The organism is Acinetobacter pittii, from assembly GCF_034067285.1.
In the GTDB taxonomy this organism is placed as follows: Bacteria; Pseudomonadota; Gammaproteobacteria; order Pseudomonadales; family Moraxellaceae; genus Acinetobacter; species Acinetobacter pittii_E.
The window spans coordinates 2,249,192-2,710,564 of the sequence record NZ_CP139286.1 but is presented as its reverse complement, the minus strand read 5'-3'; the positions used below and the strand labels follow the sequence as shown (position 1 = coordinate 2,710,564).

The 461,373-nt window shown below is 38.2% G+C and carries 435 protein-coding genes, 4 tRNA genes, 1 other RNA gene and 8 pseudogenes (2 of these 448 only partly in view); 286 read left to right on the top strand and 162 right to left on the bottom strand.

What is annotated here, in order from left to right:
• Window positions 1-1,005, bottom strand: partial view of a methionine synthase gene (metH, locus tag SOI81_RS12810; RefSeq protein ID WP_239975552.1) — the beginning only. Its footprint begins 2,682 nt before the window's first position; only the first 1,005 of its 3,687 coding nucleotides appear in the window; its start codon is at window positions 1,003-1,005; the stop codon falls past the left edge of the window.
• A 462-nt stretch (window positions 1,006-1,467) separates the two neighbouring features.
• Here metH and pitA point away from each other — a divergent pair, with 462 nt between their 5' ends.
• Complete coding sequence (pitA, locus tag SOI81_RS12805) at window positions 1,468-3,099, top strand: inorganic phosphate transporter (RefSeq protein ID WP_016141919.1); 1,632 nt, start codon at window positions 1,468-1,470, stop codon at window positions 3,097-3,099.
• A 161-nt stretch (window positions 3,100-3,260) separates the two neighbouring features.
• Entirely contained in the window at window positions 3,261-4,595 is a 1,335-nt protein-coding gene (dsdA, locus tag SOI81_RS12800; protein WP_239975553.1) for a D-serine ammonia-lyase, read from the top strand.
• Window positions 4,596-4,642: 47 nt separating this feature from the next.
• Here the strand turns inward: dsdA and SOI81_RS12795 are convergent, their stop codons facing one another.
• The 5 genes from SOI81_RS12795 to SOI81_RS12775 all read right to left on the bottom strand — a co-directional run bounded on the left by SOI81_RS12795 (window position 4,643) and on the right by SOI81_RS12775 (window position 10,480).
• Window positions 4,643-6,190, bottom strand: a complete 1,548-nt coding sequence (locus SOI81_RS12795) for a hypothetical protein (protein WP_239975554.1) — start codon at window positions 6,188-6,190, stop codon at window positions 4,643-4,645.
• A 550-nt stretch (window positions 6,191-6,740) separates the two neighbouring features.
• Complete coding sequence (locus SOI81_RS12790) at window positions 6,741-6,905, bottom strand: hypothetical protein (protein ID WP_000854552.1); 165 nt, start codon at window positions 6,903-6,905, stop codon at window positions 6,741-6,743.
• Between the two features lie 109 nt (window positions 6,906-7,014).
• Window positions 7,015-8,019 (bottom strand): SUMF1/EgtB/PvdO family nonheme iron enzyme, encoded by a 1,005-nt coding sequence (locus SOI81_RS12785; RefSeq protein ID WP_239975555.1) that lies wholly within the window; start codon window positions 8,017-8,019, stop codon window positions 7,015-7,017.
• Window positions 8,016-9,692 carry an arylsulfatase gene (locus tag SOI81_RS12780; RefSeq protein ID WP_320540875.1) on the bottom strand — a complete coding sequence of 559 codons (1,677 nt, stop codon included), beginning with the start codon at window positions 9,690-9,692 and terminating at the stop codon, window positions 8,016-8,018. Before SOI81_RS12780 ends, SOI81_RS12785 begins: the two co-directional genes overlap by 4 nt.
• A gap of 170 nt (window positions 9,693-9,862) precedes the next feature.
• A complete protein-coding gene (locus SOI81_RS12775; RefSeq protein WP_002117778.1) occupies window positions 9,863-10,480 on the bottom strand; it encodes a rhomboid family intramembrane serine protease in 618 nt (205 codons plus the stop codon).
• A gap of 158 nt (window positions 10,481-10,638) precedes the next feature.
• Between SOI81_RS12775 and nfuA the strand changes: the two genes are divergently transcribed.
• Window positions 10,639-11,277 (top strand): Fe-S biogenesis protein NfuA, encoded by a 639-nt coding sequence (gene nfuA, locus SOI81_RS12770; protein ID WP_002117617.1) that lies wholly within the window; start codon window positions 10,639-10,641, stop codon window positions 11,275-11,277.
• Window positions 11,278-11,442: 165 nt separating this feature from the next.
• On the top strand, window positions 11,443-13,482 hold the full coding sequence (locus SOI81_RS12765) for a ligand-gated channel protein (protein ID WP_239975557.1): 2,040 nt from the start codon (window positions 11,443-11,445) through the stop codon (window positions 13,480-13,482).
• A gap of 22 nt (window positions 13,483-13,504) precedes the next feature.
• Here the strand turns inward: SOI81_RS12765 and SOI81_RS12760 are convergent, their stop codons facing one another.
• Together SOI81_RS12760 and SOI81_RS12755 are read right to left on the bottom strand one after the other, a co-directional pair.
• Window positions 13,505-14,512, bottom strand: a complete 1,008-nt coding sequence (locus tag SOI81_RS12760) for a hypothetical protein (RefSeq protein WP_320540874.1) — start codon at window positions 14,510-14,512, stop codon at window positions 13,505-13,507.
• 26 nt (window positions 14,513-14,538) lie between these two features.
• Complete coding sequence (locus SOI81_RS12755; RefSeq protein WP_239967556.1) at window positions 14,539-15,564, bottom strand: alpha/beta fold hydrolase; 1,026 nt, start codon at window positions 15,562-15,564, stop codon at window positions 14,539-14,541.
• Window positions 15,565-15,848: 284 nt separating this feature from the next.
• Here SOI81_RS12755 and cynT point away from each other — a divergent pair, with 284 nt between their 5' ends.
• The gene (cynT, locus tag SOI81_RS12750) at window positions 15,849-16,463 is read left to right on the top strand and encodes a carbonic anhydrase (protein ID WP_003653067.1); all 615 of its coding nucleotides are present in this window, start codon (window positions 15,849-15,851) and stop codon (window positions 16,461-16,463) included.
• Between the two features lie 31 nt (window positions 16,464-16,494).
• Here the strand turns inward: cynT and tesA are convergent, their stop codons facing one another.
• Window positions 16,495-17,118 carry an arylesterase gene (gene tesA / locus SOI81_RS12745; RefSeq protein WP_320540873.1) on the bottom strand — a complete coding sequence of 208 codons (624 nt, stop codon included), beginning with the start codon at window positions 17,116-17,118 and terminating at the stop codon, window positions 16,495-16,497.
• A gap of 44 nt (window positions 17,119-17,162) precedes the next feature.
• Between tesA and ybbA the strand changes: the two genes are divergently transcribed.
• Together ybbA and SOI81_RS12735 are read left to right on the top strand one after the other, a co-directional pair.
• Window positions 17,163-17,855: an ABC transporter ATP-binding protein gene (gene ybbA / locus SOI81_RS12740; RefSeq protein WP_016141909.1), complete on the top strand. Its 693-nt coding sequence runs from the start codon at window positions 17,163-17,165 to the stop codon at window positions 17,853-17,855.
• Window positions 17,856-17,858: 3 nt separating this feature from the next.
• On the top strand, window positions 17,859-20,318 hold the full coding sequence (locus SOI81_RS12735; protein ID WP_320541584.1) for an ABC transporter permease: 2,460 nt from the start codon (window positions 17,859-17,861) through the stop codon (window positions 20,316-20,318).
• Window position 20,319: 1 nt separating this feature from the next.
• Here the strand turns inward: SOI81_RS12735 and aarA are convergent, their stop codons facing one another.
• Window positions 20,320-21,129, bottom strand: a complete 810-nt coding sequence (aarA, locus tag SOI81_RS12730) for a rhomboid family intramembrane serine protease (protein ID WP_016141907.1) — start codon at window positions 21,127-21,129, stop codon at window positions 20,320-20,322.
• Between the two features lie 76 nt (window positions 21,130-21,205).
• Between aarA and mtgA the strand changes: the two genes are divergently transcribed.
• Together mtgA and ppk1 are read left to right on the top strand one after the other, a co-directional pair.
• On the top strand, window positions 21,206-21,883 hold the full coding sequence (mtgA, locus tag SOI81_RS12725; RefSeq protein ID WP_016141906.1) for a monofunctional biosynthetic peptidoglycan transglycosylase: 678 nt from the start codon (window positions 21,206-21,208) through the stop codon (window positions 21,881-21,883).
• A gap of 104 nt (window positions 21,884-21,987) precedes the next feature.
• Window positions 21,988-24,066 (top strand): polyphosphate kinase 1, encoded by a 2,079-nt coding sequence (gene ppk1, locus SOI81_RS12720; RefSeq protein ID WP_016141905.1) that lies wholly within the window; start codon window positions 21,988-21,990, stop codon window positions 24,064-24,066.
• 59 nt (window positions 24,067-24,125) lie between these two features.
• On the opposite strand, the gene SOI81_RS12715 is transcribed toward ppk1, so the two are convergent.
• Window positions 24,126-24,254, bottom strand: a complete 129-nt coding sequence (locus SOI81_RS12715; protein ID WP_224993132.1) for a hypothetical protein — start codon at window positions 24,252-24,254, stop codon at window positions 24,126-24,128.
• Window positions 24,255-24,311: 57 nt separating this feature from the next.
• On the opposite strand from SOI81_RS12715, the gene SOI81_RS12710 reads away from it, so the two are divergent.
• Complete coding sequence (locus SOI81_RS12710) at window positions 24,312-24,902, top strand: SPOR domain-containing protein (protein ID WP_057106034.1); 591 nt, start codon at window positions 24,312-24,314, stop codon at window positions 24,900-24,902.
• A 29-nt stretch (window positions 24,903-24,931) separates the two neighbouring features.
• Here SOI81_RS12710 and oxyR read toward each other — a convergent pair whose 3' ends face one another.
• From oxyR to rubA, 4 genes are all read right to left on the bottom strand, one after another.
• On the bottom strand, window positions 24,932-25,840 hold the full coding sequence (oxyR, locus tag SOI81_RS12705) for a LysR family transcriptional regulator OxyR (RefSeq protein ID WP_016144631.1): 909 nt from the start codon (window positions 25,838-25,840) through the stop codon (window positions 24,932-24,934).
• Between the two features lie 6 nt (window positions 25,841-25,846).
• Entirely contained in the window at window positions 25,847-26,791 is a 945-nt protein-coding gene (gene estB / locus SOI81_RS12700) for an esterase EstB (RefSeq protein ID WP_016141902.1), read from the bottom strand.
• Between the two features lie 52 nt (window positions 26,792-26,843).
• A complete protein-coding gene (gene rubB, locus SOI81_RS12695) occupies window positions 26,844-28,025 on the bottom strand; it encodes a rubredoxin reductase RubB (RefSeq protein WP_239975564.1) in 1,182 nt (393 codons plus the stop codon).
• 94 nt (window positions 28,026-28,119) lie between these two features.
• Window positions 28,120-28,284: a rubredoxin RubA gene (gene rubA / locus SOI81_RS12690; protein ID WP_000760495.1), complete on the bottom strand. Its 165-nt coding sequence runs from the start codon at window positions 28,282-28,284 to the stop codon at window positions 28,120-28,122.
• Between the two features lie 445 nt (window positions 28,285-28,729).
• Here rubA and SOI81_RS12685 point away from each other — a divergent pair, with 445 nt between their 5' ends.
• Window positions 28,730-29,170: an SRPBCC family protein gene (locus SOI81_RS12685; RefSeq protein WP_224993134.1), complete on the top strand. Its 441-nt coding sequence runs from the start codon at window positions 28,730-28,732 to the stop codon at window positions 29,168-29,170.
• A 15-nt stretch (window positions 29,171-29,185) separates the two neighbouring features.
• Here SOI81_RS12685 and SOI81_RS12680 read toward each other — a convergent pair whose 3' ends face one another.
• Window positions 29,186-29,674 (bottom strand): YqiA/YcfP family alpha/beta fold hydrolase, encoded by a 489-nt coding sequence (locus SOI81_RS12680; RefSeq protein WP_016141899.1) that lies wholly within the window; start codon window positions 29,672-29,674, stop codon window positions 29,186-29,188.
• A 256-nt stretch (window positions 29,675-29,930) separates the two neighbouring features.
• On the opposite strand from SOI81_RS12680, the gene lysS reads away from it, so the two are divergent.
• From lysS to cysN, 5 genes are all read left to right on the top strand, one after another.
• On the top strand, window positions 29,931-31,460 hold the full coding sequence (lysS, locus tag SOI81_RS12675; protein WP_002117806.1) for a lysine--tRNA ligase: 1,530 nt from the start codon (window positions 29,931-29,933) through the stop codon (window positions 31,458-31,460).
• Between the two features lie 185 nt (window positions 31,461-31,645).
• The gene (locus tag SOI81_RS12670; RefSeq protein ID WP_239975565.1) at window positions 31,646-33,088 is read left to right on the top strand and encodes a capsule assembly Wzi family protein; all 1,443 of its coding nucleotides are present in this window, start codon (window positions 31,646-31,648) and stop codon (window positions 33,086-33,088) included.
• Window positions 33,089-33,339: 251 nt separating this feature from the next.
• Entirely contained in the window at window positions 33,340-33,471 is a 132-nt protein-coding gene (locus SOI81_RS12665) for a hypothetical protein (RefSeq protein ID WP_081401316.1), read from the top strand.
• Window positions 33,464-34,372: a sulfate adenylyltransferase subunit CysD gene (gene cysD, locus SOI81_RS12660; protein WP_000140408.1), complete on the top strand. Its 909-nt coding sequence runs from the start codon at window positions 33,464-33,466 to the stop codon at window positions 34,370-34,372. The genes SOI81_RS12665 and cysD overlap by 8 nt, the downstream gene beginning before the upstream one ends.
• Before the next feature lie 30 nt (window positions 34,373-34,402).
• A complete protein-coding gene (gene cysN / locus SOI81_RS12655) occupies window positions 34,403-36,016 on the top strand; it encodes a sulfate adenylyltransferase subunit CysN (RefSeq protein WP_320540872.1) in 1,614 nt (537 codons plus the stop codon).
• A 52-nt stretch (window positions 36,017-36,068) separates the two neighbouring features.
• Here the strand turns inward: cysN and SOI81_RS12650 are convergent, their stop codons facing one another.
• Window positions 36,069-36,617, bottom strand: coding sequence for a DUF2239 family protein (locus SOI81_RS12650; protein ID WP_239975567.1), 549 nt, complete (start codon window positions 36,615-36,617; stop codon window positions 36,069-36,071).
• Between the two features lie 221 nt (window positions 36,618-36,838).
• Here SOI81_RS12650 and SOI81_RS12645 point away from each other — a divergent pair, with 221 nt between their 5' ends.
• The gene (locus SOI81_RS12645) at window positions 36,839-37,351 is read left to right on the top strand and encodes a hypothetical protein (protein ID WP_016141894.1); all 513 of its coding nucleotides are present in this window, start codon (window positions 36,839-36,841) and stop codon (window positions 37,349-37,351) included.
• A gap of 39 nt (window positions 37,352-37,390) precedes the next feature.
• Here SOI81_RS12645 and citN read toward each other — a convergent pair whose 3' ends face one another.
• From citN to nahR, 3 genes are all read right to left on the bottom strand, one after another.
• On the bottom strand, window positions 37,391-38,728 hold the full coding sequence (gene citN / locus SOI81_RS12640; protein WP_016141893.1) for a CitMHS family transporter: 1,338 nt from the start codon (window positions 38,726-38,728) through the stop codon (window positions 37,391-37,393).
• 569 nt (window positions 38,729-39,297) lie between these two features.
• Complete coding sequence (ytfL, locus tag SOI81_RS12635; protein WP_016141892.1) at window positions 39,298-40,623, bottom strand: hemolysin family protein; 1,326 nt, start codon at window positions 40,621-40,623, stop codon at window positions 39,298-39,300.
• Between the two features lie 123 nt (window positions 40,624-40,746).
• The gene (gene nahR, locus SOI81_RS12630) at window positions 40,747-41,736 is read right to left on the bottom strand and encodes a LysR family transcriptional regulator (protein WP_004703082.1); all 990 of its coding nucleotides are present in this window, start codon (window positions 41,734-41,736) and stop codon (window positions 40,747-40,749) included.
• Between the two features lie 587 nt (window positions 41,737-42,323).
• Here nahR and aceA point away from each other — a divergent pair.
• On the top strand, window positions 42,324-43,928 hold the full coding sequence (gene aceA / locus SOI81_RS12625; protein ID WP_016141891.1) for an isocitrate lyase: 1,605 nt from the start codon (window positions 42,324-42,326) through the stop codon (window positions 43,926-43,928).
• A gap of 55 nt (window positions 43,929-43,983) precedes the next feature.
• On the opposite strand, the gene cutF is transcribed toward aceA, so the two are convergent.
• Together cutF and SOI81_RS12615 are read right to left on the bottom strand one after the other, a co-directional pair.
• Entirely contained in the window at window positions 43,984-44,451 is a 468-nt protein-coding gene (gene cutF, locus SOI81_RS12620) for a copper resistance protein NlpE (protein ID WP_224993141.1), read from the bottom strand.
• Between the two features lie 188 nt (window positions 44,452-44,639).
• Window positions 44,640-44,963, bottom strand: a complete 324-nt coding sequence (locus SOI81_RS12615; protein ID WP_005070594.1) for a hypothetical protein — start codon at window positions 44,961-44,963, stop codon at window positions 44,640-44,642.
• 201 nt (window positions 44,964-45,164) lie between these two features.
• Here SOI81_RS12615 and SOI81_RS12610 point away from each other — a divergent pair, with 201 nt between their 5' ends.
• The 8 genes from SOI81_RS12610 (at window position 45,165) to ureJ (ending at window position 50,924) form a co-directional block, all read left to right on the top strand.
• Complete coding sequence (locus SOI81_RS12610; protein ID WP_224993142.1) at window positions 45,165-46,040, top strand: urease accessory protein UreD; 876 nt, start codon at window positions 45,165-45,167, stop codon at window positions 46,038-46,040.
• A gap of 100 nt (window positions 46,041-46,140) precedes the next feature.
• Complete coding sequence (gene ureA, locus SOI81_RS12605; protein ID WP_002117495.1) at window positions 46,141-46,443, top strand: urease subunit gamma; 303 nt, start codon at window positions 46,141-46,143, stop codon at window positions 46,441-46,443.
• Between the two features lie 11 nt (window positions 46,444-46,454).
• Window positions 46,455-46,763: an urease subunit beta gene (gene ureB, locus SOI81_RS12600; RefSeq protein ID WP_239975568.1), complete on the top strand. Its 309-nt coding sequence runs from the start codon at window positions 46,455-46,457 to the stop codon at window positions 46,761-46,763.
• Window positions 46,764-46,800: 37 nt separating this feature from the next.
• The gene (gene ureC, locus SOI81_RS12595; RefSeq protein ID WP_320540871.1) at window positions 46,801-48,501 is read left to right on the top strand and encodes an urease subunit alpha; all 1,701 of its coding nucleotides are present in this window, start codon (window positions 46,801-46,803) and stop codon (window positions 48,499-48,501) included.
• Window positions 48,502-48,571: 70 nt separating this feature from the next.
• Window positions 48,572-49,054, top strand: coding sequence for an urease accessory protein UreE (gene ureE, locus SOI81_RS12590; protein ID WP_320540870.1), 483 nt, complete (start codon window positions 48,572-48,574; stop codon window positions 49,052-49,054).
• On the top strand, window positions 49,041-49,706 hold the full coding sequence (gene ureF / locus SOI81_RS12585; RefSeq protein ID WP_320540869.1) for an urease accessory protein UreF: 666 nt from the start codon (window positions 49,041-49,043) through the stop codon (window positions 49,704-49,706). The genes ureE and ureF overlap by 14 nt, the downstream gene beginning before the upstream one ends.
• Before the next feature lie 24 nt (window positions 49,707-49,730).
• Complete coding sequence (gene ureG / locus SOI81_RS12580; RefSeq protein ID WP_002117800.1) at window positions 49,731-50,345, top strand: urease accessory protein UreG; 615 nt, start codon at window positions 49,731-49,733, stop codon at window positions 50,343-50,345.
• Window positions 50,346-50,354: 9 nt separating this feature from the next.
• Window positions 50,355-50,924 (top strand): HupE/UreJ family protein, encoded by a 570-nt coding sequence (gene ureJ / locus SOI81_RS12575; protein ID WP_320540868.1) that lies wholly within the window; start codon window positions 50,355-50,357, stop codon window positions 50,922-50,924.
• Window positions 50,925-50,964: 40 nt separating this feature from the next.
• Here ureJ and rsmD read toward each other — a convergent pair whose 3' ends face one another.
• Both rsmD and mrdA read right to left on the bottom strand, forming a co-directional pair.
• Entirely contained in the window at window positions 50,965-51,516 is a 552-nt protein-coding gene (gene rsmD, locus SOI81_RS12570; protein ID WP_320540867.1) for a 16S rRNA (guanine(966)-N(2))-methyltransferase RsmD, read from the bottom strand.
• The gene (gene mrdA, locus SOI81_RS12565; protein WP_320540866.1) at window positions 51,516-53,531 is read right to left on the bottom strand and encodes a penicillin-binding protein 2; all 2,016 of its coding nucleotides are present in this window, start codon (window positions 53,529-53,531) and stop codon (window positions 51,516-51,518) included. The genes rsmD and mrdA overlap by 1 nt, the downstream gene beginning before the upstream one ends.
• Window positions 53,532-53,767: 236 nt before the next feature.
• Here mrdA and SOI81_RS12560 point away from each other — a divergent pair, with 236 nt between their 5' ends.
• The 4 genes from SOI81_RS12560 (at window position 53,768) to SOI81_RS12545 (ending at window position 56,610) form a co-directional block, all read left to right on the top strand.
• Window positions 53,768-54,286 (top strand): hypothetical protein, encoded by a 519-nt coding sequence (locus tag SOI81_RS12560; RefSeq protein ID WP_108008629.1) that lies wholly within the window; start codon window positions 53,768-53,770, stop codon window positions 54,284-54,286.
• Between the two features lie 61 nt (window positions 54,287-54,347).
• Window positions 54,348-55,661 carry a hypothetical protein gene (locus SOI81_RS12555; RefSeq protein ID WP_016141879.1) on the top strand — a complete coding sequence of 438 codons (1,314 nt, stop codon included), beginning with the start codon at window positions 54,348-54,350 and terminating at the stop codon, window positions 55,659-55,661.
• 86 nt (window positions 55,662-55,747) lie between these two features.
• Complete coding sequence (gene adk / locus SOI81_RS12550) at window positions 55,748-56,401, top strand: adenylate kinase (RefSeq protein ID WP_002117671.1); 654 nt, start codon at window positions 55,748-55,750, stop codon at window positions 56,399-56,401.
• Window positions 56,402-56,472: 71 nt separating this feature from the next.
• Window positions 56,473-56,610, top strand: a complete 138-nt coding sequence (locus tag SOI81_RS12545; RefSeq protein ID WP_334311806.1) for a hypothetical protein — start codon at window positions 56,473-56,475, stop codon at window positions 56,608-56,610.
• Between the two features lie 36 nt (window positions 56,611-56,646).
• Here SOI81_RS12545 and nth read toward each other — a convergent pair whose 3' ends face one another.
• Both nth and rnfB read right to left on the bottom strand, forming a co-directional pair.
• Complete coding sequence (gene nth, locus SOI81_RS12540) at window positions 56,647-57,336, bottom strand: endonuclease III (protein WP_016141877.1); 690 nt, start codon at window positions 57,334-57,336, stop codon at window positions 56,647-56,649.
• Window positions 57,337-58,128, bottom strand: coding sequence for an RnfABCDGE type electron transport complex subunit B (gene rnfB / locus SOI81_RS12535; protein WP_320540865.1), 792 nt, complete (start codon window positions 58,126-58,128; stop codon window positions 57,337-57,339).
• A 272-nt stretch (window positions 58,129-58,400) separates the two neighbouring features.
• Here rnfB and gdhA point away from each other — a divergent pair, with 272 nt between their 5' ends.
• A complete protein-coding gene (gdhA, locus tag SOI81_RS12530) occupies window positions 58,401-59,804 on the top strand; it encodes an NADP-specific glutamate dehydrogenase (protein WP_320540864.1) in 1,404 nt (467 codons plus the stop codon).
• A 56-nt stretch (window positions 59,805-59,860) separates the two neighbouring features.
• On the opposite strand, the gene hslJ is transcribed toward gdhA, so the two are convergent.
• From hslJ to lon, 4 genes are all read right to left on the bottom strand, one after another.
• Window positions 59,861-60,970, bottom strand: a complete 1,110-nt coding sequence (gene hslJ, locus SOI81_RS12525; protein ID WP_016141874.1) for an META and DUF4377 domain-containing protein — start codon at window positions 60,968-60,970, stop codon at window positions 59,861-59,863.
• 167 nt (window positions 60,971-61,137) lie between these two features.
• On the bottom strand, window positions 61,138-61,914 hold the full coding sequence (locus tag SOI81_RS12520) for a DODA-type extradiol aromatic ring-opening family dioxygenase (protein WP_016141873.1): 777 nt from the start codon (window positions 61,912-61,914) through the stop codon (window positions 61,138-61,140).
• A gap of 112 nt (window positions 61,915-62,026) precedes the next feature.
• Window positions 62,027-62,506, bottom strand: coding sequence for a 23S rRNA (pseudouridine(1915)-N(3))-methyltransferase RlmH (gene rlmH / locus SOI81_RS12515; protein ID WP_320540863.1), 480 nt, complete (start codon window positions 62,504-62,506; stop codon window positions 62,027-62,029).
• 308 nt (window positions 62,507-62,814) lie between these two features.
• A complete protein-coding gene (gene lon, locus SOI81_RS12510; protein WP_016141871.1) occupies window positions 62,815-65,244 on the bottom strand; it encodes an endopeptidase La in 2,430 nt (809 codons plus the stop codon).
• 864 nt (window positions 65,245-66,108) lie between these two features.
• Here lon and ata point away from each other — a divergent pair.
• Window positions 66,109-73,533, top strand: a complete 7,425-nt coding sequence (gene ata / locus SOI81_RS12505) for a trimeric autotransporter adhesin Ata (protein ID WP_320540862.1) — start codon at window positions 66,109-66,111, stop codon at window positions 73,531-73,533.
• Between the two features lie 57 nt (window positions 73,534-73,590).
• On the top strand, window positions 73,591-74,370 hold the full coding sequence (gene tpgA, locus SOI81_RS12500; RefSeq protein WP_239976345.1) for a trimeric autotransporter adhesin/peptidogylcan-associated protein TpgA: 780 nt from the start codon (window positions 73,591-73,593) through the stop codon (window positions 74,368-74,370).
• A 108-nt stretch (window positions 74,371-74,478) separates the two neighbouring features.
• Here the strand turns inward: tpgA and SOI81_RS12495 are convergent, their stop codons facing one another.
• On the bottom strand, window positions 74,479-75,063 hold the full coding sequence (locus tag SOI81_RS12495; RefSeq protein ID WP_239976346.1) for a 5-formyltetrahydrofolate cyclo-ligase: 585 nt from the start codon (window positions 75,061-75,063) through the stop codon (window positions 74,479-74,481).
• 241 nt (window positions 75,064-75,304) lie between these two features.
• Here SOI81_RS12495 and SOI81_RS12490 point away from each other — a divergent pair, with 241 nt between their 5' ends.
• From SOI81_RS12490 to SOI81_RS12480, 3 genes are all read left to right on the top strand, one after another.
• Window positions 75,305-75,649, top strand: coding sequence for a hypothetical protein (locus SOI81_RS12490; RefSeq protein ID WP_320540861.1), 345 nt, complete (start codon window positions 75,305-75,307; stop codon window positions 75,647-75,649).
• A 111-nt stretch (window positions 75,650-75,760) separates the two neighbouring features.
• Window positions 75,761-75,874, top strand: a complete 114-nt coding sequence (locus SOI81_RS12485; RefSeq protein WP_239976348.1) for a hypothetical protein — start codon at window positions 75,761-75,763, stop codon at window positions 75,872-75,874.
• A gap of 93 nt (window positions 75,875-75,967) precedes the next feature.
• Window positions 75,968-76,288 carry a hypothetical protein gene (locus SOI81_RS12480; RefSeq protein WP_239976349.1) on the top strand — a complete coding sequence of 107 codons (321 nt, stop codon included), beginning with the start codon at window positions 75,968-75,970 and terminating at the stop codon, window positions 76,286-76,288.
• Here SOI81_RS12480 and ssrS read toward each other — a convergent pair.
• From ssrS to SOI81_RS12465, 3 genes are all read right to left on the bottom strand, one after another.
• A non-coding RNA gene (ssrS, locus tag SOI81_RS12475) (6S RNA) lies at window positions 76,287-76,471 on the bottom strand. The two genes, SOI81_RS12480 and ssrS, sit on opposite strands and share 2 nt — an antisense overlap.
• Before the next feature lie 190 nt (window positions 76,472-76,661).
• Window positions 76,662-76,946, bottom strand: coding sequence for a cell division protein ZapA (locus SOI81_RS12470; RefSeq protein WP_016141863.1), 285 nt, complete (start codon window positions 76,944-76,946; stop codon window positions 76,662-76,664).
• Window positions 76,943-77,503: a hypothetical protein gene (locus SOI81_RS12465; protein WP_016141862.1), complete on the bottom strand. Its 561-nt coding sequence runs from the start codon at window positions 77,501-77,503 to the stop codon at window positions 76,943-76,945. Before SOI81_RS12465 ends, SOI81_RS12470 begins: the two co-directional genes overlap by 4 nt.
• A 64-nt stretch (window positions 77,504-77,567) precedes the next feature.
• On the opposite strand from SOI81_RS12465, the gene SOI81_RS12460 reads away from it, so the two are divergent.
• The 5 genes from SOI81_RS12460 (at window position 77,568) to SOI81_RS12440 (ending at window position 82,515) form a co-directional block, all read left to right on the top strand.
• Entirely contained in the window at window positions 77,568-78,197 is a 630-nt protein-coding gene (locus tag SOI81_RS12460; protein ID WP_005802891.1) for a UPF0149 family protein, read from the top strand.
• 67 nt (window positions 78,198-78,264) lie between these two features.
• Window positions 78,265-79,587 carry a Xaa-Pro aminopeptidase gene (pepP, locus tag SOI81_RS12455; protein WP_239976350.1) on the top strand — a complete coding sequence of 441 codons (1,323 nt, stop codon included), beginning with the start codon at window positions 78,265-78,267 and terminating at the stop codon, window positions 79,585-79,587.
• A gap of 31 nt (window positions 79,588-79,618) precedes the next feature.
• Window positions 79,619-80,827: a 2-octaprenyl-6-methoxyphenyl hydroxylase gene (gene ubiH / locus SOI81_RS12450; protein ID WP_320540860.1), complete on the top strand. Its 1,209-nt coding sequence runs from the start codon at window positions 79,619-79,621 to the stop codon at window positions 80,825-80,827.
• The gene (gene ubiF / locus SOI81_RS12445; protein ID WP_320540859.1) at window positions 80,824-82,056 is read left to right on the top strand and encodes an FAD-dependent monooxygenase; all 1,233 of its coding nucleotides are present in this window, start codon (window positions 80,824-80,826) and stop codon (window positions 82,054-82,056) included. Before ubiH ends, ubiF begins: the two co-directional genes overlap by 4 nt.
• Window positions 82,057-82,263: 207 nt before the next feature.
• Window positions 82,264-82,515 (top strand): hypothetical protein, encoded by a 252-nt coding sequence (locus tag SOI81_RS12440; RefSeq protein ID WP_002117665.1) that lies wholly within the window; start codon window positions 82,264-82,266, stop codon window positions 82,513-82,515.
• Between the two features lie 37 nt (window positions 82,516-82,552).
• Here SOI81_RS12440 and SOI81_RS12435 read toward each other — a convergent pair whose 3' ends face one another.
• Window positions 82,553-82,954: a Cd(II)/Pb(II)-responsive transcriptional regulator gene (locus SOI81_RS12435; protein WP_262456158.1), complete on the bottom strand. Its 402-nt coding sequence runs from the start codon at window positions 82,952-82,954 to the stop codon at window positions 82,553-82,555.
• A gap of 65 nt (window positions 82,955-83,019) precedes the next feature.
• On the opposite strand from SOI81_RS12435, the gene SOI81_RS12430 reads away from it, so the two are divergent.
• Window positions 83,020-83,664 (top strand): cation diffusion facilitator family transporter, encoded by a 645-nt coding sequence (locus tag SOI81_RS12430; protein WP_320540858.1) that lies wholly within the window; start codon window positions 83,020-83,022, stop codon window positions 83,662-83,664.
• Window positions 83,665-83,715: 51 nt separating this feature from the next.
• On the opposite strand, the gene SOI81_RS12425 is transcribed toward SOI81_RS12430, so the two are convergent.
• Window positions 83,716-84,318, bottom strand: coding sequence for a LysE/ArgO family amino acid transporter (locus SOI81_RS12425; protein WP_016141856.1), 603 nt, complete (start codon window positions 84,316-84,318; stop codon window positions 83,716-83,718).
• Window positions 84,319-84,428: 110 nt separating this feature from the next.
• Between SOI81_RS12425 and iciA the strand changes: the two genes are divergently transcribed.
• Window positions 84,429-85,319, top strand: coding sequence for a LysR family transcriptional regulator ArgP (iciA, locus tag SOI81_RS12420; RefSeq protein WP_320540857.1), 891 nt, complete (start codon window positions 84,429-84,431; stop codon window positions 85,317-85,319).
• A 2-nt stretch (window positions 85,320-85,321) separates the two neighbouring features.
• Here the strand turns inward: iciA and rsmI are convergent, their stop codons facing one another.
• The gene (gene rsmI / locus SOI81_RS12415) at window positions 85,322-86,158 is read right to left on the bottom strand and encodes a 16S rRNA (cytidine(1402)-2'-O)-methyltransferase (RefSeq protein ID WP_081174889.1); all 837 of its coding nucleotides are present in this window, start codon (window positions 86,156-86,158) and stop codon (window positions 85,322-85,324) included.
• A gap of 207 nt (window positions 86,159-86,365) precedes the next feature.
• Between rsmI and SOI81_RS12410 the strand changes: the two genes are divergently transcribed.
• From SOI81_RS12410 to afmiD, 3 genes are all read left to right on the top strand, one after another.
• Window positions 86,366-86,767, top strand: a complete 402-nt coding sequence (locus SOI81_RS12410; protein ID WP_320540856.1) for a YraN family protein — start codon at window positions 86,366-86,368, stop codon at window positions 86,765-86,767.
• A gap of 80 nt (window positions 86,768-86,847) precedes the next feature.
• Window positions 86,848-87,555, top strand: coding sequence for a BON domain-containing protein (locus SOI81_RS12405; protein ID WP_320540855.1), 708 nt, complete (start codon window positions 86,848-86,850; stop codon window positions 87,553-87,555).
• 3 nt (window positions 87,556-87,558) lie between these two features.
• Window positions 87,559-88,422, top strand: coding sequence for an alpha/beta hydrolase (afmiD, locus tag SOI81_RS12400; RefSeq protein WP_016141851.1), 864 nt, complete (start codon window positions 87,559-87,561; stop codon window positions 88,420-88,422).
• Window positions 88,423-88,450: 28 nt separating this feature from the next.
• On the opposite strand, the gene nudC is transcribed toward afmiD, so the two are convergent.
• From nudC to dnaQ, 3 genes are all read right to left on the bottom strand, one after another.
• Window positions 88,451-89,194: an NAD(+) diphosphatase gene (gene nudC, locus SOI81_RS12395; protein ID WP_005070517.1), complete on the bottom strand. Its 744-nt coding sequence runs from the start codon at window positions 89,192-89,194 to the stop codon at window positions 88,451-88,453.
• Window positions 89,194-90,837, bottom strand: coding sequence for a chemotaxis protein (locus SOI81_RS12390; protein ID WP_320540854.1), 1,644 nt, complete (start codon window positions 90,835-90,837; stop codon window positions 89,194-89,196). Before SOI81_RS12390 ends, nudC begins: the two co-directional genes overlap by 1 nt.
• Before the next feature lie 130 nt (window positions 90,838-90,967).
• Entirely contained in the window at window positions 90,968-92,347 is a 1,380-nt protein-coding gene (gene dnaQ / locus SOI81_RS12385; RefSeq protein ID WP_320540853.1) for a DNA polymerase III subunit epsilon, read from the bottom strand.
• 233 nt (window positions 92,348-92,580) lie between these two features.
• Here dnaQ and mltD point away from each other — a divergent pair, with 233 nt between their 5' ends.
• The 6 genes from mltD to noxB all read left to right on the top strand — a co-directional run bounded on the left by mltD (window position 92,581) and on the right by noxB (window position 102,746).
• Entirely contained in the window at window positions 92,581-95,799 is a 3,219-nt protein-coding gene (mltD, locus tag SOI81_RS12380) for a LysM peptidoglycan-binding domain-containing protein (RefSeq protein ID WP_320540852.1), read from the top strand.
• A gap of 15 nt (window positions 95,800-95,814) precedes the next feature.
• Window positions 95,815-97,650 (top strand): extracellular solute-binding protein, encoded by a 1,836-nt coding sequence (locus SOI81_RS12375; RefSeq protein WP_320540851.1) that lies wholly within the window; start codon window positions 95,815-95,817, stop codon window positions 97,648-97,650.
• A 31-nt stretch (window positions 97,651-97,681) separates the two neighbouring features.
• Window positions 97,682-98,734, top strand: coding sequence for a microcin C ABC transporter permease YejB (gene yejB / locus SOI81_RS12370; RefSeq protein ID WP_320540850.1), 1,053 nt, complete (start codon window positions 97,682-97,684; stop codon window positions 98,732-98,734).
• Entirely contained in the window at window positions 98,734-99,744 is a 1,011-nt protein-coding gene (gene yejE / locus SOI81_RS12365) for an ABC transporter permease (RefSeq protein ID WP_320540849.1), read from the top strand. The genes yejB and yejE overlap by 1 nt, the downstream gene beginning before the upstream one ends.
• The gene (gene yejF, locus SOI81_RS12360; RefSeq protein WP_320540848.1) at window positions 99,719-101,314 is read left to right on the top strand and encodes a dipeptide ABC transporter ATP-binding protein; all 1,596 of its coding nucleotides are present in this window, start codon (window positions 99,719-99,721) and stop codon (window positions 101,312-101,314) included. Before yejE ends, yejF begins: the two co-directional genes overlap by 26 nt.
• A 187-nt stretch (window positions 101,315-101,501) precedes the next feature.
• Entirely contained in the window at window positions 101,502-102,746 is a 1,245-nt protein-coding gene (gene noxB / locus SOI81_RS12355; RefSeq protein WP_016141843.1) for an NADH:flavin oxidoreductase/NADH oxidase family protein, read from the top strand.
• Between the two features lie 40 nt (window positions 102,747-102,786).
• Here the strand turns inward: noxB and fhuA are convergent, their stop codons facing one another.
• The 4 genes from fhuA to pyrC all read right to left on the bottom strand — a co-directional run bounded on the left by fhuA (window position 102,787) and on the right by pyrC (window position 106,857).
• The gene (gene fhuA, locus SOI81_RS12350; RefSeq protein WP_320540847.1) at window positions 102,787-104,901 is read right to left on the bottom strand and encodes a TonB-dependent receptor; all 2,115 of its coding nucleotides are present in this window, start codon (window positions 104,899-104,901) and stop codon (window positions 102,787-102,789) included.
• Between the two features lie 180 nt (window positions 104,902-105,081).
• A tRNA-Glu gene (locus tag SOI81_RS12345) sits at window positions 105,082-105,157 on the bottom strand.
• An 18-nt stretch (window positions 105,158-105,175) separates the two neighbouring features.
• Window positions 105,176-105,838: a ribonuclease T gene (gene rnt / locus SOI81_RS12340; protein ID WP_016141841.1), complete on the bottom strand. Its 663-nt coding sequence runs from the start codon at window positions 105,836-105,838 to the stop codon at window positions 105,176-105,178.
• Entirely contained in the window at window positions 105,823-106,857 is a 1,035-nt protein-coding gene (pyrC, locus tag SOI81_RS12335) for a dihydroorotase (protein ID WP_320540846.1), read from the bottom strand. The genes rnt and pyrC overlap by 16 nt, the downstream gene beginning before the upstream one ends.
• A gap of 149 nt (window positions 106,858-107,006) precedes the next feature.
• On the opposite strand from pyrC, the gene SOI81_RS12330 reads away from it, so the two are divergent.
• Window positions 107,007-108,269, top strand: a complete 1,263-nt coding sequence (locus tag SOI81_RS12330) for a GGDEF domain-containing protein (RefSeq protein ID WP_262445082.1) — start codon at window positions 107,007-107,009, stop codon at window positions 108,267-108,269.
• 59 nt (window positions 108,270-108,328) lie between these two features.
• Here the strand turns inward: SOI81_RS12330 and argG are convergent, their stop codons facing one another.
• Window positions 108,329-109,672, bottom strand: coding sequence for an argininosuccinate synthase (gene argG, locus SOI81_RS12325; protein WP_320540845.1), 1,344 nt, complete (start codon window positions 109,670-109,672; stop codon window positions 108,329-108,331).
• Window positions 109,673-109,891: 219 nt separating this feature from the next.
• Between argG and SOI81_RS12320 the strand changes: the two genes are divergently transcribed.
• The 7 genes from SOI81_RS12320 (at window position 109,892) to SOI81_RS12290 (ending at window position 115,884) form a co-directional block, all read left to right on the top strand.
• Window positions 109,892-110,230, top strand: coding sequence for a hypothetical protein (locus SOI81_RS12320; RefSeq protein WP_262445081.1), 339 nt, complete (start codon window positions 109,892-109,894; stop codon window positions 110,228-110,230).
• A gap of 127 nt (window positions 110,231-110,357) precedes the next feature.
• Complete coding sequence (locus SOI81_RS12315) at window positions 110,358-112,388, top strand: NADPH-dependent 2,4-dienoyl-CoA reductase (protein ID WP_224993192.1); 2,031 nt, start codon at window positions 110,358-110,360, stop codon at window positions 112,386-112,388.
• Window positions 112,389-112,473: 85 nt separating this feature from the next.
• Window positions 112,474-112,563: transfer RNA gene (locus SOI81_RS12310), tRNA-Ser, on the top strand.
• Window positions 112,564-113,004: 441 nt separating this feature from the next.
• Window positions 113,005-113,883, top strand: a complete 879-nt coding sequence (gene plpA, locus SOI81_RS12305) for a MetQ/NlpA family ABC transporter substrate-binding protein (RefSeq protein WP_016141836.1) — start codon at window positions 113,005-113,007, stop codon at window positions 113,881-113,883.
• A gap of 253 nt (window positions 113,884-114,136) precedes the next feature.
• On the top strand, window positions 114,137-114,583 hold the full coding sequence (locus SOI81_RS12300) for a DUF6334 family protein (protein WP_320540844.1): 447 nt from the start codon (window positions 114,137-114,139) through the stop codon (window positions 114,581-114,583).
• Window positions 114,584-114,625: 42 nt separating this feature from the next.
• Window positions 114,626-115,438 (top strand): hypothetical protein, encoded by an 813-nt coding sequence (locus SOI81_RS12295; protein WP_320540843.1) that lies wholly within the window; start codon window positions 114,626-114,628, stop codon window positions 115,436-115,438.
• 122 nt (window positions 115,439-115,560) lie between these two features.
• The gene (locus SOI81_RS12290) at window positions 115,561-115,884 is read left to right on the top strand and encodes a hypothetical protein (protein WP_081409516.1); all 324 of its coding nucleotides are present in this window, start codon (window positions 115,561-115,563) and stop codon (window positions 115,882-115,884) included.
• 119 nt (window positions 115,885-116,003) lie between these two features.
• Here the strand turns inward: SOI81_RS12290 and SOI81_RS12285 are convergent, their stop codons facing one another.
• Window positions 116,004-116,270 carry a hypothetical protein gene (locus SOI81_RS12285; protein ID WP_163118419.1) on the bottom strand — a complete coding sequence of 89 codons (267 nt, stop codon included), beginning with the start codon at window positions 116,268-116,270 and terminating at the stop codon, window positions 116,004-116,006.
• Between the two features lie 657 nt (window positions 116,271-116,927).
• Here SOI81_RS12285 and SOI81_RS12280 point away from each other — a divergent pair.
• The 4 genes from SOI81_RS12280 to SOI81_RS12265 all read left to right on the top strand — a co-directional run bounded on the left by SOI81_RS12280 (window position 116,928) and on the right by SOI81_RS12265 (window position 119,505).
• Window positions 116,928-117,485 (top strand): TetR/AcrR family transcriptional regulator, encoded by a 558-nt coding sequence (locus SOI81_RS12280; RefSeq protein WP_320540842.1) that lies wholly within the window; start codon window positions 116,928-116,930, stop codon window positions 117,483-117,485.
• 288 nt (window positions 117,486-117,773) lie between these two features.
• A complete protein-coding gene (locus tag SOI81_RS12275) occupies window positions 117,774-118,445 on the top strand; it encodes a CsgG/HfaB family protein (RefSeq protein ID WP_239977121.1) in 672 nt (223 codons plus the stop codon).
• A 17-nt stretch (window positions 118,446-118,462) separates the two neighbouring features.
• A complete protein-coding gene (locus SOI81_RS12270; RefSeq protein ID WP_224993209.1) occupies window positions 118,463-118,831 on the top strand; it encodes a DUF4810 domain-containing protein in 369 nt (122 codons plus the stop codon).
• Window positions 118,828-119,505 carry a DUF799 domain-containing protein gene (locus SOI81_RS12265; RefSeq protein WP_320540841.1) on the top strand — a complete coding sequence of 226 codons (678 nt, stop codon included), beginning with the start codon at window positions 118,828-118,830 and terminating at the stop codon, window positions 119,503-119,505. The genes SOI81_RS12270 and SOI81_RS12265 overlap by 4 nt, the downstream gene beginning before the upstream one ends.
• A 77-nt stretch (window positions 119,506-119,582) precedes the next feature.
• Here SOI81_RS12265 and SOI81_RS12260 read toward each other — a convergent pair whose 3' ends face one another.
• From SOI81_RS12260 to SOI81_RS12220, 9 genes are all read right to left on the bottom strand, one after another.
• Window positions 119,583-119,942 carry a hypothetical protein gene (locus tag SOI81_RS12260; RefSeq protein ID WP_320540840.1) on the bottom strand — a complete coding sequence of 120 codons (360 nt, stop codon included), beginning with the start codon at window positions 119,940-119,942 and terminating at the stop codon, window positions 119,583-119,585.
• Window positions 119,943-120,318: 376 nt separating this feature from the next.
• Window positions 120,319-121,677, bottom strand: a complete 1,359-nt coding sequence (locus SOI81_RS12255; protein ID WP_320540839.1) for an amino acid permease — start codon at window positions 121,675-121,677, stop codon at window positions 120,319-120,321.
• Between the two features lie 145 nt (window positions 121,678-121,822).
• Window positions 121,823-123,268, bottom strand: coding sequence for an FAD-dependent oxidoreductase (gene puuB, locus SOI81_RS12250; RefSeq protein WP_320540838.1), 1,446 nt, complete (start codon window positions 123,266-123,268; stop codon window positions 121,823-121,825).
• 19 nt (window positions 123,269-123,287) lie between these two features.
• Window positions 123,288-124,619, bottom strand: coding sequence for an APC family permease (gene puuP, locus SOI81_RS12245; protein ID WP_239968811.1), 1,332 nt, complete (start codon window positions 124,617-124,619; stop codon window positions 123,288-123,290).
• 187 nt (window positions 124,620-124,806) lie between these two features.
• On the bottom strand, window positions 124,807-125,514 hold the full coding sequence (locus tag SOI81_RS12240; protein ID WP_000191916.1) for a cache domain-containing protein: 708 nt from the start codon (window positions 125,512-125,514) through the stop codon (window positions 124,807-124,809).
• A gap of 65 nt (window positions 125,515-125,579) precedes the next feature.
• Window positions 125,580-126,299 (bottom strand): FadR/GntR family transcriptional regulator, encoded by a 720-nt coding sequence (rmpR, locus tag SOI81_RS12235; RefSeq protein ID WP_002120532.1) that lies wholly within the window; start codon window positions 126,297-126,299, stop codon window positions 125,580-125,582.
• 55 nt (window positions 126,300-126,354) lie between these two features.
• A complete protein-coding gene (locus SOI81_RS12230; RefSeq protein WP_320540837.1) occupies window positions 126,355-127,125 on the bottom strand; it encodes a nuclear transport factor 2 family protein in 771 nt (256 codons plus the stop codon).
• Window positions 127,126-127,153: 28 nt separating this feature from the next.
• Window positions 127,154-128,584, bottom strand: coding sequence for a gamma-aminobutyraldehyde dehydrogenase (locus tag SOI81_RS12225; protein WP_320540836.1), 1,431 nt, complete (start codon window positions 128,582-128,584; stop codon window positions 127,154-127,156).
• 327 nt (window positions 128,585-128,911) lie between these two features.
• On the bottom strand, window positions 128,912-129,334 hold the full coding sequence (locus tag SOI81_RS12220) for an Lrp/AsnC family transcriptional regulator (protein ID WP_002120489.1): 423 nt from the start codon (window positions 129,332-129,334) through the stop codon (window positions 128,912-128,914).
• 135 nt (window positions 129,335-129,469) lie between these two features.
• Here SOI81_RS12220 and SOI81_RS12215 point away from each other — a divergent pair, with 135 nt between their 5' ends.
• From SOI81_RS12215 to SOI81_RS12205, 3 genes are all read left to right on the top strand, one after another.
• Entirely contained in the window at window positions 129,470-130,705 is a 1,236-nt protein-coding gene (locus SOI81_RS12215) for an aspartate aminotransferase family protein (protein WP_320540835.1), read from the top strand.
• Entirely contained in the window at window positions 130,702-131,796 is a 1,095-nt protein-coding gene (astA, locus tag SOI81_RS12210; RefSeq protein WP_320540834.1) for an arginine N-succinyltransferase, read from the top strand. Before SOI81_RS12215 ends, astA begins: the two co-directional genes overlap by 4 nt.
• A gap of 400 nt (window positions 131,797-132,196) precedes the next feature.
• Window positions 132,197-133,660, top strand: a complete 1,464-nt coding sequence (locus SOI81_RS12205; RefSeq protein WP_224992418.1) for an amino acid permease — start codon at window positions 132,197-132,199, stop codon at window positions 133,658-133,660.
• Window positions 133,661-133,741: 81 nt separating this feature from the next.
• Here the strand turns inward: SOI81_RS12205 and SOI81_RS12200 are convergent, their stop codons facing one another.
• Complete coding sequence (locus SOI81_RS12200) at window positions 133,742-135,202, bottom strand: coniferyl aldehyde dehydrogenase (protein WP_320540833.1); 1,461 nt, start codon at window positions 135,200-135,202, stop codon at window positions 133,742-133,744.
• A 129-nt stretch (window positions 135,203-135,331) separates the two neighbouring features.
• Between SOI81_RS12200 and SOI81_RS12195 the strand changes: the two genes are divergently transcribed.
• Entirely contained in the window at window positions 135,332-136,402 is a 1,071-nt protein-coding gene (locus SOI81_RS12195; protein ID WP_320540832.1) for an AraC family transcriptional regulator, read from the top strand.
• Window positions 136,403-136,417: 15 nt separating this feature from the next.
• On the opposite strand, the gene SOI81_RS12190 is transcribed toward SOI81_RS12195, so the two are convergent.
• From SOI81_RS12190 to SOI81_RS12180, 3 genes are all read right to left on the bottom strand, one after another.
• Window positions 136,418-137,314, bottom strand: coding sequence for a DMT family transporter (locus SOI81_RS12190; RefSeq protein WP_320540831.1), 897 nt, complete (start codon window positions 137,312-137,314; stop codon window positions 136,418-136,420).
• A gap of 125 nt (window positions 137,315-137,439) precedes the next feature.
• The gene (garD, locus tag SOI81_RS12185; protein WP_224992427.1) at window positions 137,440-138,987 is read right to left on the bottom strand and encodes a galactarate dehydratase; all 1,548 of its coding nucleotides are present in this window, start codon (window positions 138,985-138,987) and stop codon (window positions 137,440-137,442) included.
• Between the two features lie 70 nt (window positions 138,988-139,057).
• Complete coding sequence (locus SOI81_RS12180; protein WP_320540830.1) at window positions 139,058-140,416, bottom strand: MFS transporter; 1,359 nt, start codon at window positions 140,414-140,416, stop codon at window positions 139,058-139,060.
• Between the two features lie 284 nt (window positions 140,417-140,700).
• On the opposite strand from SOI81_RS12180, the gene gudD reads away from it, so the two are divergent.
• From gudD to uxuR, 4 genes are all read left to right on the top strand, one after another.
• Window positions 140,701-142,035 carry a glucarate dehydratase gene (gudD, locus tag SOI81_RS12175; protein ID WP_320540829.1) on the top strand — a complete coding sequence of 445 codons (1,335 nt, stop codon included), beginning with the start codon at window positions 140,701-140,703 and terminating at the stop codon, window positions 142,033-142,035.
• A gap of 265 nt (window positions 142,036-142,300) precedes the next feature.
• The gene (gene kdgD / locus SOI81_RS12170) at window positions 142,301-143,212 is read left to right on the top strand and encodes a 5-dehydro-4-deoxyglucarate dehydratase (RefSeq protein ID WP_009387806.1); all 912 of its coding nucleotides are present in this window, start codon (window positions 142,301-142,303) and stop codon (window positions 143,210-143,212) included.
• Between the two features lie 30 nt (window positions 143,213-143,242).
• Complete coding sequence (locus tag SOI81_RS12165; protein ID WP_320540828.1) at window positions 143,243-144,829, top strand: aldehyde dehydrogenase (NADP(+)); 1,587 nt, start codon at window positions 143,243-143,245, stop codon at window positions 144,827-144,829.
• 241 nt (window positions 144,830-145,070) lie between these two features.
• Window positions 145,071-145,784: a FadR/GntR family transcriptional regulator gene (gene uxuR / locus SOI81_RS12160; RefSeq protein ID WP_005042034.1), complete on the top strand. Its 714-nt coding sequence runs from the start codon at window positions 145,071-145,073 to the stop codon at window positions 145,782-145,784.
• Window positions 145,785-145,843: 59 nt separating this feature from the next.
• Here the strand turns inward: uxuR and SOI81_RS12155 are convergent, their stop codons facing one another.
• The 8 genes from SOI81_RS12155 to hcaA all read right to left on the bottom strand — a co-directional run bounded on the left by SOI81_RS12155 (window position 145,844) and on the right by hcaA (window position 155,491).
• Window positions 145,844-147,589 (bottom strand): tannase/feruloyl esterase family alpha/beta hydrolase, encoded by a 1,746-nt coding sequence (locus SOI81_RS12155; protein WP_320540827.1) that lies wholly within the window; start codon window positions 147,587-147,589, stop codon window positions 145,844-145,846.
• Between the two features lie 33 nt (window positions 147,590-147,622).
• Window positions 147,623-148,012, bottom strand: a complete 390-nt coding sequence (locus tag SOI81_RS12150; RefSeq protein WP_239975701.1) for a PaaI family thioesterase — start codon at window positions 148,010-148,012, stop codon at window positions 147,623-147,625.
• Window positions 148,013-148,052: 40 nt separating this feature from the next.
• Window positions 148,053-148,589, bottom strand: a complete 537-nt coding sequence (locus tag SOI81_RS12145; RefSeq protein WP_239975702.1) for a DUF3237 domain-containing protein — start codon at window positions 148,587-148,589, stop codon at window positions 148,053-148,055.
• 58 nt (window positions 148,590-148,647) lie between these two features.
• On the bottom strand, window positions 148,648-149,898 hold the full coding sequence (locus SOI81_RS12140) for an OprD family porin (RefSeq protein ID WP_239975703.1): 1,251 nt from the start codon (window positions 149,896-149,898) through the stop codon (window positions 148,648-148,650).
• Window positions 149,899-149,979: 81 nt separating this feature from the next.
• Complete coding sequence (gene hcaD, locus SOI81_RS12135) at window positions 149,980-151,119, bottom strand: acyl-CoA dehydrogenase family protein (protein ID WP_320540826.1); 1,140 nt, start codon at window positions 151,117-151,119, stop codon at window positions 149,980-149,982.
• 74 nt (window positions 151,120-151,193) lie between these two features.
• Window positions 151,194-153,080 (bottom strand): feruloyl-CoA synthase, encoded by a 1,887-nt coding sequence (gene hcaC, locus SOI81_RS12130; RefSeq protein ID WP_239975705.1) that lies wholly within the window; start codon window positions 153,078-153,080, stop codon window positions 151,194-151,196.
• An 82-nt stretch (window positions 153,081-153,162) separates the two neighbouring features.
• Window positions 153,163-154,614, bottom strand: coding sequence for an aldehyde dehydrogenase (gene hcaB, locus SOI81_RS12125; RefSeq protein WP_320540825.1), 1,452 nt, complete (start codon window positions 154,612-154,614; stop codon window positions 153,163-153,165).
• A 37-nt stretch (window positions 154,615-154,651) separates the two neighbouring features.
• A complete protein-coding gene (gene hcaA / locus SOI81_RS12120; protein WP_171251283.1) occupies window positions 154,652-155,491 on the bottom strand; it encodes a p-hydroxycinnamoyl CoA hydratase/lyase in 840 nt (279 codons plus the stop codon).
• A gap of 248 nt (window positions 155,492-155,739) precedes the next feature.
• Here hcaA and mhpT point away from each other — a divergent pair, with 248 nt between their 5' ends.
• The 3 genes from mhpT to vanR all read left to right on the top strand — a co-directional run bounded on the left by mhpT (window position 155,740) and on the right by vanR (window position 158,313).
• The gene (gene mhpT, locus SOI81_RS12115; RefSeq protein ID WP_016141799.1) at window positions 155,740-156,972 is read left to right on the top strand and encodes a 3-(3-hydroxy-phenyl)propionate transporter MhpT; all 1,233 of its coding nucleotides are present in this window, start codon (window positions 155,740-155,742) and stop codon (window positions 156,970-156,972) included.
• 69 nt (window positions 156,973-157,041) lie between these two features.
• Window positions 157,042-157,497 (top strand): MarR family winged helix-turn-helix transcriptional regulator, encoded by a 456-nt coding sequence (locus SOI81_RS12110; protein WP_224992437.1) that lies wholly within the window; start codon window positions 157,042-157,044, stop codon window positions 157,495-157,497.
• Window positions 157,498-157,620: 123 nt separating this feature from the next.
• Window positions 157,621-158,313: a GntR family transcriptional regulator gene (gene vanR / locus SOI81_RS12105; RefSeq protein ID WP_224992438.1), complete on the top strand. Its 693-nt coding sequence runs from the start codon at window positions 157,621-157,623 to the stop codon at window positions 158,311-158,313.
• A gap of 43 nt (window positions 158,314-158,356) precedes the next feature.
• On the opposite strand, the gene SOI81_RS12100 is transcribed toward vanR, so the two are convergent.
• The 5 genes from SOI81_RS12100 to atsA all read right to left on the bottom strand — a co-directional run bounded on the left by SOI81_RS12100 (window position 158,357) and on the right by atsA (window position 164,487).
• On the bottom strand, window positions 158,357-159,301 hold the full coding sequence (locus tag SOI81_RS12100) for a PDR/VanB family oxidoreductase (protein WP_320540824.1): 945 nt from the start codon (window positions 159,299-159,301) through the stop codon (window positions 158,357-158,359).
• 12 nt (window positions 159,302-159,313) lie between these two features.
• Window positions 159,314-160,390: an aromatic ring-hydroxylating oxygenase subunit alpha gene (locus SOI81_RS12095; RefSeq protein ID WP_239975710.1), complete on the bottom strand. Its 1,077-nt coding sequence runs from the start codon at window positions 160,388-160,390 to the stop codon at window positions 159,314-159,316.
• Between the two features lie 232 nt (window positions 160,391-160,622).
• Window positions 160,623-161,810, bottom strand: coding sequence for an OprD family outer membrane porin (locus tag SOI81_RS12090; RefSeq protein ID WP_239975711.1), 1,188 nt, complete (start codon window positions 161,808-161,810; stop codon window positions 160,623-160,625).
• Window positions 161,811-161,822: 12 nt separating this feature from the next.
• Window positions 161,823-162,776 (bottom strand): formylglycine-generating enzyme family protein, encoded by a 954-nt coding sequence (locus SOI81_RS12085; protein WP_239975746.1) that lies wholly within the window; start codon window positions 162,774-162,776, stop codon window positions 161,823-161,825.
• 25 nt (window positions 162,777-162,801) lie between these two features.
• On the bottom strand, window positions 162,802-164,487 hold the full coding sequence (gene atsA / locus SOI81_RS12080) for an arylsulfatase (protein ID WP_320540823.1): 1,686 nt from the start codon (window positions 164,485-164,487) through the stop codon (window positions 162,802-162,804).
• A 375-nt stretch (window positions 164,488-164,862) separates the two neighbouring features.
• On the opposite strand from atsA, the gene vanK reads away from it, so the two are divergent.
• From vanK to SOI81_RS12065, 3 genes are all read left to right on the top strand, one after another.
• The gene (vanK, locus tag SOI81_RS12075) at window positions 164,863-166,209 is read left to right on the top strand and encodes an MFS transporter (protein ID WP_239975713.1); all 1,347 of its coding nucleotides are present in this window, start codon (window positions 164,863-164,865) and stop codon (window positions 166,207-166,209) included.
• Window positions 166,210-166,240: 31 nt separating this feature from the next.
• On the top strand, window positions 166,241-167,521 hold the full coding sequence (gene vanP / locus SOI81_RS12070; RefSeq protein WP_239975714.1) for an OprD family outer membrane porin: 1,281 nt from the start codon (window positions 166,241-166,243) through the stop codon (window positions 167,519-167,521).
• A 252-nt stretch (window positions 167,522-167,773) separates the two neighbouring features.
• Entirely contained in the window at window positions 167,774-169,972 is a 2,199-nt protein-coding gene (locus SOI81_RS12065) for an OsmC domain/YcaO domain-containing protein (RefSeq protein WP_239975715.1), read from the top strand.
• A gap of 64 nt (window positions 169,973-170,036) precedes the next feature.
• Here the strand turns inward: SOI81_RS12065 and choB are convergent, their stop codons facing one another.
• The 4 genes from choB to SOI81_RS12045 all read right to left on the bottom strand — a co-directional run bounded on the left by choB (window position 170,037) and on the right by SOI81_RS12045 (window position 175,088).
• Window positions 170,037-171,707 (bottom strand): GMC family oxidoreductase, encoded by a 1,671-nt coding sequence (choB, locus tag SOI81_RS12060; protein WP_239975716.1) that lies wholly within the window; start codon window positions 171,705-171,707, stop codon window positions 170,037-170,039.
• Window positions 171,708-171,735: 28 nt separating this feature from the next.
• Window positions 171,736-172,629 (bottom strand): alpha/beta hydrolase, encoded by an 894-nt coding sequence (bah, locus tag SOI81_RS12055; RefSeq protein ID WP_239975717.1) that lies wholly within the window; start codon window positions 172,627-172,629, stop codon window positions 171,736-171,738.
• A 72-nt stretch (window positions 172,630-172,701) separates the two neighbouring features.
• A complete protein-coding gene (locus SOI81_RS12050) occupies window positions 172,702-173,556 on the bottom strand; it encodes an SDR family NAD(P)-dependent oxidoreductase (RefSeq protein ID WP_151987328.1) in 855 nt (284 codons plus the stop codon).
• 44 nt (window positions 173,557-173,600) lie between these two features.
• The gene (locus SOI81_RS12045; RefSeq protein ID WP_320540822.1) at window positions 173,601-175,088 is read right to left on the bottom strand and encodes an NAD(P)/FAD-dependent oxidoreductase; all 1,488 of its coding nucleotides are present in this window, start codon (window positions 175,086-175,088) and stop codon (window positions 173,601-173,603) included.
• A 136-nt stretch (window positions 175,089-175,224) separates the two neighbouring features.
• On the opposite strand from SOI81_RS12045, the gene SOI81_RS12040 reads away from it, so the two are divergent.
• On the top strand, window positions 175,225-176,238 hold the full coding sequence (locus SOI81_RS12040) for an AraC family transcriptional regulator (RefSeq protein WP_239975719.1): 1,014 nt from the start codon (window positions 175,225-175,227) through the stop codon (window positions 176,236-176,238).
• A 7-nt stretch (window positions 176,239-176,245) separates the two neighbouring features.
• On the opposite strand, the gene SOI81_RS12035 is transcribed toward SOI81_RS12040, so the two are convergent.
• The 4 genes from SOI81_RS12035 to SOI81_RS12020 form a co-directional block, all read right to left on the bottom strand.
• On the bottom strand, window positions 176,246-177,121 hold the full coding sequence (locus SOI81_RS12035) for a class I SAM-dependent methyltransferase (protein ID WP_320540821.1): 876 nt from the start codon (window positions 177,119-177,121) through the stop codon (window positions 176,246-176,248).
• Window positions 177,122-177,234: 113 nt separating this feature from the next.
• Complete coding sequence (locus SOI81_RS12030; protein WP_320540820.1) at window positions 177,235-178,758, bottom strand: NAD(P)/FAD-dependent oxidoreductase; 1,524 nt, start codon at window positions 178,756-178,758, stop codon at window positions 177,235-177,237.
• 22 nt (window positions 178,759-178,780) lie between these two features.
• Window positions 178,781-179,614 carry an SDR family NAD(P)-dependent oxidoreductase gene (locus tag SOI81_RS12025; protein ID WP_239975722.1) on the bottom strand — a complete coding sequence of 278 codons (834 nt, stop codon included), beginning with the start codon at window positions 179,612-179,614 and terminating at the stop codon, window positions 178,781-178,783.
• A gap of 64 nt (window positions 179,615-179,678) precedes the next feature.
• Entirely contained in the window at window positions 179,679-180,638 is a 960-nt protein-coding gene (locus SOI81_RS12020; RefSeq protein ID WP_239975723.1) for a metal-dependent hydrolase, read from the bottom strand.
• Between the two features lie 525 nt (window positions 180,639-181,163).
• On the opposite strand from SOI81_RS12020, the gene SOI81_RS12015 reads away from it, so the two are divergent.
• Complete coding sequence (locus tag SOI81_RS12015) at window positions 181,164-181,784, top strand: TetR/AcrR family transcriptional regulator (RefSeq protein ID WP_002163161.1); 621 nt, start codon at window positions 181,164-181,166, stop codon at window positions 181,782-181,784.
• A gap of 76 nt (window positions 181,785-181,860) precedes the next feature.
• On the opposite strand, the gene SOI81_RS12010 is transcribed toward SOI81_RS12015, so the two are convergent.
• Complete coding sequence (locus tag SOI81_RS12010) at window positions 181,861-182,583, bottom strand: pirin family protein (RefSeq protein WP_016141778.1); 723 nt, start codon at window positions 182,581-182,583, stop codon at window positions 181,861-181,863.
• 607 nt (window positions 182,584-183,190) lie between these two features.
• On the opposite strand from SOI81_RS12010, the gene SOI81_RS12005 reads away from it, so the two are divergent.
• The 3 genes from SOI81_RS12005 (at window position 183,191) to SOI81_RS11995 (ending at window position 186,173) form a co-directional block, all read left to right on the top strand.
• A complete protein-coding gene (locus tag SOI81_RS12005; protein ID WP_016141777.1) occupies window positions 183,191-183,433 on the top strand; it encodes a hypothetical protein in 243 nt (80 codons plus the stop codon).
• Window positions 183,434-183,738: 305 nt separating this feature from the next.
• Entirely contained in the window at window positions 183,739-185,058 is a 1,320-nt protein-coding gene (locus SOI81_RS12000; protein ID WP_005070381.1) for an NCS2 family permease, read from the top strand.
• A 116-nt stretch (window positions 185,059-185,174) separates the two neighbouring features.
• Window positions 185,175-186,173, top strand: coding sequence for an adenosine deaminase (locus tag SOI81_RS11995; RefSeq protein ID WP_239968012.1), 999 nt, complete (start codon window positions 185,175-185,177; stop codon window positions 186,171-186,173).
• A 43-nt stretch (window positions 186,174-186,216) separates the two neighbouring features.
• Here the strand turns inward: SOI81_RS11995 and yceJ are convergent, their stop codons facing one another.
• Window positions 186,217-186,774, bottom strand: coding sequence for a cytochrome b (yceJ, locus tag SOI81_RS11990; RefSeq protein ID WP_239975724.1), 558 nt, complete (start codon window positions 186,772-186,774; stop codon window positions 186,217-186,219).
• Window positions 186,775-187,013: 239 nt separating this feature from the next.
• Between yceJ and SOI81_RS11985 the strand changes: the two genes are divergently transcribed.
• Window positions 187,014-187,397 (top strand): hypothetical protein, encoded by a 384-nt coding sequence (locus tag SOI81_RS11985; protein WP_016141773.1) that lies wholly within the window; start codon window positions 187,014-187,016, stop codon window positions 187,395-187,397.
• 71 nt (window positions 187,398-187,468) lie between these two features.
• The gene (rnhB, locus tag SOI81_RS11980) at window positions 187,469-188,035 is read left to right on the top strand and encodes a ribonuclease HII (RefSeq protein WP_002163155.1); all 567 of its coding nucleotides are present in this window, start codon (window positions 187,469-187,471) and stop codon (window positions 188,033-188,035) included.
• A 67-nt stretch (window positions 188,036-188,102) separates the two neighbouring features.
• Here the strand turns inward: rnhB and csrA are convergent, their stop codons facing one another.
• The 3 genes from csrA to alaS all read right to left on the bottom strand — a co-directional run bounded on the left by csrA (window position 188,103) and on the right by alaS (window position 192,586).
• Complete coding sequence (gene csrA, locus SOI81_RS11975) at window positions 188,103-188,357, bottom strand: carbon storage regulator CsrA (RefSeq protein WP_000906487.1); 255 nt, start codon at window positions 188,355-188,357, stop codon at window positions 188,103-188,105.
• Window positions 188,358-188,603: 246 nt separating this feature from the next.
• Complete coding sequence (lysC, locus tag SOI81_RS11970; protein WP_016141772.1) at window positions 188,604-189,884, bottom strand: aspartate kinase; 1,281 nt, start codon at window positions 189,882-189,884, stop codon at window positions 188,604-188,606.
• A gap of 65 nt (window positions 189,885-189,949) precedes the next feature.
• Window positions 189,950-192,586, bottom strand: coding sequence for an alanine--tRNA ligase (alaS, locus tag SOI81_RS11965; RefSeq protein ID WP_320138542.1), 2,637 nt, complete (start codon window positions 192,584-192,586; stop codon window positions 189,950-189,952).
• A gap of 270 nt (window positions 192,587-192,856) precedes the next feature.
• Here alaS and epD point away from each other — a divergent pair, with 270 nt between their 5' ends.
• From epD to SOI81_RS11935, 6 genes are all read left to right on the top strand, one after another.
• A complete protein-coding gene (epD, locus tag SOI81_RS11960; protein ID WP_239968017.1) occupies window positions 192,857-193,876 on the top strand; it encodes a type I glyceraldehyde-3-phosphate dehydrogenase in 1,020 nt (339 codons plus the stop codon).
• Window positions 193,877-194,033: 157 nt separating this feature from the next.
• Entirely contained in the window at window positions 194,034-195,125 is a 1,092-nt protein-coding gene (locus SOI81_RS11955) for a hypothetical protein (protein ID WP_320540819.1), read from the top strand.
• A gap of 183 nt (window positions 195,126-195,308) precedes the next feature.
• Window positions 195,309-196,475, top strand: coding sequence for an ATP phosphoribosyltransferase regulatory subunit (gene hisZ / locus SOI81_RS11950; RefSeq protein WP_016141687.1), 1,167 nt, complete (start codon window positions 195,309-195,311; stop codon window positions 196,473-196,475).
• A gap of 66 nt (window positions 196,476-196,541) precedes the next feature.
• Window positions 196,542-197,861: an adenylosuccinate synthase gene (gene purA / locus SOI81_RS11945; protein WP_016141686.1), complete on the top strand. Its 1,320-nt coding sequence runs from the start codon at window positions 196,542-196,544 to the stop codon at window positions 197,859-197,861.
• 121 nt (window positions 197,862-197,982) lie between these two features.
• Complete coding sequence (locus tag SOI81_RS11940; RefSeq protein WP_016141685.1) at window positions 197,983-198,300, top strand: hypothetical protein; 318 nt, start codon at window positions 197,983-197,985, stop codon at window positions 198,298-198,300.
• 114 nt (window positions 198,301-198,414) lie between these two features.
• Window positions 198,415-199,194: a M48 family metallopeptidase gene (locus SOI81_RS11935; RefSeq protein ID WP_016141684.1), complete on the top strand. Its 780-nt coding sequence runs from the start codon at window positions 198,415-198,417 to the stop codon at window positions 199,192-199,194.
• 55 nt (window positions 199,195-199,249) lie between these two features.
• Here SOI81_RS11935 and tas read toward each other — a convergent pair whose 3' ends face one another.
• Both tas and crp read right to left on the bottom strand, forming a co-directional pair.
• Window positions 199,250-200,299, bottom strand: coding sequence for an NADP(H)-dependent aldo-keto reductase (tas, locus tag SOI81_RS11930; RefSeq protein ID WP_320540818.1), 1,050 nt, complete (start codon window positions 200,297-200,299; stop codon window positions 199,250-199,252).
• Window positions 200,300-200,458: 159 nt separating this feature from the next.
• The gene (gene crp / locus SOI81_RS11925; RefSeq protein WP_016141682.1) at window positions 200,459-201,166 is read right to left on the bottom strand and encodes a cAMP-activated global transcriptional regulator CRP; all 708 of its coding nucleotides are present in this window, start codon (window positions 201,164-201,166) and stop codon (window positions 200,459-200,461) included.
• Between the two features lie 240 nt (window positions 201,167-201,406).
• Here crp and SOI81_RS11920 point away from each other — a divergent pair, with 240 nt between their 5' ends.
• The 3 genes from SOI81_RS11920 (at window position 201,407) to SOI81_RS11910 (ending at window position 202,548) form a co-directional block, all read left to right on the top strand.
• Window positions 201,407-201,526, top strand: coding sequence for a hypothetical protein (locus SOI81_RS11920; RefSeq protein ID WP_002121587.1), 120 nt, complete (start codon window positions 201,407-201,409; stop codon window positions 201,524-201,526).
• 78 nt (window positions 201,527-201,604) lie between these two features.
• Complete coding sequence (locus SOI81_RS11915; RefSeq protein ID WP_004642007.1) at window positions 201,605-202,027, top strand: OsmC family protein; 423 nt, start codon at window positions 201,605-201,607, stop codon at window positions 202,025-202,027.
• Window positions 202,028-202,122: 95 nt separating this feature from the next.
• On the top strand, window positions 202,123-202,548 hold the full coding sequence (locus tag SOI81_RS11910; RefSeq protein WP_239968021.1) for a GNAT family N-acetyltransferase: 426 nt from the start codon (window positions 202,123-202,125) through the stop codon (window positions 202,546-202,548).
• Here SOI81_RS11910 and SOI81_RS11905 read toward each other — a convergent pair.
• Window positions 202,545-203,354 carry a M23 family metallopeptidase gene (locus SOI81_RS11905; RefSeq protein WP_239975730.1) on the bottom strand — a complete coding sequence of 270 codons (810 nt, stop codon included), beginning with the start codon at window positions 203,352-203,354 and terminating at the stop codon, window positions 202,545-202,547. The genes SOI81_RS11910 and SOI81_RS11905 overlap by 4 nt on opposite strands.
• Before the next feature lie 300 nt (window positions 203,355-203,654).
• Between SOI81_RS11905 and clpB the strand changes: the two genes are divergently transcribed.
• A complete protein-coding gene (gene clpB / locus SOI81_RS11900) occupies window positions 203,655-206,234 on the top strand; it encodes an ATP-dependent chaperone ClpB (protein ID WP_005070314.1) in 2,580 nt (859 codons plus the stop codon).
• A 260-nt stretch (window positions 206,235-206,494) separates the two neighbouring features.
• Complete coding sequence (locus tag SOI81_RS11895; RefSeq protein WP_239975731.1) at window positions 206,495-206,911, top strand: hypothetical protein; 417 nt, start codon at window positions 206,495-206,497, stop codon at window positions 206,909-206,911.
• 18 nt (window positions 206,912-206,929) lie between these two features.
• On the opposite strand, the gene rlmKL is transcribed toward SOI81_RS11895, so the two are convergent.
• Window positions 206,930-209,140, bottom strand: a complete 2,211-nt coding sequence (rlmKL, locus tag SOI81_RS11890) for a bifunctional 23S rRNA (guanine(2069)-N(7))-methyltransferase RlmK/23S rRNA (guanine(2445)-N(2))-methyltransferase RlmL (protein WP_239975732.1) — start codon at window positions 209,138-209,140, stop codon at window positions 206,930-206,932.
• A 239-nt stretch (window positions 209,141-209,379) separates the two neighbouring features.
• Between rlmKL and SOI81_RS11885 the strand changes: the two genes are divergently transcribed.
• From SOI81_RS11885 to SOI81_RS11865, 5 genes are all read left to right on the top strand, one after another.
• A complete protein-coding gene (locus SOI81_RS11885; protein WP_239975733.1) occupies window positions 209,380-209,724 on the top strand; it encodes a hypothetical protein in 345 nt (114 codons plus the stop codon).
• Between the two features lie 124 nt (window positions 209,725-209,848).
• The gene (gene pyrB, locus SOI81_RS11880) at window positions 209,849-210,865 is read left to right on the top strand and encodes an aspartate carbamoyltransferase catalytic subunit (RefSeq protein ID WP_016141676.1); all 1,017 of its coding nucleotides are present in this window, start codon (window positions 209,849-209,851) and stop codon (window positions 210,863-210,865) included.
• Window positions 210,866-210,877: 12 nt separating this feature from the next.
• Window positions 210,878-212,113: a dihydroorotase gene (pyrX, locus tag SOI81_RS11875; protein WP_239975734.1), complete on the top strand. Its 1,236-nt coding sequence runs from the start codon at window positions 210,878-210,880 to the stop codon at window positions 212,111-212,113.
• 213 nt (window positions 212,114-212,326) lie between these two features.
• The gene (locus SOI81_RS11870) at window positions 212,327-213,754 is read left to right on the top strand and encodes an OmpA family protein (protein ID WP_239968028.1); all 1,428 of its coding nucleotides are present in this window, start codon (window positions 212,327-212,329) and stop codon (window positions 213,752-213,754) included.
• 93 nt (window positions 213,755-213,847) lie between these two features.
• Window positions 213,848-214,627, top strand: coding sequence for a Rossmann-like and DUF2520 domain-containing protein (locus tag SOI81_RS11865; protein ID WP_016141673.1), 780 nt, complete (start codon window positions 213,848-213,850; stop codon window positions 214,625-214,627).
• Between the two features lie 13 nt (window positions 214,628-214,640).
• Here the strand turns inward: SOI81_RS11865 and yliJ are convergent, their stop codons facing one another.
• The 3 genes from yliJ to trmB form a co-directional block, all read right to left on the bottom strand.
• Window positions 214,641-215,267, bottom strand: coding sequence for a glutathione S-transferase family protein (yliJ, locus tag SOI81_RS11860; protein WP_239975735.1), 627 nt, complete (start codon window positions 215,265-215,267; stop codon window positions 214,641-214,643).
• 287 nt (window positions 215,268-215,554) lie between these two features.
• Window positions 215,555-215,929, bottom strand: coding sequence for a hypothetical protein (locus SOI81_RS11855; protein ID WP_016141671.1), 375 nt, complete (start codon window positions 215,927-215,929; stop codon window positions 215,555-215,557).
• A gap of 172 nt (window positions 215,930-216,101) precedes the next feature.
• Window positions 216,102-216,818 (bottom strand): tRNA (guanosine(46)-N7)-methyltransferase TrmB, encoded by a 717-nt coding sequence (trmB, locus tag SOI81_RS11850; protein ID WP_107882507.1) that lies wholly within the window; start codon window positions 216,816-216,818, stop codon window positions 216,102-216,104.
• Between the two features lie 145 nt (window positions 216,819-216,963).
• Between trmB and SOI81_RS11845 the strand changes: the two genes are divergently transcribed.
• Both SOI81_RS11845 and gstB read left to right on the top strand, forming a co-directional pair.
• Window positions 216,964-219,402 (top strand): ExeM/NucH family extracellular endonuclease, encoded by a 2,439-nt coding sequence (locus tag SOI81_RS11845; protein ID WP_320540817.1) that lies wholly within the window; start codon window positions 216,964-216,966, stop codon window positions 219,400-219,402.
• 207 nt (window positions 219,403-219,609) lie between these two features.
• Complete coding sequence (gene gstB, locus SOI81_RS11840; protein ID WP_016141668.1) at window positions 219,610-220,221, top strand: glutathione binding-like protein; 612 nt, start codon at window positions 219,610-219,612, stop codon at window positions 220,219-220,221.
• A gap of 60 nt (window positions 220,222-220,281) precedes the next feature.
• Here gstB and SOI81_RS11835 read toward each other — a convergent pair whose 3' ends face one another.
• Both SOI81_RS11835 and ahpF read right to left on the bottom strand, forming a co-directional pair.
• Window positions 220,282-220,626, bottom strand: a complete 345-nt coding sequence (locus SOI81_RS11835) for a hypothetical protein (protein WP_057074217.1) — start codon at window positions 220,624-220,626, stop codon at window positions 220,282-220,284.
• 171 nt (window positions 220,627-220,797) lie between these two features.
• Complete coding sequence (gene ahpF, locus SOI81_RS11830; RefSeq protein WP_320540816.1) at window positions 220,798-222,363, bottom strand: alkyl hydroperoxide reductase subunit F; 1,566 nt, start codon at window positions 222,361-222,363, stop codon at window positions 220,798-220,800.
• A gap of 257 nt (window positions 222,364-222,620) precedes the next feature.
• On the opposite strand from ahpF, the gene SOI81_RS11825 reads away from it, so the two are divergent.
• Together SOI81_RS11825 and mdmC are read left to right on the top strand one after the other, a co-directional pair.
• Window positions 222,621-222,839, top strand: a complete 219-nt coding sequence (locus SOI81_RS11825; RefSeq protein ID WP_004702746.1) for a DUF1653 domain-containing protein — start codon at window positions 222,621-222,623, stop codon at window positions 222,837-222,839.
• 45 nt (window positions 222,840-222,884) lie between these two features.
• A complete protein-coding gene (gene mdmC, locus SOI81_RS11820; protein WP_239975739.1) occupies window positions 222,885-223,472 on the top strand; it encodes an O-methyltransferase in 588 nt (195 codons plus the stop codon).
• 65 nt (window positions 223,473-223,537) lie between these two features.
• Here the strand turns inward: mdmC and SOI81_RS11815 are convergent, their stop codons facing one another.
• Both SOI81_RS11815 and ahpC read right to left on the bottom strand, forming a co-directional pair.
• Window positions 223,538-223,753: a KTSC domain-containing protein gene (locus tag SOI81_RS11815; protein ID WP_239975740.1), complete on the bottom strand. Its 216-nt coding sequence runs from the start codon at window positions 223,751-223,753 to the stop codon at window positions 223,538-223,540.
• Window positions 223,754-223,947: 194 nt separating this feature from the next.
• A complete protein-coding gene (ahpC, locus tag SOI81_RS11810; RefSeq protein ID WP_003652649.1) occupies window positions 223,948-224,511 on the bottom strand; it encodes an alkyl hydroperoxide reductase subunit C in 564 nt (187 codons plus the stop codon).
• A gap of 352 nt (window positions 224,512-224,863) precedes the next feature.
• Between ahpC and hrpA the strand changes: the two genes are divergently transcribed.
• Window positions 224,864-228,721, top strand: a complete 3,858-nt coding sequence (gene hrpA, locus SOI81_RS11805) for an ATP-dependent RNA helicase HrpA (RefSeq protein ID WP_320540815.1) — start codon at window positions 224,864-224,866, stop codon at window positions 228,719-228,721.
• A 95-nt stretch (window positions 228,722-228,816) separates the two neighbouring features.
• Window positions 228,817-229,923: a beta-ketoacyl-ACP synthase III gene (fabH, locus tag SOI81_RS11800; RefSeq protein ID WP_320540814.1), complete on the top strand. Its 1,107-nt coding sequence runs from the start codon at window positions 228,817-228,819 to the stop codon at window positions 229,921-229,923.
• A 102-nt stretch (window positions 229,924-230,025) separates the two neighbouring features.
• Here fabH and SOI81_RS11795 read toward each other — a convergent pair whose 3' ends face one another.
• The 7 genes and pseudogenes from SOI81_RS11795 to benA form a co-directional block, all read right to left on the bottom strand.
• Window positions 230,026-231,282 (bottom strand): OprD family outer membrane porin, encoded by a 1,257-nt coding sequence (locus tag SOI81_RS11795; protein WP_320540813.1) that lies wholly within the window; start codon window positions 231,280-231,282, stop codon window positions 230,026-230,028.
• Between the two features lie 44 nt (window positions 231,283-231,326).
• Complete coding sequence (gene benK / locus SOI81_RS11790) at window positions 231,327-232,685, bottom strand: aromatic acid/H+ symport family MFS transporter (RefSeq protein WP_320540812.1); 1,359 nt, start codon at window positions 232,683-232,685, stop codon at window positions 231,327-231,329.
• Between the two features lie 482 nt (window positions 232,686-233,167).
• Window positions 233,168-234,355, bottom strand: coding sequence for a benzoate/H(+) symporter BenE (gene benE / locus SOI81_RS11785; protein ID WP_239977020.1), 1,188 nt, complete (start codon window positions 234,353-234,355; stop codon window positions 233,168-233,170).
• A gap of 58 nt (window positions 234,356-234,413) precedes the next feature.
• Complete coding sequence (gene benD, locus SOI81_RS11780) at window positions 234,414-235,199, bottom strand: 1,6-dihydroxycyclohexa-2,4-diene-1-carboxylate dehydrogenase (RefSeq protein WP_239977018.1); 786 nt, start codon at window positions 235,197-235,199, stop codon at window positions 234,414-234,416.
• A 21-nt stretch (window positions 235,200-235,220) separates the two neighbouring features.
• Complete coding sequence (benC, locus tag SOI81_RS11775) at window positions 235,221-236,237, bottom strand: benzoate 1,2-dioxygenase electron transfer component BenC (protein ID WP_239977009.1); 1,017 nt, start codon at window positions 236,235-236,237, stop codon at window positions 235,221-235,223.
• A gap of 52 nt (window positions 236,238-236,289) precedes the next feature.
• Window positions 236,290-236,809, bottom strand: a pseudogene (benB, locus tag SOI81_RS11770) (benzoate 1,2-dioxygenase small subunit).
• A complete protein-coding gene (gene benA, locus SOI81_RS11765; protein WP_182003936.1) occupies window positions 236,806-238,188 on the bottom strand; it encodes a benzoate 1,2-dioxygenase large subunit in 1,383 nt (460 codons plus the stop codon). The pseudogene benB and the gene benA overlap by 4 nt, the downstream one beginning before the upstream one ends.
• A 104-nt stretch (window positions 238,189-238,292) precedes the next feature.
• Here benA and SOI81_RS11760 point away from each other — a divergent pair.
• A pseudogene (locus tag SOI81_RS11760) lies at window positions 238,293-238,423 on the top strand (hypothetical protein).
• Between the two features lie 44 nt (window positions 238,424-238,467).
• Window positions 238,468-239,427 carry a LysR family transcriptional regulator gene (benM, locus tag SOI81_RS11755; RefSeq protein WP_016141656.1) on the top strand — a complete coding sequence of 320 codons (960 nt, stop codon included), beginning with the start codon at window positions 238,468-238,470 and terminating at the stop codon, window positions 239,425-239,427.
• A gap of 52 nt (window positions 239,428-239,479) precedes the next feature.
• Here the strand turns inward: benM and SOI81_RS11750 are convergent, their stop codons facing one another.
• Window positions 239,480-239,680, bottom strand: coding sequence for a heavy-metal-associated domain-containing protein (locus tag SOI81_RS11750; protein WP_079748319.1), 201 nt, complete (start codon window positions 239,678-239,680; stop codon window positions 239,480-239,482).
• Window positions 239,681-239,846: 166 nt separating this feature from the next.
• Here SOI81_RS11750 and actP point away from each other — a divergent pair, with 166 nt between their 5' ends.
• From actP to SOI81_RS11735, 3 genes are all read left to right on the top strand, one after another.
• A complete protein-coding gene (gene actP, locus SOI81_RS11745; protein ID WP_239977007.1) occupies window positions 239,847-242,318 on the top strand; it encodes a heavy metal translocating P-type ATPase in 2,472 nt (823 codons plus the stop codon).
• Between the two features lie 75 nt (window positions 242,319-242,393).
• Window positions 242,394-242,795 carry a Cu(I)-responsive transcriptional regulator gene (gene cueR, locus SOI81_RS11740; protein WP_005070253.1) on the top strand — a complete coding sequence of 134 codons (402 nt, stop codon included), beginning with the start codon at window positions 242,394-242,396 and terminating at the stop codon, window positions 242,793-242,795.
• A gap of 27 nt (window positions 242,796-242,822) precedes the next feature.
• A complete protein-coding gene (locus SOI81_RS11735) occupies window positions 242,823-243,230 on the top strand; it encodes a GFA family protein (protein WP_239977005.1) in 408 nt (135 codons plus the stop codon).
• Window positions 243,231-243,825: 595 nt separating this feature from the next.
• Here the strand turns inward: SOI81_RS11735 and SOI81_RS11730 are convergent.
• Both SOI81_RS11730 and SOI81_RS11725 read right to left on the bottom strand, forming a co-directional pair.
• Entirely contained in the window at window positions 243,826-244,182 is a 357-nt protein-coding gene (locus SOI81_RS11730; protein ID WP_016141652.1) for a four-helix bundle copper-binding protein, read from the bottom strand.
• Between the two features lie 475 nt (window positions 244,183-244,657).
• The gene (locus SOI81_RS11725; RefSeq protein ID WP_031945535.1) at window positions 244,658-244,987 is read right to left on the bottom strand and encodes a hypothetical protein; all 330 of its coding nucleotides are present in this window, start codon (window positions 244,985-244,987) and stop codon (window positions 244,658-244,660) included.
• Window positions 244,988-245,426: 439 nt separating this feature from the next.
• Between SOI81_RS11725 and SOI81_RS11720 the strand changes: the two genes are divergently transcribed.
• Window positions 245,427-246,020: a LysE family translocator gene (locus tag SOI81_RS11720; protein WP_016141650.1), complete on the top strand. Its 594-nt coding sequence runs from the start codon at window positions 245,427-245,429 to the stop codon at window positions 246,018-246,020.
• Window positions 246,021-246,067: 47 nt separating this feature from the next.
• Window positions 246,068-246,286, top strand: a complete 219-nt coding sequence (locus SOI81_RS11715; protein ID WP_016141649.1) for a hypothetical protein — start codon at window positions 246,068-246,070, stop codon at window positions 246,284-246,286.
• A 262-nt stretch (window positions 246,287-246,548) separates the two neighbouring features.
• Here the strand turns inward: SOI81_RS11715 and xseB are convergent, their stop codons facing one another.
• Both xseB and xseA read right to left on the bottom strand, forming a co-directional pair.
• Window positions 246,549-246,743, bottom strand: coding sequence for an exodeoxyribonuclease VII small subunit (gene xseB / locus SOI81_RS11710; RefSeq protein WP_002119890.1), 195 nt, complete (start codon window positions 246,741-246,743; stop codon window positions 246,549-246,551).
• The gene (gene xseA, locus SOI81_RS11705; protein WP_239977003.1) at window positions 246,733-247,998 is read right to left on the bottom strand and encodes an exodeoxyribonuclease VII large subunit; all 1,266 of its coding nucleotides are present in this window, start codon (window positions 247,996-247,998) and stop codon (window positions 246,733-246,735) included. The genes xseB and xseA overlap by 11 nt, the downstream gene beginning before the upstream one ends.
• 256 nt (window positions 247,999-248,254) lie before the next feature.
• On the opposite strand from xseA, the gene SOI81_RS11700 reads away from it, so the two are divergent.
• Together SOI81_RS11700 and SOI81_RS11695 are read left to right on the top strand one after the other, a co-directional pair.
• Window positions 248,255-248,331 (top strand) — tRNA-Met (locus SOI81_RS11700).
• 173 nt (window positions 248,332-248,504) lie between these two features.
• Window positions 248,505-248,741, top strand: a complete 237-nt coding sequence (locus SOI81_RS11695; RefSeq protein ID WP_016141647.1) for a hypothetical protein — start codon at window positions 248,505-248,507, stop codon at window positions 248,739-248,741.
• Window positions 248,742-248,890: 149 nt separating this feature from the next.
• Here SOI81_RS11695 and SOI81_RS11690 read toward each other — a convergent pair whose 3' ends face one another.
• The gene (locus tag SOI81_RS11690) at window positions 248,891-249,562 is read right to left on the bottom strand and encodes an XRE family transcriptional regulator (RefSeq protein WP_002119885.1); all 672 of its coding nucleotides are present in this window, start codon (window positions 249,560-249,562) and stop codon (window positions 248,891-248,893) included.
• 672 nt (window positions 249,563-250,234) lie between these two features.
• Here SOI81_RS11690 and SOI81_RS11685 point away from each other — a divergent pair.
• From SOI81_RS11685 to SOI81_RS11675, 3 genes are all read left to right on the top strand, one after another.
• Window positions 250,235-250,489 carry a hypothetical protein gene (locus tag SOI81_RS11685; RefSeq protein ID WP_016141646.1) on the top strand — a complete coding sequence of 85 codons (255 nt, stop codon included), beginning with the start codon at window positions 250,235-250,237 and terminating at the stop codon, window positions 250,487-250,489.
• Between the two features lie 209 nt (window positions 250,490-250,698).
• Window positions 250,699-251,088, top strand: a complete 390-nt coding sequence (locus SOI81_RS11680) for a hypothetical protein (protein ID WP_320540811.1) — start codon at window positions 250,699-250,701, stop codon at window positions 251,086-251,088.
• A gap of 29 nt (window positions 251,089-251,117) precedes the next feature.
• Window positions 251,118-251,663, top strand: coding sequence for a glycoside hydrolase family 108 protein (locus SOI81_RS11675; protein WP_016141644.1), 546 nt, complete (start codon window positions 251,118-251,120; stop codon window positions 251,661-251,663).
• A gap of 98 nt (window positions 251,664-251,761) precedes the next feature.
• Here the strand turns inward: SOI81_RS11675 and SOI81_RS11670 are convergent, their stop codons facing one another.
• Window positions 251,762-252,379 (bottom strand): LysE family translocator, encoded by a 618-nt coding sequence (locus tag SOI81_RS11670; RefSeq protein WP_320540810.1) that lies wholly within the window; start codon window positions 252,377-252,379, stop codon window positions 251,762-251,764.
• A 216-nt stretch (window positions 252,380-252,595) separates the two neighbouring features.
• Between SOI81_RS11670 and SOI81_RS11665 the strand changes: the two genes are divergently transcribed.
• The 4 genes from SOI81_RS11665 (at window position 252,596) to SOI81_RS11650 (ending at window position 255,577) form a co-directional block, all read left to right on the top strand.
• Complete coding sequence (locus SOI81_RS11665; protein ID WP_016141642.1) at window positions 252,596-253,528, top strand: hypothetical protein; 933 nt, start codon at window positions 252,596-252,598, stop codon at window positions 253,526-253,528.
• A 240-nt stretch (window positions 253,529-253,768) separates the two neighbouring features.
• Window positions 253,769-253,984: a cold-shock protein gene (gene cspV, locus SOI81_RS11660; RefSeq protein WP_016141641.1), complete on the top strand. Its 216-nt coding sequence runs from the start codon at window positions 253,769-253,771 to the stop codon at window positions 253,982-253,984.
• Window positions 253,985-254,196: 212 nt separating this feature from the next.
• Complete coding sequence (locus SOI81_RS11655) at window positions 254,197-254,421, top strand: hypothetical protein (protein ID WP_320148752.1); 225 nt, start codon at window positions 254,197-254,199, stop codon at window positions 254,419-254,421.
• 346 nt (window positions 254,422-254,767) lie between these two features.
• Window positions 254,768-255,577, top strand: a complete 810-nt coding sequence (locus SOI81_RS11650; RefSeq protein WP_016141639.1) for a pyrroline-5-carboxylate reductase family protein — start codon at window positions 254,768-254,770, stop codon at window positions 255,575-255,577.
• A 15-nt stretch (window positions 255,578-255,592) separates the two neighbouring features.
• Here SOI81_RS11650 and SOI81_RS11645 read toward each other — a convergent pair whose 3' ends face one another.
• Both SOI81_RS11645 and SOI81_RS11640 read right to left on the bottom strand, forming a co-directional pair.
• On the bottom strand, window positions 255,593-255,709 hold the full coding sequence (locus SOI81_RS11645; protein ID WP_004793556.1) for a hypothetical protein: 117 nt from the start codon (window positions 255,707-255,709) through the stop codon (window positions 255,593-255,595).
• Window positions 255,710-255,887: 178 nt separating this feature from the next.
• Complete coding sequence (locus SOI81_RS11640) at window positions 255,888-256,373, bottom strand: Lrp/AsnC family transcriptional regulator (protein WP_224992494.1); 486 nt, start codon at window positions 256,371-256,373, stop codon at window positions 255,888-255,890.
• A gap of 363 nt (window positions 256,374-256,736) precedes the next feature.
• On the opposite strand from SOI81_RS11640, the gene yafE reads away from it, so the two are divergent.
• Both yafE and SOI81_RS11630 read left to right on the top strand, forming a co-directional pair.
• Window positions 256,737-257,504 carry a class I SAM-dependent methyltransferase gene (gene yafE, locus SOI81_RS11635; RefSeq protein WP_320540809.1) on the top strand — a complete coding sequence of 256 codons (768 nt, stop codon included), beginning with the start codon at window positions 256,737-256,739 and terminating at the stop codon, window positions 257,502-257,504.
• A 284-nt stretch (window positions 257,505-257,788) separates the two neighbouring features.
• The gene (locus SOI81_RS11630) at window positions 257,789-258,127 is read left to right on the top strand and encodes a hypothetical protein (RefSeq protein ID WP_016141636.1); all 339 of its coding nucleotides are present in this window, start codon (window positions 257,789-257,791) and stop codon (window positions 258,125-258,127) included.
• 165 nt (window positions 258,128-258,292) lie between these two features.
• Here the strand turns inward: SOI81_RS11630 and SOI81_RS11625 are convergent, their stop codons facing one another.
• Window positions 258,293-258,772 carry a hypothetical protein gene (locus tag SOI81_RS11625; protein ID WP_125699235.1) on the bottom strand — a complete coding sequence of 160 codons (480 nt, stop codon included), beginning with the start codon at window positions 258,770-258,772 and terminating at the stop codon, window positions 258,293-258,295.
• An 80-nt stretch (window positions 258,773-258,852) separates the two neighbouring features.
• On the bottom strand, window positions 258,853-259,380 hold the full coding sequence (locus SOI81_RS11620; RefSeq protein ID WP_320540808.1) for a hypothetical protein: 528 nt from the start codon (window positions 259,378-259,380) through the stop codon (window positions 258,853-258,855).
• A gap of 641 nt (window positions 259,381-260,021) precedes the next feature.
• On the opposite strand from SOI81_RS11620, the gene SOI81_RS11615 reads away from it, so the two are divergent.
• Window positions 260,022-260,576 carry a TetR/AcrR family transcriptional regulator gene (locus SOI81_RS11615; RefSeq protein WP_320540807.1) on the top strand — a complete coding sequence of 185 codons (555 nt, stop codon included), beginning with the start codon at window positions 260,022-260,024 and terminating at the stop codon, window positions 260,574-260,576.
• Between the two features lie 53 nt (window positions 260,577-260,629).
• Here SOI81_RS11615 and SOI81_RS11610 read toward each other — a convergent pair whose 3' ends face one another.
• Both SOI81_RS11610 and SOI81_RS11600 read right to left on the bottom strand, forming a co-directional pair.
• The gene (locus SOI81_RS11610; RefSeq protein WP_016141634.1) at window positions 260,630-261,571 is read right to left on the bottom strand and encodes a metal-dependent hydrolase; all 942 of its coding nucleotides are present in this window, start codon (window positions 261,569-261,571) and stop codon (window positions 260,630-260,632) included.
• 295 nt (window positions 261,572-261,866) lie between these two features.
• Window positions 261,867-262,100 (bottom strand): DUF2171 domain-containing protein, encoded by a 234-nt coding sequence (locus SOI81_RS11600; RefSeq protein ID WP_016141633.1) that lies wholly within the window; start codon window positions 262,098-262,100, stop codon window positions 261,867-261,869.
• Between the two features lie 249 nt (window positions 262,101-262,349).
• On the opposite strand from SOI81_RS11600, the gene SOI81_RS11595 reads away from it, so the two are divergent.
• The 4 genes from SOI81_RS11595 to SOI81_RS11580 are packed head-to-tail and all read left to right on the top strand — an operon-like array spanning window position 262,350 to window position 265,360.
• Window positions 262,350-263,363 carry an acyl-CoA dehydrogenase gene (locus SOI81_RS11595; RefSeq protein ID WP_320540806.1) on the top strand — a complete coding sequence of 338 codons (1,014 nt, stop codon included), beginning with the start codon at window positions 262,350-262,352 and terminating at the stop codon, window positions 263,361-263,363.
• Window positions 263,351-264,145 (top strand): PIG-L family deacetylase, encoded by a 795-nt coding sequence (locus tag SOI81_RS11590; protein ID WP_320540805.1) that lies wholly within the window; start codon window positions 263,351-263,353, stop codon window positions 264,143-264,145. Before SOI81_RS11595 ends, SOI81_RS11590 begins: the two co-directional genes overlap by 13 nt.
• Entirely contained in the window at window positions 264,120-264,719 is a 600-nt protein-coding gene (gene nodS / locus SOI81_RS11585) for a class I SAM-dependent methyltransferase (protein WP_320540804.1), read from the top strand. The genes SOI81_RS11590 and nodS overlap by 26 nt, the downstream gene beginning before the upstream one ends.
• Window positions 264,716-265,360, top strand: a complete 645-nt coding sequence (locus SOI81_RS11580; protein WP_016141629.1) for a glycosyltransferase — start codon at window positions 264,716-264,718, stop codon at window positions 265,358-265,360. Before nodS ends, SOI81_RS11580 begins: the two co-directional genes overlap by 4 nt.
• A 4-nt stretch (window positions 265,361-265,364) precedes the next feature.
• On the opposite strand, the pseudogene SOI81_RS11575 reads toward SOI81_RS11580, so the two are convergent.
• A pseudogene (locus SOI81_RS11575) lies at window positions 265,365-265,463 on the bottom strand (hypothetical protein); the annotation flags it as partial.
• Between the two features lie 167 nt (window positions 265,464-265,630).
• Between SOI81_RS11575 and SOI81_RS11570 the strand changes: the two are divergent.
• Window positions 265,631-266,884 (top strand): mechanosensitive ion channel family protein, encoded by a 1,254-nt coding sequence (locus SOI81_RS11570; RefSeq protein ID WP_320540803.1) that lies wholly within the window; start codon window positions 265,631-265,633, stop codon window positions 266,882-266,884.
• 154 nt (window positions 266,885-267,038) lie between these two features.
• Here SOI81_RS11570 and SOI81_RS11565 read toward each other — a convergent pair whose 3' ends face one another.
• Complete coding sequence (locus tag SOI81_RS11565) at window positions 267,039-268,277, bottom strand: MFS transporter (protein ID WP_320540802.1); 1,239 nt, start codon at window positions 268,275-268,277, stop codon at window positions 267,039-267,041.
• 111 nt (window positions 268,278-268,388) lie between these two features.
• Between SOI81_RS11565 and SOI81_RS11560 the strand changes: the two genes are divergently transcribed.
• The 5 genes and pseudogenes from SOI81_RS11560 (at window position 268,389) to SOI81_RS11540 (ending at window position 271,774) form a co-directional block, all read left to right on the top strand.
• Entirely contained in the window at window positions 268,389-268,835 is a 447-nt protein-coding gene (locus tag SOI81_RS11560; RefSeq protein ID WP_320540801.1) for a helix-turn-helix domain-containing protein, read from the top strand.
• 86 nt (window positions 268,836-268,921) lie between these two features.
• Window positions 268,922-269,251 carry a hypothetical protein gene (locus SOI81_RS11555; RefSeq protein WP_016141624.1) on the top strand — a complete coding sequence of 110 codons (330 nt, stop codon included), beginning with the start codon at window positions 268,922-268,924 and terminating at the stop codon, window positions 269,249-269,251.
• A gap of 213 nt (window positions 269,252-269,464) precedes the next feature.
• Window positions 269,465-269,608: pseudogene (locus tag SOI81_RS11550) on the top strand (putative peptidoglycan-binding domain-containing protein); the annotation flags it as partial.
• Between the two features lie 561 nt (window positions 269,609-270,169).
• On the top strand, window positions 270,170-270,763 hold the full coding sequence (locus SOI81_RS11545; RefSeq protein WP_320540800.1) for a DUF4142 domain-containing protein: 594 nt from the start codon (window positions 270,170-270,172) through the stop codon (window positions 270,761-270,763).
• 381 nt (window positions 270,764-271,144) lie between these two features.
• Window positions 271,145-271,774 carry a hypothetical protein gene (locus SOI81_RS11540; protein WP_320540799.1) on the top strand — a complete coding sequence of 210 codons (630 nt, stop codon included), beginning with the start codon at window positions 271,145-271,147 and terminating at the stop codon, window positions 271,772-271,774.
• 177 nt (window positions 271,775-271,951) lie between these two features.
• Here SOI81_RS11540 and SOI81_RS11535 read toward each other — a convergent pair.
• Both SOI81_RS11535 and SOI81_RS11530 read right to left on the bottom strand, forming a co-directional pair.
• Window positions 271,952-272,194, bottom strand: a pseudogene (locus SOI81_RS11535) (site-specific integrase); the annotation flags it as partial.
• Between the two features lie 175 nt (window positions 272,195-272,369).
• Window positions 272,370-273,302, bottom strand: a complete 933-nt coding sequence (locus SOI81_RS11530; RefSeq protein WP_320540798.1) for a LysR family transcriptional regulator — start codon at window positions 273,300-273,302, stop codon at window positions 272,370-272,372.
• A 98-nt stretch (window positions 273,303-273,400) separates the two neighbouring features.
• Here SOI81_RS11530 and SOI81_RS11525 point away from each other — a divergent pair, with 98 nt between their 5' ends.
• The 3 genes from SOI81_RS11525 to SOI81_RS11515 all read left to right on the top strand — a co-directional run bounded on the left by SOI81_RS11525 (window position 273,401) and on the right by SOI81_RS11515 (window position 275,234).
• Window positions 273,401-273,835, top strand: a complete 435-nt coding sequence (locus SOI81_RS11525) for a DMT family transporter (RefSeq protein WP_320540797.1) — start codon at window positions 273,401-273,403, stop codon at window positions 273,833-273,835.
• A gap of 9 nt (window positions 273,836-273,844) precedes the next feature.
• Entirely contained in the window at window positions 273,845-274,303 is a 459-nt protein-coding gene (locus tag SOI81_RS11520) for a DMT family transporter (RefSeq protein ID WP_262446457.1), read from the top strand.
• Between the two features lie 406 nt (window positions 274,304-274,709).
• The gene (locus SOI81_RS11515; protein WP_320540796.1) at window positions 274,710-275,234 is read left to right on the top strand and encodes a hypothetical protein; all 525 of its coding nucleotides are present in this window, start codon (window positions 274,710-274,712) and stop codon (window positions 275,232-275,234) included.
• A gap of 45 nt (window positions 275,235-275,279) precedes the next feature.
• On the opposite strand, the gene SOI81_RS11510 is transcribed toward SOI81_RS11515, so the two are convergent.
• From SOI81_RS11510 to SOI81_RS11470, 9 genes are all read right to left on the bottom strand, one after another.
• On the bottom strand, window positions 275,280-275,576 hold the full coding sequence (locus SOI81_RS11510; protein WP_032048971.1) for a hypothetical protein: 297 nt from the start codon (window positions 275,574-275,576) through the stop codon (window positions 275,280-275,282).
• Between the two features lie 108 nt (window positions 275,577-275,684).
• Window positions 275,685-275,828, bottom strand: a complete 144-nt coding sequence (locus tag SOI81_RS11505) for a hypothetical protein (protein ID WP_320540795.1) — start codon at window positions 275,826-275,828, stop codon at window positions 275,685-275,687.
• Window positions 275,825-276,037 (bottom strand): hypothetical protein, encoded by a 213-nt coding sequence (locus SOI81_RS11500; protein ID WP_031977200.1) that lies wholly within the window; start codon window positions 276,035-276,037, stop codon window positions 275,825-275,827. Before SOI81_RS11500 ends, SOI81_RS11505 begins: the two co-directional genes overlap by 4 nt.
• Entirely contained in the window at window positions 276,025-276,669 is a 645-nt protein-coding gene (locus SOI81_RS11495; RefSeq protein WP_320540794.1) for a DUF1071 domain-containing protein, read from the bottom strand. The genes SOI81_RS11500 and SOI81_RS11495 overlap by 13 nt, the downstream gene beginning before the upstream one ends.
• Before the next feature lie 11 nt (window positions 276,670-276,680).
• Window positions 276,681-277,010 carry a hypothetical protein gene (locus tag SOI81_RS11490; RefSeq protein WP_320540793.1) on the bottom strand — a complete coding sequence of 110 codons (330 nt, stop codon included), beginning with the start codon at window positions 277,008-277,010 and terminating at the stop codon, window positions 276,681-276,683.
• A gap of 2 nt (window positions 277,011-277,012) precedes the next feature.
• Complete coding sequence (locus SOI81_RS11485; protein WP_320540792.1) at window positions 277,013-277,201, bottom strand: hypothetical protein; 189 nt, start codon at window positions 277,199-277,201, stop codon at window positions 277,013-277,015.
• A 206-nt stretch (window positions 277,202-277,407) separates the two neighbouring features.
• On the bottom strand, window positions 277,408-278,241 hold the full coding sequence (locus SOI81_RS11480; protein WP_320540791.1) for a hypothetical protein: 834 nt from the start codon (window positions 278,239-278,241) through the stop codon (window positions 277,408-277,410).
• A gap of 1 nt (window position 278,242) precedes the next feature.
• On the bottom strand, window positions 278,243-279,061 hold the full coding sequence (locus tag SOI81_RS11475) for a HipA family kinase (RefSeq protein WP_320540790.1): 819 nt from the start codon (window positions 279,059-279,061) through the stop codon (window positions 278,243-278,245).
• A 48-nt stretch (window positions 279,062-279,109) separates the two neighbouring features.
• Window positions 279,110-279,796, bottom strand: a complete 687-nt coding sequence (locus SOI81_RS11470; RefSeq protein ID WP_320540789.1) for a LexA family protein — start codon at window positions 279,794-279,796, stop codon at window positions 279,110-279,112.
• 105 nt (window positions 279,797-279,901) lie between these two features.
• Between SOI81_RS11470 and SOI81_RS11465 the strand changes: the two genes are divergently transcribed.
• The 46 genes and pseudogenes from SOI81_RS11465 (at window position 279,902) to SOI81_RS11240 (ending at window position 314,404) form a co-directional block, all read left to right on the top strand.
• Window positions 279,902-280,090 carry a hypothetical protein gene (locus SOI81_RS11465; RefSeq protein WP_133480608.1) on the top strand — a complete coding sequence of 63 codons (189 nt, stop codon included), beginning with the start codon at window positions 279,902-279,904 and terminating at the stop codon, window positions 280,088-280,090.
• Between the two features lie 8 nt (window positions 280,091-280,098).
• Window positions 280,099-280,455: a hypothetical protein gene (locus SOI81_RS11460; protein ID WP_032052464.1), complete on the top strand. Its 357-nt coding sequence runs from the start codon at window positions 280,099-280,101 to the stop codon at window positions 280,453-280,455.
• 61 nt (window positions 280,456-280,516) lie between these two features.
• The gene (locus tag SOI81_RS11455) at window positions 280,517-280,786 is read left to right on the top strand and encodes a hypothetical protein (RefSeq protein WP_320540788.1); all 270 of its coding nucleotides are present in this window, start codon (window positions 280,517-280,519) and stop codon (window positions 280,784-280,786) included.
• Window positions 280,783-281,076, top strand: a complete 294-nt coding sequence (locus SOI81_RS11450) for a hypothetical protein (RefSeq protein WP_320540787.1) — start codon at window positions 280,783-280,785, stop codon at window positions 281,074-281,076. The genes SOI81_RS11455 and SOI81_RS11450 overlap by 4 nt, the downstream gene beginning before the upstream one ends.
• Window positions 281,076-282,017: a helix-turn-helix domain-containing protein gene (locus SOI81_RS11445; RefSeq protein ID WP_320540786.1), complete on the top strand. Its 942-nt coding sequence runs from the start codon at window positions 281,076-281,078 to the stop codon at window positions 282,015-282,017. Before SOI81_RS11450 ends, SOI81_RS11445 begins: the two co-directional genes overlap by 1 nt.
• Before the next feature lie 66 nt (window positions 282,018-282,083).
• Window positions 282,084-282,482: a DUF559 domain-containing protein gene (locus SOI81_RS11440; protein ID WP_320540785.1), complete on the top strand. Its 399-nt coding sequence runs from the start codon at window positions 282,084-282,086 to the stop codon at window positions 282,480-282,482.
• Window positions 282,479-282,916, top strand: coding sequence for a hypothetical protein (locus tag SOI81_RS11435; RefSeq protein ID WP_320540784.1), 438 nt, complete (start codon window positions 282,479-282,481; stop codon window positions 282,914-282,916). The genes SOI81_RS11440 and SOI81_RS11435 overlap by 4 nt, the downstream gene beginning before the upstream one ends.
• A gap of 9 nt (window positions 282,917-282,925) precedes the next feature.
• Complete coding sequence (locus SOI81_RS11430; RefSeq protein WP_320540783.1) at window positions 282,926-283,147, top strand: hypothetical protein; 222 nt, start codon at window positions 282,926-282,928, stop codon at window positions 283,145-283,147.
• Between the two features lie 459 nt (window positions 283,148-283,606).
• On the top strand, window positions 283,607-283,846 hold the full coding sequence (locus SOI81_RS11425; RefSeq protein WP_320540782.1) for a hypothetical protein: 240 nt from the start codon (window positions 283,607-283,609) through the stop codon (window positions 283,844-283,846).
• A gap of 149 nt (window positions 283,847-283,995) precedes the next feature.
• On the top strand, window positions 283,996-284,826 hold the full coding sequence (locus SOI81_RS11420) for a hypothetical protein (RefSeq protein WP_320540781.1): 831 nt from the start codon (window positions 283,996-283,998) through the stop codon (window positions 284,824-284,826).
• A 99-nt stretch (window positions 284,827-284,925) separates the two neighbouring features.
• Window positions 284,926-285,402, top strand: coding sequence for a hypothetical protein (locus SOI81_RS11415; RefSeq protein ID WP_320540780.1), 477 nt, complete (start codon window positions 284,926-284,928; stop codon window positions 285,400-285,402).
• A complete protein-coding gene (locus tag SOI81_RS11410; protein ID WP_320540779.1) occupies window positions 285,362-286,003 on the top strand; it encodes a putative metallopeptidase in 642 nt (213 codons plus the stop codon). Before SOI81_RS11415 ends, SOI81_RS11410 begins: the two co-directional genes overlap by 41 nt.
• A 58-nt stretch (window positions 286,004-286,061) precedes the next feature.
• Window positions 286,062-286,577, top strand: coding sequence for a DUF2280 domain-containing protein (locus SOI81_RS11405; RefSeq protein WP_320540778.1), 516 nt, complete (start codon window positions 286,062-286,064; stop codon window positions 286,575-286,577).
• Window positions 286,537-287,829: a terminase large subunit domain-containing protein gene (locus tag SOI81_RS11400; protein WP_320540777.1), complete on the top strand. Its 1,293-nt coding sequence runs from the start codon at window positions 286,537-286,539 to the stop codon at window positions 287,827-287,829. The genes SOI81_RS11405 and SOI81_RS11400 overlap by 41 nt, the downstream gene beginning before the upstream one ends.
• Before the next feature lie 39 nt (window positions 287,830-287,868).
• On the top strand, window positions 287,869-289,209 hold the full coding sequence (locus SOI81_RS11395) for a DUF4055 domain-containing protein (RefSeq protein WP_320540776.1): 1,341 nt from the start codon (window positions 287,869-287,871) through the stop codon (window positions 289,207-289,209).
• A gap of 9 nt (window positions 289,210-289,218) precedes the next feature.
• Window positions 289,219-290,343, top strand: a complete 1,125-nt coding sequence (locus SOI81_RS11390) for a minor capsid protein (protein ID WP_320540775.1) — start codon at window positions 289,219-289,221, stop codon at window positions 290,341-290,343.
• A 55-nt stretch (window positions 290,344-290,398) separates the two neighbouring features.
• Window positions 290,399-290,908 (top strand): hypothetical protein, encoded by a 510-nt coding sequence (locus SOI81_RS11385; protein WP_320540774.1) that lies wholly within the window; start codon window positions 290,399-290,401, stop codon window positions 290,906-290,908.
• A 60-nt stretch (window positions 290,909-290,968) separates the two neighbouring features.
• Window positions 290,969-291,160: a hypothetical protein gene (locus SOI81_RS11380; protein ID WP_320540773.1), complete on the top strand. Its 192-nt coding sequence runs from the start codon at window positions 290,969-290,971 to the stop codon at window positions 291,158-291,160.
• A 93-nt stretch (window positions 291,161-291,253) separates the two neighbouring features.
• On the top strand, window positions 291,254-292,045 hold the full coding sequence (locus tag SOI81_RS11375) for a hypothetical protein (RefSeq protein ID WP_320540772.1): 792 nt from the start codon (window positions 291,254-291,256) through the stop codon (window positions 292,043-292,045).
• Window positions 292,046-292,058: 13 nt separating this feature from the next.
• Window positions 292,059-293,009, top strand: coding sequence for a major capsid protein (locus SOI81_RS11370; RefSeq protein WP_320540771.1), 951 nt, complete (start codon window positions 292,059-292,061; stop codon window positions 293,007-293,009).
• Window positions 293,010-293,052: 43 nt separating this feature from the next.
• On the top strand, window positions 293,053-293,409 hold the full coding sequence (locus SOI81_RS11365) for a HeH/LEM domain-containing protein (protein WP_320540770.1): 357 nt from the start codon (window positions 293,053-293,055) through the stop codon (window positions 293,407-293,409).
• A 3-nt stretch (window positions 293,410-293,412) separates the two neighbouring features.
• Complete coding sequence (locus tag SOI81_RS11360; protein WP_320540769.1) at window positions 293,413-293,793, top strand: hypothetical protein; 381 nt, start codon at window positions 293,413-293,415, stop codon at window positions 293,791-293,793.
• On the top strand, window positions 293,793-294,161 hold the full coding sequence (locus SOI81_RS11355; RefSeq protein WP_320540768.1) for a glutamate 5-kinase: 369 nt from the start codon (window positions 293,793-293,795) through the stop codon (window positions 294,159-294,161). Before SOI81_RS11360 ends, SOI81_RS11355 begins: the two co-directional genes overlap by 1 nt.
• A 41-nt stretch (window positions 294,162-294,202) precedes the next feature.
• Window positions 294,203-294,799, top strand: a complete 597-nt coding sequence (locus tag SOI81_RS11350; RefSeq protein WP_239957895.1) for a hypothetical protein — start codon at window positions 294,203-294,205, stop codon at window positions 294,797-294,799.
• 175 nt (window positions 294,800-294,974) lie between these two features.
• Window positions 294,975-295,343, top strand: a complete 369-nt coding sequence (locus tag SOI81_RS11345) for a hypothetical protein (protein WP_320541583.1) — start codon at window positions 294,975-294,977, stop codon at window positions 295,341-295,343.
• Window positions 295,344-295,467: 124 nt separating this feature from the next.
• A complete protein-coding gene (locus tag SOI81_RS11340; RefSeq protein ID WP_320540767.1) occupies window positions 295,468-295,875 on the top strand; it encodes a hypothetical protein in 408 nt (135 codons plus the stop codon).
• The gene (locus SOI81_RS11335) at window positions 295,847-296,215 is read left to right on the top strand and encodes an HK97 gp10 family phage protein (protein ID WP_320540766.1); all 369 of its coding nucleotides are present in this window, start codon (window positions 295,847-295,849) and stop codon (window positions 296,213-296,215) included. The genes SOI81_RS11340 and SOI81_RS11335 overlap by 29 nt, the downstream gene beginning before the upstream one ends.
• A 1-nt stretch (window position 296,216) precedes the next feature.
• Window positions 296,217-296,615 (top strand): hypothetical protein, encoded by a 399-nt coding sequence (locus SOI81_RS11330; protein ID WP_320540765.1) that lies wholly within the window; start codon window positions 296,217-296,219, stop codon window positions 296,613-296,615.
• A gap of 1 nt (window position 296,616) precedes the next feature.
• Window positions 296,617-296,829 carry a hypothetical protein gene (locus SOI81_RS11325; protein WP_320540764.1) on the top strand — a complete coding sequence of 71 codons (213 nt, stop codon included), beginning with the start codon at window positions 296,617-296,619 and terminating at the stop codon, window positions 296,827-296,829.
• A gap of 113 nt (window positions 296,830-296,942) precedes the next feature.
• A complete protein-coding gene (locus SOI81_RS11320; protein ID WP_320540763.1) occupies window positions 296,943-297,464 on the top strand; it encodes an SH3 domain-containing protein in 522 nt (173 codons plus the stop codon).
• Between the two features lie 98 nt (window positions 297,465-297,562).
• Window positions 297,563-297,916: a hypothetical protein gene (locus tag SOI81_RS11315; RefSeq protein ID WP_320540762.1), complete on the top strand. Its 354-nt coding sequence runs from the start codon at window positions 297,563-297,565 to the stop codon at window positions 297,914-297,916.
• Entirely contained in the window at window positions 297,916-299,220 is a 1,305-nt protein-coding gene (locus SOI81_RS11310) for a pyocin knob domain-containing protein (protein WP_320540761.1), read from the top strand. Before SOI81_RS11315 ends, SOI81_RS11310 begins: the two co-directional genes overlap by 1 nt.
• Window positions 299,221-299,272: 52 nt before the next feature.
• The gene (locus SOI81_RS11305) at window positions 299,273-300,190 is read left to right on the top strand and encodes a phage tail tube protein (protein WP_320540760.1); all 918 of its coding nucleotides are present in this window, start codon (window positions 299,273-299,275) and stop codon (window positions 300,188-300,190) included.
• 70 nt (window positions 300,191-300,260) lie between these two features.
• Window positions 300,261-300,776 carry a hypothetical protein gene (locus SOI81_RS11300; protein ID WP_320540759.1) on the top strand — a complete coding sequence of 172 codons (516 nt, stop codon included), beginning with the start codon at window positions 300,261-300,263 and terminating at the stop codon, window positions 300,774-300,776.
• Window positions 300,777-301,122: 346 nt separating this feature from the next.
• Window positions 301,123-301,470 carry a hypothetical protein gene (locus tag SOI81_RS11295; protein WP_320540758.1) on the top strand — a complete coding sequence of 116 codons (348 nt, stop codon included), beginning with the start codon at window positions 301,123-301,125 and terminating at the stop codon, window positions 301,468-301,470.
• 280 nt (window positions 301,471-301,750) lie between these two features.
• Complete coding sequence (locus SOI81_RS11290) at window positions 301,751-302,095, top strand: hypothetical protein (protein WP_320540757.1); 345 nt, start codon at window positions 301,751-301,753, stop codon at window positions 302,093-302,095.
• Between the two features lie 105 nt (window positions 302,096-302,200).
• Window positions 302,201-302,644: an Sbal_3080 family lipoprotein gene (locus SOI81_RS11285; RefSeq protein ID WP_320540756.1), complete on the top strand. Its 444-nt coding sequence runs from the start codon at window positions 302,201-302,203 to the stop codon at window positions 302,642-302,644.
• Between the two features lie 10 nt (window positions 302,645-302,654).
• On the top strand, window positions 302,655-303,179 hold the full coding sequence (locus SOI81_RS11280; RefSeq protein ID WP_320540755.1) for a hypothetical protein: 525 nt from the start codon (window positions 302,655-302,657) through the stop codon (window positions 303,177-303,179).
• 67 nt (window positions 303,180-303,246) lie between these two features.
• Window positions 303,247-307,553: pseudogene (locus SOI81_RS11275) on the top strand (tape measure protein).
• A 50-nt stretch (window positions 307,554-307,603) separates the two neighbouring features.
• Entirely contained in the window at window positions 307,604-308,002 is a 399-nt protein-coding gene (locus tag SOI81_RS11270; RefSeq protein ID WP_320540754.1) for a hypothetical protein, read from the top strand.
• Window positions 308,002-308,508, top strand: a complete 507-nt coding sequence (locus tag SOI81_RS11265) for a DUF1833 family protein (protein WP_320540753.1) — start codon at window positions 308,002-308,004, stop codon at window positions 308,506-308,508. The genes SOI81_RS11270 and SOI81_RS11265 overlap by 1 nt, the downstream gene beginning before the upstream one ends.
• Window positions 308,505-308,867 carry a hypothetical protein gene (locus SOI81_RS11260; RefSeq protein ID WP_320540752.1) on the top strand — a complete coding sequence of 121 codons (363 nt, stop codon included), beginning with the start codon at window positions 308,505-308,507 and terminating at the stop codon, window positions 308,865-308,867. Before SOI81_RS11265 ends, SOI81_RS11260 begins: the two co-directional genes overlap by 4 nt.
• Complete coding sequence (locus SOI81_RS11255; protein WP_320540751.1) at window positions 308,860-312,291, top strand: host specificity factor TipJ family phage tail protein; 3,432 nt, start codon at window positions 308,860-308,862, stop codon at window positions 312,289-312,291. Before SOI81_RS11260 ends, SOI81_RS11255 begins: the two co-directional genes overlap by 8 nt.
• A 121-nt stretch (window positions 312,292-312,412) precedes the next feature.
• Window positions 312,413-312,802 (top strand): hypothetical protein, encoded by a 390-nt coding sequence (locus SOI81_RS11250; RefSeq protein ID WP_320540750.1) that lies wholly within the window; start codon window positions 312,413-312,415, stop codon window positions 312,800-312,802.
• Window positions 312,803-312,920: 118 nt separating this feature from the next.
• Window positions 312,921-313,793 carry a DUF4882 family protein gene (locus SOI81_RS11245; RefSeq protein ID WP_320540749.1) on the top strand — a complete coding sequence of 291 codons (873 nt, stop codon included), beginning with the start codon at window positions 312,921-312,923 and terminating at the stop codon, window positions 313,791-313,793.
• Between the two features lie 68 nt (window positions 313,794-313,861).
• A complete protein-coding gene (locus SOI81_RS11240; RefSeq protein WP_320540748.1) occupies window positions 313,862-314,404 on the top strand; it encodes a glycoside hydrolase family 108 protein in 543 nt (180 codons plus the stop codon).
• 200 nt (window positions 314,405-314,604) lie between these two features.
• Here the strand turns inward: SOI81_RS11240 and SOI81_RS11235 are convergent, their stop codons facing one another.
• The 4 genes from SOI81_RS11235 to SOI81_RS11220 all read right to left on the bottom strand — a co-directional run bounded on the left by SOI81_RS11235 (window position 314,605) and on the right by SOI81_RS11220 (window position 318,651).
• Window positions 314,605-315,321 carry a hypothetical protein gene (locus tag SOI81_RS11235; RefSeq protein WP_320540747.1) on the bottom strand — a complete coding sequence of 239 codons (717 nt, stop codon included), beginning with the start codon at window positions 315,319-315,321 and terminating at the stop codon, window positions 314,605-314,607.
• Between the two features lie 239 nt (window positions 315,322-315,560).
• Complete coding sequence (locus tag SOI81_RS11230; protein WP_320540746.1) at window positions 315,561-316,547, bottom strand: Abi family protein; 987 nt, start codon at window positions 316,545-316,547, stop codon at window positions 315,561-315,563.
• Window positions 316,548-316,855: 308 nt separating this feature from the next.
• The gene (locus SOI81_RS11225) at window positions 316,856-318,154 is read right to left on the bottom strand and encodes a Y-family DNA polymerase (RefSeq protein WP_320540745.1); all 1,299 of its coding nucleotides are present in this window, start codon (window positions 318,152-318,154) and stop codon (window positions 316,856-316,858) included.
• Complete coding sequence (locus SOI81_RS11220) at window positions 318,151-318,651, bottom strand: translesion error-prone DNA polymerase V autoproteolytic subunit (protein ID WP_320540744.1); 501 nt, start codon at window positions 318,649-318,651, stop codon at window positions 318,151-318,153. The genes SOI81_RS11225 and SOI81_RS11220 overlap by 4 nt, the downstream gene beginning before the upstream one ends.
• A gap of 579 nt (window positions 318,652-319,230) precedes the next feature.
• Here SOI81_RS11220 and SOI81_RS11215 point away from each other — a divergent pair.
• Window positions 319,231-319,641: a hypothetical protein gene (locus SOI81_RS11215; RefSeq protein WP_320540743.1), complete on the top strand. Its 411-nt coding sequence runs from the start codon at window positions 319,231-319,233 to the stop codon at window positions 319,639-319,641.
• 60 nt (window positions 319,642-319,701) lie between these two features.
• On the opposite strand, the gene SOI81_RS11210 is transcribed toward SOI81_RS11215, so the two are convergent.
• From SOI81_RS11210 to cysS, 6 genes are all read right to left on the bottom strand, one after another.
• Complete coding sequence (locus SOI81_RS11210; RefSeq protein WP_320540742.1) at window positions 319,702-320,331, bottom strand: SOS response-associated peptidase; 630 nt, start codon at window positions 320,329-320,331, stop codon at window positions 319,702-319,704.
• A gap of 39 nt (window positions 320,332-320,370) precedes the next feature.
• Entirely contained in the window at window positions 320,371-321,453 is a 1,083-nt protein-coding gene (locus SOI81_RS11205) for a hypothetical protein (protein ID WP_320540741.1), read from the bottom strand.
• Window positions 321,454-321,482: 29 nt separating this feature from the next.
• On the bottom strand, window positions 321,483-322,211 hold the full coding sequence (locus SOI81_RS11200; protein ID WP_262094488.1) for a hypothetical protein: 729 nt from the start codon (window positions 322,209-322,211) through the stop codon (window positions 321,483-321,485).
• Window positions 322,212-322,325: 114 nt separating this feature from the next.
• Window positions 322,326-323,339, bottom strand: coding sequence for a site-specific integrase (locus tag SOI81_RS11195; protein ID WP_320540740.1), 1,014 nt, complete (start codon window positions 323,337-323,339; stop codon window positions 322,326-322,328).
• Between the two features lie 215 nt (window positions 323,340-323,554).
• Window positions 323,555-323,630, bottom strand: a tRNA-Gly gene (locus SOI81_RS11190).
• Between the two features lie 63 nt (window positions 323,631-323,693).
• Complete coding sequence (cysS, locus tag SOI81_RS11185) at window positions 323,694-325,115, bottom strand: cysteine--tRNA ligase (protein WP_239975825.1); 1,422 nt, start codon at window positions 325,113-325,115, stop codon at window positions 323,694-323,696.
• A gap of 213 nt (window positions 325,116-325,328) precedes the next feature.
• On the opposite strand from cysS, the gene kdsD reads away from it, so the two are divergent.
• The 11 genes from kdsD to SOI81_RS11125 all read left to right on the top strand — a co-directional run bounded on the left by kdsD (window position 325,329) and on the right by SOI81_RS11125 (window position 336,072).
• Window positions 325,329-326,306 carry a KpsF/GutQ family sugar-phosphate isomerase gene (kdsD, locus tag SOI81_RS11180; RefSeq protein ID WP_016141541.1) on the top strand — a complete coding sequence of 326 codons (978 nt, stop codon included), beginning with the start codon at window positions 325,329-325,331 and terminating at the stop codon, window positions 326,304-326,306.
• Between the two features lie 3 nt (window positions 326,307-326,309).
• Entirely contained in the window at window positions 326,310-326,849 is a 540-nt protein-coding gene (gene kdsC, locus SOI81_RS11175) for a KdsC family phosphatase (protein ID WP_016141540.1), read from the top strand.
• 37 nt (window positions 326,850-326,886) lie between these two features.
• Complete coding sequence (gene lptC, locus SOI81_RS11170; protein ID WP_320540739.1) at window positions 326,887-327,435, top strand: LPS export ABC transporter periplasmic protein LptC; 549 nt, start codon at window positions 326,887-326,889, stop codon at window positions 327,433-327,435.
• Window positions 327,419-327,967, top strand: coding sequence for a lipopolysaccharide transport periplasmic protein LptA (gene lptA / locus SOI81_RS11165; protein WP_016141538.1), 549 nt, complete (start codon window positions 327,419-327,421; stop codon window positions 327,965-327,967). Before lptC ends, lptA begins: the two co-directional genes overlap by 17 nt.
• Window positions 327,967-328,713 carry an LPS export ABC transporter ATP-binding protein gene (lptB, locus tag SOI81_RS11160; protein ID WP_009389082.1) on the top strand — a complete coding sequence of 249 codons (747 nt, stop codon included), beginning with the start codon at window positions 327,967-327,969 and terminating at the stop codon, window positions 328,711-328,713. The genes lptA and lptB overlap by 1 nt, the downstream gene beginning before the upstream one ends.
• Before the next feature lie 273 nt (window positions 328,714-328,986).
• A complete protein-coding gene (locus tag SOI81_RS17475; RefSeq protein WP_016141537.1) occupies window positions 328,987-330,453 on the top strand; it encodes a TolC family protein in 1,467 nt (488 codons plus the stop codon).
• Window positions 330,450-332,591: a type I secretion system permease/ATPase gene (gene paxB, locus SOI81_RS11145; RefSeq protein ID WP_320540738.1), complete on the top strand. Its 2,142-nt coding sequence runs from the start codon at window positions 330,450-330,452 to the stop codon at window positions 332,589-332,591. Before SOI81_RS17475 ends, paxB begins: the two co-directional genes overlap by 4 nt.
• A complete protein-coding gene (locus tag SOI81_RS11140) occupies window positions 332,588-333,778 on the top strand; it encodes an HlyD family efflux transporter periplasmic adaptor subunit (protein WP_016141535.1) in 1,191 nt (396 codons plus the stop codon). The genes paxB and SOI81_RS11140 overlap by 4 nt, the downstream gene beginning before the upstream one ends.
• Before the next feature lie 92 nt (window positions 333,779-333,870).
• Complete coding sequence (locus SOI81_RS11135) at window positions 333,871-334,470, top strand: IMPACT family protein (protein ID WP_224992517.1); 600 nt, start codon at window positions 333,871-333,873, stop codon at window positions 334,468-334,470.
• Complete coding sequence (locus tag SOI81_RS11130) at window positions 334,463-335,074, top strand: DapH/DapD/GlmU-related protein (protein WP_320540737.1); 612 nt, start codon at window positions 334,463-334,465, stop codon at window positions 335,072-335,074. The genes SOI81_RS11135 and SOI81_RS11130 overlap by 8 nt, the downstream gene beginning before the upstream one ends.
• A gap of 155 nt (window positions 335,075-335,229) precedes the next feature.
• Window positions 335,230-336,072: a universal stress protein gene (locus SOI81_RS11125; RefSeq protein ID WP_002115820.1), complete on the top strand. Its 843-nt coding sequence runs from the start codon at window positions 335,230-335,232 to the stop codon at window positions 336,070-336,072.
• Between the two features lie 116 nt (window positions 336,073-336,188).
• Here SOI81_RS11125 and SOI81_RS11120 read toward each other — a convergent pair whose 3' ends face one another.
• The 5 genes from SOI81_RS11120 to mutS all read right to left on the bottom strand — a co-directional run bounded on the left by SOI81_RS11120 (window position 336,189) and on the right by mutS (window position 341,748).
• Window positions 336,189-336,857, bottom strand: a complete 669-nt coding sequence (locus SOI81_RS11120) for an O-methyltransferase (RefSeq protein ID WP_320540736.1) — start codon at window positions 336,855-336,857, stop codon at window positions 336,189-336,191.
• A 138-nt stretch (window positions 336,858-336,995) separates the two neighbouring features.
• Window positions 336,996-337,718, bottom strand: a complete 723-nt coding sequence (locus SOI81_RS11115) for a D-Ala-D-Ala carboxypeptidase family metallohydrolase (protein WP_239969079.1) — start codon at window positions 337,716-337,718, stop codon at window positions 336,996-336,998.
• Window positions 337,719-337,848: 130 nt separating this feature from the next.
• Window positions 337,849-338,172 carry a ferredoxin FdxA gene (gene fdxA / locus SOI81_RS11110; protein WP_003650851.1) on the bottom strand — a complete coding sequence of 108 codons (324 nt, stop codon included), beginning with the start codon at window positions 338,170-338,172 and terminating at the stop codon, window positions 337,849-337,851.
• 344 nt (window positions 338,173-338,516) lie between these two features.
• The gene (locus SOI81_RS11105) at window positions 338,517-339,047 is read right to left on the bottom strand and encodes a GNAT family N-acetyltransferase (protein WP_320540735.1); all 531 of its coding nucleotides are present in this window, start codon (window positions 339,045-339,047) and stop codon (window positions 338,517-338,519) included.
• Between the two features lie 61 nt (window positions 339,048-339,108).
• Window positions 339,109-341,748, bottom strand: a complete 2,640-nt coding sequence (mutS, locus tag SOI81_RS11100; protein ID WP_320540734.1) for a DNA mismatch repair protein MutS — start codon at window positions 341,746-341,748, stop codon at window positions 339,109-339,111.
• A gap of 724 nt (window positions 341,749-342,472) precedes the next feature.
• Between mutS and SOI81_RS11095 the strand changes: the two genes are divergently transcribed.
• From SOI81_RS11095 to SOI81_RS11085, 3 genes are all read left to right on the top strand, one after another.
• On the top strand, window positions 342,473-342,931 hold the full coding sequence (locus tag SOI81_RS11095; RefSeq protein ID WP_320540733.1) for a hypothetical protein: 459 nt from the start codon (window positions 342,473-342,475) through the stop codon (window positions 342,929-342,931).
• 125 nt (window positions 342,932-343,056) lie between these two features.
• Window positions 343,057-343,371, top strand: a complete 315-nt coding sequence (locus tag SOI81_RS11090; protein WP_320540732.1) for a hypothetical protein — start codon at window positions 343,057-343,059, stop codon at window positions 343,369-343,371.
• A gap of 285 nt (window positions 343,372-343,656) precedes the next feature.
• Window positions 343,657-343,881, top strand: a complete 225-nt coding sequence (locus tag SOI81_RS11085) for a hypothetical protein (RefSeq protein WP_320540731.1) — start codon at window positions 343,657-343,659, stop codon at window positions 343,879-343,881.
• Window positions 343,882-343,931: 50 nt separating this feature from the next.
• Here SOI81_RS11085 and SOI81_RS11080 read toward each other — a convergent pair whose 3' ends face one another.
• A complete protein-coding gene (locus tag SOI81_RS11080) occupies window positions 343,932-344,960 on the bottom strand; it encodes a MerR family transcriptional regulator (protein ID WP_320540730.1) in 1,029 nt (342 codons plus the stop codon).
• Window positions 344,961-345,144: 184 nt separating this feature from the next.
• Window positions 345,145-345,264, bottom strand: a pseudogene (locus SOI81_RS11075) (DUF1826 domain-containing protein); the annotation flags it as partial.
• A gap of 207 nt (window positions 345,265-345,471) precedes the next feature.
• Between SOI81_RS11075 and SOI81_RS11070 the strand changes: the two are divergent.
• Together SOI81_RS11070 and SOI81_RS11065 are read left to right on the top strand one after the other, a co-directional pair.
• Complete coding sequence (locus SOI81_RS11070) at window positions 345,472-345,798, top strand: hypothetical protein (protein WP_320540729.1); 327 nt, start codon at window positions 345,472-345,474, stop codon at window positions 345,796-345,798.
• A 337-nt stretch (window positions 345,799-346,135) separates the two neighbouring features.
• Window positions 346,136-346,363 carry a hypothetical protein gene (locus tag SOI81_RS11065; RefSeq protein ID WP_224992565.1) on the top strand — a complete coding sequence of 76 codons (228 nt, stop codon included), beginning with the start codon at window positions 346,136-346,138 and terminating at the stop codon, window positions 346,361-346,363.
• A 123-nt stretch (window positions 346,364-346,486) separates the two neighbouring features.
• Here the strand turns inward: SOI81_RS11065 and SOI81_RS11060 are convergent, their stop codons facing one another.
• The 3 genes from SOI81_RS11060 to SOI81_RS11050 are packed head-to-tail and all read right to left on the bottom strand — an operon-like array spanning window position 346,487 to window position 349,424.
• A complete protein-coding gene (locus tag SOI81_RS11060) occupies window positions 346,487-347,119 on the bottom strand; it encodes an HAD family phosphatase (protein WP_320540728.1) in 633 nt (210 codons plus the stop codon).
• A gap of 8 nt (window positions 347,120-347,127) precedes the next feature.
• Window positions 347,128-348,189 (bottom strand): zinc-dependent alcohol dehydrogenase, encoded by a 1,062-nt coding sequence (locus SOI81_RS11055; protein ID WP_320540727.1) that lies wholly within the window; start codon window positions 348,187-348,189, stop codon window positions 347,128-347,130.
• Complete coding sequence (locus SOI81_RS11050; RefSeq protein WP_320540726.1) at window positions 348,189-349,424, bottom strand: aspartate aminotransferase family protein; 1,236 nt, start codon at window positions 349,422-349,424, stop codon at window positions 348,189-348,191. The genes SOI81_RS11055 and SOI81_RS11050 overlap by 1 nt, the downstream gene beginning before the upstream one ends.
• 592 nt (window positions 349,425-350,016) lie before the next feature.
• Here SOI81_RS11050 and SOI81_RS11045 point away from each other — a divergent pair.
• The 10 genes from SOI81_RS11045 to SOI81_RS11000 all read left to right on the top strand — a co-directional run bounded on the left by SOI81_RS11045 (window position 350,017) and on the right by SOI81_RS11000 (window position 360,586).
• The gene (locus SOI81_RS11045; RefSeq protein WP_320540725.1) at window positions 350,017-350,814 is read left to right on the top strand and encodes a hypothetical protein; all 798 of its coding nucleotides are present in this window, start codon (window positions 350,017-350,019) and stop codon (window positions 350,812-350,814) included.
• Between the two features lie 453 nt (window positions 350,815-351,267).
• A complete protein-coding gene (locus SOI81_RS11040; protein ID WP_320540724.1) occupies window positions 351,268-351,534 on the top strand; it encodes a hypothetical protein in 267 nt (88 codons plus the stop codon).
• 145 nt (window positions 351,535-351,679) lie between these two features.
• A complete protein-coding gene (locus SOI81_RS11035) occupies window positions 351,680-353,257 on the top strand; it encodes an AMP-binding protein (RefSeq protein ID WP_320540723.1) in 1,578 nt (525 codons plus the stop codon).
• Between the two features lie 281 nt (window positions 353,258-353,538).
• The gene (locus SOI81_RS11030; protein ID WP_320540722.1) at window positions 353,539-354,075 is read left to right on the top strand and encodes a spore coat U domain-containing protein; all 537 of its coding nucleotides are present in this window, start codon (window positions 353,539-353,541) and stop codon (window positions 354,073-354,075) included.
• A 52-nt stretch (window positions 354,076-354,127) separates the two neighbouring features.
• Window positions 354,128-354,682 carry a spore coat protein U domain-containing protein gene (locus tag SOI81_RS11025; RefSeq protein WP_320540721.1) on the top strand — a complete coding sequence of 185 codons (555 nt, stop codon included), beginning with the start codon at window positions 354,128-354,130 and terminating at the stop codon, window positions 354,680-354,682.
• A gap of 10 nt (window positions 354,683-354,692) precedes the next feature.
• On the top strand, window positions 354,693-355,205 hold the full coding sequence (locus tag SOI81_RS11020) for a spore coat U domain-containing protein (protein WP_320540720.1): 513 nt from the start codon (window positions 354,693-354,695) through the stop codon (window positions 355,203-355,205).
• Window positions 355,206-355,209: 4 nt separating this feature from the next.
• Window positions 355,210-356,034, top strand: coding sequence for a molecular chaperone (locus SOI81_RS11015; RefSeq protein ID WP_320540719.1), 825 nt, complete (start codon window positions 355,210-355,212; stop codon window positions 356,032-356,034).
• Entirely contained in the window at window positions 356,031-358,538 is a 2,508-nt protein-coding gene (locus SOI81_RS11010) for a fimbria/pilus outer membrane usher protein (protein WP_320540718.1), read from the top strand. Before SOI81_RS11015 ends, SOI81_RS11010 begins: the two co-directional genes overlap by 4 nt.
• Window positions 358,538-359,539 (top strand): spore coat U domain-containing protein, encoded by a 1,002-nt coding sequence (locus tag SOI81_RS11005; RefSeq protein WP_320540717.1) that lies wholly within the window; start codon window positions 358,538-358,540, stop codon window positions 359,537-359,539. Before SOI81_RS11010 ends, SOI81_RS11005 begins: the two co-directional genes overlap by 1 nt.
• Before the next feature lie 231 nt (window positions 359,540-359,770).
• Window positions 359,771-360,586 carry a DUF6502 family protein gene (locus SOI81_RS11000; protein WP_320540716.1) on the top strand — a complete coding sequence of 272 codons (816 nt, stop codon included), beginning with the start codon at window positions 359,771-359,773 and terminating at the stop codon, window positions 360,584-360,586.
• A 114-nt stretch (window positions 360,587-360,700) separates the two neighbouring features.
• Here SOI81_RS11000 and SOI81_RS10995 read toward each other — a convergent pair whose 3' ends face one another.
• Together SOI81_RS10995 and SOI81_RS10990 are read right to left on the bottom strand one after the other, a co-directional pair.
• Window positions 360,701-361,303 (bottom strand): hypothetical protein, encoded by a 603-nt coding sequence (locus SOI81_RS10995; protein ID WP_320540715.1) that lies wholly within the window; start codon window positions 361,301-361,303, stop codon window positions 360,701-360,703.
• A 3-nt stretch (window positions 361,304-361,306) separates the two neighbouring features.
• A complete protein-coding gene (locus SOI81_RS10990; RefSeq protein WP_016141512.1) occupies window positions 361,307-361,786 on the bottom strand; it encodes a PAAR domain-containing protein in 480 nt (159 codons plus the stop codon).
• 727 nt (window positions 361,787-362,513) lie between these two features.
• Between SOI81_RS10990 and SOI81_RS10985 the strand changes: the two genes are divergently transcribed.
• Window positions 362,514-363,473: an omptin family outer membrane protease gene (locus tag SOI81_RS10985; protein WP_320540714.1), complete on the top strand. Its 960-nt coding sequence runs from the start codon at window positions 362,514-362,516 to the stop codon at window positions 363,471-363,473.
• Window positions 363,474-363,655: 182 nt separating this feature from the next.
• Complete coding sequence (locus tag SOI81_RS10980) at window positions 363,656-364,243, top strand: biliverdin-producing heme oxygenase (protein WP_320540713.1); 588 nt, start codon at window positions 363,656-363,658, stop codon at window positions 364,241-364,243.
• Between the two features lie 238 nt (window positions 364,244-364,481).
• Here the strand turns inward: SOI81_RS10980 and SOI81_RS10975 are convergent, their stop codons facing one another.
• Window positions 364,482-365,180 carry a DUF1826 domain-containing protein gene (locus tag SOI81_RS10975; RefSeq protein ID WP_320540712.1) on the bottom strand — a complete coding sequence of 233 codons (699 nt, stop codon included), beginning with the start codon at window positions 365,178-365,180 and terminating at the stop codon, window positions 364,482-364,484.
• Between the two features lie 368 nt (window positions 365,181-365,548).
• Here SOI81_RS10975 and SOI81_RS10970 point away from each other — a divergent pair, with 368 nt between their 5' ends.
• A complete protein-coding gene (locus tag SOI81_RS10970) occupies window positions 365,549-366,892 on the top strand; it encodes an EAL domain-containing protein (RefSeq protein ID WP_320540711.1) in 1,344 nt (447 codons plus the stop codon).
• A gap of 130 nt (window positions 366,893-367,022) precedes the next feature.
• On the opposite strand, the pseudogene SOI81_RS10965 reads toward SOI81_RS10970, so the two are convergent.
• Window positions 367,023-367,780, bottom strand: a pseudogene (locus SOI81_RS10965) (HD domain-containing protein).
• A gap of 678 nt (window positions 367,781-368,458) precedes the next feature.
• Between SOI81_RS10965 and SOI81_RS10960 the strand changes: the two are divergent.
• The 16 genes from SOI81_RS10960 to SOI81_RS10885 all read left to right on the top strand — a co-directional run bounded on the left by SOI81_RS10960 (window position 368,459) and on the right by SOI81_RS10885 (window position 384,568).
• Entirely contained in the window at window positions 368,459-369,013 is a 555-nt protein-coding gene (locus SOI81_RS10960; RefSeq protein ID WP_320540710.1) for a TetR/AcrR family transcriptional regulator, read from the top strand.
• Between the two features lie 166 nt (window positions 369,014-369,179).
• Window positions 369,180-369,875, top strand: coding sequence for a hypothetical protein (locus tag SOI81_RS10955; protein ID WP_224992584.1), 696 nt, complete (start codon window positions 369,180-369,182; stop codon window positions 369,873-369,875).
• A 127-nt stretch (window positions 369,876-370,002) separates the two neighbouring features.
• Window positions 370,003-370,320 carry a hypothetical protein gene (locus SOI81_RS10950; RefSeq protein ID WP_016141505.1) on the top strand — a complete coding sequence of 106 codons (318 nt, stop codon included), beginning with the start codon at window positions 370,003-370,005 and terminating at the stop codon, window positions 370,318-370,320.
• A gap of 174 nt (window positions 370,321-370,494) precedes the next feature.
• The gene (locus SOI81_RS10945) at window positions 370,495-370,689 is read left to right on the top strand and encodes a hypothetical protein (protein WP_320137826.1); all 195 of its coding nucleotides are present in this window, start codon (window positions 370,495-370,497) and stop codon (window positions 370,687-370,689) included.
• 250 nt (window positions 370,690-370,939) lie between these two features.
• Entirely contained in the window at window positions 370,940-371,401 is a 462-nt protein-coding gene (locus SOI81_RS10940; RefSeq protein ID WP_224992586.1) for a hypothetical protein, read from the top strand.
• Window positions 371,402-371,713: 312 nt separating this feature from the next.
• Window positions 371,714-372,058, top strand: coding sequence for a hypothetical protein (locus tag SOI81_RS10935; RefSeq protein ID WP_224992587.1), 345 nt, complete (start codon window positions 371,714-371,716; stop codon window positions 372,056-372,058).
• A gap of 123 nt (window positions 372,059-372,181) precedes the next feature.
• The gene (locus SOI81_RS10930) at window positions 372,182-373,126 is read left to right on the top strand and encodes a DUF4424 family protein (protein WP_320540709.1); all 945 of its coding nucleotides are present in this window, start codon (window positions 372,182-372,184) and stop codon (window positions 373,124-373,126) included.
• Between the two features lie 96 nt (window positions 373,127-373,222).
• Window positions 373,223-374,134 (top strand): LysR family transcriptional regulator MumR, encoded by a 912-nt coding sequence (gene mumR, locus SOI81_RS10925; protein WP_320540708.1) that lies wholly within the window; start codon window positions 373,223-373,225, stop codon window positions 374,132-374,134.
• A gap of 297 nt (window positions 374,135-374,431) precedes the next feature.
• Window positions 374,432-375,685 carry an NRAMP family divalent metal transporter gene (gene ycsG, locus SOI81_RS10920; protein ID WP_224992589.1) on the top strand — a complete coding sequence of 418 codons (1,254 nt, stop codon included), beginning with the start codon at window positions 374,432-374,434 and terminating at the stop codon, window positions 375,683-375,685.
• Window positions 375,686-375,719: 34 nt separating this feature from the next.
• Window positions 375,720-376,484 carry a 5-oxoprolinase subunit PxpA gene (locus tag SOI81_RS10915; RefSeq protein WP_320540707.1) on the top strand — a complete coding sequence of 255 codons (765 nt, stop codon included), beginning with the start codon at window positions 375,720-375,722 and terminating at the stop codon, window positions 376,482-376,484.
• 2 nt (window positions 376,485-376,486) lie between these two features.
• A complete protein-coding gene (locus SOI81_RS10910; protein ID WP_320540706.1) occupies window positions 376,487-377,302 on the top strand; it encodes a putative hydro-lyase in 816 nt (271 codons plus the stop codon).
• Window positions 377,303-377,334: 32 nt separating this feature from the next.
• Window positions 377,335-378,918 (top strand): urea amidolyase family protein, encoded by a 1,584-nt coding sequence (gene ybgK / locus SOI81_RS10905; protein WP_320540705.1) that lies wholly within the window; start codon window positions 377,335-377,337, stop codon window positions 378,916-378,918.
• Entirely contained in the window at window positions 378,918-380,636 is a 1,719-nt protein-coding gene (bccA, locus tag SOI81_RS10900; protein ID WP_320541582.1) for an acetyl/propionyl/methylcrotonyl-CoA carboxylase subunit alpha, read from the top strand. The genes ybgK and bccA overlap by 1 nt, the downstream gene beginning before the upstream one ends.
• A 304-nt stretch (window positions 380,637-380,940) precedes the next feature.
• Window positions 380,941-382,161 (top strand): chloride channel protein, encoded by a 1,221-nt coding sequence (locus tag SOI81_RS10895; protein WP_320540704.1) that lies wholly within the window; start codon window positions 380,941-380,943, stop codon window positions 382,159-382,161.
• 240 nt (window positions 382,162-382,401) lie between these two features.
• Complete coding sequence (locus SOI81_RS10890; RefSeq protein WP_320540703.1) at window positions 382,402-383,319, top strand: hypothetical protein; 918 nt, start codon at window positions 382,402-382,404, stop codon at window positions 383,317-383,319.
• Between the two features lie 682 nt (window positions 383,320-384,001).
• The gene (locus SOI81_RS10885; RefSeq protein ID WP_320540702.1) at window positions 384,002-384,568 is read left to right on the top strand and encodes a TetR/AcrR family transcriptional regulator; all 567 of its coding nucleotides are present in this window, start codon (window positions 384,002-384,004) and stop codon (window positions 384,566-384,568) included.
• Window positions 384,569-384,615: 47 nt separating this feature from the next.
• Here SOI81_RS10885 and SOI81_RS10880 read toward each other — a convergent pair whose 3' ends face one another.
• Entirely contained in the window at window positions 384,616-385,047 is a 432-nt protein-coding gene (locus SOI81_RS10880; RefSeq protein WP_320540701.1) for an SRPBCC family protein, read from the bottom strand.
• Window positions 385,048-385,317: 270 nt separating this feature from the next.
• Between SOI81_RS10880 and SOI81_RS10875 the strand changes: the two genes are divergently transcribed.
• The 8 genes from SOI81_RS10875 to yddG (SOI81_RS10840) all read left to right on the top strand — a co-directional run bounded on the left by SOI81_RS10875 (window position 385,318) and on the right by yddG (SOI81_RS10840) (window position 397,149).
• Complete coding sequence (locus SOI81_RS10875) at window positions 385,318-385,995, top strand: GntR family transcriptional regulator (RefSeq protein ID WP_239969653.1); 678 nt, start codon at window positions 385,318-385,320, stop codon at window positions 385,993-385,995.
• Window positions 385,996-386,076: 81 nt separating this feature from the next.
• Window positions 386,077-387,402 carry an FAD-binding oxidoreductase gene (locus tag SOI81_RS10870; RefSeq protein ID WP_320540700.1) on the top strand — a complete coding sequence of 442 codons (1,326 nt, stop codon included), beginning with the start codon at window positions 386,077-386,079 and terminating at the stop codon, window positions 387,400-387,402.
• A 170-nt stretch (window positions 387,403-387,572) separates the two neighbouring features.
• The gene (locus tag SOI81_RS10865) at window positions 387,573-388,904 is read left to right on the top strand and encodes an MFS transporter (protein WP_239976449.1); all 1,332 of its coding nucleotides are present in this window, start codon (window positions 387,573-387,575) and stop codon (window positions 388,902-388,904) included.
• 81 nt (window positions 388,905-388,985) lie between these two features.
• The gene (locus tag SOI81_RS10860; RefSeq protein ID WP_320540699.1) at window positions 388,986-389,894 is read left to right on the top strand and encodes a dihydrodipicolinate synthase family protein; all 909 of its coding nucleotides are present in this window, start codon (window positions 388,986-388,988) and stop codon (window positions 389,892-389,894) included.
• A complete protein-coding gene (locus tag SOI81_RS10855) occupies window positions 389,894-391,390 on the top strand; it encodes an aldehyde dehydrogenase (RefSeq protein WP_239976447.1) in 1,497 nt (498 codons plus the stop codon). The genes SOI81_RS10860 and SOI81_RS10855 overlap by 1 nt, the downstream gene beginning before the upstream one ends.
• Before the next feature lie 129 nt (window positions 391,391-391,519).
• A complete protein-coding gene (locus SOI81_RS10850) occupies window positions 391,520-392,695 on the top strand; it encodes a hypothetical protein (protein WP_239976446.1) in 1,176 nt (391 codons plus the stop codon).
• 95 nt (window positions 392,696-392,790) lie between these two features.
• Window positions 392,791-396,228 (top strand): pyruvate carboxylase, encoded by a 3,438-nt coding sequence (locus SOI81_RS10845; protein ID WP_320540698.1) that lies wholly within the window; start codon window positions 392,791-392,793, stop codon window positions 396,226-396,228.
• Between the two features lie 33 nt (window positions 396,229-396,261).
• On the top strand, window positions 396,262-397,149 hold the full coding sequence (gene yddG, locus SOI81_RS10840) for an aromatic amino acid DMT transporter YddG (protein ID WP_263631135.1): 888 nt from the start codon (window positions 396,262-396,264) through the stop codon (window positions 397,147-397,149).
• A gap of 37 nt (window positions 397,150-397,186) precedes the next feature.
• Here yddG (SOI81_RS10840) and yddG (SOI81_RS10835) read toward each other — a convergent pair whose 3' ends face one another.
• Entirely contained in the window at window positions 397,187-398,134 is a 948-nt protein-coding gene (gene yddG / locus SOI81_RS10835) for an aromatic amino acid DMT transporter YddG (RefSeq protein WP_239976444.1), read from the bottom strand.
• 158 nt (window positions 398,135-398,292) lie between these two features.
• Window positions 398,293-399,348: a GlxA family transcriptional regulator gene (locus SOI81_RS10830; RefSeq protein ID WP_025470337.1), complete on the bottom strand. Its 1,056-nt coding sequence runs from the start codon at window positions 399,346-399,348 to the stop codon at window positions 398,293-398,295.
• Between the two features lie 118 nt (window positions 399,349-399,466).
• On the opposite strand from SOI81_RS10830, the gene SOI81_RS10825 reads away from it, so the two are divergent.
• Both SOI81_RS10825 and ybdR read left to right on the top strand, forming a co-directional pair.
• A complete protein-coding gene (locus SOI81_RS10825) occupies window positions 399,467-400,417 on the top strand; it encodes a 3-hydroxyacyl-CoA dehydrogenase NAD-binding domain-containing protein (RefSeq protein WP_320540697.1) in 951 nt (316 codons plus the stop codon).
• 240 nt (window positions 400,418-400,657) lie between these two features.
• Window positions 400,658-401,821 carry a zinc-dependent alcohol dehydrogenase gene (gene ybdR, locus SOI81_RS10820; protein WP_239976442.1) on the top strand — a complete coding sequence of 388 codons (1,164 nt, stop codon included), beginning with the start codon at window positions 400,658-400,660 and terminating at the stop codon, window positions 401,819-401,821.
• Window positions 401,822-401,906: 85 nt separating this feature from the next.
• Here the strand turns inward: ybdR and SOI81_RS10815 are convergent, their stop codons facing one another.
• Together SOI81_RS10815 and SOI81_RS10810 are read right to left on the bottom strand one after the other, a co-directional pair.
• Window positions 401,907-402,308 (bottom strand): hypothetical protein, encoded by a 402-nt coding sequence (locus SOI81_RS10815; protein ID WP_239976441.1) that lies wholly within the window; start codon window positions 402,306-402,308, stop codon window positions 401,907-401,909.
• Complete coding sequence (locus tag SOI81_RS10810; protein WP_239976440.1) at window positions 402,301-403,641, bottom strand: MFS transporter; 1,341 nt, start codon at window positions 403,639-403,641, stop codon at window positions 402,301-402,303. The genes SOI81_RS10815 and SOI81_RS10810 overlap by 8 nt, the downstream gene beginning before the upstream one ends.
• Before the next feature lie 98 nt (window positions 403,642-403,739).
• On the opposite strand from SOI81_RS10810, the gene SOI81_RS10805 reads away from it, so the two are divergent.
• The 30 genes from SOI81_RS10805 (at window position 403,740) to SOI81_RS10660 (ending at window position 443,763) form a co-directional block, all read left to right on the top strand.
• The gene (locus SOI81_RS10805) at window positions 403,740-404,633 is read left to right on the top strand and encodes a LysR family transcriptional regulator (protein ID WP_239976439.1); all 894 of its coding nucleotides are present in this window, start codon (window positions 403,740-403,742) and stop codon (window positions 404,631-404,633) included.
• A gap of 108 nt (window positions 404,634-404,741) precedes the next feature.
• Window positions 404,742-407,819: a DUF2345 domain-containing protein gene (locus tag SOI81_RS10800; RefSeq protein ID WP_239976438.1), complete on the top strand. Its 3,078-nt coding sequence runs from the start codon at window positions 404,742-404,744 to the stop codon at window positions 407,817-407,819.
• Window positions 407,819-409,390, top strand: a complete 1,572-nt coding sequence (locus tag SOI81_RS10795; RefSeq protein WP_174766111.1) for a hypothetical protein — start codon at window positions 407,819-407,821, stop codon at window positions 409,388-409,390. The genes SOI81_RS10800 and SOI81_RS10795 overlap by 1 nt, the downstream gene beginning before the upstream one ends.
• A 14-nt stretch (window positions 409,391-409,404) precedes the next feature.
• The gene (locus SOI81_RS10790) at window positions 409,405-410,421 is read left to right on the top strand and encodes a PoNe immunity protein domain-containing protein (protein ID WP_174766110.1); all 1,017 of its coding nucleotides are present in this window, start codon (window positions 409,405-409,407) and stop codon (window positions 410,419-410,421) included.
• Window positions 410,422-410,552: 131 nt separating this feature from the next.
• Complete coding sequence (locus tag SOI81_RS10785) at window positions 410,553-411,368, top strand: PoNe immunity protein domain-containing protein (protein WP_174766551.1); 816 nt, start codon at window positions 410,553-410,555, stop codon at window positions 411,366-411,368.
• Between the two features lie 31 nt (window positions 411,369-411,399).
• The gene (locus SOI81_RS10780; protein WP_320540696.1) at window positions 411,400-412,383 is read left to right on the top strand and encodes a PoNe immunity protein domain-containing protein; all 984 of its coding nucleotides are present in this window, start codon (window positions 411,400-411,402) and stop codon (window positions 412,381-412,383) included.
• 217 nt (window positions 412,384-412,600) lie between these two features.
• Entirely contained in the window at window positions 412,601-415,228 is a 2,628-nt protein-coding gene (locus SOI81_RS10775; RefSeq protein WP_320540695.1) for a type VI secretion system Vgr family protein, read from the top strand.
• Window positions 415,225-416,163: a hypothetical protein gene (locus SOI81_RS10770; RefSeq protein ID WP_320540694.1), complete on the top strand. Its 939-nt coding sequence runs from the start codon at window positions 415,225-415,227 to the stop codon at window positions 416,161-416,163. Before SOI81_RS10775 ends, SOI81_RS10770 begins: the two co-directional genes overlap by 4 nt.
• Before the next feature lie 4 nt (window positions 416,164-416,167).
• Window positions 416,168-418,945, top strand: coding sequence for a T6SS effector BTH_I2691 family protein (locus SOI81_RS10765; RefSeq protein WP_320540693.1), 2,778 nt, complete (start codon window positions 416,168-416,170; stop codon window positions 418,943-418,945).
• Entirely contained in the window at window positions 418,946-419,737 is a 792-nt protein-coding gene (locus tag SOI81_RS10760; RefSeq protein WP_320540692.1) for a putative type VI secretion system effector, read from the top strand.
• Between the two features lie 3 nt (window positions 419,738-419,740).
• A complete protein-coding gene (locus tag SOI81_RS10755; RefSeq protein WP_320540691.1) occupies window positions 419,741-420,529 on the top strand; it encodes a putative type VI secretion system effector in 789 nt (262 codons plus the stop codon).
• Window positions 420,530-420,540: 11 nt separating this feature from the next.
• A complete protein-coding gene (locus tag SOI81_RS10750; protein WP_239976432.1) occupies window positions 420,541-421,446 on the top strand; it encodes a tetratricopeptide repeat protein in 906 nt (301 codons plus the stop codon).
• A gap of 684 nt (window positions 421,447-422,130) precedes the next feature.
• Window positions 422,131-422,820 (top strand): hypothetical protein, encoded by a 690-nt coding sequence (locus SOI81_RS10745; protein ID WP_025470336.1) that lies wholly within the window; start codon window positions 422,131-422,133, stop codon window positions 422,818-422,820.
• 16 nt (window positions 422,821-422,836) lie between these two features.
• The gene (gene tssB, locus SOI81_RS10740; RefSeq protein WP_005041656.1) at window positions 422,837-423,340 is read left to right on the top strand and encodes a type VI secretion system contractile sheath small subunit; all 504 of its coding nucleotides are present in this window, start codon (window positions 422,837-422,839) and stop codon (window positions 423,338-423,340) included.
• The gene (gene tssC / locus SOI81_RS10735) at window positions 423,333-424,814 is read left to right on the top strand and encodes a type VI secretion system contractile sheath large subunit (protein ID WP_016141470.1); all 1,482 of its coding nucleotides are present in this window, start codon (window positions 423,333-423,335) and stop codon (window positions 424,812-424,814) included. The genes tssB and tssC overlap by 8 nt, the downstream gene beginning before the upstream one ends.
• Before the next feature lie 49 nt (window positions 424,815-424,863).
• Complete coding sequence (locus SOI81_RS10730; protein WP_016141469.1) at window positions 424,864-425,367, top strand: Hcp family type VI secretion system effector; 504 nt, start codon at window positions 424,864-424,866, stop codon at window positions 425,365-425,367.
• A 78-nt stretch (window positions 425,368-425,445) separates the two neighbouring features.
• Window positions 425,446-425,922, top strand: coding sequence for a type VI secretion system baseplate subunit TssE (gene tssE / locus SOI81_RS10725; RefSeq protein ID WP_002048404.1), 477 nt, complete (start codon window positions 425,446-425,448; stop codon window positions 425,920-425,922).
• A 16-nt stretch (window positions 425,923-425,938) separates the two neighbouring features.
• Entirely contained in the window at window positions 425,939-427,750 is a 1,812-nt protein-coding gene (gene tssF, locus SOI81_RS10720) for a type VI secretion system baseplate subunit TssF (protein ID WP_320540690.1), read from the top strand.
• Window positions 427,714-428,712, top strand: coding sequence for a type VI secretion system baseplate subunit TssG (gene tssG / locus SOI81_RS10715; RefSeq protein WP_320540689.1), 999 nt, complete (start codon window positions 427,714-427,716; stop codon window positions 428,710-428,712). The genes tssF and tssG overlap by 37 nt, the downstream gene beginning before the upstream one ends.
• Entirely contained in the window at window positions 428,709-430,118 is a 1,410-nt protein-coding gene (locus SOI81_RS10710; protein ID WP_320540688.1) for a hypothetical protein, read from the top strand. Before tssG ends, SOI81_RS10710 begins: the two co-directional genes overlap by 4 nt.
• A 30-nt stretch (window positions 430,119-430,148) precedes the next feature.
• On the top strand, window positions 430,149-433,970 hold the full coding sequence (gene tssM, locus SOI81_RS10705) for a type VI secretion system membrane subunit TssM (RefSeq protein WP_016141465.1): 3,822 nt from the start codon (window positions 430,149-430,151) through the stop codon (window positions 433,968-433,970).
• 37 nt (window positions 433,971-434,007) lie between these two features.
• A complete protein-coding gene (gene tagF, locus SOI81_RS10700; RefSeq protein WP_016141464.1) occupies window positions 434,008-434,967 on the top strand; it encodes a type VI secretion system-associated protein TagF in 960 nt (319 codons plus the stop codon).
• A gap of 2 nt (window positions 434,968-434,969) precedes the next feature.
• Window positions 434,970-435,737 (top strand): OmpA family protein, encoded by a 768-nt coding sequence (gene motB / locus SOI81_RS10695; RefSeq protein WP_032053533.1) that lies wholly within the window; start codon window positions 434,970-434,972, stop codon window positions 435,735-435,737.
• A 16-nt stretch (window positions 435,738-435,753) separates the two neighbouring features.
• The gene (locus SOI81_RS10690) at window positions 435,754-436,017 is read left to right on the top strand and encodes a PAAR domain-containing protein (protein ID WP_320540687.1); all 264 of its coding nucleotides are present in this window, start codon (window positions 435,754-435,756) and stop codon (window positions 436,015-436,017) included.
• Between the two features lie 148 nt (window positions 436,018-436,165).
• Window positions 436,166-438,847 (top strand): type VI secretion system ATPase TssH, encoded by a 2,682-nt coding sequence (tssH, locus tag SOI81_RS10685; RefSeq protein WP_239976833.1) that lies wholly within the window; start codon window positions 436,166-436,168, stop codon window positions 438,845-438,847.
• A 22-nt stretch (window positions 438,848-438,869) separates the two neighbouring features.
• A complete protein-coding gene (gene tssA, locus SOI81_RS10680) occupies window positions 438,870-439,964 on the top strand; it encodes a type VI secretion system protein TssA (protein ID WP_239976840.1) in 1,095 nt (364 codons plus the stop codon).
• A gap of 16 nt (window positions 439,965-439,980) precedes the next feature.
• Complete coding sequence (gene tssK, locus SOI81_RS10675; protein ID WP_016141459.1) at window positions 439,981-441,345, top strand: type VI secretion system baseplate subunit TssK; 1,365 nt, start codon at window positions 439,981-439,983, stop codon at window positions 441,343-441,345.
• Between the two features lie 17 nt (window positions 441,346-441,362).
• Window positions 441,363-442,169 carry a type IVB secretion system protein IcmH/DotU gene (icmH, locus tag SOI81_RS10670; protein ID WP_016141458.1) on the top strand — a complete coding sequence of 269 codons (807 nt, stop codon included), beginning with the start codon at window positions 441,363-441,365 and terminating at the stop codon, window positions 442,167-442,169.
• 12 nt (window positions 442,170-442,181) lie between these two features.
• A complete protein-coding gene (locus SOI81_RS10665) occupies window positions 442,182-442,802 on the top strand; it encodes a hypothetical protein (protein ID WP_239976843.1) in 621 nt (206 codons plus the stop codon).
• Between the two features lie 7 nt (window positions 442,803-442,809).
• Window positions 442,810-443,763, top strand: coding sequence for a M15 family metallopeptidase (locus SOI81_RS10660; RefSeq protein ID WP_016141456.1), 954 nt, complete (start codon window positions 442,810-442,812; stop codon window positions 443,761-443,763).
• On the opposite strand, the gene SOI81_RS10655 is transcribed toward SOI81_RS10660, so the two are convergent.
• Window positions 443,760-444,617, bottom strand: coding sequence for a LysR family transcriptional regulator (locus SOI81_RS10655; protein WP_320540686.1), 858 nt, complete (start codon window positions 444,615-444,617; stop codon window positions 443,760-443,762). The two genes, SOI81_RS10660 and SOI81_RS10655, sit on opposite strands and share 4 nt — an antisense overlap.
• A gap of 147 nt (window positions 444,618-444,764) precedes the next feature.
• On the opposite strand from SOI81_RS10655, the gene SOI81_RS10650 reads away from it, so the two are divergent.
• The 4 genes from SOI81_RS10650 (at window position 444,765) to SOI81_RS10635 (ending at window position 448,405) form a co-directional block, all read left to right on the top strand.
• Window positions 444,765-445,433: an ankyrin repeat domain-containing protein gene (locus tag SOI81_RS10650; protein WP_216969014.1), complete on the top strand. Its 669-nt coding sequence runs from the start codon at window positions 444,765-444,767 to the stop codon at window positions 445,431-445,433.
• 16 nt (window positions 445,434-445,449) lie between these two features.
• The gene (locus SOI81_RS10645) at window positions 445,450-445,935 is read left to right on the top strand and encodes a nucleoside deaminase (RefSeq protein ID WP_216969012.1); all 486 of its coding nucleotides are present in this window, start codon (window positions 445,450-445,452) and stop codon (window positions 445,933-445,935) included.
• On the top strand, window positions 445,932-447,113 hold the full coding sequence (gene cynX / locus SOI81_RS10640) for a cyanate transporter (protein WP_320540685.1): 1,182 nt from the start codon (window positions 445,932-445,934) through the stop codon (window positions 447,111-447,113). Before SOI81_RS10645 ends, cynX begins: the two co-directional genes overlap by 4 nt.
• A 134-nt stretch (window positions 447,114-447,247) precedes the next feature.
• Entirely contained in the window at window positions 447,248-448,405 is a 1,158-nt protein-coding gene (locus tag SOI81_RS10635; protein WP_320540684.1) for a winged helix-turn-helix domain-containing protein, read from the top strand.
• Between the two features lie 41 nt (window positions 448,406-448,446).
• Here the strand turns inward: SOI81_RS10635 and SOI81_RS10630 are convergent, their stop codons facing one another.
• On the bottom strand, window positions 448,447-448,902 hold the full coding sequence (locus tag SOI81_RS10630) for a GNAT family N-acetyltransferase (RefSeq protein ID WP_224991594.1): 456 nt from the start codon (window positions 448,900-448,902) through the stop codon (window positions 448,447-448,449).
• Window positions 448,903-449,013: 111 nt separating this feature from the next.
• On the opposite strand from SOI81_RS10630, the gene SOI81_RS10625 reads away from it, so the two are divergent.
• Window positions 449,014-450,492, top strand: a complete 1,479-nt coding sequence (locus SOI81_RS10625) for a PLP-dependent aminotransferase family protein (RefSeq protein WP_320540683.1) — start codon at window positions 449,014-449,016, stop codon at window positions 450,490-450,492.
• A gap of 275 nt (window positions 450,493-450,767) precedes the next feature.
• Here the strand turns inward: SOI81_RS10625 and SOI81_RS10620 are convergent, their stop codons facing one another.
• Window positions 450,768-451,427, bottom strand: a complete 660-nt coding sequence (locus SOI81_RS10620) for an epoxyqueuosine reductase QueH (protein ID WP_016141448.1) — start codon at window positions 451,425-451,427, stop codon at window positions 450,768-450,770.
• A 453-nt stretch (window positions 451,428-451,880) separates the two neighbouring features.
• Here SOI81_RS10620 and SOI81_RS10615 point away from each other — a divergent pair, with 453 nt between their 5' ends.
• From SOI81_RS10615 to SOI81_RS10600, 4 genes are all read left to right on the top strand, one after another.
• Window positions 451,881-452,174, top strand: a complete 294-nt coding sequence (locus tag SOI81_RS10615; protein ID WP_016141447.1) for a hypothetical protein — start codon at window positions 451,881-451,883, stop codon at window positions 452,172-452,174.
• A 201-nt stretch (window positions 452,175-452,375) separates the two neighbouring features.
• On the top strand, window positions 452,376-452,840 hold the full coding sequence (soxR, locus tag SOI81_RS10610) for a redox-sensitive transcriptional activator SoxR (protein WP_016141446.1): 465 nt from the start codon (window positions 452,376-452,378) through the stop codon (window positions 452,838-452,840).
• A 162-nt stretch (window positions 452,841-453,002) separates the two neighbouring features.
• Window positions 453,003-453,437, top strand: coding sequence for an I78 family peptidase inhibitor (locus SOI81_RS10605; RefSeq protein ID WP_057074789.1), 435 nt, complete (start codon window positions 453,003-453,005; stop codon window positions 453,435-453,437).
• A gap of 545 nt (window positions 453,438-453,982) precedes the next feature.
• Window positions 453,983-454,918 (top strand): dihydrodipicolinate synthase family protein, encoded by a 936-nt coding sequence (locus SOI81_RS10600; protein WP_239976489.1) that lies wholly within the window; start codon window positions 453,983-453,985, stop codon window positions 454,916-454,918.
• Between the two features lie 52 nt (window positions 454,919-454,970).
• Here the strand turns inward: SOI81_RS10600 and SOI81_RS10595 are convergent, their stop codons facing one another.
• Window positions 454,971-455,876: a DMT family transporter gene (locus SOI81_RS10595; RefSeq protein ID WP_061875063.1), complete on the bottom strand. Its 906-nt coding sequence runs from the start codon at window positions 455,874-455,876 to the stop codon at window positions 454,971-454,973.
• A gap of 423 nt (window positions 455,877-456,299) precedes the next feature.
• Between SOI81_RS10595 and ygaE the strand changes: the two genes are divergently transcribed.
• The 6 genes from ygaE to ybbB all read left to right on the top strand — a co-directional run.
• On the top strand, window positions 456,300-456,983 hold the full coding sequence (gene ygaE, locus SOI81_RS10590) for a GntR family transcriptional regulator (protein ID WP_000174668.1): 684 nt from the start codon (window positions 456,300-456,302) through the stop codon (window positions 456,981-456,983).
• Between the two features lie 178 nt (window positions 456,984-457,161).
• A complete protein-coding gene (locus tag SOI81_RS10585; RefSeq protein WP_320540682.1) occupies window positions 457,162-458,094 on the top strand; it encodes a 4-hydroxyproline epimerase in 933 nt (310 codons plus the stop codon).
• Entirely contained in the window at window positions 458,091-459,194 is a 1,104-nt protein-coding gene (gene ooxB, locus SOI81_RS10580; RefSeq protein WP_320540681.1) for an FAD-dependent oxidoreductase, read from the top strand. Before SOI81_RS10585 ends, ooxB begins: the two co-directional genes overlap by 4 nt.
• Entirely contained in the window at window positions 459,195-459,425 is a 231-nt protein-coding gene (locus SOI81_RS10575; RefSeq protein WP_239969734.1) for a 2Fe-2S iron-sulfur cluster-binding protein, read from the top strand. It abuts the gene before it with no gap.
• On the top strand, window positions 459,425-460,687 hold the full coding sequence (ooxA, locus tag SOI81_RS10570; protein ID WP_320540680.1) for an FAD-dependent oxidoreductase: 1,263 nt from the start codon (window positions 459,425-459,427) through the stop codon (window positions 460,685-460,687). Before SOI81_RS10575 ends, ooxA begins: the two co-directional genes overlap by 1 nt.
• Before the next feature lie 44 nt (window positions 460,688-460,731).
• Window positions 460,732-461,373: the 5' portion of an AraC family transcriptional regulator gene (ybbB, locus tag SOI81_RS10565; RefSeq protein WP_216968991.1), read on the top strand. It continues 111 nt past the right edge of the window; the window shows 642 of its 753 coding nt (coding positions 1-642); its start codon is at window positions 460,732-460,734; its stop codon lies beyond the right edge, outside the window.

Genomic DNA, 461,373 nt, shown 5'->3' with positions numbered 1-461,373 from the left:
CGGTACAGTTTCAGGAACTTGACGAGGTGCAATATCTTTTACCGCATTGGCAATTGCACGGATGTGGTCAGGCGTTGTACCACAGCAACCACCAGTAATATTAATCAAGCCACTTTCTGCAAATTCTTTTAAGAATGCTGCAGTTTGCTCTGGTGTTTCATCATATTCACCAAAAGCGTTTGGTAAGCCTGCGTTTGGATGTGCTGAAACAAACGTATCTGCGACATCAGAAATAGTTTTTACGTGAGGGCGCATTGCATCTGCACCAAGCGCACAGTTAAAACCAATCGATAGCAAGTCACCATGACGTACAGAGTTCCAGAACGCTTCGGCAGTTTGACCTGTTAATGTACGACCCGATGCATCGGTAATGGTCCCTGAAATCATGATTGGTAATTCGCGACCAATTTGTTTAAAGACTTCTTTGACCGCAAAAATCGCTGCTTTACAGTTTAATGTATCAAATACGGTTTCAATCAAAATGATATCTGCGCCGCCTTCAATGAGCGCATGAGTCGCTTCAATATAGTTTTCTTTTAGCTCATCAAAGGTAATGTTACGAAAGGCAGGGTCATTTACATTCGGTGAAATTGAGCAAGTACGTGATGTTGGCCCAAGCACACCTGCGACAAAACGCGGTTTATCTGGCGTTGAATACTTTTCACAAGCTGCTTTAGCTAAACGTGCTGCTTCACGGTTAATCTCTGGAACAAGATCTTCCATGTGATAGTCAGACATTGAAACACGCGTGCCGTTAAAGCTATTGGTTTCAATAATGTCTGCGCCTGCATCAAGATAAGCTTCATGAATACTTTGAATAATTTGGGGTTGTGTCAGCACTAAAAGATCATTATTACCTTTTAAGTCATGTGCCCAATCGGCAAAACGCTCACCACGGTAGTCGGCTTCTTCCAATTTATGGCGTTGAATCATAGTGCCCATTGCACCATCAATAATCAAAATACGTTTGGCAAGAAGCGCTTTTAGGGTGGCAAGCGTGGACATATAAAACCCCGATATTGTACAAATTTAAAAATGCGGCGCTATTGTAACAGAATAGTTGCGCAATAGATGACCTATAACGACCCATCATTCACTGTAACTTATTCAGCAAACAAGCGCTTTATGACAAAGTAGAGTCTGATTTTTCATCAAATATTCATAAAATGATCATGATATTGAAATATTTCATCTCCAATATTCGGTTTTATGACAATTGTGTTGTTTAAAAAGTGGCCGTTTAGGTAATTTTTTAGATATTTTTGCTTTAAAAATAGTCATAAATTCGATAGATATGGAGTTGTTTAAATTATTGTATTTTAATAAAAAAATAAAATAGGTAGGGGAAAGGTGCATCAAATGAGGTCAAAATATGAAAAATTGACTTCATCAGGCGCTGCTTTGTCATATAATTGTCATAATTTAATTTAAGAATACAGAGGATTTTCTTATCCTCTTACCGTCTGCATGAATTCTAATCTACCCCCTGTTTCGGATTCAAAACTTGCGGCAAACCTGCAAGTCAAATCGACGAATGTACATGTCCCGACACCTAAGTTTTTTATGCCGGTGTTTCTGACGATTATTGTTGCAACACTTATTTATATCGGATTTCAGGTGAGTGCTGATTTAGCACATGTACCACCTTTGAGCCTTTATTCAGTTATTCTTTTATCTACTGCACTTTTGATTGCTTTAGGCTTTGAATTTGTAAATGGCTTTCACGATACTGCAAATGCAGTGGCAACAGTAATTTACACCAATGCTTTACCGGCACCGGTTGCAGTCATGTGGGCTGGTTTTTGTAATTTTCTTGGGGTAATGGTTGCAAGCGGCGCAGTCGCTTACGGCATTATTGCATTGTTGCCTGTTGAACTGATTATGAATATGGGCAGTGGTGCGGGTTTCGCAATGGTTTTTGCGCTTCTTATTGCTGCGATTCTCTGGAACTTAGGTACATGGTTCTTAGGTATTCCTGCATCTAGTTCTCATACCTTGATTGGTTCAATCTTGGGTGTGGGCATTATGAACCATCTATTGAGTGCATCGACTGGCGTAACGACCAGTGGTGTTGATATGGATCAGGTGATTAAAGTTGGTAAGGCATTATTATTTTCACCTTTAATTGGTTTCGCTTTTGCAGCGATTGTATTCTTGTTGGTTAAAACTATTTTTAAACGCCAATTAGAATTATTCCAGCCACCTGAAGGGAATAAACCACCACCAGCAATCATTCGTGCAATCTTGATCTTTACCTGTACAGGTGTAAGTTTTGCACATGGTTCTAATGACGGTCAAAAGGGTATGGGTCTCATCATGCTGATTTTGGTTGGTCTGGTGCCATTGGCTTATTCATTAAATAAAAACCTCGATACACAACAAGTTCAATCATTCCATCAGCTTTCTTCTCAAACTGCCGTATTTTTGAATCAAAATCAGCCTGAATTAACCGATGAAAAAGCACGTGTTATTCTGACTAAATATATTCAAACTAAACAGCAAACTCCTGAAGTCGTGCCTGCATTGGCAAGTATGACTGATCACTTGGGTGAGCGAGTTTCTAGCTATAACAACTTAAAAGATATTCCTGAAGCTGCCATTAGCGAAATTCGTAATGACATGTATTTGAGTACAACGACGTTTAAGCGTTTGGATAAAGCAGATGCTTTACCAAAAATGGATCAATCACAGCAAAAACTGGTGAAAGAATACCGTAGTAGCTTAGATTCATTCTTACAATACATCCCGACTTGGGTAAAAGTAGCGGTAGCTTTAGCACTTGGTCTCGGCACAATGGTGGGTTGGAAACGTATTGTTGTGACTGTGGGTGAGCGTATTGGTAAGCATCACATGACTTATGGTCAAGGGATGTCTGCTGAGCTTGTCGCGATGAGTACAATTGCAGCTGCCGATGGTTTAGGTATGCCAGTTTCAACAACACACGTTTTAAACAGTGCTGTTGCGGGTACGATGGTCGCGAATAAATCAGGTTTAAACTTTAATACCGTGAAGACAATTCTCTCTGCATGGGTATTTACTCTTCCAGCAACAATCTGCTTATCAGGCGGTTTGTACTGGTTATTCTTACAGTTTGTATAAAAGCATTTAAAAAATTAAAGCCACTGTTCACAGTGGCTTTTTTATTTGTCTAGTTTTTAAAGTTGAGACTGTTTTTAATGTACATTCAGCTATAAATTAATATTTGTTGTAGGCCAAACAGCTTCATAGGCTGGGCTTAAAATTTTATATCAGGATAGATTATGGATGCGGTTCAAATAGATCAGCTAAAACAACAATTCCCACTTATTAAAACGTTGCAAGCTTATCAAGAGACATTTTGGTTTACACCTCATCGCTATCCTTTAAAAGAAGCTTTAGCAAAAGTTGGACTAACTGCTGAGGACGTAAGGGAAGCAGAAGCAAGACTGGCGCGTTTCGCACCTTATTTAGCACAGGTATTTCCTGAAACTCAAACACAACAGGGAAAAATTGAATCAGATATCGTCGAAATTGCTCATATGCAACAAGCACTTTCTTCAACAGAACAAGTACAACTGACTGGAAAATTCTGGCTGAAAAAAGATAGCCATTTACCTATTTCAGGTTCTATTAAAGCACGTGGTGGTATTTATGAAGTCTTAACTCACGCCGAAAAATTGGCAATTGAGGAAGGCTTACTCAAACCAGAAGATGATTATCGTAAATTAGATCAAGATTCATTTCGGGCTTTCTTTTCTAAGTACCAAATTGCAGTGGGTTCTACAGGCAACCTGGGGCTTTCTATTGGGATTATGAGCGCCAAACTCGGCTTTAGAGTTACTGTTCATATGTCGGCTGATGCGAGACAGTGGAAAAAAGACAAATTGCGTTCACTGGGTGTTAATGTTGTGGAATATGCCAGTGACTATGGCGTAGCGGTTGAAGAGGGAAGAAAAGCCGCAGAGCGAGATCCCCATTGTTTTTTCATTGATGATGAAAACTCAACAACATTATTTTTAGGTTATGCCGTTGCAGGAATACGCCTAAAACAGCAATTTGAGCAAAAACAAATTAAAGTCGATGCTGAACACCCATTATTTGTTTATTTGCCGTGTGGCGTCGGTGGTGGCCCAGGTGGGGTAAGTTTTGGACTAAAACTGGCTTTTGGTGAGCATGTACATTGTATCTTTGCGGAACCAACACATTCGCCGTGTATGTTACTTGGTGTTCACACAGGCTTGCATGATCAGATTTCAGTAAATGACATCGGTATTGATAACGTTACAGCGGCAGACGGGCTTGCGGTAGGGCGTGCTTCAGGTTTTGTCGGACGTGCGATGCAACAGTTAATCGATGGTTACTACACCATTCATGATGAACGTTTATATGAGCTCATTACGCTTTTAAATCGAACTGAGAATATTCAGCTTGAGCCTTCTGCCGTAGCAGGCATGATGGGTCCATATTATGTTCAGACGAGTCCTGATTACTTGGCTTTGCATCAGTTAACAGCTGAGCAGTTGCAGCAGGCCAATCATGTGATATGGGCGACTGGAGGCGGTATGGTACCATCTGATGAAATGCAAAAATATCTATCACACTTTCAAGCTAAATAAAGACACACTAGAAAAAAGCCCAATTCTAAGATTGGGCTTTAATAAATTTATTTTTTAGATGATTTTCTAAAAGGTAGCTTTTCGGTAGCAAAGCCATAAATTGCAGCGAAAGGCAGGGCAGTTCTTGCTAAATAAGCCACACGCCATAATCCACCATGGTTGGCACCTTCCATCATAAGTTCAAGCGGGTGGTCCAATACAGTTTCAGGATTTGCTACAGAAGACTCATTTCTTAAGTCATGAATCCAGAGTGCCGCCATAATAGCGTTAGTGGTTTCAGGGCTAAATGCTTCTACATCAAAAAGCTCTGCGCCATTAAAAGCAGCTTTCAGTAATGGATTTTTAGTCACTGAATGAGTGGTTGTTGATGGAGCAATATTAATACTGACACGTTGACCTTGATGACGAGCCAAAATCGCACGCCATTGTTGAATACGTTTCGCCAAAGCATAGTTTGGACCTTGTTCAACCACTAAACAGTCAGCAATACCATAAGTTTTTCCATTTTCACATGTAACCAAGTCTTGATATGGCGCTTGAAAAAAACGATTGAGAGAAAGTGTGGAAACACCTTTTACTGCTAATTTTTGTATTTTTTTGCGTGATTTAAATTTCTCTTGAGCAGCCTCTGCAACTTCCTTTGGTACCGCATAAACATCGGTTGGAGTACACATAAACATAAGGCTTGTATCAGATTTATGCTCACTCACATATTGCATGATACTGTCCATTGCCATGGAAACGCGTACATGCTTTTCACCATCTAAATAGGCGATTGCTGCCAAATCTAACTTTTGCGGAAACTGCACTAACCATTGCGCAATTTCTGGTAATTGAGTTAGTAAGTTTGCACCTAACTTATCTTTTAGCTCGGAAGCTTTTGCTGAAGAATCAATTTGTTCAGCACTTGGTGCAATGAGGGTGGCATTGCCTTTTTGAATCGTATTTAAGATTTTTCCCCAGACTCGTGAGTTGGGTAAATCTACCGCAACAATATTCGCTTTCCATTTAGCTAACCAAGGTAGAGGACCTGCTTCTGAGGCAGCTCCAAATAACACCATGGTACGGTCAGATAAATCGAACCATTCTGGATGTGCAATAGCTTCACGTAAAGCCTTGGCATGGCTTGGTTCAATAATACCAGCCTTTTCCCAGCGTTGAATTTGGTCTAGTAAGCTTTGTCCATTGAGCTTTTGTCCTTTATAAGGAACATACCATTCTGGTGCAGCGTCACTTTCACCTTTAAGTTTTACTGTATAAAGTGGTTTAGATGAAGCAATATGAACGGCATCTTTTAAAAAGTAATGCTTATTATCACGATAATAATCAAAAATATGATGAGCTTTATGCAAACCTTGCTTTGCAATGGTAATTGGGTTGTTGATATTAGAAATTCCTTGTTTAACAAGGGCTTTAAAATATATAGGATAATTTTTGCGCCAGTTTTTTTCATTCAACACTTGTTGTGCAGTTTTATTATCTACAATAGATAAAGCCTCGGATAAAATCTCTTGGCCTGTACGAGACGTACTTTGTTTTTTTGTTGAGGCGTGTACCGGAAATTGTAGACCTTCGACTTGACTTGTGCTGGACATAAAATATCTCGTTAATACGACTGGGTTAATATACAGATGTATACATTATCTATGCCAATGAAAGGAAACGAGTGGCAATAACTGACAAAATAATATTGATTATTTGTGTGATGAAACTGGAAAGAGAGGATTATTATGATAAATTCATCTCATTTTAGTCTTAATTTTTTTCACATTTTTAAAACATTTTTATAGACTTACGTTACATAAATGATTATTTTGTATTAAGCAAATACATCAGTTTTAACCTGAAGGTAAAATGTTCAAAATGTATCAATAATAGAGATACAGAAATGATTAAAAATTAGACTTTTTTCTTAAGTAGTAAGAAAAGTCAAACGGAATAAGAAAGAATTGGGGTGAAACTAGATAGAAGACAACGTAAGATTGTCTTTTAAAAATCTTGGGGATATGGTGATTTTTTTACACCATAATTTTCTAGTTTCATCCCATCTAATTTGGGCGTGGAACCCTCCATTGAGTATTCAATTACTTGATTGAACTCTATTTCTTTAGAGTAACTTAAAAATTACTCTAAAAGAGGGAGTTTCTAACAACGTCCTTTTTTAGCTTGTCCTGGTGGGCAAAAGCCTCCTGGATGTCCGTAATATGGTGAATCTGGGTCAATCACAATACTACCTTCGGGAGTATGGACTGCACAGGCTGATAGTGACATCGTGAAAATTGCTGCGGCGCAAAGAAGTAAAGTTTTCATCTTGTTCTCGCTTTTTTATCATTCTCATTTGTACTATAAAAATATTTTGATTATTTTTCGATCTAATTTTGGTTAAAAAATATCTTTAATAAGCTTAATTAAGAAGAAATTAAGGAGACCGTAAAATTGTTCGAAAACCTACATGTGTTGCAGCTAAATCGAAATCTTGTGGATAGCGACTACTACTACGATAACGTGAACAATAATTTTGTGCACAAAGGAAAGATCCACCTTTAATTACATATTGTGTGCTCGCGATTTGTTTTTGTCGTAAATCAGAATAATTTCCCATATGTTGGTCATGAGCACCTTGATACGGAGATGATGTCCATTCCCATACATTTCCAATCATATCAAATAGTTTGAAATTGTTTGATGCAAAACATCCAACGGGTGCCACATCTTTAAAGTGATCTTGATTTAAGTTTTGAAAAGGAAATTCACCTTGCCAGTAATTTGCTTGGGGATGTTGATGTTCATCAGTAGGAGCTTGATGTAAAGGTGTATCAGTTTTTGAATTGGCTTTAGCTGCATATTCCCATTCTAGTTCTGTTGGTAAATCACGTCCTAGCCACACTGCATAATGTTCCGCGTCATTTTTACTCACATATCGTACAGGCTCATTAGGATTTGCTATAGCACCAGTACTGCCGTTTGGAGTTTTCCATGTATATCCCGATTTTAGTTGCCACCATTGTTGTGGATGATGAGGGTCTGGTGAAAAAACTGCGGCCTGCTTTTGTTTTTCGGCATCAGTGATATAGCCTGTTGCTTTTACGAAGCTTGCAAATTGAGCCACGGTGACTTCGGTCTGATCAATCCAAAATCCTTTGACTTCTCGTTGTTTCTTTCCAAAATTCAGTTCATCGGGATAGGCTTTCTCAGAACCAAAATTAAAATGTCCATCGGCAATTAAAACCATGCCAGCTGTAGGTTGTTTGAGCCAACCTTGAGGTAGTCCAGAGTAGTTTTTACACTTTTCAATAGAGCCCAAGTCGGCTAAAGAATTTGGCTTTTGGGTCGAAGAGGATGACTCAGAAATTTTTAAAGATTGGTTACAGCCTGTCATAAAAGACAGGCTGATTGTGATCGCTAAAAATGGTTTTAATCTCATTTGGCGTTATATTCCTGCACACCGTTTTTCTCAGTATATTTTTGATAAACCGATAATAACTCTTGCACTTTTGCTGGGTAAAGTTGCGCAACATTGTGGTTTTCTCCACGGTCAGTGGCAATGTTATACAGCTCCCAAGTTCCTGTACCTAACTCAGGGCGTCCTTGAAGGGCAATTTTCCATTCACCTTGTTTTGCATATTTGCTGCCATGTAATTCATCGGCAAAACTAAAATTAGCAGGGCGAATGGTAGTGGTTTTATTTTCAAGTAAAGGCTTCCATGAAACCCCTGATGGCGTATTAATGGTACGACCATTGTATTGGCCTTGAGGTACTGGAATATGGGCATATTCTAATAGGGTTGGGAAAACATCGAGTACAGATGCAAAGCTATTATTGGTTGCTTCTGCTTTTTTCTGGTTCGGTAATTTCACAATAGCAGGGGCAGTGGTTGCACCTTCACCAGCTGTATCTTTCCATAAATGAAATGGTGCCGCGCTGACCTCGGCCCAACGTGGTCCAATATAGTGATATGAAGTTGGTGTTCCCACATTTGCTACAGAGTTATCAAAACCAGATTCACTGCCATATCCGCCACGTACAAAACCTTCTGCGCCATTGTCAGAAACAAAGAAAATTAAAGTATTGTTATAAAGATTATTTTGTTTGAGATATTGAATAATACGGCCGACGTTAGCATCGAGGTTTTCGACCATGCCTGCATAGATTTCCATTTTACGGGCTTCTAATGCCTTTTGTTCGGCTGTTAACTCATCCCATTTTCCATATTTTTGTGGGGCATTTTGAGTTGCAATTGGTTCTGCTGCCTCAAAGTTTGTAGGGATAATTCCAAGCTGTTTTTGCCTAGCAATACGTGCGTTACGAATAGCATCGTAACCGACATCATAAACTCCGCGATATTTTTCGCGGTATTCAGCAGGTGCCTGAATTGGCCAGTGAGGTGCTGTATAAGCTGCATAAGCAAAGAATGGTTTGCCACTATTTTTGCCTGAATCTAAGTAGCTTAGTAATTTATCGGTAAAATAATTTGTCGAGAAAAAGTCATCAGGCAAAGCTGAAACAGGAATAATCTGCCCATCTTCTGTATAAGTTGAATTTCGTTTAAACGCACTTGGCGCTTGTTTAAAGTGGTGATCTAGACCTTGTAATAGGGTAAATGAATGATCAAAACCTTTAGCATGTGCATTGGTTTCAGGTGTTAGGCCTAAATGCCATTTACCGCTAATGTACGTGCGGTAACCATTATCTTTAAGTACTTGTGCGATAGATAGGGAACGTTCATTTAAATAGCCTTCGTAGCCTGGTTGTCCCTTCAAATGCTCAGGTGTGAGTTCAGCCATTGCCCCAATGCCAGCTAAATGGTGATCAGTACCGGAAATGAGTTGAGAGCGTGTCGGAGAACAGGTCGGGGCAGTATGATAATCTGTTAAAAGGCGGCCTTCCTGAGCCAAACTATCAATATTAGGCGTGTGAATTTCACCACCAAAAGCCCCTAAATCTGAATAGCCTAAGTCATCCGCCATAATAAATAAAATATTCGGTTGCTTAGGAGAGCTTACGACATTTTCTTGATTATCATTGTCATTACATCCAGCCAAAGATAAGCTAAATAAAGCAATGGAAAGGCTAGATAAAATTGCTTTGTACTTCATTGTATCATCTGAATTATTAAAAGAATTGGCATGAGTTTAATCAGATGGTTTTTGCAAACAAAACAACGAATTGATCAAAGAAAATCAGAAAAAAGACTGAGAATTTATAGTGATAAATTAATGAGAAAAAAAGAAAAGCCCACTAAGGACTTTCCTTTGATTTATATTCCTTAGAAAGGAAGGCGTGTAAGTTGGTCTAAGAAATGTGGAATAACTTTTGGCTCAAGTAAAATGGTGACGATGATCCCGTAAGCTGCACCCCACAAATGAGCGCTATGGTTAATATGGCTATTGCCACGTTTACCTGCCCAAATGCTATAGGCCACATATAAAATAGCGAAAATAATAGCAGGGACAGGAATGAAAAATACAAAAATCAGCTTCCATGGTTGAAACAGAATATAAGCAAATAAAACTGCTGAAACCGCCCCTGAGGCGCCTAGACTGGCCCAATTTGCATCATTTTTATGTTGTAAATAGCTTGGCAAAATCGCGAAGATTAAGCCCCCTAAGTAAAACAACACAAAACCCATGTCGTAAAAATATTGGCGATAAAAACTTTCAATAATACTGCCAAAGAAAAATAGGGTAATCATGTTGAAGAGTAGATGTGTTCCATCGGCATGGATAAAGCCATGAGTAATGAATCGATCAATTTGTCCACGTTGCATTGCAGGCGGCCAAAAAATCAATCGGTTCATTACGTTTTGATTGCTAAAAGCAAGTAAAGAGATAATGACCGTAATAATAATAAGAGTAACTGTATGGTTAAACGGCAAATGCAACATAAGAAATATTTAAAAAATGATCAATACTGAGGTCAATAATGCCATTAAAAACTTAACTTGAAACCCTGTTGTGTATAAATCCGACAAATTTAGTTGATTTTTTTTAAATCTACCTCATCTTCGGTTAATATAAAGGCATCAGCTTGAGGAATATTGTTATGTCGACTGAGAACACCAACACTGCTGTTGCAGAAGAAATTCCAAACCTTTTGATTACACCATCTGCACAAGAGTATTTGCACGATTTATTAACGAAGCAAAATACTCCGGGAATTGGCGTTCGAATTTTTGTTGAGCATCCGGGTACGCCACGTGCCGAATGCTGTATGGCATATAGTGCGCCAGAAGAAGTGATTCCAACAGATTATAAACAGGACTATCCTGATTTTCCTGCGTATATTGATGCGCCATCTATTCCTTATCTTTTAGATGCCGTAATCGATTACAACAAAGACCGTTTTGGTGGTCAGCTCACTTTCCGTGCTCCAAATTCTAAAGTTCCACGTGTTGGTCCAGATGCTTCGATTGAAGAACGTATTACTTACATTCTTCAAGCAGAAATTAACCCAGGTCTTGCAGGGCATGGCGGAAATTGTAGCTTGGTAGAAGTACAAGATGACCCAGAACATGGTTTAACTGCTGTACTAAAATTTGGTGGTGGTTGCCAAGGCTGTTCAGCAATTGACGTTACCTTGAAACAAGGTGTAGAAACTACATTAAGAGAGAACATTCCTGAACTTCAACGTGTGGTTGACCAAACTGACCATACGCAAGCAGAAGGTGCTTATTTCAAATAATCAAATTATTTGAAAAGTGAAATAAAAAAGCCTCGCAATGAGGTTTTTTTATGGTCTTGTAATTGAAAATAATTATCAATATTATTTATTTTTGTATTTAAATTTGTTACATTTGTTTAAGCAAAACTTAATATTTATTCATAATTTAATCTGTTGGAGTAGGGTATGACGAAGAGTATTTTCCAATCTGTATTATCAATTTCGGTACTTACAGTAATGTTTCCTGTGGCTTATGCTGCTGAAAGTGAAAATATTTTAGTTGATTCTTCCATAAAAAATAAAAAAGAAAGTGAAGTGGCACAATTAGAAAAAATTGTCGTAACAGCAAGTGGTTTTGAACAAAATATAAAAAAAGCAGCAGCTTCTATTTCTGTTTTAACTCAAGATGAAATTAATAAAAAAGCATATCGTGATGTAACTGATGCACTTAAAGATGTACCTGGTGTGGTTGTTACAGGTGGTGGAAGCTCATCTGATATCAGTATTCGGGGAATGGGAAGTGCATATACCGTTATTATGGTCGATGGTAAGAAAGTAAATACACGTTCTGTGCGACCAAATAGTGATAATTCAGGTATTGAGCAAGGTTGGTTACCGGGAATCGAAAGTATTGAACGTATTGAGGTTATTCGTGGTCCAATGTCTGGCTTATATGGTTCAGATGCCATGGGTGGTGTGATTAATATCATCACTAAAAAAGTTGCAGATGTTTGGAACAGTTCTGTTAAGTTAGATACAACAATTCAAGAAAATAATAAATCTGGAAATCTTTACCAAGCCAATACTTATGTGTCTGGACCATTAATTAAGAATTTACTTGGATTAAAAGCCAATGGTACATTTTCACAAAGAGATGAAGATGAAATTATTGGTGGTTACAACAAACAAAAAATTCGTGCAGGAGGGGCGACTTTAAGCTTGACTCCTAATGATCAACATACCATTGAGCTTGAATACCAGCGTTCTATCCAAAATCGTAATGCCACAATAGGTAAAACAGTTTCACCAATTCAAACTGGACGTAATCCACCAGCAGATTCATTAACAGACTATTACCGTACAGAATATAGCTTAACGCACCGTGGTGACATCGGTCCTGTAAAGACTCATTCTTATATTCAGCGCGAAGAAAATAAGAATCCATCTAGAAATATGGAAGCTGTAAATACTACATTCAACACGCTTAACCAGATCACACTCGCAAATCATGCGCTTAGCGTGGGCGGAAGCTATTTAAAAGAAGAATTAGACGATTTAGGTAACCAGTTAAAAGTGAGTGGCTCACAACCTGTTTCTAATTTAGATCGTTATAGCTGGGCGTTATTTGCAGAAGATGCATGGAATATTATTGATCCTTTCACTTTAACAATGTCATTACGAATGGATCAGGATGAAAAATTTGGAGATCATTTTAGTCCTAAAATATATGGTGTATGGACTTTAAATGATAACTGGATTATTAAAGGCGGCGTATCAACAGGTTATAAAACACCTGCACTACGAGCGACTGTAGCAGAATGGGGGCAAGCTACAGGTGGCAGCAGTTCTGCTGGAGTGATTGTTGGTAATCCAAATTTAAAACCAGAGAAAAGTACTAACTATGAGCTGTCATTCGCGTGGGATAATTTAGATAACTTGAATGCTGGCTTAACGATTTTTAATAGTGAATTTAAAGATAAAATTACAGAAGTTAGAACGTGCTCAGGAGATGCAGGTGCTCGCGAATGTAAGTGGTTAGGTCTAGATTTTGATTTTGTGAGTCAACGCACAAATGTGGATAAAGCCAATATGAGAGGTGTTGAAGCGACATTTGGTTGGTTAATTTCACCAGATTTAAAAATGAATGCCAATTATACGTATACCGATACTGAGCAAAAAAGTGGTCAATTTAAAGGTCAACCTTTAAATGAAATGCCAGAACATATGTTTAATACTACTTTGGATTGGCAAGTTAATGACTTAGTCAATATGTGGAGCCGCTTGAATTTCCGTAGTAAAACTTCTGAATATTTAAGCCGTACCTCAATGGCTGAAGGAAAGCCTGCTTATGGACTGGTTGATGTTGGTATGAACTATAAACCGACTGACAAAATCCAAGTTGCGGCAGGCATCTATAACTTATTTGATAAAGACATTGATGTAGCAACATATAATTATGTCTTAGACGGACGTCGTTATAATTTAGGTATTATTTATAAATTTTAAATAATTAAATAACAAAGGCGCTTTAAGCGCCTTTGTTATTTAAAATATCTAATGCTTTTTCAGAATAATAAAACTTTTCTAGGTAAACACGTGCACGGCGTCTTAAATGTCCGGTTGTGACTAATTGTTGTAGTAGGGGTACAAGTAATGCGGTCAGTTCATGCTTCACTAAACTTTCCTCAATATTGAGGTCACGAAGTAACAAGTGAAAATTACGTTCCTGATTACGAACATACCAAGTGTAAATGCCATCATGTACTTGTTGTTTTAAATAATCGGTTTGACGAATATGGTCCCAGATTTCATGTCCTAAACCTACTGTTTTGGTTAGATCTTGAACTTCTACATAATTTTTTAAAACAGAAAGCGGCATCGTTTTAACTTTATGCCAAACATTTGCCTGAAAATGGTAGAGCTTATCATTGTCAAAATGTTGGTTTAAAACCCGCTCACTCATCTGGCTCAGTTTTAAAATATTCTTTTGCAAATAATGATTAATTGTATCGTCCAGATTTGAATCAGTTACTGTTTCTAAAACGGATTTACCCATTTTCATGAAACGACCTACACCTGGTACACGTTTTGACATTGATTCATCTAAATAATCATGCATTGTTTGCTGAATCAGTTGTGTGAGCAAGGCTGAAAAGGCAGGGTTATTCACAATCGTTTTAATCAGCTTTTTACGGTGCTCTTCCTTACTTGCAACGTACTGTGCAATTCGGTCAATCGTTAAAACAGGAATAACGTCTTCAACAGTTGCCGTGTCATTTGCAGGATGAATCAAAGCAAAGCGAATATGCTCAGCAATTTGTTCAATCAGAAAATCAGAAGCAGGCGTGTCTAAAATCTGCTTTTGAATCAGCTGTTGAATCGGTTCAAAAGTCCAAATGTGTTGTAATTGCCGACTTCCCAACCAATGATAAAACTGCTCAAACTCTTGTTGAATCACCTGAGTCTGAGCAAATTGCTCATCTAAAAAATCTAGATGAGCTTCAATAAGTTTTTCAATGAGGGGTTGGGTAGACATAAGGTCTCACAAATTAAAAGTTTTATTTAAGGCGTAGTCGTTTTTAAAGACTGGTTTGCTTCTACTTTCAATAAAAACGGTACATATTGTTGAATGACCAACTGTTCAGCTTCCAATATTGGCATATGGCCTACGTTTTCCAAAATAACGGGAGGCTCAGCCTTCTTTAAAAGCCGTTTCAGTTCATTTGCGACTTCTACATTAATAATTTTATCTTGCTTACCCCATAAAATGAGCGTCGGTGCATCAATTGTTTTGGTAAGTACGGCAAATGAATCTGGCGTATAAACCTTATTAAGTGCAATCAGTTGATCAACCAGTTTTTGTGTTTGAGGCGCCTGATCAATCATCAATTTTTCTTGAGCTTGCAAAAACTCTTTAGGAATAAATGGAGGATTAAACATGGTTTGTTTTAATAAATAATTAAAGTCGCCTTTTTTAGATACTAAAAGTTGTTTTAGATAGGTTGGATCTTTGAGATAAATTGTATTGGCAGAACGGAAAATACCGCCACTATCAACCAAGAATAGACTTTTGGTTTCAAATGGATATTGTCCAGCATAAAGTAGGGCAATAGATCCGCCGAGTGAATGTCCTGCAATGTGGATTGGACCTTTTAAATTTGCAGCTTCAACAAATCGACGTAATTTTTCTGCAAGATTTGGGACCGAATAGTCGAAGTCTTGAGAAACGATAGTTTCACCGCTACCCGGTAAATCAGGAATAATGACATGGTAATTTGTGGTGAGATAACGAGCTACTCGGTTCCAGTTATCACGACTGCCCGCTAAACCATGAATGAGTAGTAAAGTTGGCTTTGTGCTAGAGCCACCTTCACTATATGACCAAGTGATATCACCGACCTTTAGACTTTTGCTTTGTAGTCCGGCCCAGCTACGCTCTTGCTGTAATATTGTTTGAAAGCTGACATCAATATTATCGGCTGCCTGCACTTGAGAAATGCTCATGACTGACAATACGCTACAAGCCAAAGTCAGGGCAGTAGCAGTTTTTTTCATAGAGGCTTTAATTGATGTGGACAGCCTTGCCATAGATTTCATCCTTGATGCTTAAGCGAGTTTGAAAAATTATTGAAAAACTTTGCCAATGAGTCATTTGCCAAATGTTTGGAATGAAGAAAATTATAGTCAATACGAGGACCAAAGTATGTCTATTTTTTCGCTAAACAGCAGGGAATTGGCCGTAAAACCTACATTAAATAAGATGACGTACTTTTCATTTTTTTCATGACAAAGGATTTATTTTTTGTCAGTGACATTCAAATTTTGACACATTAAAATGATTTCTAACCTTGAAAAAACAATGGAAATATAAAATGCCTACTGCGCAAGAAGTTTTAGATCGTCTGAAAGCTGGTAATCAACGATTTGTAAATGGAAATACTTCCCTTGCAAAAACCTTATCGCATCATGAACGCGCTGAAATGGCAAAGGATCAAAATCCGTTTGCGATTGTATTAGGTTGCTCAGATTCTCGTGTTCCAGCAGAAATGGTATTTGATCAAGGTCTTGGTGACTTATTCGTAATTCGTGTTGCTGGTAACGTGGTTGCACCTTCACAAGTCGGTAGTGTTGAGTTCGCGGCAGAGCGCTATGACTGTCCGGTTGTTGTCGTATTAGGACATAGTCATTGTGGCGCGATTCAAGCAACAATTGATACGTTGATGAATCCTGATCAACCGCCATCATCTAACTTAATGTCGATTGTGAACCGTGTTCGCCCATCAGTTGAAATTTTAATGCAAACTGATTTGAAAAATGATTTGAAAAAATTATCGTGTCATGCGGTACGTTCAAACGTTTTTGCTTCGGTCAATCAATTACGTCATGGTTCAAGTGTACTTGAAAGCTTGATTGCGAAAGGTGAGTTGATTGTTGTTGGTGCAGAATATTCACTAGAAACTGGTGAAGTTACTTTCTTTGATTTCTGATCAGAATAAAATATTTAAAATTAAAAGGTGCCTATAGGGCACCTTTTATATATGGATAAGCTAACTTAAGTAATTGTGACTGTGCTTGAGCATTTGGATGAATCAAGTCATTTTGCATAAGCTGTTTTTGACCAGCAACACCATCTAGAAAAAACGGAAGTAATTTCACCTGATGTTTTTGGCTGACAACTTTATAGTTATTTTCAAAAGCCTTGCTATACGCAGCCCCATAATTTGGCGGAATTTTCATACCAAAAAGAATAACTTTGGCTTTTTGTTTTTGGCTTAATTGAATGAGCTGATCCAGATTTTTTTGAATCATTTGAGGCGGTTGACCACGCAAGCCATCATTCCCGCCTAATTCAATCACGACTACATTGGGTTTATAAGTCTGTAATAACTTAGGTAATCGAGCTACAGCGCCACTAGTCGTTTCTCCACTCACACTTGCATTGACCACTTTGTGTTGTTTGGGATACTGTTGGTCTAAGCGTTTTTGCAGTAATTGTACCCAACCTTGTTTGGGATCAATTCCGTAACCGGCACTAATACTATCTCCTAAAATTAAAATAGTTTTCGCCGATACAAGCATGGGCAGCATACTTAATGAGATGAGCATGATGCTTTTAGAACCAATCAAAAAAGATTTATACATTTGTACTTCGACCCTGATTCTGAATACATAGGACTTTTCACATCATGCCACAACCCATCATTGCTGCCCATCAAGTTACACAAACTATTCAGATTAACCAGAATCAGTTTACGATTTTAAAAGATATCGATTTAGAGATTTTTGAAGGGGAACAGGTAGCAATTACGGGACGTTCTGGCTCAGGTAAATCAACCTTATTGGGAATTTTGGCGACTTTAGATCAACCGTCTGAAGGGGAAGTCTGGTTATGTGGTCAAGCTGTTCATCAGTTAACAGAGGAACAGCGCGCTCAAATCCGAATGCAGCATATTGGTTTCGTATTTCAGTCTTTTCAACTTTTACCACAGTTGAGTGCGCTTGAAAATGTGATGTTGCCCTTACGATTACGTAAAGATTTTGACTATAAAACCGCAGAAAAAAAAGCTTTAGATTGGTTGCATCGGGTAGGACTTGGTCGTCAGGTTGAACAAACGCCTAAAGTCTTATCTGGAGGCGAACAGCAACGTGTGGCAATTGCACGAGCTCTTATTGCAGAACCACAAATTATTTTTGCGGATGAACCGACTGGAAACCTAGATGGTCAGACAGCACAAGAAATTGAAAGCTTACTCTTTGATTTAAACCGAGAGCTAGGTACCACTCTAATTTTGGTGACGCATGATCGTAATTTAGCAACCCTTTGTCAGCGTCATGTCGAGTTAGATGACGGCCGATTAAAGACAGTACAGGGTGGTTAAATGATGCGTAATCTTCTCAAACCACTTTTACTACAAAGTTTTCGTACGGGTGGATTATATCTACTCATTATTGCTCTATCGCTGGCGATCAGTGCAACAACTGCCCTAAAATTTAGTAATGACCAAGTCAAACAGGCAGTAAGTCTGCAAGCTTCACAAATGCTGGGTGCGGATTTGGTTCTGTCGAATAACGAGCCTATCGAACAGCCGTGGAAAAAAAGGGCAGAGCAGCTTGGTTTAAAACAAACCAATGTCACTCTATTTAGCTCTATGGCGCATACCCAAGATCAATTTGTCATGGTCAATGTAAAAGCAATAGAACCTGCATTTCCACTAAGAGGAGAGCTTGAAATTGAGCCAAAAACTCAAGCGATTCAATCTGGTGAAGTCTGGCTAAGTCAAAGAGCTGCGGACTTATTAAAAGTAAAAAGAGGAGATGTTGTTTCTATTGCTGATGGTAGCTTCCGCTTTAGCGGCGTGATCGTGCGTGATTCAAATCAGGAACTCGGTTTTTCAGGTTTTTCTCCAACGGTTATTATCCATCAAGCTGATATTGCTAAAACACATGCGATTCAAACAGGCAGTAGAATCGATTATCGACTGTTAATGGCAGGTAGCCCTGAACAGGTTCAGGCATTTTCAAAGCAATTTAAGCAACAACATCAACCTTCTAAAGAAGCAGATGAAACGGCAGGTTTGCGTTTACGTGATGCAAGCGAATCAAATAGTCGGTTATTACGTCCGCTTGAAAACCTAGATACCTTTTTGCAATTAGCCAATATTTTAACGATTTTATTGTGTGGTATTGCCATCGCTCTAACGAGTCAACGTTATGTGCAGCAAAACCAAGATCATATTGCGCTGATCAGATGTTTAGGAGCCAGTAAGTTCCAAATCTTGTGGGCATATATTGGATTACTTAGTGTTGTCAGTGCGATTTCAATTGTGTTGGGCAGTCTATTAGGTTTAATCATGGGTTATGGCCTGCTCCAGCTTATGCTGCAATTAATTCCTCAATTAGAGCTAAGTTTTTCGGTCATACCACTTTTAGTTGGACCTTTACCCATTGCTATTTTTACGAGTGTGATCGTACTGCTTGGATTTATTTTGCCAAGTATTTGGGAACTTTTAAATACACCTCCAATTCGCGTTATTCGTGAGCAAGCCAAATCTCGAAAATCTTTATTTTTTATGTTTTTTGCTGGCATTAGTAGCCTGATCGTTTTTAGTTTGGTGTTGAGCGAAAATTTAATGCTCAGCATTCTGGTTTTGGCTGCCATTATTGTTCTTTGTATTTTGCTTTATACCGTTGTTTGGCTATTGCTTCGCAGCTTAAAAAAGCTGAAAAATCGTTTGTCTTTTTATATTCGTTCTCCATCGCAAAGTGCCTTACAAATTACTGCATTGGCTTTAGGCTTAAGTCTCATTACAGTCCTCAGTGTATTAAGAACAGATTTATTGGAGCGTTGGCAACAACAACTTCCGGAAGGAACACCGAATCAATTTGTTTATGGATTACCTCCATTCGATTTAAAAGCCTTTGAGCAACAGTTAAAGCAACATGGTTGGCAAAGCACCCCGTTATATCCAAATATTCGTGGCCGATTGCTGGCTAAAAATGATGTACCTTTTTCAGAAGAGGCGATAAAGCAAAATAATTCTTTGCGCCGTGAATTGAATTTGACTCAATCAAATCTATTACCAAATGACAATGTCATTACAAGTGGTCAAGCTCAGTTTAATGGTGTGGGGCAGGTTTCAGTCGAAAGTAAGACTGCCGAAAGTTTAGGAATCCAAATTGGAGACAAACTTACCTTTAGTCTGCCAGAAGGGACCTTGCAAGCCAAAGTTGTGAATTATCGGAGTGTAGAGTGGGAAAGTTTTAGCCCTAACTTTTTCTTTATTTTTTCACCTAAAACTTTAGATGAAAATGCTGGAAGTTATTTAGGCAGTTTTTATGTGCCTAAGCAAGATCAGCCAAAGATGATCAATATTATTCAGCAGTTTTCCAATACTGTATTTATTGATGTTGACCGAATTTTAGATGAAGTAAAACGGTTAATGAATGTTTTGGTCAAAATAGTAACTGTACTGGCAGCATTAGTCGGTTTTTCTGGAATATTGGTACTGATTGCATGCTTAAACTTGTTAATGGACGAGCGACGCCGTGAGGTTGCTTTACTGCGTTCATTTGGTTTATCTAAAAATAAAATGAAGCAAATGCTTAGTTTTGAGATTGGTTTCTTAGGTCTGTTAGCAGGCATAGTTGCCTGCTGTTTTGCAGAAGTGATTAGTGCGATTGCAAGTTATAAAATGAATATGGTCCTACAGTGGCATATTGAAATATGGCTGATTTTACCTCTTGGCATGATGCTGATTTGTGCCCTAATTGGTCGTTATCGATTAGGTTATCTCTGTAATTTACCGCCTTTACAAAGTTTAAGAGAGTTAAATCAATTGTAGGTTAAGGAATAATGTCAGGATTCTGGATAATGATTTCATGCCATAGCGGAAGTAAAGGTGTATTGATTTGTACACAGTACATATAGAAACCACCTGTAATAATTACTGCGCCTAATAAGCCTAAAATTTTAAGTATAGTTTTTAACTTGCTGACATAGCTTAAGTACCACATTAGCGCAAGGAATGCGCCAATAATCATGCCGCCAATATGCGCGGCATTATTAATACCCGTTGCGACAAAACCAAAAACAAGGTTGATGGCCATAATCATTAATAATGCTTTTTTATCGAGTATGTAGGCTTGATGTGGAAGCGGTGGAAATAAGGAAAGAACGGTTAACGCAGCACCTAATCCCATCACGGCACCCGAAGCACCTGCACTAACATGAGGCAGTAAGCTTTGATCGAAATGTTGCAGTAATTCATGTCCATTTTGAATCGTCATATAACTACTTAAAAGACTACCGAATAAGCCAGCAAGTAAATACATGCCTATAAAATAGAAGCGACCAAATAGTGACTCAGCAACATTACCGAAAATATAGAGAGCCCACATGTTAAGCATGAGGTGAACAAGACCAAAATGAAAAAACATGCTGGTAAATAAGCGTTCGGGCTGCCCAGTAAAAGTAAGTGGTGTAAAATCTGCACCCCAATGAATAGCATCTTTCATGGCTGGGTCGCTAATATCGACACCAGTCGCAATTTGCCAGACAAACAAACCTACATTAATCAAGATCAATAGGGCGGTCAGCCACCAAGTTTGTACATTGAGTTTACGATTAATGTGCGGAGGCTGATATTGAGTCATGCTATGCTTTTGTTATATATGAACATGCTTAACAGCTTAACATGAAAAAAGTTGAATACAGGAGATCAGGACGAACATGAAAGCTTTTATTGTTCGCGTGTTGTTAATTTTTATTGGGGCAATTCTCCTTATTCAGCTTTGGATTTTCTCAAGTTTAGTTTGGTGGCGTACACATGAAGTCGATACCACCATGTTTATGCGATTAGATTATTGGTCAGATACATCGGAGCCGATTATTCATGAATGGCTTGACTATGATGATATTAGCGACAATTTCAAACATGCGATTTTAGCAGGAGAAGACGCAAAGTTTATTTATCATCATGGCTTTGACTGGGATGGTATTCGTTTTGCTCTAGAGCGTAATAATGAAAAAGGTGAAGTGGTTGCGGGTGGGTCTACTGTGTCTCAGCAACTTGCAAAGAACTTATTTTTATACAACAAGCGTTCGTTTATTCGTAAAGGCCAAGAAACTATCGCAACATGGATGATGGAGCGAATGTGGTCAAAACGCCGAATTCTTGAGGTGTATATGAACTCTGTTGAGTTTGGCAAAAATCGTTATGGTGTTGAAGCAGCTGCACAATATTATTATGGTAAAAGTGCTAAAAGCTTAACGCGCGAACAAGCTGCTTTTTTAGCCGCTTTATTGCCTGACCCGAAATATTACCAAGATCACCGCAACGATCGTAAACTACAATATAGAAAACGCGTTATTTTACGTTATATGAATAGCACCCAGATTCCTGAATGATGATGTTTAAAGATGTGTAAATTTTTTAGTTTTTACCAAATTGTCATATTTTTGCAGCATACTGTTTTATAGAGATTTTGGCTGGATAGAGAATTGAGTTAGACATGAATACAGCGATTACACCGACGACCCCAACAGAATATAGTTATAATGACCGTTATATAAATCGTGAATTGTCTATTCTTGACTTCCATTTGCGTGTATTGGAGCAAGCGGTAGACCCTTTACATCCATTACTTGAGCGAATGAATTTCTTGCTTATTTTTTCACGCAATCTCGATGAATTCTTTGAAATTCGTGTTGCGGGGGTAATGGAGCAATTTTCTCTAGGCAATGAAAGTCGTAGCCCTGATGGATTGACGCCACGACAAGTCCTACAAAAAATCTCTGAAACTGCTCATGCTGCGATTGAACGTCAATATCGTATTTTAAATGAGGAAATCTTACCTAAGTTACGTGAAGAAGATATTTGCTTCCTCCGTCGTGGTGAGTTAACGCCAGCACAGTCGGCTTGGATTAAGAAATATTTCCAAGAGCAAGTTGCACCTGTATTAACGCCAATTAGCTTAGATCCAGCGCATCCGTTCCCACGTCTCGTCAATAAAAGCTTGAACTTTATTGTGACATTAGAAGGTAAAGATGCTTTCGGTCGTCAAATTGATTTAGCTGTGGTACCAGCACCACGTTCATTACCTCGCGTGGTTCGACTGCCAGATGAGTTAACAGGTGGTAAAGAACATCACGTTATGCTATCTGCCATTATCCATGAGCATGTGTCAGATTTATTCCCTGGAATGACTGCAACTGGTTGTTATCAATTCCGTGTTACACGTAATGCTGACTTGGCATTAAATGAAGATGTTGAAGATTTAGCAAAAGCTTTAAAAGGTGAATTAAGTTCTCGACGTTTCGGTCGTGCGGTTCGCTTAGAAGTGACTCATAACTGTCCACAGCATATTTATGAGTACTTATTGGAAGAATTTGATTTAACCGATGAGCAATTATACAAAGTTGATGGTCCTGTAAACTTGGCTCGTTTGGTTTCAAATTTTAAACGCCCTCATTTGCGTTATGACTCGCATACGCCGGTTGTGCCTAAAGTGTTTAAAAAGACCGAGAGCATTTTCTCTGCAATGCAGAAGCAAGACATTTTGCTTCATCATCCATTTGAATCTTTCGCTCCCGTCATTCAGCTACTTCGTGAATCTGCTCGCGATCCCCAAGTGTTGGCAATCAAGCAAACACTTTACCGTAGTGGCGCTGATTCTGAAATTGTACAGATTTTGGCGGAAGCTGCGCGTAATGGAAAAGAAGTGACTGCAGTGATTGAATTGCGCGCTCGCTTTGATGAAGAGTCCAATATTGAAGTAGCGAACGTTTTACAAGAAGCGGGGGCTGTCGTTGTTTACGGTATCGTAGGTTATAAAACTCACGCCAAAATGATTATGGTGGTACGCCGTGAAAACAACAAACTGGTGCGTTATGTTCATTTAGGAACAGGTAACTACCATGCGATGAATGCTCGAATTTATACCGATTATGGTCTCATGACGACTGATAAAGATCTGTGTGAAGACGTGCACCGCATATTCCAAGAACTCACAGGTATGGGCAAAATGGCGAAATTGAAAAAGCTATTACATGCGCCATTTACCTTACATGCTCAGCTCATCAACTTCATTGATGAAGAAATTGCCAATGCTAAGGCTGGGCGTAAAGCTCAAATTATTGTGAAAGTGAATGCCTTAACGGAAGTTCAATTGATCAATAAATTATATGAAGCATCTCAAGCAGGTGTTCAGATTGACCTGATTATTCGTTCTATTTGCTGTTTACGTCCGGGTTTACCTAACTTATCAGAAAATATTCGTGTACGTTCAATTGTAGGACGTTTCCTTGAGCATACTCGCGTTTATTACTTTAGTAATAATGGGGATGCACGTATTTACTGCTCAAGCGCAGACTGGATGGATCGCAATTTATTTAACCGCGTTGAAGCATGTTTCCCTGTTGAAGATCCTGCATTGAAAAAGCGTATTTATCAACAAGGACTCGTGAACTATTTGCAAGATAATCAGCAAGCTTGGTTATTGCAGTCAGATGGTACTTGGGTACGTGCTGAGCCAGCAGAAGGTGAAAAACTACATAATGCTCAAAGAGCACTATTAGAAATTATTAAATAATGAACTTTAAACTCTCATTAAAAAGCCGACATTTTGTCGGCTTTTTAATTCACTGAAATTCAATCTAATTTAGTTAGTATTTCTAAATGGTTGTTGGGTAAACGATAATAATTTGAAGCACAGCAAGATGTTTTTAAAATATGTGATTTTTGGCATAAAACATTGAATTTTAAAAATATACAAATCATGTGAAATCTACTTTAATACGCCGCATTAAATATACTTAACTTTGGTAAATGAATAAGATGCAATGCTTTATTAGAAGTTTACTTTTTAAAATACTTTTGGGGATAATGCCAGTGACCGCTTACGCAGAGCAGAAGTGTTATGGGGATATCATCGTCTTTCAAAGATTTAATGACCAAGCCATATATCCTTATTTTGTCCCAGCTTCTAATGATAAAAATAAAAAAAGTGAAGTAAAGAATAAAGCAATAATTATCCAGAAAAGAAAACAAAAGCAAGATGAGTTTTTAGCTCAAAAGAAAACTGAAGATGTTCACACAAAGAAGTTAGAAGAAAATAAAAATTCTGAAAATAAAAAACAACTTGATGCTGCAATCGCTAAAGAAATTTTAGAAAATGGTGAAAAAAAGTGGATGGTACAGGTTGCATTAGCAGCTAATCAAAATAAAGCAAATCGGGTTCAATCTCAGCTTGAAGCAAAAGGCTATAAGGTTGTCACTAGTCCAACCACTAAAGGAATACGAGTTATGATAGACCCAGCCAATGATTATGCTATCGCACAAATTATTAGAGAAAAAATTATTGCCGATAATAGTTTGAATATGCCGTCTGCTTGGGTGTTTAAGTGGGCATCGCTTACAGCTCAGTAAAACAAAAAGGAGTCCGAAGACTCCTTTTTTTATTCATGTAAGTTTGTCGTTATTTTCTGCATAATTTGCAGTAACACGTCGAATTCACTTTGTAGCGGTGTGCTTTTACGAGTAACTAATGCTAAAGTCCGACTCGGGGCATCTTCAATTGGTTTTGCAGTAATTTGATCATTAAACTTGATCATACTGTTATCAATTGCAATTTCTGGTAAAAGCGTAAAGCCTAAATCAGAAGAAACCATTTCCACCAAAGTTGGTAAAGAGCTTGCTTTTAAACGGTTGTCGTTTTTACGTTCACCGATAGGGCAGGCACTTAAAACGTGGTCACGTAAACAGTGGCCTTCTTCAAGCAAAATTAATCTTGATAAATCAAGATCATCTAAAGAGTTTGCTTGTAAAGCATTTGCATCTTGTTTACTACACACAAGGTACAAGTTTTCTTTCGAAATTTCAGCGACTTTTAGGCCTCTAGTATCAAATGGTAGAGCAAGAACAATCATGTCTAGATTACCGTGCTCTAGACGCTCCACAATTTTTTCACTTTGAGCTTCGTGCAGATGCAATTGAATTTTAGGTAACTGCTGATGCACTTCATCAAGTAACCGTGTCAAGATAAAAGGCGCAATGGTTGGGATAACGCCCAAATGCAAATCACCTGTTAACGGTTCACTCATTTCACGGCTCAAACGCATTAAATCTTGAGCATCTGCTAGTAGTACACGGGCACGAGCAACGACTTGTTCACCCAAGGGTGTTAAACGCACATTCTGACGGTCACGCTCTACCAGAACGCCACCTAACAATCGTTCAAGCTCCATGATGCCGCCTGATAACGTCGATTGCGTGACAAAAGAGCGGCGTGCTGCTTCAGTAAAATGCAAAGTTTCCGACAACGTAACTAAATATGATAGCTGTCTTAGTGAGGGTAATGCAGCCATAGTGTCCTAGTATGATGATTTAAAATGATGCGCAAATAAACCGCTAAGCTGTGGAATAAAATGTGCAGGGATATCATGCCCCATTCCATCAATTAATTCAAACTTAGCACCGGAAATTGCTTTTGCTACAGCCTTACCATGACTAGGTGGAAGTAAGCGATCACGAGAGCCATGTAAGACTAACGCAGGTTGCTTAATTTCACGGTCCAGTTGAAGTAAGGAGCCTGTACATAATATTGCTAAAAACTGTTGAAGTACACCAGCAGGATAATAGCTACGTTGATAAAGTTTACGTGCAGTTTGCATTGCTTCAATCTGGTTGACGTAACCAGGTGAACCAATCAATTGAAATAATTTTAAACTGTGATTAACAATACCATCTTCGTCACGTGACTCGGGTTTGCCAATTAAACTCAAAAGTTGTTTCGGAAAAGGGGGAGGTAAAAAAGGCTGATTATTACTGGTAAACATGAGCCCCAATTTCTCAACCTTTTCAGGATATTTTGCTGCAAGAATTTGAGCGATCATCCCACCCATCGATGCGCCAATGACATGGGTTTTAGTCACACCTAAACGATCAATGAGCATGGATACGTCATCTGCCATATCATGCAGTGTATACGGTGCGCCTTGATTACTTAACCCGAGTGCAAAGCGGCCCATTAACTTAACCGTATTTAATCGCTTACCTTCATGACGTACTTTTGAAGAAAGGCCGATATCACGGTTATCAAAACGAATAACACGAAAACCTTGGTCAATGAGTGATTTACAGAAGAAATCCGGCCAAAAAAGCATTTGAGCCCCAAGACCCATAATGAGCAAAATGGTTGGATGTTCCGGCTTTCCACCCACTTCTACATGTAGCTCAATACCATTGCCTAAATTGACTTTGGTTTCTTGCATGAAAGATGTATACGGCGAAACGTTAAACTGTAAGGCGCTATTCATGTTATTCATTCCTTAAAGGAATACTCACAAAAGAGTATCCCTGATTCAAACCTTATGCTTGGGCTGGAATAAGATCTGGAACAAGCTTTGTTAATGTTAAGCGTTGTTTACCTGCTGTTGCACCTAACAATACGAAACCACGCAATGTTCCTTCATTGTCAATTGCTTTAGCAAGCATACCATCGTCGAACTCTTCTGTTTCCCAGTTTACTTCTACATCAACTGGTGCCGGTAAAACGGTAAGTGGAGCCGCTGGAGTTTTTACTGCTACTGGCATAGCAGGGTAATGCACGGCAGTTTGTTGCCCACTGAGGGTTTTAGCAAGAGCACGAGCCTGCTGCATAATCGGCATTACATATGGAAGTAGGGTGCCATTTACTTCTGCACAATCGCCAATCGCATAAATATCGGCTTGATTTGTTTCAAGCAAACTATTGGTAATAATGCCACGGCTTGTTTGAATATCTGCGCTTTTAGCAAGTGAAATATTTGGCTGTAACCCAATGGCTGAAAGAATGATGTCAGCAACTAAAGTTTGGCCGTTCGCGAGCGTAACTGCATAATCTTCGCCATTATTAATTTTGCTGACTTTTTCAACGGTTGTACCTAACGCAAATTTAACACCAGCTTCTTCGAGGTTTTGCTGGAATGCAGAAGCAATATGACTTGGCAATAAGCGGCCTAATGGTTGAGGTGCTAAATCAATAACAGTAATGTCATATTCACTGTGAAGTAAGTCATTGGCAAATTCACAACCAATTAAACCGGCACCTAAAATAACAACACGTTTGTCTTTACGTTGAGCTAGATTTTCACGGAAAGCACGGTAATCAATGAGTGAGTTCACAACATGGATGTCATCACTACCATCACCCGCAATTGCAAGTCGAATTGGATTAGCACCAACCGCTAAAATCAGTTTTGAATAGGGTTGATTTGAAGTTACTCCATCTTTCTCAAGAACAAGCTCATGACGTTCAGCTAAAATTTCTTTTACAAAAGTGAAAGGCTCAATACGCATATTGAGTTGAGTACCCATTTTAGCAGCATCACCCAAAGCAATTTGTTCAGGTGCTTTTTTACCTGCAAATGCATTTGATAATGTTGGCTTTGCATAATTCACTGCATCATCCGCACAAATCATCACAAGTTCTTGCTCTGGGCTAAGCTTACGAAACTCACGTGCTAAGGTATAACCCGCCATGCCTGATCCGATAATGACGATAGGATGCATTTTTCTCTCCAGAGTTAGAATTGTTTATTTAATACGGTGATTGGTAATATTCGTAAAAAAGACCATGTCAATCATGGCCTTTTAATTTAAATCATTAGATTTCGATCATTTCGAAGTCAGCTTTTGAAACGCCGCAATCAGGGCAAGTCCAGTCATCAGGGATATCTTCCCATTTTGTTCCAGCTGCAATGCCGTCTTGTGGCCAACCTTCTGCTTCATCGTAAATCCATCCACAAACGATACATTGATATTTTTTCATGAGACTCTCCGCACTGATAAGTTTGCTTAAAGCTGCCTTTCAGTAAAACTATTCCATCTATTAATAATGTAACCACGATCCGGTCAATAATAACCAATGTGCCTTTGATCGGATATCAAATTTTTACGCAGTTCTACATTTAATGTAAAGCAAATAAGGGAGTTTAATCATTCGTAAGCAAAGATGAATGGCAGGTTAGGACAAATAAGCGGTTATTTAGGCAAAACTTCAACATAAACTAATAATAAGTAATGCATTCTTAACGTTAATTTTAAACTTGCTTTTACTTATGGACGTGCTGAAAAATAAAAAGTGCCTGATCATTTAAAAGATTTATATAATAACAACGCTAAATAACAACAAATAAAAAGTCAACAGATGTCATTATTAAACGCGAAAATTAAAAGTCGATATCATAAAACGGAAAAAATCAGGGAAGTAAAATATGGAAAATTTAGAATACGAAGTAGAAATTGAAGCGCCTATAGAGAAAGTATGGGAATTACTTTGGAATAGCGAAACATATAATGCTTGGACAAAATTTTTTGCCCCGGATTCCTCAATGCGTACCGATTGGCAAATCGGTGGTAAAACTTATTTCTTAGATGGCGAAGGCAATGGCATGGTTTCCACTATTGAAGAATTGAAAAAGCCGGAAATCTTGATTTTTAAACATTTAGGAATGATTAAGGACGGTAAGGAAGATTTAGAAAGTGAAGAAGTCAAAGGCTGGAGTGGTTCATTAGAAAAATATTTTTTGAGTCAACACGATAATGTAACTACTTTAAAAGTCGAATTAGCCACCTTACCTGAATATATGGGTATGTTGAAAAGTGGCTTCGTTCAAGGTTTTGAGGTAATCAAGAAATTAGCAGAAGAAAAGTAAGCTATCTGCATTAATTTAAGCCAAATATTTTTTATAAATTTTCATAATCAAATCATTGATACGAGAAGGGTAAGCCAAACGATGATGTCCGCCCTCAAACGTTTCAATATTCATGTAAGGTGCAAGTTTTTGTTGAACCTGATACATATCAAGTTGCTCATCTCCTAATTCTAAATAGGCCATTTTAGGATTAGAGAGGGTGAGCTCTTCTTCTGACAGTTGAGGGTAGTCAGATCGAAAACTCGGCGTAAGACTTGGATTCGCTACAATCACAGCTAATTTATGTTGAGCGGCAGTTTTTAAGGCCCAATACCCTCCAAGGCTGTGGCCAACCAGTAAATCCGGTTTGATGGTTTGAATAGCCTGATGATAAAAGTACTCAACAGACGCATAACTTAAGTTACGGTAATCAACATCAATACAAAACTTATGTGGATGCAAAATGGCGTGGAACTTTGTCGATTCACGAGAAGAATCCAAGCCATGTAAAAATAGAATTTTCATTATTTACGACACAATCTCATTGATAAAATAAAAGGCAAATAGGGCCTTTGAATATCGAGGTTATTTGGATTTTTTTATATTTTACTAAATGCTTTAAAAAATGATCTTAGCGATTGGTCTAAGTCATTTTGCCTTTAAAAAGTACTGCTCGTTTCCATAAATTGTCTTTTTTCATTTTTGTTTGATTGAAATCATTCGAAAAACTCCTGCAATCTGTTAAGCTATGCCACTTCATTTTTACTTAATCGAGGCAGAGATGACGCAACAAAACGCTCAATCGACTTCTGAACCAACTATTTCCGAAAACGATTTAATTGCACAGCGTCATGCCAAATTAAAGCAAATCCAAGATGTTGCGAAGGAAACTGGAAAGAGCCCTTGGCCGAACACTTTTAAGCGTGAACATTACGCTGCTGATCTACAAGAACAATTTAAAGATCAGTCGAAAGAACAAATTGAAAGCGCTGAGCATGTCTATGTAAAAGTGGCTGGTCGTGTCATGTTAAACCGTGGTTCTTTCATGGTAATCCAAGATATGACAGGTCGTATTCAGTTATATGTTGACCGTAAAGGTTTACCAAAAGATATTCTTGAAACCATTAAAGGTTTGGATCTTGGTGACATCATTGCTGCCGAAGGTTATATCGGACGTTCAGGCAAAGGGGACTTATATGTTCACCTTGAAGGTTTTGAACTGCTTACAAAATCTCTTCGTCCGTTACCAGATAAATTTCATGGCTTAAATGACACAGAAGTTAAGTACCGTAAACGTTACCTTGACTTAATTGTGAATGAAGAAACACGTAAAACTTTTGAAATTCGTGCCAAAGTTGTTGCAGGTATTCGAGCATTTTTAAACAATGAACGTTTCATGGAAGTTGAAACGCCAATGATGCATGTGATTCCGGGTGGTGCTTCTGCACGTCCATTCGAAACACATCATAATGCTTTGGATATGCCTTTATTCTTGCGTATTGCACCTGAGCTTTATTTGAAGCGTTTAGTTGTTGGTGGTTTCGAACGTGTTTTTGAAATCAACCGTAACTTCCGTAATGAAGGGGTATCAACACGTCATAACCCTGAATTTACGATGATCGAGTTTTATCAGGCGTATGCTGATTATAAAGACTTAATGGCATTGACTGAAAATATGCTTGAAAAGTTGGCTTTGGATATTCTAGGTACAACTGATGTTCCTTACCAAGGTGAAGTGTTTAGCTTTAAAGGTCCATTCAAGAAAATCTCTATGTTCGATGCGATTTTAGAGAATAATCCGCAGTTCACGCCTGAAAATGTAGGTGACCGCGAGTTTCTTGCAAAATTTATCCGTGAAGAGTTAAAAGAAGAAGTTAAACCTGGTTTTGGTTTAGGTAAGCTTCAAACGATCGTATTTGAAGAAACTGTTGAGACTAAACTTCGTCAACCAACATTTATTACTGATTATCCAGCGGAAACATCTCCATTGGCTCGCCGTAATGATGACAATCCACATGTTACAGATCGTTTTGAATTTTTCATCGGTGGTCGTGAATTAGCAAATGGCTTTAGCGAGTTAAATGACCCGATTGATCAGGCTGAACGTTTCCAAGCTCAGGTAGCGGAAAAAGACGCAGGTGATGACGAAGCAATGCATTATGATGCAGAGTTTGTAGAAGCGCTTGAATATGGTTTACCTCCAACAGCAGGTGAAGGTATCGGTATCGACCGTTTGGTTATGTTATTTGCTGACGCCCCAAGTATCCGCGATGTAATTTTATTCCCGCATATGCGCCGTAAAGAAGGTTAATCTTCTAAGGTACAAAAGGCAGTATTTATACTGCCTTTTTTATTACCTTTTATATCTAGAAACTTACCTACTTATACGTATCTTAAAATAGCGTTAAAAAATGTAATTGCACAGTTTAACAATTGCAAATTTGTGATAAAAAATTTAAGGTGTTGCTCATAAATAACTTTGAGAATTGTGCTGGCATGTTTCTAAAAAGAACACTTTCGATCGCAATATTGGCAACCGCTTCATCCGCTATTTTTGCACAAGGTTTAGTGCTAAATAATGAAGATTTACGTACTGACTTAAATTGGTTGAACCAACAAGGTGTTATTAATATCAGCACCTCAACTTGGCCATTAAGTGGTGATGAAATACAGCGAGCACTTTCTCAGGCAAAAGTATCTCATCCAGCTCAACAAAAAGTTATTAACTCAGTTCTTAATGCATTAAAAGCTGATAACAGCACAGTTAAAGTGGGTGCTTTTGCTGAAACTGATATAAAAAATATTCCTCAAGCATTTGGTGATAATCAAAAAGCTCAATATCAAGGTTCGTTAGAGTTTAATGCCGGTGGCGAAAACTGGGATGCAAAAATCCGTGTAAATGCAGAAAAAGATCCGCAAATTGATAATGGACAAGACGTTAATGTTGAAGGTTCATATGTCGCTGGTAAACTTTGGAATCAGTGGGTAGTTGCAGGTCAAATTCCAACGTGGTGGGGACCAGGACACGATGGCAGCTTAATTCGTGGTGATGCGAGTCGCCCAGTTTATGGTGTGACTGCACAACGTGCTGTACAAAATGCTTTTGAAACAAAATGGTTGTCTTGGATTGGACCTTGGCAATATCAAGCATTTGCTGGTCAATTAGATGATTATAAAGCAATTCCAGATGCTAAATTATTAGGTCTACGCATAACTGCACAGCCATTACCCTATTTAGAGCTAGGTGCTTCTCGAACTTTACAATGGGGTGGTGAAGGTCGCTCTGAAAGTTGGGATTCTTTATGGAATGCGATCAAGGGTAATGATAATGTTTATGACGCAGCTGAAGATAGATCTAACCAAATCGCAGGTTTTGATGCTCGTTTAAATCTACAATCTCTTATAAATACCCCTGTTGGCATTTATGGTCAATATGTAGGTGAAGATGAAGCTGGACTACTTCCTTCTAAGAAAATGTACTTAGCTGGTGTGGACTATTCGTCAAGCTACAATGATATGCCATATCAACTTTATGCAGAATGGGCGGACACACGAACCAATGGTGATGTAAAAGGCATTTCTTATAATCATTACATTTATAAAGATGGTTATTATCAACATGGTTTCCCGTTAGGACACGCGATGGGTGGTGACGGACAAATGTATTCAGTGGGTGGTGATATCCGCTTTGATGTCATGAACCGTTTAAGTGGTCGTGCTATGGTAGTTAAAGTTAACCAATCTAATTTAGCAATCAATAAAGCATTTCCTAAAGATGATGAAATTAAAGCACTTGATTTAACTTGGACGCATTTCATTAAACCTGATCTTCCATTAAAAATTAATGGTTGGGTAAGTGATTCTGATTTGGAAGGCAATGATGCAGGTGCCTCTATCGGTATTGAAATTCCATTAGAACGTAAAATGTTTGGTTTCTAAGATTAAATTATGTTTAAAAAGAGAAGCTTTAATGCTTCTCTTTTTTTATGGTTTTTTAGAGAAAATAAAGCCTAGAACGTAATTTGCTTAAGTTAATTGCGCAAGCTACGATTGTGAAGTTATGCAAGTGAATCAGCATATTATATGTATATGATTAAATCGAATATCAATATGAAAAAACAAGCAAAAGGAATCGGTTTTAAATCACTATAATGCATAACTAATGCTATAAGCCATATAAAGGCTTGTGGTTGGATTATTTATCACGAAAAATTGGAGTTGTTATGGCACTCGTTCCTCCACATGGTCTTCTAAGTGGTGGTTTAATACCACTTCTAGATTTTATGGGCAAAATGGATAGAGAAGGACGTGTTCATGACTGAATCAAGACTCACACATCTCAAGCAACTTGAAGCTGAAAGTATTCACATTATTCGTGAGGTTGCTGCGGAATTTGAAAACCCAGTCATGCTTTACTCGATTGGTAAAGACTCGGCTGTTATGCTTCATCTTGCTTTAAAAGCATTTTATCCGGCTAAACTTCCATTCCCATTATTACATGTAGATACGGGCTGGAAGTTTAAAGACATGATCGCGTTTCGCGATAACATGGCAAAAACTCATGGTTTTGACTTAATTGTTCATCAGAACAAAGAAGGTCGTGAAGCTGGAATCAACCCATTTGATCATGGTAGTTCAAAATATACCGATATTATGAAAACCCAAGCTTTAAAACAGGCTTTGGATAAATATCAATTTGATGCTGCTTTTGGTGGTGCGCGCCGTGATGAAGAAAAATCACGTGCGAAAGAGCGTGTGTATTCATTCCGTGATAGTAAACACCGTTGGGACCCTAAAAACCAGCGTCCTGAACTTTGGAACCTTTACAATGGTAAAGTGAATAAAGGTGAAAGTATTCGTGTATTCCCTTTATCTAACTGGACTGAGTTAGATATCTGGCAATATATCTATTTAGAAAATATTCAAATCGTTCCTCTTTATTTCTCTGCTGTTCGTCCAGTAGTAGAGCGTAGCGGTACGTTAATCATGGTTGATGATGAACGTATGCGTTTAAAAGAAGGTGAAGTTCCACAGATGAAGTCTGTACGTTTCCGTACGCTTGGCTGTTATCCATTGACTGGTGCAGTTGAGTCTGAAGCAGATACGTTACCTGAAATTATCCAAGAGATGCTTTTAGCCACGAGTTCTGAGCGTCAAGGTCGTATGATTGACCATGATGAAGCGGGCTCAATGGAAAAGAAAAAGCAAGAAGGCTATTTCTAAGACAATTTCTAAATTTGTGGAGTTTGAGCAATGTCTCATCAATCAGAATTAATCAGTCAAGATATCTTGGCCTATTTAAAGCAACACGAACAAAAAGACCTTCTACGCTTTTTGACTTGCGGTAACGTAGATGATGGTAAAAGTACGCTTATTGGGCGTTTACTTTACGATTCAAAATTGATTTACGAAGATCAATTGCAAGCGGTAACACGTGACAGTAAAAAAGTAGGAACCACAGGTGATGCACCAGATTTGGCATTACTGGTAGATGGCCTGCAAGCAGAACGTGAACAAGGTATTACCATTGACGTAGCTTACCGTTATTTCTCAACAGAAAAGCGTAAGTTTATTATTGCTGATACGCCAGGGCATGAACAATATACCCGTAACATGGCAACAGGTGCGTCAACTGCGGACTTGGCAATCATCTTGATTGATGCGCGTTATGGTGTACAAACTCAAACTCGTCGCCATACGTTTATTGCAAGTTTACTAGGTATTAAGAATATTGTTGTGGCCATTAATAAAATGGACTTAGTTGAATATTCACCTGAACGTTTCACTGAAATTCAGATTGAATATGATGCTTTCGTAAGCCAGTTGGGCGATCGCCGTCCAGCCAATATTCAGTTTGTACCAATTTCTGCTTTAAATGGCGATAACGTTGTAAATCCATCAGCTCATACGCCTTGGTACAAAGGTCAAACCTTGATGAGCATTCTTGAATCGGTGGAAATTAGTCGTGAATCGAATAAACACGAATTCCGTTTCCCGGTTCAGTATGTGAATCGCCCAAACCTCGATTTCCGTGGTTTTGCTGGTACGATTGCTTTAGGTGAAATCAACGTTGGTGATGAGATTGTTGCACTTCCATCAGGTAAGCGTTCAACAGTTAAAGAAATCGTTACTTTTGATGGAAACCTTGAGCAAGCTGTAGCAGGTCAAGCGGTTACATTAACATTAAATGATGAAATTGATATTAGCCGTGGTAATGTTTTGGTACGTGCTGGCGAGCAACCATTAATTTCGCGTAGTGTTCGTGCTTCAGTAGTATGGATGAATGAACATCCGCTGGTGAAAGGCAAGCTGTACAACGTTAAGATTGGCACACAGACTGTTCCTGCCAAAGTAACTAACATTCACTATCGTGTGAATGTGAATACGCTTGAGCATACTCACGTTGAAGAGCTTGAGCTAAATGCAATTGCCGATGTTGTGGTTGAGTTTGATGCGCCGGTTGTATTTGATCAATATCAAGATTCTCGTTATACAGGCTCATTCATCTTTATTGATCGTTTAAGCAATGTAACGGTTGGTGCGGGTATGGTTGAAGCTGCTGTTGAATGGACTGCGCATAGCAATCCTGTAACAGCTGAAGATCGTGCTGCGCGTTTAGGTCAAAAACCTGCAGTGATTGGGATTTCTGCACAGTTAATCGAGAAAGCTCAAGTTTTAGAAAGCTTATTGATCCAACAAGGTGTAGTTGCGATTGCAAAAGCCAACTTAAGTGCTGAACAAATTACTTTATTGCGTGAGACAGGTGTTGTGGTTATCACTACGGCTGTGGATGGCACAGATACAGAAGTTACTGCTGAAACCGTTGAAGAAGCAGTTGAAAAAGTTGTGGAATTAGTCCGTCTTTAATAGACTGAATTGATTTTGAAAAAACCCGCGTAAGCGGGTTTTTTTATTGGGTTTAGAAAATATTTTGAGTTTTTAAAGTTAAATATTCTCTCAAATCTTTAGGATAGCTCTGAATCATCTTTAAAAATACATCTCGCTCACCTTGGTATAAGGCGCGTGTTGCTTCCTCATAATTTGGCATATTACCCAACATAGCAGACATAAAACGGTCGATGGCTTGTTTAGCGAGCATAATATTACCTTCAGAATTTGGGTTATTTAATTCTTTATCAATTAACTTGCGAATTATTGCTGATGCACTCGCACTTTGTTGATCTAACCAATCCCAATGTTTTTTCTGTAAAGTGATTTCACGCGAAATTACTCCAAGTTTAGGTCGTCCAACTTTCTTAATTTCTTCGGGTTCAGCATAACGCTGTTGAAATTCTTGTTCCGAACCAGAAAGATCAAGATCAATTTGTTGACCTGTTTGATCATTAAAAATCAGAATATTTCCCGTTGTTTTCGGAAGATCTTTAAGTTTTTTTGCAAGTTCAATTAGGGAGTCACTCGCAATAAGCGTGCTTCCACTAAAAGCAGTATAGGTGATTTTAGTATTCATTTTAGCCGTATATTTTTATCTGGGTAAAATAATATTATCAGGGTAAAATTAATTTGGCAAATAATAAAATTATAACCAAAGAATTATTTGATTTTATGAGTGTAGTCTATGAAGTTAGAACTATAAAAATAGTCAAGATAATAGGCTATTTAAAATTTTATTCTGCTTTGATATCGCTTTTATGAGACAATGTTTTTTTATTTTTGTGTATTAGGACTCCCATGATTGAGCAATCTCCTGAATCTTTAAGCGATATCGAAATTTTAGACATTTTACAGTCTATGAAAAAAGATAAGCTGGATACGGAAGCAAATGAGATTATCCGTAATGGGGGGAAAGCTGGGCGTCAAGAAGCACATAAACAGGCTTTAGTTGCATTGAATGCAAACTTTGAAGAAAAGTTTGTAGAAGCTGCTACGCTGGCATTAGGCTTGAATTCAGGTCAGGCAAAAAAGATTCGTTATAAAAAAGACCGTATCCGTATTTTTAAAGCACGTGGTATTGATTATTTAGCTATTGATGGTGCAGAAACCGCTCAGGTTTTAGCTCAAGTTGCTCAAGCGATTAGTCGTGAAGATGCGATCGTGACTGAAGGTCTACACAATATTTTTCCATTTTGGAAAGAAGGTTGGCCAATGGTTCAGTTTGATAATGCTTATAAAATTTTAGAAGAAGACATTACCTTGCATTTTCACATTGTGTTAGATCACTTAATTGAATATGTACAGAAATAAAAAAAGCCCCGTTTGGGGCTTTTTATTGCATATGAATAATTAAAGCGTGCTAAAGAGTGGGAAAACACCAATCACTAAAGCAGTACCCATTAATACCATACAAGTTATGAATGCCCACTTTAAAGTGAACTTTTGATGGTCGGCAAAATCGACTTTAGCAAGACCACATAACAAATAGGTTGATGGAACAAGAGGTGATAGCAAGTGTACAGGTTGACCTACAATTGATGCACGAGCAATCGCTTCTGCACTAATACCATAATGTGAAGCAGCTTCAGCAAGAATTGGTAGTACACCATAGAAGAATGCATCATTTGACATAAAGAAGGTCAATGGCATGCTGACTAAAGCAGTGATCGGTGCAAGGTATGGACCCATACTTGGAGGAATCATTGCGACGAACTCTTTAGACATCGCCTCAACCATACCTGTACCAGATAAAATACCTGTGAAAATACCCGCAGCGAAAATTAAGCCTACCACAGCTAAAACGCTATCTGCATGCATTGCAATACGTTTTTTCTGCATATCAACATTAGGGTAGTTAATGAGCATTGCAATACAGAACGCTAGCATGAATAACACTGACATCGGCAAAATGCCTTTGATTAATGCAATCATGAGAATAATGGTCAACACCATATTCACTTTACGTAAATGTGGGCGCGTCGCTTCAGGATCTTTAGATACTGTAATATTGTCACCATGATGAGTTTCAAGCTCAATCACACCTAAACGTTTTTGTTCATAGCGACCATATAGGTATGCCAAGAAGAATAACCAGCCAATACTAATAACCATAGGAAGGATCATTGGTACGAAAATATGGCTCGGATCAACTTGAAGGGCACTCGCAGCACGAGCAGTCGGACCACCCCATGGCGTTAAGTTCATCACACCACTACAGAGTAGCATAAGAGCTGTCATGATTAGGGTGTTCATCCCTAAACGTTGATATAGTGGAAGCATTGCTGCCACACAAATCATATAGGTGGTTGAACCATCACCATCTAAAGAAACCATGGTGGTTAAGAACACGGTTCCTAATGTAATTTTTAAAGGATCACCTTTAACTTTTTTCAAAATCCATTTGACTGGTGGATCGAAGAGACCTGCATCGATCATTAAGGCAAAATATAAAATTGCGAATAAAAGCATTACGCCAGTTGGCGCTAATTTTTTGATGCCATCGAGCATCATCTCACTGAGACCTTTGAGTTCAATATGACTCAAACTTTCAAAATAATGACCTAGGCCCCAGGCAATGAGAGAAAAAATAAATGGGATGAGAATTAAAGCAATAATAGGGCTTAAACGTTTGGACATGATTAAGTACATGAAGCACAAAATCATGCCAACACCAAGTAATGTCAGCATACAATCAATCCTTTGCCTATAGTTTTACTGAACAAGTTTATTCAAAACTCTGACCTTGGTTATTCTTATTAATTTTTATTAAAAAGACAAATAATATATTTAGTTTATTTGGTTAATATATATTCATTTAAAAGGGTATATATAGGCGAAATACTGAACATATATATTAACATTATAGTGGTATTATAATAAATAAATACTATTATAAAATGATATAAAGGTAATATAAAAATAAAAATTATATGGCATTTTTTTTAATTATATATGTTTTGATGAGTGAAATGAGAAGAAGAACCATTTAAAACTATACTTCAAGTCAAGATATACAAGCTTATTTACAATGTAAAGGGGACTTAATCTTTTTGTGGTCATTGAGATATATAGATTATTCTATTATTTTTCAGTATTTAAGCTTTAATAAAGGTGTTAAATAAAATAATAATACTTTTAAATTAAAAGAGCAAATTGAATAAATAGATCTAAAATAATTATTACATATATTTAAAAAATTTATTTAGATTAAAAAAAATACCCCATCTAAAATCATGGGGTATTTAAATTAATATAATTTAATTTTCATCAATTGATGAGTGTACTTCGGCTTGTTCTAAAATTCGAGTAACAAGGAGTTGGTCAATTTTAAAATGGTCAACATCGACAACTTCAAATTTATATCCACCAAATTCTACAAAATCTGCTGGACGTGGAATTTTGCGTAAACGATACATCATGAAGCCTGCAAGCGTCTCGTAATTTTCTTCATCAGGCATTTCATCAATTTCAAGTGCATGTCTTAGGTCATCAATCGGTGTGCTGCCATCAATTAACCAAGAGTTATTATCACGTTTAATGATTTGTTGCTCTTCTTCGATAGGAGTAACCCAATCCCCCATAACTGTAATCATAATGTCACTCAAGGTGATTACCCCGACAACGAGTGCATATTCATTTATGACTACCGCAAATTTCTCTTTTGTAGAGCGGAAACGATCAAGTAATTCCGAGAGAGTTAGGGTGTCAGGAATCATCAGGACAGTACGAATGGTTGTTTCATTCAATTGTGTTGGAGATTGATTGTTTAAAATGCGCACCAAGAAATCTTTAGCATCAACATAACCAATGACCTGATCAATATTTTCATTACATACTAAAAATTTTGAATAAGGATATTCTGCTAATTTTTGACGAATACTGTCTTCATGTTCATTTAAGGTGAAATAAACGACGTTTTCGCGTGTAGTCATGCTTGATGGTACAGTACGTTCTTCTAGTTCAAAAACGTTCTCAATAAAGTGATGTTCTTGTTTTTGAAGTACGCCAGCTTGTGCGCCTGCATCCATAACTGCTGAAATATCATCAAAAGTAATATTATCTTCTCGTGTTGTATTCACTTTAAATAAACGAAATAGCAAGTTGGCAATTGCATTTATTCCCCAAGCTAAGGGCTTACAAACCTTAATAAAAACTTGAATTGGGTTAATAACGCTAATCGCAATTTTTTCAGGTGCAATCATGGCCAGGCGCTTTGGCATGAGATCTGCGAATAAAATAAATAGAGAAGTTACTAAGGTGAAGGAGAGGGCAAAACCAATGGTCTGTGTCCAAGGACCTTCATAAAAACGGTCAACTAATGTGACAAAAAAGGGACGAAAAGCAGCTTCACCTAAAATACCGCCTAAAATTGCAACAGCATTTAGGCCAATTTGAGAAGCTGCAAAAAAGTCAGCAGATTGTTCTTGTAGATCAAGTACTTGTTGGGCACGTTCTTCGCCAGCTTCGGCTAAAATTTTTAACTTTACTTTTCTGGCACCAGCCAAGGCAATTTCAGTTAAAGATAAAAAGCCTGCTGCGATGATGAGCAGTGCGATGATAATGATATTTTGAAAGAGACTCACAAATCACCCGAGGTTCATCATTATTATGACTATGTTTTAACACAAAAAAGCGCTGAGGTAATCAGATTGATTGCTCAGCGCTTGAAGATAATGTCTAAAATCGACAATTAAATTAAAATTTATTTAATAGTGAGAAAATTGTGAATTGTTGGTTAGAAATTCACGGTTTTCTTCTTCAATCATTTGACGAGCAACAAATAAAATAAGTTGGCGCAACCAGCGATGAGCAGGATGATGATGTAATAACGGACACCAAGCCATTTTAAGTTCAAATTCTGGAATATAAAAAGGAGGATCCTTTATAACCAGTTTAGGATTTTGAGTTTGTAGGCGTGCCATCCGAGTTGGAAGGGTGGCAATCAAGTCAACATTTTGAGCAAGTAATGCTGGCATTTGGTAGTGACGGGTAAATACAGAAATTTTACGACGTTGACCAATACGTTCTAATGCCTGATCAATCCAGCCTAAACCGCCTTGTTTGTCTGGATTTACACCAAAACCTACGCCCATACCTGTTTTAGAAACCCAGATATGTTGTGCATCTAAATAACTTTTTAGGTTCAAATGAGTTACAGCAGGATGTTTGTCGTTAAGAATACAGCTGAAACTATCACGCCAAACTAAAACTTGGTGGAAACTTTGCGGTATTTCATTAAATCTATTAATCGCAAGATCAACTTTACCTTGTTCCATGTCTCTATAAGACACATCACTTGGTGTAAGAAAATCGAGTACAACATTTGGAGCTTCAGAGCGTAGAGCTTTGACAAGACGCGGGACTAAAGTTGCCTCGGCATAGTCAGATGTCATAATGCGGAAAACGCGATTACTTGTATAAGGGCGGAATTCGGTACGGGGTTCCAAAATCATGGAAAGATCAGAAAGGGCATCACGAATACGCGGTTGTAATTCAAGTGCACGTTCTGTTGGAGTCATCCCTTCAGAAGAACGAATAAGAAGCGGATCATTAAATAAATTACGTAAACGACGTAAAATATTACTCATTGCAGGCTGAGTTACCCCAAGCTGTTCGGCTGCGCGTGTAACATTTTTTTCACGAAGAAGTACATCAAGATATATTAATAGATTAAGATCTACTCGCTCCAGATTCATAAAAAAAATACCGAAAATAAAACCCTGAAATTGTTTCAAATTATGCCATATTTAATAACTATTGTGTGAAAAAATGATGAGAAAAGCGACATTTTTTGTAGGAATTAAGTAGGAGAGAGAAGGGCTTTAAGACCATATGTTTATTGTATTTGCCTTATTTCAAAGCCAATAAATATAAATTCACTTTATTTATGAAGATATCTTCAATTTCTAGCATATCAATTGACTTTTTACATTGGCAAAAATAGCCTAATTTACAATTGACTTTTAGATTTAAAAATGAGTGGAAAATCTCCAAAAATTGTATAAAAATAAGACTTACTAAGTTTTTAGAATAAAACTCTATACTCCTTTAGGATAATTTTATTTTTATAAACAGAGTGTTAAGGTTTTTAGTTTTATCTATAATATCGATTTATTAGTATATTTTTTAAATAAATACTGAAGATTAACAAAGGATATTGGATTAATTGATTGGCTAAGTCTAAGCTGTGCTCATGAGGAAGCAGCTGGTGTCATAAGAAATTTAAGTAACGTGACTCTAGGCTTCGATCGATGAAATCCTAAAATGAATACAGGACAATATCATGACTACATATCAAACAGCGATTGATGCAGTACGTCAATTAAAAGCAAAATTCGGCAACACTTGGGCAGACATTAGCCCAGAAGATGCTGCTCGTATGCAACTTCAAAACCGTTTCAAAACTGGTTTAGATATTGCTAAGTATACAGCTGCGATTATGCGTCGTGATATGGCTGAATACGATGCTGACTCAAGCAAATACACTCAATCATTAGGTTGCTGGCATGGTTTCATCGCACAACAAAAAATGATTGCGAACAAAAAATATTTCGGTACTACAAGCAAACGTTATATCTACCTTTCTGGTTGGATGGTTGCTGCTCTTCGTTCTGAGTTTGGTCCACTTCCTGACCAATCTATGCACGAAAAAACTTCTGTTCCTGCATTGATCGAAGAAATCTATACTTTCTTACGTCAAGCTGACGCAAAAGAATTAAACGATTTATTCCGTGCACTTAAAAAAGCACAAGAAGCTGGTGATACTGCTAAAGCAGCTGAAATCACAGCTCAAATTGACAACTTTGAAACTCACGTTGTGCCAATTATTGCGGACATCGATGCTGGTTTCGGTAACGAAGAAGCAACTTACTTACTTGCTAAGAAAATGATCGAAGCTGGTGCTTGTGCGCTTCAAATCGAAAACCAAGTATCTGATGCTAAACAATGTGGTCACCAAGCTGGTAAAGTAACTGTTCCACACGAAGACTTCATCGCTAAGATCCATGCATTACGTTATGCATTCTTAGAAATGGGTGTTGATGACGGTATCATCGTTGCACGTACTGACTCTGAAGGCGCTGACTTGACTCAAAAAATCCCAGTGGTTAAAGAGCCAGGTGACATTGCTTCTCAATACATCAGCTATTTAGATACTCAAGAAATTGACATCGCTGATGCTCAAGAAGACGAAATCTTAATCAAGCGTGATGGTAAATTACACCGTCCTAAGCGTTTACCTTCTGGTTTATATCAGTTCCGTGCTGACACTCAAATTGACCGTGTTGTACTTGACTGTGTATCTAGCCTTCAAAATGGTGCTGACCTTCTTTGGATCGAAACTGCGACTCCAAACGTAGAAGAAATCGCACACATGGTTAACCGTGTTAAAGAAGTTGTTCCAAATGCTAAGCTTGTTTATAACAACAGCCCATCATTCAACTGGACTTTAAACTTCCGTCAACAAGCTTACGACCGTTGGGTTGCTGAAGGTAAAGACGTTTCTGCATATGACCGCGCTAAATTAATGAGTGCTGAATATGACAACACTGAATTAGCTGCTGATGCTGATGACAAGATCCGTACTTTCCAAGCAGATGCTTCTCGCGAAGCAGGTGTGTTCCATCACTTGATCACACTTCCGACTTACCATACTGCGGCTCTTTCTACTCATGAACTTGCACAAGGTTACTTCGGTTCTGAAGGTATGTTGGCTTATGTTGCTGGCGTACAACGTAAAGAAATCCGCGGTGGCATCGCTTGTGTTAAACACCAAGCAATGGCGGGTTCTGACATCGGTGATGATCACAAAGAAATCTTCTCTGGTGACAACGCTCTTAAAGCGCATGACGATGCTAAAAACACAATGAACCAATTCGCTGCTCACTAAGAATTGATTCATCAAAAAACCCGCTCAAATGAGCGGGTTTTTTAATTATTAAAAATTATTTTTTCAAAACATAGTGTTCAGCTAAAGAGCCTTCAACTTTTTTACCTTCCATATCTAAAGCAGTTGCAGTGTTTTCACCAATAAAGAATTTACGGTTTTGGCCTTTATCATCTAAGGTAATGACTGACGTATTATCTTTGTCGAAAGTAAAGGTACCATGGGTTTCAAATGGGTTGGTATCACCTTTACCAATATAAGTTTCAGTCAGCTCATAGGTTTTATCATCTTTAAGTTCTAATTCAGTTTTAATACCTTCACAGTCTGCACATGGGAGGGTACCTTTATATGTACCGTCCCAATCGAGTGAGTTTTCCGCTGTGTGCGCGCTATCTACAGCATTGTTATTTGCTTCGGTCGTTTGTGCAGGAGCAGATGCTTGAGTCGTGTCGGCTTTATTTTCATTTTTGCTACAAGCGGCAAGGAGGATACTTAAGAGTGCTACTGATAATAATGTTTTTTTCATGATGATCTAAACCTCGGAAAATAAATAAAAAACAAGTAAACAGGCTATGAAATATAAGAGCTAAATAAAAGTTTAAGTATGTAATTTAATTATAATAAAAGGTAAAGTGAGTAATTTTTGATCGGGGAGTAATGGTTAAAAAGAAAAACAAGGTATCCACGAAAAAAGTTAATGGATACCCGTATATATTAAGGTTGAGAAGAAACTCCACCTAAAGAATCACAAGCTGATTTATAAAGTTGATATTGTTGCTTTAAAACTTCATCTAGTGGCATGTCGAATAGTTCTTCACCATTCTTGTAGCTCTCTACATATGAAGTCGCTTTTTCTTTGCTTACCGCCAAAGATTGTTGGTAATAAGAATTAATAGAACTTGTTGCAATCTGGCTTGTCTCAACATTTTTACATTCAAAATTATGCAGAATTTTCTCTGCACGTTTGACCTCACTAGATTGGCCAAAAATACACCCAGTTAAAAAGACAAGTGGCGTTAACACGAAAAAAAGTTTCATGGAGAGCAAGTATGGAAGCAACGGTGGGCGCTATTGTATAAATAATTCCATGAGTTACTGTGGTTTTATGTTAGACATTGATGATTTTTTAACTCATTAAAATCGAAAAATTGTATCTAATTTTATCATTTGGCTTATTTTTATATTTGGTGCGTATTTTGCTTATAAGTTTAAGCACTTATTTTGAACATATGAACCAGAATGAATCAGGTACAAACGTTTTCAAAAAACTCTTTAGCACCATTTTGGTATGCGCAATTAGAGCTCGGATTTTGTTTTGAAAATTCACGCACCATAATGAATCATAGAAAGCATTATGGCCCTGTAAGGGTGCAAAAAATGCTCTGGCCTGAAAAAACAGGTATATGTCACGCCATTATTGTACATCCACCCGCTGGTATTGCTGGAGGAGATCATCTTACTTTTCAAATCGAAACCAAAGATCAAGCTCATGCGGTAGTAACTACTCCAGGTGCGGGAAAATGGTACAAAACCAATGGAAAGCAGGCCTTTCAGCATATTCATCTTCATGTACGAGATCAGTCTATTTTGGAGTGGGTTCCGCAGGAATCTATGTTATTTGATGGGGCTCTAGCACACTCAGAAACTCATATTCATCTTGACCATGCTGCCAGTTTTATTGGATGGGATATGTTGGTACTGGGGCGGCAGGCACGTGCTGAGCGTTTTGTGCAGGGAAGCTACCACAACCAATTTAAATTGTGGCGAGAACAAAAATTATTGGTCGCAGACACACTGTTTTTTGAAGGGGAAGATCGCTGGCTTCGTTCATGTTTAGGTATGAATAATCAAGCCGTGATGGGAAGCTTTTGGGCTGTGCCACCTGAGCAATATCGGTCTTCATTTTATTTAGAACAACAGCTCGAACTCATTCGTGAATTAATGATGCGTATGCAAGCGCCTGTAACTTTAACACTTTTAGATGATGTGGTTTGTGCGCGTTTCTTGGGAAATGATGTTCGACATTGCCATGATGCTTTTGCAGCTATAAGAGCAAGATTAAGACGTTATTGGTTTGATTTAGATGAAGAATTTCCAAGGATTTGGAAAACCTAAGTTACGTTAAATTGCGTATTTTAAAAACAGTTAAAACACGTATGCTGCTTTTGAGCATGCATTTTGCTTAAAGAATATAAATGCAATTTAGGAAAGAGATATGGAACTCAATCCAACAGAGAAAGATAAATTACTTATTTTTACCGCTGGTTTAGTGGCTGAGCGTCGTAAAGCTCGTGGCTTGAAACTGAATTATCCGGAAGCGATAGCTTTTATTTCTGCTGCTTTGCTGGAAGGCGCGCGAGATGGCATGACGGTGAGCGACTTAATGCATTACGGAACAACTTTATTAAAGCGTGAAGATGTGATGGATGGTGTGCCAGAAATGATTGCCGAGGTTCAGGTCGAGGCAACTTTTCCTGATGGTTCAAAATTAGTCACTGTTCATCAACCAATCGTATAAAAGGAGCGTTTATGGTTCCCGGTGAAATCATTACTCCAGATGCTGATATTGAATTGAATGTTGGACGGCAAATTTTAAAAGTTGTAGTTGCCAACATTGGCGATCGGCCCATTCAGGTAGGGTCGCATTTTCATTTTTATGAAGCAAATGATGCATTACAGTTTGATCGCGAAATGGCGAAAGGCTTTCGATTAAATATCGCGGCAGGCACAGCAATACGTTTTGAACCGGGACAAAGTCGGGAAGTAGAACTTGTTGCTTTAGCGGGTAAACGAGAAGTATATGGTTTTGCAGGCCGAGTCATGGGCAAGCTGGACTAGACATAACAATGATAATGAAAGAGATGAGTAATAAGTTATGAAAATGTCACGTCGTGCATATGCTGAGATGTTTGGTCCAACGGTTGGTGATCGTATTCGCTTGGCTGATACAGAGCTTTTTATTGAGGTTGAGCAAGACTTAACGACCTATGGTGAAGAAGTTAAATTTGGCGGTGGCAAAGTCATTCGTGATGGAATGGGACAATCTCAACTTTTAGCTGATGAAGTTGCTGACACGGTCATTACCAATGCTTTAATTGTGGATTGGTGGGGAATTGTTAAAGCTGACGTGGGCTTAAAAAATGGCCGAATTTGGAAAATAGGAAAAGCTGGAAATCCAGATATTCAACCAGACATTACCATCCCTTTAGGCGCTGCAACAGAAGTGATTGCAGGTGAAGGACAAATTTTAACAGCGGGTGGTATTGATACTCATATTCACTGGATTTGCCCGCAGCAAGTTGAAACTGCACTAATGTCGGGTACAACAACTATGGTGGGTGGCGGGACTGGACCTGCGGCAGGAACTTCGGCAACGACAGTGACTCCGGGGCCTTGGCATATTGCAACCATGTTGCAAGCCATTGATGATTTGCCTATGAATATTGGCCTATTGGGCAAAGGTAATTTGAGTTTGCCAGACCCAATTCGTGAGCAAATTAAAGCTGGGGTAATCGGGTTAAAACTACATGAAGATTGGGGCTCAACACCGGCAGCCATTAATAACTGTTTGAGTGTAGCGGATGAGTTTGATGTGCAGGTCGCTATTCATACAGATACTTTAAATGAAGGTGGTTTTTTAGAAGAGACCCTCGCTGCATTTAAAGATCGTACAATTCATACATACCATACCGAAGGCGCTGGGGGTGGACATGCACCCGATATCTTAAAGGCAATCGGACAAAGTAATGTATTACCGTCTTCTACTAATCCAACACGCCCTTATACGATTAATACCATTGATGAGCATTTAGATATGCTCATGGTTTGCCATCATTTAGACCCGGCAATTGCTGAAGATATTGCTTTTGCAGAAAGTCGTATTCGCCGTGAAACCATTGCTGCTGAAGATATCCTGCAAGACTTAGGTGCTATTGCCATGATGTCCTCTGACTCTCAGGCGATGGGCCGCGTGGGTGAAGTGATTATACGTACTTGGCAAACGGCTCATAAAATGAAAATTCAACGTGGCCCTTTAGAGGGTGACAATGAGTTCCATGATAATAATCGCGTTAAACGCTACATTGCCAAATATACAATTAACCCAGCAATTACCCATGGTTTAAGTCATGAAATCGGTTCGATTGAGGTTGGGAAACTTGCTGATTTGGTGTTATGGAAGCCTGCCTTTTTTGGCGTGAAACCCTCCATGATTATTAAAGGAGGCATGATTGCAGCGGCACCGATGGGTGACATTAATGCTTCAATTCCGACACCTCAACCTGTGCATTATCGTCCAATGTTTGGCGCCTATCCTCGTGGTGTACATAACACCTGTATTACCTTTTTATCCCAAGCAGCAATCGATGAAAAAGTTGCTGAAAAATTAAATCTTAAAAAGTTAATTAGCCCATGTAAAAACACTCGCGCCATTAGCAAAGCTGATATGAAACACAACACATATTGTCCGGTTATGCAGGTTCATCCTGAGACTTACGAGGTGCGGGCGGATGGTGAGTTATTAACATGTGAACCTGCTGATGTGTTACCCATGGCTCAGCGCTATTTCTTATTTTGATGAGTTTCATCGAGGTAATTTTCCTCATGATTTTAGATGTGAAAGAAACAAATAAGGAGAGAGAAATTAAATGAAAATCTATACCCAACGTCTTGAAGATATTTCTCCTGATCAGACATTTGAAACGGTTGAACTGACTTTTGATACACGTCAAAAATCACGGTTTCGGGCAGCTTTAGCAAGTGGCATAGATATTGGTGCTGACTTACCGCGTACAGGTATTTTGCGTAGTGGCTCATATATTGCAACGCAAGAAGGTGATGTATTGCGTGTTGATGCCAAGCCTGAGCGTTTGATGCAAGTTATTGCTCAAACCGATTTTGATTTACTTAAAGCTGCCTATCACTTAGGTAACCGACATGTGCCATTAATGTTAACACCTAGAGCTTTGTATTTTGAGCCTGATCATGTCCTTGCAGAAATGGTAGAAGGTCTAGGACTTACGGTGACAGAAACTGATTATCCGTTTGAACCTGAAAGCGGTGCCTATGCACAGCATAGTCATGACCATCGTTTAAGCCCAATTAAAGCTTTGCACCATGTCCATTCATAGTGCCGCACAATTACTTCAATTACTGACACTGTCTTCTACGGCATTGCCAGTTGGAGCGTATTGCTATTCACAAGGTGTAGAAACAGCCATTGATATTGGCTTAATACATGATGAAACCTCGGCGATTGCTTACTTTGAAGAAGTACTTGAGATGCTGTTGGTGAGGTTTGAGTTGCCTATATTAAAGCGTCTCATGCAGCATCATGATGACTTAGAAGAGTTCTTGGTTTGGGCAAATTTGTATAAGGCCAGCCGAGAAAGTAAAGAGCTGCTCGCTGAAACTCAGCAATTAGCATTTTCTTTAAATGCATGGATTAAAGATGTTTTAAAGAAAACAGTTGAGGTTAAAAAGCAGTTTGGTTTTGTGCCTGTCTATGCACAGCTCTGTGGCCGACTCGAACTCAACGACATGGATGTACTTACGGCTTATACCTTTACTGTGTTAGAAAATCAGGTTTTAGCAGCAGTAAAAACTGTCCCATTAGGCCAAATGGCTGGACAAAGAATTTTATGGCATTTGCATGGTTTGGTTCCGCAGGCGGTAGAGAAAGCTTTGAAACTCAAAGATGAGCAATTGAGCAGTGCTTTACCTCGTTATGCCATGCTGAGCATGAAACACGAAACACAATATTCACGGTTATTCAGATCTTAAGTTTAGGAAAAAAAGGATAAAATCATGACAGAGCGTAGTCCATTACGAGTTGGAATTGGCGGACCAGTAGGTTCGGGTAAAACAGCACTTACACTTAATTTATGTTTAGCCTTGCGTAATAAATACAATATGGCTGTGGTGACAAATGATATTTACACCAAAGAAGATTCAAACTTCTTAACCCGTAATGAGGCGATGTCACCAGATCGTATTGTGGGGGTAGAAACTGGTGGTTGCCCGCACACAGCTATTCGTGAAGATGCTTCAATTAACTTGGCTGCAATTGATGATTTGTGTGAAAAATTCGAAGGATTAGAGCTTATTATCATTGAAAGTGGTGGTGATAATTTGGCAGCGACATTTAGCCCTGAACTTTCTGATTTAACTTTATATGTGATTGATGTGGCTGGTGGTGAAAAAATTCCTCGTAAAGGTGGGCCGGGTATTACCAAGTCAGATTTACTCATTATTAATAAAACTGACCTTGCGCCAATGGTAGGTGCAAATCTTGATGTGATGGATCAAGATGCAAAACGCATGCGCGGAGAAAAGCCATTCTTATTTTCAAACATGAAAACACAAGATGGTCTTGAAGAAATTATCCAATTTATTGAGAAACAAGGGCTGTTTAAAGCTTAAGGAGACATTATGAACTTCATAAAAAAATGGGGCATAGGGTTACTTGCTTTATTGCCAGCACTTGCAATGGCCCATCCAGGACATGATCACGTACATTCAGGATTCATGGCAGGCTTTATTCATCCCTTTACTGGCTTAGATCATTTAGTCATGGCCTTGGGTTTTGGTGTCTTATTGTGGTCAGCGGCTAAGCAGTGGAAAATTGCTGGAGTTATTACTTTAAGCGTGACCTTAATTGTAGGGTTCTTAGTAGGTGCTCAAGGCTTAGTCCCTGTAAATGTTGCTGAATACGGTATTGTGGCTTCTTTAGTGGTTACAGCAATTGCATTATGGACAAAATCGAATAAGGTTTTACCTATAGCGGCGGCATTACTTGCAAGCTTCCATGGTATTGCTCATGGGGTTGAGTTAGCACACGCAGGGCATATCGTGGCATTAGTAACTGGTATGATTTCAGCTATGGCTTTAATTTATTGTGGTGGATTAGCATTGGGTGCTGCGCTTACACGATATGTGCCCTATGGCAAAAAAATTGTTGGTGCCTGTGCAGCAGTTGTTGCAGTGATTGGTTTGAGTTAATTAAAGCTTTTAGCGAAAAAGGTAGCTTAACGCTACCTTTTTATTGGTTTATTTTTTGGTAAAGCCCTGCGTGAACTGTACCAGCTTTTGTTGTTTTAACCTGTTGCCATGTTGTAGGAAGATGAAGCTGAGATAAATCTCGGTCAGCTTCAACATAAATATATCCATTTTTTTTAATATGTGGCTCGGCCAAGTTAGATAGCTCTTGCCATAAATCAAGACTATAAGGTGGATCTAAAAAAACCACATCAAACTGTTCTTTTAAACGCGGTAAAGCTTGTTGAGCAGTTGCATTAATCAAATGACAGTTTTGGGCTTTTAAGAGTTCAATATTATCTTTTAAAAATTTTGCCTGCGTCTTATCGGGTTCAATCATATAAACCGAAGCAGCCCCGCGTGACAATGCCTCAAAACCTAATGCACCAGAGCCTGTACAAATGTCGAGAACCTGAGCATTTTGGATATCCCACATGAGCCAGTTAAACAGAGTTTCACGTACTCTATCCGGAGTTGGACGTAAACCATCAATGCTAGCGAAGGGAAGTACTCGTCTTTTCCATTCGCCTCCAATAATGCGTAATTGATTTTTCATTATTCATCGACCTCATTGGTAGCAGGACGAGCAGGAGTCGTTTGTGGTGTTGATGCTGCTGCAGGCTTGTTTGAAGTCACTGGTGCTGGACTAGAACTTTCCCCGCCGCTTGGCAGTTCACCAGGTTTAATTCCTGCTGTCATTAGTCCACCATTGACTTGGTGATTTGCTGGGCGAATCGGATTTTTCTTACGCGTTAATAGCCAGTAATCAAATACAGGTCGTGCAAGTTGTGCAGCAGAACCACCATGACGGCCGTTCTCCCAAATCACGGCAATCGCGATTTCAGGTTTATCGGCAGGGGCAAATCCAACGAATAAACCATGATCAAGCTGACGTTCGCTCAAGGCTGCTTCGTTATAGCGTTTACCTTGCGCAATACTCTTAACCTGTGCTGTTCCTGTTTTTCCTGCAATTTGATATAGAGGAGTGCGAATACCTCTACCAGTACCTGACTGAATTACATCAATCATGGCATCGCGCATTTGAATCCAGTCTTCATCGGTTCCGTTAAAGTTAATTTTGCCGTCAGGTGCATTACGTACGGTAAATGGTTTTGCACCATGAGTTGCGCGTAAAACATGAGGCGTAACATGGGAACCATGGTTTGCCGTAATTGCAGTTGCCATGGCAAGTTGTATCGGAGTGGCTGTAAAAGCACCTTGCCCAATACTGACTGAAATAGTTTCACCCTTCATCCATTTCGCTTTACGCGTACGCATTTTCCATTCAGGATTTGGATAAAGACCTTCACTTTCACTTGGTAAATCGACACCTGTTTTTTGACCAAACCCGAATTGACGCATCCATTGGTTCATTTGATCAATACCCATTTGATGGGCAAGAATATAGAAATAGGTATCACATGACATAATAATGGCTTTATGCATGTTGACGATGCCATGACCAGATTTTTTCCAGTCACGGAATTTATGTGAATCACCTGGTAGGTGGAAATAACCGGGGTCAGAAATTGCTGTTGACCAGTCCACTATGCCGTAGTGTAAACCACCCATAGCTTCCATTGGCTTAATGGTAGAACCGGGCGGATATACACCCTGTACAGCGCGGTTATAAAGCGGTTGATCTAAATTATCACGCAGTGAACTATAGTCAGTATGGCTAATTCCTGTCACAAACAAATTAGGGTTGAAGCTTGGGCTAGACACTAATGCTAGAATTTCGCCAGTACGAGGGTCGATGGCGACAATAGCTCCACGACGACCTGCAAGCTGTTGAGATGCGACAACTTGTAAACCGTAATCTAAAGATAAATAGAGGTCATTACCGCGGGTAGGGTCTTTACGGCCTAAATGGCGTAATACGTTGCTATGGGCATCTGCCTCAACAGATTCATAACCGGGTGTACCGTGCAGTAAATCTTCGTAGCTTCTTTCAACACCAATCTTCCCAATCAGGTTGGTTCCAGCATATAAGTCTTTATCAATACTTTTTAGTTCTTTATCGTTGATACGCCCGACATAACCAATCACATGTGCAAATAATTCACCATGTGGATAATAACGGGTCATTTGTGTCTCAATTCTTACACCCGGAAATTTATATTTAGCCTCACTAAATTTGGCAATATTTGCTTCAGTCAAATTAAGTTTAATTGCCACACGTTCAGTTTTACGGGCAGTTTTTATACGACTTTTAAAACGATCAATATCTTCTTGTGTTAAATCCAAAATAGGTTGTAGTTGTTCAACCACACCATCAACATCTTCTACGTCTGTTTTACTTAAAGTTGCTGTAAAAACAGGGTAGTTATCTGCCAGTAAGACACCATTTCTGTCATAGATATAACCACGAGCAGGTGGAAGTGGCTGCAAGCGAATTCGGTTTTTGTCGGATGCAGTTGAGAATTCGTCATAGTGGAAAATTTGCAGATAAGCGTATCGGCTAATCAGCACTAATAAGCAAACGATAACAAGACCTACGGCAAAAAAGATTCGTCCTCGATAAATGCGCTTTTCTTGCTGGATATCTTTTAAAGGAAAGTGCTGCTTCATAAGGATCGACTTAATGACATAGGGTAAGAAAAATAGCTGCTTATTCTAACGCAAGAGCGTTTAAAATATTGCATAATTTTCAAAGTTTCATTGTATTTTAATAAGATACTTTTTGACTTTGCAGACAACAAAATTCTAGATACTTGTATATAAGAAGCAAAATAATTCTGTTAAAGTCTCTCATTCAATAGAATAGGGTTGTTCTCACCATACGATTAGGGAAAATGGAGAAAATAATGAGAAAAATTTATCCCTTACTTGCAGTTTTGACGGTAAGTAATTGGGCCTATGCTCAAGACTACTCGTTTCTTCCAGAAGCAAAATTAGCAGATCATAAAGCATCTACTTGGAATGTCGGTGCCGGAGTTACTCAAAAATTATTACATCTTAATGGTGAATGGGTAAACCCATATGGGATTGCTTATGCAAAAGCCGGTGCATTTTTGAATGGTGACAAAACTGCCGGTGGACAAGTTGGTTTTAGATATCCTTATTATCTTACTGGTACAGACAAAAATGGTTACTATATCGGTTTCTATGCTGGGCATCTTGATAGTAAAGAAGTCGATGGTGATTTTAAATCCCGTTTAGGTGCGGGTGTTGATTTGGCCTATGTGTGGTTAAATTCGGAAAGAATTAGCACTTTTAGTGTAGGTATCGGTGCGGCTGAAAAATTAACTGACCAGAACGGAAATGTTGCTGCAGATACTAAACCACAAATTCAATTTTCTTATTCTCTAAGTTTTGGTTTATAAAACAAAGCAGTTTATCGTTAACTCGCCATAAGCAGAGCACAAATAAATACGAGAGTCTTACATGTTAGAGTACGTCAGTGGATTGTGGCAGATCTTTTTACACAGACCTGATTTTTGGGCCGTTTTGAGTATTATTCCCGTAACGGCTTTTGTCACATGGGCACATGTGTGGATGGCTTTAAAAATGGTATTTTACCCAATTAAGTTTTGGGGATTCCATTTAGGACCATTGCCAGTAGGTTGGCAAGGTATCGTGCCACGTAAAGCAGGACGTATCTCAGGTATTATTACCGATAACACTTTATCTAAATTAGGTTCATTGCGTGAATTTTTAGAAGCAATGGATCCTGAAGATATGGCACGCATTATTGGTGAACAAGTTGGTTTTGAACTTGAACATCTCATTGATGAAGTCATGATCGACCGTAATGCTGTACTTTGGGAAAACTTGCCCTATTCAATTAAACGCCGTATTTATGCTCAAGCACATAAACAATTGCCGGGTGTGTTAAAAGAATTAGTGACTGAGCTGACCATGAACGTTGAGTCACTGGTTAATATGCGTGAAATGGTGGTGAGCCAGATGGAAGGTGATCGCCGTTTAATGGTACGTATGTTCTTAAAAGTTGGTCAAAAAGAAATTAACTTTATTTGGCATATTAGTGCACTAATTGGAATGTTTTTTGGTATTTTCCAAATGGTGGTTTGGTTTGTCGTACCATGGCACTGGACAGTACCATTTTGGGCTGCAATTTGGGGCTTTTTAACCAACTGGATCGCAATCTGGATGGTATTTAACCCAATTGAACCGCATTATATTCGTTACCCACAAATTTTTAGATTAACAAAAGATCGTAAGTTTCCTTGGATTGTACCAGTTCTTCGAATTGGGACCTATAATGTCCAAGGTGCTTTTATGAAGCGTCAAGAGGAAGTTTCAGATGTGTTTTCTAGTGTGGTTACAGAAGATCTGATTACGTTAAAATCAATTATGACCGAAATGATGTATGGGCCGCGTAAAGATAAAACCCGTCGTATTGTCAAGCGTCATATTAACGAAATCATGGAAACACCATTAGTTCGCACCTCTTTACAGCTTTCTTTAGGGCCAAGAGAGTACGCAAGATTAAAGACGGACTTGATTGATCGTTCAATTGAAATTACGATGGGACCCGTATGTGACCCAGCACTGAACGCAAGCCGGGCACAGAAGATTTTTCAAATGTTTAAAGAGCGTATTCGCGAACTGACACCAAAAGAATTTCAGAATTTATTGCGTCCTGCATTTCAGGAGGATGAATGGATTCTTATTGTACTAGGTGGGGTAACCGGATTTATTGCTGGTACAATACATTTGTTTGTGGCTTTCTTATAATTCGATGTCAGGCAGGATCTATTGAAGATTAACGAGACTTTTTCTGCCGGACTTCATATTCATTGTTTTAAATGAGGATGTTTTTTATGCGCATTATTTTACTCGGACCACCTGGAGCAGGCAAAGGGACTCAGGCTCAGTTGATCTGTAAGCGCTACAATGTCCCACAAATTTCAACCGGTGATATGCTCCGTGCTGCGATTCGTGAAGGTACTGAATTAGGTCTAAAAGCTAAAAGTGTAATGGAATCTGGTGGTTTGGTTTCAGATGAACTTATTATCGGTTTAGTAAAAGAACGTATTGCTCAACCTGACTGTGCAAATGGCTGCATTTTCGATGGTTTCCCACGTACTATTCCACAAGCTGAAGCTCTGGAAAAAGAAGGGATTAGCATCGATCACGTGATTGAAATTGATGTTCCTGATGAAGAAATCGTAAAACGTCTTTCTGGTCGTCGTCAGCATCCAGCTTCTGGTCGTGTTTATCACACTGTATACAATCCACCTAAAGTGGAAGGTAAAGATGATGAAACTGGTGAAGACCTTGTTCAACGTCCAGATGACCAAGAAGAAACAATCCGTAAGCGTTTAGCGTCTTATCACACTGAAACAGAGCAATTGGTTGGTTTCTACCAAGGCCGTGCTGCTTCTGGTGAAAATGCGCCAACTTATGACAAGCTTGATGGTTTGCGTACAATTGAAGATGTACAAAAAGATTTGTTCAACATCTTAGACAAATAATTTAATATTGTTTGTGATAATGAGCCCTCTTTGTGAGGGCTCTTTTCTTTCCTTAAGTGCAGGAGAACAATATGAAAGTCATATTGATTTTGGTGGTATTGCTGAGTCTAGCACTATTAATATTTTTGGCTTTTCAAAGCTACAAAATGCTAAGACAGGTACAAAAACAAGCGAAAGAAGAGCGCAATGAGAAAAAGCGTCTAAAGTAAGTTTGATTGGGTATGTCCCTATACCCAACCATATTTTTAAGCTTCAATATTTTTAATGGCAATTTGCTTTTGTGCGCCAAATTCAAAGCGATCAGGCCAGTTACAGACATCTGCAACTACACATTCCGCACATTTAGGTTTACGGGCAATACAACAGTAACGACCATGTAATATCAGCCAGTGGTGTGCATCTATAATAAATTCTTTAGGAATGACCTTTACTAAACGGTGCTCAACCTCAAGAACATTTTTACCTATTGCTAAACCAGTTCGATTCCCCACACGGAAAATATGGGTATCGACAGCCATAGTCGGTTGTCCGAATGCCGTATTTAAAACTACGTTGGCTGTTTTACGCCCCACACCCGGTAAAGCTTCTAAGTCTTTTCGGTTGCTTGGCACTTCGCCGTTAAACTGCTCCATTAAAATCTTACAGGTCTTAATGACATTTTCGGCTTTTGCGTTATAGAGGCCAATTGTCTTGATATATTCTTTTAACCCATCTACGCCTAAGTTATAGATTTTTTCGGCGGTATTCGCCACAGGGTAGAGCTTATCTGTTGCTTTATTAACACTTACGTCGGTCGCTTGAGCTGACAACATAACTGCAATAAGTAGCTCAAATGGAGAGGAATATTTTAATTCTGTTTGAGGTGAAGGTCGTTGTTCGCGAAGACGTTCAAAGAAAATTTGAATCTGCTTTTTCGTCATATTCTTGACGGCCATTCAGACCTCCTGTAATTGCATGAGTTGCTGTTGCAGTTCTTCAAGTTGAAGACGCTTTTTGGCATCTTCACGAACACTGAGCTGTTTTTCCAGTTTCTTAATTTGTGTACGAATTTTCGCTAACTCAATTGTAGTTTTCGCATCAGTCGATACAACTTCTTTAGTTTTCTCGATGAGTTCAATTGATGGTACTTCATCAAGTGCCTGAGAAAACTGAGCAAATAATTGGGTATCAATTTCAGCACGTACTACAGGCCCTTTACGGTGAGTACGACGCTTTTCTTCTCGTTGAATGTGTGCGTAATAACGTTGTCTTAAGCCATTTTGCTCAGCAATACGCTGTTGTTCATTTGGTAATGCTTGGGTGTCTTCGACCAGATCAATACAATCGACTGGACAAGGTGGAATGCATAACTCACAGCCCGTACATAAATCCGTCAAAATGGTATGCATGAGCTTACCACTTCCAATAATAGCATCTACAGGGCAAGCACTAATACACTTGGTGCAACCAATACATTCATCCTCACGAATAATTGCTTTCATTCGCTGTGGGCGGCCATCGGCTTGTACAGGCCATACGCTAGTTTCAGCGGTTAACACAGGGCGATTTAATAGATTTGCGAGTGCATCGGCTACAGGTTGGCCACCTGGAACACATTTATTTGCTTCTTCACCTTCAGCAATCGACTTTGCGTAGGGTAGACATCCATCACGATGTCCACATAAACCACACTGAGTCTGTGGTAATAACGCATCAATCTCGCGTATGAGAGAAATAGATGAATTCATAGTGGGCAAATAGCTTGGTTAAAACGATGCGATAATGAAGAAAAACCTAAGTAAGGTCAATGGATTTTAACGAATTTATTGGCTTTTTGATTGACCTAAAATGTAGCCAATATTGCACAATAATAGATCAATAAAAATGAAAAGATAAATTAATATTTCTTATTTTTAAGTAGTTTTTCTAAAAATAACTTTTTGATAATTAAGGTAAATAAAATAATTTAAAATAAGTATTGTTAAAATTGATGGAAAGGGATTTAATATTTTGCTGCTAAATGATGCATTTAAAAATGTATTGCACCAATTTAATTCATTACTATGCTGAGGACCGTGCATTGAAATACAACAATCTGAATGAATTCCTGAATTACGTGCAAGCGCGTGATCCGCATCAACCTGAGTTCTTGCAAGCTGTCGAAGAAGTGATGACAAGTTTGTGGCCATTTATTGAAAAAAATCCAGAATATGCAGAGCAGGGATTGCTAGAACGTTTGGTTGAGCCAGAACGTGTGATTCAATTTCGCGTTTCATGGATGGATGATCAAGGTCAGACTCAAGTTAACCGTGCTTTCCGCGTTCAATACAATTCAGCAATTGGTCCATTCAAAGGTGGTATGCGTTTCCATTCATCGGTCAACCTATCTATTTTAAAATTTTTAGGTTTTGAGCAGACTTTTAAAAATTCACTTACTACTTTACCAATGGGCGGTGGTAAAGGTGGTTCAGATTTTAACCCTAAAGGTAAATCTGATGCTGAAATTATGCGATTTTGTCAGGCACTCATGATTGAGCTTTATCGTCATTTAGGATCAAATACGGATATCCCTGCGGGTGACATTGGCGTGGGTGCACGTGAAGTCGGTTATATGGCGGGCATGATGAAAAAGCTGAGTAACGACACCGCTTGTGTTTTTACTGGTAAGGGCATTTCATTTGGTGGTAGCTTAATGCGTCCAGAAGCTACAGGCTATGGTACGGTTTATTTTGCAGAAGAAATGCTAAAAGCACGTGGACAGTCTTTTGCCGGTAAAACTGTTTCAGTTTCAGGTTCTGGTAATGTTGCTCAATATGCAGCAGAGAAAGCCATGTTCTTAGGGGCAAAAGTGGTTACCTTGTCGGACTCAAACGGCACAGTTTATGTAAAAAATGGTTTTACAGATGAGTTACTTGCCGAAGTCATGGAACTGAAAAATATTAAACGTGGTCGTATTTCCGAGTTTGCTTCTAAGCATGGTTTTGAATATTTTGAAGGAAAAACACCTTGGCATATTCCTGTTGATATTGCTTTACCATGTGCTACACAAAATGAATTAACAGGTGAAGATGCTAAAACGCTTATTGCAAATGGTGTAGTTTGTGTAGCTGAAGGGGCTAATATGCCATCTACACTTGAAGCAGTTGAACACTTTATCGAAGCTAAAATTTTGTATGCACCAGGAAAAGCTTCAAATGCGGGTGGTGTAGCAACATCTGGTTTAGAAATGTCTCAGAATGCAATTCGTTTAAGCTGGACACATGCTGAAGTCGATGAGCGTCTACATGCAATTATGAAAAATATTCATGCTAACTGTGTAAGATATGGTACCAAGGAAGACGGTACTGTGAATTATGTAGACGGTGCCAATATTGCTGGCTTTGTAAAAGTTGCTGATGCGATGCTTGCACAAGGCATCTATTAAAATATAGAAATAAAAAAATCCGATGCAAAAGCATCGGATTTTTTTAGTTTAAAAACTTATTTTTTAGGTTTCTTAACTAACTCTTGCTCTACAACCATATCTAATACATCTGCTTGACTAGATTGATCTGCTGCTGGGTTTTTTACGTCAAAACGTTTTACACGCAAAATTACGCGTTGATCTGGTTTATGTTCAAAACCTTCGATTTGACCATAATATAATGACCAGTTTTTGTCAGCGTAAGTTTTAACGCCTTTGTCATCATATTTGACTTCACGAACTTGCATACAAGTTTGTGGTGCAACACCCGTACAAGATTTAGTTTGTGGAGCTACTTCAAGGAAAATAGTTTTTCCTTCAGATTGATATTTTGCTTCAGGTGTCATTTTACCAGTAAAGGTATATTTTTGGCCTTGAGCATCAGACACTGTCAATGTTGGTTGATCAGCATTTGTTGTATTGAGTTCAAACGGAATTGCACGTTTTTGGAATAGGCTGCTAGAAAATTGTTCCTGTTTCATTAAAGCAGGTTCACACGCCATCATCGTCGACATTACGTCAGCTGTTACGATGGTATTGTTTTCAACTTTCCAAGTTGTTCCTTGGCGGTTACAACCCGTTGCGATAGATAAACGGTCATTTGTAAAGTTAAGAACAATTGGTTTTTTAGTATTTTCAGGCTGATATGACCAAGAGTAGTCTGTTAAAGCTTGAGTATTTACTGCTTTTTGACCTTGGAAAATGTGCTTTTGTCCAGTTTTATCTGTCACGCTTAAAATCACCTGACCATTATTGTTGCTAATTTCGATTGGTAACTTCGCTTCATTAAAGAGGCTAGTAGAAAGTTGCTCTTGTTTCATTAAATCATCTTGGCAAGCCATCATCGTTGAAACAAGATTCGAAGTAACAAGTTGGTTACCTTCAACTTTCCAAGTACCGCCTTGGCCATTACAACCTGTATTGATTGCTAATTTACCATCTGCACTAAAGTTAAGAATAAGTGGCTTAGAAGCTTTTACATTTTGATAAGTCCATGCATATTCACCTAAAGTGCTTGCAAGGTTTTGTTGTTGCTCAGATACAATTGGAGCAGGAGTATTAGTAACTGTTTGACACGCCATCAAAGAAAAAGGTAACAACGCAAGAATTAAATATTTAATTTTCATTTAAAAACTTCAAGTAAAAAAACAACAGTAATAAGCTTAAAACATTCTTAAAAAAAGAAAATGTAAACATTTGATTGTTTCGGTTTTTAAAATGTATAAGTTTGTAAATTATTCGAATTTTCAACAAAAATAATGGTATACCCCGAAAACGGGGTATTTGCTAATAATTAATCAAAACGATAAATGTCCATTCCTAATGAACCCATTGTGAAGCTACTATGAACAATCGTAAAACGATTGCCTGTACCCATAGCAAAGAACAAAGGTGCAAAATGTTCAAGGCTAGGGTGATTGCGTTTTACATACGGCAGTGATTGCCACTCCAATACGCCATCATAATCTTGATGTGAAAGCTTATTAACCACTGTATTTCTAAACGTCGATGCCCATTCAGGAACTTTAGAGTGGTCTCCTTGCCAAGATAACTCTGCAAGATTATGGGTAATACTTCCCGAACCAATGAGTAAAATTTGTTTATCACGTAAAGGGGCTAGTGTTTGTCCTATACGATAAATTTCTTGCGAACTTAAATTTGATGGCAAAGAAATTTCAACCACGGGAATGTCTGCATCAGGGTACATGTGCAATAGAGGCATCCATACACCATGATCACGAGGACGTGTACTATTGGCATGTGCAACAAAGTGAGCATCTGCTAATAATTTTAAGATTTCTTCTGCAAGTTCTGGTTGGCCTGGTGCACTATAGCGAATTTCATATAACTCTTTAGGAAATCCGCGGAAGTCATGCCACGTTTCAGGACGAGTTGAAATGCTCACTTCAAGTGCTTTGCTTTCCCAGTGCGCAGACATCACGATAATTGCTTTTGGTATAGGCAGATTTATACCTAAACGGTGTAGAGCAGGTCCCACCTGTTCCGGATCAAGTGCAAGCATGGGCGAGCCATGGGAAATAAACAATCCGGGAAGCGTTTGTAGTTCCATTTCATTACACCTGATTTGAAAAGCAGAATAATAGTTATTATGCCAAAATCAGGACATGTTAAAAGTATCCAGATTTCAACGGATTGTTCTTAAAATGAAACGTTTGTTCCTTTTATGCACGATGATAAGGGTGATTATGATTAATACTCATCGCCCGATATAGTTGCTCGATTAATAAAACACGTACCAAAGGGTGAGGCATCGTAAGTTTTGAAAGTGACCAATGCCATGCGGCAGCTTTACGTACTTGATCTGATAAACCATCTGGGCCGCCAATTGCGAGAGCTACATCATTACCTTCAAGCATCCACTGTTTCATTGTCTCAGCTAGTTTTTCTGTACTGAGTTCACGACCACCAACTTCTAGTGCAATTAAAGTTTCATTCGGTTTTAAAGTATTTAAAATACTTTCACCTTCAACTTGGCAATATTTTAAAATATCTGCTTCTGAATCATTCTTACCACGTTTGGCCATAGGCAGTTCAATGACTTGGGTTTGAACAAAAGGTTGGATGCGTTTGAAATAATCTTCAAAACCAGTAAGAACCCAAGCAGGCATTTTTTGACCAATGGTCAGAATACGAATTTTCATATTATCTATTCATTCAAAAACAGCTGGCGCATTATACCTGAGGAATGAAAACATCTGATGATCTTAAAAGACAGGCATAAAAAACGCAGTCCAAAAAACTGTGTTGGACTGCGATCAAATGATCATCTGTCTGGAGTTCAGATGATCATAGAGAATAAAAACAAGGTTATCTATAAAAGAAGAGATAACGAAGAATACTTAAAGTAATTAAATACTCTTAATACCTATTATGAGGATGGTTGGATATTTTTCAATCAAATTGTGTAACAAAAAAAAGAGAGCCGAAGCTCTCTCTTTTTTATTTTTAATTAGTGACGTGCTGCTTTTGAACCTTCCACCGGTTTCACAATCGGTGTTTTAGGCAAAGGTTTTGGCATCGAAACTAATGCTAAAGGTAAGATGTCATCAATACTTTTCACAGCTTTGATTTCCAAACCTTCTTTAACATTCGCAGGAATTTCTGCCAAGTCACGAACGTTATCTTGAGGAATAAAGACAAGCTTGATTCCACCGCGGTGTGCTGCAAGAAGTTTTTCTTTTAAGCCACCAATACGCATTGCACGACCACCTAAGCTTGTTTCACCAGTCATTGCAATATCAGGACGAATTGCAATACCTGTAAATGCTGATACAAGCGCAGTTGTTAATGCTAAACCAGCAGATGGGCCATCTTTTGGTGTTGCACCTTCAGGTAAGTGAACATGTACATCAGTTTCTTCAAAACGAGAAGCTTCAATACCTAATTCATCAGCGCGTGTACGTACTAAAGTCATTGCTGTAGTAATAGATTCTTTCATAACGTCGCCGAGTGAACCGGTCGTAATGAATTTACCTTTACCTTTTACAGCTGCAACTTCAATAGTAAGTAACTCACCACCTACAGATGTCCAAGCTAGACCATTGACGCGTCCTACTTGAGCTTCATCTTCTGCAATACCAAAGTCAAACTTGTGTGGACCTAAGTATTCTGGAAGATTGGCAGAAGTCACATCAAGCTGTAAGTTTTTAGACTTTTTACTTACGGCTTCTTTTACTACCTTACGTGCAATTTTAGACACTTCACGTTCTAAATTACGTACACCAGCTTCACGTGTGTAGCGTTGAACAATGTCACGAATCGCTTCTTCATGGATTGTTAACTCTTTTGCACGTAGTCCATTGTTCTTAATTGCTTTTGGAACAAGGTAACGTTCAGCAATGTTAACTTTTTCATCTTCGGTATAACCCGGTAGACGAATCACTTCCATACGGTCTAGCAATGCTTCTGGAATATTCATACTGTTTGCAGTACAGATAAACATCACTTCAGATAGGTCAAGATCAAGATCTAAATAGTGATCGTTGAACTTATTGTTTTGTGATGGATCTAATACTTCAAGCAATGCAGAAGCAGGATCGCCACGGTAGTCTTGTGCCATCTTGTCAATTTCGTCGAGTAAGAACAATGGGTTCTTCACGCCAACTTTTGTTAAAGATTGCACGATTTTACCTGGCATCGCACCAATATAAGTACGACGGTGACCACGAATTTCAGCTTCGTCACGTACACCACCGAGTGCCATACGAACAAACTCACGACCTGTTGCTTTCGCTACAGACTCACCAAGTGAAGTTTTACCTACACCCGGAGGGCCTACTAAACATAGAATTGGACCTTTGAGCTTTTTAACACGTGACTGAACAGCTAAGTATTCAACAATACGATCTTTAACGTCATCTAAGCCGTAGTGATCGGTATCGAGAATTTCCTGTGCTTTGGCAAGGTTAATACTTACTTTGCTCGCTTTATTCCACGGCGTATCTAAAATTACTTCTAGATAGTTACGTACAACAGCAGCTTCACTAGAGGCAGGTTGCATTGCTTTAAGCTTACGGAACTCAGCTTCAGCTTTTTTACGTACGTGTTCAGGTAAATCAGCTTCAGCAAGACGTTTCTCTATTTCAGCAACGTCATCTTCAGCACCGCCATTCATGTCGGAAAGTTCACGTTGAATGACTTTCATTTTTTCATTTAGAAAGTATTCACGTTGGTTTTTTTCCATTTGGCGTTTTACGCTGTCATGCAAAGTTTGTTCAATTTGCTGTTCTGCAGATTGATTTACCAAGTAGTTCATCAGCTCTTGCAAATGTGCTTCAAACTCATCGTACTCTAAAAACTTCTGTTTAATTTCAATATTTAGAGGCACACGTGTTGCTACGAAGAACATGAGCTGTAGCAAGTCTTCAATTTTATTAGCCGCAGCAACGAGTTCACGCGCATTACGTAATTTTGCTTCAGCATATTGAGCAAATAAAGTACGTAACTCTTGCAAACGAGTTTCTTGAGTAGCTTTATCTACGTTAATTGTCATTGGACTTAAGCTGTGCTCAGCAGTCAAATGACTATCTTCATCGATAATTTTTTCAAGTTTAGAGCGATGTAAACCTTCAATAAGTACTTTAATACAGTTTTCATCATTCTCATGATTTACGACTTGAACAATCTTAGCGACAGTTCCGTACTGATAAAGGTTATCGTGATCAATTTCTTCTGTAAGCGAATCTTTTTGCGCAACTACAAATACTAAATTGTCACTGTTACGAGCCACATCAACTGCATTGATCGATTTTTCACGACCCACGAATAACGCAATTTGCATGTGTGGATAAACCACGACATCGCGCAACGCTAAAAGTGGTAATACACTTGGAACCTGAGGCTCTAAGTCAGTTTTTTCATTCATAATAAGTTCAGACATGGGCACTCCTAATGAGTGACAACGAGGTTGCCATGTTTTTTATAGTGATGTGTATTTTAAAAATTACAAGGGCCTTACTAGAGAAAATGTGGAAAAAATGACTAATTTAGTCAACTTTTTTTGAAAAAATAAGAAAATCATTGGTTTAATAGAGTTGAACAATAAAACTATTTTGATATCAATAAAGCATCTAAATTTAATAATCTTATCTATATTTTTTACTAAAGTCATGTGCTTAGGGTTATTATTTAATAGTTTTTATTGAATGAAAAAAACGCTATAGAAGAAAGTAGCTAATGCTAAGATAAAAGTTTATAGATGTGTTTGGGTAATTTATAACAATCACTAAAATAGTGTATTTAAAATTTATTATTTTGCTTAATCTTAATTAATAGTTTTTAGAGTATATAGTCTAATGTGGTGAGATAATAAACCATCTCTAGTGCATATATTGTTAGCTTTTTATTTTTTATTAATAAATAAAATTGAATATTTTAATTAAAAGAGCATTTGTATATTAATTGGAAAATAAATTATTTATATAAACTAATTTATAGTTATTAATTTTTATTTTTTTAGAGTATATATTCTATAGTTACCTAATGTTACTTAATGCTAACATTTAGATACATTTTAGTCTTTATTTCTCTTTTTTTAATAATAATCAAATGCTTAATATTTGTATTAATTCTATTATTTTGTGATATGTGTCTCGTTTTTGCTCAATTTCCCCAACTCTACATTTACCTTAAAAAATTATTCCATTAGGATGCCGCCTCTTTTTTCCGCTCACAAAAAAACTAAAAATGTTTTTTAACAACATTTTTAGGAGTCTTTGTTTTTGATATTTGTCTGAGAAGTTTTATGAATAAAGTATATAAAGTAGTTTGGAATGCTTCGATCGGAGCATGGGTTGCAACATCTGAACTTGCGAAAGGTAAAACAAAGACTAAATCAAAAACTTTAAATGTATCGGCTGCTATTTTTGTGGGAGCAATTAGTTTTTCTGCTACTGCTTTTGCAGCGACAAATACAGAGGGAGGACTTGGGGCCGGAACTTCTATTTCCGGTACTACTTCTTGTCGTGAGGGTGGTGCTAATACTGCAAATACAAAAGATATTGCTATTGGTTGTGGAGCTCAAACTCAAGATAGAACAAGCTCAAATATTGCAAACCGTAATAACCCATATAACAACACAACAGGTCCTTATGCAGGAGCACTTAAACAAGGAGGATCTGTGAGTGTTGGTACGGGAGCCGTAGTTGAGAAAGGCTTGGGAACCGCAATTGGTTCTTATGCAACGACTCAAGGTATTTCAGGGGTTGCCATTGGCACTGGAGCATTATCTTCTGGAAACACTGCTCTTGCAGTTGGGCGTCAGTCAGCTGCAACTGCTGATTTTTCACAAGCAATTGGTAACGTAGCAGCAGCGACAGGTAAGGGGTCATTAGCGATTGGCCACTCTGCAACAGCAGAAGGTTATCGCTCAATTGCTATTGGTTCACCTGATATTGAAAATGCAGATGCTGTGGCGGGGCAAGCTGGCGCAGCTTATCAACCTAAAATGGCAACGAAAGCCACAGGTAAAGATTCAATTGCATTTGGTGGCGGTGCTGTTGCTACAGAAGAAAATGCTTTAGCGCTTGGTGCTTTTTCAGAGTCAAAAGGTAAAAAGTCAGTAGCAATTGGTACTGGGGCAAAAGCTCAAAAAGATAATGCCGTTGTAATTGGTGACCAAGCTGAAGCAGCTTATGAAGGTGGGGTTGCCATCGGCAAAGGGGCTCGTTCAGAAGCAGAAAATAGTATTGCTCTGGGTAAAGATTCAAAGGCAACTCAAGCAACTGGCGCAAGTTTTTTAACTAAAAAACCTGCACCAACTGGTGTATTGTCTGTTGGTGATGTTGGTAATGAACGCCGTATTCAGAATGTTGCGGATGGTGCAGCTGATTCAGATGCCGCTACAATTCGTCAGCTAAAAGCTGCTCGTACCCACTATGTCAGTATTAATGATTATGGTCAGCAAGGCGGCAACTTTGAAAATGATGGCGCTACTGGACTTAATTCTATTGCAGTGGGTGTTAATGCTTCTGCAAGGGGGCGTGATGCAGTAGCAGTAGGTGGGAATGCACAAGCTTCAGGTTCTGGTGCTATTTCAATGGGAAGTAGTAGCCAATCCGTAGGTCGTGGTGATGTAGCTATTGGCCGTAACGCATCGACCAAAGGTGCTGAAGGGGTCAATAGTAATCAATCGATTGCGATTGGTGATCAGACCAAAGCAATTGGAGATCAGTCTATTTCGATTGGTGCAGACGTGATTGCCCGTGGTAACTCATCTGTAGCAATTGGTGGTGATGATGTTGATAAAATCGCACGTGATGCTGAATTAAGTAAAACTTATACTGAAATTACGGGTGGTGTACTTAAAGCTGGTCAATATCCAACAACAGAAGCCAATCATGGTTCAACAGCTGTTGGTGTTCAGGCTGTAGGTACAGGTGCATTTTCTTCTGCTTTTGGTATGACTTCTAAAGCGACTGGCGATGCTTCCTCTGCATTTGGTGTCATGTCAAATGCCTCTGGTAAAGGTGCAGCTGCATTTGGTGCTGTTGCACAAGCTACTGGTGATGGTGCTTCGGCAATGGGGATTAACTCATTCGCTTCAGGTATAAATTCAACAGCAATTGGTTCAGGTAACAATCCTGGTGAAGGGGCGAAAGCAACTGGAAATAGCTCAGCTGCAATTGGTAGTGGTGCTCAAGCAACGGGTGACAATGCAGCAGCTATTGGTAAAAATGCTAAAGCTGCAGGTAAAAACTCAGCCGCAATTGGTGGTGGTGCAATTGCTGATCAAGAAAACGCTGTTGCTGTAGGCCAAAATGCTCAGTCTATGGTGAGTGGTGGTGTTGCGTTAGGTGCACGTAGCCGAGTAGAAGCTGAAAATAGTGTTGCGCTTGGCCAAGATGCTGTTGCAACCCAAGCTAAAGGAAATTCATTTCTTACAAATCGCGACGCATCTATGTCTAATGGTGTGATCTCTGTTGGTTCCGCAGGAAAAGAGCGCCGTGTTACCAATGTTGAAGATGGGTCAGCAGACTCAGATGCGGTTACAGTTCGTCAGCTTAAAAATGTGGATGGTCGTGTTAATCAAAATACCCAAAATATTACAAATTTAAATCAGAAGTTTAATGATACGAAAACTGATTTGGGTAACCAGATTGCTGATACCAACAAGAACCTGAATGATGCCAAGAAAGATTTGGGCAACCAGATCACGGACACCAACACCAAGCTAAATAATACAAAAGATCAGCTCACGACTCAGATTAGAGACACCAAGTCTGAGCTGAACAATACGATTACGAATACCAAAACCGAACTGAACACCAAGATTGACAGCACCAAGAGTGAGCTTGAAAACAAGGGCTTGAACTTTGCTGGTAATAGTGGAGCAGACGTACACCGTAAATTAGGTGAGAAGCTAAACATTGTGGGTGGAGCAGCAGCTTCAACGCCAGCAGCTAAAACCAGTGGTGAGAATGTTATTACCCGTACGACCAAAGATGGTATTCAGATTGAGTTATTAAAAGACTCGAAGTTTGACAGCGTAACGACTGGCAACACGATTTTGAACAATAATGGTCTGACGATTAAAGAAGGTCCAAGCATCACTAAAGACGGCATCAATGCAGGTAATAAGAAAATTACCAATGTAGCTGATGGTGTAAATGGTAAAGATGCAGTAAACGTTGACCAGTTAACTAAAGTTAAAACCGGTTTGGACAGCAAGATTACTGATACCAACACCAAGTTGAATGATACGAAAAAAGACTTGGGTAACCAGATTGCTGATACCAACAAGAACCTGAATGATGCCAAGAAAGATTTGGGCAACCAGATCACGGACACCAACACCAAGCTAAATAATACAAAAGATCAGCTCACGACTCAGATTAGAGACACCAAGTCTGAGCTGAACAATACGATTACGAATACCAAAACCGAACTGAACACCAAGATTGACAGCACCAAGAGTGAGCTTGAAAACAAGGGCTTGAACTTTGCTGGTAATAGTGGAGCAGACGTACACCGTAAATTAGGTGAGAAGCTAAACATTGTGGGTGGAGCAGCAGCTTCAACGCCAGCAGCTAAAACCAGTGGTGAGAATGTTATTACCCGTACGACCAAAGATGGTATTCAGATTGAGTTATTAAAAGACTCGAAGTTTGACAGCGTAACGACTGGCAACACGATTTTGAACAATAATGGTCTGACGATTAAAGAAGGTCCAAGCATCACTAAAGACGGCATCAATGCAGGTAATAAGAAAATTACCAATGTAGCTGATGGTGTAAATGGTAAAGATGCAGTAAACGTTGACCAGTTAACTAAAGTTAAAACCGGTTTGGACAGCAAGATTACTGATACCAACACCAAGTTGAATGATACGAAAAAAGACTTGGGTAACCAGATTGCTGATACCAACAAGAACCTGAATGATGCCAAGAAAGATTTGGGCAACCAGATCACGGACACTAACACCAAGTTAAATAATACAAAAGATCAGCTCACGACCCAGATTAGAGACACCAAGTCTGAGCTGAACACCAAGATTGACAGCACCAAGAGTGAGCTTGAAAACAAGGGCTTGAACTTTGCTGGTAATAGTGGAGCAGACGTACACCGTAAATTAGGTGAGAAGCTAAACATTGTGGGTGGAGCAGCAGCTTCAACGCCAGCAGCTAAAACCAGTGGTGAGAATGTTATTACCCGTACGACCAAAGACGGTATTCAGATTGAATTGTTAAAAGACTCGAAGTTTGACAGCGTAACGACTGGCAATACGACCTTGAACAATAATGGTCTGACGATTAAAGAAGGTCCAAGCATCACTAAAGATGGTATCAATGCAGGTGGTAAGAAGGTTACCAATGTAGCTGATGGTGTAAATGTCAAAGATGCCGTGAACAAAGGTCAGTTGGACAATCTTGCTGCTAAGCAAAATGCAACTGATGATGCAGCAGTGAAATATGACGATGTCAAAACTAAAGACAAGGTTACCTTAAAAGGTAAGGACGGTACGGTTTTAGATAATGTTAAAGCTGGCAATATTTCAGCGACATCAAAAGAAGCAGTAAATGGCAGTCAGATTCACAAGATTTCTAACAGTATCAAAAATAGTATTGGCGGAAATACGGTTGTTAATCCGGATGGCAGCCTGACTACCAATAATATTGGTGGAACAGGTAAAAACAATATTAATGATGCAATTAAATCTGTAGATGACAAAGTAACCAACGGTGTAAATGACCTTACTGATAAAGGCTTGAACTTTGCTGGTAATAGTGGAGCAGACGTACACCGTAAACTGGGTGAGAAGCTAAACATTGTGGGTGGAGCAGCAGCTTTAACGCCAGCGGCTAAAACCAGTGGTGAGAATGTTATTACCCGTACGACCAAAGATGGTATTCAGATTGAGTTATTAAAAGACTCGAAGTTTGACAGCGTAACGACTGGCAACACGATTTTGAACAATAATGGTCTGACGATTAAAGAAGGTCCAAGCATCACTAAAGACGGCATCAATGCAGGTAATAAGAAAATTACCAATGTAGCTGATGGTGTAAATGGTAAAGATGCAGTAAACGTTGACCAGTTAACTAAAGTTAAAACCGGTTTGGACAGCAAGATTACTGATACCAACACCAAGTTGAATGATACGAAAAAAGACTTGGGTAACCAGATTGCTGATACCAACAAGAACCTGAATGATGCCAAGAAAGATTTGGGCAACCAGATCACGGACACTAACACCAAGTTAAATAATACAAAAGATCAGCTCACGACCCAGATTAGAGACACCAAGTCTGAGCTGAACACCAAGATTGACAGCACCAAGAGTGAGCTTGAAAACAAGGGCTTGAACTTTGCTGGTAATAGTGGAGCAGACGTACACCGTAAATTAGGTGAGAAGCTAAACATTGTGGGTGGAGCAGCAGCTTCAACGCCAGCAGCTAAAACCAGTGGTGAGAATGTTATTACCCGTACGACCAAAGACGGTATTCAGATTGAATTGTTAAAAGACTCGAAGTTTGACAGCGTAACGACTGGCAATACGACCTTGAACAATAATGGTCTGACGATTAAAGAAGGTCCAAGCATCACTAAAGATGGTATCAATGCAGGTGGTAAGAAGGTTACCAATGTAGCTGATGGTGTAAATGTCAAAGATGCCGTGAACAAAGGTCAGTTGGACAATCTTGCTGCTAAGCAAAATGCAACTGATGATGCAGCAGTGAAATATGACGATGTCAAAACTAAAGACAAGGTTACCTTAAAAGGTAAGGACGGTACGGTTTTAGATAATGTTAAAGCTGGCAATATTTCAGCGACATCAAAAGAAGCAGTAAATGGCAGTCAGATTCACAAGATTTCTAACAGTATCAAAAATAGTATTGGCGGAAATACGGTTGTTAATCCGGATGGCAGCCTGACTACCAATAATATTGGTGGAACAGGTAAAAACAATATTAATGATGCAATTAGTGAAGTTAAAAATACTGCAACTAAAGCAAAAAGCACGGTATCTGAAGGCAATAACCTTGTCGTAAAAGAAACTATTAATAAAGATGGTAGTACAAACTATGAAGTCTCAACCAAGAAAGATCTAACTTTAGATAGCGTGACTACTGGTGATAGCGTACTCAATAATAATGGTTTAACCATTAAGAATGGCCCGAGTATCACCAAAGATGGCATTAATGCTGGTAGTAAGAAAATTACGAATGTAGCTGATGGTGTAATCGCGCAAAATTCTAAAGATGCTGTGAATGGCAGTCAGGTTCATAAGATTTCTAACAGCATCAAAAATAGTATGGGTGGGAATACGGTTGTTAATTCTGATGGCAGTATTACTACCCAGAATATTGGTGGAACGGGTAAAAACACGGTTCATGATGCAATTAAGTCTGTAGATGACAAAGTGACTAATGGCGTAAATGATCTGGCGAATAAAGGTCTTAACTTTGGTGCAAATGATCAAAAGGCAACCAATGGTAAGGCGGTGCATCGTAAGTTAGGCGACACCATGAATATTGTTGGTGGGGCTGATGCGAAAACTGCTGAAGATAAAACGAGCGGTGAAAACATTATTACCCGTACAACTGAAGATGGCGTGAAAATTGAAATGCTTAAAGATGTGAAATTCGACAGTGTAAATGTCGGTGGTCATGTCTTGAACCAACAAGGTTTAATCATCAAAGGTGGCCCAAGCATTACAGTTAATGGCATTGATGCAGGTGGTAAGAAAATTACCAATGTTGCAGATGGTGTAAATGCTAAAGATGCAGTGAACAAAGGTCAGTTAGACAAACAGATTAACGATGTTAAAGATCAAATCGGCAAAGATGTTGGCAAACTATCTGATCAGGCTGTCCAATATGACAAAGATAAAAATGGCAATGTCGATAAAAACTCAGTGACTTTAGGTGGTGGGGATAAAGGTACCAACCTGAAGAATGTTGCTGAAGGTAAAGTCGAAAAAGGCTCTAAAGATGCGGTTAATGGTGGTCAATTATGGAATGTTCAGAAACAAGTCGATAAAAATTCGACTGATATTAATAACATTCAGAACAATATTGACAACATCTCTAAAGGTAAATCTGGTCTGGTTCAACAGCAAACACAAAATGGTGAAATTACTGTTGGTAAAGACACCGGTGGTACTAGCGTTAACATGGCTGGAAAAGACGGTAACCGTGTTGTACAGGGTGTAAAAAATGGAGAAATTAAAAAGGATTCTAACCAAGCTGTAAATGGCGGGCAAATCCATAAAATCTCTGAAAGCATCAAGAATAGTATTGGTGGAAATACCACGATTGACCCTAACGATGGCTCAATCACTACTAACAATATTGGTGGTACTGGTAAGAACAATATTAATGATGCCATTGGCACATTAAACCAGTCGAATCAAGACCTTGGTAATAAAATTAATAACTTGGGTGACCAGTTACAACAAGTGTTCTATGACACCAATAAACGTATTGATGATGTTGAGAAAAAAGCCAATGCCGGTATTGCTGCAGCTATGGCTTTAGAAAATGCACCATTCGTTGCAGGTAAATATACTTATGCAGTAGGTGCTGCATATCATGGCGGTGAAAATGCAGTTGGTGTGACATTACGTAAGACTTCTGATAATGGTCGTTGGTCAATTACTGGTGGTGTTGCAGCAGCTTCACAAGGTGAACCAAGTGTTCGTGTTGGTATCAGTGGTGTCATTAACTAAGAAACTGGTGGGGAGAGCAATGCCTCTCCCTAGTCAACATATAAAGAGAGTAAAGAGATGAACAAAACAATCCAAAGCTTAGTGGTGGCAACTCTTGCTGGTTTCTCAGTGGTAACTTCTGCAAATGAGCCAGCTCAACAACAGGAAATTAAATTCCCAGCTATCGAAAAAAGTTACCTTAAGCAAGTAAAGCGCTATGAATACCAAGATGTTGCGCGCTTAGATTCAGGATTAAATAAAGACCAAATTCGAGCTTTATTAGGGAATCCACAATTTAGCGAAGGGGTATTTGCGGTAAAAGTTTGGAACTATGTGTTGGATATTCGCGTCCCTAAAAGTAATCAATACCAACGCTGTCAGTTGCGTATTGATTTTGATAAACAATATTTAGCAGAACGTTTATCTTGGAAGGGTGAAGCATGTGAAGGTTTGATGGCTTGGGGTGAAAATAACCAAATGCCAGTACAGACTAATTTAATAAGCGAACATACAGCAAGTGTATTATTTGCCTTTGATCGTTTTGATGCTAAAGCGATTGATCAAAGCACGAATAACCTTGAGAAAGTTGCTGAACAGATCAAAAAAAGCCCATCAATGAAGCCGATTATTGTTTCTGGCTTTGCTGACCCATTAGGTAAATTCAGTTACAACCATCAATTGTCATCACAGCGTGCAAATACGATTGCGAAGTTACTTGTTCAACAGGGGATAGATCCGAATCGTATTCAAATTCGGGCGAATAGCCAGACCGATTTATACCAACAGTGTTCAGGTAACAATAATGCAAAACTCATTCAGTGTTTAGCACCAAATAGACGTGTTAACATTACTTGGTAAATCGGTCTGTCACGTAAAAGCAACCATCCTTAGGGTGGTTGCTTTTATGATTTTAGAAACACGAAAAATTAAGACTGATTTTAATTTTTACATAAATATTATCTAATATTATCTTTTAAAATAATAAAAACGTTGTGGGGTAAGTAAGGCATCTAAGGGTTGGTCCCAACTTTGGCGTTTTAGAGTATGTTCAATAAATTGAAATTGATGAGCTATTCCTAAGCGATAAGGCCGATGTTTTGCAGTAGCCAAGGTACGATCATAATAACCACCTCCCATACCAATACGCGTACCATATTGATCGCAGGCTAAAAGTGGCATAAGTAATAAATCAAGAGAAGACACATGCTTTGCTCTACTTGCAATAGGTTCTTTCATGCCCAATGGATGATGTGAAAATCGTCGATTTATATATTGGTTTCTAGATATTTTTACCCAAACTAATTTTTGATTCATAGAACAAATCATCGGTAAATAAACTTGTTTATTCTTTTTAAAACATAGATCTATGAGAAGCTCTGTGTGAACCTCACCAAAGGCATGTAAATATAGGCCAATTTTTTTTGAAGAATGAAAAATAGGAAGGGTATTGAGATGATGAAGAACACCAAGCTGAGCTTGTTTTTGTTCAAATGAAGTTAAAGAACGTCTTTTAGATCTTAAATTTTTTCTAATAAAGCTGAGTTCATTCATGGGGTAAATCTAAAGAAATTAGAGATCAGTCGTGCAAAATTATACCTATTTTTTGACAGCTTTATGGAAATAGAAGAGTAATTAGAAAAGCACCTTAAATTCATTGGATTAATATTCATAAAGTGAACTGACACATTCTATTTAAAGGTAAAAATTTCTATTTCTTTACGTATTACCAGTATTTCTTTACATTTAATAAGGTTAAGTATATTTAAAAGATTGATGCAGCATTACTAAGCCTATGAAGTTAAAAATTCTAACCCTTACTATCAGCACTTTAATGCTACTTGGTGGCTGTACAAAACAAGCAGAACCTGAAGCAGCGGAAGTTGATTATAAAGCCCAATTTGAAGAGTCAGATCGTAAAATCGGAGAGTTTTTAGATCAGTTAGATAACCCAAATACACCTCAAGGCGTTAAGGTCAAAATTTTATGTCATGACTATCCTGAGGTTTATAAAACTCAATACATGCCCGCTTTAATAAAAATTTCGCCTAAACCTTATACTGAAGAAAAGTTGTTATCTGATCTGAAAAGTGCAACTGACTACTATAAGGATGCTTTCGGGATTAAATGTAATCAATAAATTTAATTGAGTTTTATCTCAAAAAATCCGATAAGTGTGAATTGATTGGCATTATTGACTTATGATAAATTTTCTTTTGTCTTAAATAAGTAATAGTTTGGGGATCAAGATATGGAAATCTTAAAGTTCTTACAGAGTTTTAATACGGTTGGAACCTATTTAACCATTGCATCAACCATTTTAGTGGGTCTTGTTATTTATTTTTATATAATTAACCCCGCATAAAACTCTTTCAAAGAAATAGTGATCAAATCACTATTTCTTTTTTATTAATAAGATTCTTTAATTAATTTAAAGCTATAAAAATAAGGTAGGTGTATGAAGTTTAAATTATTTTTTCTTAGTTTTTTGGCTTGTGGTTGTTATGCGGATGAAACGGCAAGTGATCCGCAAATTTGCAATGTAGTAAGAAAGGTTGCTTATACTGTAATGGAGGCACGTCAACAAAAAGTTCCATCTGAAGACTTGCAGCAAATAGCGAATGGCCTAGAAGATCCAGAAGCAAAACAACTTTATCAAGATTTAATTAATTCTGCTTATTCTGCGAAAGTATTTAAAACTGGTTTCTTTAAAAGAAAAGCAATAGAAGATTTTCAGACAGCTTGGTATGAACAGTGCTTGAACAACAATGAAAAATAAATGCTCCGAAGATGCCGCTGCATGTGTCGTTACCCTGAACCCGATGAGTTCAAGGTGGACGCGACGTATACTTGCTGGGTTTCCTACTCGAAGGTAGGCATACACTCTAAATATACAGAACGCAATCCATAAGTTTAAGTATCGGCAGGGGAATAGACCCGCTGGCGAACATCCCAGAGATAGCTTAAGTATAACCGATCTGACCCTGATGGCAATCACTTGAGTTTATGGAACTGTAAACTTAGTTTGCGTTTGATGAAGCTTTGTACATTCGAGTACAGAAAATCATATTCAACTGGAGTTTTACACTCAATAAAAATGCCTTGCATCTATGTTTTAGAATACAAGGCATTTTTGTATTGATAGAAGTTGATTAAACTACTTGTTCAACTTCTTCTAAAATTGTTTGCAAGAGGCGTTCGCAATGAGTGTATTCCTGCAAAGATTTATTAAGGCTCAGCACTTCTTGAGTTAACTGTAGGGCAACCATAATGACCAGTTTATTGTGCTCAACACGTGGCGCACTACGACGCATGTCATTAAACTTCTCATTGAGTAGCTGTGCTGCACGCTCAAGTTCATCTTTTTTATCTGCGGTAGTAGCGAGTCTAAAAGTCTGTTCAATCAGCCTAAGCTCTACCATGACTTGTTCACTCATGATTGGGTCTCCTCACCAGTTTCAGCATTAGGATGGGCAAGCTGCTGGATTTCTTGGGCATGTTGATCTTGAGCGGTGCCTAAAATTCCCAAACGTTGAATAATCGCTTCAACTTTTGATTTGGCAAGCTCATTTTTTTGTAACAAACGATCACGATCTTGTTGTAAATCATGCAGCTCTTGCTGGGTTTGACGCTGGTGGGCTTGTAACTTTTCTTTTGCAACACGTAATTCATTACGTTCTGCAAGAATTTCCTGAAAACGATTTTTTAAATCAGTCGTGCTCTTTTCTAATCGGCTATAACGTTCAGCAAGTGTGTTAGCATCTTGATTCAACTGTTGAAATTGTCCTTTTAACTGAGTGAGTTGCTCAGTTACCGACTCAATTTCCTCTTGTTTTTTAGTGATAATACTATTTTTTTGCACAACTTGTGCGTGATGCTCTGTTTCAGCCAGTTCTTTAGCTTCTGAGAGGGCCGCATGTTCACTCTCTAAATGATGTAAGCGTGTTTTTAAAACGCTAATATGCGCTTGTAGCCGCTGTAATTGTTCTAACATAACGAGGTCGCACAGAATTGCAATCAAAGGTAATATATACAAAGTATAGAGATTGGATAAACGAATGCAAGACGATATTTCAGGCTGGACAGATTGGAACGCTCATTTTGAAGGAATTGAAGAAATTTCAAGCCCTAGTGAGTTACATGGTTTGTTAACAGGTATTGTTTGTGTGACAGAAGCGCCTACGCGTGAAGAATGGTCACAAATTTTAACAACCCTTAATGTGCCAGAGTTAAGTGAAGATGCTTTAGCACTTTTAACTGACGAAGCAGAAGATGTAGTTCATGCTTTATCGGAAGACGAATTAGATTATCTACCAATGCTTCCAGACGATGAACATCTACTTCAAGAACGTGTGCAAGCATTATCTGATTGGTGTGCAGGTGTTGTATTAGGTTTCGGTTTAGCATCTGGTCATGTGCGCGGTGATGAGCGCGAATTGATCGAACACCTTCAAGATGTTGCAGCAGTCGAATTTGAAGATTCTGACAATGATGAGGAAGGTGAAAGCAGTTACGAAGAATTGTATGAATTTGTACGCTTAATCCCTGTAAGCTTGTCTATTGGCAGAAAAAAAATCACTGTAGCTGAAAGTTCTTTATTGAAAAACTTTCATGCAAAAAGTAAAACTGCTGCTCTAGGTACAGATCAGAATATTGTAGAAATGTTCACACCACATCGCCCAAGCTAATTGAGGCGATGTGTTATTGGTTGTATTTTATTTTTTGACTTTAAAATTCTAAATCAAGTAGATCATTATGAAATTGCCTCAAGCTGATTTTCAACATCGTAGAGACCGTCTGGCAGAAAAAATGGGTCCTAACAGTATTGCAATTATTGCAACGCGTGAGGAGATGTACCGTAATCGTGATGCGGATTATAAATTCCGTGCCGATAGTAGTTTTTTCTATTTGACGGGCTTTGCTGAGCCTGAAGCAGTTGCAGTTATTGAAACCTTTGAGGATGTAACTGACTATAGTTATAGTCTTTTCTGCCGTGAACGTAACCGCGAGATGGAAATCTGGAATGGTTACCGTGCCGGAATTGATGGCGCGATTGAAGACTATGATGCAGATGAAGCATATGCAATTGATCTGCTTGATGAAGAAATTATTGAAAAGTTATTAAATAAAGAGCGTCTTTATTATCGGATTGGGCAAAATGCTGCATTTGATGCACGGGTAAGTCAGTGGATTAAAAAAGCAGATGCTGAGCAGCGACATCAAGGTGCTCCGGCTCAACTGATTCAGCTCGACCGTATTGTTGATGAAATGCGTTTAATCAAGTCGCCACAAGAACTTGAGCTGATGCAAATTGCTTCAAAAATTAGTGCCAAGGCACATACCCGTGCGATGCAAATGGTGCGTCCAGGTATGATGGAATATGCACTTGAAGCTGAACTCAATTATATTTTTGGGCAAAATGGCTGTGTCCCGTCTTATAACAGTATTGTCGGTGGCGGCGCCAATGCTTGTATTTTGCACTATGTTGAAAATAACCAACCACTTAAAGATGGTGATTTGGTCTTAATTGATGCTGCATGTGAATATGAATTCTATGCGTCAGATATTACCCGTACTTTTCCGGTAAACGGTAAGTTTAGTGCTGAGCAAAAAGCATTATATGAAGTTGTGTTGGCCTCTCAATATGCCGCAATTGATGCAGTACGTATTGGTAATTCATACCGTGAGCCTCATGAAGTAGCAGTTAAAATTTTAACCGAAGGCTTAGTGGATTTAGGTTTGCTCAACGGGGATGTTAACGAACTCATCGAAACCGAAGCATACCGTCAATTTTATATGCATGGTACAGGCCATTGGTTAGGTATGGATGTACATGATGTCGGATCTTACAAAAAAGGTGAAGACTGGCGTCAATATGAAGAAGGTATGGTCGTTACCGTTGAACCAGGCTTATACATCGCACCAGACGATGAAACTGTAGATAAAAAATGGCGTGGTATTGGTATTCGTATTGAAGATGATGTAGTCGCAACATCGAAAGGTCCACGAGTTTTAACTGCTGATGTAGTTAAAAATATTGCAGATATTGAACATTTAATGGCGCAAGCTAAATCATAATTAAACGTATTCGCCAAAGGAGCACAACTCGATGCAACAACAAGTGATTATTGTAGGTGGGGGAATGGTCGGACTTAGCCTTTCACTCATGCTGGCGAAGGCTAATATTGCAGTAAAGCTGTTAGAGGCTGTGAAATACCCAAACTATGATGATCAAAATGTTGCTCCTTATCATTCTAGTTTTGATGCGCGTAATACCGCTTTATCGCGTCGTAGTGTACAGATTTACCAAAAGCTGGGGTTGTGGGATGCATTACAGCAACATGCGACTCCAATTCTACAAGTTCACATTACTGAACAAGGTAGTTTTGGTAAGGCGCGCTTAATTGCAGAACAAGAAAAAGTCGAAAGCTTTGGGCAAGTGATTGAAAATGCTTGGCTTGGCCGTGTTTTATTGACTCAAGTACGTCAGCAGCCTTTGATTGAGCTGATTGATGGCGTACAGGTGACTGCTTTAACTCAAGATGCTGAACAAGTACATATTGAAGCCAAGCGTGGAGAAGAAGTCTTAAAACTTGAGTCAAAACTACTAATCGCAGCAGATGGACGTGACTCTTTTTGTCGTCAGGCAATTGGCGTCGGTGTTGATGTTCATGATTATGATCAGGTTGCAATTGTTACAACTGTTCAGACCTCAAAACCTCATGACCAAGTAGGATTTGAGCGTTTTAGTGCATTAGGTCCTTTAGCTTTATTGCCTTTACCGGGTGAATATCGCCGTTCGGTTGTATGGCCTGTAAAAAAAGGCACTGAAGATGAGTGGTTAGGCGATGAAAATGATCAGCACTTCTTAAATGCTTTACAACAAACTTACGGTGACCGAGCGGGTAAATTTGAAAAAACCGGCAAACGTTTTAGTTATCCACTTTCGCAAGTGCTTGCACATAAACAAGCTGTAGGTCGCGTTATTTTAATGGGTAATGCAGCGCATACCATCCATCCTGTTGCCGGACAGGGCTTTAACCTATGCCTACGTGACGCAGATGTTTTGGTGCGTTATTTAGTGAACCAGCTAACCGCTTCTGATGATATTGGTAACCCTGATAATTTACTTGCCTATGAACACGCTCGCTTGTCAGACCAACAACGAGTGATTAAGTTCTGTGACACTGTGGTTCGTGGTTTTAGTAACCAAAATCCATTATTAAAATTAATTCGTAATACGGGATTAATTGCATTTGATGTCATTCCGGGTGTTAAGCCACTGGTAGCGAACTATGCAATGGGGCTAAAAGCATGAGTGAAATATTAGATGTTGTCATTGTTGGTGGTGGACTGGTTGGTGGTTTAACTGCTTTATTGCTTGCTCAAGGCGGTGTACAGCCTACTGTGCTTGATGCTGCTCCTGTACTGGATGTTGAAAAGACAGTGGGTGTGATGAACCCGCGTGTTTTAGCCCTCAGCCAAGCGACCATTCATTTACTTAAAACAGTCAATGTTTGGGATGATCTAGCACGTCAAATGCCTTATACAGGCATGCAGGTGTGGAACTTGAATGGTTATGGTGAAATTAATTTTGGTCATGATTCCATACAAAGACCAATGCCGGAGCAGTCCTTGGGTTCTATGGTTGAGCCAAGTGTATTGAATGTTGCTATTCAACAAAAAATGCTTGAGCAACTAATAGATTATCGTACTCAAGTTCGTGTGACTCGTATTGAGCAGGGCGTTGGGTGTTGGCACATTCAATTGGCAGATGGTACTACACTTAAAACTAAGCTGCTTATTGGTGCAGATGGTGCAAATTCATTTGTACGTGAACAGGCTTTTATTGATCTAGACGTATTAGATTACAAGCAAGCAGCGATTAGTTGTGCCATTAAAACATCTAAACCCCACAATTATGTGGCTCGCCAAATTTTCTTACCGACCGGGCCTTTAGCATATTTGCCGATGGCTAGCCTTGAAGAAAGTGAGAATGGATACTGGCAATCCATTGTCTGGACATTACCTGATGATTATGCCGATGAATATTCAGCTTTAACTGATCATGAGTTTATGCAGCTTTTAACTCGAGAAAGTCAGCATATGTTAGGTGAAGTGTTAGACGTTCGTTCAAGAGCACAATTCCCGCTTAAAGCTCGCGCTGCAAAACAATATGTTAAAGCTGGTTTAGCTTTAATTGGAGATGCAGCACATGTTATTCATCCACTTGCTGGACAAGGGGTAAATATTGGCTGTCTAGATGCAGCTGTACTCTGTGATGCACTACTACATGACTTAGCACGAGGTGTATGGGCAAATGAACAGACATTGTTGCGTTATGAGCATCGCCGTAAAGGCCAAAATGATGCAATGATGCATAGCATGTCGGCAATTGGCTGGTTGGAAAGTAGTGAGCTATTTCCATTTATCTGGGCTCGTAATGTTGGACTCAAGCAAGTTGAACAAATTTCCTTCTTAAAAGAGCGTTTTATGCAACAAGCAAACGGTTTAGGGTCTTTACAAAACACCCAGTATAGTCGTTAAAATAATGACGTAGTTTATGCTCTACTGGTCTAAATAAATATCAGTAGATATTTTTTAAGCAATCATTTATATATCATTACCAATTGGGTTGAAAAAGATACACATTTGACCAATTTGGCTCTTTGCTAAATGCAAAGAGATTGCTAAATTTCTGAGGTCTTGGAACCATAGCGATGATGCAATAGAAATCATTCTGGGGAGTGAAAAATGTCAGATATCAATGATTATGAAGATGCAGAAGATTCTGCTGTAGATGAAGATGAAGCAAAGGCAGCTGAAAGCGGTGCAGCTGATGAAGAAGCAAGCAGTATTAATGATACTGACATTGCTGAGGCAGAAACGCTGACTGTGACTGCTAAACAAAAACAGCGCCAAGCGTTGGAAGATGAAGTTGCCGCATTTCTAGCTCGAGGGGGAAGAATTACCGAAGTTCCTCCAGATGAACATAGCGACCATTAATTCTAAAAAGCATCACAAGAGTGATGCTTTTTTATTTTTAAGGTGCGTTTTGAAGTTCTTTCAAAATCCCACACTCATCTACTGTTCGATTGGTAGAGCAGTGCTGTTTTAAATCAATTAAAGATTCTTTTAAAAGTAATAATCGTTCGATTTTTTCAGATACTTCAATCAAGTATTTATTCACCAAATTATCAACTTCCGTACAAGCCTGTTTCGGCTGAGCTTTCATTTCTTTTAACGTTTTAATATCGTTGAGAGAAATATCTAATTCACGGCAATGCTTAATAAATAAAAGGTCCGCAAGAGTTTGCTCCGTATAAACACGATAATTATTTTCTGAACGCTGAATACGCTCCAGCACACCTACTTTTTCGTAATAACGGATCGTATCAATTGGAATACCCGCTTTTTTTGATAATTGACCAATAGAAAGACTCATAAGACTTGACTCTGGAGTTACTCGAGGGTTTTTAATCACTATAAAAGAGTTTTTGAGGAAATAAAATGGCTGGATGTGGTTGTGCTTCAACATGCTCTCCTACCAAGAAAGTCAGTCCACGTTTTAGAAAAGCGTTATGGATTGCGCTTATAATTAATGCCTTAATGTTCGTGGTTGAAATCTTGGGGGGATACAAAGCCCAATCCGTTTCACTTTGGGCAGATGCATTAGATTTTGCCGGAGACGCAGCAAACTATGCATTATCTTTAGTCGTCCTTTCGATGAGTTTATATTGGCGTGCGACAGCGGCACTACTTAAAGGAATAACGATGGTAGCTTTCGGCGTTTTTGTCATTGCGAAAGTGGTTTGGTCATATTTTTATGGAGTTCCACCGGAACCAATGGTCATGGGGGCAATTGGAGTAATAGCCTTAATTGCTAATGTTTCCGTCGCCCTTATGCTTTATGCATTTCGTGATGGTGATGCCAATATGCGCTCTGTTTGGTTGTGTAGTCGAAATGACTCAATTGCCAATATTGCTGTAATTTTAGCGGCGGTTGGAGTGTTTGGAACGGGCAGTGTATTTCCCGATTTATTGGTTGCCTTTGTCATTGCTTACTTGGGAGTATCCTCCGGCTACGCTGTTATAAAACAGTCACAGCAAGAAAGAAAACAGGCAAGAGTTGTGCTTGGCAGTGAAGCATCATAAAGAGCAATAAAAAAAGGATCTTTTATAGGATCCTTTTTTACTTTTAAGCTATTAAAACAAAAGTGTTAGGGCAATACACCACATAATACATCCAATAATGAAATCTAAAATTTTCCAAGCTTTAGGATTGGTAAATAACGGCTTCAATAATTTTGCACCATAACCTAAACTGAAAAAGAAGATCCAAGAAGCAAGAATACTGCCTAAAGCAAAGCTAATTTTATCTTCTAGCTGGGTTGCTACAGAACCAATCAAAACAATAGTATCTAAATAGACGTGGGGGTTAAGCCAAGTAAAGGCAAGACAGGTCACTAATGCTTGGGTTAAAGTCTGCTTTTGACCGTTATCAAGCTCCATGCCTTGGGTAGTTTTAAATGCAGCATAGAATGCTTTTGCACCGTAGACTAATAAAAACGCTGCCCCTAAATATTTGGCAACAGTAATTAGGATTGGTGATGCAGTCATGATTTCGGCAAAACCTAATACACCAAAAGCGATTAGAATCGAATCAGACAATGCACAAATTAAACATAGCCAAAATACGTATTGTTGTTTCAGACCCTGTTTTAGAACAAAAGCATTTTGAGCTCCAATGGCGACAATAAGCCCGCTACCAATACCGAAACCTTTAAAAAATATACTAAGAGATAACATGACAATAAGTAAGTTTGAAAAAATCAGATGGGGGAATTATCTGTCTTTTTATTAAAAAATAAGTAAAATTAAGAATATTTAGGTTTGGCTAAAAATAATTTAGGTTTGATATGCTCGATAGTAAACAATGTGAAGCTTTTCTGGCTGTAGCAGAAGTAGGGAGTTTTGATGCAGCAGGTGAGCATTTATATATTACTCCGTCGGCAGTATCGTTACGTGTACAGGCCTTAGAAAAATATTTAGGGCAGATCCTAATCATACGTGGGCGTCCCTGTGTACTCACTCAAGCAGGGCAAACTTTATTGCAACACTTACGTCATACCAGACTGATGGAGCAAAATTTATTACAAGGTTTAATGGGGAAATCTTCCGAATCTGAATTTTATAAAATTGCTTTGGCTTCAAATGCAGACTCATTAGCCACTTGGCTTTTACCATGCATTCAGCAAACGCTTTTTAAAGAAAAAATTGTATTAGAACTAAAAATTGACGATCAATCTCACACACATACTTTGCTTGAAACGGGACAGGTCAATGCATGTATTACAGCAGAAGAGCAAGTTATGGCGGGTTGCTTAGCTCAGCTTCTTGGTAAAATGCGCTATAAAATGCTGGCATCGGCCGAGTTTGTAAACCGGTGGTTTAGTGGTGGAATTAACCGAGAAACTTTAAGAAAAACGCCAGCAGTTATTTTTAACCATAAAGATTTAATGCATTCGGAGGTTTTATTAAAGGGATACGGTTTACCGATGCAAAGTTATCCTTATAGTTTTATTCCAGCGACAGATGCTTTCGTTAAAGCAATTCAACTAGGTTTAGGGTATGGCATGGTGCCCGAGCTACAGGTTCAACCATTACTAGAAAACGGAACACTTGTTGATATTATGCCTGAGGCTCAACTTGATATTCCTTTATATTGGCATCATTGGAAAAGGCAGTCGAAGCAACTTGATGCACTGACTGAAACGATTGTTCAGTCAGCAAAACAAATATTGAGATAAGTTTAAGATTGGGTTAACTCAAGCGCACGTTGATAAGCAACTTTTTTCTTAATACCTGTTAAATCGGCAGCAAGTTGAGATGCTGCTTTAACTGATAAGTCTTGAAGTAAGCGTTTTAAAAGCTCATCTAGTTTTTCTTGTTCAAGATCTGTTTTTTCTGGTGCGCCGCCAACTACAAGTACAATTTCACCTTTTTCTTGGTTATGGTCGTTTTCAATAAAGCTGACCAAGTCTTTTAAGGTCATTTTTTTGATAGTTTCAAAGGTTTTAGTGATTTCACGTGCGAAACCAACTGGGCGATTTTCACCAAATACCTCTGCCATATTTTTTACACATTCTAAAATACGGTGTGGTGCTTCATAGAAAATTAAGGTTTGAGTTTCATTTTTGAGTTTTTCCAATTGAGAAATACGTTGAGAAGCTTTTGATGGTAAAAAGCCTTCAAAACTAAAACGGTCACTTGGTAAACCAACTGCACTTAAAGCAGCAATTGCCGCACATGCACCAGGCACAGGCACAACTCTAATACCATGTTCTTGAGCAGCACGAACTAATTTAAAACCGGGGTCGCTAATAAGCGGTGTACCTGCATCACTAATTAAAGCAATATTGTCGCCCGCAAGTAATCTTTGAACTAACTGCTCAATTTTATTGCTTTCATTATGATCATGACATGCAGTAAGTTGAGTCGATATATTATAGTGCTTAAATAGTTGTGCTGATTGACGTGTATCTTCGGCAGCGACAATAGAAACTGATTTTAAAATATCAATTGCACGGAAAGTCATATCATCTAAGTGCCCGATTGGGGTGGCTACAACGAATAACTGAGCACTCATTTGGTTTTACTCCGTACAGATAAACAATTTTAATCGGGTAGTTTACCCGAAATTATGATTTGGGCGTGAACAATGTCTGCTAACCTTGGCTTTTCGAAAATGAAGTGATTTTCATTTGTTCAATTTAAGCCAGAAAATACAGATAGATTTAACAAAAACTTAAACATAAAAATATGTGATGCTACTTTTAACTTGGGGAAGATAAAAATGTTATTAGCACAGCAGTTAGGTAAATGGGCAGAACAAACGGCTTTAGGCCTGTTACAAGCACAAAACTATGTGTGGGTGACAAGCAATTACCATTCACGCCGTGGTGAAGTGGATTTGATTGTTAAAAGAGGGCAAGAACTAGTTTTTGTGGAGGTAAAGGCACGTACTATAGGAAATTATGGGCAAGCTTGTGAAATGGTGACAGGGACAAAGCAGAAGAAAATTATCAAAACTGCGATGCGTTTTTTACAGCGCTATCCATCTTATCAGGAATTTTATTGTCGTTTTGATGTGATTTGTTTTGATTTTCCACAGAAAATTGCAAAAACAGTACAGCAAGACTTTTCAAAATTCCATTATGATCTGCAATGGATCGAAAATGCATTTACTTTGGATTAAGAGTTCATTACTCTTTTGAGCAAATTTAAGTCTGATGCTTTATGATCAAGCCAAGAAAAGATTGATAGGAGTCTGGTGGAGTGTTAAACCGTATTGCTGTAACAATGCTTTGTGTCGCAAGTTTATCGGGTTGCGCAAGTTTTATTTCTGGTGGAACAGGCACAGCTCCAGTCGGAACAGACAGCGGTGTCCGCAGTCTGGGCCAAGTGTTCATTGACTCTTCAATTAAACGTACAGCAAATATCAACCTTTATAAACTTGATCAGCGCTTTAAGCAGTCACGTATTAATATCGAAAGCTTCCACAGTACTGTTTTATTAACAGGACAAGTGCCAGACCCATATTTAAAACAATTGGCAGAAGATAATCTTAAAGCCATGAGCGATGTGAAAGCTGTACATAACTACATTACCGTTGGTAATAAAGTCAGCTACAACACGATTATGCAAGACGCGGGTGTAACTGCCAATACACGTGCGCTTTTAATGAAGGCACCTGTAGTTTCTGATAGTAAGGTTCTCGTACATACCGAAGACGGCGTACTTTATGTCATGGGACGTTTAAATACTGCTGAAATTAATGATTTGAATAGCGTCTTACAAAATGTGGGTAACGTAACTAAAATTGTTACTTTAATTGATAACGTTGATTTAGCGCCTGCACCAGCAGCGAGTACTACAAGTGCAACGGCTACTCCGGTTATTAATAACGTCATTGCTCAACCAACAGTTCAAACTCCTGTTGCAATTGATCCTGACCAAACAGATCCAGCTTCGAATGCACAGTAATATATGAATCTGATTGAACAACTACAAAGCAAAATTGAACAGGCGCGAACTCTTTATAAAGAGTTCCGCCTTTATGATTTGGGGAGTTTTGCTTTAAACCGTTTTACGCCTAAAGATGGTTTTGAACAGGTTGCCAATGTCCGTTATGGTTTAAAACCGCGTCACCGTTTGGATATTTACCGATCTGTTAAAAAATTAGCACATCAGCCGCTTATCGTTTTTGTACATGGTGGTGCTTGGCAGCATGGTAATAAGCGAGATTATCTTTTTATTGGCGAGACATTTGCTAAAGAAGGTTATGACGTTGCAGTTATTAACTATCAATTAGCGCCTAAAAATATTTTTCCAAGTTTTGTTGATGACTTGACTCAGGCATTGAATTATTTACATCAAAACCAAGAAAAGCTGGAAATCTCTACAGAAAATATTGTACTTATGGGGCACTCGGCAGGGGCATTTAATGTCATGTCTGCTGTTTATCATCCAAAACCAAACCCTATTCAGTGTTTAGGTAATATTAAGGCAATTTTTGGTTTAGCCGGACCTTATCATTTTGATTATAAGGGTGACCCACTAGCTGAAGATGCTTTTGACCAAAGTATTTCTTATCAAGAGGTGATGCCATACTATTTCGTCAACCAAAATAGTATTAAACATTACTTGCTCATGGCTGAAAATGATCAGCTTGTCGGTAAAGAAAATACATTAGATTTGGATCGCGCATTAAGACAAAGTGGAAATCACAGCCATATCGCCGTGATTCCTAAAACTGGCCATATTACAATTTTAGCTAGTCTTTCTAGTTTTATTAGCCATTACTTTAGAACGAAAAGAACGATCTTACATTTTCTTGAAGAAGTGTTTTAAACGAAAGTCTCGTTTAAAACACAGCAGATTACCCAGCTTGGGTAATCTGCATAATCATTGAATGAGCAATACTTCCTTTAAATGGAATCTCAGGTAATTGATCAATTTTGAAGAATTGTGCATCTGCAATTTCTTCTTCTTGAAGCTTAATTTCACCCGACTCATATTCTGCCCGAAAAGCTACCATAAGGTTACTTGGGAATGGCCAAGGCTGACTTGACATATATTGAATATTTTTGAGTTTTAAACCGACTTCTTCGAAAGCTTCACGTTGTACTGCTTCTTCAAGTGTTTCACCCACCTCAACAAAACCTGCAATCAAACCATACATGTTGGTTTTATTGTGAACTGACTTCGCTAGTAAGATTTCATCATCACCACGAGTAATGACGGTAATAATGCAAGGGTTTACACGAGGGTATTGGTGATAGCGACAAGAAGGGCACACCATCGCATATTCGGTTGGATGAACTTCTGTCGGATGTCCACAGTGGCTACAAAATTTATGGTTACGTCGCCATTCAAGTAATTGAACAGCTCGGCTCGCTTGCAAAAACTGTTCTTTCGACCAACTGGTAATAAGCTGGCGAATTGGGACAAGTTGTAAGCCTTCGGGAATAGGTTCCTCAGCAAGCAAGTCACGCGCAATGACCTGCTCATCATGAGTGAAAAGTAAATCACTTGCTAACTTTTCGACTTTGGGTAATTGAAGGTTCTGGTCAACCAGTAATTGTTGATGATGGAAAATATAAGCAAGTGATAATTCAGACATTAAGCTGCCTTTTTTTGAAGTTGTTGACTACTCGACAATGCTACATTAAACATGGATTGTAGAACAGGTTGTTTATTTTTTAAATTGTCAACTAACATGTCAATACCGGCTAATACGTTAAAAATACAGTGAATTTGGTCTGTATTAAAAGGCTGTTTTTGTTCAAGTTGCTCTTGAACAAATTGAGCAGTGTGGAGTAAAGCTTGTTGTTGAATCGTGCTTCCTAAAAATTCGGCTGCACCCGCTAACTCTTTTAACGAACCTGCAATTGCTTCAATATTTTGTGTTTGATCATTTGCATACAAAGTCAGACTTTGACAGATAAAATCAATTAAATTTTTTGTCTCAATAAGCAAGGCTTGGTGTGCTTCATCAAGACGATCTAAAGAAATATCCGTATTGTTCACATTAAGTTGTAAACGATTCGAGGTGAATTGACGTACTAAAATACCAATTGAGTTCATGGCCGACAAAATACTGTTCATCAGCTGCTGCGCATAGTTCTCATCACTTAAAATGTTAAGTTGACTTAAACTAGTAGCTTGCTGAGAAAGTGCAGATGAGGCGTCATCTAGATTAAGAAGTTTAAAGGTATAGGCCAGCTGTAAAAGGCTCGCTTGGAGTTGCTGTGCTTTTTCAGACGACATATTTTGATAGTTGTACTCAATATCATTACGCACTTTATTCATTTCATCCAAGATTAATTGGCTGACGGTGTGCATCGTGTCAAAGTCAGGACCAAAAAGATGGCGACTTAAAACGAGTAATTGAGTATCTGTTGGTGTTTCCTCACCTATATGAAGTTGGTTGCGAATATGGTGGGCAATCTCATCTTCTTGAGCAATGACAATACTTAAAATATCAGCAAGTGCCGCTAAATCGGGTTTGAAAGTTTCCGGAGTTGCTAAGAACTGACCAATCTGATTTTCGATATTAATGAGTACACGTAGGCGTGAATCATTTAAAGGTAGGTCATCAATATGGTTAAAAGCATAATTGACGAGCTGCCAATATTGTTGGCTTGGCTGAGTGTTCGCTATGCTGAGCAAATAGGTTGCAATAAGTTTAAAGGCTTGAAAATTCTGAGCTGATGCTGTCTTTTTTAAAAATTGATGTAGAGATAATTTATAGAGTTGATGGATGAACTGAGTTTTTTCACTAATTAATATTTCAGGCGAAGGCAGTTCGAGCGAAGTATCTGCAAGTAAGGGAACAAGAGCCTGTCCTGATGTAGTCAGTGGTTTATTTAAAGCTAATTCTAAATTATTTAAGGTCGTAAGAAGAAACTGTGGAACTTGTATTTCGCGCAAACAGATAAATTCAATATAACGTTTTACCATGGTCGTGCCTTCGCTTAAGGCAACGACATCATCAGTATTAATTTGTGCTGGATTCGCAATAATTTTTTGCATCAACTCAGTTGAATATTGAGTGATTTTTGCAAGATAGGGGATATCAATTAAGCGTAGTACTTGAGTGCATTGCTTAAACTGTTCTAATGCATCATCAATACCAAAAGGGAGAGTTTGTTCTTCAATTAAGGTACTTACAGCACCTTCAACCAGTTTTATTGAACGATCAATTTCATGTTTAATGATGAGTAAGGCTGTTGGATCGAAATGAATCGACGTATGCTCAGACATAAACGTTCCCCTTTGCAAAAAAATCAATTGTTATATTCGTAGTGCTCATTAAATTGAGCTAAAAATCTATGCGACTAATATAACTTAACTTGCAAAGGGGAAAAGCTAAAAACACTAAAGAATCAAAAATTTATTTTGCAAAAAGGCAAGGTTCTCCGTGTTTTTCCTCATATTCTTTGACCCAAGTCTCATGTGTATTTAACTCTTCCTCAGAAGGGTAAATTACAGGGAGGTCAATTTGAACTCTACTTCTATTGGTTGTTTGCTGGCTATTTTCACTCTGAGATAAGGCATCTATATCAAAAGAAACCTGACCACCAGTCATTGCTAAATAAACATCAGCAAGAATTTCAGCATCGAGTAATGCACCGTGGAAAGTACGGTCACGTGCCGGAATTTCATAACGTCTTACGAGTGCATCAAGAGAGTTTTTTTGCCCGGGATGTTTGTTCTTCGCTAAAGCTAAAGTATCCGTTACCTCACACACTTCAGAAAGCGCAGGAAGTCCTGCGCGTTTAAACTCCATATCAAGGAAGTTCATATCGAAGGTTGCGTTATGGGCAATAATCTCTGCACCTTTGAGATAATCAAACAAGGTGTCTGCAATATCCGCATAGAGCGGTTTATCTTTTAAGAAATCATCACTGATCCCATGGACGTTTTCTGAATCTCCCACTGGTTTTTGTGGGTTAATATAAATATGAATTGAGCTACCGGTAAGCTTACGGTTAATCATCTCAATCGCGCCCACCTCGATAATACGGTCACCATCTTGGAAATAAAAACCAGTGGTTTCTGTATCGAGAATCAGTTGGCGAGGACCTTGTAATTTTAATTTGGCTTCGGTCACAACAATTTGAGGATGAATGTTTTTGCTTATCTGCTTACTTTCTTGTTCAGTAGTTTCAACTTCGATAACTTCTTCATCTTCAATAATCATCTCAACTTCTTCAACTGCCTCAAGGTGAATATTTTCCTCTTCAGTTACTTCTGCCAGATCAAATCCGAAAGGGTCGTCTAGTAACCAGTCCTGTTCAGGCTTTTTTATATCTTGCGGTACAGTGGCAGACTGTGGTTGCTTGAGTTCTTTAGCAGTTTTGTCTGCACCTAAATTAGCTAACTGGTCTGCCATTTCATTGCCCGGATGTCCTGCATGGCCTTTAATCCAGTTCCACTCTATATTTCTACCTGCACAGACAGCATCTAATTTCTGCCAAAGGTCAGGATTTTTTACATCTTTCCAGTTTTTCTTTTTCCAGCCATGAATCCACTCAGTAATACCTTGCTTCACATAATTTGAATCTGTCCAGATAATTAAGTGAGCATCGGCTGGGCAAAATGAAACACCTTCAATGGCAGCAGTGAGTTCCATACGGTTATTGGTCGTATTAGGCTCACCACCAAATAATTTATGTTCACCCTGCTCAGTAATGACATATGCGCCCCAACCACCTAAACCCGGATTGCCACGACATGCACCATCAACATACAGTGTGATTGTTTGAGACATAAATCGAAACCTAAACTAAAAGAAAAAGAACTGAATATGGTGTATTGTATACGCAAAAAGTTCGGTTCCATCGTATCAAAGCAAGGTTTTTTTAATTTCTTGTAACATTTCCATGCAAATGACATTAAATTATTGCCTTGTCTATCTTGCATGCTTTACTACAATGGCATCGAAGACCCAGGGTTTGTGGGCAGACCCCAAAAAAATATTACGCGAGTTGTTTGGAAGTTTTTATGTATAAACCAACCACATTTGTGTGGCAGCCATCTGCAGCATCATTGTTCAAAATTACCGTACTTAGCTCTGCGTTAGCTGCGTTGGGTATTACAACAGGCTGTTCATCGACTCCGCAATCTGCAAAAACCTCAAAATCAAAACAGGTCAGTGGTGCAGGTTATTTAGATGCGAGTAGTCTTGATTCGTTGGAAGACTTACTTTCAGCAACTGATATGCGTGCTGTAGAGGGTGACCGTCTGCTTATTTTAAAGCACGGTGATGTCTGGAAGCGTATGTCTGTGGGTTTCAAAATGGATCTGAACCATTGGGATTCACGTATTGAAGCTCAGCGTAGTTGGTTTATTTCTCGTCAGCCTTACCTTGATCGATTAAGTGCTCGCGCAAGTCGTTATTTGTATCATACAGTTAAAGAAGCTGAACGCCGCGGATTGCCGACAGAACTTGCATTATTACCTGTAATTGAAAGTTCATATGACCCAGCTGCAACAAGTAGTGCAGCTGCAGCAGGTCTATGGCAGTTTATTCCGAGTACTGGTCGTATTTATGGCTTAAAGCAAACAGGTACGTATGACGGGCGTCGAGATGTTGTTGAGTCGACCCGTGCAGCGTATGAGTTTTTAGGAAGCTTATATAACCAATTCGGCTCTTGGGAACTCGCTTTAGCAGCCTATAACGCAGGTCCTGGACGTATTCAACAGGCGATTAACCGAAATCAGGCAGCTGGCCTACCAACAGATTATTGGTCATTAAAATTACCTCAAGAAACCATGAACTATGTTCCACGTTTCTTGGCTGTTGCCCAAATTATTAAAAACCCAAAAGCTTACGGTATTTCTTTACCACCAATTGCAAATAGACCCCATTTCCGTGAAGTGACTTTATCTGCACCTTTATCTTTAAGCGAAATTGCTTCTGTAGCTGGATTAAGCCGTTCGGAACTCTATGCATTAAACCCGGGATATCGTGGTGAAATGGTAGACCCTGCAAGTCCAATGCGTATCTTGATTCCAGCAGATTTAAGTCCTTCAATTGACAATAAATTAAAACGTCTTAAATCGGGTGGCGGTTCAGGTTGGTGGGCAAATGTGACTTCACCATCTAAGCCAGATGTAAGTGCTTCAACCTCGGTAACAATTAAGACAACACCTGCAAATCAGGTTCAACCAGTTAAACCGTCAACACCTACTAAAACAACAAGTAGCTCTAGCACAGTAAAAACTTCAACACCTCGCGGGTCTGATGCTTTAGCCGCGTTTGCAGCTTCAGCTGATGTACCGAGTGCTCCACGTATTCCTGTCGCTGTGACACCAGCGGCAAACATTAAGCAAGTGAAGACGGAGCCACCAATCTCGGCTGCAGAGCGTGAGAAGATTTTAGCGGCAGTTCGAGCTGAAGGTGAGAAAGAAACAGTTCAGCAAGCTTTAGAGCCACAACCAACACAGGCTGAAAAAGATCAGGTGGTTGCTGAGTTGAAAGCTCTTGCCCCACAAGGAACGGAAATTGTTGATCCTTATGACGGCAAAATTAAGTTAACTGCGATTCAAACGAGTCAATCGGTTGCAGAGCAACAAGGTAAAGAAGTAAGTAAAGGTTTCGCATATCCAAAAACTTTAGCTGAAGACGTGACTGTAGCTAACTCTGAAGATGGCCAGCGCAATAAAGATAAGCCTTACATTAAAACTGATACAGATGTAGTGGTTGTGCAGCCTAAAGGTAAACGTAGTACCTATACAGTTTTACCGGGTGATACTTTAGCCGTTATCGCGATGAAAAACGGCGTAAACTGGCGCGATGTTGCGAAGTGGAACCAGATTGACCCTGAAAAAACGTTATATGTTGGTTCAACGCTTTATCTTTATGACGCTAAGCCGCAAGAAACTCAAACGACTTCGAAAAGCACAGCTAAACCTGATGTATATGTGGTTCAGGCTAACGATAGCTTAAGTGGTGTCGCAAACCAGTTTAATTTGTCAGTAAGACAATTGGCTGAATATAACGATTTATCAGTGACAGATGGCTTATTTGTAGGGCAAAAACTACAGTTAAAAGAACCAAAAAATAGCCGCTCAAGTACTAAAGCCGAGCCAAAAGCAGTTCAGGCAAGTGCAAAACGTATAGCAACTAAGAGCTATACTGTGAAGCGTGGTGAATACCTGAAATTAATTGCAGATCGTTATGCGCTCTCGAATCAGGAACTTGCTGAGTTAACCCCAGGTTTAACAGCAGGTAGTAATTTGTTGGTCGGCCAAAAAATTAATGTGCCTACACAAGATATTACTGTAGATGAAGTAGCTGAAACTAAGACCTCTACTAAAACTGAGAAAGCGTCAGCAAATATTTCTTATAAAACAGAAGGCTATAAAGTACAACGTGGTGATACTTTATCGAGTATTGCAACCAAATCAAAAATTAGCCTAGCTGAGTTAGCCGAGTTAAATAACTTAAAAGCAAATAGCCATGTACAGCTTGGTCAAACGTTAAAAGTACCAGCAGGCTTAAGTGTTCCTGAACAATACGTTGTACAGTCTGGCGATAGCTTAAATGCGATTGCGAGTAAATATAATTTGCAAACTAGCTATTTGGCTGACTTAAATGGTTTGTCTCGTACGGCTGGCTTACGCGCTGGTCAACGCTTAAAACTCACAGGTACAGTGGAAGAAGAAGAACCAAGCAAAGCTTCTAAAAATACCAAAGAAGAAACACCAGAAACTTATACGGTTAAGTCTGGTGATAGCTTAGGTAATATCGCTAACCGTTATCACTTACAGTTGGACTACCTTGCTTCATTAAATGGTCTTTCACGTACCAGTAGCGTTCGTGTAGGGCAACGTTTAAAGCTAACAGGTGATGTACCTACAGTAGAATCAGCTAAAGTAGATACCAAGACTTCAACTAAAGCAGTTGCGGCGGGTAAAAATACTGAAAGATATACTGTTAAATCTGGTGAGTCTTTAAATAGTATTGCGAGTCGTGCGGGTATTTCAGTGCGTGAACTTGCTGAAATGAATGCATTAAAAGCAAGTGCTAACTTACAGCGCGGCCAGAATATTGTGATTCCAAAAACTGTGGTGGAATACAAAGTGAAGCGCGGGGATACGTTAATTGGCCTCGCAAGTAAATATGGTTTAGAAACCAATTTCTTGGCTGAGCTGAATAATCTAACGCCTTCTACTCAGCTTCGCATTGGTGATGTAATTAAAGTGCCTAATTTATAAAATAATTAGCAACTTATGCATAAATCATCTTTTCAACTGAGCCTGCTAGTCGGGCTCAGTGTCATTTCGCATGCAGTTTTTTCTGCACAGCAAACCACCTCATATATAGCGATTCATTCCAAGCCTAAATATTTGGGAATGATGGCTATGCCATATGCAAACCCTAACGCTCCGAAAGGTGGTTTGTTAAGTCAGGCAGCCCAAGGAACTTTTGATAACCTCAATAGTATGAATGGTAAGGGGAATGCTACAGAGGGCGTTAATTATCTTTTTGATACTTTAATGACCCAGTCGCTAGATGAGGTCGGAGTTTTATATCCACTTTTAGCTGAGAAAGTGAGTTATGACCCAGAAAAAACGCAGTCTGTTACTTTCTATTTAAACCCTAAGGCTCGTTTTAGTAATGGACAGCCAGTCACTGCGGCAGATGTTAAATTTAGCTTTGATGCCTATCAGACGAAGTCCAATTTAGGTTTACAGATGTATCTTGCTGATTTGGCAAAAACAGAAGTAATAAACATCCATCAGGTAAAGTTTAGTTTTAAGTCTACCCATAATCCTAAAATGCCATTCATTTTAGCAACCTTACCGATTTATTCAAAAGCAGATTGGCAAACAAGAGATTTTAGCCGAATTACCCTACAACCGATTATTGGTTCGGGGCCATATGTAGTTGAACGAGTTGATGCCGGTAGAAGCATTAGTTATAAAAGAAACCCAAATTATTGGGCAAAAGATTTGCCTATTAACAAGGGGCGTTATAATTTTGACCGATTAAAATATGTGTATTATCGAAATTGGGATATTGCTTTTGAAGGATTTAAATCTGGGCAATACACTTTGCATGAAGAAACTAATCCTAAAAAATGGGTAACAGATTACCGTTTTCCAGCCGTAAAAGCAGGACTGGTTACTCAATATAAATTTCGTCACCACAACCCGATTGCCACTGAAAGTTATGTTTTTAATACCAGACGAAAACCTTTAAATGATATCCGTTTTAGACAAGCCTTAACCTATGCCTATGACTTTGAATGGCAGAATAAAGCCTTGTTTTATGGACAATATCAACGTCTTCAAAGTTATTTTGAAAATAGTGAATTAGCAGCAACGGGTCGACCTTCAAAAACTGAATTAGAGTTGTTAAAACGGTTATTGCCTAAGTTATCTCCGCTCATGCAACAAGGTGTTTTAGCAGACTGGAAATATCCAGTGTCGGATGCGAGTGGCTTCAACCGTCAGAATTTGTTAACTGCCCGGCAATTATTGATACAAGCTGGCTATAAAGTTAAAGAAGGGCAACTATTTATGCCAGAAGGAAAAAAAGTTCAGCTTGAATTTTTAATTCAGCAAGATGGTAAACAACGAACACTTCTACCTTTTATTCGTAACCTAAAAAAGTTAGGTATTGCAGTTAATTTGCGTCAGGTCGATGCTCCGCAATATTTAGAAAGAACTCGTCGTTACGATTTTGACATGACCACAATGAATCTGCCGCAATCTCTCAACCCAGGCAATGAACAAACTCAGTTTTGGGGAAGTGTAGCCGCAGCGCAGGATGGAAATTATAATTATGCAGGTATTCGCAATCCCGTAATTGATCAAGTGATTTCTAAACTTGTTGCAAGTAAAAGCCGTGAACAACAGATTATTTATACTCGCATTCTCGATCGGTTGCTTAGAGCTGGTTATTATCAAATTCCGACCTATGGTAAAGGTGAAAACTGGTATGCTTATTGGAATATGTATCAACAACCTAAAGTTAAACCAGCACTTTCTTCTGGGATAGAATATTGGTGGAGTGATGCAAACAAAGCCAAAACAGTTGCCAAATATTTACATCAACAATAAAAAGCACCTGCCATAAAGGAAATCCTGTTATATGGGTTCATATATTCTCAAGCGACTTCTTTTAATGATTCCCACATTGCTTGTCATTTTATTGATTAACTTTGTGGTTGTGCAAATTGCACCGGGTGGGCCAGTTGAGCAAGCAATACATCAGGCACAAAGCGATTTGGGAATTGGTCGTGCATTGAGTGCAGAAACTTATTATCAAGGTGCTCAAGGTTTAAGCCCTGAAATGGTTGAACAAATTAAGGCTCAGTACGGCTTTGATCGTTCTGCTCCTGAACGTTTTTTTCTAATGTTAAAAGGTTATTTAACTTTAGATTTTGGGCAAAGTTTCTTTAAAGACAAGCCTGTTGTGCAATTGTTGTGGGAAAAAATACCTGTTTCAATTTCACTTGGGCTGGTGAGCACTTTTCTGATTTATTTTATTTCTATTCCGCTGGGAATTAAGAAGGCAAGACAACAAGGTTCGTGGTTCGATCGGTCCACCTCATTAGTTCTTGTGGTGGGATATGCTGTACCAAGTTTTGTATTTGCCATTCTGTTAGTTGTTTTTTTTGCGGGCGGCTCTTATTTCCAATGGTTTCCCTTACAAAATTTAGTATCGGATAACTTTCATCAACTTAGTCTTTGGGGCCAAGTTACCGATTATTTATGGCATATGACTTTGCCACTGATTACGATGGTATTAGGCGGTTTTGCCAGTTTAACCTATTTAACTAAATACTCATTTTTAGAAGAACTCAATAAACCTTACGTTTTGGCAGCCTATGCAAAAGGATTGAATGGCCAACAGGTGTTATATAAACATGTATTTCGTAATGCCATTTTAGTTGTGCTCGCAGGATTGCCAGAGGTGTTAGCGGGTATTTTCTTTGTGGGTAACCTGTTTGTAGAAATTATCTTTCATTTAGATGGGGTGGGATTGCTGGGCTTTGAAGCCCTTGTCCAGCGTGACTATCCTGTTATTTTTGGGGTTTTATTTTTCTTTACTTTATTTAGCCTAATTTTACGTCTCATTTGTGATGTGTTGTATCAATGGATTGATCCTCGAATTCATTTTGACGCACAAGGGGACAAATAATGTCTTTGATTGTGCGGACTCGACTACAGCGCTTTAGACAGCATAAATTGGGCTGGGCCAGCTTTATTTTATTTAGTCTGATTTTGGTTTTGTCATTAGCTGCGGAGTTGATCACTAACGATAAACCACTGTTAGTGAAGTATGAAGGTTCTTACTATTTGCCTGTGCTAAAAACATATCCAGAAACCACGTTTGGTGGTGTGTTTGAAACAGAAGCTGATTATAAAGACCCCGCCGTACAAGCACTTATTGAGGCTAAAGGTTGGACAGTTTGGCCACTCGTTAAGTTTTCTTATCAAACGCCCAATCTAGACTTGGCCGTTCCGGTGCCATCACCACCCTCCAAACAAAACTGGTTAGGAACAGATGATCAGGGCAGGGATGTTTTTGCCCGTATTCTTTATGGCTTAAGAGTGTCGTTACTTTTTGGTTTAGCCTTAACCTTTTGTTCCGCTTTATTTGGAATTACTGTAGGCGCCATTCAAGGTTACTACGGTGGCTGGGTCGATTTATTAGGACAAAGATTGATTGAAGTCTGGAATGGCTTACCCATGCTTTTTATGGTCATGATTTTAGTCAGTATGTTTGTACCAAACGTATATTGGCTATTTTTTATTATGCTATTTTTTGGCTGGACCGTTTTGGTGGGCATCGTTAGAGCAGAGTTTTTAAAAGCTCGCCAGCTAGATTATGTTCGTGCAGCCCAAGTATTGGGAGTGACTGATCGCGCTATTATTTTTAGGCATATTTTGCCAAATGCGATGAGCTCGAGTTTGTCTCAATTACCATTTATTTTAACGACTAATATTAGCGCTTTAACTGCTCTTGATTTTTTAGGGTATGGTTTGCCACCCGATGCAGCTTCATTAGGCGAGTTGTTGCTACAAGGTAAAAATAACTTAGATGCACCATGGCTAGCAATTTCAGGATTTTTTAGTCTGGCAATTGTTCTTTCACTTTTAATTTATATTGGGGAGGCGGCCCGTGATGCGTTTGACCCAAGAAAATAATTTAAACAACGTTTCAACATTATTAAAGGTAAAGCATCTTGCAGTTCAAACCAAAGCTCACAAGGTTTTATTGGATGACCTGAATTTCCACTTAAATGAAGGGGAAACACTTGCTATTGTGGGTGAAAGTGGTTCAGGTAAATCGATGAGCTGCTTAGCAATAATGGGGTTGCTACAAGAAAAATTAGAAATAACAGGTCAGGTCTGGATTGGCTCACAAAACATGCTTGAGTTAAATGAGAGAGCTCAATCAAATTTACGTGGTCGCCAAATCGCTATGATTTTTCAGGAGCCTGCTACTGCATTAAATCCGCTTCATCGTGTTGAAAAAATTATAGGGGAAAACCTTATATTATCGGGTTTCTCAAAACTTGAAATTCGACAAAAAATAGTTGAACTGCTTAAAGATGTGGGAATTGTTGAACCAGAGCAAATTTTAAAACGTTATCCGCATGAGCTTTCTGGGGGACAAAGACAACGTGTCATGATTGCGATGACATTGGCGTTTCAGCCTAAAATTTTAATTGCTGATGAGCCTACTACTGCATTGGACGTGGTTTTACAGATACAGATTTTAGAGCTATTAAAATCTTTGCAAAGCAAATATGGAATGGCACTTATTTTAATTAGCCATGACCTAAATTTAGTACATCGCTATGCTGAGAAACTTATTGTATTGCAAAGTGGGCGTGTAGTAGAAGAAGGTGAACTGAGCCAAATTTTTACAAACCCTAAAACAGTTTATACAGCACAGTTATTAGATCATGATTTTGGAAGTGTAGAGCCTAAATCCGCTCAACAAAACGTTTTATCAGTACAGCACCTCAGCGTACAGTTTCCAATAAGAAAAGGAATTTTAAATCGTATTCAAGGATATTTCACCGCAATAGAAGATTTGAGTTTTGACCTTGCTCTAGGTGAATCGCTTGGGGTGGTTGGTGAAAGTGGTGCTGGTAAGTCATCTTTAGCCTTCGCTTTGGTTCAGCTTATTCAGAGTAAAGGGCAGATTGTTTTTTTAGGGCAAGATTTGAATCAGCTACAGCCAAAAGTGCTACGGTTGATGAGATCAGATTTTCAACTTGTTTTCCAAGACCCATTTGGCAGTTTAAACCCGCGTATGACAGTAGGGCAGATTATTGCTGAAGGGTTAAAGTTAAAAGCTGTGAATGAAAAAGAGATAAAGCAGCAAGTTGAATCTGTATTGGTAAAGGTTGAATTGGCTGGAGATTTTCAACATCGTTATCCTCATGAACTTTCAGGTGGACAACGTCAACGCGTGGCTTTAGCTAGAGCTTTGGTGGTTCAGCCTAAACTTTTAATTTTGGATGAACCTACCTCTGCCTTAGATCGGACCACGCAAAAAGCTATGATCAAGTTGTTGAGACAATTACAGCAAACCGAGCAGTTAAGTTATATTTTTATTAGTCATGATCTCAATATAGTGAAAGCACTGTGCCATAAAGTGATGGTATTACGTCGTGCAAAAGTTGTCGAATATCAGGAAACTGAACTCCTATTTTCTAAGCCTCAAACTGAATATACCAGACAATTAATTAGAGCATCTCTTTAAAAAAGATCTTAATTATTTGTTTTTAAATAAAATAATTAAAATTTGTATTTTATGCAAAAAGTTGCATATTTTTATATTTTTTAAAATTGACATGTGCTATTGTCAGTTATCGATTATGCCTTGACATGCCCAATAACTCATTTAAATTAGAGCAATTGCTCTAAAAAATCAAAAAAAGAGGTTAACCATGAACCAGATTGCTCAACCCATCACGATACGCAATACCACCTTTAAAAACCGAATTATTAAAGGCGCAATGAGTGAAGCGCTTGCAAATTATGAAGGCCAACCAAATGACTTACATTTGGGTCTATATGGTGCATGGGCAAAAGGTGAACTTGGCTGTGCAATTACTGGTAATGTCATGGTAAATGCCGGAGCAAAAAATGAACCGGGTGTTGTTGTTATTGAAACTGAACGTGACTTAGAGCGCTTAAAAGAGTGGGCGGCATTAGGTAAAAAATATGGCATGGTTCAGTTGATTCAATTATCGCATCCAGGTCGCCAGTGTCCAAAAGGTTTAAATAAAGAAACTGTAGCACCATCAGCAGTACCTTTTAGTCCAGCATTAGCAACCATGTTTGGAACACCACGTGAATTAACTCATGAAGAGATTCTAGATATTATTAAACGCTTTGCCACAGCAGCTCAAATCTGTGAAAAAGCAGGTTTTGAAGGAGTACAATTACATGGTGCACATGGATATTTAATTAGCCAGTTTTTATCGCCATTAACCAATAAGCGTACAGATCAATGGGGCGGTTCCGTTGAGAATCGTACTCGTTTTTTACTCGAGGTTTATAAAGCGGTACGTGAAGCGACTTCGGATAATTTTATCATTTCAGTGAAGCTTAACTCGGCCGACTTCCAACGGGGTGGAATTAGCGAAGAAGATGTAATTTCTGTGTTTAAAGCAGTGGATGAAGCTGGTATCGATTTAATTGAAATTTCAGGTGGTACTTATGAGGCACCAGCAATGGCTGGAGCTAAGGCGGATAAACGTAAAGCAAGCACGATTGCACGTGAAGCATACTTTTTAGATTTTGCAGAGAAAATCCGCCAGCATGTTAAATGTAAACTCATGGTGACAGGCGGTTTCCGTACTGTAGAAGGCATGAACGCTGCACTTGAAAGTGGAGCATGTGACTTTATTGGTATTGCTCGTCCATTTGCCGTGGAAACGGATTTAACAGAACGTTTAATTGCAGGGCAAGATGTACGTTACGCCGTAAAACCAATTAAAACAGGCTTACCTTTTGTCGATAAAATGGCAATTATGGAAATTATTTGGTATGCCGCTCAATTTAAAACCATTGGTAAGGGTAAAAAACCAAATCCAAAACTTTCACCACTAGTAGTGTTTTTAAATTATGCCAAAGGTAATATTAAAGCGGTGATTCAAGGACAAGTGAATTCACGTAAGTCTGCGTAAACCAGATGCGCCATTTCAATAACTGAAATGGCGCATTTTCTTAGAATGTATAGCTCATACCCAATTGAACCGTACGTGATTCACCCGGATAAGCATATAAATTAAAGGCACTTTCATCATAAACTTTATCAAAAATGTTCTTCACATCTAAGTTAAGACGAAGTTTCGGCGTCGCCTGATAATAAGAAACCAAATCTGTAACCGCATAACCTTTCATGGTGTAAGTACTATTGGCGGTTTGTCCTGCACGCTTATCAATATATTTTTGATTAATGCCCAGACCTAAGCCTTGTAAAGGGCCGGCTTGAAATTCATAGATATTTAAAAGGTTAAAACTATTCTTTGGAATGTTGGCTAAAGCAGTTCCTTTTTTCAAAGTATTATCTTTGCTGACTTCTGCATCTGTATAGGCATATCCACCAATAATTTTCCAAGCCGGAGTGATTTGCCCTGCAATATTTAGCTCAATACCTTGGCTACGGACTTCACCAGCAGCAACTTTATAGGCTGAATCTACAGGATCGAGGGTTAAGACATTTTCTTTTTTTGCATAGAAAATAGCGGAGTCAACCGATAGCATATTGTCGAGTGCTTGCCATTTAAAGCCTAACTCGTAAGCCATACCTTCTTCTGGGTCAAATCCCACTCCATTACGGCTAGCCCCTGTATTTGGTTTAAACGATTTTGCAGCATTGCTATAGATTGAAAGATCATCACGGGCTTTAAAAACTAAACCTAAACGTGGAATAAATGCGTCATGACTGGTATTCCAGTTTGCAGTATTTGGTAATAGGTTTTTGTAATCATGTTCGTAGTGCTCAAAACGTAAACCCAGTAGCGCACTTAAACGCTCATTTAAATCGATTTGGTCTTGTGCAAAAACGGCAGTTGTTTTTAGATTTTCGCGGTCATGGGTCGTAATATTTTTAAGCTCAGGCAGAGGTTGGCCTAAAACTGGATCATAAATATTGATTGGATAGTTATTCGACTTAGGATCCGAACGAATAATATATGACTTGTAATCGTAGTTTTCATATTCAAGTCCAGTTACAAGAGTGTGAGCTAGACCTAAAAGTTGGAATTTACCTGTTAGATTAATTTGGGCATCGGTATCTTGCCATTTTAATTCGCGATAGTTGTAATTTCGGTCTAAAGTTTCTCCATCGGCCTGTATGCCATTTGCCTCTACCGCATAGCCATATAATTTGCCATGTAGATATTGCACACCCGCATTAAGTTTCCAGTCATTTCCCAAGTCATGCTCAACTCGTAATTGAGTCATGTCATTATCATTGTAGAGTCGATTATTGTATTTACCTGTTTCCCACAAATAGGTTTCGGGTGAACTGTTAAATGATTTCTGACCTGCATAGCGTGTTTGGCCACGATCAAGTGGATGCTGATTTCGTAATATATCTGCTTCAAAAGTAACTTTGGTTGCATCAGAAGCTTGCCATTGGATGACTGGTGCAATTCCATATCGTTTGGATTCGACATGATCACGATAACTATCACCGCCTTCTGCAATCACATTGAGGCGATAGCCAATGTTTTCTGCATTTGGAATAGTGCCTGTAGTGTCTATAGTAGTGCGATATAAACCTTCACTGTTCAGCTGGGCACCTAAAATGGTTTGTTGCTCAGACTTCGGTGTTTTAGAAATTAGATTAAATGTACCACCTGGATCACCACGGCCATATAAGCTAGAAGAGGGCCCACGTAAAACGTCCACACGTTCAATTGTATTGCTATCAGGGGCGTTTGGATAACCACGGTTAATCGGGAATCCATTACGGTAAAACTCACCGCTAGTGAAACCACGGAGATTAAACCCTGTTAAGCCTTGGCCACCAAAGTTATTAGCACGAGTAACGCCACCAGCCAAATCAAGCGCTTCGATTAAACGTGTCGCACCAATATCTTCAATTACTTTTTGAGTCACTACACTGACCGATTGTGGCGTATCTTTTAATGCGACTTCGCTACGTGTTGCGCTACTTGAGTTATCGACTTTATAGGCTTGGTCGGCAGCTTGTTGGGCTTTAATCTTAATCGTAGCAAGCGTCGTTGAGGAACCATTGGTTTCTGCGAAAGCACTTGAAATACAGCATAGTTGAGCGATGCTCAGGGAGAGAAGGCGAAGCTTAAGATCCATTTAAAACCTTGTTGATAATAAATATCAGTATAGAAATAAGAATTATTATATTGTAAATCTATGTAAAGGAAATACTGGATCGGTAATATATTTGCACAAGTGTATTTTATGGGGGAATACAGAAAATTAGAAATATAAACAGAACGTTTAAAAATAAAAGAAATCTTAAAAGAAAGAATATGGCGTCCCTACGGGGATTCGAACCCCGGTTACCGCCGTGAAAGGGCGATGTCCTAGGCCTCTAGACGATAGGGACGTTGAGGATGGCGGTATCTTAAGAAGCCGCCACCAAACTGTCAAGGAGGTAAGGTGACAGTTTGTTCAAAATATAGCAAAACAGTTCAGCAGTCTTCTGAGTATCGTACAAAGCAGAATGGGCTTCTTTACCGTCAAAATCAATTCCAGCTTGAATACAAGCTTTAGCAAGCACAGTTTGTCCAAACATTACAGCACTTAAAGTAACCGTATCCATCACTGAAAAGCTATGGAATGGGTTCTGATTTTTTGTGCTTGTACGTGCAATTGCTGCTTGTAAAAAACCAAGATCAAAATGCGCATTGTGACCAACTAGCACTGCATGGGTGCAATGTTGCTGTTTACGGACTTCATTCACCGATTTAAAAATACGGCGTAATGCGGTGCGCTCATCTTCAGCCATTGCCATACGCATCGGATTGAATGGATCAATACCAATAAAGTCTAACGAACGGCGGTCGAGATTAGCCCCTTCAAACGGGTTAATATGCGCATGAAATGCTGGACCAGGGACAAATTGTCCCTGAGCATCATACACAATTGGAATGCATGCAATTTCTAGCAATGCATCTGTCTGGGCATTAAAACCTGCCGTTTCAACGTCAACAACAACAGGTAAGAAGCCACGAAAACGTTGGCCAATGACCGGGACAGAGGTTTCTTGTGTCACACTTTTCTCCATTGCAGCGTTTTCCCGGCATGCAGCGGGATAATTTTTTGATCATCTAAATAATCAAAAGATTCTGGAACGAGGTTATCTTCTTTTACCAAAGTAATAGTAGAAGTATTACGTGGTAGACCGTAGAAGTCTGCACCAAAGTGGCTAGCAAAGCCTTCTAGGCGCTCTAATTTACCCACTTGATCAAATGCTTGAGCATAAAGTTCAATTGCATTAGGCGCACTATAACAGCCCGCACAGCCACACGCATTTTCTTTTGCATTTTGCGAGTGAGGTGCGCTATCTGTACCCAAGAAAAATTTAGGGTTACCGCTAGTTGCAACTTCAAGCAAAGTGGTCTGGTGAGTTTGACGCTTTAAAATTGGTAAACAATAGAAATGCGGTTTAACACCACCCACCAACATATCATTACGGTTAAATAATAAATGTTGAGGCGTGATTGTTGCAGCGACATTGCGGTCTTGTTCTAAAACAAAGTGTGCAGCATCGCTTGTTGTGATGTGCTCAAGTACCACTTTAAGTTTTGGAAATTGCTTTAATAACGGTGATAAAACTTCATCTAAGAAGCGTTTTTCACGGTCAAAAATATCAACGTGGTTATGAGTTACTTCACCATGAAGTAATAACGGAACTTGGTGTTCTTCTAATTGCTCAATGACTGCATAAACTTTACGAATGTCACTTACACCGTTATCAGAGTTAGTGGTCGCGCCTGCTGGGTAAAGTTTAATAGCATTTACATGTTCAGACTCTTTAATTTTACGAACTTCGTCTGGTGAGGTGAAATCAGTAAAATAAAGCACCATACGCGGGTCAAAATTAAGACCTTCTGGAACATGTGCAAGAATACGTTCACGATAAGCCAATGCTTCTTCCACAGTTTTTACAGGCGGAACAAGGTTTGGCATACAGATCGCACGAGCAAATTGTTTGGCCAAATCAGGTACAGTACGTTTTAATGCTAAACCATCACGTAAATGTGCATGCCAATCATCTGGCTGGAGCAGGGTAATAGAGTCCAAGGCAGTTCAAACTTCGAAATAAAACAAATGATAATCGATAAAGTGTGAAAATGGTAACGAGAATTACGGACAAATGGCAAAATAAAGCGCCAGACGCATTAAAAAATAATGTTATATTTTGTTAATGTGTAAGAAGCAGGAATCAAGTAGTGGCGAATAGGGGAAATGTACATGAATTACTCAAAGCAAAAGAAGAAATAGAATATTTAGTAACTCTACATACCCATCGTTATGCCAATACGCCTTTGCCACATCAATTAGAAAAAAAATTCTGGTGCCTAAACCTTGAGCGAACTAAACAAAATATCTCAAAATTTCTAGCAAGTGGCATTTTAACCTACCTTATTTTTATTTTACTGGCTTTACCAACTGACTATTTAGTAATCGGGGTGCCTAATATTACTTGGGACTTTTTTTACTGCTTACTAAGTGCAGTTAATATTGCTTGTGCGCTGCTGCTATTTTGGGTTTTTGCAAAGTTTAAAGGCCTCAGTGAATATTTTTATATCGCTGCCTGTGGCATTGTATTTTTGACCATTATTATCAATGCAATGCTGCTTCTTAGCGTAGAAAATGTCGCCCTTAAAAACCAGTCAATGTTGCTACTTTCTTTTTTATATATGCTAGGTTTTATCCTAAGCGGTATAAAGCCTTTGCATATGCTCTATGTGGGGTTGATCGCAGCGATTTGTGTTTTTTCTCTACTGATTTTATTGCAAGCAAATTGTGATTATATTGCTTTGGGAAGAGCGTTGTTTGGAAGCTGTATTTTAGGTTTTTCAATTAGCACGATGCTCACCTCTAGAGAAAGAAGCCTTTTTTTAAATAATCAGCTTGCTGAGCTGAATGAACAGATTTTACGAATTGAGGCATCTGAGTTACTTCATTTAAGTCAGCAGGATGCACTGACCAACATCTCAAATCGACGTACTTTTGATGAGATGTTCGATTTTTTTTACTATCGTGCAAAGCAAGAAAAGCGTCCATTGGCTGTTTTATTTATTGATATCGATTTTTTTAAAAATTATAACGATTTTTATGGGCACCAAATGGGGGATAAGGTCATCTCATCTATTGCCTCTGCAATTAAAAATTCGATACGCCATGTTGATTTTGTGGCCCGTTATGGGGGAGAGGAGTTTGTGGTGCTGTTGCCGAAAACACCTGCTCAAGGTGCCTATGCGGTCGCTGCAAATATTTATAAAGCGATTGAGCGCCAAGCAATTCCTCATGCCGCATCTTTAGTTTCTAAGCAGGTCACCATTAGTTTAGGTTTTACTGTTTATACAGAAGGTTTTAAAGTAAATCAGGAAAAGTTAATTCACGCTGCGGATCAAGCTTTGTATCGGGCCAAACAGCTTGGTCGTAACCAGATTTATTATCAACCTTTAGAAATAGTGGAACCTGCTTAAACAGACACTTAAAATAAAAAAGCCACCTTTGTCGGTGGCTTTTTTATTAAGTAAGAAAATTATTTCTTCTTGCTATCGAGTTGCGGCACAGCAGAACCTTGACCGATTGAAAGCAAACCAGCATCTGTATAGATACCAAGTTTTGCACGTGTATCGGTAATGTCGAGGTTACGCATAGTCAACTGACCAATACGGTCCATTGGCGAGAACATTGAATCGCCTTTTTCCATCGTTAAACGTTCAGCTTCGTACGTTAAGTTTGGAGATTCAGTGTTCATGATGGTGTAGTCATTACCACGACGAAGTTCAAGAGTAACTTCACCTGTAACAGCTTTAGCAACCCAACGCTGCGCAGTTTCACGTAACATAAGCGCTTGAGAGTCGAACCAGCGGCCTTGGTAAAGCAAACGACCTAAACGTAAACCGTTAATACGGTATTGTTCGATCGTGTCTTCATTATGAATACCAGTAACCAAACGCTCGTAAGCAATATGAAGAAGGGCCATACCCGGTGCTTCATAAATACCGCGAGATTTTGCTTCGATAATACGGTTTTCGATTTGGTCAGACATACCTAAACCATGACGGCCACCAATACGGTTTGCTTCAAGAATAAGCTCAACTGGATTGTCAAAAGTTTGACCGTTTAATGCAACAGGTACACCTTCTTCAAAACGTACAGTCACTTCTTCTGGAGTAATTTCAACTTCATCTTTCCAGAAAGCAACGCCCATAATTGGGTCAACAATTTTGATACCAGCGTTTAGGTATTCAAGATCTTTTGCTTCGTGAGTTGCGCCTAACATGTTTGAGTCAGTTGAGTACGCTTTTTCTTTTGACATTTTATAGTCAAAACCATTGTCGATCAGGAACTGTGACATTTCAGCACGGCCACCGAGTTCATCGATGAAGTTTTGATCTAACCAAGGCTTGTAAATTTTAAGATTTGGGTTGGTCAACAAACCATAACGATAGAAACGTTCAATATCGTTACCTTTATAAGTTGAACCGTCACCCCAGATGTTTACGTCATCTTCTTTCATTGCAGTAACTAACATAGTACCTGTTACTGCACGACCGAGAGGAGTCGTATTGAAATATGGAACGCCACCTGTGCTGATATGGAATGCACCACACTGAATCGCAGCAATACCTTCAAGCGCAAGTTGTAAGCGGCAGTCAATTAAGCGAGCTTTTACAGCGCCGTATTGTTCTGCTTTCTTTGGAATTGCATCGTAGTCATCTTCATCTGGCTGGCCTAAGTTTGCAGTATATGCATAAGGCTCAGCGCCTTTTTGTTTCATCCACAATAAAGCTGCTGAAGTGTCTAAGCCTCCGGAGAAGGCAATCCCAACTTTTTTGCCTACTGGTACATGCTGCAAGATCGTTGCATTATCAGTCATTGCTAGTCCTAACTATTTCGAAATAGGCACCCTAATACTTCGGTGACCAAGAGAATTTATTCGCTCAGTACTATATCACTTTTCAAATCGATTTTTTTTCTGTTAGGAAAGGAATTCTTTTTTTTTCATTTGAAAAATAGATTAATATTGGAAAAATATAAAGTTTTACGATTAGTATGACAATTTAGAAGAAATTCTATAAAAGGAAAAAATATAAATATGTTAATTCATCACAATCAAATTTTATCAACATTGCATCGTATCGCGGGGTTTATTTTAATTTCAGATCTTATCTATGCGATTTACAATATATTTGTGTATATGCCCAAATTCTTTATTGGTGGTCTTTTAGGGCGTATTGTCGCAATCGCTATGCAGTTCCTATGCGCTAGAAGCGTTAAGACGGGGACTACAAGCAGCCGTATCGGTTCAATAGTGATCTCTATTCTAATGCTTAATATGTTTCCTGTAGGAACTGTGATTGCTGTCGTGATGCTATTTTTTTCTTTATTTAAATGGGAAAAAGCTTCAACGTTTCAATTGCCCATAAAAAATTAAATGAAGGGTCACAAGCTCGAATAATTGACAATTTCAACACGTAAAAAAATACGTGTGGTCATCCTAACATTTCAAAAAAGTATTAAAGTACTATGCAACAAGTTGCAAAAAATTATTGGGACGCAGCATGACAAGTTACGCCAATTTATTAAAACCATTACATTTAGGCTTTACCACCATTAAAAACCGTGTGGTGATGGGATCCATGCATACGGGGCTTGAAGACCGTTTTTACAATTACCCAAAACTGGCAGCTTATTTTGAAGAGCGTGCAAAAGGTGGGGTTGGCCTGATTGTGACCGGGGGGATTTCTCCAAACCGTCAAGGTTGGCTACTACCCATGGGTGGAACCATGAATGGTTTAACCGATATTCCGCAGCACCGTCTGGTTACACATGCTGTGCATAAGCATGGCTCAAAAATTTTAATGCAAATTTTGCATGCTGGCCGTTATGGTTATCAACCTTTTGCAGTGTCTTCTAGTCCGATCAAATCGCCAATTTCCCCATTTAAACCGCGTCAGCTTTCTGAAAAAAATATTTTAAGTACGATCGATGACTATGCACATTGTGCTGACATTGCCAAAAAAGCAGGCTATGACGGCGTTGAAATTATGGGCTCGGAAGGTTATCTCATTAACCAGTTTTTAAGCAGCCATGTGAACCAGCGTACTGACCGTTGGGGCGGTGATATTGAAAACCGTATGCGCTTTCCGGTGGAAGTCGTCAAGGCTATTCGTGCCAAAGTTGGTGAAAAATTTATTATCTGTTTCCGCTTGTCGTTGCTCGATTTAGTTCATGATGGCAACACTATGCAAGAAGTGGTGACTGTTGCAAAAGCTTTAGAAAAAGCGGGTGTCACTTTATTAAATACCGGCATTGGTTGGCATGAAGCTCGTGTTCCGACCATTGTCACGTCTGTGCCTCGTGCAGCTTTTGTCGATTACACGGCTCATGTAAAACAGCATATTTCTATACCGATTATTGCGTCAAACCGAATTAACATGCCTGAAACTGCCGAAGAAATTTTGGCAACTGGCAAAGCAGATATGGTTCAAATGGCACGTCCTTTATTGGCCGATGCATTTTGGGTAAATAAAACTGCGACTAACCGCGTTGATGAAATTAATACCTGTATTGCCTGTAACCAAGCTTGTTTAGACCATGCTTTTAAAAATAAACGTGTGTCATGTTTAGTGAACCCGCGTGCAGGGCATGAAACGGAACTGGTCTATTTAAAAACCAAACAGCCTAAGCGTATAGCTGTTGTAGGTGGCGGTGTAGCGGGAATGTCGGCAGCAACCGTTGCGGCAAGCCGTGGTCATGCGGTTACTTTATTTGAAGCAACGGCGGAAGTAGGTGGTCAATTTAACTTTGCCAAGGTCGTACCGGGCAAAGAAGAATTCCACGAAACAATTCGCTACTTTAAAGTCCAACTTGAAAAAACTGGGGTGGATGTGCGTTTAAATACTCGCGTGAACCGTGAGCAGCTTGAACGTGAAGGTTTTGATGAAGTGATTGTTGCAACGGGTGTAATTCCTCGTGCATTAAAAATTGAAGGAAGTAATGCACCACAAGTCCTTTCCTATGCTCAAGTTCTAAAAGGAGCAGAAGTTGGACAAAAAGTTGCAGTGATTGGTGCGGGTGGCATTGGTTTTGATGTGTCTGAGTTTTTACTTAAACCACCACATCAACCACAGCCTCAACCTTTAGCCGAATGGCAACGTGAATGGGGTGTGGACCCAGATCCAAACTATGTTTCTGAAGGGGGGATGCAGCCGCCAGTCGTTGAACCAGCAATCCGTGAAATTTATTTATTGCAACGTAAAACAACACCACTCGGTATTGGACTTGGCAAAACTTCGGGTTGGGTCCATCGTGCACAGCTTAAAAAGCATGGTGTCCGTATGTTACGTGGTGTGCAATATAAAGCAGTCACCGACGAAGGGCTTTGGATTGAGCATAATGGTCAAGACCAGCTTTTACGTGTAGACACGGTAGTGGTGTGTGCAGGGCAAGAGTCGGTAAAAGACTTGATGCCAAAAGAAGGCGAGTCGACGATCGCAAACTACCATATTATTGGTGGTGCAAAGCTTGCAGCAGAGCTAGATGCCAAGCGTGCGATCAAAGAAGGAGCAGAATTGGCTGCCCAACTTTAAAATTGATGAAACAATATGCACTTGAACACAAAGCAGTGATTTTTTTCTTGAATAAAATGAATAAGCTTTGTATTCTTACGCACATGGAAGCGTGGCAGAGCGGTTTAATGCACCGGTCTTGAAAACCGACGAGGGTGTGAGTCCTCCGTGAGTTCGAATCTCACCGCTTCCGCCAAATTCGAAAAGCCCCTGTGAAAACAGGGGCTTTTTTTATGCCTAAAATAAAAATTACAACGCTATTTAGCTTAAATATTGCTAATAAATGCCGAAAATTTCATATAAATCAATCGAGTGTATATTTTAATCAAAATTACTATCTTTATATAATATGTTTTATGTTTTCAATACCTTAGCAATAACAGGTCTATATATCAGAATCGAACAAGTTATTTGTAGAATATTCATTTATTGATATATGATGAGGCCATATTTAGAAACTGATTCAAAACATAATTCTATCGTTCAGCGAGTAAGTTCAAGGAAGGAATAATGCTGAATTCAGTCTTCTAAACCCTATATCTGGATATTATTTCCACCCAAAAATTGCATTTGACCCAATGGTTGGTAATGTCTCACTCTTTTGTAGAGTAGGCATTTCCTAGTTTAGGATATATCTATGAAAAAATTATTTAGTGTCCTGTTCAGCGCATCTGTACTAACACTGTCTGCATGTAACAAACAACCTGCACAAACTGAAAATACAGCTTCAGCTAAAGACAAAACTGAATCAGTACGCACAATTAAATTGGTTTCAACAGGTTCAGATACTGATGTATGGAAATACGTTGCAACGCTTCCTGAAACTGCTCAAGCGGGCATTAAACTTGAAGTGACCAACTTGACTGACTACGTTGTGCTTAATACATCTGTAGCAAGTGGCGAACAAGACGTAAATGCGTTCCAGTCATTCAACTATTTGGCAGCTTATAATTCTTCAAATACTGCTAAAGTTGCGGCTGTTGCGACAACTTACTTAGAGCCAATGGGTATTTATGCAAATAAAGTTAAATCTGTTGAAGAATTCCCACAAGGCGCGACCATCGCGATTCCAAACGATACTGCCAATGAAGCACGTGCTTTAACATTATTACAGTCTGCTAAGCTGATTAAACTTAAACCGAACTTTGACCCGGTAAAAGGAACTACGAACGACATCGCTGAAAACCCTAAGAATTTGAAATTAAAACCAATTCAAATGACTACGGCAGTTCGTGTTAAAAACGATGTAGATGCGATTGTACTTGGTAATACATTGGCGCTTGAAGGTGGCTTAAATGTAATGAAAGATGCGATCTTCCGTGAGCCTATTGATCAGTCTACTAAGCTTTATGTGAACCTATTGGGTGTTGCTGAAGCAAATAAAAATGACCCAATCTATACGAAACTTGGTGAGCTTTACCACTTACCTAAAGTTCAAAAATTTGTGAGCGAAAAATTCGGTGGCACTAAAGTTGAAGTGAACAAACCTGTTTCTGAATTCACAGACATTAAATAAGTAATTTTTTAATTTAAAAATTATTTTTCAAAGCTAAGTCACGGTAATCGGGGCTTAGCTTTTTATTTATAATGTTGTACTTAAGCTAACTTATAATAAAATATTTATTGACTTCATTAGAGAATTAAGTAGGGAAGATATTTAAAGTTAGTTGTTGCGTTAGTTTTCATAGTCTGAGAAATTAAATTACTCATAGAGTGGTTTTTTTAAATATATAACTTTTGATATTGGAAATTGATAATAAGGTAAAAATATGGTGCAAAGCGAGATTTTTGATGCAATTAAAAATATTGACGAAGTTCGGAAAATAGATGATCTTTATTTAGTTGTAGATGAAAATTCTAATTCTGAAGACCCAGTCGAAAGTATAATATTTGAAATTAATAAAAAGTTTTGGGCTATTACAGTTAATCATAATTTTGATGAAATTGAATTAAAGATCTTCTCTTACTTACCAAATAAGGCAATACAACAACGATATTCAGATAATTTATCAAGTCTAAAAGGATTAGAAATTGGAACAATGTTCGCTATCGTCAATGAAAGAGGATATACAGATGGGATTAAGCTCATGCTTCACGATCATTCGTTGAAAGAATCTATGACAAATCCATTTTTTGCTGTATTAACGATTGTTGCTTTAGCTTCTGGGTTGCAATATGAATTAAGAAAAACAGGAGTTGATACATATCTAGTTTAGTTCATATATGTATCTATAAAAATTATTTAATATTAGTTATATATGATAAAATGTTTAATCAATATATCTGAGAATTGGGACAATCGGAAATTGTTTGAACTAAACTTATGTAAGTACATTTACGAAGAAGAAAAAGATGAGATTATTGATGGAATTTATTTTGAAAAAATATATGTTGATAATAATAAAGTTGTAGCAAGTAACTTCAATGATTTACAACAACTTGAAAAGTCTTTGGGAATTTTTAGTAATTATCTTGGAAAAGATAATTATTGCTACTGTTATATAATGCTTCAATCTCTGCATAAGCTCACTACAGAATTAAAAGAAAATAATATAGAAAATCGCTTATTTCTTTCTAAAAATTTTACTTTTAACGGTGAAGAACTCTCTATTGAATTTGATCCAGTTTCTGATCTTATAGGGAAAAATAACTTAGAAGATTTTGAAAAATTTAAAAAGAAAGAAGAACTATTAATTCGTCTTTCAAATGAAACTGTAGATAAAAAGATATGGGTTAATTTTACAAAACTGGAAAAAAGTTGCTGGTTAGATTTTGCTTATTTTAGAATGAACGAAAGAAGAGAACCTTTATCATTAAATATAACTGTTGATGGTAAATACCTATTGTGTGAAGAAGATGTGTATTGTTATTTTGGAGAGGAGGTTTATGGAGTATTAGGATACTTAGGTTATAACATTAATGCATTTGCTGATGTACTGTGCGATTTTCCTTTAAAAGTTAAATGGATAAATTTTGAGTATTCTAAAGATAACTTTGATTCAAAAGAGGTTTTAGAGGATCTAGTTGCTATATTAAAACAGTATTCATCTTTAGAGATTTCATATAAATGAACAGTCGAGAAAATTTAAAAAAAGAAGATAGTGAGTAATGCATTCTATGAATACTGACCTGATGGATGATAATTATGAATTTAATAAATCACTGTAGTAAGTTATTTCTTGCAATTTTTCTTATGATGAATCTTTCAAATACATATGCTGCAAAGATACAGGCTGTAGATGCTGAATTACAGGAGAGTGCTGTAGATGCAATGGAAGCTGCTGGAGCAGAAGCTGTAGAGGTTGGTGGGCAAGAGGCGATATGCCGTGCTGACGATGCGTGTGATGTTGCATCTGCTGTTTCTGAGGATGAAATGTACGGTGGCATTCAACAGGAATATGTCGTAAAAGGCTGTAAGGTAACAATCTACAACGATGGGCCTGTGAAAATGGTCGATGTAAAGACGGATCAGCCATGTAATGCTCCACTTCCTAAAGACCATAAATTTTCTAGATAGAGCCTGTTAAATTATTTTTAAAAGCTAGGTCACGGTTATCGGGCTTAGCTTTTTTTATTTAGAATGTTGTTTTAATTTAATTATCTTATAATTTGGGGTATAAATTTTCGTTAAAAAACTTATTGATTCCAATAAGTACTAAACATTTCTTTAATGCCAATTTCATCTTCCATATATTTATTAGGAGATATTTTTAATCCAACACCACTCAAATATATTACCGCTTTCCAAAGAAGCTCCTCTTTAATCGGAGGATCAAAAAGTAAGTCTTGGTTATCCAGTGCATTCATTCTTTTTCTTGCCCATTCTTCAGCATCCTCTCGGCTGATTTTATGGTTTAACAGATCATTGAATACTTCTTGTACATCTAATAAAGATATTTTCATTTCATCGTTTTCCATTCTTTTATATTCTATATTTACCCACCTAAAATAATATATCTATATAAATTTTCACCCCTTTATAAACCCCACTTTAACAATAACTCATTCATTATTTATCCTTACTTTTTAATGATCTAATTTAAAGCAAATGTCATTTTGTGTGCTTGACTGTAAAAGGGTAGAGCACTATTCTTTGCCTGCTGGCCACATTGCCAGTCGGTTGTCGCAGACCGTGAAAACAAAGTCGATATGCAAAATTCTTATTTTGTGTGTCGGGAACTCGTTCGCCCCCTTTTTCTCTACGGTAGGGCGGAAGGGGGACACCCTCGGGTGTGCTGGTTCCTTTGTTTCCAGTCTGCGAACCCCCTTTCGTTCTGCCACCATAATTTTAATGACTTGGCAGAACTCCCAATAAAAAGGAGTTGGCTTTGCACATTCATTATTTCTTGGCAGCCTTTGCCAAAGTCTATATCGACACAACTTAAACGTTAAAGCAGTTTGATTACCTAAAGGTTTTCAGGCTTTAAATCGTCACGATTAAAACTTAGCAACAATAAAACTTGAGATGTGCCAAGCACAGTCTTTATAGGCTTTGCTATGCCTTTTTTTCTCCCAAAAAAGTATCTCACTTACAACAAGAATTTTATAACGGTAAAAACTATGCCACATTCAGATCTTCCATTTCGTGCTTTAAGCGTGCTTCATACTTCAAGATTCTTGTTTAATAAATATGGTTTTCATAAAGTCGGAGTGGACCGCATACTTGAATCTTCAAAAACTTCAAAAGCAACTTTTTATAATTACTTTCATTCAAAAGAACGACTTATTGAAATGAGCCTAACCTTTCAAAAAGATGGGCTTAAACATGAGGTGCTTTCAATTATCTATGTTCAAAAAGATTTAACGCTGCTTGAAAAGCTTCGCAAACTTTACTTTTTACATGCCGACTTAGACGGACTCTATCATTTGCCATTTAAAGCTATTTTCGAGATAGCGAAAACGTATCCAAAGGCCTATCAGGTCGTTGTTGACTATCGAAACTGGCTGATTAATGAAATCTATCAATTGCTTTTAACGAGCCATCCAAATGCCTCAAAACAAGAGGCGCATATGTTTTTGTTTGTAATTGATGGGGCCATGGTTCAGCTTTTAGACCCAAACAAACCCGATGAAAGAGAGCGGTTATTGGAATATTTTCTAATTTCTTTGGGTAAATGAAGTGAGGGCATAATTAAGAAAAGATACTAAAAATCAGATGTAAAGCCAGAAAAAATCGTTACTCGCTTTATTCCTGTATTTATAATATTTTTTAAAATTACTTAAAATGATTACAGACATATATCACTGCAACTAACTTCGAAAAACTCTTATAAAATAGGAGTTTTTTTATTAAATAGAAGTTCAGAAAATATACTTTTTACTTAATGGTTACATTATTGAATTGTTCGATAATCTTTTTGTATATAATATATATTCTTTGTATTTTGTGATTGTTGTAGAGTAACTATGAAAAAAATATTAATCATTACTACTTTGAGTTCTTTCAGTTTAATGGCATGTTCAACTACTGAAACTTCAAGAACGATACAAAGCCCGCAAGTGGCTGTAGCAACAACACAAATTAAATATAATGGAGTAAAAGCTCCAGTTTCTATTGGTAAATTTGATAATCGCTCTAGTTATATGAGAGGTGTTTTCTCTGATAATGTAGACCGTCTAGGCGGACAAGCAAAAACTATTCTTGAGACACATTTACAGCAAACTGGTTATTTTACAGTTTTAAATCGCGATAATTTATCTGAAATTAAACAAGAAGTAGGTTATAGCAATACGAATCAAGCTATTAAGGGCGCTCGTTACGTTATTACTGGTGATGTATCTGAGTTTGGTCGAAAAGAAGTAGGCGATCAACAATTATTTGGTATTTTAGGGCGTGGTAAACAGCAAGTTGCTTATGCAAAAGTTAATTTAAATATTGTTGATGTTAAAACATCAGAAGTTGTGCATTCCGTACAAGGCGCTGGTGAATATGCACTAGGAGCTCGTGAAGTATTAGGTTTTGGTTCTACAGCTTCTTATGATTCTACTTTAAATGGCAAAGTACTCGATTTAGCTGTTCGTGAAGCAGTTAATAATCTAGTAACAGATATTCAAAATAACCGTTGGTCTGTTCAATAATTTTGGATATTTGTTAAATGCAAAAAATTCTTTTGAGCAGTTTTCTTGCTATAGGATTGGTTGGTTGTGCCGCTGGTCCTCAGCCTTTATATAATTGGGGAACTTATACTCATCAAACCTATTTGATGTATAACGCACCTGAAAAAGCTACGCCAAGTACGCAAATCGCAAAATTAGAAGCTGAAATTGAACAAACAAAAGGTAAGGGCTTAGCTGTTCCACCAGGTTTATATGCTCATTTGGGATTATTGTATTTGCAAGAAAATAATTCTCAAAAAGCAATTGAGTATTTCCAGCTTGAAAAACAAGTATATCCAGAATCTACAGTTTTAATGGATCGCTTATTGCAAAAAATGAAGGCTAAGGGTGAGTATACAAAATCATGATTAAGAAATTTTTAATTGCTGGTTTGGTCATCTCTAGCCTTGCATTTACGGGCTGTGCTGTTACTCCATCACCTAATAAAGATATTACAGCTTATAAAGCTCATATGCCAAAATCGATTTTGGTATTACCGCCAGTCAATGATTCACCAGATGTAAAAGCGACTTATAGTTATTGGCCTACTGTAGTGGCACCTGTAGCGGAAGCTGGTTATTACGTTTTTCCCATCTCTGTTGTAGACAATATGTTTAAAGAGAATGGTGTTACTAATGGCAGTGATGCACAGTCAATTGCACCTCAGAAGTTGCAAGAGATTTTTGGCGCCGATGCTGCTTTATATATTCGAATTAAAGAATATGGTACTAAATATCAAGTGGTTCAAAGTGTGGCTACAGTTAGTGTTGATGCAAAGCTTGTTGATTTAAAAACTGGAGATGTGATTTGGACAGGTGAGAAAAAACTTGTTCAAGGAAGTGATAATGGTAATTCGGGTTTAATCGGAATGGTCGTTGGTGCTTTAGTGGAACAGATTGCTGGCAGCTTAACTGACCGCGCTTATCCATTAGCAGGCATGGTAAATACTCAACTTTTTACCCCGACTAATTATAATCCGGGTATGGGGTTGTTATATGGTCCACGTTCACCAAAGTATCAACAAGATGGAGTAGCTAAGTAAATTATTATTCCAGCTGGTTTATAAATTTTTGGTTACGCCGGAGAGCTAGAGCAACTAGTTCTCCGGCTTAATTCGTTTTACTTCTTTTGCTTAAAACGATAATTACATTTCAAGCAGCGATAGTCTTGAAAAATATTTTTATCGATCATCACGCCTGCTTTTTTACCAAAAATATTACCAACGACACCGCCAGTAATTCCTGCACTAATGGCACCAACAAAAGTCCCTACAGTTCCACCAACAATCACGCCTAAAGGGCCAGCAACAGTACCAATAGCTGCTCCAACAGTCGCGCCAGTTGCTGCACCACCTACCGTACCTGCAGTTGTGCCAGCAGCTGTCAGTAAAACACCACCAGTTGTTCTAAGTAATTTGTCATGGTCACGTGCTTCAATTTCTGTAGAACCACACTTAGGACATTGCAGAGCTTTTTCCATAAAATTTCCTGTCTTTCATCATTGAGAGACACAGTACGGCGCTAAATCATTTAAGTGGGTAAAGAACCTGTCTTACGATGGAGTATCTTTTGCCTGTTGAGTGATTGCAACGATAACTGGTCTGCTTTGATTTTAGCTGAACATTGACACAAATATTTATAGATCATGTAAACACTTGTACTTTAATAATTATCTCATTAAATACCAATGTTTAGAATGACTAAGGCTTACATATCAGTGTGTCTAGCAAAGAACATTTCAATAATGATGAATAGAATGTGAAGGGTTTTTTGAGTAGATTTTCTGAAGTTACTTAGGGTAATGAGCTGTAAAATGATAAAAGGCTTATCCTGTTTGAATAAGCCTTCTTTAAAGATTAGATTGATTTTTTCCAACTTAAAAATTTATATAGTCCAAACATGAAGGTAATCCAGATTGGAATTAAAATCACCGATTTTTCAAATCCTTGAGTCCACATGATGTATAAAATCATGCCAATAAAAATCAAAACAATATAGTTACTCAAGGGTGAAAATAGAGCGGGGAATTTGGCAACTTTATTTTCAAGCTTCATGGCGTGTTTAAACTTTAAATGAGTAAAGCTAATAATTGCCCAGTTTAAAACCAGTGCAGCTACAGCCATGTACATGAGATAGCTTAAAGCTTGTTCTGGGATAAAATAGTTCAGTAATACACAACCAAAAATCAGAATAGAAGAAAAGATAACAGCAGGCGTTGGAACCCCTTGTTTGCTGACTTTTGTAAAAATTTTGGATGCGTGACCTTGTACTGCTAGGCCATATAACATACGGCTGTTTGCGTACATACCGCTGTTATAAACTGATAGTGCAGCCGTCAAAATAATAAAGTTGAGCAAATGCGCTGCCCAGCCAATACCAAGCTGGCTAAAAATCATCACAAATGGGCTTTTATCTAAACCACCGAGGTCAAGCTGATTCCAAGGAATGAGCGACATAATGATAGCAAGCGAAGCCACATAGAAAACTAAGATTCGAAAGATAACTTGGTTAATGGCTTGTGGAATGCTTTTTTCAGGATTTTCGGCTTCAGCTGCAGTCATCCCAATCAGTTCAATACCGCCAAAAGCAAACATTAAAAAGGCGAGCATATAAAATAGGCCCGAGAACCCATGTGGGAAAAATCCGCCATGCTGCCATAGGTTTGCAAAGCTAGCGATAGAATCATTACCTGTGGTAAGCAATAAATATAAGCCAAACACGATCATGGCAATGACCGCTGCAACTTTAATAATGGCTAACCAAAACTCAGATTCACCATAAAACTTAACATTGCCTAAGTTTAAACACGTGACTAAAACAAAGAAAAATAAGGCTGATATCCAAGCAGGAATGTGGGGCCACCAGTAATGCACATATTTAGCAACGGCTGTCAGCTCGGTCATCGCGACCAAAATATAAACCACCCAATAGTTCCAGCCCGATAAAAAACCAGGGAACTTGCCCCAATATTTTTGTGCAAAGTAACTAAAGGAACCAACCACAGGTTCTTCTACGATCATTTCACCCATTTGGCGCATAATTAGAAATGCGACCAAACCGACAATGGCATAACCTAAAATAATAGAAGGACCAGCAGACTGGATGACTTGTGCAGAGCCTAAAAATAAACCTGTCCCGACAGCACCACCCATGGCAATTAACTGGATATGGCGATTTTTAAGTCCGCGTTTTAATTGGGAAGATGAATTGCTCAAAATATATGCGCTGAATAAAAAAGCTGGCGCTATTGTAATAGATTAGTTAGGGATAACCTAGTTTGAAAAGGATTTTACTCAGCTAAATAAAAGGGATCCGTACAAACTATACGAATCCCTTTTTGAAAACTGGTTATTTTATAAATTAGAAAGATACCATTTTGCCCGGATTAATCATTGCACCGATGCCATACATACTTTTCGCGAGTGGAATAACAACGGGGGCAAGGGTACGACCAAACATAATATTTTGATGATCAATTTTAGATAACATTTCAAAATCGTTAGATTGCCCAACAAAGTCATTCGCAATGGCTCTACCAATACGTACAGTCTGTGCAACGCCATGACCACTCCAGCCGTGAACAGCATAAATTGGGAATTTATTGCCAAACTTACGGCTATCGACTGCACCATTTACGGTTAAATCAGTGGTTCCACTCCAGACAAAATCCATTTCTAGATTTTTAATTTGCGGGAACACGGTATGAATTCGATGCTCTAGATAATTTAAAGTTTTCTCTGGACCCCAGCATGTTCCTGTGCCTTGGCCTCCAAATAATAAGCGGTTATTAAACACGGGACGGTAGTAATCAATCTGGAACTGGGTGTCGTAAACTGGATGCCCAAATGGCAAAAGCTCTTTTGTATCAAGCTCTAGCGGGGCAGTCGTTGCAACATAAGTATAGAAAGGGATAGTGGTATTGTTTTGCTCTGATAAAAGTTTAAAAGAAGCATGGTGTACTGCTAACACCACAGACTTTTTAGCTTTTACGATGGCATTTGCTGTTTGAACATAAATACCATCTGATTTTTCTTCTATTGAAAGGACTTCTGTTTGTTCATAAACAGTACCGCCATTTTTGCAAAAGCCATAAATTAAACCGCGGTTTAAAGCTAAAGGATGGATTTGTCCACCCAACTCATCAATTAAACCACCTGTGTAATAGTCAGACTTAATAAAGTCCATGAGTTCGTGTTTACCCACAATACGGGTATGGTCTTCACCTAAATATTTTCGTGCATCGGCGCCTTGTGTTAAACCAACTAAATGTCCTTCATGAACGGCAGCAGTAATGTGACCATGTTTTCGGTCAAAGTTGAGCTGGTATTTTTCTGAGATGTCATCAATCAGCTGCATGGCTTCCGTAGAGGTAAAATGCCAGAGTTTTTTGGCATCTTCGTAGCTTAAGCGATCGGCCATTTCTTGGGCTTCCCAACGAGCTAAACCAGGGGTGAGTTGTCCACCATTTCGACCAGAAGCTGCGCTACCTACGCGGTTTTTTTCTAATAAAACAGTCTCTACGCCTTGTTCAGCTAAATGTAAGGCCGTAGATGAACCTAATAAACCACCACCAATAACCACCACATCGCATTCAATATCAGCTTTTAAACTGTCAAAGGTATGCCAATCAGAAAGCGAGCTTTCATAGTAGTTTGCTGGATTATCTACCGCTGTGCCTTCTACAGTAGTTGTGTCAAATTTTGCATGTTTTGGATTTAACCAGCTCCACTCTTTGCCCACTTGTAGAGATTTACTTGGTTTATATTCAACGTCTTTTAAAAGTTGAGGTTTAGAAATAATTTTCATGACAAAAGTTCCTTAAAAATTAATAAGCGTTACTAATAGCAATGCTTTGTTTTTTAATCGTTTTATAGATAAATAGGAGAATACCTAAAGCTAACCAGAAACATCCAAAAATCAGTGAAGATGAGTCAAGATTAAGCCAGAGGCAAATAATGCTGATCACAGAGATAAGCGGTAAAAAGAGGTTTAGAAATTTATTTTTAAACCCTGAGCGCTGTTTATCTTTAATATAAAACTTCATAAAAACTGAGAAATTTACGGCTGTAAAAGCGACTAGCGCACCAAAGCTAATCAGACTGACGACTTGGGCTAAGTCTAGAAAAACCGCGGACATCGAAATAAGACCAACAAACAAAACCGAAAAAAACGGTGTACCTAAGGAGATGTGAATTGTCCCAAAATACTTTTTAGGAAAAATATTATCGGTGCCCATTATATACAGTAAACGTGAAGCACTGGCATGAGAAGCGAGACCAGAGGCGACAGTGTTCATAATTTGCCCGCATAAGAATACGGATTGGAAAAAAGCGCCACCGACATAAAGCACAATTTCAGGCAACGCTTCTGATGGATGCTGAAAGCGTAGATTATTTGGGAAATAAAGTTGAATAAACCAAGCGGCTGTGAAAAAAATAAGTCCGCCAGCGAGAGTCGTTAACATGACAGCACGGGGTATATTTTTGGTAGGTTGTTTGGTTTCATTTGAAAGCGTAGTAACCGCATCAAAACCTAGAAATGAAAAGCACAAAACTGAGGCACCTGCAACGAGCGGTAGTATAGATTGGTGTTCATGCCAGAGTGGAGCCAAAGTAAGCACATGCTCATAACCTTGAGTAGAGCCAATACCCTTAATCACTAAATAAACAAAAATGACCATGAGGATGATAGGTGCAAATACAAACAATAGACTCAAATTGGCGAGTAACCGAATGCGGAAACAATTCACTAAAGTGACTAGGCCCGCCGATACAAGGACCCAAAACCAGTAAGGCAGACTTGGAATTAGTGCTGTGAGATAAATTGCAGCAAGTAAAACATTAATGAGGGGCAGTAATAAATAGTCGAGTAGGGAACACCAACCCACAAAAAAACCGCTTTTTGGCCCTAAACTTTCAGCTGTATAACTGTATGCAGAGCCTGATTTTTCAGAATTTTTACTAAATCTTGCATAGCTCCAAGCAGTGAGTAGCATGGCGCCAAGTGCAAGTAAATAGGCCAGTGGTACGTGTCCATTGGTAATGCCAGAGACAATACCGAAAGTGTCAAACACCGTCATGGGAGTCATGTAGGCAATACCAATAATCGTGACTTGCCAAAGAGACAGTTTTTTTAAGGAAGACGTTTTATTTTCCATGTCATTTCAACCTCAAATTCGTTGTTTTGCTTTTCATCCGGAAAAGCGATGCTATTTTTGAGCCAAAACTTCCCCTAGACTTGAATAAACACGTCTATTTGGAGAAAGTTTGTACAAAAGTTGGTGGCTGTTTCGCCTTGGTGATGCCCTAAAGCAAGATCAAATATTTATATTTTTCGACGTCACTCTAAATCACGACCAGTTGAAAAGATTGACACGGCCGTGACAAAAACTGCTCAGGGCTTTGGCCTTTAAATAATGTGCCTGTTCTGATAGTGATGTCATTTGAAGTAATCACTCGAGAAGAGTCGTTAATCACAATTGCTTTTTGTTTTATGTTTTTAAGCTTAGGCATAAGAATTTTTTCGAGTGCGGAAACTAAAATATCGGTAGCAATTACGCCGATAAATTGATCACGAATCATGACCGGATGGGCAAGGGTGATGGTGTATGCACCATTGCAGATATAGTCGACATATGGTCCATGGATGCACGGACTCTTATTTTGAGCAGGTTTATGGAACCATTCAAAAGAGCGGAAATCTAGAAATCGCTGAGCATTTTGATAGTTTTCAAGCTTAGCTTGTTGCAATTGATCTTCTTTTTTATACCACCATTCGAGTGTCCAATAATCTTGTTCTTCTTGCGTTGCAGGGCTATAACTTGCAAAGCCGATGCCTTGACTGTAATGGCTTTCCTGTAAGGCTTTTTTAATTTCTTTTTGCAAAGCTGAACGCTCTGAACCTGAAAGCTTAACGTCTTTCGTTTTTTCAGGTTCATGTTTTGAGAGAATTTTACTCGCTTTGGTCGCCAGCTTTTCTGTAATGGCTGTCGTTTCCTCCACCACCGTTTTTAACAAATTTTGAAGCTCTTCTATATCTAAATGTTGGGTCATTCCTATAACTCCTAAAATTCCGTATTTCTCACTTGATACTTTATAAGCGCTCTACTTTATTGTTTTTATTCGATAGATAACTTATATCGAAGCATTTGGTCTGTTAGCATCGAAATGATTTTTCGTGCCTGAATAACAGCATCATCTTCATTGCCTTGAACAAAAGATGATAAAAGTTGGTGGTATTGAGCGACGACCGATTGATGAAACTGATCATCTTGGTAAAGCACAGCAATGAGTGGTGCCCATTCGGCTTGTATGGTTAACTCTTGATTTGCCAGTCGAGCTGATTGAGCAAAAGAGGTGAGTGTTAACAAGCAACGTAAATCAAGTTGGGCACGTGTGTCTGCTTCAACGGCCTGTTCAAATTGATCAATAAGTTCTTTGATTTTGCCTAATTCATATTCAGTGGTTCTTTGTGCTGCCAAATATGCACCATGGCTTAAAATTGCACTATGAAACTCGCCTAAATCAGCTAGATACTCATTGGACGCTTGGCGAAGAGGGTGTTTGTTTAAGAGTAAATCGGAAGGTAACTCACAAACAAAGCTTCCGCCGTTTCGCCCGCGTCGTGTATCAATCAGACCTTTTACGCGTAAAGTATTTAAGGCTTCACGTACTGTAATCGGTGACACTCCCATTAAGCGAGCTAGATCCGCCTCGTTAGGAAGCTGTTCATTGCTTTTGAGCAATCCAGAGATAATTGCATTTTCCAAGCGTTCTACAACTTGTTCCGATCGAGTTGCCTGAGCGATAGGTGCAAAAATTATCGTATATGCTGACATGGCGAATTCTCTAAAAGCTAAGTCAGAGACTTAGCTTAATGAAACGGATAAATGGTTAAAACACGCCATATTGATGGACTGCCTGCTCATCTTCAGGCACAGCTGGTATTGCATCCCAAAGTTCAACAATTTTGCCATTATCGACTCGCCATAATTCAAAATAGGCATGTCGATTTCCGGCAATACTTCCTTCGGAATGTGTCAAGACAAATTGACCATCAGCAATGGAGCGATGCGTTTTGGAGTATACCAAACCTTGTCCTTCATTACGGATATTGTTCAAAAAATCAATTACTGCTTTAACACCATCGCCAATATCTGGGCTATGTTGAATGAATTGATCATCGTGGGTGTATTCTTTAAAAGCTTCGTAATCGCCATCAATTAATGACTTTTTAAAGAAAGAGGTCACAATCTCACGATTTTTCTCTGCATCATGGTGAGTGATGATTTCAGTTGGTCCATCTAACTGCGTTCTACCGCTTACATTCGGTGCAGCTTCTGCCACAAGACCGTCCCAGTGTTCAACAATTTTGCCGTCTTTCACTCGATAAATATCAAAACCGACTAAAGGATTTTCATCTAACCCCTGAAAGCGACCATGAATTGCAACCAAGTCACCGTCTGCCAGTACACGTACAGCTTCATGTTGCATGTCGGGGCAGTCTTCTACCAGTTGGCGAAGGCCTGAAAGACCATTTGCAACCAGTGGTGAGTGCTCTATAAAGTCTTCAGAAAAATAACGGTCCAGAGCAGTGGTGTCGTGCAAATTAAATAGCTCGTGATGGGCTTTAGTCACCAAGTCTTTCATTTCTTGTTTATTCATTTTGATCTCCTTTCAAAGTTCATTGTTATTATTCGTTTGAACTCATCACATGTTTAATACGGGTATATTCTTCAAAACCGTAGCCAGATAAATCTTTACCATAACCTGATTTTTTGAAACCACCGTGTGGCATTTCTGCGGTTAAAGGAATATGAGTGTTAATCCAAACTGTACCGAAATCCAGTTCACGAGACAGACGAGTTGCACGGGCATGATCTGTGGTCCAAACACTTGAAGCTAGGCCATATTCAACGTCGTTGGCTTTTTCAATCGCATCATTTTCATCTGTAAATTTCTGAACGGTAATCACTGGTCCAAAAATTTCATTTTGAATGGCTTCGTCGTGTTGTTTTAAGCCACTAATAACAGTGGGTTCAAAATAGAAGCCTGGACGGTCTGCTTGTTTACCGCCTGTTTCAACTTTGGCATGAGCAGGTAAGTTGTCAATGAAGGCTTTAACATTTTTTAATTGATTGGCATTGTTAAGCGGACCATAAAGTGCATCTTGATCATCAGGTTCACCGAAACGGGTATTTTTTGCAGCTTCAACGAGTTTAGCTAAAAATTCATCATGAACAGATTCAGCCACAATTACGCGTGTTGCCGCAGTACAGTCTTGTCCTGCGTTGAAATAGCCCGTTAAGGCAATCATTTCAACTGCTTTATCAAGATCGGCATCTTCAAAAACGACCACAGGCGCTTTACCACCAAGCTCAAGATGAGCTTTCGCTAAATTTGCTGCGGCAGAAGCTGCAACTTGTAATCCGGCACGAACCGAACCTGTAATAGAAACAAGAGCAGGGGTTTTATGTGATACAACTTTTGAACCGACCTGAGCCTGACCTAACACCACGTTAAATGCACCTTTAGGGAAAAATGGCGCTGCAATTTCTGCCAATAAAAGCGTACTTTCAGGCGTCGTATCGCTTGGCTTAAGTACCACTGTGTTACCTGCAGCCAAAGCTGGTGCAATTTTCCAAACCGCCATCATGAGTGGATAGTTCCAAGGCGTAACTTGGCCCACCACTCCAACAGGTTCACGGCGAATAGAAGAGGTTAAACCTTCTAAATATTCACTTGAAGCTGTGCCATTGAGTAAGCGGGCAGCGCCTGCAAAGAAACGAACCTGATCTGCTGAAGCGCCCACTTCTTCAGATGCAATTAAGTGTTTTAACTGACCTGTATTACGACTTTGCGCCTCAATTAAACGCTCTGCATTTGCTTCAATCGCATCTGCCAAATTTAATAATGCTTTTTGACGAGTCGAAGGTGTACTACGTCCCCAAATTTTAAATGCTTCTTTTGCAGCAGCATAAGCTGCATCAACTTCTGCCTCAGTTGCATTCGGTGATTGTGCATAAACTTCACCAGTCACGGGGCTTACCAAATCGAAGTAATCAGATCCTTTGCTAGCAACATATTCGCCGTTAATAAAGTGTTGTAGTTGAGTTTTAGCCATTTTTTATACCTTGTCCTTAGGTTTTAACATATAACATATAAGACTATATGTATTATGTTTTAAATTATCTGTCAAATGCTTTGATAATGGGAGTGGGTGAAAAAAGTTGGAATTTAAATCAGATTAGATTTTAAGTATTTGATTTGATTATTTAAAAAAAATTAAAAATTTATTGAGGATTTTTAGAAGATGTTGATTGTCGTCATAGTTCAAGAGATTTAAGGAAAGGCAAGAGCAGAATTTTTCTAATCAAAAGCAAGTTGATGAACTAAACCATATGCTTAGCTCATCAATTTCGTTTTTATGATTTGAAATTAAAGTGAATGATTAGGTCTTATGACTCGCAAGCAGAATACTGGTTTCACTATTATAAATACCTGAAATATTTCTAATTCTTTCTAGAACTTTGTCGAAGTTTTCTAAGGTGTCAGAACGTAGCTCGACCAGAATGTCCCATTTGCCATTGGTTTTATGCAGACATTCCACGGCACTTTCGAGGCGTAATTCTTTAATCACAGACTGTGCTTTGGTCCCTTCAACCATAATGCTCATCCATGCACGGATAACGTTGCGTTCTGCATTGGGTTTAAACCGTACCGTATATCCAGTAATGATGCCCGAAGACTCTAAATATTCAATTCTCTTCTTAACCGTTGCGCGTGAAACGTGAACTTTTTCGGCTAACTCGGTAACAGACATTCGTGCGTTATCTTTAAGTAAACCTAAAATAATTTGATCAATGTTGTCCATATTGTAATTGTCAATTATCAAATTGGTAAAAAATAATTCATTTTTTACTAAAATACAAATTTTTTGAATCAATTTGATTTTGAATAATAGGGACATCAGTTAAGCCCAATAATTCAATTTAATGGATTAGATAAGATGAATAATTTTACAGTTTCTAGAAATAATTTTAATGAGTGGATGGTTCCAGTTTTTGCACCGGCAAATTTCATTCCGGTACGTGGTGAAGGTTCACGTATTTGGGATCAAGAAAGTAAAGAATATATCGATTTTGCAGGCGGGATTGCAGTAAACGCATTAGGTCATGCGCATCCAGTGGCAGTAAATGCTTTAACAGAACAAGCAACAAAACTTTGGCACGTTGGTAACGGTTATACCAATGAACCTGTTCTACGCCTTGCAAAACAACTCACCGAAAATACATTTGCAGATAAAGTATTCTTCTGTAACTCAGGTGCAGAAGCCAATGAAGCTGCATTAAAATTGGCTCGTAAAGTTGGTTTAGACAGTGGTGTAGCTAGCAAAAGCGGCATCGTAGCATTTAACAATGCATTCCACGGTCGTACCTTATTTACCGTTTCAGCGGGTGGTCAACCTAAATATTCACAAGACTTTGCACCACTTCCAAATGGTATCAATCATGTTGCCTTTAATGATTTAGAAGCTGCAAAAGCAGTAATTAATGAGCAAACATGTGCTGTTATTGTTGAGCCAATCCAAGGTGAAGGCGGTGTTATTCCTGCTGACCTTGAATTTTTAAAAGGTTTACGCGCGCTGTGTGATGAGTTCGGTGCCTTACTGATTTTTGATGAAGTACAAACGGGTGTTGGCCGTACTGGTGCACTTTATGCCTACATGAACTCTGGTGTTATTCCAGATGTGTTAACCACTGCAAAAGCATTGGGCGGCGGTTTTCCAGTCGGTGCAATGTTAACAACCGATAAGTTTGCCCCACATTTTTCAGTAGGTACACATGGCACGACTTATGGTGGTAACCCGCTAGCAAGTGCGGTTGCGGGTGCAGTATTTGAATTTATTAATACGCCTGAAGTACTTGAGGGTGTTAAAGAGCGTCATGACTACTATAAAAACGCTTTAAATAAATTAAATGAAAAATATGAAATTTTTGAAATGATTCGTGGTGAAGGCTTGCTGATTGGCTGTGCTTTAAAAGCCGAATTTGCTGGTAAAGCAAAAGATATTAATAATCTTGCGGGCGAAGAAGGTTTATTGAGTTTGATTGCTGGTCCAAATGTTATCCGTTTTACGCCATCTTTAATTATTCCATTTGCTGATATTGATGAAGGTCTAAAACGCTTTGAACGTGCGCTTGCTCGCTTTGTAGAAATTCAAAAGGATGAACAAGCAGCATGATGATTATTCGCTACATTGAACCTAAAGATGTTAATGACCTTTACCTGTTGGCGCAAAAAGCAGGTTTTGGTTTGACCTCTTTGCAGCCAAATATGGAAAAGCTTGCTGCTCGTATTGAACGGGCATGTAAAACAGTCGCAGGCGAACTACCAAAGGCAGATCAGGTTTACTTATTTGTTTTAGAAGATACTGAACTCAACAAAGTTGTCGGCGTTTGCGGTATTGAAGTAGCACTGGGGTTAAGAGAGCCTTGGTATAACTTCCATGTTGGGACACAAGTGCATGCGTCAGAACCGTTAAGTGTTTATAACGCTTTACCGACTTTGTATTTGAGTAATGACCATACCAACTGTAGTGAGCTTTGTACTTTATTTTTAGATCCTGACTATCGCTTAAATAAAAATGGCAAATTTTTATCTAAAGTCCGTTTCTTATTTCTCTCAGCATTCCGTCAATATTTTGAAGAAACGATTGTTGCTGAAATGCGCGGATATTCTGACGCCAATGGGCAGTCACCATTTTGGAATGCGGTAGGTCATAAGTTTTTTAATATCGAATTTACCAAGGCCGATTATTTAAGTGGTGTAGGGCAGAAGGCTTTTATTGCTGAGCTGATGCCAAGACATCCACTCTATGTCGATATGTTACCTGACGATGCTAAAGCCGCAATTGGCATTGTGCACCCAAATACTCGTCCGGCCTACAACCTGCTGCTTGAAGAGGGACTACGCTATAAAGGCTATGTCGATATTTTTGATGGGGGCGCAACGCTACAAGCAGATATCGAAAATTTACGGGCAATTAAAGAGAGTCAGTCTGTAACGGTTCAAATCGAACAGCCTCAAAATATCCCTGTAGGGGATGAGTCTTACATTGTGGCTAATGATGATTATGAAAATTATCGGGCCATTCTTGTGTATAGCCAGCCTCATCAGAACATATTGCAGTTAACAAAAGAACAGGCAAAACAATTGAATGTCGAAAATGGCTCTTTGGTTCGTGTGCTAAGTGTTCAAGTTAAACAGGTTGCGAGTCCAGAAGTGGTAAAGAAGCTCAAAGAGACTAATCATTTTCGAATGGCTGTTAATTAATCAGTAATACTACACATTTCACCAAATTTAAGAAGGAATAATATATTATCGCTAGCGTAAGATGAGTATATGGATAAATACAATCTTGCTCGCTGAGCTGAGATTAATTAGCCTGTTTTTCTATATATAAAGGGTAAGTAAGTAAAATATTTAATTAATTTATATATTTTAAGTATTTATTGAAAATATATTGAGAAGAGCGGGCTAATATAATAATGAAGGAAAGGAATGATGAATAATTTTTATTGTTATAGGTGATAGCTTTTAAAAAGGAATTTATAAGGTCTTAAGTGATTTAATAATATTTTTAGAATGGTTTAATGGATTAAATTAATAATCATATAATTTATTTATTATTAAAGCATTTACGACGGTTGCTATAAATTGGAGTAAATATTACATGAGTAAGAATAAAGGAAAGCAGTTCCTGGAAGGAGATCTCCTTGGGAGTCAACATATGACTGATCAAGAAGAAGAGAAATTGCAGCGCTCATTGACAAATCGTCATATTCAGATGATCGCAATCGGTGGTGCAATTGGTACTGGATTATTTATGGGTTCCGGGAAAACATTAAGTGTTTCGGGTACTTCAATTGTTTTAACCTATTTAATTATTGGTTTCTTCTTTTTCTTCGTGATGCGGGCAATGGGTGAATTGTTGCTTGCGAACACTAATTTTAAAACCTTCGCCGATTTTGCAACAGCTTATCTCGGTCCATGGGCGGGATTTTTCCTTGGTTGGTCCTACTGGTGTAACTGGATTATTACTGCGATTGCCGATGTCATTGTAATCGGAGGGTACATGCAGTTTTGGTATCCCGATTTACCCGTCTGGATTCCAGCATTTACATCATTGGCCATCTTAACCATACTTAACTTTGTGGCCGTTCGATTGTTCGGTGAACTTGAGTTTTGGTTCTCACTCATCAAAATTACTGCAATTATTCTATTTATTCTGGCTGGTATTTATTTAATTGGTACTGGGTTTACTTCACCAAATGGTGTTAAGGCTTCAATGAGCCATTTGTTTGAAACAGAATCGATGTTTCCTTATGGCGTTACAGGTTTCTTAGCTGGCTTCCAAATTGCCATATTTGCGTTTGTAGGTATTGAGCTTGTTGGTACAACTGCTGCTGAAACCAAAGACCCGCATAAATCACTTCCAAAAGCGATTAACTCTATTCCTTTACGCATTTTGCTATTCTATGTAGGTGCATTGGTTTGTATTATTGCCGTCACATCTTGGGCTAAGGTTTCACCAGAAAAAAGTCCGTTTGTAGAAATGTTTACTTTAGTTGGATTACCAATTGCAGCAGGTTTAATCAATTTTGTTGTTGCGACTTCGGCTTTATCTTCTGCAAACAGTGGGATCTTTGCGACTAGCCGGATGTTATACGGTCTAGCGTTAGACAACGATGCACCTAAAAGCTTTAGTAAACTGTCAAAAAGAAAAGTTCCTATTAGAGGCTTAGTATTTTCAATGGCATGTGTGACGGCTGGAACATCTATTTTATTTATTGTGCCTAATGTAATGACCGCATTTACGATTATTTCAGCACTGACTTCAATTTTATGTATTTTTACATTTATGTTGATTGTGCTTTCTTATATTTCTTATCGTAAAAAATTTCCTGAGTTACATATTCAATCTCAATATAAAATGCCAGGTGGTTTATTTATGGCATGGCTGACCATGTTATTTTTAGTTTTTACTATTGTAATTTTGGCTTTAGATCATGACACTTTAATTGCGCTTGAATGCTCACCAATCTGGTTTATTGGTTTATTTATTGCCTATAAGTATAAAAAGAAAAAAATGATGCAACTTGATATTTTGAAAGCACAAAAGGCTGATTATATTTAAATAAATTACAGTAACTTTATAAGAAAATTTATTAATTTAGATTATAAAAAAAGCCTCATTACGAGGCTTTTTTTATAACGGTTACTTAATATTCGGATCGCCTTTTTTCAAGAAAAAGCGTATTGCTAATTTTTGTAGGAAGGTTCCATAAGGAGGGTGGAAAAGCTGAGTTGGGAAGAACCTATGGCGAATAAATACAGTTTTTGCATGTGAAAGTTCACGGAAACCTTCTTCACCATGATATGACCCCATGCCTGAGTTGCCGATACCACCAAAAGGAGCATCATGGTTAACTACATGCCAGCCCCAGTCATTAATGGTCACACCACCCGAATGAGTTTCACGTAAAATCCGGTCGCGTTCTACTGAGCTATGCGTAAAGCAATAAAGCGCTAAAGGTCGTTCATCTGATTTCACATAGGTAATCGCATCATCTAAAGAATCGTAAGCTACCACTGGTAAAATAGGGCCAAAGAGTTCTTCTTTCATAATGCGCATATCTGGCGTGCAATTCAGCACAATCTGTACAGGCATTCTGCGACCTTGTTGGTCAAAGCTGTAAGTGTCGCAAGGAATAACACGAGCACCTTTCTCTTGTGCATCGGTCAAAATATCTTGAATGCGGTTTAAATGGCGGTCATTTACAATTGATGTGTAATTTTCATTAGATGCGATGTTTTGACCAAACATTTTTATAAAACTTGATTTTGCAGCATCTACAAACTCATCAATACTTTCTTTAGGAACCAACGCATAGTCAGGCGCTACACAGATTTGCCCACTATTTGTTGCTTTACCATGCGTAATACGTTTTGCTGCATCGGCAAGCGGGTAGTTGCGGCTTACAATAGCAGGTGATTTACCACCTAACTCAAGCGTAACAGGTGTTAGATTTTCAGCCGCTGCTCGCATGACGACCTTGCCAATCGCAGGAGAACCAGTAAAGACGATATGGTTAAACGGTAAAGAGGTAAATCTTGCTGGATCTGTAATTTCTTCACCAAACACGGCTACTTCATCTTCATTAAAGACTTCAGCAAGCATGCGTCGAAGCATTGCATTGGTATTTGGGGTAATTTCAGGGAGTTTAATCATAACTCGGTTGCCTGCAGCTAATGCGGCAATGAGTGGGCCAAGTGCTAAATAAACGGGGAAGTTCCAAGGAACAATGACACCAACCACGCCTTTAGGTTGGTATTGCACACTTAAACGGTTCGATAAAAATAAAAGCTCGGTACGGCGTTTACTTGGACGCATCCAGCGGCGTAAATGATGAATTGCATGATCAGCTTCTAACACTGAGCCAAGCAAATCTAATAATTTAGATTCATCAAGTGATCTTGAACTAAAATCGGAATTAATCGCGGCAGCCAAAGCATCTTGATAACGAATAATTTGTTTTTTGAGTTGATGCAGTTTTGTGCGGCGTGCTTCAAGAGTTGGGTATGGATCTGCCTCAAAATTGGCACGTTGTTTGGAAAAAATAAGTTCCATATGTTCAGTGGCAGAGCCGCTATATTCTTTTAAAGTGGAGTGTTCCATTATTGTTCCTTCCATACTTTTGCTTATCATACTTTATGCTTGAAGCGTCGTATGGTCGATGTTAAATTGAGACAACAAGAGGTAGTTTAGTGCCATTATGCACGTCACTCTAGGGATGGTGTGAATTAAATGCCTAAAAATATTTATAAAAATGCAAATAGTGTTATTGAAGGAAATTATGATAATAGATCCTTAGGTTCGAATACATATTTGCTGGGTTTGACCAGTTTGTTTGATGAAATGGGTTTGCAAGGCCATTCAATATCAGATGTTTTAGCTGGCACAAATATTTCACCTGATGCGTTGAACCAATCCTCTTTATATATTTCTCAGTTTCAAAAAATTCAGCTATTTCATAATATTCAAAAGCTATCTCATGATCCGCTCATTGGTTTACGTGCAGGGCAAAAGCAGCGGCTGTCAGATTTTGGAGTGTATGGCTACGCGTTATATTCTTCGCGTAATTTTAGACAAGCGGTAGAGCTTGGCATTCGACACATTAAGCTTGCAGGGCCTATTTTAAAGAAGTCTTTTTATATGCGAGATGATGCTGCGATTTTTGAAGGGCAGGACATTATTGCACTTGGTAAGCTTCTGCCTTTAGTGTGCGAGTTTTGGTTTAGTTCCATGCAAACCTTAATTGAACGTGTGCTTGAAGGACCATTTCAAGCCAAGAAGCTTTTGTTGCCCTATCCAGCGCCTGACTATGCAGAAGAATATGAAAAAGTCTTTCATTGTCCTGTTCAGTTTAATGCTGGAGTGATGCAATGGCACTTTGATTTAAAGTGGCTCGATGTACCTTGTCCAAATGCCAACCCGATTACCGCTGATATGTGTAAGTCATTTTGTGAGCGGATGCTAGGTGCTGCTGAACTTGAAGAGCCTGAGTTGGTGAAAACAATCCGTTTAATATTATTGGATGGAACAGGGCTTTTCCCATCGGCCCAAGAAATGGCTGAACGCTTACATATGTCAAAGCGTACCTTACATCGGCGCTTGGCAGGTTTTAGTCTGACTTATCAAGAATTATTAGATGAAACTCGGCGCCGTCTTGCCGATGAATATTTGCGAGAAACAACTTTAACCGTAGATGAAATTGCTGAGAGAGTTGGCTTTTCAGATACCTCTAATTTTAGAAAAGCCTATCGTCACTGGACAGGCATTTCACCAAATGAGTATCGAATACAGTACCTAAATTAGAATAAGGTTTGTCTGCTATTTAAATCGAGAGAGCAACTTTTTTTGCAAAAATGGATTACAGAGCAAAATCGCAAATAAAATAATAAATATGCCAATAATGCTGAATAGATCCGGTAATTCGTGCCAAAAAACAAATCCCCATATTCCTGCAAAAATAATGGCAATGTAATTCATTGGGCCAATTTGTCCTGCTGGCGCTAAGCTATAAGCATAAGACATAAATAGTTGGCTAATGTTTGCTAAAAGTCCTGCGGCAATGAGTAGGCTTAATTCGTGCCAAGTGAAAATGCGCCAATGCCAGAACATCGGAATAGATGAAATTAAACTACCAAAAATACAGAAATAAAAAACAATACGCTCAGGCGGCTCTGTACTGGTTAAGGCTCTTACGGTGACAAAAGCCATTGCGGATAAAAAGCATGCACCTAAGCCAATAAAAGATAATGCGTTAAATAAACCTTGGTCGGGTTTAGCGACAAACAAAACTCCAATGAGCCCAATAACTGCGGCAAAAATCATTGATTTGGTGATTTTTTCTTTTAAGAAAAGCCATGCAATCAACGGAATAAAAATAGGAGATGAATAACTAAAAACCATGGCATTTGATAATTTTAAGTTCGCAATGGCATAGAAAAAACCATACATTGCGGCAAGACCCACTAGACTTCGCCACGTATGCATCCAGAGTTTATCGGTTTTAATAAAGTCTAGACCCTGTTTAAACAGCATCGGAATAAAAATAAATAAACCCACTGCATTTCTAAAAAACACGACAGTCGCATTGTCTACCGTTTGTGAAGCAAAACGAATGCACACTCCCATAATGGAAAATAATAATGCCGATGTCATAAGACAAAGCAGTGCTTTTCCAAGTTGAGTTGAGGGGAGGTTTGAAGCAGTCTGATTTTGCATAGAGAAATTGAGTTCTTAATTTTCGATGTTATTTTAGCAGCGATGTTAAGTTTTGGTGAAATGTGTCGTAATTAATATGGGAAATGTGAAAAGATGAGGTGATATGCCTCATCTTTTAAACTTTATTAGGTCACGGGTGCTGGGTTAAATACGGCGAGTGAGTTATGAATACCCCAACGATCCGACCACGTTTGTTTTTCGCCACTAGCCACTTGTAAAATTAGTTCAAAAAGTTCCCAGCCCACTTCTTCAATAGTTTTCTTCCCAATGGCAATATCACCAGCACTGATATCAATCAGGTCATACCAACGATTTGCAATATTGTTTCGGCTTGCCATTTTAATAACCGGCACAGCTGCCAATCCGTAGGGTGTACCGCGACCTGTGGTAAATACTTGAACGGTAATACCAGATGCCATTTGCTGTGTACCACAGATAAAGTCACTTGATGGTGTTGCCGCAAAAATTAATCCTTTTTTTGTCGGTCTTTGACCCGGTGCGAGAACTTCTACAATCGGTGAACGGCCCGATTTGGCAATTGATCCCATCGCTTTTTCTACAATGTTATTCAGCCCACCTTTTTTATTACCCGGTGTGGTATTGGCACTTCGGTCTACTTGGCCTGCTGCTAAATAGTCATCGTACCATTTCATTTCCCGAATTAGATCTTTGGCAACTTGTTCATTTGCTGCACGTGGAGTAAGTAGGTGAATACCATCGCGGACTTCCGTAACTTCAGAGAACATGACTGTACCGCCACATTGCACAATCAAGTCAGCTGCGAAACCAACGGCAGGGTTAGAGGTAACTCCCGAAAATGCATCACTCCCACCACATTGCATGCCTACAACCAAATGAGAAGCTGGAACTTCTTCTCGAGTACGTTGATTAAGCTTTTCTAGGTGTTGTTCTGCCACGGATAAAATATGGTTCACCATACTTTCAAAACCGTTATGACGTTCATCTTGCAACTGAATAATATCTTCGTTTGCTAGGGGAATATATTTGTTTTCTTTAGGAATATTTAAAAGACGTTCGGGTTGCATTTTTTCGCAGCCCAGACTCACCACCATAATCTCTCCACCAAAATTAGGGTTGAGTGCAAGATTATGAATTGTACGAATAGGAACAATTGCAGCGGGTGCATCGATTGCCACACCACAACCATATAAATGGTTTAATCCGACTACACCATCTACATTTGGATATTTAGGAAGTAAATCACGTTCAATAATTTTAACGACATAATCGACAATACCTTCGACACAGTTAACACTGGTCGTAATACCTAAAATATTCTTTGTGCCGACGCTGCCATCTTTATTTTTATAACCCTTAAATGTATATCCGCTCAAGGCTGGAAGCTTTGGATCAGGACGAGTTGCTAACTCAAGATCGTCTAGCTCAGGTGCCTCAGGCATTTGGGTAACGGCTTCATTTACCCATGAACCTGCGGGTAAATCTTTATTGGCATAGCCAATAATTTCCCCATAACGAACAATGGCTTCACCTTGCTTTAATGACTCTAATAAAACTTTATGTCCCTGTGGCACATGATCAACCAAGATGAGTTGGTATTCCTCAATAGGTGTAGAAGGTGGTAAACCGCCGTCATTCACTACAATGGCTACATTATCGAGAGGACTAATTTTTATGAGGAGAGGCTTCAGCATGATCGTTCCTTGTATACATTTGAAGAAAGGGCATAACGCTTAAGTTAGTTAAGCGTTATGACTTAAAGTTTTAAGAGGTAGGTTTTAACTCGAAGCGCTGGATTTTGCCCACAATAGCGGTATAGCAAATCACTGCTGCAATCGCATGCACACCGACATAAGTCAATGCAAGATTGAAAGAACCAGTACTTGCCAAGATATAGCCGATCACAATTGGGGTCACGATTCCTGCCGTATTACCAAACGCATTCATCATTCCGCCTGATAAACCCACCATTTCTTTTGGTGCAACATCAGACATGACTGCCCAACCTAAAGAGCCGATGCCTTTCCCAAAGAAAGATAAAGACATAAAGAATACGATTGCTGTTTGAGAATCGACGTAATTACACATAATGATTGAGGTTGAAACCAAGAAGCCGACCACGATTGGGAGCTTTCTTGAAAAGCTTAAGCTGTAATTCATGCGAATTAACTTATCTGAAATCAAGCCACCTAAAATTCCGCCTACAAAGCCACAGAGTGCCGGTGCAACTGCTGCAAAACCTGCTTCTAAAATGCTGAGATGTCTTTCTTTCACAAGGTAAACAGGGAACCAAGTCAAGAAAAAATAGGTCAGTGTATTTACACAATATTGCCCAATAAAAATACCGAGCATCATACGTGAAGCAAGCAGTTGTTTAACTTTACTCCAAGTAATTTTCTCTTTTTTAGCATTTTGGCTGTTTTCGCCCATATCGAGTAAAGCACCTTCTGAAGCAATGTATTTCACTTCTTCAGGATTTACTGTTGGATGATTGGTCGGGCTATAAATGACCTTGAGCCAGATAAAGGAAAGAATGATTCCAAGACCACCCATGACCCAGAAAATAGACTGCCAGTGGACGGTTGCAACAAGCCAGCCCATTAGGGGAGCAAAAAGTACGGTTGAGAAATAAGAGGACGAGTTAAAAATAGCAGCGGCAGTTCCACGTTCTTTGGTTGGAAACCATGCAGCAGCAATTTTACTGTTACCCGGAAAAGCAGGCGACTCAGACAAACCAACTAAAAATCTGAGTACAAAGAGTGAAGTAATAATGGTCGCAGTATCACCTAAAATGTCGGTAAAACCGATTAAAACAGTGAATAACGACCATAAAAACAGACTCCAGAAATATACACGGCGAGCACCAAACTTATCGAGTAGCCAACCACCTGGAATTTGACCAATCACATAGGCCCATGCAAAGGCCGAGAAAATATAACCCATGGTGACTGAGTCGATTCCCAGCTCATGAGACATTGGCGTTGCAGCCATTGAAAGGGTTGCACGATCACCGTAATTAAAAGCCGTGACCAAAAAAATCATCGCAAGAATGTAGTAGCGAGTTTTTGTATGTTTGGCTCTTTGCTGAGTCACTACAGCAATATTTGTTTGCAGATTATCCATATACAAACTCTTTTAATAATCGACCTATTTGCATATCCGTGAAATAGGTGACGTCATGTCAAATTCATCGATAGAATAGATGAGAAAACGGAATTTTGTATCTACTCTATAGTCCTAGTTCTAAAACCGCGTCTTTAGATGTATGACATCATATGATTAAAAATATTATTTTGGCAAGTAGGGTCGAAAAATAATTTTTATATGGCTTTATATTGACAAGTTGTCTGATGTCTTATAAGTTTTGGTAATGAAAAAATAGTATCAGAATGCCAAGGAGTATTTTAATGGCGACCTCTACACCTATCGTTAAATCAATTCGAGCAATTCCTGTTGCTGGTCATGACAGCATGCTGCTCAATTTGAGTGGTGCCCATGGACCTTATTTCACTCGTAACATACTCATTATCGAAGATAATTCTGGAAATATTGGTGTAGGTGAAATTCCGGGTGGTGAAAAAATTTTAGCAACATTAAATGATGCTAAAGCCTTGGTTGAAGGGCAGCCGATTGGTGAATATAAAAATCTACTCAAGAAAATTCAACAAACTTTTGCTGATCGTGACAGCGGTGGCCGAGGTAATCAAACCTTTGATTTACGTACCACAATTCATGTTGTAACAGCCTATGAGTCAGCATTACTTGATTTGCTTGGTAAGCATTTGAATGTGAATGTCGCAAGTTTGCTTGGTGAAGGTCAGCAACGTAGTGAAGTTGAAGTTTTAGGATATTTGTTCTTTATCGGTGACCGAAAACAGACTTCATTAGACTATGCGACAACACCTCAACATCACCATGATTGGTATAAAGTTCGTCATGAAAAAGCGTTAACACCTGAGGCTGTACAGCATTTAGCAGAAGCATCTTATGACCGCTATGGGTTCAAAGACTTTAAGCTAAAAGGTGGCGTGTTACAGGGCGAACAAGAAGCTGAAGCTGTTACAGCAATCGCGCGCCGTTTTCCAGAAGCGCGTGTGACGCTTGATCCAAACGGTGCATGGTTCTTAGATGAAGCAATCGCTTTAGGTAAACACCTTAAAGGCGTGTTGGCCTATGCAGAAGACCCATGCGGTGCAGAACAAGGTTATTCAAGCCGTGAAATTATGGCCGAGTTTAAACGTGCAACAGGCTTACCCACTGCGACCAATATGATTGCTACGGACTGGCGAGAAATGTCGCATAGTATCCAATTGCAAGCTGTTGATATTCCTTTGGCTGATCCACATTTTTGGACATTGGAAGGCTCGGTTCGAGTTTCACAACTCTGCAATATGTACAATTTAACGTGGGGTTCACACTCTAATAATCACTTTGATATTTCACTTGCGATGTTTACCCATGTTGCCGCCGCCGCGGTAGGTAAGGTTACGGCAATTGATACACATTGGATTTGGCAAGAAGGTACAGATCAGCTAACGAAAGCGCCGCTTGAAATTAAAGACGGTAAAATTCAGGTACCAACAGCACCGGGACTTGGGGTTGAGCTGGACTGGGATCGAATTAATCAAGCCCATGAACTGTATAAATTAAAAGGTTTAGGGGCTCGTAATGATGCCGATGCGATGCAATTTTTAATACCAAATTGGTCGTTTAATAATAAAAAGCCGTGTTTGGTTCGTTAATATTTTACCGATATTTTTGAAAAATTCGCTTTTTGAGTTTTCTTAATGCTTTGCTGTCCATATGGGCAGCTTTTTTTATGTCTAACGATTAGTCCTAAAATTAAGAATTTTAACTATATTTTATAAAACAATAGGTTAAATCATTTTGGGTAATGAGCTTTGATCTTTTTAAAAAATTTAATTTTTCAGAGGAAAAATATATTGATTAAAATAAAATTTATGATGTAAGATGTCTGACAACATAAACATGTATGGATATTTTCTAATGGATGCTCTTGAGTTAAAAAACATTGTTTCTGATGGCCTTCTTTCTTTTCCGGTTACTGACTTTGACCAAAATGGGGACTTTAATAAATCTTCTTATGCAAAACGCCTTGAATGGTTAGCGCCTTATGGTGCAAGCGCATTATTTGCTGCGGGTGGTACAGGCGAGTTTTTCTCGTTAACTGGAAGTGAATACTCTGATGTGATTAAAACTGCGGTCGATACTTGTAAAGGTAGTGTACCGATTATTGCTGGGGCAGGTGGTCCGACACGTCAGGCGATTGAACAGGCAAAAGAAGCAGAGCGCTTAGGTGCACACGGTATTTTGTTAATGCCGCATTACTTAACTGAAGCAAGCCAAGAAGGTTTGATCGAACACGTTAAGCAAGTATGTAACTCAGTAGATTTTGGCGTAATTTTTTATAACCGTAGCGTTTCAAGATTAAATCTCGATTCAATCCAAAAGTTAGCCGAGATGTGCCCGAACTTAATCGGCTTTAAAGACAGCTCTGGTCAAATCGATATGATGACGGCAGTGACTCAGACTATGGGTGACCGTTTGTCGTATTTAGGTGGTTTACCAACAGCAGAAGTTTTTGCAGCGCCATATAAAGCCTTAGGTTGCCCAGTTTATTCATCAGCTGTATTTAACTTTATTCCAAAGACTGCAATGGAGTTTTATAACGCGCTTCGCAGTGATGACTTTGAAACAACCAATCGTTTGATTAAAGATTTCTTCTTGCCACTAATTAAAATTCGCGACCGTAAATCAGGTTATGCGGTAAGCATGATTAAAGCAGGTGCCAAAATTGTTGGGCACGATGCTGGTCCAGTACGTCCACCATTAAGTGATTTAACTCAAGCAGACTATGAAGATTTGGCTGCCCTCATTGCGACACTTGGTCCGCAATAATTTTAACTGTTTAGGTATTGGAGCTTTCAAATGAGTAAAAATAACGGCCGGCAGTTTATTAATGGTCAACGCGTTGCTGCAAATGCGCCAGCGTTAGAAAGTGTAGCAGCAAAAGACTATCAGCCAACAGGCTATGTATTTAGTCAGGCAACACTTGAAGAAGTGGATCAAGCTGCTCAAGCCGCTCATAAGGCTTTTTTAGTTTATAGCCAAACTTCTCAAGAGCAACGGGCCTCTTTTCTTGAAGAAATTGCTCGCCAAATTGAAGCATTAGGTGCGAACCTGCAAGAAGTCGCTTCACTTGAAACAGGCTTGCCACTTGCTCGTCTTCAAGGAGAGACAGGCCGTGTTACTGGTCAGCTTCGACTGTTTGCTGAACTTTTACGTCGTGGCGATTTTTACGGTGCTCGTATTGATGTGGCATTGCCAGAACGTAAGCCTTTGCCACGTGTTGATTTGCGTCAATATAAAGTTGGAGTAGGACCGGTTGCTGTGTTTGGCGCAAGTAATTTCCCACTTGCATTTTCAACTGCAGGCGGTGATACCGTAGCTGCTTTAGCAGCAGGCTGTCCGGTTGTTTTTAAAGCACACTCTGGCCATATGGCAACTGCCGAGCTTGTTGCAGAAGCCATTGAACAAGCAATTGAAGTTTGTGATATGCCTAAAGGCACATTCAATATGATTTTTGGCGGCCGTATTGGCGCAAACTTGGTGGAACATCCACTCATTCAAGCAGCTGGATTTACAGGTTCTCTTGAAGGTGGAATGGCGCTTTATAACCTTGCGCAGAGTCGTCCTCAGCCAATTCCATTCTTTGCTGAAATGTCGAGTGTGAACCCTGTCGTGGTTTTATCTCAAGCGTTGAGTTCTCGTGGTGAACAAATCGCTCAGGATACGGTTGCCTCATTTAATATGGGATGTGGTCAGTTCTGTACAAAACCCGGGTTAATTTTAGGCGTACAAGGACCTGAATTTGACAGTTTCGTAGCAGCTTTAGCTGAAAGCACGCAAAAAGCTGTGCCTCAGGTCATGCTGAATGAAGGAACTTTAAAAAGCTACCGTCAAGGTATTGATGCTCTAAACAGTGAAGCTGGTTTTGAAGTTATTGCGACAGGTCAAGAGGCTGAGCTAGTTTCTCAAGCAAAAGCACATCTATTTAAAGCGGACCAATCTGTTTTATTGTCAGGCAACCCAAAACTACAACATGAAGTTTTCGGGCCAATGTCGATTGTGATTGGCGTAGAGGATGAAGCGACTTTATTAAAAGGGATTGAGGCTTTAGGTGGACAGCTTACGGCAACCATTATCGGTGATGAAAATGAGCTATCCGAAGCAGGCGAGCTTCTTCATTTGCTAACTGGTAAAGCTGGCCGTGTATTGTTTAATGGCTTCCCGACAGGAGTTGAAGTGTCTGATGCGATGGTACATGGTGGTCCTTTCCCTGCAACGAGTGATGCACGCGGAACTTCGGTAGGTACGGGAGCAATTGAGCGTTTCTTGCGTCCGGTATGTTTCCAAAATACACCACAAGTTTTATTACCCGATGCATTAAAAGATAGTAATCCACTACAGATTACTCGTCTGGTTAATGGACAGTTAAGTCAGGCTCAAATTTAAAAGTTGTGCAGCTCAATCAACGCTATTGGGCTGCATATTTTTTAACTTATTCAACGCATTATTAAATATCAACAGAAGCATAAGTTGCTTACTTTTTAAATATGTGCGAGGGTTTGATAAGGGAGATAAAATATTTTGATTTTAATAACTTAGAGGTATAAAAACCGAATATGACTATCGTCTAAGTTTATAGTAAAATGAATTTTCTAATTTTTTCAACATTTCATGAGTTCTTCAGATTATGTCTAGCGCAATTAAACCTAGATCAACAAAAAAACTAAGCCAGATTATTGTAGAACAACTGATCGAAAAAATTCAGTCTGGAGACTTCCAAGTCGGAGAGAAAATTCCGACCGAACTTGAATTAATTGAAACTTTTGAAGTAAGCCGTTCTGTTATTCGTGAAGCAATCACTGAGTTGCGTTCTTTAGGGTTTGTCGAGACTCGTCACGGGATTGGTACTTTTGTAAAAGAGCAGACGGTTGAACAGAATTTTTTGCTGTCTAATGCCAGTTTAGAAACCATTAACGATATTGTTTCTTTACTTGAGCTTCGGATTAGCCTTGAGTCTGAAGCTGTCTTTTTAGCCTCTGAGCGCCGTAAGCAAATCCACATCGATAAAATGAAAGCTGCACTTGAAGATTTTGAACGTCATATTTCATCAGATGCAAATGATGGCACAGTAAAAGCTGATTATGATTTCCATATTGCCATTGCTGAAGCTTCTGAAAATCAATATTTCGTTGATTTTTTAAAGTATCTGGGTGAAAAAATTATTCCGCGTGCACGCTTAAAATCGATTGAGCAAAGTCCCGAAAACCGTGAAGAATATTTAAAAGCGGTTCACCATGATCATGTCAATATTTATAACGCAATTGTCGATCAGGATGGTTTGTTGGCCAGGCAAATGATGCGAGCTCATCTATCTAAAAGTATTAAAAAGTTTAAGCAGTAAAACTTGAGCTAAGATAAAAAAGAGAGCTTATTTAAGCTCTCTTTTAATTTTATAGGGTGTTATTTACAGCTAAAGTTTTCAGCTTTTTCGCTATCACCTTGACCATTGTAACGGGCAATCAACGGGTAAGGGCAAAGTGGGCGGGTGCGGTCTGGTGCCCAGTCTTGCGGAAGTTCAGTATTCACTTGACCACTTGGATTACCTGCACCGCGAGCGGTTGCAATGATTTTGTCAGGTGCTTGGCCATATTCAACCCAGTTAACTAAAGCAGTCAATGCATCAAATTGGTCAGTCGCAATCCCATCACGGGTATGGTTCATGCCCGGAACTCTAAAGAAACGTGCAAATTCAGGTGCTGTACCTTTTGCATTATTTTTATAGTGTTGTAGCAGCTGATCATACCAATTTTGGGTGTCATCCACAGAGAAAACACCGTCTGCTGTGCCTTGTACCACAATCATTTTACCACCGTGATTACGGAGTTTATCCAGATTTAATTCATCAGGGGGCATCATGAATGACATGGAGCTTTCAGTGTAAATATTATTAGTTGCCGAGAGTTTTGGATAGTCGGTATCAAAGTTAAAATTAAAGGCAAATTGTCTAGAGTTTTGAGTCACATTTGGGTCGGGCGGAACCTGAAAAAGAATACCGACTGCAACGGGGTCACGTGCTGTGCCTACCGAAGATTCAAATTTCCAGCTTGCCCAGTTACTGCCGACTAAACCGGGGTCGAAAGGTTGGGTTGCATAGAGCGCTTGTCCAGCAGAGTTTACAGGGCCGCGGTAAATGTTGGCTAATACATCAATTTGTTCGGTACTTAAACAAGTGCCATTTCTTGTGCTTGAGCAAATGGGTACATCTTTGTGAATATCAAAAGCTGTACGGCAAGCCTCGACGTCTTGAACCAAGCCATCTGCGACACCATCTAAAGCATCGCATCGATCTAAAATCGCTTTTGCTAAAACTTTACGTTCCGAGAGGGTAAGAGCAGTACTTAAGTCATTTTCATCTGTTGCGACACGACGAAGCTGCTGCGCTGTGTAGAGTTGAGCCGCGGCTGCACGAGGTAAATGAAAACCCGGTGTACTTGCTAAAATTCCATCATATTGGTCGCCCAAACGAGTTGCTGCAATCATGGCATGACGGCCGCCGTTCGATGTACCGCCTGCATAGGAGCGGTCTGGCAATTTACCATATGCTGTTTTAATTAGGTTTTTTGCCATAGGTGTGAGTTTGGTAATCGCACCGTACCCGTAGTTAATTCTGGCTTGAGGGTCTAAACCGAACATTGGATTTTGTGAAGCATTATGTCCAGCATCGGAAGAAATGACAGCAAAACCATCATGCAGGGCATTGGTGAGGGGACCACCGCTGCCGACCTGACCCGTTGCAGGGACTAAATTACCATCGGTTCCGCCATTGCCTTGATAGAGGAAACGGCCGTTCCAGTCTATTGGTAAGCGCATTTCAAAACCAATTTGATAAGTTTGTCCATCGACAGGGCTTACACGTTGTTCCATATAACCTTTGACTAAACAATGAGCGCTAATCGGTTTGTTGGCGATAGTCAAAGTACCTGCTTCTTGAAGAGTAGCTGAGCTAATGACTGTATTGTTATATTGAAATCCAAGTAAGTCTGAACAGCTTCCTGTCATTTTTACGCCAACAGCAGGAGTAAGCTTAGGGAGTGTTGGTGATGATGTTGTACTGTCATTGTCATTACCACAGCCCACCAATACTGCTGCAATGGCAAGTAATAAGGTTGATTGGGTCCAAAAACGTTTTTTGTTGGTGTAATTCATTTATTCATATCCTTATTGAATGAATGTTTGCAATTAATCTAAAACCAAAAAATTAGCTGTGCTTCGTGCAATCATTTTGTTGTTTTGCCAAGCTTTACTTTCGAGATTCAGTACGGTTTTGCCTTGTTTAATGAATCGACATTTTGTAATGACTTCACCCACAGCACAGGGTCTTAAAAAATCCATTGTTAAGTTGATGGTGGTGGCTGGTTTACGGTCATTGGCGAGATATGCAAAAAGCCCCATTACGTCGTCAAGCATGGCGCAGATCATGCCGCCTTCAACGGTGCCGCGTGGATTGGTAAAGCTTTCTAGCGCTGTGTAGTGGATGGTGAGTTCAGTATTTTCTTTATTCCAATAAATATTGTGTCCACCCAAATGGTGATGGATGGGTGGTAAATGTTCTAAAATTTTTGGGTCCATAGTGAAGGGTCCATCCTTTTTGTAAGTGTTATAAAAATTATTATTTCAGGGTATAGGCATCATAAATAACCGCTTTACCCAAGCGCATTGCACTACCTACTGCAACGGTTTGGTTAAGCCATGAATATTTAGGTGAGCTGGTTTCAAACTGCATGGTAATTTTGAAATAGTAGTTTTTCGGGTCGACATCTTTGCCTTGGGCAAGCTGTTTTAGCGTTTCTGCCGAACCATGACGGTAACCTTTGGTTTGAAGATAAATAAGTGCACCGTCATCGGTTTCTAACAAATATCGCGTATCAATAATAGCCAGTCCTTTACTGTCGACAATTTGCCAATCTGAGCCATTATTTAAAATGCGGCCTTTAAGTGATTTCCCTTCAAATGTTCCACCTGTAATGGGAATAATTCGGCGCTTACCTGCGTCACTGGTGTTACCTAATTCCCAAACAGGCGCATTCAGATCAACACTAAATTTTGCTAAAGGCTCAAGCTGAATAGGTGGTGGGCTATATTGTGTTTCGGCATGAGTCAGGCCAATCAGACTAATTCCGCAGAGTAGTGTTACAACTTTCTTCATGATGAATTTCCCGAAATAAAAAGAGGTTCATTTGTGATAGAACCTCTGGTTTTTTGGATTATTTAAATTTCCATGTGTAGTCAATATTGATACGGGTTTCGTTTACAGGTTTGATGTTCGCTGTAGAGAGCATGTTGTTGTCATAGATTGCATAGCGCGCGCGTAGCCCTAAATTTTTTAACCAGCCACTTTGAACGGTATAGCCTAAATCAAAGTCTGTTTCGCGTTCTTTTAAATTGGTTCCACCTAAGTTGGGGGCATAAATGTTGTGACCTGTGGTGTAACGAGTCATGAAACGTAAACCCGGTACATAATCTTTAAAGTCATATTCATAACGGAAGCTATAGGCTTTTTCTTTTGGGTTTAAAAACTCGCCCGGCCATGTGTCGATGAGTAGACCCGTTTCACCTCCAGTTAAATATGGAAAGGCCGTGTCGCCATGATGTTGGAAGGTTCCAAAAATAAATTTATGGTTTTGATGTTTGAGTTCGAAATGCGCATGATACAGGTCATTATCGACTAAGCCTGCTTTTGCTTGTCCGTCATCACGGCTGCGGTAGTAACGTAATTGAGAGCTAAGATTGGTGGTGTCATTAATTTTATGTTGGTGTAAAGCACCGACCATGGTTTGGTTATAAAGATCATCAACATCCATGTAAAAAGCGGTGAGCTTCAGTGCGGGATTAAACTGATAGTTTCCACCTAAATAATAGAGTCCATCAGTTTCGGCACCTTTAAATCGTCCATTTACCCCTGAAATTTTAATTTTTTCATAGTTGGTCGAATCACGATGATTCACTTTATCGAGATAGGCTGCCTGTAAATCAAAATCTTTAATATCTTTACTGGTCAGTGAAATTCCTCGATATGTTTGAGGAAGCAAACGAGCAGGTGAAGCTACTAAAACTGGGTTCATCGGCATGAGCGTACCAATGCGTAGCTCAGTCTGGCTCATTTTCGCTTTTGCTGTAACGCCAATTTCTCCGTAAGAGTCAGCAGGTTCGTTGGTGCGGGTGTCTCTAGGTAAGTTTCCTGTACCTCCGTGCTCGGCATCGGCATCGAGTTTAAAGCCTGCCGTTGCAAGCACATCCAGCCCAAAACCGACAGTCCCTTCGGTATAGCCTGAATTGGCTTTAAGAATAAACCCTTGTGTCCAGTCCTTGGCAGCAGGGTAAGCGGATTGCTCTTGGTAGTCGCGGTCAAAATAGAAATTTCGCGTGGTGAGTTCTACTGAGCTGTTATCAATAAAATTGCCAGCCCACACTGAACCAGAGAGCATAAGGGTAGAGTACATCCATAATTTCGACATAGCATTTCTTCCTGAAATAACATTTTTTTGTTTTAAATAAGGCATGGTTGTTATGTCTGCCTTATTTGGTTTTAAATCGAATTATTTTCCGAGCAGTTCTCGGGCTACGATTTCTTTCATAATTTCATTGGTTCCCCCATAAATTTTTTGTACTCGTGCATCCACAAAAAAGCGTGAAATCGGGTATTCCTGCATGTAACCGTATCCCCCAAAAAGCTGAAGTAATTGGTCAACCACTTCACATTGGACATCGGTGATAAAGCATTTCAATGCTGCAACTTGAGTGACGCTTAACTGGTGTTGTTGATATAGCGTTGCACATTGGTCTACAAAAGCTTGGGCAGCTTTGGCCTTGATGTGTGCGTTTGCGAGCACAAAACGAGTGTTTTGCATTTGACTTAAGGGTTGCCCAAAAGCTTTGCGCTCTAGTACATAGTCTTTAGTGATTTCAATAGCCCCCAAAATGGACCCCAAAGCCATCATGGAAATACTTAAACGTTCGCGAGGTAATTCTTGCATTAAATAGGCAAAGCCTTGTCCTTCTTCACCCAAACGCTGAGTTGCAGGCACACAAACATCATCAAAAAATAGTTCGGCTGTATCTTGGGCATGTAACCCGATTTTTTGTAAAGAGCGACCTTTTTTAACGCCGTCTAATGCAGCATCGACTAGTAAAATCGAAATGCCTTTTGCTTTGGCTTGCGGATCGGTTTTTGCTACCAGAACGATCAGGTCAGCATGCAAACCATTTGAGATAAAGGTTTTTGAACCATTAATACGGTAATGATCATTTTCTAAAATGGCTTGAGTACGTATGGCTTGTAAGTCTGAACCAGCATTCGCCTCTGTCATGGCAATTGCAGTGACGACTTCACCTGTCACCATTTTGGGTAACCAATAACGTTTTTGCTCTTCAGTTCCAATATTTTGTAGGTAAGGAGAGACCAACTCATTTTGCCCACCAATGGCAACAGCCAAAGACGCAAAGCCCGCTTGAGCAGTTTCTTGAACCAGCATGAGCGAGTAATGAACAGGAGCGCCATAGCCGCCATATTCCTCGGGCACATCAACACACAAAAAACCATTTTCCCCAAGACGAAGCCATAGAGCACGTGGAATCAGGCCATTGTGTTCCCATTGTTCATAATATGGAGCAACCTGTTCTTTTAAGAACCTGCGATAGCTGTCCCGAAATAGTTCAAATTCTGTATCGTGTGGCATGTTGAACCTTTTTTAGGCAAAAGTGAGGCTGAGGCTCAAACCGAAGTTTGAGCTTCCTTTTTTATTTCAATTGTTTATTGCTTTAAGGTGGGTACCCGAATAATCAGTGGGTTTTCGGCCTGTTTTTGATAAAGTTCATCAATTAAAGCGGCTCGACGCTTGGTAATATTGCTTTGATTGAGGTTGCCTTTATCGGTCACTTCGCCTGCATCGAGTTGAGGTGGTTCGGTCATTAAATAAAGCATTGAGACTGTATTTGAACTACCAGTCGCATCTTTATTAAAATTCGTTAAAAATTGGCGGAACCACTGCTGAACTTTAGGGTGTTGTAATATCTCTGTTGGAGAGTTTTCACCAAGCTTAAGACCTGCATGTTGAGCACACGCTTCTAATTTTGGAAAAATAAGAAAACCAACAGCATTCAGGTTTGAACCGGTAATACAAACATCTTGAACCAGTAAATTACCTTGAATCAGTACTTTGTTGCGTAGGGTGCCGACATTAACAAAAGTACCCGTGTTAAGTTTAAAGTCTTCGGCAATTCGTCCGTCATACATCAGACCTTTGGTCGGATCATTGATATCGACTAAACGCACCGCATCGCCCGTATGGAAAAAGCCTTCATCGTCAAACACAGTGCTTTGCTGGTCTGCTTTTAAGCGCCAATAGCCTTTCATGACATGTTTGCCACGAACGCAAAACTCAAGTTTGTCACCACATGGAACTAGTTTAATTTCGCATCCCGGAGCAGGGTAACCAATAAAGCCAGCCATCACGCGTGGACCAGTGGTAAAAGCACAAGACGGGGCAGTTTCAGTCATGCCTAAGCCGCTCATAATGCGGATTTTTTCTCCACAATGTTGCTGAGCAATTTTATCGAGTCTGTTCCAGCCCGCTTCTGAAAGCGCTGCACCTGCAAAGAATAAAATTTTAACTTTGGCAAAAAAGCGGTCTCTTAATTCCTCATCTTTTTCTAAAGCTTCGGTGAGTTCTTCCCAACCTTTGGGCACATTTAAATAAACAGTTGGAGAAATTTCTTTGAGATTACGAATGGTCTCGTCAAATTTTCCTGCAACGGGTTTGCCGTCATCAATGTAAATCGTACCGCCGTTATAGAGCGCAATGCCGACATTGTGACTGCCGCCAAATGTGTGATGCCAAGACAGCCAGTCCAGTAGGACAGGTGGCGTTTCTTCAAACTCAGGGAAAGTCTGTAGTAGCATTTGCTGATTAACACACAACATTAAGTGCGTTGTTGGCACAGCTTTAGGCAATTTGGTTGAACCTGATGTAAATAAGAATTTAGCAATCTGGTTTTCATCAAGGGTTTGATAAAACTCTTGGACATTTGAAACAGGCGTATCTAACAGCGATTGAAAAGACGTGCAGATCTGATCACCCACGATCCCTTTATTGGTCACCACTTCAATATCAGGCGTAATACATGCCTGAATGGCTTTAGCAAAAGCTTGTCCATCGCTGGCATAGACCATACCCGGTGTAAGCACTTCAAACACATGTTTGAGTTTGCCAAAGTCTTGAGAAATAAGAGAATAGGCGGGGGAAATAGCGGAGAATGGCACACCCGCCAGCATCGCACCCATAGAGAGTGTTAAATGTTCAAGATCATTACCACTTAAAATGACCAGCGGTCTTTCTTGGCTTAAATTACGTTCATGTAAAGCCTGAGCAATGTGCCATGCACGTTGTAAAACTTCTGCATAACTTAGTTTGACCCATTCACCTTGAGCATTGCGTTTTGCTGCAAAAATATGGTCTGGTTTGGTTTGCGCAAAATGAATTAACCGATCTGTCAGTTTTTGTGGATACGGTTTTAATTGCTCTTTTGGGCTGATATAGAGCGTGTCATCTTTATAGTGATAATGAATATCATGTTGCCCTAATTTTACGAACCGTTCGCGGTCTTGTGATTGAGTGGCATTCATTTGCATTTCTTTCACTCCATGGGAAGCACATCACTGCGCTTTATTTTTTTGCATCATGCAATTTTTATTTAATATGTCTGTCTTCGCATTAGCCTGACTAAATCGGGTAATGACGTGATTGGGTTTGGATGGTGATCCAGCGTAGTTCGGTAAATTCGGCAACAGAGACTTTACTACCAAATCGTCCATAACCACTCGATTTTGTTCCACCAAATGGCATTTGAGCTTCGTCATGTACGGTTGCGCCGTTAATATGACAAATACCCGAATCAATCTGTTTAGCGACTTCTAATGCCTGCGAAATATTTTGGCTAAACACTGCCGCAGAAAGGCCGAACTCACTGTCATTTGCCAGTGCTACACCTTCTTCAATGCTTGAAAAACGTTGAACTGTGCATACAGGTCCAAATGATTCTTCGCGGTAAAGCAGCATGTCAGGTTTAATATTGAGCACCAGCGTCGGTTGCATGGTGGTGTCTTCAATATGAATACCTAAAGGTAAGTCTGCACCTTTGTTTTGTGCATCTTCCAGTAAATGCTGAATACGGTTTGCGGCGCGGCGACTTTCTAAAACACCGAGTACATTGTCTTTTGAAGTTGGATTACCTGCTTGAATAGAGCGGGTTTTTTCAATCAGTTTTTCAATAAATTGGTCGGCAATATTGTCTTGAACCAAAACACGTTCGGTCGACATACAAATTTGTCCCTGATTAAAAAATGCTCCAAAAGCGACTGCATTTACGGCTTCATTAATATCAGCTTCATTTAAAACCACAACTGGCGCTTTACCACCCAATTCGAGTAAAACTGGTTTTAAATATTTTGCAGCAGTCTCTGCAATAATTTTTCCGACTTTGGTTGAACCGGTAAAATTAATACGTTTCACGGCTGGATGAGACACTAAACGTTCCACGATTTGTGGGGCATCTTCGGCCGCATGGGTAATCACATTGACCACGCCTTCGCCAAGACCTGCTTCATGTAACACTTCACCAATTAGACGCTGTGTTGCTGGGCAGGCTTCTGAGGCTTTTAACACTACCGTGTTACCACAAGCCAAAGGCATAGCGAGCGCACGTGTTGCCAAAATGACAGGAGCGTTCCAAGGCGCAATGCCAACAATGATACCGCAAGGAACTCGTACACCCATTGCGAGATTGCCCGGCACATCTGACGGAATGAGGCTTCCGTCAATTTGTGTAGTCATGGCTGCTGCTTCACGTAACATGTTGGCAGCAAGATGAACATTAAACCCATACCATGTCGCAGTTGAACCTGTTTCTTGCATTCCAATTTGAATGAATTGCTCGGTCTTTTGGTCCATTAAATCGGCTGCTTTTAACAAACGTAAGCGACGTTCGGTAGGCGAGAGCTTCGACCATACTTTGAAAGCTTGTTGTGCCGAATCGATTGCACGATCAACATCTTCCAATGTTGCAGCAGCGGCTTTAGTTGCCACTGATCCATCAATGGGGCTAATACGCTCAAAAGTTGCTTGATTTGATGCATCAACAGATTGACCGTGAATAAGTAACTGTACATTTTGCATGGGTTGTGTCCTTACATTGCCATTAAAGAATCAAAAGTTAACCAGTACGTTTATAGCTCTGTAAACCTGGCTTAATTGATTTTTCATCTAAGAATTGTTTCAAACCTTCTTGGCGACCATTTTCAGTATCGCGGTGGATACATTGGTCAAGCTTGGCATATAAATAGTCTTCGTTTTGGTCCCAAGTAAGTTCACGGCAACGCTTAAAGCCATTTTTAGCGGTACGGAGAACTACAGGGTTTTTCTCAAGTAGGCAATTTGCAAGTTCAGTCACTTCTGCTTTTAGCTGTTCAAGCGGTACGCTTTTATTCACAAGCCCCATGGTTTCAGCTTCTTTACCACTAAAGGTTTTACCCGTCATGATGTAGTACAAAGATGCACGGTGACCTACAGTGTCTGCCATTGCTTTACTTACAAGGTTGCCAGGAGGAATACCCCAGTTAATCTCAGATAAACCGAAAGTTGCTTCATCTGCTGCAATTGCTAGGTCACACGCCACTAAAGGTGAGAAACCGCCTCCAAAGCACCAGCCGTTGACCATGGCAATCGTTGGTTTTGAATACATGCGAAGAAGTTGCCACTGCCAGCGACATGAGTCACGGCGAATACGTTCTTGGAAAATCTCTGGTTGAGTGTCGACTTCACGGAAATATTCCTTCAAATCCATACCCGCTGTCCAAGAATCGCCAGCACCCGTCAACACTAAAACACGCGCTTCTTGATCAAGCTCAAGCGTTTCGAGCACATCAATCATTTCACGATTGAGTGTCGGGCTCATGGCATTTTTCTTTTCTGGGCGGTTTAGGGTAACCCATGCAATTCCTTCTTCAACTTTAACATCTACTGTTTCCCAGCGGTTTTCATAACTCATCTTCATACTCCTTGAATGATTTTTTGATGTTCTGGGATTTAATCTAATATCAGTTAAACTTACATTCAAGTCTTTTTTATAAAATTTCTTAAATATTTTATAATTCATTGTATTTTAAATATTAATTAATTTTATTGATTATTTAATATAAAAATATGTTGATTTTTTAGTAAGTTTAACTGATATTTTTGATGTGTTTAAACAACAATACACAAAGGGCTAAATGGAACGACTAGTCAATAAAGGACAACACAATGGAAAAAATATCAGGACAGCCTTCAAGGGCAAAAATCACATTGCTACTGTGCTTTGCCATAGCAATTTTTGAAGGGTTTGATCTTCAATCAATGGGGGTGGCCGCTCCACGAATGCGGGCTGAGTTTATGTTAGACAATGCCCAAATGGCGTGGGCATTTAGTGCTGCTATTTTAGGAACACTGCCAGGTGCAATATTGGGCGGTCGGTTTGCTGATATTGTCGGGCGTAAGAAAATTCTGATTTTTAGTATCTTACTTTTTGGAATTATGTCTTTACTGACCGCCTATGCGGCCAATTTCAGCCTGTTACTTCTCATCCGTTTTTGTACCGGTTTAGGAATGGGCGGGGCACTTCCAATGATGATTACACTTGCCTCTGAAGCTGTGCCTGACCAGCACAAAGGGACAGCAGTAAGTATTATGTATAGCGGGATTCCTTTTGGCGGATTACTCACTTCTGTGGTTGCTATGTCGTTAGCAGGTGATGCAGAGTGGCGCCATATTTTCTATATTGGTGGGATTGCGCCTATTTTACTCATTCCCCTGATTATGCGCTTTTTACCTGAGTCAAATGACTATCTGCAACGTAAAGTTCAAGCACAAAAAACGACACCATTTTTGGAAGTTTTGTTTGCTAAAGAACGCCGTATGTCGACCATTCAGCTTTGGATAAGTTTTTTCTGTACGCTCGTTGTACTGTATTTTTTGTTGAACTGGTTGCCGTTACTGATGGGCGCGCAAGGCCTATCGAAACTACAGGCAAACTATGTACAGATGGGCTACAACGTTGGCGGAATTTTAGGTTCGATTCTCATGGGTGTATTGCTTGATAAATTACGCATGAGTTTTGTGATTAAGCTGATTTATCTTGGTATTTTATTTTCGCTGTGCTGTTTGGCAGTTTCTCCGACAGTGGCTTTACTTGCACTTTCAGCAGTAGGTTGTGGTCTGTTTATTGTAGGTGGACAATCTGCGTTATATGGTCTGGCAGCCATGTATTATCCGACCGAAATGCGTGGAACAGGAGTAGGTTCAGCAGTTGCAATTGGCCGTATTGGTTCATTTGCAGGGCCTTTAATGGCTGGTTTTTTACTCTCGCTTGGACAAAGCTCGACCATTGTGATTGGTTCAAGTATTCCAGTGATTTTAATTGCAGCAATCTCTGCATTACTTCTTGTCAAAAAACCTAAACAGCCTGTACATTTAGTACAAAGCTCAGGTGCTCGCTAAGTTTTAACGAAAGTATGGGGTAGATCCTCATACTTTCACTACAGATTTTCTTATGATGAATGAAAGGTTATGGTACGTTCGAATTTAGTTCCAAAAAAAGTAGAAGATGAGCCTAAGTTAAGCTATATGATTGCTCGTGTTGACCGAATTATTAGTAAACATTTATCAGAACATTTAAAAGAGCTTGAAATTACCTTACCGCAATTTACTGCACTTTCTGTTTTAGCTTCAAAAAGTAATTTATCTAATGCCAAACTTGCTGAGCGTTCTTTTATAAAGCCGCAATCTGCTAATAAAATTCTGCAAGATTTACTGATGAATGGTTGGATTGAGAAAAAACCTGACCCAACCCATGGTCGCCGTATTTTAATTACGCTGACTGAAAGCGGTGTTGATAAGCTCAATAAATGCAATGAAGTGGTTTTAAAAGTCGAAGAAAAAATGCTGGAAGGCATTGATATTAACTTGGCTTATTTAATTCGTAACAACCTCGATATTATGGTGAATAATCTTAAAAACCTTTAATCGAGTGTAGTGCGCATTTTAATTTCTTAAACTCAATAGAAATGCTTAAGCACTGATTCAAACAGAAAATTTATTTCATTTTACAAATGAACTTGCTAGCATCGAAGTGACGTTTTTGGTGATGTGTGGCAGCGAATGTCTTCAGGACAACAAGTTTTACTTAAACTAAGAAAAATGATTATTTCAGGGGAACTTGAAGGCGGTGCCAGAATTGCCGAAATTCCGACTGCCGAGTTACTTGGGGTTTCAAGGCAGCCTGTTCGGATAGCCTTTCGCTTGCTCGAGCAAGAAGGCCTCCTCATCAAAAACCCAACTCGTGGTTACACGGTTCGTGAAATTTCAGAACAACTTGTTCATGATGCGCTCGAAGTACGCGGGGTGCTGGAAGGGTTGGCTGCGAAAACTTTGGCAGAACAAGGCTTAAGCGAAGAGCAGAAAAAGACGCTACAACATTGCATTCAGGAAACTGAAAAACTTTTTAATGAAAAAGACGAGTTTGGCGATGCTGAACTAGAACGTTATCACCATTTTAACGTCATTTTTCATGACACCATTATTGAAGGCGCGCAAAACGTCGCACTTATACAAGCCTTAGCGAAAAACAACCAATTACCTATGGCTTCTGCTCAAGCCATTACCTATGACCAGAATCAAGCTTTGTCGGAATATCGCCGTTTGCACTATGCACATTTACAGCATTGTTCGATTTTCGATGCATTGGTACATCGTCAGGCAGGGCGTGCTGAAACTTTAATGCGTGAACATAGCAGTGTGGTGATTTTGGGTGAAACGCTAAAAAATGTTCTTAGCGCTTAAAGTGAAATAAGTTCCTTTATATTTGAATAAAGGAACTTTCGAGTTAAAGCTCAATCGCAAGATTTTTAGTTTTTGCACGAGAACAGCAGGGTGTAAATTGGTCGTTCAAAGCATGTTCTTCATCGGTCATGAACATATCGCGATGATCTGGCGTGCCTTCTACCACACGGGTAATACAGGTACCGCAAATGCCTTGTTCACACGAAACAGGAATATCAAAACCATTTGCAATTAATGCTTCAGTAGCAGTCTGCTCTGGTAATACTTCAATTCGACGGCCTGTACCTTTAACTTCAATTGTAAAAGCTTCATCGGTGGACGAATCTACTTTTTGAGCGACAAAATGCTCTTGATGTAACTGTTCGTTATGCCAACCTGCTTGTTCGGCCGAGTTCATGACAAACTGCATAAACCCTGTAGGGCCACACACATATAAGTGTTTATCAGGTGAAGCTTGGCCCAAAACCTCTGCCATATTACATTCGGTGTCTGGTTGGTCTTGAATGTGAAAATGGACTCGTTCACCAAAATGTTCGGTTAAGTTGCCATAGAAGGCAATCATTTCATGACTACGAACAAAGTAATGTAATTCAAAAGGAATATTGGCGGCTTTAAGTCGATATGCCATCGATAAAATAGGGGTAATACCAATACCACCCGCAAATAAAACTGCTTGTTTGGTTTGAGGGTGAATTTCAAATAAATTGCGTGGTTCACCAATTTTTAAGTGGTCGCCTTCACGATATTCAGTGTGGAGGCAGCGTGAGCCACCGCGTGAATTGGCATCATGTAAAACCCCAATCACATAACGGTGCTTTTCAGTGCAGCAGTTTGAAAGTGAATATTGACGGGTTAGGCCGTTTTTCAGATGCACATCAATATGAGCTCCTGCTTCAAAACTCGGCAGCTCCTTACCATTTGCTGCAACCAATTCAAAAGCACGAATGGTCGGGGTGAGCTGGTGAATTTTTTGAATAATAACGTCCATGTTCATGTTCCTTTAAATAATCCGTATGTTTGGAAACTTCTGCGTGGACGTTTCAGGAGGCGTTTTATTTTCTTCGGCAAGTAGTCGCTCAATCACTTTACGAGACTGTACACCGCCTGCGTCGATGTTGAGCATTAGTAACTTGCGATGTGGGTTGTTTAAAATATTTTGTTGTTGTTGCTCTAGCATTTCTAAATCTTCAGTAAAAATTTTGCCTTGGCCTTCACGAATTTGATCGGTGAGTTCTGCATTGTCAGGCTGGAAGTTACGTGCCATTCCCCAGAAATACCAATGTGAAGTTTCAGTCTCTGGCGTAATAAAATCGACCACGATTGAAGAAACTTTTTTGTCTTTCGGTGCGTGATAACCGCCATGTCCAGCATGTGCGACACCCACTTCAATATGAACATTACTTGGCGCAAAGAAGTGACAACGTTGCCAACGATCCACAGGTACGTCATCTGCTAAGTGGTTACCACGAAGGGCCATTTGCCAAAATGGAGGTGCGATCACATTTTCCATATAGCGTTCGGTAATGACATGGTCGCCGTCAACTTTAGTCACAGGCAATGATTCATCAATCTCTTTTTGCCCAATACTGCTTGAGTGAACATAGGTTTCGTGGGTTAAATCCATGAGGTTATCGACCATCAAACGATAGTCACACTGGATGTGAAACAGACCTCCGCCATAGCTCCATTCTGGATGATCTGCCCACTCTAAAGTTGGCAGTTTTGCTTCATCTGCTAAAGCTTTTTCACCTGGCCACACCCAAATAAAGCCGAACTTTTCAATAACTGCATATGCTTTGTTGCAAGGGAAACCATTTACACGTTGGGCTGGCATTGAAACAGTTTTTCCGTCACAACCCATCACTAAGCCATGATAACCACATACGAGGTTGCCATCTTCGACATAACCAAGTGAGAGTGGGGCACCGCGATGGGGACAAAAATCTTCAACGGCTGCAACTTGGTTTTCTTTGCCACGATAAAAAACAATTTTTTCACCACAGATCGTACGACCTAATGGTTTGTCTTGGATTTCTTCTGGGCGGCAGGCTACATACCATGCATTTTTAATAAACATTGTGACGACTCCTTATCACTTATTGGATCCAATTTATAATAAATAAAAATAATGGTCAATTGATAAGCAGTATATTTTTTAAAAAATATTGTTCTTTGAAATTGATGAAATTGTATTTTATGTTTGCCAATAAAGGATTTTATATTTCTTTGAGTTTTTAGGAGGAAATTTTTATTAATTTTAATTTGGATCCATAATGGCTATGGTTGAGGCCATTATGGAGAGTGATAATTTAGAAATTAATGGTGTAGTGAAGCATCATGCGCTGTTCATCCAGACTTTTGCCGTGTTTGGTATCGTAGTTAATATTTAAGAACAGGAATTTAAGATTTTTAATCCAAGCATTGAGATCATACTGAACCAACACATCACTTTCTTGCTCAAAATCATTTTGATTCATAGTTTGAAAAGAGTCGCCATAAATATATTTATAGGTCACTTTTAGACCCTTGATGTAATCTTTAAAGTCATACGAGGCAACGAAATGATAAGACTTTTCATCTGCTTTGGTAAACGCGCCTAAGGTCCAGTTCACCATGTGGGGAATGGGCATATTGTCGAGTTTTGGAATACCATCTTTGCCAAAGTTTTCTTGATAGCCGATCCCAGTTGTAAAGTTGCCATGTTTGATGAAATGCATGGCCCCTACAGATGTATTGTCATATTCACCAAGCTTTGATTTGCCGACATCGTCGTGGCGAAACACACGTAATTTTGTAGTGTGCTGCTTTGTCCATTGATAATCAAAAGCAAGGTAACTTTGATTAATGAGATCGGTTAAGTAACCATTATAAAATTTCCAATTATATTGAGGCGTTTTGCCATCCCACTGAAAAAAGTAAAGCCCATCAGATTCATGTTTTGAAATGGCTAGTTTGTGATAATCCTCTTCATTTTTTGGCGAATAACGGTTAATCAAACCTAGCTCGAAATTTTGTTGCGTTGTCTTATATTTTAATTCCAAACCTTTATAGTTCACGCGCAATTGATGTGTATCCACTTGTGGGGTAAGTGGTGAATCGGGAGTGATTTCACCTACATTCATGCGAAAGTTTTGATATTCAACTCCAGCACCTAAGCCATATTTAACTTGGTCTTGTGCTTGTTTCTTGGTATTAGAATCAAAGGGTATGACCATATCATTGGTGTGTTGGTCGCTACTTAGGCGATATGCATATTGAATGCTTGGATTGAGGTGTAGCTGAACCTCATTAAGTTTTGTTGTCCAGTCGCCACGATAGATCAAGCCTTGGCTCAGGCTATGAGTATCGGGGTTGGCCCCATTTTCATATTGTCTGTCGAAGTTGAATGTTTTGAGTGTGAGTGTATTTTGAAAATTAACATCTGCTTCACTATGAACTAAACAGCAGGCAAGGGCCGTCCCTGAGAATAAAATCCCATAAATAAAAATATGCTTCATTTTTAAATCCGTTTAAAAGCGTTTTACTGTTCTAAACCCGACATGGCTAGTGGCAAGGTCGAGTTCCTGTGGATGCCTCGCGGCAGCACGATAACGCGCGCAATAATTGGTTGCGCACAAATAAGATCCACCTTTAATGGTGTATTGCAAAATCTGTTCGTGACTTTGCCGATATTTCGATGGATCTCCCATATGATGATCTCGTGGACCTGTATAAGGTGTTTGCGTCCATTCCCATACGTTGCCAATCAAGTCATATAAACCAAATGGGTTTTTACTAAAACAGCCAACAGGGGCAACATCCTTAAAACCATCTTCTTGAACATTTTTGTATGGAAATTCGCCTTGCCAGAAGTTGGCTGTAATATGGCCTTCATGAGTGGGGCCAATATCGGAGTTTTTCTGAAAACCTTTGGCTGCATATTCCCACTCAAGCTCGGTCGGTAGGTCGTGACCCAGCCAGTTTGCATAAGCATAGGCATCATTCCATGTCACCATGCGAACGGGCTCGTGAGACGCGGGTTGTTTTGGGTTATTTAAACCCCATGGGTGTTTCCAATTGGCGCCTTTTTCAAATCGCCACCATTGTAGCTCTTCAACTGGATGATCTGGCTGTACAAACATAGCCGCACCACCTTGCTTTTCTGCATCGGTGACATAACCCGTTTGCTTAACAAACGCTTGAAATTGAGCATTAGTGACTTCAGTTGTATCAATTAAAAAAGCGGGAACTGAAGTTGCCTGTAGGTTTAATGGACGTTCATCTTCATAACCTTGTGTGGTGCCTAAAACCATTTTTCCTTGCGGAAGTTTGACCATACCGGCTTCTTTATTTTTAGGCCAACCCGAAGGAAGGCCTGAATAAGAAGAACATTTAGCTTGAGTACCTAAGTCGGGCAAGGTGGTCTGTTCTAGTTGAGGTGTGGTTTTTTGGCATGCACAAAGTAACAGGAACGATGAAAGCATCATGATCTGTTTCATCTGGTTTTTCCTACTTTTTGTTGTATTGCTCAAAATCCACGACATTATTTTCATCGGCATATCTTAGATATTTATCATTTAAGACTTTGGCGATATCGGGATGTGCTGCGTAAACATTATGTTGCTCATTGAAATCTGTTTTTAAATTGTAGAGTTCCCAGCCGTGGCTCTTAAATTTAGAAGGTGAGTTTTCAACGAGTTTCCATTCATCATTTTTGGCGTAGCGGCTGCCATGTAATTCTTTGAAGTCATAATAATTGACTGGTCGAATGCGCGCATTATTGTTTTTAAAAGCAGGAATCAAGCTAAAGCCCGACGGTTTAATTTTGGTGCTTGTGGCTGGATAGATTTGATTATTTTGAATCCCCGCTAGTTCCATCACAGTTGGGAATATATCTTTGACTGTAGCAAAGTTATTGTTCATTCCATGTTCTTTAGAAATCTTCGTAGGCGATTTAACAATAAATGGAACTCGTACTCCGCCTTCTGAAGCGGCTGACTTCCAGTGGGTAAATGGTGTGCTGCTTACTTCGGCCCAGCGTGGTCCCATATAAACATATGAGCTGGCGTTGCCTATATTTTCATAACGATTGTCGGCATCACCCATTGGGAAATTGTGATCACCACCTTCAGCGCCGTTATCTGACATAAACACAATCAAGGTGTTGTCATATAAATGATGCTTTTTAAGATATTGAATGACATCACCCACGCGATCGTCTAACTGAGTGACCATGCCAGCATAAACTTCCATTTTGCGCGCTTCATATTTGCGCTCTTGTGGCGTGAGTTCATTCCAGCTTTTGGTGCCTAAAGCTTGATTGCCACGCTCGACTGGATATTCTGCATTTGCAGGAATTAATCCTAATTTCTTTTGACGTTCAAAGCGTTGTTTGCGAATTGCATCGTAGCCTTGATCGTATTTACCTTTGTATAAGTCTCTATAATGAGCAGGTGCCTGTATCGGCCAATGTGGAGCGGTATAAGCTAGATAGGCAAAAAATGGTTTTTGTGCTTTATTTTTATCTAAGTACTCAAAGGCTTTTTGTGTAAAAAAGTCGGTTGAGTAGTAATTGTCAGGCAAGGTAACCTTTTGACCATTTTCAGTGTACTGGGTATTGCGCGGATAGTTTTTAGGTTGGTCTTTAAAGTGTAAATCGAAGCCATCGAGCAGGGCAAAAGATTGATCGAAACCACGAGCTTTAGGGTTTTGTTCGGGAGCAAAGCCTAAGTGCCATTTACCGACCATGAAGGTGTAATAATCTTTAGTCTTTAAAATTTCTGCGAGTGTATAAGCATTTTGCGTTAAGTGACCTGAATATCCATCAATTTTGAGTAGTGCACGCGGACTATCGGCGCCAACCAATTTTTCTTGTCGTTTTGACGTTTCATACATGGCACCTAAACCGACCAAGTGATTATCTGCACCTGTCATAAGTTGCGCACGTGTCGGTGAACACATCGATGAAGCATGAAAATTAAAAAGCATTTTTCCTTGCTTTAACAGGCTATCAATATGAGGAGTTTTAATTTCGCCGCCATAAGCGCTAATGTCTGAAAATCCAAGATCATCGGCCAAAATAATCATAATATTAGGTGGTTGTTGGTTTTTGGGAGGTGCTGCTTGCGCTGTGTAAAACAATTGGCTGGCAAAAAAAAGTCCCAATGTAAGCTGGCTTACTCTTTTGAGTTTCATAACAACAATCCTTTGAAGTTTTAAAATGCATCTTGCATTCCATAAAAATGAACTGAGCTTTTTTGGCTAAAAAATGCTCTGGAATCGATCATAATAGATTTTTTAATATGGATCCATAAAAATATTAAAGCATTCTAATTTTATGTTTTTAATAATTTTATACTTATATAATTTATGTGTTTATAGAGTTTTTAATAATACGTTTATAATTTTAGTTGATTTTTTGGATCCAAATATTCAGTATAGAAAAAGAGCAGGATGCTCAAAAAAACAAATATTCCTCTAGGTCATTATGGATACGGATATGCATAACCACCCAATCGCTCTTATCGGCAATGTCGTGTGCATCTCTTATCCACATTGGGAGATGCACAAATGGAAAGAGACGTTCTAAGTGAGATCAATCAGAACAACATGAGCCGTTATCAATGGTTTGTTATTTTGATCTGTATTTGTCTCAATATTATTGATGGCTTTGACGTGATGGTGATGGCATTTACTGCGCCATCCGTGTCGGCAGAATGGTCGCTTTCAGGGGCACAAATTGGTTTGTTGCTGAGTTCTGGCCTTTTTGGAATGGCTGCGGGTTCAATTTTTCTAGCACCTTTAGCCGATAAAATCGGTCGTCGTTTACTTATTTTAGTTTGTCTTGTGATTGCTGGTTTTAGCATGTTGGGCTGTGCTTTGGTTCAAAGCCACAGCATGTTAGCAGCACTTCGGTTTATTACCGGCATTGGGGTAGGTGGGATTCTTGCCAGCAGTAACGTTTTGGCAAGTGAATATGCCAATGCTCGCTGGCGCAGTCTGGCTGTTAGCTTAATGTCTACAGGTTATGGAATTGGTGCAACACTCGGTGGAGTGCTATCGCTGGCTTTGATTGAGCATTTGGGTTGGCGCTCAATCTTTTTAGCAGGTGGGGTTACTACCATTGCAATGCTACTCATTAGCGCATGGTTATTACCAGAATCTTTAGATTATTTACTCGCGAAACGACCAAAACAGGCACTCGAATGGATTAACACAACGGTAAGTCGTATGGGGCTTAATCAACTGCCAGTTATGCCACGTTATGAAAAAATCAACACACAAAATGGTAGTGAGCTCAGCAAGTTATTTGCAGGACAACAGGGATTTCAAACACTTTGTCTTTGGTTTGCGTTCTTTTTAGTGATGTTTGGCTTTTACTTTGTCATGAGCTGGACGCCAAAAATTCTTATTTCAATGGGAATGTCACCACAACAAGGGGTAAGTACCGGCATTTTAATTAGTATAGGTGGGATTTTCGGGGCAGCCATTATTGGTTTATTGGCATCACGCATGAAAATTTTCTATGCCTTAAGTCTATTTTTAGGACTAACGTCTGCATGTGTTTTCTTATTTGTCGCAGTCTCGGCTCAAGTGAGTATTGCTCTCATAGTTGGCTTATTACTTGGCACACTCATTAATGGCTGTGTGGCAGGTTTATATTCGATTTCTCCAACAATTTATGATGCTGAAATCCGTAGTCGCGGTGTGGGCTATGCGATTGGTTTTGGTCGGATTGGGGCAATTTTATCACCAACCGTTGCAGGTGTTTTTCTAGATAAAGGTATTGCTCCCGCAACACTTTATGCCTATTACGGTGTGGTCTTTATTTTGGCTATTTTCCTGATTTTAAGTTTAGGTAGCGCTTTTTATCGAAGTCAAAAAGAGCAAAACTACTCACTTAAAACAGCACCTTAATCCATTAAAAATTAAATAGTTGAGATAAAAAATGAAAAAGACACCATTATGGGTGGGGGTATGCTTGTGCCCATTATTTAGTCAAGTTGTGCATGCCGAGTTTATTGCAGACAGTAAAGCTGAGCTGACACTACGTAATTTTTACTTTGACCGAGACTATAAAAAAGACCCATATCCCTATACCGCCGCCAGAGATTGGACGCAGGGTTTAATTTTTAAAGGACAGTCTGGTTATACCGAAGGGACAGTTGGGTTCGGTGTTGATGTACTGGCAATGGCAGGTTTTAATCTGATGGGAAGCCGTGCTGATGACTATGCACGGAGTGGCTTATTACCAGTGAATACCGATAACTCGCGTGATGACTATTATGGAAAAATAGGTATTACAGGGAAGACTAAATTTAGAAAAAATGAGCTTTTTGTGGGGGATTTAGTTCCACAGTTACCGACTATATTTTCATCGCCAGCACGTTTGTTTCCACAGACTTATCGCGGTATCCGTTTTGTTTCAAATGAAATTCCAAATCTTCAACTTGAAGGCTTTTATGTTGATGAAGTGCGTCAACGTGATTCGATTCGTTATACCGATGTTGGAACGGACAATATCAACCATCGTTTCGAGAAAGCGGCAACAACAGATTCTTTTTATACATTGGGAGGAAGTTATCAGTTAAAGGACTATCGTTTACGTGCTTATCATGCTGAACTCAAAGACATTTACCAGCAACAATTTTTAGGATTTAACGGAAAGCAGCCTTTAAATGATCAGCTTAACTTTTTAAGTGATGTACGTTTTTTTAATAGTGAGGAAGCTGGAAGTAAAAAAATAGGAGAGGTTGATAACCGTCATATGAGTGGCCTATTTGGTTTGAACTATCAAAACCATACGGTTTCTTTGGGCTACATGCAGTCATTTGGCTCAACTGGTCTGCCGTTTTTGTCTGGAACAGAAAGTCCAGTCGTGCTTGATTTTATGAGTTCGGACTATTCGAATAAAGATGAAAAAGTCTATTCAATTCGTTATGAATATGACTTTAAAAATGCGCGGATAGGTGATGTTTCATTAAACGGATTACGCTTTATGACCCGCTATGCAAAAGGTGAAGACATTGATTTGTTGCAATACGGCGATCAGCGTTTTAAAGAAGAGTCGATGGAATTTGATTTGGGCTATAAAATTCCTGAAGGTAAGTTAAAAGGTTTGGGAATGCGTGCTCGCTTTTCTCATTATCGCAACGATATGCCGACTAATATGACCTTTCATTCGACAAATGAAACGCGGTTAAATGTCGATTACACCTTTAAATTTTAATGATTAATATTTAACTAAATTTAAGAGAAGTTAAAACATTGTGACCATCAATGTTTTAACTTTAGTTATCAACTGCACAAAATCACTCTATAATACCGCCAATCTTATTAAAGCCAATTGAGTCGTTCATTAAACACATGGCTTTAATCTCTCATTTTTTTAAGTCAATTTCTTCGCTGTGATTCGGCTTATTTTTCAATATTTAGAATTTTATGTGTCTGTGCTGACACATAAAAATATTTAGGTGCCAGCATGGAAATCAAGGTTAATTATCTCGACAATCTTCGACAGGAAGCTAAGTTCGATGACTTTACGGTAATTGCCGATCAACCAATTCGCTACAAGGGTGACGGTTCGGCACCGGGCCCATTTGACTATTTTTTAGCATCGTCAGCATTGTGTGCAGCGTACTTTGTAAAAGTGTATTGTGCCGCTCGAGATATCCCAACCGATAATATTCGTTTATCGCAAAATAATATAGTTGACCCTGAAAACCGCTATAAGCAAACATTTAAAATTCAAATTGAATTACCAGCCGATATTTCAGAGAAAGATCGTCAAGGTATTTTACGTTCGATTGACCGTTGTACTGTTAAAAAAGTGATTCAAACGGGTCCTGAATTTATTATTGAAGAAGTGGAAAGCATCGATGCAGATGCACAAGCATTGTTATTGCCAAGCTTAACTTCTGAAAACCATACCTATATTCAAGGTAAAGACCTACCGTTAGAAGAAACCATTGCCAATATGTCTGCCATTTTGGCAAATTTGGGCATGAAGATCGAAATCGCATCTTGGCGTAATATCGTGCCAAATGTATGGTCATTACATATTCGTGATGCACAGTCTCCAATGTGTTTTACCAATGGTAAAGGCGCAACTAAAGAAAGTGCTTTAGCTTCTGCATTAGGCGAGTTTATTGAGCGTTTAAACTGTAACTTCTTCTATAACGACCAGTTCTGGGGTGAAGATATTGCCAATGCTGAATTTGTGCATTATCCAGATGAAAAATGGTTTAAACCGGGTCCAAATGGTGAATTACCTAAAGAAATCTTAGATGAATACTGTCTTGAGATTTACAACCCAGATGATGAGTTACTTGGTACACATTTATATGACACCAACTCAGGCAATATAGAGCGTGGCATTTGCTCGCTACCTTTTGTGCGCCAGTCTGACGGTGAAGTTGTATATTTCCCATCAAATTTAATTGAAAACTTGTACTTAAGTAATGGTATGAGTGCGGGCAACACTTTGGCAGAAGCACAAGTTCAATGCTTGTCAGAAATTTTTGAACGTGCTGTAAAACGCGAAATTTTAGAAGGTGAAATTGCACTTCCAGACGTTCCTGAAGACGTATTAGCAAAATACCCAAGTATTGTTGCCGGTATTAAAGGTTTAGAAGAGCAAGGTTTCCCTGTTTTAGTTAAAGATGCATCGTTAGGTGGCCAGTTCCCGGTAATGTGTGTGACTTTAATGAACCCACGTACGGGTGGGGTGTTTGCATCTTTTGGTGCGCATCCAAGTTTTGAAATTGCATTAGAACGTAGTCTGACTGAATTACTTCAAGGTCGTAGTTTTGAAGGCTTAAATGATTTACCACAACCGACTTTCCAAAGTAATGCAGTGACTGAGCCGAATAACTTTGTTGAGCACTTTATTGACTCAAGTGGTTTGGTATCTTGGCGCTTCTTTAGTTCTAAATCTGATTATGATTTTGTTGAATGGGATTTTTCTGGCGAAGGCGAAGAGTCGAATGCAGAAGAAGCTGCAACATTGTTCGGTATTCTCGAAGAGATGGGTAAAGAAGTGTATATGGCAGTCTATGAGCACTTAGGTGCGACCGCTTGCCGTATTTTAGTACCGGATTATTCAGAAATTTATCTCGTTGAAGATTTGATTTGGGACAATACCAATAAGGCACTTTCATTCCGTGAAGATATTCTAAATCTGCATCGTTTGGATGATGAGCAGCTTGAAGCATTGGTTGAGCGTTTAGAAGAATGCGAGCTAGATGATTACACTGAAATCACTACCCTCATTGGCATCGAATTTGATGATAATACAGTTTGGGGACAGCTCACCATTTTAGAACTGAAATTGCTGATTTATGTTGCCTTACAACAATTTGAAGAAGCAAAAGAACTCGTCGAAACTTACTTGCAATATAACACCAACACAGTTGAGCGCGGCTTGTTCTATCAGTGCATGAACGTGGTGCTTGAAGTGATGTTAGATGAAGAACTAGAGCTTGAAGATTACCTTACGAATTTCCGTCGTATGTTTGGTGACACGCGAATGGACGCGGTATTAGGTTCTGTTGATGGTAGTGTTCGTTTCTATGGTTTAACACCAACCAGCATGAAACTAGAAGGACTTGACCGCCATTTACGTCTGATCGAGAGCTATAAAAAATTGCATGCAGCTCGTGCTAAAGCCGTGGCGATGTAATTTAAAACATGAAAGAAAAAAGCCTATTTTTAAATAGGCTTTTTTTATAAAACAAATTGCTATGTTAAGCAGAGGCTTTTGTGATCTCTACAGTTTGTGTAGTGGTTAGATGATCTTGTTGCTCATCCAAAGTGTGTTTAGCCGGAATATAAGACATTGCACGTTCTGCTAGAGCTGTAATGGTGAGACTTGGGTTAACGCCCAAATTGGCACCTAACATTGAACCATCTACGACATATAAGTTTTTATAGTTAAACACACGATTTTTACCATCGACTACACCTTGCTCTGAGCTAGATGCAATCGCGCAGCCACCCATGCAGTGAGCAGTAAAAGGCACGTTAAACAAAATTTCAGTAATGGTGGTTATCGGGTGACCATTAAACATTTTTGCGACTTTTTCAGTAAAGGTGTTGGCCTGTGGAATATAAACAGGAAGTTTTTTACCTTCACTAGACAAAACCTTGCCAAAAGGCCAGAACCAATTTCGTTTTAAACGCATGTTAATAGAAGCATCGGCAGTTTGCATCACCAAGAAAATTAAGGTTTGCCGTGCAAAGCCAACAGGGTTGCTCATGCGTAAAAATATAAGGGGGTGGCTAATGAGTATCCATAACCAATAAAAAATACGGGTCCAACCTGGTTTACCTTTTGCCATATAAGTACACATGAGGCCCATGGCATCAGAACCACCCTGATAGCGAGTCGCTTCAATATGAGTATCATGGTCAATGTAAATACTTGAGCCAATCGCAACGCCCTTACTCATGTCGACATCTTTATCAAAGAAACGAACCCCTAAAATCGACTCGGCATTGGTACGTACCCGATTACCCAAATCATCAGAAATATTTGGCAGCGAACCTGATTGCTTTAAGCGGAACAACATCTCTTGGGTGCCCAAAGAGGAAGCCGAGAAAATGACATTGCGAACACGCCATGTACGACGTTGTTTATTGAACCATGAGCTTGAGCATTCGGTAGTGACTTCATAGCCATCGCTGCCATCTGCTTTACCATTGAGAGGTTTAACATCAACAACTTTGGTTTCTTCGTAAACCTTGGCGCCATTTTTTTCGGCAAAGTACAAATAATTTTTATCTAAAGTATTTTTTGCGTTGTGTTTGCAACCTGTCATACAGCCGCCACATGCGGTACAGGTTCCGCGGTCTGGTCCTTCACCGTTAAAATAAGGGTCAGGGTAGGTCTTGCCACCTTCTTCACCTTCGGGTGGAAAGAACGTTGCAACACGAGTGGGTTTAAATGTATGCCCCACACCAACTGCATCGCCCATTTTCTTTAGCATATGGTCGGCAGGACCTAAAATTTTATTATCCGTCACTCCAAGCATACGTTCTGCTTCAGCATAGTGCTGCGGCATTTCATTTTTCCAGTCTGCTGCATCCGCCCACGTACCTTCATCCCAAATATGTTCGGGTGGAACGAGCAGGGTATTTGCATAGGTAATTGAGCCACCGCCTACAGCATTACCGCAAATAATGGTGACATGGCGAAAAAATCGCATATTGAAATAACCGAAAAGTTTCATGCCCGGGCGCCAGATCCAGCGGCGGGTATTCCAGTTGTTTTTAGCAAAATCTTCAGCTTTCCAGCGTCGCCCCATTTCCATTACAGCAACTGAGTAGCCTTTTTCGGTTAGTCGGCAGGCAGAAACACTGCCGCCAAAGCCTGAACCAATGATTAAATAATCATAATCATAACTGTTTGATGCCATGCCAAAGGCTCCTGTCTAGTGATATTTTTTATATTGACTGCATATGTTTATCAATGAATTGCCCAATGCGCTCAATTGAGTCATCGGATTCTTTTAGTATACCTGCATGAAATTGAAAAACGTGACCGACTTTGTCATAAACCCGTAAATTCGTCGAAATGTCGTAATTTTTAGCCTGTTCAGCGAGGCGTTTTGCATCATCTAATAAAACTTCTTCGGTACCGACATGAATCAGAATAGGCGGTAAACCAGTTAAGTCAGCATAGAGTGGAGAACAGGTTGGATCGGTTAGCGATTTTTGGCCGCAGTAGTTATTTGCACACCAAGCTAACCAGTCTTTGGACAGCATTGCATCTTGAGTAGCATGCGTTTTCATCGTGCTTCCAGAAAGGCTTAAGTCGACCCAAGGTGAAAGTAAAACTAATGCCGCTGGTAACGGTAAACCTGCATCCCGTAAAGCAATTGCCGTGATTAAGCTTAATCCACCGCCCGCAGAATCCCCAGCAATCATGAGTTTTTTCGGGTCTTGCCCTTGAGCAAGTAAGGCTTTATAAACCGCAATTACATCTTCAAGAGCAGCTGGGCTTGGGTGTTCAGGGGCTAGGCGATATTCAGGTAACCAGACTTGTGCTTGAGCTGCATGTCCGATTTGAGCAGCAAGCTTAGTGTGACTTTTTGAGCTACCAACCACATAGCCACCGCCATGTAAATACAAGATGCCGAGGCCTGATTGAGTCGTTTTGGGCTGAATATGGATTGTCGGTACTTGAGCGATGGTTTGCTTTTTTGTTTTATAGCCACGTGGCCCAAGCACAATTGCACTGGCTGCATCGCTACAAAAACGTTGTAGCTTTAGTGGTGTTTTAGGGGATAAAGCTGGACGTAGTGTGGTACGAATAGTCCATGCAAGAAGCTGCTTCATAATAAGGACTCATACTAAGCATTTAATATCAGTCAGCATCTCTTAAAATTAAGCGTATGCTGACCACTGTTTTTATTTTGCTGATTTGTTGAGTAGGCGAGTTTGCAAGGCAGTGGCAGTTGCAAAAATCTTTTGGTAACCCTGTGGAAGAATACGTTGAATCACATCAACGGCTTTCGCATCGGCTCCGATCAGTAAGCGGCGACGGTCTTTACGAACAGCTTCTAAAATTTGTTGAGCGGCATCGTCAGCAGGGGTGCGAAGTAATTTATCGAAAGCATCCTGACTTTTTAAAGGATCCATTCCTAAAGACTGGACACTATTATTCATGCGGGCAGCTTTGGCAATATTGGTACGAATACCACCCGGATGCACACAGGTCGCACTCACTCCAGCATTTTGCATATCGAGTTCTTGGCGTAGAGACTCGGTAAAGCCACGAACAGCAAATTTACTGGCGTTATAAGCACTTTGGGTCGGTTGAGCTGTTAAGCCAAACATACTGGAAATATTAATAATATGCCCATCACCACTTTGCTTTAAGTAAGGTAAAAATTCTTTGGTGCCATAAACCACGCCCCAAAAGTTAATACCAATGAGCCATTCAAGATCTTCATAGCTCACACCTTCAGCCGTACTGCCTATTGCGACACCAGCATTATTAAAAATCAGGTTAACTTGGCCATGTTCATCTACAACTGCCTTTGCCCAAGTTGCAACTTCATCACGCTTAGCCACATCGACTTTTTGTGTGGTTACTTTGACTGAATAAGGCGTTAACAGCTCGACTGTTTTAGCTAATCCAGCTTCACTGATATCAGAAAGTGCTAGATGACAACCTTGTTTTGCGAGTGCTATAGCAATTGCTTGTCCAATCCCAGAACCTGCACCTGTCACAGCTGCGACTTTATTTTTAAAAGACTTCATAAAATTCTCCGTTTATTTTTCTCATTTCCTATGGTGAAGCTTGTTTAAGAAATAGCCGAAACCTGAGTGTAGTTTTCAATATCGAAGCGACGAGTACGTTGTCGATATTCGAGGGTAAAACCCGGCCAGTTATTGGTATTTTTGCCATCAGCAGTTTGATACCAACTGGTACAACCTTGTGCCCAGACAGTTTTTTTCATTTTTTCTTGAATGCTTTGATTAAACTCATGTTGAACTTCTGCACGAACATTGGTGAACAGAAGTTTGTTTTGTAGGGTTGTTTGAATGGCATCTAAAATATAATTCACCTGACTTTCAATCATATACACAATTGAGTTATGCCCAAGATTGGTGTTTGGACCATAGAGCATAAAGAAGTTTGGAAAGCCGCTCACAGTTAAGCCGAGATAAGCTTCTGCACCATCTTTCCATGTGACTTTTAAGGTACGACCATCAAGACCTGTAATCTGCATTGGCGCCATAAACTCTGTTGCGGCAAAGCCCGTACCATAAATAATGGTATCGACTTCACGCAGATTTCCTTCCGTATCTAAAATGCCGTTTTCGGTAATTTCTTGAATGCCTGTATTAATGACGTCTACGTGAGGCTGAGTCAGGGTTTCATACCAATGATTTGAAATTAAAATACGCTTGCAGCCAATAGGATAATCCGGCATTAAACGATGGCGTAACTTCCCATCTTTGACGACTTTACGGATGTGACGCTGGAATAAATATTCCACCAGAGGCATTTCATTTAAAGAAGTCGTAAAGGCCAGCAAACGAATTTCATGATGACCATATTGCAAAGCTCGATCCAGACTTTGCAAAATTGGCAATTTACGGAAAGCCTTTTTCTCTAAAGGTTGGTAAACCCGATCTGGTTTAGGAATCACGTAGGGTGCAGAGCGTTGGTAAACATCGAGATGGGCAACCTGTTTTGCAATTTCAGGTACGAACTGAATTGCACTTGCACCTGTACCGATTACCGCAACACGTTTGCCAGTTAAATCATAGTCATGATCCCAACGCGCTGAGTGGAATGCTTTACCTTTAAAGTTTTCAATACCTTTAAGTTTCGGATAGGCAGGGCGGTTAAGCTGACCCACCGCACCGACTAAAAATTCAGCTTCAAACTGTTCACCAGTCGTACTTTGAATGTGCCATACACCCTGTAGAGCATCAAATTCGGCACTGGCAATTTCAGTATTAAATTGAACATGCGGGCGAATATCATATTTGTCGGCACAGTGGCGTAAATATTGATAAATCTCTTGAGATGTTCCGTAGCGATTTTTCCAGCCCAGCTCTTGTTCAAAAGAAAAAGAATACAAATGAGAAGGCACATCACATGCAGCACCTGGATAGGTATTGTCACGCCAGACACCGCCGACATCGGCAGCTTTTTCAAATAGGGTAAATTGTTCAAAACCTGCTCGTTTGAGACGAATGGCAAGTCCTAGACCACCAAAGCCAGTGCCAATAATAGCGATGCGTACATTTTTATTTGAATTAGACGTCGAATTAAACATAGGCTGCTCTAAAATCCTTAAAAACAGTGGGCGAAGAAATCGCAATTTCCTGTATGCAGAATAGACGTTTATTAACTTGATTTAGAGGATGGATGAGGACAAAATATTGTGATTCGAGGACATTCTGAGCAATATAGTGACGTATGCATGGGCTTTTGAACGCAGTATACATAGTGTTCGGTTAATGGCTGATTTTGCGGTTGAATCAGGCGTTTCTTATCAAACGATTTTAAAAGGGACTGGAATTAGCCAGCAGCAACTGCTTGATCCCAATATGGTGGTCTCGGGGCACCAAGAATTAAAGCTCATCCATAATTTAGTTGAACTCTTTGAAGATCGGCCAACTTTAGGTTTAGAAGTAGGTACACGTTATCATTTCACCACATTTGGACCTTTAGGCATGGCGCTTATAAGTAGTGCTAGCATCCGTGAAGCGCTTGATTTTGCACTGACTTATTTTTCATTAACGTTTGCGTTTACCCGTTTTATTGTTTCAGACACTAAAGACGGTACCCTTATTGAACTCACAGATGAAGATATACCATCTTCGGTCAGACAATTTATTATTCAACGTGATGCTGCCGCGCTTATTACGGTGCAACGCGACTTAGTACAAGATAATTTTTGCCAGTATTTGGCTTTTTCTTTTCAGCCTAAACATGATGTACAACCTTATATAGATTTGTTTGGCATCTTGCCAGAGTTTGGCGCAGGCCGGAATTTTGTTCTACTCGATGCGCACAAAGTCGACCAGAAATTGCAGATGGCGAATGATCTGGTTTTACATACAGCTGAAGAGCAATGTCGGCAAATTCTTGATAAACGTCAGTCACAAAAGAAGTTCACGGCATTGGTGCAACAACAATTGATGAATATTCGCGGTGAAATGCCATCCATGGAAGTGGTTGCCAATCGACTGCATTTAAATGCTCGCACTTTACGTCGCCATTTAGCGCAAGAAGAGATGACGTTTATCCAGATTCGTGAAGAAGTTAGACAGGTTTTAGCAGAGCAATATTTGACCGTGCCTAAGGCTTCAGTTGAACAGATTGCAGAGTGGTTAGGCTATGCAGAAACAGCTAGTTTTATTCATGCTTATAAAAGATGGCATGGCAAAACACCTCATGCCATGCGTTTAAATAATCAATAGTCAAATTTTATTTCGCTAAACGCAAATGTAATAAACGCGTGGCTGAAGTGTGGCGAATTTCATCAATTCGCGCATTAAAATATCGTTCAGTAATGGCTTCACCGGAAAGATCTTCGACTACTTCAAATCCCATCTGCTCCACTGCATGATGTAAATCTATTGGTTTAAATTGACCTAGTAAAGGCTCTTTCAGCAAATGGGTAAACTGTGCTACGCCCATACTTCCAAGTCGCTCAATACCGTTTAATTCCTGAAAATCGGTTGAATAGTCGAGTACCACTTCACTACCGTTTGCAGCAAAGTTAGCAATACTTTTTAAAGTTTCTAGGGTAGTTTGCGGGTTTAAATAGTGCGTTGTGCCTAACCACGAAAAAAATGCAGGAGCGGTTGGCTCATAGAGACTTCTAGTCAAAGCTTCCGAAATGGATTCTTTTTCAAAGTTAATCGCGACAAACTCAACGGTAGCAGGAATATTTCCTAACTTTTTTAGCTTGGCTTGTTTGGCTGCTTGAGTGTCAGGATGGTCTACTTCAAAGATTTTCAAAGTAGGGTAATGGAGTGATTCACGTAGTGCAAAAGAGTCTAGGCCAGCACCCACTAACACATATTGTTGAGTGTCTTTTTGAACTGCCTGATCAAGTAAATCTTCGGCATAGCGCGAGCGTCCGACCACTTGCCCAGTAAGTAAACCTAAAGTGCGGTTTAAAACCGAAGAATTCATGACTTTAACAATCAGTGGGTTAGAGAGCAGTTTTTTCCAGCCTTTACTGGTTAGCTCAAAAGCATAAGGGTCTGAAAATACAGGGTTCTTTGCATTTTGAAAATGATTGGCCCGTAATGCAGCGGCAGCTTCGGCGGTACGACTTGATTGACCTTCTTTCATCTTTATCCTGTTTTTTTATTTCTTGAAGATATTCAACGAAGAAGGCAGTGTATTTCATGAAAACCTAAAATACACTGCCTGTTTCTTACAACTGATTTGATCGAAATTACAAATTAGTGAGTTTTTGTCGTTTGATACGTCACTTCATAATCTTTCAAATCTACTTTTTTCAAACGTTGTTTCAGCTTTTTCAATGACCAAGGCCATGCGGCAAAGTTACGTCCGTTTGCATCAAGATAGTAACTCTTACATCCGCCGCTATTAAATACGGTCGTTTGCAAGTGTTTTTGCACTAAATCGTTATGCTTTTTAATCACATCAGATTTAACATTTAATTTGCTAATTCCTTTGTTTTTAATTTTCAATAAGCCATCTACGATATAGTCTAACTGCGCTTCTGCTAGACCAATGAAAGAGTCATAGACCAATACGTTAGGACCCAAAATTAAAAATGCATTTGGTACATTTTCAATGTTGGTACCTAAGTAAGCCTCTGGCGAACTATCTTTCCATATATCTTGTAAACATTGACCTTTTTCATTGTGGACACGTTTACCAATTGGCGGGTGAGATACTTCAAAGCCTGTACCCCAAATAATCACATCAACTTCGTGACGTTCACCATTGGCAGCAACCACCGTATTGCCTTCAACTTTCACTAAACCATGAGGAATGAGAGTCGTATTTGGTGCTTGTAGCGCAGGGTAGTAATTGTTAGCGAATAAAATACGTTTACAGCCAATATCAAAGTTTGGCGTGACATTTTTGCGTAGCACAGGATCATTAATCTGCAATTTAAGTAATTGCTTACCCAAAACATTTACTGGTTTTAGGGCAAGGGGGTTACGTAAACCAAAGTTAATTGCATTTAGCGTTAACGCTACACTTTTACGCCAGCTCGCCTGAATAGCTGGATATTTCGCAATGACTGATTTACTAAATTCGCCCAAGTCCGTATCTGGTTTTGGTAATACCCAAGGTGCTGTACGTTGGAATACAAAAAGTTCTTTCGCTTTTGGTTGAATTTGTGGCACAAACTGAATGGCAGATGCGCCAGTACCAATCACGGCAATACGTTTACCTGTCAAATCATAATCATGGTTCCATTTAGCCGAATGGAACATTTCGCCTTTAAATGTTTCTAGTCCTTCAAGACGTGGAATTTGAGCTTCGGTAATTGGACCTGTGGCAAAAATAACGGTTTTAGACAAATATTGACCAGTCGTGGTATCCAGTACCCACACGTGACGTGAGTCATCCCATGCCGCATTCAGCAATTCATTATTAAATTCGATTTTAGACGTCACATTAAATTCGTTACTCACATCTTCCAGATAACTTAAGATTTCTGGTTGGCGCGCAAATAAATGGCTCCATTTTGCACTTGGTGCAAATGAATAAGAATAAAGAGCAGACGGTACATCGCAACCACAACCTGGATAGGTGTTTTCACGCCATGTTCCACCCACGCGGCCAGCTTTTTCAATAATCTTATAATTGGTATAACCAACTTGATCTAGGCGAATGGCAGCAGCGATCCCTGAAATGCCAGCACCCACAATAAAAGTATCGAAAATATGGTTTGGTGATTTGACAGCTTTTTTTGCTGAAGCATTTGTTTTCATTTGAGCAGTCATATGTGTACTACCTATAAATTTCTTATTTAAATAATTTGTACGATGTGCCAAGGAACTTGGTATACAAGCTTGGAGAAGCACGTTTCATGAGCCAGAATAACTTCGCATCAATTTGAGGAATGGTATAAAGCTCATCTTGATCAAGGCGATTAAGCGTTAATCTTGCAACATCATCACTTGTCGTTAAGGCATAGTTCATCAGTGCATGATCTGCAAGCTTTGAATAGCGTCCAGGAATTCGACCATTTTTAATGATATTGGTAGGGACCAAGGTAGGGCAGAGTACATTCACTTTAATATTAAACTTACACAGTTCAGCAGAAAGCGTTTCTGAAAGCGCGCGTACACCCGCTTTAGTCACGTTATAAGCAGTCATTTCTGGTGCAGCCGTATAGGACGCCGCAGATGCCACATTAATAATCGCGCCGTAACCTAACTTTTTAAATTTTGGAACAAAAGCATGACAACCGTGAATGACACCCCAAAGGTTAATATTCATGACCCAGTTCCAGTCTTCTAGACTGAGTTCATCAAATTTACCACCCAATCCCACACCCGCATTATTAATGATGAGTGTTACCGGATGATCAAGTAACTGTTCTGCTTGATCAGCCAAAGCCTGTACTTGTTCTGCTTGCCCAACATCGCACTTTACAGCAAATGCTTTTTGTCCTAACTGTTCAATTAACTTTACAGTTTCTTCAGCAGCTTCGAGATTAATATCTGCACATACTACGCTGCCACCGCGATTTGCCAGTTCAACTGCAAAACTTCGACCAATCCCACTGCCTGCACCCGTCACTACGGCATAAGCTTTTTGGCTTGGTTTAACTTTCTTTTTGCCAAATAAAATCATGATTCATCCATAAATAGCTTGAAGAGATACCAGCTACCTTTTGATAGCTGGAAATACAGGACGATTAAGACATGCGTACTGGTGGGGTAAATTCTTTAACAAAATAAGGAGCAATTGCACCGCCTTCGGTCAGCAATTTCTTTTTGTAATACTCAAGATACTCAGTTGTATCATGATCATTTGGATGAAAGTCTGGGCGTAAGTAGTCAAGAATTTGACCAATCGTACTACCGAAAACTCCATCTTTTGGACCAAAGATTAAGCCTACACCGCGACGAGCATCTTTCCAGAATTTTAAAGTCAGCATTTCTTGTGGCTTTCTTAATACTGGCACAAATAACGTAGTCGCAGGGATTAAACCTAAAATGGTAATTAAAGCGAGGAAGAAACCAGATGCGCGCAGTGGATAACTACCATTTAAAAGTTGATAGACATCGTAGGCAATATCTTTATGTTCAGATTCTTCAAGCATGTGCCACATCCACAACGCACGGCTTTTTGCATCATCTGAATAATAGAAATTCTTTTCATGCTTCATCATGTATTCAGCAAGTACCGCAGTAAAATGCTCAATACCCGCCATCATTGATAGTTTGAGTGGTTGTGGAAACTTTAAGAAAACATATTTAAAGAAGTTCGAGCCAAGAAAACGATAGAGCGCAACAGGATATTCGGCATCTTGAAGGGCATCGTTATATTCATTGTGTAATTTTGAATGAATTGCCTCTTGGCCAATCAGCGAAGTAACGCGCTGTTTTAAAATTGGATCTTTAATAAATTCACGGTGGTGACGAGCGGTTTCAATCACTAGATCTTCACCATAGGTTAAAAACACCGAAAGCGTGGCAAAAAACATCGTGGCAAATTGGTTGTCCATATAGAATCTGACATCAATTTCCTTACCATCAAAACCAATATTTAAATGACGAATTGGAATTGAACTTTTGCTAGCAAAATCGGGTAACTCAATTTCACGCTGAAATGTAAGTTTTTTGAATGATTTTTTAACTGCGGTCGAGATCATGGCGACACCCTGAGGCAAAGTAGTGGTGCATTTTGATGAAAATGAATAAACTCAATGATCAACAAAGCACTATAAAATTCCATTTTCAAAAGCAGATGATTCTCTGCATTGACTACGGTGTTGTTGCTCCGTTATTTGTTTGATTATTTGGCTGAATAACGGAAAGAAGAGCCGATGTAGACAAGAGCTACTTAATGAGTCTTCTTTAATTTTTTCATATTAATCTGACATTATGTTCGGATTCAATTCGGGTAAATTTTTAAATATATAAAAGTATTTTATAGACATTTTTTGCGATAAGATTTTTAATTGATTTTGTCTTATATAATTGAAAAATAATACTTTATAACTATATTCTTTCTTCGAAAGTAATAAATTAAATTATACATTGATTGAGAGATTAGGCTCTGCTTTTCTGAGTTTTTCTTACTAAGTTTGACAACTATTCGGATTTTGTTTTTTTATTTCTACCGAGTCAAATTACATGCTAATCTGACTTTATGTTCGGATTATTGATTAGATCGTATGACTACGCGTAAACCTCGTCAAACTCGAGCCAAAGTCACTGTCGACACGATTATTGAAGCAGGTTTTATTGCAGTGGCACTTCATGGACCAAGTGGTACTACAACACGTCATATTGCAGAGATTGCAGGTGTGAGTGTCGGGTCTTTATACGAATATTTTAAAAATAAAGAAGAAATTTATGATGCGATGAATCACTTTTTTGTTCGGGAAATTCTGGACATGATTACAGAGCTTACCCCGACGATTTTACAGTTGGAGTTAGAGCCTGTCATTGAAATGATTTTTTATACTTTTAGTGATTTATTAAAGAAAAATAACGACCGCTATTTGACTGTTCTACGTTATGCAGGAGAGTTACAGTACGACAAATATATTCCCAAAATTGAACAGGCTTTAATGGAAGTGATCATGAAATATATGATGCATAATCCTAAATACCTAAAAATTAATAATTTGCCTGTAATTACCTATATTTGTATCAATAGTGGAATTTTTAACGTCGCGCGGCATCTTATTTTGCCAAACCCTTATATTAGTTTTGATGAAATGGTGCAGGGATTAACGACTATGATTATGAGCTATATCAATACAGAGATGGCTCGTTCAGAAGAACATTGAGCAGAGATAGTATTTTTATAAGTCCGATCAACAATAAAAAGCCCCCGCATAAGTTTTATGCGAGGGCTTAGTTGCATTATGGCATGGTTGGAACTTCTTCTGGGCGCATATCGAAAATCAAAATTTCGGCATGATCACCATTGGTAAAAGATAAGCTTCCACCTTCACGAATACGTGCCGCATCGCCAGTGTTAAAGGTTTTACCATTTACATCGACACGACCTTTAGCAACGTGTAGGTAAACATATCGACCCTCAGGAATCACAAATTCAGCAGTTTCTTCACCATTAAAAAGACCTGAGTAAATATTAATATCTTGTTTAATGGATAAAGTTTTTTCACCACCTTTAGGTGAAATGATCAAATGCAATTTACCGCGTTTGTCTGCTTCATCAATATGAACTTGTTGATAGCCCGGATCTGTATTCACTTCATTCGGGACAACCCAAATTTGCAAGAAATGGACGCCTTCTTGAGCTGAATGATTAAATTCACTATGTGCAACACCACGACCTGCACTCATGAGCTGAATGTCACCCGGCACAATCACAGAGCCTGTACCCATTGAGTCTTTATGCTCTAATGCACCTTCAAGCACATACGAAATAATTTCCATATTACGGTGAGGGTGGGTACCAAAGCCTTTAGATGGAGCAACGTTATCATCATTAATTACAAGTAAGTCTGAAAAACCAACTTGTTTAGGGTCCCAATAGTTAGCAAATGAAAAGCTATGTTTTGATTGTAACCAACCATGATGTGCTGCACCACGTTCGTGAGATAAACGCATATCAAACATGATGTATTCTCCTCATTTAATTTTTTATCTGAGCACAGTTTATCGTAGCGTTTATAGGAGCGAAGCACTGAAAATAGAAAGCTTGGTGCGATTTATGGAACGATAAAAATAGGACGTAGTTTTGCTTATAGACAGAAAAGCAAAGAAATAAAAAATTATTTTTAAACGATATGTGGAATTCTTTGGATAGAAGTTTTTAGTTTATAAGTTAAACAGGAAACACAAAAAATTAGTCGCTAAAGAAACAATTTTCAAGAAGACCTCAACGACAAAAATAACTTCTTTTTATTTTATTTAAGGTTTAATAAATACAAAGAAATTTTAAGCTATATACACATTTGTCTATGCTCTATCTTTAAAATAACTTAATAATTAAAACTGATAAAAAGCTAATATTAAAAATAACTAAAATAAGCTGATATAAAATAAAGTTACTTTTCAATTGAAAAGTTTAATAATTATTAAGATTATTATAAATAATTAAAAAATCGCCTTTCTTTTCAATTATTTGAGTAAGAGGGCGTTATTGTAAATAAATGTGAAAATATTCACAAAGCTATAATTTTTTGTTAAGATCATTAACATTAAAAACATAGAGATAATAATAATGATCAATAAAGTATTAATAGTGTTGTGTGTGAGTATTGTCTTTGTATTAGGATATTGGGCCTATTTGGATAGTCAAAATAAAAGACATCAAGAGCTCATGCGGATCATACAAGAAGCTGAAAGAAACCTACAAAGTATCGAACGTAATCCAAACCATGCTCATCACAGCAATTTAGCTTCTTATAATATGCAAGAATATATCGGTGACAAAAAATTATTTTCTAGCAGTATTGAGCTATAAATTTCTAACTTTTACAGTGTCATTGGTCATATCTTTTCATAAATTTTGATCATGTTTCTGTTGAATCTGTTAAACTTATTGAACGTATAGTAAAAAAGCTGCATAGGGGTTATGCAGCTTTTTTGTGTTTCAAGAGGGGCTGTGGTTATTTTCTATGCATGAAAACAGACATCAAATGAGTGGCATATTTGTTGCTTCATAAGTTTGTGATTCTTGTTTATAGGGCTGAACAGAAAAACAATATTGTTCAGTGACCTACATAGACGTAAATATTCCACAGTTCAGATTTTGCATAGAGGCTACTTATGGCGGCGCCCAATTCTTCGGCAGGCTGGTTAGAGCGTTTATTTAAGTTAAGCGACAATAAAACCACTTTCCGAACTGAAGTTCTTGCTGGTGTAACTACATTCCTAACGATGTGTTACATCATTATTGTCAATCCACTCATTTTATCTGAAACCGGCATGGATCATGGTGCCGTATTCGTTGCGACCTGTTTGGCAGCAGCAATCGGATGTCTAGTGATGGGGATCATTGCTAATTATCCAATCGCACTGGCCCCTGGTATGGGTTTAAACGCTTACTTTACTTATTCGGTTTGTATGGGGATGGGCGTGCCATGGCAAACAGCTTTAGCGGCTGTTTTTGTTTCAGGCCTTGTCTTTCTTGCAATTAGCTTCTTTAAAATTCGTGAAGCGATTGTCAATGCGATTCCGATGTCGCTTAAGTTTGCAATCGGCGGTGGTATTGGTTTATTCCTAGCACTGATTGCACTAAAAAATGCCGGAATTATTGTTGATAACCAAGCGACTTTGGTTGGTTTGGGCGATATCAAACAACCAACAGTACTATTAGCGTTATTCGGATTCTTAATGATTGTGGTTTTACACCAATTAAAGGTTCGCGGCGCAATCATCATTAGTATTTTAGTTGTTACTGCAATTGCTACTGCTTTAGGTCTAAACGAATTTAAGGGTGTAGTGGGACAAATTCCTTCAATTGCACCAACGTTCATGCAAATGGATTTTGAAGGTCTATTTACAGCAAGTATGGTCGGTGTCATCTTTGTATTCTTTATTGTCGACTTGTTTGACAGTACGGGTACGTTGGTTGGTGTATCGCACCGTGCTGGTCTTTTACAAGACGGTAAATTACCTCGTTTGAAAAAAGCATTATTTGCAGACTCTACTGCAATTGTTGCTGGTGCTGCATTAGGTACATCTTCAACTACGCCATATATTGAATCAGCTTCAGGTGTAGCAGCAGGTGGCCGTACTGGTTTAACCGCTGTTGTCGTTGCTGTTTTATTTATCTGCTGTTTATTTTTAGCACCTCTTGCTCAATCTGTACCAGGTTTTGCAACTGCGCCAGCTTTATTGTTCATTGGTGTGTTGATGATTCAAGGGATCACTCACATTGATTGGGATGATATTACTGAAGCTGTTCCAGCATTTTTAACCATTGTATTTATGCCATTTACCTATTCAATTGCTGATGGTATTGCAATGGGCTTTATTAGCTATGCATTAGTTAAATTATTCACGGGTAAGGCAAAAACTGTACCGTACATGGTATGGATTATTGCTGCGCTTTGGGTATTTAAATTTATCGCGTTTGGCGGTTAATATGATTTTTTATAATTTTCTTCTTGAGCTATCTTAGACATAGTTTTCAATAAGAAGAAAATTATAAAAGGGTGTGATTTTGACCACACCCTTTTTTCTTTAGACGTGGAGTTAATATGAATCAAGTCGAGCTGATTCGCGCCTTACCAAAAGCCGAATTGCATGTACATATTGAAGGGACTTTTGAACCTGAATTAATGTTTGCAATTGCCCAGCGCAATCAGATTCAGATTCCTTACAAATCTGTTGAAGAAGTAAAGCAAGCTTATAACTTTCATAATCTTCAATCATTCTTAGATATTTACTATGCTGGTGCGAATGTTCTTGTACATGAACAAGACTTTTACGATTTAGCATGGGCTTATTTTGAAAAATGTGCAGAAGATCGTGTTGTTCACACAGAAATGTTCTTCGATCCGCAAACTCATACTGACCGTGGTATTGCGTTCTCAACTGTGATCAATGGTTTAAAACGCGCTTGTGCAGATGCTAAAGCTAAGTTTGGTATCAGCTCTCAACTGATTATGTGTTTCTTGCGTCATTTAAGCGAAGAAGCTGCATTTGAAACACTTGAACAGGCGTTGCCGTTTAAGCAAGACATTATTGCAGTAGGCCTCGATTCAAGTGAAGTAGGGCATCCACCAGCTAAGTTTGAGCGTGTTTTTGCTAAGGCACGTGAAGAGGGTTTCTTAATCGTTGCTCACGCTGGCGAAGAAGGTCCGCCTGAATATGTATGGGAAGCTTTAGATCTACTTAAAGTGAACCGTATTGATCATGGTGTGCGTTCTGAAGAAGATGAACAATTAATGGCGCGTTTAATTAACGAAAAAATGCCTTTAACCGTTTGTCCTTTAAGTAACTTAAAGCTATGTGTTGTTAAAGATATGAAAGATCATAATATCCGTCGTCTATTGCAAAAAGGCGTACACGTGACGGTTAACTCAGATGATCCTTCATATTTCGGTGGGTATATGAATGATAATTTCTTTGCCATCCAGCAAGCTTTAGATTTAAACAATGATGAGTTGAAGCAACTCGCAATTAATTCTTTTGAAGCTTCTTTCATTTCAGATGAAGAGAAACAAAAGTGGATTGCAGAAATCCAAAAAATCTAAATAAAAAAACCGCCTATCTCAGGCGGTTTTTTATACATCAGGTTTATTTAGGTTGTTTGGTCATGCTATTTAAAATATTGTCTTTATCGATAAAGTGATGTTTTAAAGCTGCAAGTACATGCCCAACAATAAGAAAACCTGCAAACCAAGAAATATAAATATGTAATGGTTTAACAACAGCTAAAAGCTCTGGGTTATCTTGCACTAAACGCGGAATTTCAAATAAATATAAAACTGGAGCAGGGTGACCAGCACTCCAACTAAACAAACAACCAGTGATAGGTAAAGCCACCAAAATTACATACAAGAATAGATGACCCACATGTGCCAGAGTTTTCATCATTGGAGACATGGTATCAGGTAGTTTTGGAGCTGGATGAGTATAGCGCCATAAAATCCGGATAATGACTAAAAAGATAATAGTCGTTGCAATATTTTTGTGCAATGTAATGACATCGCCTTTAAAGCTGCCATCAACGTCATAACTTAAAAAATTTCCACTATAAAAGCCAATAACCCATGCTGTGATGAAAATGATTGCCATCACCCAATGCAGGATTTGTGCGGTACGGGTGTAATACTGAGAGGAAACAGCAGGCATAAAAGACCCTTTTTTTGTCGTTTTGATTTGTGATTTTAGGGGAAATCGCAGATTTTGAGAAATATTTTAAATGTAACGGAGCGTGCTAAAAACAGAACGTATTAAGCTAAAAAAGCAATTGATGAGCTGAGTTTCGTTTCGGAAAAGAATTTGCATAAATGCATCAAATTATTTGTTTCTTCTAAAGTCGAGTTTAGGCACAATACGCGCTGCCAAGGTTCAATCAAAAGGAAAAAATGATGAAAAAATTGATGCTCGCTCTAGCACCAGTTGTTTTAGCTTTAACAGCATGCGCAACGACTACAGGCACTGACACAGGTTCTGCACAAACGACAACTCAACAATTAGGCGTTGCTGCGTTAAAAGTTGCTGTAAATGCAAAATGTATTACAGAGATTAATAATGTTGCCGCTTGGAAAACAGCAACAAAATATATGACTGCTGAGCAACGTGATAGTATCCAAACTAATGTATGTGGTTGTGTGAGCGAAAAAGCTCCAAACAGTGTGACTGCAGTAGAATTAGCAGCAGCTGCACTTGATGTAAACACACGTGCTACAATCGTAAACCAAGTGGTTTCTAAAACTGTAAACGCTTGTGTGGCAGAAGCTTTACAAAAGTAATTAATAATTTTGTGTTAAAGAAGGCTGATTACTATTGATCAGCCTCTTTTGTTTTTAAAGGTAGTGAGTCGATGTTTATTGCTGGTGTAGATGAGGCAGGACGGGGGCCTTTAGTAGGTTCGGTTGTGGCAGCAGCTGTGATTTTAGATCCGAATAATCCAATTTTGGGATTGAATGATTCTAAAAAATTAACTGAAAAGAAACGTGAAAAGTTGTTTATTGAAATACAAGAAAAAGCCTTAGCTTGGTCAATTGCCGAAGCAACACATGCTGAAATTGATGAACTAAATATTTTACAGGCAACTTTTTTGGCTATGCAGCGTGCTGTTGATGGTTTAAAAACCCAACCACAAAAAGTAATTGTAGATGGTAACCAAATTCCTAAAGGAATTATTATTCCTTGTGAAGCGATTGTTGGTGGAGATGCAAGCCATGCTGAAATTAGTGCAGCAAGTATCTTGGCAAAAGTAACACGAGATCGACAAATGGCAGAATTAGATCAGCAATATCCGTTATTTGGTTTTGCCAAACATAAAGGATATCCAACTAAAGCGCATTTTGAAGCGATTGCTGTGCATGGCGTGATTGATCAGCATCGCCGTAGTTATGCACCTGTTAAACGTGCTTTAGGGCTATAAATACAAACACTTAAAAAATTTAAAGCGACTATAAAGTCGCTTTAATTAGGGAGAGAACAACTTCATACTAACGATTGAAGTTTTTCTGTGCATAATTATCATCTTCATAAGAAACTTGATAATCTTGATCAAGATGTTGAAGGTGTTCATGCATTGCACGTTCATGTTGAATACGTTGATAAATTTCTTCGCGATGAACAGAAACCTCTTTTGGTGCATTCACACCAATTCGAACTTGGTTTCCTTTGACGCCAAGCACAGTAACACTGACTTGATCCCCAATCATTAATGTTTCCCCGACACGGCGGGTCAGAATCAGCATGTTTATCTCCTTGCTAAACGCTTAAAACTGCAATATTGGTACCCAAATAAAAAGCTCAACCTCAGTTTTCAGTCAGATTCTAACAGAAATATGAGAACAAAGTCATATTTTGATAATCTCTGCCAAAAAACTTTCCGTTTAATATAACAGAGCCGCTATAAAAAAAACTATAGCGGCTCTGTGTTTTCTTTGATTATTGTCGGACAAGTAAACATTTTTTAATGAATTCTTGACCGTTTGGTAAAATTAAGCGCGTGCGCTGCTTTCACCATGTTCACGATCTAAACCAAAAGCGGTATGTAGGCAACGAACTGCAAGCTCAAGGTATTTCTCGTCGATAATGACAGAAACTTTAATTTCAGAAGTTGAAATCATAAGGATGTTGATACCTTCATCAGCAAGGGCAGTGAACATTTTGCTCGCTACACCTGCGTGTGAACGCATACCTACACCAACAATAGACACTTTAACGATGTCATCACGTGTTGAAACTTCACGTGCACCAATATTTTTGGCAGTTTCATTTAAGATTTTTTCAGCTTTCGCTAAATCAACACGGTTTACAGTGAAAGTAAAATCTGTTGTGCCATCTTCTTCAACATTTTGGACTATCATATCCACTTCAATGTTGGCATCACTTACTGGTGATAAAATTTTAGAAGCAATACCTGGCTCATCAGGTACACCTAAAATTGTTAATTTTGCTTCGTCACGGTTAAAAGCGATACCTGCAATGATTGGCTGTTCCATAGTGTCTTCTGCCTCAGTAGTAATGAGTGTACCTACATTTTCTTTAAATTCGTCGTCAAATGCGCCGTCGTCATCATTATCAAAACTTGATAATACGCGTAAAGGAACCTGATATTTTCCGGCAAATTCTACTGAGCGAATCTGTAAAACTTTAGAACCTAATGATGCCATTTCTAGCATTTCTTCAAAAGAAATACGGTCGATTTTTTTGGCTTTAGGAGCAACACGAGGATCAGTGGTGTAAACGCCATCTACATCAGTATAAATCTGACATTCGTCAGCTTTTAAAGCAGCAGCAAGGGCAACACCAGAAGTATCTGAACCACCTCGACCTAGTGTTGTAGTATTTCCATTGGCATCAAAACCTTGGAAACCAGCAACCACAATAACACGGCCTGCATCTAGATCATTGGTCATGACATCTGTATCAATAGACTCGATACGCGCCTTGGTAAATGCACTGTCAGTTTTAATACCGACTTGACGTCCGGTATAGGATTTAGCTTCCACACCAATCGAATTAAGTGCCATAGCTAACATGGAAATCGTCACCTGTTCACCGGTTGAAACCATTTGGTCTAACTCACGTGGGTCAGGTGTTTCGGTAATGGCTTTAGCGAGAGCAAGTAAGCGGTTTGTTTCACCACTCATTGCAGATACGACCACAACAACCTTGTGACCGTGATCATGCCAACGCTTCACACGACGAGCAACATTTAAAATGCGCTCGGGGGTACCCATAGAAGTACCGCCATATTTTTGAACGATTAATGCCATAGTTGTTCCATATAAGCCATGACCCTGAGAGGCTTTTCAGGGTCAGTTACACAAAAAGTGAAGTCTTATTTTTGTTCAAGCCATGCAGGCAATGCTGCGATCACTTGTCCAAACTTCTCGTTAAGTGGCGCGCCACCTTGTGCTAAGTCAGGTTTACCACCACCTTTACCACCTAACTCGGTTGCTAGATGTTTGATGATGTCACCTGCTTTTAGATTTGCAGTGTATTGTGATGCAACTGAAGCAAGCAGGCTAACTTTGTCACCCTCTACACCAGCTAACACAATAACTGCATTCTCTAATTTTGATTTAACACTGTCATGTAAATTGCGAAGTGATTTTGCATCTACACCTTGGACAGTGGTAATAAGCGTTTGACGACCAGCAATGGTTTGTACCTGATCAATCAATTCTGACGCTTGGAAGTTTGCCAATTTCTGATTGAGTTGTTCAATCTGCTTTTGTAATGCAGAAACCAATTCAACATTGGCTTGTACACGCTCAACAGTTTGGTCTTTCTGTGCTTTTAATAAGCCATTAATGTGCTGGATATCAGCATCAGTTTTTTGTACTACATCTAGCGCTTTAGTACCTGTAACGGCTTCAATACGACGTACACCAGCAGCTACACCACCTTCAGAAGTGATTTTGAATAAACCAATATCGCCTGTACGTTTAACGTGAATACCACCACACAGTTCAATTGAGAAGTTTTTCTCATCAATAATTGAACCCATAGAAAGTACACGCACTTCATCACCGTATTTTTCACCAAACAACATCATGGCACCTTTAGCTTTTGCAGCTTCAATGTCAAGAAGTTCGGTTGTTACAGCACTATTTGCAATAATTTCTGCATTCACTAAACGCTCAACTTGTTGTAACTGTTCAAAAGTTACAGGTTGGTCATTAGCAAAGTCAAAACGTAAGATATCACTTGCAACTAAAGAACCTTTTTGTTGTACATGTGAACCTAAGATTTGACGAAGGGCAGCATGTAATAGGTGAGTTGCAGAGTGGTTACGAGCTGTTGCTTCACGAATATCTGCTTTAACAATCGCTTCAACATTTTGATCGGCTTTAAGACTACCAACGGTCACAATACCTTGATGAACAAAGGCACCGCCTGACTTTTTAGTATCTTGAACTTCAAAAATACCAGTTTCGTTTTTGAAGATACCTGTGTCGCCAATCTGACCACCACTTTCAGCATAGAAAGGAGTTTGGTTTAAAACGATAAGCGCCTCATCACCTTCAGAAACTTCGTCAACTTGTACGCCATCTTTATAGATCGCTACAATTTGACCTTGACCAGTCGTGTTGATGTAACCATCAAACTGAGTTTCGCCTTCAACTTTTACAATGTTGTTGTAGTCGACTGCAAACTTACCAGCATCACGAGCACGTTGACGCTGTGCAGCCATTTCTACTTCAAAACCAGCTTCGTCAATAATAAAGTCACGTTCACGTGCAATATCAGCAGTTAAGTCAGTTGGGAAGCCGTAAGTGTCGTAAAGTTTAAATACAGTCGCACCAGGAATAGTCTTATCTTTTAATTGAGCAAGCTCGCCTTCAAGTAGCTTTAAGCCTTGCTCAAGTGTTTTAGCGAACTGTTCTTCTTCACGAATCAAAGTTGCTTCAATCACATCTTTGCGAGCTGCAAGTTCTGGATATGCATCACCCATAACTTCAATTAAAGGTTGCAACATTTTGTAGAAGAACGTACCAGTTGCACCAAGTTTATTACCGTGACGCACAGCACGGCGGATAATACGGCGAAGTACATATCCACGACCTTCATTGCTTGGGTTTACACCATCAGCAATAAGGAAACAGCATGAACGCGCATGGTCTGCAACAACACGTAAAGAAGGCTGACCTTGGTCTTCAATACCAATAATATTTGCAGCAGCTTTTAATAGGTGTTGGAACAGGTCAATGTCGTAGTTCGAGTTAACATGTTGCAATACAGCAGAGATACGCTCTAAGCCCATGCCTGTATCAACAGATGGAGCAGGGAGAGGGTGAAGTACGCCATCAGCAGTACGATTAAACTGCATGAAAACGTTGTTCCAGATTTCAATGAAACGATCACCGTCTTCTTCAGGTGAGCCTGGTAAACCGCCCCAAATGTGGTCACCATGGTCAAAGAAAATTTCAGAACATGGACCACATGGGCCAGTATCACCCATTGCCCAGAAGTTATCAGATGCGTATTTTTCGCCTTTATTATCACCAATACGGATAATACGTTCTGGCGCTAAACCGATTTCTTTGTTCCAGATGTCGTAAGCTTCGTCATCAGTATGGTAAACCGTGACATAAAGTTTATCTTTTGGTAAAGCAAGCCATTGTTCGCTGGTTAAAAATTCCCATGCGAATTTAAGTGCATCACGTTTGAAATAATCACCAAATGAGAAATTACCTAACATTTCAAAGAATGTATGGTGACGTGCAGTGTAGCCAACGTTGTCTAAGTCATTGTGTTTGCCGCCAGCACGTACACATTTTTGTGATGTGGTTGCACGTACATAGTCACGCTTCTCAAGACCTAAAAAGCAGTCTTTAAACTGGTTCATCCCAGCATTTGTAAATAATAAAGTTGGGTCGTTGGCAGGAACAAGAGAACTCGACGCGACACGTGTATGCCCTTGCGTTTCAAAGTAGCGCAAAAATGCTTCACGAATTTCAGCAGATGTCATTAAACGAGTACTCACAACCAAGTCACTCCATATTTTCGAATTTGGCTAAAAGTATCAATGCCTGTTTGTTTTATACAAAACCTTAGCATGTGATACGGGGCTTATTTTTTAAAAACGCTAAATTGTAGCGGAAAAACCCCACCGAACCAACGATTTTAAAAGGAATATCTTACAAAACTGTGATTTGGCTAAAAATCTATATTCAATTGGCTGTGACGTGCTTTACTATATGCCTTCTTTAGTTTGTAGTTTTGTTGATAAGGATAGGTCATGCAACGTATCGCCATTAATGGGTTTGGTCGAATTGGACGTAATGTTTTACGTGCCTGGTTCGAGAGCCCAAAACAATTTCATTTTGAAATCGTGGCGATTAACGATATAGCAGATGTCCAGACATTAGTGCATTTATTTAAATATGATTCTACACATGGCCGTTTCAATGGAAATGTAGAAATATTGATTGAAAATGAAAAAGTTTTTTTGAATATTCAGTCAAATCAACGAACACTAAAAGTTGAGGTTTTAAAGCAGAAACAACCTGAACTTTTACCATGGTCTAGTTTAGATATTGATGTGGTGCTTGAGTGTACTGGACTGTTCCGTTCTCATGCAGATGCAACACGTCATCTACAAGCAGGGGCGAAGCGTGTCATTATTGGGGCAGCACCTTTTGATCATGTAGATGCAGCTATTGTTTATGGTGTGAACCATAATGAAGTCAAAGTGACTGATCAAGTTATATCGAGTGTGTCATGTACTACGCAGGCTTTGGTGCCATTAGTAAAAATCATTGATGATGCTTTTGGTATTGAAACGGCGCTTATGACCGAGATTCATGCAGTAACGGCAGACCAGTCCGTACTTGATCACGCGCACCGTGATTTACGCCGTGCTAGAGCTTCAGGACAAAATATTATTCCGACCACATCTAGTGCACTCGGAGCATTAAAACGTGTTATGCCTAAAATGGAAGACCGTATTGATGGTTATTCAATTCGAGTGCCAACTATTAATGTGGCTGCAATTGACTTAACTTTTATCGCGCAATCTCCAATTACTGTGCATCATATTAATGAGTTACTCATTAAAGCATCTCAAACAGACTATGCAGAAATTATGGCAGTAACAGATGAGCCATTGGTTTCAAGTGATTTTAATCATTCACCTTATTCACTCATTGTTGATTTAACCCAAACTATGGTCGTTGGACATCAAGCTAAAGTATTCGCCTGGTACGATAATGAGTGGGGCTATGCAAATCGATTATTGGATCTGTGTGACTCTTTCTAAATGTAAATTTAAATCATTTAAGGGTGTTGAGTTAACATCCTTAAGTGATTATTAATTTCTAATTTAAAAATAATTAAAATTCTATATATTCATGTTGTATAAAATTATATCTATTTGTATGATTCGCAAACATTAAAATTTTAATTATAGAGTTCATATGAAATTTAACTCAAAAAGAATAAGTGGTTTTTTAATTTTTACATCTACTATTATTTTATCTGCTTGTGGTGGTGAAGGCTCAGATCAAAATACCCATGATCAAGTTGAAAATAATTTAGAAAAGGAAGACAAAATTTACCAAGTTTATTATCAACCTTCTGATATTTCTTCAGGTATCTTTAGTGATTCTTTTGAAATTACTCAATATCCAATTAAGAATAATGAAATCTTCTTTGCAAAGTCACATAACCAGCCGTTAGAAACTGAGGTTTTAACTGAAAAGAAAGTTTTAAATAAAGGGACCTTACAAACCAATATTGTGAAAAGGTTAACATCTAGCAGTTGGACTTATGAGTTAACACCTGATTTGAAAAAGAATTTAAAGTTTGAAATTGTGAAGTTGGATAGTGAAAATATCTTTGACCGTGTATTGCCGGGCTATAAAGAAAATAAAAATCTAGAAACTGGTCTTCATAATCAACTTGATAAAAATTTAATTGAATTTTATCAAAACTATAAGAATGTTAGATTTCCAAAAAATAGTTATTGTTATCGTTTAAAAGAGACTCAATGGAATCAATCTTATATTTCAGATATATCTGGTTTTGATTCAAATCCATCATTTAGTGAGAAAAAGCAGAAAATTATCGAAAGATATAATAACCTAGGTTCAGATAAAAAGTATTTTAGGCTTCTAAATTCACAGTGGTACGGCTATAACTTAACTGTTTTAGAAAACTTAGAAACAGGTGATATTCAAAGCGCATTGGGAAATAATAATAACCAGTCTGCTTTTTTTATTAATTTTATATCAAGTAGTCGGTGGGATGCTGATAGAAATTTAGCTTATGAGAAGTCTCATCTATATTCTGCCGATGATAACCCGCTTAATGAGGTGCACTCATTAATTGCTTTCAAACAAAAGCTAAAAATCGCAAATCTTGAAAAAGGTTGTTTTGCTTTTAATACTCAAGCAGCTCAAGCTATTCAAAGATTAAATTTAGTTAACTGGCAACCAGGTGATAGTTCAGATATTGGCCCATTCTTTGGTCGAAGAACTTTTGCCTATAATGTGAGTGAAGCAGAATAAAGTATTGAATATTCTTGTTAATTCATAAAATCTTCTTTTTGACTTTAGAGTTTATTAAGAAAGATTTATGCAAATTGTCAGGTGCATGGCAGAAAGTATCATGCTACACTAAGAGAAATCGGGTGTGTTCCCGATTTTTTTATGTGGGGTCGTTCCACGTTGATCAGATTTTAGGCTTGAAATATGACCATTTCAGAGACATGGTTGCTGCCTGACGGGGTAGCAGATGTATTGCCGGAACAGGCACAAGTCATTGAAAAACTTCGCCGTGAAGCTTTAGATTTCCTCGCGGTACGAGGTTATCAATTGGTATATACACCATTTATTGAATACATCGAATCGTTGTCTTCATTATCAGAATCAAATCAAGACTTGGATTTAGTAACTTTTAAGGTCATTGATCAGCTCTCAGGCCGTTTACTCGGTGTTCGTGCTGATATGACGCCACAAGTTGCACGTATCGATGCACATGTAAGACCAGTTGAAGGCGTTGCACGTTACTGTTATTCAGGGACTGTATTACATACTAAACCACAAAATTTTAATGCCACACGTGCGCCTCTACAATTAGGTGCAGAGTTATACGGGCATGACAGTATCGAAGCTGATGTCGAAATGGTCGATGTTATGCTGGGGTTGATTGAGAACATCTATACTTTACAAGGCGCGCATCTAGATTTGGGCCATGTAGGATTGTTCCGCAGTTTAGTAAAGTATGCTGGCCTGTCAAAAAATGAAGAGCGTGAGCTTTCAGATCTTTACCAAAGAAAAGCATTACCAGAGTTAGCTGAATTTACTCAAAACCTTAATATGGGTTCTGATTTTTATGCGCTTGGCCGCTATTCTAGTGATCTAGAAGCATTACAGGCGAATTTAAGTGCAAACATCTTACAAGATGCTGAATTTAAGTCAGCGTTAGATGCACTTAAAACAACGCTTGCGCAAATTAAAGGTCGTTGGCCAAATCTCAATATCGGTATTGATGTTGTAGAGCTACGCAGTTATCACTATCACACTGGCTTAATGTATGCAGTCTATGCACCGAACCGTGCTGCACCTTTAGCACAGGGTGGCCGGTACGATGGTATTGGTGAGCACTTTGGCCGCGCACGTCCTGCTACTGGCTTCAGTTGTGATTTATATGCTTTAGGTGCAAATCAGTTCGCCGAAATCGAAACTGTTGTTGCTCCAAAAGGTTCAGAACAAGATTTACTCTCAGCAATTTCGAATGCACGTGCTCAAGGTTTACGTGTCGTTCAATTGTTGGGTAATGATGATTTAAGTTCTATTCCATATGCGACCCATCAATTCGTGTCGCAAAATGGACAATGGAATATTGAAAAGATTTAATCGCCAACGGTAAGTTTTTTTTACTGGTGGTTTTCAATTTTAACAGCATGATGTAATGAGGCTATTATGGGCAAAAATGTTGTGGTACTTGGTACCCAATGGGGCGACGAAGGTAAAGGTAAAATCGTCGACCTGCTCACAGACCAGGCGGCTGCGGTAGTACGTTATCAAGGCGGACATAACGCAGGTCATACTCTTGTCGTAGGTGGTAAAAAGACTGTTTTGCACCTCATTCCATCAGGTATTTTACGTGAAAACGTATTGTGCTTAATTGGTAATGGTGTAGTACTTTCACCAGCCGCGTTAATTGAAGAAATGGGAATTTTGGAAGCGGAAGGTGTTCCTGTTAAAGAACGTCTACGTATTTCTCCAAACTGTCCACTCATTTTGCCTAACCATATTGCACTTGATCAGGCACGTGAAAAGAAACGTGGTAATGCTAAAATCGGTACTACTGGTCGTGGTATTGGTCCTGCGTACGAAGATAAAGTAGCTCGCCGTGCAGTGCGTGTTGCTGACCTTGTTCGTGGTGGTGCAGCATTAGAAGAAAAACTCCAAGAAATGCTTGAGTTACATAACTTCCAATTAACTCAGTTCTACGGTGTAGAAGCAGTTAAATTTGAAGATGTATTAGCTCTTTGCAACCAGTGGCGTGAAGTTCTTGCTCCATTAGTGATTGATGTGACTAAGGTGTTGCATGACTATCGCAAAGAAGGTAAAGCGGTAATGTTTGAAGGTGCTCAAGGCTCACTTCTAGACATCGACCACGGTACTTACCCGTATGTTACAAGTTCAAATACAACTGCTGGTGGCGTGAGCGCTGGTTCAGGTATGGGACCTTTACATCTTGATTATGTATTAGGTATTACTAAAGCTTATACAACACGTGTAGGTGCTGGTCCATTCCCAACTGAATTGGTTTACGATGCAGCGGCTGATTCTGGTGACCCAATTGGTAAACACCTAGGTACAGTTGGTCATGAATTTGGTGCTTCTACTGGTCGTCAACGTCGTTGTGGTTGGTTTGATGCTGAAATTCTTCGCCGTTCTGTAGATGTAAACTCTCTTTCAGGTATTTGCTTAACTAAACTTGACGTTTTAGATGGTTTAGAAGAAGTGAAAATCTGTGTGGGTTATGAAAATACAGATTCAGGTTGTGTAGGTTCTTCAGATGCGGTTTCTTTTGAATGCTTGAAGCCAATTTACGAAACTATGCCGGGTTGGAGTGAGTCAACTGTTGGTTTAACTAGTATCGACCAATTACCAGCAAATGCTTTGGCTTACGTTAAGCGTATTGAACAATTAATCGAATGTCCGATTGATATCGTTTCAACTGGTCCAGACCGTGCAGAAACAATTGTTTTACGTCATCCATTCTCTGCTTAATTAGCAAAGATTAAAAAGGCCTCCTAACAGGGGGCTTTTTTATACCCGACTAAAGTGCAGTTTTCGTTTTATCAGATTCAGATTAAAACGTTCTATATAGATAAGGAATGATGGGCTCAGGATGAAGCTGCAACCAACTATTTCAAAAACAATTTTCTATTCTTTTTTATTTGCTATCGGAGGTTCACCCACACTAGCGATGTTGGTGATTTATGGGCAAAAATATCATGAAGATTTCTTTATGACTGCTTTTATGAGCTTGTCAGTTTTGTTCGCATGCGTGTTAATTCCTGTCGTCCTCATACAAAATAGTTATTTACTCTGGAAAAGGCAAAGTTCTAATCTTGAAGACAAAGTTAAGACCTTAAGTCATGTTTATCTGGGTTTAAATATAATCTGTTTAATTTTCTGGATTTATTTAATGACTTTATCGACTTGATCGTTACATAAATACTATGATCATGAAGAAATCAGACATTCAAAGGATGAATGGTATTTCTTATAATAAGTGCAAAAGAATAAACAGCTTTTTATCGATTAGGTGATCCATATTATGAATAAAAAACTCTTTTTAAGCTTGTGTGCAGCAAGTGTGATGACCATTTCTGGCTGTGCAACAGTAGCAGACATGGCCGGTGCAGATACTGCAACCTTAAATGCCCAATCTGCTCAAGGTTTTAATAAGATGGTGCAGGAAGCACGTGGTAAGGGTGCTCTCGATACAAGTTCTAGTACATATAACCGTATTAATGCTGTATTCAACCGTTTAAAACCATATGCAAACCAGATGAATCAGACTGGTCAGCCATTTAGCTGGCAGTTAGCGGTGTTGAAATCAGATACAATTAACGCCTACGTTGCACCTGGTGGCAAGGTAGTGTTCTATACAGGTATTGTGAATAAACTGAACCTGACAGATGCTGAAATCGCAGCTGTTATGGGCCATGAAATGACTCACGCCTTGGAAGAGCATGCGAAAAGTAAAATTGGTGCTCAAGCTTTAACTGATTTAGCATTAAATATTGGCTTAAGTCAGATTAATGGTGGGAATGTGGGTCAACTAGGGACGGCTGCGGCTCAGTTAGGCACACAAGTGGGTGTGGGGCTGCCATATTCTCGTAGTTTGGAAAGCCGTGCTGACCAAGGCGGTTTAATGTTAATGGCGCGTGCAGGCTATAACCCAAATGCAGCGATTACGCTTTGGGAAAAAATGAACAAACTTGAAGGCAGTGGATCATCTTTCTTGTCTACTCACCCATCAAACGCTCAACGTATTGGTGATATGCGTAAAAACTTACCTGCAGCAATGGCAGTTTATAATAGCCGTAGATAAGTTATAAAATTCTTTATAGATTAAGAAAACGGATGCTTCAGCATCCGTTTTTTATTTAAGGTGCAGGGTTGGGCTGTTGGGTATGGATAGCTTCAATACTTTTTAGAACTTCACTAGGTAACTCAATTTCAAATGCCTGAATATTTTCTTTAAGTTGGGCTAAATTCGTGGCACCAATAATTGTACTGGTCACAAAGAACTGTTGTTTAATAAAAGCTAAAGCCATCTGAGTCAAACTTAGCCCATGCTTTTCTGCTAGTTGCGCATATTGTTCAGTTGCCCATTCGCTTTGAGGGTTACTGTAGCGGCTAAAACGCGGAAATAGTGTTACACGAGCATTAGCAGGGCGGGCTCCATTTCTAAACTTGCCAGTTAAGTAACCAAAAGCCAGAGGAGAGTAGGCGAGCAAGCCGACATCTTCATATTTAGCAATCTCTGCCATACCTATTTCATAGGTGCGGTTGAGAAGACTATACGGGTTTTGAACACTTACGAATTTACTGACACCTAGCTTTTCGGCCAAATGTAAAAATTTCATAGTGCCCCAAGGGGTTTCATTTGATAAACCAATATAGCGAATGCGTCCGCGATTAATTTCTTCTTGTAGAGCGAGTAATGTTTCTTCTAGAGGTGTTGTGTCGTAATCATTTTGTGCTTGTTGGTTACCATAAGCGAGCGTACCGAAAAAGTTGGTATGACGTTCAGGCCAATGCAGTTGATAAAGATCGATATAGTCCGTTTGGAGGCGTTTAAGTGACCCATCTAGGGCTTTGGTGATATGGTCGCTGTTAAAGCGGGTATGGCCTTCTCGGATGTGGGTTCCTCCAAAGCCTGGGCCTGCAATTTTAGATGCAAGAAAGACTTTGTCACGTTGTCCGTGCTGAGCAAACCAATTGCCAATAATCGTTTCAGTTGCGCCGTAGGTTTCCGGTTTGGGTGGAACAGAATACATCTCTGCCGTATCCCAAAAATATAAACCATGTGCCAAGGCATAATTGAGTTGTTCAAAAGCTTCTTGTTGGGAGTTTTGCTCGCCGAATGTCATGGTGCCTAAACAAATTTCTGGAAGTTTAAGGCCTGTGCGACTAAGTGGGTTAAATTGCATACAGCGAAATCCTTGGAAATTTTGAGTTAGCCTAACGGAGAATATGTATTCAACTTAAATCATAAAATTAGAATAGTTTGTAAGTTTTGTGTATTAACTCATTGTTGCATATAAAAAAAGCAAACCGAAGTTTGCTTTTTATTAAAAATTTAAAGAATATTATTCTTCATCGTCGTAGTCATCATCAGAAACAGGGTTTTCTTCTAATGAAGCATCAAAAATAAGAATAGCTTTACCATCAGTTTGGATCATACCTTGATCTTCTAAGGTTTTGAGTACACGGCCAACCATCTCACGTGAGCATCCAACAATACGGCCAATTTCTTGACGAGTAATACGAATCTGACGACCATTCGGCAAAATCATTGCTTCTGGCTGAGAAGATAAATCGATTAAACAACGTGCAATACGACCAGACACATCAATGAAAGCAAGATCTGTCATTTTACGTGTCGTATTTTTTAGACGGCGAACTAATTGTGCAAAAACAGCATAACTTAAATCTGGATATTGTTTGCTAAGTTCGTGGAAGTTGTCATATGAAATTTCTGCAATTTCACAGACATCACGAGTACGAACTTCGGCTGTACGTTGAGGGTTCGGTTCGAAAAGCCCCATTTCCCCAAAGAAATCGCCCGGATTCAAATATGCGACAACAATTTCACGTTCATCATCTTCACGTAAAATAATTGAAACTGAGCCTTTTAAAATTAAATATAAAGATTTTGACTCTGTTCCGGCATCAACAATTGTGGTTCGTTTTGGATATCTGTTGATGTGAGCACGTTTTAACAATGCTTTAACGGATTCAGGTAGTTGCCCCGGAGATAAAGCATCTGTGCTGAGTTGTGAAAAATTTGAAGTCATGCTTAATATGTTCCGAATAGGGTAAACAATTCACACAAGCTCGAGATGAGCTATTACACAGAAGAGATGAAATTCCTTATCAACTCATTTTATGTTAGTGTACAAAACAAGGGCCTGTTGACATTTCACAGATGGTTGCGACATAAGACAATTCTTTTAGACGTACCAAATAAGAACTATGAAATTTAGCCATTCTAAATAAATAGATCTTAACAATGGAACGTACAAAATAACTTGGTCTTGCGCTATGCCTGCGCTGCTTTAATTGCAACTCAGATTATGGCTGAAATTTCACAAACTTTATTACAAAACTGGACAAAGGATTGCCATTGTCTGGGTTTTGCGTCTTATTTGGATTAATTTTTAGCTATAACGCAATCCATAGATGAAATGTCAACAGACCCTGCTTAAATTTATAATTTTTTTTGGGTAGTTGCAATGCAAACAAGTGTACATTGGCTAGAGAATGTTGCTTTTGAAGCGAAATCGGATAGTGGGCATAGTGTCATCATGGACGGCTCACCTGAGTATGGTGGTGAAAACCGTGGCCCACGTCCTATGGAGCTGCTATTAATGGGACTTGGTGGGTGTGCTTCGTTTGATATTGTGACCATTTTAAAAAAATCTCGTCAAGATGTGACGAATGTTGTGTGTAACTTAAAAGCTGAGCGCGCTGACGCAATTCCGGCTGTCTTTACTAAAATCCACTTACACTTTGTGGTAACTGGTAAAGCTGTGAAAGAAAAGCAGGTCGCAAAAGCAGTTGAATTGTCTGCCGAGAAATATTGTTCAGCGAGTAAAATGCTTTCTGATGGTGGTGTGGAAATTACACATGACTTCGAAATTATTGAAGCAGAATAAGGCAGTTTTTTGATAGCTAGTAATTAAAAGAAGCTGACATAAGAGTTGGCTTTTTTATTGTCAAAAATAACTAAAAAATAACAAGGAGAATAAAAGTGAATATTCGTTTTGCGAAATCGGAAGATACTCAAACAATATGTGACTTACTCAAACAGATGGGATATCTACAACCTCTCGCTCTTATTCAAGAAAAATTTGAATTATTAAATAATGACTCTAACTCAAAAATTTTAGTTGCTGAAGAGGAGGATAAAATTTGTGGTTTTTTATCTCTTTACTTTATTCCGCAAATAGCTTTGCAAGGTGACTTTGCCAAAATATGTTATCTATGCGTTGACGAGAAGATGCGTAGCAAAGGAGTGGGACATTTACTGGTGCAAGAAGCAGAAAGGTTAGCAAGACAACGTGGTTGTGACAGAATGGAACTTCATTCTGGTATGCAAAGACCTTTGGCACATCAATTTTACCTAAGAGAAGGCTATATCGAGGCGCCAAAGTATTTTCGTAAAGCTTTAAATTAACGAGCTGTATTTAGAAAAAGCTGAGGATCTACCCGAGCATTATTAAGACTCATGCCCCAATGCAGATGAGGGCCTGTCACACGTCCAGTTTTGCCCACTAAACCTAGTGTTTCTCCTTGGCGGATGTGTTGGCCTTTCTCTACTTTAATTGCGCTTAAATGGCAGAACATGCTGATTAGACCTTGACCATGGTCAATCAAAACGGTTTGTCCATTAAAAAAATAAGATCCAGTTTGGATAACCACACCATCTGCAGGAGCAACTACTTTTTGTCCTACTGGTGCTGGAATATCTAACCCTGAGTGAGGCGCGCGTTCTTCACCATTAAAAAAGCGTTTTCTGCCAAAAGAGTTGGTAAATTTCCCTGAAGTCGGGCGTATAAATATTGGTAGGGTTTGCCATGAACTTTGTGTAAATGAGGTATATACATCATTTTGTTCTTTAGCTTCTTGAGCGTAACGGTCTAACTGACTTTGATTAGGGTTCACATAATCTTGATTAGTGACTTTAATTCGTTGTTCAGCGTAAGGATAAGACTTAACTTCTACTTGAATCGGAGCTTTATTCGTGTCGAGCTGAATACTGCCGATTGGAGTAGACAACGGAATGCCAAATACAGCATAACGTTGCTGATCTTCTTGACTGATTAAAACTGGCTTTTGTTGAAAAGTGACCTGAGTAATATCAGCACTTAGAGGAACAACTGCAATTCCACCGGGTCTTCTGGAATCTTGTGGAAGCTGAGCGATTGCCAGTGCCGAAGTAAAAAGACAAGTTGTTGTTAATATAATGTGTTTAAAGTGCATTTTTCATTTCAAAACGAGTAGGAAACTAGCCAGATAAACTAAAGCTTAATTATTAAATTCTCAATGAAGACTTTGTGAAAAGTGTAGTATGAATAAGCATGAATTTAAATAATCAAGCATTTTAATAAAATGTAGCTGAACTGTACTTGAAATATATACAAAACAATCCCATATTATAATGGAGTTTTACTCGTTGTTATTTAAATAACATTATGAAAAATATATAAAAATTTATTTGAAATCCGAAGAAGTGTTCCCATCTATTAGACAAGTACAAATTTGTTGTGAGGAATAACAAGAATGCGTTTTGAAAAATTTACAAACCGCTTGCAGCAAGCCCTCTCAGATGCTCAATCTTTAGCGATGGGTAAAGACCATACTGCTATCGCAGGTATTCATATTTTGTCTACCTTATTAGAAGAGCCATCAAATATTAGTTTGTTGCAACAAGCAGGTGCGCGCTTACCTGAACTTAAACAAAAGCTTGAGCAAGCTATAAAAGATGCGCCGACTATTGCCAATCCAACGGGTGATGTCAACTTAAACCCAGAAGCGGTTAAAGCGCTTAATTTGGCAGACAGATATGCGCAAAAAGCAGGTGATGAATTTTTATCAACTGATTGGGTTTTATTAGGCTTGGCAGAGACAGGCGAAACTAAAAATATTTTAAGTGCGGTAGGTGTAACTCCCGACAGCTTACGCAAAGTAATTGAACATATTCGAGGTAATGACAAAGTCATGAGCAATAATCACGAAGACCAACGTGACTCACTTAATAAATATACGATTGATTTAACTGAGCGGGCTCTATCTGGAAAACTTGATCCTGTTATTGGGCGTGATGATGAAATTCGCCGTACCATTCAGGTGTTATCGCGTCGTACCAAAAACAACCCTGTTCTTATTGGTGAGCCGGGTGTAGGTAAAACCGCTATTGTTGAAGGTTTGGCACAGCGTATTGTGAATGGCGAAGTGCCAGAGGGATTAAAAAATAAACGTGTTTTATCCCTCGACTTAGGTTCATTACTGGCTGGTGCTAAATATCGTGGTGAGTTTGAAGAACGTTTAAAAGCTGTTTTAAAAGATTTGGCAAAACACGAAGGCGAAATCATCCTGTTTATTGATGAGTTACATACACTCGTAGGTGCAGGTAAAGGTGATGGCGCGATGGATGCAGGGAATATGTTAAAACCTGCGTTGGCTCGTGGAGAATTGCGCTGTGTGGGTGCAACAACCTTAGATGAATATCGCCAATATATTGAAAAAGATGCGGCCTTAGAGCGTCGTTTCCAAAAAGTACTGGTGGATGAACCAAGTGTTGAAGATACGATTGCGATTTTGCGTGGTCTAAAAGAGAAATATGCCACTCACCATGGTGTGCAAATTTTAGACTCTGCAATTATTGCTGCGGCGAAAATGTCTCATCGCTATATCACCGACCGTCAATTACCGGACAAGGCAATTGATTTGATTGATGAGGCAGCTTCTCGTATTAAAATGGAGATTGACTCTAAACCTGAAGCGCTTGATAAACTTGATCGCCGTTTAATTCAGTTAAAAATGCAATTGGAAGCGGTGAAAAAAGATGAAGATGTCGGCAGCAAAGCTGAAGTCACTCATCTGGAAAAACAGATTGCTGAAGTCGAGAAAGAATACAACGATCTTGAAGAAATCTGGAAGTCTGAAAAAACTTTGGTAGAAGGTACTAAACAGGCTCAGGTTGAACTTGATAAAGCCCGTATTGCTTTTGAGAAAGCTCAGCGTGAAGGTGATTTGGCTGAGGCAGCACGTTTACAGTATGGCGTAATTCCAGAGCTTCAAAAACAACTGGAGCAAGATGAAGTTGCAGAAGAGAACGAAGAGCCAAAACTCATTCGTACTAAAGTAACTGAAAATGAAATTGCTGAAGTTGTTAGTGCTGCAACAGGAATTCCGGTTGCTAAAATGATGCAAGGCGAGCGTGAAAAACTTCTTAATATGGAAGAGTTTTTACATGACCGTGTTGTTGGACAAGATGAAGCGGTCGTAGCTGTATCGAATGCGGTTCGTCGTTCACGTGCAGGCTTGTCTGACCCGAATCGTCCAAGTGGTTCATTCTTGTTTTTAGGTCCAACAGGTGTTGGTAAAACAGAATTGACCAAAGCATTGGCGAACTTCTTGTTTGACAGCGATGATGCCATGATTCGTATCGACATGAGTGAATTCATGGAAAAACATTCGGTGAGCCGTTTGGTTGGTGCACCTCCGGGTTATGTGGGTTATGAAGAAGGTGGTGTTTTAACGGAAGCTGTTCGCCGTAAACCATATAGTGTGGTGTTGTTTGATGAGGTTGAAAAAGCGCATCCAGATGTCTTCAATATCTTGCTACAGGTGTTGGATGATGGACGCTTAACAGACTCACAAGGTCGAGTAGTTGACTTTAAAAATACGGTCATTGTGATGACCTCGAACTTAGGTTCACAAGATGTACGTGAACTAGGTGAGGGTGCAACAGACGATGAAGTGCGTACTATTGTAATGAATGCGGTAAGTCAGCATTTCCGTCCGGAATTTATTAACCGGATTGATGAGCTTGTGATTTTCCATTCACTCAAAAAAGCACAAATTCGTGGTATTGCCGATATTCAGTTGGATCGATTACGTTCACGTCTTGTTGATCGTGACATGAGTTTAACTGTAGATGATACTGCCTTTGATTTATTGATTGATGCTGGTTTCGACCCTGTCTATGGCGCGCGTCCATTAAAACGTGCGATTCAGCAACAGATTGAAAACACATTAGCTCAAAAAATCTTGTCGGGTGATTTTGTTGCAGGTGATACCATTTTAGTTAAAGGCGAAAATGGGCATTTGGTCTTCGATAAAATGAAACTCAGCTAAGCTTTTTCTGCTAAAACCGAAAAGAGAATATGGAAACATATTCTCTTTTTTTTATTTTCTATAGAGTTGGCACTGATGTACAGGTCTGAGTTAAAAATCTATAAAACAACGTGAATCTTCACAAAATACGTGTGAAATATTTCAGGTTTTAAAATGATCAATGTTAATGGTCGGGAAGTCTATTTATAAGATTGCGACATGTTTAAAAAATTGTTAATTTTGTTCGATATAACGAACAATAACAATTTAGGATAGATGCAATGAACAATAAACAAGGATCTGCGCTGTGTGTTTTAGGCCTTATTACGCTGATACCAATGAATGTTTTGGCAGCGCAGCCACTGAGTGAAGGGGCATTAGCGACACAGACTGGAGCGGTAAATGCAGCTTTACCTGTGATTATTGCAAAAGCTCAAGACGATGCTAAAAAACCTGTGGTAGAACAACAACAAGCACGTCAGGCATTGGGCGATAATTATTTACAGCAAGTTCGATGGGATGCGCTTAGAACGAGCGTACTTTCTCCTTATCAAGAACAAAAACAGAATCATGTGCTAGATAGTAAAGAAAAGAAGAAACTGGAAATGATTGCGTTACCGGAAAGAGCAGACCGATTTACCAAATATGATTTTGAATCAAAAAATGTTCATGGTGAGGTTATTATTACCGTGAAGTAATAATAACCTCTAATCTTATTAATATTGATCTAGACCAGGATGCTGGATTTTCCATGCACGGTGGATTTTCTGATTACGTTTAAAATCAAGTCCAATCGTTTCAGAAGTGATTTCTTCAACCTGAAAAATAGCTTCAATCTCTTCATCCATTTCAAAACCACGATAGTTGTTTGAGAAATAGAGCGTTCCTTCACTGTTTAATCGGTTCATTGCACGTTTAATGAGTGAAACATGGTCGCGTTGGACGTCGAAAGTACCATAGAATTTTTTAGAGTTTGAGAATGTCGGTGGATCGATAAAAATAAGATCGTATTGTTCATGACCTTCTTTTAACCATTCAAAACAGTCGCTCGCAAAGAACATGTGCTGTTCATCTGCATGATCTACAGTAAGACCGTTTAAAACGAAGTTTTCTTTTGACCAGTTTAAGTAGGTATTAGATAAGTCTACACTTGTCGTGCTTGCAGCACCGCCTAAAGCAGCATGTAAGCTTGCTGTAGACGTATAACTATATAAGTTCAAGAAGTGCTTACCACGAGCTTCTTGAGCAATACGTAAACGCATTTGACGGTGGTCAAGGAATAAACCTGTATCTAGGTAATCTGTTAGATTCACTAAAATTTTAGCTTTACCTTCTTGAACGATAAAGCGTTTTGAAGCTGTGCTTTGTTTCGTATATTGATTAGTACCTGTTTGGCGCGCACGCGTCTTAATAAAGATGGCATCGCGGTTTAAACCGGTAACAGCACGAATCGCAGCGAGTGCCAAATTAAAACGTTTTTTTGCTTTTTCAGGATCGATCGTTTTTGGTGGTGCATACTCCTGAACATGTAAGCGATCACCATATAAATCTACAGCGACATTAAAGTCAGGTAAGTCCGCATCATACAAACGTAAGCAATAAACATTTTCTTTGGTTGCCCATTTTTTCAAGGCAGTCATATTTTTTTGCAGACGGTTAGCAAAATCTTGAGCTTCTTCCATTTCAATAGGTTGAGCTTGCCAAGTTGCTAAAAATGGCTGAGTTACTTTTTCTGGCTTAATTGAACCAAAACGAATGTAAATCGGTAACTTACCATTCATTAAACGCAAGGTTTCAGGCGCTTCAAATGCTAAAACATCGGCTTGTTCAATTTGGGCTGCAATAATAGCTGCATACTGATTTGGGAAATGTTTTTGTAAAAGTGCAGATAGGCCTAAGTAAAGAGAGCGGTTAGATGCTTTATCACCTAAACGTTCACCATACGGAGGGTTTGTCACAATAAATGCAGTTTTGCCTTCAGCAGAAAAATCAGGCCAGTCAGCTAAAGTACGTTCTTCAATTTGAATTTGACCTAATACTTTTTCAAAGCCCGCTGCAATAATATTTTCACGAGTCGCTTTTACCGCTTCCCAATCTGCATCGTAGGCATAAAATTTAGGTAAAGGTAATTCTAGCGCTTTTTCATGACGTTCTGCTGCTTCAGCTTTAAGTGAAAGCCAAAGTTCGCGGTCATGACCATGCCAACCATTAAAACCAAAACGGCGAACAAGTCCTGGTGCACGGTCAGTCAAAATCATTAATGCTTCAATAATAAATGTACCTGAACCACACATTGGGTCGAGCACGATCTCTGGCTTACGTTGCTGAAGCTGAGCTTTTTGTAAGATTGCCGCAGCAAGGTTTTCTTTAATTGGCGCATCCGTCATATAACGACGGTAACCACGTTTATGTAATGAATCACCAGATAAATCTAGGCAGTAGGTATGTTCAGTTTTACCTGCTAAAACATAGAGCGTAATTTCTGGTTGTTTGGTGTCAATGCTTGGACGACGACCTACAGCTTCCATAAAGGAATCGACAACACCATCTTTTGCTCTAAGTGTGGCAAATTGAGTGTTAACCTTAATTTCACGCTCTGCATGTAAACGAATAGCGAAAGTACTTTGTGGTGCAAAAATAAGTGACCAGTCAAAGCTAATTGCACCTTCATAAAGCTCTTCAGCGACATCACGTGCATCATGTGTGTGTTCAAGTTCATAAGTATGAATTGGAAGTAAAACACGAGAAGCAAGACGTGACCACATACAGATGCGGTAAGCATGTTCAAGCGTTCCTTCAATGATTAAACGTCCTGCTTTACGTTCTGTCACTTTGGTGCCAAGCTGTTCTATTTCTTCTTGTAAGAGGGCTTCTAAACCATCAGCACAAGTAATCCAATAGTGGTTTAAACGTAAAGAGGTATTCATAAACTCGATTGACCAAAACATATAAATATTAACGATGCAAAGTTTAACTTATTTTGATGTGTAAAGGTTTTTAAATTATTGCAACCTATCACAAACCAACCAATAAACTGATTTTTATAGATTAATACAGTAAAAGTGGTATGTATTTTGCTAACTCTATCCCATCAATGGTTATTTATTTAACAAACAAAGCTATTTTTTAACCATTTTATTATTTTAAAGTGATGGGGTAATAATAAATGAAAGACATGATGGGGAATGGTTTTATTGCCAATGCCGATGCTTTCTCGGTAGCCACACAGGTCTATGTGCGCATGCGTAGAGTGACGGGGCGGGTAATAGATGCAATGTACATGGTTCAAAATAAAGATTATGCCAAATATGTCATTGCGCTTGCACTAGAAACTGAAGATGACGAATTAAAACGATGTGTTGAGCGATTGAAATCGTTGCTTGATACAATATCTGAGCCTTCTCAAAAAGAAAAAATTGCTGTTGTGAAAGTCGAAGAAGAGTCGGAAATTACCGCCGAAGATATTTATCGCGCACAAGTTCCACACCATTACATTGGTGCATTAAGGTAATTGCCAATAAGGTTCTAAATTTTCTGGTCAATTTAGGGCCTTATTCTGTAAAGTTCTTCTGCGAAAAGAGCGGAATTCAGCTACACTATGCACGTTTTCGCGATTCGACCCATAGGAATCCATTATGCATATTGCAGCGTTGCATCAACCGAGCCAGGTTCAGCTCAATCAAGACGGAAATTTAAAACATTTTTTAACGATTGAGGGACTTTCAAAAGAAAACCTCACCAAGATTTTAGATACCGCACAAAGCTTTTTAGATGATAATAATAATTTAATTAACCGTCCGCTCTTAGAGGGATTAACGGTTATGAATCTCTTCTTTGAAAACTCCACTCGTACCCGTACTACTTTTGAAGCAGCAGCTAAACGTTTGTCTGCCAATGTATTGAACATTGATATTGCACGTTCAAGTACTTCAAAAGGTGAAACTCTGCGTGATACGCTCTGGAACCTTGAAGCAATGGCAGCGGATATTTTTGTTGTTCGCCATTCATCTTCGGGTGCTGCACATTTCATTGCTAAAGATGTATGTCCAAAAGTCGCAATTATTAATGCAGGGGATGGCCGTCATGCACATCCAACGCAAGCGATGCTCGATATGCTGACTATTCGCCGTGAAACTAAAAAACCGTTTGAAGATTTAAGCGTTGCCATTATTGGTGACATTAAACACTCTCGTGTTGCTCGTTCAGATGTGGCTGCACTGCAAACATTGGGCTGTAAAGATATTCGTGTGATTGCACCGAATACATTATTGCCGGTGGGCTTTTCTGAATATGGCGAGCATGTTCGCTTGTTTAACAACATGGATGCTGGAATTGCAGATTGTGATGTGATTATTGCTTTACGTATTCAAAATGAGCGTATTGACTCTCCGGCATTATCTTCACAGTCTGAATTTTACAGAATGTATGGTTTAAACAAAGAACGTCTTGGTTTAGCTAAACCGGACTGTATTGTAATGCACCCGGGACCGATGAATCGTGGTGTAGAAATTGATTCAAGTGTTGCTGATGGAGACCAGTCGGTTATTTTGAAACAAGTAACTAATGGTATTGCAGTTCGTATGGCTGTATTGGCGTTATCAATGCAAGGCCAACTCCAAGAGCAAGGTTTAATTGAAGCGATTACGTTGTAAGGAATGGATCACATGAGTATTGTAAAAATTGAAAATGTACGTGTGTTAGACCCAATCCAGAAAACAGACAGCGTACAAACTGTATATCTTGAAAATGGCAAGTTGGTTGCTCCGGTAGAGCAAGTTGAACAAACTATTGATGGACAAGGTAAATGGTTAATGCCAACCATGGTTGATTTGTGCGCGCGTTTACGTGAACCGGGTCAACAACAGCATGGGACATTAAAGTCGGAAGGCAAGGCAGCACGTGGCAATGGTATTTTGCATGTCATTACTCCACCTGACTCAAAGCCGATTGTACAAGACAATGGTGCGCTTATTCATGGCTTGATTGAAAAAGCATGGCATGATGGTGGCATTCACATGCATATTATTGGTGCTCAAACCCAAGGCTTAAATGGTAAACAACCAGCGAATATGGCGGGCTTGAAAAAGGGTGGTTGTACTGCTGTTTCTAACGCAAATGCTGCTTTTGAAAATGATGATGTCGTTATTCGTACCTTGGAATATGCAGCGGGTCTTGGTTTAACAGTCGTGTTTTATGCCGAAGAGCCTCAAATTGCTAAAGACGGTTGTGCGCACGAAGGCTTTATTGCTTCTCGCCAAGGTTTGCCAATGATTCCGGCAATTGCTGAAACTGTGGCAATTGCAAAGTATTTGCTTATGATTGAAGCAACTGGTGTGAAAGCGCACTTTGGTTTGTTGTCTTGTGGTGCATCAGTTGAATTAATTCGTGCAGCAAAAGCAAAAGGTTTACCTGTAACTGCCGATGTCGCAATGCATCAGTTGCATTTAACTGAATATTTAACGGATGGTTTCAATTCGCTTGCGCATGTTCGTCCACCATTGCGTTCTGAGCAAGATAAAGAACTTTTACGTCAAGGCTTAAAAGAAGGCGTGATTGATGCGATTTGTACGCATCATGAGCCTTTAAGCAGTTCTGCAAAAATGGCGCCGTTTGCTGAAACTCAACCGGGCATTACCGCTTTTGATACCTATGTATCTTTAGGTATTCAGCTTATTAATGAAGGTTTATTCGAACCTTTAGAGTGGGTTGAAAAAGTGACCAGCGTGCCTGCGCAGGTGGCTAATATGACTACGCGTTGGAAAGATGAAGCAGGATGGGTATTAGTAGATCCTGAATTAAGCTGGACGGTAAGTAAAGAAACTATTTTATCACAAGGGAAAAACACCCCATTATTGGGTCAAAACCTTACGGGTAAAGTACTTCAAACTTTTGCTAACTGATCAAACGCTTAGTTAAATTAAATTTAAAATATAAACAGGTAGATCAATGAGGTCTACCTGTTTTGTAAATAATAGATGGAAATTTGTATATAAATTATTTAAAAAACAACAAAAGATTGAGCACGGATTAGAATAAAAAACTATCAGCAAAGAGAAGTATTTGAATAATCAAAAGTTGCTGGTTACGACTTATAAGATTCGGGAGAATAATCAATGTCGATAAACCCTATAGAACTGCTTAAAGAAAAAGTATCATCAACATTATTAAATAACCAGGACGGATACCTAGGCGAAAAATCGAATGCTTTATCTAAGTTTTATCCCATTTTACTTTCATTATTAGCTGCTAAACCTGATCTTATTGGACAATTAAAAAACAGTTTGGCTCCCTCGTTATCAGACCTTTTTTCTCATAATGACCAAATCAAGAATACTGTACTGACTCATTTAAGTGGTACAGCACCAAATAATGAAATCGAAAGCACACTCAACAGTGCAATTAAACCTAGCCTTAATGCAATTTCGGATGTTGCCGGAAATGATCAACAGAGTATTGTGAATTATTTACGTCAGCACGCAGAAACCATTCGTTCGCATTTACCGGGATGGGCAGTAGGTCTCTTAGCTCCTTTAGGACTTGGTGCAGGTTTATCTTCAGTTCCACATGCAACTTCAGCAGCCCCGCCATTAGCTGCAGCCAGTGAAAAAACAGGCAAATCTCGTGGGTTCCTCCCTATTATTGCCTTAATTATTTTGGGTCTTATCATTGCTTGGTTATGGCGTTCTTGCCAGCATAAAGAAGCTGTACCAGCACCTGAACCTACGGCTGCTAGTGGTGTTGAAGCAACTACTGCAGCCGCGCCTGCGAGTTTAACTTTAAGTACAGATGATAAAGGTGCTGTGAGCCAGTGTCAGGCAGGTATTGGTGATCAAGGATTCTTAGCAACATTACAAACCCAAGTTAAGCAAGTTTTCTCATCAACTCAAGATTGTAATGTGGATACTAGTCAAACTTATGCGGCTGGATTTACAGACAAAGATGCGCTGGCGGGCGTACTTGGTGCATTAAAAGGTGTGCCAAATGCATCTTTAGAATGGATAGGTGACAAAATTACTTTGAAAGCAGGTGATGCAGCAGCTTTAGCAGCATTAACCGCAAAAGTAAAAGCACTTGTTCCTCACACTGAAGTCGTTTCTACAGCACCAGAAACAACTGAACAGTCTGTAAGTAATAGCTTAACTGCTTCGCAAACTGCTTTGGGCTCAATTGACCCGAACAATGTCGATGTAAATGCGTTAGTGAAAGCGCTTAACTTGCAAATCATTAATTTTGCGAGTGGCTCTAGTGACATTCCGGCAGATAACAAAGCTATTCTTGATCAAGCTGCAACACTTTTAAATAAAGTAAGCGGTGTGAAATTAAATGTAGGCGGTCATACTGACTCGACTGGTAATGCTGCGGCAAATAAAGCTTTATCACAACGCCGTGCTCAAGCTGTGGTCGACTATTTAACATCTAAAGGTGTAGATGGGTCTAAATTAGTTGCACAAGGTCATGGCTCTGATCAACCAGTTGCAGAGAACACGACAGAAGAAGGGCGTTTTAAAAACCGTCGTATCGAGTTTTCAGTAGCTCAATAATGCTCTGATGAATTAAAAATTAGTTATTTTAATTTGAAAAAAGCTTCTCATTTTGAGAAGCTTTTTTGTTGAAACAAATAGTGTTGGATTGATATGAAAATCAGTTTGGTGGGAAGTGGGCGAGTTGCCTTTCATTTGGCAAAAGTACTTTTGGCTCAAGGTCATCACATCGTACAAGTCTATGCGCGTGATTTTGAGAAGACCCAGAAATTTGCAGAGAAAATCCAAGCAAAAGCCTGCCAGTCTCTTCGCGAATTTCAACAGACTGAGTTAATTATTCTGACAGTTTCAGATAGCGCAATTGCAGAGCTTGCAAAACAGGTTCATGAGTTATTTCCTGAAACACTTATAGTGCACACCTCTGGTAGCACAGATATTGAAGTCATCAGTCATGTGCATGAAAAAGCAGGGGTATTTTATCCATTACAGACATTTAGCTTTGAAAGAGAAGTTAATTGGTCGGCAACGCCTTTATTTGTTGAAGCGGTAACAGATGCGGATCAAGCAATACTTGTAGATTTAGCAAATAGCCTAAGTGGTCGAGTGTATCAATACACCTCAAAACAGCGTTTAACTTTGCATTTGGCAGCTGTGTTTGCTTGTAATTTTAGTAATTATTGTTTTGACATGGCAAAGCAGATTGTAGATAAAGAGCAGGTCGACTTTAGCTTGCTTTATCCTTTAATTGTGGAAACAGCAAAAAAAGCCACTGAAAATGATCCAAAGCAAATGCAAACAGGGCCTGCAATGCGAGGCGATCAAAACATCTTAGCAATGCATCAAGATTTATTAGCTCAAGCAGAGCGGGATGATTTAAAACAGGTGTATCAACTTTTAAGTGATGGCATCGTAAAGCGCCATCACTCGGACTAAGGCTTGTTCAAAATTAAGGTTCGCCGTTATTGCCCCATTTTAAGAAACCCGCACGTTGATTTAACAGTTCAAAATATTGATCGACATGCTTAAGCGTTGGATGGTCAAAAGGAGTGGCTTTCCAACGTTGTACAGACAGCCCAATTGGAATATCGGCTAAGCTAAATTGTGAGCCTGCAACATAAGCCTGAGTTTTTGCGAGTTGTTGATCAAGAATCTGCATATGATGATTCCAGTCATCAATACCTTGTTGTAATAAATTTGGATCTTGATGATCTGGTGAGTGTCTCAAGAGAGACATAATCGTATAGGTCCAGCTGTTATTCAGCTCGATCGCTTGCCAATCAATCCACTGGTCAACAAAGAATCTTTCTTTTGCTTGAGTAGGGTAAAGCTGCTGCTCTTTATCGTAAGCATTTGCTAAATAACGGATAATACTGTTGGATTGCCAAAGGACTAAATCGCCATCTAAAACCACAGGTATTTGACCGTTTGGATTTAATTGTAAATATTCAGGTGATTGAGCAGAGCGAAAGCCTCGTCCCCAATCTTCTCTTTCATATTCAAGATTTAGTTCTTCACACAGCCATAAGACTTTGCGAACATTAATGGAGTTATCGCGCCCTAAAATTTTTAACATATTGTTTTCTGACTTTTCGTGAGTTTAAGTAATTAGTTAGTGAAGCGTTCATTCTTATATCTTTAACATGATTTATGAATATTAATAAGTCTAGAGAATAAATAAAGTGGTATTTAAAGAAAATTATATTGCTTGTGAGTTTTTTGTTTTGAGGGTGGATTAAAGAAGGATTTAACATACCTCAAGAGTTACTTGGAAACAAAATGAGCATCCGCTCCTTAAGTTGTCTGTATCCGCTTTTATCAGGTAATAAAAAACCGCACTTCGGCGGTTTTTTGAATTTTGGTTTATCTACATTGGTTCTCTGGCTTGTGTAATTGCTCACGCAGCCATTCAGAATCCTCCTGTAGATTTTCTTTAGTATATCCCATTGTTCTAACCTCTTCTGAGGCTGATTCATATTCTTTAAATCTACTTAAGATAAAGTCAAAAAGTTCAATATTTTCTTTCCATCCTTTGCAATCAAGAGCTTTGAGTTTATTAGACCTAACAAGATCTTCTTGCTCAGTTTTTGCTTCTGTGGAAATGATTTGATTTCTGTCCGATTGTGTTTGAATGTATCGTTCCATTAACTTGTAATATTTAAGTTCAAAGTCTTCTTGAGTTGAGGCAAAGCAGCCACTTGAGACAATTATGCAAATTAGAAATGTGAAAAGCTTCATTGTTATTTTCTGTTTGGTTAAAATGATGGTTATTATTATATTTATATAACTAATAATTCAAAAGTTATTTTCATTTAACTCTTTATGCTCAGCTAATTTTTAATTCTACTTTTTCACTAGATTGGTTTTAAAATAAAAAGGCTTAGTTTATTACTAAGCCTTTTTTTATTATTTACTTAATCTTTTTAAAGATAAAGTCATTAATTTTATGACCTGACTCAATACCACGACGTTCGAACTTAGTGATTGGACGCCAGTCTGGACGTGGGTAGCTGTTGCCTTTACCCGCCAAGTTTTCAAGGTCTGGACGGTTATCTAATACATCTAGCATCCATTCAGCATACGGTTCCCAATCTGTTGCTGCGTGGAACGTACCGCCAAGCTCAAGCTTTTGTTCAACCAATGGCATACGCTCATGAGCAACAAAACGGCGTTTGAAATGACGTTTCTTTTGCCAAGGGTCTGGAAAGTAAAGTTGTACGCAGTTAATGCTGTTGTCTGGCATTTCACGTAAAACCTGAATCGCATCTGCATCAAGTACACGTAAGTTTTTAACTTCAGCTATGCCCGCTTCATATAGGCATTGAGCAATACCAGGCACATGGACTTCAATACCCACATAGTTACGTTCAGGGTTTGCTTTTGCCATAAGTACTAACGAACGACCCATACCAAAACCGATTTCAACAGTTAATGGACGCTCTGGGTGTTCGAAGTGTTGACGTAAGTCGCCAACAGGATATTCCAAAATTAAATCGCGATGTTGTTCTAATGCCGTGCGTTGAGACGTATTAAGTGGTGCTGAACGACGCATAAACGTCACAATTTCACGGTGTTCAGGCAAATTGTCTAAGTCTGCAATTTGCGTTTCTAACTGATCGATCGACATAACCTTGGCAATATTGAAATTCAAATGCGGTATTTTAAGTCTTCAGGTGATCAAGTCAAATGTTTCGGTGTTTTTCTTCATGTAGATGTCATGATCAATATTTACTCTAAGAGACTAATTAAAACTCATATGAACACTTTTACTCATGAAAACTTTTCAATTAAGAACACTTTCGGTCTTTTTAAGTGCATTAGGTGCATTTTCATATAGCTCAGTTGCTCAAGCACAGCTCATGTTTAGTCAATATGTTGACGGCAGCAGCAATAAAAAAGGCTTGGAAATTTATAATCCGGACGGAACGACTGTTAATTTAGCCGATTATGAGATTCAACAATTTAATAATGGTGGTACAGCAAAGACTGTGGCTTTTCGTTTACAAGGCACACTCGCGAGTAAGCAGAAGTTTTTAGTGGGGCGCTCAGAGTTGCAAACTGAGCTTGGAAGTAAAGTAAATCAGGTCGCTGCTTTATCTTTTAATGGAGATGATGCGGTTGTACTTGTTTATAAAGGTACGCCTGTAGACCGTTTTGGCCGTATTGGTGAACGCCCAGCAGCGGGATGGGGGACGGCAGTTTCAAGCCTCGGAAATAGTTTTAAGCGTATTGAAACAGAAAATCCAGCTTTAAGTGTGGATGCAACCGCAGCATTTGATTTGGACCATTCATGGTCGGCTTGGGCAAACCGAAATGACTTTTCAAATTTATCTGGCTCAACAACACAGCCACCTGTTGAAACAGTGAGTTGTTCAAGCCCCGATACACCAATTGCTGATTTAGCAACCGCAGCTCAAAATCAAACTTATACCGTACGTGGGGTGATTACTGCCGACTATCGTTATGCCAATGGTTTTTCAGGTTTTTATGTTCAAACACCTGATACGAAAGCACGTGCAAATGTCAGCAATGCCATTTTTGTTTATATTCCGAATAGTAGTGCCGTGAAAGGTGGGCAAGTTGGCGATGAGGTTATTTTGCGTGGTCGTTTAACGTCTTATCAAAATCAGCTACAAATAGATCAATTACAACAAGATATTCAAGCCTGTAATAGCAATATGGCAAATCAAGTTCAGCCGATTAACCTTGAACTTCCGTTTGCTAGTTTAACGGGTGGCTCAATTAATTCACCGCAGCGTTATCAAGGCATGTTGGTCAAATTACCTCAGACTTTAACGGTGAGCGAGAACTACAATTATGGTCGTTATGGTGAACTATCTCTAAGCCTAGGTCGCTTATATATTCCAACCAATTTATACCCAGCGTTATCTCCTGAAGCTAAAGCTCTAGCCCAGAAAAACTTACTGTCGAAAATTATTTTTGATGACGGCTATAACAATCAAAACCGTACTCCGTGGTTACCGACAAATTTTAGCGCTGCCAATACGCTACGTTCGGGTTATCAAATTAAAAATGCTGAAGGTATTTTGGAATACCGTTTTAATGGTTGGCGTGTGCAACCTGTACTTGGGCGCAATCAACCTGAAGTGATTACTCAAACAAACCCACGTCAAAGTGTCATTACCAAAAATGCTAATCACATTCGCGTAGCTTCATTTAATGTTTTGAACTATGACAATGGTGCAACGGGTTTCCCAACAGAGCGTGGTGCGACAACACAAGCTGAGTTTGATAAACAGCATCGTAAAATTGTGAGCGCGCTCAAAGCGATTGATGCCGATGTGTACGGTTTAATGGAAATTGCGAACAATGGTTATGGGCCTAACAGTGCAATTGCTCATTTAACGAGTGCTTTAGGTAGCGATTGGAAGTACGTTGTTCCTGAAAACTTAGACCGTTTAGGTGGTGATGCAATTGCGGTTGCTATTATTTATAACAGCAAACGTGTTAAGCCTTTAAATAAAGCTGTTGTGCTGGATTTAGGTGACAAGAACCGAACAACATTAGCGCAAAGTTTCCAAGCCGTTCGTGGCAATAAAACGTTTACTGTTATTCCAAACCACTTAAAATCGAAAAGCTGTAGCGGAGTTGATGCTAACTCAAATGACGCAGACCAAAAAGATGGTCAAGGCTGTTGGAACCCAACTCGTGTGAAAGCTGTTGATCAAATTGTGCAATGGCTCGCGAAAAATCCAACTCAAGTGCAAAAGCAAAATGCTTTACTTGTCGGGGATATGAATAGTTACGCAAAAGAAGAGCCTATTTTGTCATTTGAAAAAGCGAACTACAAAGTTTTGCTGAATGACGCCAAGGTAGGGCAAGGGGCTCAGGCATATAGCTATGTTTTTGGTGTTGCAAGTGATGCCAATGGTAATGGTGGAGCAGGTAACTTAGACCATGCAATTGCAGATGCCTCTTTATATCCAAAAGTGGTAAGAACTTTTGCATGGCATATCAATGCAGATGAGCCAACAGCTTTAGACTACAATGAAGAATATAAAACTGATGAGCAAAAGACATTGTTCTATGGTGAAGATGCTTATCGTTCTTCAGATCATGACCCTGTAATTGTCGATCTAGATTTAAATGGAAAAGACTCAAGCCATCCTGATGATGATAAGAAAAACGGTATTTTTGATTTCTTAACTGAATTAATGAATTGGCTTAGTCAGCTTTTTAAGCGTAATTAACGGAAAAGTTGCGTGATGCAAATGTGTTTTATCATATTTTAAACAATCGTCACGCAAGACAACTTGCAAGGAATAAGTTTTTCAAGAATATTAGATGGTGTAAGTATTTTATAAGTTTACGCTTTTTTACAATTAAGGAATTGTGCAAACCTTGCAGGTTTTCTAGAAGCAATTTAAAACGTTAATATGAGATAACAAGGATCAGATATGAAATTATATTATTCGCCAGGCGCATGTTCTTTAGCAGCACATATTATTTTAAATGAAATTAATGTTGATTTTGACTTAGAACGAGTAGATTTAAAAACACATAAAACAGAAAAAGGCGCCGACTATTACGAAATTAATCCAAAGGGATATGTACCGGCATTAGAAATTAATCCGGGTTTAATGTTAACTGAAAATGTTGCGATTTTACCTTTCCTTGCTCAGCATGATCCTAAGCAGGATTTAATTCCGCCATCAGGAATGGGCCGTGCGAAAGTATTGGAATGGTTGGGATATTTGAACTCTGAATTACATGATGCTTATGCAGTCTTCTTTGGGGCGCCGTTAACCACTGATGAAAAAACCAAAGCTTATGCAGAAATTGATCGTCTTTTAAAATATATCGATAATTATTTGTCTGAATCTGATTACGATTACTTAGTAAATGATAATTTCGGGCCAGCAGATGCTTATCTATTTGTTTTAACAAATTGGTCAAACTCAATTGAGCATGATTTAACACCATATAAGCACATTATTGCATTACGTAATAAAGTTGCAGAACGTCAATCTGTACAAATTGCGATGCGTGATGAAGGCTTAATTTCATAATAGATTTTAAAGACATGAAAAAGCCCCTAATCAATAGGGGCTTTTTTATACTAAAGACGATTAGTGTTGAGCGTCTTTTTTCACTTCAGCAGCAGTATTTTCAACAGCTTGAGCTGTATCAGCAGTTGCCTTACGTGCAGTCGCTTCAGTTTGCGCAGCAGCATCAGCGGTTGCATCAGCAGCATGGTCAGCAGCAGCATCAATTTTGTCTGAAGCGTTGTCTGTTGCAGTTGCAATATCATCAGCAGCTTTATCACCAGCAGACTTGATATCAGCACTTGCTTGTTGAGCAGCATTTTCTAAATGTTCACCTGTAGTCGCGCCAGTTTCTGGAGCTTTATCTTTATTACAACCAACAAGGGCAACAGTCGCAGCAAGACCTAAAGCAACAAGTAATTTATTCATTGTGTTTTTCCTTCTAATTCATGGCATCCAAATATGGATGTCTAAAATATAAACATAAAGTAAATGATTAATAAAGATCGAAAATTGTTAAGAAGTTGTAACTCTATTATTAAAAAAGCCTAGCATTTTGTAATGCTAGGCTTGAACTAAACCATAATGATTTGACCGATTTTACTGCCCAGAACGGATGATGTAATCAAACGCAGAGAGTGATGCTTTAGCGCCTTCACCTGTGGCAATAATGATTTGCTTGTAAGGTACAGTCGTACAGTCACCTGCAGCAAACACACCTTGAACATTGGTTTCGTTGCGGTCATTGACAATGATCTCGCCACGGTTGGTTAACTCAACTTCACTGTCTGTCAAGAAGTCAGTGTTTGGCAGTAAACCAATCTGTACAAAGATCCCTGCAAGTTCTACCACATGCTCTTCGTCAGTGGCACGGTCTTTATATTTAAGTCCAGTCACTTGTGAGCCATCACCCAGCACTTCTGTACTTAACGCATTCATAATCACAGTTGTGTTTGGCAAGCTATGCAGTTTGTTTTGCAACACTTGGTCAGCACGAAGTTTGGTATCGAATTCAACCAAAGTCACATGCTCAACAATCCCTGCAAGGTCAATCGCAGCTTCAACACCTGAGTTACCGCCACCAATCACGGCAACACGTTTGCCTTTGAACAATGGACCATCACAGTGTGGGCAGTACGCGACACCACGGGTACGGTATTCTTGCTCACCCGGTACATTCATTTCTCTCCAACGTGCACCTGTTGAAAGGATCACGGTTTTTGATTCAAGTTTTGCACCGTTTTCAAGTTCAACTTCAACCAGACCGTTTTCAGTTTGGTTGGCACCCGTGATTTTGCTCACACGTTGCAGGTTCATGATATCGACATCATAATCACGGACATGTGCTTCCATCTCGGCAGCAAACTTAGGACCTTGCGTCTTTTGCACAGATGTGAAGTTTTCAATGTCCATAGTATCCATGACCTGACCACCAAAGCGTTCAGCCACGATACCGGTGTTAATGCCTTTACGTGCCGCATAGATCGCAGCTGTTGCACCCGCAGGCCCACCACCAATCACCAATACATCAAATGCATCTTTTGCATTCAGTGCTGCTGCATCTTTTTCAGCTGAGTTAGTGTCAAGTTTCGCCACAATCTCTTCAAGGGTCATACGACCTTGGCCAATGTGTTCGTTGTCTTGGAATACCATCGGTACAGCCATGATTTTGCGTTGTTCGACTTCGTCTTGGAAGAATGAACCGTCAATCATGGTTGCTGTGGTGTTCGGGTTATAAATCGCAATCAGGTTAAGCGCCTGTACTACATCAGGACAGTTATGACAGCTTAATGATACAAACACATCAAAGTTTGCTTTGAGGTTTAAGCCTTTAATCTGGTTGAGCACTTCATCTGACACTTTAGGTGCATAGCCAGAGACTTGTAACAGTGCCAAGATCAAAGACGTAAACTCATGGCCCATTGGTAAGCCTGCAAAGAACACACGAGGCTGTTCACCTGCTTTAGCCACACCAAAACTTGGACGACGTGTATTGTTGCCATCAAAACGGGCTGTAACTTGGTCAGAAAGCTCGGCGATTTCAGTGACGAGTTCTTTAATTTGAGCAGCTTTATCTGACTCATCTAAAGCAGCAACTAATTCGATTGGACTTTCTAAACGTTCTAAATAAGCTTTTAATTGAGTTTTAATGTTTTGATCTAACATCTGTTTTTTACTCCAATGCATCCAAATTCTTTCAATAGATGCATAGTACGTTAAAACATAGAATAGGTAAAACAGTATGTTTTTATATATTCAATCGGTTTTTTGAATTAAAAAAAGCATTCATAAATAAGATCAATAATTTATCTCTAAAACACGCTTTTTTATCTTTTGTAGCGTTTTAAAGTGAAAGTATTTAAAAATTTATATATGTTATAGGGCTGTAAAGATTTTATGTCATAACATTAAAAGGTACTTTCATGTCATTGCAACGCGGCATTTATCAGCATTATAAAGGTAATCTCTATCAAGTTTTTTCTGTAGCAAAACATAGCGAGACTGAAGAAGAATTAGTCGTTTATCAGTGTCTTTATGGTGACTATTCAACTTGGGTACGTCCATTAGATATGTTTACTGAAACGGTTCAAATGGCTGATGGAAGTATCGTGCCGCGCTTTAAGTTAATTCAAAGCACTTAATTCAAACGGCTGTCATATAAAATAACGATTTTAAAGGGTGAATATATGCCAAATACTTTTTTCTTACAAAGAGTTGCCGATTTATATGACACCTTTAAACGACATGATGCCCAGCAGGCAGATCGTTTGCTAAGGTATCGCAATATTGAGGCTGAGTCTGCGAAACTGCTATCGCAATTTATTCGAATGCAGCAAGCCAAATCAATTTTAGAAATCGGGACTTCAACAGGTTATTCTACTTTATGGCTTGCTGAGGCAGCACAAGCAACACACGGTAAAGTAACCACGCTTGAAATCGATGCCAATCGGAGTAATGAGGCGAAACGCCATGCGACTGAACTGGCATTAGATGAATTGGTTGATTTTTGGGTAGGAGATGCAGCCGACTATTTAAAAGAAGCTCAGGAAAATTTCGATTTTATTTTGTTAGATGCTGAGCGTCCTGCTTATGAAAATTATTGGCCAGATTTAAAGCGTTTAATGAAGCCAAAAGGTGGCGTACTCATTATTGATAATGTCATTTCACATGCGGCTGAGGTCAGTTCATTCTTGTCTTTAATTAAAAAAGATGAAAATTTTATGAGCAGTATTTTACCCGTAGGCGCTGGTTTATGTATTGTGGTGGCGAGATAAACTATTTAAAAATATGATTTAGTCGTTCATAAAGGCCTGTTCAACGCAGGCCTTACTTTATTAGGTTATGACGCATTGACTAAAGATAGGCGAGTAAAGTGTAAGTCGAATTCTAAATATTTATGTACAAAAGCAGCTTTGTCTGTTGAGCGTAATAAGTTGTCATAAATAAATTCTGGTACAGGATGATAAAGTTCGCCCGAACCATCGCTATAAAATATTTTTAGATGACGTGAAGTCGCATTGTATTTCCATGAAGTGACTGCCACAGTATTCGGCATAAATTTTTCCCCTTTTATTTCATATGATTTAAGCTCAAAAAACATCGGTTATTTATTCGACATTACTCAAACTTCATGTAATGGGGAAGGGCATAATTGTAAAAGTATCAGTAGAAAATGTGATGTGCTTATTCAAAACAAAAGAACCACCCGATGAGGGGTGGTTCTTTGAGTTTTTAAAATCTAATAAGAGATTAGATTTTACCAACTAAGTCGATAGATGGAGCAAGAGTTGCTTCGCCTTCTTTCCATTTAGCTGGGCAAACTTCACCTGGGTGAGCGTGTACGTATTGAGCAGCTTTTACTTTACGAAGAAGTTCAGATGCGTCACGGCCGATACCACCAGCGTTGAGTTCAACGATTTGGATTTTACCTTCTGGATCGATAACGAAAGTACCACGGTCAGCTAAACCTTCAGATTCGATAAGAACGTCGAAGTTTTTAGAAAGAGTCCAAGTTGGGTCACCAACTAATGGATATTGGATTTTTTTGATTTCTTCAGAAGTGTCGTGCCAAGCTTTGTGAGTGAAGTGTGTATCAGTAGATACAGCATAAATTTCAACACCAAGTTTTTGGAATTCAGCGTAGTTGTCAGCTAAGTCACCAAGTTCAGTTGGACAAACGAAAGTGAAGTCAGCTGGATAGAAGAATACAACAGACCATTTACCTTTAAGGTTAGTTTCGTTAACTTCAACAAATTGGCCGTTGTGGTAAGCAGTTGCTTGGAATGGTTTAACTTCAGTATTAATCAAGCTCATCATTGTCTCCATGATTGAGGTTTATATTTAAACTTGTTTACGAGATCTAGAATAAATAAAAATTCTTTATTGGGGAAATAGTATTTTTACATGACTAAAATCGGAAAATTGAATAAGTGATAAATTTACGATTTTTAAGTCCCCAAACACTGTATTCGATTTGACTGCAAAAACATGTAAATCAAATGACAGTTATCGTAAAAGAAACTTGCCTAACAACATGAAGTCTAGTGAGACAAAATTCAAGGGCAAAATTTTAAAAAATTAAAAATATATAAAAACCCAACTGTTTTACCTTATGGTCATTAGAGCGTAAAATAGAGGATTGTTGTATTTTCAGGAAAATTTGTCTGTGCAGAATGATTTAAATATTGATCAGTGGGTGATGGCAAGAGATCGTTACCGTTTAAATCGTTTGCGTAAAGATAAAAAAGCCAATGCAGCAGAGATTGAAAAATTATTTGAACAATCTAATGCCAAAGTAAGACAGCGCTTTGAACGTCTCCCTAAAATTAAACTGAATCAGGATTTACCTGTCTCTCAATATGCTGATCGTTTAATTGATGCAATTCAAAAGCATCAGGTCATTATTGTGGCGGGTGAGACGGGTTCGGGTAAAACCACACAGCTTCCTCAGATTGCAATGTTAGCAGGCCGTGGCTTAACAGGTATGATTGGTCATACCCAGCCACGTCGTTTAGCTGCGCGTAGTGTTTCTCAACGTATCGCAGAAGAAGTTGGCGAAAAGCTTGGCGAATCGATTGGTTTTAAAATTCGTTTTAATGAACAAGGTTCGCAAGATTCAATTGTACGGTTAATGACCGATGGTATTTTGCTTGCCGAGTTAGGCAATGACCGCTTCTTGTCTAAATATGACACAATCATTATTGATGAAGCGCATGAACGCTCACTCAATATCGATTTTATTATGGGTTATTTAAAGCAGTTACTGCCAAAACGCCCAGATCTAAAAGTGATTGTGACTTCGGCCACTTTAGATGTAAATCGCTTTAGTAATTACTTTAATGACGCACCTATTTTTGAAGTAGAAGGGCGTAGTTATCCGGTCGAAGTGCTTTATCGCCCAATTTCAGAAATGAATATTGGCGGCAGTGATGACGACGAGTTTGATGATTTTGAAGAAAACCTTCCTCGTGCTGTTGTACAAGCAGTTGAAGAATGCTTTGCGGATGCAGAAGCAAAAGGTCATCCAGAACATGCCGATATTCTGATTTTCTCAAGCACAGAGCAAGAAATTCGTGAGTTGCAGGAAACGTTGCAAAAGTACGGACCAAGACATACTGAAATTTTACCGTTGTATGCACGCTTAGCTGTTTCTGAACAACAAAAGATTTTTAGTCCGGGTGGAAAAGGTCGTCGTATTATTATTGCGACGAACGTAGCCGAAACTGCACTTACGGTTCCAAATATTCGTTATGTGATTGATAGTGGTTTTGCTCGTATATCGCGTTATAACTACCGTTCACGTGTACAACGCTTACCCATTGAAGCAATTTCTCAAGCCGCAGCCAATCAGCGTAAAGGGCGTTGTGGTCGTATTGCTCCAGGTGTGTGTATTCGTTTATATAGTGAAGAAGATTTTTTAAGTCGCCCTGAGTTTACCGAACCTGAAATTAAACGAACCAACTTGGCTTCGGTTATTTTGCAAATGCAGAGCTTAGGGTTAGGTGAGCTAGAAAACTTCGATTTTATTGAGCCACCAGATTTCCGCCTTGTAAATGATGGCCGTAAACTGTTGATTGAGTTAGGTGCCCTTAACGAGAAGAAAAATGAGCTGACCAAAGTTGGGCAAATGATGGCACGTATGCCAATTGACCCGCGACTTGCTCGTATGATTATTGGTGGTGCGCATTTTGGCGTGCTCAAAGAAATCTTAATTGTAGTGAGTGCTTTAGCTGTTCAGGACCCGCGTGAGCGTCCGGCAGATAAACAGATGCAAGCTGACCAAAAACATGCATTATTCCGCGAGGCAGATTCAGATTTTCTGTTTTATTTGAAACTTTGGGAGACTTTAAATCCTAAAGGTGAAGCAGGGATGTCTGAAAATAAACGACGTCAATTTGCCAAGCAGCATTTCTTAAGCTGGTTGCGTTTACGTGAATGGAAACAGACACACCAGCAATTGGTTGAGTTAGCTGAAGGCTTAAAACTTAGCTTTAATGAAAAAGCTGCAAATTATGAAAACTTGCATCGTGCGTTGCTGACAGGTTTATTATCGTTCATTGCCAATAAAACTGATGAACGAAATACCTTTATGGCAGTGCGTCAGCAAAAGGCTAAAGTTTTCCCTGCGAGTACTTTGCATAAAACCAATACCTCTTGGGTGATGGCTTTTGAGATGGTCGAAACCTCTCAAGTGTACTTACGTACTTTAGCCAAAATTGACCCTGAATGGATTTTGCTAGCTGCACGTGATTTATTGAAATATCACTATTTTGAGCCGCATTGGTCCAAGAAAGCGGGAATCGTAAATGCATATGCACAAATTTCTCTGTTTGGTTTAATTATTGAGCCAAAACGGTTAATTAATTTTGAGAAAGTTGATCAGCCTGCTGCTCATGAGATTTTCTTACGCGATGCATTAACCACGGGTAACTTGGGTACGATTCCGCCATTTTTAAAACACAACTTACTTAAGCTTGAAGAAGTAGAGCGAGTTGAAGATAAATTGCGTCGTCGTGATTTAGTGGTCGATGAAGAAACGATTTATCAGTTTTATGCCTCTAAGATTCCGGAAGAAATTGCGAGCCGTCGTAGCTTTGAAGACTGGCGTGCCACAGTAGAAGCAAATCATCCACGTTATTTATTTATTGACGATGACGCGCTTTGGCTCAATGACCGACCAACAACGCAGCAATTTCCAGATCATTTGCACAATGGTCAGCTACGTTTAGCAACTACATATCATTTTGACCCGAGCCATGACGAAGATGGTGCAACTGTTCAAATTCCTGTACAGGCGTTGCCTCAAGTTGATGAAAATATATGGTCATGGGGAATTCCGGGTTGGCGCCAAGATTTAATTGAGGCTTTACTTAAAGCTTTACCTAAAGACAAGCGTCGTAATGTGGTGCCAATTCCTGATACAGCCCGTAAGCTCATGCAAGGGGTTGATGCAGTACATTTACGTGAACATATTTTCAGTTATTTAGCTTTTGCCTTACGTGGCGAGCAAATTACCGAAAAAGATTTTTCGTTTGAACGCATTGATCCATATTTGGTGCCTTTCATTAAAGTGATTGATGAAAAAGGCAAGCTCATTGCTAAAGGTCGTGATTTACCTGAATTAAAAGCGCGTTGCCGCGTGGAAACACATCGTCCAGTTAAACAGCAAAAGGGTGAATTTAAAGACTTTCCTGAAAACTTTACTTTCGAGGCTTCTCATAAAGTTACGGGTGTTGTAGTCAAACAATATCAGGCTTTAGTACCGACCAAGGCTTTTGCTGAGCTCGAAGCTAAAGATGAGTCAGGCATTGTTATTCAAACGTTTAACGATCAAGCTGAGGCGATTAAACAGCATCGCGAAGGGATTATTCGTCTGGTCCATATGCAGCTTGGTGACTTGGTTCGCCAGTTGAAAAAGCAGATTTCGAAACCGCTCGCGTTGGCTTATTCACCTTTAGGAGATAAAGCTAAGCTTGAGCAGATGTTGGTCTATGCAACCTTGCAAATGGCAATTACGACTTTGCCCATTAACGCTGATGAATTTAATAAGCTGCTAGATCAGGTCAAAAAGCAATTTTTGAGTTATGGTCAGCAAGCACTTGAGCAATTAAGTGATATTTATATTCAATGGCAACAAATCCGTCGTCAGCTTTTAGTGCTTGATCCAGATGTGTTTGGACGCAGTATTGATGATATTGAAGATCAACTCGATTTAATGTCACTTGGCAATTTTGTTTACCGCCAACCGGTTGATCTTTGGCAGGAATACCCGCGTTATTTAAAAGCATTGCTATTGCGTTTAGATCGATTGCCAAATAATCTACAGCGAGATCATGCTGCTATTGACGATGTCGATCCATGGATGGACAAGGTATTTAAATTCAAAAACGATCCAAAAATCAAAGAATTGTATTTGATGTTGGAAGAATTCCGCATTTCTTTATTTTCTCAACCGATGAAAACTAAGATGCCTATTTCGCCAACTCGACTGCAAAAGTTATGGGATCGTTTGGGAATCAGTTAAGATAGATCGGGGTCTGTTTATGTTGTTGTTTAGCCTACAACGCAATTTATAAATGAAAGATTAACAGACCCTATTCATTTTTTTAGGAGTTTTACATGGGCATTCGTATCACAGGTACTGGGTTATTTCACCCAACAGAAATCATTTCTAATGAAGAACTGGCCGACAGTTTAAATGCTTATGTGGAACAATATAACCAAGAGAATGCAGAGAAAATTGCAGCAGGTGAGCTCGAAGAATTACGCGGTTCAAGCGCTGAATTTATTGAAAAAGCGTCTGGTATTAAGCGTCGTTACGTGATTGAGAAATCAGGTATTCTCGATCCAAATCGTTTGCGTCCTCGTTTGTCTGAACGTTCAAATGATGAAATTTCACTTCAAGCAGAGTGGGGCGTGATTGCTGCGAAGCAGGCAATGGAAAATGCAGGCGTAACTGCTGAAGATATCGATGTTGTAATTTTGGCATGTTCAAACATGCAGCGTGCTTATCCGGCAGTAGCGATTGAAATTCAGTCGGCTCTTGGTATTCAAGGTTATGCCTACGACATGAACGTAGCATGTTCAGCTGCTACTTTTGGTTTGAAACAAGCGGCTGATGCAATTCGTTCGGGTGCTCGCCGTGTTTTATTGGTGAACGTTGAGATTACATCGGGTCACCTAGACTACCGTAACCGTGATTGTCACTTCATTTTTGGTGATGTTGCAACGGCTTCTATTATTGAAGAAACCACGACTAAAACTGGTTTTGAAATTTTAGATATTCATTTATTTACTCAATTTTCAAACAACATTCGCAATAACTTCGGTTTCTTAAACCGTAGTGAAGATGCAGTGGTTGATGACAAGTTATTCCGTCAAGATGGCCGTAAAGTATTTAAAGATGTTTGTCCGTTAGTGGCTAAAATCATTAATGCGCAGTTGGAAAAAATGCAGTTAACGGCAAACGATATTAAGCGCTTCTGGTTACACCAAGCCAATGCCAACATGAATGAATTAATCTTGAAATATGTGGCTGGTAAAGAAGCTGATTTAAGCCGTGCGCCAATTATTTTAGATGAGTTTGCCAATACATCTTCAGCAGGTGTGATTATTGCTTTACACCGTACAGGCCACGAAGTGGATGATGGCGAATATGGCGTGATTTCATCTTTCGGTGCTGGTTATTCAGTCGGTTCGATCATTGTACAAAAGCACATTGCGTAGGTTACAAGATTAGTTAAAAACGCTCGTAAGAGCGTTTTTTATGAGCGAAATCATATAAAAAAGCAGGCCAAAATTGGCCCGCTTAGATTGAATCAAAAGTTATTAAAACTTTTTAGTGTAGTTTACAAATAGGCGGTCTTCACCAAAGTCATTGCCGTGTTTAACGTTGTAATCAATCCGAATATATTGCAGGGCAACGCCTTTTAAGAACGGCTGTTGAAATGCATAGTTTAAAATCACATTCGACTCAGTTTCATGGTTTTTCTCACCATTGGCTGCTTTAAAGTCATGGCCGTAAACATATTTCACCATCGCATTTAAGCCCGGTACAAAGTCTTTAAAGTCATAGCCGTACATCACATGGTAAGACTTTTCATCTTCTTTAAAGAAACCCGTTGCATTCCAGTTAATGAAATACGTTTCTGGCAAGAAACCATCCGGTAGAGGGTAAGCCGATTCACCCATAATCTGTTGGTATCCCAAACCAAAGGTGTGGTTTTTTATTTTAAGAGTTTCTAGCACCCCAATGTTTTGTGCATCAATATCAAAAGTATTGCCGTCATCTTTTGCATTAAAGTATTTAAACTTAGAGGTAAGAGCGAAATTAGGTTGTTTCCAATTATGCTCAAGCCCTACATAGTGTTTATTGTAGAGGTCCTCTAAATTACCAAAGTAATATTCGCCCTTGAGTGACGGGGTAAATTGATAGCGCAGGTCAATATAATTTAAGCCATCAGATTCTTTAGTAATTCCATTTGCCGTAAATGAAAACTTTTTAAAGTCTTCTTCATTTCGTGGCGACACTTTTTCAACTCGACCAATTTCAGCATAAAGCTGGTCTGAAAGTTGCGACTTAAGATTAGTTCCCCAATAAGAGGCAAGTAATTGTCGGCTAGCATCGACAGCCGTTACAGGCAGATCTAACCAAAGTTCACCGACACTTAAAAGGGTTTTGTCATAGCCCAGTTTTAAAGTGGCTCCGTATTTTAAAAAGTCGGATGCTTGTGACTGAGTTTCCTTATTAAAAGGCAAAACTGTGTCAGCAACATGTTTGTCTGAACTTAAGCGCACAGCGTATTGAACAGAAGCATCTGCACCAATGGTAATCGGTTTGTCTGCAATTTGCAGTGGAGTGTCATGCATTTTTGATTTATAAAATAATGACGCTGCCTGAGACCAGCTGCCGGTATCTTTGAGCGCATCATTATCAAAATTACGGTTGATATAGGCGTTTTTTAAAGTGAATTTCCATTCATCTTCGGGCTGCTGATTTGGATTTGCAGCGAATGAATTGCCACACATCAACAATAAGGTTGCGAAAGTCAAAGCACATGGTTTAAAGCGGTGTAATAATTCCATAATCCATTTCCAAAAAGATGCGCCAGTCCTCGGCGCATTTATATTTACTGCTGGGTAAGTGTGTTTTGAGGGTTAAAAGTTGATGGAGTTTGTGCAGCAACAGAGGCTTTTAGATTGACCATAAATATTGCAAGTGCAGCAATCACACCAGGAATTGCAATCGCTAAGAAATTCATTTGGTGAGGAAGCTCAAAGGTGAGTAGAGCTCCGGTTAAAACTGGTCCGATAATTGCGCCAATACGTCCAATTCCAGATGCCCAGCCCATGCCAGTTGAACGAAGTGCTGTTGGATAGAACTGTGCAACGAAAGTGTAGAGTAAGATTTGAGAACCAATTGTGGCAGCACCAGCAATTGCAATCAGGCTATATAAAATAAATTGTGGACTATTAATGCCAAGCAGAATTAAAGCGGCTGATCCCACAATGAACATAATGGTAATAACAGGTTTTAAATGGAATCTGTCTGCTAAAGCACCACCACCAATTGCACCGACCATGCCGCCAATATTGAGCGCGAAGAGGAACAACATGCTCGCACCTAATGAATAGCCTGCTTGCAGCATGAGTTTAGGTAACCAGCTTCCTAAGGCATACACCATGAGTAAGCACATAAAGAAAGCAATCCAGAACATAAATGTGCTGAAAGTACGGCCTTGTTGGAAAAGTGCACGGACAGGTGCATCTGTCGTTGTACTTTCATTTAACACCAGTTGAGTATTGGCGTTTACCTGAGTTTGTGGTGCAATTTTACTCACAATACTTTTTGCCTGTTCGCTATGGTTAGATTTCACTAAAAAGGCGAGAGACTCTGGCAAAAATTTCCAAATGAATGGCAGTAATAACAGGGGAATACCTGCAATTAAAAACATGATTTGCCAGCCCATATCTTTAACGAGCCATGCGCCGAGTAGAGCAGATGTCATGCCGCCAATTGCATAGCCACTAAACATAATTGCGACCAAGGTACTGCGGATTTTTTTAGGGGCATATTCAGTCATAAGTGCCACAACGTTTGGCATGACACCGCCAATCCCAAGACCTGCAATAAAGCGCAAAATAGCAAATTCAATTGGCCCTTTAGCAAAGGCACCCATAAAGGTAAATCCACTAAATAAGGTGACACAAATTAGAATAGTCTTTTTACGTCCCAGTTTGTCTGAAAGCGTGCCGAAAATCATGGCACCAAACATCATCCCGAATAGAGCAGCACTGGCGAGTAAACCAGCTTCTACCGCAGTTAATGACCATTGCTGCATTAACAGAGGAAGAGCAACCCCATAAATAACTAAATCATATCCATCAAAAATAATAATAAGTAAGCACCAGATTAAAACTTTCCAATGAAAAGATGTAAAACTGGCTTTATCAATTAACTCATTAATATTAACCTTGCTCGTATCCATTTTCTTCACCTCCAATTTGTGAAGCATGCGTTATTTTTTAATAAACTATTTTGTTATTGGATTAGAGTCAAAAACCTAATTGATATATCTTTATGTCTTTTAGGTATCTTATTTTTATTGGTTTAATTAATTGAAAAATATAATTTATTTTAATTGGTCAAGTTGGTCTTATTACAATGTTTAAAATGGGGTGAATATTGTATGATGAGAATTCTAAGGGTTTTATAGATGTTTTTTTATAGATTTTATTGATGAGAATCACAGTTAAAAATATAGATAGGTTTATATTATGAATTGAAGCGAAAATATAAAAATAAAATACTAAAGTCTATTATTTAATTATTTTAGAGATTGATCTTAAAAATGAAATTTAATCTATATTCAATAAAAAATCGCCAAATCAGAATTAGCAAATTATTTGCTGTCTGATTTGGCGATTTAAGCTTTATTTTAGCTGGAGGATTTAGATAAAAAACTTAATTTCAGATGGGAGCTGATCGTGGTGTAAGAATGAAATGGGCGATTACACCAATACAAATACCCCAAAAAACTGAGCTTAAGCCAAGAAAATGCATGCCTGATGCAGTAGCTAAAAAAGTAATAAGTGCAGCATCACGTTGACGGTCATTTTTCATGGCAACAGAAATATTGGTGGCAATGGCACCTAACAAAGCTAAACCAGCCAGTGCTGCAACCAACTCTTTAGGAAGTAGGCTAAAGAGCATGACAATACTGCCAGCAAATAAGCCTCCTAAAATATAAAAAATTCCATTGGCGATTCCTGCGATATACCGTTTTTCTTTCAGCTCATGTGCATCTTTGCCCATACATAAAGCTGCGGTAATTGAGGCAAGCACAATTGTAATACCGCCGACACAGGCAACAGCTAAAGAGGCAATACTGGTAACAGTAATAATGGGTTTAGCTGGTGTGTCGTAACCGCTGAGTTTCATAATCGCCATACCTGGTAAAAATTGGCCGGTTAGGCTGACTAAAATCAGGGGAATAGCGAGGTTGAGTGTTGAGTTCCATGTCCATTCCGGGCTAATCCACTGCGGGATTGTTAAACTAAAACTCACATCAACCGGATTCATTTTGCCTAACATGAGGCTTAATAAAACTCCGGCAGCTAACACCCAAATCATGGTGTAGCGCGGCATTAAACGTTTGGCAATTAAAAAGACAATGAGCATGCTAAAGACAATAAAAGGCATGCTATCAGATGCAGTAAATAGGCCAATACCGAATTGAAAAAGAATACCTGCCATCATGCCGGCAGCGACATCTTGCGGAATCCATTTAAGTAACTTGTCGAAGTAACCAGTAACGCCAATTAAAAAAATAACGATGGCAGAAGTAATATAGGCGGCTATCGCTTCATTCAACGAGACATTGGGAAATAGGGTAACCAATAGGGCAGTACCCGGTGCAGACCACGCAGTTATGACAGGCGTTTTATATTTAATCGAAAGATAAATACCTGAAACGGCGGCACCAATTGAAATTCCCCAAATCCATGACACCATCATATCGGTGGACACATGGGCACGCTGAGCAGCTTGGAAAAAAATAATCAGTGGGCCTGAGTAAGAAATTAAAACTGCAAGAAAGCCAGCAACTGTTGCTGATATGGACCAGTCATTTTTTAATGTCTTTAACAGGGTTGCCATTATTTGATTGCCTCCATGCAAATCATATTATTTACCCAATCATACAAAAAGATCAGGTTTAACCCTGATCTCCACCTCCGACCGAAATAACCGATCCAGTCATATACGATGCGTCATCTGATGCAAGAAATAAAATTGCATTCACTTGTTCTTGAATTGTGCCATAACGGCCCATAAATGTTCGATCTATGGTTTGATCAACCACTTGCTGCATCCAGTCTTTTTCATTTTGACTTAACGGATTGGTGTTACGTGGTACTTTCCGAGGTGGCGCTTCGGTTCCACCCGTCGCAACAGCATTGACTCGGATCCCATCTTTAGCATGTTCAAAAGCAAGCGATGTTGTTAGAGCATTTACACCGCCTTTAGATGCAGAATAGGGAATACGGTTAATACCACGGGTTGCAATGGAAGATACATTTACTATTACACCCGACTGTTGCTTAATCATATCGGGCAACACAGCACGACAACACCATAACGTTGGGAACAATGAGCGATTTACTTCCTTAATGATCTCTTCTTCAGAAAACTCTTCAAAAGGTTTCATCCAGATCGCGCCGCCTACGTTATTAATCAGGATATCTACCCGACCATAGTGTTCAATGGCTTTTGCAACAACCGCTTGCGCACCTGCATAGGTTTCAAGGTCAGCATTAATTGTAACAGCATCACCGCCTGCACTCTGAATTTCTTTAAGAACGTCTTCAACATATTCAGAGCGATCAGCCATGATGACTTGTCCGCCTTCAGCCGCGACTTGTAATGCCACGCCACGACCAATGCCTTGGGCACTACCTGTAACAATCACAACTTTATTGGTAAATCTTTGACGGTTTGACATAGAACACTTCTCCACCTTGAGTTAGTTTGCAGAGAATTTTTCAAACAAGAAATTAGCAGGTTTGATATTTTCAGCTTCTAACCAACCACGTACCGCTTCTACCATTGGCACCGGTCCACATAGATAAACATCGACGTCGCCACCGTTTAACCATTCACTTTCAATATGACCAGTGACATAGCCTTTGCGTTCATGCTGACTTTCAGGACTTGCAACCACAGTTCGGTATTCGAACCACGGGAATTTCGCCTGCAATTCATTGAGTTTTTCTAGAGCAACCAAATCAAAGTCATTGGTGACACCAAAAACTAAACGAACAGGCTGTTCTGAACCTTTTTCTTCAAGTACTTGTAACATCGACATAAATGGGGCAATGCCGGTACCGCCTGCCAGCATTAGCACTGGACGCGCTACATTGCGTAAATAGAAGCTACCGAATGGACCGGTAAATGTCATTTTGTCGCCAGCTTTAGCATTCTTGCTTAAGAATTCACTCATCTTGCCATTTGGTACATTACGTACCACAAAGCCCGTTAAGCGATTGCCCGGTTTTGAGCTAAATGAATATGAACGTGTTTCGCCAGTTTCAGGAATTGCAACATTTACATACTGGCCTGCAAGGAAATGAATATCCGGTTGACCTTCATCAAGTTGAATATCAAATGTGATGGTTGAGTCTGATAAATTTTCAACGCGGGCTAATGTGCCTTGGAAGCTATGAATTTCTGTTTTGCAAACATCGGATGAGGCTTGAATCTGGAATACGGCGTCTGAAGTTGGGCGGCATTGGCACGCAAGAATATAACCTTGCTCAGCTTCTTCTGGGGTTAATGCATCTTCAATATAGGTTTCTTCTGGCATGTCATAACTACCGGACTCGCAAAATGCGCGGCAAGTTCCACATGCACCATCACGGCAGTCCAAAGGAATATTAATTTTTTGGCGATAGGCTGCGTCAGATAAGGTTTCGCCCTGAGCGACGTTAATGAAACGTGTAACACCATCTTCAAATTGAAGTGCAACATTGTGGTTTGACATGGCATGTATCCTACAAAATATTTGAAACTTTTACCCTCAGCCAACAGTCCGTTTAACTGAGGGGGTATGTCTTAAAGGTGGTAGATATCAATCACTTGGTTGATGTAGTCATTTTTCAAAACGACATACTTGCTCAAGATTTTTGGTTGATCACCTGAAAAATCGATCACATAACGTGACATACCGAAATAGCTGTAATTTGTCTTGTAACGGAAACTCAAAGTATTCCAGTTAAAGCGAACAGTGACTTTGTCACCATCACGCTCTACGACTTCAACGTTGGCAATATTGTGGCTTGTGCGTGTGTCCGGCATGGTTGCAGATGAGCGCTCGGTTTTAATACGGAACACTCGATCTTCTAAACCTTGACGGTCTGGATAATAAATAAGTGAAATTTCAGATTGTGGATCTTCAGTTAATCTGTCGTCATCATCCCAAGCTGGCATCCAGAAAGATGCTTCCGGTGCATAGCATTCAAGCCAGTCATCCCATTGTTCATCATCTAAAAAACGAGCTTCGCGATAGAGAAATTGAGCAATATTTTCTAAAGTTGCTTTGTCTTGAGCACTCATGCTGTTTCTCCCTGATCAGCAATTTCTTTCTCTGATGCAATCGCATGTTTCATGGTGTGTAACCAATATTGATGTTGGGCAAGATAAAGACCTTCATCTTCAGTTTTAATCCCACTTAACATGGGTTTTAAACCGATTTCGTTCGCTGCATCGTCTGGTCCATAAATCCAGTGTTTTGAACCGCGGCACATGTCATTCCATTCAAGTGCAATACCTGCGTAGCCTGCCTGACAAGCACGGAATTCTTCTAAATCGTCTGGTGTTGCCATGCCTGAAGCATTAAAGAAATCTTCATATTGACGGATACGACGTGCACGAGCTTCAGGTGCTTCGCCTTTAGGTGCGATACAGTAAATGGTGACTTCGGTTCTATTGACAGAAAGCGGGCGAAGTACACGAATTTGCGAACCAAACTGATCCATCAAATAAACGTTTGGATAGAGACACAAATTACGTGAACGCTCGATCATCCATTTCGACATTGCTTCACCGTATTTTTCGGTGTATTCATCTGCTTTCGGGAAGTTAGGACGGTCTTCTGGGTTTGCCCATTGTGTCCACAGCAACATATGACCATTTTCAAAGCCATATGAGCCACCGCCTTGTTTACCCCACGAACCTGCACTCATGGCACGGATATTATCGGCAGCTTGAGTTTCTTTACGATGCTGGGTCGTTGCTGCATAGTTCCAGTGAACCGCAGAAACGTGGTAACCATCGGCACCATTTTCGGCCGTGAGTTTCCAGTTACCTTCGTAGGTATACGTAGATGAACCACGTAAAACTTCCAAACCATGTTCAGACTGATCAACAATCATGTCGATGATTTTGGTGGTTTCACCCAAGAACTCTTCAAGTGACGGAACGTCGGGATTTAAGCTACCGAATAAGAAGCCTTTGTAGCTCTCAAAACGAGCCACTTTTTTAAGGTCATGTGAGCCTTCTTGGTTAAAACAGTCAGAATAGCCTGCTTCACTTGGATCTTTAACCTTGAGCAATTTACCCGAGTTATTAAACGTCCAACCGTGAAAAGGGCAAGTATATGTTGCTTTGTTACCACGTTTGTATCGGCAAAGTTGTGCTCCGCGGTGTGAACACGCATTGATCATGGCATTGAGTTCGCCGTTACGGTTACGTGCAATAATGACCGGCTGACGACCAATGTGCGTGGTGTAATAGTCATTATTGTTTGGAATTTGGCTTTCGTGTGCTAAATAAACCCAATTCCCTTCGAAGATATATTTCATTTCGAGGTCGAATAGAGCTTCGTCAGTAAATACTGAGCGATGAAGTTTAAATTCACCTGTATCGATGTTATCGACAAGTAATTCATCAATACGGTCAAGATGGCTAGTATTGATTACAGGAATACGTGGCATGTCCGTTCTCCGACTTTCCAAAAGTGTGGAAGTCACCAAGGCCTTAGCTACTCTTAAAGGTCTTGATATCCTAATATTGTCAATGAAGCGCCTGAGTGCGCTGGGTGTTTAACCGTGAATTGATGAAGATGAATCACGGGAAGGTTGGCAAGAAGGCTTTTTTCACCAAGCGATTCATCACTTCATCGGTTTGTTGCTTGTATATACCTTAAAAGAATGGTTAAACTGTGTCTAAGACTGAATTTGCATTTTTTTATATCTTAAAGGTATGGAAACCTGATGGAACTAAGACATTTACGGTATTTTGTGGCGGTTGTTGAAGAACAGAGCTTTACAAAGGCGGCCGAAAAACTATTTATTGCTCAACCACCTTTGAGTCGACAGATTCAAAATCTGGAAAGTGAGCTTGGAATTCAACTGTTTGAGCGAGGAAGCCGTCCTTTACAGACAACCCCAGCCGGACATTTCTTTTATCAGCATGCTGTTAAACTTTTGTCGAATGCTGAAGAAATAAAAAGTATGACTAAGCGTATTGGTCTCATTGAAAGAAGTATGACCATTGGTTTTGTTGGGTCTTTGCTCTACGGTTTACTGCCACGAATTATCTATTTATTTCGTCAACAGCAACCTCATCTGAACATTCAACTCATGGAGTTAAGTACAACCGAACAGTTACAGGCATTAAAGGAAGGACGTATTGATGTCGGGTTTGGTCGTTTAAGAATTAGCGACCCTGCTGTGAGACGTATTCTTTTACGTAAAGAGCGTTTGGTGGTTGCTGCACATACGAGTCATCCCATAGCTCAACGTACGGAAGGGGTATATCTAGCTGACTTGATTGATGAAAAGATGTTTATGTATCCCACATCGCCTAAACCTAATTTTTCCACTCAGCTTTTAAACATCTTTGCCGAGCATAGTTTGGTTCCGAAAAATTTGCATGAAATACGCGAAATTCAATTGGCTCTGGGCCTAGTCGCAGCGGGAGAAGGGATTTGTATTATTCCAGCAAGTGCCGACACCATCCGTTTTCCTCATTTAAACTACATTCCGATTTTAGATAACGGTGCAGTCAGCCCGATTTTCATTACTGCACGCGCAATGGACCGAAGTGAAGACTTACAGCTTTTATTTGACTGTATTTATCAAGTTTATGATTTAGAAGGTATTCCATATAAACGCACCGTTTTTACGCTAGATCAGAACCCGATAGATGATTCAAACGGTATCGACTTTTAAATAAAGTGAATGCATAGCCTCAAAGATTGAAGCTATGCAAAATATTGATATTTTATTGCACTTGAGCTGGGAAACCATCTTCTTCAAGTGCTTCAGTAATTTTATCGACGCTTTCACTGCTTTCAACAGTCACGATTTTTGTTGCTAAGTCTACATCTACTTTTGCATTTGGATCGACATCTTGAATCGTCGCAGTCACACCACGAGCGCAGCCGCCACAAGTCATATTTTCAATAAGTAATTTCATATTCATACTCCATCAAGAACGAGATATTTGTTTGGATAACACTGAGTCTAAACCTTGTCATGATTGTAAGGTCAAGACCAATTTTTTTAAAAAATATGCTTGACCTTCCCATGATGGGAATCTGTATGCTCGATACAGAATATTAAATTTTGCAGATTTGCAGAGGTGTTTGATGGACTCAAAAAACACAAAATTGCCAGCATATAGTGAAACACTTCTAATTGAAGGCATGACGTGTGCCTCGTGTGTAGGTCGTGTCGAAAAAGCACTTAAGAAAGTTGAAAATGTAGAGATTGCCAATGTTAATTTGGCAACAGAAAAAGCCGTTGTTTATTCAAATCAACCAATTCAACGCGAAGCACTGGTTAAAGCAGTTGAACGAGCAGGTTATGATGTTCCAAAAGCTGCACCAGTAGAGTTGTCTATTGAGGGTATGACTTGTGCATCTTGTGTTGCACGTGTTGAAAAAGCGCTTAAAAAAGTAGACGGCGTTCAAGAAGCAACCGTCAACTTAGCAACAGAACAGGCTTGGGTACAAGCAGATGCATCAGTCAATATTGAAGATCTTATTCGCGCCGTTAAAAAAGCAGGTTACGACGCGAAAGCATCTGAAAAAAATCAAGATGAGCAGCTCGACAAAAAAGCGTCTGAGTTAGATCAGCTTAAAAAAGATTTAATCATTTCGATTTTATTGGCTTTACCTGTATTTATTTTGGAAATGGGTTCACATCTTATTCCAGCTTTTCACATGTGGGTCATGCACACCATTGGTCAATATAACAGCTGGCTTTTACAGTTTGTTTTGACCACATTAGTACTTGTTTTTCCGGGTCGCCGTTTTTATCAAAAAGGGATTCCAGCCTTATGGCGTTTAGCACCCGATATGAACTCGCTGGTTGCTGTTGGAACCTTGGCCGCCTACAGTTTTTCAGTCGTAGCAACCTTTATGCCGCATGTGTTACCACAAGGTACGGTCAATGTTTACTTTGAAGCGGCTGCCGTTATTGTCAGTTTAATTTTGCTTGGACGATATTTTGAAGCGAAAGCCAAAGGACGCACTTCACAAGCGATTCAGCATTTAGTGGGAATGCAGCCCAAAACAGCCCGTATTCAACGTGATGGTCAAGTAGTGGAAGTTGCTGTTGCTGAAGTGGTCAGTGGAACTATTGTAGAAATTCGTCCGGGTGAGCGTGTGCCAGTCGATGGTCAAGTAGTAGAAGGACACAGCTACATTGATGAATCTATGATTACGGGTGAGCCTGTTCCTGTTGAAAAAATAATAGGACAGCAGGTGGTGGGCGGTACAGTCAATCAAAACGGTACTCTAAACATTCGGGCAACCGCCGTTGGTTCTTCGTCTGTACTTTCACAAATTATACGCATGGTTGAGCAGGCCCAAGGTTCTAAACTTCCAATTCAGGGTTTGGTCGATAAAGTCACCATGTGGTTTGTACCGGCTGTCATGCTTATTGCTGCAATTACTTTCTTGGTTTGGTTTATTTGGGGGCCGGAGCCTGCGCTCACTTTTGGTTTAGTGAATGCCGTTGCGGTACTGATTATTGCGTGTCCTTGTGCGATGGGACTTGCAACACCAACTTCTATTATGGTCGGTACTGGACGTGGTGCTGAGTTAGGTGTCCTGTTCCGTAAAGGTGAAGCTTTGCAGCTTTTACAAGAAGCGCAGGTTGTTGCAGTTGATAAAACGGGTACGCTCACCGAGGGTAAACCGACACTGACAGACTTTAATGTGCAATCAGGTTTTGAACGTAAACAAGTGCTGACTTTAGTTGCCTCTGTCGAAGCCAAGTCTGAACATCCAATTGCCCTCGCAATTGTTCAAGCAGCAGAAAGCGAAGGCCTAGACTTATTACCCGTAACAGCATTTAACTCGATTACAGGTTCAGGTATTGAGGCGGAAGTTTCAGGTCAAAAAGTACAGATTGGCGCAGACCGTTATATGCATCAACTTGGTTTAGATACCAGCTCATTCCAAGCGATTGCGGCTCAGTTAGGTGAAGAGGGTAAAACACCACTCTATGTTGCCATTGACCAGCAACTTGCAGCAATTATTGCCGTGGCAGACCCCATTAAAGAAACAACCTATGCCGCGATTGATGCCTTGCATCAATTAGGTCTCAAGGTTGCCATGATTACTGGAGACAACCGTCATACGGCACAAGCCATTGCCAAAAAACTAAAAATTGATGAAGTTGTGGCAGAGGTTTTACCCGAAGGCAAAGTCGATACAGTCCGCCAACTGCAAAAACAATATGGTCGCTTAGCTTTCGTTGGTGACGGTATTAACGATGCACCAGCCTTGGCACAAGCGGACGTGGGCTTAGCTATTGGTACGGGCACAGATGTTGCGATTGAAGCAGCCGATGTTGTGCTCATGTCAGGCAGTTTAAAAGGTGTACCAAACGCAATTGCGCTAAGTAAAGCAACCATGCGAAACATACGTCAAAACCTGTTCTGGGCATTTGTATATAACGTAGCCCTGATTCCAATTGCAGCAGGTGCGCTATATCCCGCATTTGGCGTTTTACTCTCGCCAATGTTTGCAGCAGGCGCGATGGCACTTTCTTCGGTTTTTGTTTTAGGCAATGCGTTACGCTTAAAACATTTTCATGCGCCAGTAGAGTAAGGGTGCTGAAAATCAACTTTTGGTTTAAGATCATGACAGCAGGTCTTAAACCAAATTTAATATTTGAGGTGTGAGATGAATATCGGTCAGGCATCCAAACATTCAGGCATTTCAGCGAAAATGATTCGCTACTATGAAGAAATCGGTTTACTTGAAGCAGCCCAGCGTTCTGCTTCTGGTTATCGCATTTATTCAGAAACAGACCTTAAAACTTTAAACTTTTTAAAACATGCGAGAGAGTTAGGTTTTTCATCAGAACAGATGAAAGAACTTATTTCGCTTTGGAAAAACACAGATCGGCATAGTGCAGAAGTGAAAGCCTTAACCGTAAAACACATTGCCGAGTTAAAACAAAAAATCGCTCATCTACAAGAGATGGTTAATATTTTGCAGGCTTCAGCCGATGATTGCTGTGGTAACCAACAAGCTTCTTGTGCCATCTTAGACCACATTGAAAAAGGTGTGGGTGTAAGCTAAAACTTATTAAAATAAAAAGGAAAAATGATGACGTATACAGCTTCTTGTCTTTGTAATGGAATTCAACTGCAAATTAATAGCGAATTAGAACCCATCATGGTTTGTCATTGTACACAATGTCAAAAAGCGCAAGGGGCTGCTTTTGCTGCCATTACCCAAGTACAAAAAACTGACTTAAATATTGTGCAAGGTGAAAATCTTTTACAAGCTTATTTTGCATCGCCAAATAAAAAGAGAGTGTTCTGTAAAACCTGTGGTTCACCGATCTGGAGTGAACGTCTAGATAAACCTGATGTGGTGCGTTTAAGGGTAGGGCTGATTAATGAAGAAGTATCGACATCGGTAATTTCTCATGCTTTTGTGTCTTCAAAAGTGAAGTGGTATCCAATTTGCGATAATGCTCGCCAATATCAAAATGGGGTAGAAAACCCTTAAATATTAAGGTTAGATCGAATTTTATTCATTTGTAAAAAAACGTGAACAGCACTAGCCATGAATAAATAATGTGCTATAACTGTACTTAAGGTAATCGTAATATCTCCTCGATCTACAGGGAAACTTGGGACAGGGCAAAAGATACGATAAGACCTTACATATAGCTAGCAAAGAGCAAACCAAGAGATGGATAGACACAAATCTTAGATTGCTCACCGTTGCAGAAAAGCCCGTGAAACGGGCTTTTTTAATGCCTGTAAAAACTAGTTCTTATGTAGAGTTAGCTTATATTTTTAAATTATTTATGAAAAAGTAATGTAAAAATAATAAAATATTTCAAATATACAGACTATTCTGTATTGCTTTTTATTTTTATTCGCTGTACATTTAGTTAACGGTTTAAAGTTCAAGTTTAATAATGAACTCATGGTCGTTGTGGGAGATCTAAGAGCCTGCATTTTCCCCAAGATGCGGGTTTTTTTTATGCCTATAAAAAAGTAATCCTTAAATAAAAAATAAATAATTTATTGTTATTTAAAATATTTTAATTAGCCTACGATCTAAAGACGCGTAGGCTTTATATCTGAAAAATTATTTAGGCACGATAGGCAAGACAAGCTTTAGCACACGCTAAACATGCTTTTGCACAGATCTGGCAGTGTTCATGCTCATGTTTGCTGCATTCTGCTGCACAGAGTTGACATGCGTTTGCGCAAAGTTGCATTGCTGGCTCTGCTAATTCAGAGTTTCTTAACTCTAAAGACGTACAAAGTTGGCAGATCTCTACACATGTCATGCAATGCTTAATACATTCACGCATCATACTTACATGTTCTTCTTGCAAACAGGCTGCTGCACAGGTTTTGCAGGCAATCATACATTCAATGCAGGCTTGGATTGAGGTAGAGGTATCACAAAATAAAGAAGGATCGGTTTCTTGTTGCATTTCCATAAGAGTTCTCCTGTCGAAGACTATTATTAAAAAATAGAATATTGTTATCTTTTTTCATTTTATAAAATCATTTCTTTGGCAGGTAAGTTTGAAATGAAAGGTCTACAAATACTCAATAGGCAGTTAACCTCGTATAAGAATGTTACATCTCCTGTGTGTAGATCGGTTCGAGTTGATTTATAAAACGCAAAATACCAATTAAAAAATTAGGTTTAAAATTTGATTCGATATAATACTTTTGGCTAATTTCTTATTGTTTGAAATTTGTGCAAATTATCAGTGTGAACTTTAAGGGCACACGAAATGGAAAACGTTAATCAATACGCTCACGGAGCTGAGCATGAAGTCCACATACATTGCAAACGATCATTAAGCACACTAATACTGAGTATGTTCGTATTAATCGCAACAGGTCGTTAAAGGAAAAAGCACCCGAGGGTGCTTTTTCTATATGAATTTACAGAGGAAAATATGTTTAAGAGTTGATAAAGCCACGGCGTTTTTTGTAGGCTTTACGATCATAAGAAGGGATGTTTGATTGTTGGAGATCAATCGCAAGTTGTTTCTTGCGTTGAAACTGAACTTCGCTTAGAAGAGCAGCATAAATTTTGGGACGGTCAGTTTTAAACTTTTCTACATCCAACGGAATCGTATCTTCATTTTTGACAATGTACAAAACAGAGCCATTGCCATTCATTTCATAAATCGTCCAACCCACTCGTACAATGTAGAGTCCGGTTTTCTGATTCTTTCCTAAATAAGATTTAAAACCATCTGGATGAGGGCGAACATAAGCATTCATCATGCATCCTCGATCATCTGATTTATGTGATGAAAGCGGCGATCAATGAATTGATGGGGAGCAAGACATCATATTCAGTAAAATCACGATTTCTAGTTGTTTATATATTGATCAATTTGAAAATTTCAAGTAAGAAAAACGATTATTAAGTAAACTAAATGAGTGCAATATATTAAAAATTACAGCTTTTTTTTTGAGCGAAAATCTCGAGTTAGTTTTTTTATAAGCTAGTAAAAATAGCTCGTTATTTTCTATTTTTGTGATCAATTTTGCATATTTAAAATTATTGAAACTGTAAGTGAATTTAGGGTCAATTTAACTTAATTAATTGTTTTAAAAATAAATAATTAAATATTAATATTTCTTGTTACAACCATTTTGTCGACAATAGATATTCCTTTTTGACATATTTCGCCTAGCATAACTAAAGAGTTCGTTGCCTATGGTGTCATTTATGTTTATTGGACTTGTGGTCACCATTTTGTTGACTCCAGGCCCAACAAATACATTGTTAGCCTCAGCTGGAATACAAGCAGGGGTGAAGCAGTCTCTTAAACTTATTCCTGCTGAAGTGATGGGTTATCTCATTGCAATTACTTCGTGGGGTATTTTGCTGGAGTCAGTTTCACATTTTATCCCTTGGCTTCCTGCCTTATTAAAGTTAATAAGTGCAACTTTTATTCTCTATCTTGCATTTAAACTTTGGATAACATCAACAAATGACATCAAATTAGACACCCCACTGATTACGCCTAAGGCCTTATTTGTCGCAACACTTTTAAATCCTAAAGCTTTGCTCTTTGCTTCTGCTATTTTTCCACATGCAGCATGGGAAGTGCTTCACGTATATTTTGTTCATATTGCTGTTTTTTTATCTTTAATTACACCCATTGCATTTTTATGGATTGCTTTTGGAACCGTATTAATTTCAAACAAAGTAACTTGGTTAAACCAACGTAATTTACAACGTACGGCTGCATTTATCTTAACTTTTTTTGCTATGCCAATCGGCTATTCTGCGATTAGCTCATTTTAAACTTAACCCATTATTTATATTAAAAATTTAATTTTCAGGAGATTTTCATGACAAGATTAAAAGTAATTATCAAGGATCAGTTTGATAAAGAATCAATTGCTTTGGCAAAAGTTAGACCAATGAATGATCACGCACTTGAACTTCATAAGAGCGTTGAACATATTGAAATTAATGACGATATTATTCTACCTAATATGGATTTGCTCTATGAAAATCCAAAAGATGGCAAAATTTATCAATTAATTGGACCTTTCAGCGAGGAATAGGTCTTAAATTAAGTTTACGATAATCATGAGTAGAGCTTATGTCTGGTTTGATCTTAACCATAGAAATTTTAGTTAAGATTTGGCGAAAATTAAGTCAAATTAACGTACAGACACAATTAAAATATTGAACATCTAAAATGATTATGGGACTATGCCTGTGCAAAAGTGTGACCTAATCCACACTTTTGTATTTCAGGATTAAGTGGATTTCACTAAGCCCATTCCTTCAATGAGAAGTAGGAATGGGCTTTTTCTATTCAATTTATTCTTTAAATGTTTCATCTAAAGCTTGCTGAACAGCTTCTATACGTGACTTACACGCTTTATAAGCAGTAATCGATTCTTCAACAATTTTCATTAAATTATCAATATCTGGGCTTTCTTGAGATTCTAATAATTCGGCATTTTTCTTCAAAATGTCATGGCCGTCCTTAAACGTTAACTCTTCATTCTTCATTTGGGATTACCTGTGTAATGTTGGCTTCAACCACACCATCTTGCATTTCAATAGCAATGGCAGGGCCTGAAATTTGATGGATAGAGCGAATCGCTTTTCCTTCGGATCTGACAATTGCATAGCCTTTGGCTTGGACCTGTTTTGGGTTTTGCAAAAGAATTTCTTTCATTAAAGATTCGATTTGAGCTAATGAAAATTTAACTTGTTGCTGTGAGCTGAACTGAATCCGTTCTTTCATCTGGTCAAGCAGGCGATGCGCCGAGTTAAGTTGATTTTGTGCGGATGACTTAATGTGATGAAGCAGCTGATCATTCTTGCTTTGATAGGTCGTGATTTGATGCTGAGAAAGCAGCTTAATGGTTTGTAGACTATCTACTGCTTCTTGTACACGCTCAACAATATGGTTGCGAATACCAGCAATCACTTTACTTGGTGTGTCAAACGAACGGTGTGCAATTTCATCTAAGATGGTACGGTCTTTTTCATGACCAATTCCCACCCAAATCGGTACACTGCGTTTGCAGAGCAGGGCGGCAAGCTCATAATCATTTAAATAAGCCAAGTCATTGACAGCACCGCCACCACGAATAATCACAATCAAATCTGGTGGAAATGTAAATGTGCTAGCCCATTGTCTTAAACCTGAACCTAAAGACTCAATCAAGCTGGTTGCAGCCGTATTTCCTTGAAATGTCGCGCTGTGATACACAAAATGGCAAACCCCATTTCTCTCTAGAGCATCTGCATCTTTTTTAAAGTCGCCTAGGCCTGCTGCATTTTGAGGGGCAATCACTAAAACATTTTGGATATCAAAAGGAGTAGGGAGGAGTTTATTTTTATGAATTAAGCCTTCTTGAGTGAGTCGTTCAATAATTTGCTGATAACGTTTAGCAATTTCACCCAATGTAAAGCTTGAATCAATCTCTTCAATATTGACCGAAAATCCGTATTGAGGATCAAAACGTGCTCTAATTTTAATAAGCACATTTAAGTCACTTGAGATTTCGATACCAGTTTCACGTTCAAACTTTAAAACAATTTTACTGGCTGAAAATTTCCAGATTGTGGCTTTACAACTGGCAATGACTTTATCTGTCTCGGCATCTTTTTCTGCGAGTTCTAGATAATAATGGCCACCTTTAACATTTAAATTTCGAATTTCTGCTTTTACCCAAACTGGTTCATCAAAGGCCAGACGAATAACTTCCTGAACTGTGCCGAGATATTCACTAAGGGAAAACTGAGGTTCAGACATAGGAACTAAAGATTAAAGGGCCAAACTAGATAGTATAAAAGCCACCCCTCCAAGGCAATTGCTGTTTATGAATATCAGGTTCTGTTTAAAATAAATACAACAATTTAAACAACTAAATGCTGGAAATCGATATGGCTATTTAGACCGAATGGTTAAAATGAAAAATTAATAAAAAGATAATTCTTAATAATTACAACCGATTAAAAAATAAGGTTTGCTTTATAAAATATATGGGCGTATAAAGCTTACTTCCAATTGCGGGGTGGAGCAGTCTGGTAGCTCGTCGGGCTCATAACCCGAAGGTCGTTGGTTCAAATCCGGCCCCCGCAACCAAAATATTATGCTCTGTGATGTACCACTTTTCATAATACAAAATTATGAAAAGCAATTAGCTTATAAATAACCCTATATAAAGCTAAATATTAAATTCTAGACTGACTGTCCATACCTTAAATCTAGCGTTCTAATTAAATACCGTTAAATCACATGAGCTCAGTGATGAGTGAATGATTGTGAATATAGTAAATGAGTGGCTAATTGCCACAGCCGTAAATGGCAATGAAATTAATGTGAGGATTGTTCCTCACGTGCGTAAGCAAAACTCTCTCGATGGATATCGTTGGGTCGAAGTTGGTAAAAAAATTCAACTTCAGTCTGGTGAAGAAATTGAGTTAAACCAAGATGGTAAAAGCTTCTACGCTGGATTTAATCAACTTTATCGTTTAAGTAATACGTATTGTTGATCATGTTAGGCGTTAAAGCAAAAAACCTATCTCTTTTAATGGAGATAGGTTTTTTTATGTCTACATGTTATATAAATAATTAAAGTTATATAAAGCTAAACCCTATTAAAGCAATCAAATTATTATTTTAGCTATATTTAGTAGCTCAATTAGCCTGCCCGCCAAAACTGACGGCCCATCACTTTAAAGTTCTTTCCGTTCTCTTCAGTTACACGTCGATCTCTAAATTTTTCATTTAAACTATGCAAAATTAAAGAACCATCTGCTTCTTTAAAAATTTGTTTAATCATTCCTTCGCCAGCAAAGTAAACCGCATAAATCTCACCATCAATGACTTCAGTCTGAGAGATATCAATCCCTACCAGATCTCCATCTTTAATGTAGTCTGTCATGCTATCGCCCTTTGCTTTAATAATACGCATGCATTCTTGAGCAACGCGTTTTTCTTTAAAGAATGAAGCAGGGAAAGGAATCTTTCCATTAATGGCGTCAAAGTGAAACTCGATAGATTCACCCGTACCACAAGAAAAGTTAGCTTCTACCACCTCAATCCAAACATATTGATCGGTAGATTCGGCACTCACCACAGTCGGGCTAAATACGTCGCTTTCTCTAAATGAATCTTCTGTATTCCCAGTTGTTAACCAATAACCATCCACACCTAAAAACTGAGCAATTAAAGGAAGAAACGCAGATTTCAAATTTTTCCCAGATTCTAAAGCCTGATAGGCTGGCTGAGACATCTTTACTGCTTCTGCCACTTCAGCCTGAGTTTTTTTGGCTTTAATTCTAGAATCTTTCAAACGGTCTTTAAGAGCCATAATGGTCACACCAGCAAACTTATAACAAATATATAACTAAAGTTATATCGAGTAAAACAACTATAGTTATTGACTAGTAATAACTATAGTTATAATATCAGTTATATCTTCAGATGCATAGATAAAGTTTAAATTGTGTTTAAGTCACTATTCATAGCTTTATCAAAGTGTTGAGATCAAAGCTAAATTTATTTTGTTTCTATAGGTAGCAGAATAAAAGGGAGATAGCTCAATGATTATTGCTAAGAGGCTATCAAAACAAAAATTGGAATAAAAAAAGCCCGATTCCGTGGATCAGGCTTAATGTTCGTCGATAAAGGGTATCAAGAACATGAAGAATTTAACAAAGATTGTGAGCGCTAACAAAAGTTTCCGATATACGGCAAAGCCTTATATGAACTTTTTGGTCAAAAAATTAAAGTATGGAAAATATTTAATTTTGGAAAAATTAATACTTTTTTACATTTTTCGAAAAGGAAATATTTATTTGTAAATTAAGGCTTTAAATATATAACGTTTAGGTCTTTATGATTGTTGTACCAGAAGAAACGTTTCGGACACATATTTGTAGTAATAGCTTGGCTATATTGCTGAGAGAATGTATGAAAACTTCAAGAATAACAAACGATAAAGACGCCTTACTAAACGAGTGAGTTGAGTTGGAGATAGTGAATGACTACAGCAATGCAGAACAGAGCTAAACAACTTAAAAATGCAAAACGTGGAGGGTATGTCCCAACAATTGCAAAAGACGTAAACAAATATAAGGTACAAAAAATAAAAAGAGCACTCGAGGAGGCAAAGCAGATTGTCAATGAACTTGAAGATGAAGCATTCATATTTGATGATCAAGTCTCTATGCAAAAAGCGCTAGGTGCAATCACGGTAATTGAGTTGATTGAACAGGCCTTAAGCAGTGCACACTAACAGGCTTTAGCATACAAACATTCTTTCTTGGACCCCTGAAATATGGGGTCAAGGATCAGTTCGTCTTGCGATTTGGCGCGGTTTAAAAGCGTTAGTGTTTTTTATTGACTGTAATAAAGAAAACTAAGGGTAACTACAAAACATAAAAAACAACAAGCTAATGATTATGTTGATTTTTTAAGTTTTACTCTTTAAAGCAGGACAATGTCATGGAAACAGTTTCAACCAGTGGGTTAGCCACTTTTTTAAATATTTATAGCATTGCCATTATGGTGGCTTTTGCAGTCAGCTTAGTTGTCGCAGTGGTATTAATGATGCGTTTTCCACGTTCACTACAAGAATGGATTGTTGGTCTCATCTGCACCGTCGTTTCAAGTCTGACAGGCGGTTCCTTTATTATTATGAAATGGAATCTACATGAATGGGTATCCGATATTTGGGGAATGATCACGCTATGTGGATTCTTCTTCATTTGCGGATTACCGGGTTGGGCGATTGTTAGATGGATATTTAACTTTATTAATAAACAAGAAGGTAAAACGATTGTGGAGGTCATGAAAGACCTAAAAAAGGCGAAAGATGATCTTCAAAATAGCTAAAGATGACTTATACACATAGGTAAAATAAAATGAATATCGATCAATACTTAGAATCGCTCATCAGAAGAGAAGGCGGCTATGTTAACCATCCATCTGATCACGGTCATGCCACTAAATTTGGCATTACCGAAGCCGTCGCTCGATCAAATGGATATCAAGGCAATATGCAAGATTTACCATTAGCCGTGGCTAAATCTATTTATAAACACCAATATTGGCTTGAACCTCAATTCGATCAAATTGATACGATTAGCCCAGCGATTGCCGAAGAGTTACTCGATACAGCTATCAACTGTGGAGTCAATTTTGCAAAACCTTTATTACAACGTGCTTTAAATCTGCTGAATAAAGAGGGAAAAGAAGGTTGGCCAAATCTTGTTATAGATGGTCAATATGGTCCTCTTACTTTTCAAGCTCTTAAAACGTATTTAAACAAACGCCATAAAGAAGGTGAAAAGGTATTAGTCCGTGTTCTAAATATTATGCAAGGGCAGCGCTATATCGAAATTACAGAGAATAATCCAAAATATGAAGATTTTTTTTATGGTTGGATATTAAACAGAGTAGCGGTCTAAAAATTGTAATTAGATAAAAATATGTTCATAAATCAAAAGATTTGAAAAGCCTAACCATGAGTTTAGGCTTTTCAAAATATAATATATCGAGTAAAGATTTATTGGGTGATAAGTAAAACTGCAAGAAGAAAGAAAATAGCACCACTAATTTTATTGAGAATTGAGAAATTATTTCCCGCCAACATTTTCTCTTTGAAAATAGAAGAGAAATTTGCGTAGACCAAATGAATTAAAAAACCAATGAAACAAAAGGTTAAAGAGAGAATTAAAAATTGATTTAAAATTTCTTTCTTGATATCAATAAATTGAGGGAAGAGTGCAATAAAAAATACGATTGTTTTCGGATTAAGTAAAGAAGCGAGCAGGCCTTCATAAAATAGTTTAGATTTACTTATAACTTTATTGTTTTGTTGATCAGTCATTAACTCTTGTGAAGGAAGCTTTTTCGTAAAGTTTTTATATCCTAGATACATTAAATAAAATGCACCAATAAATTTTAAAACCGTAAAAATAGTAGGGTTACTGGTAATAATAAGTCCTACACCACTGGCAGAAATTACCGCAATCACAAACATACCAATAATTAAGCCGCTAATTCCAAACAAAGCAGTTTTAACACCATAATTAATTGAATTTGTGACAGTAAATAAAACTCCCGGTCCTGGGCTTAATAAGGTAAGAAATGCAATTGTTATAAACACTAAAAGACCGCTCACGCTGATATATCCTATTTATCAATTGAGGCAAAAAATGTGTGGTTACTTTAAATGAGAAAATAAACGGTGTATACAGAAGGTTATGTCTATTTTAGGGTTAAATAGATTAAATATTTAAAATATGCATTTATATAAAAGTTAAAAGCAACATAAACATACAACCCTTAAAATTAAGCATGGTAGTATGCTAGACCTATACCTCAAGAAATATATAGTATGACGAAAAAAGAACGGCAGTTTAAATCTGGCGAATTTCAATTTTCCTTTTTATCGTTTAAATATTGGGGTATATGGTTTTTAGCTTTTATTCTGATGTTATTTGCGATGTTACCTTGGGCTATTCAATGGCGTCTCGCAGATCTTCTTTCAAAAATCGCTTGGAAATCTCTAGGTTCAAGACGCAAAACTACGCTACGAAATCTGGAAGCTTGCTTTCCTGAAAAAACATCTCTTCAAATTGAGGCAAAAGCTAAACAGGTTTTTGTTGATACCTTAACGGGAGTATTTGAAGCGTTAAATGCTTGGTATTGCCCGAACTGGTTTAAAAGCCGTGTTCATATAGATGGTTTAGAGAATTTAACTAATAATCAGGAAAATGGCGTACTGCTATTGGGTACTCATAGTACACTTTTAGATGCAGGCGGAGCCGCGTGTACCTTATTTTTTAATATGGACGTAGTTTACCGACCTCAGAATAACCCATTTTTAGATTTTCTGATTCATCGTAGTCGTGCGAGAGTGTATAAAAACCAGATTGCTCGAGACAACATGCGTGGACTCATCCAAAATCTTAAACATGGCCATGCAATATGGTATAGCCCAGATCAGGACTTTGGCTTAAAACAAGGTGTCATGGCATCATTTTTCGGTATTCAAGCTGCTACTGTTACAGCACATCGCAGACTGATGGATATCTCAAAAGCAGCAGCAGTGCCTTTGTATTTTTATCGAAGTGGCGATATTCGTAACCCTCAATACCATGTGTTGGTAGAGCCAAAATTAGAAAACTTCCCGAGTGGCTGTGAAGTCAGTGACGCTGAAAGGGTAAACAAGATTATTGAGAATCAAATTCGTATTGCCCCTACACAATACATGTGGTTTCACCGACGGTTTAAGACACGTCCTGCTGGTGAAAAGAAGTTTTATTAAGGATAAAGAGACATAGAATTTTTGTTGCTTTAATTATGTTGAATATCGATTGCAAATGATTTTGAAGCGTGTATTATCGAGCATAACTAACAAAATATTCTTGTCATCATAAATTTCTCTTTTCGTAGTTTTATTTATAATCCTTCGGTTTTCAGTCATTTAAGTTTTCACGTCTATTTTTTAGTTAAATTGGTTTCCCCAATAATAAGTTATAATATTTTAAAGATTCAGGATTAAAACATGTCTAATTCTACTGGTACAGTAAAGTGGTTCAATGAAACTAAAGGTTTTGGTTTTATTGCGGCTGACGAAGGTAAAGATATTTTTGCTCATTTTACCGATATTCAAACACAAGGTTTTAAAGTTCTTCTCGAAGGCCAACGTGTTGAGTTCACTGTAGTACAAGGTAAAAAAGGGCCACAGGCTTCAAATATTGTTATTCTTCAAAACTCATAATTAAATAAAAATACTTTATTGAATTTAAATAAATTTTTAAATAAATTATATTTAAACATATAGTATTTGCGAAAACCCACTTAAATTTGTGGGTTTTTATAATTTTAATCTCAAATTGTATTTAAAATAAAAGAGAAGTATCAAAATAATTGTTTAGAAGAGCTTCATTAATTTTATGTTATAATATGATTTATTAAATTTTTGGTATTAAAATGGATATTTGTATTGGCGGTATTTTTGACGGTCAAAAAATAGAAAATAATAAAGATACTTTCAAAGTGGAAGATCATTATTCAGATCATAGTTCTCAGTATGTTAAACAACACTTTCATTTATTTGGAAAAATTCTTTCTTTCTGGGTATGTGAGGATATAGATTTAGCACAAGCAACAAGAAGAGCAGAGCAAATTTTAGAAAAAAAGAAATACTGTAATTAAAGTTAAAACAAAATAGCCTAACTATATTATTGTAAATAAAAGATGTTCTAACTATTAAGTTCAATTGAAAAATTCTACTCTCTTAAAGTGATGTAAATTATTTACAATAATATAGTATTGGTTACATATTTTAAACAATTATTGAGTAGTCTTTGCTTATAAAGCTACTACATTAGGCTTAAGCTAAAGTTGTTTTATTTATTGCGCAAATAAAACAAAACCCATTTTAATAATATATTTTATTAAAATGGGTTCTTTATCCAGACGGTCATCTTAAATTCAATATTCATAATTAATAGAAATATTCATTGTTATAAGCCTCTCTTAAGAAAGGAAAACATTTTAAATGTTAAATGCAGTACACCCTAATATTTGCTTTGTCGGTAGTAGTAATTTAGCTTTGGCTTTAATAGGAGGGTTAGTTTTAAAGGGATTTAAAAAAGAAAAAATACATCTGATTGAAGAGAAAAATATTAATCATACAAATGCTTTAAAGCAAAATGAAAATGGATTAAAGAAAGCTGAAATTGTTGTATTGCTATTAGAGCCTAAACAGTTAAAAGAAATACTTGTACCCCTTAAAAAGGTGTTAGCAAATAAAATCATTGTTTCTATGATGGCAGGGGTTGATATTGCGAACTTAGCCCGTTTTACGGGTTCAAAAAAAATTGTACGTGTGATTTCAAATCCGCCTGTGCTTACCCATACGGGTACGCATGTACTTATTGCTTCAGAGCAAATGGATCAACTCGATAAAGACGTAATTGAAACACTGTATTCTGCAACGGGACAGACTTTTTGGGCGCCCTCTGAAACGCAAACCGATGCAATTATTGCACTTTCTGGTTCGGGTCCAGCTTACTTTTTCTATATTTTAGATAGCATGATAAAGACAGGAGTTTCTTTAGGGCTTGATAAGCAATTTGCCCTAGATTTAGCACTCCAAGCGGCCAGTGGTGCAGTTGAAATGGTTCGTAAAAGTAATGTTCCACCTGCAGATCTGTGTGGGAAAGTGACTTTGGCTAACGGAATTACAGAATCAGCTCTAAGAATGTTTGAGCTAGGAAATCTATCCGATGATATACGTTTAGCCATGAAGGCCGCATATCATCGTAGTAAAGAAATCACTTCTGAAATTATTACAGAGGTTAATTAACGCTTTTTGCGCAACTTAGGCCTTTAAAAAGTATTCCCAAATAATGAAACCTAAGCCAAACCCAATAAAAGAGTAGAGAGTAATAATAAAGAATACAAAACTGGCCTTATTTTTTTTCTTCAAAATGTTCATGGCGATGCCTCCAATTCAGATTAATTACATTTTGAAGAAGTGGAGGCTGTAATCATAGATACAGAATTTTTTAAAAAAAATATAACAGAGTCTAGATCTGTTATATTTTTTAGCTTCTCTACTAATAAAAATTTTAAAATCAATGAATTAAATAATTGTCTTTAACTGTTTAATGCATTTATTCAATTAACATTAAATCTGCTGTATTGGCAGATTTGAGGGGACGTAGGGCAAAGGTCGAACGGGTGTGTCGAATTCCTTTAATCGAGTAAAGTTTCTTCCTTAAAAACCGTTCGTAATGGTCAGCATCTTTGACCGCCACTTTAACCAGATAATCATAGTCACCTGTAACGAGATGAGCTTCAACGACTTCAGGTATGTCAGCTAATGCTTCGCTGAAATTCTCTAGCATTTCATCATCGTGGCGCTCTAAAGTAATTTCAATAAAAAAGACTTCATGAATCCCAATCGCTTTGGGGTTTACGTTTACCGTATATCCTTCGATAATTTTTAAAGTTTCCAGGCGTTTTAGTCGTGTCCAGCATGGAGAAGATGAAAGACCGACTTCTTCGGCCAATTGAGCAACGGTTAAACGGCCATTTCCACGTAATGCAGATAAAATTTTCCGATCTATACGATCTAGTACGTATTCTGTTCTGTTCAAAATATAAACCAAAGAAGAATCTTCTGATAAATCTAAATATACTTCATTTTTATGCTGTGAACATTTAAAAATATTAAAAAATACAGGAAACATTTTGAGCAAAAGGTACATACACTATTTCTATGCATCAAACCTTCCTGGATAGAGGTTGAGATGGAGCAAAGAGCACTGTTTCAGTAAGGGTGACTAAACAGTGCTCTTTGCGGATTTCTTATAAATTGTTAAATCGATTTTGATGAATGGACAGAACCTATTAAAACAAATTAAATAATAACTTTTATTTATTAATTGAAGAAAAACTAATCATTATTTTTTATCTAACTTTTCCTTTATGTTAATTTCATTGCATATAGGAGCAAGGTTATGATCACCCAGCACGATATAAACCAAAAACAATACCAAAATAAATCTATCGATTATTTAAACAGCCAAGCTCATTCTCAAGGAATTGAATTTAATAAATTTATTAATGAAGTTCAGAAAATTGAAAAGGCTGTGGTTCTTGATTTAGGCTGTGGTGGTGGTCATGTCTCGTATAATGTTGCTCCACATGCTGACCTTGTTTTTGCTTACGATCTATCTCATGAAATGTTAGACACTGTGTCTAAGGCTGCCAGTCAACGCAAGTTAAAAAACATCTTTGTGCAGCAGGGCATTGCTGAAGATATGCCTTTTAGCGATCATCAGTTTGATGTGGTCATTAGCCGATATTCAGCTCATCACTGGCAGCATGTTCCGGCGGCTATGAAAGAAGTGAATCGTGTGCTTAAGCCTGATGGTATTGTTATTTTTGTAGACATTATCAGTTCTAGCTCGCCAATATTAGATACGTTTTTACAGACCATCGAAACCATTCGAGACCCAAGTCATGTACGAAACTATAGTGTCAAAGAGTGGGTGTATTTCATCGAAGATGCAGGCTTTGACTTGGTGGGCTTAGATAAACAAACGCTTGCGTTAGACTTTGATAGTTGGGTAAAGCGTATGAAAACGCCTGAAGATCAAATCAGAACTTTACGCTATTTACAGGAAGGTTCATCTGACCTTGTGAAGAAATATTTCAAAATTCAAAATGATGGTAGCTTTGAAAGCCATGTGGGTTATTTTGTCTTTAAGAAACTAGGATTTTAAAGCGCTGAAATGAGTAAGGGTTTTAGTAGTGTAGAAATCAATTAAATACTGCTAAAACTCTTTTCTTGAATAACTTGGATTATATTAAAGATCGCTATAAAACAAATTTAATATTATTTTTTGATAAAAATTAATCACCCAATTTTATTAAGGTGATTAATTATTCAAAAGAGAAGAGGTTTTATCCTATTTTCTTTATTATTAATAGACACTTATAAATAATTATTATTTAATACGCCCGCAATATTATCACTAATACTTTTAATAACTTTTTCGGGGAAATAATGCGTAATTTTTTAGTAACGATTTTCACTTTATTCGTAGCAACATCAATTTATGCTGCTCAAGAGTCTAGAAATCTTTTAGAGCAAACACAGTGTGAGAAAGCAGTAGAGCTACATGGTTTTTTAAGCCGTGCTCAACTTGATTGCAACTATCACTATTATTCAGAAGAGTTAAAGGATGCTGCTGCAAAATGTACTAAACATGATCTTGGCGAAAAATACGGTAGAGAAGTCATGAAATTTGGTATGAAGGAGTTTGAAGAGCGCAAGAAAGAGGACACTCAGGGCCACTTTTGTCATAAGGTTTTAAAAGAGTTTCCAAAATATATTAAACAATAAAAAATAAGGTTTTAAAAACCGATTCTAGCAAGCCGATAAAATGGATTTAATTGTTCATTTTATCGGTGTATTACCAAATATAATCTGCCAATTAGATTAAAATAAATTTTAAGAAGCTCTGTAATATAAAAAATATCTAATTTTGGCTCTATTAGTAATCATATTTTAGTTATGAAAATTATTAGCAGATGAAAAATATCTCTTTAACTCTATTTTAAAATTTTCCCATAGTGCCTCAGTCTCTAATTCTGAATAGTCTTCTAATGCCATCTCTAGTTGACCTTCGTATGAGTAAATTAAGAAACGCAATTCTTCTTTTTCTAAGTAAAGATTTATGGAAAAAATATTTTGAAAAAAGGAATATATCTGATCTTTATGATTCACGGTATTTATATGCTTAAAAATATAATTTTCCAAAACTTTCGTTGTTACTTTATCTATCAAAGTTTCACTAAATTCATTTCTTTCAGTTAGTCTGAAGTATTGTAAAACTTGCTCAGTATTTGATAAAAAACAGATGTCTAAAGCTAGCTCATTTGTTGGATCATCTTCTAGTGCATGCATGGCCCAGTCCTGAATTTCTTCAGGTGTGATTAATTTTAAATCTAGCTCCAATTTTAATTGAAATTTATAACTGTTAGACATTTATATAACCTAAATTTATTACATGATATTTAGAGGAACTAAGAGCAGCATCTTTCAATATACTTTCATATTTAAGAAAACTAGATAAAATTTTCATTCCATTTTTTGTCTAAGTCTTTTAAATCATTATATGCTTTTTCAAAATCGCTCAACGGAAAACTTAAGCGAGGAGCGTAAGGAGAGGTTTCCCAGACTACGGATGTCACAACATCGTGAATATGCGTAAATGCACGTCCAAAACGAGCCCATACGACTTGATCTGCTGAAACAACTTGTTCAACCATAACCACATTGCACACTAGATCTAAATCATCAGGGCAAACTAAAATTGGAACTACTGTTGAAATAGTTTCATTTTCGTAAGCTTCTGGTTTAAGAAGTTGCCATGCATTACTTAATGCCAAATTACTATCATAATCATATAACCAACCTTGAGCTGGAACTAAGCTTTCTGCGAGATCAGTAATGTGGGTATTTTGATGCACCCATATATTTAATGGAATATTATCAATTGCAAGAATAGGGAATGGTTTTAAATTACCACTAGCATCTTTTATGCATCCCTCAATTGAATGTTCATTTTGAAGAGTAGCTGAGATAGTATTCATATTTATAAGTTAATGTGAGTTAAGCAAATATAATATATTCTATTAAATAGATTAATGATTCTAATCCAATGAAAAATAATATTTATTCAATTATTTTCTATCCAATATCACATTGACACTCTAAACCCCTCCGATTATCCTTTGCCTGCTGGCCACATTGCCAGTCGGTTTTAGCAGGCCGTATTTACCCAACGCACACGAAAAAGTCTCTCTTTTTTGTGGGCATCCCTACGTGTCTCCCTCTGCGGCGGAACGGGAGGGGGACATCTTCGGATGTGCTGGTTTTTGGGTAAATCAGTCTGCTAACCCCTTTTCGTTTCGCCACCATAATCATTTAGCAGTGATGTGGCGAAACTTCTTTATTACCCAAAGGAGTCCGCTCATGCGTACTATTTCTTTTTTATTGGCCTACGCCAAAGTCTCTCTATTCATACCGCTTGAACAGTCCTTAAAACGGTTTAATCGACTCTAGGTTTTTTCTACGCCTTAAGAATCTAAAACACAGCAACTATAAAACTTGAGATAGGTCAGCACGCCATTTTGTGCGGCTTTTGCATGCCTGTTTTTAGCACTCATTTTAAGAGTGACGGCATTTCTATCTCTTTTATATACAACAAAAAATTATTTTAAGCGGTATATCTATGCCAAATTTACAATCTTCCTTTACAGCATTAAAAGTGCTTCACACAGCAAAAGATTTATTTAATCAAGATGGGTTTCAAAAAATCGGTGTTGATCGAATTATTGCCGAAGCACAAGTGTCTAAAACTACGTTTTATAAAATCTTCCATTCAAAAGAACGGCTCATCGAGATGAGTCTTACTTTTCAAACCGATGCACTCAAAGTAAAAGTACTTTCAATTTTCAATTCCTACAATGAACAAATGGTGCTCGATAAACTGAAGGAGATTTACTTTCTACATGCCAATTTAGATGGTTTTTACCGTTTGCCATTTAAGGCAATTTTTGAAATTGAAAAGCTTTATCCAGTTGCCTATAAAATTGTGGTCGACTACAGAAACTGGTTTATTAATGAAATATATAAGCTGCTTTTAACGCTCAAATCGACCGCTTCGGTCCAAGATGCCTATATGTTTTTATTTATGATTGATGGGGCGATGGTGCAGCTTTTAGACAAAAATGGTGTAGATGACAGAGCACGGTTATTGGATTATTTCTTTTTAAACTTGGCTTAATCAGATAAAAACTTAAAAAAAGCCCCAACTCAGGGGCTTTTTTTTCAGAATGTTTAACTTAATGACACAGATTTTGCAGAATGCATTCCTTCAAAATATTGGACCGCAGGTGAGCGAGCCATATAAGCTAAAGCTTGCGCGGTGTCTCCCTCATGAAGCGGGTTAAATTTTGGAGAAGCCCATCTTAAGGTCGCTTTCCATAAATATTTTATGGTCGGTAAGTTGTCTGAGCGAGTCGCAGTTTTTTCAAATTCACGAATAATTTTGAAGTAGCCACGGCGCATTAGTTTTTGAATATCCTCATGCTCTAAATCCTGCTTACCTAGACTACGGGCAAAGTCAGCAAGGAAGTAAATAAACAGTGGGAAAACCGCCGCCATAATCACTTGGCGCGACACATAAAAACCAAATTTATTTGTTAAGAGATGCTCAAATAAATCGTAAGCAACACAGCGATGTTCAACTTCTTCAGCCAAATGCCAACGGAACAAATCTGCCATAGCAGGGTCGGCTTTGTCCCACGTCTTACTGTCGAGTGTCCACTGGCCAATGGTGCCGGTAAAGTGTTCGATTGCGGCAATCACACCTACTCGGAAAAGTAGCCAATATTCATCTAGCTTTTCACCTTTTAAAAAAGGCATGCCTAAAGGTTTGTCACCCAATAAAATGTTAAAAACAAAATGGGCACGGTTGAGTGTCTCTTGTATGTCGTAGCCATTTTCACGCAAGAAATCTTGAGCTTTTTCATGAGCACGTGCATGGGCCGCTTCTTGGCGGACAAAGCCGATGACTTCTTGTTTTAATGTTTCATCGGTAATCAAGGGCAGGGTTTTATTAAACACGCGGCAAAACCAAAACTCACCAGCCGGCAAGAGCATGTTAATGCCATTGGCGACATGAGAGCATAGAGGATCATTTGGCATCCAGCAGACGGATGACTCCGCAAAATCAAAATGTACTTTTCTTGCTTTAAGCTGATGATTCCCTGTGAGCATATCCGTCACCCTATTCATAATTGTTTATTTAATGCGAATGGGTCATTTTTAGCATTCAGTCAACTTAATCACCATGTGCTTAAGGGACAAAAATATCCCTTGAATGGTTTGTTCAGATAAAAAGCATTGTCACTTCGTGTTTTTGAAGCTTATGCAATAAAAAAGGCTCCTTAGTAAAAAGGAGCCTTCATTTTTATCATTTAGGCCTAAAATAATTTAAGCCTGCTCATTTATTTTTATAGTGAAATATTTTAATTATAAATGACCACGGTGAATAACTCGCCGTGCTTCAAGCCTAGATTGCTTGCCATTGCTCTTTAACTTCTTCTGAATTTTTATTCAGAATGACTTGGTTTTCTTTCACTTCCCCAATCCATCCAGTAGGGATAAGGTGATGTTGGCCACTTTCATCTCGGGTGAGTTTGAGTTGGTTCTCACCATCAAGATGATCGACAGTTCCTACTTTTGTGCCACATGAAGCAATGACATCAGCATGTTTTTTAATATCATTAATATTTAAAGTATTCATTTTGGACCTCTTCTTTGGAAATAGAAAAACGGTAGAAACTAAATTACTTTAAATAATCGCTTAAATGTTGGGTTTTTAATAAACCTTACATGATCGGATTATAAGTTCACTTAATAGGAATATTTGGATAACAATGAAATAATTGGATATAAAACTAATATTATTTTTCTTTTTATTACAATTTACGTGTTTATTTAAACAGAAATGTTTAGTTATGGTTGAGTTAAGTCTTATAAATAATTATTTGCAATGAATATCAAAATACCTATAAACATGACGATTTTGAGTATCTTAAATGAATTTGAAACTGCCTCAGCTGAGGTTAAAAGTAAGCTGCGTATTAGTTTGCTCTATCAATTAATCAATGTAGCGAAAAATTTACCTCATCCAGCTTCGGGGCAGACTTATCAACGTTGGCAACTTTTTGGGCAGATTGCTGGGGTTGATTTAAGTCTAGCTAAGCTTTTTGAATCTCATTGCGATGCCATAAGCATTTTAAATGAATTGGGTTGTCAACAAGAAATGGATAACAAGACTTGGGCGGTTTGGGCAGCCGATGGCGGACCAGCGCCTTTGCAAGTTACTAATGACTTTTGTAATGGCATTAAACCGTGGTGCTCTGGCGCGGAATTTATCCAAAAAGCTTTAATGAGTTATAAAGATCAGCAAGGGCAGGCGCAGCTTTGTATTGCCGACTTAAGTCATCCATCTATCACTACCGATTTAAGCCATTGGCATGCTGTAGGCATGTATGCAACACAGACCGCGCAAGTAACTTTTAAAAATACGCCTGTTACGGCAATTGGTCAGCCAAATAGTTATTTAAAACGCCCAGGTTTTTGGCATGGCGCAGCAGGTGTTGCTGCGTGTTGGTATGGTGCTGCCGTGCGCTTAGCGGGTTATTTGCAAGAAAGTTGTCAGGCAAATCCTAATCCGTATAAAAAATTGTATTTAGGTGAGGTCGCTCAGCAATTGGAAATCACCAAACAATATTTTCAATATGTTGCCGAGTTGATTGACCATAAACCAACGCTAAGTCATGAACGGGAAATACGCATATTACGTGCCCAAACAGAACAATGTTGCCTGAGCGTTATTGAACGAGTAGGGAAAGCTTTAGGCGCGCGTCCTTTTTGTGAAGATGCAACCTTTGCTCAGCTCATGGCAGATTTGCCTGTGTTTATACGACAAAGTCATGCTGCTTTTGACTATGAGCAAATTGCAGAACTCTGTGTGTCGGAGCAAAGCCTATGGGAACTTTAAAACATCCTTTGGTTGAAGACCGCGTTATTTTTGGTGAGGGCACGGCCAAAGAGCAATGGTTAAATACATTTAAAGATCATCCGTTAGCGCCTTTAGATCTTGAGTTATTTCGTTCTAAAAGGGTGGTGATTGTCGCCCCACATCCTGATGATGAAGTGCTTGGCTGTGGCGGGTTAATGCAGCAACTGATCACATTGAATTGTAAAATAGTGGTTTTAGCTGTGAGTAACGGCACACAAAGCCATCCTAACTCTACAAAATATCCTCCAGATCAGCTCAATATTCTTCGTCCGCAAGAAAGCTTGGCGGCCTTAAATTGTCTAGACGTAGCAGAGTCAACCGAGCATATAGAGCTTAATTTGTTAGATGGTCAGATTCATTTGCAAACCGAGCAACTCTGGCAGTGTCTAGATCAGATGGTGCAAGCCAACGATATTCTAATTTGTAGTTATGAACTTGATGGACATCCAGACCATGAAGCAGTCGGTAAAACCGTACAAGCCTATGCAACTGCTAAGCAACTCCTATGTTTACACGTATTGATTTGGGCTTGGCATTGGGCAAAGCCTTTAGACCCACGAATTGATTGGCACCGAGCAAAAGCGTATTCCTTAACACAAGAACAGCTAACTAAAAAATATCAAGCAATTTTGCAGTTTAAAACCCAACTAGAAGCAGATGAAAGCACGGGGAATGCCGCAGTGCTATCTCCGAGTGCGATTAATCGTTTTTTAATGCCTTATGAGGTTTATTTGAGTGATTCATTCTCGCATGTACTTTGAAGATTTATATCGTCATAACAGTGATCCATGGGGCTATGACGCTCACTGGTATGAAGCACGTAAAAGACAAATTTGTCTCGCGCTGCTGACAAAGCCTCGCTATCCAAAAGTGCTAGAAGTCGGCTGTTCAAACGGACATTTAAGTTTTCATTTAGCGCAAAGAGCTGAGCAATTGGTATGTATAGATGTTTCTGAGAATGCTGTTCGTTTGGCTTCAGAGCGTTTAAAAGAATTTGGGCATGTTGTTGTTGAAAATAGAAAAATACCCGAAGACTACTCAATTCAAAAATTTGATCTGATTCTAATTAGTGAGATGGCCTATTACTTATCGAAGGATGAGTTACATCAGTTTATTGAAAAGTTAAAACATAGTTTAAATGATGACGGTGAAATTTTGTGTTGCCACTGGCGTCATGAAATTCAAGATTTTGAGTTGAACGCTGAGCAAGTCCATCAAGCTTTTCAGCAACATTTTCCATTTCATCACTATCTCAGCTTAACCGATCCAGATTTTATGATTGATCTATGGACGGCGAACACTTCCTCTTTAGCACAGCAGGAAAAACTAAGATGAAAATAGGTATCGTCATTCCCGCGCATAACGAAGAGTACTATTTATCTGCCTGTCTGCAATCTATTCAGGTGGCGATCGATAACATCAGTGGTTATGACGTAGAAGTGCTTGTTGTACTCGATAGCTGTACAGATCAGTCGCGTTTGATCGTACAAAGCCATCAAATCAATTGGATTGAATGCGACTATGCATGTGTTGGGCAAGCAAGAGACTTAGGTATTCGCCATTTAATTGAAAGAGGGGTCACATGGATTGCTTGTACCGATGCAGACACCGTCGTCAGCCCTGATTGGCTGCGCTATCAAATCCAGCATCAACCTACAGATGCAATTTGCGGCACTGTAACGCTCGATGATTTTAGTCATCTCTCTATCACTAAACGGCAAAAATATTTAGCACACTATAAAGATGAGATGGACCATGCGCATATTCATGGAGCAAATTTAAGTTTTAGTGCAGAGGTCTACCTTTTGGTCGGTGGCTTTGAGCCTATTTCATGTCATGAAGATGTATCTTTAATCAAAAAATTGCTCAAGCATTGTTGCAATATTACTTGGAGTAATCTGGTGCGAGTCACAACGAGCAGTCGCTTAAATGGGCGTGCGCCGCAAGGATTATCGTATTTTTTAAATAATCTCTAATGACTTAAAGCATGACCTCGCCCAATATCAAAATATTCTTTAAATTTTTAGGGTCATATTTAATATTGATGATGCTACCGACTTTATATTTTAGGTTGGATCTACTTTATATAATCGGACTGAACCATAAACTTAAGAAGCTTTAAAATTAAATTTAAGCAGGGTATATAACTTAGTTGTTGTATTTATGACTACATATGTAAACAAACCTTATGATCAAATGCCTTAGCCCTTAAAATTAGTGAAAATAAAGTGTTAAGGTGTATAGGTTTGGATTTTTTAAATTTTTTTCGTGATATTCGGGGTGAGTTAAGCCAATATCCTTGGCTAGAGATGTTTGTTTCACTCACTATTTTGATTTTATTTGCAGCGATCGCAAATTTTATTGCCAAACGCATTATTGTTCGGGGCGTTCGTCATTTAGTTACAAAGCTCAAATCACCAAATCAGTCTATTTTTGCTCAGCATAGCGTTATACAGAAATTTGCAAATATTGTTCCTGCTGTTGTGATTATGAATGGTATTGCAACAGTGCCTCATCTATCTCCAAAGTTTATTACTTTTGTAGAGATGGCTGCACAAGCCTTTATTTTCTTAACTTTGGCGCTTACGGTCAGTGAAATATTAAATATCTTTAACCTTATTTATCAACGTAACCCAAAATCTAGAAATAAGCCAATTAAGGGTTATTTACAGCTGGTTAAACTCATTTTATTTGTGGTTTGTGGTCTCATGATTTTGGGAACATTCCTTAAAAAGGATGTGTTCACTTTACTTGCAGGCTTCGGGGCGATGGCAGCAGTATTAATGCTGGTTTTCCAAAACACTATTTTGTCATTAGTCGCGAGTGTCCAAATCGCTTCTTATGACATGGTGCGTATTGGCGACTGGATTGAAATGCCATCTCTAAATGCTGATGGTGATGTGATTGATATTTCATTGCATACAGTGACTGTTCAAAATTTTGATAAAACCTATACCACTATTCCAACCAATAAACTCGTTACCGATACTTTTAAAAACTGGCGAGGCATGAGCAATTCGGGTTGTCGCCGTATGAAGCGTTCACTCTTTCTTGATCAAAGCAGTGTACATTTCATGACTGATGACGAGCAGCAAAAATTAAAAGAGTTTTTATTATTAGACCAATATCTTGATGCGAAACAATCTGAAATTGAAGAGTTTAATAAGCAATTAAGCAATCAATCTCGTTATAACAAGCGCCGTTTAACTAACATTGGTACATTTAGAGCCTATGTTGAATTTTACTTGCGCCAGCACAAGGGCATTGCTCAAAAACAAACTATTATGGTTCGCCAGTTACAACCGACCAGCCAAGGTTTACCTTTAGAAGTCTATGCATTTACCAATACCATTGCATGGGTTTCTTATGAAGCAATTCAGTCAGATATTTTTGATCACTTAATTGCGATTCTTCCTGAATTTGGTTTACGCGTTTACCAAGCGCCTTCGGGTCATGATTTGCAAAGATTAACGACAGAAATGAGCCCAACTGAAGTTTAACTGCCATATTAAATGTAAAAGTTGTTTCACTAAAAGCTCTCACTTTGAGGGCTTTTTTAATTTTTGTATTGGTCTTGAACCTCCTCAATTTTAATGCATGTGTTAGAACTTAAAGAATCTTTGCCAGATCCACTCTTTTTCTATTTATATATTTTTATTGTTTAGCTCTATCGTGAGGCACAATACGTCGTGTCATCCACCAAAAGACTAGCGCTAACAAACTAACACTTGCACCTAAGGCACATACGCCAAACCATCCAGCATAGGCATAAGTCACTGTGGTACTGATTGCACCCAAACCACTACCGACTGCATAAAACAGCATATATAGCCCGACAAGCCGGCTATGCGCTTCTGGACGAGTACGAAAAATCATACTCTGGTTAGTCACGTGCAAAGCCTGTCCACCTAAGTCTAGCAATACGATGCCTATTACTAGTGCCCAAAGCGAGTAATCCATAAGTGAAAGTGGGCCCCAAGCGAGCAGTAATATTACGAGTGCTGCCACGCTTGTATGCTGAGCATATCCACGGTCGGCCCAGTAACCCGCACGTGCGGCAGCCAACGCGCCGACCGCCCCTACGAGTCCAAAAGACCCAATTACCGTATGCGAGAAGTTATATGGTGGCGCACTCAACGGTAATACCAACGCACTCCAAAAAATATTGAATGCCGCGAACATGAGTAATGCTAAAACACCGCGCACTTGTAGCACTTTTTCTTGGCGCAGCAGGTTTAACATGGATGCTAAAAGCTGCGGGTAGCGCATGCTAACAGGCTGAACATTTAAATGAGGCAAACGTTTCCAAAGGGGTAATGCAATCATGAGCATGATAATGGCGGCGCAAAAGTACACGCCGCGCCAACCCACCACATCACTAATTCCACCTGAAAATACACGGGCAAGCAGTAAGCCAATGAACACACCACTTTGTGCAGTACCGACTACATGTCCTTGTTCATGTGGGGCAGCAGCACTTGCAGCATAGGCAATAAGCCCTTGTGTCATGGCTGTGCCGAGTAAACCTACAGCAAGCATGCCTGCCAAAAGAACAATTGTAGAATGAGCAAAGGCAACTATTAACAATGCAGATATTAAAGCCAATAACTGCATAGCCATTAATCGCCGCCGATTTACAAGATCACCCAATGGCACTAAAAACACCAAAGCTAGGGCGCACCCTATTTGAGTGGCTGTAACTACACCGCCAATGGCGGCATGACTGACATTAAAGTCTCTAGCCAATATGTCGAGCAAAGGCTGTGCATAATAGACATTTGCTACGCTTGCACCACTTGCAATAGCAAACAGCGAAATTACCCCGCGAGGCATGCTTGAACGCAGTTTATTGTTGTCTACCGAAGATGTTGGAGATGCAAGAGAAGCTTTCATGACCCTAAATCCATTCAATCTAGTTTTAAAATGCAACTAGTTGAATATTAGACCTGCTAGTTTTAAAATGCAACTAGATAACTTATTTCGGATAATTTATAGGGAAATCTGATGGCCAACTCAACATTGTTAAAAGACGAGCCTTGTCCTGTTGCACGCTGCGTCAATCTCATTGGAGATCGGTGGTCACTGCTTATTGTGCGGGATGCTTTTGATGGAATGCGCCGTTTTGGAGATTTTCAGCGCAGCTTGGGCGTTGCGCGAAATATACTTTCTGACCGGCTGAAAAAGTTGGTGGATGCAGGTGTTCTCGAAATGCAAGATGCTTCCGATGGTACGGCTTATCAGGAATATGTGCTAACCCCTAAAGGGGAGAGTTTATTTCCTGTGATTGTTGCTCTACGTCAATGGGGAGAGCACAACCTATTTGAAAGTGGAGAGCGCCATTCTCTATTAGTTGATAAAAATACAGGTCAGCAAATTCCATTTATGGCACCCGTCTCAGCAGATGGAGAAGTGCTAAAAGCCTCTGATACTCAAGTGCAAAAGGTGAAATAAAATAAGTGAATAGAAAAATTAACCTTTTTTAACTTAAATTTAGGCTGATTAGTTGATAACCTTGCGCGTCAAATTAAGGTGAGATTATGAGATTTATATTCCTCTTTATAAGCGCAATTTCAATTCAATGTTATGCAGCATCCGAAGCTATGGAGCTTCATTACTGTGAAACTGTGAAAAAAGCAGCGAGTGGCGTGATGGATGCGAGACAACATGAAGTGCCAGCTAAAGAGTTACATGACATCGCCAATCATCTTGAAGAGCAACAAGCCAAAAAACTTTATCAAGAGCTTATCAAATCTGCATATTCTTCAAAGCTATTTGAAGACCCTCTTATCAAATCAAAAGCTGTCGAGAACTTCCAAACTACATGGCATGAACAATGTTTGGCAAAAGAATTAGCTAAAAATATTTGAGTGTTAGGGGGAAATGGCTAGCTTAGGTTGGAAGATAGCACTTTATTTCTTGCTTACCTCTTAGTTATAAAAAGCCCTTGGAATTTCAGAGGGCTTTTTGTTGTGTATAAGTTAAGATCAAATTATTTAACTATGTAAGATTAAGAAATTGGCAAGTTCATACTCTTCTGCATTTAAAAGTGTTGATTCGAGGTTAATTTCTTCTCGTTAACACTGGCTAAGCGCGGTAAAGAAGGAGAGAAGGTTTTAGTTCGAGTTCTTAATATCATGCAAGGCCAACGTTACATCGAAATTTGTGAGCGAAATCCCACGCAGGAACAATTCTTTTATGGCTGGATTGCTAACTGGATCGGCTAACATGAAAGTCTTCAATTGCAAGCGAACTAGATTGGCTTCATTGATTACAGTTCTGTGTATCCTGTTTTTAGGTTGCACAGCTCATACGATATCTACAAAAGTGCATGTCACTGTTTGTGTGCAGTGTGTGAATTAAAGTCTTTAGGAGAACGCTTTTTTATAGATGGGCGAATAAGTTAAATTGGCTTAAATTTTCTTTAAATATATTTAATTCTAGCTTTAGTATCTATAAGTTAATATAACGAGCTTTATTGTTATTTTCGTAAAAATAAAAAATAAAAATTGTTTTTAAGTTAATGTTTTTTAAAATTATATATATTTTATATTTACATTAATAAGATTGGATACAGATGTATGATTCATTATTAAATTTATATCATCTACTTTAAATAAGCTATTAACCCTTTGCGAAGAATATTCAACGAGCGGTATAAATATGGTTGATTGAAATAAAGAATAAATAACCCCAATCTTGAATTTACAAGTAGGGATATAGATTGGAAATGTGAAAAAGTTACCCATAAGTGGAAATACTCATGAATTAAGTTAAAGGATATTGGTATGAAAGCTATTTTAACGAAGAAACTTATTAGCTGTATCGCAATTAGTGGTGTTTTAAGCTTCAGTGCATTTGAGATTATGGCAGCGAATCAACAAACTATAAATGATGGGAAGAATCACTCTAAAATATTAAATGAAAAACATGAAAATTTGACTGATAGTCAAATTTTGAAGATATTAAGTACAGCTAATAATGGTGAAATTAAGCAGGCAAAAACTGCGTTGCCAAAACTAAAAATGGATGAAGCTAAGAAATATGCTGAAATGATGATTAAAGAACATTCAGCCAATGAAAAAAATGCACAAGCGTTGGCAAGTCGATTACAGTTGATTTCACAAACCAGTAATCTTAGTAAATCATTGCAAAATGATAGTGATAAAATTGTTAGTAAGCTTAATCAAATAACATCAGATACTGATAAAAATTATATGATGAGTCAAGTTAAAGTTCACCGTAAAGTTTTGATGATAATTGATAAGCAGTTAATACCAAACACGAAAAGTTCTGAATTAAAAAATATGCTCGTACAAACACGTGATGCTGTTGCGAAACACCTAAAAGCAGCTGAAGATATATTTAAAAATATGAAATAATATGTAATTATTATCTTTTAAAAATACTTTTAAAAAGCCTAGTATTAATTAACTAGGCTTTTTTAAATTGCATATACATAAAATCATAATTTCCTGTAAGGCTGTTTAAAACTAGAGTGTTATAGGTAATGTTTAATCTAGCGAAATATAATGATTATGGGATAAAGGATGATATAATTGTGAAGATTATTTGAATAAGAATTTTTATTGATGAGAAATAATTTCTTTAATTAATAACATCTCCTTACTTAATAGAGATATTTGTGAAACATAACTAATCTAAAGGTGGATTATAATAATTGTCAAGCGTATTTCAAAAGTTCTTTTAATATTCTAGCTCTTTTGAAAGACACTAGATTTTAAAATATAGGGAGTAAGAAAATGGTAAATACAAAACAATCAAATTCAGATGGTAATTATACGACTCAAAAAGAGCCATCTTCTAATGGTAATGTATCAAATAGCAAACCATTACAAGACATTTCATCCACAATTGATAATGCTCGTCCAGATTTAAACTCTCCACCGACTAATAACAATCATGTACCCGATATGAATGAAGGGGGAGAGAATTTGGTTGCTACAGGTGCAGGAACCTTGGGAGGAGCGGCGGTAGGTGCTGCATTTGGTGTTGTTGGCGGCCCTCCAGGTGCTGTTGTTGGGGGGATTATTGGTGGTGTGGTAGGGGCAATAGCAGGTAATGATATAGCTCAAACAAATAGCCAAAAAGATGATAGTAATGACTGGCAAGAAGAAGATAATTATTGGCGAGAAAACTATAAAAAAATGCCATATTATACTGAAAACAAGAATTTAGAATATGATCGTGATTATCGGGCTGCTTATCGTTTAGGTTATGAAAATCGTGTACATAATAATGCAGAAATTAATTTTTCCGAGGTTGAATCTAAATTGAAAACTAAATGGGATCAAGTTAAAGGCAGTTCACGTTTACAGTGGGAGGAAGCTAAATTTGCTGTAGAAGATGGATTGAAAAAAATTCATCCTTAATTCATTTAATACTTAGAAAGTCTCCTCAATGGGGGGAGACTTTGCGATAATATACTTTTAAGCTAATCTTTAATTTTAAGCCAATTTTTAATTTCAATATCAATAAAAACTTAATGATAGGTTTAATCATAAAATATTAATTATATTTTCATTATTCTTTAGGCATTTAAGTATTTAAACAATTAAGCGGGCACTCTTCATTTTTCTGCCTTCTTCTTGATAGTACTGTTCAAAAAGGGCATAGAAGGAGATATGGTTTTTTTCAGACCCAGGGTTAGCCTGTTGAGATTGTAATTCTAATAATTTTTTTGCGGCCCATTGTTCACACTCACTCGCAGTATCTGGAGTAGCTGTATAACGTTTACCTAAATAACAGACAGTGATGCGCCACGCGTCTCCGCGCTTAACCGGCTTTTGCATAATAACACTCCAAATTTCATGGTACTGCAATGGAAATATAAAGCGTTTTTTAATACGAATTTTGAATTGACCTATAGACAATAAATAAACCACCTAATCCTTTCGAATTAAGTGGTCTTTGAATTTTGGAGCGGGAAAGGAGATGAGAGCTTACTACTGTCACTTTCCTTCAATATTATTCTTGCCAATATGGTGGTGAACCATAAACTTCTGCAAAATAGTCAATAATTACTCTAATATTTAATGGCGGATGGCGAACATTGGGATAAATGGCTGCAATATGTTGTGGCTGAGGTTTAATAGAAGTCTCATATGCAGGTAATAGTTTTATTAATTCGCCATTTTTAAGTGCTTCACCAATTAACCAATCTGGAAATAAAACAATACCCATTCCATTGAGTGCCGCTGTCATTAAACTTTCAGCATTATTTGAAGAGAGCAGCGGATTAATCGGGTAGTGTATCCATTCCCCATTGGTTTCTTTTACTAACCAGCGGTTAGGGCCTTCAAAACCTTTATAAACTAGGCATTTGTGGTCATGTAATTCTTTAGGATCTTTGAGTGTCCCGTATTTAGATAAATATTTGGGTGAGGCAGCTAAATGATATTTCTGTGTTCCAAAAATACGTGCGTGAAAAGAAGAGTCTGTTAAGGTTCCAATACGAAATATTAAGTCAGTGCTTTCACGTAAAGGATCTATAAACTCATCAGTTTGAATTAATTCTATTTGAAGTTTTGGGTAAAGCTCCGATAGTCCAGTCAGCCACGGGGCAATATGACGTTGACCAAAAAAGACAGGCGCATTAATTCTAACTAAGCCTGATGGTTCAATGGTTTTATCTTGCAAAGCCTTTTGTGCTTCATCAAATTGTTCAGTAATTTTTTTGGCATATTCAAAAAACAATTTACCTGATTCTGTAGGGGTAATTGCCCGAGTATTCCGATAAAAAAGCTGCTGGCCTAACGCATCTTCTAATTGTTGTATTGTGCGAGAAATCATTGAGGCAGATACATCTTCTTTACGAGCCACAATAGAAAAGTTTTGAGCGTTATACACACTTATAAAAAAGCGAAGAGTACGAATATCTATCGAATTTGCTAAATTCATCTGTGCAATTTCTGCAAAAGTGATTCATGAATTATGCTGTTTTTTCGTTGAATTAACTACTCTAGTATTCGTTGCCTAGATAAGTTGAGGCAATGTAGATGCAAATTATATTACTACTCCTAACAATTTTAGGCGGAATGGGGTTGTCCGTTGAAGCTGGGCTTTTAGGTCCATTGGGAAAGGAAGTGGGTGAGTTGTGGGCAACTTTCAGTATTTTTGGAGTAGGGGCAGCCCTTACTTTTTTATTGATGTTATTTTTTAGTCCACGCAATAGCCCCTCATTTTTTAGTCTTCCATCATGGCAATTATTAGGCGGGGTATTAGGTCCTATCTATGTGATTATTCTTACTATTACGACACCTATTATCGGGATCGCCATGACAATGATTGGTATTTTGGCGGGGCAAGTTTTTAAGAGTCTCATTATTGACCATTATGGCCTGCTGGGTACGCCGCATAGAAAAGTTGATCGCAAGCGCGTTATTGCTCTTGTCTTTATTGTGATAGCACTTTCACTTGTAGCGACTGCATAAGAGGGTAACATGACTATTTTAATGATTTTATTAGCTGTAATTGGTGGTGCTTTACTGAGTGTTCAAGCTGCAATTAATGGTCAACTTGGAAGTAAAGTTGGTGTATTTAAGAGCGCATTTCTAACTTTCTCTGTAGGTGCTTTAATTACAGCATTACTTATTTTTTATTTTGAACCGAAGCAAAGCTTAACTTTATTAGACGTACCCAAATGGCAATTATTAGGTGCAATGTGTGGTGTGCCATATATTGTAATTATGGTTTTAGCCGTACAAAGAATTGGAGCAGCAGTTGCAACAGTTGCAGTTATTTTTGGTCAGCTCTTAATGAGCATACTGATTGATAACTTTGGCTGGTTTGGTAATGAAGTCCTACCTTTTTCAATTTATCGATTAGCAGCGCTCATCTGTTTAGGCATCGCGCTATATTTTATTTATTCGAGTAGTAAAACAAATCAGGTAGAAGCTTGAACGGGGTGTAAAAGCCCTTTATTAATTGTTACGTCTCGACGATTGTTATTATCTTTGAATATTAATTAAGTGTCAGACAATAAAAAAACCACCTAATTCTTTCGAATTAAGTGGTTTTTGAATTTTGGAGCGGGAAACGAGACTCGAACTCGCGACCCCAACCTTGGCAAGGTTGTAATAAATATTAAATAACAATGAGTTATATTTTAATGGAGCCGAAGTGGTGTCGAATAATTTTTTACAATTTTTTAGATGTCATCTGTACTTTTATTATAGACAGAATCAAACATGAAATAAAAATTTTTTGGTGAAGTAGCATTAGACTCCTTTCATGGTTTAAGTTATTAGAACTTTTCTATTTTAAGAAGTTTGTAAAATTTTACTGATATATTAGGTTTTTAAAATTATGTGTTATTTAAAAAATTTCTGGTCATGGATGGGTGTTAATTCTGGACAAATCCAAATATTGATTGCCATTATAGCTTTGCTTTTAGCTATTATTCCTATCCGCCATGCATATCAACAATTTAAGTTAAGTAATATTCAAAGAGCATTCGAGTTAAAGATTAATTTATTTAGTTTATTGACTGAAAATATTCAATTGATTAATCAATCATATGAAAAATTCAGTGAAATAATAAAAGAATATACAATTATTGTAGCCGAATTAAGAAGAAGAAATGATCCAGAACTTAAAAGACATGATGCTCTTCTGGAAAGATTAATCAAAATACATTCTAATATTGAAAATAATGCAACTAATTTGGCTTCTACAGCTCAATTGTTTAAAAGTAAAGTGATTGATATGGATAGGTTGGAAAATAATCTTGAAATTGTTTCTGGGATTATGGTAGATGCTGCCGGTTCCATAAATCAAGCGATGGGCATTGCAACAGAGATAGAGAATTTAAAAAGAGAAAAAGGAATTTAATCTGAGAGTGATTGCATTTATGAATAAAAGCGCTGAAAAGCGCTTTTAATTCTTTCTTCTCGACTGCCGTTGCTGCCTTTGAATATTCAAATTTTCAAGGATAGGAATAACTTCATTCGGATCGTAAAGATGTTTGCCATCAGTTCCTTTATTGAATGGACGAAGCTCATCAATAATCAATTTACGAGATAGGCTATAACGCTCCATTAACCATGCTGCAGTAACACGGTTAGGTATTTCCTCAGCTTTCATTTCAATGACTTTTCCAACATTGGGAATAATTTCATGAATAAATACCTGAGGTGGTTTTTCTGCTTCAACAACGACTATATATTTTCCCATACCTTTACCTATCTAATTACCCCTAAATACTGCAATGTTCTCAAGAGTGACCGCAGAGGGTCAGCTATACAGTCACTCATGTAGAACATTGCAGCTCTAAAATTGCTTTTACTTTCTCCAAGTCGTTTCTTTAAATTTCGCCTCATCAACCAAGTTGTCGATTTGAGACGGGTTTACATTGTCGTAGTAATGATTTATTAGGTTGCCGAACACAATCAGGGTTCGGGCTGAGGATGAGTGACGGAAGCTCATATACATTCCTCCATAGCTTCAAAAGCCTGTTTACGGGCTGAAGCCTGATTCTTTAGTAAAGAGATATGAGCATCTTTAATCAGCTCATTACTCTGCATGACACGTTGTTTAGCGTGGAGGGCAGAGGTCGCTTCAATACGACCTCTTAGAGTGCCGTTGCCATGTAGTTTGGCAACATACCTAAAGATATAGGTACTTAAGCGCTCCATCCCTCCATGTCCTTTTTTGCCTTACATGCCTTCACAATCTGGCTTTCAAAGCTGGTGCCTTTGAAGCGTTTATAGATTGTGGCCAGATCTGCCTCGTTTTGTGTATGTTGAATCGCTTGCAGTGCTTGCTGGAAATCAGCCGTAAGTTGTTGGGCTGCATTTGGCTGCTGCTGGTTTTGTGGTGTTTGTTGATGTAGAGGTTGTGCTGCTGTTTGTTGAGTCTTTTCTTCCTCAGGTAAGTCTTCACCAGCATAGATGTATAAACCCAAACCGTGTACGGCAATTCCTTTAACCAGACAACGCATCATGGCCTTGTTGATATCAAATGCATTCGGTTTAAGAATTGCTTTATTCCGATGATCCATTACAGGTAAGAACATGTACATGGTTTTACCGAATACGGTGACATCACAATGAACCATCATAGATCCATCTGGGAAATACATTGGATCACGAAAAGCCCAGTTCGCTTGTGGATCTATGCGCATGAGTTTGTCCACGGCCCACGCCCAAGACAGATATGACATGTTGTTTTTCTTTTCGATATGTCCAGACACGCTAATCGCTGCTAACTGTTCAAAGTGGTTAGTACTTTCATTGTTTAAAACTGCTGGATTAATTGCTGCATTCATTTTTCTTATCCTTATCTTGAACCCGTAAAGCCGCGCTTTTTCTTATAAGCTTTGCGGTCATTTGATGGAATGTGTGAGCCAGCTAAATCCTTAGCAAGTTGCTTCGAGCGTTGGAAGCTAATCTCATTCATTAAGGCTGCATAAACCTTAGGGCGCTTCTCCTTAAACTCTTCAACATTTAAAGGAGTCTTTACTTCACCTTTAACGGTGTACAGCACACTGCCATTTGCGTTAGCTGCATATACAGTCCAGCCGATACGTACAGAGTAGAGACCAGTTAAGCGGTCATGGCCCATATAGGCTTTAACACCATCTGGATGTGGTTTGAATTGAGCATTCATGATTAGCCTCCCATCATCCAAGTTGCTGCAGTTACAGCAATCACCCAAAGGATGAATGAGAGGGCAATAAACTTAATGAAGTCGATAACATTCGCTTTAATGGTGGCGAAACGAGAAGAGCGCTGTTCTTCAACAGTTGGGTGTTGATATAAGCGTGATGTGGTTTGACTAGGAATAGGGTTTTGTTTCATACTTACCTCGCAGTTTTGCAAAGCCCCGTCTCCGTCCAAAGTTTCGGGGCTTTTTGTTGTCTATGCTTATTATGTTCAACTAATTGAACGAATATGTCAACAATTTGTTCAATTTATTAAATAATAAAAATTCAATTTAATGAACAAGAATTTATTAAGATAAAAAAAACCCACCTAAGGTGGGTTGATTAACTAATTTAAAAACTCTAACTTGCTTTAAGCATTTCGAAAATTCTTGTTGCACCTTCTTTTTCAGAACTACATGTATATATTTGAATGTGAGATTTTGATGCAACTTCTTCTTTTAAAAGCTCAATGTTTTCTCTCATTCGAGATAGTGTTTTTAATGAGACCTGAAGGTTTTCATCTGTTGGCATTTGTATAATCAAATCATAATTGCTGGAAATATTATGAGAATCAAATATTTGTAAATCCATCAAATTTGACTTCATTCTAGTAATTGTTTGAGATGTACATACATTAAATTTTGCAGAGTACCGCGCAGTATGAAATCCACAAGGAATTTTTACATCTTTACCTATAGGGATTTTTATGTCAAAAGCATGTTCATACGATGGATCAATTTCTAATACCGCATTTTTAATGCGCTTTGACCAGCGGCTATCAACTTGTTCATTTTCAATCGGGCTATCTTCTTGCTCAAACAAACCCTTTAAAGCTACTGAACCTAAGCTAGCCGTTTTATAGAGTGCTTGGCGAACTATCCCGTAAATATTTTCTGATTGTGAAGCATGCCAATCACCAATGATTACGCCATCAAGGGTTGATTCACCATTATTCTTTAAAATATTTGCTTTTATTAATTTGATGTAACCATTAAATGAAGATGCTTTTGTTCCATATAAGCTATCAATAACTGTAGGATGTAACGCATCAAAAATTTCAATTTTTCCATTCAAATCTTTGATTGTTACCAAAATAGCAATACGTTCACCACTATTTGGAATAGGTTCAAAATATACAGTTCTCCATTCAGCAAAAAAACTTGGTGCAGAAGGGAATGAAATTTTATCAAACATCTTAACCTCCTATTAAATCCAATTGCTGAGGGTGTTGTGGTGGCGTTATAGCATTTTCAATTAATACTGCCAATAGACTATGTCTAGCAGTTAAAAAGCCATTCACTCTTTCAATAATTGCATTATATTCATTAAGTATTATGTTTTCTTTGGCTTTTTGAGTAAGTGAGTCGCAATTTGTCGCAGACATTTCATCAATAATCAACTTCTTAATTTTTGACATTAATTTGTGAATGTATACTTCATTCTCACCTTTATAGTGCTGCACAATATCTGAAATATTACCAACTTTAGTCATCTCATTGATTGGCAATCTTGGATCTTGTGAAATAGAAAAAGCTTTCTCGTGATCAATAAATCTAAATGAGTCACCATCATAAAGAATATTTGTATTATTTCTATCTGGATTGGCAATTAGTTCATCAAACGCTACTATTGAAGGTAATCCAGAGTAATCAAGTAAACACTCTTCGCTAAGCTCATGATCCATTAAGAATCTTTCAAAAGAAGGCATGTCATACATTTGGGAACCAAATAGAAATGTTGGTTTATCAACTGCAATTTGTGGATGACCCGGCTCAACCAATACAAGAATAGGCTTTGGGATAGGAATATTGAGCATTAACCCTAATAACGAGCTAATTATTTCAATACATAAACCATCCGCTTGTCTGCATTTTTTAATGTAGGCAGGAAATTCCCCCTGATTTGTTGAAACAAATCCCGTCCATAACGGGTTTGAACCTTTATTGCTAATTTGTAGATCAATCAAAGCTCTACCATATAACAAGTTTTCATTTATAAATTCTTCTATTATCATGAATAATCCATTTAAATATTTATAAAACAAAAATATTGGTCTTAAAAATTAATACTTAAATTCTCTGTTGTGTCTAACAACCACACCTATAATTGATATTTCAATTTGAGTAGAGTTGTAAGTTGGGTAGTCAGGATTTAAAGGAACAAGTTCAATAATATCAACACCAAACTCATTAACACCAACTACGCGATACTTTTTAAATGTGGTTCGCGCTATACCATGTTGAACCTCTTGAGCGATCACAAATGATCCAGGTTTAGCCTCTAAACATGCATCAATTACAATCTCGTCACCTGGCATAAAATCAGGAGCCATACTCAAGCCTTCAACTTTTAGAGCAAAAATGCATTCTGGCTTATAGTTTTCATAAGTAGTCCAAGTAGTATCTATTGGATTAATACCATCATAGCCAACCTCGTGAAATAACCCTGCTTGAACATAATCAAAAATAGGAATACTTCTTAATTCTTTCTCGATTTTTCTAACATTACTTGAATCAGTAATATTTTTATTAGGGTGGGTGGAAGTTACTTTGCCTGTTAAAAGCCATGTACTACTTGTATTTAAACAATCTGCCAATGATTCAATATGTTTTGCACTAGGACTATTGCTTCCATTTACCCAACCAGAAACGGTACCTCTAGCCGCATGGGTTGCGCGCATTATATCGGCTTGAGAAAGACCTAATTCTTTCATGCGCATTTGAATCCTATCAGAAACAGATTGTGCCATGGCCAAATCCCTAGTTAGTAATGTTCAAAATTATGAACAATAAGTTTGACAATTACCTGAACATATTGTTCAATTAATAGAATATATTTGTTCAGGATTTTGAATATGAATGTTCAGCAATTAAGAAATTATTACGGTGTCGAAAATAACTCTCAATTAGCAAAAAAAATAAAAAAAGTACGTTCAGTGCTAACAAAGTGGGAAAAAGAAGGGATTCCCCCAAGAACTCAAGCCACTTTTGAGGTTTTAACAGGAGGTCAGCTTAAAGCAGACCTGCAAGCACTTAACGCTTAGGAACCACTATGAGCAAATTATCAATTGAACTCTCTGCAAGCGCCAGAAATGATGCATCTCGCATATTGCATGGTCTTGATTCAGGCAATCAGAAAGAGATTGCTGAACAATTAAAGGTTGATCCAAGCACTATTACACGACTTAAAACAGATAAGAAAAACAATGGCTTGAATGAAATTGAAATGTTTTGCGAGCTATTGAGTTTACTTGGATTAAAGGTTGTACCTAAGGATTATCAAAGCATTGATAAAGAAAGAGTGGCCGCTCTTTTGGTGATGTCTAAAAGCTGGATGAACCGTATTGAAACGGTGGATGACCTTTTTCATGACGAAATCAGCGGTCAAAAAGAAAAACTCGGATATTAAAAAACCACTACCTGCGCGAACAGGAGTGGTTTTGTATTCATAAATTTAGGAACCCATGAATATGCAAAACAATTTATCAGAACAACCAATCGAACTCAACTCAGAAGAATTTGTAGTAGGGGACATGGTGGTTCTTAATGAACTGGAACATAACGAAATTTTTGAAGTGTTTGGATTTTACTACAGCACACCTAAACGACTTTTTGTTAAGTCAGCGTACGGTAAGCAGTTAGCTCTACCAGTTCAATTCTTTAGATCGGCATCAATTGCTGAGTTAGAAGCAAAACGTCGATTAAATGCAGAAGAATTAGCGCGGGCGGAGGTGTCATGAACCAGCAATTTAAACACCTTCCTGAACATAAGCACAGAGAAGGTATCCAGTCATGGTATGAGCCAGCACTTAATCTTCTAAACAAAATGCTTGAACGAAACAAAGCAAATCTCCGTAAGCGTGGATACAACAAAAAAAATGCAGCCATTACACGTGAAGAGTTTAGACAAGAACTCGCTCGCTGTGGCCGCATTACTTTGTATTTGGCGGGGGAAATAGAAACGAGTTTGTATAAGGCTCAAAAGATTGAATACATGGGCGGATATGTAAAGCCTAAGGTTGGTGAGTAATGAGTCTGGACGCAACCATTTGGGCTTTTAAAGCAGAGGTGAAAACCTCAAGTCAAAGACTCGTTTTATTGGCCTTGGCTGATAGAGCGGGAGAATCCCACAAGTGTTATCCAAGTATTAAACGAATGGTTAAAGACACTGTCCTTAACCGTAAAACAGTGATCAAAGTATTAGATGAGCTTGAGACAATTTCATTAATCAGATTTACAGGTGAAATCACGGGGAACGGTGTGAAGGTTTACCAGTTAATTGGTGTGATGGGCCGTGAAGAAAATGATTTAACCAGTCCCAAAAATGGGACTAGTACCAATAACGGAACTAGTTCCAATTTCGGTACTGGTTCCACAAACGGTACTAGTACCAATATTGGGACCGCAACCAGTCCCAAAAACGGTACCGAGACCAGTCCCAATATTGGGACACAGAACCTATCAGGGAATCTATCAGATGAATCTAAAAATAAAAAAACATGGTTGAGTTTGAAAAAACTTGGTGAAGAGATTCGTTTGGCAACTGATCAGGAAACTTACGAGCAGATCAAAAACGCAACTTGGTTCGATCGGGAGCTTCGAGCATTTGAGCTCTACAATGCAGAGAAGAATCTTTGTGATGAGCTCATGCATTATCACTTTGCAGATTGGTTAATCAACGCATGTGGCAAATACCAAGCACGTGAACAAGCTAAAACTTCAAATAATGGAACACAGGTTCGAGTCCCGCAGGGGGAGCCAAATCAGCTCAGCGACAAACAGGTTCACACCTTCGCTCAAAAACTCTCACAACATCCTGAGTTCGCAAGTCAATTTGCAGCCGCAGGGGAAAGCTACGATCAACTCGCAGCACGTATCGCCGTAAAGCTTAGCGATCCAGTTCAGGCCAAACAATGGGAATCGTATCTCAAGCAAGTTGGGTTCAAAGGCACATTGCAGGGGGCAGCATGACAGACCTCTACCATGTCAACGTAGCGCTCTTGGAAAGTGAGATCTACGCTTTTGAAAGAGGTTTGCATGTCTAGCATGAGTTTAGCTGAATACCGTGAATTATTTCCAGTGAAGACAAAGAAACGCCGTTCAGCAAAGCAAGGTACCAGACAGCCAAGTGAAGGCGAGACGGTACTCGCAACACACTTAAGAGCATGCAAGATCAGTTTTGAGCAGGAATACAAATTCTATCCAAAACGCAAATGGAGAGCAGATTTTCTGATTACGGGAACAAAGATTTTGGTTGAGGTCGAAGGCGGTATCTGGAGCGGTGGACGTCATACAAGGGGTAAGGGTTATTTGGGGGATATGGAGAAATACAACGAAGCAGCAATGATGGGTTTTACAGTTTTACGGTTCAGTACAGAGCAAGTGAAGTCAGGTTTAGCGGTTCAGCAGATAGAGAAAATGGTGAGTGAAAGATGAGTGTAGCTTTAAAAACACAACAAATGGATTGGTCTAAATACACTATTGATGGATGGTTGGAGCAGTTTGGCGCGTGGTGCGAAACGGTTCGTATGAAGGGTGGGGATTTACCTGATGGTCTGCATATCAATCAAATTTACTGGTTAATGCGTGAATCAGGTAAAGAACTGCCTAAGGGAAAATTGTATATTCGATGTGAAATAAATGATTTTGAGGCAGACCAAATTCAAGCACTTTTACGAAGTCTATTAAACTCTGATAAAACTGATTTTACGACCAAGTTTGCATTAATTTGCTTAATCAAAAATAAAGTCGAAAATAAAGGATTAAGCCGAATTGCCGACGAAACTAATCAATCAAAAGCACAAGCAGCGATTATGGTAAGTTGTGCTAGATTTTATTTAGCTGGCCATGATAAAAGATTAAGAAACTGAGATTTAATAATGAAAATTCCTATTCGTTTTAAAAAACTAGATTGCGAAAAGATTGAAGATGTAAAAAGATATCTTGTTGTATTTGGAAAAGTACTTTCAGTTGGACAAACGGAAAAACATACAATATTTTTCCTTAACCCAATTAATATTTCTTCAATTGAAGAGAATTTAAAAACACTTAAAGAAACTTTGAAAATGGTTGGTTATAAAGGTGATTTGATAGACGATTGACTGTCTAGACGCGATATGGCATATTTGTGGTACAGTGGACGAAGTTATAGTAATTCACTTATTCTATAAAAGCTCACTATTTTGTGGGCTTTTTTAATTTGCTTTATAAAATTTAAGTTATAATAAAAAGAATAGATTACTTAGGTCTGTTGTTGTAGAGGGATGCATAAGTGGTTCAGTTCCACTTGTAGTGCTAGGATTAGTTGCCTTTTGCTTATCTTTTTTGTTGTCTTGTTTAACTAACTATTCAACTGTTTCATTAAGTTTGCTGGAGGTGCGTATGGTAAAAAAACATTCAATTATTGCTTTATCAATGTTTGCGAATGGTGTGGCAATTAATCTGTTTAGTACTCAGCTTGTAGCAGTGCAGACCTAAGTGATTTAATAAAAAGTTCATCTGACGATGGGCTTTTTGCACTTTTATGGTATAAAAATATCTCCAATAATAAGGGGATAATAATGTTTAATAGAGAAACACTAAAATTAATCAATTCTGCAACTGGTGAAGAAAAAGAATTGAAACAATGTACAGTACAGCCAGGAAATATTTTTAGTAAGGATATAAAAGTACCAGTAAATGTAGGGGATACCCTTATTAGAACTATTCCAAGTGGGCTAGAAGAAAAGTATAAAATCCTTGATGTGGTGGTCTACACAAATGTATTGGCTCATTACGAGTTAAAGGTTCAAAGAGTCTAAATAAAAGACCTCCTTCGGGAGGTTCTCTTTTATGCACTGTTGCGGTAGAAAATAGATATAAAACAGTTGGGGGAAATCATAAAAGGTGTAACAAGATAAAGATTTTTTATATAATTTAGAAATTAAATTAAATATTTGAGTTCGAAATTGTGAGCGAAAAAACTAAATTTACAACTAGAGAGTGGATACTTTCTATTATAATAATGCTAATCATTGAGGCATTTATTTTTTGGGTTGCTTTTCAATTTGCAGGAAATAGTAGTGCATTAGGATATGTATCTTTTGCAGGAACTTTAATTTCAATAATTTTGGCTGTGCTTGCAATAGGCTATACTTATGTGGAATCACAGCAACAAAAAAATTCTAGTGCAACTTTTGCAACTCAACTTGATTCTCTGGTAAAAATTAAAGATAAGTTACAAATACAAGCTGAAGCTTTAGAAAATATTCAAAATCTAAAGAATGATATCACTGATTTTAAGGCAGAAGTTTTTGATCATTTTTCAGAAACTAAAAATAAAATTGAATCAAGTAATGGTTTTATAAAACAGTTAATTGATGGCGGGGATGATGAAAAGAAAATATTAAATAATATTCAAGATTCAGACGTTAATTCAAGATTATTTGAAAGGATGTTTACTGATAATGAGATGAATATATTTAAAATAGGATTTGTTATTGCTTTTGCATACATACAATCTACAAGACTAAATGATCCAGATGAAGATATTTGGAAATACATGAAAAATGATTCATACTTAAAAGAATTGTTTAACAGTAATAATAGTTTAGCATTTTCATTGTATGCTACGGCACTAGTAATATTTGATCTAAGTACTAAACTTCAATTAATAAATGGCTCGGAGATTAATTCTAAAATAAGAGATAGATTAAAAAAATATATAGAAGATTTGAAGCATTCTAATTTAGTTAAGGATGAGGAAATTTTAAAAAATTATATTTTATCAATTGAAAATTAATAAAATTTAAAGAGCTATTAATTTTTTGATTAACATTGTTGATAAGCTCTAAGTGTAAAGAATAGTCACCCATGCGGTGGCTTTTTTAATGGGTGAAATATGGACGATAAAGAATATTTTTGGTTTACCCGGAAAAAAGAACCTAAAACCAAACCCAAATCCAGACCTCTACCTAAAGCTACCCAAAAGTACTTAGAGGCAGAAGAAGAATTTACTGAAGCTTTAGACAATCTGGAAATTAAATACGAAAAGAAGTTTCAAATTAAATCAACCAAACACTGGCGATTTGATTTTCATTTAATAGAGCATCGTATTTTAGTTGAAATTGCTGGAGGCCCTTGGTCAGGTGGCCGAAAAGGTAAGCTTAAGAATAAAGCTTGGAGTCTTGATCGTTACGACGTAGCTGAGGAGAAGGGCTATACAGTAGTTCGTATAGAGACAGCTTCAAGATGTAGGATCGATGATACTGGACCAGTACAGTTAAGAACAGAATACGCTAGTGAGTGGCTCAAAAACTTGAAGAGGCAAATATTTAATGGATCAGATCAGACCATTCCCGCAACCAGACTTTATTGATCAAGCTGAAGAAGAGGAAGCAATCCGTTTAATACCAGCACCAGATTTAAAGAAGTGGGTTGTTGCTAATTACTTAACGATTAGTGGACCGCTATATAATCCTGATCACGATCATATTGCTGAGCTACTCCACGACAATGAAGAGTTTCTTGCGTGTGCATGGGCTTCTTCAGCTTATAAAAGTAAACAGGCTATGGTTCTTGGTCAGTGTGAAAAGGTTATGTTTAATGTAGGTGGCTGGCGTAAAGCTAGACAAGAGCAACAGATGCGGGACTGGTTCGGATTTATACCAACTTACCTGATTACGATCGATGCCACTTTTTGCGATAAAGCTAACGATGGTGAATTTTGCGCTTTGCTTGAACATGAGCTTTACCATATAGGTGTAGAACGTGACGATGATGGCGAGATGATCTTTAGCAGCTCAACTGGATTACCTAAGCATTATTTAGCTGGTCACGATGTCGAAGAGTTTATTGGTGTAACTAAACGGTGGGGAGCAAGTAAGAGCGTTAAACGTCTTGTTGAGGTTGCGAAGAATCCGCCGTTTGTTTCAAATCTAGATATTTCAAAATGCTGCGGAAACTGCGTAATCAACTGAGCCGAATGGCTCTTTTTTTTGCCTATTTTGTTTTACGTAGTTTTACGAAGGGGCAATTATGGCAACACTTAAAGAGCCTATAAAAATCTTTATAGTTCAGTCTCTTGCTTGCTTTGATACCCCTCAGCAGGTTGCGGATGCTGTAAAACAAGAATTTGGAGTCGAAATTCCAAGGCAACAAGTAGCGGCCTATGATCCAACAAAGCCAGCAGGGAAAAACTTAAGTAAAAAACTTACTACTTTGTTTAATAAAACCAGAGCAGATTTTCAAAAGAATGTTTATGACATCCCTTTAGCTAATAAAGCTTACCGACTCAAAGAGCTTCAGAAGATCTATGAAGACTGGAAGAACAACAGGCTTATGAAGCAAGGGGTTATTAAACAGGTTCGTGAAGAAATGCAGGGTTATGACCTGATGTTATTAAATCTTGAGTTAAAACAGCTTGAGATTGAAAAGTTGAGAGAAGGTGAAGGTGATGAAGATCCCACACCAGTCAAGGTAACTATTCAAGTTGTGGATGCGAGTAAAAAAGATGCCGAACATCAATCCGACGCTGAATGTACCTCAGGCTAATTTTTTGCAGATGGAAAAGAAGTTCCGCGCATTTGTCGCTGGCTTTGGATCGGGAAAGACTTGGGTTGGCTGCTCCAGTTTATGCAACAAAGCTTGGGAATTCCCAAAAGTACCTTTGGGTTATTTTGCTCCTACTTACCCGCAGATTCGGGATATTTTCTTTCCAACCATTGATGAGGTAGCTTTCGATTGGGGACTTAAAACCAAGGTCTATGAAACCAATAAAGAGGTGGATATCTATTATGGCCGACAGTATAGAACGACTATCATCTGTCGATCTATGGAGAAACCAGCAACGATTGTAGGTTTTAAAATCGGTCATGCCTTGATTGATGAGCTAGATGTCATGGCCAAGGTCAAAGCTCAACAGGCTTGGCGTAAGATCATCGCACGTATGCGTTACAAGCAAGCTGGTTTGCTCAACGGTATTGATGTGGCTACAACACCTGAAGGCTTTAAATTTACCTACGAACAATTCGTTAAAGAGGCAAATAAATCAGAGGCTAAACGTAAGCTCTATGGAATGATTCAGGCTTCAACCTATGACAATGAAGCTAACCTTCCAGATGATTATATTTCATCGCTTTATGAGTCATATCCTCCTCAATTGATTTCAGCTTATCTAAGGGGGCAGTTTGTCAACTTAACGAGTGGTGCTGTATATCCGGACTTTGATCGGGTTCTAAACCACACGGATGAAGAAATTAAGAAAGGTGAGCCTTTACTCATTGGTATGGATTTTAACGTGCTTAAAATGGCTGCTGTGGTTTATGTCATTAGAGAGGGTAAACCAAGAGCTTTAGATGAACTAGTTGGAGTGAGAGACACACCGACCATGTGTCAATTGATTAATGAACGCTTTCCAGATCATGATATTACCGTTATTCCAGATGCCTCAGGTCAGGCAACATCATCAAAGAATTTCAGTGAATCTGATCATGCAATTTTAAAGAAAAATGGTTTTAAGGTTGAAGTGAATGGTGTCAACCCAGGCATTAAAGACCGAATTAATGCTGTGAATGCCCAGATCCTTAATGCGGACGGTGAACGACACCTAAAAGTGAACACAAACAAATGTCCTAACTTTACGGCCACTTTAGAACAGCAAGTTTATGATGATTTTGGAATGCCAGATAAAAGCGCTGGCTTGGACCATGTGGGTGATGCTGGTGGCTACCCAATAGCTAAACGGTTCCCGATCATCATTCAGAAAGTATTTAAACGGCGCACAATCGCTGGTTTTTCTCGTTAAACAACGCACCTATTAAGGTGCTTTTTTATTGGTGTTTTTATGGCAGTTACTGATAAACATCCGCAGTATATTGCTGCACAAAAAAGCTGGCAGATTATGCGTGACGCCGTTGCTGGTGAAGAGCAGATTAAACAGGCCCAAACCAAATATCTTCCTAAATCAGCAGGGATGATCGAAGCAGAGAAGCAGGGCGATAAGACTGGAGAGATTTATAAAGCTTATCTCAGTCGTGCTCAGTATCCATTATGGGTTCAAGATTCATTACGCACGATGATAGGTCTGGTCTCAAAGCTTGAACCTAACATCGTAATTGAAAGTACTTTATTAAAAGGGCTTATAGAGAATGCTACGAATGATGGATTTGGGTTAAAACAACTTTTTATCCGTATTTGCCTAGAGTTACTGGAATATGGTCGCTGTGGTTTGCTTGTCGATGTTGATGCTAACGGCGTGCCATATTTTGCGCTTTATGATGCATTATCAATTATTAACTGGAAGGAAAATAGCATTGGTGGCCGTAAGGATCTCAAACTGTTAGTGCTCGAGGAGCAATTCGATAATAGCGAAGATGAATTTGGCCATGATACGAAAACGGTCCACCGCGTTTTAGCTATGCAGGAAGGTGCATTAACTGTCCGTTTATTTGATGGCTCTACTCAAGAAGATAAAACTCCGGATCTTGGCGGTAATCAACTTTCGTTCACACCGTTTGTTTTCTGTGGCACCACAGACAATTCTCCGGATGTTGGAACTATTCCGCTTTTAACTATGGCAAAAGCCGCGCTTAAAAGTTACCAGCTTAGTGCGGATTACTTTCAATCACTTCACCATACCGCACACCCTCAGCCTTGGATTAACGGCTTAGAAGGTGATGAAGATATCAGCGTCACTGGTGTGATGGCTGTCTGGAGTTTACCAAGCGAATCTCAGTGTGGTTATTTGGAAATTTCAGGTAGTGGTATTGAGCTAACTAAACAGGAAATGGATGCACAAAAGAACGCAGCATTAGAAGCAGGTGCAAAGGTTGTTGATACCAATACACAAGAATCAGGTGAAGCGCGCCGTGCGCGTCAGGATGATCAGCATGCAAGTCTACATAGCATTGTGATGTGTGCCGCTCAGGCCATCGAACAGGCAATTAAATATGCCGCGCAGTGGTTAAAGCTGGATGCATCCAAATATACATTTACGGTAGAACCTGAATTTATTGTTCAGCAATACGATATTAATCTTGCTAAACAACTTTATGAAGGTGCTATTGCTGGAAAGAATTCATTCCAGACATATTGGGAATATATCGCCACTGGCAAGCTACCAGCTCATGATTTTAAGGAAGAGTTAAAAAGGGTGGAAGGTGAGCGGGATAGCATGCCGCTTTAGAGGTATTAAATGGCTTCAAATATCGAAAAATCATTGATTGAAGTACTCACTCAGCATCAGGCGTATTTATACAGAACTTCTTCTTATACAGTGAATGAGTTACTAAAGATCTTTAATGATGAGTCGGCTTTGATGTTGGCAAAGCTTCGGGATTTGCTTGATGAGTTAAATGATTCAGAAAAGGTTGCTCTTGCTGGTGGCCAGTACACTACGACAAACTTAAAAGAGATTCGAAATTTAATCTCTGAGTGGTTTACGGCAATAAATACTTCATTGCCAGAAGCTTTTGCCGTTTCTGCTACAGCATTGGCCATATATGAGGCTAATTACACAGCTATGTTATACGGCGGAAAGATTAAACAGCCTAATGGTTACAAGCTTTATAAGGCGGCTAAAAAAGTTCCTTTAGTGGGCGGAGCCTTGGTCGATGATCTTTTAACTAAGTTGGCTGAAAGCGCCCGTCAAAAAGTTGAATATGCCATTCGAGATGGGATTAGCTCAGGTAAAACGAATCAGGAAATTGTTCAGCGTATTCGCGGTACGAAGCGTCTTAATTTTGAGGATGGTCTATTAAGTACTTCTAAGTCTGATATTGACCGTACTGTGAGAACGGTTCGCAGTCATGTGGCCAATCAAGCTTATCTTAATAGCTTTAGCCAGATTGGTTTTGAATACGTCAGATTGGTTGCAACGCTGGACGGAAGAACATCAAAACTTTGTGCATCACTTGATGGTTCTGTATGGGAGATTAACGATCCAGCAAAACGGATACCGCCGTTACATCCAAATTGCCGCAGTATTCTGGTCCCGGTTGAGAAGGACGGTAAATTAGTTGGTGAACGTCCATTTGTAATGGATGAGCGCAAAGTAAAGGATATTCCAAAAGATGAGCGTAGTCAGTTAATCGGTCAGTTGGATGCAAACACTACATTTAAAGAATTCTTTAAAAAGACAGATGATTTCTTTCAGAAAGAATGGCTAGGGCCTAAGCGGTACAAACTTTATAAAGATGGAAAGTTTGATTTTGAAAAGTTCTTTGATCCTGAAGGACGACTTTACACATTGGACCAACTTCGAAAGTTGGATGAACGAATATTTAACGAACTGGAGATTCAAACAAGGGAATTCAAATAATCTTTTTTTATGATGTGATATAAGTTTCTATAACTAAATTTGTATAGAAAATAATATGAGATTTTATCATCAAACAAACCCTGACATAGCTGTATATTTAGCTAGAACACAAAATTTTGTTAGCTGCCCTATGGAAAGTGATCATGGACTGAATGGCTACATACATGTAAGTCAAATCAATAATACAACCTTGGAAGGTGTTGGAGCGGAACTCGTTTTAGAGTGGTTAGGCCCTGTTCAAGACGTCAATGCAGATGAAATATATTTTTCAGAAATGGAGAAAAACGTTCTCTATTCGCAATTTATTCAGACTGAAACTTATAATCCGCAGAAAAGATGGAGAGAATTTATACCAGCCCCAATGCAAGAGAATCTATTGAAAATCGTAAATATTAGATTCGTTAGAGGTAGTAAAATTGATAATGTTATATCATATCCAAGTTGGTATCGATTTATACCCTCCAAGAAACTTAAGACAAATCTTGAGCGGAAATTTAAGTTAAAGTTTATTAAAGAGTTAAGAGATACATATATTAATCGTGATCTGTTTTTAAAAATCAATTGATCGTTTTTGTAATTGTTAACCAAAGAGCCAAAAGGCTCTTTTTTTTTGTGAGTAATAAATATGGCAAGTCCAATTATTCAATATTTTAAGTATGAACATTTACCAGAACATTTGCAGCAAGTTAGTAAGCCAATTGGTGAGTTAGCTAAGCAAATGGACGAACTTTTGCCTGATGGTCCTGAAAAATCAACGGGATTACGAAAACTACTTGAAGCTAAGGATGCATTTGTTCGCCAAGCTGTCAGTAAATAAAAAATAATTTAATTGAAATAAAGCGTCCTTCGGGGCGCTTTTTTTAATGCCTTGAGATAAGGCTTTTTCCAAAATCAAACGAGAGGTTTGAACATGTCATTGCCATTTATTGTTGATTCACTTGATGCCATCAAAGAAGAGCACCGAGCACTATATGTCGAGGAAAGCGGGAAGTTTCGCCTCGATTTAGACGGCTATGAAGATCCTAAGGGCTTGAAAACAGCACTTCAAAGCGAGCGTGATGCTGCTAAGACTGCAAAACAAGAACTCCAGAAACTTCAAAAACAATTTGAAGGTATTGATCCTGAAATTGTTAAAAAGGTCTTTTCTCAGATCGATCAAGATGAAGAAGCTAAATTAATCGCTGAAGGCAAGATTACCGAAGTGATTCAGAAACGTACCGAGAAGATGCGTGAAGAACATGAACGGGTACTTAAAGCCGAAAAAGACCGAGCTGACAAAGCAGAAGCTTATGCAAATAAGTTCAAAGAGTCAGTAATCCAAGGGCAAATTATTCAAGCAGCTGTAGAGCTTGAAGCATTACCTGAAGCAACAGCAGACATTGCGTTTTTAGCTAAATCAAAGTTTGCATTAGATGAAAACGGCAAAGCAGTTGCTGTTGATGAAAACGGCGAAGTGATTATTGGCAAAGATGGCCAGACAGCATTATCGCCAAAAGAGTGGGTCGAATCTCTACGCGAGAAAAAGTCCTACTTCTGGCCTAAAGCAAATGGTATGGGCGCACCAGGCAGTAACAACTCAAAAGGTCAACCTGACATCTTGAAAGCAGACGGCACGGTAAACATGACCAAATTGGCGCAATTACGAAATGAAAATCCGCAACTGGCAAAAGAGTTAGCGGCAAAACACGGTATTAATCTTTAAGGAGTAAAGCCTAATGGCTGAGACAAAAATTGCTGATGTAATCGTACCTGAGTTATTCACTCCGTACGTATTAAACAAAACTGCCGAAAAGTCTGCTTTATGGCAATCGGGTATTGTTGGGGATCTGGATGTAGATGTGGCATTTGGAACAAAAGGCGGTACTACTGTAAATATTCCTTTCTGGGATGACTTAAGTGGTGAGTCTGAAGTACTTTCTGATCAAAACGCTTTAACTGTTAATAACATTACATCTGGACAAGATCTTGCGATCTTACATGCCCGTGGTAAAGCATGGGGTGCCAATGATTTAGCAAAGGCATTATCTGGTGATGATCCTTTAGGCGCAGTAGGTGATCTTGTAGCTGATTACTGGTCACGTGAATTCCAGGGCTTTACTGTGAACACGTTAAAAGGCGTATTCAGTGCTACAAATATGGGTAGCAATGTTCACGATATTTCAGCAGGAACTGGCACAGCTGCGGTCATTGATGGGCATTCATTTGTGGATGCATCTTACAAACTTGGTGATGCAGTCGATAAATTAACGGCTATTTCAATGCATTCGGCAACAATGGCTGCCTTATCTAAGCAAGGCTTGATTGAAACCGTGCGTGATGCTGATGGTGTTTTGCTCTATAAAACTTTTATGGAGCGCCGTGTAATTGTTGATGATGGTATGCCAGTTGACGGTGATGTATTTACCTCATTCCTATTTGGCCAGGGCGCGATTGGTTTCCAAGATATTGGTGCACCGGTTGGTGTTGAGACTGACCGAGATAGTCTTGCAGGTACTGACATTCTTATTAACCGCCGTCACTTTGTCTTACATCCTCGTGGCATTAAATGGGCTGGTGTGACAGGTATTGCACCTAACAACGCAGGTCTGGCTACAGCTGATAACTGGGAACGTGTTTACGATCCAAAGCAGATCCGTATTGTGGCATTCAAGCACAAGATCAAATAACTAAAAGGCGGGTAAGACCGCCTTATTTTTTGGAGATCCACAAATGGGCCTTTCATCATTTAACCGTGCACGGGAAAGACAACAAATGACAGAAGCAAAAATTAATGAGCTTGAAGAGCAGCTTGCAACATTGAAAGGCGAATTTATTGCTTTTCAGAATAATCCTGAAGCAATGAAAGCGCGAATTGCCGAGCTTGAATTGGGAGCAGGTAAACAAAACCCTGAAGGTGACAACCAGCAAGCTCAAGACAACCAAAACGCTGGTGATGACCAAGTACAACCAATTAATTATGCCGGACTAAAAGTCGATGAGCTTCGTGCTGTATTAACTGAAAAAGGTATTGCATTTGAATCAGGTGCTAAAAAAGACGAGTTGTTAGCACTTCTTCCAAAGGAATAATCCATGAGCTTTATCACTGAACAAGAAGCGATTGAACATGTGGAAGGCTTTGATGCTTTATCTGCTAGTGATAAAGCTCAATATCTTCAAATGGCCGAGGCATATCTGTTCGCACGTAATGTTAAGCATTATGAGGATGCAGCTAAAGTACCTCAACCCCTCAAAACTGCCTCTTATCAGATCATTAAAGGAATTATGAAAGGGGAGTTATACCAAGGTCAGGAACAAGCGTTAAAGCGTAAGAAAGTAAAAGCCGATACTGTTGAGACCGAAAAGGAATATCAGGATGGATCAGTAAAGCTTAGTGCGATCGAGCAATTCATTCTTGATTTGATCAGACCTTATTGCAAGCGCAAAGCTGTATTTTTTGTCAGGAAAATCTAATGGGCTTACGTGACGAAATTCAGGCAGATATTGCTGAAGCACTTAATGAAGATTTAGCGGATACCGTTCATACATTTACGTGTGAGCGAGTCACTAAATCAAATTGGGATCCTAAGACTGAAACTTATGTTGAAGTTAAAGAAAACTATTCTGGCCGTGGCGTTCTATTCGGCTCATACAGTCAATATGAAATACAAACGCTTGGAGTACTGGCCACAGATAAGAAAGCAACTGTGCTTCAAAATGAAGTGACCATGGCCCCAAAGATTGATGATGAATGGGTAACAGCCTTAGGCTCATTTAGAGTTATTCATATTCAACAGGATCCAGCAGAAACTATTTGGAAATGCCAGTTGAGGAAAATATAGGAAAGATTCTATATAATTAGGCTCGAAATATAGGAGTTCTTATGAATAAGAAATTTTTACTATGGAGTATAATTTTATTATCAGGTTGTTCATCTGTTAATAATCCAGTGAAGCAAGAATTAACTCCCACTAATATCTCGGATGCGTATAAAGAAATCTCTGAAATCAAGGATTACAAATCTCGCTTATTTTTAAATTATGCAAAAGAAATAAAAACAAAATACCCCGAGATGAAGACGTCAACTTATGGTCGTCCAATGTCTATAAGATTTAATCCTGTAAGTTCAGATTACTATTATGAGCATAAAAATGACAAAAAATGGTTAAATTTTTATCTATCACAGAGTTTTGATGAAAAAATATGGAGAGATCTTTATGTATATTCAAAACATTCAGGAAATTATCAAGCATCTAAAGATGAAGCTATTAAATATTGTAAAGAAATTACTTCACTTATCTCTCCAAGCTTCAGCATTGTAATAGACAAATTAAGTCGTGATTTAGAATTAAAAGAGAAGAAAGGATCTGTACGAGCACTCAGTACTTTTAGTGGAAGTTTTAATATCTTGTTAAATGGCGAGGAGTTTGATGAAGGTGGGCCCTTTATATGTAATATTACTCAGTTTGAAGATAGTTAGACTACTGAAAAAAGATAGCTGAATTGATTAATTTTCTATTAATTAAAATATCCATTTATAAATTTAATGAAATTCTATGACAACAACTACCCATAGCACACTTTATATTTCTCGTACAAGCAATTACGAGGGCGATGGAACTGACGATAAAGAAGAATTTATTGAGACATGTAATATTCATTTTAAAGATCTATTTAAAGATCAAAAAGCCATCTCTACGCTTTCTGAAACTGAAAAAAAATACTTTGATAAATGTGTTTCAGCTTCAAATGATAAATATGCTGCTGAAGAGGTTATTTATGATCTTGGAGTTGGTTTTGCGATACTAATTGTGTTGCTGGGTATAGGGTGGGGATTCTATGAGGCGAAAAAATCTTTAAATACCCCAATGATACTTAATCCCAAGGAAAATCCTGAGAATGATGCCAATAGAGATTATATTTCTGACGGGATTATCATAGTCTTTATTTCCGTAATTATTGCTGCATTTATTTATCTAATATTTAGTTTTGTTTCCGGTATATGGATATCGATTAAATATTGAAGTTTCGAGCAAGGCGGATACGGAACCAAAATGTATTAGGAAACTAAATTGTAGTATTAATTTATGGATATAAGCTTAAACCCACTTCGGTGGGTTTTTTAATGGGAGCAAGTTAGGAGTTTAGATGATAAGTACAGATTACATTCCCTTATGGCGCATCTCACCATTTCAACATGTTCAATACACGCTTGCTAGAAATCAGCTACACATGGATCTGCTTTTTGATGACATGAATCATGTTGATCAGTTCCTTTCCATAGAAAGCGCAGCAGCTCAAGTTGATTACTATTTTGATGGCGCTTATGCAATTGTTCAGCTTGGCGATACCTCAGAAAGAAAACCGATTGAAGTTTATGGGCTGCTTTTGCATGAAGCTGTCCACGTATGGCAAAAAATCAGAAAACTAATGGGTGAAAAAGAGCCTAGCTCAGAATTTGAAGCTTACTCAATTCAAGCAATCGCTCAAGACCTTTTCGAAATGTATGAAGAAAGTGAGGTAAAGCATGGGGTGGAAGGGGAAAAAGCCGACTAGTTTTAGTCTTGATGTCTCTAAAGCAGCAGAAGATCAGGTAAAGAAAATCACGATGGATACAGTGCAATCCTTGGTTGTTTCAAGTCCAGTCGATACAGGTGCTTATCGTGCATCGCATATTATTTCGATTGGATCTGGTGATTTTGGTGTACGAGGTCCTGAAACAAACGCCGTTCAAGATGCAGCGATTCAAGCTGTGAAGTTTAAGCTGGGTAATTTGATCTATATTCAAAATAACCAGCCTTATGCCGAACGTTTGGAAAATGGTTGGTCAGATCAAGCGCCGCAAGGTATCTATAGCACTACATTTACATATATTACTCAAAAGTATGGTGGTTAAGATGGCAATGACTTTAGAGCAAACAAGGCAAGCTATTATCGAACGCATGCAAAGCTTTACAGGTATTGCCCAAGACAGAATTCAGTATCCAAATGCACCAGACTTTAAGGTCCCAAAGGAAGGTTTGTGGTGTCGCTTAACCAATACAGGTGGACCCAGCTATTTATCTGGTATTGCTGATAATCCGTGTACACGCCGTACCGGTAATATTATGGTGCAATGCTTTGCTCGGCATCATACCGGAGAGAAAGGTTTAACTGAGCTCAGTGACTCTTTACTGCAGCATTTCGAATATTACTCAACCGATCATCTAGAATGTTTACAGGGACAATCAATTTTTATCGGTCAAGACGCTGACTTCATTCAGTATAATGTAAGTATTGGGTACAAGGTGAATTGATATGTCATGTATGCTGACTTTAGAAGAAATCGAAATTAAACGGCAAGAACTGGAACGACATCTTGAAGATGTTATGTCTGTAGAGCTGAGCAAATGGCAAAGTGAAAATAGGCTATGTGTTTCTGATGTGAATATACGCTTAGCCAACGTTCATAGTCTTGGTGGGACAAAACATAACGTTGTTACTGGAGTAAGTGTTGATTTAGATAATTAGCTTTGTGTTCAAGAAAGAACTACTGGAAGTTGGTTATTTTTAATGACTTAGCATATTATCATTTGTGATTACATTCTGTTACAGTAATAGAAATTTATAACAAATGGTAAAACATGAAAAAATCTACTTTAGGCTGGGGTGCCGCTGGATTATTTGCTTTAGGGATTTTTAGTTCTGGAAATGACAATACTTCAAGAAACAATTCAAACTCTGAGGAAGCACAAAATTCAGTTGAAGAGGTTATAGAATCCAAATATATCAATACCAATACACTTAATATTAGAGATAAGCCTAATGGTAGTGTTGTAGCAAAACTTGGACGTGGTGAAAAAGTTGATATTTATGAGAAAAAAGGAAACTGGGTACGTATCTCATTAAGTTCCTCGTCACCTCAGTGGGTATCAACAAAACTATTATGTGAAACGGATGGTTGTTTTAAGCAAAAGTCTCGATCAACTACATCAAATAATTATCAGGCATTAAAATCTAATCCTCATCATACTGAAAGAAAACAGAAAAAAACCTATTACGACAGTGATTGTTCATGTGCTGTAGTGGATTATTGCGTGGGTCCAAGAGGTGGGCACTACTGTATTACAAGTGGAGGAAACAAGAGGTATAAGCCTAGATATTAGCTATTTTGAATTATGAAACCTCCATTTTGAGAGGTTTTTTTATGTCTTATTCACTACCACCTCATCGGTGGTTTTTTTTATATCAATAGGAATCACTTATGAGCAATTTTGTTTTTAAACGTGGTGACACATTCAACTTAAATTTGCAGCTCGTTGATATGGATGAATCCCTGCAATATCCTGCCGATGATGTACGTCGGGCAATTAATCTAACAGGTTATACCTTTACATCACAAGTTAAGGCTTTAGATACAGGTGCAGCAGTGGCCACTTTAACTTGTTCGCTTTTAAACCAGACATCACAAAAAGGCTGGCTTAACGTGAAGTCAGGTGCAAGTACCAGTGCATGGCCATTGGGCTTGGTACAGATGGATATTAAAGGGGTTGTCAATGGTGTAACTCAACACACCGAAACTTTGACTTTTCAGGTAGTTGATGGGGTAACAGCATAATGGCAAATCTAGTATTCAAGTTTAATTGGGATCATCGGCCTTATCCATTTAATTCCTCACAAGGCAAAATGCAGTTTATGTTGCCTTTTGCATCTGGAATTCCAAATTTAAATCCTCAGCTGTCTCAAGTTCAGGGAGCGGGAACAGCAGCTGGAGGGACACTTACTACATCTTATTCAGATGATACGATTGGTCGCGTTCTTAGAGTGGGAGATTTTGGTTTAGGTAAACCACTTCGAAATACGGATGCTGGTGGAACTAATTTAAATGATCTGACTACAGTTGGTTTCTATGGTAATGATACATTCGCTAGCGCAACCATGGCTCTAAACTTTCCAGAAACTAGTACAGTGGGCACTCTGATCGTTACAAGTATTGCAGGATCAAACACTTACCGAAATCAACTTTATATTTCTGCTTCGAGCGGCCGTATCTGGTATCGATCCACTTCAGATTTAGCAACGTGGACACCATGGAAGCGGTTAATTGATTCTAGCTCAGGGGATTACCAGCGTTTACTAAATAATGGTTTCGCAACAAGTAAATTATTAACAGCTTCTCCTTTAGCAGACAATGATAGTGGTGGAACATACATAGGTTTACAAAGTGTTGGGGCTAATGCTCAGGCAGCAGGCGATTACCCTGTAAATATTGCTCAATTTATTATCGGTATGAATACTGGTAATGCGAGTGAGCATACTGCAAATATTAGTATCGGAACTTCTGCTAATTACTTCGGATTCAGAAGAAAGACTTATCAAGGCGCTTACTCACAGTGGTATGCATTACGTGGTGAACATAACACCACGGTTGATGGATCAGGATTCATCAAAGCCGCGTCTCCAGTTGTAAAACTATTCAGTGATTATATTGAACTGAATACTGATGCCGAAAAACAGCCAATTACTTTCGAAAAGCATGGAATTGGTGATTACCTGATTAAAGGCTCACTAGGGTTTGCACAGGAAGGTTGGTATGTCGAAGTACCGAAAGATGCCAATGGCAATACGGTTGTCGCCGTTGTCTATGAAACGCTAGAGAATGGTGATATTTCCATTAAAACCTACAAACGTAAGTTTGATCTGGAACAGGCTGCAATTGTGGCTGATCTGGAAAACCCTATGGATATTCCTTTCTCTCGCTGGATCGATATCCGTTTACATGAGGAACCAGAGTCAGAACCGGAAGAACCCTTAAGTGAAACACCTGCTGAGTTCCAGCCCACTAACTTATCTCAAGCTGTAGCTGCTGCAATGGAAGGTATTGAACCACCAGAAATACAGGACACAAACGAAACACTTTAATAACCCGCTAACTCAGCGGGTTTTTTATTGCCTAAATTTTGGAGAACTATAAATGAGTTCAGGCGCAAAAATTCGATTATATGCTTGTGAAGAAGCAGTATTAGGGACAACTCCAGCAAATCCAGTCTGGTACACCGTTCGCCGTGTTACTGATAGTTTGACTGAAAATGTAACAACTGAAGATAGCAGTGAAGTAGTTGATTCACGTTTTCGCCAAGGTGCTGTTGTAACGGAAGCCGAAGTAACTGGTCAACTAGAGTTTGAATTATCACTCGGTACCTTTGACTTATTCTTAAATGTTCTTGCTTTCAATAACTGGGCTGCAAATGCTTTAAGTTTTGGTGGTGGAGTACGTAAGTCTCTTACCTTGGTAAAAGTCTTTGAAGATATAGGTCAAGTCTTTATTTACCGCGGTATTCAAGTGAATACAGGTGAAATGACGATCCAGACCACAGGCAAAATCACTGGTAACTTTGGTTTAGTAGGTAGCTCATTTACGCGACAGCAGGTTAATCCTGTTACCAATCCTATTCCAGCATCCACTCGCCCTCTGGTGAGTATGCCGAATGTTGAAAAGCTACTTATTAATGGCCAATCAATTCAAGGTAAAGCTTGTCTACAAACCCTCACTATTAATTTTAGTAATAATCTTGAAGCAATTCGCTGTATCGGTTCAGGTAAGTACACACCAGAGTTTTACTTAGAGAAAATGATGGATATTGGCGTTAATGCTAATTTCATGTTCTCGGCAACTTCTGCAGCTTGGATTGATGCAATTAAAACACGTGATGTATTTACACTAACCTTCGATATTACAGACACCAAAGCAAGTAAGTACTCGTTTAATTTTCCGCAACTTGAAGTCAAGGAAGCGAACCATCCAGATGGTGGAGGAGATGACATCATTACAATTGATATCAACTTTGCCCAAGTCCGCACAACTCCAACAATTGTGCGTGCTCTTGTGTAATCCAAATTGATTAACCTTAAAGCCTATGTAGTCCCATGGGCTTTTTATTTCTTAAATTTTAGAGGTAGGTATGGCTTTAAAAGTCGGAATTATTCAAAGCTCAGAAGTGTCTAAATGGTGTGAGTTTAAAGGCATAGATGGTCAAGTGCAGGCAGAGTTTAAAGTCCGTGGTATCGCATATAAGCCTTTTCAGGTAGCCATTGAGCGTGCAGGTAATCAAATCTCATCTAAAGGTTATGACGTGATGGCGAACGATCCATCGGCAAAGCTGTACCATGAGCTTTTGATGGATGCTTGCGCAGCTCACTTAATTGAGGACTGGAAAGGTGTGGTATTTGCACAAGTTGTTGATGGAAAGACTGTAGAAACTGAAATGCCTTATACACCAGAGAATGCTTCAAAATTACTGAATATGGGTGATATCGGTATTCAAATCTGGTTATTCGTGAAAGAACAAGCACAAAAGATCCAAGAAGAGGCTGATAAAGAAAAGGCTTTAATTCTGGGAAAGTCATCGAACTCTACAAATACCAAAAAACCTATGCGTCGAAAACGCCGCACGAAATCGGACAAATCAAATTCTTAGGTGGACATATCCCAGATCCACCTGAATATTCTTATGCAACTGATTCAATTCTTGCCGCCTTTAGCACGATTATTAGATCTAGGCGATATGAGCAGGGCATTCCATTATCTTTAGACCAGCAAGCTATCAATGTCTATGCTGAGCATAATGACATGCCAGTTGATGCTCATATCTTCAATGACTGTATTTTTGCCTTGGATAATCTATTTATTGAAGAGGCTCATAAGAAGATTTCGACTAAACCCAAAAAGTAATAAATAGCTATCTTCGTGATGGCTATTTTAGATAATGTATTTTGATTTGTAGAAATATATAATATTAACAATAATTTATATTGAATATTAATATGTTAGTAAAACTTTTATATACATTGGGGTTATTTATTTCTTTGGTTGTTTTAGTTAGCTGCACTAAACAAGTGGGAAATAAACCACTGCCTCCTTCAGTTGAAGCGCAATTTATGAGTGCAGATCAACAAATAGGGAAAATGCTCGATGACCTAAATAATCGAGAAGTGCCACTTCAACTGAAGCGGGAAATATTGTGCAAGACATACCCTGAAGTCTACAAAAAACAGTATATGCCAGCTCTACTCAAGCTTGCTCCTAAAGTATATACAGAGGAAACTCTATTAAGAGATTTTGAGGCTGTGATTAGCTTTTATAAAAAAACTTTTGTAGTTAATTGTGGTTGATTTTTGGCACTTAAGACTTGAATAATGTGTTTGATTCATACATGTTTCAAAGTTAATCACAGGTGTTAAATGAAAAATATTTCTGGCTAATTATTTTAATAATAGCCTTAATTTTAATGGGCCCAAAAGTTTATAAATATCTTTTTAAAACAGGTGAGGGTATTGGTACAGCAGTGGGGCATGAGCTCAATAAGAATATGAATAATAATTAAACCGCCTTCGGGTGGTTTTTACTTTTCTGAACTGTTAAATTTTACTCTTTATTTAAATAGGTATTTTCATGAAAAAGTTTTATCTATTTACACTCATGCTTACATTGATAGGTACGGTTCAAGCCAAATCATTGGAAAAAATGGAAATAAAGCAAAGGTGTGAATCATATACAGAGCTAGCATTGGTCTATTGGGATAATTATTTCAATGGCCAAAGTCGAGAGGAGCAATATAATTTAGTCGATGAAAAGATCCAAGATGAAGTGGGAATTGTTTTTAGTAAGAAATTAATTGATATTGCCTACGACTATATACCATTTCCGGTGAATGAAAGTGAAAGAAAAGCATACAGGAAAGATTATTCATCAATGTTTTTCAATAAATGTATAAGTGGCTATGAAACTTCTAATTAAATTTTAGAAAACATATTTAAATATTTTCTGGTAGTTTTTCATTGTGTGACATTTAGTAACCAGTTTGTTAAATTATTCAAACTTTATAACAAATGGTGAAAATTCATGAAGAAAATATTGGCTGTTAGTTTAGTGGGTCTGGGTTTGGTGGGGTGTACATCAATACAAGTTAATAATGCTACTGGTTTTAACCCAGATTCTATTCGACAGGTTTGTATTATTGATAATCCCAAGGTAATTATTAAAGATTTCAATCAAATCGTTGAGCGTAGTTTCGCTCGTTATAATATCGATGCGAAAACATATAAAGACACTGACAACTTAAGCTTGTGTCAAACCACTCTAAATTACACAGCTACTAGATCATGGGACTTTGCGCCATACATGGTTGCTGCGAGATTCAATTTACTGCAAAACGGTCGTCAAGTTTCAGAAGCTTCATTTAATTTACGCGGTAATGGTGGTTTAGCTCTAAACAAGTGGCGTAGCACTGAGACAAAAATTAATGAATTAGTTGATCAGCTTCTAAATAAAGCACCTGCAAAGTGAGCCAATTAAAATGAATAGAGTAATATTATTGGGTTTGTTAGTTTTATTGGGCGGCTGCTCAAAGATTGAAAAAGAGTCCAAAGAAGCTGTTTTAAGCATATTAAAAGATCCTGAGTCAGCACAATTCCAGAACGTTAAAGGTGTGTGTGGGGAAGTAAATTCGAAAAATAGTTATGGTGGGTACACAGGATTTAATCGCTTTATAGTAATTAATAATAGAGCAGTGCTTGAAAGTGCCTCAGAAGAAGACACACTTCCATTTCAATTGAACTGGATGGCATATTGCTCTAAGAATGAGTCTAATGATGATGAGAAGTCACAGTGTGTAGATAATGCTGAAACTTCAGCAGCTGCATTCAAAGCCAAGGAAAGAGATTTGACAATTCAAGAAGTTAAGCAGGCTATCAGGAATGTTGATAATAACAAAGAGAGTATTAAAGTAGGCGATAAGCTTATTGATGAAGCATATGCAAGTAAATTCAAAAGTGCAGATATGCATGCTCTAGAAGTTCTAAACAACTGTTTGAAACATTAGTCTGCAATAGATTATTTAAAACATAACCCGCGAAAGCGGGTTTTTTATTGCCTGGAGAAAAGTGAAAATGGCACAAGAATCTCGTTTGGTCATTGTTATTGATTCGCAAAATGCTGAACGTAATGCGCGTAATCTAGGCAATGAGCTCAATAGTATTGAACGTAAAGGTGATTATGCTTCAAAGTCTATGGATGACTTATCTGTCTCGACACGTGCACTTGCTGGCTATATGGCAGGTTTGGTTACTGTAGGTGCAGCCATCTCTAAAATGGATACTTACACAGGGCTTCAGAACCGGCTTAAGTTAGTTACAAATGGTCAGGTTGAGCTGAATAAAGCAACAGAAGATACATTCCGAATTGCTCAAAAAACCTATTCTGCTTGGGATTCAGTGTTACAGGTGTACCAACGCTTTAGTGATAATGCTAAGACTTTAAACCTAACTATGGATGATACTGCTCGTTTAACTGAAACCGTATCTAAAGCTGTGGCAATTAGTGGTGCAAGTGCCGAGGCTGCTGATGCAGCATTAGTACAGTTTGGACAAGCCCTTGCAAGTGGAACACTACGCGGTGAAGAGCTGAATTCTGTTATGGAGCAAACACCAGCATTAGCAAAGGCCATTGCACAAGGTATGGGGATTACCGTAGGAGAGTTGCGTTCAGTAGCAGCTGAAGGAAAAATTACTTCACAAGAGATTGTGAAAGCTCTAAGAAATGTTGAGTCTGATGTAGATGCATTATTTGGTAAAACTGATATCACAATTGGACAATCATTAACTCTTTTAAATAATGAAATTACCAAATTTGTAGGAGAAGCTGGGAAAGGCTCAGGAGCCGCACAAGTACTTACTGGTTCGATTCAGGTACTTTCAAGTAATTTGAACTTACTGGCTGATGGCGCACTTATCGTTGGTATCGGATATATCACCCGTGCAATTTTACTAAAAGGCGCAGCTGTTAAAGAGGGGATAGTTTCAACATTGGCTAGTCGTCAAGCCTCAATAACTAAGGCTCAAGCAGAACTTAGTGAAGCGGCAGCAACTTTAAATACAGCTAAAGCACACCTTGCTAATGTTCAGGCAACTAATGCTGAAACTCAAGCCAAATATGGAGCTACTGCAGCTGCTTTAAGATACACCCAAGCTCAAGCCACTGTCATAGCAGCAACCAATACACAAACTGCTGCACAAACCAAACTGACTGCTGCTACGTCATTAGCGGGGGGTATTGGCAGTCGGGCTCTTGGTCTTATTGGAGGTCCTATAGGTGCTATTACTATTGGTATTTCTGCTTTAGCTGCAGGCTATATGTATTTTCAAGAGCAGGCGGAAAAAGCCAATAAAAAGCTTGAGGAGCAAGCAGCGGTTGCTAATAAAACGGCTGAAGAACTTAAAAAATTAAGAGGAGTTGAAAAGCAATCTGCTATTGATGATATGACCAAGGCATTGGAAGCTCAAAATAAGGAATTGAGAAAGACTGAACTTGCTGTCGGTTCTGCATTAATTAACATTCAAAACTATGCAGTCGGTAATGCAGAACTTGCCAAAATTTCTAATGATGCACGTACTGGTACTATTAGCTATACCCAAGCCATTGAACGATTAAATGGAATGAAAATTCCACCTGATTTATATAATGCACTTAAACTGCAAGTTGAAAAATATGATGAAGGCTATCAAAAGGGTAATAAGTTAGTTGAAAGTTTAAAGAATGTTGGTGTTGAAAGTAAGTTAGCTGGGAATGCTGCGCAAAACGCTGCACTTCAACATCAACAACAAGCTAATGCAATTGGAAATACAGCAACTGAAGCCGAAAAAGCATCGAAGGCTTTACAGGATTATCGGGATAAGCAAAGAGATAATGTGCTTGATTCAATCTATAAATCAGGTTTGCTTGATTCGGGATATACAGTTGCTCAGGCTAACGCGATTCTAGAACTGCAAAAAGCAAAAGGAATGAGTGCGATTTTATCTAAAGATGAAATTGATAGTGCTTTGCGAAACCTCAAAATTATTGAGGAACAACAGGAGCGAGAAGAGAAACTAATTGACTCCAAACGTAAGCAGACAAAGGAGTTGGAGCAGCAGGAGAAAATTGCCAAACGCCTTGTAGGTGTATCGGGTAAATCTGGGATTGGCACGGGTCCTCATCTCGACGTTCGATATGGTGGTTCAATGTCTGGCCAGAAAGTATCGAATGAACATCTAGCCCGATTACAAGCAGGAGGAAAACCATTATCCTCCTATAAGATCAGTTCTAATTATGGTCCACGAAAAGCCCCTACCAAAGGGGCTTCTTCATTTCATAAGGGTATTGATTTTTCAATGCCTGAAGGCACGCCGATCACGACCAATGTCGCCGTGAAAGATATTAAGACATGGTATGACAGCAAAGGTGGTGGCTATGTCAGCGAGGTGATCTTTGAGGATGGTGTTTCTCTTAAGTTGCTTCATCAATCGCCGAGTATGCAAAGCAAGGTTAAGAGCGGAGCAAGCAAAGGCAGTGATAAAGCTACGGGGGATATTCAATCGCAACTTGATCGTCAGTTAGATGCTCAGCGTTCACTTGAAAATGAGGTTGCCAGTGAAGTACAGCGGATCCAGAATAACTTAACGGTTAGACTGGAGGCCGTTGATAAAGCAGGGTTTACCCCACAACGTACTGCTGAAATCAAGGCAGAATTACAGCGCCGTGCCGATAATGATATCGCTATCGCTAAACAAGCGATTAGAAGCAAACTTGAGGATTACAAGGAGTTCCAGAAAACCGAGGCTGAACTACTTAAAGAAAATTTTGATCGCAAAAAGTTCAATGCGGCTCATGATATTGAATTAAGTAAATCTGAACAAAAGCAAGCAGTAGAATTGCTAGAACAGCAATATCAGCAGGAATTAGGACTGTTGAAACTCGCTCAAGAGCAGCGTTTATTTCAAGCTAAACAAACTTTATTGACAGAAACCCAAGCCATGCAGGAACGCTATAGACTCGAACGGGAGGAGATTCTTAAGAATTCAAAGCTTTCCATTGAAGAGCGTCAAAAATTAATCGCGTTATCTAAAGCCACACAGGACAAAGAGACACGCGATAAGGTGAATAACGCTGTTCAGAACTGGGGGGTATTCAGGCTGATATAAATGGTACCAGTGAGTTCTACAGACAGGATCAGGAACGGTTCAGCCGTTTGAGCGCTGCCAATGACTTAGCTGATAGTCAATATGCAGCAGCTGATTTAGATGAACAAAATGGTTTAGACAATCTGAATGCACAAATGGAAGCTGGATTAATTCAGCAACAGGATTTTGAAAATCAGAAGACAGCCATTATTCAAGCTGCTCAAGAGCAAAGAAGTCAAATTTACAATGAATATGCCCAGAACACTAAGGACATTGAAGACAAGTATCATCAAGATAGATTAAACGCACAGATTGCTCTTGGTGGGCAAATGATGGGTTCAGTCACATCTATGTTCGGCTCTATGTTTGGTGAACAATCCAAAGCCTATAAGCTCATGTTTGCTGCAGATAAAGCTTATGCAATTGCAGCTGCAGGTATTGCTATTCAGCAAAATATCGCAGCAGCTTCAAAAGTTGGTTTTCCGTATAACTTGCCTTTGATTGCTGGGGCCGTTGCACAAGGTGCCAGCATTATTGCAAATATCCGGGCAATTAAAGATCAAGGCTTTGCTGAGGGTGGTTTTACTGGGCGAGGTGGCAAATATGAAGTTGCGGGAGCTGTACACAAAGGTGAAATCGTATGGTCTCAAGAAGACATTAAACGATGGGGCGGTGTGGGTTTAGTTGAGAAAATGCGTAAGAGTTCAAACCCTGAAGCTTTCCTCAATAACAATGCCTCAACTGATAGTGTCATGCGCCGTGCATTGATGAGCTCTAATGCCTTTATGGAAAGTCAAAAGCAATCTGACATCTTTAATCAACCGGTTCAGGATGGCCAGATTATTTATAAAGGCAATACAAAGGCTGCTAAATCTCCTAATTTAGTTAATCCAGATTTATTCCATGACGGAAAAGTTTACTTTTCTTCAAATGGTTTTGTTCAGGATCGCTCAAATCTGGATGATGTACAGGATTTCACTTTAGGGCAAACTTCACGTCCTCAAGCTGAGACTATGCCTTCAATTGGACCTGCTTCACCGACTATCAATTTCAAGATTGAAGTTATCAATCAGGTTAGTGGTGCAACAGTTGAGGCTGAACAACTGGATGAGAAAACTGTACGGATCATTGTTAAAGATGAACTGGATAAGCAGCTTCCCAAATCGGTACCTAAAATTGTAGGAGATCAAATTGGTAATCCAAATTCAATTATTAGCCGGTCTTTGACTGAGAATACGACCACAAGACGTAATCGTTAATTATTAAGACCACCTTTCGAGGTGGTTTTTTTATTACCTGAAGGAAAGTTATGTACAAGTTAAAGCTAAATCCTCAAACAAATGGCTATGGCGTAACACCAGGTGATGATGTGAAGCGTCAGCAGATGGATGGCGGGCGTGGACGCTATTACATCGATGTAAAACGTAATAGCCATATTGTCGATATGAACTGGAATTTAAGTAAAACCGATTTCAATAAAATGATGGCTTTTTGGCGTGTTTACCAAAACAAGCCAGCCTCGTTTTATGCGGATCTTGTCATTGACCAGGGAACGCGACAGCAATACCAATGCAACTTTATTCCTAATTCATTTAAAACCAATGAAGTAAATGGAAATCTTTACCGGGTAACTGCTCAGCTGGAAGTTATTCAGAATCAGCCAAACCTTACAGCTGATGCAGCATTGATTAAAGATTGGGAGGTCTAATGGATAACGAGTATGCCAAGTTCTTTCTCAATCGCAAAGTCGATATCTATCAGCTGGAGTGTATTGAGTTATCACATCCATCTTTTCTAAACACATATCGGGTTGTCCGCAATGATGATCGGGGCGTCTATATGCAGCATAAGGCAGGGGCTGGTCAGGTCTTTTATGAATATCTACCTATGTCTATCCAAAGATCTGGAATGCTAGGGGATCTGGACCAGACCTTAACTGTTTCAATTTCAGGACTTGGGGATGTCTTGCCGGATGAGTTTGAAAGGGTAATTGAAGGGCAATATTCAGACGTTAAGCCTACCGTAAATTATCGACTCTATAGTTCGGACAACTTGAATACACCAATCCATTATTTGTTAGGACTGAAACTTTCAGGCATATCAATGAACCATAAAGCTGTGACATTCAAGGCTGAATCACCACGATTAAATACCGCGAAGACTGGAGATATTTTTGCACTGGATCGCTTTAGTGGTCTGAAGGGGGCTGTATGAAAAGTCATGATCATTTGCTTGATAAGCAATATGACGAAGAGCAGTACAACTGCGTTCATTTTGCCCATGAAGCTGCAATGGATCTCTACGGAATAGATCGTAGTGAAGCTTTGGATTTATTTATGCAACCTAAGGGCAAAATTACATTCCTGCCATCAAGATTAAAAATCTTAAATCCGCTGCCCATGCCGAAGGAGGGCTGCATTGTCGCCTTCCATCCAAGACAAAGAAATAAGCCCCCGCATGTGGGGCTTTTTCGTTTAGGTCGTGTACTGCATCTAATGGAAGGTGGGGTCACTTATTTAGCTGAAGACGTTATCAGAGCAATGGGGTTTAGTCGGGTCAGTTACTATGATTAAGATTATTTATAAACAAGATCCTTTGTCTGAAGAAAAGACAGTGGAATATGCTCACACCATAGGGCAATGGCTAACTTCCAAATATGAATCTATGCCTGAGCATGTCCGTATTTTTCATACATCAAGCAATATGGATCATGCGGAAATTTCGTTTGCCAATGAAGTTACACCTAAGAATGCTCATGACTTAAAACAACTGGATTTCTTACCTGGCACTTTTATTGTGATTGAAAATCCGAAAGGTATGCCTGCACTTATTGCGGCAATCGTTTCTATTGTTTTAAGCGTGGCGGTTGCATTTTTAATGCCTGCACCATCGATTGCTCAAACCAATCAGAATAACAACCAATCCTCATCTGCAAATAATGAACTTTCAAATCGTGAAAATAAGATGAGGGTAAACGGTCGCATTACAGATAACTATGGTGCTGGATGGAATACACCTGATCTGATTGCTGTACCTTACAAGGTTTATGAAAACAATGTTGAAGTTGAGCATATTGTTGGCTGTATTGGTCGTGGCCACTATCAAATTAATGGTGCGTACGATGGTGAAACCAATATTGTTGATATTGCCGGGGCATCAGTAGAAGTCTTCCGACCAGGCGTTGATATTGTTTCTGGACAGCCTTATTTTTCACTTGGTACCGAAATTACCACACCACCTTTAAGTGTTCAGCATCAAAACTCAGTGAATGGCCAGATCCTTCGACCGGCTGATACTCAAAGTCTGGAAGGCACTAATTATCTTCAATTTACTTATCCAAATGAGATCCTTCGAGCAGCTGCAAACAATACCGATTTAACGACTAAATTTGTCAGCAATGACCGTGTTGAAATCACTAATGCTTCATTTACCTATAACGGGCAAACATACGATTTAAACGGTACTTATAGCGTCTTATCCGTTGCTGATGATCGTATGACGTTATCAAATCCTGCTGCAGTTAATCCAAACTGGTTAAAGCTAAAAGAACTCAGTAACCAGCAAACAGGTGCTTTATCTCCAAAGCTTGCATCGATTGGTGAGAAATGGATTGGTCCATTCATCCTGGATAACATTGAACGTAACCGTGTCATTTTTAACTTTGTAGCCAGTAATGGGCTTTATACGGTATCAACAGGCGGCAATCAGGCGGCTGTAAACGTGACAATTGAAGTTGAGGTCACACCAGTGAATGAATCGGGTGCAGCCATTGGCAATCCAATGCTGAAACAGATCATTCTGAAAGGTTCAGCAAAGTCACGGCAGACTATTGGTGCAACGCTGGATATGGTCACATTTCAGGGGCGTTGTAGTGTACGTGCACGCCGTTTAACACCTACACCGGCTGTTGAAAGTGTAGTTGATGAGGTGAAGTGGCAAGCACTTTACGGAGCATTCCCGCTGCAAAGCACTAAGTATGAATATGAAACGGTTTTTCGTGCACGTACTTATGCAACTACAGGTGCGCTTGCAGTTAAGTCGCGCAAGATCAATTTTGATCTTCAGCGGATGTTGCCAACATATAAGAATGGAGCAATGACGACGGAGTTATTTCCAACGTCAAGCTTTGCTGATGCACTGGTGTCGATGGCACTGGATGACAAAATCGGACGCCGTACGATCGACGAAATTGATATAGAAAATATCTATCGTACTTATAACGATATTGTCGACTACTTCGGTACACCGTTAGCTGCAGAGTTCTGTACCACCATTGATGATACCAATCTCTCCTTTGAGGAGCTGGTCACTAACCTTTGTGATGCTGTGTTTTGTACAGCATACCGGCAAAACAATAAGCTCAAGATCTATTTTGAACGGCCAACAGATAACTCGGTGTTGCTGTTTAACTTCAGGAATATCATCCCTGATAGTTATAAGCATGATCTGACCTTTGGTGTAATGGACGATTACGATGGTTTGATCTATGAATACACGGATCCGACCGATGATAGCCGTATCAATATCTACTTGCCGGATAAAGGAGCCAAGAACCCAAAAGAGGTGAAATCGGTAGGTGTACGTAATAAGTGGCAAGCGCATTTCAATGCGTACAGGCTTTGGAACAAGCTCCGCTTTCAGCGCAAATCGATCACCTTTGATGCAGCTCCAGAATCGGAATTACTGGTTTTACGTGATCGCATCGCTGTAGCTGATTATCGAAATGGAATTCATCAAAGTGGTGAGGTGACAAAGCAAGAAGGCTTAATTCTTACCTTAAGTCATGATGTCGATTTCATTGCAGGTAAGAGCTACGTCATTTATCTGCAAATGGGAGATGGTAGTGTCGATTTGATTCCCATTACTGCAGGATCTGCTAAGAACAAGGTTATTTTAGGACGGTTACCGAACGCTGCATTAAAGCTAAGTTCTGATGATTTTGTGAATACCATCTACACCGTAGTTAATGATGATACCAAAGGTTCCTTGCCGTACCTTGTCGCAAAAAAAGATCCGGTAGATCAATTCTCGAATACGATTACTGCAGTGAATTACGATGTGCGCTATTACCTTAATGACAAGGACTTTATTGACGTACCAGTTGATGATTCACCGATCTACATTCGATACGACCAGCTAGATATTAACCTTGCGCGTTTATATCAAATGCAGAGGGGTAATTTGCCAACGACAGGTGAGATTAGTTTTGTGGTTGAGGCAGGGGCATTGGTTTCAAGCTCAAGTTCACTTCGGCCTGAAACACGTATGGTTTATAAGCATACGAATAACTCAGAAACTAAAGAGTTCATTGTTCCAGCTGCACCTGAATTACCAGCGATTGATACAGGAGTGTTTCCACCTGATCTAGTTGTGAATCTCCTAATCAAAGGCGCAGTTGTTGGGCGTGGAGGTGATGGAGGTCTCCCTCATTTAGCATATGGAGGATTATCTAGTGATTCCAATTATACCTTTACCAGAACACGTCGTGACGGGTTCCAAGGAGCACCAGGTTTAATGAACCGGCACAGTAAATTAAACCTGATCATTGATGGAGGAACACTGGCTCGTGGAGGTTCAGGTGGTGGTGCAACTCCTAGTGGCATCTACCCTGAACTTGGCTATGGAGTGCAGGGCATTCCTGGTGGGGCTGGTGCGCCGTTTGGCAGGGTTATGACAGGACAACCAATCTACAGTGATACTCAGGACTGGCGGTGGTACTTTATTGACAGTTTCATGGTTGTAAAAGTCACTGATGCTGAAGCTTCAGTGCCCGGTAAAGGTTATCGTTTTCAGGATGACCGTTATGGATCTCCATTATCAGGTGATGGTGGTAGATGGGGGCAGCGCGGTACCAAGTCCACAAACGATGGAACTTGGAACTGGCGATATCACGGCACGACTGAAGGTCAACCGGGTGCTGGTGGTACTGCAATTGTCGGCGTTGCACCACTCACAACTAAATTAATTAATGGAGGAAAAATTTTACAAACCCTTTAATACTTTGAAAGAACTTAGAGCACCCAATTCGGGTGCTTTTTTATCGCTCCGATGATGGATTGAACAACGAACGACTACCGCTTCCGAGCGGTTTTTTTACTTAAATTTTCTGGAGATATAAATGGAACCAGTTTCCACTAGCGGTTTAACAGCAATTTTAAAATTTTATGGTGCGGCAATTATGGTGACTTTAGCGGTTGCCTTAGTTGCAGCAGTGGTATTAATGACGCGTATGCCACGCTCACCGCAAGAGTGGGCCGTAGGCTTAATCTGTACGGTTGTATCAAGTCTTGCAGGTGGTTCGTTCATTATTGTGAAGTGGGGGCTTCATGAGTGGATTACTGATATTTGGGGGATGATGGCACTTGGTGGATTCTTCTTTGTATGTGGTATTCCTGGTTGGGCATTGGTCCGGTGGACTTTTAACTTTATCAATAAACAGGAAGGTAAGACGATTATCGAAGTTATCAAAGAAGTTAAGAAAGCCAAAAATGATATTCAAAATAGTTAACCGCCTTCGGGCGGTATTATTAATTAACCCACTTATATTTCTGTCATCTGTCGGAATTAAGCAAATGATTTAAAGACTTGTTTATACTAAATGTTCAAAATAAAAACAGGATAATGCCGTGAAAAAGATAATTTTAGCAACAGTAATGGGTTTCAGTGGGATAAGTATTGCTTTTGCCGAGTGTTCCTATAGTTTTGATGCGACCTTACAAGACATAAAAGCTTTTGAAGTAGCAAATGGAGCAAACGCAGCTAATTATCGTTATGCAGAGCAAGTTGCTAATATAAATAATACGAATCAGTCTGGTTATGACGTTATAAATTATTATTCCAATAAAAATGTCGATAAGCTTTTAGCTTCTAAAAAATATATTCAGTTTAAAACTCAATATACCTCTAATACGCCAGACAATGTCGCGATAGTAGATAAGCCTATTACTACTTCAGATATTCTTGCTCAGGAGTTCATTTTTGATGTGAATAATCTCAAGGTAAATCTTGGCAGTACTTCTCAGATGTATGAATATGGTTTTGTTATTACTGGATCTTCACAATCTAAAGTGGAATTAACATTAAATTTAATGTTTGCAAAAGGTAATAACTATTCAGGTGTTATAAATGGAGACTCAATTGTTTCTTTTGGCGCTACATATAAATCAGATGGTAATGGTCATTTAACATACTTAAGTGCTAATAGAACAAGTAATCCCGTACAAGTTCCAGCAGATGGAAAGGTTAGAGTAGGTGTTTATGTAAATCAAAATACTAAACAGGTTGGTTATATTGTTAATGGAGTGAACTACGGCTACTTAAATCTTACTATGGAAAATAAATTAAAATATATCAGCTTTATGGGAACTATCAACCAAGACCATTTCGCCAACTCAGCCTTAACAGGTAAAACAGTGGGGCTGCAATTGGTTACGGATAAGTCAAAATTGCAGTTTACTTATCCTACTGGAGCTAAGGACATTTGTGGGGTAGCTTTGTAAAGAGCGAATCAACTAATTTTCTCAACAGCCACCTACGGGTGGCTTTTTTACATCTAAAGGAAAGTGAAATGAACATTGAACAATATCTTGAAGAACTCATTAAACGCGAGGGCGGTTATGTGAATAACCCCGCTGATCGAGGAGGGGCAACTAAGTACGGCATTACTGAAGCCGTTGCTCGCGCACATGGTTTTAAAGGCCATATGCGTGATCTACCTTTAGATGTGGCCAAGTCAATTTATCGCAAAAATTATTGGACAGTTCCACGATTTGACCAAGTGAATTCGATTTCTTCTGCAGTAGCGGAGGAGTTATTAGATACCGGTGTAAATTGTGGCACCGGCTTTGCAAAACCTCTTTTACAACGTGCTTTAAATTTGCTGAATAACCAGGGAAAAGCAGGTTGGCCAGATCTTGCGGTCGATGGGATTTATGGGCCAGCTACTTTAAATGCACTTAAAACATACTTGGCCAAGCGTGGTAAAGATGGGGAGAAGGTTTTACTAAGAGTTCTCAACATCATGCAAGGCCAACGTTACATTGAAATTTGTGAACGCAATAAAAGCCAGGAACAATTTTTCTATGGCTGGATTGCTAACCGGATCTCATAGTATGAAAGTCTTTCATTGCAAACGCTCAAAGATAGCTTCCGTAATCACATTACTGTGCATTCTATTTTCAGGATGCACAGCTCATACGATCAATAATAATGTGAGTGTAGGTATTTGTGTAAAGGCCCTTTAAGGGCCAATTTGTATATAAATTTTTTAATTATAATTTTTCAGAGTAATCTACGACTTGAAAAATATATTTAAATATTTATGTATTTTTTACAAATATTTAAAATATTATTGATACTGGAATATTCATTTTCTGCATTATTTTGGGTAACAATTTCATGAATTTTATTGATTAGTTCATCGTTTTCAAATGCATTGTTCATCATGTATTTCACCTCTGCAGGAATTAAAACTTTAAAACTATTTGGATCTAGGTGATTTTTAATATCTTCAATAGAACTTTTAGGTAGACTTGATTTATTTTTACTAAGTAAATTTTTGATTTTATTGAAAAGACAATAGCTGAAATGTGCGCATATATATTCAATATCTTCGTTTGGAACGTCAATGATAATTAATTTTTTGTGATGAAGTCTCATGATATCTTTATATATATAGTACTTACCATCAATTGTGCTGTTGATAATGGAATAACCATCGTGGGTTGATGCATTTCGTGCTTCTTTCATAAATTTACCATAACGGATATCTTCAAAAAAAACACTCCAATCAATTTTTTCATTCAACGCAGTTTCTAAGCTATCTTTAATTGATTGAAATGAATTAAGATATGCATCAAAATAATGATTTAATTCAGGCATTTTATCCTCTTGCGGAGTTCCCCAATGTTTTTTAGTTTCACTACAACATTCTAAAATTTTATTTAAGAAAAATTCATGTCTTGAAAAAAGGCTATTAAGATGATTAGTAACCATTAGTCTATGTTGTTCAGGGTTTAAAATTTTCATAAGTAAACAAAATATTTTTAATTAATACTCAGTTGAACATTTAAATATCAAATTATCAATAGCTTATGTCAATCATAGAATTTTATTATTAAATTGCTGTTTTTTATCTCGTTACTTTTAGATTATTAGTAGAAAGTAATTGATAATTAATGATCTAACATTAACTTTGGAACAGTAAAAATAACCTTTATGCAATAACAAAAAAGAGATCTTTGGAGATCTCTTTTTAATTTTATCAGTTAGGGCAGCGATGGTTCATTTAGTCCAAGTATATACCCACGTTTTCCATTCGTTTTCATATACACTACACTCACATTCTGCAATGTTTTTGCTAGTTTAAAGAACTCTCTTTTCGCTTTTGAAGCTGGATAACAATTGGCAACTTTTTCCTTGTCAACATAAGCAAAGAAGCCATCAATAGAACATAATTTCTTGAACTCATTGCCAATACGTGAATCATTAAAATTATTGTAAGCAGTGACTGACATCCATTGAAGAAGCATCAACATATCATCATATTGCTTATTCAGTAAATTTAAAGAAGCATTCAATCCAAAAATTGGTGTTGAGTAATCTAATGAATTATTCGTAGGATTTCTATAGTAGAACTTCCAGATAGGTTCGTGATGGGATAATCGGTTCCTGAATTCTCTTATTAAGTTAAAGTGATCTTCAATGTCTTTCCTCTTGATATTTGAAGGGGCATTTGGAAAAACATGTTGCAAAAGATTTGGCCATAATAAATGTTTATTAGTAATGTCTTCATAGTCTTTGCTAAGCAAGGTTGTCCAGAATCCAAAAGGTAATCGGCTTAATATATCCTCACCTTTCACCCAGCTTTTTACAATTGAAGCATCATCTCGTGCTTTTTTAACATGATTTTCAGTAGTACTATATTTGATGCGATTACCGTTTTTTACCCATTTCAAAGCATTCTGTTGACGCATTTTGGCAATTTTTCTGTCTTGTATTGCTTTAACTAATTGTTCAAACCATAAGTCATTATGTTTATACGAAATGAAGTTTGATCCATTTGGTTGATGATGTTTTTTTACAGCAACGTCTATAGCATTTCTTAAAGTAATTTCTAAAGTCTGCATTAGCGGATAAATGGCTCCAGCTAAGGCAATGTTCCAGTAATATGCTCTTAGTATCTGATTCGGATCAGTTAGCTTCAAAATATTTTCATATGTACTTAATCTAGGGGTAGAAATAAAATCGCTCATTTTTTGAAGAAGTAATCCTTGTTTTTAGATCTAAAGTATAGGGTAGTTGTACTACCCCAAAAATATGTGTATTATAACAAGCATAGACACGTTATGCGTTCCCTGGGATTGCAAAAAAAGCAATTCTATAAACATAATGTAAGTAATTTGGAAAAGCCACCGAAAGGTGGTTTTTCTCTATCTATAGTTTTGTTTTCTCCAGATCCTCATGATCTGTTATCAAATCATAATCGATTCAGCTAACTTGAAATCTTTTAACTCGTTATAAAATATCTAGCCTGCACTTATAAAAATTATTTGATAGTGCTTTATTTATAAATCATCAATAACTGATCAAACTTAAATGGATTTCTACTTAATTTATCTCTACTCATCGACCAGTTGCGGCCCGGTACATAACATGTACTAATGCCGATTTTTTTCTTGCCAAATTTTGTATGCACGCTATCTAGCGTTTTCATCAATTGTTCTTTCTTTTCTATCGCTTCAAAATCTGTGAGCAGGTCATAAGTGTGGCCCGATTTAGGTTCAAGTCCCGTTAATATCACTCCACACTTTTTATACTTAATACCTTCTTTATAAATATGACTCACCATCTTCGTGGCAGCTTTGACAAAATCTAAAGCGCTATCGGTAGGTTCAGGGAACGACCCTGTGATTGATTTATTATAAAATGGTGCGCTTTCATCAAATGGACTTGATTGAACAAATACAAGTAGACAACCGCATAACGATTCTTCATCACGTAACCGCTTACATGCTTCTTGTGCATGCATTGCTATAGCTTCTTTCAAATCATCTAGTTCGGTTACTTTTGCTCCAAAGGAGCATGACTTAATAATTTGTTTTTTTGATGGCGGTGTATCTTCAATCTCAATGCAAGAGATGCCTTGTAATTCGTTAATTGTACGTGCCATGACAATTGAAAATTGGCGCTGCATTTCACGTGCTTCTGTACACGCTAGGTCTAATACAGTTTTTACACCCATAGAATGCAATTTTTTAGCATGCTTACGACCTACTCCCCAAACTTCCGAGACATCGATCTGCGCGAAGTAATATTCTTTATTACATGGATCCATGCCGACTAAATCACAAACCCCATTAAATCCAGCATTCTTTTTAGCTATATGGTTAGCTATCTTTGATTCTGTTTTGCTTCTTCCAATCCCCACACATACTGGCAATCCTAGCCACTTCAATATTTTTGCACGCATATCTTGACCAACGACCTGAAGATCAAAATTCTTCTCATAGGCTGTAAAATCTACAAAACACTCATCAATTGAATAACCTTCAACTTCTTCCTCTGTGACATATGAGCCAAGTATCTTATGAAAGCGTCTAGACATTTCTGCATAGAGTGCGTAATTGCTTGAGAGAACAGTGACATTGTGTTTTTGAACTACATCTTTGATTTGAAATAACGGGACACCCATTTTTATCCCGAGCGCTTTAGCTTCATTTGAACGGGCTACTGCACAGCCGTCATTATTCGAGAGCACGATGGTACTCTTATTATTCAAACTAGGGTTAAAGACTCTCTCACATGAGACATACATATTATTAACGTCTATGAGAAAAAAGACTTTCTCCTCGTGTTTCATGATCTTTTTCTTGTATTTTTTAGAATGTAAGTTACAACACCCCAAATTATTAATTCTTGTCCGTCTTTGAGATGTATATCTTCATACTCAGGATTTTCGGCTTTAAGCCAATGTTCATCTCCATCAATCATTAAACGTTTAACCGTGAAATCATTATCAATAAGAGCGACAACAATATCGTTGTGTTTAGCATCAAGACTTCTATCAACAATTAGCTCGTCGTCAATATCAATTCCAGCATTTAGCATTGATAGAGAGGCTACTTTGACAATAAATGTTGCCGTCTCATTTTTGATTAAGTGCTCATTCATATCGAGGGATCGATCAACGTAATCTTGAGCTGGCGAAGGAAAGCCAGCAGATACCTTTTCAATCGCAAATGGTATTGATAAATGGGTAGAAGGAGTAACTAGTTTTATGGAAGCCACATCACTCAAAGCATTGCCAAGCTTAAGGTGTGGCTTAATTTCAATAATAAAAGGTTCGATAGTGCTCATAGTTACTCCTTGATTTCGTTACATAATCAAGATGATATGCTAGAGCTTGCTTAAAATTCAAATTAAAAAAATTGTGTATAAACAAGAAGAAGTCACAAACTGACGTGCTTAACCCCACCATTGGTCATAAAATGAACATATAGAATTAATAAAGATTTTGCTTTTGTATCACTTAAAAAATTATTTTAAAAGAAACTATTTCTAATATGCGGTATATAATACATTTTTTATTAATAATTTTTTCTTAAAATATACTTGATATTTTAACGATTGATACTCAAAAAATTAATAAAAGTAAATAATAAATAATTTAGATTTTATTTTTAACTAATTGTTTTTGTTGTGTTTTATTTACAATAAAATTTTATTTTATAATCATATATATAATCAATTTTATTTTATAACTGATAATAATTATTATAACTTTAGACAGATTATTCTTTTTCTATAGAGACCGATAATGTTTTTAAAATGATAATTTTCTTGAAATATTTGATTACAAATAGGGTGTTTTATCATTATAAAAAAATTTCTAGTATTGATTTGAACTGTTTAAATTCCCTTTAGGAAATAATATTAATGAGAATTTTTTCATATTTATTAATCATATCAGCAGCAATAATTTTTTATTTTAGTCTAAAATTTGGTTTTGATTTAAAAACGGCCTTTCACACTTTACTTTTATTAGTGATCTGGTCGGTTGGTTGTTACTTTTCATACAGATTTTATGATGATTTTGGATATCCAAAATTTTGGTTTTACCTGATTTTTGGTATTTTACTGAGCTTCTGTTTTTATCCACTTTTAGAGTTTTATTCTTATAAAACCGAAACTTATGGCTGGCTTGATTGGGCTGGTTTAACAACGAGAGAATTTAGGTTTGATCAAGAACAACGCTGGTTCGGACGCTGGTATGGATTGCTCGGAGTAACAACTATTTTTACATTAATTAGTATCGCTATTCAGCAATTTTTCGACAGTGATAACTAAAAACTTTATGAAATAATAACTGTCTAAAAACAGTTATTATTTCAAATATTATAGAGAGTCTTAAAATAATTTTTGTTTAGGAAAGTATTCAGCAGTAAATTCACCGATCGGCATTTCAAAGAAAAACTGCTTTGCATCATCCTTTTTGCAATTGAGCCAGTCTTCTCGGAATTCTTCAGGGATAACAATAATCGATCGTTTCTCATCTTCAGGTTTATGGAACTGGCTCATGAAGGGGTGGTTATCTGCATTAATAGTCAGCATCGACATAGATCTTACTTGCTGCCCATCAATCACAGTCGAATCATAAATAGCAGCTACTGTAAAAGGTAAGCCATCCTCTCGATAAATTCCCCATCTTTCTGCTTTACCATTCACATACCTAGGCTCATAAATTTTTTCTACAGGTATTAGCGCGAATTGGCTTTTAGCCCATGCATGTCGGAAGCTCGGCTTTTTATCAACTGTCTCAGTTCTAGCGTTATATGTATACTTTGAGAACTTTAAATCATGGTTCCAAGGTGGAATCATACCAAACTTAACTTGCCGCCATTCTATATGGCCATCTTTAGAAAATATAAGAGGGCAGTCGTAACCAGGATAAATATCGGTCTTATAGTCGAACGTTTGTTCGAATAGATCTAGTAGATGTACTCGGTCTTTTAATATAGGTTCATAGTTTGCGCACATAAGTAACCTCAAAATTAGTATTTAATAATAGGTTAAAATTTATTCGACTTTTTTGTATTGAGTTTCTATTGCAGTAGCGGTGTTTTGTTGTAAAGATAACTTGAAAATAAAATGATACTTTGAATCTGAAATAGCCTCTCTAATAACAGCAGAAAACTTCTCTTTTGTTACAGTCATATTTTTTTGATCATTATCAGCTAGCGTGCCTGCAATATAGTCAGGAATTCTTATAAGAGGGTCATACCACATTTTTCCATGAAATTCTGGTTTTCCAAAAGATAGTTGAACTTTGTAGTTTTTGGAGAAGGGTAATTTAACTGCTTGGAATAGATATTTACTTCTAATATCAACTATATGGAAAATCATAGGAGAAAGTTTTTCTTTAGATTTTTGACCTAGAGTTGTAAGAATATTGTCTCGGTCGGAGAACCAACAAATATCTTGGAGATCTGGTATTGACTTGAAGAGCTGTAAGTTAATTGAAGAAATTACACAGGAAATAATTTCGATTATCAGTAGTAACTCATTTTTATTTGCTCGAAAAAGTTTTTCTTGAAAAAATTTTACCTGACTTTTTATTATTTCAGAGTTAGAACTCATGCCTAGACTTTTTAGGAGAATCTGAAAATGGTGTCTTATATTAGGGATAAGATTATCTTTTTCTTTTGGAAGCTGTATACTAATATGGAAAAATAGTCCAGAATTAATAAATTTTAAAAAAGCAGGATTAATAAATTTAGTTTTTTTAATATCACTATATTGTAGTTTGTTTATTCCAGACATTAATGAGTTGATTGGAAAATTTTGTGGAATTAATGTAAAAGTAATAAATTCACTCTTCTTTTCAGGATTTCCTAAAGCATAATCACTAGCAATAAACCATTTTTTACTTTTTATATTGCTATTGAGGAAAGATATTAAGTTTTCACTATTTGCTAATGTTTCATTAATAGTATGGAAAATTGCAGGTACAATATGATTTCTAGATAAATCAATTTCATCAAGTTGATCTAGATCGATAAATTTTAGAGGAATATCTGCTATACTTGGTAGTTCTGGGGCATATACGCTCTCAGTAATTTGATTGCTAAATTTATTAATATCGCTTTTAGAGTTATTCACCTATTCACCTTTTAAAGAATTTTCTTCCACTAAGAATTCTTCTTTTCCTTAAATTTCTCTATAAATTTTTGATAATCAAAGTTTTGTTTGTATTGTTCTGGAAGGAAGGTAGTATTCCTATTGTTATCAATATCTAAACCAATACATTTGTAATTACCACAAACTATTTTATATACTTTATATTTTTTATCTCCTTCAGTAACAGTTCCTGAGAATGAATAGTCTTTCTTTGCATAAATCAGGTATAAGTTTTCTTTAATATTTTTTTCGCCTTTTTTATATGCATTGTGTATAAAAGCAAAACCCATGGAAAGTAGGAAAATAACAAAAATAGTAAAGTAGTAATACTCTAAAAGCTTAATCGGCTTTGGTGTTTTATAATTATAAGTGTAATAAAACTTTAAATTATAGTATTTTAAATAAATAAAACTTTTAATTTCATGCCGGCGAGAAGGATGATAACCAAGCCATAATGAAATAAACATTAAGATTAGAAAAGATATGACTCTAATAAAAATTAATAATAATTTATATATGGCCACTTTAAGTTTATCAAAAGCTTCAAATAAAATCTCTGTAAATGTTAGAGAACCGAAAAATGTAACTTCATAATTGCTTAAGCCTGCCTCTGCAAGTGAGGCTCCAATTGCTTCTGTTTGCCCTAAATAAAAAGCATATTGACATCCATACCATATTGCAGGCAAAGCTGGCAAAAATACAAATAAAAAGGCAAATCTTCTTAAAATATCTTTAAACATTTTCTATCATTAATTATGTATAAAATTTCTGTTCTAGTTATTAAGTTTTGACAACTAAAACTATCTATCAGTTTAAGAATGAGACATGGAAAATGCCTCATTCTGGCAAGTATTCTAAGCAGCTGTCAGCATTTTGGCAATTTCCGAAGCTGTGGGATTGTAATAAGTATTCACTAAAACACTAATCGTTTTATGGCCAGTAATTTTCGCTAGGATCTCTACTGGTAAACGGTAGTCATGAACAAAACGGGTGATAGCTTCATGGCGTGAGTCGTGGAATGTAATAACACCATCTAAGCCAACTCTCCGTAAGTTACGTTGCCATATTAATCTAAATGCATTTGAGGTAAGAGGAATCATGCGGTCATCGTTAGGATCGTCAGGCAACCAAGAAAGCAACTCTTTTGCCTTGGAAGTTAATGGCACATCACGAGAAGTACCATTCTTAGTATCTAATAAGCGAATGAAATCAGGAAAGATTAATGATTTCTCTACACTGAGTATTTCACCTTTGCGCATTGCAGTTTCAAGCGCAAATAGAAATGACCAGGCAACTCGGTGTCTTGGCTGAACAGGCACTTTTCCCCATTCATAATCGAGCCCAGCTAAAACAGCATCTATATGGTTCTGATAAATCCTTTGATTACGTGGAGGAGGAGCAGTAGGTTTTGATATTTCTTTGAATGGATTTTCTTTAGTTATAAATAGTTCTTTCCGAGCAAAGTCAAAAACTGAACTATACATAGCCATTTCTCGAATGACTGTTGCACCTTTAACTTGCTTTAAACGTTTATCACGCCATTGTTTAACAAGTGCTGGTGATAGGTCATGAATTGATTCATCTGCTAATTTCCCCCAATTTTTCTTTAGGCATTTAAGCATTTGAACAATTAAGCGGGCACTCTTCATTTTTCTGCCTTCTTCTTGATAGTACTGTTCAAAAAGGGCATAGAAGGAGATATGGATTTTTTCAGGCTCAGGGTTAGCCTGTTGAGATTGTAATTCTAATAATTTTTTTGCGGCCCATTGTTCACACTCACTCGCAGTATCTCGAGTAGCTGTGTAACGTTTTCCTAAGTAACGAACAGTGATCCGCCACGCGTCCCCGCGCTTAACCGGCTTTTGCATAATAACACTCCAAATTTCGTGGTGTCGCCGCGACACCAAAATTCGTGAATGCCTAAAAGACATCTACTTTTTTGGTGTCGCAACGGAAATATAAAGCGTTTTTTAATGCGAATTTTGACTATTTTGAGTAGTCAAAGCTGACCGATCGACAATAAAAAACAGGCCACATAACTCGTTAAAATTATGCAGCCTATTGATTTTAATACATAAAATCTTGGAGCGGGAAACGAGACTCGAACTCGCGACCCCAACCTTGGCAAGGTTATGCTCTACCAACTGAGCTATTCCCGCAATGTGAGCACATTATAGAGTGTTTCACTAAAGTGTCAACACTCTTGTGATTTAATTGAACATTTAATCAGCACGACGCCAAACTGTACCTTGACGAGTATCTTCAAGCACAACACCTTGGTCGAGCAAAGACTGGCGAATACCATCTGCTTTAGCAAAGTCTTTTGCTTTTTTAGCATCCACACGTTGTTGAATAAAGTCTTCAATTTCAGCATCAGACAAAGCAAGCGCTTCTTGTCCAATATCTGATTTTAAGAAATCATCTACATTGTATTGTACCAAACCTAAAATGTTGGTGAGGTGACGTAATGTCGAATAAAGAATAGTCGCTTGGTCGGCTTGCTCTTCTTTTACAGCACGGTTCAATTCTTTGTTCAGTTCAAACAATACCGCCATTGCTTCAGCAGTATTGAAATCGTCACACATCGCATTGTTAAAGCGTTCAATAAAGCTTTGATCAAGCGATTCAGTTGTCGTTTGACCGTAAACTTGTTGGTAAGCTTTAAATGAATGGTAGAAACGAGTTAAAGAAGTTTTTGCTTCTTTGAGTGCCACATCAGAGAAGTTCACTGGACTACGATAGTGTGAAGACACAATAAAGTAGCGGATCACTTCAGGGTGGAATTTCTCCATCACGTCGCGAATCGTAAAGAAGTTGCCTAAAGATTTAGACATCTTTTCACCATCAACGTTAATGAAACCAACATGCATCCAGTAGTTTACATATTGCTCACCAGTCGAAGCTTCACTTTGCGCAATTTCATTTTCATGGTGTGGGAACATTAAATCTGAACCGCCACCATGAATGTCAAAGTGATTGCCTAAGCAGCAAGTCGACATTGCAGAACATTCAATGTGCCAACCCGGACGGCCATTACCCCAAGGGGATGCCCAAGACGGTTCATTTTCTTTTGCATGTTTCCAAAGTACAAAGTCAAAAGGATGTTTCTTTTCAACTTCTACATCAACACGCTCACTTGCGCCAGCTTGCATATCATCAAGCTTACGGCCAGAGAGGCGACCATATTTTTCAAATTTGGTCACTTCAAAATAAACATCGCCGTTTGAAGCAGGGTAAGCAGAGCCTTTGTTGACCAGATTGCCAATCATATTTTGCATCTGATCGATATATTCAGTCGCTTTAGGTGCTTCATCTGGTGCCAAACAGCCTAAGTTCGCTGCATCTTCATTCATTGCATCGATAAAACGAGTGGTGAGTTGTTGGATTGTTTCACCATTCTCATTCGCACGTTTAATGATTTTGTCGTCAATGTCGGTAATGTTGCGAATATAGCGAACTTTCCAGCCTTGACTACGTAAGAAACGAATAATGTAGTCAAATGCAACCATAACTCGAGCATGCCCGATATGACAGTAGTCGTAAACGGTCATACCGCAGACGTACATATCGATGTGACCTTCTTTGCGAGGTACAAATTCAACTTTTTTTCGTTGCTCAGAGTTATATAAAACAAACGGTTGCATAAGGGTTTTCAAACACTCAACAAAAACAGTGTTACATCATAACTGATGCATCATTTTTCACAAAGTTTTATGCAAGAATTTTATAAGCTTGTGAAATCTTATACATTTAAAAACGTGTAGGTGATTGAGTTATGTTAGAATGCCCCCAAATCTTTTGATTAAAATCACCGATCTTCACAAGAGATCAGATCAATTATTTTGAGTCAAACTCGTATGCCCAATCCTACAGATTTCCAAAGCAGCGCATTAGCAACATTGCGTATTGAGCAACAAGCCTTAGACGTGTTAGCAACACAAATTGGTGACAGTTTTAATCGAGCTTGTGAAATATTGTTACAGTGTAAAGGTCGTGTTGTGATTACTGGCATGGGTAAGTCAGGGCATATTGGCCGTAAAATGGCTGCAACTTTCGCCTCAACTGGTACACCTTCTTTCTTTATGCATCCGGGCGAAGCTGGGCATGGCGATTTGGGAATGCTGGTTCGTGGTGATGTTTTAATTGCGATTTCCAATTCTGGAAAAAGTGATGAAATCATGATGTTGATGCCTTTAATCAAACATCTTGGCGTGCCGCTTATTACCATTAGCCGTGATGATAAAGGCCCAATGCCGCAAAATGCCGACATTGCTTTAACTTTAGGCGAGTCTGACGAGGCATGTCCATTAGGTTTGGCACCTACCTCGAGTACGACAGCAACTTTAGTTTTGGGTGATGCACTGGCTGTCGCTTTACTAGAAGCACGTGGTTTTACTGCAGATGATTTTGCTCGCTCGCATCCAGCAGGTGCGTTGGGTAAACGCTTACTTTTACATGTGAAACACCTCATGCATACAGGCGATGAGCTGCCAAAAGTTTCACCAGACACGCCAATGAATCAAGTGCTTTATGAAATCTCTAATAAACGTTTAGGCTTGACCACGATTGTAGATGACCAAGACCATTTGCTTGGTATTTTCACCGATGGTGACTTGCGCCGTTTAATTGATAAACAGCAAGGTTTCGATGTGAATTTGCCTGTTTCTGAAGTGATGACAAAGAAACCGTCAACTATTTCTCAAGAAGCACGTGCGGTAGAAGCTCTACAACAGCTTAACCTGAAAAAAATTAGTCAGTTTGTGGTGGTCGATGACCAAAATAAAGTGATTGGTGTAATTAGTATGCATGACCTTATTCAGGCAGGGGTAAATTAATCAATGGCATCTTATGCATTGTTAGAACAAGCACGTCATTTACAGGCATTGGTTCTGGATGTGGATGGTATTTTGAGTGATGGTTTTGTAACGTTAACCAATAGTGGCGATGAAATTAAATCATTCGATATTCGTGATGGTTTAGGCATGAAGCTTGTGCAGCAAGCGAACATGAAAGTCATCATTATTACAGGCCGAAAAAGTAATATTGTTGAAAAACGCATGTCTGACTTAGGTGTAGATCTAGTCTTTCAAGGGCGTGAAGACAAAGGTTCTGCGCTGCGTGAAGCATGCGCACAGTTTAATATTTTGCCGTCTGATTGCTTGTATATGGGCGATGATTGGCCTGATTTGTCGGCTTTTGCGATTGCAGGCATGAGTGTTACTGTGCCAAATGGTCACGAAGAAGTACGTCGCCGTGCGCATTTGGTTACCCAGTCGATGGGCGGGCGTGGTGCTGTACGTGAAGTCTGTGATATGTTGCTGATCGCAAAAGGCATTTACCAAGAACTTCTTGAAAAATATCTTGCAGTACCGCATTAATAATAAGATTACTTAAAAAGGTAGGCTATTCCTGCTCATGGATACCAGAGTTTTATCAATTGTTGCTGTAGTAGTTGCTGCTATAAGTGGTGGTTATTACTACTATAGTGGCAAGGCAAAAAAACTAGACATTGGTTCTGCGAAGAATATGACATATTCAGCGCAGGGCGTCCATTTGACTCAAACTGATGATCAAGGCAATTTGTATATTCGTGCTGAAGTTCGTCAGCTTGAACAGGATATGCAACAAAAAACATCAAAGTTGGATCAACTCAATGCCTCGATGTATAAAGATGGCAAAGTTGATGCAACGTTCTTTGCAAAACAGGCAAATGGCTACGATGATAACCGTAAAGTTATATTATCGGGCGATGTGGTCGCTACTAAACTTGCGCCACAAGGGAGGATTGAATTCCATACTGATGAGTTAACTGGCTATCCAAAAACCAGAGAAATTGAAACGAATCATCAGGTCGTTGTTCAATCTCCGCAAGGCGATTTTGTCAGCAAAGGACTAAAAGCCAATTTGAATAATGGTCAGTACGAATTTTTTAATATTCGAGGAAAGTATGCACCAAAGTCTTAATTTAAAACGTTCTTCAGCTTTCCTAAAACAAGCTGCGGTAATTACATTCGTTGCTTTATCATCTGCTTCGACTTTTGCTTTACCGTCTGACCGTAATCAACAAATTTCGTTAGTGGCAGACCGTGCAACTTATAATGAGAAAACGGGTTTAACGACTTATACGGGCAATGTTGTGATTGAGCAAGGTACGATGAAGCTTCAAGCCGACTCAATTGTGGCTACTCTAAACGCTAAGCGTGAAATTCAAACGATTACTGCCAAAGGTAGACCGTCTAAATTCCAACAGCAAATTAGTGCAGACAAAGGCGTTGCACGAGGCGAGGGTCAAACCATTGTTTATAATGCAGATACAGGCATTATTACTTTGACTGGTGGTGCATATCTATATCAAGATGGTTCAAGTATTCGTGGTAACTCACTGAAATATAGTATGAATAAAGGCGATGTTGAAGCACAAGGCTCATCATCTAACCGTGTTCAGATTATTATTCCGCCATCAACTTCAAAAAGTTTCCCAGGAGCGCGTGACTAATGCAACAAGCTCTTCAACAACCCCAAACTTTGTGTATTAAGCACTTAGCAAAAAACTATAGTAAACGTTGGGTCGTCAAAGACGTATCTTTTAGTATGCAAAGTGGACAGATTGTTGGTTTGCTTGGCCCTAACGGTGCAGGAAAAACAACAAGTTTCTATATGGTTGTTGGACTCGTGCGTATGGATAAAGGTGAAATTCACCTTGATGATCTTGATATGTCTGATTTGGCAATGCATGAGCGGGCACGTAAAGGGATTGGATATCTTCCGCAAGAAGCTTCTATTTTTAGAAAGCTAACAATTGCTGAAAATATTATGTCTATTTTAGAAACACGCAAAGACTTAAATAAGCAACAGCGCCAGCAACGTCTTACTGAATTATTGAATGACTTTAAAATCAGTCATATTAAAGATTCATTGGGCATGAGTGTATCTGGTGGTGAGCGCCGCCGTGCTGAAATTGCACGTGCATTGGCTGCTGATCCTAAATTTATGTTACTTGATGAACCGTTTGCCGGCGTCGATCCAATTTCGGTTGGAGATATTAAAGATATTATCCAGACCCTAAAAGATCGTGGTATTGGTGTACTCATTACTGACCATAACGTACGTGAAACTCTAGCAATTTGTGAACGTGCATATATTGTGAGTGAAGGGGCTGTAATTGCCGAAGGCACGCCACAAGAAATTCTGGATAACGAACAGGTACGTAAAGTCTACTTAGGTGACGATTTTACAGTTTAAATAAAAAAGTTAATCTGTTTGGCTAAAAAGAGGTCAGTGCCTCTTTTTAGTTTTTTTATATTTATATTTTAAAAACAATAAATTAGCCCAAACAATTGATGAAAAAATAATGTGTGAATTATTCCTTCATTTATGCTTCTTTATGCAAAAAAATATGTAGAATGTAGAAGCTTTTAAACGATAACAAACAAGATCAACAAGACAAGCATGATTGGATATAACCAGAGAAGAGTAAAAAGGACATGTAAAAAGCCGGCTTTCCTGAAAGGGTTGATGCTTTTAACTACATTGCATGTACCTATGGTGATATATGCCGCTAAACCAAGTGAGCAATATCACACATTGAAAAACAACTTATCGCAGCTTTTTACCCCTAAAAGTAGTGATGAATTTAAAGTTGCTAAAATGCAAGAGCTGAGTAATTTTAAGCTAGATCGTTCTAGAGTTCAGGAGTTTCCGACTGTTCAACTCAATGATCGAGCAGCTTCATCTTATTCAACTCTGCCATCAAGGAAAATGACTTTGCAGGAAGCGGTGAGAATCGCAATCCAGCGTAACCCTGATATTTCCCAAGCCATTTCAACTTTAGCTGGCCAAAACGCCGGTATTGATGTTGCAAAGGCGGGTTATTACCCTCAAATTTCAGGTGGTATTACCACAGGTGACTTGAGCAGTGGTGAGCGTGGTCGGCAGTTATTGACTTTAAATGCAACTCAAATGCTCTATGATTTTGGTAAAGTGAAATCAGGTGTATCGGTTGAGAAGGCTAAGTTGCAAGTCGAGCAGGCCAATGTTCTGGTCAGCATTGATGATATTGCACTTGATGTCGCACAGTCGATTATCAATATTCAGCGCTATCTTCAATTAAATAAGATTGCCGAACAGCAAATTGCAGGTATTCAGCGAATTCAGGAAATCGCTAATTTACGTGCAAATGCCGGTATTAGTAGCCAAGCCGATCCAATTCAAGCCCAATCTTATTTGCAAGCTGCTCAGTCTGGTCTGATTGCTCAGCAATCATTGTTACGTCAATATCAGCAGCATTTAAGAACATTATTGGGTGGCGATGTTTCTCGAACGGGATGGATTATTTCAGATGATTTGGTGAAAGTATCTGATTTATATGGTGAGCCTCAGTTTAATACCATTCCAAAAATGATCGCAGCTCAAGCGGGTATTGAAGTTGCTAAAGCGCAAAAAGAGCAGACCCGTTTAACACGTTATCCAACTTTGGCAGTCAAAGGTTCTTTGAGTCAGGCCATTAATGGCAAAAATCCAAATAATGATGAAGACGATGGTCTGTATAGTTCGGTCATGCTTGAAGCAACCAGTCAGTTTTATCAAGGTGGAGCAGTTTCTTCTCAGGTAAAAATGGCGAGTTATGCAGAAGAAGCCGCTAAATCTAAAGTGAATTCTGTTTATCTGGATGTTCTCGATCAGATCAGAACTAGCCGTGAGCAAATTGAAAATAAACAACGACAAATGCAGGTTTTAGCAAATCGCCAAGCAACGACAGTTCGTACACGTGAGCTTTATCAAGAACAGTACAAACTCGGAACACGTTCATTGGTCGATTTATTAAATGCCGAACAAGCGATTCATAGTGCTAATTCAGAACTCGAAACTGCACGTTATGATATTTACAGCAGTATTGTTCAGTACATTGCAGCAACAGGACGTTCTCGCCAAGCTTATGACTTAAATAATATTTCAATTCAGGGGTTCGAAGTACAACCATGATGACAAAAATAAACTACCAGCCCTGGTTACAGGCAGTCTTGACGATTGCTAAACATTATAGAATTGAGCCTTCAGAAGAAAGAATTCGTTTACAACTTGACTGGAACCAAAATCAAAATCTTGATGATGTTTTACAGCTCATTACACGTCAAGTTGGACTCAATTTACGTAAAGTGCCATTTTCTTTAGAGTTGCTCAACCCATGGCGTTTACCTGTCATGGTCGAGTTCAATGACGGTCAAGTCGGTGTAATTGATAAAGCTGATACTCAAGGAAACGTCAGTATTCAGTTTAGTGGAGATCATGGCCTTTCTCAAAATTTAAACTTAGATGTCTTAAAAACTACAATTAAGAATGTTTATATTCTGCGCCCTGAAACCTCTATCCCCGATGCGCGTATTGATGAATATATCAAGCCATATGAAGCGAGCTGGTTCTGGTCAATCGTTCTAAGAGACTGGAAACGCTACGTTGATATTATGTTTGCCTCACTCATTGCCAATGTGTTGGCACTGGCAACCATTATTTTCTCAATGCAAGTGTATGACCGCGTTGTACCTTCACAGTCTATTCCGACTTTATGGGTACTGGCAGGTGGTGTACTGATTGCAGCTCTTTTTGAGTTTACCTTACGTATATCGCGAGTGTATTTGTCCGATATTATTGGTAAACGTGCTGACTTACGTGTTTCTGATCGTGTATTTGGTCATGCCTTACGCATCAAAAATAAAGACCGTTCAAAATCTACCGGTAGTTTTATTTCCCAGATTCGTGAGCTTGAAGGGGTTCGTGAATTGGTGACATCAACCACCATTAGTGCAATTGCCGATTTCCCATTCTTTTTCCTGTTCCTAATAATCTTTGCCATTATTGGTGGAAAACTGTTTTGGGTGATGTTGCTAGTTGTACCTCTTATGCTTTTGCCGGGTATTCTGGCACAGAAAAAACTAGCGCAACTCGCACAAGAAGGTATGAGAGAATCCTCAATCCGTAACGCGATTCTTGTTGAAGCGGTGCAAGGTATTGAAGATATCAAACTATTACGTGCTGAATCTCGTTTCCAAAATCAGTGGAACCACATGAACGAAGTTTCAGCCGATATCGGGATGAGACAGCGTAAAATTGTTGGGACCTTAATGGCATGGACTCAAATGCTTCAAGGCTTGACCTATGCAATTGTGGTGTTAGTGGGATGTTTTGCCGTGATGGACGGTGAAATGACTACGGGTGCTTTAGTTGCGTGTTCAATTTTATCTTCACGTATGTTAGGCCCAGTTGCACAAATTACAGGTGTGTTAGGTCGTTTACAGCAAGCGAAAGTTGCAAAACAAAGTCTTGATGAACTCATGCAACGCCCGATCGATCAGGCGGACCGTTCACATCTGGTACATAAAGCTGTTTTAAATGGCGACTATGAATTAAAAAATGTCTTGTTCCAATATGGAGAAGAAGACCCGAAACCAAGTTTAGCCATTCGCCATTTAAAAATTCGTGCTGGTGAAAAAATTGCAATCTTAGGCCGTAATGGTGCAGGTAAATCGACACTGCTTCAGCTTCTATCTGGTATGCAAGTTCCAACTCAAGGTGCAGTGCACTTAGATGGTCTTGATCTTTCTTTAATTGACCCATCTGATGTACGCCGTGATATGGGCCTACTCAACCAAAATGCACATCTTTTCTACGGTACGATTCGTGAAAACCTCACTTTAGGTGCGCCACTTGCAACAGATGAAGATATTCTTCGTGCTTTGGTGGTGACGGGTGCATTACCTTTTGTTCAAGAGAAAAAAGAAGGGCTAGATCACCTGATTTTAGAAGGTGGAGTTGGTTTCTCTGGTGGTCAGAAACAAGCATTGTTACTGGCACGTCTATTGATTCGTCAACCTAACATTCTACTGCTGGATGAACCGACAGCAGCGATTGATGATGTGGCAGAGAAACAACTGATTGATCATTTAAAAGTTTGGCTAGCACATCGTACTTTGGTCGTTGCGACCCACCGCCGAGCTGTTTTAGATCTGGTGGACCGTATTATTGTCGTTAACGAAGGCAAAATCGTGATGGATGGTCCAAGAGATCAGGTCCTTAATCAATCAACAGCCCAACAAAAACAAGTGAGCCAAGGGGGTAATTCATGAGCGAACAACAACAAGAACTCACCCGTTCAATGAATGTCTCTTATAGTGAGCCACCATTACCACGTGCCAGTTTAGTGATTTGGATTGTGGGAATCGGTTTAGTTATTTTCTTTATCTGGGCATGGGTATTTAAACTTGAAGAAGTTTCTACCGGTACGGGTAAAGTGATTCCATCATCTAAAGAACAGGTCATTCAGTCTTTAGAAGGCGGTATTTTAACCAAGCTGAATGTACAAGAAGGCGACATTGTTCAAAAAGGACAAATTCTTGCGCAGCTTGATCCAACCCGTTTTGCGTCAAATGTCGGTGAATCAAGATCTTTACTGATCTCTGCTCAAGCGACAGCAGCGCGTTTGCGTGCGGAAGTAAATGGTACACCTTTGGTTTTCCCTGAAATTGTGATGAAAGAACCAAAGCTTGTACAAGAGGAAACAGCGCTATACCGCTCTCGTCGCGCTGATCTTGAGCAAACGCTTGCAGGTTTAAGACAGGCTTTACAACTGGTGCAACAAGAACTGGCAATGACAGAGCCGTTAGTTGCAAAAGGTGCAGCAAGTGAGGTCGAGGTTTTACGTCTACGTCGTGAAGCAAATGATCTACAAAACAAAATGAATGATGCGCAGAACCAGTATTATGTGAAAGCACGTGAAGAGCTATCTAAAGCTACGACTGATAGTAAAACACAGCAACAAATCGTACTGGGCCGTAGTGACAGTTTAGATCGTGCAGTGTTTAGAGCGCCGGTACGTGGGGTTGTAAAAGAAATTGCGGTGACTACGCATGGTGGTGTTATTCCACAAAACGGTAAACTGATGACGATTGTACCAATCGATGAGCAACTGCTGATTGAAGCGCGTATTTTGCCGCGTGACATTGCCTTTATTCGTCCGGGACAAGAAGCTCTGGTTAAGATTACTGCCTACGATTACTCAATTTATGGTGGTTTAAAAGGTAAAGTTACGGTTATTTCACCAGACACGATTCGTGATGAGGTTAAACAAGACCAATTCTATTACCGTGTTTATATCCGCACTGATTCTGACAAGCTTTATAATAAAGAAGGTAAAGCGTTTGGTATTACACCGGGTATGGTGGCAACAGTAGATATTCGTACTGGTGAAAAAACAGTACTGGATTACTTACTTAAACCATTTAATAAAGCCAAAGAAGCATTACGAGAAAGATAATAAAAAAAGCCCCGAGATTCGGGGCTTTTTTATGGGTTTGATTCTTTTAAATTCACGTTATAATTTGATTTTTATTATGCTTTATTTAATTTATGGCTTTTACGATTGCATCACAGATTACATTTGAAGAAGAAATTAAAAAAAGCAGATTTCAGGCCATCGCTGCGCCAGTCGAAAATGAACAGCAAGTTAAAGAATTTTTAGAATACAACAAAGATATCTCGACCACTCACCAATGTTGGGCATGGAAAATTGGGCATAACGTACGCTTTAACGATGATGGTGAACCGTCAGGAACAGCAGGGCGTCCAATCTTGGCAACCATTGAAGGGAATGATCTAACCAATATTATAGTGATGGTTAACCGTTGGTATGGTGGAATAAAACTAGGAACAGGCGGCCTTGTTAGAGCATATGGTGGCTGCGCTGGACAATGTTTGCTCTTGGCTGAACGCATTGAACTCATTGCGAAGAAGACAATTTACTTTTCTTGCCATTTTAATGAATGGGCGATCTTCCAATATGAGTTGACTCAACAACAAATTGAATATCAGGAAACTTACACAGCAACGGGTGTAGATATTGAGGCACGGTTACAAATACATCAAATTGAACCGCTGGCCTTAAAACTTAGAGATGTAACCCGTGGTCGTGAAGAATTAAAAATAGAAGAGGAATTAACAGATGACTGATTCCTTATTGAAATATCGTGAGCAACATAAGCATCGCTTAAACTATATGCCATGGTTATATTGGAGTTTAAAACCGAAAAATCGTGCTTGGGCTGAAGAGTGGCAAAAAGAATATCAAGCTTATTTAATGGATATGGAGACCGTTGAGATTGGTGAAAATTGTTTTATTTCACCCTTAGCACACATTTTTGCTGAGCCGGGGCGCAAAATTATCATTGGTGATAATAGTTTTATTGCGGCTGATTGCACATTACATGGACCGCTTGAAATCGGTAACGATGTCGCGATTAATCATCATTGTATTTTAGATGGTGGACGAGCTGGCATAAAATTGCATGACCAAGTCCGAATTGCAGCATATTGTCATTTATATGCGTTTGATCATGGAATTCAATTAGACCGCCCGCTTTACCAACAGCCTGTCACTTCTAAAGGAATTGAAATTGAGCAAGACGTTTGGTTGGGTGCACATGTGGGGATCAAAGACGGTATAAAAATCGGTAAACATGCGGTGGTCGGGATGAATAGTATGGTGACCAAAGATGTTGAGCCCTACCATATTATCGGTGGGAATCCCGCAAAATTTATTCGCTTAAGAGAATAATGCAGTTTTAAGAATGTAATAAAATGTTTGATCTTTAAACAAAAAAGTTGGTTTTTATACATAAACCTTAACATACCAATTTTTATCTATGTTAAGTTAAAGCTAAGTTTTAATAATAATCTCCAAGGCAATAGACCTGAAGAAGAGAGGCTAACATGAACCGTGTTATTGCGTGTATTGACTCATCACCGTGTATTAATGCTATTGCAGATGCAGCAGCATGGGTTGCTAAAGCAACCGGACGGGAACTTGTATTATTACAAATTCTGGACTATTACCCAGCCAGTTATCATCTTGGTGAAATTAGTGGGGTAATCGGTTTTGAAAGCAATGCAATGCTGCTAAAAGAGTTAGCTGAGCTAGAGCAAAAACAGAGTGAACTCGCATTAGACTATAGCAATAATTTACTTCGTCACATTTCTGATCTTATTCAAGAAAAACACGGAATTACCAGTTCAAAAATCCAAGAAAAAGGTGATTTTTTAGAACAAAGTTTTAATCTCTTACATGAAAATGATATCGTTATTTTAGGTCGGGTCGGGGAAAGAGCCGCCGAAAAACATAAACCAATTGGTAGTAATGTCGAGAACTTCATCCGCGGTGCGAACTGTACAGTTTTGACAATTGGTGAAAACTTTAAAGTCCCAACCCGATTTATCTTTGCTTATGAATACTCGCCAACATGCCAAAAAATGATGCGCCGTATTGCCCAAAGTGATTTATTGCGAACACTACAATGTCATTTGGTGTATGTAGGTGATCATCCAGAAATATTAAATGAACCTGAGCATTATCTTAAACAAGCGGGCCTCGATGTAGTTACCGTTTATCGTTATGGTGATGTCGCGCAGAATATTCTAGAGTATCAACAAGAGCACGGTATTCAGATCATTGTGCTAGGGGCATTTAGCCATAGCAAAATTCACCAGTTCTTCTTGGGAAGTATTGCGACAACCATATTCCGAAACGCGACTGTACCATTACTTGTAGCTAAATGATGAGATTTGCATATAGTTATCCGCAAATCTTGTGGATAACTATATGGAAAAGCAACAGTAATAAAAGTAATTAATTGATTATAAATAATAAAATAGAAAAGATGATTTTTTAACCATTATTTCACAATTGCAATAGCGAAGCCATCATGACCTTTTGAGCCAACCGTTTGCAGAGCTGTACAAGACAGAATTTGTGGATGATTTTCTAAGGCTTTAAACATTTCACGGATGCCTTCAATACTCGGTTTTTTATTCTCAGGATTTAAAATATCACCTGCACGAATTACATTGTCGAGCACGATAATGGTGCCAGATCTCGAAAATTTCAAACTCAATTCTAAATATTCAGGATAACCCTGTTTATCTGCATCAATGAAAATAAAATCAAAAGGTTCGATAGATTCAGGCTCAATTGCAGAGAGGATATCGGCGGCACGGCCAGCTCGAAGGTCGACTTTTACCGGAAGATTGGCGTGATCGATATTTTTTTGAGCCATTTCTGCATGAGTAGCACGGCCTTCTATTGTGAGTAAATAACCATCTTCAGGTAATGCACGGCCTAACCAGATGGTACTGTATGCAGCAAAGGTTCCGATTTCTAAGACTCGTTTGCATTTATTCATTTGAATAAGCATCTGCAAGAACATTCCTTGGTTAGGAGCCACTGCAAGATGATTTGAAAAGCCGTGTTCGTCGGTATTCTTTAATGCATATTCGAGTCGCGGGTCTTCGGGAATTAAATGTGAATCGATATATTGGTCAATGTCTGTCCACATCTGCTGCATAATCAAATTTACCTATATGTTGATCGGGCTATTTTAAACGTTTATGCATAGAGTGCAAAAATCTTCGTTTCAAGAAATTTTGGTTGATTGGGAAATGAACAATAAAAAAACTCCTTTCGGTTGAAAGGAGTTTTTTTATTAGAAATTACACATTGAACTGTTTCGGGTGAGGTCGGGACCCCAAGTACGATAGCCTTGTGTATCGATATGAATCTGTCCTGAGCTATATAAGCCAATACCCATATTTAAGCTTTGACCATGCTGAGCCCAGAACTGACAAAGTTTAAACTTGGTATTTTCGATAAATGCATAATCTTGAGCTTGTGGAAACTCAGGACCAATACGGAAATCGATTGCCGAGTTAAATAAATGTTTAGATGAGCTTGCGCCACCCGCACATTCATTTAAAGGTAAATCTCGATAAACCGAAGTTACTTCAAAGTCAGTGAGAACTTTTGCTGCCACTAAATATTTAAATACGCGTAGGGTTGATAAAGAATTTCCCCATAGTTCGCGGTTAGGCACAGCATATTCTGAACGTCCACATTTTTGCCAATCACGTGCTGAGCGTAATAGCTCAAAGCTTGGCACAATACCTGCGACATTGTTTCGGGTTAAGAAATTTTCGTACTCACGAACACGCTGGTAATTTTCACCAGAACTTAACCAGTTTCGATAAGATGCAGGCTCAACTTTAGGACGAATTGGGCGCTCGATAATAACGCGCTCTTGTGGAATAAAAATTCGTTTACCACTTGGAGAGGTTTTGCCTGTTGTTGTGTGTTGGGGAGAGCTGACACAACCTACCATAACCGCTGGGATTATGCATAAGGGTACCAAACTCTGCAAAAACTTCCGCATAAGAAAAATTAAGCACTTATAAATATTGCGGCTATTTTAATGCAAAACAGTGCACAAATTACGAGGAATTTGCAATGAAATGTTTGAATAGGGTATAAAAAAGATCAGCGGTTGCTGATCTTTTTTGAAATTACTTTTCAAGATATTGTAATTTATCAGGTTTGCCGTTCCATTCTTCACGGTCAGCTGGTTGGTCACCAATTTGAGTAATGTTAGGCCATTTTTGAGAAAGATCAGCATTTAATTCAATAAACACTTCTTGACCTTCTGGTAACTCATCTTCAGAGAAAATTGCATTTGCTGGGCACTCTGGTTCACATAATGCACAGTCAATACATTCATCCGGATTAATCACTAGGAAATTCGGACCTTCGTAGAAACAGTCAACAGGACAAACTTCTACGCAATCTTGGTATTTACATTTAATACAATTTTCAGTGACAACAAAGGTCATGGCGACAGCTACCTAAAAAATATGGTTTCATTTCGAATAGCTTATTTTAGGCAAAAAAGGGGTAAACAAACAATTGCTTTTATTGATATTCTTTATTCATGCATATGAAGATAAGTTAATACGTTGATAATCAAACAGATCTTCGAGCCTTATGAGTTGCGAAACTATAAAATTAAAATAATAATATATTTTATAAAACAATAACTTAAAAAATATTTTATTTAATTATTTAGATGTCATTTAAGTCAAGGCATCTATATTAATAAATACCTTAACTTTTCATTTTTCTTTCATAAATTTTGATTTTCTGCTTTTTTTGTTAAATAGCCCTTAAATTTTTAGCGCTAAACGTTACATAGTAAATGGATATCTTCGGGTTCGAGCTGCCAAAGTTGTTGATCTGGAGCACTTAATGGTTGCGCACCATGCTTCATATAGAAGTCTACAGTGCGCCGACTTGGAGTTGCTGAAATATACAGTTGGTGCGCACCGAGTTGCTTGGCTGACTCTTTTGCGGCTTGCATAAGCTTAGCACCAATGCCTTGACCTTGCTGGTCTGCATCGACATAGAAATAGTGGAGTAATTTAGCATGAGGATAGTTTGCTATAACTTGGTTTGACACCACACTCACACCAACGAGTTTTTCATGGGCATCAAATGCACCTACAAATATTGAACCTTGTGCAAAGAGTTGTTTGAGCTTAGGTGGGTCATTTTCTAAATGATATGAATCCCAATATTGAACATCAAAAAAACAATCAACTAAACCTAGCTGCTGTTGATTTTGAATATACATTTGAGTGATTAATTCACGGCGGCTAATCTGCTGCCAAATAAGATCAATTTCTGAATGTTGTAGAGATCTTAAGATCATATAAATATTATTCTCCGATATGAATAAGCAGACCTAAGCCTGCTTATTCGGAAGTGCTTTATCAAGATTTGAGGGCAGCTTTCAGCTCATAGAGTTGTTCAAGTGCCTGACGAGGCGATAAATTATCGACTTCAATTTGCTTAAGTAAATCTAGAGCAGGGGATGAAACTTCGATCTCGACAACTTTCTCTATGATTTGTGGACCAGAGTTTGCATCTGGTGGAGCAAACAAATCATTTTGGAAACTGGTTTGTAGATGTTGCTGCTGCTGTTTCTCTAAGATACGCAAACGCTTCTGCGCTTCTTTAATGACATTGGCAGGAATGCCCGCTAATTTTGCAACTTGTAAACCATGACTTTGACTCGCAGGGCCTTGCTGAACCTTATGCAATAAAATCAAGTTGCCGTTAAGCTCTTGCGCGGTCACATGATAATTATCAATTCCTGCTTCACTACCCAGTTCGGTTAACTCGAAATAATGAGTGGCAAATAAACATAAACATTTTACACGTTTAGTTAAATCAACTACGCATGCCCATGCTAAAGATAAACCGTCATAGGTACTGGTTCCGCGGCCCACCTCATCCATTAAAACCAGCGATTGATTGGTCGCATGGTGCAGAATTTGCGAAGTTTCGGTCATCTCAACCATAAAGGTAGATTTGCCTGTAGATAAGTCGTCGGCTGAACCAATACGGGTAAAGATTCGGTCAATTGGACCAAGTTTGACTGCCTTAGCCGGAACATAGCTACCGCAATAAGCAAGTAAACTGATTAATGCTGTTTGACGCATGAAGGTTGATTTACCGCCCATGTTTGGACCGGTAATAATCGCCATACGGTGCTGGGCATCAAGGAAAGTATCATTTGGGGTAAATGGTGCTTTATTTAATGCTTCAACAACAGGATGACGACCTGCCTGAATTTTAATGCCTGTTTCCGGGGTAAATTCAGGGCGCGCCCAATTGTTTAAACGTGCTTGATGAGCAAAGTTTGCAATTACATCAATTTGAGCAATTGCTGAACTCATCATTTGTAGCTGAGCAATATTTTTACGAAGATTTTCAAGTAAAGCTTCGAATAATGCTTTTTCACGTGCTAATGCTCGCGACTCACTCGACAGGACTTTATCTTCAAAACTTTTTAGCTCGGGCGTAATGTAGCGCTCAGCATTTTTTAAAGTCTGGCGACGAATATAGTCAGCAGGGGCTTGTTCTGCTTGAGCACGAGTGAGTTCGATGTAATAGCCACTTACACGGTTATAGCCGATTTTAAGGGTATTAATGCCAGTACGTTCACGCTCTTTAATTTCTAAGTCAATTAAGAATTGACCTGCATGATCGCGAATTTGACGTAATTCGTCGAGCTCAGCATCATATCCTTCTGCAATTACATTACCATCACGAAGTAATACAGGAGGATTTTCAACAATCGCTGCCATTAAGTGCTGATGAAGCGTTTTAAAATCTCCAAGTTCTTGATCAAGTTGAACTAATAACTTAGATTTTTTTGCTTGAATGACTGGAGTTAACGCCGTTCTTAAAGCTGGAATTTGTGCACATGCGTGACGAAGTTGCACTAAATCACGTGGTCGCGCACTACCTAATGCAACACGGCTAAGTACACGTTCAATATCACCAATTTCTTTAAGCACTAAACGAACCGGGTTTTCGTGATATCCCTGAATGAGTTGCTCAATCGCATCTAAACGCGCATCTAGTAATGCAGTATCACGTACAGGTTGCATCAGTGTGCGGCTGAGTAAACGGCCACCCATTGCAGTTTGGCAGTCATTTACCAGTTGAAATAATGAGGTGCCGTGTTCAAATAATGGCTCGATAATTTCTAGGTTACGGCGCGTGATTGGGTCGAGCGCAATAAAGTCGGTACTTTGTTCAAGTTGAATTGAACGAATATGCGGTAATGCAGTTTTTTGCGTTTCTTTTGCATAGTGAATGAGTGCAGCGGCAGCAGCTTTAGCTAAAGGTAATGGGTCTAAACCAAAACCTGAAAGTGTTGATACCGTAAACTGATCACATAAAGTCTTTTGCGCATTATTTAGATTGAAATCTACATTTGGGCGTTTAGTAACCGGGCAATCTAAGTGTTTTTTAATCTGTTCGATAATATTGGTATCGACCAAGTCTTCATCAATCAAGATTTCACTTGGCATTAAACGCGCAAGCTCGATAGGCAATTGTTCTGGCTTGTAATCTTGTTGTTGAACTTTAAAAATACCCGCGCTCAAGTCGAGTAAAGCAAAACCAATCTGGTTTTGATGAATGCACAAGGAAACGAGATTAGATGATTGATAACTGCTGAGTAATGCATCATCAGTTAATGTACCAGGGGTTAGAATACGGACAACTTTACGTTCAACAGGGCCTTTACCTGTCACTTCTCCAACTTGTTCGCAAATAGCGACAGTGCGCCCAGCTTTGACAAGACGAGCAAGATAACCTTCTGCCGAGTGATAGGGAACACCTGCCATTGGAATAGGTCGACCACTGGCTTTACCGCGATGGGTTAAAGTGATACCTAAAAGTTTGGCTGCTAAATGAGCGTCTTCAAAGAAGAGTTCATAAAAGTCACCCATACGGTAGAACAGCAACGCATGTTGATAGTCCGTTTTAACTTTGAGATATTGCTGCATCATAGGTGTATGAGAAGATAAGTCAGCCATGATTTCAGCGCTATTCATGTATGTTAAATCCTTAAATTTAAATAATAAATAAGTTAATTTTGAAAGTTTGGCTGTCCAACCAATTCTAACAACTTCTGTGCAAAACTGACCTAATGTAAGAAAAAAGTACACCTTTTCGTGTATCTTTTTATGTCAAAATTGAGTCAACAGTGTGTGAGAGCTTAACTTAAACTCTCACGGTTGCCATCTTAACAAATTGAGACTGATTGACAAAAAGGATTCCTAAATTGAATGAGGAAATAAGCAACAAAAAGAAGGTAGCCTTCCAGCCCATGTAATAGATAATTCCTTAAAAGTAATGACCAGGTATTTTGATTTATAATTCGATTATCTACAGTACCAAAATTACTTTATGCATATTACATACCACATTTGTAGTTAAAAAGAAGCTCATCGGAAGGTGGGCTTTTTATGGTCTATTGGGTTATAGGAAATTTTGAGAAAACATTTAATTAAATAATTTTTATTTTTACCAAAAAGTAAAATTAACTTGTTAAAAAATATTTCATTTTACCTCTATTCATCCATAAATTTTGCGGATTAGTTATCAAAACCATAATTTTTTTATGTGTTTTTTTTGAAGACTTACTTAAAGCTTTAATTACTTACATTCTGCTCTTATATACTTACTTTTTGATACATTTCTTGGGCCATAATCATACTTATAGAACAACGACTATTCATAATTTAGCACCTTATAACAATAGTACGGAGATAGGTAATGCCAAAGTATTTAGCTGTAGCAGAGAAAGTATATAAGAAGATTAAAAATGATGGCTTATACACTAATGACATTGCCGAGAACCTTAATTGTCTTATCAGCCAAATTAGAAAAGCCATTAAAGGAACAGAGTTTAAGCTCAAATATAACTATATTGATTTTGATGAGCTTTTAACCCGGCCTTTAAGTGAGTGTAAAGTTCAACTTGATCTAAGCGTTATGCCAAGATTTGAAAATGAAGGTGAGTATCTTCTTTGGTTGGCTGGTTTTATAGAACGAATCACAGAAGGAGGCAAAACTAAATTACCTCCTATTTCACAGTTTGTGCCGCCAGGTTTCAAGTTCTCTAATGATTCAATCCCTCTAGCGAAGGTTGTTCAAAAAGAAGAACATGCAGACATGATTATTAGTTATTTCAAATCCGAGGACTTTATTAAAACAAATAAAGTACCTTCATAAATTATAGAAGTGTCAGTCCATGATGCTTCTATATTCTGCTGATTTGTTTCAGCTACCGCCACTTGGGGCGGTTTTTTTTCAATAATGAGTATTAAAATTAAATATAGATAATGAAAGGTTAATAAATGGCAGATAAAGCAATTATAGATATTGCAAAAATTTTGGTCGCTCATCACTTTATTTTGAACAAAGAAAAATCATTTGATATAGAAAAAATTTTACTACCACTTATTGAAGGATGGAGTGAATTTGGTGATAACGGACCAACTATAACCGTGGTTAGCGATCTAAAAGGTATTTCTTTTAAATCAGTGGCGTTGAATAGTACTGTCGAGAACTTGGTTACTTGGAGTGAAGTACCAAATGGATCTGATCTTAAAGCTGTACTGGAATTTATAGAAAGTATTCTTCGGCAATATTTTTATAAAGATGAGGTTTAAAAGCTTCTCTGAGTTTTGTGTAGCTTTCTATGAGAAGGAATTAAATTTTCTAAAAAAGTATGAAACATGTATTGAATTTATATATTTAAACTTTTAATATATATTTCATATATTACTGCGCTGAAAGTTTTTATTTTTGTGGCCCGTTTCTCTTATTGAGAAGCGGGTTTTTTAATATCTATAGTTTAAAAAAGTTTCATTAACGATAAGCACAGATCGAATTTTTTATTTTTTAAGAAAACTATATAACTCTTACAGTGCTTCTTTATTGGGGAGCAACTCCACGTGTATAGACCTAAAACTGGTGAAATCGCAAGTGATAACAATTGGTCGAGAAGGGCAACGGAGCATCAATTTGTCAATTTTATATGGTCGGATAAAAATGGGACCAAGACTAAATTTGAACACTATAAAGGATGTATGGATGATTCTGGCAAGAAATTAAACCAGATTGTTGAGCAACTATCTGTAAATTTAGGAATAGCAGAATTTATTAAAGGGCAAGGATAGCTCCCTTGGTTAAACCGCTCTTCTTATAAAAAGCGGCTTAACTTCTAAAACTAAGCACCACGCATTAATGCTGCCACTGCTTTTTCCAGAAATTGTAGAGTCACTGGTTTGAGCCAAGTTCCATCAGCAAGGTTCGGTTCATTTTGCATTGCTTTACGGATTTTTTCTTGAGTACTTGGGTTTTTGCCAGCATAGCCTTGTAGCATAGAGAGCCATTGTTGTGCTAAACACTTTGCTCCCTCACTATCTGGTGGGACCTCCGCATCAATCAATTTTTCAATATCGACCAATAATTGAGGCCATTTTTTCATCTCACGGATGTAATTTTCTTTTAGAAAAGCAAACTCCTCGACAGATAAATAACGGGCAAATATACTCAGCTTACTCTCAGAAAAAGCTTTAAGTAAAAACTCAACCACTTCTGGCGTTACGCCTAATTTTTTCTGAAATTCAGGCTCGGCTGAGTTTATGGCATTTAGTTTAACTAACCATTCAGGGTTAGCTCGCGTATTGTGCTCAAGAGTTTTCATCCACTTTCGAGCCAAGTCTTGAGCTGCTTCACTATTAGATGGTTCGCCAGCACTAAATAGTGCGTTTGCTGCTTGAGTTAACTCTTGCCATTCTTGGTGGCTTTTAGTGCCTGTTTGTAAGAAAGTCAGTTTTTCAAGCTCTTCTTTTGTAAAGTATTTCTCATACATTGCTATAAGCTCCAGAGTTTTTAGCCAATCCTCCAAACCGAGCTCTTCACCATTTATGATCTGAGATTTAAGTTTGCTGAGCTGATTTCGCAATTTCTGTTGCTCAGTCAACCTTTGATCAATTGCTTGAATCTGCTGATCAATAATAGGTAAAAGTGCAAGGTTGGGGTCTTCAAGAACCGTATGGATTTCAGCTAACGACATTCCCAGTCCTCGTAATGCTTGAATCTGATGCAAACGAGTAATGTCTTTACGGGTATATAGTCGATAACCAGCATCGGAACGGACCGAAGGCTGAAGTAAACCGATATCGTCATAGTGATGAAGAGCACGGACAGTAAGTCCTGTTTGCTTAGCCAATTCACCAACTTTTAACAGCATCTTTTTAGCTCCTTCTTCCTTAGGTGTGTTTTATGCTAGGGGCTTACGTTACGTGAGGGTCAACTACTTTAATCATAATTTTTTATTGTTTTTACTTTTTCTTGGATAAAAATGACTTCAGGTTATTCAACTAATAAAGAGGCATTATATTTAAGTCATTAAAAGACTAAAACCACTAAAATATTTAATAAATCAACAGCAAACGATGCTCACCATCTTTTTCTAAAGACATTCGGTGAACAAAAGGCAAGACCTTCTGAAAGGGATGATCTATAGCTAAACGCCACAAATATAGTGTTCGAAGCCTGTCAATATGGATTGTTTTGTTGCTTATAAAATATACAAAAAACTTATGCGTTTATAACGATACATGTTGTATGAGACAAGAGTTAATTACTTAAAAATACAACGATTTATAAAAAAGGTGAACAAAACTAAAATTTCAATTATTTTTTGAAGTTATATATTAACCAACTTAATTTTATGCTTCGATTTATTATGGAAAGTTGTTTTGATTAAAAAACATATTTTTTTGTCTTTAATTTTTGGCTTAATCATTGGTAGTTCAGTCGGTTCTTTTGTATATGCAAAAACGCTTCCCAAACAAGATGAGATAACTATTACTGCTTGTGTAATAGTCAACAAAGCCGTGAAGTATGAAATGATGGATCTAGAGCAGGTTAAAGAGTTGGGCTGGATCACGGGGAGGCAATTAAAGGCAGGTTATCCTGCTATTGCAAGTAAGCTTTTTGTTCCCCCACAAAATTTAAATAATGATTTGGAAACGGCTAATTGTAGTGCTTTTTTAAAAGGCTTTAGCAACGCCAAAATATCTTAATTTATCCAATAGTTTGTAATATTTATTCTTGAGTACTGCTGAATATAGTAGGTAGTTAATTTTTTTATTTTTTATATAACTGGTTGTAAAAATGAAGTTTTTCCCTTTAGTTTTAATTTTTTGTTGCTTTTCTATGGGTTGTACCACACTAAATTCAAAGAAAAATTATGAGACAAATGAATGTGTTCGTTTTAAAAATATGATGACAAATTTGTTAGAGCCTGAGGCGTTGTATCCACTTCAAGAAGCGTGCATTAGTTCTAAAGCTAAAAAGTAATAATCTTCTATAGATTATTGAATAGGAAATTAAAGAATAATTTTAGATTGAGAACTTTCGATGAGAATGAAATTTATTGCATATAACCCTAAAACGGGAGAAAAGTTGAAATTAACCGAATGCCGGATTAATGATAGAACGCAAGGAACTAAATACTATTTTAATGATGGGTATGGTAACTTTGTTTATAGTCTTAAAGACAAGCAACTCTTTGAGTTGGGGCATTATAGATCAGTAATGGAAGTGATGATCGCCAAAAAAGACTACTATTTGATTGGTGAATATTAAAATTATTTTGATACCAATTAAGTGTAGAACTAGCAAACATGTATTGTGATGATAAAAGAGAGTACAGAACTCTCTTTTATCTACAAATTATTTTTTTAAACACTATATGTGGAAGAGTTGAAGTTAAAAACTCTCGAGCAAATTAATGAGATTAATCTGATCTAAAGATTGAATTACTTCGGTAGCTTGCAGATAGTTTTGTTGTTTAGACAAAGCATGTGGCCAACCATAAATATATTTAATCTCTGCCTGATGTGCAGCGGTAATTCCTAAATCAGTGTCTTCAATCACTATTGTTTGTTTAGGATCTGCCTCTAAAATATTTAGCATCTCAAGATATGGATCTGGATAGGGTTTTGTACGTGCAATATCGGTTCCAGAAATGAGCTGTATTTCTCCTCGTAAATCTAATAAACCAAGATTTGATAAGCAGACATCCCGAGGGGCTGTAGATACAAAGCCAAATGGGATCTGCTTCTTTTCTAAACTTGTGATGAAGTCTTGGATACCTGATCTTAAATATTTAGTATGTAACATAATATTATATATATCAGTAAGTTGAACTGTTAGATCGAGATGTCTATGTTTTGGAATCCCTAAAGTATCTAAAGTTGCTTCTAAGCTCAGACCTATGAGTTGTTCAGCATTAAAATTTTTAGCCTGTTCAGGAACCGCTTTTAAAAGTGCATCAAAATGGAGTTGTTCACTATCTACAATCACTCCATCAATATCAAAAATAATAGTCAGCTGAGTCATAATATAATTTACCCAACCTCTGCAATACGAAGTAAAACTTTGCAATTAGGATTTTGAGGTGGGGTGAGCTTTTGTTGATTAATATCACACCCTACAATTTGAAATGCTTTTTCATACTCCGAAATTGGAAATTCATGGCTAATTAAACGTTCTGCTGGTATATGACCATCACGAATCATTGCATATGCGCGTTCAAAGCTATTATTTAGCGAGTCAATTGAACCCATAATAGATAAACTTTTATCTGCAATTTTTAAAACATCGATAGTTGCTTTTTTATCTTTGAGGGCAATATTGAGTAATTTTCCACCCGGTGCAAGATGCTCACAAACAACTTCTGTCAAATAGCCAGTCGTATCAACTACTAAATCGATATAAGCGTCTTGTTCTGGATATTCTGCTTGCATAGCCTCTTCAAAATCTTGATAAATTGAAGCGGCAGGAGGAAGATTTCTGCGAGCAAAATCATAACGATATTGATTTTTTTCGACCATAAATGCATTCACACCTCTATGATGTAATACCCATAAGTAGAGCATCCCCATCGGTCCTGCACCAATTACGGCAGCACGAATATTGGTGTGGGTAATTGATAGTTTATCTATACCTGTGATCGTACAACTTAATGGCTCGGTTAATGATGCAGCAGCAAAAGAAACGTGATCATCAATTTTAACTAGAAATTTTTCTTTTGCGCGGTACTGTTCTGCAAAAGCACCATCATAAGAAACGCCAGCCTCTGTGCCTACTTTCGTTTCACAGTGATTAAAATTTCCGATTTGGCACATTCTACATTTTTGGCAAGAGTATGTTGGGTTAATCACAACACGATCGCCCACTTTAAAATCTCTTACGTCATTGCCTACTTGCGTTACAACTCCCGCTGTTTCATGCCCAAGAGTAACACCCGGATGTGCTACTGGATAATCGCCCGTAATAATTCCAACATCTGTGCCGCAAATACCACAAACTTGAATATTTACAATAACATCGTCAGCCTCAATACAATGCAATTCTTTAGTTTCAGTTAAGTTGACTTTCCATTGGTCTAAATACTTTAATGCTTTCATTATACGGCTGCCTTATTTTGTACTTGGGTCAAAATGTTGAAGGTTTGGTCAAGCTTATTTAATATTTCATCTAGGTGGGCTCGTTCACAAATTAAAGGTGGGCGTACTTTTAGAGCAGAACTTTTTCCATAACGAGCACCACGAATAATGAGACCTAAACTCGAAGCTGTCTTGATGCATTGAGCTGCAAACTCTGGAGAAGGGGTGTCAAAACCATACATATAACCCAACCCACGAACGTTCGTTATTTCTAGATATTTTTCTTGTAGTCTTAATAAACCCACTTTTAAATAGAGCTCATTTTTTTGTACGTTTTCTAAGATTTTTTCATCTTCAATAATTGAAATAGTTTCATCTAAAGCCACTAAAGAAAGGGGGTTCGCGCCAGAAGTACTTGAGTGTTCAAAAGCTTCTAAGACATCCATTTTTTCTTTCATGAGTACACCACCTACAGGAATACCAATACCACCAGCACCTTTAGCAAAGACAATAATGTCTGGGTTTAAACACTTTGCATAACCGTTTGAGGCGAAAAATGTTCCTGTTCTTCCAAAACCAGTTTGTACTTCGTCGGCAACTAGCACAATATTGTGGCGATCACAAAACTCACGGAGATAGCTATAAAATTTTTGCGGGATAACAATATTTCCGCCATTTCCTAAAATTGGTTCAATAATTAAACAGGCTATATTTTTATTTGAACCAAATTCAATCAAATGATCTAAGTCTATATATTCATTAAAATTATGAATATCACTTTGATTTTCTGCTGTAGAGGGTAATGGTATTTTTAAAGAATCAGGAATTACAACTTGGAAATCTTTAATTCTAAATGCATTACCTGAAATTTGTGCTGTAGCAAGCGATTGACCGTGATGTGCCATATAGAGAGTGATAACACCTGAACGGCCAGTAAATTTTTGTGCCATTCGAATTGCACATTCCACTGCACCAGAACCAGAAACATCACGCAGCCAGATTCGATTAATTTCTGAAGGTAAATAAGGCGTTAATTTTTTCAAAATTTCTTGCGACATCTCATTCGTATAAGCAGAACTTAAATGTGCACAACGATCAATTTGTTGCTTGAGCTTGTTGCTTAAACGAGGATGTGTATAGCCTAAAGGTAGATTAAATGTACCGGAAGCGGCATCAATCATGGGTTGATTGTCAATAAATAGATAAGGACCGTCACCCTTAAATTTAGTTAGGAGATTTTCAAACTTACTATTCATTTAATTTTCCATAGAGATTTTAAAGGCTATTACTTCATAAAAGATTTATTTTTTATTAATTTTCATAAGCTAATAAAAAATAAAGCCGCATCATAAAGATGAAAAAAAATAAATATTTATATGTAGTGTGGTAGTTATATTAATAAATGTAGATTTTTTACAAAAGTTAACCATGATAACAAACTGTAAAATCATTTTTAAGAATAATTGAATATACTTATTTTTTAATGGTTTATTGAAAGATAAAAATGAAGTGGTATTTAAGATGAAATAGTGTGAAAGAGTAGAGGTTTGATTTTTATATGGTTGTAAAATATAAGGTTAATCTTTTTATTTTTATTCTTAATTAAAGATGGGGTAGCTATTTATAGCAGTATTATAAAAAGCAGGGTAAAAGTAATAGGATATATTTTGTTTTCTAGATAGTCAGAAGTTTAATGAAGTTTTTAAAGTATTTTGGTTTTCAAAAGTATATTAAATAGAATTTAAATATTAAAATCTGAAGAAGGTGTGATTATTTTTTTTGTAACGTGAATTATATAAAAATAAAAAAATGCTAGAATTTGCGCAGGTTTTTTTAATTGAGTATTTTATGTTTTTTAAACATCTTCCTTTGTTGCTAGGTCTTGGATTTATTATTTCAGGATGTGGTGAACAAGGAAATGGGAACTTGACGGTAGGTGGAGTAACTATTCAGGGTACAGGTGGGGGGAAGGGTAGCTTAAAAGAACCTGCTCTTCCTGTTGAAGGGGATGGTAATTTTAAATGGAATCTGCCATTTGGAAATTTTGATAACAGTTATCATGACAACTGTAACGGGATAGAAAGGGTGATCAGGTTCTCCCCAAGTAAAAGTTTAGACTATAATAATTCTAAAAAAATAATTAATGTAGATGTTTTGGTAAAAAATAATACGAGATTTTTTGTTGCCGAGAGTAGTGATTTTCCTGAAAAATTTATTATTAAAAATAATGATGAAACTATAGTTGAGCAGCCACACAATAAGTTGATTCAAGAGTATCAGCCTGGAGAATGTAAACTCTATAAATTAAAATATGAGTTAGAGTATAGTAAAACTGTTCGTCAAGAATGGAAATTTAATTATGATCCTAAATATTATGGAATTCTAAATAATAAAGTCTTAGATAATGAGTTTAAGTGTAAAGCTGTAAGCGATAAAATTATATATACTGAAACTCAGTTTGAAAATGAAAAAAGTGACACTTTAAATAACTTTAAAGTAGATGGTGAAATAAATCGTGATAATGATGATTTATGGGATTTATATCCTCAAGCCACAAGTTATAAAAAGCCTTTAATTAATATATTTGAAAATAATAATAATAGATGTAAATTTACAATTACTTATCCTACTATAACTATAAAATAAGGAATTAACTATGTGAACTTGATAGCAGAATTATTCTGCTATCAAGTCTATATCTCCTAAAAAATGTGCAATCTGCACATTTTTGTGTATAATAACTTTCAACTCATCAAGTTATGTGAAATTTAATTTATTAAGTTATTGATTTTACTTATTTTTAATTCACTTATTACGTCATGCGATTCAGTTTTACATCTGGTAAGTTATTTCAGTTCTATGGTTACTAATAAATTAGTTAAAACTTTTATTAAGCGTAATGAACATCCATTCGTTATGCTTTCTATTTTTTTTTGTGCAGCTAAACAGCAGGGATGGACAGATCATGAACTTTATTTGTTAAGAAAAAAAATTTCCGGCTTAAAGAGTAAAGATATAGAAAAAGTCTTGAGAAAATATCTGAAATAAAATGTCTAACCAAAGTTTTATTGAAATTTTTTATTTGCAGGAAATATATAGATGAGTAATTTAAGAGTTAAATATTTCAATGAATCTAGCTATAAAAAAATAAATATAGGAGGGCTCTTGGAAGGATATAAATTTTACTTATGTATTAACAATAAAGTTAATAGTTATGAAAATCAATTGAGATATATAAATTGTAATATTAGAAGGCAAGAATATAGTCTCTACGGTGTTTATACTATTGAAGAGCTCATCAAACTTTTGGCTAAACTTTATGAGGATGAGTTAATTCTTATAAGAGGGTTAAATGAATTTAAGTAAAATAGAATTATATGTTTTGACTTGTATTAATAAATTTAAATCTATTTATTTGACGAAATAAATAGATAAACTCAAAGAGTCTTATGAACTCATAGTAGGGTCGTATTGATTACCCTTAATTAAAAGAAATGACCGAGTACAAATTATGATTTATTCAAGTGTTTATCCTTCTGTTGAGATTCCGAAACGTGACCTTTATACAGAAATATTTGAAACTCTTCTGCCTGAGGAGCTTGATCTAGTAGCCGTTACAGATGGGGTGTCCACGTTTACTTACGGAGAGTTAAGGACTCAGATAGATGCTTTTGCTGGTGCTTTATGGGCGAGAGGAATTAGACAAGGGGATATTGTTGCAATACAAGCACCCAATATTCCTTTATTTGTCATAGTATTCTTTGGAATTCTTAGGATTGGGGCTGTTGTCACTACACTGAATGTTCTATATACCTCTCGAGAGATTGTAAAACAGCTTAATGATTCTAGAGCTAAAGCTTATGTAACAGTAAAAGATATATTGCCACATGCAGAAGCTGCTGCTAATGAAGTGGGGCTTACTAAAAATGATATTATTTTATTGGATAGAGCAGATGGTTATGTATCTTTAATAGATATGCTTGCAGAGAACCTAACTCCTCCAGCAATTGAAATTGATCCAACAAACGATATTGCAGTTTTACCGTACTCATCTGGCACGACTGGCGTTCCCAAAGGAGTAATGCTAAGCCATAAAAATTTAATGGTAAATATAACTCAAGCGGCATCGATGCTAGATGTCAATAAGAACGATAAGGTGATGGCCGCTTTACCATTCTTCCATATATATGGAATGAATATAATTATGAATTTAACCTTACACAAACGTGGGACTCTTGTTACGCTTGCAAAAATGGTTTTTACAGACTTCTTAAGTCTTATTCAAAATCAAAAGGTAACTTATCTTTATATAGCTCCTCCAATTGCTGTCCCACTAACAAAAAATCAGATCGTTGATAATTATGATTTATCTTCGCTTCGCTCAATTCTTACAGCTGCTGCACCACTTGATGAAAAATTAAGTGACGAATTGCAAAGACGTTTTTCTGTCGATATTGCTCAGGGATATGGGATGACTGAACTCAGTGCTGTCTCTCATATTACGCCAATTGGAAATAATAAAATTTCGAAAGGTTCAGTCGGGCTGATAGTTCCTAATATGGAATTTAAAGTGGTAGATGTCGAAACTGGTGAAGATATTCCTGCAGTGCCAGATGGTCGTACACGTTCTGGTGAGTTGTGGATTCGTGGGCCAAATGTGATGCTTGGTTATCTTGGTAATGAGGCCGCAACGCTTTCTACGATCACTTCAGATGGATGGTTGCGAACTGGTGATATTGCGGAGGTTGGTCCATATCAAGAGGTCTATATTGTTGACCGTCTTAAAGAGCTTATTAAATATAAGGGATATCAAGTAGCACCAGCAGAGTTAGAAGCTCTTATACTTCAACATCCGGCTATTGCTGATGTAGCGGTGGTGGGGCATCCTGATAATGATGCGGGAGAAATTCCTCATGCATTTGTAGTTTTGCAGTCAAATGCCCATTTAAACGAGGCCCAATTAATGGAGTGGGTTAGTGAGCGGGTAGCGCCTCATAAAAAAGTTAGAAAGGTTGATTTTATTGATATTATTCCAAAGTCGGCTTCAGGTAAAATTCTGCGTAAAGAATTAAGACCATTTAAAAATTAAGATATAAAAGACCAACAAATAGTATTTTTTCAAAGCTCATATATTTATATGAGCTTTTTTATTTTTATATTTCTTGCAAAATAAATGACGTTTAAAAAACAAATAGAAAAATATTAAATTATAGAGAGAAATGTTAAAAATCAATTACTTTGTATCTTTTTTGTATGGTTTGAAGGGGTTTGTAAAAATGTTTGATTTGCACATTTTTGAAAAGTATATTTGTGATGGATTTAAAAAAACCTTTTGTTTTTGTGTTTTTTATCACTTTTATAGGAATACTTATGACAAGCATTAAAAAACTACTCTTTTGTGCATTTGTTTTTTCTCCAATCGCCATCTCTTCTCAAGCTGCAGTAACAGGACAAGTCGATGTTTTATTAAATGTATCGGCAGGATGCTCTGTTGAGGGGGCGCAAGTTGAAGGAAATATGAACAAATTTGGTGCATTAGATTTTGGTAAAACCTCTGGCGTTTGGAATAACGTATTAACAGCACAAGTTGCTTCTACGGCGAATGCAGGACATTTATCAGTAAAATGTGATAGTGCAGATCCTATTGATTTTAAAGTCTCAATTGATGGTGGTGAGCGTTCAAACCGTACTTTAAAACATATCTCAGGCAGCGATGAGATAGGCTATAACATTTATCGTGATGCAGCGCGTACAAATTTATATGCAATTAATACCCCACAAACATTTACTGCAAGTGGTAATCAAGCACAAGAAATTCCAATATTTGGTGCCATTGCCGCAAATATGAGTAATCCAAAAGCACAAGGTGATTATAAGGATACTCTATTAGTTACTGTAAACTTCTAATGAAAGCCTTAGCAGGTTTGTAAATTTACAAACCTGTTTTTAAGAGATAAATATGTTTTTTTTCAAAAGAAGTTTTTCTTTTTTAATTTTAGGACTTTACTCTTTACCGGTTTTTTCAGGACAGCAAACTGTTTTCTTAAAAACACAAATTGAATTATTACCTTCATGTCTTATTAATGACCAAAAAAATACTTCGGATCGTGTTTTAAGTTTTGGCCAAATTAACTTCGGTGAGGTAAGGGCATCTTTTAGTGGGGTGGTTGATGGTCAATTACATCAACTCAATGCTCGCAATTCAGGAATTAAAATTTTGTGTTCTAGTCGTGCTCCCGTCAAAGTTATATTTGATGGAGGGAAGCATACCCAAAATATCCCTACTGATTTTGTTTCTCAGTATTTTAGAGCGTTAAGCAATGGAAAAGATTATTTAGCATATAACTTGCTTTATGGCACAAAAAAACAAGTCATTAAATCCAATGAAATAATCACTATTCCCAACGATGGGAAAGTTTTTAATTTAGAACTTTCTGGGCAAGTCATAAATAATGGCAAGCCAGTTTCATTAGGTCAATACACAGATACTGTTTCCATATTAATTGAGTTTTAAAGCCTTCTCTATGAAAAAATTAATATTTGGCTTATTGCTAGGGCAGAGTATATCTGTTGTTTTTGCTGCACAAGAACAAACGAGCCAAAACTTTAAAGTTCAAGCAACTCTGGAAAATGGGTGCTCTATTACCAATAACGAACAACTTTTAAATTTTGGTCAACATGCTGCGCTAACAGATCTCAAAGCAATCGGACAGATTGAGAATAATGCTCAAACTTGGAATATCCGCTGTACCCAAAAACTACCAGTTTTTATTTCTATAAATGGAGGGGAGCATGCTCAAACTATGCTTCGCCATATGAAACATAGTTCTAAAAATGAGTTTATTGCCTACCGTCTCTATAACAAGGCTGATCAAAAAATAGAATATATCGCTGGTAAGCAATATGAACTCAGCCCTACTACAGCCATTAATCAGGTTTTAAATTTTTCTATTTTTGGGAAGGTTGAGTTTTCTAATACTCAACTGAACTCACCTGGTCTTTATCAAGATTCTGTCGCAATTACAATTTCATGGTAGTCATATGTTTTTTAATACTTTAACTCTAAAAAATACTTTGCAAGGTTCTAGCGTCTTTTTAAGTGCGGTTTTAATCGCATCTCCTGTTTTCGCTCAAGCTACTTTTCTGATTTGGCCTATTTACCCAAAGATTGAATCTCAGGAAAAAGCTACGGCAATTTGGCTTCAAAATACGGGTAAAAGTGATGCAATGATTCAGGTTCGAGTTTTTGAATGGACGCAAGAACTATATAAAGATCAATATGCTGAACAAAATAAAATTATTCCAAGCCCGCCTGTTGCAAAAATTAAGGCTGGAGAAAAACACATGTTGCGTTTGACAAAGGCAGAGAATGCAACTGATGGTAAGGAACAGGCTTATCGAATCATTGTGGATGAGCTGCCAATCAAATTAAGTGAGGATGAGGCAAAAACTGCTTCTAAAGTGAATTTTCAAATGCGCTATTCAATCCCGCTTTTTGTTTATGGCAAAGAAATAGGAAGTGGTTTAAATGAATTAAGCCAGAAATTAAATGAAAAAAATCCCTCAGCTAAACCTATTCTCACTTGGTGGGTAAATAAAAATCCACAAGGTAAAGCTGAGCTATTTATTAAAAATTCAGGCCAGAAATTTACACGCCTTTCAGGCATAAAGCTAAAACCTGAGGCAACACAAGTGGCCTTTGATAATGCTTCATTTGGGTATGTTCTTGCTCAAAGTACTATGAAATTTGAGATTGATATAAAACATTTCGATAGTATCAAGCAACGTCATGTTTTATATGCAGTAGATAGCTCAGGCAGCAAATCACAAGTGATTGAGATGAAACTTGATGAGGCTCGTCAATGAGCCATCGGTTTACAGAAAAGCATTCAGTACTATTTAAATGTCTATTGTTTTCGATGTCTACGTCTGTACCTTTCCTATCTACCAAAAGTTTGGCAAATGAACTACCTCCGCCTCCACGCAGCATTCAAGACTTAAATCCACTTTTTAAAATGTATTTGGATCTAGTGATTAATCAGTATTCAACCGGCTTAACGATACCTGTTATTGTTAAAGGGGATGAGTATTTTATCCAGCAAGAAAAACTGGATGAGCTGCAAATTAAAATACCCCAAGAAATGCGCAATAAAGATGTATCAATAGGGCTCTCTGATAAAGATGTAATTACATTAGGGTATAGTGGAGATGTTAAGGAATGGGTATCGTTAAATCAAACACCAGAAATAGTGTTTGAATATTACTCCGCCACTCAGTCTTTAAGCTTAAATTTGCCTAGCGACTGGTTGCCTACACAAATGTTGGGTCGTGATGTTTGGTATGACAAACAAAGTGCAGACTCAAGCCTAGGTTTATTAAATAACTACGACTTTTATAATTTTCGTTCTTATACAGGTGATTTGCATAGTACGTTATTTACAGAGCAAAGATTTTTTTCCCCATGGGGTGTGCTTCGTAACACAGGTAGTTATTCAAAAATAAAGACAAAAGCATTACTCCAGCCTACAGACTCTCCAAGTAACGGCTATCGTCGTTACGATACCACATGGCAATATGATAATCAGGATCAAATCTCGTCATTGCTAGTGGGCGATATCATTACAGGAAATAAAACAAATTGGGGAAGTTCAGTACGTTTAGGAGGAGTACAGCTGCAACGTAACTTTAATACACGACCTGATTTAATTACCTATCCATTACCTCAATTTAAGGGGCAAGCAGCTTTACCAAGCACAGTAGATCTGTTGATCAATGGGCAAAAAGCAAATTCCCAAGATATACAATCTGGACCTTTTGTCCTAAATAATGTTCCTTTTATTAATGGTAAGGGCGAGGCTGTTATTGTCACCACCGATATTGTTGGTCGGCAAGTCGTAAGTAGCGTTCCTTTTTATATCTCGAATACTTTACTCAAAAAGAATTTATTTGATTATTCACTATCTGCAGGGGCAATCCGTGAAGATTATGGAGTAAAAAACTTTTCTTATGGCAATTTTGCGCTCGCTGCTGATATGCGATATGGCTTATTTGACTGGATAACAACAGAAGGGCGAACAGAGCTATCAAATAATCTGCAGTTATTTGGCTTGGGCTCTGTTATGAAACTATATCATTGGGGTGTTTTCAGTCAGTCATTTAGTCATAGTCATGCTGATCAAACTTCATCTCTACCAAATCAATCAAAACAAGGTCATCAACTTACAGTGGGGTATAGTTATAACCAGAATAGATTTGGTTTGAGTGTTAATCATACCCAGCGTAGTGCAGGGTATTCGGATTTATCAAGACAGCAATACAGCGATTTGGTTTCGGTTAATAGCCAAGAAACGACAACAGCAAATACCTATTTTGCTTTAGAAAAAAGCGGGACTTTGGGTGTTGGCTACATACAGACAAAATTAGATAAAATATCGAATAAACTATTAAATATTTCTTGGGCCCCTATTTTACCTACTTATATGCATGGGGCTACTATTTCCATTAGTGCCACCCATGACCTAAATGCAAAAGAAACAAATGCTGCGTTACAGCTTTCTATTCCTCTATCACTCAAAGGCTCTTCAACAACTTTAAGTTCAGGATATAACTTCCGACCTAGAGAAGATGTTAGTTTTATTAACTATAGTCGGGCAATTCCAATGGAGGGAGGAATTGGATTTGATCTTAATAAACGTATGTATCAGCACAGTGAAGATCTGAATCAGGCACGAATAAGTTATAGGAATCGTTATATCAATACAGATATAGGGCTCTCAGGAGGGGATCATTATAACTATTCGTTTGGGCTTTCCGGTGCTGTAATTCTTATGCAGCAAGGAGTATTTGCCGCCAATCGTATCGGTGACTCTTTTTCATTAATTGATACTCAGGGTGTCTCTGATGTTCCGGTACGTTATGAAAATAATTTGATTGGGCACAGCGATAAGAATGGCTATGTATTTGTACCTTCTGTGACACCTTATTTTTCAGCAAAATATAGTATCGATCCGTTAGATTTACCTACCAACTTTAATGTAACAACCGTTGAAAAACGCCAAGCAGCCAGATTGGGTTCAGGGATTGTTGTAAATTTTCCAATTAAAAAATCATTGGCTGCAAATGTGCATTTAGTCATGGCGTCTGGTGAGCCTGTCCCCGTAGCGTCAAAGGTTCATCGTAAACATATTGAATCAAGTTATGTGGGGCTAGATGGTATTGCATATCTAGAAAATCTTGAATTAGAAAATCAAATTAAAGTGCAAATGCCAGATCAACGTATATGTAGAGCAAATTTTTCTATTCAACCAGAAAAAGCGAAACAACAGATATTGTTGATTAAACCGGTAATGTGCGTTGAGGAAATCCAGTAATGTTAAATAGAAGATTAAAAATTGCAATGTTTGTGGCCATTACTGTATTGCATACTGACCTTTACGCGGATTGTAAGGTAAGTACTAGTCATAATCTTTTAGCTACCACAATTCCATCGATTACTTTGGCTGAGCAAGGTGAACTTTCTACCCAGTTTAGTGCGGGACTTTCCTGTTCGGGTCTAGGCGCGGGAAATAAAACTTACTTAAAATATCAAGTCAGTCAGCTGCCTTTAAAATTCGTAAATGCAACTCTCTCAGATTCTTTAAATGTAATTTATCTTGATACCAATAAGAAGTTAGTTACGTTGGGTGAGGAAGTAGATTTGACTAGTTTTTCACTCATTAATTTTTTCTCTGGACCTGATGGGGCTATCCCATTCTATTTGAAAATACCGGCTGGGCAATCAGTTGCTCCAGGGCGCTACGTTTCTGAAACATTGTTTGAAGTTCGTTGGTTCTATTCAGTGCCCGCACTTTCAGTTGGAGGGATTGGCTTTTTTCATTCTAGTCCCGGATTTCGTCGGCCATCTTTGCTTGGAAATCTTGAGTGGGGGGCGGGTGAGAGCTCTGGTGTATTCTTAATGATTGATGTGTTACCTGATTGCAGAATTACAGTTAACGATGTCAATCTGGGAACATCTGCATTTGTTGATAAATTTGAACCAGTTGTAACTTCAATGGGGGTTCGCTGTTCTGCTAAAACGCCGTATACAGTAAGTCTAAATAACGGTATGTATGCACAAGGAGATAAGCAACGAGCAATGAAATTAAGTTCAGGAAATAGTTTTATGAAGTATGAAATTTATAAGAATACGAGTATGAATAGATGGGGAAGTGCAAGTGAAAGTTGGTCTAGTGCTCAAGCAACAATCAATTCAGGCCAATACAACGGTCGTACTCAGCAGGGATATTCTTTTACAACGAAGATATTACCTAACCAATCGAGCTTGCCTGTAGGAACTTATAGCGATACGGTAACAGTACAAGTAGAATTTTAATTAAAATCAAAAAAGTTGGTAAACTTAATTTGCATTAAAACAAATGGTTATGGGTTTTTTGTACTATAAATTATAACGATTGGTAAAAAATATAAGAATGGTTTTATAATATATAGTGTTTAAAGTAATAAAGTTAATTTATATATCTTAACTATGCTTTTGCTTTCTTATGTTAAATTTGGATGGATAAATTATCTTGAAAGATTCATTAGGGATTAAGAGGATCTAAACTTGTCACTGCCAACTTTATCTCATGAGTCAGAAGCCACTTTAGAGAGTGCTTTAGAAATCATGCGTGTACTTATGCCTCTATTGGTTAGATCGGGAATTGGATACAGTGAGTTTTCAGCTGCTTTAAGACCATTATTTTATAATGAAGCTATTTATGAGTTAGAAAGAATTAATCAGAAAAAAACAGACTCATCAATTAGTTTGCTGGCGGGTTTAAGTAGAAGAGAGGTAAGTGAGCTTCGACAAGTAAACAATGGGCGTCATGAGCTAATAGAAGTTGATAATGTAAGTTTACCAATTAGTGTACCTGCCCGAGTAATAGGTTTATGGATAAGTTTAGATTTACCCCATAAAATTTTAATATATGGCGAAGAAAATAGTTTTGAGTGGCTAGTTAAAAATATTTCTACTGAAAAACATCCGAAATCTATACTGTTAGAGTTAAAGCGTATAGGGCTAATTGAAATAAATGATAAAACTGTGACTTTGCTAAAGGATTGTTTTTCTCCTTCGGCTAAATTGAGCGAGGCGAAACAAATCTTTATAGATAATGTGTGTTCACATCTATCAGCAGGAATTCATAATCTAGTAGAAAATGATGATAAATATCTTGAACAGGCAATATTTGCAGATGAGATAACTCTCGACTCTATTAATAGATTAAAACATCTAAGTTTAGAGTTGTGGGAAGATATGTCAAAAAAAATATTAAAAGAAGCAATAGAGTGTTGTAAAGAAGATGAAGGAAAGGAACAAGCAAAATTTAACTTTCGTTTAGGGGTTTATGATTACATTGGGATTATGCCTAATAAATAGAAAATTAATGTGATGAGTATGAAAAATTTTATAATAAAATTTGAGATTAAGAATTTTTATTGAAGTGTGTATGTCAAACAAATTGGATTGACATACACTTGTAAATTTAAGAGATTATAAGTTAAAAACTTCTTTAAACATTTTTTCGTTAATATATAAAGGACCCGCATTGTTTTTTAGCGCTAGTAAATCCTTATAGGCTTTATTTCTATCTAATTTCATATGATTGTATTTTAAGTCATTTAAGTTTCTTGGTAAAAAATTAATATAACTTAATTGGGCGAAATCTTTTAAATTGATGAGGTTGTCGATAGAAAAAGTAGATAAAAATCTTACTCTAAAAGCTGTATGTTCAAATTCCCTAATAATTTCATCAACCTCTTTTTGTGAGTGTTTAAGAACATAGTCATGAAATTTATTATACATTTTGTGGTGAAAATCTGGATCTTTAAAGAGCGTATCAGGTATTTTATATGTATCCCATTCCATACCAAAACGTATTGCCATTAATAATTCAATCGTATTTTCGATAGAAGCCCATTGTTGGGTATTCATTAAAAAATTATAAGGACGAGCTGTATAATATTTTTGAAGATTTATATGAGTTGCACATAATAGTTCAGTAGTTTTATAAATCTTTTGTTCTCTAGGGGAGATATCCCATATAGGTAAATTCCAAGCGATATTGGATTGCATATTATCTAATTTATTATTCATATATTAATCCCAGCTTTCCATTGGTTTAGATAAGTCATAAGTAGTAAGAATGATATGTTTAACTTCTTTTCCTGACTCTAATAGGCATGTATTGCCATACTCATCTGTTAAACCTTCAAAAGCATTTCCCCCACAAATTTCTAATTTATAATATTGATTAGATAAAGGATTTTCCGAAATTTCATTGATGAGTCGAAACTTAATACCGTAATTTTCAATATCATCTTCAATTGTTGAGCTTGATTGAGGCAATAATTTACAACCGCAGGATAGTAAATCATTTATTCTGGCTACAGGTTTGCCCATTATTTTATGATTAGGATCGCCCGTAATAATTTTTGAAACAGTGTTATGTTTAGGGCAGATAGCTTTGTCTCCTACACAAGCAATAGCCACTCCCTTACTTAAAGGCAGATTATTTCCTGAAATTACTTGTCCACCACCAGAGGTAGGATTTCCTACAAAAATATATTTCATTGTCATAAAGTGCATAAACCTATATTTTTCTCTATGTAGGATAGCAATCACTCCAAAGCCCTATTTGTGAAGTTTTTTTATAATTATTTAAAAATATATTATTTTTCTTTTTTGGTTAAGCTTTTGATTTTAAATAATTTTATTGTATTTTTTATTTTAAAATCTTTATTCATTTATTTATTTAATATGTCAATAGGCTAAGTGTTTTGTTTTAGTTTGGTATTTAATAATTTTACGTCGTATAAACTTGTAATAATTATTTGAATAATAGGAGTTTGATAAAAATATAAATCTAATAATTTTTAAATTATCTATTTAAGTCTTTTAAGTGATTGGTTTTATTATTAATATGGAAAGAAAAAGTAGAAGAATAATATGTATAAATCTGAGTAAGAGGGCCGGTTTAATCAAAATTAAAAGTTAAAGCAGGCTATTGAGCTAAACAATTTACTCACTTCGAGCCTATAAAAAAGTGTTTTTTCTTATTCTTTTTCTCCTCTTAGTATTGTATAGATAATGTAAGCAGTGTAATAAAATGCTAATTTTTGTAACTCCACTTTTTTCAATACTTTATATGAAATATCCAAAAAAAAAGCCAGTTAATTTAACCATTATCATTATTATTTATTTAAGTCATAGGGATTAATTGATTTTTTTTATTATATTTTTTGTGATAGGTTTCACAAAAACCAGCTTTGGTATCTCCTTTTTTTTTGTTTTTGGGAATTTGAAATTGAAAAAGTATTCTTTATTTTTTGCCGTTTTAGCTTCTTGCGCTGTTCACGCAAATGCAGATAGTCAATGGAATCAGTTTACTCCTTCTAATGTATCTGCATCTTTGTCATCAGGTATTTTAAATGGCGGAAAAGCACACGAATTAGTATTAGCTGATAATGAAAAACTTTCCCAGTTGAACTGGGAAATGAAAAATGCACCCATTGTAAAAGCAGATTTATCTTGGCAATTTTTGCCATGGTTATCATTTAACGCAAATGGTTGGACAACAGTTTCAAGTAACAAAACCACAATGGATGACTATGATTGGCAAGATGAGGAAGACGCGAATTTAGTCACAGATTGGTCTCATCACCCTAATGCAAAACTTAACCATGCAAATGAATTTGACCTTAACTTTCAAGGGTTGATTTTTAATAAACCTTCTTTAAAGGTAAGTGGTTTAGTGGGATACCAAGAGAGCCGCTTTAGCTGGAATGCGAGTGGTGGAACTTTTAAATATTCTGATAGTGATGAAGAGGGTGAATATATCCCTGGCAGCGCGCAAACTCTTGAAGGTGAGTTTGAACCAGGTGTCTCAATTATTGGATATCAACAGAAATTCAGCGTTCCATACTTTGGTTTAGCAGGACAATATATTTACAAGAACTTTGAATTAAATGGTTCGGTTAAATATAGTCCATGGGCTAAAGCCAAAGATTTTGATAATCATTATCTACGTTCATTTGTTTCTACAAATAATGCAAAACGTTCTGATTATTATGGGGCAACAGTTAATGTTGGATATAATGTAATTCCGGGAACTAAGTTATTTACCGAATTTAACTGGAATGAATATAAGCTTGCAAAAGGTCCAACATGGCAAGATGTAGACGGCGAGCAGGGATATAGTGGTGCTACAGGTGGTATCTCAAACAAACACTATACTTTAAGTGTGGGTGTAAAACATACTTTCTAATTTAGTTGAATCTTAAAATTATTTTTAATTTAAATAATTGAACTTAATTTTTTGATTTTAGATATACCTCATAAAATTATAGGGTATATCTAATTAACTTATTATTTATTATGTCTTTTTTTGATTTTTTAATTAAGACATATTGTTTTTATTTAAATGAAATTTTGTTTTCGGGCGGCGACATGAATACTTTTGTAAGACCTACTTTACACTGTAAAATAAAAAGACAAACTGCATGCGAGCATGAAAGATTAAGAAATTTAATGATCAGTTTGGATCTTTTTAATAATGTAGGTCGGTATAAAAATTTCACATTAGCTCAATATTATTTTCATGTTTATGTTACAGAGATTTTTAATGTACATAGTGTTGCTCATTTAATTTCTGGTATTAAATGTGCTGAAAGGTTGAATGCCATAAAAAAAGATATGGACGACCTTGGTATTGTGGCAGAAAATGATGTGTTAAAAGATCTGAAAACTTTAAATATATATGAAGCTTTAGGCTGGCTATATGTTTCTGAAGGGTCTACTTTAGGCGCAGCGATTTTGTTGAAAAGTGCTAAAGAGAGCTATTATCTATCAGAGCATTTTGGTGCAAGAAACTTGGCAGAGCATCCTGAAGGTAGACTTAAATATTGGGAAAATTTTATAAATCAATTAAACCAACTTAACTTAAGTTTGGATCAACAACATTTGGTAGTAGACGGCGCATTTGCTGCGTTTAATAAATTTGGGACTATGTTGGAAAATTTAGATGAATTAATCTAAATAATAAGAAATCAAAACTTTAAACTAAAACTTTAGCGCAGGGCTAGATTATTATATGTAATATAGCCCTAATTTTTTTATATAAGTTTAAAATTATTCTAATTTAAATTGATGACATTTAATTTATTTGATGTTTTAAATTTGCTGTAGAAATCATTAATAAGCTCTCAGTTATTAAGTGGTATAACATCTAAATTTTTAAGGGAGAGGTTTCTTGTATTATGTAGAGAGAATATATTTAGCAGATCAACAGCAATCGGTACTCGCCATCTTTTTCGACAGGCGCTCGATGAACACAAGGTAGAACCTTTTGAGTAGGATGATCTACTGCCAAACGCCAAATATGTCCCGTACCTAAATTTATAGGCTGTGCATTTGGTTTAGGCTGATAATGTAAATCAAAGAAATATTCTGCCAAAAAAGCTTCAAACTCAGCATCTGTGCCATCATGTAATTCTTTGAGCTTTTCTCTAATTTCTGGAATTAAAACTTTTTGTTGAACCTGATCATTGGGCACAATATCACTCGCAGCGCCGTGATAGGTGCATAAGAATGTATCGGTTTCAATTGGGGAGCGATCAACATGAAATGAATATACATCTGTTGAAATAAAATCTAGCTCTTCATCGCGCTCATAGTGTTTAAGCAAATTAAGTACAGGTGAGGCACCCATATCAGTTAAAAGCTGCATGTCTTTTAAAATAATGTCTCGAGCCAAATCACCTTGTTCTGAAAGCTCAAGTGCTAGCAAGTCTTCAGTAGAAACTTCTGTAATATTTTCTTTTAACTCAATTTTATTCACAATTTCCTTAAAGTCGCCCACCAAATTTCTATGCCAGCAAATCGCATTTGTCTCACCTTGGAACTTTGTATTTACAAGTTCAGAGAAGCTAGAAACTTGTTTAATTTGTTTGCTGTCAGAAAAAGCATTCTTCATTGGAGAAATAAAATATTAGAGCAGGTCTAATATTATAGCCTGAGCTGAGTTGAAAATATTCCACTTTAGATAGGTCAGGGTCTCTTTGAAGCGAGTAAAACTGTGAGTATTTAAGACTTGTGCCTGTTAGGCCGAAGCATGTATCGTTAGAGACTGATACTTTAAAATTATAGGAACCTGAAAAGCGGATATCTTTTCATTAAACCTCTTAAATAAATGGATTTTATTGTGAAGAGTAGGCGGTTTTTTAAACTCAAAAATATTAGATAAATAATAACTTTATAGAAAACTAAGTTTTATTGGTGGATTTTGAAATAGAGCATGACTGACAAAGAGAGTGCTTTTTTATATTTTAGGTTGATTTATGTATGTTAGCTTCGTCTTACTTTAAAAAACGTCAGAAAAATTATCGCGCCGTAAAGGACCAGCAGCTTACAATTGCAGCCAAAGCAAATATCTTTATTTGCATCATTTTTTGTTTGTTTTGGACCATATATTTTGCATTCGCACAAATGTGGTTAATTGTTTATATGGATATCTTTTTTACACTGATCTCCATATTTAGCCTTTGTCTTATTTATATAAATCGTATTTCAGCGGGCATTCTTTTATCTCAAGTTGTTTTACTCGTTTTTCCAGTCATTTTTTGCTTATTTTTTGATGTGGCGACCAATGACCGTCCGCAAGTGGCCCAATTGTTTTTACCTGCTGGAGCGATATTGGGGTATTTAAATTACCGTAGAAATCCAAGCTATTTACAATTTATTTTAATTTTATTGTCGATTGGGTGTTTTATATTTTTTAGTGGAACCTCTTTTAATCTTGAGAGTGCTATACCACTATCTGAAGATATTCGTGACCATGGGGGATGGATTGCAACGTGTGTAGCGACACTCATGATTTGTATTTCAATCTATACCATGCAATTAGAAATACAAACCGAAAACTCCATGGTGCAAGACCTACGTTTAGCACTTGCGAAAGAACAATTTGAGCTTTTCTATCAACCCCAAATAGATTCATCCGAAAGGCTGATTGGTGCGGAAGCTCTGCTCAGATGGCGTCATCCTGTTTTGGGTTATGTTCCAACACCAGACTTTATTCCAGCAGCTGAAAATTATGGATTAATGCCAGAGATTGGGGAGTGGGTATTAACTCAGGGCTGCAAAGTTTTACAAGATTGGAGTAAACAAGCCGAGACCAAAGATCTTACGCTTTCAATTAATATTAGTGCTGATCATTTTATGCAGCCTACCTTTGAGCAAACGTTGATTGATTTGATTCTGCAATACGGCATAAATCCATCTCGGCTCATTTTAGAAATTACTGAAAACATTGCTTTAAATAATTGCGCAAGCATGATTGAAAAAATGCATTTCCTCTCAAAAAATGGAATCCAACTTTCTCTTGATGATTTTGGTACAGGTTATTCATCTTTAAGTTATTTACAAAAAATGCCGATTAAGCAAATCAAAATTGATCGTAGCTTTGTGCAGGCAGCTTTGGAGGATAAGCGCAGTAATAAATTAGTCACAGGCATTATTAAAATTGGTCTAGATCTGAACCTCAGAGTGTTGGTAGAAGGTATTGAAACGACTGAACAATTTAATACTTTTAAAGATAATGGATGTACTGAGTTTCAAGGTTACTTATGGGGCTGCCCGAAGTCTTTAAATGATTTTATGCAACAATTGCCACATTTTAAAAAGTAAATAAAAGGGTAATTCGGCAACCCTAATATTATGGCAGAACTCCAAATATAAGGGATCTGTCTTTGTCACAATGAATACAACTTAGGGCGTTTCAATACTTGGTGTAAACACCTTATAAATATTAATATTTCTACTCTTTAAATAAGTTTGAATTAATCATAAGGGGTAAACCAAGACTACTTAATAAACTCGTTCGAGAATTTGATACATTCTTAGTTTCTAAATTAATAAGCTCGATAAATTCTTTATTAAATTGTTTTCTAGGATATTTTTCTAAAATTTCCTTTCGAAAAGATAGGGGGAGTTTATATAGACCGTCACTAATCACATCACAGGATGCACCTTGCTGTAAAAGAGTAATTTCTGCTGGGTCAGAATGATCTATATAGCCATTCATATGTAAGCAGATAGCATCTTTAATAACTTCACTTTTTTCTCATCGAAGCTATGTTCTTTAGCCTTTTGCTCAAATTGTTTAGCACTCTCATAGGTAAAACAGTTACAACCTTTACTATGAGTATGTTGCTCAGTTAAGCCAATATCATGAAAAAGTGAGGCTATTAAAAGTGACTCATCATCAAATTGCCGTCTTTGTATATTGCCTAAAGCAGCCCCCCAGAAATAAGTGCGCCATGAATGATTGTAGATAGATATATTTGCTTTAGCCTCTAGTTCATCAAGCGCGACTTTAACCATTTGAGTATCAGGTATTACGATCTGATCGATATCAAAATCATCGGAAGTTTTGAACCGAAAGTAATTTATTTTTATAGAGGCCATAACACTGGGCAGCATAATTTTTTGAATTAACTTAATTTTGTCTTTGAAGCTGAGCTGACCATTGGTAGCTTGCATCCAGTGATACGAACCAATTCTTTTAGTTTTCATTATTAGATCTCATTTTAGAGTAATTACTCTAAAATATTGCCATAGATGATTTTTTGCAAGTTTTCTCTTTTAAGACATCGATAGAGCTTTGATTGATAGGCATTTTATAAATCCCAATTTAACAATAAATTTTAATTATTTATCCTTACTTTTTAATGATCTATTTTAAAACAAATGTCATTTTGCATACTTGACTGAAAGACATGTGAATATTATTCTTCGCCTGCTGGCCACATTGCCAGTCGGTTTTAGCAGACCGCATCAAACGTGCATTAAAAGTTTCATACTTTTAGTGTTGAGCCCTCGTGCCCCCTCTGCGGCGGAACGGGAGGGGGACACCTTCGGGTGTGCTGGCCACGTTTGACCAGTCTGCTAACCCCCTTTCGTTCTGCCACCATAATTTTAATGTCTGGCAGAACTCCAATTAAAAAGGAGTTGGCTTTGCACATCCATTATTTCTTGGCAGCCTTTGCTAAAAGCTATAACGACACAACTTAAACTTTTAAAGCAGTTTGATCGCCGTAAGGTTTTCAGGCTTTAAATCATTTCGTCTAAAAACTTAACTAACAATAAAACTTGAGATGTGCCACGCACAGTCTTTACGGGCTTTGCTATGCCTTTTTTCTCCCCAAAAAGTATCTCATTTAGAAACAACAAGAATTTATAACGGTAAAAACTATGCCACATTCAGATCTTTCATTCCGTGCTTTAAGCGTGCTTCACACCTCAAGATTTCTTTTTAATAAATATGGTTTTCACAATGTCGGAATAGACCGAATTATCGAGTCATCAAAAACACCCAAAGCGACTTTTTATAATTATTTTCACTCAAAAGAGCGCCTTATTGAAATGAGCCTAAGTTTTCAAAAGGAAGGGCTTAAACATGAGGTCATTTCGATTATTTACGCGCATAAAGATTTAACACTGGTTGAAAAACTTCGCAAAATTTACTTTTTACATGCCGATTTAGATGGGCTTTATCATTTGCCGTTTAAAGCCATTTTTGAAATTGCAAAATCACATCCAAAGGCATATCAGCTTGTAGTTGATTATAGAAACTGGTTTATCAATGAAATCTACAACTTGCTTCTAACAGTAAAAAGTACTGCCACAAAGCAAGATGCCCACATGTTCTTGTTTGTGATTGACGGGGCGATGGTTCAACTTTTAGACCCAAACAAACCAGATGAAAGAGAGCGGTTACTTGAGTATTTCTTGATGGGGTTTGGGTAGGGAGCGATTAGAAAGAGGAAAAATTTTTATAAATTGGATTAATTTTTGATTTAATCTAAAACATGCAGTTATTAATTCAAATGAATGAATTGTTATGAATATTAAAAAAGGGTTTTAATGAACTTTATAGAATTAAACCCATTATTCCAAATTGTAAGATATAAATATGACCACTAAAGAAAGCTTTATATCTAAGCTTGCACGGAAAAGTAAAGAAAACAGAGGAAATATAGCCTTATGTTCTATACTTTTTATTATTCCTTTATTTGTATTTCCTGCTTATCCAAAAAATGAATGGCAGTACGAGCTATATCAATACATCACACAAATTATGCATGTGACTGTTGGTACGAAAGGGCCATTACCGTTTTTTACGATTCTTTATAGCATTTACATAACCATAGTCATGTTCTTTTTAGGCTGTGCAGTATGCTATTTTTTTATTAAAGAACACGGGATTAACAAAGCTTATCAAGAAGAAATTTATAAATTCTTTTTTAAAGCCGAGTTTGAATCTTCAAAAAAATACCCTTGGTTAGAAAAGCCTCTAATTAAAAAGACTTTAGTCTCAAGTACATTTGCTATATGTTTGATTATCGGAATTTTTCATTTTATTGATGATGATATTTCTCAGCACAGACCTAGACGTAAAGGTGGACTTATAGCATTTAGTTATAATTACAGAGTGGGGGTGATGTTCTGGGAAATAGCAGTCAGCTTATTTAGTATTTTCCCGATTTTTTATTTTGGGCTTTTATTTTTATATATCATTAATTATTTTTTCCGCGGGTTAGGTACAGGTAAGGTGGCTATTCCTTTAGAAGTGCCAAGCAAAAAACAAAAGCGAAGTAGAAAGGACTGATTTTTTCTATCAATAAATGTGACAGATTCTAACTTCTTATATCATGTAAATACGACTATCCTAATTGAACTTGAACACAACATCTTAAAGTGTTCCTTTTTAAGTTCGATTTTTAGGTATTTAAAAAATGAATAAAATGCACGTAATTTTAGCGGTAATTATTGGTTTGGTTGTGGGTGGAGTAATAGGTGCTCTCGGTTACTCTAAAACTGCCGCACGTTATGACGCGATGACCACAGCATGTGTAATGGTAAACCAAGCAGTTGAACATGGCCTCTTGCAACCAGAGCAAGTGAAAGAGTTCGGTGAGCTCACAGGCCAAAGCCTTAAAAAAGATTATGAGTCAGTTGCTTCTAAATTTAAATTCTCTGAAAAGCAATTAGGTAACGCATCTGAAGGATCTCATTGTAGCCAGTTTATTGTTGGTGTGAATGCCGCAAAATAACCGAGAGGAAGCCCACAGAGCGTGGGCTTTTTTTATAATATTTAGTTAGGGTAGCTACAATATTAACTGAACATATTATCTACAGACTGCTATAATAATGATCACCACAAAATTTAAACTAAGCTTGCCCCAAAGGCAGGCTTTTTATATGTGCAAACAGATCTGCTAGGAAATATGAAACGTTATCTTAAACAAACTCCCACAACCACTTCTCATTGGACGACAGAGCAAGACTGCTTCTTGATAGAAAATAATTCTCTCTCAATTTACGAACTTACAGTGCATCTCCCTTTTTCCGAAGATGAAATAAGAGTACGTAGAGCTGTTCTTGGTTTAGTCCGACGTGATAAGCAGATGAAAACATATTAATTTTACCAAATGGTAAAAATCAATATGAAAGAAAATATTTCAAAGTATCTCTATTCAAGCGTTTATTTTGTGGAGGAGTTATCAAAACCATAATTTTTTTCGGTGTTTTTTTGGTGCACTTTACATAAAGCTCTAACTACTTACAAACCAAGCTAATAAGGTTACCTTTACTTACATATCTTTAAGCATAATCAAAGTCATAAAACATTCATAGATCAGCACTTTATAACAATAGTACGGAGAGAGGTTAATGCCAAAGTATCTAGCTGTAGCCGAAAAGGTTTATAAAAATATAAAAAAAGATAGCTTATTCACTGATGACATTACTCAGAACCTTAACTGTTTAATTAGTCAGATTCGAAAAGCTATTAAAGGAACAGAGTTTAAGCTCAAATTCAACTATATAGACTTTGAAGAAAACTTAACCAAGCCGTTAAGCGAGTGCAAGGTTCAAATTGATCTGAGTGTTATGCCAAAGTTCGCAAATGAAGGGGAATATCTTCTATGGTTAGCTGGTTTTATTGAGCGAATCACAGAAGGTGGAAAACCTAAATTACCGCCGATTTCACACTTTTTACCACCAGGTTTTAAGATGTCGAAAGATGCGTCATTTCCTGTGACTGTTACTGCTCCAAAAGAAGAGCATGCAGACATGATTATCAATTATTTTAAATCTGAGGATTTTATTAAAACTAATAAAACTCCTTCGTAAAAGAATATAGAAGCGAATGTCCACCTTGCTTCTATATACCTGCTGGTTTTAACTCAGCGACCGCCTTCTGGGGCGGTTTTTTTTGCCTGTAAATAGTTATCACACGATTTATTACTTTCCCTAAAGCTATTTATAAGAAAATGTTAAATGTATACAAATATGCTTGGATTAACTAATTATTTTTAAATTTCAAAACTTTAGTTATATTCTTTGGTAAAGAAAAATATACATTTTTCACATAAGCAATGTGCCAAGTAACGCAATGAAACATTTAGCTGTTCATAATCTTTAAAAAAAGAGAGCATGAACGAAATGAATGAAAACGCAGAGCTTATAAAATATATAGACGTTGCTGAGAACGTCTATGAACGTGTCTATGAGAATAATCAATTTTCAAATAATTTGATTGTTAATCTCAACCGCATTATGGCGGAAATCAAAAAACAGGCCGAAGAAAAAGATCTGAAGTTAAAATATAATTCTATCGACTTTGAATATTGTCTGAGTTTGCCTGTAGCCGATAGAGATATAAAAATTGATCTTAGTCTAATTCCTCATTTTGAATATCGTGACGAATGCATTTTATGGCTAACCAACTTTATTGGGAAAATTAGTGTGCCTAAAAAGATGACGAGGCAGAAATTAAGTTTTCACTAAAAAATTAGAGTTTATAGAGATATATGAGTCATCACTAAAAGATTAACAACATCTACGCTTAAACAGTTATGCTTTATTGCAGATCGACATTTCATAATTAGAAAATGATATAGAGCACTTAAAATGAAAAAGTTTGCAATAACCTTTGCTGTTTTGGTTCAGTTATCAACCTATGGTTTAGCCAATGATTCTACGGGTTACGTAGGTACAGGTGGGATTCAATATCTCAAAAATTCGCAGATTGCCATGCACAGCGAAGATCTATTTATCAGTAAAAAACTGGTTAAGGTCGACTACGCCTATAAAAATTTAAGCAATAAGGACGTAACAGAAACGATCTTATTTCCGCTACCGCGTATTAATAATTTTTTTGAGTCTGATTTTGCCCATACCGAACATCTTTTGAAAAGTTTTAAGATTGTGGTGGATGGTAAAAATATAAAACCAGAGATGCATGTGCGAACGTTTATTCAAAAAGATGAAAAATCACCTCTGATTGATACCACAGAAGAGTTTAAGCAATGTGGGTTTAGTGAAAAAGATATGTTAAACCCGTGGCTACGTAATACCTATGATTATGAATATTATGTAGATAAGCTAAAACAATGTAATAAGCCACAGATACAGAAAGTTTTAGCCAATTTTAAAAAAGATGATGTAATTCCTTGGTCATCTCAAGTGATCTATAGTTGGAAACAAACCTTTAAAGCCAATAGTTTGACTAAAATTTACCATGAATATAAACCGTTGGTTGGTGGTTCTGTTGCGCTCTATCCAGATGAATATAACCAGCAATTTTGTATGGATAAACAATTTAAGCAAGGCTTAAAAAAAGCCAGTGCAGAAAATTCGCCGTTTAGTGCTTTGGGCTATATTTTGACGACGGGTGCAAATTGGGCAAAGCCGATTGAAAACTTTAAGCTCACCATTGAGCGAGATAAAGATGAACTAGTGTCATTTTGTTGGGATGGACCAGTCAAAAAGATTAGCCCAACTCAATTTCAAATGATCAAAACCAAGTTTGTGCCTAAAAAAGATTTGGATATTATTTTTGTGAGAGTGAAATAGGCCAAACTCAAATAAAAATGCATAAATGGGTAGCCTAATCATGCTAACAACTCCCATACTATAAAAGTAGGGAAGTTTTTTAAGACAGGATGACACGTGAATTTAAAGAATCTGGAAGCATTTTATTGGGTTGTGACTTTAAATAGCTTCAATAAGGCTGCGACTAAATTACAAACCACCCAGCCTGCGGTCTCTCAAAAAATCACATCTCTTGAAAATGAATTGGGCTTTAAAGTTTTAGATCGAAACTATCGACAGTTTAAGCCGACTCATAAAGGCTTAACTTTATTTAAGTACGCCGAAAAATTTATGCGCCTAGAAACAGATCTGGTCGCAGAACTGACAGAAAACCAGCACCTGACGGGCACCATTCGTTTGGGAGTTTCCGAAACTATTGTTTATACATGGTTGGTTGAATATATCGAAAAGGTTCAACAAGAGTTCCCAAAAATTTCAGTAGAGATTGTGGTAGACCTTACGCCTAACTTACAAGAAGGCGTTCGGACAGGCGACTTAGACATGGCATTCTTGCTTGGACCAACTTTAGCTTTTGAATGTATTGAACAGACTTTGTGTGACTTTGAACTAAGTTTCTTGGCTTCACCGTCATTTAAAGGCGGAATTGCTCAAATGTCTTTTAAAACGCTCATGTCACATACCATTTTAACTTATCCAAAAATTACCTATCCCTATAAAGAATTAAAAGCCCGAATGAAAGAACAGGGAATTGATGAACCACTTTCGATTACCAGTTATTCATTGGCGACTCTATTGCGTTTAGCCGAGCAGGGCTTAGGTATTGCTGTGGTGCCGACCTTAACGGCGTTAAAAGAAATTACCGATGGGCGACTAGAAATATTAAATACGCCTATTCAATTAAAAACCTTCCATTTCACCTCGATTTACATTCAAGGAAACGATGTGGCTTTAAAAGAGAAATTGACCGAAGTTGCAGTTAAGGTATCTGAATGTGCTATGAAAAGACTCAATGAGCAAATAAAAAAATAAGCTGTTTTGTATGTAAAACAATAAAGGCAGCTTATTAACTTCAATAAGTAGAGCTTATCTTGATTTTTTACTAAAGACTAAACTATTTAAAATCAATCATTTAAATTTTTAACTTAATGTAAAAAGCCTTATTGTCCGTAAGGATGAGCTATGTTTTTATTTTAGCTACAAGATTTGATCACCGATTGTGTTGATTGGGGAACAGGGAATCTTTGTCATTTTAAAGGATTAAAGAATATCGTTTAGGACAAAAATGGTGTTCTTGATTCAACTTGAAAATAGCGTTGTTAAGCTCAAATGGATGAGGAACGCATTAATATGTCTTTACTGAAATCTTCTTTTTTATCAGATCGCCAATGGGCCATTGTAGCCTCTATCTTTATGATGGCGACCTCTGCAATGGGGCCCGGATTTTTAACCCAAACTGCTGTGTTTACAGTCAAGCTAGGTGCGGCATTCGGCTTTGCCATTTTAGTTTCCATTCTGATTGATTATGTGGTTCAACAAAATATTTGGCGAGTGGTCACACTGACCCAAATGCGTGCATCAGATATTGCCAATAAAGCATTACCGGGTAGTGGATATTTACTGGCATTTTTAGTGATCTTGGGTGGTTTTTTCTTTAGTGTCGGTAACATTGCAGGTGCAGCTTTAGGCTTAAATGCACTTTTTGGCCTAGACACAAAGTGGGGCGGTATTTTAAGTGGTGCGTTAGCTATTTTGATTTTTGCATCAAGAAAAGCAACGCTTGCCATGGATAAAAGCATGATTGTGTTGGGATTACTTAAAATCCTACTGATTATTATTGTTGCCGTTATTGTAATGCCTCCTGTTGGGCAAGCTGTACATCAAACCTTCGCTCCAGATCAAATCGACTTTGCCATTATTACTACCATTGTTGGCGGTACAGTGGGTGGCTATATCTGCTACGCGGGTGCACACCGTTTACTCGATAAAGGCGCGGTTGGCCCTGAAAATATTGATGAAGTTGCTAGAGCTGCGACCAAGGGTATTGTTGTGGTCGGCATCATGCGTTATGTGCTGTTCTTGGCTTTTTTAGGTGTGGTGGTGAGCGGTGCAACGATTGATTTAGCCAGCCATGATGCCAATCCGGCAGCTCAAGCATTCCAATATGCAGCAGGTACATTCGGTTTTAAATTATTTGGTTTAATTTTCTGGGCAGCAGGGATTAGTAGCACCATTGGCGCAGCATATACTTCAGTGTCATTCTTTACCGCGTTTAAAAAGAACCTAACCCCAAAGCAAACCAATTATACGACCATTACCTTTATTGCATTGGCTTTATTGCTGTATGTGGTATTGGGCGCGACTCCAGCAGGTCTACTCATTTTTGTAGGTGGTTTTAACGGTTTGGTGTTGCCAATTGGCCTTACAATTTTTGTGTATGTTGCTGCATGCCGTAAAGATTTAATGGGTAATTATAACTATCCAAAATGGTTGCTTATTTTGGGTGGATTAACATGTCTGTTGACGTGGTGGATGGGCTATATGTCGTTTACGACAGTGTTTAACTATTTGACCAAGCTTTAAGCCAGACTGCGTGAAGTGATAAAGGAATAATGCCATGTTTGTAGATTTAAATAGTGATTTGGGTGAAAGCTTTGGCTCATGGAAAATGGGTAATGATGATCAGATCTTACCTGTCGTGACCAGTGCCAATATTGCTTGTGGCTTCCATGCTGGCGACCCGCTCGGCATTTTAAAAACGGTTCGTAAAGCTGTTGAGCTGGGTGTGACTATTGGCGCTCACGTGTCTTATCCAGACCTTGTAGGCTTTGGCCGCCGTAATATGGATTTGTCGCGTGACGAACTCATTGCCGATGTGCTTTATCAAATTTCTGCACTCGATGGCTTGGCTAAAGTAGCAGGCTCAAAAGTGCAATACGTTAAACCGCATGGCGCACTTTATAACACCATTGCACATGATCAAGTTCAGGCAGCAGCAGTAATTGATGCCATTAAAATGTATAACCCTGAGCTGGTTTTAGTGGCTTTGGCTGGGTCAAACTTAGTCGAGCAGGCACGTGCGGCTGGTTTAAAAGTTGTGTCTGAAGCATTTGCAGACCGTGCTTATAACAGCGATGGTTCACTGGTATCTCGCCGTCTAGAAGGTGCGGTTTTACACGACTCGGCATTTGTTGCGAGCCGTGTGGTGTCTATGCTTAAAAATGGTGGGGTTGAGTCAATTGACGGCGTATTTACCCCAATTCAGGCCGACACCATTTGCTTACATGGCGACACCGACGGTGCGCTAGAGATGTCAGTAGCCATTAAAGCTGAGCTTGTAAAAAATAATATTGAAATTCGCCCATTTGTAAACAAAGCATAAGGATGAGCACAATGTATAAGGATATTAAAGTCGACCCAGCTCAACTTGAAGCCGCGTTAGATGCGCGTTTAAAAATCCGTGCTGGTTTTGATAAACCAACAGCAGGCATGGCGGCGGGTATGACACAGGTCAACATGATTTCGGTGCCAAAAGAGTGGGCATACGACTTTTTACTATACGCACATCGTAATCCGCAAAGCTGCCCAGTACTTGATGTGCTCGAAGAAGGCATCTACGCAACTAAGCTGGCCGCAGACTCAGACATTCGAACTGACTTTCCACGTTATCGCATTTGGAAAGATGGTGAAATGGTCGATGAAGTGACTGATGCAAGCGAGATTTATAATGCTCATCCTGATTTGGTGACTTTCTTGATTGGCTGTAGTTTTTCGTTTGAAACCGCTTTGCAAGAAGCGGGTATTGAAGTTCGCCATATTCATGATGACACCAATGTGCCGATGTATCTAAGCAATATCAAGTGTGAACCAGCAGGGCGTATTTCAGGAAACATGGTCGTTTCTATGCGACCCATTCCATCGCATCAAATTAGTGAAGCGGTAAAAATTACTTCACGTATGCCAAGCGTGCATGGTGCGCCTGTGCATATTGGTCACCCTGAAAGCTTAGGAATTTCGGATGTAAATAAGCCAGACTTTGGTGATGCTTCCCGCATTGAAGCGGGCGAAATCCCTGTGTTTTGGGCATGTGGGGTAACACCGCAAGCGGCTGTAATGAACTCGAAAATTCCTTTTGCGATTAGCCATGCACCGGGTCATATGTTTATTACCGACATTCCTGACCGCGCTTGGATTGGCTAACTGGACTAAAGAAGAATTAAAAGGATAAGCAAATGCGTTTTTTATCGGTAAACGCCGATTGTTTTCTAATTGAGCTTGCGAGCTTAGAGGAAACTTTGGCGTTGTACAATAAATTGCAAAATACGCAATTGAATGGAATTAAAGACTTAGTCCCCGCTGCAAAAACAATTTTGGTTTTTTTTAACGAGATTGAAACCAACTTTAAAACGCTGGTTGCTTCAATTCAAAGCCTCAAAATTGATTCTGGATTTGAGCGTAGCAGCCAAGAAGTGATTGTGCCGATTCGTTACGATGGCGAAGACCTTGCTCAGGTTGCCGAGTTACAAGGGTTGTCTGTTGCCGATGTGATTAGAAAACATCACCAAAGCGTGTGGAATGTGGCTTTTATTGGTTTTGCGCCGGGCTTTGCTTATATGAGCAGTCCCGATAAGCCTTTTACCGATATTCCACGCTTAACGGTTCCACGTAAAAAAATACCGTCAGGCTCTTTGGGCTTGGCTGGAAAATACTCTGGTATTTATCCAAAAGACAGTCCGGGTGGCTGGCAGCTAATTGGTACAACAACAGAGAAAATGTGGGATTTAGAGCGGAAAAATCCAGCATTGCTGTTACCGGGCATGACCGTACATTTTGAAGATGTCACACATCGTCCAACAACTGTAAATGTACCACAGCAAATCACGCGTACAGTTGAGCCGAAACAATCTGTGCCGTTATTTACGATCACTGCACCAAGTTTACAAATGCTTATTCAAGATGAAGGGCGCTTAAACCAGACCAATATTGGGGTTGGAGTGGCTGGTGCAACGGATTTATCTGCCATGCATAGTGCTAACCGTATTGTGGGTAATCTAACCGATACACCCGTCATTGAAGTTTTAAATGGTGGCTTAAAAGCCAAAATGCAGCATGCAGGTGTTATTGCGGTGACTGGGGCCATCTCAAACATTCGTGTGAAATTTGCCGACGGGCAAACCGCAGACTTTGCAAGCTATCAACCGATTGATTTGGATGTAGGCGATGAATTTCAAATTCAACCACCAACCGCAGGTTTAAGAAACTATTTGGCAGTTCGTGGTGGTATAGACGTTGAACCTGTACTCAATAGTGCTTCGTTTGACAGCTTGGCAGTGCTAGGCCCAGAGCCTTTAAAGCTTGGAGATACTATTTATCAAGGGCAGGTCAAAGCAGCCAACATTAGCGTAAATGAAGTGGGCAAAAGCGACTTGCCAAAAGCTGGCGAAGTCGTTGAGCTAGATATTGTGATGGGGCCGCGCACAGACTGGTTTGAACAAGACAGTATTGAACTACTGTGTCAGCAAGAGTGGCTCGTGACCAATGAAAGCAACCGCGTCGGGCTAAGACTTTCAGGTGCACAGCCTTTGACTCGCAAAATAACCCATGAACTAGAAAGTGAAGGCACATGCATTGGTGCTTTGCAGATTCCACCGAGTGGCCAGCCCGTTTTATTTATGAATGATCACCCTTTAACGGGCGGATATCCAGTCATTGCCTCAGTTGCTAAACACCATTGGGACTTGGTGGCACAGATTCCGGCGGGTTGCCGCATCAAATTTAAAAAAATTGCCGAATTTACAGATTTTGAGAATGAATGATGAATACAGAAAAATTATTGATTGCTAACCGTGGTGAAATTGCCGTTCGTATTATTCATGCTTGCCGTGACATGGGCATTTTATCGGTCGCGTTATATGCAGATGATGACATCGGCAGCATGCATGTCGAACTTGCAGATGAAGCATGGGGCTTGGCTGGTGCGACTGCCAGTGAAACCTATTTAAATATTCCAGCCATTATCGAAGTTGCAAAAAAATCGAAAGCGACCATGGTTCATCCGGGTTATGGTTTTTTATCTGAACGGGCTGAGTTTGCCCAAGCTGTGATTGATGCAGGCTTAAAATGGGTCGGGCCATCACCAAGTGCCATTGAAAAACTAGGTGATAAAATCGAAGCACGTAAAATTGCAGCTTCGGTTGGTGCACCGTTGGTTCAGGGTACGCAAGATCCACTCAACAATGCAGATGAAGCTTTAGCGTTTGCTAAACAGTTTGGTTTACCGATTGCCATTAAAGCCGCATTTGGTGGTGGTGGCCGCGGCTTAAAAGTCGCGTGGAAACTCGAAGAAGTCAAAGAGCTTTATGAGTCGGCAGTACGAGAGGCAAAAGCTGCTTTTGGCCGTGGTGAATGTTTTGTCGAGCAATATCTTGATAAACCGCGCCATGTAGAAGCGCAAGTCATTGCTGACCAGCACGGCAATATTGTGGTGCTTGGCACACGTGATTGCTCATTGCAACGCCGTAACCAAAAGTTAGTCGAAGAAGCACCAGCGCCATTTATTAGCGATGAGATTTATCAGCAAATTTTAACCTCGGCAAAAAACATTTGTCAGGCCGCAAACTATGTGGGAGCGGGTACAGTTGAATACTTACTGAGTCGTGATGGCAAGCTTTCATTTTTAGAAGTAAATACCCGTTTGCAAGTCGAGCACCCAGTGACCGAAGAAACCTCAAAAGTCGATTTGGTGGTTGAGCAAATTCGCGTAGCACAGGGCCGTGAGCTTTCTATTAAAGAAACCCCAAAAGCACAAGGTCATGCCATCGAGTTTCGTATTAATGCCGAAGACCCAGCACGTGGTTTTATTCCGGCCTTTGGTGTGTTGAGTTTATTTGAAGCGCCGTTTGGTCATGGTGTACGGGTTGATACAGGTGTTCGGACTGGCTCTTTAGTGTCTAGCCACTTTGACTCACTCATGGCAAAACTGATTGTGACTGGTCCAACCCGCGAAGTTGCAATTGCTCGCGCCAAACGTGCATTAAAGCAATTTAAAATTGAAGGCGTAGCTTCTGTTTTAGATTTCCACCGTGCAGTACTTAATGAACCTGACTTTACCGATGAATTTAATGTCCATACACGCTGGATCGAAAACGACTTTAAACAAGAGTTAAAGCCAACTAAACGAGGCATTCCAAACCATCAACAACCGATGTTGCTGAGCTATATTGAAATTGATGGCAAGTTACACCGTTTAGGTTTACCTGCGGGCATGTTTGCACAAGGCCCAGCAACCGCAGTTCAAGCGCAGACTGCCGAGCCAGAAGTACGTGCCGAACATTTACTTGCTCCAATTAATGGTGTGATTAGCACTTGGAAAGTCGAAAATGGTGAACAAGTGACAGAAGGGCAAGTGGTTGCCATTATGGAAGCTATGAAAATGGAAGTGCAGGTACTGGCGCATCGCAGTGGTGTTATTCAGCTTAGTACGGAGAAAGGCGCGACCTGTCATGCGGAAACCGTGATTGCGAGTATTAATTAAGACTTCATTAAATGATTTGACCCGATTAGGCATTAGTTTGATTGGGTCAAAGCCAATGCTTATTTATTCACTTAGTGAGTTGTTTTTCACAGTACTCGTTAACTATTTTCAACTTGAAAAATAGCGCCAATTATGAGATATTTGTCACAGTTTAGTGATACCAAAAATTAATCACTGTATTGAAAGCTCGCATATGCGGGCTTTAATTTTTAGCCCAGTTTAAGCATTTCTCACTTAATGAGCTGGCAGCATAAAAATAATTTGAGAATTTGGCATCCACTCAAAGGCGAATTGAAGAAAGCGAATGAAAATTCTACCTTCATCTGAATATGATCAAATTCTAAAATACAGTGTCTATTGGCTCGTCATCTCAATTGTGATTGGAGTCGTAGCAGGGCTAGCCTCGACCTTAATTTTTGTTGCCTTTGATATTTCAAACAAAGTCAGAAGCCTACATCACTGGCTTATCTACTTTTTGCCTTTTGTGGGTTTTGGTATTGGTTACCTCATTAAAAAATATGGATCGCCGATTGAACGGGGAACTCATTTACTGATTGATGAAATTCACCAGCCTAAGTCGTTTATTCCAAAACGAATGAGTCCTATCATTTTTATCACCTCAATTTTAACGCAGTTGTTTGGTGGTTCAGCAGGACGTGAGGCGCCAGCAGTTCAGCTTTCGGGTGCTTTAATTGACCATCTGAGCCATATATTAAAAATCTCGGAAGATAACCGAAAAATTTGTTTAATCGCCAGTATTGGTGCTGGTTTTGCAGGGGTGTTTGGCTTGCCTTTGGCGGGCGCGATCTATGGTTTAGAAATTACAGCTTTAGGTAATTTAAGATATTCAGCTATTTTTCCATGTTTTGTGTCGGCGCTGATTGCTTCGACCATTCCTGAACTATTCGATATTGTTCATCCACATATCTTTTATGTGATTAGTGAGTTTCCAGCGATTCATTTTGGCACGCTCATGAGCCTGATTGCGGCAGGGTTGATCTTTGGTTTAGCTGCACGTTTCTTTATTGCCGCCATTCATTTTGCGAGTGACGTCTTTTATAAATATATTCGCTATTTGCCATTAAGAACCATGGTCGGCGGTATTGTGATTATGCTACTTACTTTGTTCACCGCGCATCAGCAATACAACGGTTTGGGTACAGATAAAATCATTTCATCTTTTTATGTACCGATTGAGTTTTATGACTTTTTTAACAAGACCGTTTTTACCGCCATCACTTTAGGTTCAGGTTTTAAAGGTGGTGAAATTACGCCACTCTTTTATGTAGGGGCGACATTAGGGAATGCTTTAGGGGCAGCTTTAAACTTACCAATTTCATTGCTTGCAGGCTTAGGGTTAGTCAGTTTGTTTTCAGGGGCGAGTAAAGCACCATTAACATCTATTATTTTAGCGATTGAGCTATTTGGAATGAATGTTGCCACTTATGCGATTATTACTTGTTTGTTGGCAGCGCTATTTTCTGGGAATTGTGGGTTGTATCGCCGTAAAAAGTTGATGGATTAGTGGGTAATTTATTGGAAGGATTATTTGATTCTTGCTTAGTTAGCTCTAGTTAAAATTAATTTTAAGATTACAGCTGAAAATAATATCAAAAAAGATTGAAGTACTTTTAATGTTAAGTAGAAAAAAATAAGGTTAAGTGTATGTGGTTATAGATAAGATAGATTATTTAAATAGCCTTAATATTAACAAATAACAGCTTAATATATTACACTGGGATAGATTCTTGGGTGGAGCTTATTTGTGCAGGCATTATTACTAATATTCGGATATTTTTTTGTTTGGTGTATTTATATTCTAGCTTTGTTATTGCCTTACTATGTTGCTTATTCAATCATAGAACCTCATAGTTTTATGGGGACAGTAGGTGTTTTTGTTTTAGGCTCAGTTATTGCTCCTTTAATTGTTATGGCAGCTATAACAGTTCTAGGAACAATTGGTCTAAGTTTTGATGCGCTAAAGAATAAATTTTCAAAATCGAATTCCTATGAGAAAAATTTAAATACTGTTTATACAGAACCTAAAAAAAGAAATAGTAAATCAATTATTTATTTTTTAATTTTAATTATTTTTATATGTGTAGGAATTATAATTTATTTATTGAATTCTCCCAAAAGCTATGTTGAGCAACCAGCCTACAGTGAAGCTGATAGCGGATATCAAGATGAGAATAAATTTAATAACCCTATAAATAATATTGATTATCAAGCTGAGAGTAGTGCTTCTTATACGAAGGATATTGATATTTCATCTGAAGAAGAGAAACCAAAGGTATTAGAGGAGGAGACATATGAAAGTAATTCGACAAACCTCAGCTCACCTAATTTAACAACTTTAGGTCCTTCACACTTAAAATTAGATATCCGTTTCATTGATGAAAAAGGAGTCTCTTTTAATATGGATTTTAAAAATGCTAATAGACCAGAATTAAATACTTCTGGAACTTGTACCTATACTAAAAATTCCTTAGAAGGACAAACTAGATACTCTAAACTTATAGATAAGGATTTGTCAGTATATGCTTTATATGAGTGTGATAATGGAAGAACAATAGAGGTTTCTAAGTTTAATGAATTAGATCAAGATCACTTAATAATGACTTTAAGTTTAACGAATAATTCCAATAGAGTTTTTTATAGTGGTGAAATGGTTGAACCATAAAAAATTTAATTTTATATATTCAAAAGCCTTATAAAATATTTTTCTAAAATTAGTAAGATTAGGGTAAGTTAAATTTTAGTGATGATTGACTTACCTATTTTTTATTTCCCCAACCGCTCTACTTTAATACGATTGTCATTTCCCACGCTTGACGCCAACAATAGTGAATACTATCCTTTGCATGCTGGCCTACATCGCCAGTCGGCTTTGACAGGCCGCTATCATCTAGAACATCAAAAAAGTAATTTTTTGGTGTTGAACTCGTTCGTCCCCCTTCGTAGCGGTAGGACGGAGGAGGGACGCCTTGTGCGTGCCAGTTCCTAGATGACTGGTCTGTCAACCCGCCTTCGTTCTGCCACCATAATCATTTGACAGTGATTAGGTAGAACTTCTATTTCATCTAGGAGTCCGCTATGCGTACTAATTCTTCTCATTTATTGGCCTATGCCAAAATCTCTCTATTTATACCGTTTAAACAGTCTATAAATTGGTTTAATCGACTCTAAGTTTTCTACAACCTTAGATCATTACGACTCAAAAATCATAGCAACAATAAACCCGAGATAGGCGAGCACAACTTTATTGTGTCGTTTTTGCATGCCTGTTTTTAGCACTCATTTTAAGAGTGACGGCATTTCTATCTCTTTTTACATACAACAAAAAATTATTTTAAGCGGTATATATGAACAATTTGGAATCTTCATTTAGAGCACTACGAGTGCTGCACACGGCAAAAGATTTATTTACTCAAGATGGGTTTAACACGGTGGGGGTTGACCGAATTATTGCTGAGGCCAAAATTCCCAAAGCGACTTTCTATAACATCTTTCATTCAAAAGCACGACTCATCGAGATGTGTTTAACCTTTCAAACGGATGCGCTCAAAGTAAAAGTCCTTTCAATTATCAATTCATACAGCGAACTTATGGTGTTCGATAAACTCAAGCAAATTTACTTTTTACATGCCAATTTAGAAGGGTTTTACCGTTTGCCATTTAAAGCAATTTTTGAAATTGAAAAGTGCTATGCAATGGCGTACCGGGTGGTTGTTGATTATAGAAACTGGTTTATCAATGAGATTTATAAGCTACTTCTTACTGTCAAAACTACCGCCTCAATAAAAGACGCACACATGTTTCTATTTGCAATTGATGGAGCAATGGTTCAGTTATTAAGTGCCAATAGCGTAGATGAACGGGATAAATTACTAGATTACTTTTTATTTATGCTATCTGAGCATTCAACTTAAATCTTAAAAAAAGCCCGTAACTGGGCTTTTTCTTTTAGATGCGGCGATTAAAACTTAAGTTTTTTAAGTCCACGGCTCACGCAATTTTCTAAAGCTTTTTTGATAATAAGACCAATGAAGGGCACGCGGCCTTTAAAGCTAATCGTGTAATCTAAACGACTCCGATTATTTCCCAAGTCAGTAAATTTCATGACACCACGGTGAGCTTTAATTGGGCTAATGCCACTGGTAATTGCATATTCGATCAGTTCATTTTCTTTATAGACTAAATTTGTTTCTACAAACGAAGGGGTCAATGGAATAGACATTTTGCGCGCAGAGCCAACACCATTGCGTGCATCCTTTCCGTTGCTAATGCGAGTCACTTTAGCAGGAGCGAAAAGTTTGCTTAGGTTTTCATGCTCACTTAAGGTTGCAAAGACTTTGTCTACGGGTGCATCAAATTCTTGTACGATGTTGATTTTTTTAGTTTTTAACATCTTGTTTCCTCTAGAAATTATTTTGACATTGGTAATTGTCAGAATTTGGATGTTAGCACGCTTTGGGCAATGGGGGAATTCTAATTCGTCGGAGTTATGGTAACTCTAAAAAAATTCATTTAGGTAAATCCATTATATTTTCTGTCCTTTTCTTTATCTTTTTGGATTGTAGACACATTGTATTATTTGAGAAATGGAGAATTATACAAATTGTAGACATTTCCCATAAAGGTAGGAACCGAGCTCAGGCTTATGGATGGAGTGGTTAACATGGATAAGAAAATACGATTAGCCGAAACATTAAAACGCCGCATTATTAGTATGGAATTGGCACCGGGCGCTATTGTAGATGAAATATCCCTAAGCGAAGAATTTGGAATTTCCAGATCACCCGTTCGTGAACTCATCCGCCAAATGGCCGCCGAAGGTTACCTTGAGCTTGAAGCAAATCGTGCTGCTCGTGTTTCTTCGATGAGCCATCAATCACTACGTAATTTCTTTTTAGCTGCGCCATTAGTTTATATCGCTACGACACAATTGGCAGCAATTAATGCTAGTTCAATTGATATTAAGCAGTTAAAAGAAATCCAGATGCAATTTCGTAAAGCCATTGATGAAAATGATTTGGAAGGCCGTGTTTACTATAACAACCAGTTTCATTTGGAAATAGGAAAGATTTCCCAAAACGCATATCTGATGCCGAGTTTAGAGCGTTTGCTGATTGATCATGCTCGGTTGGGCAAGATTTTCTATCGCCAGCCGACTTCATCAGATATGCAAGAAGATCTTGATACAGCGGTTATTCAACATGACCAGATTATTGATGCCATAGAGCGTCACAACGCAGGTGAAGCCGGTGAGCTGATCCGCGTGCACATGGATTTATCTCGCCGTCGAATGACTGAATATGTTGTTCCGGAAGGTATTGATGTTCCACTTACTTATTAATTAAAGGCAAAACCTTTTACAAATAATACTTTCACTTACAGGAAAAGTAGGTGAGTGGAAAATATAAATGGAGTTTTTGAAATGACTAAAGTTACAGCCTTACCTGCCGATGACCAGCGATGTGCATGGTATCACTTGAGCCCAAAACGAATGGTTAAACCAAGCCATAGAGGTAAAAGTACAGCGCGCTGGGCAGTCATTGGTGCAGGGTATACGGGCTTGGCGGCAGCACGTCAATTGGCACTTAATTTTCCAAATGATGAAGTCATCTTGATTGAAGCGCAAGAAGTTGGTTTTGGTACGGCTGGTCGAAATGCGGGTTTTGCAATTGATCTTCCACATGATATTGGTGCCGAAGACTATATCGGTGATATTGATATTGCCAAAACTACTCTGAAGCTCAATTTGTTGGGGCAATCTATTTTGCATGGCTTAGTCAATAAACACGCAATCGATTGTCACATGCGTCCAAGCGGTAAATATCAAGGTGCTGTAGAAGACCGTGGTATCAAGGTTTTGGAAGCTTATCAACGTGGCTTAGACAAACTCGGGCAAGAATACCAAGTCATTCATGGTTCAGAATTACCGAGTCATATTGGAACATCATTTTATAAAAAAGCACTGTTCACACCAGGAACAATGCTGCTTCAACCATCAGCGTTAGTCAAAGGTTTAGCAGACAGTTTACCGTCGAATGTGACGCTATATGAAAATACAGCAATCACTGAAGTTGAATACGGCGATAAAGTGGTATTGAAGCACGACCTTGGTCAAATCACTGCGGATAAGTTGATTTTGGCGAACAATGCTTTTGGGCAACGTTTTGGTTTTTCACAGTTAAAACGCACCATGTTGCCAGTCTTTTTATATGCAAGTATGACTCGTCCCTTAACGCCAAGTGAGCAAGCTGAATTAGGCGGTAAGGATTTCTGGGGTGTGATTCCATCTGACCCGTTTGGTAGTACTGTTCGTCGTACCCATGACAACCGTATTTTAATGCGCAACAGTTTTAGTTTTAACCCAAATGGAAAACCGAAACCGCATTGTCTAGAGCGTTTTATTTATAAACATCAGCGTTCTTTTGATAACCGTTTTCCGATGTTGCCAGACGTTAAATTTGAATATACGTGGAGTGGTTCACTCGCATTGTCGCAAAACCATAAAGGCTTCTTTGGTCAGCTTGCTCCAAATGTTTATGGTGCTTTGTGTTGTAACGGTCTAGGAATTACCCGCGGAACAGTCACAGGTACTTTATTAGCTGACTGGATTGCAGGCCAGCGTAGCGACTTGATTGATTTTCTTTTGGAAACTTCAGGTCCAAACAAAGTTCCGCCTGAGCCATTCTTATCCATTGGTGTCAATGCAACCTTGTGGTGGGGGCAAAGAAAAGCAGGGTTAGAAGAGTGATGTAAGTGGCATTAGGTTTATAGGTTTTAAATCAAATTAATTAGGTAAACAGCTTTAAACAGCGAAGGTGGCGAAATTGAGTTTTCAGTTTCGCAGGGGCTATTCAACCTTAAATTTCTTAAATGTGTAGGAAACACATCCACTTCGGTGGACGAGTATTGGAGATAAAAATGGCAACGAATCATATGTCAATTGATGATGTGCCCGTAAATGGATTTCATCAGTTATTGAGTATTCGTACAGGTGGTGGTTGGCTACTGGATGGCTATGTTCTAAGTATTATCGGAGTTGCATTAATGCAGGCCGCTGCGCAATTACAGTTAACCAATTTTTGGCAAGGCATGATTGCGGCATCCGCTCTGTTCGGCATGTTTCTTGGCGGCTTTCTAGGTGGTTGGCTAAGTGACTTGATAGGGCGCAAGAAACTGTATTTCATTGCCCCAACTTTATTTGTTTTATGTTCTGTAGCTCAGCTTTGGGCTGATTCCGGATGGGTATTATTTTTATGTCGTTTCATGATCGGGATCGCAGTCGGTTTTGAATATGCCGCAGGCGGGTCATTACTGACTGAGTTTCTACCGACCAAAGCACGTGGCCCTCGTTTAGCAATGCTTACAATCATGTGGTTTTTTGGTGCGATGCTAGCTTATCTCTTCGGCAATATGATTTTAAAGATGGATCTTAACGAGGCTTGGCGTTGGGTATTTGCGAGTCCTGCCGTGATTGGTCTGATTTTAATTTTAATCCGAATAGGTACACCAGAATCACCACGCTGGCTCATTAGTAAAGGTCGTAATGCTGAAGCGGAAGCCATTATTAAACAAGTATACGGACCATCTTTTTCACTTGCTAATGTGCCTGTTCAGAAAGAAGTTAAAAATTTATCTCTTAGTCAAATCTTGGCTTCGGGCTATGGCAAACGCGTATTTTTCTGCTCGATGTTTTGGATGTGTGCGGTGATTCCTGTGTTTGCCGTGTATTCCTTTGCACCTCGTGTTTTAGAGGCAATGAATCTTAAAGGCTCATGGGCTGAATATGGTTCAGTGGCAATTACTTTAATGTTCGTGGTGGGCTGTGCCATTGCAACCAAACTGATCAATGTGATGGGTCGTCGTAAATTAATCATTCACAGTTTCTTATGGTCAGGTTTGGCATTGCTAGGTCTGGGTGCATTTGCTGATGGTTCACAAATGCTGGTCTTGGTTTTGTTCTGTGCATACGCCGTATTAATTGGTGGGGCACAAGTCTTGGAATTGGTTTATCCAAATGAACTCTTTCCAACAGAAATGCGTGCGATTGGTGTTGGTATGGCAACTTCATTTTCTCGAATCGGCGCAGCGGTGGGTACATGGCTGGTTCCGATGTCATTAGACACGATTGGTATTGGCAACACGATGTTTGTAGCAGCAGGTGTCACCCTACTTGGTTTGATTGTTTCGATTATGACGGCACCAGAAACCAAAGGGTTGAGTTTGGAACAAGCAACTTCTTTGAAAAATTAACAATGGATCGAGTTGCCATGATCCCAAGTTCTCAAATTGATGATGGCAACTCTCAACACACTTTAAAACGGAGAAAATATCATGACATTTTTTGAAGGCATTTATACACCAGCAATCACACCTTTAGCTGCTGACGGTTCAATTGATAAAGCTGCTTTTGCAGAAGTTTTAGAATATTTAATTGATGCAAAAGTACACGGGATTATTGTGGCTGCAACAACTGGTGAATATTACGCACATACTGCCGAAGAACGTTATGACCTTGCTAAATATGCGAAAGATGTTATTGGTTCACGTACTTCATTGATGGTGGGTACAGGCGCAATTCGTACCGAAGATTCAGTTGAATATGCAAAAGTGGCTAAAGAAATTAAAGCCGATAGTATTTTAGTGACTATTCCGCCTTATGCATTGCCAACTGAAAAAGAAGTTGCAGCTCATGCTTTAACAATTGATAAAGCAGCAGGCTTACCAATCATGTTCTATAACTATCCTGCTCGTATGGGCGTAAGCATGGGTAAAGAGTTTTTTGACACTGTATTTGCCGAATCAAAGAACTTTGTCGGTATTAAAGAAAGTTCTGGCGATATGAACCAGTTACATATGCTGGCGCGTAACTATCCATTTTTTGAAATTTCTTGCGGTTGGGATGATCAGGCGCTTGAGTTCTTTGCATGGGGCGCACGTAGTTGGGTTTGTGCAGGTTCAAACTTTGTACCTCGTGAACACATTGCCTTATATGAAGCTTGTGTGATTGAGAAAGACTTCGACAAAGGCCGCCGCATTATGGCTGCAATGATGCCATTAATGGATTTCCTCGAAACTGGTCATTTCATTCAGTGCATTAAATATGGCTGTGAACTTAATGGCCTAAAAGCAGGCAGTGTTCGTGCGCCGTTACAAGATATGGATGCAGAAAAGAAACAAGCTTTCAAAGTGATTGTAGAAGAGCTTAAACGTGACGTTGCGGCCATTACAGGAGGCGTTTAATGTCTGAGCTTCTGACTGCATCGGAATATGCAACGATTGCCCAAAACTTATCGTTTCAGACTTTAGCCTTTATTGATGGTCAGTTTCAGGCATCTGTTTCAGGCAAAACGTTTAAAACGACCAACCCTGCAACAGGTGAGTTACTTGCAGAAATTACTGCATGTAACAGCCAAGATGTGGACCTTGCGGTTGCTAAAGCTAAAGCAGCATTTGAGGATGGTCGCTGGCATCGTTTGTCTCCGAATGAACGTAAACACGTTTTACTTAAATTTGCCGATCTTCTAGAGAAAAATACAGTTGAACTGGCTGTTATGGAAAGTCTAGACAGTGGTAAGCCAGTCAGTGAATGCCAGTTAACTGATGTGCCAGAAATGATTCATACCATTCGTTGGCATGCGGAACTGATCGACAAGATTTATGACAATACAGCACCTGTAGGTTCAGATACTTTGTCGCTTGTGGTGCGCGAAGCGATTGGTGTAGTTGGGCTTGTTTTACCTTGGAATTTCCCATTGCTGATGCTGGCTTGGAAAATTGCGCCGTCTTTAGCGGCAGGCTGTTCGGTGGTGATTAAACCCGCTAAGGAAACGACTTTAACTGCGCTGCGTGTTGCTGAGTTGGCTGCCGAGGCTGGCATTCCAGCTGGTGTATTCAATATTCTACCGGGTGGTGGACGTGAAGTCGGTGAGCCACTAGGTAGACATATGGATGTCACTATGGTGAGTTTTACTGGCTCAACTGAAACAGGCCGTCTATTTTTACAATATGCTGCCGAATCGAATCTAAAACGTGTTGTTCTTGAGTGTGGTGGGAAAAACCCTGCTGTTGTGATGAATGATGTCGACGATTTAGATCAAGTTGCACAGCATATCGTGAATGGCGCTTTTTGGAACATGGGCGAAAACTGTTCTGCATCTTCACGTTTAATTGTGCATTCTGATGTTAAAGATGAACTATTAGGTTTAATCGGTGTTCATCTAAATGACTGGAAAATGGGTAACCCACTTGATCCGAACAATAAACTAGGTTCAATGGTCAGCAAATCACACTACGAAAAAGTGAAGTCTTATATCGATCAGGCAAAAGCTGAAAAACAAAGCATCGTTTTTGGTGGCAACACTGAACAAGATATTTTTGTTCAGCCAACCGTAGTAGATGGCATTAAGGCGACAGATACATTATTTAAAGAAGAGGTGTTTGGTCCAATTTTGTCAGTGACCACGTTTAATACAATTGATGAAGCCATCGCACTTGCCAATGATTCAGTTTATGGCCTTGCAGGTTCGGTCTATACCAGTAACTTACGCAATGCGATCAAGCTTTCACGTGCTATTCGTGCTGGGGTAGTGACTGTGAACTGTTTTGGTGAAGGTGACATTACGACACCGTTTGGCGGCTATAAAGAGTCTGGTTTTGGTGGCCGAGATAAATCGATTTGGGCACATGACCAATACACAGAATTAAAGACCATCTGGATTGATGTGTCTGAGTCTTAAAACTTCTGTAAACCTTGGTTCTTAGGGGCCAAGGGAGTTTAAAAAAACACGTTAACTTTTAATTCGAAAACAAAAAAGTTTTTGAAGGGATCGTTTTATCCAAAAATTCATTTAAATAAGGAAATGTAAATGAATAATGTCTATATCAAAAAAGTGGGAATGGGTTTGTTTGTAGTCGGTATGTCTACACCTGTTTTTGCTGGTGTAACTTTCGGTGACCCAAAAACTGAACTAGGGGCAGTCACAGTTTCTGGAACTTTACGAGCCAACTATCAAGATAAACACTACGGCGAATCTGCTTCTGATCAGAAAATTAAGTTCGACGCAGCAATTTTAAATGTGGCTTATGAGTCACCAGACTGGTTTGGTAAGGTCCAATACCGCTGCTATCAATACGATAAATTTTGTGATTTCTCGACTTTGGTACAGGCCTATGCAGGTTACCGTTTAAATGCGACCGATAATATTACGGTCGGTTTACAACCCATTCCTTTTGGTCCGGGCCGTTATTGGGACACTAGTTTCTATGCGGGTATTAACAATACCATTGGTCTGCAAGACGCTTTAGATTTAGGGGTGAACTATCACTTTGAGATGCCAACCGCTACCAAAGTTGATCTCGCATATTTCGCAACTGACGGTGGTAACTACCACGGGACAAGTAAAGATTCTGCACGCTATACCGCCAATGTAGTCACTTCATCTGATCCACTTAAAACTAACCTCAATGAAAAAAATATGTGGATGGTTCGTGTTGATCAAGACCTTAAATTTTTAAGTACAGATGATTTAAAAGTATCAGTTGGGGGAAGCTACTGGTATTCAGATATTGAAAATAAAAAGACATCTGCAGATGGAAATCGAAACACATGGGCTGTGTTTAACCGAATTAACTATAAAAACCTGAATGTGGTACTTACAGGCGGAAGGCAGTCGATTAGCAACAAAGATACTGTAAGCCCTACAAGCTCTACTTTTGGCTCGTTTGATGGCGAATACGATATTGCCAATAAGGGTTATTTCTACACGGTAGATACCAGTTATACCTTTAAGAATGTACGAGACTCACTCAACGTCACGCCTTATGTTGTGTTTAGTGGTTTCAACAAGAAAGAACAGGGTTTTGACGACTCACAGCGCAACATTGTGGGTGTGGCATGGGACTACAAAAATATTTCTTTATATACCGAATATTTAATGAGTAAAAACGATCCATTTGTGGGTGGTACGGGTAGCTCACTTGCAGCGGGCGATGATGGTAAGTGGAACAAGCTCTTAAATGTGATGCTTGTTTATAACTTCTAAGAGTTGCGCCTTAACTGATCAATCTACTTCTATTAACTACACTCTCAAAAAGACCTGACAAGAATGCTTGAGAGTAATTTAAAAGTGTTAAAAAGATGAAACCAATACGTAAAATCTTAGTTGCCAACCGTGGTGAAATCGCAATTCGAGTGATGCGTGCCGCTACAGAAATGGGTATCCGCACGGTTGCAATTTATGCAGAAGAAGATAAATTTGCCCTGCATCGCTTCAAGTCGGATGAAGCTTATCGGGTAGGTGCTGGCAAAAAGCCAATCGCGGCCTATCTGGATATTGAAGATATTATCCGTATTGCACTTGAGGCTGGGGTAGATGCGATTCATCCGGGCTATGGTTTCTTGTCCGAAAACCCTGAGTTTGCCGAGGCCTGTAGCCAAGCAGGAATCCGTTTTATCGGTCCAAAACCGGAAGTGATGCGTCAGTTAGGCAACAAGGTAATGGCACGTAATGTTGCAATAGTTGCATGTGTGCCTGTTGTTCCTGCTACATCGGCACTACCGGAACGTATTGAAGACTGTCAGTTACTGGCCGCTGAAGTGGGTTATCCACTTATGCTCAAAGCGAGCTGGGGTGGTGGTGGCCGTGGTATGCGTGTGGTTGAAAATGAAAGTGAACTCGAAGATGCAATTACGGTTGCACGTCGTGAAGCCAAATCTGCATTTGGCAATGACGAAGTCTATCTAGAGAAACTGATTCGCCATGCCCGCCATGTCGAAGTACAGATCTTGGGTGATACCCATGGCAATATCGTGCATCTGTTTGAACGGGATTGTACCGTACAACGACGCAACCAGAAGGTGGTTGAGCGTGCACCCGCACCTTATTTGTCTGAAATACAGCGCAGTAAAATCTGTGACGCTGCTTTAAGACTGGCCCGCGCAGTAGATTACACCCATGCGGGTACGGTTGAGTTCTTAATGGATGCCGAAACAGAGGACTTCTACTTTATTGAAGTTAATCCGCGCATTCAGGTTGAACATACGGTTACTGAGGAAATTACTGGCATTGATATTGTTAAGGCACAAATTCGGGTGACCGAAGGCGCTGCGGTCGGCGATGGCAGCAGTTTTATTCCACCACAAGAGCAGATCAAACTATTAGGCCACGCACTGCAATGCCGACTCACCACCGAAGATCCTAAAAATGGCTTTATGCCCGACTATGGGCGCCTGACCGCATTTCGTAGTGCAACCGGTTTTGGGGTGCGGGTAGACAGTGGTACAGCTTATACCGGTGCAGTCATTACGCCATATTATGATTCTTTACTCGCTAAAGTCACGGTTCGTGGTGCAAGTGGTGATGAAGCCAATGCTCGTATGCTGCGAGCGTTACAGGAGTTCCGTATCCGCGGTGTCTCAAATAATCTGGCATTTCTAGAAAATGTGGTAACCCATCCTTTATTTACACAAGGTACTTGTACCACCCGATTTATTGATACCACGCCTGAATTATTTAACCTTAAACCTAAGCAGGACCGTGCGACTAAGTTACTAGAGTTTTTAGGGGACATTACCGTCAATGGACAACCTGAACTTAAAGGGCGTTCACTTCCTGAAACTGTACCAGCTCTGGCACAGTTACCGACATTTAACTTAAACCAGTCTCTTCCGAGTGGAACCCGAGACCAGTTTAAATTACTGGGTGCAGAGGGTTTCTCAAACTGGATGCTTGATCAAAAGCGTGTATTGGTCACTGATACCACCATGCGTGATGCCCACCAGTCCTTATTTGCAACACGAATGCGTACCGCAGATATGCTGGCGATTGCACCTTATTATTCCCGTATGGCCAGTGAGCTGTTTTCACTAGAGTGTTGGGGCGGGGCAACCTTTGATGTGTCGATGCGTTTTTTAAAAGAAGATCCGTGGGAGCGTCTGGCTCAACTTCGTGAAGCGGTGCCGAATATTCTATTTCAAATGCTGCTTCGCTCATCCAACGCAGTGGGTTATACCAACTATCCAGATAATGTCGTTCGTCACTTTATTGCACAGGCTGCACAAGGTGGGGTTGACCTGTTCCGTGTATTTGATTCGCTCAATGCAGTCGATAACATGCGGGTTGCCATTGATGCAGTTCGAGAGTCAGGCATGCTGTGTGAAACAGCAATCTGCTATACCAGTGATATCTTTGACCACAACCGCAGATATAACCTTAACTACTATGTCGATATGGCAAAGCAACTGCAAAAAGCGGGGGCTAACATCCTTGCCATTAAGGATATGGCCGGTATTTGTAAGCCAGCCGCAGCCCGTGAACTCATCAAGGCATTGAAAGAAGAAACCGGATTGCCAATTCATTTTCACACACATGACACCAGTGGTATTGCCGCGGCCAGCATTTTGTCTGCCATTGATGCGGGTGTAGATGCAGTCGATACCGCCATGGATGCCATGAGTGGACTCACTTCACAACCGAGCATGGGCTCGGTGGTTGCAGCCTTACAAAATACCGATCGTGATACAGGACTCAACCCTAACAACCTGCAGCAGCTTTCTACTTACTGGGAAGGTGTCCGCCATATCTACGCACCGTTCGAGGCAGATATGCGTGCGGGTACAGCCGATGTCTATCACCATGAAATGCCGGGTGGACAATATACCAATTTACGTGAACAGGCTCGCTCTCTAGGCATTGAAGAACGCTGGTCTGAAGTTTCCGATGCCTATGCACAAGTCAACTTATTGTTTGGGGACATTGTGAAAGTTACTCCAACCTCTAAAGTGGTGGGTGACATGGCTTTATATATGGTGTCGAATCACCTGAATTCAGAAGATATTAAAAACCCGAAACTTGAGATTGATTTCCCTGAATCGGTGGTTTCACTGTTTAAAGGGGAGCTAGGCACACCGGCACATGGTTTTCCAAAAGAGTTACAGCACAAGGTATTAAAAGGTGCAGCCCCGTTAAGTGATCGTCCTGGAGCAGTGATGCCACCAGTCGATCTGGTGGGTGAGAAAGTAATGCTTGAAAATATGTTTGGTAAAACACTAACTGAACAGGAACTGGCGTCATATTTGATGTATCCAAAAGTCTTTATCGACTTTATGAAACACAAACTGAAATATGGCACGGTATCAAGCATTCCATCTTCAGCCTTCTTTTATGGTTTAAAAGAGCAAAGTCCTGTCGAAATTGAGCTTGAACGCGGCAAGACACTGGAAATAAAGCTGTTGGGCCGTTCAGAAGCCAAAGATGGTGTGATTGATCTGTTTGTAGAGCTGAATGGTCAGTTACGTCTGGTGCAGATTAAACAGGCAAGCCAAAAAGAAGTGACGGCTCATCCGAAAGCTGACCCGACAAATCCGAAGCATATCGGCGCTTCGATGCCGGGCATGATCAGTACAGTACCTGTGAAACTGGGTCAGTCTGTCAAGAAAGGCGATACTTTATTTACCATTGAAGCGATGAAGATGGAGCTTGCCATTAAAGCTGATCAGGACTGTGTGGTTCAGGAGGTTTTAATGAGTGCAGGTAAGCAAGTTAGAAATATGGATTTGGTTTTAGTCGTTCAATAGAGCGACTCTCAATTTGAGAAGTGGTTTAAAGATATGATAAGCAAGAGAAATGCAACGTTAATAGGGCTCATCGCTGTTTTGCTATGGAGTTCTATTGTTGGATTAATTCGTAGTGTAAGCGAAAGCTTGGGAGCAACTGGTGGTGCAGCCATGATGTATAGCGTTGCCTCTGTCTTTCTCCTGATTAGCATTGGATTTCCAAAACTGAGTGAATTCCCTAAGCGCTATTTAATTTGGGGAAGTCTATTATTTGTGTCCTATGAGTTATGTCTTGCCTTATCTATTGGTTATTCAAATACCAATCGCCAAGCCATTGAAGTGGGAATGGTGAATTATTTATGGCCAGCTTTAACCATGGTCGCAGCTATTTTATTTAATAATCAAAAATCTAACTGGTTAATAATTCCCGGATTTGTGATTGCCATTTTGGGAATCTGCTGGGTACTTGGGGGTGAGCAAGGACTTGATTTGGCAAGTATGCTCGAAAATATAAAAGATAATCCGCTCAGTTATGGGCTGGCTTTTATCGGTGCATTAATTTGGGCGACATATTGCACGGTAACTGCAAGAATCGCCAACGGAAAAAATGGTGTAACACTCTTTTTTATACTTACAGCGCTGGTGTTATGGGTGAAATACCTCCTCATTGGCGGGGCGCCAATGGTATTTGACTTCCATGCTGTGATCTATCTTGTGCTTGCTGCTGCGGCAATGGGTTTTGGCTATGCCGCATGGAACGTCGGGATATTGCATGGCAATGTAACGATTCTGGCAGGTGCGTCTTATTTTATACCTGTGTTTTCAGCAGCTCTGGCAGCAATCGTTTTACAAACACCGCTTTCAATGTCGTTTTGGCAGGGGGCAGCTATGGTATGCATCGGCTCGGTTTTATGTTGGCTTGCCACGCGGCAGAAGCGTTAAAAACCGATAGTGGGGTTTTCAAAATTGAGTTCAATTTCTAACGATTCGACGTAAAGAGATATTGAATTTCTCTCGTGATCTTTTTGATGAAAGGACGAATAACTGACCAGTTTGTAGACATCCAGCAAATAAAGGAACCTGCTGTGACCATTGCAGTTCCTTGCCAAAAGCTCATAGACAATTGAGTTTGTAAAACGAGCATTGCCAAAAGAGATGAAATGATCGGGGTAAAGTAAGATGCAACAACCAGCATGGTAATATTTCCATGAATAATACCAATATTCCATGCTGCATAACCTAAACCAATAGCAACAGAAGCGACCGCTAAAGTTATAAATGTCGCTAGATCGATAGAGGGTAGAGTTGCGTGACCTGTGATAAATAGCTTAATCCATAGGGTGAGTGCTACACAGATAAAGAAAATAGAAATTGGATTTTGTCCATTGCTCATTTTCTTGGTTAACACGCAGTAAAAAGCCCAAATGACAGCGCCTGCAAAGGCCAAAATATAACTTAAAGGATTGCTATGAAAATTATCAACAATACTATTGAGACTAAAATCACTATTTCCGGTCTGAATAAAAATGATGCCTGAAATTGAGATGAGTAAACCTAAAATAATAATAAAATTAAACTTTAGTTCTTTAAAAATGACAAAGGCTAAAACTGTTAAGCTTGGCCAGAGGTAATTCACAATACTCACTTCAATAGCCTGTTGAGCTGTTTTGGAATAAGCAATTGCAAATGAAAAACAAAGTTCGTAAGCAATAAATAAAGCGGTACCTAAAATTAAATACTTTTTAGAAATTAACTTAAAATTTGGAACTCTAAAAATAATAAGCAATAGCACGGCACTGAAAGTATAAATCAGCGTAATACCCATATCGGGACCAATTGCGGCAGTAATATGCTTAACAAGGCCGACCATAGATGCCCACATGAGAATGGCGCTTAAACCAATCAATGTTGCTAAATTTTTTGACATAGGAAAACTGAATAACTCAAATAATTGACTGAGCCGTTAATAGGAGGTGGAAAAAGCATGAAGCATGACAGGTTAAAAGAATTTAAGGTCAAAAAATAGGTTATATAGGACAATTTATATAAAATATCGCGTTTTAGTAGCGTGGTTAAATAGAATTATTATTTGAGTTTTTCTACTTCATGACGACGTTTTCTATAGGTAAAAGGGGTTTCACCATATTGTTTTTTAAACCAAAGAATAAAATGAGAGGCATCAGAAAAACCACATTCAATAGCAATATTGGTGATGTAAGCATTGGTGTTGGCAAGTAATTTTCTGGCATGTTCGAGTCTTAATTTACGCCAATAATTTGATGGTGGTTCATTGGTACTCGATAAAAATGCGCGGTGCAGTTGTCTTGGGTTAGTTCTCGCATGCTCTGCTACTTCTTTTAATGTAACGTGTGCACTTAAATTTTCACTCATAAAAGCTATAGCTTTAGAGACAATATTATTTTCATAGGTAGTTGGGCTATCTAAATGTATCTCGTCTTTTTCATCAATGATTTGTTTGTCAGCATTAATGAGTAAATATTCTAAGCTTTTTTGTGCCCGAATATCACCACAATGACGCCGTATTAAATCCGCAGCTAAATCTATGGCAGTTCCACCAGGGCAAGTGAAAATACCTTGATCTTCAACATAAGCTTTATCCACCACCGTGATTGCTTTAGGAAATCTTTCTGAAAACTCTTCTCTGGTCGTAAAGTGAATTGCACATTTCCGACCATCCATGAGTCCTGCATTTCCTAACACAAAACAGCCTGAACAAAAGGCAATAATTGGTATTTTTGCGTTATGTATTTCGTTGAGTATTTCTAATAATTTTTCTGGGGGATTGCGTGTTTCTGTGAGTAAACCACCTGCAATGACAATGTAATCATAATTTTCTTTTAAAGCTTTTAGGTTAAGTGAGGTTGTTGGATTAACGGATAATCCGCAACTTGCAGTAACTGGCTCATCATTAAAAGTCATCCAGTCCCATTTGCAGTAAATTTGCAAACTACGAAAAGACTTGTCTGCTGCAAATCTAAGAGATTCAACGAAACCGGAAATAGGTGCTAAGGTGAATTTATTCATCAGAATAAATCCAACACGTAAATCCGGGTGAACCGAGGAGAGACTTTCTTCAGAGGGAGATGCTTCATCGTAAGCATGAGAAGACGAGTTCTTCATATCTTTCACCGTCAATATCCATTTAGAGCAGTGATTCTTAGAATCTGCTATGTTTATTATAGGCATGAAATGGAACAAAAGAAATTTCTTAATAAAACAACATTTTTACGAGGAAAATATGGAAGTCATTAAAACGGTTGGTGTTGTTGGAGCTGGTGTAATAGGTGCGAGTTGGACGGCCTTATTTTTACATAAAGGATTTAAAGTTAAGGTTTATGACCCATATCCGATTGATGAAGCGGTCTTTAAAAAAAGAATATCTGCAAATTTAAACGATTTATTGGCTTTATACCAAAATGCTGAACACCGTTATTCTCCGCAAGATGTGCTGCTTCATCTGGAAATTTTTAATTACTTAAAAGATGCGGTTTCAGATGTAGATTTTATTCAAGAAAATGCCCCTGAACGTCTCGATGTAAAACAAAAGCTATATCAAGAAATCACAGCATATTGCCCTGAACATACCATTATTGCCTCAAGTTCATCGGGCTTAAAAGTGTCTGATTTTCAAAAAGAGGCGCGGCATCCTGAACGTGTTTTATTAGGTCATCCTTTTAATCCGCCTCATCTCTTACCCTTGGTCGAGATCGTTGGTGGTAATTTGACAGATCCTCAAATTTTAAAACAGGCTTCTGAGTTCTATAAACACTTGGGTAAGCACCCAATCGTTTTAAATAAAGAAGTAAAAGGGCATGTCGCAAACCGTTTGCAGGCTGCGCTATGGCGAGAAGCTTTTTCATTGGTTGAACAAGGCGTGTGCTCTGCCGAAGATGTCGATGTCGCGATTACCAGTGGGCCGGGTTTAAGATGGGCGCTCTTTGGTCCCTATATTAATATGCAGCTTGCAAACCAAAAAGGGTTTAAAGAGGCAATTCATCATTTAGGCCCACCAATGACAGAATGGTGGAATGATATGCACGCATTTCAACATTCAGATGAGACAACAGAGTTATTGGAAGCAGAAACCAACCAGCTTTTAAACCAATATAAAGATATCGATTTATATCAAACCAGAGACAAAGGTCTGGTCGATATTTTAAAGCTCAGACAGCAACTCAAGTTAGATTAATTCAAATTTTTAAGACAAAGCCAATCATTTTAGTGCATGGATGATTGGCTTTTTACTGAGTTAAATAACAAAAACAGCCCTCGCAAAAACTAATTTATTTACATTCATTAAATGTTACTGAAATCTCTGTAGCGTTGCATTTGCACTATATGCCTTACGTGAAAGGTAAGAAACGTTGCAAATCGTAAAGAAAGCCTCCTCATAATCAAAGGACATGATAGAAAATAGAGGAATAACAATATGCGCGCTCTTACTTACCACGGTGCAGAAGATGTTCGAGTAGAAACTGTAGCGGACCCTATTATTCAAGAACCAGATGACATTATTTTACGAGTGACAGCCACAGCGATATGTGGCTCTGATTTACATTTATATCGAGGCAAAATCCCTAGAACCGAGCAGGGCGATATCTTTGGGCACGAGTTTATGGGCGTGGTTGAAGAGGTCGGTCCCGCCGTTACCGCAGTGAAAAAGGGTGATCGAGTCATTGTTCCTTTTGTGATTGCCTGTGGTGAATGTTTCTTTTGCCAACTTGACCTGACCGCTGCATGTGAAACCACTAATACAGGGCGCGGCGCAATTATTAATAAAAAACAAATTCCACCAGGTGCAGCTTTATTTGGCTATAGTCATCTTTACGGCGGTATACCGGGTGGGCAAGCGGAATATGTGCGTGTACCAAAAGCCAATAAAGGCCCTTTTAAAGTGCCAACTTCATTATCAGATGAAAAAGTACTTTTCTTGACTGATATTCTACCGACTGCTTGGCAAGCCGTGACTAATGCCCAAGTGAAACGTGGCTCAACTGTTGCAATTTATGGTGCTGGTCCAGTCGGACTATTAAGTGCTGCTTGTGCCAAGATGCTTGGTGCTGAAAAGATATTTATGGTCGATCACAATGACTATCGATTGAACTATGCAGCGGCAACATACGGTGCTATTCCTGTTAATTTTGATGAAGTCGATGCGGCCGAATTTATTATTCAACATACCGATAATTACCGCGGTGTCGATGCTGTGATTGATGCGATTGGCTTCGAGGCAAAAGGCAGTGTGATTGAGACAGTACTCACCAATTTAAAACTAGAAGGTTCAAGTGGTGCAGCACTGCGTCAATGCATTGCCGCGGTTCGTCGTGGTGGAGTCGTGAGTGTACCGGGTGTATATGCAGGCCCGATTCATGGTTTCTTGTTTGGCGATGCTTTTGATAAAGGATTAACTTTTAAAATGGGCCAAACCCATGTGCATCAATATTTACCGCAACTTTTAGAACTGATTGAGCGTGGTGATTTATCACCTGAAACGATTATTACCCACCGAATGAAATTAGAAGATGCCGCAGAGGGATATCGTATTTTTAATGAAAGAGAAGAGGACTGCCGTAAGGTGATTCTGCTTCCTTAAAATTCTTAGTCTTATCATTCCATTTCTAATCGTCCAAAAGCCTCTTACTAATGTGAAGAGGCTTTTGAAAATTTGGCATCGATTTTTAATTGCCGAGTGGAACTAAAGTTTCATGTAAATAAACCCAATAACATTTTCCGCCTTCTACTTTAATGCAGGCTGTCGAAGTGCGTAATGTTTCGGTTTCACTCGTTTGCTGATGTTCCTGATATTGCACCCAACAATAATTTTCAAATTCGTATAAAGCTGCACTTTTAAGAATGCTAATTTTTAAAGAAGGTTTCTTGCCCATATTTTGGCTGAATAAACTCTTCACTTCAGTTAAACCAATGCTCTGCCCTTGAACCGTTACCATCTTAAAATTTTGATCAAAACTATCTAAAAGTGGGTTAAGATTTTGTTCTGCATTTTGGCCTGTAAATACATTTTCGATCAACACATGCAAGTCAATTACACTTTGAATAGCTTGATCCATTTGATTAGACATGATTTTTCTCCTTTAAAATGGGAATTAATGAAATGATGCAGAGTAGAGCTGCAATTAAAAAAGTATGTTGATAACGGATTATGCCGTTTGAAGAAGACATCAAGTTATATATTGAAATAAGAACAACCGTGCCGACACTAAATGAAACTTGGCGATTAATATTCCAGAGCACGCTACCTTGTAATAAATCTTTTCCAGTGAAATCAATCAATGAACTAATTTGGGCAATATTGGCACTTAGTCCGCCTCCCATTCCCATCAATAAATAAGCGAAAATTAAAAGGCTGAATTGATTGCTATTGGAAATATAAACTAAAAAGAAAATACCAAGACTATGCAATATAATTCCAATGATAAGTAAATATTTTTTACCCAGTTTTTGGTAGAGCAGTCCGCCGTTGACCATCGCCGCCAATGCACCGGCTGCATAGAGCAACATAAATAAGCCGGTTTGTTTTGCATTAAAGCCAAAGTTGATCTGTAAATTAAAAATATTGAGTAAATTAACGCCTGTAAAAACACCGGGAACAGCGTAATAAATAATAAATGCATTGCGTAAATTTTTATTTTTTAATAATTGTAGGTTGAGAACTGGATGATCGGTTTTCTTTGCATGATGAAGATAAAAAGTAAGCATTCCGACCGAAATTAGAAAACTGCCTATAGCCAACGTGGCATTATGATAATCCCCATAAAACGAAAAGGAGAGTAATAAACATAAAAGGCTTATATTAAAAATAAGTAAGCCCCAAATATCAGGTTTTACGCTAGGTACATTCTCTGTTTGTTTAATCCATAACCATGCTAAAGCCGAAGCAATTAAAGAAAAGGGAAGATTTGAAAAAAATACCCATCGCCAGTTTAATGAATCAATAATCGCTCCACCAATCGCTGGTGAAAATGCAGGGGCAATAAGCGCAATTGCCATAATCATTGTAGAAATGCGTTGGCGTTCTTGGTTTGGGAATAAGGCATATACCAGTGCTTGTCCGACTGGAATTAATAAACCACCTGCTATGCCTTGAATAAATCGCCAAAAAATTAAGCTATAAATCGATTCACTTGAGCCAATAAGCCAGATGCTTAAAGAAAATAGAAGCATTGAAAAAGACAATAACTTTTGATTTCCTAACTTGCTGGCTAACCATAAACTCATTGGCATGATTAGAATCAAACCTAGAATATAAGCATTTGTTACCCAAGCGACCATACTCTGGTTGATTGAAAATGATGCTGCAATATTGGGTAATGCGATTGCTGACATAAAAATATTAATGCAATCAATAAAGAACCCAAGTAAAAACACCGTTGCTATTTTATATCGATAAGACATACCTACCTCCGAGCAGGCAGGGTAAGATCCAGCACTTTTATTGTCGATGCAGGCGAAGTAAAATCATTGTTTAATAATTTCAAACAATCGGCTAAATTGTGCAAAAAAATCTTAAGCAAATTACCAGTTTTTTACAGGTCGTTGATTCTGGATCATTTACTAAGGCTGCTGAAACTTTAGGCTTAAGCCGATCAATGGTAAGTATTGATATAAAACAATTAGAAAAGCAGTTAAATACAAGCCTTTTAATTCGTAACACCCGCAACATTGCATTGACGGAAATAGGTCAACAGTTTTATGAAGATTTTAAGCAAATTCAACTTCATATTGCTGAGGCTTTGGAACGTAGTCAGCATTTAGGAACAAGTATTACAGGCTCTTTACGGTTTTCGTCAACTAATGAGTTTGGACAGCGTTTTATTCTCCCATTGCTTCCTGAGTTTTGTCGGCTTTATCCACATTTACGTTTACAGTACTCGTTTAATTCATCTCTCGATGATTTAGTGACTGAAAAATTAGACCTGGTTATTCGGCTAGGAAATTTAAAAAACTCATCTTTAAAAACTCGAAAAATCGGAGAATATCCAATTTATCTTGTGGCTACTCCGCAGTTTGTAAAAGATCATCCTATAGAAAATATATCTGATTTAGCGGATGTTCCTTGGATTGGCCATACCTTATTAAATTGGCAAGATTCACAATATATTTTGCAAAACAGTTTAGGGGAGCAATATTCATTACCATTTATTCGAAGTCAGTATGAATCAAACTCGGTTACTGCAATTCACCAAATGGTTCTATCTTCTTTAGGAGTTGCTATTTGTCCAGCATGGTTAGTTGATGAAGATATTCAACAAAATCGCTTAATTCGGTTATTACCAGATTTTTCTTTACCATTACAAAATATTCAATTGCTTTACCCGAATACTTCTAATTTATCAGCCAAAACTCGTGCTTTTATAGATTTTTTAGTAAGCCGTCTTTCTTTTTAGATAAACTAAAAATTATGTAAGTTATGAAAGCTAAACTATTTTATATAAATAGACAATTCTGTCTGTTTTTTATAAAATAACGGCGATTATGACTCAGTTTTTATAATAATGATGTCCCATAAAATATTTCAAATTTTAGATAGTTTAGGTTTAGTTGCACAGAACCGCGTTCTTCATGTGCAATTCTCCAACGCATCATTAAATAACCAAGTCTTCTTACAACGCATTGAGGGCGAACATACGCTCAATCAAGGTAGCGTTGCTGAGTTACTGTGTCTGTCGACGAACGCGCATATTGCATTAAAACAATTTATTGGCTGTCAGGTTGCCGTCGATCAGGTCACTGACACAGGCCAGTTTTTTAGAACCACAGGTATTATTACCGAAGCGAGCCAGGGGCAAAGCGACGGCTCACTTACCATTTATAATCTCACCTTAAAAGACCCAACTGCACTTTGGCATAAACGTCGTAACAGCCGCGTGTTTATGAACAAAAGCGTGCGCGATATTAGCGAAATTTTATTTAAAGAATGGCAAGGTAAAAGCCCGCTATTTGCCTCAAGCTTAACGCTCGACACAGCAGGTTTAACGAAAGACTACGATGTGCGTCCATTTGTGATGCAGTCAAACGAAAGCGATTATGACTTTTTAACCCGTTTGTGGCGTAGCGAAGGCATTAACTGGTTAATCGATGAATCACAGCTTTTTGTCACCGACCCGAATGCGTCCATTCAGCCACAAGTCTTGCGCTTAATTGACGATAACCAACACTATCAAGCCCTTGAACGTCGTAGCCTACGTTATCAACGCAGCAGTGCCACAGAACAGTTCGATACCATTACCCAAGTTAAAGCTGAGCGAAGCCTACAGCCGACGTCTGTACATGTGCAACGCTGGCAAGCCGATGCTCTGCAACAAGAAGAGGGTAGTGGCAGCGTACAAGGCACCCAAAAGCACAGCGAACACTATGACAATGCGAGCTTGAACCTTGAAGATGCATGGCATGTTAGCCCAGCGTGGATGCAAGACTTAAACGGTGAAGACCAAGCCACCGCTTCAGGCAATAGCCAGATTGAACAGCTTAACCAGCACATCAATGCTTACCATCACTTGAACTCTAAACAATTTACCGTTTCAGGTAATGTTCGTGATGCACAGGTCGGTTACTGGTTTGAACTTAATGATCACCCAGAACTCGACCAGCATGACAGTGCCGATAAAGAATTCTTAATCTTAAGCAAGCACTACTATAACCAGAATAATTTACCGAAAGAATTACAACAGCAACTTGAGCGCCTATTACCAAAAGATAAGCTCAAGGCAGCCCAACTCGACAGCCAAAATCCTGAGCAGCGCCACTTTGCTGAGCTGAATGTTGTTCGACGCAACATTAAAGCTGTACCTGAATATAGCCCACTAGAGCACCGACCAGCAGCTTACCCGCAGCGTGCTAGAGTGGTTGGGTTAGAGGGTGAAAGTATTCATGTCGACCAGTGGGGACGCATTAAAGTCCGTTTCCTGTTTACTCGAGCTGACGACCATAGTCATGACGGTGGAGCAGGCAGTAACGACAATGACACTGACTCGGCTTGGGTCGATGTACTCACCCCATGGGCAGGTGAGGGTTATGGCGCACGCTTCTTACCTCGTGTGGGTGAAATCGTTGTCATCGACTTCTTTGACGGCAACATTGACCGTCCATTTGTGGTGGGCCGTATTCATGAGGCTGAACGGAACCCAACGCAATTCGACCAGAAAGGTCAGCTACCCGATACCAAAAAACTCAGCGGCATTCGCTCAGAAGAAGTGGATGGCAAAGGTTTTAACCAACTCCGTTTTGATGACACGACAGGCCAAATCAGTGCCCAGCTACAAAGCAGCCATGCGGCTAGCCAATTAAACCTCGGTAACTTAAGCCATCCAAAAGACAAGGCGGAAAGTGATGGCCGAGGTGAGGGTTTTGAACTTAGAACCGACCAATGGGGCGCAGTTCGAGCAGGCAGTGGCTTACTCGTTAGCACTCATAAACAAGACCAAGCTCAAGGCGTACACCTTGATGCAAATGAGGCCAAACAACAAATTGAAGGCGGTCTCAACAATGCCAAGGCACTCAGTGAAGTTGCCAAAAATCAGCAAACTGATCCATTGGAAGTTCTTGAGAACTTAAAAACATTCATAGAACAAATTGAAGAAAAAGATCAAGACAAAGCTGCTGCTTTTAAGCAAGCCTTGATGATATTAACTGCACCTAACAGTATTGCTCTAGCCAGTAATGAAGACATTCACCTCAGCGCAGATGCTCAGTTAAGTCAAACTGCTGGTGATAGCATTAACCTGTCTACCCAAAAGAATTTAATCGCGCATGCCCAAAACAAGATCAGCCTTTTTGCGGCTCAAGAAGGGGCAAGACTCTATGCAGGCAAAGGCAAAGTTGAGATACAAGCACAAGGCGATGGCGCAGATTTAATTGCCCGTAAAGCTGTGCAGATTATTTCTACAGAAGACAAAATTGAAATTAGTGCTTCTAAAGAAATTGTTATCACGGCAGGCGGGTCTCAAATCAAGATTAATGGCTCGGGAATTTTCCCTGTCACTGGCGGCAAGTTTGAGGTGAAGGCTGGGCAGCATTTGTTTATGGGGGGAGGGAGTGCTTCTGCTACTTTGCCTGCTTTGCCAGCAGTAGGAAAAAATACGGGTTCAATAGAGCTTAATTATGTTTATGAAGATTTATCTCCTGTAAAACAAGCAACATATGAACTTTTATTTGAAGATGGGACCAGTAAAAAAGGTATGTTGGATGCAAATGGTTACGCTAAAATTGACAATATCGAGTTAGGTAAGAAAGCCAAAGTTTTATATGGTGAAGATATTAGAGTTAAACCAGAACATTTTATAGATCTTTTGAAAAATCCTATTGCTGAGCAAAAAATACGTACTGAAGAAGATGTGTTATTTGCGAGGGCAACATTTTCTGATACATACAATGCTTATCTAAAAGATAATTTTTTTGATGATGAAATTGAAGAAATGCAAAATAACAGTGAAATAATACATGACTACTATGATGATTATATTTTAGAAAATGAAATTACACCTGAGACAAAACCATATAAAGAAATGCATTCGAAAGATTTAACAGATGAAGAAGCTGAATCCGAGCGTAGTTATCAAGAAGGTGATATTTAATGGCGACTTTACCTTCTGTACCAGCAAAAGCGACTAAACAACCTGTAACACAAAGAGTAACACCTCAGCAGTTAAAAAAAGCAGATGATGATGTGGGAAAGTGGTTTTTAGGCTTACTAGATGGGAGCGGTACGGGGCCTAGTCAAATTATTGTTACAGCAATTTTAGGATGTGTTCCGGTTGTAGGACAATTATTTGATTTACGTGATTTAATTAAGGGAATTATCTTAGTAGCCACAAATCCGGCTAATATAATGGGATGGGTAGATTTAGTTATAACTTTAATTGGATGTATTCCTGGTTTTGGAGATGCATTCAAAGCAGGGTTTAAGCTTGCAAGAAGTGGTGCAAATGCAGAGCGTGTATTTGATGCTATGCGTAAATATGCCAAAATAGATCCTAAAAAAGCATTAAAAGAAATGGATTGGAATCGACTTAAAAACGAATGCCTTTCCTTACTTAATAAAATGATTGATGAATTTGTAGATGTGTTAGATTCTTGGTTAGCAAAACAAGTAATGGGTAGACCTAAAGTAAACGAAGTAATTCGTATGCTTCAACAAGTAAAAAAAGATGCTCCCAAATATATGAATTCTGCGTTTGCAGAAATTCAAAAAACAGTTAATCAAATGTTGAATATGCATCCCCCATTACCGAGTACAGCAGCAGCTAAGACGACACGTCAAGTTCCGCCTAGACAGACGACAGTTGCAGGGAAAGGGAAAAACTCATCTCAACAACCTTCAAGTCATCAACGAGGTGGAGCACAGCAGCAAGTAAAAGATAAAGCTCCGACTGTTCAGAGTTCTGCTGCTAATAAAACAAAGCGTAGTCAAGAAATTAGGCAATCGAAAAAAAAGCGTTGGTCTACGGGGGTGCCTGCTGAGCATATTGTGGATTATTATTCAAAAGAAAGACGAAAGGGTTTACGCAAAATTAATGATAATGGACGTTTAATAGAAGAACATGATCGTTTAAAGCGTAATGCAGTGGGTGACCGGATACGTAAACAAGATATTAATCAAACTGGTATAGATCATTTGTGGTTTGGAAGTCATAAAGGTCGTAAATATTTGGTTGGTGAAACAAAGGGAAGTATTTTTGGTCATTTTGCTTTTTTAGCGGGAATGGCAGATTCTGATGCTAAAGCAATTGAAGGTAATCGAAGCGAGATTGGTAAAATTTTTGATGAGAAGACTGAGTACAATGAACAGTCAGGGTTAGGTAAAAGATCGACTAGTGCAGAAACTTCTATAAAAAATGAAGGGGCTCTAACGGGCAGTCAAGGGAAAGCTGGGCTAAGTGGTACTAAGTCTAAAGGTCGTCAGATGAGTCATCGATGGATATATTCATCATTAGAATCGGACAATACTATCCCTGCTTCACACAAAGACTATCTAACGGACTCTATTCAAAGTGCACGGGTAAGTAGGAAGAATCCAACCACATATAATCGAGAAATTTATATGGTTACTGGTAAGCAATATGAGCAGCATGATCGGTCCAAAGGAAAAATTCATAATATTCAGATGCCATTAATTTTTTTACCTGATAATATTTTACCTGAGTAATAGGGTTGCAGCATATGTTAAAAGTTTTGAATAAATCCGAATGGGATATAGTTAAACGTGAACCATACCAAAAATTTTCAGATTATCAAAAGCGATTGGATTTTAATCTTAAAAATATTCAAATAGGTTTAAATAACCTAGAGAATGATTTTGATCATGGACCTGATGATTATTATGTTGGGTTAATGAATGCTTCAAATGCTATTGCTCAGCTATCCCTTAAAAGTGTTTTTTTTAGTTATTCTGCTGGTCTAACAGTAGAAGAACTTGCTGACTTTTTTCCAAAGGTAGTGGAATATTGGCAGCTTTATGCAAAGCATCATATCAATTTTCATCAAAGTTCAGAATGTGATGGACATTTAGTACCACATTTAGAACTGGTAACTGATGAATATTGGGAAGCTTTACAGTTAGTTTGTTTCTCTATTTTATTTGCTCAACCTGAGCATTTAAAAATAATTATAGAACTTCTAGCTTATGAAAATGATGAGCAAGATGCCTTACTAGATAAACTAGTTTCTCCATGGTTACCAGATCGGGAAATTTCGGAAGTATATTTAAGACAACTTCCATATAGAAAGCTTGAAAAAGTATTTACGGCGGATGAAGCTGACCGTCCAGCTCTGATGTCAGCTTATATGGATGAGTGGTATGGTGCAAGTAAAAGAGAACCCTATCATGATCGTCATAAAAGTAGTCAGTTTCCAGGTTACTGGTCATTAGAGGCAGCAGCAATTACAGTTATTTTACGAATAGATGATAGTAGTTATCGAGATAAACCATACTATCCAAAAGACTTGGTTGATTATGCTCGAAGCAAGTATATGGTTCTAGATGAACATGGGGTTATAGAGGGAGAAGCTAACCGCTTACGTTGTGAAGCTGGTCAACCTTGCCCACAGTCTGGTGAATGGTATAGTCCAGCCAATGACATGCAAAAGCGTCATTTTAATCAAGGCGAAATTATGCCTGAAATTAAAGATAACACTTGGGGTGAAACCATTTGGTATTTAGATATAGAAAATCCATAATATTTTATTTTTTGATCTTTTAATATAAGGCCTATCTAACGGATAGGCTTTTTCGTAATTTATTAAATTTAAATAGTATTCTGCAGATTATTGTTTACTACCCATAATATTTTTAATGGAATAATACTTAAATGATTACCCTATTGAATGAGAAAGACTGGAAAAATTTAAGAAGAGAACCTTATCAAAAATATAAAGATTACGAATATGTGGTAACGCAAGTTTTAGACTCAGTCCAAACAATAGGCGAAAGGCTAAATGACAAGGAATTTTTAAAAGATAAACCTAAAGGTGCAATTTACTTATCATCTAATCATTTTTTTGAAGCTTCTTTAGAGCTTATATTCTTTAGTTACTCTGCAGGTGTTTCTGTAAAGAAACTAGCTAAATACTTTCCTAATGTTATTTATGCACTTAAAAAAGCAGAATTCTATCATTTGGACTTTCATCAAAGCTCTGAAAGTGATGGACATTTAGTACCACACTTAGAATTAATTACAAGTGAATATTGGGAAGCTTTACAGTTAGTTTGTTTCTCTATTTTATTTGCTCAACCTGAGCATTTAAAAACAATTATGGAACTTCTGGCTTATGAAAATGATGAGCAAGATGCCTTACTGGATAAACTAGTTTCTCCATGGTTACCAGATCGGGAAATCTCGGAAGTATATTTAAGACAACTTCCATATAGAAAGCTTGAAAAAGTATTTACGGCGGATGAAGCTGACCGCCCAGCTCTGATGTCAGCTTATATGGATGAGTGGTATGGTGCAAGTAAAAGGGAATCCTATCATGACCGTCATAAAAGTAGTCAGTTTCCAGGTTACTGGTCATTAGAGGCAGCAGCAATTACAGTTATTTTACGAATAGATGACAGTAGTTATCGAGATAAACCATACTATCCAAAAGACTTGGTTGATTATGCTCGAAGCAAGTATGGTGCATAAATAATAATTAATTTCCTAATAGAGAAATATAATGTGTGATGAAGATTTTAGTCGAAGACAACAATTTTGGGATGAAAAGTATTATCTCTCTACCAGAGCTGCCTTAATAAATGCTATTCAAGACTTTTTAGGTGAATCTAATAGTGATGAGGATATTGAAGCGGGATGGATTGATTCTTATTCTATAGCTGCAAGATATCAATTTGATCTATTTATACTAGACTATACTGCTGGAAGATCTATTGATCACTTACGTGTAGATTTTGAGAGTGTTATAAATTTATTTAATATTTTATCTGAAAAGCAAAGAACTTATTATAAAGATCCAAATTTTAGTGTCTTTAATTTAGAGTTGCTTGATGATTATTGCTTATATATTTGGTTAATTAGTCTTTGTTATTTATTAAAAAGAAATGACTTATTGATGAGTGTTGCCAAATTAGTAGATGGAGATACTCACGAAAATGGTGGTAAAGACTGGATCGTTGAAGAATTTTTAGCTTTTTCTGATGATAATCGTTTTGACTGTTCTGATGTTCTTTTTCCCCAGCCTTACTTTGAGCTTTCAAATGCTTTTGTAAGCCAAGATAATAAGGTTTCTCTGAAGCATTTACATAAATTTTTAAAGAAATGGTATAAAGATTTAGCAGGTGCACCTTGGCATGATACCCATAAAGCTGATGGTGGATATTATGGGTATTGGTCTTTTGAAGCTGCTTGTGCCGTTATTTTACTGGAAATAAATGATGACAAAGAATTATACGATTATCTTTATTATCCTAAAGATTTAATTGCTTTCTATCATTCATTCAATCCAACAGCAGGAGAGGAAAATTTATTAAATAATTATAATAGAATGGCGATTAAAGCAGGTGAGAAGGCTCCTCAATCGGGTTATTGGTTTACAGTAGCTAGTAATAATTCTCGACATTATTTTAATGCTGGAGAGATTCTTCCAGAAATTAAAAAACAAGACTGGGGAGAGGTTTACTGGCAATTTGAAAAAGAAGAATAAAAAATTAAAATATATAACTAAAAAAAGCCCCATTATTTAATGGGGTTTTATATAAGTAATGTATTCTAATTACTTTTTTTATTAAAATAAATTATGTACGACTAAAAGATAGCTTTATTCGTGTATTCATATGGTTAAGTTTTTCTTTACAAAATAGACAGATGTTTCTGTATTTTATAAAATAATGCCAATCCTGACAAAGTTTTCATAAAAAAAGATGTTATCTCATATATATAGAATTCTAGAAGATTTGGGTATCAGCTCGCAAAAGCGCGTGCTTCATGTTCAGTTTTCTAATCCATCGTTGAATACTCAAGTCTTTTTACAAAGTATTGAAGGACAGCATCAGCTAAATGAAGGACTGACTGCCGATTTATTTTGTCTTTCTACGAATGCTCATATTTCATTAAAACAATTTATTGGTTGTCAGGTTGCAGTCGATCAAGTAACTGATCAGGGGCAATTATTTAGAACTACAGGAATTATTACCGAAGCCAGTCAGGGGCAGAGTGATGGTTCATTAACTTTGTATAAACTGAGATTACAAGACCCAACGGTGCTATGGCATAAACGCCGCAATAGCCGTGTGTTTATGAATAAGAGTGTACGGGACATCACTGAAATTCTATTTACAGAATGGCAGAACAAAAGTCCGTTATTTGCTTCTAGCTTAACTTTGGATTTAAAAGGTCTAACCGAATATTACGATGTTCGACCTTTTGTTATGCAAAGTAATGAAACAGATTATGAGTTTTTAACCAGACTTTGGCGTAGTGAAGGCATTAACTGGTTAATTGATGAAGCTCAGCTTTGGGTCGCTGATAGCTCGGATGAGATTCAACCGCAAAAATTACGTTTAATTGCTAATAATGAATCATATTTAGCATTAAATCGAAGAAATATCCGTTATCACCGCAGTAGTGCTGTTGAACAACAAGACAGTATGACAAGCCTTGTTCCAACTCGAAGCTTGCAATCTACAGCCGTGCATGTGCAACGCTGGCAGGCTGATGCTTTAAGTCAAGAAGAAGGCATGGGAAGTGTTCAGTCAAAGCATATTCATAGCATTAATCAGGATAATGCGAGTTTAAGTCTAGAACATGCATGGCATGTCAGTCCTGCTTGGATGCAAGATTTAAAAGGTGAAGACCAAGCCACCGCATCGGGTCACCAGCAGCTAGAAAAACTCAATCAAAATCTATCTGATTATTATGCGTCTCAATCAAAATATTTCCGTGCACAAACTACGGTACGTGATACGCAAGTCGGCTATTGGTTTGAATTGAATGAACATCCAGAAATAGATACGCATATTGGATCGGACAAAGAATTTCTGATTATTGGTAAAAGCTTCTATTTACAAAATAATTTGCCTAAAGATTTACAACAGCAAATCGATCAACTTTTTAGCCAAAGCCAATGGCAAAAATATCAATCCGATTTAAATGACCAAACCGAGCGTCAGGGTAATGAACTCATCTTGTCGCGTAGAAATATTAAAGCGGTGCCTGGATATAACCCGTTAGAGCACCGTCCAGCCGCTTATCCGCAGCGCGCTAGAGTGGTGGGCTTGGAAGGCGAAAGCATCCATGTTGACCAATGGGGGCGCATTAAAGTTCGCTTCCTATTTACCCGAACTGACGACCATAGCCATGATGGTGGTGCAGGAAGTAACGATAATGACACCGACTCCGCTTGGGTTGATGTACTTACCCCGTGGGCAGGTGAAGGTTATGGCGCACGCTTCTTGCCTCGCGTTGGTGAGATCGTTGTGATCGATTTCTTTGACGGCAACATTGACCGCCCGTTTGTGGTAGGACGCATTCATGAAGCTGAACGCCATCCAACCCAGTTTGACCAGAAAGGCCAGCTACCTGACACTAAAAAGCTCAGTGGCATTCGCTCAGAAGAAGTCGATGGTAAAGGCTTTAACCAGCTCCGTTTTGACGACACCACAGGGCAAATCAGTGCCCAGCTACAAAGTAGTCATGCAGCCAGTCAGCTCAACTTGGGTAACTTAAGCCATCCAAAAGATAAAGCCGAAAGTGACGGTCGTGGTGAAGGTTTCGAACTCAGAACAGACCAATGGGGTGCAGTTCGAGCTGGCAGTGGTTTACTGATTAGTACCCACAAACAGGATCAAGCCCAAGGCGTACACCTTGATGCAAATGAGGCCAAACAACAAATCGAAGGCGGTCTTAGCAATGCCAAGGCACTCAGTGAAGTTGCTAAAAATCAGCAAACTGACCCGTTAGATATGCTTGAGAATATTCAGACTTTCTTAGAAGTTCTCAAACAAGAAGATCCTAAAAAAGCTGCTGAGTTTCAATCAGCAGTGATGCTGTTGGCATCTCCAAAAAGTATCGCTGTAAGTAGTAATGAAGATATACACCTTAGTGCAAATGGTCAGCTTACTCAAAGTGCTGGAGATAGCGTTAATATTAGTACGCAAAAGAATATATTAAGTCATGCGAGCCAAAAGATTAGTCTATTTGCCGCTCAGGAGGGTGCTCGACTTTTTGCTGGCCAAGGCAAAGTAGAAATTCAGGCTCAAGGTGATGGCTTAGATGTCATTGCTCGAAAAGGTATACAAATTACCTCAACTGAAGACACGGTTTTTATTACTAGCCCAACTGAAATTAATCTGACAGCCAATGGGTCTCAAGTTAAGCTGAATGGTTCAGGCATTTTCCCTGTTACGGGCGGTAAGCTTGAGGTGAAAGCAGGGCAACATTTGTTTATGGGGGGGTCATCAATAAATCCACCTGCGCTTGATTTACCAGACTGTTCTGCGAAGCAGGCTCAAGCCGCTCAGAATGGTTCGGCTAAGGTAGATTTATCATGAGTTTATCGGTTTTTAATACAACGCAAAATGAAGATTTAAAAGATATTACTTCTAAAATTGAAGAACAGTGTATCCAAATTCTGAGTGAATATGGTCAGATCATTTTTTTATTAGATACTACATTAAATGATTCTATTTTTAACGAGGTATTAGATAATTTATCAAACAAAAATATTGCATATATCCCTTTAGCGCATAAAAAAGAAATTGCGAAGTCAAACCTCTTTTTTATTTGTATTGATGATAAAAAAATATTTGAGCAGGTCAAAGAAGATTTGTTGCAAAACCTATCGAGAAATAAAAATATTACGAATGATTGCTATTTTGTTCATGGGTTTGGCGTGGCGAAGACACGCTCACTTGAGGAATTACGAGATCAGATAAAAACTAAATTAGTAATTGCTGATCAAGGTAAAAAAATTCTTTTCCGTTGGTATGATCCTAGAGTCATGATCTACTTAGATGAGATTTTTAAAACAGAATATGTAGGTGGCTTATTAGATAGCTTTAAAGAATGGCATTTTTTGCATCCAAAAGGTCTATTTAGCTTTAAGTCTTACGAGGAATCACGATCAATATTGAATCTAACAAAAGTGAACCTTGAGCAATCTATAGATTTAGATTTAATTGAGATTGCTAATAATATATTTCAACAATTAAATGAGTTTGAACAAGTTGATTTAATAAAGGTACATCCAATTGAAATACATAAAAATCTTAAAGAAGCTTACTACGATTATGGTATTCAAAATCATTTAGATTTAGTCACATATGGTCTATACAGTCAAATTATACATAAAAATTTTATACAGCATCCTGTAGTAACCAGCGTGCTTTACGACCATTGTGTTATGAATGAAATGTCTTTTACAGATGCTATGGATTATGTAACGAAAGATTTATATGAACAGATAGCTAAAGAATTGAATGGATAAAAAGATGACAGAAAATCGAAAAATGATATTGGGTAAGTCAAAATCAAATAATTCATTTAATGAAATGATTGCTAAGCAAAAACAGAAGCAGGATAAAATTCCTGTTATGGGCAAAACCGCACCAGTGGGGGATATGCGTAACCCAACTGTTGCTAAAAATATTAATAAGAAGATTGAAGAAAGTGAAATTGCAAAATCAGCAAAACAGTCAACTGCTGCAAACATGCAAAATAGTAGTGCAGGACAGGCCCAGAAAGAGTGTTCAAATTTTTGTCGTAAAAAAGGCTTTAATATTTTGCCTGTAAGGTACACCGTTGTTAAAGATAATCCACCTGCTTTACCTGCATCCTTAGGTAAAAATGTTAAAGATATTCAATTAAGCCATCTCAAATATGCGGTTGAGATGATTGATACTGGTTATATCTATCGCTTAGTGAAAAGAACATCTGGAGCGTTGGAATGGGCGGGATATAAAGTTACCCCAAATGGACATTTGTCTTATTTCCCTGTGGGTAAAGAGGCACCTAAAAGTGTTCCAGAGTTCGCATGTAAAGGAGCAGGTCATAGTTTTAATTCATCTGTCATAGCTGTAGAAAGTAATCCTAAAGATGAGGCGAAGATTGCATATATTATTCATACACATGTGCCTATGAGTAAGGCTAAAATATCCGAGTATGAAAAAAATGCCGATAAGTTTGTAACAGAAGGAAAATGGCAGAAAATTTTAATTAATGGTGGAAGTGCACAAGAACATTGTATTGCTGCCAGCCAATTTAAAACTACGGTTTATAATCTAAACAGTTTTGGTAAAAACCGTATCGATGCAACATTAAACAAGTTTAAAGATGAGCCTAAATCGCTTGCCTGTATGGCATTGTATGATCCTGTAGGAATTACAAGAAAATTAAATACATTACGTAATTCAGAATTTAAAAAAGTAATGGATTTTTTAGCAAAAAAAGAAGGGGATTTTACAAACGAGCATCGTTTACATAGTTCTCAATGTATTGATAGTATTAAAATTTGTTTAGAAAATAGATTGTTAAATGAACGTAGCCAATTGAGTACTCAGGTAACCAAAAGTCAAGTATTAATGGGTTTGTGGGATGAATTACCAAAAAACTTATCAGATGCTGATGATATTAATTATGAGTTAGAAAAAATATATAAAAGAAAGTCAAAAGAAGAACAAGAAAGGCTATTAAAGAAAGCTCAAGAGAAGCAAATGGCAAATAAAGGTATTTATACTGAAGATATGGGGAAATTAAGTAGGAGGGACGGAGAGCAGATTTGGATTCAAAAATATAAGCCAAATTTAGATATGGTGGCTAAATCAAATTTTGATAAAAAAATTAATGTATTAATTCAAGAATGTTTAGCTGGAGCAAGAGCTATAGGAGATGATCATATTAAATGGTTATTGTCTAAAGCTGTAGTCAATGCCCTTCATGCTTATGATGATCATGTGCAAGTTCCATATGGAAATATTTTTTATGTTCATGCCATGGATATGATTAATGGGATGAGTGGGGTGCCAAGTGGACAAGCATTACTTGAAACTTGGTTGGGGGTAGAAAAAATTGCCAAAGAAAATATTTATATGAGGGCAATTTGTTATAACCAAGAAAGTTTAAAAAATAAATATAATGCAGCAGCACCAAGTATTATTGATATTTCTTGGGATGATGGACAAAATGCGGCTAAAACTGCGATTGCAGCATTTGTTGCCGCAGATAAAGCTTGGCAAGAATGGGCGGCAGATAAAACCAATAATAGTTACATGCTACATGGGCAAAAATTTAGCCTATTAAAAACGTTTTACTGGATGTCTGAACTGACCCAAAGTGCAGTGAAGTGGAGTATGAAATATACGCTAAGTTCAGAATTTGCAAAAAAACTTGGACGCTTAACGTTTTATACATTTGCCCATAGTGGTATGTTGGCAGAAAACGTTAAAAAAAATGCGCTGTATTATATTATTCCGGAACAAACTTTGAAAGGACGTATTAAGCTGACACCTGAAATGGTTCAAAATAATTGGAAAAAATATTCTTCGGCTGCAACAAATCCGAGTAAAACCGCTAGTCAAATTGATCGAATTATTGCGAATAGTTCACCAAGCGCAAGCTTACGTGTAGCCGGTGTGGTTGCAATATTTGAGTTAATTAACTTAGGAACACAAATTTCTAAGTTTAATATCGATCCATCAGTAGATAATACTTTGTCATATATGTCAGGCATGATGGCCACAACAGCTGCTATTTTAGAAGTGGGTAGTAGCTCAATGGAAAAGTTTTCTTTTGCAGAGCGTGCCGCGTATATTGCTAAGTGTGGGGCATATTTTGCAATTGCAGGTGCTATTGTTTCATTTATTATTGATTTAAAAGGACTTAACAAAGCATTTGAAGAAAGTAATGGATATGCTTTTGCTTTAAATCTTTTAAAGGCTGCTAGTTCCTTTGGTACATTAGCAGTCGGCTTTAGTGCATTTCTTAACTTGCCTATAATGCGTAATTCCACACTATATAGTATGGTTGAGCGATATGCTATTGGGCGAGCATTATTGGGTATAAAGGTTGTTCGTGTGGGTGCGATGCTGAGTGTAGCTGGTATAGCACTCGTTGCTTTAGAAATTTATTTAAAGAATTATGTTTTGGATAATGCTATGCAAGATTGGTGTCAAAAATGTGCATTCAAGCTAAAAAAGGAAAATGGTGAAGATGCTTTTAAAGATGTTAAAGAAGAAGAAAAAGAATTTAATAATGCAGTAGTGAGTGTCTAAATGGAAAATTTAAAATTAAACCTTAAGTTGGTTAAAGGCCCCATACATTCTTTAGAAAAAGCAAAGTCTAAAATTCCAGTCAATCAGAATATTGGTGGAATTGCGGCTGGGACTGCTTTTGCAGGTGTGCTCGCGGAAAGTAGTTCGTTGCTTACCAGTGCTCCTATACTAGTAATGGCTGCTAAAGCTAAGGATGGTATAACTTTTATTGGTGAAATAGAAGGATATCCAGTAATAGGACAATTTACGACAGTTCGTTTTAAAGAAAATGATGAACTGATAGCTGTAATTAGTGATAGCCCTGTAGATGGTCGCTATCAAGTTTATGCAATCCTCGACCCTAAGTCTGGTTTATTATATATGATTTATGAAATGGGGCGATCGGTAAAAAAAGGCTATAAAGCTATTTTTATGCAGACCTATTACTTTACCTTGTTGTCATGGGCGGTGATATCAATTTCACTGTTAATATTTTATATATTTAGATTTTCTTATTCTTGGGATTCTTTTTTACGTTTAATTGTGTGGAGTTTTGGGGGGATATTTGGGATAGCAGCTTTGATGGCTTTTGTGAATTATTTTGCTTATCGAAAATCATACGAGAATTTTGGCAATTTATCTGAACAAATATTTGAAAAATTGGGTTTTGAAAATCCTAAAGAACAGGATTTTTATAATGATTTCTTAACTGATGATGGTGTTCAGATTAGTGTAATGAAATATAGAAAAAATTTAAAAGGTAATGATCCTTACCCTCAAGATTATTTTAGTAAGAATACAACAAGCGAATAAGTAGTGGAACATAAATTAAACCTTAAGCTAGTTAAAGGTCCAATACATTCTTTAGAAAAAGCAAAGTCTAAAATTCCTGTAAATCAGAATATTGGTGGAATTGCGGCTGGAACTGCTTTTGCGGGTGTGCTCGCGGAAAGTAGTTCGCTGCTTACCAGTGCTCCTATACTAGTAATGGCAGGTAAAGCTAAAGATGGCATCATCTTTACGGGGGAAATAGAAGAACATTCTTTACTAGGGCAATTTACGACGGTTCGTTTTAAAGAAAATGATGAACTGATAGCTGTAATTAATGATAGCCCTGTGGATGGGCGCTACCAAGTTTATGCAATAGTCGACCCTAAGTCTGGTTTATTATATATGATTTATGAAATGGGGCGATCGGTAAAAAAGGGCTATAAAGCTATTATTATGCAAACCTATTACTTTACTATTATTTGTGGAGGTGGGGTGTCAATAATGTTCTTGCTTTTCTATATTTTTGATTTCAATTACTCTTGGGATTCTTTTTTCTCTTTATTATCTTGGATCTTTATAAGCTTCCTCATGTGCATAGGAATGATGGCTTTTGTTAATTATTTTGCTTATCGAAAATCATACGAGAATTTTGGCAATTTATCTGAACAAATATTTGAAAAATTGGGTTTTGAAAATCCTAAAGAACAGGACTTTTATAATGATTTCTTAACTGATGATGGTGTTCAGATTAGTGTAATGAAATATAGAAAAAATTTAAAAGGTCAAGATCCTTATCCAGAAGATTATTTTGATAAGAAAAATTTTTTGAAGTAAAAGGTTGTTTAATGAAGCTTAGATTGTTTGTCATTACCTTAATATTATTCACATCTGCATGCACTCAAGACAAAGAAGAACACACTCACGGAGCTTTGACTAAAGATTATAAAGATGTATCTGAATATAAGTCTAAACTTGAACTAGAAAAGGCTGCAAAAGCAAATGATGCTGAGGCTATTTTTGTATTGGCATCCATGTATGCCACAGGCGAAGGTGAAAAATTTGATCAAAAGAAAGCATTGGAACTATTTGAGAAATCTGCACAATTAGGCTCCTCAAATGCCATGCTTCAATTAGGGCTGATTTATCGAAATGGCAATGAAGTTGTAAAAAAAGATGATAAAAAAGCTTTAATGTGGTTTGAAGAAGGCGCTAAAAAGGGAAATCCTTCCGCAATTCATAATGTTGGGTTGGCATATTACAAAGGTTTAAATATAAAACAAGATAGAGCAAAAGCTTTTACATATTTTATTCGATCTGCTGAGTTAGGACTCATACAATCCCAGACAGTAGTTGCTGCTCAATTATATGGTGGAGATGGCGTTAAAAAGGATATCAAAGCATCTTTTAAATGGATATTAAAAGCTGCTGAACAGGGAGATCTTGAATCACAAAACAATGTAGGTTTGGCTTATGAGCGAGGTGAGGGGGTAGAGCAAGATCCACTTAAAGCACTTGTTTGGTTTAAGCGTGCGGCTGATCATGGACATGCGTTAGCGCAATATAATACTGCTCTTAAATATTATAATGGTGCGGGTATGAAACAAAATTTAGATAAGTCAATACGATATGCAGAAATGGCTGTACGCAATGGAAATAAGGCTGGAATAGAGTTGTTATTTAATATTTATTCGGATGATAGTAGTTCAAAGTATAATCCTGAAAAAGCTAATTATTGGAAGTCTAAAATATAAATTTATACTTAAATAAAAGGCTCTTTTGAATAGAAGAGCTTTTCTAAACTTAAAAAATCGCTATATTCTTTAAAAATATAAAGCCAAATAGTTTAATTTTCTTGATATCAAATATGATTTTGAGTTGTGCAAGAGCTTGGCCCTAAAGGAAAGATGGTTATTTGCAAATCTACGGGCTTTATTAGTTCTAGTTGCTCTCGCAAACTGAAATAAAAAATATACCAAATAGACAGATTAGTCTTGACAAGTCGATTTTTATTTATACTGAGTTTCTAGTTTCATAAATTTGAAATGTATCTTTTACAATCATTTAATCTATTTATCTTTTTTATTAGATAAAATCTTTTTAAGAAAATGTTTCGTAAATCTTAACTAAGTGATATTTATGATAATTTTTAGTTTAGTTTTAATTTTTATTTAATCTATAAAAAACAGCAACTTATTTTTAATTACAAAAAATAACAATATTATATTTTTATAAGAATAACTTTATTGAGCTATATTTTATAAGCATCTTAACTATTTACTTTTAGTTTAAGTTGATATGATTTTTATATAAAATATGTTTGTTTATATGATAAACTGCGTCTAAATTTTTTGAATATAAGGTTTTAGACTGATTTTTTAATGTTTTAAGAATATTAACTTTTCGGTAAAGCCTTGAATAAATAAGAAAACAGAGGAATGAAAGTTGTGTTGAAACGAAGTATTTTGATACTTTTTTTGACTGGAAACATTATCGGTCTATCATATGCTCAAGCAGCAGAACTAGAGCCTGTAAAACTTAAAAAAAGTTGTATTAAGAAGAACCCTTTAGCTGAAGGTCAAAATGATCCTGAGTTATTGAATATTTTTAAACAAGTTTGTGATAGCGATAATACAACTCAAAAAAATGATTTATTAGCTAAAGCTGCTATGCGGTTTTATCAGACCAATCAACCAGTTAAAGCATTGAATTTAGCAAGTCAATTGCAAAGTCAAAATATACGCGGTTCATTAATAACAGATGTCTTGTTTTTATCTGGTGTGAGCATTGCAAATAATTCTTTGCAGCAAATGCGTACTCAGGAATTGAGATATTTAAGCAATGATGTGACTTATCCTCCTGCAAAGCAGTTAATTGAAAATATTCACACTGCGATGCCTGCTCCTGATCCATCGAGCTTTAAAGCGAGTTCTGATAGTAGCTCAGATGATAATGAAAAGAGAAGTTATAAAAAACAGTATGTAACGCGTAATAAAGCGAGTACTTCTAGAACATCAAATAAACGAGTATCAAGCCCAGCAAAGACGACTACTGTAAAACCTAAAACTGCACCTGCAGCCACTGTGAATAAATCAAAAAGTTCGCCTTTTGACCCTTTAATTAAATAATCCGGAATAGAATCTTATGGCTAAGAGAGAGAGCGTACAAAAGAAGCTTCAGCGAATTCGACCTCCACGTGTTCAACTTACATATGATGTCGAAATTGGTGATGCAAAAGAAGCGAAAGAACTACCATTTGTTGTAGGTGTGATGGGTGATTTTTCGGCTGCATCTGAGCTTGAGCGTACAAAATTAAAAGATAAAAAATTTATTAATGTTGATTTAGATAACATTGATGAAGTTATGGAGTCTTTATCTCCAAGAGCTGCTTTCCAAGTAGATAATACGTTGACAGAAGAGGGCGGTAAAATCGCTGTTGATTTAACATTTAAGTCAATGGAAGATTTTCGTCCGGAAAATGTGGTTCAACAGGTTGATCCATTAAAAAAACTTGTTGAAGCACGTGAGCGTTTAACTGATTTAAGAAACAAAATTTCTAACAGTGAACGTTTGGAAGATTTACTTGATGAAGTTCTTAAAAATACAGATCAGATTCGTAAATTGAGTGCGGAGGCTGATCATGAATAATACTCAATCTGCAGCAATGCCACTTGTTGAAAATGAACAAGCTACGCTTTTAGACTCGATTGTTGAAGAAAGCCGTATTGCTCGAAATGAAGAAGAACATTCGCGTGCAAAAAGCTTAATTGGTGAACTTGCTAAAGAAGTAATGGCAGGGACAATTACAGTTTCTGAAAATATGACTTTATCAATTGATAAGCGTATTGCGGAAATTGATGCTCTGATTTCAAATCAATTAAGTCAGATCATGCACAATGAGCAATTCCAAAAGATTGAATCAACTTGGCGTGGTCTCTATTACTTCTGTCAAGAGACTCCATCTAACCCTCTTATTAAAATTCGTATGTTGAATACGACTAAGAAAGAGTTAGTAAAAGATTTCCAAGGTGCTACAGACTTCGATCAAAGCACTTTGTTTAAGAAAATCTATGAAGAAGAATACGGTTCTTTTGGTGGTGCGCCATACTCAGCATTAATCGGCGATTTTGAATTTGACCGTACGCCTTCTGATATGTATTTGCTTGAGCAAATCTCTCATGTTGCTGCAGCAGCTCATGCGCCATTTATTTCGGCCGCTAGCCCAAGCATTCTTGGCCTTGAGTCATTTACAGATATTGACCGTCCTCGAGATGTTTCAAAAATCTTTGAAACAGCGGAATATGTTCAATGGCGTTCATTCCGTGACAGTGAAGATGCTCGCTATGTCGCTTTAACCTTGCCACATGTACTAGGTCGTCTTCCTTATCATCCAAAGGAAGGAACAGCTACAGAAGGGTTTAACTTTGCTGAAGATGTTTCGGGTGCAAACCACAATGAATATTTGTGGATGAATGCTGCTTACGCTTTCGGTACTCGTTTAACTAATGCATTTGATATGCATGGTTGGTGTGCTGCAATTCGTGGTGTTGAGGGTGGTGGTTTAGTTGAAGGCTTGCCAGTACATACATTTAAAACACAAGATGGTGAAGTGGTATTTAAGTGCCCAACAGAGATTGCAATCACTGACCGCCGTGAAAAAGAATTAAGCGATTTAGGCTTTATTCCTTTGGTTCATTGTAAAAACACTGATTACGCTGCTTTCTTTGGTGCGCAGTCAACTCAAAAACCTAAAAAATATGACAATGATACAGCAAATGCTAACTCTGCTTTATCGAGTCAAATTCAGTACATCATGGCCGTTTCACGTATTGCTCATTATTTAAAAGCAATGATGAGAGACAAAGTGGGTAGCTTTGCTTCTGCTGGAAATGTTGAAGCATTCTTAAATGAGTGGTTGTCACAGTATGTATTACTTGACGATGGTGCTTCTCAAGAAGCAAAAGCTCAATATCCTTTGCGTGAAGCGTCTGTAAAAGTTGTAGAAGACCCTGCTCAACCAGGTCACTACAAATCTGTGGTTTTCTTGCGACCACACTTCCAGCTGGATGAGTTGTCAGTTTCTTTACGACTTGTCACTGAGTTACCTCAGTCCTCAAATTAATAAAGGTCAGCGAAAGAATAACTTTAAATTAAAAATAGGAAAGTTCTAAATGAAAGATATATACGTTGAGTTTCGTGGTAAGTATAAAGTTGACGGAGAGTCTCGTGACGCTGAGCACAAAGGCTGGTTAGAAGTTAACTCTTGGTCTCACAACATTCGTCAACCTAAATCTGCTACTTCAAGTAGTGTTGGTGGTCATACTGCTGAACGTGTTGAACATTCAGATATGGTTTTTGTTAAAGACCTAGATGCAACTAGCCCGAAATTATGGGAAGCATGTTCAGCTGGTTATACATTTGATGAAGTACAAATCGACTTCTACCGTGCAAATGGTGATAAGCGCATCAAGTACTTACAAATTAAATTGAAACATGTTCTAGTTTCTAGTGTAACTCCAACAGTTAATGAAGAAGGTGTTCCAACAGAAGCGTTTGGCTTGAAATACGCAGCTGTTGAGTGGACTTACAATCAACAAGATATTAACGGTACTGCTAAAGGTGCTGTTACTAAGAAATGGTCACTTTCTAACAATACTGCTTCTTACGCGGCGTAATTGTTTAAGTGAATATTTGGTGGAGGCTGACATAAAGTTAGCCTCTGCTGTCTTTAAGCATGCTTGTTGTGAACTCGAATGAATTTAGATCGGCTTTATCCCTATGGATTTCGTTCAACTTTGTTTGACCGCTTAATTCCTGAAAGTGAAGATTATGCGAAAGGTCTTTCTATTCAGCAATTAAGAGAATCGGTAGCAAAAGATTTAGAAGACTTGCTTAACAGTCGAGTCGCTAAGTTGGATCATGTAGTCGATGATTATCCACTAGTTAAAAAATCGATACTTCAGTTCGGTATTATTGATTTTGTGGGGCTTTCTACAGCTAATCCGCTAGATCGAGACAAGATTTGCCAATCAATTGAACAATCAATTGCAGCTCATGAACCCAGATTAAGACAAATACGGGTAGAGATGTTGTTGGATGGGCACAATATGGGGGCATTGTGTTTAAGCATTCAAGCATATCTAAATATTCATCCACTGTATGAACCTGTCGTTTTTGATGCATTGTTAAAACCAACAACGCAGCAATATGTAATTTCAGCGAGAACCTAAGCATAGTGGGTGTGTTGTGATAGAAGAGCTTTTACCTTTTTACGAAAAACAACTACAGGAATTTGGTCAGCAATCTCGTGAATTTGCCCAAAAATATCCGAAAATTGCTCAGCGTCTATCTTTAAATCAAGAGCAGATCGATGATCCGCATATTGAACGTCTTATACAGGCTTTTTCATTAATTTCGGCTCGTATTGATAAAAAGCTTGCTGATAGTTATGACGTATTTACACGTTCTTTATTTGAGGTGATGTTCCCTCAATACTTACGTCATTTTCCGGCTTGTTCTGTAATAAGTTTTGAAGATATAAATAAAATAAAGCAGCTCACAGAAGCGCATATTGTTCCTGCATCCACAGTTTTGAAGTCTCGCAGTTTTAAAGGCGTTCAGTGTGAGTTTAATACCACGCAAGAAGTCAAATTACTCCCGATAAGCTTGCAAGCGCTAGAGTTCAAAAGTACACCTAGTGCCCATATGCATTTAAGTCAAAATGCGACTTTAACTTTGAAATTTGAAATTTTTAATCGTGCTCATGCGTGTTTAATAAACGAAAAATTACCTATTTATTTAGATGCAATTTCTAATTTTCCACTTCAAGTACTAGATAGTATTTTTAAAAAGGGCACAACTTTTGCTGTTAAAATAGGACAGAAAATTGTTGAATTGGACAAAAATCCATTTGAGTTAACAGGTTTTTCAGAGCAAGAAAGTCTATTGCCACTCGATCAACATACTCATCATGCTTATCGTTTACTGATGGAATATTTTTGTTTTCCTGAAAAATTTAATTATCTGAAACTCGATTTAGGTTTTTTAAAGCGCTTATCTTTAGAAGAAAGTAGTTTTGAACTGCTTATACATTTTAAATTAAATTTAAATGATCAAGCCATAGTTCGAAATTATTCTGAATTAAATGTCGCTAATTTTAAGTTGTTCACTACACCAGTCATTAATTTATTTGAAAAATATGCTGAACCTCAAAAAATTGTACATAAACAATTAGAATACCCACTGATTACAGATGCTCATCATCCTGAGTTTTATCAAGTCTATTCAATTACTGAAATGAATATGGTTCGCGAAAAAACGAGTCAAGAAGAAAGCTATGTTCCAGTACTGCCTTTTTTTGCGATGAGCCACTATCATTCTGACACGGCACGTTTTTTCTATTCGGTGAATTATCAAAAGTTACAGCCCAATTTTGTCGAAATGGGTTATTCAATTATTTCAAAAAACTTAAATCCTTCTTCAACACGTTCGGATTTTATTAGTACTAAACTATTATGCTCAAATCGTGACTTACCACATGAAGCATTAGGACAGTCCAATAATATATTAAATCTAAATGATAGTAGTTTGGCTCGCCGTGCCATTGTTTTAAAAAGACCTACAAAACCTTATCAATTTGGTCAAAGCCAGAGTGAGCAGTGGCGTGTTATTTCGCATCTTTCATTAAATAGTTTAGCTTTAATGAAAGGTGATGCGGTATCTCATATTAAAGAGTTACTTGCGTTGTACAACTTACCTTTATCAAAAGAAAATTATCTAATTATTGAGTCAATCAAACATCTCGAATTTTCTCTCACTCACAAGCTTGTAGATGGAAAGCCATTCCCAATGTTTGTAAGAGGGGTAAAAGCAGAATTACGGATTGATTCATCGGTATTTAGAGGACATAGCCTATACATTTTTAGTCAATTGCTAAGTCGTGTTTTTAATTTAAAGGTTCAAATTAATAGTTTTGTTGATTTGGTTGTTAAGGATTATTCATCTCAGCAGGAGTTATACCAATGCAGTCAGAACGTTGGTGGCAAGACTCTTCTGTAACAGCTGAGCTCTTTACTAAGCCCAAGTCTTTTGAATTTATTCAAGCCACACGACTATTAAGACACGATTCAAGTCGTGCAATGTGTTCATCTTGGAGTGATCATTTTAAGTTTGAGACATCCTTTAATTTGAATTTTCCTGCTACAGAGATTGAAAATTTAGAATTAACGGACGAGCGAATTTATCTTACGAATTTAATCGTTGGTCTTACGGGCATACAAGGTGCATTGCCTTATACATATACGAATAAAATTAAACAGGCGTCACGTCAGCAACGAGCTGAAACTAAAGAGTTTTTAAGCTTATTTAATCATAAGCTTACAGCTCAATATGTAGAGTCGAGTATTACCTATAATCTGCCGATTAGATATGAGATAGAACATAAAAACGATTATTTAGATATTCTGCATGCTTTGAATGGCTATGTGCGATCACAGCATCAACAAGCTGATTTGGATGAATATTTTGCAGAATTTTCAGGATTAATGCAGGGACAAAATAATACAGTCCATGCATTAAAAACGATGCTGTCATGTATTTTTAAACATGACATTACGATTAAAGAATTCGTACAAGAATCTTTTAAATTGGCAAGTGACCAATTAACAACGTTAGGTGGAAATCAGCCGAGTTTACTTGGTGTTAACACCTTTTGTGGGGAAACCATTCAGCAGATTGACGGAAAAATTGAAATTCAAATTGGGCCATTAAAACGTCAGCAATATCTAAATTTCTTACCAAATCAAGAGTTAAGTTTAAAGCTTAAAAAGCTCGTGGAAACTTGGTGTAGCCCAACTTTGTCGATAGATCTGCGGCTTATCTTGGATGAGTCAGAAATACAACCCATTTGCTTAACTCACAATAACGAGAGTGGTTTAGGGCAGGGTTCTTTTCTCATATCACGACAACCAAAAGTACATAACCATGAAACTTGCTATAGCCTTATTGGAGAGAAAATATGATTAAAAAAATATTACTCTCATTCATTGCTATTTTTTCATTGGTTAGTGGAATTATTATTTTCTACTGGCGTGATGTTCAATATAATCCAGATAAAGGAGATTTTTTCCTTTATTTCTTGATGCTACCCGCAGTTATTACCTTGGTGATCTTATCGCCATGGTTAGTTTATAGCGCTTATAAGACTTATAAAGACAAGAAAGAACAAGCTATAAATCAAGATAAAGATGATGACAGTCAAAAACAAAACGCCGTAGCTGATCAACCATTAGAACAGCTAGATTTTAATATTTACTCTGCTTTTGCTTTACATGCATTAGGTGAGAATGAAAGCATTATTGAGCAGCTACAAAACTTTAAAAGTCCAGAGTTGGATGATCAACTGTTAAATTCTTACGGATTGCCTCTTTTGTCTTACCGAATTAAAGATTTGGATGAAGAGAATCGTGAGGAGAGCGAATATGCTTCTCCACGACAAGTTCGTATGATGTCATTGATAAGACAGCAACTAGAACAAAATATAGAAAATTTATATCTTCTAGCCGAGCATTTAAAACGTTCAACTTTATTTTATGAGTCGCAACAGGCCCGTGAATATCACATGCATCCGGCATGGGTGGATCCTGAGTCTGAATATGATGATGTTCAAATGCCGATCGTAGAAGTTTATCGTTTAAATCGCTTAAATTTACACATCCTTCTTTCGGAGGATTTATTACATATCTGGAATGATAACCAAAGTAATGAATTAATTTTAGAATTCTTTGCTGAGATTGGTATTCCTGCTCAAAAGCTCCATATTGAATATCATTTTTTTGGAGAGCAACTCGCTTACCAAGAGTTGATACACCTATTAAAGGGTATTCATAAAAGAGAATATGAGATGTTCTTGTTGGTCGTAGCTGATTCTGAAATTGATCAGGATCTGGTCGATGAAAAATCTTGGATGATTAAAGATTATATTCCTGCTGAATTTGCGGCAAGCTGTTTACTGGCCGATCCTCTAGTGAAAATTCAGGAATTAGAACCTTCTAAGGCACTGAAAGTTGTTGTGGGCCAACAAGATACAGCAAAGCTTTTTAATAATTTTAAATTTAATGATTTGCCTCAGCATGAAGGTGAGGAGCCTTATGTACTGATATTGTCAGATCAGACCGATATAAAAGTTTCGAAAAAATTGCAGCAGCACTTTCTTCAAACGCCTGTAGAACCGCATCACTATATTTATGTGAAATCTTCATTAGGGCATACCCAGCATTTAGCTGATATTTATGGCTTTATGCTAAGCATGCATTTTCCTGAACATATCATTCCTTTTGTCTTTGGAGAAAATACAGTGTCAGCACACACATTTGTGCAATCTGTCACTGAAAATTCAGAAGATGATGCGATGGTGTTGAATAACTAATTTAAACTTTGGACTTAGAACGAGAATAGAATGCATACAATTTTAGGCTACTTGTGGCAGTACATCACGAATCCTAAAGCAATTATCGCCGTGTCATTGTTCGTGGCATTGATGTCTTCATATACTTCAATTCCTCGTCATATATTCTGGGCTTTAGCAACTGCCTATGCTTTAGGTCTTATTGTTTATGGTATCTATTGGCTTATTCAAAGAAGAAAGCATGCTGCTCAAGGTGAAGAGCTAGCTGAAGCAATTGAAAAAGATAACCAAGCTGAATATGGCAAAAATAAAGATAAAGAAGAACTTCAGCTTATTAATCAACAAATGAAAGAATCAATTCAATTGATTCGTAAATCTAAGTTGGGTGATAAAAAAGGGAATGCTGCATTATATGAGCTTCCTTGGTATATGGTTATTGGTAACCCGGCAGCAGGTAAAAGTTCGGCTATTTATAACTCTGGTTTAAAGTTTCCATTTGAAGAAACGCATCAGAAAATGGTATCTGCTGGCTTAAGTGGTACTCGAAATTGTGACTGGTTCTTCTCTACAGAAGGTATTTTGCTCGATACAGCAGGGCGTTATTCTGTTTATAGTGAAGATCATTCTGAGTGGTTAGGTTTCTTAAATATTTTAAAGAAGAACCGTTCTAAAGCGCCAGTCAATGGTTTGATTTTAATTGTTAGTATTGCTGAGCTCATTAGTCAAAGTCCTGAAAACTCATTAAAGCTTGCTAAAAACTTACGTGCACGTATTCAAGATCTAACTGAACGTTTAGAAGTTGTTGTGCCTGTTTATTTAGTCTTTTCAAAGATGGATTTAATTGCAGGTTTTACTGAATTCTTTGAGTTTTACGAAGCTCAAGAATACAACCAAGCTTGGGGAGCAACGCTTCCATATGAACAGAGTTCTTCACATAATGCTGTAGAGTTATTCGAAAAACATTACAACATTCTTTACGATGGTCTAAAAGGGGTAAGTTCGACTCATTTAAGCCGCCGTCATTCGCAAAATATTTCACCAAGTGTAATGACTTTCCCATTAGAGTTTAAAACACTAAAACCAGCTTTAAAAAGCTTTATTGGTACACTTTTTGAAGATAATCCATATCAATTTCAACCTGTTTTCCGTGGGTTTTACTTCACCAGTGCTTTGCAGGAAGGTGTAATTGAAAGTCCAATGACTGAACAAATTGCCCAAGAATTCCAGCTTACTCAAATTGCTCAAGGTGATTTAAAAGATTATTCAAAAAATACACCTAATCATGGCTATTTCTTAAATGGTCTATTTTCAGATGTTATTTTAAAAGATAAAGATTTAGTTAAGCAGCATGTAAATACGGGCAGAAAACGTCAGCGCTATATTGCATTTATTGGTGCTTTAGCGGGTGTTTCAATTATTTTAGGTGTATGGGTTTGGTCTTATCGTAACAACCAACAATTAATTGGTGAAGTGCAAGCTGACTTAAATAAGGTTGTTCAATTAGAAAGAGCTTCTGGTCAGCAACTATCTACTCAATTAGAAGCTTTGCTAATTCTTCAAAGACGTCTACAGCAGTTAGACGAGTTTGATGAAAATAGACCACTTAAATTTAGTTTTGGTTTATATCAGGGCAATGAGCTTCGTGAAAAGCTAAAAGCCGAATATCTAAAAGGTGTTAAGCAGATTGTATTAACGCCGACACAGCAAAACATTGCTCAATATTTGCAACGTGTAAAAAATAATGAAGCAACATTAAAAGCGAATCATACGAATGTTGAGATCAAGCAAACTGCGCAGTCTCAACAATATTTGGAGCCTTCAGATACCAATCCTCAAGATGCTTATAACGCATTAAAAGCTTATTTAATGATGAGTAATCCACAATATATGGATGCAAGTCATCTCAGTGATCAGGTTACGCGTTTCTGGCGCTCTTGGTTAGATGCTAATAAAGGCCAAATGCCACGTGCAGACATGATTCAAGAAGCTGAACAGATTTTGTCTTATGCAATGACTTTAGCAAATGATAAGCAATTCCCAGTTTTAGAAGCTGACTCTCAAATTGTTGATCAAACACGCCAAGTATTGCTCTCGGTTGTTCGAGGAATGCCTGCACGTGATCGTGTTTATAACGAAATAAAAATGCGTGCAGCAGTACGTTTCCCTGCGTTGACTGTAAGTCAGATTGTAGGTGAAGCTAATAAAAATGTTGTATTAGGAAGTTATGCATTGCCTGGCGTATTTACTCAAAAGGCATGGAATGACTATGTAGAAAAAGCAATTGAAGAGGCCGCGGATAAGCCAACAGATAGTAAAGATTGGGTTCTAAATAGTCGTCAATCTGATGATCTAACTTTCTCAGGTAGTCCAGAGCAAATTAGAAAGCAGCTGACAGCGCTCTATAAGCAAGAATATATTGCGGAATGGAGAAAATTCTTAAGCGGTATTCACTACGCTAAAGCTGGTCAATTTGCTCAGCAAGTTAAAAATATTGATGTCTTAGGTGAACCGCAAAATTCTCCAATTAGAACATTAATTGAAAGAGTTGCAGTCGAAACAAACTGGGATAACCCAGTTGTTCAAGCTGAGCTCGCAGCTCCACAAAAAGGATTTATTGCATGGTTTAAGCGTAAAGTTTTAAATCATGATGATAAGCAAGTTGCTAATCAAGTGGCAAATAATGCTCAAGGCGCTATTTCTCAAGAATACCAAATGTTCTATCAGTTGGTTCGCAAACGTGATGACCAACAAGGTAAGTCATTGCTTGATGAATATATGACAAATTTAGCTCTCGTTCGTAGTAAGTTTAACGAGCTTAAGAATGCGGGTGAAATTGGACCTAATGCGATGACATTAGTCAAGCAAACCCTTAATGAGCAAACGTCTGTATTTAACCAAACTCAAAAAATTGTCGATGAAAAAATGGCGGTTGGTTTCAATGAAATTGATCAGCGATTACTACAAAAATTAGTAGTTAGCCCACTTACGCAAGCTTTTGAAAGTTTAATCATACCGACCCAAGACGAAATTAATAAATTATGGGTAATGCAAGCTTATCAGCCATTTACAGCAAATCTTGCTAAGAAATATCCATTTAACTCATCAGCTTCTTTGCAGGCGACAAGTAGTGAAATTGGTCAAATCTTGGGTGAGAACGGTAGTATTTCTCGCTTTGTCAAAGAAAGCCTAGATCCATTTGTGATTCGTCGTGGTTATACATTAACGTCTAAAACTTGGAAAGATTTAGGAATTAGTTTAAACCCTCAATTCGTCATGAATTTCCAAAGATATGTTTCACCAGCCAATGGTATGGCAACAGGTGAGTTGAATGCTCAAGCTCCTGCAGCACCAGCAACCAACCAATCGAACTTCCAGTTCTATCCAATTCCAAACCCACAGTTACTTTCATATACCGTTGATATCGATGGTCAGCGTATGACTTATGAAAATGGTGTTCAGCAATGGGTTAACTTCATTTGGCCAAACCAAGGAAGTATTCCGGGCGCTCGTATTACTGCAGTAGATTTACAAGGCCAAACGCATACGATTTTTGATGAGCCGGGTGAGTATGGTATTAACCGTTTAATTGATAGTGCTCAGCGTAAAGAACAAAATGGCGGATTTGAAATGCTTTGGCGTAGTAAAACTGATCCATCTTTATTTGTAAAAATGAATTTCCGTCTCATTAGCAGCAATTCAGGCAGTATTGGTTCAAGCCGTGGTTATGCAGGCATGCAACTGGTTGACAAAGTCACTGCTGATAAAGCAGCTCGTGTGGTATCTGCTCAGCAAGCGCCAGCTCAAGCTGCTCCAGCAAGAACTGAAAATCCTGTTTCAGCACTTGCTCAGCCTTCTGCGGGAGTTAAACCATGACTTGGAAAATAACCTCTATGCGAAAGGAGGAGCAATAATGCAAACATTAAAAACCACTCCTTTGTATTACGGCAAAAGTCCTGCACGAGGTGACTTTTTAAAAACAAAAGGTCAGAATGCGCTAATACAATTACTTGATCAGTGGATTACTGAAGCATTGGAATATGCAATGCAATCGGGTAGCTTTAAAGAAGCTTATAACACATTGCCTTCACTGGATTTCTTTATTGCAAATCCAAAAGAAAATATGTTTTTAGCGGCGAACCTACTGGCAAGTGAAGATAGTTCAGGTCGATCTTTTCCAATGGTACTGAGCCATTTATTAGAAATTGATTTGCCATATGATAATTTGTTATATGCGCCATATAGCTATAAACATGTACTCGTTGATTTATTCCAAAACAATCGTGCTTTAAAAGGAATTAAAGATTCGGATCTATTACTTGGAAAATTAGGTCACTTACAAAATCAGATTCAGGTTTTAACTGAACGCGAGTGTGTAGGTTTCTATGAAAATCATACGATGCATTCATTTGCTCAACTCATGAAGTTAAGTATTTATGAATTGGCGCAAAGTATGATTGGGCTGGGATTATTACTACAACCAATTTTACAAAATGGAACGAGTCGCTTAAATAAAGTTTTAATTTTGCCTATTAATAATCCTGCTTACAGTTATGAAATAGCAGCATTTTGGGTCAGCATTATTTGTCGCTTTTTAAAAGAACATAATACTGAGGTATTGATAGGTTTATTACATCGAGATCAACCCGTATTATTCTTCGGTTTTCAAGGGGCTGATATTTTAGCCCTTAGCGATATTTTTACTCAGAATATGGATAGTAAGCATTGGGTTTCTCTAATTGAAGCTCAGTGGATTGATACTTACTTGGAGCAGAATGCTGGTTTAGCTACGCTGGAACAATCATTATGTCAACGCCAATTAAGTTTAAACCAAGGCTTAAAACTATTTAGACAGACTTTTTTGGGTGAATAATAATGAATCAACGATATCAAACTAAACTTTCACAGCTCATAAAAGGCTGTTTTATCTATGCTATTGCTAATTATGCTTTGGCTCAGCCCATTGTTGTAGAAGGTGTAGTTCCTAACGAAGCGAGTAAACAGGCCATCTTATTAAAAATGCAGTCTGTTTATGGTGCCGATCAGGTTGTAGATAAAATACAAGTAAGACCTGTAGCCGCTCCAAATGGGTGGAGTGACTCGGTGACACGAGTAATTACCCCTGATCTTAAAAAGGTTTCGCAAGGGAAATTAAGCGTAAATGGTACTCGATTTGAGCTAAGTGGAAAAATGCTGAATCCAGCAGATATCCAGCCTACAATTCAATCTTTTCAAGGGTTAGTACAGCCACCATATCAACTGTATTCACAGTTATCAGTCAATCAGGCTGAGCAAAAAATCATTGATGACGCACTTAAAAATCGAATTATTGAGTTTGAATCTGGTAGTGCAGTTTTAACTGATGCAGGTCAAAAAATTCTCGACGAGATGGCTGTTGCTTTAAATAAAGTAGGCGGTAAAAAAGTCAAAATTATTGGTCATACTGATAGTTCCGGTGATGCGACTAAAAACTTAAAACTTAGCCAAGATCGAGCATTAGCAGTGAAAAACTATTTGATTAGTAAAAGTATTCCTGCCGATCATTTATCTACAGAAGGTTTAGGTTCATCTAAGCCAGTTGCAGATAACACTTCTCCAGAAGGCAGAAAGAAAAACCGTCGAATTGAGTTTACTGTTCTATAAATAGAAGGAGAAGAACATGGCTAGCCTTTACATTACGATTGGATGCCCAACCACTGGTGGAGGGCAAGTCATTTCAGGGAACAGTACATTTTTAATTGATGGAGTTGCAATTGCCTGTGTAGGAGATAAGGCAACTTGTCCGTTACACAAAACGGTTTCTACGATTGTATCGGGAGATCCAAATATGCTTGTTATGGGAAAATCCGCAGCACGTGTAAATGATTCATTATCATGTGGCTGTAAATTATTGCCAAAACAGAGTTTAGTTAATCAAGGATAAGGGTAGAGATATTTTTATATAGATATAAATATCTACTAAAACATATTAACGCTTGAAATGATGAGTAGTTTGTCTGATAAAGCTGAATTTTGTTAATATACAGGCATTATGATTTTAAGCATTAAATTATTTAAAAATATTGAGAGTAATGATGAGTAATTTAAAAATTTTAATTACAAAACTTTCTACAGTTGCACGAACTGCTTTAGAAAAATCGGCTAATGCTTGTGTTATTCAACAAAATTACGAAATTGAAATTGAGCATTTATTTTTAGAATTACTTAATCAATCTTTAGAGAATGATTTAAAAATTTTATTAAAGAAGTATAAAATTTCATCTGAAGCTTTAGCTGATGATTTAAAAGAAACAATTTCTCAATTACCAAAAGGTAATACTCGAACTCCTATTTTTGCTAAATCTATTGTTCGTTTGTTTGAGCAAGCTTGGTTATTAGCCTCGGCTGAACAAAATCCAGTTATTCGTAGCGGTCATTTATTAGTTGCACTGTTAACTGCGCCTGATTTATATCAAATTGCAACGAGAGCTTCGAGTTTATTTGATCTTTTACCAATTGATTCAATGAAACATAAGTTTCTTGAAATTTGTGAGAAGAGTGTTGAACAACAAGATGAGACAAAAACGCTTTCGGATGAAGCGGAACCAACAGACGCAACTGTAACAAATACCAAAACAGCTAAAACACCTGCGCTTGATCAATATACGATTAATCTCACTGAAAAAGCGAAAAAAGGCGGTATAGATCCAGTTATTGGGCGTGAATATGAAATTCGCTTAATGCTCGATATTTTAATGCGTAGACGCCAAAACAATCCGATCTTAACTGGAGAGCCAGGCGTTGGTAAAACAGCCGTAGTCGAAGGTCTAGCTTTAAAAATTGCTCAAGGTTTAGTACCAAATGCTCTTAAAAATGTCCATTTGCATGTGCTGGATATGGGACTATTACAGGCTGGTGCAAGCGTTAAAGGCGAATTTGAAAATCGTCTAAAACAAGTGATTCAAGAAGTTCAAGCTTCTACTCATCCTATTATCTTATTTATTGATGAAGCTCATACTTTAATTGGTGCTGGTGGACAAGCAGGGCAAAATGATGCTGCAAATCTCTTAAAGCCAGCGCTTGCACGTGGTGAATTACGCACGATTGCTGCGACTACTTGGGCAGAATATAAACAGTATTTTGAAAAAGATGCGGCATTGAGCCGACGTTTTCAGGTGGTGAAAGTAGAAGAGCCAACCGAAGAAGTTGCGGTAGATATGTTGCGTGCGATGATTCCAGTTATGCAGCAGCATTTTAAATTACAAATTGATGATGAGGCGATCGTTACAGCGGTTCACTCTTCACATCGATATATTAGTGGTCGTCAACTTCCGGATAAAGCAGTTAGTGTTCTTGATACGGCAGCAGCACGTGTTGCGTTGACCCAAAATGCTCAACCAGTAAAGCTTGACCAGTTAAAGGCCCAAGAACATAACTTAAAACTTGAACAGCAAATTTTAGAAAATGAGCATCGTCAGATTCCAATTCATCATGAACGATTGGAAGCTTTAAAAGCTAATTTAGAATCTTTGCAAAAAGAAATTCATGAAACCGAAGAGCAGTGGCAAAAAGAATTAGAACTTGTTCATAAAATTCAGGATTTAGAAGCACAAAATCATGCTAATGAGTCTGAAGCTTATGATCAGATCAATCTACTGCGTAAGGAACTTGCTGAAATTCAAGGTCAGCAACCATTAGTATTTGAAAGAGTAAACTCTCAAATTATTAATGAAATTATTTCTGATTGGACTGGTATTCCTGTTGGAAAAATGGTCAATGATGAAATTAAACAGATATTAACGCTTGAAGATAAATTGGGCGAGCGTGTAATGGGGCAAGATTATGCACTCACACAATTAGTTCAAGGTATTAAAACTTCAAAAGCAAAGCTTGAAGATCCTAATAAGCCACAAGGGGTATTCCTTTTGGTTGGCCCAAGTGGTGTGGGTAAAACTGAAACTGCATTAACTTTGGCAAATGAATTATATGGTGGTGAGCAGCATTTAATCACTATTAATATGTCTGAATATCAAGAAGCGCATACAGTATCTTCATTGAAAGGTGCACCTCCAGGATATGTCGGATATGGTCAAGGTGGTGTTTTAACAGAAGCTGTCCGTCGTAACCCTTATAGTGTTGTGTTGCTTGATGAGATTGAAAAAGCTCATAGTGATGTCCAGGAACTGTTCTATCAAGTATTTGACAAAGGTACTTTAGAAGATGGTGAAGGACGAGTAATTGACTTTAAAAACACGACTATCTTGCTGACTTCAAATGCTGGTTCAAGTGCCATTATGCAGGCGTGCTTAAATAGACCTGTAGAAGAGTGGCCTACAGCTGAAGAGTTGATTGAGCATCTAAAACCAAGTTTATATAAACAATTTAAGCCCGCATTTTTAGGCCGAATGAGAGTTGTACCATATTTCCCACTGCATGATGATCTCCTTGTACGAATCATTAAACATAAGTTAGGTAAGATCACAGCAAGAATTGAGAAACAGTATGGAACACAAGTCCAGTATTCTGATGATTTGGTAGAGCTACTCTTAAGCCGTTGCACAGAAGTCGATAGCGGTGCACGTAACGTTGATAATATTTTAAATTCTACAGTGTTACCTGCATTGGCTACAGAAATTTTGGTGGCTTTAGCAGAGCAAAAACTACCAAAAATTATCATGATTGATGCTAAAGATGACGAAATTCAATATGTACTAGACCCGGTTGCAAAAGCTGCTAAAAAAAGGACTAGTAAAAAATTGAAGTCAGAAGTTTAAAATTGAATAGAGCTAAAATTAGATGAATATTGATATTTCTGAACTACTTGAACCCATTAGTGATAGTTTGCCTTGTGGTGACGACTTTTCATTTTCTAATGAATTTCATGAAATAAAAAAAGCGAAGACACAAGATGATCTATTGCTAGATCAAGGTGATTGGGTTGCTGAGCGCAAACAAGCCGATTGGGACTTTGTAGCAAAGAACACAAGTGTTTTGTTAAAAGATAAAACGAAAGATATTCGTCTATTAACTTGGCTCTTAGAAGCTTGGACTCATCTTTATGGTTTTGAAGGTATGGCGAAAGGTTTAACTTTAAGCCATTCCATGCTAAATCAATACTGGCAGGAAATTCATCCTATTATTGAAGATGATGATTTAGATCAACGCATTGGTTTATTACAGGGTTTAATTAATCAACTTCCGATGTTGTTAAAGAAAGTTCCTTTAACTAATACGGCTTCTTATTATAATTTGCTTGATTACGATAATTTTCTTTATCACGAAAATGTTCGCCGTAAACAAACAGAAGAATATGACAGCCAGTCGGGGCCATCGGAATTAGAACAATTCGACCAAGCTATTTTTAATACGTCTAAAACTTTTCAATATTCTAACTATCAAGATTTTAGTTCAGTGTTAACTGAGTGGGATGTTTTAAAGCAAACTCTCGATCATTTAATGGGACTAGATTCGCCAAGTTTTGCTGCGATTGATTCAGCATTTGAGACTATTCACAGCACATTACGCAAGATTTATAAAGCAGAAGCTTTTGGTGCAGGACTTGCACCAATCCAAGAACAGGCTACTGTCATCACGAGTTCATCTATGGAAAATCAAGCGCCTGTACAAGTTGTTTCAGCTCAGCCTGCTTTTCAGCCTCAAGCACAAACGCACTTGGCTAACCGCGAGCAAGCAATGAAAGTGCTGCAAGAGATTGCAGATTACTTCCAAGCAAATGAACCTCATAGCCCTGTGAGTTATATGCTTCAAAAAACGATTAAATGGAGTCAAATGCCATTACATGAATGGTTAGCGCAAGTCATTAAAGATGAGCATCCATTACAAATGGTTCAGGAAATGTTAGGTGTGCAGCCTAAAAATGAATATGAATAAAGATTGGTAAAGACATATGTTTAAAGCTGAAAAAGTCCTGTGGGGCGAAGGTTTATTTTTAAGACCTCAACATTTCCAAATTCAAGATACCTATCATGAACAACGCTTAAATCATACGGTTCGTGCAGTTGTGCCTTTTTCGTATGGTATTCAGAAGTTAAGTTTTGATGAGGCTCAATTGAGTACGCATATTCTTGCTCTTGAGTCTGTAGAGATGATTTGGCAAGACGGTGAAATTTATCAGGCGCCAGCATATGATCTATTGCCTGAACCAATTTTATTGGATGATCTTAATTTACGTGGCGAGATGCTAATCTATTTGGCATTGCCGCTTTTACAAGCAAATAAGCAAAATCTCATTGATCAAAACCAAGCACAAAAGGGCAGATATCAATCTCACCTTGTCGAAACGCATGATCTATTTACGAATGCTACCGAAGCAGATATTAGTTTGCTACGCCGCCGTGCTGTTTTTAAATTATTAGATATTCATAGTAATCCAGACCATAATTTAGATGGTTTTTTATATCTGCCGATTGGAAAAATTAAGCGTCAAAGCTCTGGTGCTTTTGAAATTGACCGAAAGTTTATTCCACCAATTTTGCACGTGGATGCCTCTGAAACACTCATTTCAAACTTAAAAAGAACTCTGAATGTTATTAAGGCAAAAATTAAGACGATTCAAACCAATAACCGAGAAAATGAACAGAAATTAATTGAATTCCGTTCAGGTGATATCGTTTCTTTCTGGTTAGTGAATGCCTTAAATACAGCTCACGCTGGTTTAAATCACTTTGTGCAATATCCACAAATCCATCCAGAACGGTTATTTTTCGAATTATTGCGTTTAGCAGGTTCATTATTAACTTTCTCGACAGCCTATGATGTTGATCAGCTGCCTGCTTATAAACACCATAATTTACAAGAAAGTTTTACTCAGTTAGACACGATTCTACGTGATTTACTCGATACGATTATTTCAAGTCGTTATATCAGTATTGCGCTTAAAGAGATCCGACCTTCATATTGGGTGGGAAGTCTTGAAACCGATAAGATTACTCGAGACACTCGACTTTATATTGCAGTATCAAGTAGTGCTATGCAGACCCATGAGTTAATCCAGATCGTACCTTTACGATTTAAGATTGGTAGCACTTTAGATGTAGAGCAACGTGTAGTTGCTGCATTGCCTGCGATTCCATTACATCATTTGATTCAGGTTCCAACTGCGATACCGGTGCGTTCTGGTGTGAGTTATTTTGAAATTGAACCGCATCACGAGCTATATCAGCGCATGTTAGATTCAGAGACGATCTGTATTTATGTTCCAGCTGGTTTCCAAGATATCAGTATTGAATTGATTGCGGTCATGAACGCTTAACGGTAAAGGAGAGAAAAATGTCACAATCTACAGGTGCTCCTTCTTTATTTGACGATGGGCAAATCGGGACGGGTGGAAATAACAATAGCCAGTCGCAGGCAAAACTACAGGCAATTAATCTTATTGATTTATTGCATGATGGCTTTTATTTGATTTTTTTAATTCGAAATCAATATGTGCCGGCAGATGCGCAGCAATTCCGTGAAAAAACCTTAAATTTGCTTAATCAATTTGAGCAACAAGCTAAAAAACTACAATTTTCAGCTGATGATATTCATGATGCTAAATATGCATTTTGTGCATTAATTGATGAAACCATCGTAACGCAACAAGACCCAAGCTATTTTAATTTACAAAATGCTTGGTTGATTAGCCCATTGCAATTGAGCTTATTTGGTTCTCAGTTAGCGGGCTATCGCTTTTTTGAAATTTTGGAGCAATTGCGAAGCCGTGGAAAAGAACGACTAGCTGCTCTTGAAGTATTTCATTACTGCCTTTTACTTGGTTTTCAAGGTAAGTATCGCATTGAGTCTATTGAAAGTCTTAACCACTTAGTATCACGAGTGGGTGATGAGATCGACTATTTAAAAGGGAAAAAAGTTGCATTTTCGCCATTCTCTGCAATTCCCGATCAAATACGGAATATTATTCATCGCGAAGTACCTTTCTTTTGGATTTTGATCTTTTTATTGATTTTTGCATTACTTACCTTTGCAGGCTTAAGATTTATGCTGAACAATCAAAATGATAAAGCATTATCTAATTATCAAAATGTGATTTCTGCTCCTCAAGAGCAAGCGCATATTACAATTTATTTACCTTGATGATGGTACGAAATGGCTCAGGAAAAACCAACTTCTATTCGAGTTTTACAATCGAATAAAAAAAAGCCGAAATCACCACTACTTTATATTGTGATTGGTGTAATTGCAGGGGTGTTTGTCAGCATCTCGCTATTCCTGTTCTTGTCTCAATCGAATTCGCCAGAATCAGCAGCAATTGAGAGTAAATCAACAGAAGAGCAAATTTTAAATCAAGATGCTGCTCATTCTTCTGATGAACAGAATCAGGTTGCTATAAGCCAAGACAATGAAACAGACTCAATGAGCCGTGATGGCTTTGAACAGCCAAAAGATAATGAATTAAGTAATATCTTTAAACCTGTTCCGCATAAAACTGTTGCTGCGAATGAACAGCGAGTTTCACCATTTGATGAGCAGCTAACAGGTGAGAAGAAAGTTCAAGTTGTGCCTCAATTACAGACAAGCGTAGCTAAAACGACTCAACCTAAAGTACAGCCAGCTCAGCAAAAAACAGTGGGTAAGCCGCAGCAGCAAGTGGTACAGGCTAAACCCGTAGTTGAGAGTAAAGCTCCAACCGAACCAGAACCTGAGGTTGAACCACCTAAAGCATCGGTAGATATTAAAATTACACGTAGTCCTTTTGCCGTGAATTAATGAACTGATGATGATCTTTCTCATTTTCTTTTGCTTTACGTGCTTGGCAATTGGTTTAGCATTTTTAATGTCCTATGAACTAAGGAGTAGAAGCAAAGATTTCGTCTTGTCGTTACTGCCACAAGGCCGTAAACAGCTGAATCAGGTGAAGCAATTTGCTCAAACGATGAATCAGGCAGCTGCTCCTGAAAAATTACAATCTCATTGGCATTTACAGCAATGGTGGATTGTAATTGCTGGCTTTTTTTTGTTTGCCAGTATATTAATTTTTGCTTTTACTCGTCCCATTAGTTCAACTCGAATTGAAGCTGAATATCTGAAAAAAACTGACCCTCAAATCTATGCACTTTTAAATGGTGAAATATTATCACCACCACCAGAAGTGGATGAAAGCTTAATTGAAGCCGCAATTGTTGAGGCGACGCAGTTAGAGCAGCAATATTCGTCTCAAAATAGTGGAGCTATTAATTCTTCACCGATTGATAATGCAAGTTTCGATGGTCGAGCTATTCTGGATACGACTTTGGTTGATCGTAAATGGGACAAAATGAACCCACGTTATAAACAGCGTTTACTCATGGTCTTTAAAATCATGAAAGAACAGTATGGTTATGAGTTGGTTCTATTAGAAGGTTATCGTAGCCCAGCACGTCAGAATATGCTGGCGGGCAATCCTAACACGACTAGAGCGAGGGGGTATCAAAGCTATCATCAATTTGGTTTAGCTGCTGATGTAGCATTTAAACGAAATGGGAAAGTGGTTATTTCTGAACGGGATCCATGGGCGATGCAAGGTTATCGGTTATATGGGCAAGTTGCCGAATCTGTTGGTTTGACTTGGGGTGGACGTTGGAAATCTATCCAAGATTATGGGCATACCGAATTCCGTATGCCGGGCTTAAGAAAAACTCAAGAAATGGCGGAAAAACTTATCGCTGAAAGTTCGAATGATATAAGTTAAACATTGAGTGAGGATTGAAAACGTTTTTGTAAAACAGACGTCATTTTATCTACAAGCTGGGAAATGATCCCAGCTTTTTCCCACGTGTAAATTGAAACGACCATAGGTGGCACAGCACCTAATGAATCATATCGACGTACTCTACGTCCATTGGTCGTAGCTACAGGCAATAAAGATAACCCTAATCCTGTTTCAACACTGACTAACACGCTTTCTAGGCTACTACCAGTAAAAGCAATATACCAACGTCGCCGCTCACGTTCTAAGGTTGCGAACATTTCGTCTCGATAAAGTCCTCCTTGAGGAAAAGTGACTAAACTCACGGGGTCAGCCCATGGAGTCTTTGAGTTTTCACTTGCAAACCATGCCATTTCTTCTGGGAATGTAGCGTGGTGATCAGCACTGGCCGCGGGTTCTTTGACAATAATAATATCGAATTCACCATTCCGATAACGCTCTGTTAGGTTCCGGCTTAAGCCAGAGGTTACGTCTAAACGAATGGAACGATGCTCTTTGGCAAATATACCGAAAACTTCAGCCATTGCAGAACTCATCATATCTTCTGGTAAACCAATACGAATAGGAATACTTCCTGCCGGATCTTTGAGTAGGGCCTCAGCTTCTTGTTGAAGAGTCAAAATCCTTTGTGCATACCCAATCAGATATTCTCCCGAAACGGTCAATTTGAAAGGTCTTGCCGTTCGATCTATAAGCGCATGACCTACTGATTCTTCAAGCCGTGCTAACTGCTGACTAATCGTTGATTGAGTCAGGTGTAATCGATCAGCAGCTGCAGTAAAACTGCCCGTTTCAAAAATAGTGACAAAAGCACGTAAAAGGCGAGGATCAAACATATTATGCACCGCTACGTTTAAAAGCAGATCAGATAAGTATTTATAAACTTAATAGTATCGATTAAATAATTTAATTTCCAAATACTTTTGGCGATGTTTATTCTATTTGCAAAATGTTTTGCCATAAATTTCTATTGGGAGACCAGCATGCGTAAGTCACTAATATGGATGAATCTGATCGTCGCGTTAGGGGCTTTAGGTTTTACAAATATGACGAATGCAATGAGTGAGTACCCTTTACATCAGGCAGCAATAAATAACGACACTCAATCTATAAAAAAGATTTTATCTCAAAAGGCTTTAATTGATGAGCGGGATGAAACTGGTTCGACTGCTTTGATGGTCGCAACAAGAGCAAATAATGTACATGCTGCTCATATGCTGATAGAGGCGGGTGCCGATGTAAATGCAAAAGATAATATTCAAGACAGTCCGTATTTGTACGCCGGCGCACAGGGGTATTTAAAAATTTTAAGAATGACACTCATGCATGGTGCGAACTTAAAAAGTACTAATCGCTACGGTGGGACTGCGCTCATTCCCGCAGCGGAGCGAGGCCATGTTGAAACAGTTCGTACATTAATTGCCGCTGGTGTAGATGTTAATCATGTCAATAATTTAGGGTGGACCGCATTGCTTGAGGCCATTATTTTGGGCAATGGAGAACCAAAATATCAACGCATTGTAGAGCTTTTACTAAAAGCAGGTGCCGATCCGAACTTAGCAGATAAAGACGGCATTAAGCCATTACAACATGCACGTTCACGAGGCTACCGCGAAATTGAAAAAAGACTTCTTGCAGCTGGTGCAAAATAGAAAGTGAGAGTATGTCATGGAAAAAGGTGAACAGTTTTTACGTAAAGCGATTGAGCTTGCCTATAACAATATTGAAAAAGGTGGCAGACCATTTGGAGCTGTTGTTGTAAAGAATGGAGAAATTATTGCTTCAGGCGTAAATCAGATTCTGACAACCAACGATCCCACCGCACATGCCGAATTACTAGCGATTCGTGCAGCCAGCCAAGTTTTAGGATCTGCCAATTTAGAAGGCTGTTCTGTGTATGCAAGTGGCCATCCATGCCCAATGTGTATGGCTGCAATGCGTTTAGCAGGTATCAAGTCGGTGAGCTATGCATATTCTAATGAAGATGGAACACCATTTGGTTTGTCTACAGCCGAAATATATATTGAGCTTGCCAAGCCGTTTTCTGAGCAATCAATGAAAATTCAATATATACCGATCAGAGTTGAAAACCGCACTGATCTTTATGTGCATTGGAAGAATTATCAAGCCAAGAATTTAGGCTCAGAAGAATGAAGCAGTCTGGAGTTTTTTTGACTCGTCCCATGCTTGTTGTAACGGTAGCTTTGGTGGGCCTTAATTTAAGACCATTTATCACAAGTATTGGACCATTGATTGCCAATATTCGAACAGCCACTGGCTTAAGCCTACAAGGAATGGCACTACTTACTTTGCTACCGATGATGCTTATGGGGCTTGTTGCATTTGTTGGGCCAATATTGCAGAACTATGTGGGCGAACGAAAAGCTATTCTTGGTGCATTACTTGCTATTTGTGCGGGATGTGCTGTCCGTTTTTTATTACCTACAGCCGAAGGATTAATTATTAGTGCAATAGTAATTGGATTTGGCGTTGCGATGATACAAGCAGCTTTTCCAGGCATGATTAAACGAGAATTTAGCCAATACATAGGTCCGATGATGGGGCTTTATTCAGCTATGCTCATGGGCGGTGGGGCGTTAGGAGCATGGTTAGCTCCCATAATTTCAAATATAACTGGCTTTTGGTCAATTGGACTGGCTTCTTTTGCTATTCCAGCTTTATTTGCATTTATATTGGCACTGGCTTTTTTACCTACAAAAGTTGGCTCATCCATTCATCGTGTGCCTGTAAGAAAGTTATTAAATCAACCTCGAACTTGGTTGTTAATGGCTTGTCTCGGGCTTGTAAATGGGGGCTACTCATCAGTCGTAGCTTGGTTAGCGCCTTCTTTTCAAGATCAGGGGTGGAGCGCAGCGCAAAGTGGACAACTACTTGCTTTACTGGCCTTGAGCCAAGCAGCTTCAGCACTTATTTTGCCCGTTTTAGCAAGAAAATATAAAGACCGACGTCCATGGCTATGGTTTACGTTAGCTATGCAAATGGTTGGGTTTGCAGGAATGGCTTTTATGCCTGAGTTTGCCTCTATACTTTGGGCAATTTGTTTAGGCGCGGGTTTGGGAGGATGTTTTGCCTTAACGCTTATAGTTGCATTAGATCATTTTGATGAGCCGATTTATGCAGGTGCTTTATCTGCACTGATGCAAGGCGGTGGTTTCTTATTGGCAGCAATTCCGCCATGGATTATTGCAATTTTGCATGATCTTACGGGGGCTTACAAAGCGGGATGGCTTTTCCATTTAGCCAGTGTGATATTAGTAGTTATTTTAGTGATTAGATTGGCGCCTAAAAGTTATTTTAAGCTGAGTCTGTAAAACGAACGTTGAGTTAATCGTGATTCTTTTTATAGAGAATTACCGATTCTAAAACACAAGTAAATCAGGAAATAGTGATACGATAGAACTGAAAATTTCCCGCTTTTAAATGAATACAACAATATTTGATTTTTATGACTTCTTCTTTGAAACAGCTTACTTTATTCAATCAATGCCTAGGAAAAACTAGTCGATTTGCCAAAGGTTTGGAAGGCACTTTACAGGCGATTGAGCATTTAGGATATGTGCAGATTGATACCATATCGGTTGTAGAGCGAGCTCATCACCATATATTGTGGAGCCGAGTGCCTGATTATGATCTAAGTCATCTCAATAGTTTGGTACGCGAGCGCCAGATTTTTGAATATTGGTATCATGCCGCATCTTATCTTCCAATGAAAGATTATCGCTATGCACTGCCTGCCATGATGTCTGTCAGGAAAGGGGAAAGCCGTTATTTTAATAGAGGCGATCAGCAGCTTATGAATGAAATTTTAGCGCGTGTTCGTGCTGAAGGTAAAATTCGATTAAGAGATATTGATAAGAATAATAAAAAGAGTTTAGGAAACTGGTGGAATACTGGTCCAGGCCGCCGTGCTTTTGAGCAGTTATATATGCAGGGTGACCTGATGATCTGTGAACGTAACGGAATGGAAAAGGTCTATGATTTGACCGAGCGCTGCTTGCCTGAAAATATTGATTTAACTATGCCTACGCTTTATGAATATGCGCAGTATTTATTTAATAATACGCTTCGAGCACATGGTGCATTTACATGGAAACAACTGGTTCATTTAAAGAAAAATGATTTAAAAGAAACTATGCGTGCCGTGCTGATGGAGCAGATTGACGCAGGTGTAGTATCTGCAATCAAGCTTGAGAATGGTCAAACGCTATATGTTGATGCCGCTGCAATAGAACAAAAGCTTAATACTGAGTTCGGTTTAAAAATACTTTCACCTTTTGATAACTCGCTTATTCATCGTGACCGTTTAACTTCTTTATTTGAGTTTGATTATCGGATTGAATGCTATGTACCAGCGGCTAAAAGGGTATATGGTTATTTTTGTTTGCCGATTCTTTATCAAGATGAGTTAGTCGGCCGAGTAGATTGTAAAGCGCATCGTTCTATAAAAGAGTTAGAAGTAATTAGTCTACATCTAGAAAAAACAGTAAAAAATAAGGAAGTCTTCTTTTTCGAATTGGAGCAAGAGCTCAAGCGTTTTGCAGCGTTTAATCAATGCTCAACTATTAATGACAAAGTGATTAAGCTTATTCTTGCTAAGATTTAAACACCAAAAGCACTCCAGCTTTTGGTGTTTTTTTACTTTCTTTAGTTCAACGGCATACGATATTCAATAATCCCGGGTTTTTGGGCAATCCAATCGTAAAGCTTTTGGGCTGTGTGGTTGCTTTCTTGAGTATGCCAATATAAACGGTCACAGTTGTGTACAATTGCTTGCTTCTGCACATATTCAATAAGTTGCTTACCAATGTGTTGTCCACGAACTTCAGGTGAAACATAGAGGTCTTCTAAATAACAATAATTATTTTCTGCCCATGTTGAACGATGAATAACATAATGCACAATTCCCAAAACTTGCTCGCCTTGTTTGGCAACAGCACAATAAACGGGTTCATTTTCATCGAAAAAGCGTTCCCAAGTCACTTTTGTGACGTGAAGAGGTAAATTGACCTGATAAAAATTTTGATAAGCAAGCCAATATTTTTCCCATTGTGAATAGTCCTGCTGTTGAACAGGGATGATTTGAATATCTTGATTTTGCATAATAATTACACTCTATTTTAAAGTAATGGAAAATGGACAACTAGAGTGTAGTTTTGATAGTGGTATTTTTATAAGGTACACTTCTGATATTTTTTACAGTACCAGTTTGTTATGGCAGCTTCGATTTCGGCATCTTTCCCACATTTGATTTTGCCAAAAGGGCAGATTAAAGATGGGCTATATTCGGCTTTGCGTGATGCTATCTTAGATAGAAGACTATCTGCCGGAACAAAATTACCCTCAAGTCGTACCCTAGCAGAGATGATGTCAATTTCAAGAAACTCTGTATTGGCAGCTCTTGAACGATTACTTGATGAGGGATATTTATTTACCAAACCAAGTTCGGGTACCTATGTTGCTGAGGTTGTGCCAGATCAGTTAATACATGTTCAAGAAAATTCAAAAAAAACGTCTAAAAATAATCATCAATCCTTAAATATTAATCCAAATATGGAAGCATTATTAACTTCATGGCGAGAGCAGTCGTGGTCAAGTCAAAAGAAAAAAATGTTCCATGTGGGGGTAGGTTGTGTTGACTTATTTCCTCATCAACTTTGGGGAAAGTTATTAAATCAAGCTTGGCGGCAGTCGTATTATCAGCTTGGTCAATTTCACGACCCGCGTGGCTATTTGCCTCTACGTCAGGCAATTTGTGAATATGTTCGCTCCACCCGAGGGCTGAACTGCAAAGAAGAGCAAATTATTATCGTAAATGGGACGCAGCAAGCTATTCATTTAACGGCCTATGCTTTACTTCAAGCAAATGATGAGGTGTGTTTAGATGAACCAGGCTATGACGCTGCTTTTAACATTTTTCGAAGTTTTGGTGCACAGGTAAATTTAGTTGAAAGTGATGAAGAAGGAATGCTAGTCTCTGATATTATTCATCGTTATTCAAAAAGCAAACTGGTCTATACAGCACCTTCACATCAATTCCCTGTAGGTGGAACCTTAAGTCTTGCCCGCCGTTTTTCGTTACTCGATTGGGCATCTCAACAAGGGAAATGGATTTTTGAAGATGACTATAATAGTGAGTTCCGCTATGGCACATATCCTATTCAAGCTCTACAAGGTTTAGATCAGCAGCAAAGAGTTATTTACTCTGGTACTTTTACCAAAATGATGTTTCCAGAGTTTCGATTAGGATTCATGGTTGTGCCTGAAGCATTAATCGAAACCTTTAGTGCAGCAAAATACTATACGGATGTTCGAAGTTCTTATTTAGAGCAAGTGGCTTTGTCTCAATTTATACAAAAAGGTCACTATGCTCGGCATGTGCGCAAAGTTCGAAAAGCTTGCTATGAGCGCCAACAAGCCTTGATTAAAACTATTGATGAGCATCTTTCAGATGTGCTTAGTGTTCAACCCACAGATTCAGGTATTCATGCAGTATGCTGGTTAAAAGGTGAGAGGACAGAGCAAGAATTTATTGATCAATGTTCAGCTCTAAACTTGGCTGTTCAACCACTATCAAGATATTGTCAGATGCCAAACGAAAAGGCCGCGGTACTTTTTGGGTATGCGGCCCACACATCTAATGAAATTATTGAAAACATTAAAAAAATTGCACAATATTTACAAGAAAAATAATAGCCTAAGTTTTGTTATTTAGATAAATTTAATCATTTTTAAATGCTTAAATACGAATTTCTATGATGATCAATTGGTTATATGAAAATAGAGAGGTTATTAAAATTTTTAAAAATTAATTTTAATTAATATTATTTTAAGCTAGCACAATTAATCTAACTCCATCAAAGCTTATTTAGTACACCTTTTGGCCACATTCTCCAGATGTGGCCTTTTTTTATCAGCAATAAATATAGCTTAGAATAAATTAATTAATTTTTAAGCAATAATAAAATTTAATCTTCTTCCATGGCATTACTATAAAACTTAACACCCAGTTTAATTCGATCTCGACCATTACTCATACGCCAACGGTTGGTATCACGCAAAGAATATACACAGCCGCAATATTCCTGTTGGTAGAATTCCTCTCGCTTACTAATTTCAATCATTCGACTAGAGCCACCGTTTTTACGCCAGTTATAATCCCAATATTGAATATCTGGATAATGAGATGCTGCTCGAATTCCGCAGTCATTAATTTGAGCCATATTCTTCCAACGAGAAATTCCTAGCGAACTACTGATGAGACTAAAGCCGTGTTCATGTGCGTAAAGGGCAGTTCGCTCGAAACGCATATCAAAACACATGGTACAACGAATGCCGCGTTCGGGTTCATCCTCCATACCTTTGGCTCGGGCAAACCAATTATCTGTGTCATAATCTGCATCGATAAATGGGATATTATGCTTTTCTGCAAAACGAATATTTTCTTCCTTACGGATTAGATATTCTTTTACTGGATGAATATTAGGATTATAAAAAAATATTGAAAATTTAATTCCAGAATCAATCAATGCTTCCATGACTTCTCCTGAACAAGGAGCACAACAAGAGTGAAGTAATAATTGATCATGTCCAGATGGGAGTTCTAATTTTAAACGTTGAGTTGCCATAATAAAAAATTAAATTGCAATTCTAATAATTATATATTTGGAGTTTATATTATGTGAACTGAATTATTTTCAATTAAAAGTGAAATTAATTTAATATTTAAAAATAATTTATTACTCCATTTAATATTAAGTTAAATATAGTGAAATAAGTATATTGTAAAGTATTAAGAATTAATTATATGCCATATTTGATTTCTCTGTCTTTTATACTATATGACAATATAAAATATATAAGATTTTTATATTTATGAAAATAATAAACCTAAAATTTTGTTTGGTAAGTGGTTGATGTATCTGGATATAATTTATAATTTTATGGTTTTTATTTGTGATGTACATCACAAATAAACCTTATTTTTTCAATTAAAATATTTCTTTAGATTTGTAGCTTTAATAAATCTATACTATAAAATTCAATGTGTTTTTAAACTTAAGCGTGTGATAATTTGAGATATGAAAGATTGGCAATGTAAGTATTGTAATGGTTACATTATGGTTAATCATTCAAAGATCAGCGTAGGAGAAAAAGTTTACTTTTTGGTATATAAATTTGATGCAAAGAATGAACGAAAAAAATTATATAAAAAGGGAATCGTTGTTGCGCGTTACGATAATATACTTCACATTGAGTCACGTAAAAAAACTTATAAAATCGAACAAGCTAAGGTCTATCCTCTAGGAGCACCAATGCCTTTTGTTTACAACATGTTTTGGATTTGCGGATGCCCATGTACTCTACAAAATTAATTTCTTAACTTTAAATGTTAGCAACTCATTTTATAGACTTCCTAAATTAATAATCTCATCAAATTTATCCTCTCAGGTTTTATCGAAAAGTTAAGACCAACAAACTCAGGAAAATGGCTCTTAGCAGTCAAGTTGCTTGGTTTATTCATTTGACAAAACACAGAGGCTCTCTTATAACCTCGAGTAAAGTTGAGGTCAATCATGATAAGCGAAAATAAAAAAGCTGACCCTAGTCGAGTGTTGACAGTGGGTGAAGTAGCAAAAAGGAGTGGAGTTCCTGTCTCGACTCTGCATTTTTATGAAGCGAAAGGGCTCATAAAAAGTCTAAGAACGAATGGTAATCAACGCCGTTTCCCATTAATCGTTTTAAGATATATTGCGATTATTAAAGTTGCTCAAAGAGTAGGGATTTCCTTAGATGAAATTAAAGCAGCTCTTAGTGCATATCCTATGGGAAGCAAATTAACAGCCAAACAGTGGAAAGAGTTATCAAGCCATTGGCGAAAAGATCTGGATGAGCGTATTCAAAAATTAACTAGACTCCGCGATGAAATGGACTGGTGTATTGGTTGTGGTTGCTTGTCATTAGAGCAATGCCCTTTAAGAAATCCTGAAGATGTTTTAGGACAAGAAGGTTCCGGTGCACGAATTTTAGAAAGACCTTAATTACAATATTTTAATAATTGTTTTTAGGACAGAATATTTTAAATTCCAATCAATTAAAGAGCGGTTAATAAAATTGCTAAGAGAGTTTTTTATTGTAAATAAGACCCATGAAACATGAATTTTTTTGATATCTTTATTTTTTTTATTAAGAAGCAAAAATTTATGAAAAAAATTATCTTTCTTGGTTTAGCGCTTGTTTCGTTAACGGCTTGTTCATCTGCACAACATAAAGATTCAACTCCACCAAAAATTGGTTCACCAAACCCAGCTAGTCAATATTGTGTTGAACAAGGCGGGAAGTTAGAAATCAGAAATGAAGCAAATGGACAGGTTGGGTATTGTCATTTACCAAACGGTCAAGTCGTTGAAGAATGGAAATTATTCCGTGATAATCAAGCGAACTGTGTAGCAGAAGAAGCTCAAAAATTGGTAGGTCAATCTGGACTTACTGATGACCAAATTAAGCAAAAAACTCAATCGGAAATTGTGCGTAAAGTAGCTCCAGGTCAGCCTATGACTATGGATTATCGTACAAACCGAGTTACAGTTACTATTGATCCAGCAACTAAGAAAATTACTCAGGCAACCTGTGGTTAATTAAGCTTTGCTAAATTAAATCTTGAAATAAAAAGTCTGCTGAAATGCAGGCTTTTTTATTAAGTAATAAAAAAAAGCCTCTAGCGGACTAGAGGCAGAAAAACTTCAGATGCAAGAACAGGTGAATTATGCATCTGAGTTAAGTAGGTTGTATCAAACCATGTAAAGCACTTTACCAGTAAAAATGAATAAAAATAGAGAGGTGCGACTAATGGCTAATGTTCTGTGGTTGTTTATTGAGCGCCTATAAGCTCGGATTTAATTTCTCTTCTCAGCACTAATTTTTAAATTTTTTGAATTCTATTTTTAAAAAAATATAAGGAAAAATTAATTTTTTAATTCACTTAATAATATTAATATTTGATTTATATAGTTTTTTGCTTGGTTAAAGAATTTAGAGAGAAAGACTATTCTTTTTGTTGTATATCGTATACGATATATGAAGAATGATTAAACAGCTATTAATCCCATTCCATAACTTTTGAGATGGATTAACTCGAAAGTACGACTACCCAGAATTTTATTTATATTACTGAGGAATAATTATGAGTAATATCTTCACAGGATGTATCCCGGCGCTAATGACACCATGTACTCCTAACCGTGAGCCAGATTTTGACGCGCTTGTGAAAAAAGGGCATGAGCTGATTGAAGCGGGCATGAGTGCGGTAGTGTATTGTGGTTCTATGGGTGATTGGCCTTTATTAACCGAAGCTCAACGTCAAGAAGGGGTGGCACGACTTGTTGCTGCTGGCATTCCTACAATTGTTGGTACTGGTGCAGTTAATTCAAAAGAAGCAGTTTCTCATGCAACTCATGCAGAAAAAGTAGGTGCACAAGGGCTTATGGTTATTCCACGTGTACTATCACGTGGAGCTTCACCAACTGCACAAAAAGCTCACTTTTCTGCAATTTTAAAAGCAGCACCAAGCTTACCTGCGGTGATTTACAATAGTCCGTATTATGGATTTGCGACTCGTGCAGATTTATTTTTTGAATTACGCCGTGAGTTTCCAAATTTAATTGGTTTTAAAGAATTTGGCGGTGCTGCCGATATGCGTTATGCAGCTGAGTTCATTACTTCACAAGATGATTCAGTAACCTTAATGGCAGGTGTAGATACTCAAGTTTTCCATGGCTTCGTGAACTGTAACGCAACTGGTGCGATTACTGGGATTGGTAATGCTTTACCTAAAGAAGTTTTACAGTTGGTTGACCTTAGTAAGAAAGCCGCAGCAGGTGATGCAAAAGCCCGTCGTTTAGCCCAAGAGTTATCAAGCGCATTAGAAGTTTTATCTTCTTTTGACGAAGGAACAGATCTTGTTCTGTACTATAAATATTTAATGGTACTTAACGGTGATAAAGAATATACCTTACACTTCAATGAGACGGATGCATTGAGTGAATCACAACGTAAATACGTTGAAACTCAGTATGAACTATTCCGTACTTGGTATCGTAACTGGTCAGCTGAAATCTAAGAAAATACTTTTAAAAAAAGAGGCTAATGATTGAGCCTCTTTTTTATATCTATTATTTTTTAGTGAGAACAATAACGCAGAGAAAAATTAGAATTAAACCCAAATAGCTATGCATTGTTAAACTTTCGCCTACTACAACAACTGCCAATAAAGCTGCAACAGGAATTTCGACCAAAGCTAACGTCATGGCCTGACTGGCTGGAATTCGTTTTAAACCAAAGCTAAAAAATAAATAGCCCAAAAACATAGGAACAATTGGAATATAGATCGCAACCCAGACGTTAGTTGGATAATCAAAAAGATTTTGTGCAGTAATCAACAATGTAGGTAATAACAGAACTGCGGAGATACCAAAAATCACTCCCATGGCAGCTCTTGAGTCGACATCTTGGCGAATGAGGTTTCTCATTATCCAAGAGTATGTTGCATAGCTCAGGCTAGAAAGTAAGCCAAAAAACACCCCTAAAATACGATCAGATTGCACGACTTGATGCTGTGCATGATCTCCTGCATAAGAGAGTAAAATAATACCTAAAAAACCGAGAATAAAACTGATGAGCCATTTCAAAGAAAGTTTTCGTTTATCTAAAATCCATTCTAAAAGTACTGAAAACAAAGGTGCACAACCAATAGAAATTACGGTGCCGATCGATACGCCGGCTAAAGAGACAGATGAGTAAAATGCAAATGGACAAAGTATTGAAACAACAACGGCAATAAAGATTTGGGACTTATAGTTAAATAGTTTTTGGTAATTATTTTTAATGGCTTTTAAGCTTAAAAACGTATGAATTAATCCACCGAAGCCCACAGAAATGGTAGCAATTACAAGTGGACTAATGCCTTTTGCAAAAGATGCCGCTGTACCTGCTGTACCCCATAGAAAAGCAGCAAATAGTACAGATAAGAAACCCGTATAATAATTTAGCGAAAATTTTGCTTCTGTTGGCGTACTCATATGAAGTGACTCAAACTTTAAAAGTTTTATGCAGCATGATTTTTACAAGACAAAAAAAATTTATCTTGCAGGGAATAACTCAGCTCAATGGATAGGAATTTTTTGACAGTTACCCGTCAAGAGAACAGGGTAGTATGCGGGTATTTATTATGATTTGCTTGGTTAAATGCAATAAAATGATGACGATTTCAGCATAGTCTAATAATAGTTTTGTGAATTAAATTGTATAAAGTATACTTTAACTATGAGTGCAGTTAAAAATTATTAGCTTAAATGGATAAAGAAAATAAATTTTAGCAGCATTGAAATAAAGGTAAGCCGTGCCGGAAAAAGTGCTTGAAAAGCAATGATTTCATTATGGTGGATGAATAAAAATGATCATCCTTTTAATTTGTGTCATATTTTGAGGTTAAGAGAATATTCGTGACGCTACCATCTTTTAATGTATCAAATCTTGGTGCAATGCCTTCGGTATCTGAAGTTATTGTCAAATATATTAGAGAAGCAATTATTGCAGGGCATATTGCTGAAGGTGAGCCTATTCGTCAGGATGAAATTGCTAAACTATTCAATGTCAGCAAAATTCCAGTACGTGAAGCTTTAAAACAACTTGAAGCCGAAGGCTTAGTTGAATTTATAAAAAATCGCGGTGCAATTGTGACCCGTATTTCTGAAGAAGAATTAGCACAAATTTTTGAAGTACGAGTGATGTTGGAAACGAAGTTGATTCAACTTGCCGTGCCGAATATGACGGAAGAAACTTATAAAAAGGCAGATGAAATTTGTAATGCCTTTATCGATAACATGGATATTGGAAGCTGGACCACATTAAATTGGCAGTTACATGCATGCCTCTATGAACCAGCACAGCGGCCTTATATGCTTGGACTAATTCGTTCAATTTACGATAAAATTGAGCGCTATTTAAGATTGCAGATGAATGTTTCCGAAGGTAAATCGCGTGCAAATGATGAGCACAAAGAAATTGTGAAAGCCTGTAAAGCCAAAGATGTTGACTTAGCGGTTAAGTTAATTGAAGAGCATATTAATGGTGTTTGCCAATCACTTTATGAACATCTACCTCACCATAAAAATGTGAAAAAATAAACGCTCTATTCTTAACATTTTTATATTATTTGAATTAGGCCAATGGCCTAATTTTTTTGTCTTTATTTTAGATGAAGCAAGTTTTCACTATGCTGATTTCGTCATAGATTTATAAGAAAACGATCAAGCTTGCTGTTTTGAGATCAGTCATCCTAGAAAAAAATGTAAGGATACTTCTATGAAAACAGTAAAAATTTTGGATTCTCATACTGGTGGTGAACCAACACGCTTAGTACTTGAAGGCTTTCCTGATTTAGGCAAAGGAGACATGGAAAGCCGCCGAAAAATATTATCAGAACAATATGACCATTTCCGTAGAGCAACCATGTTAGAGCCGCGCGGTAATGATGTTTTAGTTGGAGCGTTATTGTGTAAACCAGTCAATCCCAAAGCGAGCGCGGGTGTTATTTTCTTTAACAACACGGGCTACCTAGGCATGTGTGGTCATGGCACAATTGGTTTAGTGGCTTCGTTAGCACACTTGGGAAAAATACAAGTAGGCACGCATTTAATTGAAACTCCAGTAGGTGATGTTGAAGCGACGCTTCATGAAGATCATTCGGTTAGTGTACGAAATGTGCCTGCATATCGTTATAAAAAAGCAGTCGAAGTTGACGTTGAAAAATATGGAAAAGTTACTGGTGATATTGCATGGGGTGGTAACTGGTTCTTCTTGATTAATGACCATGGTCAACGTGTCGCAAGTGATAATTTGGACCAACTTACCGAATATGCATGGACGGTTAGACAAGCCCTTACAGCAAAAGGAATAACCGGTAAAGATTGGCAAGAAATTGACCATATCGAGTTGTTTACAAGTGACACCGATGCAGACAGTAAAAATTTCGTACTGTGCCCTGGTAAGGCCTATGACCGTTCACCATGTGGAACCGGAACGAGTGCGAAAATTGCTTGCTTGGCAGCAGATGGCAAACTTGAGCCAGGAAAGTTATGGAAACAAGCCAGCATTATTGGTAGCCAATTTATTGCCTCGTATGAGCAAGCAGGGGACTATGTGATTCCAACCATTCGTGGTGAAGCTTACATGAGTGCCGAAGCAACTTTATTTATGGATGAAAATGACCCATTTGCTTGGGGTATTCAGCTATGAGAACCGATGCCATCGTCATTGGGGCAGGCATTGTAGGTGCCGCATGTGCTTATGAGTTAGCTCGGCAAGGCTTAAATGTGCAAGTTTTAGATGCTCGTATCGGTGGGGCAACAGCCGCGGGCATGGGGCATTTGGTCATTATGGATGACTTGGAAGCCGAATTAAAACTTAGTCATTGGTCAGTTCAGCTATGGCATGAATTAGGGCATGAGCTTTCGGACGAATGTGCCTATCACCAAACGCCAACTTTATGGCTGGCAAGTAGCCCAGAAGAAATGCAGATTGCTGAGGAAAAATATCAACGTCTCACTGCACAAGGCGTCCGTTGCCAACTTCGAAATGCAGATGAAATCGGTCAGCTCGAACCCCACTTAAAGCATGGTCTTTATGGTGGTTTAGAAGTTTTTGATGATGGAATTTTATATGCACCCTGTGCCGCTGAATGGTTATTAAAAAAATTTCCCCACAAGGTTCAGGTTCAACAAGCTAAAGTTATTCATATTGAAGAAAATCGGGTTCAGTTAAGTGATGGAACATGGCTAGAAGCTGCGCATATCGTTTTGGCTAATGGTATTCATGCGACAGATTTTTTTCCAGAGCTACCGATTGAACCTAAAAAAGGTCATTTGGCTATTACCGATCGTTACCCTGATTTAAATGTAAAACATACGTTGGTGGCTTTGGCTTATGCGGCCAGCACTCAAGCGACAAGTGGAATTTCGGTGGCTTGTAATATTCAGCCTAGACCGACAGGCCAGCTTTTTATTGGGTCATCTCGTCAGTTTAATACGGTTGATCCGAGTGTAGAGCCGGAAGTCTTTACTCGGGTGCTTAAAGAAGCTGCGGATTATTTTCCAGCTTTGGTTGATCTTAATGTTATTCGGGCATGGACTGGCTTTCGTGCAGCGACACCAGATGGTATTCCGGTAATTGGACGACATCCTGCATTTCAATCGGTTTATTTAGCGATAGGACATGAAGGATTAGGTGTAACCACAGCAACAGGTACAGCAAGACTTATTGCCTCACACGTATGTGGATTAACTTTTGATATAGATCCAGAACCTTTTTTACCTCATCGCTTTATAGGAGCTGCATAGATGATTCAGCTTTTTATTAACGGCCAATCGGTTTCTGTGATTGAGGGCACCAGTGTTGCTGCTGCTTTAGCACAAGTGAAGTCTTATAGCCGTTTGTCTGTCTGTGGGGAAAAACGCACTCCATTTTGTGGAATGGGAGTTTGTCAGGAATGTCGTGTCAATATTAATGGACTTAGAGTGCTTGCTTGTCAGACGCTGTGCCAGCAAGACATGAAGGTGGAAACACAATAATGGAAAAACAATACGATGTAGTGGTTGCCGGTGCTGGACCTGCGGGGTTGTCAGCTGCTATTGCAGCTGCCGAGAGTGGCGGGCGAATTTTAATATTAGATAATAACCCACAGGCGGGTGGTCAAATCTGGCGCGCTGGACCGATTTTTCCTGTACCTGAAATGGCGCAGCAAAAATATCAACAAATCAAGGCTTATCCTAATATTGAATTTATGTTTGGTGCCAAGATTGTCGCTGCACCTTTTGTAGGTCAATTACTCGTTGAGCGACCTCATGACAGCCTAAACTTGTCTTATCGTCAGCTTATATTGTGTACGGGAGCAAGAGAACTGTTTTTGCCTTTTCCTGGTTGGACCTTACCTGGTGTAACAGGGGTAGGTGGTTTGCAAGCTTTAATTAAGGCAGGCATACCAGTCAAAAATGAACGTGTTGTGATAGCGGGTTCCGGACCATTACTTTTAGCAAGTGCGGACACAGCAAAAAAAGCAGAGGCTCAGGTTCTCTATGTTGCCGAACAGGCAGCTTCATCTTCTGTTCGTAAATTTGCATTACAACTTTGGCGCTGGCCTGCGAAAATAATACAGGCCTTATCTTTACCTCATCGTTTATATCAACCTGACAGTTATGTGATTGAAGCGATTGGTCAAGAGCGTCTTGAACGAGTAAAACTAAAAACGCCGAAAGGAATCATTGAAATTGAGTGTGATCGACTCGCGTGCGGGTTTGGTTTAGTGCCGAATACTCAATTAGGCCAGTTAATGGGTTGTCAAATTAAGGACAATGCGATTGCGGTCGATGACTATCAACGTACATCACAGCCGCAGGTTTGGGCAGCAGGTGAGTGTACAGGTTTTGGCGGAAGTGAGCTGGCGATGGTTGAAGGTAGCATCGCAGGTTATGCTGCTATAGGTCAAAATGAAAAAGCTAGACAATTATTTGCTCAAAGACAGCGGTATCGTTTATTTGCAAATCTTCTTGAGAAAAGCTTCAAATTACGGACTGAGTTAAAAACGCTTGCGCGTCCAGACACTATTTTTTGTCGATGTGAAGATGTAACTTTTGATAAAGTTGCCGTGCGTAGTAGTTGGATTGATGTAAAATTACATACACGTTGTGGAATGGGAGCATGTCAGGGAAGCACATGTGCAACAGCAGCGGCCTGCCTGTTTGATTGGCAGTTGCCTAACTCTCGGCCCCCATTACTTCCTACTCGTGTAAAAAGCCTAATGGCGATGTCTACTTCTCCTTTAAATCAAAAATGAAATGTTCTAGAGTAGACAAGTTATAACTTTGTCCGCTCTAGCTCATGACTTTGGTTCAAATTCCGAAACTAACCACAACTTTGGAAGATTTCTTAAAAAATCTGGAAAGTATAGAACCATTGTTTGATGCTTTGTCTTCGGTGGTATTTTTCATCAAAAATACTGAAGCGCGCTATGTGTTCGTCAACCAAACATTAGTAAATCGTTGCGGTCTAAAAGATAAATCTGCTTTGATTGGGAAAACTTCAGAAGAGGTTTTTCCTCATTCCCTCGGAAAAATATATACATCGCAAGACTTGCAAGTTATTCGCCGCGGTAAAAAGTTAACAGAGCAATTAGAACTGCATTTATATGCAAAAAATCAGTCGGGCTGGTGTTTGACTTATAAAGAACCATTATTCGATGCGGAAGGAAACTTGGTAGGAATAGCGGGTATTTCTAATGATTTAAATGTGCCTGAAAATACACATCCTGCTTTTTACAAAATGGTTCAGGTTGAGGACTATATTAAAAAGAATTATGCCGAAACCATTACATTAGCGCATTTGACTGCAATTGCAGGTGTGTCGGTAGCTCAATTAGAACGGTATTGCAAAAAAATATACCATTTAACGCCGCGGCAAATGATTAGCAAAATTCGTCTTCAAGTCGCCACTGAATTGTTGGCCACAGATTTACCCATTACT

Coding starts and splice junctions, on each gene's coding strand:
- pitA (WP_016141919.1), top strand. CDS start 1,468: ATGAATTCTAATCTACCCCCTGTTTCGGATTCAAAACTTGCGGCAAAC.
- dsdA (WP_239975553.1), top strand. CDS start 3,261: ATGGATGCGGTTCAAATAGATCAGCTAAAACAACAATTCCCACTTATT.
- SOI81_RS12795 (WP_239975554.1), bottom strand. CDS start 6,190: ATGTCCAGCACAAGTCAAGTCGAAGGTCTACAATTTCCGGTACACGCC.
- SOI81_RS12790 (WP_000854552.1), bottom strand. CDS start 6,905: ATGAAAACTTTACTTCTTTGCGCCGCAGCAATTTTCACGATGTCACTA.
- SOI81_RS12785 (WP_239975555.1), bottom strand. CDS start 8,019: ATGAGATTAAAACCATTTTTAGCGATCACAATCAGCCTGTCTTTTATG.
- SOI81_RS12780 (WP_320540875.1), bottom strand. CDS start 9,692: ATGAAGTACAAAGCAATTTTATCTAGCCTTTCCATTGCTTTATTTAGC.
- SOI81_RS12775 (WP_002117778.1), bottom strand. CDS start 10,480: ATGTTGCATTTGCCGTTTAACCATACAGTTACTCTTATTATTATTACG.
- nfuA (WP_002117617.1), top strand. CDS start 10,639: ATGTCGACTGAGAACACCAACACTGCTGTTGCAGAAGAAATTCCAAAC.
- SOI81_RS12765 (WP_239975557.1), top strand. CDS start 11,443: ATGACGAAGAGTATTTTCCAATCTGTATTATCAATTTCGGTACTTACA.
- SOI81_RS12760 (WP_320540874.1), bottom strand. CDS start 14,512: ATGTCTACCCAACCCCTCATTGAAAAACTTATTGAAGCTCATCTAGAT.
- SOI81_RS12755 (WP_239967556.1), bottom strand. CDS start 15,564: ATGGCAAGGCTGTCCACATCAATTAAAGCCTCTATGAAAAAAACTGCT.
- cynT (WP_003653067.1), top strand. CDS start 15,849: ATGCCTACTGCGCAAGAAGTTTTAGATCGTCTGAAAGCTGGTAATCAA.
- tesA (WP_320540873.1), bottom strand. CDS start 17,118: ATGTATAAATCTTTTTTGATTGGTTCTAAAAGCATCATGCTCATCTCA.
- ybbA (WP_016141909.1), top strand. CDS start 17,163: ATGCCACAACCCATCATTGCTGCCCATCAAGTTACACAAACTATTCAG.
- SOI81_RS12735 (WP_320541584.1), top strand. CDS start 17,859: ATGCGTAATCTTCTCAAACCACTTTTACTACAAAGTTTTCGTACGGGT.
- aarA (WP_016141907.1), bottom strand. CDS start 21,129: ATGACTCAATATCAGCCTCCGCACATTAATCGTAAACTCAATGTACAA.
- mtgA (WP_016141906.1), top strand. CDS start 21,206: ATGAAAGCTTTTATTGTTCGCGTGTTGTTAATTTTTATTGGGGCAATT.
- ppk1 (WP_016141905.1), top strand. CDS start 21,988: ATGAATACAGCGATTACACCGACGACCCCAACAGAATATAGTTATAAT.
- SOI81_RS12715 (WP_224993132.1), bottom strand. CDS start 24,254: ATGATTTGTATATTTTTAAAATTCAATGTTTTATGCCAAAAATCACAT.
- SOI81_RS12710 (WP_057106034.1), top strand. CDS start 24,312: ATGCAATGCTTTATTAGAAGTTTACTTTTTAAAATACTTTTGGGGATA.
- oxyR (WP_016144631.1), bottom strand. CDS start 25,840: ATGGCTGCATTACCCTCACTAAGACAGCTATCATATTTAGTTACGTTG.
- estB (WP_016141902.1), bottom strand. CDS start 26,791: ATGAATAGCGCCTTACAGTTTAACGTTTCGCCGTATACATCTTTCATG.
- rubB (WP_239975564.1), bottom strand. CDS start 28,025: ATGCATCCTATCGTCATTATCGGATCAGGCATGGCGGGTTATACCTTA.
- rubA (WP_000760495.1), bottom strand. CDS start 28,284: ATGAAAAAATATCAATGTATCGTTTGTGGATGGATTTACGATGAAGCA.
- SOI81_RS12685 (WP_224993134.1), top strand. CDS start 28,730: ATGGAAAATTTAGAATACGAAGTAGAAATTGAAGCGCCTATAGAGAAA.
- SOI81_RS12680 (WP_016141899.1), bottom strand. CDS start 29,674: ATGAAAATTCTATTTTTACATGGCTTGGATTCTTCTCGTGAATCGACA.
- lysS (WP_002117806.1), top strand. CDS start 29,931: ATGACGCAACAAAACGCTCAATCGACTTCTGAACCAACTATTTCCGAA.
- SOI81_RS12670 (WP_239975565.1), top strand. CDS start 31,646: ATGTTTCTAAAAAGAACACTTTCGATCGCAATATTGGCAACCGCTTCA.
- cysD (WP_000140408.1), top strand. CDS start 33,464: ATGACTGAATCAAGACTCACACATCTCAAGCAACTTGAAGCTGAAAGT.
- cysN (WP_320540872.1), top strand. CDS start 34,403: ATGTCTCATCAATCAGAATTAATCAGTCAAGATATCTTGGCCTATTTA.
- SOI81_RS12650 (WP_239975567.1), bottom strand. CDS start 36,617: ATGAATACTAAAATCACCTATACTGCTTTTAGTGGAAGCACGCTTATT.
- SOI81_RS12645 (WP_016141894.1), top strand. CDS start 36,839: ATGATTGAGCAATCTCCTGAATCTTTAAGCGATATCGAAATTTTAGAC.
- citN (WP_016141893.1), bottom strand. CDS start 38,728: ATGCTGACATTACTTGGTGTTGGCATGATTTTGTGCTTCATGTACTTA.
- nahR (WP_004703082.1), bottom strand. CDS start 41,736: ATGAATCTGGAGCGAGTAGATCTTAATCTATTAATATATCTTGATGTA.
- aceA (WP_016141891.1), top strand. CDS start 42,324: ATGACTACATATCAAACAGCGATTGATGCAGTACGTCAATTAAAAGCA.
- cutF (WP_224993141.1), bottom strand. CDS start 44,451: ATGAAAAAAACATTATTATCAGTAGCACTCTTAAGTATCCTCCTTGCC.
- SOI81_RS12615 (WP_005070594.1), bottom strand. CDS start 44,963: ATGAAACTTTTTTTCGTGTTAACGCCACTTGTCTTTTTAACTGGGTGT.
- SOI81_RS12610 (WP_224993142.1), top strand. CDS start 45,165: ATGAATCAGGTACAAACGTTTTCAAAAAACTCTTTAGCACCATTTTGG.
- ureA (WP_002117495.1), top strand. CDS start 46,141: ATGGAACTCAATCCAACAGAGAAAGATAAATTACTTATTTTTACCGCT.
- ureB (WP_239975568.1), top strand. CDS start 46,455: ATGGTTCCCGGTGAAATCATTACTCCAGATGCTGATATTGAATTGAAT.
- ureC (WP_320540871.1), top strand. CDS start 46,801: ATGAAAATGTCACGTCGTGCATATGCTGAGATGTTTGGTCCAACGGTT.
- ureE (WP_320540870.1), top strand. CDS start 48,572: ATGAAAATCTATACCCAACGTCTTGAAGATATTTCTCCTGATCAGACA.
- ureF (WP_320540869.1), top strand. CDS start 49,041: ATGTCCATTCATAGTGCCGCACAATTACTTCAATTACTGACACTGTCT.
- ureG (WP_002117800.1), top strand. CDS start 49,731: ATGACAGAGCGTAGTCCATTACGAGTTGGAATTGGCGGACCAGTAGGT.
- ureJ (WP_320540868.1), top strand. CDS start 50,355: ATGAACTTCATAAAAAAATGGGGCATAGGGTTACTTGCTTTATTGCCA.
- rsmD (WP_320540867.1), bottom strand. CDS start 51,516: ATGAAAAATCAATTACGCATTATTGGAGGCGAATGGAAAAGACGAGTA.
- mrdA (WP_320540866.1), bottom strand. CDS start 53,531: ATGAAGCAGCACTTTCCTTTAAAAGATATCCAGCAAGAAAAGCGCATT.
- SOI81_RS12560 (WP_108008629.1), top strand. CDS start 53,768: ATGAGAAAAATTTATCCCTTACTTGCAGTTTTGACGGTAAGTAATTGG.
- SOI81_RS12555 (WP_016141879.1), top strand. CDS start 54,348: ATGTTAGAGTACGTCAGTGGATTGTGGCAGATCTTTTTACACAGACCT.
- adk (WP_002117671.1), top strand. CDS start 55,748: ATGCGCATTATTTTACTCGGACCACCTGGAGCAGGCAAAGGGACTCAG.
- SOI81_RS12545 (WP_334311806.1), top strand. CDS start 56,473: ATGAAAGTCATATTGATTTTGGTGGTATTGCTGAGTCTAGCACTATTA.
- nth (WP_016141877.1), bottom strand. CDS start 57,336: ATGGCCGTCAAGAATATGACGAAAAAGCAGATTCAAATTTTCTTTGAA.
- rnfB (WP_320540865.1), bottom strand. CDS start 58,128: ATGAATTCATCTATTTCTCTCATACGCGAGATTGATGCGTTATTACCA.
- gdhA (WP_320540864.1), top strand. CDS start 58,401: ATGATGCATTTAAAAATGTATTGCACCAATTTAATTCATTACTATGCT.
- hslJ (WP_016141874.1), bottom strand. CDS start 60,970: ATGAAAATTAAATATTTAATTCTTGCGTTGTTACCTTTTTCTTTGATG.
- SOI81_RS12520 (WP_016141873.1), bottom strand. CDS start 61,914: ATGGAACTACAAACGCTTCCCGGATTGTTTATTTCCCATGGCTCGCCC.
- rlmH (WP_320540863.1), bottom strand. CDS start 62,506: ATGAAAATTCGTATTCTGACCATTGGTCAAAAAATGCCTGCTTGGGTT.
- lon (WP_016141871.1), bottom strand. CDS start 65,244: ATGTCTGAACTTATTATGAATGAAAAAACTGACTTAGAGCCTCAGGTT.
- ata (WP_320540862.1), top strand. CDS start 66,109: ATGAATAAAGTATATAAAGTAGTTTGGAATGCTTCGATCGGAGCATGG.
- tpgA (WP_239976345.1), top strand. CDS start 73,591: ATGAACAAAACAATCCAAAGCTTAGTGGTGGCAACTCTTGCTGGTTTC.
- SOI81_RS12495 (WP_239976346.1), bottom strand. CDS start 75,063: ATGAATGAACTCAGCTTTATTAGAAAAAATTTAAGATCTAAAAGACGT.
- SOI81_RS12490 (WP_320540861.1), top strand. CDS start 75,305: ATGAAGTTAAAAATTCTAACCCTTACTATCAGCACTTTAATGCTACTT.
- SOI81_RS12485 (WP_239976348.1), top strand. CDS start 75,761: ATGGAAATCTTAAAGTTCTTACAGAGTTTTAATACGGTTGGAACCTAT.
- SOI81_RS12480 (WP_239976349.1), top strand. CDS start 75,968: ATGAAGTTTAAATTATTTTTTCTTAGTTTTTTGGCTTGTGGTTGTTAT.
- SOI81_RS12470 (WP_016141863.1), bottom strand. CDS start 76,946: ATGAGTGAACAAGTCATGGTAGAGCTTAGGCTGATTGAACAGACTTTT.
- SOI81_RS12465 (WP_016141862.1), bottom strand. CDS start 77,503: ATGTTAGAACAATTACAGCGGCTACAAGCGCATATTAGCGTTTTAAAA.
- SOI81_RS12460 (WP_005802891.1), top strand. CDS start 77,568: ATGCAAGACGATATTTCAGGCTGGACAGATTGGAACGCTCATTTTGAA.
- pepP (WP_239976350.1), top strand. CDS start 78,265: ATGAAATTGCCTCAAGCTGATTTTCAACATCGTAGAGACCGTCTGGCA.
- ubiH (WP_320540860.1), top strand. CDS start 79,619: ATGCAACAACAAGTGATTATTGTAGGTGGGGGAATGGTCGGACTTAGC.
- ubiF (WP_320540859.1), top strand. CDS start 80,824: ATGAGTGAAATATTAGATGTTGTCATTGTTGGTGGTGGACTGGTTGGT.
- SOI81_RS12440 (WP_002117665.1), top strand. CDS start 82,264: ATGTCAGATATCAATGATTATGAAGATGCAGAAGATTCTGCTGTAGAT.
- SOI81_RS12435 (WP_262456158.1), bottom strand. CDS start 82,954: ATGAGTCTTTCTATTGGTCAATTATCAAAAAAAGCGGGTATTCCAATT.
- SOI81_RS12430 (WP_320540858.1), top strand. CDS start 83,020: ATGGCTGGATGTGGTTGTGCTTCAACATGCTCTCCTACCAAGAAAGTC.
- SOI81_RS12425 (WP_016141856.1), bottom strand. CDS start 84,318: ATGTTATCTCTTAGTATATTTTTTAAAGGTTTCGGTATTGGTAGCGGG.
- iciA (WP_320540857.1), top strand. CDS start 84,429: ATGCTCGATAGTAAACAATGTGAAGCTTTTCTGGCTGTAGCAGAAGTA.
- rsmI (WP_081174889.1), bottom strand. CDS start 86,158: ATGAGTGCTCAGTTATTCGTTGTAGCCACCCCAATCGGGCACTTAGAT.
- SOI81_RS12410 (WP_320540856.1), top strand. CDS start 86,366: ATGTTATTAGCACAGCAGTTAGGTAAATGGGCAGAACAAACGGCTTTA.
- afmiD (WP_016141851.1), top strand. CDS start 87,559: ATGAATCTGATTGAACAACTACAAAGCAAAATTGAACAGGCGCGAACT.
- nudC (WP_005070517.1), bottom strand. CDS start 89,194: ATGTCTGAATTATCACTTGCTTATATTTTCCATCATCAACAATTACTG.
- SOI81_RS12390 (WP_320540854.1), bottom strand. CDS start 90,837: ATGTCTGAGCATACGTCGATTCATTTCGATCCAACAGCCTTACTCATC.
- dnaQ (WP_320540853.1), bottom strand. CDS start 92,347: ATGTCTCAAACAATCACACTGTATGTTGATGGTGCATGTCGTGGCAAT.
- mltD (WP_320540852.1), top strand. CDS start 92,581: ATGTATAAACCAACCACATTTGTGTGGCAGCCATCTGCAGCATCATTG.
- SOI81_RS12375 (WP_320540851.1), top strand. CDS start 95,815: ATGCATAAATCATCTTTTCAACTGAGCCTGCTAGTCGGGCTCAGTGTC.
- yejB (WP_320540850.1), top strand. CDS start 97,682: ATGGGTTCATATATTCTCAAGCGACTTCTTTTAATGATTCCCACATTG.
- yejE (WP_320540849.1), top strand. CDS start 98,734: ATGTCTTTGATTGTGCGGACTCGACTACAGCGCTTTAGACAGCATAAA.
- noxB (WP_016141843.1), top strand. CDS start 101,502: ATGAACCAGATTGCTCAACCCATCACGATACGCAATACCACCTTTAAA.
- fhuA (WP_320540847.1), bottom strand. CDS start 104,901: ATGGATCTTAAGCTTCGCCTTCTCTCCCTGAGCATCGCTCAACTATGC.
- rnt (WP_016141841.1), bottom strand. CDS start 105,838: ATGGAGAAAAGTGTGACACAAGAAACCTCTGTCCCGGTCATTGGCCAA.
- argG (WP_320540845.1), bottom strand. CDS start 109,672: ATGACTGATAATGCAACGATCTTGCAGCATGTACCAGTAGGCAAAAAA.
- SOI81_RS12320 (WP_262445081.1), top strand. CDS start 109,892: ATGTTAATTCATCACAATCAAATTTTATCAACATTGCATCGTATCGCG.
- SOI81_RS12315 (WP_224993192.1), top strand. CDS start 110,358: ATGACAAGTTACGCCAATTTATTAAAACCATTACATTTAGGCTTTACC.
- plpA (WP_016141836.1), top strand. CDS start 113,005: ATGAAAAAATTATTTAGTGTCCTGTTCAGCGCATCTGTACTAACACTG.
- SOI81_RS12300 (WP_320540844.1), top strand. CDS start 114,137: ATGGTGCAAAGCGAGATTTTTGATGCAATTAAAAATATTGACGAAGTT.
- SOI81_RS12295 (WP_320540843.1), top strand. CDS start 114,626: ATGATAAAATGTTTAATCAATATATCTGAGAATTGGGACAATCGGAAA.
- SOI81_RS12290 (WP_081409516.1), top strand. CDS start 115,561: ATGATGAATCTTTCAAATACATATGCTGCAAAGATACAGGCTGTAGAT.
- SOI81_RS12285 (WP_163118419.1), bottom strand. CDS start 116,270: ATGAAAATATCTTTATTAGATGTACAAGAAGTATTCAATGATCTGTTA.
- SOI81_RS12280 (WP_320540842.1), top strand. CDS start 116,928: ATGCCACATTCAGATCTTCCATTTCGTGCTTTAAGCGTGCTTCATACT.
- SOI81_RS12275 (WP_239977121.1), top strand. CDS start 117,774: ATGAAAAAAATATTAATCATTACTACTTTGAGTTCTTTCAGTTTAATG.
- SOI81_RS12270 (WP_224993209.1), top strand. CDS start 118,463: ATGCAAAAAATTCTTTTGAGCAGTTTTCTTGCTATAGGATTGGTTGGT.
- SOI81_RS12265 (WP_320540841.1), top strand. CDS start 118,828: ATGATTAAGAAATTTTTAATTGCTGGTTTGGTCATCTCTAGCCTTGCA.
- SOI81_RS12260 (WP_320540840.1), bottom strand. CDS start 119,942: ATGGAAAAAGCTCTGCAATGTCCTAAGTGTGGTTCTACAGAAATTGAA.
- puuB (WP_320540838.1), bottom strand. CDS start 123,268: ATGAAAATTATTTCTAAACCTCAACTTTTAAAAGACGTTGAATATAAA.
- puuP (WP_239968811.1), bottom strand. CDS start 124,619: ATGGAAAATAAAACGTCTTCCTTAAAAAAACTGTCTCTTTGGCAAGTC.
- SOI81_RS12240 (WP_000191916.1), bottom strand. CDS start 125,514: ATGACCCAACATTTAGATATAGAAGAGCTTCAAAATTTGTTAAAAACG.
- rmpR (WP_002120532.1), bottom strand. CDS start 126,299: ATGTCAGCATATACGATAATTTTTGCACCTATCGCTCAGGCAACTCGA.
- SOI81_RS12230 (WP_320540837.1), bottom strand. CDS start 127,125: ATGAATAAACAAGAAATGAAAGACTTGGTGACTAAAGCCCATCACGAG.
- SOI81_RS12225 (WP_320540836.1), bottom strand. CDS start 128,584: ATGGCTAAAACTCAACTACAACACTTTATTAACGGCGAATATGTTGCT.
- SOI81_RS12220 (WP_002120489.1), bottom strand. CDS start 129,334: ATGGACAACATTGATCAAATTATTTTAGGTTTACTTAAAGATAACGCA.
- SOI81_RS12215 (WP_320540835.1), top strand. CDS start 129,470: ATGAATAATTTTACAGTTTCTAGAAATAATTTTAATGAGTGGATGGTT.
- astA (WP_320540834.1), top strand. CDS start 130,702: ATGATGATTATTCGCTACATTGAACCTAAAGATGTTAATGACCTTTAC.
- SOI81_RS12205 (WP_224992418.1), top strand. CDS start 132,197: ATGAGTAAGAATAAAGGAAAGCAGTTCCTGGAAGGAGATCTCCTTGGG.
- SOI81_RS12200 (WP_320540833.1), bottom strand. CDS start 135,202: ATGGAACACTCCACTTTAAAAGAATATAGCGGCTCTGCCACTGAACAT.
- SOI81_RS12195 (WP_320540832.1), top strand. CDS start 135,332: ATGCCTAAAAATATTTATAAAAATGCAAATAGTGTTATTGAAGGAAAT.
- SOI81_RS12190 (WP_320540831.1), bottom strand. CDS start 137,314: ATGCAAAATCAGACTGCTTCAAACCTCCCCTCAACTCAACTTGGAAAA.
- garD (WP_224992427.1), bottom strand. CDS start 138,987: ATGCTGAAGCCTCTCCTCATAAAAATTAGTCCTCTCGATAATGTAGCC.
- SOI81_RS12180 (WP_320540830.1), bottom strand. CDS start 140,416: ATGGATAATCTGCAAACAAATATTGCTGTAGTGACTCAGCAAAGAGCC.
- gudD (WP_320540829.1), top strand. CDS start 140,701: ATGGCGACCTCTACACCTATCGTTAAATCAATTCGAGCAATTCCTGTT.
- kdgD (WP_009387806.1), top strand. CDS start 142,301: ATGGATGCTCTTGAGTTAAAAAACATTGTTTCTGATGGCCTTCTTTCT.
- SOI81_RS12165 (WP_320540828.1), top strand. CDS start 143,243: ATGAGTAAAAATAACGGCCGGCAGTTTATTAATGGTCAACGCGTTGCT.
- uxuR (WP_005042034.1), top strand. CDS start 145,071: ATGTCTAGCGCAATTAAACCTAGATCAACAAAAAAACTAAGCCAGATT.
- SOI81_RS12155 (WP_320540827.1), bottom strand. CDS start 147,589: ATGAATTACACCAACAAAAAACGTTTTTGGACCCAATCAACCTTATTA.
- SOI81_RS12150 (WP_239975701.1), bottom strand. CDS start 148,012: ATGGACCCAAAAATTTTAGAACATTTACCACCCATCCATCACCATTTG.
- SOI81_RS12145 (WP_239975702.1), bottom strand. CDS start 148,589: ATGAAGAAAGTTGTAACACTACTCTGCGGAATTAGTCTGATTGGCCTG.
- SOI81_RS12140 (WP_239975703.1), bottom strand. CDS start 149,898: ATGTCGAAATTATGGATGTACTCTACCCTTATGCTCTCTGGTTCAGTG.
- hcaD (WP_320540826.1), bottom strand. CDS start 151,119: ATGCCACACGATACAGAATTTGAACTATTTCGGGACAGCTATCGCAGG.
- hcaB (WP_320540825.1), bottom strand. CDS start 154,614: ATGCAAAATGTACAGTTACTTATTCACGGTCAATCTGTTGATGCATCA.
- hcaA (WP_171251283.1), bottom strand. CDS start 155,491: ATGAAGATGAGTTATGAAAACCGCTGGGAAACAGTAGATGTTAAAGTT.
- mhpT (WP_016141799.1), top strand. CDS start 155,740: ATGGAAAAAATATCAGGACAGCCTTCAAGGGCAAAAATCACATTGCTA.
- SOI81_RS12110 (WP_224992437.1), top strand. CDS start 157,042: ATGGTACGTTCGAATTTAGTTCCAAAAAAAGTAGAAGATGAGCCTAAG.
- SOI81_RS12100 (WP_320540824.1), bottom strand. CDS start 159,301: ATGGACGTTATTATTCAAAAAATTCACCAGCTCACCCCGACCATTCGT.
- SOI81_RS12095 (WP_239975710.1), bottom strand. CDS start 160,390: ATGTTTATTAAAAATGCATGGTATGTAGCCTGCCGCCCAGAAGAAATC.
- SOI81_RS12090 (WP_239975711.1), bottom strand. CDS start 161,810: ATGAAGCATATTTTTATTTATGGGATTTTATTCTCAGGGACGGCCCTT.
- SOI81_RS12085 (WP_239975746.1), bottom strand. CDS start 162,776: ATGCTTTCATCGTTCCTGTTACTTTGTGCATGCCAAAAAACCACACCT.
- atsA (WP_320540823.1), bottom strand. CDS start 164,487: ATGAAACTCAAAAGAGTAAGCCAGCTTACATTGGGACTTTTTTTTGCC.
- vanK (WP_239975713.1), top strand. CDS start 164,863: ATGGAAAGAGACGTTCTAAGTGAGATCAATCAGAACAACATGAGCCGT.
- vanP (WP_239975714.1), top strand. CDS start 166,241: ATGAAAAAGACACCATTATGGGTGGGGGTATGCTTGTGCCCATTATTT.
- SOI81_RS12065 (WP_239975715.1), top strand. CDS start 167,774: ATGGAAATCAAGGTTAATTATCTCGACAATCTTCGACAGGAAGCTAAG.
- choB (WP_239975716.1), bottom strand. CDS start 171,707: ATGGCATCAAACAGTTATGATTATGATTATTTAATCATTGGTTCAGGC.
- bah (WP_239975717.1), bottom strand. CDS start 172,629: ATGAAGCAGCTTCTTGCATGGACTATTCGTACCACACTACGTCCAGCT.
- SOI81_RS12050 (WP_151987328.1), bottom strand. CDS start 173,556: ATGAAGTCTTTTAAAAATAAAGTCGCAGCTGTGACAGGTGCAGGTTCT.
- SOI81_RS12045 (WP_320540822.1), bottom strand. CDS start 175,088: ATGTTTAATTCGACGTCTAATTCAAATAAAAATGTACGCATCGCTATT.
- SOI81_RS12035 (WP_320540821.1), bottom strand. CDS start 177,121: ATGAAAGAAGGTCAATCAAGTCGTACCGCCGAAGCTGCCGCTGCATTA.
- SOI81_RS12030 (WP_320540820.1), bottom strand. CDS start 178,758: ATGACTGCTCAAATGAAAACAAATGCTTCAGCAAAAAAAGCTGTCAAA.
- SOI81_RS12025 (WP_239975722.1), bottom strand. CDS start 179,614: ATGATTTTATTTGGCAAAAAGAAAGTTAAACCAAGCCAAAAAGCTTAT.
- SOI81_RS12020 (WP_239975723.1), bottom strand. CDS start 180,638: ATGATCTCGACCGCAGTTAAAAAATCATTCAAAAAACTTACATTTCAG.
- SOI81_RS12015 (WP_002163161.1), top strand. CDS start 181,164: ATGACTACGCGTAAACCTCGTCAAACTCGAGCCAAAGTCACTGTCGAC.
- SOI81_RS12010 (WP_016141778.1), bottom strand. CDS start 182,583: ATGTTTGATATGCGTTTATCTCACGAACGTGGTGCAGCACATCATGGT.
- SOI81_RS12005 (WP_016141777.1), top strand. CDS start 183,191: ATGATCAATAAAGTATTAATAGTGTTGTGTGTGAGTATTGTCTTTGTA.
- SOI81_RS12000 (WP_005070381.1), top strand. CDS start 183,739: ATGGCGGCGCCCAATTCTTCGGCAGGCTGGTTAGAGCGTTTATTTAAG.
- SOI81_RS11995 (WP_239968012.1), top strand. CDS start 185,175: ATGAATCAAGTCGAGCTGATTCGCGCCTTACCAAAAGCCGAATTGCAT.
- yceJ (WP_239975724.1), bottom strand. CDS start 186,774: ATGCCTGCTGTTTCCTCTCAGTATTACACCCGTACCGCACAAATCCTG.
- SOI81_RS11985 (WP_016141773.1), top strand. CDS start 187,014: ATGAAAAAATTGATGCTCGCTCTAGCACCAGTTGTTTTAGCTTTAACA.
- rnhB (WP_002163155.1), top strand. CDS start 187,469: ATGTTTATTGCTGGTGTAGATGAGGCAGGACGGGGGCCTTTAGTAGGT.
- csrA (WP_000906487.1), bottom strand. CDS start 188,357: ATGCTGATTCTGACCCGCCGTGTCGGGGAAACATTAATGATTGGGGAT.
- lysC (WP_016141772.1), bottom strand. CDS start 189,884: ATGGCATTAATCGTTCAAAAATATGGCGGTACTTCTATGGGTACCCCC.
- alaS (WP_320138542.1), bottom strand. CDS start 192,586: ATGACATCTGCTGAAATTCGTGAAGCATTTTTGCGCTACTTTGAAACG.
- epD (WP_239968017.1), top strand. CDS start 192,857: ATGCAACGTATCGCCATTAATGGGTTTGGTCGAATTGGACGTAATGTT.
- SOI81_RS11955 (WP_320540819.1), top strand. CDS start 194,034: ATGAAATTTAACTCAAAAAGAATAAGTGGTTTTTTAATTTTTACATCT.
- hisZ (WP_016141687.1), top strand. CDS start 195,309: ATGACCATTTCAGAGACATGGTTGCTGCCTGACGGGGTAGCAGATGTA.
- purA (WP_016141686.1), top strand. CDS start 196,542: ATGGGCAAAAATGTTGTGGTACTTGGTACCCAATGGGGCGACGAAGGT.
- SOI81_RS11940 (WP_016141685.1), top strand. CDS start 197,983: ATGAAGCTGCAACCAACTATTTCAAAAACAATTTTCTATTCTTTTTTA.
- SOI81_RS11935 (WP_016141684.1), top strand. CDS start 198,415: ATGAATAAAAAACTCTTTTTAAGCTTGTGTGCAGCAAGTGTGATGACC.
- tas (WP_320540818.1), bottom strand. CDS start 200,299: ATGCAATTTAACCCACTTAGTCGCACAGGCCTTAAACTTCCAGAAATT.
- crp (WP_016141682.1), bottom strand. CDS start 201,166: ATGACTTCAAATTTTTCACAACTCAGCACAGATGCTTTATCTCCGGGG.
- SOI81_RS11915 (WP_004642007.1), top strand. CDS start 201,605: ATGCAAACAAGTGTACATTGGCTAGAGAATGTTGCTTTTGAAGCGAAA.
- SOI81_RS11905 (WP_239975730.1), bottom strand. CDS start 203,354: ATGCACTTTAAACACATTATATTAACAACAACTTGTCTTTTTACTTCG.
- clpB (WP_005070314.1), top strand. CDS start 203,655: ATGCGTTTTGAAAAATTTACAAACCGCTTGCAGCAAGCCCTCTCAGAT.
- SOI81_RS11895 (WP_239975731.1), top strand. CDS start 206,495: ATGAACAATAAACAAGGATCTGCGCTGTGTGTTTTAGGCCTTATTACG.
- rlmKL (WP_239975732.1), bottom strand. CDS start 209,140: ATGAATACCTCTTTACGTTTAAACCACTATTGGATTACTTGTGCTGAT.
- SOI81_RS11885 (WP_239975733.1), top strand. CDS start 209,380: ATGAAAGACATGATGGGGAATGGTTTTATTGCCAATGCCGATGCTTTC.
- pyrB (WP_016141676.1), top strand. CDS start 209,849: ATGCATATTGCAGCGTTGCATCAACCGAGCCAGGTTCAGCTCAATCAA.
- pyrX (WP_239975734.1), top strand. CDS start 210,878: ATGAGTATTGTAAAAATTGAAAATGTACGTGTGTTAGACCCAATCCAG.
- SOI81_RS11870 (WP_239968028.1), top strand. CDS start 212,327: ATGTCGATAAACCCTATAGAACTGCTTAAAGAAAAAGTATCATCAACA.
- SOI81_RS11865 (WP_016141673.1), top strand. CDS start 213,848: ATGAAAATCAGTTTGGTGGGAAGTGGGCGAGTTGCCTTTCATTTGGCA.
- yliJ (WP_239975735.1), bottom strand. CDS start 215,267: ATGTTAAAAATTTTAGGGCGCGATAACTCCATTAATGTTCGCAAAGTC.
- SOI81_RS11855 (WP_016141671.1), bottom strand. CDS start 215,929: ATGAAGCTTTTCACATTTCTAATTTGCATAATTGTCTCAAGTGGCTGC.
- trmB (WP_107882507.1), bottom strand. CDS start 216,818: ATGTCGATCGATCAGTTAGAAACGCAAATTGCAGACTTAGACAATTTG.
- SOI81_RS11845 (WP_320540817.1), top strand. CDS start 216,964: ATGAAAACTTTTCAATTAAGAACACTTTCGGTCTTTTTAAGTGCATTA.
- gstB (WP_016141668.1), top strand. CDS start 219,610: ATGAAATTATATTATTCGCCAGGCGCATGTTCTTTAGCAGCACATATT.
- SOI81_RS11835 (WP_057074217.1), bottom strand. CDS start 220,626: ATGAATAAATTACTTGTTGCTTTAGGTCTTGCTGCGACTGTTGCCCTT.
- ahpF (WP_320540816.1), bottom strand. CDS start 222,363: ATGTTAGATCAAAACATTAAAACTCAATTAAAAGCTTATTTAGAACGT.
- SOI81_RS11825 (WP_004702746.1), top strand. CDS start 222,621: ATGTCATTGCAACGCGGCATTTATCAGCATTATAAAGGTAATCTCTAT.
- mdmC (WP_239975739.1), top strand. CDS start 222,885: ATGCCAAATACTTTTTTCTTACAAAGAGTTGCCGATTTATATGACACC.
- SOI81_RS11815 (WP_239975740.1), bottom strand. CDS start 223,753: ATGCCGAATACTGTGGCAGTCACTTCATGGAAATACAATGCGACTTCA.
- ahpC (WP_003652649.1), bottom strand. CDS start 224,511: ATGAGCTTGATTAATACTGAAGTTAAACCATTCCAAGCAACTGCTTAC.
- fabH (WP_320540814.1), top strand. CDS start 228,817: ATGGGCATTCGTATCACAGGTACTGGGTTATTTCACCCAACAGAAATC.
- SOI81_RS11795 (WP_320540813.1), bottom strand. CDS start 231,282: ATGGAATTATTACACCGCTTTAAACCATGTGCTTTGACTTTCGCAACC.
- benK (WP_320540812.1), bottom strand. CDS start 232,685: ATGGATACGAGCAAGGTTAATATTAATGAGTTAATTGATAAAGCCAGT.
- benE (WP_239977020.1), bottom strand. CDS start 234,355: ATGGCAACCCTGTTAAAGACATTAAAAAATGACTGGTCCATATCAGCA.
- benD (WP_239977018.1), bottom strand. CDS start 235,199: ATGTCAAACCGTCAAAGATTTACCAATAAAGTTGTGATTGTTACAGGT.
- benC (WP_239977009.1), bottom strand. CDS start 236,237: ATGTCAAACCACAATGTTGCACTTCAATTTGAAGATGGTGTTACACGT.
- benA (WP_182003936.1), bottom strand. CDS start 238,188: ATGCCACGTATTCCTGTAATCAATACTAGCCATCTTGACCGTATTGAT.
- benM (WP_016141656.1), top strand. CDS start 238,468: ATGGAACTAAGACATTTACGGTATTTTGTGGCGGTTGTTGAAGAACAG.
- SOI81_RS11750 (WP_079748319.1), bottom strand. CDS start 239,680: ATGAATATGAAATTACTTATTGAAAATATGACTTGTGGCGGCTGCGCT.
- actP (WP_239977007.1), top strand. CDS start 239,847: ATGGACTCAAAAAACACAAAATTGCCAGCATATAGTGAAACACTTCTA.
- cueR (WP_005070253.1), top strand. CDS start 242,394: ATGAATATCGGTCAGGCATCCAAACATTCAGGCATTTCAGCGAAAATG.
- SOI81_RS11735 (WP_239977005.1), top strand. CDS start 242,823: ATGACGTATACAGCTTCTTGTCTTTGTAATGGAATTCAACTGCAAATT.
- SOI81_RS11730 (WP_016141652.1), bottom strand. CDS start 244,182: ATGGAAATGCAACAAGAAACCGATCCTTCTTTATTTTGTGATACCTCT.
- SOI81_RS11725 (WP_031945535.1), bottom strand. CDS start 244,987: ATGATGAATGCTTATGTTCGCCCTCATCCAGATGGTTTTAAATCTTAT.
- SOI81_RS11720 (WP_016141650.1), top strand. CDS start 245,427: ATGGTGTCATTTATGTTTATTGGACTTGTGGTCACCATTTTGTTGACT.
- SOI81_RS11715 (WP_016141649.1), top strand. CDS start 246,068: ATGACAAGATTAAAAGTAATTATCAAGGATCAGTTTGATAAAGAATCA.
- xseB (WP_002119890.1), bottom strand. CDS start 246,743: ATGAAGAATGAAGAGTTAACGTTTAAGGACGGCCATGACATTTTGAAG.
- xseA (WP_239977003.1), bottom strand. CDS start 247,998: ATGTCTGAACCTCAGTTTTCCCTTAGTGAATATCTCGGCACAGTTCAG.
- SOI81_RS11695 (WP_016141647.1), top strand. CDS start 248,505: ATGATTGTGAATATAGTAAATGAGTGGCTAATTGCCACAGCCGTAAAT.
- SOI81_RS11690 (WP_002119885.1), bottom strand. CDS start 249,562: ATGGCTCTTAAAGACCGTTTGAAAGATTCTAGAATTAAAGCCAAAAAA.
- SOI81_RS11685 (WP_016141646.1), top strand. CDS start 250,235: ATGACTACAGCAATGCAGAACAGAGCTAAACAACTTAAAAATGCAAAA.
- SOI81_RS11680 (WP_320540811.1), top strand. CDS start 250,699: ATGGAAACAGTTTCAACCAGTGGGTTAGCCACTTTTTTAAATATTTAT.
- SOI81_RS11675 (WP_016141644.1), top strand. CDS start 251,118: ATGAATATCGATCAATACTTAGAATCGCTCATCAGAAGAGAAGGCGGC.
- SOI81_RS11665 (WP_016141642.1), top strand. CDS start 252,596: ATGACGAAAAAAGAACGGCAGTTTAAATCTGGCGAATTTCAATTTTCC.
- cspV (WP_016141641.1), top strand. CDS start 253,769: ATGTCTAATTCTACTGGTACAGTAAAGTGGTTCAATGAAACTAAAGGT.
- SOI81_RS11655 (WP_320148752.1), top strand. CDS start 254,197: ATGGATATTTGTATTGGCGGTATTTTTGACGGTCAAAAAATAGAAAAT.
- SOI81_RS11650 (WP_016141639.1), top strand. CDS start 254,768: ATGTTAAATGCAGTACACCCTAATATTTGCTTTGTCGGTAGTAGTAAT.
- SOI81_RS11645 (WP_004793556.1), bottom strand. CDS start 255,709: ATGAACATTTTGAAGAAAAAAAATAAGGCCAGTTTTGTATTCTTTATT.
- yafE (WP_320540809.1), top strand. CDS start 256,737: ATGATCACCCAGCACGATATAAACCAAAAACAATACCAAAATAAATCT.
- SOI81_RS11630 (WP_016141636.1), top strand. CDS start 257,789: ATGCGTAATTTTTTAGTAACGATTTTCACTTTATTCGTAGCAACATCA.
- SOI81_RS11625 (WP_125699235.1), bottom strand. CDS start 258,772: ATGTCTAACAGTTATAAATTTCAATTAAAATTGGAGCTAGATTTAAAA.
- SOI81_RS11620 (WP_320540808.1), bottom strand. CDS start 259,380: ATGAATACTATCTCAGCTACTCTTCAAAATGAACATTCAATTGAGGGA.
- SOI81_RS11615 (WP_320540807.1), top strand. CDS start 260,022: ATGCCAAATTTACAATCTTCCTTTACAGCATTAAAAGTGCTTCACACA.
- SOI81_RS11610 (WP_016141634.1), bottom strand. CDS start 261,571: ATGCTCACAGGGAATCATCAGCTTAAAGCAAGAAAAGTACATTTTGAT.
- SOI81_RS11600 (WP_016141633.1), bottom strand. CDS start 262,100: ATGAATACTTTAAATATTAATGATATTAAAAAACATGCTGATGTCATT.
- SOI81_RS11595 (WP_320540806.1), top strand. CDS start 262,350: ATGAATATCAAAATACCTATAAACATGACGATTTTGAGTATCTTAAAT.
- SOI81_RS11590 (WP_320540805.1), top strand. CDS start 263,351: ATGGGAACTTTAAAACATCCTTTGGTTGAAGACCGCGTTATTTTTGGT.
- SOI81_RS11580 (WP_016141629.1), top strand. CDS start 264,716: ATGAAAATAGGTATCGTCATTCCCGCGCATAACGAAGAGTACTATTTA.
- SOI81_RS11565 (WP_320540802.1), bottom strand. CDS start 268,277: ATGAAAGCTTCTCTTGCATCTCCAACATCTTCGGTAGACAACAATAAA.
- SOI81_RS11560 (WP_320540801.1), top strand. CDS start 268,389: ATGGCCAACTCAACATTGTTAAAAGACGAGCCTTGTCCTGTTGCACGC.
- SOI81_RS11555 (WP_016141624.1), top strand. CDS start 268,922: ATGAGATTTATATTCCTCTTTATAAGCGCAATTTCAATTCAATGTTAT.
- SOI81_RS11545 (WP_320540800.1), top strand. CDS start 270,170: ATGAAAGCTATTTTAACGAAGAAACTTATTAGCTGTATCGCAATTAGT.
- SOI81_RS11540 (WP_320540799.1), top strand. CDS start 271,145: ATGGTAAATACAAAACAATCAAATTCAGATGGTAATTATACGACTCAA.
- SOI81_RS11530 (WP_320540798.1), bottom strand. CDS start 273,302: ATGAATTTAGCAAATTCGATAGATATTCGTACTCTTCGCTTTTTTATA.
- SOI81_RS11525 (WP_320540797.1), top strand. CDS start 273,401: ATGCAAATTATATTACTACTCCTAACAATTTTAGGCGGAATGGGGTTG.
- SOI81_RS11520 (WP_262446457.1), top strand. CDS start 273,845: ATGACTATTTTAATGATTTTATTAGCTGTAATTGGTGGTGCTTTACTG.
- SOI81_RS11515 (WP_320540796.1), top strand. CDS start 274,710: ATGTGTTATTTAAAAAATTTCTGGTCATGGATGGGTGTTAATTCTGGA.
- SOI81_RS11510 (WP_032048971.1), bottom strand. CDS start 275,576: ATGGGAAAATATATAGTCGTTGTTGAAGCAGAAAAACCACCTCAGGTA.
- SOI81_RS11505 (WP_320540795.1), bottom strand. CDS start 275,828: ATGAGCTTCCGTCACTCATCCTCAGCCCGAACCCTGATTGTGTTCGGC.
- SOI81_RS11500 (WP_031977200.1), bottom strand. CDS start 276,037: ATGGAGCGCTTAAGTACCTATATCTTTAGGTATGTTGCCAAACTACAT.
- SOI81_RS11495 (WP_320540794.1), bottom strand. CDS start 276,669: ATGAATGCAGCAATTAATCCAGCAGTTTTAAACAATGAAAGTACTAAC.
- SOI81_RS11490 (WP_320540793.1), bottom strand. CDS start 277,010: ATGAATGCTCAATTCAAACCACATCCAGATGGTGTTAAAGCCTATATG.
- SOI81_RS11485 (WP_320540792.1), bottom strand. CDS start 277,201: ATGAAACAAAACCCTATTCCTAGTCAAACCACATCACGCTTATATCAA.
- SOI81_RS11480 (WP_320540791.1), bottom strand. CDS start 278,241: ATGTTTGATAAAATTTCATTCCCTTCTGCACCAAGTTTTTTTGCTGAA.
- SOI81_RS11475 (WP_320540790.1), bottom strand. CDS start 279,061: ATGATAATAGAAGAATTTATAAATGAAAACTTGTTATATGGTAGAGCT.
- SOI81_RS11470 (WP_320540789.1), bottom strand. CDS start 279,796: ATGGCACAATCTGTTTCTGATAGGATTCAAATGCGCATGAAAGAATTA.
- SOI81_RS11465 (WP_133480608.1), top strand. CDS start 279,902: ATGAATGTTCAGCAATTAAGAAATTATTACGGTGTCGAAAATAACTCT.
- SOI81_RS11460 (WP_032052464.1), top strand. CDS start 280,099: ATGAGCAAATTATCAATTGAACTCTCTGCAAGCGCCAGAAATGATGCA.
- SOI81_RS11455 (WP_320540788.1), top strand. CDS start 280,517: ATGCAAAACAATTTATCAGAACAACCAATCGAACTCAACTCAGAAGAA.
- SOI81_RS11450 (WP_320540787.1), top strand. CDS start 280,783: ATGAACCAGCAATTTAAACACCTTCCTGAACATAAGCACAGAGAAGGT.
- SOI81_RS11445 (WP_320540786.1), top strand. CDS start 281,076: ATGAGTCTGGACGCAACCATTTGGGCTTTTAAAGCAGAGGTGAAAACC.
- SOI81_RS11440 (WP_320540785.1), top strand. CDS start 282,084: ATGTCTAGCATGAGTTTAGCTGAATACCGTGAATTATTTCCAGTGAAG.
- SOI81_RS11435 (WP_320540784.1), top strand. CDS start 282,479: ATGAGTGTAGCTTTAAAAACACAACAAATGGATTGGTCTAAATACACT.
- SOI81_RS11430 (WP_320540783.1), top strand. CDS start 282,926: ATGAAAATTCCTATTCGTTTTAAAAAACTAGATTGCGAAAAGATTGAA.
- SOI81_RS11425 (WP_320540782.1), top strand. CDS start 283,607: ATGTTTAATAGAGAAACACTAAAATTAATCAATTCTGCAACTGGTGAA.
- SOI81_RS11415 (WP_320540780.1), top strand. CDS start 284,926: ATGGACGATAAAGAATATTTTTGGTTTACCCGGAAAAAAGAACCTAAA.
- SOI81_RS11410 (WP_320540779.1), top strand. CDS start 285,362: ATGGATCAGATCAGACCATTCCCGCAACCAGACTTTATTGATCAAGCT.
- SOI81_RS11405 (WP_320540778.1), top strand. CDS start 286,062: ATGGCAACACTTAAAGAGCCTATAAAAATCTTTATAGTTCAGTCTCTT.
- SOI81_RS11400 (WP_320540777.1), top strand. CDS start 286,537: ATGCCGAACATCAATCCGACGCTGAATGTACCTCAGGCTAATTTTTTG.
- SOI81_RS11395 (WP_320540776.1), top strand. CDS start 287,869: ATGGCAGTTACTGATAAACATCCGCAGTATATTGCTGCACAAAAAAGC.
- SOI81_RS11390 (WP_320540775.1), top strand. CDS start 289,219: ATGGCTTCAAATATCGAAAAATCATTGATTGAAGTACTCACTCAGCAT.
- SOI81_RS11385 (WP_320540774.1), top strand. CDS start 290,399: ATGAGATTTTATCATCAAACAAACCCTGACATAGCTGTATATTTAGCT.
- SOI81_RS11380 (WP_320540773.1), top strand. CDS start 290,969: ATGGCAAGTCCAATTATTCAATATTTTAAGTATGAACATTTACCAGAA.
- SOI81_RS11375 (WP_320540772.1), top strand. CDS start 291,254: ATGTCATTGCCATTTATTGTTGATTCACTTGATGCCATCAAAGAAGAG.
- SOI81_RS11370 (WP_320540771.1), top strand. CDS start 292,059: ATGGCTGAGACAAAAATTGCTGATGTAATCGTACCTGAGTTATTCACT.
- SOI81_RS11365 (WP_320540770.1), top strand. CDS start 293,053: ATGGGCCTTTCATCATTTAACCGTGCACGGGAAAGACAACAAATGACA.
- SOI81_RS11360 (WP_320540769.1), top strand. CDS start 293,413: ATGAGCTTTATCACTGAACAAGAAGCGATTGAACATGTGGAAGGCTTT.
- SOI81_RS11355 (WP_320540768.1), top strand. CDS start 293,793: ATGGGCTTACGTGACGAAATTCAGGCAGATATTGCTGAAGCACTTAAT.
- SOI81_RS11350 (WP_239957895.1), top strand. CDS start 294,203: ATGAATAAGAAATTTTTACTATGGAGTATAATTTTATTATCAGGTTGT.
- SOI81_RS11340 (WP_320540767.1), top strand. CDS start 295,468: ATGATAAGTACAGATTACATTCCCTTATGGCGCATCTCACCATTTCAA.
- SOI81_RS11335 (WP_320540766.1), top strand. CDS start 295,847: ATGGGGTGGAAGGGGAAAAAGCCGACTAGTTTTAGTCTTGATGTCTCT.
- SOI81_RS11330 (WP_320540765.1), top strand. CDS start 296,217: ATGGCAATGACTTTAGAGCAAACAAGGCAAGCTATTATCGAACGCATG.
- SOI81_RS11325 (WP_320540764.1), top strand. CDS start 296,617: ATGTCATGTATGCTGACTTTAGAAGAAATCGAAATTAAACGGCAAGAA.
- SOI81_RS11320 (WP_320540763.1), top strand. CDS start 296,943: ATGAAAAAATCTACTTTAGGCTGGGGTGCCGCTGGATTATTTGCTTTA.
- SOI81_RS11315 (WP_320540762.1), top strand. CDS start 297,563: ATGAGCAATTTTGTTTTTAAACGTGGTGACACATTCAACTTAAATTTG.
- SOI81_RS11310 (WP_320540761.1), top strand. CDS start 297,916: ATGGCAAATCTAGTATTCAAGTTTAATTGGGATCATCGGCCTTATCCA.
- SOI81_RS11305 (WP_320540760.1), top strand. CDS start 299,273: ATGAGTTCAGGCGCAAAAATTCGATTATATGCTTGTGAAGAAGCAGTA.
- SOI81_RS11300 (WP_320540759.1), top strand. CDS start 300,261: ATGGCTTTAAAAGTCGGAATTATTCAAAGCTCAGAAGTGTCTAAATGG.
- SOI81_RS11295 (WP_320540758.1), top strand. CDS start 301,123: ATGTTAGTAAAACTTTTATATACATTGGGGTTATTTATTTCTTTGGTT.
- SOI81_RS11290 (WP_320540757.1), top strand. CDS start 301,751: ATGAAAAAGTTTTATCTATTTACACTCATGCTTACATTGATAGGTACG.
- SOI81_RS11285 (WP_320540756.1), top strand. CDS start 302,201: ATGAAGAAAATATTGGCTGTTAGTTTAGTGGGTCTGGGTTTGGTGGGG.
- SOI81_RS11280 (WP_320540755.1), top strand. CDS start 302,655: ATGAATAGAGTAATATTATTGGGTTTGTTAGTTTTATTGGGCGGCTGC.
- SOI81_RS11270 (WP_320540754.1), top strand. CDS start 307,604: ATGTACAAGTTAAAGCTAAATCCTCAAACAAATGGCTATGGCGTAACA.
- SOI81_RS11265 (WP_320540753.1), top strand. CDS start 308,002: ATGGATAACGAGTATGCCAAGTTCTTTCTCAATCGCAAAGTCGATATC.
- SOI81_RS11260 (WP_320540752.1), top strand. CDS start 308,505: ATGAAAAGTCATGATCATTTGCTTGATAAGCAATATGACGAAGAGCAG.
- SOI81_RS11255 (WP_320540751.1), top strand. CDS start 308,860: ATGATTAAGATTATTTATAAACAAGATCCTTTGTCTGAAGAAAAGACA.
- SOI81_RS11250 (WP_320540750.1), top strand. CDS start 312,413: ATGGAACCAGTTTCCACTAGCGGTTTAACAGCAATTTTAAAATTTTAT.
- SOI81_RS11240 (WP_320540748.1), top strand. CDS start 313,862: ATGAACATTGAACAATATCTTGAAGAACTCATTAAACGCGAGGGCGGT.
- SOI81_RS11235 (WP_320540747.1), bottom strand. CDS start 315,321: ATGAAAATTTTAAACCCTGAACAACATAGACTAATGGTTACTAATCAT.
- SOI81_RS11230 (WP_320540746.1), bottom strand. CDS start 316,547: ATGAGCGATTTTATTTCTACCCCTAGATTAAGTACATATGAAAATATT.
- SOI81_RS11225 (WP_320540745.1), bottom strand. CDS start 318,154: ATGAAACACGAGGAGAAAGTCTTTTTTCTCATAGACGTTAATAATATG.
- SOI81_RS11220 (WP_320540744.1), bottom strand. CDS start 318,651: ATGAGCACTATCGAACCTTTTATTATTGAAATTAAGCCACACCTTAAG.
- SOI81_RS11215 (WP_320540743.1), top strand. CDS start 319,231: ATGAGAATTTTTTCATATTTATTAATCATATCAGCAGCAATAATTTTT.
- SOI81_RS11210 (WP_320540742.1), bottom strand. CDS start 320,331: ATGTGCGCAAACTATGAACCTATATTAAAAGACCGAGTACATCTACTA.
- SOI81_RS11200 (WP_262094488.1), bottom strand. CDS start 322,211: ATGTTTAAAGATATTTTAAGAAGATTTGCCTTTTTATTTGTATTTTTG.
- SOI81_RS11195 (WP_320540740.1), bottom strand. CDS start 323,339: ATGCAAAAGCCGGTTAAGCGCGGGGACGCGTGGCGGATCACTGTTCGT.
- cysS (WP_239975825.1), bottom strand. CDS start 325,115: ATGCAACCGTTTGTTTTATATAACTCTGAGCAACGAAAAAAAGTTGAA.
- kdsD (WP_016141541.1), top strand. CDS start 325,329: ATGCCCAATCCTACAGATTTCCAAAGCAGCGCATTAGCAACATTGCGT.
- kdsC (WP_016141540.1), top strand. CDS start 326,310: ATGGCATCTTATGCATTGTTAGAACAAGCACGTCATTTACAGGCATTG.
- lptC (WP_320540739.1), top strand. CDS start 326,887: ATGGATACCAGAGTTTTATCAATTGTTGCTGTAGTAGTTGCTGCTATA.
- lptA (WP_016141538.1), top strand. CDS start 327,419: ATGCACCAAAGTCTTAATTTAAAACGTTCTTCAGCTTTCCTAAAACAA.
- lptB (WP_009389082.1), top strand. CDS start 327,967: ATGCAACAAGCTCTTCAACAACCCCAAACTTTGTGTATTAAGCACTTA.
- SOI81_RS17475 (WP_016141537.1), top strand. CDS start 328,987: ATGCTTTTAACTACATTGCATGTACCTATGGTGATATATGCCGCTAAA.
- paxB (WP_320540738.1), top strand. CDS start 330,450: ATGATGACAAAAATAAACTACCAGCCCTGGTTACAGGCAGTCTTGACG.
- SOI81_RS11140 (WP_016141535.1), top strand. CDS start 332,588: ATGAGCGAACAACAACAAGAACTCACCCGTTCAATGAATGTCTCTTAT.
- SOI81_RS11135 (WP_224992517.1), top strand. CDS start 333,871: ATGGCTTTTACGATTGCATCACAGATTACATTTGAAGAAGAAATTAAA.
- SOI81_RS11130 (WP_320540737.1), top strand. CDS start 334,463: ATGACTGATTCCTTATTGAAATATCGTGAGCAACATAAGCATCGCTTA.
- SOI81_RS11125 (WP_002115820.1), top strand. CDS start 335,230: ATGAACCGTGTTATTGCGTGTATTGACTCATCACCGTGTATTAATGCT.
- SOI81_RS11120 (WP_320540736.1), bottom strand. CDS start 336,857: ATGCAGCAGATGTGGACAGACATTGACCAATATATCGATTCACATTTA.
- SOI81_RS11115 (WP_239969079.1), bottom strand. CDS start 337,718: ATGCGGAAGTTTTTGCAGAGTTTGGTACCCTTATGCATAATCCCAGCG.
- fdxA (WP_003650851.1), bottom strand. CDS start 338,172: ATGACCTTTGTTGTCACTGAAAATTGTATTAAATGTAAATACCAAGAT.
- SOI81_RS11105 (WP_320540735.1), bottom strand. CDS start 339,047: ATGATCTTAAGATCTCTACAACATTCAGAAATTGATCTTATTTGGCAG.
- mutS (WP_320540734.1), bottom strand. CDS start 341,748: ATGAATAGCGCTGAAATCATGGCTGACTTATCTTCTCATACACCTATG.
- SOI81_RS11095 (WP_320540733.1), top strand. CDS start 342,473: ATGCCAAAGTATTTAGCTGTAGCAGAGAAAGTATATAAGAAGATTAAA.
- SOI81_RS11090 (WP_320540732.1), top strand. CDS start 343,057: ATGGCAGATAAAGCAATTATAGATATTGCAAAAATTTTGGTCGCTCAT.
- SOI81_RS11080 (WP_320540730.1), bottom strand. CDS start 344,960: ATGCTGTTAAAAGTTGGTGAATTGGCTAAGCAAACAGGACTTACTGTC.
- SOI81_RS11065 (WP_224992565.1), top strand. CDS start 346,136: ATGAGAATGAAATTTATTGCATATAACCCTAAAACGGGAGAAAAGTTG.
- SOI81_RS11060 (WP_320540728.1), bottom strand. CDS start 347,119: ATGACTCAGCTGACTATTATTTTTGATATTGATGGAGTGATTGTAGAT.
- SOI81_RS11055 (WP_320540727.1), bottom strand. CDS start 348,189: ATGAAAGCATTAAAGTATTTAGACCAATGGAAAGTCAACTTAACTGAA.
- SOI81_RS11050 (WP_320540726.1), bottom strand. CDS start 349,424: ATGAATAGTAAGTTTGAAAATCTCCTAACTAAATTTAAGGGTGACGGT.
- SOI81_RS11045 (WP_320540725.1), top strand. CDS start 350,017: ATGTTTTTTAAACATCTTCCTTTGTTGCTAGGTCTTGGATTTATTATT.
- SOI81_RS11040 (WP_320540724.1), top strand. CDS start 351,268: ATGAGTAATTTAAGAGTTAAATATTTCAATGAATCTAGCTATAAAAAA.
- SOI81_RS11035 (WP_320540723.1), top strand. CDS start 351,680: ATGATTTATTCAAGTGTTTATCCTTCTGTTGAGATTCCGAAACGTGAC.
- SOI81_RS11030 (WP_320540722.1), top strand. CDS start 353,539: ATGACAAGCATTAAAAAACTACTCTTTTGTGCATTTGTTTTTTCTCCA.
- SOI81_RS11025 (WP_320540721.1), top strand. CDS start 354,128: ATGTTTTTTTTCAAAAGAAGTTTTTCTTTTTTAATTTTAGGACTTTAC.
- SOI81_RS11020 (WP_320540720.1), top strand. CDS start 354,693: ATGAAAAAATTAATATTTGGCTTATTGCTAGGGCAGAGTATATCTGTT.
- SOI81_RS11015 (WP_320540719.1), top strand. CDS start 355,210: ATGTTTTTTAATACTTTAACTCTAAAAAATACTTTGCAAGGTTCTAGC.
- SOI81_RS11010 (WP_320540718.1), top strand. CDS start 356,031: ATGAGCCATCGGTTTACAGAAAAGCATTCAGTACTATTTAAATGTCTA.
- SOI81_RS11005 (WP_320540717.1), top strand. CDS start 358,538: ATGTTAAATAGAAGATTAAAAATTGCAATGTTTGTGGCCATTACTGTA.
- SOI81_RS10995 (WP_320540715.1), bottom strand. CDS start 361,303: ATGAATAATAAATTAGATAATATGCAATCCAATATCGCTTGGAATTTA.
- SOI81_RS10990 (WP_016141512.1), bottom strand. CDS start 361,786: ATGACAATGAAATATATTTTTGTAGGAAATCCTACCTCTGGTGGTGGA.
- SOI81_RS10980 (WP_320540713.1), top strand. CDS start 363,656: ATGAATACTTTTGTAAGACCTACTTTACACTGTAAAATAAAAAGACAA.
- SOI81_RS10975 (WP_320540712.1), bottom strand. CDS start 365,180: ATGAAGAATGCTTTTTCTGACAGCAAACAAATTAAACAAGTTTCTAGC.
- SOI81_RS10970 (WP_320540711.1), top strand. CDS start 365,549: ATGTTAGCTTCGTCTTACTTTAAAAAACGTCAGAAAAATTATCGCGCC.
- SOI81_RS10960 (WP_320540710.1), top strand. CDS start 368,459: ATGCCACATTCAGATCTTTCATTCCGTGCTTTAAGCGTGCTTCACACC.
- SOI81_RS10955 (WP_224992584.1), top strand. CDS start 369,180: ATGACCACTAAAGAAAGCTTTATATCTAAGCTTGCACGGAAAAGTAAA.
- SOI81_RS10950 (WP_016141505.1), top strand. CDS start 370,003: ATGAATAAAATGCACGTAATTTTAGCGGTAATTATTGGTTTGGTTGTG.
- SOI81_RS10945 (WP_320137826.1), top strand. CDS start 370,495: ATGAAACGTTATCTTAAACAAACTCCCACAACCACTTCTCATTGGACG.
- SOI81_RS10940 (WP_224992586.1), top strand. CDS start 370,940: ATGCCAAAGTATCTAGCTGTAGCCGAAAAGGTTTATAAAAATATAAAA.
- SOI81_RS10935 (WP_224992587.1), top strand. CDS start 371,714: ATGAATGAAAACGCAGAGCTTATAAAATATATAGACGTTGCTGAGAAC.
- SOI81_RS10930 (WP_320540709.1), top strand. CDS start 372,182: ATGAAAAAGTTTGCAATAACCTTTGCTGTTTTGGTTCAGTTATCAACC.
- ycsG (WP_224992589.1), top strand. CDS start 374,432: ATGGATGAGGAACGCATTAATATGTCTTTACTGAAATCTTCTTTTTTA.
- SOI81_RS10915 (WP_320540707.1), top strand. CDS start 375,720: ATGTTTGTAGATTTAAATAGTGATTTGGGTGAAAGCTTTGGCTCATGG.
- SOI81_RS10910 (WP_320540706.1), top strand. CDS start 376,487: ATGAGCACAATGTATAAGGATATTAAAGTCGACCCAGCTCAACTTGAA.
- ybgK (WP_320540705.1), top strand. CDS start 377,335: ATGCGTTTTTTATCGGTAAACGCCGATTGTTTTCTAATTGAGCTTGCG.
- bccA (WP_320541582.1), top strand. CDS start 378,918: ATGAATACAGAAAAATTATTGATTGCTAACCGTGGTGAAATTGCCGTT.
- SOI81_RS10895 (WP_320540704.1), top strand. CDS start 380,941: ATGAAAATTCTACCTTCATCTGAATATGATCAAATTCTAAAATACAGT.
- SOI81_RS10885 (WP_320540702.1), top strand. CDS start 384,002: ATGAACAATTTGGAATCTTCATTTAGAGCACTACGAGTGCTGCACACG.
- SOI81_RS10880 (WP_320540701.1), bottom strand. CDS start 385,047: ATGTTAAAAACTAAAAAAATCAACATCGTACAAGAATTTGATGCACCC.
- SOI81_RS10875 (WP_239969653.1), top strand. CDS start 385,318: ATGGATAAGAAAATACGATTAGCCGAAACATTAAAACGCCGCATTATT.
- SOI81_RS10870 (WP_320540700.1), top strand. CDS start 386,077: ATGACTAAAGTTACAGCCTTACCTGCCGATGACCAGCGATGTGCATGG.
- SOI81_RS10865 (WP_239976449.1), top strand. CDS start 387,573: ATGGCAACGAATCATATGTCAATTGATGATGTGCCCGTAAATGGATTT.
- SOI81_RS10860 (WP_320540699.1), top strand. CDS start 388,986: ATGACATTTTTTGAAGGCATTTATACACCAGCAATCACACCTTTAGCT.
- SOI81_RS10855 (WP_239976447.1), top strand. CDS start 389,894: ATGTCTGAGCTTCTGACTGCATCGGAATATGCAACGATTGCCCAAAAC.
- SOI81_RS10850 (WP_239976446.1), top strand. CDS start 391,520: ATGAATAATGTCTATATCAAAAAAGTGGGAATGGGTTTGTTTGTAGTC.
- SOI81_RS10845 (WP_320540698.1), top strand. CDS start 392,791: ATGAAACCAATACGTAAAATCTTAGTTGCCAACCGTGGTGAAATCGCA.
- yddG (WP_263631135.1), top strand. CDS start 396,262: ATGATAAGCAAGAGAAATGCAACGTTAATAGGGCTCATCGCTGTTTTG.
- yddG (WP_239976444.1), bottom strand. CDS start 398,134: ATGTCAAAAAATTTAGCAACATTGATTGGTTTAAGCGCCATTCTCATG.
- SOI81_RS10830 (WP_025470337.1), bottom strand. CDS start 399,348: ATGAAGAACTCGTCTTCTCATGCTTACGATGAAGCATCTCCCTCTGAA.
- SOI81_RS10825 (WP_320540697.1), top strand. CDS start 399,467: ATGGAAGTCATTAAAACGGTTGGTGTTGTTGGAGCTGGTGTAATAGGT.
- ybdR (WP_239976442.1), top strand. CDS start 400,658: ATGCGCGCTCTTACTTACCACGGTGCAGAAGATGTTCGAGTAGAAACT.
- SOI81_RS10815 (WP_239976441.1), bottom strand. CDS start 402,308: ATGTCTAATCAAATGGATCAAGCTATTCAAAGTGTAATTGACTTGCAT.
- SOI81_RS10810 (WP_239976440.1), bottom strand. CDS start 403,641: ATGTCTTATCGATATAAAATAGCAACGGTGTTTTTACTTGGGTTCTTT.
- SOI81_RS10800 (WP_239976438.1), top strand. CDS start 404,742: ATGATGTCCCATAAAATATTTCAAATTTTAGATAGTTTAGGTTTAGTT.
- SOI81_RS10795 (WP_174766111.1), top strand. CDS start 407,819: ATGGCGACTTTACCTTCTGTACCAGCAAAAGCGACTAAACAACCTGTA.
- SOI81_RS10790 (WP_174766110.1), top strand. CDS start 409,405: ATGTTAAAAGTTTTGAATAAATCCGAATGGGATATAGTTAAACGTGAA.
- SOI81_RS10785 (WP_174766551.1), top strand. CDS start 410,553: ATGATTACCCTATTGAATGAGAAAGACTGGAAAAATTTAAGAAGAGAA.
- SOI81_RS10780 (WP_320540696.1), top strand. CDS start 411,400: ATGTGTGATGAAGATTTTAGTCGAAGACAACAATTTTGGGATGAAAAG.
- SOI81_RS10775 (WP_320540695.1), top strand. CDS start 412,601: ATGTTATCTCATATATATAGAATTCTAGAAGATTTGGGTATCAGCTCG.
- SOI81_RS10770 (WP_320540694.1), top strand. CDS start 415,225: ATGAGTTTATCGGTTTTTAATACAACGCAAAATGAAGATTTAAAAGAT.
- SOI81_RS10765 (WP_320540693.1), top strand. CDS start 416,168: ATGACAGAAAATCGAAAAATGATATTGGGTAAGTCAAAATCAAATAAT.
- SOI81_RS10760 (WP_320540692.1), top strand. CDS start 418,946: ATGGAAAATTTAAAATTAAACCTTAAGTTGGTTAAAGGCCCCATACAT.
- SOI81_RS10750 (WP_239976432.1), top strand. CDS start 420,541: ATGAAGCTTAGATTGTTTGTCATTACCTTAATATTATTCACATCTGCA.
- SOI81_RS10745 (WP_025470336.1), top strand. CDS start 422,131: ATGAAAGTTGTGTTGAAACGAAGTATTTTGATACTTTTTTTGACTGGA.
- tssB (WP_005041656.1), top strand. CDS start 422,837: ATGGCTAAGAGAGAGAGCGTACAAAAGAAGCTTCAGCGAATTCGACCT.
- tssC (WP_016141470.1), top strand. CDS start 423,333: ATGAATAATACTCAATCTGCAGCAATGCCACTTGTTGAAAATGAACAA.
- SOI81_RS10730 (WP_016141469.1), top strand. CDS start 424,864: ATGAAAGATATATACGTTGAGTTTCGTGGTAAGTATAAAGTTGACGGA.
- tssE (WP_002048404.1), top strand. CDS start 425,446: ATGAATTTAGATCGGCTTTATCCCTATGGATTTCGTTCAACTTTGTTT.
- tssG (WP_320540689.1), top strand. CDS start 427,714: ATGCAGTCAGAACGTTGGTGGCAAGACTCTTCTGTAACAGCTGAGCTC.
- SOI81_RS10710 (WP_320540688.1), top strand. CDS start 428,709: ATGATTAAAAAAATATTACTCTCATTCATTGCTATTTTTTCATTGGTT.
- tssM (WP_016141465.1), top strand. CDS start 430,149: ATGCATACAATTTTAGGCTACTTGTGGCAGTACATCACGAATCCTAAA.
- tagF (WP_016141464.1), top strand. CDS start 434,008: ATGCAAACATTAAAAACCACTCCTTTGTATTACGGCAAAAGTCCTGCA.
- motB (WP_032053533.1), top strand. CDS start 434,970: ATGAATCAACGATATCAAACTAAACTTTCACAGCTCATAAAAGGCTGT.
- SOI81_RS10690 (WP_320540687.1), top strand. CDS start 435,754: ATGGCTAGCCTTTACATTACGATTGGATGCCCAACCACTGGTGGAGGG.
- tssH (WP_239976833.1), top strand. CDS start 436,166: ATGATGAGTAATTTAAAAATTTTAATTACAAAACTTTCTACAGTTGCA.
- tssA (WP_239976840.1), top strand. CDS start 438,870: ATGAATATTGATATTTCTGAACTACTTGAACCCATTAGTGATAGTTTG.
- tssK (WP_016141459.1), top strand. CDS start 439,981: ATGTTTAAAGCTGAAAAAGTCCTGTGGGGCGAAGGTTTATTTTTAAGA.
- icmH (WP_016141458.1), top strand. CDS start 441,363: ATGTCACAATCTACAGGTGCTCCTTCTTTATTTGACGATGGGCAAATC.
- SOI81_RS10665 (WP_239976843.1), top strand. CDS start 442,182: ATGGCTCAGGAAAAACCAACTTCTATTCGAGTTTTACAATCGAATAAA.
- SOI81_RS10660 (WP_016141456.1), top strand. CDS start 442,810: ATGATGATCTTTCTCATTTTCTTTTGCTTTACGTGCTTGGCAATTGGT.
- SOI81_RS10655 (WP_320540686.1), bottom strand. CDS start 444,617: ATGTTTGATCCTCGCCTTTTACGTGCTTTTGTCACTATTTTTGAAACG.
- SOI81_RS10650 (WP_216969014.1), top strand. CDS start 444,765: ATGCGTAAGTCACTAATATGGATGAATCTGATCGTCGCGTTAGGGGCT.
- SOI81_RS10645 (WP_216969012.1), top strand. CDS start 445,450: ATGGAAAAAGGTGAACAGTTTTTACGTAAAGCGATTGAGCTTGCCTAT.
- cynX (WP_320540685.1), top strand. CDS start 445,932: ATGAAGCAGTCTGGAGTTTTTTTGACTCGTCCCATGCTTGTTGTAACG.
- SOI81_RS10635 (WP_320540684.1), top strand. CDS start 447,248: ATGACTTCTTCTTTGAAACAGCTTACTTTATTCAATCAATGCCTAGGA.
- SOI81_RS10630 (WP_224991594.1), bottom strand. CDS start 448,902: ATGCAAAATCAAGATATTCAAATCATCCCTGTTCAACAGCAGGACTAT.
- SOI81_RS10625 (WP_320540683.1), top strand. CDS start 449,014: ATGGCAGCTTCGATTTCGGCATCTTTCCCACATTTGATTTTGCCAAAA.
- SOI81_RS10620 (WP_016141448.1), bottom strand. CDS start 451,427: ATGGCAACTCAACGTTTAAAATTAGAACTCCCATCTGGACATGATCAA.
- SOI81_RS10615 (WP_016141447.1), top strand. CDS start 451,881: ATGAAAGATTGGCAATGTAAGTATTGTAATGGTTACATTATGGTTAAT.
- soxR (WP_016141446.1), top strand. CDS start 452,376: ATGATAAGCGAAAATAAAAAAGCTGACCCTAGTCGAGTGTTGACAGTG.
- SOI81_RS10605 (WP_057074789.1), top strand. CDS start 453,003: ATGAAAAAAATTATCTTTCTTGGTTTAGCGCTTGTTTCGTTAACGGCT.
- SOI81_RS10600 (WP_239976489.1), top strand. CDS start 453,983: ATGAGTAATATCTTCACAGGATGTATCCCGGCGCTAATGACACCATGT.
- SOI81_RS10595 (WP_061875063.1), bottom strand. CDS start 455,876: ATGAGTACGCCAACAGAAGCAAAATTTTCGCTAAATTATTATACGGGT.
- SOI81_RS10585 (WP_320540682.1), top strand. CDS start 457,162: ATGAAAACAGTAAAAATTTTGGATTCTCATACTGGTGGTGAACCAACA.
- ooxB (WP_320540681.1), top strand. CDS start 458,091: ATGAGAACCGATGCCATCGTCATTGGGGCAGGCATTGTAGGTGCCGCA.
- SOI81_RS10575 (WP_239969734.1), top strand. CDS start 459,195: ATGATTCAGCTTTTTATTAACGGCCAATCGGTTTCTGTGATTGAGGGC.
- ooxA (WP_320540680.1), top strand. CDS start 459,425: ATGGAAAAACAATACGATGTAGTGGTTGCCGGTGCTGGACCTGCGGGG.